This is a genomic window from Christiangramia oceanisediminis, assembly GCF_022570735.2.
GTDB classification, from domain to species: domain Bacteria; phylum Bacteroidota; class Bacteroidia; order Flavobacteriales; family Flavobacteriaceae; genus Christiangramia; species Christiangramia oceanisediminis.
Window position 1 is genome coordinate 57672 of the sequence record NZ_JANCNS010000003.1, and the last position, 461373, is coordinate 519044.

Below are 461373 nucleotides of genomic sequence, written 5' to 3' on the forward strand. Positions count from 1 at the left end.
ATCTAAAATTATTCGTGGGATATACACTGGCTGATGTTAATCAACATTTGAATGATGAAACAGAGCAATATCCTCTGGTTGCTCAACATAGACTCAATAACGTACTGATGTACGAAAAACACGATAATTTCTGGATTGGATTGGAGGGATATTATTACAGTTCACAGGAATTGACAGATGGCAGCACGGGCGAACCATACTGGATACTTGGGGTAATGACGGAGAAAAGAATAGGCGAAAAATTTTCGGTCTTTCTTAATTTTGAAAATATCCTTGACACCAGGCAGAGCCGGTTTGATACCGTATTCACCGGAACCTTGGAAGATCCCAACTTCCGCGATATCTATGCACCGGTAGATGGTTTTGTGATCAATGGCGGTTTTAAATTGAATTTATAAATACATCCGGATAGACTTCAAGCCTCCGATCTTAAAAAATTGGAGGCTTTTTTATTAAGTAAGGCTTTCACCGAAAGCGAAATTTTATTTTGCCAGGTGAGTTGGCACTCCCATAAAGCTTTCTGCAGCTTCCATAATGGTTTCCGATAAAGTTGGGTGTGGATGTATGCTAAGCGAGAGATCTTCCGCCGTTGCGGCCATTTCGATCGCCAGCGAAATTTCTGAAATCAGGCTTCCGGCATCTTTTCCTGCAACGCCACCTCCCAGGATCCTTCCGGTTTCCGGGTCCACAAGCAGTTTGGTCAGTCCAGTGCTGGTTCCCATAGAAAGAGCTCTTCCAGAAGCCGACCATGGAAATTTTAAAATTTTCACTTCCATATCTTTTTCCGAAGCTTCGGTTTCGGTGAGTCCGCTCCATGCAATTTCAGGATTGGTAAAAACAATGCCTGGAATAGATCTGGGGTCATAGGCACTTGCCTTATCATCCGAGATCACTTCGGCAGCGATCCTCGCCTCGTAATTGGCTTTATGGGCAAGCATAGGCTCCCCGGTCAAATCTCCAATCGCGTAAATATTCTCTACCGCTGTTCTGCGTTTTTCATCAACCTCAATAAAACCATTCTCATCTACTTTTATCTCCGTATTTTCCAGATCCAGTGACGCAGTACTGGGTTTTCTTCCCGCTGCCACAAGCACTTTGTCGAATTGCTTTTCTTTAGTCCCATCTTCCATCTTCAATTCCACGCTTACTTTTTTATCTTCTACGGAAAGTTTTTCAATTTTCGTATTGAAATACAAATCCTTGAATGGATGTTTATCCTGGAATACCTTTACCAGGTCCCTGTCTGTTCCCGGAAGGAAGTCTTCGGTCATTTCAGCTACTGAAACATCGGAGTCAAGTGCCGCATATACACTTCCCATCTCCAGGCCAATATATCCTCCCCCAATCACCAGCATGGACTTCGGAATTTCCTGAAGTTCGAGCGCATCGGCAGAATCGATCACTTTCTTATGGTCTATTTCGATTCCAGGTAGTTCCAGGTTGCTGGAACCTGTAGCGAGAATGAGATGCTTAAAACCCAGTTCTTTACCGCTGTCTTTTAACCGAATCTTTTCGTTTGAAACAAAACCTGCTTTATCCCGGATATACTCGATATTGCGATTTTCAGCCAACTGCCCTAAACCATCGGTTAGTTTTTTAACGACCTTATCTTTCCATTTTCTGATCTTGTCAATATCAATTTTTGGATCACCAAATTCGATCCCCCATTCCGAAGCTTCCTGAGCCTCCTGTTTGATTTTTGCAATATTAAGCAATGCCTTGGAAGGAATACAACCGCGGTACAGGCATACGCCTCCCGGGTTCTCTTCAGGGTCTATCAGGCAAACTTTCATACCAAGGTCGGCCGCCTTGAATGCCGCGGCGTACCCGCCAGGACCGGCACCAATGATGATCAGTTCTTTTTTGTTTTTATCTGGCATATAGTTTTAGATTAGGCACCCAAAAGCGCTTCGTAAGGATCTTCCAGGGCTTTAGCTATCCAGTTAAGGAATTGTACTCCTTCGGCCCCGTCGATCAAACGATGATCATAAGAAAGGCTTAAGGGCAATATGGATCTGGGTTCCAGTTTATCCTCAACATAAACAGGTCTTTTTACAGCACGCGACACTCCAAGAATGGCGACCTGCGGATGGTAAATGATAGGCGTGAAATTGGTTCCACCAAAACCGCCCAGGTTGGAAATACTGAAATTTCCTCCCTTCATGCTATCGGGATCCAGTTCTCCATCCCTTGCTTTTCCTGCCAGGTTAACCAGTTGAACGGAAATATCGATAAGCCCCTTTTTGTCTGCATCTTTGATCACAGGAACCAGCAAACCTTTTTCGGTATCAACGGCCACGCCAATATTTACATATTTTTTCAGGATCATTTCCTCGTTTTCCATGTCCACACTGGCGTTGAATTTCGGAAATCTTTGCAATGCCGTAGCGGCAATTTTTATGAGGATCGCCGTGATACTCAGTTTACCACCTGCCTTTTCGGCCTTTTCGCTGTTCTTTTCCATGAATTCCTCGATGCCTGAAATATCGGCCTCCTCAAACTGGAATACGTGTGGGATCTCTTTCCAGGCTGCGGAAGTACCCTTCGCTGTTGCCTTCCTGATATTTGAAAGCGGCTTCACCTCGGTTTCCCCCCACTTGCTAAAATCAGGAAGTTTTGAGAGGCTGGACTTCTCCTCTTTTTTTCCTGATTTCGTATGAGACTTCACGTCTTCCTTGCTGATCCTTCCGCCTTCCCCGCTTCCGGACACCTCGGTTATATCCACTCCAATTTCCCGGGCAAACCGGCGAACACCAGGAGAAGCTGGAACATTTTCAGCTTTTCCTGAACCGGATTTTTCATCCTTATCGGCATCAGATTTTTTATCTTTCTGCTTATCCGGTTTCTGATCCTTATCGGATTTCTCTTCTTCTTCCTTTTCGGATGTATCCTCTTTATCTTCAGAAGATTCCTTTTCCTTATCCTTTTTCTTTGACTCTTTGGATTTTTCTTTTTCAGAATCTTCTTCTGTTTCCTCCTCCTCTTTGTCCTGGCTATCGTCTTCTTCATTACTTTTTTCTTCTGTGTCCTCTTCGGAATCCTTTTCAGACTCATCTTCTGAAACCTCCAGGGTAAGAATGACGTCTCCTACTTCCACCTCATCTCCCTCCTTCACTTTGATAGCTTCTACTGTTCCGGCCTTTGGAGAAGGAATTTCCACCGAAGCTTTATCAGATTCAACCACAATTAAACTCTGGTCCTTTTCGATCTGGTCCCCTTCGGAAACCAGGACTTCATTTACCGTCGCCTTATCGACACCTTCAGATATTTGTGGAATTTTAATTTCTTCAGCCATATTTTTAAATTTTAAATACTATTAGGATCAGGTATTCCTGGGATCTGCTTTATCCGGATCAATTTCCAGGTCCTTTGCTGCCTGCTTCAAAACTTTAGTCTCAATAATATCTTGCAGGCTTAACTGGTAAAGCGTTGCATAAACGATGGAAACAGCGTCTACCTCGAAAAACTTCCGAAGCTCAGCGCGGGTATCGCTTCTTCCAAAACCATCGGTTCCAAGACTTACAAGTTTACCCGGAAACCATTTGGAGATCGATTCCGGCAGGGCCTTTACGAAATCAGTGGCCGCTACGAAAACTCCCTTTTCATCATTCAGGCATTCCTGTAAATAATTCTTTTCGGGATTCATCTGGGAAGACATTCGGTTTCGTCTTTCGGTATCGATCGCATCATCATAAAGAGATTTATAACTGGTAATGCTCCAGATATCTGCATTCACCTCGTAATCATCCTTCAGGATTTCGGCTGCCTTTAAGACTTCCTGCATGATGGCTCCGCTTCCGAACAGATGTGCTTTTTTCTTACCTCTATTTGAAGTTTTCTTAAACCGGTACATTCCTTTCAGGATTTGGTCTTCCACCTTATCAGGCATCGGGGGCATTGGATAGGTATCATTACCCACCGTGATATAATAGAATTTTTCCTTTTTATCGGCATACATTTCCTTCAGCCCATGCCTGACGATGACGGCAACTTCGTAAGCAAAAGCGGGATCATATGCCTTCAAACCTGGATACGCATACGCATAAAGGTGACTCTGGCCATCCTGGTGCTGTAATCCCTCGCCGGGAATACTGGTACGGCCTGAAATTCCGCCAACCAGGAAACCTTTTGCACCCGCATCGGCTGCAGCCCACATCAGGTCACCGGTTCTTTGGAATCCGAACATCGAATAGAAAAAATAGAAAGGAACCATATTCAGCCCGTGGTTCAGGTAGGCCGTTCCGGCCGCGATAAATTCGCTCATACAACCCGACTCGGTGATGCCTTCTTCCAGGATAGCTCCATCTTTCGCCTCTTTATAATACAATAAACTATCCTCGTCTACCGGTTCATATTTTTGACCTTCAGGCGCGTAGATGCCGGCCTGCTGAAAAAGCGACTCCATCCCGAAGGTTCGTGACTCATCCGGAATGATGGGTGCGATGCTTTTTGCCGTATTCTCGTCTTTTAACAACTTGCTAAGGATCTGCACAAGCACGCTGGTAGTGGAAACCTCGTCCCCGTCAGAACCCTCGTAAAAATTGCTAAAGATCTCTTCTGAAGGCATTGGTAAAGCTTCCGACCTGTCTTTCCGTGCTGGGATAAAACCGCCGTTCTTCTCTCTTTTTTCTTTTAAATAAGCCAGCTCCTCGCTGTCTTCATCTGGTTTTATAAAAGGAATATCTTCCAGGTCTTCATCTGAAATCGGCACCTTAAAATAGTCCCGAAATTCCTTAAGCCCGGCTACCTCCATTTTCTTGGTTTGATGAGAGACATTGCTCGCCTCGCCCTGGTCACCCTGGCCATAACCCTTAATGGTTTGCGCCAGTATGATGCTTGGCTGGCCTTTGGTTCTTTCGGCCAGTTTATAGGCGTTGTAAATACGTGTGGGATCATGTCCTCCACGATTTCGAATGAGTTCTTTCAGTTCATCATCCGTTAGATCATCCACCAGTTCCTGAAGTTCCTCGTCTTTTCCAAAAAGCTCTTTTCTAATCAGGGAAGCATCTTCAAAAGCGTATTTCTGAAGCTGCCCGTCTGTAATTTCATTCAGGATATTAACCAGCTTATTGCCTTTATCTTTTTCAAATAGCCGATCCCATTTTTTACCCCAGAGTACTTTGATCACTTTCCAGCCTGCACCCCGGAATAAAGCTTCGAGTTCCTGGATGATCTTATGATTTCGTCTTACCGGCCCATCCAGCCTTTGTAGATTACAATCTACCACGAATACCAGGTTTTCGAGCTTATCCCTGGAAGCTATGCTTATCGCTCCCCTGGCTTCAGGTTCATCCATTTCTCCGTCGCCAAGATAGGCCCATACTTTTTGCTGATTTTCTTCAATTAGGCCACGTTGCTTTAAATATTTATTGAAACGTGCCTGGTAAATGGCCATTATAGGTGCCAGGCCCATTGAAACGGTTGGGAAGTTCCAGAAGTCCGGCATCAATTTAGGGTGGGGATAAGATGTAAGACTTTTATCAGATTTGACATCTCTTCTGAAGTTCTCCAGCTGTTCACTACTAAGCCTGCCTTCCAGGAAAGCCCTGGAATAGATTCCCGGTGAAGCATGACCCTGGAAATAAACCAGGTCTGCCTTTCCGTTTTCGTAAATCTTAAAGAAATGGTTGAAACCGACTTCCCACAAATTTGCAATAGATGCATAGGTAGAAATATGTCCGCCAATGCCTTCATTTTCCTTATTGGCCCTGGCTACCATGGCCATGGCGTTCCACCTGATGTAAGACAGTATTCGCTCCTCGATCTCAAGATTTCCGGGATAAGCCTCTTCTTCAGATTTTGGGATCGTGTTTAGATAGGATGTATTTGGAGAATAGGTTGAGTCAATTCCCTGTTTTCTGGCTTCATCTTTCAGAAGTTCAAGCAATTCCTGGGCTCGATCGGGCGATTCGTTATCAAGTACCCACCTGAATGAATCCAGCCATTCCTGGTTCTCGGTTTCGAAATTTGATTTGTTTTGTTCTTTAGACATAGGCCTTCTTCTAAATAAATGGGAGGGAATAGATTAAAAATGGAAAGAAAAAAAGATGTGACCCGGTTTCCCGCGTCACATCTCTTATTTTTTAGGCATTTACAGTAAAAGAGACCTTAGCATTCACAGCGTAGGTAACAATCTCGTTGTTCTCTACATTGGCATTCATCTCTTTTACATAAACCGATTTAATGTTTTTTACGGTTTTAGAGGCTTCCTTGACCGCATTGGCCGTGGCCTCATCAAAACTGTTCTTAGAGGTTGCAATAACTTCAATTACTTTAACAATACTCATAATTCTTCATTTTTCAAGTTATACATTCATTGGTCACCTATTAAACTAATTAATAGCCTGCTCTATCTCAAATGATTAACATTGATTAACAGAAGAATCTAAAAGCATGTAAAAAGACTTGAAAGGAAAAGTATCCCGGAATTTTACACCCCAGCATATTTTGAACGGGATAACCCAGGAATGCTAAAGCCTCTGTCTTCCTTTTATGTCTGAAATATTTATGCGGTAAACTATCGGGTTGGCCGGAGTCACCACTTTGCTGGAAAATTCGTTCAGGTAATCCAGGTCTATATTTTCTTTATTCCGAAGAATATTTTTTACCCCTTCTGCAAATTCATGAAGTTTAGTCTTTGCGTCGATAGCCTCCAGCTCTTCAAAACGCCCATAAAGGAGAACAGATCTCCATTCGCTTATATTCTGAATTTCCTCCACCTGGAAAGAGACCTGTGGCTTTTCTCTCATCATTTTAATTTTCACACCTTCCCCGGAATAACTTATTATCGAATTGTTTTTTTCATCAAAGAAATAGGTAATGGGTAAGGTTTCGGGAATACCCCTGTTCAGGTAGGCCAGGTGCCCGATATAATTTTCTTTCAGCAGGGAAAGGCATTCTTCTTTTGTTAAATTTTTCATGACCGAATGTTTTAAAGCAATTAAAGTACTCTAAAACAGTTCTTTAAAAAATAACGGATATCATGTATTATGAATATCTACGATAAAAAAATTGCATGAAGATCCAGAAGGCAAAATTCATAGGTTCACTTAAACCAGAATTTTGACTCTTGGAGGTATTGAAGACTTAATCAAGCTTTGGCTTCCAGCCCGGTGCATATTCCCTCGACCAGTATTTCATAACCTTATCATTCAGTATCCGGCCGGTATTTGGATCTACGTGAAAATCACTATTCGCCCTGTACCCCATATTCGCATAATGTACCATGGCCATGGAGATATTAGCATCGTCGATGGGAGCAGTAAGATCGGCTTTACCGCGAATCGCTTCGAAGAAATTGATCATATGGGCCGTACTCATATCTCCCCCACCGCCTAAGGCAGTACCCGCCTCATTAGTAGCAGACTTGCTTTCGCGTACCACATTTCCATTTCGGTCTTTTAGTACATAGCCTTCACGATCCACGAATACGCTGCCTTCGGTTCCATATATAATGGTCCCCCGGCCAGCACCATAGGTTTGGTAGCCATTGCGGCTTTGTCCGTCCCATTGAATGATCTTATCATCTTTGAATTTATAGGTCGCCAGCATGCTGTCATACATTTCCCAGCCATCCTCTTTAAAATGTCGCTTCGCAGCTTCCACCTGCACATGTTCCGGATAATCAACTTTCAGGGCCCAGCGGGCAATATCCATTTCATGGGTTCCATTATTTCCTGATTCTGCAGTTCCATAATCCCAGCCATACCAGTGCCAGTTATAGTCCCAGGTTTCCCGGGTATATTCCCTTCGCGGCGCCGGCCCCTGGAACAATTCCCAGTCCAATCCCTGCGGAACCGGTACTTTTTGCTGAACCGGAACCTCTCCGCGTGCATTGGTGTAAAAAGCTATCGCTTTATATGGTGAGCCAATCGCCCCATCATGGATTTCCTTGATCACTTCAATGGTATGACCTGAGGATCGCTGCTGGTTACCCATTTGTACTTTTTTACCGTACTTCGAAGCAGCCTCCACCAGCAGCTCATTCTCCCACATATTATGACTGCTGGGTTTTTCAACATATACATTTTTGCCAGCCTGCAGTGCCATGATTGATCCCGGGGTATGCCAGTGATCTGGCGTAGCGTTGATAAGGATGTCTACCTCTTTATCATCCAGTACCTTCCGAACATCATTTTCAAGTTCTGGCTTATAATCAATATGCTTTGAAAATTCTACCTGGGCCCGTTCTCGCTGACTTTCCATCACATCGCAAAGATACATCAGCCGAACGTTGGAAGATTCCATTGATATCGGTTCAAAGTAAGCTCCAAGTCGTCTTCCCAGCCCGGCAATGGCAACATTTAATCTGTCATTAGCCCCAATGATCCTTCGATAGCTTGCCGCCGACATGCCCATCAAGGAACTTCCTGCCATTAAGCCTGCACTCCCCAAAACGGTTTTCGTAATAAAGTCTCTTCTTGTGGTCATAACAGGGATTTTAATAGGTTTTGATCTTGATATTTCTGAAGGCAACCCGGTTTCCATGATCCTGGAGCAGGATACGCCCCTTCTCCAATTCTCCGAAATTAGGCCATTCTACATACTTGCTTTCTGAAACCAGTTTTCTATATTCTTCTGAACCTCTTTCATATTCCAGGACCTTTACGCCGTTCAGCCAGTGCTCTACATGATTGTCTTTAGAGATGATATGAGCCGTGTTCCATTCTCCAACGGGCTTGATAGGCTTATCTGGATCTGCCTGGATAAGGTCGTAAAGCGAAGCCACTGTTCTGCTGCCCTCGTGATTTCCCAGTTTGGCATCAGGGTGCCTGTCATCATCCAGTATCTGGTATTCCAGGCCTATGGAAGAACCGGGTCCTTTGTTCAGATCGGTATCCACATAATATTTAATGCCACTATTGGCACCTTCGGTTATCTTGAAATCCACTTTAAGTTCAAAATCGCCGTACAGAGAATCGGTGACAATATCTCCTCCCGCCGCCGACTCTTTGCCTTCACTCGCCAGCACGATCAAATTCCCGTCTTCGATCACCCAGCCATTTTCCGGAAAATCATCAAGCCGGGCGCCTCTCCAGCCCTCACCGGTTTTTCCATCCCAAAGCAGTTTCCAGCCATCATTTTTTTCAGCATACGTGAGTTCATTTTTGGTAGTTTTCGGGTCCAGTGGACTTTCCTTTGAATATTTTGATAAGCTATCGGTAAGTATCCTGATATTCTTCCACATGACCTCTTTACCGGCCTCATCATTTTCACCGATTGAATGAACCTGAAGGGCAATAAATCCTTCAGAAGTCTTATCATCGATCAAATAGGCCGCTGGCGTATCATTAACCCAGGTTTTAATAGTATCCCCAATGGCTTCAACCCGATAATGATTCCATTCATTTTGTTTGAAAGCTTTTTGTGCTTCAGGATTATTTTCCAGGGTATACAGCCAGCCCCGGCGCGCTTCGTCATAAATTCCACCGCTCCAGGATCTATCTGAAGGATCTATTTCCACCTGGTAACCATGCACCCTTCCGTCCTGGTAACCTGGCAAACTATTGCTCCTTATCTGGATTCCGGAATTCATGATGGAATCCACTTTAAATTCAAGTTCCAGAATAAAATCCTCGTAGGTTTCTTTCGTAACAAGAAAGGAATTGGGAGTATTATGAACCGTCGAGCCAACGATCATGCCGTCCTCGATCCTGTAACTGGCTTCTCCACCTAGTTGTTCCCAGCCGCTAAGATCATTATCATTGGATAAGGAGACCCAGGGATCTTCCTGATCCTCTTTTTCCTCGCAACTCACTAAAAATGTTAAAAAAATAAACAGGAATGGAGCGATCCATTTAATTTTGAAGATATTCATGCTGAAGTTTTTAATAGTTTATGAATATCCTAAATAAACAGGTGATAAACAACTGCTTTTATAATTGACAGTAAAAAACTCTTAAAATCTTGAGGATCCAACGAAGGAAGAATCTGAAAGGTCCAGCCTATTCTCTCAGGTATTCCTGTTTTTCAACCACGCGATAGTCTTTTCCATTCCTTCCTCCAGGCTCGTGTTTGGTTTCCAGTTCAGCATTTTTCCAGCCTTATCAACAGGAAAGAATTTATTGGAGGTAGCCATTTCAATAAAGCCCTTATCGATAGGGGTTTGAACACCCGGAATCTTATTGGCGGCTGCCATTAGTTTAGCCATGAATACCGGAATACCTTTAGGTTTTTTATTACAGGCATCGCCGTAATAATTCATAAAATGTTTCCAGGTGGTAACTTCTGAAGATATATTGAAGGCTTCGCCATTTACGCCCTCAGCTGTGGCCGCTTTTATCATTGCATCCACGACATCGTCCAGGTAAACTGGATTGAAACTATAATTTCCGTCTCCCAGGAAAACAGGCTTACCCTCGCAAACATTCTTATACATCATCGTGGTCCATACTCCGTCGCCGGGTCCGTAGACCATGGACGGACGAATTGCAACAACCTCAACATCATTAAGCTTGCCTGTTTTGAAAGCCAGTTTTTCACCCCTGGCCTTTGTTCTTGGATAATTAGACGGATGGTCCAGGGCAAGCGGAGTTTTTTCATCAAGTGTATCAGACTGAGTCATGTCATAAACTCCAACCGTACTTATATGTACGATACGTTTTACGCCATTACAGGCGGCTGTTTCTACTATTTTACGGGTAGCTAATTCGTTAACCATTTCGGCTGTTTTATCGTCACCGCCAAGGGCTCCAGCACAATGAAATACAAAATCAACTCCCGTGAGCGAATTATCGAGCTCCTGTTCGCTGGTTAGATCAAGAGCCAGTAATTCCACACCAAAATCTTTCAATTTGCCTGCTTTATCCAGTTTCCTCCCGGCGCCCGTTACCTTGGCCTGTTGATCCCTGGCAAGAATTTCAGCCAGCCGGTATCCTATAAATCCCGTGGCACCCGTTACGAGTACCTTTTTTCCAGAAAGCTCTTTGGAGTTCATATCATTCGATTTTTTGGTTGGTTAATAAAAAGCCTGCGAGTAGCGAATTAACTTAAAGATATAAAAGAAAAATTCAATCATGATTTATAGACTGGCCTATTCCAGCACCAAACCTGTACCTATTTTTCCCAGCAGGTACTTATTATGATCTATGACCAGGATATCATTGGTTTTACTCAATTTTTCCAGAATATCAAATAACAAATCTATATCAGCGAAATGAAGTCCGGTGCTGGGTTCGTCCAAAATATAGAGTGCATTGGAATTTTGTTCCTGCAACCAGTTGAGCAGTAATAATCGTTGCTTTTCTCCTGAAGATAATGATTGCACCGGCTGGTCCAGCCTCAAATGCCCTAAACCGATCTCCTCTAAATGTTTCAGGAAGCCGAATTTTTTGTTATTTGAATCAAATTGAACCAACCAGGCCTGCAATTCGTTGATGTTCAGTGCAAGCACCTCAGCGATATTTTTGGAATCCACCTTGTGCTCCAGGATTTCATCTTTATAACGCTTACCATTACAGTCCTCGCAAAGTTCAATTGAATTCGCTGCCACATCTAGGGAAGTTTCTACATAGCCTTTTCCCTTGCAGGTAGGACACTGACTCGTTTTTGTCTTATAGGAAAAGTCACGTGGCTTTAATCCTGTTTCTTTTGAAAATATCCTGCCTAGTTCTTTCAAAATATCCAGGTAAGACACCAATAAGGTTTTTGCCTGTGACCTTAACTTCCTGCTCTCAAAATAGTAGGCCCCGGAATAGGTTTTGGGAAATTGAATGTTTTCACAATTAACAGGTTTACCCGTTTCTATACCTGGTAGGATGATCTCTTTTACCAGGGTGGTTTTACCTATTCCGGATTTTCCGCTTATCGCGGTGATCCCTCCCACGGGTACTTCCAGCTTATCTTTCACCAGGCTGTGCTTCGAAAGTTTCTGGATCTTTATGAATTCTTCACCCTTTTCTAATTCAATTTTTTCCGAAGGCTTTTTCAGATATGGATGACAGCCAGGTTGCTTAATAAATTCCTGCGGACTACCCTCGAAGCTTATATAGCCTCCATGCCTACCTGCCTGGGGTCCTAGTTCAACCAATTGATCAGCGGAAAGAATGATCTCCTTATTATGTTCGATTACAATAACGGTATTGCCCTTACCGATCAGCTCTTTCAGAATATTTATAAGATCTGGAATATTATCATTCGAAAGTCCGGCGGAAGGTTCATCCAGTAAATAAGTTATTCCTTTCAAAGGAGAGTTCAACTGTTTGATCAATGCTACCCGCTGATTTTCTCCACCTGAAAGCGTGTTGGATCTTCGGTTCAGTTGCAGATGATCAATGTGCAATTCCCTGGCTCTTTTGATAGTATTGCTGAGATGCGGCTGAATCTTAGAAATGAGTTTTATATCCACTTCATCCTCAACCTCATGGGCCTTTAACCATTTCCACAGCAAATTAAAATCCATTGATTTTATTTCATGAATGCTGCGGCCGCCGATGTGGAAATTTAATCGTTCCGGTTTTAATCCGCTTCCATCACAGTTACTGCACTGGGATGGTGAAAAAAGCGCCGTAAGGCTTGCGATATTCTTATTTTTCCGGGTCTTGAAATATTCGTCCTTTAAGTAATGAAAAAGACCTTCCCAGGGCCTGTTCAGTTCCTGGCTTCCTTTTCTGGTTTTTGTTCTGAATTCCCAGTTGGTCTTCCAGATAGTTTCACCCGTCCCATGAAATATAATCTCTTTTTGATCATCTGTGAACTCTCTAAAGGGAGTATCAAGGCCGAAACCATACTCCTTCCCAACTTCATTTAAAATCGCCATATACTGGCTACCTGCCTGGCCGTAATATGACAGGGCCTTGTTGTGTTCAAAAAGTCCGTTTGCAATAGTCCTGTTTTCGTCCAGAACGATCTTAGTGAGGTCGGGAAGCAATTCTTCCCCGTAACCATCACAAACAGGGCATTTTCCCAATTCATGATTACTGGAAAAATGACTTGCCGATAAATCTTTACCTTCATATTGCGCCTTTCGGGAAAAAGCAAAACGCAATATTTTCTCTATTCCGGTTTGCCGGGCAATATCAGATCGCTCAGTAAAACTTTTTTCTTTGCGGGTTACGCAAATCGTTGGGCTAAGCCCTTCAATATGTTCCACCTCGAACTGAAAATTCACTCCCACCCTGGATTGCTGGTAAGCCGAAAATTGTTTCGTCATCTCCTGAAGTCCGTAACCATGCAAGGTATCGATCACCAAAGAAGATTTTCCAGATCCTGAGATCCCCGTTACGACCGAAAGTTGATGTTTCGGAAATTCAATGTTAAGGTCTTTCAGGTAATGCGTTCTGGCACCTTTAATTGAAATGCGATCTCTTTTCTGGTCAATAGGCTTTTTTAATTGGAAAGCTTCGGCCTTTAAAGCATTATTTACCTGCTTATCGCAATTTTCTAAAAAGAGCGGATGATTCTCAAAACAAATAATCCCTGCGGTTTGTTCTTTCAGTTCATGCAAAGCAGCTATAAGCTGTCTCACGTTTTGCTGGTGCAAACCAATACTGGGCTCTTCCAGGATAAGGATGCTCTTCCTGGACTGTTTAGCGAAATGCTTGGTGAGTTTGATACGTTGGGCTTCGCCTCCCGATAAGGTATTGGAAGGCTGTCCCAGCTTTATATATCCCAGCCCTAATTTCAGCATTAGAGACAGTATTTTGGTGATCTTTTTTTCACCACTAAAGAAATCGAAAGCTTCCTCAATACTAAGGTCGTAGAATTCGGAAATATTCTTTTTATTCCAATGTACCTGTAAGACTTCCGGTTTAAATCTTTTTCCGTTACAGGTTGGGCAAACCTGGTTAATAGTACCCATCACGTTCATGGAGAGGGTGATCACACCGGCTCCCTCACAGGTCTCACATCTTCCTCGTTTGTTATTAAAGGAAAAGGCGCTTTTTGACAATTTATGAGATTTTGCCTCATCTGATTTAGCCAGGAGATCCCGAATCTTATCAGCCAGCCCGGTATAGGTTGCGGGGTTACTTCGGGGTGTTTTTCCAATTGGCTGGTCTGACACCCTTACCAGTTTCAGATCTTTACTTTCAGCATATTCGTCAAGCTTTTGAAGGATGCCAACCGTTTTCCTTTTCACGACGCTCAGATCTCCCTGTCCTGGCTGAAAGGAATCTGCAGTCTCAAGCTTAGGCTCCTTTTCTATTTCGGCAGCTTCCTTCTTTAATTCGGTTAAAGTCGGACTATCCAGCTTCTTTGCGTTCAGGAAATTTTCAACTCTGCCATTAAAAATAATTTCTCCTCCATGTGCCCCGGCTTCAGGACCTAATTCCACGATCCAGTCTGCCGAACGGATAAAATTCAGGTCGTGCTCCACTACCATCACCGTATTCCCACGGCTGATAAGCCTGGCGAGGATATGCCTTAGATAGGCCTGGTATTCTTCTGATAAACCTATGGAAGGTTCATCAAAAACATACAATATCCCCTGCAGGTTGGAATTCACCTGTTTGATCAATTTTATTCGCTGGGCATCCCCCGAGGAAATATCACTGCTTGGAGTGCTTAAAGCGTACTCCTCCATCCCTAGCCTTACCAGGTCAAAAAGCTGCGTGCAGATCTTGTCAACTAACACCTGCTCTCCGCTGCTTAGATCAAGACCAATCAGTTTTTCATATAGCTCTTTTAAAGGAAGATCCATCCATTGTTTGAAGTTCATTCCATGCCACTTGAACTGTAGATGTTCAGCCTTGATTCTGGCGCCCTTACAACTGGGACAAACATGGGAACTTACGAATCTTAGAATATTCTTGTTCCGGTCCAGCTTCAAAATATTGTTCATTATGGGAAGCATGCCCTTGTAATAGCCTTCTTCACGGGGCTTTGCTTTCAGGCCTTTCCATCGCAGGCGGGATTCAATGCTATGTTTTCCGTAGAAAACCTTGATACGTTCGCTCCCGTTCAAAACCACATCTTTTTGCTCCTCGGTAAGTTCCTTCCAGGGGATATCCACGCTAAAACCATGCGCCTTACAAACCTTGTCCATTTCCTCTACCGTGATCTGGGAATACACGATGTACCCGCTAGGTAAAGTGGTGGTAATGGCACCTTCCCTAAGGCTTTTGTTTTCATCTCCCACCAGTTTATCGATATCGATATATTCGGCCTCTCCTATTCCGCGGCATTTTTCACAGGCTCCACGTGGATGATTAAAAGAGAACAGGGATTTGCTCATTTTCTCACTTCCCGAATAGCGGGCGAACAAAATTCTGAAAACCGCGGTCAATTCAGAAAGCGTCCCAAAGGTGGTATTAATCGACTGAAAACGCTTTGACTGCTCTACCCTGATAACGGGAGGCAAACCTTCGATGGAATCGACCTCGGCAGTTGGAATGGATTGGGCATTCTGCTGATTATACGCCGGAAGGCTTTCCAGGAAATACCGGTAACCCTCATTGGCGATCACATCCATGGCCAGGGAAGATTTACCCGAACCTGAAAGTCCGGTCACCACGATCAGCTGGTTTTCAGGAAGGTCCAGATCAATATTCTTCAGGTTGTTCTGGTGGACATTGACAATACGCATAAAGGCTTGGCTTTCTAAAATTGAAAAATTAAAGATAGAGAGATTATAAGACCCGGGAATAGGATTTGCCACTAAAACCGGGAAGATTGAGAAAGGATTTAAAAACTAAAACTTCGGTTTAGTTCCAAATAAAATCTGAATTAACCATTTGGTATGCTTATATTTAAACAAAAAGCTATGTTCGGATTATTTAAGAAAAAATCGGAAATCGAAAAACTTGAGATCAAATACAGAAAACTCCTGGAAGATTCACACCGCCTATCTACCAGCAATAGAAGCCTCAGCGATGATAAGGCGTTCGAAGCCAACGAGGTGCTCAAGCAGATCGATGAACTGAAGGCAAAAAAGTAAATAGACCTGTTGAATTAAATTTCAGAAAGTACTCCCATGAGAATAAAACCAGTAGTTATATGGGAATTTTTTCAGCTCGCTATTGCCATACTTCTGGCCAGTATTGGTCTAAAAGCCTTTTTAATACCTAATGGATTCCTTGATGGCGGAGTAACCGGGATTTCAATCCTGTTGAGTACCTTAACCGGTATTGAGATCTCCGTGATCCTGCCCATCATTAGCCTGCCTTTCTTTATAGTGGGCTGGTTCGTTATTTCCAGGAGAATCGTGATCAGGTCCCTGATCTCGGTATTGATACTTTCGTTGATCATTCACTTTGAAAACTTTGAACCTATTACCGATGATAAGCTGCTCATTTCCATTTTTGGAGGTCTTTTTCTTGGAGCAGGAATTGGACTGGCCATCAAGAACGGGTCGGTACTCGACGGGTCTGAGATCCTTGGCATTTTCATCAATGAAAGAACGGGCCTGTCCATAGGGCTCATCATTTTCTGGTTCAATGTGATCCTGTTCCTGCTTGCAGGTTTTCTATTTTCCCTGGAAATTGCCATGTATTCGGTATTAACCTTTATCATAACCGCGAAAACCATCGATCTGCTGCTGGAAGGTTTTGAAGATTATGTTGGCCTCATGATCGTTACCTCTAATTCTGAAAAAATGCAGGCCGCTCTGATCAAAGATATTGGCCAGGGAATGACCATTTACCAGGGTAAGAAAGGGTACGGAAGCCAGGGTGAAAAACAGGATCTTGAGATCATACATACGGTGATCAACCGGATCGACTCCAAAAAGGTTTACAATGTTTTGCAGTCTATCGATAAAGATGCTTTTATTATTGAATTTGATGTAAATAAGGTTACGGGTGGAGTCTTAAGAAAATACCTGACAACCAGAGCTCAAAGAAAATTAGCACCCAGCCTGTTCCAGAATGAAATCGCAGATGCGTGATAATTGATTCGATTTAAAAAGATAATATAAAAAAGCACCTAAATACCTGACTATCCTTCATTTAATAATTTTCGATTAAATTTAGTTCAGTTTGACTAATCATTCGAAAAATGAAATTCTTTAGGAGGATCAGGCAAAAGCTGCTTTCTGAAAATAAATTCAGCAAATACCTGGTCTACGCCATTGGTGAAATTGTGCTGGTGGTCATAGGGATCCTGATCGCTCTGGGCATCAATAATTACAACCAGGAGCAAATTCTAAGGAAAAAGGAACAGGTCTACCTGAACGGCCTGAAAGATGAATTCCAGACCAGTAAACGAAAACTTACCGAACTGATCTCGGTGAACCATGCAAATTATAATGAAGCCAAGCAGATCATCGAGATCATAACAGCTGGTAGAGAGCCATCTGAGGCCGATTTCTCCAAACTACTTTTTAACGCCTTTGCTTTTGAGATCTCATTTAATCCTAACAATTCACTGATCAACGAGATGATCAATTCCGGAAACCTGAACAATATCAGGAATCCTGAACTGCGCCAGAAACTCACCAACTGGTTCGCCATGCTCCAGGACATTTCCAAACAGGAAACTGAACTGGGGATGCAACGTGAAAAAGTGCTGAATATGTTCAGTTCTAACGAACATAGTCTAAGAACCATATTTGAACACACGGGAATGTTCAGGGAATTGGAACTAACCGAAGAGCAAAACAAGATCAGCAACCTTGGGTTACTGAATTCCACCAAATTCGAAAACAACGTTTTGATGTTCATTTCTGCCAGTCATTCTACCGAGCACACACATTATAAAACTTTGATGCAGGAAATAAATTCGATTCTTAGCCTGATAAGCCTGGAAATCAACGAGTAAAATTTATTGTCCATTATTTCAACTACTTTGCTAAATTAGCCGCTGAAATTTTATTAGCTCTAAACAAAAATCCACTACCAGACAGGTCTTTACGACCTGCTCCCAATCTATCTACCCATGAATCTGAAACATTTAGGCTGCCTCATGATCCTGCTATTTCTTTTGAGTAGCTGTTCTTCGAAAATGAAAATTACCGGGAACTCCACCTCATCTTTAACTCCCTTGAGGGCTAATGAAAGCGTGGTAATTATAGAGGAAAATGAAAATTTAGACCAAACCGAAACCAATGCAAAAATCGGAAGTTTTGAGATCAAAGATGGTGGTCTAAGCCTAGACTGTTCTTATGAGAGGGTTCAGAGCCTGGCAAAAGACAAAGCTCGCAGTGTGGGTGGAAATACCGTTAAGATAACCGAACATAAACTCCCAGGCACCTGGTCTACCTGTCACCGAATCAAGTTTGAGGTTTATAAGATAGCTGATATCACTCCCTACCAGGAAGAGATGATCTGGAGCGCGAACAATAAATTAAAGTGGGAATATTTTAAGGCTCCTCCAAAATTTGAAAGAAATTCCATGTTCTGTGGTTTTATAGATGTGCAGTTCAACGATATCAAGCTTCTGAATGATAACGGTAAGGTTAATATCAACCCTATATTCTTATTTGAATGTTCGTATGTTCAGCCTTCAGAAAAGAGCGAAAATCTACTCGATTATAATCAGGTGAAATTTGACCTGTTAGAGGTCTACGCCAGGAAGATGCGAAGCGAATTTGACAAATCGTCAATCGACACCCTGGATGAATGGACGAAGTTTGCTCAGAATATCTATGATAAGGTTCAAAAAGAATACGAAACCGATATCTATAATTACGAAGTTGAAACCAACTTTGGCCAAAATCATACCGAAGTGGTTGGCTGGCAATACATGGTGAAAAATGAACTGGAGGAGCTAACTGAATACTCTTCGGACCGGTCTTAAGCCAGTCAAAAAATTTCGTTTTATTGCCGATCATTCTTAGCGATGAACAGCTATTTCTGAATTGTGATAATTATAGGTATTCACTGGTAAGCTCGGCAGTTACCGCTCCCCCTTCCAGTGTTTCAATAAGTCCCAGGGCGGCCCGCTCACCAGATAGGATAGCGGCATTTTGGGAGCCGTTTAATAACTGGTCGCCAGCCAGGAAAATACGGTTGCTCAGCCTGGTTTCGGTAGGCATGATCTCGTATTGGAGGGATTGCAGATCTGGCAGGGCCTTTTTTATTATATAATGTTTTATAAGCCGTTCCGTTTCGATCCCGCAATATTCTTTTAGTTCTGATCTAAGTTTTTCTTCCATTTCCGTTTCATCAAGATCGGTATCTTTCACCACCGTGACCGAAATAAGGTAATCACCTTTATGATCCTCATTTAAAGAGGAGTGATAAAATATATTGTTGACAAGCGAATTGTCGTCGGCTATCAAGCCTATCATTCTTCCCTCGATTGCCTGGTTGCTGGCAGTAAAATAAAAACAATGGCAGGATTTCCATTTTGTCCCCTGTTTTCGCAGGTTGGAGATCAGTGGTGCCGCTTCAGAAGCAATAATGCTGAAATGGCTTTCTATTTCTTTTCCGCTTTTAAGAAATATCCGGGAATCGGTTACTCTTTCAACCGGAGAATTAAAATGAATTTTGGTATGCTTCAATTCGCTGGCCAGACTTCTAGTGATCTCTCCAATTCCTTTCCTGGGGATCACAGCCCTACCCTCTGCGAACATTTTAAAAACAAACCTGAACATCCTGGAAGATGTGCGGAGTTCAGACTCCAGGAAAATTCCGCTGAAAAAAGGCTTGAAGAATTTCGAGATGACCTTTTCAGAAAAGCCTTTATGCTGAAGATATTCCAACGTAGAAACCTCTTTTTCTTCAAAGATCTCGTTTAGGCTGGTTCTTTTTAACTCGAGGCTCAGCCTTAAGATTTTCCACATATCCGAAAGACTGGCTATACCCGAAAATGCACTGGGACCCAATAACGAAGGTTGCCGGCTTGGATCACCGATCTTTGAGCTTTTGCCCTTTTCAAAGATCATCGCTCCTGGCACCAGTTCTTTAAGATCTAAACTTTCCAGATCAATGTACTGTTTAACTTTAGGATATTCTGAAAGCATAACCTGGAAACCCCTGTCGAGATGAAAACCGTCTACCTCATCGGTGCGAATTCTTCCACCAACCTTTTCTGAACTTTCCAAAATCACGGGTCTATATCCCTTATTTTCTAATACCCTGGCAGCTATAAGTCCGCTAAGACCTGCTCCGACAATATGTATTTTATAATCAGGTTTGTTCATTTAAAATTTTTATAATTCGAAATCCTGAACTATCTAAAAAGTAGCTGATCAATTTTTTTTCTCAGGATTTGGAATGATAGCCTTTGCCTGTTTTTTTAGTTCCTTTAAAATTTTGGAATCAAAATAGACGCCATCATAGTGCATATCGGCTAAAACAAAATGTTCCCTGGTTTTCTTGTGATAAGTATCCATTTTTATTTTAAAGATACTATTTTTTGTTTAATGATTTTATCTAAAAATTAAACATTTAGTCCAAATTTAACAGCTAATGATCGCGTGGATAAGATTTTAAACCAAACGGAGCAGATTTCTCTTAAACGATTTTAGTTACCTATAAATTCAGGTTTGCTTTCGAACCTGATAATTTTGAAGTGTAAACCAGATTCCCAGGGAAATTAGGTAGATGATAAGCCCGTATAAACTGCTGATCATGGAAACCTTGAAACCTGCTGCAATCAATGATGGGGAAGCTTCTACCATTTCTAGTTCGATCGCCCGGAAAGCCGAGAATAAACCTATTAATTGTCCCAGCAGTCCCGTTACAAATGCGATAAGGCCAAGGTCCCTAATGAGGTTCAGTGGGTTTCCAGCCTGCTTCCGGTACTTGTTTTTACTGGAAAAGACCTGGGATCCACGTATTAACGAGATCACCAGTACACTTAATAGAATAGCGGTAAGTATGCCCATAAAGATGGGCCCTCCTTTGTAAAAGTATTTCAGCATTATTTAAAGACTAAGCGTTATAAAGGTATCAAAAAGCGACAGAATAGTAACATGCCAATCTGGAGTATTACTTAAATCAAAATTTTCCACTTTTCTGAAATAATATTCTTTTATATTCACTTTGAATATGACCAGGCGCATTGGCTTACATATATTATACTGGATCCTTATCCTGATATTCCTGAGCATCTTTTTCGGCTTCATCTGGAAAAGTGGTTTGCTGGCCTTCTATTTTTCGAGCCTGTTGCTACCCATAGTCATTGGAACCACCTACTATTTCAACTTTCACCTGGTTCCTCAATATCTCTTAAAAGGAAAGTACCGAAAGTTCAGCCTGTATTTCTTTTCCATGCTGGTCATTTCCCTTTACCTGGAAATGCTGGTCGCCCTGGTATCTTTTCTTTTCATTGCTGAAGCCAGTACAGCTGCCATTGAATTACAGGGACTTTCCATATTCATTCTTGGGATCACCCTCTACCTGATCGTCTTTATCAGCAGTTTCATCCGCTTGCTTTTCCAGCTAAAAAAGAATACCAAGCTGGTCGAAAACCTTCAAACCGAACAGGAAAAGAATGCGCAGCAAAGTCTTCTTGTGAAGGTGAATCGAAAGAATCACCAGGTTCCTCTCAACGACCTGCTTTATATTGAAAGTTTAAGTGATTATGTGAAAATCGTTACCAGTGAAACCGAATTGACCACCCGCGAACGAATAACCCATCTTGACTCCAGCCTGCCACAAAATTTCATCAGGATACACCGTTCCTTTATCATCAATAAGGAGAAAGTGAATTCGTTCAGCAATACCGAGGTAATGATCAATGGAAATTCAATTCCAATAAGCCGTACCTATAAAAAAACTGCCCTGGAGGTTCTCGAAGCTCAACAGATCAAACCGGAATAACAACAAATCCCTTAAAGGATCAACCAGAAACCTTTGGGTGATCTTACAGGCTATGCTAACATGAAATACTGCCGAATACAGCATTATTAAAGCTTTTATCGGCAGAATGCAGGTTAGGTAATGGATATGACATTGCGTTTTTAGGTACGCTGCCCTAAACTTGAACCTATAATTTTTTAAATAAAATGTCATGCAGGAATTTGAGATCGTCATTCTGGTTGTAAGCCTTATTTATCTCCTTTTTAATCGAAAGCTGAACACTAAAAAATCCAGGCCATACATCCTGGGAATTCTCATCCTCGCCCTCGGCCTTCATCTAATATTAGAAGGTTTTCGCTGGCAGATGATCCCAGCCTATCTTCTCTGGCTTATTTCGTTTTTTACCGTTATTAGATTTTCTGAAAATAAAGCCAAAAGATGGCAGCAAATTCTCAAAGGCATTGGCCTTATCTTTTTAACAATAATGGCCGTTATCCTCCCGAGTCTGTTTCCTGTTTTTGAACTTCCGGAAAACACGGGTGAATTCTATGTGGGCACCAGGGACATCTACCTGGAATTGGAACGCGAAGAGGTGATCACCCCCGAAAAAACCGATAAAAGAAAGATCATGATCAAAGCCTGGTATCCTTCCCTGGAAGCCACGGGTATTGAAGATCCTTATATCGACGAGGCCGGGAGAACAGGTTTCGCCCAGAAATATGGTTTACCCGGATTTATGTTCGATTACCTGGATAAAGTAACCACCAACGTGTACCGGGAATCAGAATTAGCACCCGGCGCGTTCCCTGTACTGGTATTTTCACATGGCTATAACTCAAAGGCCAATGGATATTACGCCTTGCTTTCAGAGATTGTTAGTCATGGATATATTGTCCTGGCGATCAATCACACCTATGAAAGTACAGGAACTAGTTTTCCTACTGGCGAGCAGGAATACTTTGACTATGAGTTCGCACAGCAAATCGAATCGGATACCTGGCATCAAATGGAACCTGTGATTGAAGCCTTTAACAGCGACCTATCGTTCGAACAGCGTCATCCTATTATAAAAAAGGGCCTAACCACCTACTTCGTAAAGGATATGGTGGAGCGATGGTCCACCGATATTATAGATGTCGTCAATGAATTGGATAACTGGAACCAAACAGGTTTTCTCCGGAAACATTTAGACCTTAACAAAATCGGGGTTTTTGGGCATTCCAGGGGTGGCGGGGCCGCCGGGGATGCTGCTCTTAAGGACCCAAGGATACAGGCAGGGGTTAATATTGATGGAGTGCAGTGGGGAGATATCGTGGATAGCAGGTTTCAGAAACCATTCCTGTTCATCTCTGCGGACTGGCCGGAAGATCATGAAGACCTTAACCAGCATGCCTATGTAAATAGAAGCAGTTCGGTCTTTTACGAGGCTTTGATCAAAAAAACAGGTCATAGCAATTTCATGGATATCCCTTTTATGCTGCCTTTGAATAGTATTAGCGGTGCAGGAGAAATCGATCCTTACCAGGGAATGGAAATTACTAACAGGCTCGTAAGGTCTTTTTTCGATAAACACTTAAAACATAAAGATCTTGACCTGGCGAATTTAGACACCGAATACAGCTTATTAGTAATACAAAGCTATAACGGTGACACCCAGCTATCTGAAAAGAATTGAATAAGTAAACCTTCAATCCTACTGAATACCGATCAATTTTTTTATGTTTAACCGTAATAAGTAACTGAGCTATTACCAGTTGAAAAACCAAAGAAATTCTATGAAAAATTTCCTATAATAATTTGTTTGATCTGTTCACATTTCCTGTTAGCCCAGGGCCAAAGTGGACTCCAAATGACTACCGATTACTCCGCCAGTGATTCTGACCTCAGGGATATTCTCAATTTTGAAGGTATCGATTATATGAAGATCAGTTTCTATGATGAGAGGTTGAAGAATAAAGGCTATCATATAAGCGTGAAGGAGATCTGGGATGGAAAAATTATTAATGATACTACAGTTTTCAATAGCCGGGATATAAGCATTGAGAAATATGAGACTATAAATGATACAGTTCTTAATTTCAGAATTGTTTCCAAACATACCCCTGATAATAAATTAAAAATGAGTTTTCTTTTTCCCAGATTCGGGGTGACCAGGGAGTATGATGCCATTGATTCAGATGAGTACAGTCTCAGGAACCTGGCAGCCGAAAGTGACCTGGAGATAAGCCTGGATAAAAAATTCTATTTGCTTGCCTATATTCTGCCCTATGAAAACGAAGATGGTTCGAAATCGTGGTGTCGGGTTGGAAGCAGCGACAAGATCGTTGAAAATTAGGGTGAGGAATTTGGGATCAAACACTACCTGCTTTTCGAAATGAAATTCAATTAGCCAATTATCATCTATTTTATCTTCAAATTGCTCTTCTGGCTGGCATGTTGGGCTCTGTATTAAATTAGGTATGACCAAACGCTGCAGGCTGATCCCTTGAGAATATTTATTTAAATTGCTGCCCTATTGGTCACAACTTTTTAAAATGCTCACTTTCCCTGGGCGTTATAAATTTAAGAACGAATGCACAAAGCTGAGCACTGCAGACTATGCGATCACCAGCAGATCAACCTGAAGAACGGAACCATTTGTGGACTGACCCGCATAAAACCTGAATTTTCAAATTCCTGCCCGGATATCGACTTTTCTCAAAAGTTGGAACCTGCCATCAAAGAGGTGAATACGCATTATGAGAATATAAAAAGAAAGGCTTTGCTCACCTATATTCATTCCTTTATTTTTCTGTTCATCAGCATTTCGGTTTTCTATGGAGGCTGGTATCTTGGAAAATATGTACTGGAAACAGGGGCCCTCTCGGCAATACCCATGATCATCTTCGGAATTGGCTTTATGGTGCTTCCATTGGCTTTTGGTCCGCTTAACTACTATCGTCGCGACCTGAAGCTAGCCTTGAAGAAAAAACAGAAACTTGATGGCATTTTGGCCGCCTACCAGGTCGATTACACTATTGACATTCATTTTGGAAAAGAAAGACACGGCAACCAGGAGGTTTTCACTGACCTTGAAATCCAAAGATATTAAAATTCAATTTTATGCTTTCCTGCTCTAATTCCTTCGGGCTAAAACATTTCGAAAAATCTTATATCCTACTCAAATTAGTTTAACAGCAGATAATTGAAGGTTTAACATAAATATCCTCGGTTATTACACGAAAAAATTTAATTTCACGCAAAATTTAAGGTTTTAAGCTAACAAGTCCGAATCCCTACTTCCAAAACTTGTGTTAGCAAAGACCTCAGTACGAATAACTGAAATTTTAAATAATCGATCTCGGACAAATATTACATCTAGAATGCCTCATTTTTCTTTAAATCCGGCCATTTTGGTTTTAGGTAGTTCTACTCTTTTTACTGGAGATACCTGCCTGAATATGACCTGCATCGATAGGCTTTACAATCCTGGTAAAGCGATTCCCTTAAAGACGAATAAATATTCAGAATACTATGAAACTGTTACTGGAACAAATTCATTTTACCCAATTAGAACTGAAAGATCGAGGAAGTTTAAAGATCTTTAATATGGGGCAGGCACGAAGAAATGCAGAAGCTAAGAATCGAAAACTGAATAGCCTGCAGTTACGAAGCCGGAGTTTTAAGGACAAAAAGGAACTATTGGTGGTCTATTCAGGGAAATCCGTCAGGCAGCTTAAAAATATTGCTCCGGAAGAATTTTTATTGATCAAGGAAGAGATCAGGCGTAAGGCCAGGAAAGAATCACGTAGATCCTTACTTACCTGGATCATCACGGGGATCGCGTTGATCCTGCTGCTTCTGTTTTTATTCTAAGCTGTGATCCTAACATCCTGGTAGTTCTTAAAATAGGTTCATTTACCTGTTAATCCTTCTATTTCAGGTTATCACTATTCACGATCTTATCACGGTCTCTAGCCTCCCCTAAATACTCTTTGCCGAGTCCTTCTTTTTGGTTTTCAAAACTTACTGATTTAAAAAAATGAACATACCCGGCTTTTTAAATGTTATAAATCATTAACTTTCAGAAAAGTAGGATCAAAAAGCGCATCCAGATTTTTAATCATTTAAAGCACAGGTATGGGATCAGGAAAACAACTTGTCATTCTAATTTGTATCCTTTTCTTTAGTATTGCCAAAGTTGAAGCTCAGGCTGAACTTCCCAAAGACAGCCTTGAATTGAGCGTTTTTCCATATGGTAGTTTCAGGGGGCACTTCGCATTTTATAATGAAGAAGTGGAATTCCAGGAGAATGCATCCCGGGTAGGGGTTCAAATTGGTGTAAATAAAGCAGAAATGGAATTTTTCCTGGGTGTTGAGCTTGGGATGAATCTGTTTAAAAGCAATTCCCAATTCAATGCCGATGGAAATTCTGCCAGCGGATTCATTCTTACCTTAAATGAACAGGCCAACCAGGTTTTTAACTCCAGGCTCGGTTACCTGGGTTTCCGATTTGGAAAGTATGGAAGCATCAGCTTTGGAAAACAATGGAGCGTGTATTATGACATTACCTCCTATACAGATAATTTTAATGTCTTTGGAGCACAGGCTTCCTCTACCTTTGTGGCGGGAACCGATGGTGGTAGCATTGGTACCGGTCGAGCAGACCAGTCTATGATCTATAGAAATGAAATTGGGCCTTTGATCATTGGCCTTCAGCTACAGGCAAAGAATGTGGATAATGAGAATTTCATCGATGGCCTTGCTGCCAGTTTACAATATCAAATTTTTGAAGAATTAAAAGCAGGCATCGGGTTCAATCATAGTTATCTTAATGACTTCCTTATAGATGAAGCACAGATCCTGGGCCTCGATGATGACCCCTTCTACTTTACAGCAGGTTTGAATTATCAAACCCCGCATCTTTTGCTTGGTGCCGTCTACAGTAAGCATACCAACGGGGACCTCGCCCGGGGATTCCCAATCCTTCTGGAAGACAGGGAGCTTTCACCCACGGTCATTTTTAATGCCTACGGTTTGGAGGTTTTTGGAAGGTACAATTGGGATAAATTCAGCTTAATGGCCGGTTATAATCATTATACCCCGGATATCGATGAGATCGAAAGAGTTGATAACCAGTTAGCCCTGAGCGAAGATTTTAAAACACGGGATTTTATCCTTGGCGCAGAATACAGGCCAGCGGGATTTGTCTTTATCTATTCCGAATTGAGAATAGGCACCGGGAATACTTCAGAAGGCCTGGATACGACCGATGTTTTGGCATTAGGCCTCAAAATTCAGGCAGACCATATGTTCAAAAAGAATCTGAAACCAAAATGATCGTACTTCATTATTATTTTAATTATTCAAGCCACTTGGCTCATTTTTTAAATAATAATGGTCTCAATTGATTTAATCTTTAGATCCAGCTCCTTTAAAAACAGGCTATAAAAGAAAGCCGGCAATGATTACCGGCTTCTATTTTACTTTAAGTTTCGCATCTTTTTATTGGATTTTCACCACTTCTGCCAGATCTGGGATCAGGGCATTTTTGGTGGCCCATAGATTTCCGTCATTATCAAAAGTAATAGCAGTTATAAGCGGAATTCCACTGGCTATGGTTTCACATTCCAAAGTATTGGTATCGCAGGCCTTAATAGTACCACCTGTAATAATTCCAAGTACCTCTACGGCTGCCCAGCTCTTTTCATCCAGTTCAACGACATATAAACGACCATCTGGCCCGAAGGTCATATCAACGATGGAAGTGAATCCGCCATCGAAGGCTTTTACACAATCTGCACTGGATCCACATAAGGCTCCAGAGGCGGTTGGTGATACCTTCCAAATATTCGATTCACCTGTTGGTCCTGGAAAACCTTTCAATTCCCCAACATAAAAATATCCATCGGGCCCAACAACTACTGAGGTTGGGACCGCCTGTGTAGGTATTGCCGGAGGTAAATTGCAGGGCATTGCACCAGATCCTGGACAACCTGCCAAAGATTTTATATTGGCAGTAGATACCAATTCTGGAGGGAATATAGCAACTACCTCAATGTTCCCTTGATTGTCTATTTTCAGAAGGTCATTCGCACCTGCATCTATAACCAGGGCTGCCTCACCTCCTAGCGAAGCCACACTGTATGGATTGGAATTCACATCATCATTATCCGGGTTGTACATGGCTTCAAACGCAAATAAATTGGTTAATTTTCGGGATTTGCCCTTAGACACGCGATAAAGCCCCTGACCGCTGTCTTTTTCGGTTTCAGAACTTTCGCTTGCACTGGTTACAGCCCACAAACTATTACGTCCTATCGGATCTATTGAGGTTACACCAGGCAAACTGATTTCGACCTCTCCCGTAATATTTAAAATACCACGGCCAATATCTGCTATCAAGATATCATTATTTGGCGCGGTTGCCAGGTCGAACAGGGGTGCAGGGAAGCCGTGGTTTTGTGTTTTCATGAATTTTGGTTCCACCTTCATTTCCGCATCATAATTGGTCACTGGTTCCGGTTCGATCTTATCCCCTGTACATCCAGAACTGAATAATAAACCTAAAGCGATAAGCCCAAATAAAAAATTAGTTTTCATAGTTAAAATATTTAAGTTGGTTATAAGCAAGACCTCATACTGGAAAATCCAGACCATCTAAAATTCCAAGCGGGGTAAAAACTGATATATGGGGATGTCAAAGCAACCACCTGGTTCGGTAAAGAAATAGAACCTTTAAGTGATTGTTTCTCAAATGTTTACAAATATAGCGAATTATCAAATTCAGCGGCTAAAAATCATTTGAATTCTAATTGATTACGGCAACCGATTTTCTGGGTGCTTTTAAAAAATTTTATTTTATAAGCTAAGTTCCGTATTGAATTTTAAATTAATTTCGATTGGTTACTGCCCTTTTATAAAGTATCCATTCATCAAATAATATTTATTTATTTTATAGATATGTTACTTTCTATACTTCTTATAGTACTTGGTTTTATAAGTCTAATATTCGGTGCCAACTGGCTGGTAGATGGAGCATCGGCTCTTGCCAAAAAATACAAGGTTTCAGACCTGGCTATTGGTCTTACTATCGTGGCATTTGGAACCTCAGCACCAGAACTGGTCGTAAATGTGATCGCTTCCCTAAATTCCTATTCAGACATTGTACTGGGAAATATCATAGGCAGTAATAATTTTAACCTGTTCATCATTTTAGGCCTTGCCGCCTTGATTTATCCAATCAAGGTACAGTCTTCAACGGCATGGAAAGAAATTCCGATTTCTCTCTTTATTACGATCTTGCTGGTGTTCCTGTTGAATGATTTCAATTTCAGCGAGAATACATTCCTCAGCAGGCTGGATGCCATTATTCTATTAGTTCTTTTCCTTGTATTTCTCTATTACGTTTTCCTTCAAATGAAAAGGGATAGCACGGTACAGGATAGTCCGGTCCCTTTGATGTCCCCAAAAAAGACGTGGATCTACATCATCCTGGGCTTAGGCGGTTTGATACTCGGGGGGCATTTGGTGGTAACCAATAGTATTGAAGTGGCCAGTTCTCTTGGAGTGAGTGAGAAGATCATTGGATTAACCATCGTTGCAGCAGGTACTTCATTACCCGAATTGGTTACTTCGGCCGTTTCAGCTTTTAAGAAAAACAGCGATATCGCAATTGGGAACGTTATAGGTTCCAATATTTTCAATATCATGCTGATACTTTCCATCAGTAGTCTCGTGAATCCGCTCACTTATAATCCCAGATTCAATATGGACCTGGGGATCCTTATTGGAGGCACCATATTTCTCCTGTTATTTATGCTTACCGGTGAGAAAAAGAAACTTGATCGCTGGGAAGCTGCAATTTTATTCGGATTCTATGTTATTTACACGACCTACCTGGTGTTACAGGAGTTTTAAACAGGGACAGGGACTTTTCCAGATGAGTTTAAATATAAATTAGCATAACAGCCTGGCCTAATAGAGTTTTAGAAGCTGTAATGATTTTGAGCAACGTCATCAGGAACCTGATCTATCCACGAGATGGGATCATCACTATCCGAAGAACTTGTACACGATATATACCGCCAGCACTACGCTAAGTGCCAGTATGATTCCTCGATAGATATGTGAATGGTCCTGTATCAAATCTGGAAAATTTGGTGATGGGTAAATTTACGGTCTGAAATAAAAAAAGATCTAAGGGTTTTCCCTGATTTTCCGCAAAGATACGCCTTTGGAAGCTAAGCAGGGCCTGGTTTTATATTTAATCTGCAGCTTTCCAGCAATTGCATCAAGATTATCAGGAATCAGGTCAAAATCACCTTGCTTTAAAAGCTTTTAAAATTCCAGGATCTGCCCTCGAAACCGATCGAATGCAATTGAAAACAGCTCCCTTAGCAACTGAAAATGAGTGCCTAAGAACGCATTATTTTCAAATAATTTCCTTAGATCATGGTGATTGGCTATAAAAAAATGTTTATTTTCACAGTAACATGCACGAAAACAAAGCATTACAGGAACTCTAAGTGTTATGACTGTTCCGGAGAAAAATAAAAATTTAAAGCGCAAAAATTGTTTAACTAAAAAACCAAAAAAGATGTTTAAAAGATCAATTAAACTGCTGGCGATCATTTTCGCAACTTCAATGCTATTAACATCCTGTTATTCTTACACTACAGTAGTAGGTAATGGAGGCCAGGGCGGTGAGGAAACCACGAGGTGGAATCATTATCTGGTCTACGGATTAATTCCCGTTGGAGTATCAAACCCTTCGAATATGAATGATGGTGCCGGGAACTATACTGTTCATACCAGGCAAACATTCCTGAATGGAGTTTTACATGCGATCACTGCAGGAATTTACACTCCTACGACCACTACGGTTACAAAATAAAATATGATATCTTAGAAGGCCTGTTCATGTAACAGGCCTTTTTTTATTGAAGTTTATGAAAACAATCGTTTTTTATCTTGCCTTTATCATCGCTGCCGTACTTCTCTGGCAGATCTCCAAAATCATTATTTTTGACTTTAACCGATTAACTGAATGGGGTTTCGGATACCTCCTGGGTAAGGTCATCCTATTTCTTGTGTTTATCGGCCTCGCCTTTTTTATGAGAAAACGAAAAGCTGAAACAAGCAACCAGACCGATTAATGGTCCACTGAATTAGATACCAGAATCTATATCAGCCTACTTTCAACGTTAAGCCTTCATTTAGCGGTCAATAATTTTAGTAAATTTAATAGGAAGAACAAATCCTGAACCAACAGGTTTGGAAATATTAAACTTATGCAGACTAGCTTTAAAATCACGACACTGTTTTTAATTCTGTCAATTAGTTTATTATGTACACAGTGTAAACAACAGGAAAAGAAAAGTATCAGCCAGGCATCCGACTTTGAAAAATTTACAGGACGGTGGAAACTTGGAAATATTCAGGTACAGGATACCTTAACAAAGGCCTGGAACAATGCAGGCGGACTGAACAAAGATCGAAAGGGTTTTATCATCTATGATGGACTGGGCGGCATGGGAGTCCACCATGTGTCTGAAAATTATGAACAATATATCCTGGAGGGCAAAGGAGGTCTGGACAGTCTAAGTCAAAAAGACCTGAAAAAGATGGCTACAAATTTTGTGTATTTCGGCAAATACCGAGTAAATGAAGATGACAAAACTATTGAGCATCATATAGAATCGCATATTTATCCGCAGGCATGGAATACCATAGCAGAGAGGCGCTACGAATTCCGGGAGGACAGTCTTATCCTATCTCCTATCAACGGAAATTTTACCGCACCGGTCAGGCTTGTCTGGTTGAAACTGGATGACCGCCCAAAGTAACTGCTAAAATTATACATGCCCTCATTTTCTAATCGGTCTCTTCCAGGTAGAATATATCGTTCACCGGCTTCCCAAAATATCTTGACAGTTTAAGAGCGAGTACTGTGGAAGGAACATACTTATTGAGTTCAATGGAATTGATAGCCTGCCTGGTAACACCAATCTCTTCAGCAAGCTGCTGTTGAGTCACATTTTTTATCGCCCGCTCCACCTTTAAATTATTATTCATAGCTGAGTTGTTTTTTTGCTTGGTAAAGCGAGTAGTAAAATCGAATGATAAAGAAAATCAGGATGGTAAACATGTTCAGGATCATAACCATTAAAAAATCAAGATCATAGAATAGCAGGAAACAAATTCCCAGAATCAGGTAATTGATATAGATCGCCCAAACGAGAGATTCCAACCTGATTTTACTTACAAATTCGTCTTCATGCTTTTCTTTTGAAAAGGCCACCAGAATGGCGCCTATAAGAAATAGAAGACCTACAATGGTTTTGGTGTAATTACCACTGAATAGTTTAAAGAATTCACCTTCTTCACCCAGGAATTCACCGGAATATAAAGTGAAAATCCTGCCATCCAGAAAATCGAATTCCAGGTCAAAGAACAATACCAGTACTCCTAAAACAGCTGATGGGAGTAATAACATCCAACCTACTTTCTTAAAGCGGTTAGGGAATAAATAATTCGCTTTCATAAAAAAGTCATTAATAACATACTAAAAGTAATTAACTAATTACTTTTAAGCAAGCACTAATTACATTTTGTATATACTAAATTACTTTTCAAATCAATTCTAACTTGTTTTTTATACACGCAGAACCCCAAATAGCGTATATTTACTATTCAAAAAATCCTTTTTAGCAATTTGAAATTCCCTGATAATTTTTACGAATACCTGGAGTCACATACCATGATCCAAATCAAAGGTGGTAAAGAACGATTGAGCTTTCTTCCTATTTGGATGGTCCAGGTTAATGGCCGGGTGTTTGCCCGCAGCTGGAATAAAAGTGAAAAAAGCTGGTTTACCGAAATTGAAAGATCCGGGGTTGGAGAGATCAAGTTTGGCGAAGAACTGCTTAAGATTACAGGAATAAAAGTGGATCCTTCAGATCCCATCCAGCCTGACATAAGCAATGCATACCTGCAAAAATATGACCAGCCTCATAATAAAATGTACGCCTCAGGGATCGCGGCAAGTGAGTATTTTGAGCACACCATGGAATTCTTCCCTGAAAACCTTTTGAATTCTACCAGTATAGTTAAGGATCTAAAAACTGCAGAATGAAAAACTGGATAGAACGAATCGATAAGAATACCGAAAGTTTTCAGCAGATATTCGGCAGCCTCAATTCGAAAAAACTCAATTGGAAAGCCAGCGCACAAAACTGGAGCATTGCTGAAAACATTCAGCATTTGATTCGGATTAACGAATCTTATTTCCCGGTTTTCGAAGAAGTAAGGTCAGGAACCCTCAAGCTGCCCTTTGTTGCCAAATTTGGATTTATGGTCAATTTTTTTGGGAACCTGATCAAAAAATCGGTTGATCCAGCCGGAAAAAAGAAAATGAGAACCTTCCCGCTATGGGAACCTGATACCTCTGAATTGGATCCGAAAATTCTTAAAAAGTTCGAATCAAGCCAGGAACAACTAAAAGCTTATATAGTAGATCTTCATGATGCCATTGCATCTGGAAAAGTGATCTATTCCCCGGCAAATCGAAATATAGTCTACTCACTTCCTACCGCTTTGGATATCATTGTGCTTCACCAGCAACGCCATTTTTACCAGGCCAGGGAAGTTCTGAAATTGCAAAATAGAAGTTCTCAGGAATAATTCGTTCGTTATAATTCTTTCTTAGGACATCATTTTAAGTCGAAGCAGTCATCACGATAAGCCAGAATTTTGTTCAGATTTTTAAGTTGAAAATCCTTACTTTTGGCGGTCTTAGAAAAGAGACCTTGAATTTATGAAAGGAAGAAAAAAAAGAGAGCAACAGGCAAAGATCTTACGAATATTTAGAAAAGTGCATCGCACTACAGGAGCTTTGTTGTTTATCTTCTTCTTTTTAATTTCGGTTTCTGGAGTGCTTCTGGGCTGGAAAAAGGACAGCTTCGGGATCATCCTCCCGGAAACCAAAGAAGGCTCTACTTCGAATTTGACTGATTGGCTTCCTCTGGACAGCCTTCACGATAAAGCAGTGCTGGTGCTTCGTGATTCAGTATCTCCAGATCTATCATCAAGCATAGACAGGATTGATGTTCGCAAGGAAAAAGGATCGGTTAAGTTTATTTTTGAAGACCATTTCTATGGCATTCAGCTTGATGGAGCCACCGGTGATGTTCTTAGCATCGGGAAAAGACATTCAGATCTTATTGAAAACATTCATGATGCTTCCATTATAGATAATTATCTTGGTACCTCAGGGGTGATAAAAGTGTTCTATACCACTATCATGGGGATCGCCTTACTTATTTTCACGGTGACTGGCTTTTGGCTTTGGTACGGCCCCAAGCAAATGAAAAAGAAAAGGTAGTTTCTTTGAATTGATTACATTTATAACTGCTAACCAGTTCCTTTTATAATTTAAAAGAACCTTCCAATTCGCAAAAATGGACACCAATCATAACAATCTTCATGTCTTTAAGATACTTTTTATCATCAAAGGAATTCTTAGCATTTTACTCTCCTTTTTGCCCGTGATCTATTTCTTTATAGGCACCTGGATGGTCACTTCACAAGTATCAAATGATGAACATGCCGGTATTGCTGGTGGCATCATGATGGTTGTGGGCGGCTTTATTTTCCTGTTTCTCCTGGCACTGGGAATAGTTACCATTCTCGCAGGTAAATACATCGGCGAACAGCGCCGCTACACTTTTGTCCTGGTGGTTGCGATCGTGAATTGCATTACTGGGATTCTTGGTATCCTGCTTGGTATTTTCAGTATCATAGAGCTAAACAAACCTGAGGTGAGAAAACTCTTTGGAAAGAACGCCTGACCATTAACAACCAGAATCTTACTTAATTATTGAATTCTCAGTAATAGTCCCGGATTTTTCAAAATTCTGCAAACTAAAACTGACTGAAATCATTTATTTTCTGCCTAAAATTTCCTAATTTCCTTTCGGGTAATCTGCTTGTAATTACCCTGGAAACCCACTGGTCTGTTCCCCCCAATCAGCCCGGATTATTTACCGAAGCCCTCCCCTGGGGCCTTTTAAATAGGTACTTTCTTTTTACGCTCAAAAAAAATCAGAATCATGAGAACCAAAGAAATCAACAGTTACGGATGGGAAAGACCTGATATTATCCACAAAAATTCCATCATGTGGGATTCGCGTTTGAGCTTTATCGTTAAGGAACTTGACTTCCTTAATTCCATGCTCAATGCGAATATTTATCCAATTGTGGAATCCCATCTTATCGAAAAATCAGAAGTATTAAAAGAACAGCTGAAAGACCTGAAAACTGAAGTTTCCAGTTTACTTACCAAGATCAAAATGCATATTAACGGCGTAAAGATCCTTTTCGATAAAAGCATAAAGACCGAGGAAGATTACAACTACAAACATGAGCACCGCAAGATCATGATCAAAATGCATGAATTTGACAGCAGCTACCAAAACCTTAAAAAGGAGATCTTCAAAACGGTTACGGAAGCCTGGAAACACCAGAAACAGAAAAAATTATCTTAGGCTTAATGTCTAAATTATCGGATTCTAAAAAGTTCCTACCGGATCATTTTAACCAGATTGGCCATGTAAACCCATTTCATCTCCCGGGTTTCAAGGCCTTTTTGCATCCTACTCTCATCCTGTGAACTAAGTCCGGCATCGAAACCTGAAGACTCGATGTATTGCTTCCAGTTATCAAACATATTCACGGTAATATGACTGGTATATACATCAGACCCCTGAGGCAGAAGCACCTTTAACAGTTGCCAGTTACCTTTCGCTCCTCCATCAACGACCTTTTGATGAAAAGGTTTGAATACGTCATTCTCTGCCTTTTCGTAGGCTTCCATCTGCCCCGGATTAGCTTTCATTAGATCGATGGAGGCGACCATTCCTGGTTTCATTTCAAAATCATCGGTAGTACTGTTTATCACATGTATAAACAATCGTACAGAAAGATCCCTGGATCCGCCGGCCATATCCAGTCTTTTTTCAAGGTCCTCGTCGCTTTCTGTTGGATAAGCCGTTCGTGCACTTTGCATGATACCTTCTGCAGCATTCATCATTTTTAAGGGATCATTAAAAACTGTAACCGTAAGATATTGATAACCCTGCTCCTCCCCGCCGGGTAGCAATTGCCAAAGGTCCCAACCCATAATATCACCATTTTTAACTCGTTGTTCATGGATCTTCTCCCAGAAATCCTCTGTTTCCATATAAAAAGGTTCCTGATCGTTGTCCACTTTCATGAACTCGAAGATCAGGTAGGTTTCCTGCTGTTGTGCAGATATGCCTAAACTAAAAATCAGGATAAATAATAAAAGAACTAATCGCTTCATAATACTAATGGTTTAGATTAGCTTAAAGATACTTAAATTATTTTATTTTTCTGATTTTCAGTATTTTACATTTTTTTAATTCTGAATGAAGCCGGATTTTTTTAGTTCGATATTAAGGGTAGGATTATTTCCTAACCCAGCTTCAATTTGCTGCTTTTGATAAAATACTTTCTTCGTATCTTAAAGCGTACGAATTCCTTAGAATGTCAACAAGAAAATTTCATGTCATAAAATCAACGGGGGAAAAAGCAAAATTCTCATTTTCAAAATTACGTGGTTCCCTGCTAAAAAGCGGAGCAGATAAAAAAACGGTAGACATCGTAATAGACCAGATGCGGGATAAGCTCCACCAGGGTATGAGTACCAGGGAAATCTATAACAGGGCATTTTCTCTTTTGAAACAGGTGAAATCGGTTTATGCTTCAAAATATAAATTAAAAAAAGCCCTTTATGAACTGGGGCCTTCGGGTTTCCCATTCGAAAAATTCATCGGTAAGCTGTTTGAAGCTGAAGGATATAGTGTAAAGATGAACCAGTTCTTCCAGGGAGAATGTGTGGATCATGAGGTAGATGTGGTCGCATTCAAACAATCTGAAAGGCACCTGGTAGAATGCAAGTTTCACAGCGAAGAAGGCCGCACCTGTGATGTTAAGATCCCGCTTTATATTCATTCCCGCTTCAGGGACATCCATGAAAGGGAGAACAGTCATTCAACCGATCAAGGCTGGCTGGTCACCAACACCCGTTTTACCGATGATGCCCTGCAGTACGGAAAATGCATTCGCCTCAACATGATAAGCTGGGACTATCCTGTAAAAAACAGCCTTAAGGAATTGATTGACAAACATCAAATCTATCCTTTAAGCGTATCTACCATCCTCACCAGGACTGAAAAGGAAGAACTATTGAATAATGACCTCATCCTTGTTCAGGATGTGCTTCAGAATAAAAAAATACTTTCAAAAATAGGGATACAGGAACCGCGGCGATCCAGGATAATCTCGGAATATGAGGTTCTATGCTCAAAAAACCATATATAATGAAAAATACGGTCAAACTTCAGTTTTTAGGTGCAGCCGGCACGGTAACAGGATCAAAATTCTACCTGGAAACCGCCAATCTAAACTTGCTCATAGATTGTGGACTTTTCCAGGGACTCAAGGAATTACGTGAAAAGAACTGGGAACAATTGCCCATTAATGTTAAGAACCTGGATTACGTATTGCTTACTCATGGTCACCTGGACCATACAGGTTATTTACCTAAACTCTACAAACAGGGATTCAAGGGCCAGATCCTGGCTTCAGCTCCCAGCCTGGAGATAGCCCGCATTATTTTGACCGATACCGCCAAGATACAGGAAGAGGAAGCAGAAAAAGCCAACAAAGAACAGTATACCAGTCATCATCCGGCTCTTCCCCTCTACACCATCGAGGACGCAGAAAAGACCCTTGAGCTTTTCAGATCGGTGGATATTGAAGAATGGATAGAACTCAAAGAGGATATAAGCTTCCGGCTAAAGCCGGCAGGACATATACTTGGTGCCTGCTTCATAGAATTAAAGCTGGGTGAAAAAACCTTCCTGTTCTCTGGAGACCTTGGCCGGGAACAGGATCTCCTGATGCCTTCGCCTCAAAAACCTGAATGGGCCGACTATTTGATCCTGGAAAGTACCTATGGTAATAAACTGCATCCTCTAGAAGATATTGAAGAGATCTTCATCAGGAACATCAGGGAGGTCATCGAATCCAAAAGTATCTTACTCATCGCCTCCTTTGCGGTAGAGAGACTTCAGCTTTTATCTTACCTGCTGTGGAAATTGTTTAAAAAGAACAGGATCCCGGATATTCCTGTTTATTTAGACAGCCCAATGGGGATAGATGTGACGCATCTTTTTTCTCAATTTTCGGCTTACCATAAGGTTCCAGCTTCCGAAATTAAAGCCATGAAACAGCATTTTGAACTTGTTTCCTCTTATAAAAGAACCTGGGAGATCATAGACGAAAAAAGGCCTAGAATCGTGATCGCCGGAAGCGGTATGCTTACTGGCGGAAGGATACTAACCTATCTTAAACAGTTTATTGACCGTGAAGATACCAGGCTCATTCTTTCAGGTTTTCAGGCAGAAGGAACCCGCGGGCGACAAATAGAAGAAGGTGCTTACGAGATCAAAATCCACGGTAAATATTACCCTGTTAAAGCCCAGGTAGAGAAGATCTCAAGCCTTTCGGCACATGCCGATCAGCAGGAATTGGTTAACTGGTGTAAACATATTAAGAACATACCTGAACAGGTTTTCCTGGTACACGGTGAAAAACAAAGTATGGATGCGTTCAGGGTAAAATTACAATCTGAATTTAACTGGAACATCGCAATTCCCGAAATGAATAAATCCTACGAACTGCAGGTATAAATCATTCTTTACACATCCATTATTTTGACTAAAAAATTTAATTCAAATCACTGAAAACATGACATTTATCATATTAAAAAAATGCATTTCGTATTAATTTAATACCTCAAATAACAGAACAATAACTTTAAATATTGAGGCCATGTCTTTAGTAAAATCCAACAAATTAAGATCGAACTGGATGAATGGTGGTTTAACCAGAAAATTTAGTTTAGATGATTTTTTTAACGATGATTTCTTTACCGAAGAACGAAATCTTCCGGCGATGAATGTAAAGGAACATGAAGATGACTTCGAAATCGAATTTGCTGTACCTGGTTTTTCCAAAGATGATTTTGAAGTAAGTATCGAGGACGACCTTTTATATGTTTCAGCTCAAAAAAGCATGGAAGATATAGAAGACGAAGACGATTACACCCGAAAGGAATTTAGTTATTCCAGTTTTTATAAAACATTTCAAATACCTAAAAGCGTTGATCCCTCCAAAGAAGTCAAAGCAAAATACGACAACGGAATTCTAAGACTTCAGCTTTTCAAGGACGAAAAGGTCATGAATAATCAACGCAAAAAAATAGATATTGCATAAGTTTTATAAGAACTGACTGGAAGGGACGGCTTAGCTGTCCCTTTTTTTATTGGCCTGGACGATTTCCTGTTGTGAAAAAATAATGTATTTTAGAGTCTAAACCACTAAAAACCTGCATCATGAGAACCACAATTAGCATCATTATATTCCTGATTTGTTTCACTGGTTTTTCTCAGAAAATTCTTCCTAAAGAGGTTCAGATCAGGACGGCCGTTCTTGCTGCCCCTGAAGATGAACGAGCAGGTGCCAAAGTTTATGGATATTCTGAAGATGGAAAAATGGTGGTGCTTAGGGAAGGTACGAACAAAATGATCTGCATTGCCGATGATCCCGAATTTGAAGGAATAAGTGTTTCCTGCTATTCCAGCAAACTGGAACCATTTATGGCCCGGGGCAGGGAACTCAGGGCTGAGGGAATTTCAGAAATGGAAAAAAGAAAAATCCGCCAAAAAGAAGTAGAGTCGGGAAAGCTCAATATGCCAGACTCGCCCAGCACCCTATATGTATTTTCCGGCTCTGAAGAGAATTATAATCGCGAAACGGGAGAACTCAAGGACGGCAAGTTCAGGTATGTGATCTATATCCCATACGCCACCACCGAATCTACAGGCCCTCCAGCCAAACCCGAAGCCCCGGGAATGCCCTGGCTTATGGATCCCGGCACTCACAGAGCCCACATCATGATAAGTCCGGTTAGCAATTAATTATAGCTTTATAAATGAACCTGCCTTAGGGTAAATAATCACAAACAGCTCAATTTTAAAACTTTAACTTTTTTTGAATACCCGTGGAAAGCCAGCTATAGCATGGCATTTCAGGTAGCAGACTATTTTTTTTATAGCCTTATTAACATTTTTATTAAAAATTTAAGAAAATAATTGTAATTTAAGGTTTCGTTCCCTCTACCCCTCCCAACGACATTCCAAATGAAATCTATGATTCAAAAATCTGTCATCGAGAACGCGTCTGAGCTTAAGCAATTCATTTTGCTTATAGATGTAGTTGGTATGCACCTGGAATATGCGAATCCTGGCCTTATTTCATTTGCGGGAATTCAGCTGGAAGCAGGAAGTGATATATTCGATCAAATTATTCACCCTGATGACCTCAATCCTTTTCTGGCTCAACTTCGGTGTTTGAAAGATTCAGAAGAAAAAAGAACCGCTCAGCTCAACTTAAGGATCAAATCAAGTGAAGGTTCTTACAAAGAATTCAGTATTAAAAATCGCCGGTACAGGCATAATCTTAATAACAAATCCAACCTGGTTATCTGCCTTGCCGAACCTGTTAATTCTCAACATGATATCGAAAACGAAGACCCATCATTAAAAGAGGCTCATGACCTCCCTGCTAATCCGTATTTCGATTTTCTCCAGCAAATGAACGAAGCCTATTGTTCCATAGAGATCATTTTTGATAATTCGGGAAAACCGGTAGATTTCCTTTTCCTGGAATCGAATCAAAGCTTCGAGCAACAAACCAATTTCAAGGATGTTGAGGGAATGACTATGAAGGAACTATCGCCAAATCTCGAGGATCACTGGTTCCAGATCTATGGTAAGGTGGCTATAACAGGAAAACCTGCCAAATTTCAGCATTTTACTGAAACCAATGGGGAGAAATGGTTTGATGTTTCGGCATTGAAGACCGGGAGTACTTCAAGCCGACGACTAATGGTGTTCTTCCGGGAAATCACACATATCAAACATGCCGAAGAGGAAATCCTCAGAACGCGAGAAATGTTGAGAAATGAAATTGAACAGGGCGAACGTGAACTAAGGGAATCAAACCAATTGCTTCAAAGTGTTTTTGACACCACAGACCTTGGTATTGCCGTACTTCAAAGACTGGTAAACAAACAAGGCAAGGTGACCGATTTCAGATTCCTGCGTATCAATAAGATCCTGAGACGCATGTATGGCGAAGTGGACCCCGTTGGAAAACGCTATCGTGAAGTTACCAGGTACGGGGAAGAACTTAAGATCTTCGAGGCCTTAACGGCTGTGGCAGAGACCGGGAAATCAATCGATACCGATATTTTTTATAATAAAGCAGATTTCAATAACTGGTTCCGGCTTAAGGCAAAAAGAGAGAAAGACCTCATTATTGTTACCGTTGAAGACATTACCCAGAAAAAAATTGAAGCCAAACAGCTGGAAGATAGTTTAAATTTTAGAAAACAACTGGTAAGCGCATCTGCTGAAACTATTCTCATCGCGAACCTGAACACCTTCAGTGTACGCTATATCAACCGCGATATTTTTCCGGAGGGAGGGATCACCCGGGAACGTGTGGAAGGCATGCCTTTACAGGAAATCCTACCTTATATACATCCCCGTGACCGGGAGAAGATCATTTATTTGCATAAGCAATTGCTAAAATCCAGGGAAGATGAGATTGCAGAGATCGAATTACGCCTGAAATTAAATGGGGTTGTTTGGGAATGGTTTAATGTAAGGGGAAAGGTCTTTCACAGGAAAAACGATCACTGGGTGGATGAATACGTGCTTCTGGTCAAGAATATCAATAAGCAAAAAGATACGCAGCATGAACTTCTGAAGGCTAAAAAGCTCTCTATCGAAGGAGAGATCGCCAGGACCTTCGCGCATGAATTGCGTAACCCGTTAGCCAGCATCATGGTAGCCACCGATGTGCTTGAAAAGCAATTCAACCTAGGAGGTTACTATCCCGGTCCCCAGAAGTACCTGGATATTTTAAACAGGAGTACCCATACGCTCAATAAGCTCATAAGCCACCTTCTCAATTCTTCCAATTACTCCCCTGCTGTACTGGACAAAGTGAACCTTTCAGAGATAGTTGAAGAGGCTATTAGCAGGGCTTCCGATAGAATTTACCTCGCCGGTATCCAGTTAAATAAGAACTACAACGACACTTACCCCGTTCTGGCCGACAAGGAAAAGCTTATTATCGCATTGCTTAATATCATTGTGAATGCAAGCGAAGCGACTAAGCCAGACGAGGGTATTATCGATATTGAGATCAAAGAGGTAAATACCGAATTCATTTTAAGTATTAAAGATAATGGTCACGGTATGGATAAGGCCCAGCAGGAAAAACTTTTTGATGCCTTCTATACCAGCAAGGAAGAAGGTGTGGGAATAGGGCTAAATTCGGTAAAGAATATTCTGGAAGAACATGATGCAAAGATCGATGTGATTAGCGAACCAGGCGTTGGGACCTGTTTCAACATCTCATTCACCAGGGCCGAGAAATCCTGAAATCAGTCTAATATCCGTAGCAGTTTCCTGAAAATTGAATATTTATTCCGAATTTTATAACAACTGGAATAAAACCAATCACATGCAGGAAATAGATAAAAATAAACCCGTCATGGTTACGGGAGCTACGGGTTATGTTGCCGGATGGCTGGTTAAGAAATTACTGGAGAAAGGATTTACAGTGCATGCCGCGGTAAGAGATCCTGAAAAGGAACATAAAATTCACCATCTTAATGGAATTGCTGCGAACAGTCCCGGCCGCATCAAATATTTCAAGACCGACCTCTTACACGAAGGCTCCTATGCCGAAGCAATGGAAGGCTGTGAAGTGGTTTTTCATACAGCCTCTCCTTTTACTTCAGATTTCAAGAATCCAGAAAAAGAACTTATCAAACCTGCAGTGAAGGGAACCGCCAATGTATTGGAACAGGCAAACGAATGCCTGAGCATCAAACGGGTGGTTTTAACCAGCAGTTGTGCGGCTATTTATACCGATGCCATCGAGGTTCAAAAAATTCATAATGGCGCCTTTACCGAGGATATCTGGAATACCACGGCATCTATCGATTATCAACCCTACTCCTACTCCAAGACCCTGGCAGAAAAAAAGGCATGGGAGATCAATAAAGCTCAGAACAGGTGGGACCTGGTGGTTATAAATCCGTCACTGGTTATGGGTCCTCCTCTCAATCCGCAGGCCACGACTTCTGAAAGTTTCAGCCTGCTCAAACAAATGGGCGATGGAACTTTTAAGATGGGTGCGCCAAAGGTTGGAATTGGCCTGGTGGATGTTCGGGATGTTGCCCTGGCTCATTTCAAAGCGGCATTCACGGCCTCGGCCAGCGGGCGTTATATCACCTCTGCTCACAACATTAATTTTGTTGAACTGGGCCAGGCACTTGAACCAAAATACGGCAAATCCTATCCTGTGCCTACCAAAGCCCTTCCAAAGTGGCTATTGCTGCTGATTGGTCCCATCCTGAACAAAAGTTTGTCTCGTAGATTTGTTAAAAATAATGTGGATATAGAATGGCGGGCAGATAATTCAAAGATCAAAAGAGACCTGGACATGAACTTCAGGCCACTGCGAGAAACCATGGAAGATTCGTTTCAGGTTCTAATAGATAACGACATCATTTAGAGCGGAACGCAATTTTCAATTCATCGTTAAATTCAAATATTAATTTCAATCTGAATTATTCAAATCAGGTTCAGGGAAGGAACATGATTGTAAAACTGCACCACCTGAAAGTAAACCTGCCATAAGTTGGAAAATATACAGAAAAATGCATTGTTTTGTTTCAGCTCAAAATTATCCCGAAGGCGTCATAGATTGACGTTTTCCTTAGCTAAATTCGAATTCCGAATAAAAAAGCATGAAGATATTACATACTGCCGACTGGCATATTGGTAAAAAATTACATAAACACGAACTCAGCGAAGATTTCGACCTGTTCATCAACTGGCTTATCGATTACATCAGTGAGAATAAGATCGAGGTTCTCCTTATTTCAGGTGACATCTTTGACCTGGCGAATCCTTCTTCCGAAGCCAGGAAACAGTATTACCAGGCCCTGGTAAAACTTCAAAAACTCGATTGTAAGATCATCGCCACCGGCGGAAATCACGATTCACCCGCCATGCTGAACGCCCCTGCCGACCTAATGCGGGCCCTGGATATGGAAGTGATTGGAGGGTTGCCGGAAAAGCTTGAGGAAACTCTAATCCCTGTTTATAACAAGAATAACGAGCTGGAACTGGTGATAGCCGCCATTCCCTATTTGCGGGATTCTGACCTGCGTACCGGGGAAAGAGTGAGTTCTTATGAAGAACGGCTGGAAGCGATCCGGGAAGGAATTCAAAATATCTTTCATTCGGCTGCTGAAATTTGTAAAGATAAATACCCGGAAGTCCCTGTTATCGCGATGGGGCACCTCTTTACGGCCGGGATGGAATCTTCAGAAAGCGAAAGAGATATACAAATTGGCAACCTGGCGGCCTTTAGAGCGGCACAATTCGGAGATTATTTCAGCTATGTAGCGCTTGGTCATATCCATAAACCTCAAAAGGTGAATGCAGGAATCCCGGTTTATTACAGTGGTTCCCCGTTTCCGCTTTCATTTAGTGAACGGAAGGATGAAAAAAGAGTTTTACTCATCGATACTGACAAAAGCTTTGAACCGGAAAGTATTTCCCTGCCTAACTTCCGGCAACTTATCCGGCTTAGCGGTAACCTGGAGGAACTTCAGCTTAAACTCAACAGCCTGGAAAATCATTCAAAATTAACTTCGCTTATAGAAGTAGACCTGGAGGAAGACCAGTATGACGCGCAGAAGATCTACGCTCTCGATAAAATGGTTAATGATTTTGACCGTGAAGGTTTTGAGATCGTTAAACAAAGGGCACAATTCAGGAACCGGGTGCAGGCTGCTTCAGAACTTTATAATAACGACGAGCAACTGGAAGATCTCAAACCAAAAGATGTCTTTCTGGAGCTGATCGCGAATCATGAATACAGCGAGGAAGAAAAAAACGAGATCCTCGCAGCCTTCAACGAGATCCTGGAAGAAGTTGAATCTGAAAATACCGCTGAATAAATGAAGATTCTTAAAGTAGCCTTTGAAAACATTAATTCCCTGAAGGGTTTTCATGAAATTGACTTTAGCCGTGAACCATTTCTAACGAATTCGCTATTTGCCATAACCGGCCCAACCGGAAGCGGAAAAAGCAGCATCCTGGACGTGATCTCTCTCGCGCTTTTCAATCATGTTCCCAGGCTTGGAAAGATAACCCGAAATGAAATTCAAACCAAGGGAGCCATACTAACCCGAAACCAGAAAAATGCGATGGCGAGGGTCACCTATGAATGCAAAAATGGTATTTATAGCTCGCAGTGGAGCATCGAGGTGAACCGGAACAATAATCTTAACGATTATGAAATGGAGATCCATGATCATCAAACCGGAAAACTTATTGACCTGAAAAAATCTGTGGTGCCTTCAAAAAACGAAGAACTTATAGGGTTGAATTATGATCAGTTCATCAAGGCAGTTTTGCTCGCGCAGGGAGAATTCGCTCAATTCCTGAAGGCCAAAAAGGATGAACGCGGTGAACTCCTGGAAAAGATAACCGGAACCGGCATTTATCGCCGGCTAGGGATCAGGGCATTCGAAAAGAACAGGGAAGCCAATCGTGACATACAGGATCAGCAGAATGAAATACAGATCATCGAGCGAGATATCCTGGAGGATGAAGTTGTAGTAAAACATCAGGCCAACCTAAAGGAAAAGTCAGTTCTATGTGAAGATTACCGAAAAGAGACCGAAAAACTAAAAAAATCGATTCAGCTCAAACAGGATATAGAAGATCAGAAAAAAGAGATCCAAAAGCAGAAAGCTTCAGAGGCTACGGGCATCGAAGATCTGAAGAAATTCGACCTGGAACATGGTTCCTCTTTAAAGCAGCATGAGAAAGTTCAGAATAAAGCAGATGAACTCAGGGAATGGAAGCAGCTAAAAAAACAGGTATCAGATTTTCAGGAACAAAAGAAGAAAATCAGCGAATTAAAACGTGCCAACCAGCAACAGATTGGCCAGTTACTCACTGATGTTTCGGAGCTGACCAAAAGCTCGGTAAAAGCTGAAACTATTTCGGAAGAACTGAATGACTTCCGTGACAAGGTTTTAAAGTTGATTGAAGCCAGGAAAGACAAACTCAGTTCTTATTCGGCTAAAAAAGACCAGTTGCAAAGTGAACTCAGGGACACAGGGTTTGGTTTTGATGAACAGGACATTGAAGGATCAATCCATGATTTCGAATTGGCCCTGTCCAGGATCCGGGAAAAATCAAAACAATATCGCGAGGAGCTGCAACTGGAAAATTCACATCATTTAGGAGAGGTCCAGCAGGGCCTTCGAACCAGGATCAGATCGGCCAGGGACGCTTCCAGAATTTTTTCAGGTATTAGTCAGCGAAAAATAGAAATCACCAGGATCGAAGAAGAACTTCAACAGGAAAATTCAAAGCTGGAATTTTTACCAGCTAAGATTAAAGAGGCGACTTCAAATTCCCGCAATTTGCAACAACAGCTGGAAAACCTGAAACTTCAGAAAGAAAACGCGAGATTAAAAGCGAGCCTGGAAGAACATAGGAAAAATCTGAAAGACGGGGAAGCATGCCCGCTATGTGGTGCCACTCATCATCCTTACGCCCACGAGGTGACAACTCAAACTGATACTATTGATGAAAAATTACAGGAGTTGGAAAATAAGTCAGAAGCTTCCAACCGGGAACTGCATCGCCTCGAGGCGGAACATACAAACCTTCAAAAAAGACTGATCGAATTACATAAAAAACTGGCCGCTCTGCAGGAACAATACCAGAAAAGCCGGAAAGGATTTTCAGAAGATTTCAGCGAATTCAAGGCTGTTACCAAACAGGAAGAGATCGACCTTGCTGTGGAAAGACTTGAATCCAAACTGGAAATTTTGTTAGAATTCGAAAGATCCCGTAAAACCGAACAGTCGCTTGCAAATGCCATTCCGCTAGCCAGGGAGATCAAAAATATAATCACTGAAGGCAGGGAATTAAAAAAACAACTGGATATGGTTTATTCCGGAAAGAATATCCAGAATGATGTTCAACAGTATTCGAACAAATGGAACCGGATCCAACAGGAAGCTCTTAATTTGAGGGAGCGCGCTTCAGAAACCGATAAACAATTACTTCAGTTAAATCAAAGCCTGGAAAAGCTGGAAACGGAACTAAATCCATTCATTTCAGAAAGCGGATTCAGTAACATTCAAGATGCCTGGCAGGTGCTAATGCCTGAAGCCGAAGCCTCGAAACTTAGAAATGAAAGACAGCAGATATTAAGGCAGATCGATAATAGCAAGGCTTCGCTCAAATTGCTCAATGAGCAATTGTTGAAATTACGAGACCTGGATACCGATACCGAAAAGGAAAAACTTTTTGAGACCTTACAGTCGAAAAATGAAAAATTGACGGGGCTGAACAATGAATGTAAGGAGTTGGAACGAATATTAAAAAATCAGGAGGACCGGGTAAAAAGAATGACCTCTCTTCGACTTCAGATCCAGGAAAAAGAAAAGCAAACAAAACGCTGGAGGCTTTTGAATGAACTAATAGGTGACTCGAAGGGCAAGCAATTCAACGACTTTGCCCAGGATCTTACGCTGAGCAGGCTCTTAAAACTGGCAAATATCAGGCTGCAGGACCTCAACGATCGTTATCTCATCGACAAACCTGAACCCGAGGAAGACGACGGACTGGTTGCCATCGATGAACATATGGGCGGCCAACGCAGATCGGTCAAGACACTTTCCGGCGGTGAAACCTTTATCCTGAGTTTATCCATGGCTTTGGCCTTATCTGATCTAGCCTCCAAAAACGTAGAGATCAACAGTCTCTTTATCGATGAAGGCTTTGGAACACTTGACCCGGAAACCCTGGACCAGACTCTGGATACGCTGGAAAAACTGCAGGCTGAAAGCTCCAAGACCATTGGAGTGATAAGCCACGTTGATTCACTGAAAGAACGTATTTCCACCCAGATCAAATTAACCAGGAACGGACAGGGATATAGTAGTTTGGAGATCAGTTCCTGACAGAAATTTTATAGAATAGAATTGAATCAAAAAAATCCAGGACAAAAGCCCTGGATTTTTTTGATGCTGAATTTTTTCAAGCTTCCAGGAATCAATGCTTCCGAAACTTACTTGATCTTCAAAGTTCTTACTTATCACCTATCTTATTGGAAAATCTAAAGACATAAAATAGAGCAAATTTGTCTGAAATTTTTTAATTGTATAATTTACGTTTATTATCTTCACCCAATAGAATTTTATAATGGAAGATCTAATTAATTTACAGGACCTGGACTTTAAGTTAGAGGTCTCTTCCCCTGGAAGAATAAACCTTATAGGCGAACATACCGATTACAACCAGGGTTTTGTTCTACCAACGGCCATCGATAAAAAGATCTACCTGAAGTTAAGACCCAATCAAAGCAAAACCTGCAGAATATTTAGTAAAACCTACCAGAAAGGTTTTGATTTCAGTTTAAAAGAACCTGTTTCCAAAGGCGAGGGCTGGGAAAATTATATACTCGGCGTGGTAGACCAGATCCTGAAATTGGGTAAAAAACCTGAAGGATTCGATTGTTTGATCGAAAGCAAACTTCCGGTTGGGGCCGGTATTAGTTCTTCTGCCGCTCTTGAATGCGGGCTCGCCAGCGGCTTAAATGAACTTTTTAAGCTTGGATTAAGTCAGTTGGAGATCGTCAAGCTTTGCCAGAAAGCCGAAAATGAATTTGTGGGTAATAATTGCGGGATCATGGACCAGTATGCTTCGGTAATGAGCAGGAAAGACCGTTTAATCATGCTGGACTGCCGGAGCCTGGAGGCGGAATATATCCCGGCCGATTTCAGGAACTGTAAATTGTTGTTATTGAACACTAATGTTTCCCACAACCTTGCCGAAAGCGAATACAATACCCGGCGCCAGGAGTGTGAATCTGCAGTAGAACTGATCAGCAAAGATCATCCTGAGGTAAGTTCTCTTCGGGATGTTGACCTGGAACTCCTCAAAAAATTTAAAGACCGGTTAAGCCCTGTGATCTACTCACGCTGCCAGTATGTATTGCAGGAAAATGAGCGTGTTTTACAGGCAACCCGCGATCTAAAAGCGGGCAAATTAAAAGACTTTGGTGAGTTGATGTATGCCTCTCATGAAGGCCTTCAGCATCAATACGAGGTAAGCTGCAAGGAACTCGATTTCCTGGTGGATCATTCCCGAAAAAATGATTTCATCTACGGCTCAAGGATGATGGGAGGAGGTTTTGGTGGCTGTACACTGAATCTCATCGAGCAGGATAAAATAAATATGTACGTTGAGGAGGTTTCTGAAGCCTATTTTAAAGAATTCAATATTAAACTGGATGCGATAAGTGTCTTACCAGATGCCGGTACTCAAATAAAGAATAAAGACGACTAACAGATGGATACGCAATTAAATAATGTTCCGCATAGGAGATATAACATTTTAACCGGAGAATGGATACTGGTCTCTCCTCACCGTACCAAAAGACCCTGGCAGGGAAAAACCGAAGAAAGCAAGACCGAAAAAAAGGAAAAATATGATCCTTCCTGTTACCTTTGCCCCGGAAACACCCGCGCCAGTGGAGATACCAATCCCGATTACAGGGAACCCTACAGTTTCGTGAACGACTTCTCCTCGCTCCTGCCCGATACTCCAGAGATCGATTTTAATGGCGGGTTGCTGCATGCCGAAAGCGAAAAAGGTATTTGTAAAGTGGTATGCTTTTCTCCCGATCACTCACTAACACTGCCACTGATGGAGGTCGAAGATATTACCAAGGTGATACGAATGTGGAAAAAAGAATACCTGGAACTGGGAGCTAAGAAAGATATCAATTATGTCCAGATATTTGAAAATAAAGGGGCGATCATGGGTTGCAGCAATCCGCACCCTCACGGGCAGATCTGGTCTCAATCTTCGATCCCCACCGAAATCCTTAAAAAGTCGGCGAAATTCACCGAATACTGGCAGAAGAATAAACGTAGTTTACTTGGAGATTACCTGGAACAGGAGTTGGAACTGGCTGAGCGAATACTCGAAGAAAATGAACATTTTGTGGCCCTGGTACCTTACTGGGCAGTATGGCCCTTCGAGGCGATGATCGTTCCAAAAAGGCATCTTCAGCATATTGGGCAGTTAACTGCAGAGGAAGAAAAAGCCTATGCCGCCATCCTTAAAAAACTTACCATCAAGTATGACAATCTTTTTGAGACCAGTTTCCCCTATTCCTCCGGAATTCACCAGGTCCCAACCGACGGCAAGGAATACCCGGAATGGCATTTTCATATGAGTTTCTATCCACCCCTGTTACGTTCAGCAACCGTAAAAAAATTCATGGTAGGCTATGAAATGTTCGCGGGGCCTCAACGAGATATCACCGCAGAGCAGGCAGCAAAAAGATTAAACGAATTATCAGAAACCCATTATCTTAAGTTAGGCTAGACTTTGTATCGTTTCAGAAGTCCTTCCTGGTTCAGGAACAGTTGAATGATGGCACTGAAAATTTCTATTGAAGCGTGTTCTCTGAAGGAAAAAACAGATACGAATTTGAAGCTTTGGGTACCCACTTGAACGATTTTTTTAAGGCTAAGAGCTTCAGCTACCAAATTAAAATCCAGGTACCATGACCTAATGGATATCTCAATATTAAAGTATGGCATCCAACACTTGTAAGCGTTAGAAAAGCTATATTTAAAATATAGTTTCAAATTTCATCAGAAAATTGATTACCCATTAAGCCAGAGTAAGATAACTTGAAGAATAATCATCGAGTTCGATTCATATTTCGTACATTTCAAATTTTAGGACCAATTTGATGAATACGCAGTTAGACCCTTCCCTTCAGAAAGATGTTCAGAATATCTTACAAATATCTTCACTTCCATCCATGCTTAACATCATTTGTAAGACAACTGGTATGCGATTCGCCGCGGTTGCAAGGGTTACCGATAAAAAATGGGTCACCTGCTTATCTAAGGACGAAATAAATTTTGGTTTAAAACCAGGTGATGAGTTAGATCTACAAACAACTCTTTGCAATGAAATAAGACAACATTCTAACCCGGTTATTATTGATAATGTTCCTGAAAGTCAGCAATACTGCGATCATCATACACCCGCAAAGTATGGCTTTAAAAGTTATATCTCCTTCCCGATTTTCCGTAAGGATGGTAGTTTTTTTGGTACCCTATGTGCCATAGATCCTGATCCTGCCCAACTCGAGAACGAGCATACCCATGATCTTTTTAAACTCTATACAGAGTTAATTTCTTTTCACCTAGAATCTCTTGAGGAACTGAAAAACATAAAAATTAACCTTTCAGAAGAAAAAAAGACGGCTAAACTCCGAGAAACCTTTATTGCCATTCTTGGACATGATCTTAGAAATCCCCTTATGAACACAAGGCTTTCTGCCGATATTCTTTTACACAAGGATATCGATGAGAGTTTAAAAAAATATGTTTACTCAATTAAATCCAGTTCCCTAAGAATGCAGGAATTAATTGATAACCTGTTAGATTTTACCAAGGCAGAACTAGGCCAGGGAATTTCACTGGATTTAAAAAATGATAATGCACTCTTGGAAAATGTATTGGAACAGGTTATTTTGGAAATTGAAACTACAGATTCATCCCATCAAATTATTTCACAAATAGACCTGAACCATCCGGTTATTTGCGACAGCAACAGGATAGGACAACTACTCTCAAATTTACTTAGCAATGCTGTAAAGCATGGACATGATTCCAAACCAATTTACGTAAACGCGAAAACCCTGGATGCTAATTTTATTCTTGAGGTAATCAATTCCTCAGAACCCATTCCAGAAAAGACATTAAAGAATATTTTTAAGCCGTTTACCACGATTCAAGCAAAAAATGTCAAAGACGGGCTGGGCCTGGGCCTTTTTATAGCTTCGGAAATTGCCAGAGCCCACGGAGGTTACCTGGAGGCCACCTCGATCCAGGACCGTACCAGCTTTAAGTTTAATATGTCTTTAAAAAACTGATCATTAAACTGTAACATTAAGTTATACAGATTGAATGAAAATTAAACTTCCTTTCTTAATTGATGAAAACACGGAATATTATAGGTAATGGGAATCGTACACAAAGTTGAATATAATTTTTAACTGGCTTAATTTCAGTTTATCATGAGGTTCAAAACTGCTTTAAGAATTAAGAAACGATTATGAAGTCTGCTACAGTACTTGGCTGCGGGATCGTAGGCTTGACTACGGCCATAAAATTACAGGAAGCAGGATGGAAAGTCAGGATTATTGCCAGGGAATGTTTTAATGCCACTTTATCCAGTAAAGTGGGGGCCATATGGTTTCCCTTTGAAGTATATCCAAGGGAAAAAGCGAATTATTGGGCCAGGCTAACCTATAAAGAATACCTGCATGACAGGACGCCGGGAAATGGTGTGAGTTTTATTCCATTCATAACGGCATATAATGAAGATACCAATTTGGATTGGACCCAGGAAATGCCTGAAGGTACCACCAGGCAGGCTTCAAAACAGGAATTGCCTGAAGGCTTTCAGAATGCCCTGATCTCAAGAGTCCCGCTGGCAGAACCTCAGCGATATTTGGCCTACCTTTTTAAACGCTTTACAGCAAAAAAGGGCACTTTTATACAGCGAAATATTGAAAGTCTTAAAGAAGTTTCCAAGTTGGATAGCCTTGTTATAAACTGTACCGGTTTAGGTGCAAAAGAGCTCTGCAACGATGAGGACCTGCATGCGATGCGGGGACAAATCCTTCGATGTAAAAAAATGTCAATTCCTTCCTGTGCCGATTCTACCAGGAAAGGAGCATTATTCTACGTGATAAACCGAAGTGAGGATTGTGTAATTGGCGGTACAGATTATATAAATGATTATAACCTGGAAGTAGACCAGAAGGATACGGAGCAAATCCTGGATCGCTTTACAAAGGTTGGAATTTCAAATAGCAAACCAGAGATCATCGAAGAAGTTGTAGGACTACGCCCAAAAAGAAGCGAGGTGCGTTTTGAATTTGACAAAAAGTATCCATGGATTTTTCATAATTACGGGCACGGAGGCGCCGGTTTTACTGTTGCCTGGGGTTGCGCTATAGATATTGCACGCCAAATAAACCTTTAAGCCATACTACTTTTAATTAGAAAGTATAAATGGATGCTGCCGTAAATCAGCTCACCAACAAGTTCGAATTTGAAAGCTATAACTGGAGTTTAACTGAAATTATTTTTGACGAATTATCAAAATTGTCAATAAAAGCAAGTGATCTGAAATTCAGGTTTTAGGACTTCCAACCTATTGAGAAGGAACAACCCCGGTTAATATTCATATAATCTTTCCGGGTCTATATTAAATTCATTCATATACCACCTCAAATTATTCAGGTAATCCACATCAAGAGAATCTATGATATTGGTCGTTTCATATAAATCTGAGTTCAGCTCGTATAATTCTTGCTTTTTTGTTTTCCTATCATAAATAAGCTTATACCTCAAATCCCCATTTTTATGGATAATGGCATAACGCTCATCTTGCTGATGATAGGTTAATTGCCGGTTATCTTCCTCGCTATATAATGAAACTCCCTCCCATGGTTCAGGAATTGGCAGTCCTAACCTATCCACTATGGTTGGTGCGATATCTATAAGCGAGGCATAGCGGGTATTTTTGTATTCAACATCTTCGGGATCGTAAATTAAAATTGGGGTAAGTAATTGTTGGGTAGATAGATCCCGACTATGTCCAAATTCACCATTTTCACCCAGGTATTCACCATGGTCTCCAGTAATTACGACAATACTGTTTTGAAGATATCCCTTATCTGCTAGGCTTTCAAAAATTTCCTTGATATAACTATCGGCCTGCAAAATACCGTTGTCATACCTATTAACATAATCACCTGTTTCGAAAATGGTTTTACTTGCCGGTCTATACCTTTTGAATTGATTTAAACGTACTCCCAGATTATGAACAGACATCATGTGAAAATGAAAATAGGCTGGTGTATCCTGATAATCTGGTATATTTTCAAGCCCCTCAAATAGTATGCGATCGTCATTGGGATCTGAATGTTTTTTGGTCATCGAACCATCCAAATAGTAATCAAGTTCGCTATTATTCCCATAAAATGATTTAAGCCCACTAAAATTGGAATGGTCTCCTGAAACAATAAAATTAAGATCATAACCCTGGTCCTTCAAAAGTTGCTGCAGGGAGAAGTTATCGTATCCCAGGTGAGCCCAGATCCTGGACCTTAAAATACTATTGATCCCAGCAAAAGATTCAGCTGCTACTGAAAATGACAGATCTATTTTCCGCAGATCACCAGCAGTATAGACACTATCCAGAAATGGCGTGGTTTCGCGCTCATAACCATAAAGCCCTAAATGGTCTGACCGCAGGGCATCAATTACAATTATTACGATATTCTTTTTCTGAAAATCGAGATTTTTTGGATAAGAATTGCGTATACCTACATCTTCGTATTTATCTGAAAGTATTCTTCCATCGAACGGATCATTTCTAAAATAGACGTTGGCCACAGGCTCTTCAATTCTGTAAAGAAAAGCAGGAATCTTTGAGCGTTTTATCCACAATACACCTGATACGAACCCGGTAAGAAGTAAAAAACAAATCATACTTACGCGAATTAGCCTGGGTGGATTATTAAAATGATGTTTCTGAATAAGTCTCTTAAGCTCTAGTATTCCCTGGCGAATTGTACTGGCAAATAATAGTATCCCCGTAAAGATCAAAACAGGAATGAAAATTAAGATACTATAAACCAGAAATGGACTTACATCAAAATTGGAAATAAATTCGTCTAAATATTTTACGTATCCAAGTACGATCTCTAAGGTGAATATCTTTGAATTGAAATATTCACCGCTAAATGCAAAAAGATAGGCGTAATACAAAACCACATTCACACATCCATATAATGTTGCAATAAGGTATTTGGTTATTTTTTGAAACCTATCAAGCCTTCCAGAAAAGAATATAAGTCCTAATAAGGATATAGTCAGGTTCGCTAAAAAAACCAGCGCTAGGTGGCCAACAATCAACTCTATTTTTAAAAGAAAAAGCTGCTGAAAAATTAGAATAACCACCAGCGGGATAATTATCTGCACGAAAGCAAATAGGCTGAATTTGATCAATTTGGTTTTAGCCTGCATTTTTCTGGAAATTGATTTAATTGAAGAAATTTTAATTCTATATGAGACTTAATCGAATGCTACTATTAATTCTGGTTGTGGTTTAATTATTCTGAAGTTTTTTACAGTGATAAATGTATTCCGTAGGTAAACCTGAAAACCTTTCGATTTCACAAACATCAAACACCATTTGAAACTTCCTGAAATTGAATTTTGTATATAAAACCTGACTGTAGAAGCATTCATCATTGAGTGCAGTGTAGTCATCCTGGATTATACCAAGCCCCATTTCCCTTGAAAAAAAGGAAAATGGAATGGAAGAAATAACGCTATCTATCTTTATATCCAGATGTTTACTCAGGTTTTCAGCGCCATCATTTATAATTACCAGCCTAGGATCTGTAATGGATTGCCTAACATGCTCACAAAAATCACCGTTCACCTCAAAGGAATATAATCTAGAATTAGGTGATAGGTTTGTAAGAATGGCTTTAGTGATATTTCCATGCCCCATTCCAAACTCCACGACTACCACGTCCTTCTCTTTCGGGATATATCGACAAATCTCACTTTCTACTCTTCGGCTGGTCTCTTTTATGGCTCCTGTCACAAACAGGTTCTTAGAAAACTGAATGGAAGTCTTTAATTTTTCCTTTAATCTCTTCTTATTGGGCATTTTATTTTATGGCTCCTGTTAGGCTTTTCAAGTATAGAAAAGCTCCTATATTCTGTTCATAGTTGGTTTAATAATTCCTGATATCAATAATCTTAGATCAGAGCGCGTGCCTGAATCCTGTGCTGCCCTCATAACTAATTGGTAAACTTTAACCAAAATCCAATCCTTGCCTATATTCTAAGCTCATTTCCAATAAGACTATTGATCGACACAAAAATAAGTATCACGGTTGAATCTAAATAAAAAAATTGATCCTTTCTAATTTTTCAAATTCTAAAAGGGCTAATTCCGTGGAGACAATGAAGAAAATGTTTGATGATTAAAGGAAATAGATAATATAAAGAAGGCCACATACGCTTAAGCATGTGGCCCTGCCACCTGCCTAGATGATTTGGGGCATTCGAGGGGTGACTACTGCAAGTTAATTCCTACATTTTAAATTACTGCCTAGTTTAACACTTATTTTACATCAAAACCAGATTTAAACAGGTCCTAGAAGAAATAAGGCCGGGATTTTGAGATTTTAGGTCACTCCAGTAAAATGGTTATAATGTTCTACTTTTGATCAAAATTGTTTGATAAAATTTCAATTCTATTATATCCTTTCATCGATAAATCCTCTTTTTTCAGCTGCTGGGTATTAATTTTGCCGAATACAATTTTGGGAGCAAAACAATGGCTATAAAACGCTTGATCAATAAATTTACTTTCCTTTCCATTTTATTTCTAAGTCTTATCATTTCCAGTCAGTTCTATTTTGCAGATAGGGAAGCTGCGAGGATACATGATGAATTGAATGCAGATCTTATTTCAGGTAAGGTGACCAACCTTTTATTTCTGCTCAATGGCGATGAAAGCCTTCGATCTGATTGGGAAGAACAGTATAAGGATTTACTTATTACCTTGAATAATTACCCCGATTTAAGGCGATTGATCCTGAAAAACCTGGAATCCCTGAATCACTCGATCGAAAACTTTTCTTTTCAGGACAGGTCGTTTAATTCTACCGAAGCTTCACGGGCTGGGAATCACCTGATTATAAAGGATATTCTAAAACAACTAGATAATTACTCCTACCAAACCTCTCAAAGGTTGCTTAAGCTTCAAAGGGATAGTTTGTATATGGAATTAAGCCTTATCCTTGTCTTTACTATTTTCTTCCTGTATAATTTATTTATTTTCCTCAAATCCAATTACAGGAGCTTCAATTTACTGCTGGCTGAAATTCTTTCAGTTAAAGAGGGAAAGACTACATTCATCAACTTGGGTAAAGCCTTTGAAAAGGACCGTGAATTATCTTTGATCGGGAATTTATTAAATGAACTTTTATACAAATTAGATGAAAACAGGAAACAATTATTGTCAAACTTCAGGTTATTAGAGGAGCGAAATCATTTTATTGAAGAGATCTTCAACCATTTACCTATTGGTGCCTCTATCTATTCCATTTCAGAAAAAAGATTTATTAAAACCAATGTAGAGTTCGCCAGAATTTACGGCTGGAATCCAGTATCAATTGAAAACCTGGATTCGTTCTTTGACTATTTGAAGCCCGGAAGCAAGTACCAAAAGCAAATTGAAAACTCGATTCTCGAGGATACCAATAACTCAGAATTGAGGATGATAGAAATTAAAAATGAACAGGGAGAAACAAGATATATAAATATAAAAAGGATCCCCATTCCGGAACAGGATTTAGTCGTGCTAACAGCCATAGACATTACCGAACGAAAAAAGGCAGAAAAAAGGATCAGGGAACAGGAGGAATATTTACAAATCCTAACCCAGAACGCATCAGATGCGATCCTGGCTTGCGACAGCGAAGGTAGGATCGTATTTTTCAATAACATGCTAAGGAGCTGGGCCGGTAATGAGAGAAGTGATATTAGCCCTGAAGACTGGCCTGGTCACTATCATTTGTATACTTCAGATCTTGGAAGACATCTTCGAACAGATGAGCTTAGCCTGGTAAAGGCTTTAAAATCTGGGAGGGTTAAAAATCATGAATTTGCCATGAAAAAACCCGGGAATCCGGTCAGGTACCTTGAAGCGAACGGCTCTGCGCTCTATTCGGAAAATGGACACAAAATGGGAGCCATGGTTGTGTTAAGGGATATTACCGAACGGGTTAATTACAAGGTCAGAATCTCTAATGAAATTATTGAAGCACGTGAAAAGGAAAGAAAAAAGATAGCTTCAGAGTTACACGATGGGATTACACAATATTTAGGTTTGATCGCCATGAATCTGAAAAACCTGGGACTGGATTTTCCCCAATTACAGGATAACAACAGGTATAAGAGCACCGTAAGCAACCTGGAGGAAGTGATTAATGCCAGTAGAAACCTGGCACACAGGATCATGCCTGGATCGATAGAATATCTGGGATTGATCCCTTCTGTAGAAGAATTACTGGAAAATTTACAATTAAATTCTTCGATCCAGATTAATTTTGTTTATAATAAAGATATTAAACTAGCTTCCAACCTGGAATTACAGTTATTCCGAATCATTCAGGAGACGGTAGGAAATGCTCTGAAACATTCAAAAGCTAGTTTAATACAGGTAAGTATCACGATTCAGGAAAAAGATCTGCTATTGGAAGTAGAAGATAACGGGATTGGTTTCGATCCCGGTGAAAATTTCAAAGTGGGAATAGGCCTGTTAACCATTAAAGACCGGGTGAAAAAAATTGAGGGCAAACTGGATATAATTTCAGATCAAAACGGAACAAAACTTATTGTGAAATCTAAAATTTAAAAGAGGTGGGAAGAATAAGGGTTTTTGTAATGGATGACCACAAGCTGGTGAGAGAAGGTATCATTTTTCTTCTCAGGGAGTTAAATACCAGTATTCACTTTTCGGGAAGTGCAAGTGATGGAAAAGAGGGATTTGAAATAATCTCCTCTATGGATGAGTCCCAAAAACCAGAAGTGGTTCTAATGGACATTAATATGCCAGCTATGAACGGTATTGAATGTACTTCACTGCTTACCAGGAACTTTCCCAATATCAAGGTTGTCGCTCTTACCATGTTAAAGAATACTTCTCATATTAAAAGAATGCTGAAGGAAGGCGCAGTAGGCTATTTGCTTAAAGATTGCGATCGGCTCGAACTCAAAAGAGCCATACATACGGTCTATGAGGGAGAAACATACTTTAGTCCTGCCGTGGCGCAGCAAATAATGGCTCATATGACCAGGTTAAAGAAGGATAAGGATTCCTCTTCAAACTTAAGCTCCAGGGAATTAGAGGTTTTAAATCTGGTAGTTGCCGACCATTCGAACCAGGAAATTGCTGAGAATCTTTCTATTAGTGTTCGCACTGTAGAAACTCACAAACAAAACCTATTAGCCAAGACCGGCTCGAAATCGGTAGCCGGCCTTGTGGTATACGCTATAAAAAACGATCTGGTAGATATTTATTAAGCTTTTAGGTTTTTCACGTAAGCCTCCCACTTTGAAACTTGGTTAATACCCTTATAAAATATTTTAACTTTCTTTTCACATTTGTTGAAGCCCGATAAAATGGCTTTTTCAAATGGATCTTAATCAAACAAGGCTTGGTGTAATGGGGAAATCTCCTCAATATCTGGAAAAATTAATCCAGGCTCTTGCAAATTTGAATATCCCCGAAAAGAACATTCTTAAATTTCCTGAGTTCCTCCCCCTTGCAAATAGCGATCTTTCCCTTGTCTTCGTCGTAATTCACGAGTTAGATCCTACCGATGAAACTCTTGATGCTATCGAAAGCCTGCTTTCAATTTATCCCAATCTTGTAATTGTTCACCCTAAAAGCATTGATCTAAATCAAACTTATCATGACCTGGGAGTCAGGCACAGTATATTCCTTGATGAGATCAATCCATATTCGGTTCACAAATGTTTGAGATATTCTTCAAAGAGGGAAAAGCGATCACCGCTAGATCAACCAGATAGTGACCATAATCCATTCAGAACCTCTGGTTATTCAGGTAAATGGGAATTTGACCTTTTAAGTAAGAACATTTCCTGGGATGAAACCATCAATAAGCTTTTCCATATTGCCCCTACTTCAGGACAAATACCCCTGGAAATATGGAAAAGTATGGTTCATCCTGAAGACAGAATTAAGCTGGAAACCCAACTTGAAAAAGCAATACTGAACCATACCGTTTTTGATTCGGCATTCCGGATAAATTCAAAAGGAGAAAATTATCGCTACTTCCATATCAAAGCGGTGGTAAACAGGGATCGTTTTAAAAGACCTCTTAAGCTGGTTGGAAGTATTCAGGAAACTACTTCAACAGAAAAGAAAAGAGAGAAATTATTAAATACCCTTAAAGAAAAAAGAGAAATCCTAGATAGTATTTGTACTGGTTTCTGCACGATAGACAGGAACTGGAAAATAACCGATTGGAACAATGCTGCCGTACATATTACCGGAATAAAAAAAAGTTCGGCAATTGGTGAGGATCTTAGACTCTCATTTCAGCTTGATTCTGATGAGTTTTTTTCAGAAAAAGTCAGCTCCTGCTTTCATAGTATGAAACCTGTGCATTTTGAACATTATCAACCGCTTTTTAAAAAATGGCTTGATTACTCGATTCGGATAAAGAAGGATAAGTTACTGGTTTTCTTCAGGGATATAACTTCTGAAAAAGAAAAAGAAATAGAACTGCAAGCTTTGCGAAGGCTGCAAAACGATGTGATAAACAGCACCTCAGGCCATATATGGGCGGTCGACCAGAATTTCAATTTAATGCTCGCAAATGATAGTTTTTTTCAGGATATGAAAAAGATTTCGGTGATTCCCTATGGCATTGGGTCAAAAGTAGGCAGCCAGTTAAATGGCTCTTCTGATTTTTCAGCTAAATCAAGAAAAAAATGGTACCGGGCCTATAAGAAAGCTTTGAATGGCGAAAGCATGAAAATGAAAAGCGAGGTAAGCTTAAGAAACAAGCGTAAAAAACACTACCAGGTAATTATGAGCCCCATTAGATCTGATGCCCGGGATAATCAGAAAATTACCGGGGTAGCCTGTTTCTCAAGTGATATTACTACCAGGGTGAGACAGGTAAAAGCTCTAAAAGCGAAAAACAGAAAATTAAAGGAAATCGCCTGGATGCATTCCCACCTGTTAAGAGCTCCGGTAACAAAAATACTTGGATTGATAGACATCATTCAACAATCCTGGCATTCAAAAGAAGAATTAAACCGGTTACTTCATTTTTTAAAAGAAGCCTCACAGGAACTGGATGAGCTTACCAAGAAAATCACCGCAGCTTCAGAAAAATCTTAAATAAAAGACTATGAAATTATTACTGGTAGATGATGATAAGGTGATAAATATAATTCATCAAAAAATTATCAAACAATTATATCCCCGCCAGGCTATTCATGCATTCAGTGAGGGCCTAAAAGCCTTAAAGTACCTGGAAACTCTGAAGGTGCACGAGAGAATAGTCATCTTTTTAGATTTAAATATGCCCATTATTTCAGGCTGGGAATTTTTAAAAAGATTACAGGATAGTTTTTATCATTTAAGAATCGAAGTATATGTTGTATCCTCTTCAGTGGCATCGGGAGACAGGCGCCAGGCCTTAAAGTTCCCCATTGTTAAAAGTTTCATTTCAAAACCTTTAACTCCTCTGCTTCTGAAACAATTGGCCATTCTCGAAAAAGAGACGAAGCTTAGCCACATTCCTTGCCCAAAGGAATCCCGGTAAACCTCAGCAGATTATAACAACCAGGTTAAATGAAATGATACTCAATCCCTAACCTGAAAAATCTAAATATCATGAAACTACTTACCCTTAAATTAAAAGACCGGCTTAACTTTTCCCAAAGATTAATTCTATTAAGTCTCTTCCTAATCCTAGGCATTTTGGTTTTAATACTGAACAGGAGCTGAAATTTTTGATTTCCAGGGCCGGTAAGAAATGGAGCCCTAAAAAAACAAAACCCTGATCAACCATAAGTTATCAGGGTTTCGTACTTAATAAAATGTAATAGTCGGGATGACTGGATTCGAACCAGCGACCCCACGCACCCCATGCGTATACGCTACCAGACTGCGCCACATCCCGAATTTTTCAATAAACCGCTCAATTCCAATTTTTCAAAATTTTTCAAATCTAGTTTGAATCATTCTGTGGGGCAGCCCGCCCTGAGCGCAGACGAAGGGCCACATCCCGAATTTTTCAATAAACCACTCAGTTTCAATTTTTCAGAAGTTTTCAAATCTAGTTTGAATCTTTCTGTGGGGCAGCCCGCCCTGAGCGCAGACATGCGGCAGCCCCAATTATTCTGCAAATAAAACAGCTTTATTTTAATTTTCAAAGTTTAATTTCGAATTAACCAATCACTCCTTTCTTACGAAAATAATCCATGAATTCATCCGGGTGAGCCCCGGTTCTCGTACCGTTTTCCAGGGAATTGATGCTCTCCATATCTCCTGCACTCAATTTAAAATCGAAAATTTGCGAATTCTCCCTGATCCTTTCTTTATGGACGCTTTTAGGAAGAACGCATACTCCTTTTTGTATTGCCCATCGAAGTATCACCTGTGCAGCCGTTTTTTGATACTTCTGCCCGATCTCCTTCAGCACTTCATTATCCAGGATCTTGCCTCTCATCAATGGTGACCATGCCTGGTATTGGATGCCTCGATTCTGGCAATGATCGATCAAATCCTGCTGAATTAATCTTGGATGAAATTCATTCTGAATCAACATAGGCTGGACACCACCTTCCTCCCTGATCTCTTCTAAATGATGTTCAAGACAATTGCTCACCCCAATGGCTTTCACTTTTCCCTCTGCATATAATTCCTGCATCGTTTGCCAGGCATCTATGTATTTCCCCGGAACCGGCCAGTGTATCAGGTAAAGGTCCAGGTAATCAAAGCCCAGTTTTTCCAGGGATCGCTCAAAAGCCTGCCTGGTGTTATCGCTTCTCATATCGTCGATCCATAATTTGGAAGTGACAAAGATCTCCTCCCGCGGAATCCCACTCTGCCTGATCGCATCCCCTACTCCCTCTTCGTTGTTGTAAAAACTTGCTGTATCGATAAGCCGGTAACCTTCTTCGAGTGCAGCCAGGATAGAACTAATAACTTCCCTTCCGTCCTTCATCTTATATACTCCCAGCCCGACTGAAGGCATTTTCAAACCATTGCTTAAAGTAATATTTCCAGGTACTGTTTCAGATCTCATAGGTTTGATTTCGAATGTTGTTTTAAAAATTCACTCACTTCCGTCAAATAAATATCGGGTCTGTCCAGCCAGCCATAATGCCCGCATCGGTCCATAATAACGAGGCTGGAGTTTGGCAAAATTTTATGTGCTTTTTCTGCCAGGTTAATGGGAGCCACTTCGTTCTTTCCATTAAGTATGAGTACCGGTTTATTGAATTCTGAAAGTTCAGCGGAAAGGTCAAAATTGTTTTGTGACAGGTCTTTCCACATCAGCGAATTAATACGCATATTACCATCCATGAATCTACCAGAAATTCCGGCTGCAAGGCTGTCGTTAAACAGGTAGGCCCGGGCGAGGATAGTAGCTCTCCTTCGGGCAGTCTCTTCTGAAGAATCTCCTAACTGAATTTTTGCAGAATAATGGTTCAACGAATCCCTGTAAGTTTCTGAAAGCTGGGAATACACATCAAAATCTTCAAGTATATCAAGATCCAGCCCACCAGAATGCGACTGTATCATCGCCTGTACTCTTTGTGGGTGTTTCACGGCATAAGCATAGGCCAGCATGCCTCCAAACGAATGGCCAAGGACGATCCATTTATCATATCCTAAATGCTTTCTCAGCAATTCAATATCTTCCACCATCAGGTCTAAATTGATGGTGCTGCTATCCAGGTTTTCCAGTTTTGATAAGCCGGTTCCTCGCTGGTCATAGATAATGGTCCTATTGTTTTCGGCTAGCATTTGAGCCAGGTCGGCAAAACCGGAACTGCTAATTCCGGGACCGCCATTGATGATAAGAACAGGAAAACCTTCTCCAAAACTCTGAAAAGCCAATTCTCCATCAGTTGTTTTGAAGCTTTGATACTGTCCAAACAGGCCGAAGCTGCATAGAAAAGCAAAATTAAAAGCTAAAAAAAAGCGCTTCATAGGCATAGAAATTGAACCAGTTTATATTCCTAAAAAATTAAAACAGGAAGTTTTTTAATCCCACCAATTTAAAATTTAAATTTAGCGTCCCAAATACAATGACCTATAAATATGCCACAGAGAATCTTATTTCTGTTTATCATTTTATTCACAGCCAGCGCCAATGCCCAGGAGATCACTGAAACCAATACGGATAGCATTTATTTTAAAGCACTTGACCTTTATAAAGAAACCAGCTATCAACAATCTCTGGACTACACAAACCGGGGCCTTGAATTAGCGCCCGATTATCACGACATTCGGATTCTCAGGATTCGAAACCGTTGGGCTCTGGAGCAAATAAGACTAGCAGGTGATGACCTTATCTATCTACTGCAAAATGTGCCAGATTATCCCGGGGTTTCAGAACTTGCCAATCGCCAGGTACTATTGTTTAAAGATTCTCAGCGAGCCCTGGAATTTATCAATATCCTTGAGGAACAGCAGAATTCAAACCTGGAGGTACAGGTTTTAAAAGCCTCTTTATATGAAAAAGCTGGTAAAAAGAAAGAAGCCAGGGAACTGGCTTTAGAACTTTTTTCGAACAGAGAACTCAACAACGACCAGCGGTATACCATTCAGAATATATTAAAAAGAACCATTTCTAACGAAATTGGTTTTAATTACCAGTACATCAATTTTAGCGATGATTACAGCCAAAGCGATTCCTGGAACACCTTCTCAGGTGAATATCTTCACTATTTTGGCCGCTCGGCTGTAATTGGCCGTATCACGCACCTGGACAGAAATTATGACTCTGGTTCTCTTTATGAGATCGAGGCCTATCCCGTTTTTAGCGACCGCGTCTACGCCTTTGTAAACCTAGGGCTGTCTAATGGAACTATCTATCCGGATTTGCGTGGAAGCGCCAGCGTCTTTGTCAATTTTCTGAAAAGTTTCGAATTGGAAGCCGGAGGCCGTTTACTGCATTTCAGCGAGCAGGACTATTTTACGGGTATTGCGGGACTAACCTACTACACCGGGAAATTTTACCTGAACACAAGGGCTTTTATAGGGCCTGAAACCCTGGGTCAGCTGGTACAGAATTACCAGTTTAACATCAGGTATTACCTTAAGGATACCGATAATTTTATCTTCGGAAGACTGGGAAGCGGCATATCGCCTGATGAAAGCACCATTTTTACCCAGGTTCAGGAAAATCCTGGTCTGGATGCCTACTACCTTAATTTTGGACTTAATAAGACACTCGGTGCCAAACACATCATCCAGGTTTCAGGAGGATTCCTTCAGGAAGATCTCAGTAACGGAAATACCGGAAATCAATTGATAGCTAACCTGGGATATCGCTTCCGGTTTTAAGTTTCTGAAACCTTGAATCCCTTGCGTGTCATGGTTCCCCAGCCAGATTTGATACCAAAAAGCTTTTTATAATAGCCCTTCATCTGGCCGAAAACGATCACCGGATGGTATACAAAAGGCTCGAGGTATGCCGCCAGTAAGAGTTCGATGATCTGTTTAGGCCTGGTATAATGATCAAAGCTTTTCACATACATAAAGATCGCTGCAGTAGAAAAGATGCATCCCAACAAATAAATTGCAAAAAATAAAAGAATCGCGACGGGCCAGTTTATCCAGCCAAATAGCCCAAATGCGATAATACAAATAAGACCAAAAAATTCAACCAGCGGCGCACCGAACTCAAAGAATAACCAGTACGGGTAATAAAATAAACCCATAAACCGATATTTGGGATTAAAGAACAGCTTCTTGTTGATCGACATGGTTTCCCAAAGTCCGCGTGCCCAGCGATCCCGTTGTTTTACAAGTATACTATAATCCGGAGGCCCTTCTGTCCAGCAAAGGGTTTCCGGTAGATATACCACCTTATACGGTTTCCCTAAATTTTCCATATGGGTGCGAAGCCTGATGCAAAGTTCCAGGTCTTCCCCCACCGTTTTATTATCAAAGCCGCCTACTTCAAGCAGTCGTTTTCGAGGATACATTCCAAAAGCCCCTGAAACCAGCATTAGGCCGTTCACTTCTCCCCAGGCCATTCTTCCTAACAGGAATGCGCGTATATATTCAACCACCTGGACCATCGGCACTATGGAATTGGGTAACCTAAGTTCTTTTAGGACCCCGTTTTTAACGATCGAATCGTTAGCGATCCCAATTCCGCCTCCACAGGCGATGATCTCCTCCTTATTTTCCTCGAGATAAGGCCTCACCATCTTCAGCAATGCATCCTGTTCAATGATACAATCAGCATCAGTACATACCACCAGTTCGGTAGTGGCAAAATTGATCCCGGTATTAAGGGCATCTGCCCGGCCACCATTGTTCTTATCGATCACCGTTAGATGGGTATACTTTTTATTCTTGCTTCGATAAATATGTCTTACAGAAGCGGTTGGGATAGGCTGGGAAATAAAACTGGCATCATGCTGTTCCAGGTCGAATTCCCTGATAAGTTTTTCCATGGAATCGTCCTTGCTACCGTCATTAACCAGGATGAGCTCATAATATGGATACTGGATGGATAAGAGGGATTTCACATTTTCGATAATTGTGAGCCCTTCATTGAAAGCCGGTGCAACCAGCGTAACAGAAGGAATATCTGTTGCGCTTACAATATCTCCAACCTGGAGAAAAGTAGCTCTTCTTTTGGTTCTCCTTATAGCCCTGGAAGCTAAGAGAACTCCAGCGAAATAAAGACACAGCAGGATAATTCCGTAGGTAAAGAAGAAATAATTCGTCAGGTCATAAACGATACCACTCCCAAAAAAATTTTCCACACTATCCCACATACAAACTGGATTTTGGAAATTGCTGCATATAGAACTCCTGAACCTTTTCTTTATACCCGTTATTCCAGAGGATCTGTGCTACATTCAATTTAATATCTTCATTAGGACCATATAATTTCTCGAGGTAAAATTCCGGATCCATATTAGAGTTTTCATAAATATAATTCATGAGCTGAAGCTTCTGGGTGGCATCAGGAATTTTGTCATATTCATTCTTTATGTAGGCCATACTAGCCGAAGAAACCGAAAAAGTATTGATGCAATAGATCGCTGTTTCCCTAACCTCGTAATCTTCATCGGCCAGGTGTTTCATTATAAATTCAACCTCGCTTTGCAGTTCGAACTTCCTGATGATACGCATCAGCAATCGTTTAGCAAAAGACCGTTCGGTTCCATAAACCTTCTGAAGCCATTTTAGATCGGGTTGAGGATAAAAATCATAGAGTTTCTCAACCACCTTGATCTGCTGCCAGAGGGTCATGTTCCATTTAAGATAAGGAAGAAACCGAAGGCTCTCCCAACCGAGGAAAACCACCATGGCGATCTGGGCTTCCCGCCTTACATAGATATTCTTATCGTTTCGATACTTTAAAACTTCATCCAGGTAATGCACCTGGTTCATCTCATAGATTTCCCTGATCCCTCTAGCCTGCCGGTACCAGTTCCAGCTACTTATCTTTTTAATGGAAACTCCGTAAGGTGGGATCATCCCATAAAGCTTTTGCAGCTTGGTAAAATTACTGCCCGAAATACTTCGCTGGGTTCGGATCATCAGCGAGATCAGGTACTGGACATTATTGCGATTAGCCGGTCGAATTCCTGTTTTTTTAAGTCGGTCGTTTATTTGTTGAACACTTAATGGATTTGCAGGATCATTGTACAGGTATCTGCTTACCAGGTCGGCAAAGGTCGCTTCAATTAGGGCAAGTCTGCTGGTTCGTATACGGCGGTAGAACATACTTACGCCAATGGATATCCAACAAACAACCAACAGCAAGACTAAGATTTTTATGAAGAACAGTAGGCTTATTTCATTCATTGTAGGCTTTTAGGGTAGCATCAATTTCATCCAGATCTATCGGTACGGCGTAAAAACCGGAAATTCCGCTTAAAGCAAAAATTTCCTGTTTGATCTTGTCCTGCCCCATACTGGTCACTATCAAAAGATTTTCATGTGTAAGAATTTCCTGTACCTGGGCTACGAACTGTAAAGGTGCAATTCCTTCAAACAAAATATCGGTGATAATAAAATTGAAGTTAGATTCCTGATCTTCGATACTCAAATCACTCAATGAAGGTATTGCCTTGCATTCATAATTATTAAGGCTCACAAGTCTTTCCAGAATCTTTAGAATAATCAAATCCTCCTGGATCACCAAAACCTTTTTCATCAAACATTTTTTACGGCAGAAAGATAATAATTTCCATAAATCTGAAAACATTTTAAGGAATTTTGAAAGCAATTCATCTTTCTTATAGGTATTAATGGTAAGAAATTTCTTTCACCTTAATTCCGTGCAAATTTATAAGAACCGAAAGTTTTTCGTAAACTATTCTTAAAGTGGCCAGAATACAGGGACCAGCAACAGGATGATTATAGTTAAGATGACAGTTAAAGGTAGTCCTGCCTTGATAAAATCTATGAACTTATACTTTCCGGGACCATATACCAGAATGCATGAGGGTTCAAATGGCGTTATCAGGGAAACCGAAGCTCCCAGCATAATGGCAATGGCAAAAGAACGCGGATCTACCTGAAGCATCTCGGCAGCCTGAATGGCCACCGGTAAAACTACCAGTGCTGCAGCTGCATTAGACATGGGCTGGGTTAAAATAATCACCAGCACCACGAATCCTGCCATTACCCACATTACCCCAAAATCGCCGAGCAGATGTATAATATTGTTAGCCAGGAATTCTGAAGCGCCCGAATTTTCCATCGCGGTTCCAAGCGCACTCATTCCTCCAATTAGAATAAGCAGTTGCCAGTTTATGATAGCGTAAGCCCTTTCAACCCTGATCGCCCCTGAAACAACGATCACCAGGGCCGCAGCCAGGAACGAAACCGATAATGGTAAAATATTGAGTGAACCCAGTAAGATGGCTACCAGGAAAACGATCGCCGCGAAAATTCCCTTCCGTTTTTTGAAAAGATCTACCTTAAAGTCCCCCATCACCGAAAATTCCGGCAGGTTCTTGATAGCTTCGGTAGCCTCCTCCGTCCCCTGCACCAATAAAACATCCCCCATTTTTATACGAAGATTCCCGATCTTCTGGGAAACCATACCTTCATACCGATGAATCGCGAGTACGACCACATCGTAATTCTGTCTGAACTTTATATCCTTTAAAGTCTTATTGATAAGCGGAGAACCCGGGGTAACCAGCACTTCCATTAACCTTACCTGGTCGCTTTGGATCTCATCCTTTACCATGGTATCGGCCCGAACGGCCATACCAACCGCTTCCTTTACCTTGATAAGATCATCCATTTTGCATTCCACCAGCAAGATATCTTTTTCATCGAGCAAGGTGGACGAATTAGGAATGATCTCCTTTTTCCCGCGAATGATCTTGATGATACGAACATTCCATTCAGCAAGACCAGAGGTAAACGCGGTCTGGCCAACTAATTCTGAACCTTCGGGAATAACGATCTCAGATAGGTATTGCTTGATGTTATATTCTTCGGTGTATCCGGCTTCTTTATAATCTGGCAACAACTTCCGCCAGAAGATCAGCATAAAAACAATTCCTACCGTGGTCAGAATCAAACCAATGAAGAAGATCTCGAAAAAATGCAATTCTTCCATTCCAACGCTGGCTATATACCCGCTAACGGCTACGTTAGTGGAGGTTCCAATGAGCGTACAGGTTCCGCCGAGAATGGATGCATAGGCCACCGGGATCAGTACTTTAGACGGACTTACCGAAAGCTTCCGGGCTATCCCCACCACCGGCCCGGTTACCAGTGCTGTAATGGTGGTATTGTTCATAAAGGCCGAAAAGACCGCGGTAATGAGCATGGTGTACCCAACAAAGATCCGTGGACTTTTAAACCGTTTGATAAGCTGCGAACCGATGATATCCAGCAAACCGGTCTCTGAAAGGGCTGCCGAAATAACAAATATCGAAGCCAGGATGATCATAAAATCACTGCTGAAGCCAGCGAAAGCTTCAGATGGTGTTACGATCCCGAAAATGCATAAAATAACCAGCACCCCGATCGTAACCACGTCTACCGAGAATTTTTCGGTAGCGAACAAAAAGATCGCGACCAGCAGCAAGCCGATGACCAGGGCTATTTCCATTTGAATTTTATTAGTCCAAATTAAAGATAAAGAAATATGTTCATGAAAAGACTTTAAGACCGGTTTCTGGCCTAAAATTGGGAAATTATTCAGATTTAGATCCATATAAACCCCAATAAACTGAAAGGCAATACCTTAGCGATTACCAGGTAACCAGGCAATTTAGGTCTTCGGTCTAATGCAATTAATTTTCCTAAATTGAAGCCTGAACTACCCATTTATTGCTCATGAAAAAATTCATTTCAGGATGTATGTTCCTGCTTAGCCTGGTTTGCCAGGCCCAGGAACAGGACGCTTTTGAGGACCTTTGGAGAAAAACTGATTCCCTGGAACTTGTTGGAAGAACCGCCACGGCCGATTCTATCGTACAGGAGATCATAGACCGCTCCATGCAGAAGAACAGGAACGCCGAATTACTTAAAGCCAAACTCTATCATTATAAGTTCCACCAGCTGAATCATGAGGATAGCGAGCAATACATCCTTGATGATGTGAACCGTAGCATAGCTAACTTACCAGTTCCCTATTCTAACCTGCTCCAGTCTTACAAGGCAGAATTCCTTGAGGAGTATTTTAGCAGCAACCGTTACCGCATGAGAAATAGAAGTGAGGTAGTCGATCCTGAACAGACCAACCTGTTAACCTGGTCGCTTCCGGCCCTGAAAGATTCGATCCTGGGAGCCTACAGCAAATCACTGGAAAACAAGGAAATCCTGATCGAAACTCCCGTGGAGGACATCGCAGTTTTATTAAACGAGAAGGCTTATAATCGTGATTTTCAACCTAGCCTTCTGGACCTGGTTTCCAGGAGGGCCCTGGAATTATATTCAGATTCCTCCTTTTTTACCGAAGAATTTGGCGAGGAGGATTTCGACTGGAAAGATCCCAAGCTAATGTCTGCGGCTGCTGAATTTACCAGTATTGATATTCCACAAAAAAAAACATCGGCATTCCTTAAGCTTAACTTATATCAGAACCTGGAAGCAATGCATTTAGACAATAAGCAGGTGGATGCCTTGATCTACTGGAGCCTCGAAAGGATGAAATTCATAAAGGAAAAAGCCGATTCTGAAGCTACCGATTCACGTTTTGTTGAAGTATTAAAGTCGCAAAGCGATAAATACGCCGGCCGGAAAATTCAGGCTTATATTCAGTATGAACTGGCGAACCAGTATTATCTCTTCGGAAACGCGGAAGACCGCGATCCCGATGCGAACTGGCTACCCATGGCAGTTGAGATCACAGATTCTATCATCGAAAACCATCCCAATACACAAAGCGCACAGAATGCAAGGAGGTTAAGAACAGCTATTAAAATGCCTTCTCTCGATTCAAAGATACCCGAGTTCCTGGCCCCTCAGGAATATGGACGAATTTTTCTTTCCTATAAGAATGTAGACAGCCTGTATGTGAAAATTGGACGAATCCCATTCGACATAGCCCGAAATTATAATTACAGGCAAAGGGATTCGCTGGTAAAACGCCATGCTTCGAAGATAAACGATAGCAGCCTGGTCGTTCTCCCGGGTCCCGAAGATCATCAAACTCATTCAACCGAAGTCTTATTAAAAGGACAGCCAGCAGGTAGTTACCTGGTGTATCTTTCAGATCCTCAAGGCAACAATAGTTATGGCTTTTACCAGGTTTCCAGCCTCAGCGTCTCCGAAACCAGGTTTGACCAGCATACGGTCTTAAATGTAAGAGAGCGTACGAACGGGAAACCTGTTGGCAATACAGAAGTCATAAGCCAGGGAAGTCGGGTTTCAACCCGGAACTGGGGAAAAACAAATACTAAAGGCAAAATCAGGGTCAATAATCAGGGAGGAACTAACTGGTACTATTTCAATTTTATCAAGGATAAGGATACCTTGTTCAGCCCCTATTCCCGAAACAGGTATTATCGAAATTCCGATGACCGCGAAATGCATGCAAGGACCCTCTTTTTCCTGGACCGCGGAATTTACAGGCCCGGGCAAACCGTACATTTCAAAGGCGTTCTTCTAAAGAACGAGAACGACAGCACCTCAACCGTGCCCAATGAATTCGTTCCGGTTTATATCGAAGATCCAAATGGCAGCGAAATCGAGGAATTCAGGTATAAGACCAATGAATACGGCTCGTTCACAGGTAGTTTCAAAATTCCTGAAACCGGGATCACCGGGGAATTCAATATTTATTCTGAAGAAGATACAGATTCTGAAACGCCCTTTTGGAACGAGATCTGGGATGAGGGAGAATATTTCTATAACTATACCGGTTTCAGTGTCGAGGAATATAAACGACCCAGTTTTGAGGTCGTCTTTGACAGCATTAATAAAAGTTTTGAACTAAATGAAGAGGTAAGTATCAGCGGAAATGTGAGTTCCCTTATGGGTGCACCCATCCCTGATGTTTGGGTGAATTATGAAATAAAAAGAGAACGATTCGTCAACGACTGGTGGTATCGATATTATTCGGAAGAGGTGGTGATCGAAACCGACTCGGTCACTACAGATGAAAACGGGGATTTTAATATCACTTTTAAGGCGATAGCTGAAAAAGACCTCCTGGACGATCCTGATCTCATTTACCGGTACAGCATTTCTGCTTCTGCAACCGATATTACCGGGGAAACCCGCGAAAAAGAAACTTCTGTTAAACTGGGTAATAAGAATCTACTGGCTGTCCTGGAAATCGACGAAAATTTCAGCCCCGGGGACAGCATCAACATGAGTCTTAGCACTACAAACCTGAATGATAACAGGATCCCTGTTACTGGTGAATTCAGGATTTTCAAACTACGTTCCCCTGCGAGCACCACACGTCCAAGACTTTGGTATGCACCGGAATTCAACCTGATCTCAAAAGAGGAATTTAAACGGTATTTTCCGGAAGAGCCCTATGAAGAAGCTATCAAACCCGAGGAACAACCAAAAGAAGAACTGGTTTATGAGGCAAATTTTGAGTCTACCGGTTTGTTCGAAGATGAAATTAGGATACCCGAAGACTGGAAACCGGGAAATTACCTTATCGAGGTCGATGCCACGAACAATTCGAGCACTACCAGTTTAAAAAAACTGCTGAGGCTATCAGAAGCTGAAAAGGATGAAAACACCAAAGAAAGACTGCTGGCTTCTGTGCTTAACGAGGAAAGCATCAGGCAGGATGAAAACATCAGCCTGAAGATCCTTACCGCCTATAAAGATCTTGTTCTGAATGTTTCGGTTTATGACGGATATGAGGAAATATACAGCAAAGACCACACGGTAAACCGTAAAAAGCTGCTGAACATTCCGCTGAAAAATTTTCAGAATAATGAGATACTGGTGCAAATTTCAGGGATATATCAGAATTCCGTTCTCGAAATAAAGCTGAATTTAAACCTTGAACAGGAGGCCGCTTCCATACAGATCAGCACCAAAACCTTCAGAAATAAGATTCAGCCTGGAATAGAAGAAACCTGGAGTTTCAGTATTCGCGATGATAAAGACCGCATCCCGGATACCGAGATCCTGGCATCTATGTACGACGCCTCGCTGGACCAGTTCAAAAAAAGCAACTGGAAAACCGATCCAGGTTTTTACCAGCAAAGAACCTATTTCCCAACATTTACGCATGCCACTACAGGCCAGGTAGAAAACTTCAAAAACAACTTTCCTAGAATCTACAGGTATCGAACAGCTAATTTGAGCTTTGATCAACTGTCAAGTTTCGGATTCAATTTTGGAATCAATAACGACTGGCAGTATCGCAGGTACATCAACCAGAAAAAAAATGAAAGTAAAAAACTGGAAGGCAATATTCGCGGGGTGATAACCGACGAAGATGGGCTGCCCCTTCCCGGCGTTACCGTTATCATCACTGGTACCACAACAGGTACGACAACCAACTTTGACGGTGAATTTGCCCTTAATGCTAAAGTTGGTGATTACCTGACAATATCTAACCTGGGCTTTACCACTGAAGAAGTATTACTGGTTGATACCAGACGAATTTACATTAGTCTTAGGGAGGATTCGGCTGCCCTAGACGAGGTGGTGGTGGTAAATTATGATCAGGAGGCCATGGAGGAAACTCCCATGATGCTGGCCGGAGCGGCTGCAGGCCTTGAGATGCAGGCTGGAGAAGCTATCCAGATAAGAGGCATGAGTAGCGAAAATGGCGAAACACCATTATATGTGGTTGACGGTAAGATTACCACCGAAATCGACCTGGTTCCAAACGACATCCTGAGCATGGAGGTACTCAAAGGAGCTGAGGCTACCGCCCTTTATGGAGCTCGTGCTAAAAATGGTGTGGTGATCATAACTACAAAAGCCGGCGTTCAGCAACTCGAAAACGTAGAAACCCGGAAAAATCTCGATGAGACCGCTTTCTTTTTCCCTGATCTCAAGCTGAACGAATCGGGTGAGCTCGAATTCAGTTTTACCACTCCTGAAGCCCTTAGCAGCTGGAGATTCAGGTTGCTTGCACATACCAGGGACTGGACAACCAGCAAACTTCAAAAAACGGTTCAAACCCAGAAAGAGCTTAGCATTAATCCGAATCCTCCACGATTTTTAAGAGAAGGAGACAGTATAATATTCAAGGCCAAGATCAGCAATCTTTCTTCGGAAACGCTAACCGGGAATGCCACTCTGAAACTTTTTAACGCCATAAATATGCAGCCTGTTGACCTGGCGATGGAGAACGGTGAAGGCATGCGAAGTTTCAGCGTAAAATCCTCACAAAGCGAAGTGGTAACCTGGAAATTGTATGTGCCAGATACGATCCCGGCGGTCACCTACCGCGTGCTGGCAAGCGCCGGTGATTTTTCAGACGGGGAAGAAAACATGCTTCCAGTTCTTAAAAACCGAATGCTGGTCAAGGAAAGTATTCCCCTGTTCGTACGCAGCGGGGAAACAGAGAATTTCAGCTTTGAATCCCTCAGGAACCAGGATTCAGAAAGCCTGCAAAACCATTTGTTCAGTTTTGAATATACCTCCAACCCTGCCTGGTTCGCGATTCAGAGTCTGCCTTATCTAATGGAATATGAACATGAATGTTCTGAGCAGATCTTTTCGCGGATTTTTGCCAATTCGATCGGGCACAAGATCGTTAGTTCGAACCCCAAAATCGCTGATGTATTCGAATCCTGGAAAGAAAATGGCGCTCTTGAGAGCGAACTGGATAAAAATAAGGATCTCAACGCTATTTTGCTGAACGAAACTCCCTGGGTCATGGATGCCAAAGGCCAGGCAGCCCAGAAACAACGGGTTGGAAACCTTTTCGATACGAATAGAATAAACCAGAAGCTTAAAGAAAATATTCAGAAATTAAGACTGCTTCAAAATTCTTCAGGTGCTTTTCCCTGGTTTTCCAGAGGCCGTGATAACTGGTATATCACCCAGTATATCGTTAGCGGGATGGCCAGGTTAAAAGAACTTGGAATCGAGCTGGAAGCAGAAGAGGTACTTAGGAATGCCATCTCTTACCTCGACAGTGAATTCAGGTACAGGGAGAGTCAGTTAGATTCTGAAGCCGGAAAAAAGGCATTTTATGGAAGTAGGTTTGCGCTCAGGTACCTGCATGCCCGCAAAGACCATCTTAATAAATTTGAATTTCCTGCAAACATGAAGAGCCTGGTAGATAGTCTTGTCAGGGTTCAGAAGAAAAACTGGCTGGAATTGCCTCTTTATGATAAGGCTCAACTGGCACTGGTTCTGGAGAAGTTCGGAGAAAATGAAACAGCAAAGAACATTCTGATTTCACTTAAAGAACAGGCGGTACGTTCAGATGAATATGGCATGTACTGGAAAGAGAATCAGTCATCCTGGTTTTTCAGCCGAACCGCTGTCGAAACCCAGGCAAAGATCATCGAAGCCTTTGATAAGGTCCTGAAAGAAACCGAGTCTATCGAGGAAATGAAGATCTGGTTGCTTCAGAACAAGCGTACCAACCACTGGTCCAGCACCAAGGCCACCACCCAGGCCAGTTATGCGCTTTTGATGAGCGGAAATGACTGGTTGGAGGTTTCGGAAAACACAGCTATCAGTCTTGGTGGAAAACCGCTTCCGAAAGCCAAATTGGAAGCGACCGAAAAAGAAGCTGGAACAGGTTACTTCAGGTTGAACTGGCAGGCTGAGGAGATCACTAAAGACCTTGGTGATATCCAGATCAAGAATGAAAATACCAGTCCGGGATTTGGCGGAGCATACTGGCAATATTTCGAGGACCTGGACAAGATCAAAGATCATAATGACGGGCCTTTAAGCATAGAAAAAGAACTTTACCTGAACAGAAACGGGCTTCTAAAGAAGATCGACACACAAACCCCCTTGAAGCTTGGAGACCTGGTTAGCGTTCGGCTTATAGTTAGGAGTTCAGCCAACATGGACTTTATTCATTTAAAAGACATGAGAGCCAGTGGTTTTGAACCTACCGATGTGCTTTCAGAATATAAGTACCAGGACGGGACTGCCTATTACCAGAGTACGAGGGATGCAGCGACGCATTTCTTTTTCGATTCGCTGCCAAAGGGTACCTATGTGCTGGAATATACGCTTAGGGCGAACAATGCCGGAACTTTCTCCAATGGAATTACCAGTATCGAAAGCATGTACGCTCCCGAGTTTTCTGGCCATACGAAGGGAATAAAGGTGGAAATCAGGGAATAATCAGTAAGTAAGTAATTTCAGGAACCAAGCGATATTTTTAACAAAAGCTGGTTCCGGAAAAGGCTAAATGCGATAGGGATTAAATTTCTTTAATCCTTCACCTGGAATTTGGAAAAGAGAGATCAAGACCAGGCTAATTTTAAAAGAACCGGCTAATAGAATTATTAAATACTTGCATTAAATCGTGAGGCTTACTTCTTAGCTTTGGATAGTAATCATAAAAAAACCCTCAACTTTTACGTTGAGGGTCTCTGGTTAATTCAAAAAGTATTGAATTGAAATTAATTTTGATCTGATGAACTCAGGTTTGGATTCGCGTTGATCTCGGCAAGCGGGATCTTAAAGATCCAGTCGTCGTTGATCGAAGGTCTTTCGATCTGGAAGGCGTTCTGGTAGAGAACTTCAGAAGCTCCGGAACCACCATCCGCGGCATGGTCTATACCTTCATCCCATCTGATGTGGTTGGTATAACCAAATCCTTCTCCCCACAATTCAAGTCTCCACTGGAACTTAAGGTGTTCGAAAAATTCATCTTCTGAAGCGAAAGAATCATTCCAGGCGCTGTCTCTTGCCTCCGCAAGAGGCCTTAAGGCTTCAATGGCCCCGTCCAGATCACCCATCATTAGTTTAGCTTCAGCCTCGATCAGGTACATTTCAGAAGCACGCATATAGATCACATCATCCGGATCAATGGTACCCGGGTTTGCCTGTTTCAACTTGAAATGCATATAAGGATGTGTGTTATGACCTGAAACCAATCCATAGGTATCTTTGATCTCAGCTATAGCAGCATCGAATTCTTCTTCAGTTTCATAAAGAGGATTCACGTTATTGGCCCAACCACCGTTACCATTGGCTGCTGAAGTATTAGAGTTTGGTGCATCTGGTAAAAATACATCTCTTCTATAATCTGTTTCAGGAATGGCATCTACCATTCTACGATCGGCAATTTTAGGATTATTCCTTATCTGGCTACCGTTAAAGGTGTTACTGGCCAGGTAGAAATAAGATCTAAAGAAGGTTGTTTCGGCCTGGATCACGTGGCTTCCCCAGATCACTTCTGAAAGATTGTTCGTGTTAAATCCAGTTTTCCAGTCGTCCTCACCTAAAAGGGCATAACCTTCCCTGGCCATTTGAGCGGATTCAGCAGCTGTTGCCCAGTCTCCTTTAGATAGCGCCCATCTGGCTTTTAAACCATAGGCTACGTCTATATTCAACTGAGATTTCGCTTCAGCTCCACCTCCGGATCTTCCGGCTCCATTTTCAAAGGCCGAAATGGCAGCATCAAGGTCAGCGCCTATCTGGTCATAAATTTCCTGAACCGTTGATCTTGGCTGACTGGTAAAAGGCGATTCTGAAGAGAACAATAATGGCACTCCAGGATCAGAAGCCGGGTCACCAATTAGATAGCCTTTGGCATAATGCTGAACCAAAGACAAATAAGCATAGGCTCTATAGGTATAGGCCTGTCCCAGGATCGAATTCAATTGAGCAGTTTCAGAAAAATCACCCTCAGTAATCCCATTGATCAACAGGTTCGCATGCAGGATAATATTATAGCGGTGATACCACAGCAATTCGGTAGTTAAAGAGGTTTGATCTGTATGTTCATTCCACTGCATTACAGAGCGCCAGGACAGGTTATTGGCATTGGCTGAATGAATCAAATCTCCAGTTAGATTATCACCCATTGGCACCCAATAATGATTGTTTGCCCTTGCGGTATTCCCGCCCGGAAAAACCGTTTGGGATTGAGAATATAATCCACGGTGAATCCCGTTTAGTACCAATTGCATATTTTCCTGACTGGACAGTGCATCTGCTGCAGAGATAGCGTCTGTAGGCGTTCTTTCGAGGAATTCCTCGCTACAGGATGTGATCGATATTGCAAATAATATCAGAACACAATATTTGAATTTATTTATCATAGTTTTATTTTTTTATCGTTTAGAAAGAAAGATTTACACCTACTGAAACAATTCTTGGCGGAGAGAAGTCATCTCCAGGAGAAGTTCCTGCCAGGTTATATTGAGGATCAAGTCCATCTCTTTCACTACCTAAATATAAGTTTTCTCCGGTTACTGAAATACGTAGATTGTCAAGACCTAAAGCTTCGGTGGTGTCACCACTAAAGTTATATCCAATATTCACGTTCTTCAGTGCCCAGAAAGATGCGTCGGTCAGGAACCTGTCAGATTGAGTACGTACCAGGTTAGGATTTCCATTTTCCATTCTTGGAACATCGGTAATATCGCCTGGCTCTCTCCATGCATTTAAAATATCAGGATGTAATGAGTTACCATAACTTCCGCTATGCATCATTCCAGCATATGCGTTATCAAGTACAGTTCCACCTACCCCATAAGTGATCAGGAAGTCGAAATTGAAACCCTTATAGCTAAAGCTATTGGCAACCGAACCAAGAAGATCAGGAATTGAAGAATCTCCGGTATATGCCTGCTGGGTTTCCTGCCAGTCATTGGTAGTTTCAATATTTCCATTCTCATCAAGAACCGGAACGCTTTCCCCATTCTCATCATCTTCATAAACATAGAATAACTGGTCTCCTGTTTCTGGATCTACACCTGCAGTTCTCAACAGGAAGAAATCAAACCTGGAACGCCCTTCAGCCCATCTTTTACTTCCGTTGATAAAAGGATCTGGCAAGAAAGTGATCTCATTTTTAAAGGTAGAAGCCTGTAAAGTTAGATTCCAGTCAAAGTCATCCCGGTTTATAAGATTAGCGGTAAGAGCCATTTCTAAACCGGAGTTATACATATCCCCAAGGTTTACCGGTACCTGGTTTAAACCATTACTCAGGGCAATCGGTAAATTATACAACAGGTCGCTGGAATTTTTTCTATAGTATTCAAAAGACCCCTCCAGGAAATTATCGAATAGAGCAAATTCTAAAGCAACATCAAAATTCTCTATGGTTTCCCATTGAAGAGCGGCATTCCCGATATCGGTAAATAGAATTGCCGGGTTAGCTGCGTTAGAAGTAATGGTGAATCTTGCCTGGGATAGGTAACTGTCACCAAGATCGTCATTACCAACTTCACCATAAGATGCTCTAACTTTCAACTTATCGATAAACGATACGTTGTCCATAAAGCCCTCCTGGTCAATCCTCCAGGAGGCCCCTACAGAGTAAAAGGTACCCCATCTACTGTCCATTTGAAAAACGGAAGAACCATCACGTCGTACCGAACCGCTTAAATAATATTTATCTTTAAAGTTGTAATTGGTTCTCAGGAAGTATCCCTCAATTCCTTTATCAAAGGTTGCTCCGTCAAGATCTACGATATTTGAAAAGTTTGCGAATTCGAAAATCCCGTTTGCAGCCTGGATCGTTTTTAGGCCATCCATATCAGAGATACTTCTATCGAAACTTTCATGACCAGCAGTAATATCAACATTATGATCACCAAAACTTTGGTTATAAGTAAGGATCTGGTTGAAGTTTTCAATATCCCTCCGAGCTCGAGTCTCGCTCAGACGCCCATCAGGCTGAGCATCACCAATAATCGCATTTTCGTATTCTCTTTCCCAAAGTTCACTAATGTCACGTCCATAGTTCAACCTTATGTTTAATCCTTCTATGATTTCATATTCGCCAAATAGCCGGACCCCGTAGTAGTTATCCTTATCCCGCTCATTATTAAGAAGTAATTCCTGAATGGCATGACGTCCCTGGTTAATAGGTCTGGAACCTATGTTATATTCAGGAAAACCTTCCCCGTTATCGAAAACCGGATTTCCAAAATCATCTAAGACAATATTTCCGTCAAGATCATTCACGTATACAGGATATACTGAACCTACCCCTAAAGCAAAACCAAATGGATTTACAATGCTACCCGTACCTGCTGAACTTGGGCCTCTGGCTTCTGAGATGGTAAGATAAGTATTACCACCTACCTTAAATTTATCGGTTACATCAAATTCAGCATTTAACCTACCGGTAAATCGTTCGAATCCTGAGGTGATCACATAACTTTCTTCATCCAGAAATGAGGTTGAGAAATACACAGTATGGTCTTCTCCCCCTGCCGAAACATTCATATTATAATTGGTTCTTATTCCGGTTTGGGTCAATTCTTCGAACCAGTCCAAACTTTTATAAATAACCTCTGCATCAGGATTCAATTGTCCATTTACCCCAACGATCTGGTCATTTGGCACGTTAAATGGATTATATGCCAGCTGATTATAGATATTATCGCTTGCAAATTGTGGATCTCCACCACCGGCACTGGAGTTTTTAAGCGCTTCCCACATAATTTCATAATATTGACCAGGAGATATCTGATCGTAGAAAGAAACTCCATTGGTCACAAAACCTGTTTGAGCAGACAAACTAATTCTGGTTTCTCCGGCTGTACCGCTTTTGGTTGTAATGATCACAACCCCGTTCGCAGCTCGTGAACCGTAAAGGGAAGTAGAAGCAGCATCTTTAAGTACTGTGAAGGACTTAATATCTTCCTGGTTGATCGCACTAAGACTTCCTTCGAACTGAACTCCATCTACAATAAACAATGGATCGGTATCACCATTCAGGGTACCTACCCCACGAATTACGATTCCTGGTGATTCACCAGGTCCCGCAGGAGAAGTAAACTGTACCCCTGTAGCCTTACCTTCTATCGCTGCAATTGGAGAAGTTACGTTCCTGGTTTCAAGATCGGCAGCACCAATCACGTTCGCAGATCCGGTAAAAGCTTCCTGACTTGTAGTACCATATGCAACAACTACCACCTCTTCTAGAGTAGCACTATCCAGCTGCATGGTTACATCAATAATACTAACAGAACCTACCGTATATTCGGCCTGTTGCATTCCTACAAAAGAAAAAACCAGGACATCCCCCTGCTCCGCCTGAATAGAATAATTTCCATCAAAATCGGTTTGAGTACCTGTGTTGGTTCCTTCTATCAATACGTTCACCCCAGGTAGCGGCAAACCGTCTGAATCGGTTACCGTTCCGGTGACCGTCTTTTCCTGCGCAAGACCTACTTGGGTCACTAGCGCAATTAGTAAGATTAGAATTAATCGTAGTTTTCTTTTCATCTGATATAGATTTGAATTAGCCTAGATCAAATATACCAATAAATTGTTAAGAACAGAAGTTTTTCTTGTGTTTTATATTCACAATTTGTTAAAAACTTAATTTAAATTTAAAGAAACAAGAGTTTTAGCAAATTTTTACATTGTTCTTCCGAATCAAAAAAACCAGCATTTTTGTAATAATGTCAACTCAAAAACCTTCTGTTCAGTGAAAAATTTCCTGTAGGTTAATTGCAAATCCTGGAGAAATTATACGTAAGTGGAGAGGTAGGTGACCTAAATTTCAGGATTACCTCCCTGCGGTAGGTGCCCCTGAGTTGAGGAAGCCAGAAAAAAGCCCGCAGACTATCGCAGCCTGGTCTTTTTGCCTGGTCTTTTTGCCTGGTCTGCAGCCTGAAAGCAAGCCTTCGCTTGAGACCAACAAAAAAGCCCCGCACTAATGTGCAGGGCTTTTTTTGTCGGGGTGGCAGGATTCGAACCTGCGGCCTCCTGCTCCCAAAGCAGGCGCGATAACCGGGCTACGCTACACCCCGATAAATAGCTAAAGCTATTTATTCAATATTCATTATTTAAGATTCCTTATCTATTTTAAAAGTAGACCGGGAACCGGGCGGAGTTCATCCTGATCCCGCGTATGCGGGATAAGGGCTACACCCCGAAATTGCTTTCGCAATTCATTCAATATTTTTTATTCAAAATTCAGGATTTGCTTTACATCGATTCAGGTCGATAATCATGCAAAACCCGAAGAACTTTTATCACCAAAATTGGCCTTTCAACCTCAATTGGGCGGCAAATATAATAATAATTAAACGCTCACAAATAAAAGTTTCAAATTTTTATATCTTAGATCACCTAAAAAATATATCCAAGTCAATTTACAATGCTATGAAGAAAACATTGATCGTGCTAAGTTTAAGCCTGGGGCTGATCTCCTGTGGTGAAAATGGTAAAACGAATGATACTACCGGGATCGGAGAAAACACCGAATCGGTGAATGATCAGGATAACTCCCCTACCCAGGTTCCAGAACCTATAGAAGCTGAAAGTTCAGATACTTATTCCTACGAAATGGTCGTGGAAGATCTTGATATTCCATGGGGTTTCACTTTCCTTCCTGACGGCAGTATGCTTATTACCGAAAAGAAAGGTGAGATCATTCATTTTAAGGATGGAAATAAAACCCAGATCCAGGGAGTGCCACAGGTTTACAACCGCGGCCAGGGCGGACTCCTGGATATCGTTCTGCACCCGGAATATGAAAGCAACGGCTGGCTTTATATAACGTATGCATCTTCTGAAGGTGAAGGCGAAGGCGGAAATACTGCCCTTATGAGGGCTAAACTCCAGGGAAACCAGTTAACCAGCAAGGAAGTTCTTTATAAGGCCACGCCCAATACAACTAAAGGACAGCATTTCGGTTCCAGGATAGCTTTTGATAAAGAAGGTTATCTGTATTTCAGCATCGGGGAACGCGGAGCAAGGGATGTGAATCCCCAGGACCTAACCCGTGATAATGGGAAGGTCTACCGTTTAAATGACGATGGCAGCATCCCGTCAGATAATCCTTTCGTTGGTGAGGAAAATGCTGTTGACGCTATTTACTCTTACGGGCATCGAAATCCGCAGGGTATGATATTGAACCCGGAGACCGGAGAGATATGGGTGCATGAACATGGGCCTCAGGGAGGAGACGAGATCAACGTGGTAAAAAAGGGAGCCAATTACGGCTGGCCGGTGGTAACTTATGGTGAGAATTATGACGGTTCAACCATTACTGATGAAACCTCCAGACCGGAGTTCGAAGATCCCATTTTTTACTGGGTACCTTCCATCGCCCCCAGCGGATTTGCTTATGTAACTTCAGATAATTATCCAGACCTGAAAGGTGATCTTCTGGTTGGGTCCTTAAAATTTCAATATCTTGAACACCTCGAATTGAACGGGAAAAAGATTTCCAAAAGAGTTAAATTGCTGGAGGATATTGGCCGTGTAAGAGACGTACGCCAGGGCCCTGACGGAAATATTTATGTTGCCGTAGAAGGAAAAGGAATTGCCAAATTAACCATTAAAGAATAATAAGAATGAGAAAAATTTTGCTTGTATTCGGAATAAGCGCAGCCTTGTTTGCCTGTAAATCAGATAAAAAAGAGAATGACAGCGAAGAAGAGTCCTACGTTATTCCTGAATCACAAAAATCAGCTTCAAAAACTCCTCTTACTGCAAGTATTGAAAGAGGAAAGGTCATATACAACGACCTGTGCGTTACCTGCCACCTTCCTTCAGGAAAAGGGATTCCAGGCACTTATCCTCCACTCGACGGCTCCAACTGGCTTACCGAGAAAAGAGAGGAGAGCATACGGGGCGTGAAATACGGGATGCAAGGCCCTATCACTGTAAATGGCGAAGAATACGATAATATCATGACTCCAATGGGATTGAGCGACCAGGAAGTGGCAGATGCAATGAACTATGTAATGAATTCATGGTCTAATAATATCAAGGATATGGTGACAGTTGAAGAAGTTGCTGCCATTCAGAAAGAAGCCGAGTAAAAGTTTATCAATTATAAAGCCGGGCCTCGTGTCCGGTTTTTTTTGTTTATTCTGGTAGTGATAAAATTGAAAAGAATTCAGACTAAGAATTTTTGAAAACTAATACTACCTTTGCCGAAATTTTCTAGATATGCTGATAATTGGAATTGCCGGGGGCACCGGGAGCGGAAAAACGACGGTTGTAAACCAGATCATCGACGAACTAAAGAATGAAGAAGTTGATGTGATCTCCCAGGATTCTTATTACCAGGACACTTCTCATTTATCCTTCGAAGACCGGAAAAAGATCAATTTCGACCATCCAAAATCCATAGATTTCGATCTTCTTGCCCAGCATTTAAGAGAATTAAAATCCGGAAAATCCATTCAGCAACCCGTTTACTCATTTAAACAGCATAACCGAACCGGCGAAACTATCGAAATTCATCCTCGAAAAGTAGTGATCGTGGAAGGTATCCTTATCCTTACCCATCCCGAGATAAGAGAATTATTTGATATCAAGATCTATGTCCATGCCGACAGTGACGAGCGCCTGATTCGCCGACTCAAACGCGATATAGCCGAACGGGGTCGAGATCTTGAAGAAGTTTTATGGCGTTACCAAACGACCTTAAAGCCCATGCATCAGCAGTTTATAGAACCAACCAAAGAATTCGCCGATATCATTATTCCTACTAACCGTTACAACACGGTAGCGGTTGATATTGTACAAACTATCATCAAGGATCGCTTAACCTAATTTTGTATCTTAGCCGGGTATGAAATTTAAAGACCTGCGTAACAAATCCTGGTTCCGGATCATCAGCAATAAATATGTGCTTATAAGCCTTGTTTTTGCTGGCTGGATGATCTTCCTGGATACCAATTCCTGGTTCATTCACCATGAACTCGACCAGGAGCTAAACGAGCTGCAGGACAATAAGAACTATTATCAGAAGGAAATTGCGAAAGACAAGGCGGTGATCCAGCAGCTTCAGGATTCGGTGGAACTTGAAAAGTTCGCCAGGCAGAAATATTATATGAAAAGACCTAATGAAGAGATCTATATCATCGAATACGATACGGTAGATTAAGCCCGCATTCCTTCTGTCTAAAACCAATCAAGATGAAACAATTGTTATTTCAGGAATTTGAAGAAGTTTCTGCAAAACAATGGAAGCAAAAGATCCAGGCCGATCTTAAGGGTGCCGATTATAACGAAAAACTGGTAACCAAAACGCTTCATGGTATCGATATTCGACCATTCTATTCTTCGGAAGACCTACAAGAGACCCTGAAAATTGCCAATCCGGCACACTGGAATATCTGCGAGAAAATTTATGTCACTTCTGCTGAACAGGCTAATTCCAAAGCCCGGGAAAAACTTCAGCGAGGTACCGAAGCCATCTGGTTTATTTTACCCGAAAAAGAAATCGTTTTCGAAAGCCTGTTTTCGAATATTCCTGAGGGCACCAGCATTTACCTGAAACCTGAATTCCTGGATGCCGAATTCATTGAGAAACTGGATTCCTTTTTGGAAAAAAGGAAATTGAAGGTATATGTTCAGAATGACATCATCGGGAAACTGGCCCGCACAGGTAACTGGTTCGATAACCTGAAAGCCGATCATGAGCAGCTGGAAAGGATCGTTCAGAATTCTAAAAATTTCGAGTCGGCAGTTAGCATCAACCTGTCGCTGTACCAGAATGCCGGGGCCAATATCCCGCAGCAGCTGGCTTACTCAGTTGCACAGCTTACCGAATACCTGAACCATTCTTCTGGGATGGATCTTTCGGTAGAGAAAATGAAAAATTTCAAATTTCAGTACGTGGTTTCGGTGGGATCTGATTATTTCTTTGAGATCTCCAAATTACGAGCGCTGAGATGGCTACACGCGACCATTGCAAAACAATTCGGTTTTAATTCTGAATGTCATCTTATTGCCGAACCAACGAAACGCACCAAAACCCTTTATGACTTCAACGTGAATTTGCTTCGTACCACCACCGAAAGCATGAGCGCGATACTTGGTGGGGCCGATGCGATCTGTAACATGCCTTACGATGCGATCTATCATAAGAATAACGAATTTGGCGACCGGATCGCCCGCAACCAGTTGCTGATCATGCGGAATGAAAGCTACCTGGATAAGGTTGGAAATGTAGCTGAAGGGACTTATTATATCGAAACGCTCACCAGGCAGCTGGCTGAAAAAGCTTTGGAAATTTTCAAAACCATCGAAGAAGGTGGAGGCTTTTTAAAGGAATTGAAGGCAGGAACTATTCAGAAAAAGATCAAGGAAAGCGCAGCTTTAGAACAGGAAAAGTTCAACAATGGCGACCTTGTTTTGATAGGCACCAATAAATATGAAAATCCTGAAGACCGGATGAAAGAAGACCTGGAATTATATCCATTCCTGAAGCGAAATCCCAGGAAAACCTTACTGGAACCAATTCTTGAAAAAAGGCTTAGCGAAGAACTGGAACAGAAGCGACTAGAGGAAGAAAAACAAAGCCAGCCAACCCAATAAAATAAAGATTTATGCCACGCAAAGATCTTCAAAATATAAGTCTCGAGGAGAAGGATATCAAAAGCAGGCCTTCAGAATCGAACAAGGAATTATTCACGACCCCGGAGGAGATCGATATCAAAACCTCCTATTCGAAATCTGATCTTTCAGATGCCGAACATTTGAATTTCGCGGCGGGTATTCCACCTTACTTACGTGGACCATATAGCACCATGTATGTAAGTCGGCCGTGGACCATTCGGCAGTATGCAGGATTTTCAACTGCTGAAGAAAGCAACGCTTTTTATCGTAGAAACCTGGCAGCAGGCCAGAAAGGACTTTCGGTAGCATTCGACCTGCCAACGCATCGTGGATACGACTCCGATCATGACCGCGTAGTGGGAGATGTTGGAAAGGCAGGTGTGGCGATCGATTCGGTTGAGGATATGAAAATATTGTTCGACCAGATCCCGCTGGATAAAATGTCGGTTTCCATGACCATGAACGGAGCGGTTTTGCCAATTATGGCTTTCTATATAGTAGCTGCGGAAGAACAGGGCGTAAAACCGGAACAGCTTTCGGGAACCATTCAGAATGACATTTTAAAGGAGTTCATGGTTAGAAATACGTACATCTACCCTCCTACTCCGTCGATGAAGATCATTTCAGACATATTCGAGTATACCTCTCAAAATATGCCGAAATTTAATAGTATTAGTATTTCAGGTTACCATATGCAGGAAGCAGGTGCGACCTGTGATATCGAGCTGGCCTATACGTTAGCCGACGGACTGGAATACATCAGGAAAGGACTGGATGCAGGAATGGATATCGATAGTTTCGCTCCCCGGCTATCTTTTTTCTGGGCGATCGGGATGAACCATTTTATGGAGATCGCCAAAATGCGAGCGGGAAGAATGCTTTGGGCAAAACTGGTAAAACAGTTCAATCCTAAAAATCCAAAATCCCTTTCTTTAAGAACACATTCTCAAACCAGTGGATGGAGTCTGACCGAGCAGGATCCTTTCAATAATGTAGCGAGAACCTGTATTGAGGCAGCTGCGGCAGCCTTCGGCGGAACCCAGAGTTTACACACCAACGCCCTGGATGAGGCCATCGCGCTTCCAACCGATTTTTCAGCCAGAATTGCCAGAAATACACAATTATACCTTCAGCAGGAAACCAATATCACCAAAACTGTGGACCCCTGGGCAGGTAGCTTTTATTTGGAAAAACTTACTGAGGAGATCGCTCAAAAAGCCTGGAAACTGATCGAAGAGGTTGAAGAGCTCGGTGGAATGACCAAGGCTATCGAAGCCGGAATTCCGAAAATGAGGATCGAGGAAGCTGCAGCCAAAAAACAAGCCAGGATCGATAGCGAGACCGATGTGATCGTTGGGGTGAACAAATACCGACTCGAAAAAGAGGAAGAACTGGTCACTTTGGAAGTCGATAATCAAACGGTACGAAAACAACAAGTCGCAAGACTGGAAAAGATAAGAGCGGAAAGAAACGAGGAGAAAGTTCAGCAGGCACTGGAGAATCTCAGAAAAGCTGCGAAGGAAGAAAATGCTAACTTACTGGCGCTGGCAGTTGAAGCTGCTCGTGAAAGAGCCAGTCTTGGAGAGATCAGCAACGCGCTGGAGGATGTTTATGGAAGATATAAGGCAAAAATCCAGTCATTTAGCGGGGTATATTCAAAAGAAATGAAAGACAACAGCTCATTCAATAAAGCCAGGGAACTGGCCGATAGATTCGCCGAAATGGAAGGCCGCCGGCCAAGGATCATGATCGCCAAAATGGGCCAGGATGGTCACGATCGAGGTGCCAAGGTAGTCGCCACCGGTTACGCCGATCTTGGATTTGATGTGGATATAGGTCCGCTTTTCCAAACCCCGGCTGAGGCTGCGCAACAGGCGGTGGAAAACGATGTGCATATCCTGGGAGTTTCATCTTTGGCTGCTGGTCATAAAACACTGGTTCCGCAGGTGATCGAAGAATTAAAGAAATTAGGAAGAGAAGATATCATGGTGATCGTTGGAGGGGTGATCCCCTCGCAGGATTATCAATACTTGTTTGATGTCGGTGCGGTGGCTGTATTTGGCCCCGGAACCAAGATCAGCGATGCAGCGATACAGTTACTGGAAATTTTAATCGACGAATAAACCAGTAGGCAGTGAGCAGTAGCAGTTGGCAGTGAAAATTAATGTATATTGAATATTGTATACTGAATTTAAAAAACCAGTAAGCAGTGGGCAGTCTCAATTGGCAGTGAAAATTACTGTAAAATGTATACTCTATTTTGAAAACTGAGAACTGAGAACTGAATACTGCGAACTGAAAACTGAATACTGAAATTATGGATCTAAAGAAAAAAATGCTTCGGGACGATGCGCTCGAAGGAAAGAATATCATCGTGACCGGGGGCGGCAGCGGACTGGGAAAATCAATGACCCGTTATTTCCTGGAACTGGGAGCAAAAGTTGCTATTACTTCACGTAACCTGGAAAAACTTCAGAATACCGCGAAGGAACTGGAAGAGGAAACCGGAGGAACCTGTTTTGCGGTTCAATGTGATGTGAGACATTACGACCAGGTGGAAGCCATGCGCGACCAGGTGGTAGAAGAATTCGGTTCCGTAGACATACTTCTGAACAATGCCGCAGGAAATTTCATTTCTCCAACCGAAAGATTGAGCGCCAATGCTTTTGACACTATTATCGATATTGTATTGAAAGGTAGCAAGAACTGTACACTGGCTCTGGGAAAACACTGGATCGACAAAAAAGAAGAAAATAAAACCATATTGAATATCGTCACCACTTACGCCTGGACTGGTTCGGCTTATGTGGTGCCAAGCGCCACCGCTAAAGCAGGTGTTCTGGCCATGACAAGGTCACTTGCCGTGGAATGGGCAAAATATGGGATACGGTCGAACGCGATCGCACCTGGCCCCTTCCCTACCAAGGGAGCCTGGGACCGACTCTTACCTGGAGATCTTAAGGAAAAATTCGACCTGGCTAAAAAGGTTCCGTTAAAAAGAGTTGGCGACCACCAGGAACTGGCAAATCTGGCCGCTTACCTGGTTTCAGACTTTTCGGCATATGTAAATGGAGAAGTGATCACCATCGATGGTGGAGAATGGCTGAAAGGCGCCGGCCAGTTTAATCTTTTGGAGCGGGTCCCTGAAGAGATGTGGGATATGCTGGAAGAAATGATCAAAGCCCAGAAAGGCAAGTAATAAACTTCATTTTTCAGGTTTTTAATAACTTTATAATCAGTCCGGAATTTTCTAGCGAAGATTCCGGATTATTATTTTACAGGATACCGTTAAATATTTATCGTAAATAACCACCTGTTTAAAGCCTATTTCCTGAATAAAAACCTAATTTAGTCCTCATATTATTAATAACTATTCAAAATTTTATGAGAAAACGATTAACCAGCAGCCTTTGGGTTCTGTTTCTGGTGGCGGGAAGTTTTGCCTTCGCCCAAACACAAGACACCGACCAGATCCCCAAAGATCCCAATGTGAAAATTGGAAAACTTGATAACGGGCTTACTTATTACATTCGAAATAACGGCAAACCGGAAGACAAACTTGAATTGAGACTGGCCATCAAGGCCGGGTCTTTGCTTGAAAATGATGACCAGCAGGGACTGGCACATTTTATCGAGCATATGAACTTTAATGGGACCAAGAATTTTGAAAAGAACGAACTGGTAGATTACCTGCAAAGCATCGGGGTTAAATTTGGAGCCGACCTGAATGCCTACACCAGTTTTGATGAAACGGTTTATATTCTGCCTATCCCTAGTGACGATCCGGAAAAACTGGAAGGCGGTTTCACTGTCCTCGAAGACTGGGCTCATAACGCGCTGTTAACCGAAGAGGAGATCGACAAGGAGCGCGGTGTGGTTCTGGAAGAGTACCGCCTTGGTCTGGGTCCTGATAAACGAATGATGCAGGAATACCTTCCGAAGTTGATGTATAATTCCAGGTATGCCGAAAGACTTCCGATAGGAAAGAAGGAAGTGATCGAAAATGCCAGTTACGAGACCATCCGAAATTACTATAAAGACTGGTATCGCCCCGGTTTAATGGCAGTGATCGCTGTTGGTGACCTGGACGTGGAAACCATCGAACAAAAGATCAAATCTCATTTTTCGAACCTCGAGGCAAGGAAGGATCCGCGTGAACGCAAGGAATACGGGGTACCGAACCACGACGAAACCTTTGTCGCCATCGCATCAGACCCTGAGGCGAACTTCAGCCGTGTACAGATTTATTACAAGGATCTTGAAGAGGCAAAAGATGTGGTTACGATCGCCGATTACAAAAAGCAATTGGAGAAAAGCATGTTTTCAAGCATGATCAATAACAGGCTTCAGGAACTGGCAAATAGTCCTAATCCGCCTTTTACTTATGGTTTCTCCTATTACGGTGGAACGTATTCGCCGAAAAAGAACGCTTACCAGTCTTTCGCCATGGTTGGCGAGGACCAGCAACTTGAGGCATTAAAGGCTTTAGCCATGGAAAATGAGCGGGTGAAGCGTTTCGGCTTTAATCAAAGTGAATTTGAAAGAGCCAAAAGCGAATACCTGGCAAGGCTGGAAAAACAGTATAAAGACAGGGACAAGCAGGAGAGCAATCGAATAATTGGCCAGTATCTGAATCATTTCCTGGAAGACGCACCAATGCCGGGTATCGAATGGACCTATGAATTTGCCAAAAACAATATCGATGACCTAAAACTGGAAGATATCAACGCACTGATCAATGATTTTATCCATGACGAAAACCGTGTGGTGGTTCTAACTGGTCCTGAAAAGGAATCTTTAACTCCGGTAACCGAAGAACAGGTGCTGGCTGTACTGAATGAAGTTGAAAATGCCGAGGTCGAGGAATATGCCGATGAGGATATCAGGGAGAACCTGATCACAGAAATGCCGCAGGCAGGCTCGATCAAAGAGGTAAAAACCGATGACGAGCTAGGGATCAAAACCATGATCCTGAGCAACGGAGCTAAAGTGGTTTATAAAAAGACCGATTTCAAGAACGATGAGATCCTGTTTTCGGCCTACAGCCCGGGAGGAACTTCTTTGTATACCGATGCGGACTTTAAAGCTACCGTTTATGCCAATGCAGGCCTGGACGAAGCCGGAATCGCCGGATTGGGCAAAAACGACCTGAACAAAATGATGAGCGGGAAGATCGTTTCGGTCGCACCAAGCATCAGCTCCTATTCAGAAGGTCTTAGGGGAAGCAGTACACCTAAGGATTTCGAGACCATGATGCAGATGATCTACCTGTATTTCACCGATCTCAATAAAGACGAGGAAGCTTATAATTCGTTCGTGACCAAGCAGAAAAATTTCCTTGGCAACCTGATGTCTAATCCAAACTTCTATTTTCAGAATGAACTGGGTAAATTCAGGAATGAAGGCAATCCAAGATACGTTGGTTTCCCAACCCCTGAAACCTATGACCAGATGGATTATGACCTGGCCTATGCCAAATACCAGGAAAGATTCGCCGATGCTTCAGATTTCACATTTTTCTTTGTAGGAAACGTAGATGAGTCAAAGCTTAAGGATTATGCTGCTCAATACATCGCGAGTCTACCTTCTTCTAATTCAGCAGAAGAATACAAGGCACCAGAATTCAGGGAAAAGACCGATATGTTGCGCGAAAAGACCGTGTATAAAGGTTCCGATCCTAAAAGCCAGGTAACAATTCTTTGGAATGGAGAGACCGAATATGACGAAGAAGACGAATTTGCCATTTCAGCCCTTGGAGAGATCCTTACCATCAAACTGGTTGAAGAGTTACGGGAAGAAGAAGGCGGTGTTTATGGTGTTGGAGCCAGGGGTAACATGTCCAAGATCCCTTATGAAAGCTATAGTTTCACCATTTCATTCCCTTGCGGACCGGAAAATGTGGAGCGCTTGACCGAAGTGGCCCTTGCCGAAGTAGAGCGCATCAGGGAGAACGGTCCAACTTCAGAAGACCTGGCAAAAATTAAAGAAACCATGAGATTGAACCGAAAGGAGCAACTTAAGGAAAACAGGTTCTGGTTATCCCAGATGGAAAACATCGAACGAAATGATTTCGATTATGACGATATCAACGAGTTCAATGATATGATCGAAGACCTGGAAGCCGATGACATTCAGAAAATGGCTAAAAAACACCTTGATAAAAACTACCTGTTGGGAGTGTTGATGCCTGAAACTGAGAAATCTTAAGATCAGGCAGCGACTTTTCCGATTTTATAAACAATCATGTAAACCGGCAGTTCATGAATAATACGGAGCTGCCGGTTTTTATTTAGAAGCTGTTAACAATTTCATTTTCTAAAGCTATAATAAATTGTATTTTTACCTTTTAAAAATCATACGCTTTTAATGGGTAAAATCATTGCTATTGCCAACCAAAAGGGAGGCGTGGGAAAAACCACAACATCTGTGAACCTTGCTGCATCTTTGGGGGTTCTGGAAAAGAAGATATTATTGATTGATGCCGATCCTCAGGCCAATGCCACTTCAGGCCTTGGAATTAATGTAGAAGAGGTTGAAACAGGGACTTACCAGTTGCTGGAACATTCTATAAAGGCCGAAGATGCCATCATGAAGACCGGCTCCCCTAACCTGGACATCATCCCGGCCCATATAGACCTGGTAGCCATTGAAATAGAACTGGTAGACCAGGAAAAAAGGGAATCCATGCTGAAAGATGCAATCGAGCCTTTGAGAGATCTTTATGATTTTATCCTTATCGATTGCGCTCCGTCGCTTGGCTTGCTAACCCTGAATGCCCTTACTGCTTCAGATTCGGTTATTATCCCCATTCAGTGTGAATATTTCGCGCTGGAAGGCCTCGGAAAATTGCTTAACACCATCAAAAGCGTACAAAAGATACACAACAACAAGCTCGATATAGAGGGATTGCTGTTAACCATGTATGATTCCAGGTTAAGGCTTTCCAACCAGGTAGTTGAAGAGGTAAAGAAACATTTCGACGAGATGGTCTTTGAGACAATCATACAGCGAAATGTGCGTTTAAGTGAAGCACCTAGTTATGGAGAAAGCATTATCAATTATGATGCTTCCAGCAAAGGAGCCAGCAATTATCTAAGCCTGGCAAATGAAATCATCAAGAAAAACTAAGAGAAAATGGCGAAGGCAACCAGAAAACAAGCTTTGGGAAGAGGACTTTCAGCCCTGCTGAAAGATCCCGATAATGATATAAAAACTGTTGAAGATAAGAATGCCGACAAACTGGTTGGTCATATAGTTGAACTGGAACTCTCTTCCATAGAGGTAAACCCGTTCCAGCCCAGAACTAGTTTTAACGAAGAATCCTTAAGAGAACTGGCTTCCTCAATTCGTGAACTTGGCGTGATACAGCCTATCACGGTAAGGAAGCTCGATTTTAATAAATATCAGCTGGTATCTGGTGAGAGACGTTTTAGAGCCTCCAAGCTGGTAGGTTTAAAGACCATTCCGGCCTATATCCGTATCGCCAATGACCAGGAATCCCTGGAAATGGCCCTGGTAGAGAACATCCAGCGTCAGGATCTTGATCCTATCGAGATTTCCCTTTCTTACCAGCGTTTAATAGATGAGATCAATCTTACCCAGGAGCAGTTGAGTGAACGAATTGGGAAGAACAGGTCTACCATTGCCAATTATTTAAGATTGCTGAAACTTGACCCGATCATCCAGACCGGGATGAGAGATGGTTTTCTAAGCATGGGCCATGGCCGTGCGTTGATAAATATCGAGGATACTCAGCAGCAGCTGGATATCTATGAGAAAATAATCGAAAAATCACTTTCGGTAAGGGAGACAGAGCAACTGGTAAGGGAATTAAACAGCGGCGGAAAGGAGCCGGCAGCCAGGAAAAAGAATATATCGGTTCCAAAAACCTATAAAAAAGGGGTTAAGGAATTTTCAGAATACCTGGGAACCAAGGTAGATGTTAAGGTCACCAAAAAAGGAAGCGGAAAATTAACCATCCCATTCTCATCAGAAGAAGATTTTGAAAGGTTGAAAAAATTAATCCGGGGTGAAGCTTAAAACTCATTACTGCCTGTTCTTCTTCCTGATCATCATTTCGATTGCTTCAGCCCAACAGGATTCCCTTCTGGTCACACCAGAAAACAAGTCCAAAAGAGAATTAAGAAGAGAGGTCAGGGAACAGGATTATGAACCTTATAATGCCCTTGCCCCTGCCAAAGCAGCCTTCTATTCGGCTGTTCTACCTGGTTTAGGCCAGGCCTACAATGGCAGTTACTGGAAGATCCCTATCGCTTATGCCGGGATTGGAACAGGAGTATATTTCTACCTGGAAAACGACAAACAATATGACAGGTATCGAAATGCCTATAAAGACAGGCTTGCCGGCAGGGTAGATGAATTTCAGAACCGGGTTAGTACCGATGCCCTGATTCGGGCACAGGAGTTCTACCAGAAAAACAAGGAAATTTCCATCCTTGTTAGCCTTGGTGTTTATTTGCTTAATATCATCGATGCAAACGTAGAGGCACACCTGAGGCAATTCAACGTAGATGAGGATCTTAGCTTAAAACCCAATCTGGATTTCGATGCCTTTTCAGGAAAAACCAATTACGGACTCACACTTAATTTCAATTTTTAAAATGAAGATCGCACTTTTAGGTTACGGAAGAATGGGAAAAACGATCGAGAAGATCGCCAAATCCCGTGGACATGAAGTTGTTGTAAAGGTTAGCGACGACATCGATAATTATGATCTGGATGCCGAATCTGTAGATGTCGCCATTGATTTTAGCGTTCCCACAGCCGCATTTAAGAATATCACCACCTGTTTCAGGAAACAGATCCCCGTGGTCTCTGGTACAACTGGATGGCTTGACGATTACGAGAAGGCAAAAAAGATCTGTTCCGAAGAGAATTCGGCATTTATCTATGCCTCGAATTTCAGCCTTGGAGTGAACATTTTCTTTGAGCTCAATCAAAAACTGGCTGGAATGATGCAATCACTGGAAGACTATTCCGCTGAAATCGAAGAGATTCATCATACCAAAAAGCTTGATGCCCCCAGTGGTACAGCCATAAGCCTTGCCGAACAGATCATCGACGTGAACCCAAGGATTAAGGGATGGCAACTGGAGGATGCTGATAAGGACGAGATCCCGGTGTATGCAAAGCGTGAGGAAGATGTTCCGGGAACACATACGGTGAAATACGATTCAGAAATAGACAGCATTGAGATCAAACACACCGCAAAATCCAGGCAGGGTTTTGCCCTGGGTGCAGTGATCGCCGGAGAATACCTGAAAGATAAAACCGGAATTTTCACGATGAAAGATGTCTTATCTGATCTTTTTAAAAATTAATTGTAACATTTAGCCCTAAAATTGGCCCTATACTCTAAAGTTTAAAGCATATGACACTAACCGAATGGTTCCTGTTTTTCCTGATTATTCAGGTAGTTCACTTTCTGGGAACCTGGAAACTGTACCAAAGAGCCGGCAGAAAAGCCTGGGAGGCAGCTGTTCCTGTTTATAACGCGATTATCCTGATGAAGATAATTAACCGGCCAAAATGGTGGGTGGTTTTGATGTTCATTCCTATCGTGAACCTTATTATTTTTCCGGTGGTCTGGGTAGAAACCATTCGTAGTTTTGGGAAGCATTCCACTCTGGATACCTGGCTGGTAGTTCTCACACTGGGATTCTATATCTACTATGTGAATTATGCTACAGATGCGCCCTATATCGTAGACAGGGACCTAAAGCCGCGTACCGAAACCGGGGAATGGATAAGTTCCATCCTCTTTGCCGTGATCGCTGCCACCATTGTGCATACTTACTTTATGCAGCCATTCACCATCCCCACATCTTCATTGGAGAAAACCCTATTGGTTGGGGATTTCCTCTTTGTGAGCAAATTCCATTACGGAGCGAGAACGCCCAAAACCGCAGTTTCATTCCCTATGGTTCATGATACCATTCCGGTACTTGGGGTAAAATCATATCTAAAAGAGCCACAGATCCCTTATTTCAGGTTTCCGGGTTTTGAAAATGTGGAGAGAAATGACATTGTGGTGTTCAACTGGCCGGTAGACACGGTTCGAAAGTTTTTTGACACGTCTGGTAAGCACTATGACAAGCCAATAGACAAGAAATCGAATTACGTGAAAAGAGCGGTTGGGATCCCGGGAGATTCGCTTTCGGTACGAGACGGTTATGTTTTCATTAACGGGGAACAACTGCAACTTCCAGAGCGCGCCAAACCGCAATTCTCCTATATAGGGCAAACCAAAGGTCAGCGATTCAACCCTCAAAACCTTTATAAACTGTATGATATTACCGATGGTTTCGGCTACCTGGAAAACAACGGATTTTTTATTCAGTCACTTACAGAAGAGAGCTATGAACGTTTTAAGAGTCATCCTAATGTTGCTTCTATAAGACGTTACGTAGATTCTGCTGGCGTGAAAAACTCCAGGATCTTTCCAAATGACGGAAAACGAAACTGGAACAACCATCAATTTGGACCTATCTATATTCCTGAAGAGGGTAAAACCGTTGAGATCACCCCAGAAAGCATGGCTTTCTACAAGGAGATCATCGAAACCTACGAGGGAGAAGAGATGGGTATCAACAACAAATTAAGCATCAACGGGACGCAGGTACTATTAAACGGCCAGCCAATAAGCTCATACACCTTTAAACAGAACTATTACTGGATGATGGGTGATAACCGTAACAATTCAGAAGACAGCAGGAGCTGGGGATATGTACCCGAAAACCACATCGTTGGAAAGCCTGTTTTCATCTGGATGAGCTGGGATTCCAATGCCAGCGGTTTTGACAAGATACGATGGGATCGCGTATTCACCACCGTAAAAGGTGATGGAGAACCTACCTCCTTTTTACCTTATTTCCTTATCGCCCTGGTGATCTTCTTTGGATGGAGGTATTTTAAGAAACGCAGGGAGGCTTAAAAAATGGAAAAGGTATTACTGCATCCTGCTTATTTTGGGCCTATCAGCCAGTGGGTGGCTCACATTCAAGCCAGGTCGGTTGTATTTGAGAATGAAGACAATTACCAGAAGCAAACCTACCGCAACAGGATGTATATCTATGATGCCAATGGAAGGCTTAATTTGAACATTCCTATCAAGCATAGCTCTGCCCTTGGTCTGAACACCAGGGGGAAGCAGAAGTACAAGGAGGTGCAGATCGAAAATTCGTTTGACTGGCAGGTTCAGCACTGGCGCGCTTTTAAAGCTTCCTACCAAACCTCGCCATTTTTTGAATTTTATGAGGATGAACTTTACCCTCTATATTCGAAAGATTTCAAATACCTGATGGATTTCAATTACCACTGTATGGAATTTGTCGCAGACTGTCTGCAGATAGACTGGGAACCAGAAAAGACCGAAGAATATATATTGAAACCGGAAAAACTTCAGGACCTAAGAGGCCTGGTAAACGCTAAATCAAAAAGCAACTTCCAGAATACTGCTTATCCCCAGGTCTTTGAGACGAAGAAAGGTTTTCTACCCAATCTTTGTATTCTGGACCTAATTTTTAATGAAGGCAATGCGTCTTTAGCCTACCTGGAAGAACAGGAACTTTAAAGCCCTATGCGGGCGAAAATCGGGTAATGATCGGAGTGATCTATTTCAAATCTTTCGAAAGATTTTACCATGACTTCATCCTCAACCAGGATAAAGTCGATTCGCAACGGGAAGTAATTCAGTTTAAAGCTTTTTCCAAATCCGTTACCCGCCTGCAGGAACGCATCTTTAAACCTTCCGTCCTGGCGCACCAGGTCGTAGATATAGGAAAAGCTGGTATTATTGAAATCTCCGGTTATCATGGTTTGATAAGGCGATTTTTCCACCTCGTCCATCATCATTTCAGCCTGCTCCTGCTGGAGCGAAAAACCATAGCCTATCCTTCCCAGTAATTTTTTGGAATCTTCCTTCTGAAGGTCGTCGATGCCGGGCTTAATATTCAGGGATTGAAAATGTACATTGAAAACTCGCAGCGTATCTCCAGAATCCAGCAGCACATCTGCATAGATCGCGTTATTGTTACCGTCATGCGGAAAATCTACCGAATGCTTCCTGACAATCGGAAATTTAGAAAATATCGCAGACCCAAATTCAGCATTTTTGCCCTTCAGTTTGATATATTCATATGGGTATAATTCAGAAAGCCCCGCGGCCCCGATATAATGCTCCTGCACACAAAGGATATCCGGGTCCTTTTCCCGAACAAACTCGGTGATCTTTTCCGGGATGTCCTTGCGGGAAGACCAGTTGTAGGCGTTGAACATACGCACATTATAACTCATGATGGAATAGTCCTGTTCAACCTGGGCATCCTCCTCATCAAGCGTATAATGAACAAAAGAGGCCACGTAATTGTAACCTAAAAGCAGTACTATAAGAGAAAGCAGGAATTGCCTTTTTAACTGCAGTAACCAGTAAACAAAGAAAATAGTATTCAGAATGATAAGCACTGGCACTCCAAGGCTCAGAACAGAAAGAAGGGGAAATGATTTTGGAGGTATCAACGGCAACAGGTAGGACAAAAGCAATGCCGTTGCGACTAAAGAATTGAGAACAAAGACAAATTTCCCAAAAAGTCCTAGATTCTTCATTTAATCTTCTTTACCAGCCTGGAACAGAAAGTCCTTTTCAGCTTTACTCAAGCTGTCATAACCACTTTTGCTGATCTTATCTAAAATGGCATCAACTTTCTTCTGTTTATCATTCTTGTTCATGGCGCTAGACCGGGTCCTGGACCGGGTTGGTCGAGCAGGCCGGCTGGAGGTTTTATCAGAACGGTGTACCGTTCTCATTCTCGCCTTCTTTTCTCTTGGTTTGAACAGAGATGAAAAGAAATCCATGATATTTTCAAACCATTTCCCGATATCATTTCCTTTTCTAAGTTGATTGGTATACAAATAACCAAGGGCGGCACCACCAAGGTGTGCCAGGTGACCGCCAGCATTCCCCATTGGGATCTGGATGATATCGATAACCACCAGGAAAGCAGCGATCCACCAGAACTTTACGCTTCCCAGTAGAAATAAGCGCACCCTCATATTCGGAATATGGGAGGCAATACCAATTAGAACAGCCATTACCCCGGCCGAAGCGCCCATCAGATAAGAGCGGCCGGTCCCCTGGAAAGCAGGAAACAGGTTATAACTAAGCATATATACCAGCGCCCCTATTAAAACACCCAGGAAATAATAATTAAGCAAACGTTTGGGAGAAAAATAATTCAGAAAATAGATGCCTGAAAAATAAAGAATAAGCATATTCCCAATGATATGCCAAAGCCCGCTATGCAAAAACGAGTAGGTTATAATAGACCAGGGCTTAAAAAGAAATTCACCGGGTTCCTTTGGGAAAACGAACCATTCCACCAGAAAATCTGAAGGCAAATTAAAAAGAAAGGCTATGGTCCTGAACAAAAAGAACAAAATAAAGACCAGCACATTGATCGCAATGAGCTTTTCTGTAACCGTAGCGGTCTGGATCTTATATCTGAACTTGTCTGATGATCTCATCAATACCAGCGATTGTCGTTAAACTGATTTTTCTTCCAGTAATACATCATTAGAAATCCGAATAGCGCCCCTCCAATATGTGCAAAATGCGCAATGGATCCTCCAAATATCGAATAACCGGTAACACCTGAAAACAAATCTAAGGCAATTAATCCGGGAATAAAATACTTGGCCTTAATTGGAACCGGAACAAATAAAAGAAAGAGTTGAACATTAGGAAACATCATCCCAAATGCAACCAGTATCCCGTAGATCGCTCCAGAGGCACCAACGGCCGGTGTTGCATAAGACTCCACCATGGAACCGATCGCATCGGCATCCAGCCCGGATGGATAACTATACTGCCCGGTTGCTGCCGCCGATCTCGCCGCTTCCTGAAGAAAATCGGCTACTTCGGCCGGGGTATATCCAATGCCCAGTAATTCATTAGCACCGTTCTGGTATGCATAGAAATTTACAAGTGTATGTAAAAATGCCGCACCAATTCCGGCTCCAAAATAGAAAATAAGGAATCGCTTTTGTCCCAGCATTTGTTCAATAGGACTTCCAAAGGCCCACAGGGCGTACATATTGAAAAGAATATGCATAAATCCGCCATGCATGAACATATGGGTTACGATTTGCCATACCTGGAAGTTTGGATTCTTCACAAACCACAGTGCAAAATATTCGTAAGCCTGTTGCCCTAATAACTGACTCCCGATAAAGAAAATTACATTTATGATCAATAAAACCTTTACGGTTTCAGTCATTCTTCCCATTAAGCAAATTTTTTGTCCAGCTCATCAACCGAAACGGTCGTGAACACGGTTTTATTAAAAGGGCTTAAGCCCGGCTCCTTACAGGCGAACAATTTGTTCACGATATGCTGCTGTTCTACGGTATTCAGCAAAGTTCCGGAACGCACCGCCATGGAATTCGCCAGTGACTTTGCCAGCAGATCTGTCTGAGAAAAGCCGTTATCCGGCACATCCTTCTCAAAATCGGCAAGCAACTGTTCAAGTAAAATTTGTACCTCGCTCTCCGAGATCATGGTAGGAATTCCGGTGATCTCCACCTCTCCTCTCGCGATCTCGGCAAAGATGAACCCGGTTTGTTCCAGTGATTCCTTAAGGTCCTTCAGCATCTCGATTTCATGGTTATTGAACTGAAGCCTTAAAGGAAATAAAAGCTGCTGACTTACTGCAGCAGAAACTGTTATATTTTTCAAAAGTTCCTCGTAAAGAATGCGGGTATGTGCCCGATGTTGATCAATGACCAGGATCCCGCTCTTCAGGGTGGAAACGATGAATTTCTTCTGAAGCTGAAAAGTAGACTTTTCAGGTCCTTCTTCCTTGGAACCAAAAAGATTTCCGGTTACTTCCTCGCTTTCGAATTCAATTTGTTTGATATCAACATCCGTTTCGGTTTCCTGCTGCATCCCAGAATACAGGCTTTCCCATTGTGCTGGTTTTTCACGCCGAAAACTTTGAGTAGTTCCTCCTGAATAAGATTGCTTTGGATATTCATTCTGGAACGGGTTGAAATTGCGATCCACTTCAACCTGGGGCGCGCTGGCGTCCTTATTCTTGAATTCATAAGGAGTATCCAGTTCAGAATCCCTTTCAAAATCCAGTACCGGCGCCACGTTGAATTGACCAAGACTATGCTTGATGGCACTTTTCAGGATCGCGTACAACGCATGCTCGTCGTCAAATTTGATCTCGGTCTTGGTTGGATGTATATTGATGTCTATTGACTTGGGATCTACCTCGAGATATAGAAAATAAGTTGGATAGCTCTTCTCTTTCAGTAAACCGTCAAAAGAAGCCACTACAGCGTGGTTCAAATATGGACTCTTGATAAACCGGTTATTTACGAAGAAGAACTGCTCTCCCCTGCTCTTTTTAGCAAATTCAGGTTTTCCAACAAAACCGGAGATCTTTACGATCTCGGTATCCTCTTCAACCGGAACCAGTTTTTCATTGGTCTTTCCTCCAAGTATATTGGTGATACGCTGGCGAAAATTGGTTGGAGGCAGTTGGAACAATTCACTCCCGTTATGGATGAGCGAAAAGCTGATATCGGGATGAGCGAGTGCTACCCGCTGAAATTCATCGATGATATGCCGGGTTTCTACATTATCTGATTTCAGGAAGTTTCTTCGTGCCGGAATATTATAAAAGAGATTCTTAACACAAATACTGGTTCCTTTTGGTGTCACGCAGGGATCCTGGGAAACCACCTCACTGCCCTCGATCTTTATGCAGGTTCCAACTTCATCCTCTTCGGTTTTTGTCTTCAGTTCAACATGGGCGATCGCAGCTATGGAAGCTAGTGCTTCCCCGCGAAATCCTTTTGTTTTTAGACTGAAAAGGTCATCTGCAAGTTTGATCTTGGAGGTTGCATGGCGTTCAAAACACATGCGCGCATCGGTTAATCCCATTCCCTGACCGTCATCAACGATCTGGATCAGGGTTTTACCGGCATCCTTGATGACCACCTGGATACGGCTAGCCTTTGCGTCTATTGAATTTTCGAGAAGTTCTTTTATTACTGAGGCCGGACGTTGCACCACTTCACCCGCAGCGATCTGGTTGGCAACGTGATCGGGCAACAATTGAATAATGTTACTCATTTAACGGGGGTTCGAGAAAATGGACAAATCAAAATCTAGTATCCACAAACAAATGAAGAGTAAAATAATTATGATATAGAGGACCCTTTTATTGATGCTTCGGTTCCCTCGAGTGCGGCTCGCCTTCCTGGCTTCGGCCCACTGGGATCCAAAATCTATGGAATTGGTAGCCTCCCTGTATTTGTTGAATTTTGAATCAAAGTCATAGATATTGCCGGTATCCTTCCCCTTATAATATCGAGGGGTATAATTATACCTGCTGTTTTTCCTGACTTTATAAAAATTGATCTTCAAAACTGTGGAGTGTTTGCTGTTCCAAATTTACTCAAAATGCTTCAGAATTCCGAAGCCTTCAGGTATTAAAAAAGCAATAACAATGCCGTTTTGAAAAATTGAAGGAATTAGGCTTTACTCCTTGAAGAATTTTGCGTCTTTCCTTAGCTGTGCCATTTTAATGGCGGCAATGGCTGCTTCGGTTCCCTTATTCCCATGCTTTCCACCGCTCCTGGCCCTGGATTGCTCGATATTATTATCGGTAAGTACGCAAAAGATAACAGGAATATCATTCTGAACATTCAGATCCTTGATCCCCTGGGTCACTCCTTCGCAAACAAAGTCGAAATGCTTGGTTTCACCCTGGATCACGCTTCCAACAGCGATCACGGCGTCCAGCATATCGAAGCTTTCCTGCATCTTCTTACAGCCATAGATGAGTTCGAAACTGCCTGGAACATTCCAGCGAACTATATTTTCTTTAAGAACACCATTCTCTATAAAAGCATCAAAAGCACCCTGGAAAAGGCCTTCGGTTATTTCATCATTCCATTCAGAAACAACGATCCCAAACCGAAAGTTCTTCGCGTTTGGGATCGAGTTTTTATCGTATTCTGATAAGTTCTTAGCTTCTGTAGCCATATAATTATTGCTTGGCGCGAGCCTGGCCTAAGTAAACAGGCACTTTTTCGGCTTCGGGCGCATCTGGATATTCATCTTCGATCTCCAGAAGATATTCTTCTGCAGCATCAACCTCTCCTAACTGAATGGCAGTAATGGCAGCTTTCAAAAGGAATCTTGGAGTAGTGAATGAGTTAGATCTCATTTCTGCAGCTTTTTCGTAGTAACCTAAAGCTTCTTCAGGCTGATCTAGCTGAAGAAACGCATCTCCAATTCCACCGGTAGCAAGTGCCGAAAAGATCTCGTCATCACTATTGAACGATTCCAACTGCTCGATAGCCTCCTGGTATTTTCCAGTTCTTAAGAAAGCGAAACCTGCGTTGTAATGTGCAAGATTTGCCGCATCGGTTCCACCATAATTATCGATAATATCCAAAAATCCATATTTTCCTTCTCCACCGTTAAGGGCTAGATTATAAAGTGAATCGCTCTGCGCTCCACTGGCTCTTAATGCAGATGCCATATAATCCTGGGCCTGCGCCATTTCATTCGCAGCCTCTGTTTGTTTTGGCTCAAGGATAAATCGGTTATAACCTAAATACCCAAGAACAACCACTATAGCAACCCCAACAATAATGTAGATATACTTTTGATTATCGGCCACCCAGGTTTCCGTCTTACTGGCACTTTCATCCAGCGTATTAAAAACCTCTGCAGTTGTTGATTCTTCCTCAACCGCTTTCTGTCTCTCTTCCTTATTAGAAGGCTTGTGTCCTCTTTTCTTGTACGTTGCCATAAAAATTTGTTAATGCGTGGCAAAAATATAATTTTTTGTGAAAATTAAAAGGGAAAATATTTGTATTTTTTGAATAATTTCGGGTCCTTTTGGAGCGCAAAAAAGCCCTCGATTTTTAATTAATTCCAGCTGAATTACAGCACTTTATGCATTTAAAAAATCTTAGCCTGCTTAATTATAAGAACCTTAAGTCGGCTGAATTTGACTTTGATGAAAAAATCAACTGCCTGGTTGGCAACAACGGGGTGGGAAAAACCAATGTCCTGGACAGCATTTATCTTCTTTCTTTCGGAAAAAGTTATTTCAACCCGGTCACTTCCCAGAACATCAATCACGATTCCGTTTTTTTTGTGGTAGAAGGTGAATTCCTGAAAAACGAGAAGCCAGAACGAATCCTGGTCAGTGCCAAAAAAGGTCAGAAAAAGATCATTAAACGAAACAATAAGGCCTACGACAAGGTTAGCGACCATATTGGCTTTATTCCCACAGTGATCATATCCCCGGCAGATCGCGACCTGATCATTGAAGGTTCAGAAACCAGGAGAAAATTCATCGACGGGGTGATCTCCCAAAGCGACCATGCTTACCTGGATAAATTATTGCAGTATACCAAGCTCGTCTCCCAAAGGAATTCACTTTTAAAATATTTTGCGGCCAATAACACCTTTGAACGTGACACCCTAGAAGTTTATAACCTCCAAATGAGCAGCCTGGGACAGGAGCTTTTTGAAAAAAGAAAGGCTTTTCTAAAAGAGTTCATCCCTATCTTCAATAAGAGGTACGGGGATATTACCAATAATAAGGAGACGGTTCATATTAACTATAAGAGTCAGCTTTTTGATTCCTCACTGTCCAGTCTTCTGGAAGAGAATCTTCAAAAAGACATGACGCTTCAATACACTTCAGTAGGCACTCATAAGGATGACCTGAGTTTTGAGATCGAGGAGCATCCCATAAAAAAATTCGGTTCGCAGGGACAGCAGAAGTCTTTCCTGATCGCGCTGAAACTGGCTCAATTCGATTTCATTAAACAAATAAGCAATGTGAATCCCATATTGCTACTGGATGACATATTCGATAAACTGGATGAGAACCGGGTGGCGCATATCGTGGCCCTGGTAGCCACCGATGAGCTGGGACAGATCTTTTTGAGCGATACCCATGCCGACAGGACCGAAAAAGTGGTAAAAAGCAGTAATCAATCTTATAAAATATTCAAGCTTTGAAGAAGTACATTTTCATTTTAAGCCTTGTCGTCTTGTGTTCATGCACGGGCAATGATCCGCAGGAACAGCTTAAGAACCTTAATGGTTACTGGATGATCGAAAAGGTGGAACTGGAAAATGATTCGGTAGTCGAATTCAGTTTAAGCCAGTATGTAGATTATATAGAGATTGAAGATTCGGTAGGCTTCAGAAAAAAATTACAGCCACAGTTTGGTGGGAAATACCTGGCTACCGATGATGCCGAAAAATTAAAATACCGAATCGAAGATGATCGTTTGATCCTGTCCTATTCTACCGCTTTCGACAGTTGGGAAGAAGAAGTTCTAACCGCCAGCGAAGAGGAACTGGTAGTAAGGAACGAGGACGAAAAAACTTACTACTACAAAAAATATGAACCTATCATAATTGAAAGCGATGAAGAAACGGAGAAAGAATGAGGAAATGAAACTTGGCGATTTGCTAAAAAGTTTCGTGGATGAAAATAAGCTGGATAAGAAGGGCCTGAACCAGGTCAAGGTGAGGGATGTCTGGAACAGCCAGATGGGACCTGCAATAGAGAAATACACCACGAACTTAATGCTGAAGAATGACACACTTTATGTACAGCTAAGTTCCTCGGTTTTAAGAGAAGAGTTGAGCTATGGAAAGGAGAAGATCATCAGGAATCTGAATGAAGAAATGGGCCAGGAGATCATTTCCAAGCTGGTCTTGAGATAATTAAACACCAAAGACATGAAGCATAATGCAAAAGTATTCCTGATCTATTTTATTTCCTTTATTGTAATATTTTCGATTTTCAGGTTTTTGATCGGGTACCTTTTCCCTGACCTGGAACATATATATCTGCTTATTTCTACGGCGATCATAACGGTGATCTTATCACCAAAACTGGATAGAGCCAAAGACGGGGATGGAACCCGCTACCAGTTAAGATGGATTTTCAAAAAGGAACCTATCATGAAATAATGGTTCGGGTGGATAGGCCTCTACTCTCCTTCCACTACGCTCAGGACAAGCTGCTCGGCCAGAGATTTCAAAAAAGGTCATTGCGAAGGAGCAACGCGACTGAGGCAATCCCTTATGAAATCCGGGATTTTTAAAGATTACTTCGCTTCGCTCGTAATGACCCCCCAGACTAAAAAAGTAGGCCTCGACTCTCCTTCGACTACGCTCAGGACAAGCTGCTCGGCCTGACAGGTACGAAGTCATTGCGAAGGGGCAGCGCGATTGAAGCAATCCATATTTAATTCTACCCAGGTTGAGATTACTTCGCTTCGCTCGTAATGACTCCCAGACTTAAAAATTAGGCCTCTACTCTCCTTCGACTACGCTCAGGACAAGCTGCTCGGCCTGACATCATAATTAAACACATAAAAAAACCGGACCCAAAAGGCCCGGTTTTCTTATAGTATTGAAATTGTTCTTTTAGAACATCTCTCTTCCTGCAAAATGGAAAGCACCTTCAATTTGTGCGTTCTCATCGCTATCACTTCCGTGAACAGCATTTTCTCCAATGCTCTTCGCATATTTTTTTCTGATAGTTCCTTCAGCAGCCTCCTCAGGGTTAGTCGCACCAATAAGGGTTCTGAAATCTTCTACAGCATTGTCTTTCTCAAGAATAGCCGCAACAATAGGACCTCTGGTCATGAATTCAACCAATTCGCCAAAGAATGGACGCTCCTTATGGATCGCATAAAAAGTCTCAGCATCTCTCTGAGTCATTTGAGTAAGCTTCATCGCTACGATTCTGAATCCAGAAGCTGTGATCTGTTCTAATATTCCACCAATATGCCCGTCTTCAACTGCATCTGGCTTGATCATGGTGAATGTTCTATTTCCTGCCATTGTATGGTTTTTAAATTTAGTGCAAAAGTAACTAATTCCTTCCCATTTGCAAGGTCTTTCAGGCTGAATGTTTTATGGCCTGAATTCCAGCCGGTATTCCTGCTGAAGCCTATTGTTCACCCCACGCATTTCCATTTGAACAGTTTTTTCCGAAAAATCGAAGTAAAGCAGTCCAAAACTTTTTTCCTTTACAACCTCTCCAATTCGTTTAGTATTTGGCTCGCCAGTAAACTGCTCGTAACTATGAGTCAACCCGCTACTCGTAAAATCGACCAGCCTGTATTGAAGCCCATCAACCTGGACAGCCGAAAATTCAGAAATATGCCTGTCACCGCTTAATAGAATCACTCTTTCAGCTTTTGAATCCAGAATAAGCTTTTTCAATTTTTCAACTTCGGAAGGAAAATTGCCCCAGGTCTCAAAACCATGTTCGTCTGAAAGCACCTGTATACTGGAGAGGATCAGGTTAAAATCGGCATCAGAATTCCGCAGTTATTCTTCCAGCCAATTTCACTGCTGCTCACCCAGGATACTTCCTTCAGAAGGTTCATAGCGTTTCCCGGGCTCATTGCTTTTCTGAAGTGTATCCCGAAAATATCGCGTATCGAGTATGATCACTTTGATACTTCCCTGTTCGGTCTCCAATAACTCAGAATGGTAGACTCCTTCCCTGCTCCGCCTTGGACTATTTTCCGGAACGTTCATAAAATCCAGGAATAACTGCTGACTGGTTTCCTTTAAATGCCAGTTCTTACCTCCGTCGTTCTGGCCATAATCATGATCATCCCAGGTACCAAAAACAGGTACACTGTTCAACAATTTTAGATAATTTGGATTGCTTAATTGTTGTTGATAAGCCTTTTCCAAGACCTCAGGATCGTCGGTATCGGCATATACATTATCGCCTCCCCACAAAAAGAGGTCTGGATCATTTGCCAGGATAGGTTCCCAGAGAGGTTGATCTTCATCTTCACGGTTACAACTTCCAAAGGCGATGGTATAATCGGCCTCCAGCTTTACATTTGTGGTCTTGCTGCTTCCACAGGATGCAAGCAGGAAAAATATGCTTAAGAATCGTAATAGGTATTTCATTAAACAGGCTTTAAAATTGACAAATTTAAAGCTTCCCCTGTTTCTTAAGTAGTATTAAATTGTATATTTAGCCTCGATTATGATCGACACCCGAATACTAGAAATAACAGCTGAACTTGCTGGAGCTAAGAATATTGTAATTGTACCACATAAGGGCCCCGATGGTGATGCCATAGGCGCTTCCCTTGGATTGTATCATTTCCTCAAAGACAAGGGGCACGCTCCCCAGGTCATCGCTCCTAATGATTATCCACATTTCCTGAAATGGCTTCCCGGGACAGAGGATGTACTCATTTATGAATCTAACACAGATAAGGCCCATGAATTCATTTCGAAGGCTGAGATCATTTTTACCCTGGATTTCAATCATCTTTCCAGGTGTGGGTCCATGCAGGATGCCTTATTAGAATCTGAAGCGGTTTTCGTAATGATAGATCATCACCAGGAACCTTCAGATTATGCTGATTACACCTACAGCGATTCGACCATGAGCTCTACCTGCGAGATGGTTTATCGCTTCATCGACAAACTGCGGGCCAGTAAAAAGATCACTCCGGAGATCGCAACCTGTTTATATACCGGGATCATGACCGATACCGGTTCTTTCAGATTCAGCTCTACCTCCAGCGATACCCACAGGACCATTGCCGATCTTATAGACAAAGGCGCCGTTAACGATCAGATCCACAATAATGTGTTTGACACCAATTCCCAGGATAAATTGCAATTGCTTGGGACTGCACTTCAGAATTTATGCGTGAACAATGAATTGAGAACCGCTTACATCAGTCTTTCTCAAGAGGAACTTGACAGGCACAATTTCAAAAAAGGAGACACCGAAGGATTCGTAAATTATGGCCTTTCGCTGGAAGGCATAATTTTCGCTGTGATATTTATCGAGAAGGAAAATGAAGATATGGTAAAGATCTCTTTCAGGTCAAAGGGTGATTTTGATGTAAATAAATTTGCCCGGGCACATTTTGAAGGCGGAGGACATATCAATGCAGCCGGCGGAAAAAGCGACCTGTCACTAAACGATACCATCGTAAAATTCAACAGCATCCTTCCTGAATACAGAGAAGAATTAACAAAATGAGATTCCTATTAGCATTATTTGCCCTATTCCTAATTTCGTCCTGTAAATCGCCAGAGGCGCGGTACCCGGTTTCGCAGAACAGCGGCTCGTACATTAATGAGTCTATTGAACTCAACAAGGAAATGATCGCCCAGGAAGAGGATTACATCAAACAGGTAATGGGAGAAAATCCGGATACCGAATACCTGAATTCAGAAAATGGCTTCTGGTATTACTACAACAATAAAAGTACAGATAGTTTGAATACCGAGACCCCAGAATTTGGCGATGTGGTGGTATTTGATTATTCCATTTCAACCATAGAAGGCGAACCTATTTATGCAGAGGGTGAAAGACCAACACGGGAATATGCTATTGACAAAGAAAAACTGTTCACCGGGTTGAGACAGGGATTGAAATTGATGAAAGAAGGCGAAACCGTTACTTTTCTATTCCCTTCGCACAAAGCTTTCGGCTATTATGGAGACCAGAACAAGATAGGTAGAAATGCTCCTATTTCAGCAAAAGTAACCTTACACGAAATAAAAGAAGAACCGAATAACGAAATCAATAATCAAGAATGAAAACAAAAAGTATCTTTTTATTATTAAGCATTGCATTTTCACTTTTTTCCTGCAACGAGGAATATCCAGACCTGGAAGATGGGATGTACGCCGAGTTCAAAACCTCAATGGGTCCCATTGTAGCCGAATTATATTATGAGGAAACCCCGGTAACGGTTTCCAGTTTTGTCTCGCTTGCCGAGGGCACCAGCGAAATGGTAGACAGTACCTATAAAGGAAAAAAATATTACGATGGCATCATCTTTCACAGGGTCATAGATGGTTTCGTGATCCAGGGTGGTGATCCAACCGGCCAGGGAAGCGGAGGCCCGGGTTATAAATTCCCGGATGAATTCGTAGACAGCCTTAGCCATGATGAAAAGGGTGTCCTGTCTATGGCCAACGCAGGACCAGGCACCAATGGAAGTCAGTTCTTTATCACTCTCGATGCAGTACCTCAGCTGGACGGAAGACATTCGGTCTTCGGAAAGGTTGTAAAAGGAATGGATGTGGTAGACGCGATTGGTAAGGTGGAGACCGGGCCACAGGACAGGCCAGTTGAAGAAATCAAGATCAACGAGCTGAATATTATCAGAAAAGGAAAAGAAGCTAAAAACTTCAATGCTCCAAAAGTTTTTGGAGATGAATTAGCCGCCATCGAAGCTGAAAAAGCAGAGGAAGCAAAAAGAATGCAAGAGCAAAGGGCTAAGATCGCTGAGGAATTTGACGAAATGGAAGCAAAAGCTGATTCTTTAGACAGCGGACTAAAGATCTACTTTGAAAAAGAAGGTGAAGGAGAAAAGCCTAAAAATGGTCAAAAAGTAAACGTCCTTTATGAAGGTTATTTCGAGGACGGAACTGTTTTTGACACCAATCGTAAGGAAGTGGCTCAGGAAGCCGGAATGTATGATCACAGAAGGGAATCCCAGGGTGGTTATAATCCAATGCCAATGCAATACGGTCCTGATGCTCCTATGATCCCAGGATTTAAGGAAGGAATGCAGCAAATGCAGGTTGGAGACCAGGCTGTTATTTTTATCCCTAGCCATCTTGGATATGGAGAAAGAGGTGCCGGAGGTGTGATTCCACCAAACAGCGACCTAATATTCAGAATAGAGATCACTGGTATGGCCCAATAGGCCTTAGAAAATTAAACATAAAAAAAGCCCCGCGAATTCGCGGGGCTTTTTAATTTATTTGACTTTCTATTTTTAGTTCTCAGGAATGTTCTTCAAAACCTGAAGGAAGAATTTCCAGTATTTTTGAGCCGACTTGATACTCGCTCTTTCATCTGGAGAGTGTGCTCCTCTTATAGTTGGTCCAAAAGAGATCATATCCATCCCGGGATAATGACTGCCTATGATCCCACATTCCAGGCCAGCATGGCAGGCAGCGATATGAGCTTTTTCTCCGTGCAATTGCTGGTAGATCTCGTCCAGCGTCTTTAAAATAGCCGAATCACTGTTTGGAGCCCAGCCCGGATATTCTCCTGAAAGTTTTACGTCAAACCCAGCCAGTTCAAATACCGATCTTAGTGAATTCGCAAGGTCATTCTTACTGGATTCAACCGAACTGCGGGTGAGGCATTTGATATGAACCTGTCCATCTTTCAAACTTACGCTCGCTATATTGTTAGAAGCTTCTACCAAACCTTCGATCTCCGGACTCATTCGATAGACTCCATTATGAGCACCAGCAATTGCCAGAAGTACTTTCTTCTGGGAATCAAGATCCATAATGCTTTCCTTTGAAGTGATCATTTGAAGTTCGATACTAAGGTTAGGCTCCAGGGAGGCGTATTCAGATTTTATCTGTTCAAGTCTGGCCTCAAACTCCTTTTTAAAGGCTTCTTCCTCGGTATCCGGCAAAGCAATTACAGCTTCGCTTTCCCGCGGAATGGCATTTCTAAGTCCTCCACCGTTTATTTCTGAAATCCTTAACTTAAAATCTTCGGACGTATGCATCAACAAGCGGTTCATGATCTTATTAGCATTTCCAAGCCCCTTGATGATATCCATCCCAGAATGGCCTCCCATCAATCCCTTTACTTTAACCGAATAAGACCGGTAGCTTTCAGGAAAATTTTCCTCATCATAACTCCTGGTTGCGGTGATATCAACACCGCCGGCACAGCCAATTCCTATCTCATCATCTTCCTCGGTATCCAGGTTTAGAAGAATATCACCATCCAGCATTTCAGGTGACAAACCTTTAGCCCCGGTCATTCCTGTTTCTTCGTCTATGGTAAAAAGAGCCTCGATGGCCGGATGTTCGATCGAGTCGCTTTCCAGAACCGCCATCATAGTGGCCACTCCTAGTCCGTTATCGGCTCCTAGCGTGGTTCCCCGGGCTTTCACCCAGTCCCCGTCTACATACATATCGATACCCTGGCTGTCGAAGTCGAAATCGGTATCATTGTTCTTCTGGTGCACCATATCGAGGTGGGCCTGCAAAACGATCTTTTTTCGGTTTTCCATGCCTTTGGTCGCCGGCTTTTTGATGACCACGTTACCAACTTCGTCCACCTGGGTTTCAAGCCCCAGCTTATTTCCAAAGTTCTTGATGAATTCTATCACCCTTTCTTCCTTTTTGGAAGGTCTGGGTACCGCGTTGAGATCGGCAAACTTATTCCATAAAACTTTGGGCTCTAATGCCCTTATTTCTTCATTCATTCTTCTTATTTTTGGTATCTTCACAAAGGTATTTTATTTGCCCGATATCTAAAATTCAAGACTCTATTTATTCAATTTCCACTTTTGTGAAAAGAAAATTCGTCTGGCTTCTCGCAATATTTTTACCCGTTCAGATCATTGGGATCAATATTCTGAAAGGTTTTCCTGAATTCGTAGAAAACTATTATTCCCTTGGCATCTATCCCTGGATTTCGAGCACTATGCGCCTGGTATTGGGTTTTATTCCGTTCTCACTCGGCGATCTGCTTTACGCCGTTTTCGTAATCCTGTTAATCCTATGGATATCAAGACGCTTCAAACAGCGATTCCGAAGTCCGAAGATCTGGATACCCGATGCGCTGGCAACCTTATCGGTAATTTACTTCTGTTTTCATCTTTTCTGGGGTTTCAATTATTACCGTCTTCCGCTTCATAAAAGCCTGGAGATCGAAAATGATTATACCACCGAAAAACTTTTAGAGCTGACTGATATCCTTATTAAGCGATCCAACGAATTACATTCAGAATTGGCAAAAAACGACACGGTGAAAGTTGATTTTAGTTTCACTAAAAATCAATTATTCCGGCAAACCTTGGAAGGATTTGATCACCTGAAAAATGATTTTCCAGAACTGAAATACCAGGGTGAAGCCCTTAAACGCTCGCTTTACAGCTTACCGCTCACCTATATGGGTTTCAACGGCTATCTGAATCCGCTGACGAACGAAGCCCAGGTGAATACTATAATTCTGCCCTATAAGATCGCGACCACGGCCAGCCACGAGGTAGGTCATCAACTGGGATTCGCCAAGGAAAATGAAGCGAATTTTATCGCCTGCCTGGCTACCATGAATCATCCGGATCCCTATTTCAGGTATTCGGGTTTCACCTTTGCCCTTGGGTACTGTTTGAACGAGATCTACAGGCGGGAACCTGAAAAGGTCAAGGAAATGACGGCCAAAATGAATCCCGGTATCCTCAAGAATTACCGTGAAGTCGATGAATTCTGGAGAAGACACACCAATCCGCTGGAACCCATTTTCCAGGCTACCTATAACCGCTATTTGATCGCGAATAACCAGAGTGACGGCATGAAAAGTTACAGTTATGTGGTCGCGCTCCTGGTCAATTACTTCGATGATACCCGAAATGCATTGTAAAGCCTTCCTGGTAAAACAAAATTTAGTATTTTGAGGCTCATTTTTTTCTGAAAATTTATTCTATTAATTACCCAGACCCATGAAATTAAAATTACTGGTACTCGGGATCTTAATGTGCATCCTTGATGCTCAATCCCAGGAGTACTTCCCCAAAAATGACGGGGTAAAATCACCCAATTCCAATTATACCATTTTTACGAACGCTAATATCTATACAGATGCGGGCACAGTGATCGAAAAGGGAATGTTCGCCATTCGGGAAGGAAAGATCACGGCAGTAGGAAAATCTATAAATATCCCATCCAACAGTACGGTGATCAACCTGGAGGGAAAACATGTATACCCATCGTTTATTGATCTGTACAGCAATTTTGGAATCTCAAAACCTAAAAGGGCCGAAAACGGAAGTCAGCCACAATACGATGCCGGGCGTGAAGGTTATTACTGGAACGATCATATAAGACCGGAAACCGATGCTGTTTCACACTTCAGCTTTGATGCCAAGGAAGCTGAAAAATTACAAAAAGCAGGATTTGGAGTAGTGAACACCCATGTTCAGGATGGGATCCTAAGAGGTACCGGGATACTGGTAGCTCTTACGCCGGAAGCCAGTGAAGGAGATCGAATCCTTAATGAAAGATCGGCTCAATATCTTTCTTTTGATAAAAGTGTTCAGTCCAGACAGTCCTACCCTACTTCTATCATGGGAGCCATGGCACTTATTCGCCAGGCTTACCTAGATGCCGACTGGTATGCAAAGGGCAACGCAGATAATACCGATCTCGCCCTGGAGGCCCTGAACAGGAATAAAAACCTGACGCAGATCTTTGTTACAGACAATCTGCTGAATGAGCTAAGAGCCGACAAACTAGGAGATGAATTCGGGGTGCAATATGTGATCGTAGGCAGCGGAATGGAATACCAAAGAATAGATAAGATCAAAGCTTCTGGCGCCACTTACATCATCCCGCTTAAATTTCCTTCAGCCTTTGATGTCGAGGATCCCTACCTGGCAACCCGGCTAAGCCTTCAGGAAATGAGGGAATGGAACCAGGCTCCTGCAAATTTGAAGGTCCTTTCAGAAAATAATGTTCCATTTACCTTAACGACTCATTCGATAGATGCCGAAAAGGATTTCAGAAGCAACCTCATCAAAGCTATAGATTTTGGGTTGAGTAAGGAAACTGCACTTGCAGCACTTACCAGTGTTCCGGCTCGAACCATCGGGATGCAGGGAAAGCTGGGAACCATTAAAGAAGGGGCCTGGGCGAACTTTATTATCACTTCTGGCGATTACTTTGATAAGGAAACCACGATCTATGAAAACTGGGTACAGGGTGAACAAAAGATCCTGGAAAATATGGATGTCACCAATATCACCGGGACTTACGATTTAAAGATCGATGGAAAAACCTATGAACTAAATATTTCAGGAGAGCCTTCAAAACCAAAGGCCGAAGTGAAACTGGGCGATTCCAGGATCGGTTCAAAACTCAGTTTTGAGAATAACTGGATGAACCTACTGCTCTCTTCACCCGATACCACGAAAACTGAATTTATCAGGCTCACGGCAAATATTCCTGAAATGACGACTACCATCACCGGAAAAGCCATCCTGCCTAATGGAAATCAGTCAGCCTTTACCGCGACCAGAACAAAGGATTCCGAAGACAAGAAGAAACAGGAAAAAGACAAACAGGTTCACGAGATCGTGCCGGTCACTTTTCCAAATATTGCATATGGCTTTAATGAAAAGCCAGAACAGCAGAATGTATTGTTTAAAAATGCAACAGTCTGGACCAGCGAAGCCGAAGGAGTACTGGAAAATACCGATGTGCTGGTTAGAAACGGGCAGATCGCCAGGATTGGGAAAGATTTGAATGCAGGAGGAGCCCGGGTGATCGACGCTACAGGTAAACACCTTACAGCCGGGATCGTTGATGAACATTCACATATCGCAGCTTCCGATATCAACGAGGCCGGACACAATTCTTCTGCCGAAGTAAGCATGGAAGATGCCTTGGATCCTACCGATATCAATATTTACCGAAACCTTGCCGGAGGGGTTACCACCATTCAGCTCCTACACGGTTCTGCCAATCCTATTGGAGGGAAATCGGCCATTCTAAAGCTAAAATGGGGAGAATCTGCTGAGGACCTGATCTTTGAAGAGGCAGCTCCATTCATTAAATTCGCCCTTGGGGAAAATGTCAAGCAGGCCAACTGGAACAGCAATGTTCGTTTTCCACAGACACGAATGGGAGTTGAGCAGGTTTTTACCGATTATTTCAGCCGGGCCAGAGCCTATGAAACCCTGAAGAATAGCGGCGATGATTTTAGAAAGGATCTTGAAATGGAAACCATCGTGGAGATACTGAACGGGGAACGATTTGTAAGTTCACATTCCTATATCCAAAGTGAGATCAATATGCTGATGAAGGTCGCAGAGCAATTCGACTTTAATATCAATACTTTCACTCATATCCTGGAAGGTTACAAGGTGGCCGATAAAATGAAGGAACATGGCGTTGGCGCTTCCACTTTTTCTGACTGGTGGGCTTATAAATACGAGGTGAACGATGCGATCCCGTATAACGCAGCCATCATGAACGAAGTTGGACTTACCGTTGCCATCAACAGTGACGACAGTGAAATGAGCCGTAGACTGAACCAGGAAGCAGCTAAAACTATGAAGTACGGAGGGATGAGCGAAGAAGAAGCCTGGAAGATGGTGACCATCAACCCGGCAAAATTACTCCATATTGACGAGTATGTTGGAAGCATTAAGGAAGGAAAACACGCCGACCTGGTACTCTGGAATGAACATCCACTTTCCATATATGCAATTCCTGAAAAGACCATGATCGAAGGAGTTCTCTATTTCGATAAAGAGCAGGACGCGAAAATGAGAGAAGAAATTAAAAAAGAACGAAATATGTTGATCGGCCAGATGTTGAAGGCAAAGAATGATGGTGTTAAGACTCAACCTGTGAAAGTCAGGGAAGAGCAACGAGTTCACTGTGATCTACTTGAAAAAGTTCAATAAAAACTGAAAGAAATGAAACTGATATATAGACAAATTCTACTAACATTTATGTGTTTGCCATTTATAGCCCAGGCACAGCAAACCCCGGCTCCCCAACAAACCGAAGCCGTTACTATAGTTGGCGCAACGGCTCATCTAGGAAATGGAGAAATTATCGAAAACAGCCTGATCATTTTCGAAGATGGAAAGTTGACCCAGGTAATGGATGCCAACACTAAAATACAGTACCGCGGTAAAATCATTCAGGCAGAAGGAAAACATGTATATCCTGGATTTATTGCACCTAATTCAACTTTAGGGATCGGGGAGATCGATGCCGTAAGACCTACGCTAGATGAGGATGAGATCGGTGAGATCCTGCCGAACGTACGGAGTTTGATCGCTTACAATGCCGAAAGTAAAGTCGTTGAATCCATGAGACCAAATGGAGTGCTGCTCGGGCAGATCGTTCCCCGTGGCGGACTGGTTTCCGGAACTTCTTCAGTAGTTCAGTTTGACGCATGGAACTGGGAAGACGCGGTGATCAGGGAAGATGACGGGCTGCATATCAACTGGCCATCCGCTTTCAGGCGAGGACGCCCCTGGAGGGATGAAGATCCAAATCTCAAACCAAATGATGAATACAATAAAGAGCTTCAAAAGCTAAGCAGTTTCTTTGGTGAAGCAAAAGCGTATCTCTCAGGCAATCGGGACTATACCAACCTGGCTTACCTGGCCATTGAACCGGTTTTCAGCGGAGAGAAAAAAGTATTCGTACACGTAAATGGAGAAAAGGAAATTCTGGATGCCGTTCAATTCAAGAAAGACCAGGGAGTGCAGCATCTGGTGATCGTTGGTGGATACCATGCCGTTGACGTTGCTTCTGCACTTGTCGAAAATGAGATACCTGTACTTGTGAACAGGCCACATAGTACACCAGCCATGGACTACGAAGATTATGATTACCCTTATAAATTAGCGAAATTGCTACATGACCAGGAAGTGCTTGTAGGCCTGGAAAGCAGCGGGCAGATGGAACGAATGAACACAAGGAACTTACCCTTCTATGCTGGAACGGTAGCAGCTTTTGGACTTGAAAAGGAAGAAGCCTTAAAAATGATCACCTCCAATACCGCCAGGATCCTTGGAATCGATGAGAACTACGGAAGCCTGGAAAAGGGAAAATCGGCTACGCTATTTATTTCGGAAGGTGACGCGCTGGATATGAGAACAAACATCATTTCCCATGCCTGGATAGACGGAAGGGCGATTAGCCTGGAAACTCACCAGACGGAACTTTGGAAGCGATATTCTAATAAATATAAGGACGAGGATAAGGAATAGAACAGGTTCGGCGCAATTGGAGGCCTTCGACTGCATTCAGGCTGTTATGTGGTAATGGAAAGAAGTTTTGATTAACTTCGATAGCCTTCGACTCCGCTCAGGCTGACATAAAGTTTAAAATTGATCCTGTCCAGCAGACTTAGACTGAGATTGAGCTGATATGTGGAAATAGAAAGAGGTTTTGATTAACTTCGATAGCCTTCGACTCCGCTCGGGCTGACAGTCTAATCCAAGAAGTTTATGCCATAAAGAAAGACTGCTGGCCTTCCACTGCGCCTGGTTTGAAATAGAGAAAAGGCAAAGGTCTTTGTTATAGTCGATAGCCTTCTACTGCTCTCAGCCTAACATTTTCTACTGCAATTAAGCTTTTAAACTGAGCTTTTTTAATGCCTAATAAGTCCGTATTTTAGCAGCCATGCTTAAGAAGATCACGAGTGCGCAGAACCGGGAAATAAAAAGATTGCTGCAGTTACAGGATAAATCCCGGAACCGCAAAAAAGAAGGAGTTTTTATAGTTGAAGGAAAAAGGGAAACACAGCTTGCCCTTAAAGGTGGTTACGAGGCGGTTCATTTCTACTTTTGTCCGAATCTAGTGGATTTCGACGAAGTGATAAAGCTTGCAAAAGCTTCAGAAGAAACCAGTCCCGAGATCATCGAGATAAGCCTTGAGGTTTATGAAAAAGTTGCTTATCGAGGCAGTACTGAGGGAGTTATCACTGTTTTCAATAGTAGAGAACATGAACTCAAGGATATCGTTTTTAAAAATCAAAATCCGTTGATCCTGGTTGCGGAAGCACCTGAAAAACCTGGAAATATTGGGGCCTTATTAAGAACTGCCGACGCCGCTGCAGTAGACGCAGTGATCATCGCTAACCCGAAAACCGATCTTTATAACCCTAATATCATCCGGAGCAGCGTGGGTTGTGTTTTCACAAACCAGGTCGCAATAGGAAACACGACAGAGATCATCGAATTTCTTAAGAATAAAAATATCGGAATTTACGCTGCAGCTTTGCAATCGTCCAGGGTCTATCACGAGATCGACTTCAGTCCGGCTTCGGCTATCGTAGTTGGAACAGAGGCTACGGGACTCAGCGACCAATGGCTTGAAAATTCAACCCAGAACATCATTATTCCCATGCAGGGAGCTATAGATAGCATGAATGTTTCGGTCGCTGCCGGAATATTGATCTTCGAAGCCAGCAGGCAGCGTTCCATTTAAAAAATCTCAAATTTGAAACCAGAAACCCTATTCTATATTATCATTGGCATTATTATCATAGATTTTGTGATCGACAAGATCCTTGATTCGCTTAACGCCAGGCATTTTAATGATCCGGTGCCGCAAGAACTTTCAGATGTTTACGACACCGAAGAATACGAACGCTCCCAGCGATATAAGAAAGAGCGCTTCAAATTTGGAATGATCACTTCCACCTTTTCGGTTTTACTTACCCTGGGATTTATCATTTTCGATGGTTTTGCCTGGGTAGATGAAATCGCGCGAAGTATCAGCGATAATTCCATTGTGATCGCCCTGATCTTTTTTGGCATCATCATGCTGGGAAGCGATATTTTAATGACCCCATTTTCGTGGTACAGCACCTTCGTCATCGAAGAGAAATATGGATTTAATAAAACGTCAAAAGGCACCTTTTTCCTGGATAAAATAAAAGGTCTTGCGATGACGGCCGTTATCGGGGGTGGTATCCTGGCTTTGATCGTCTGGTTCTACCAGTTCGCCGGGGATGATTTCTGGTGGTATGCCTGGATCCTTATCACAATATTCACAGTTTTTATGAACATGTTCTATGCAAAGCTCATTGTTCCGCTATTCAACAAGCAAACACCGCTGGAAAATGGCTCGTTAAGAGATAAAATAGAGGGTTATGCTAACAGCGTTGGCTTTAAACTGGACAATATCTTCGTGATAGACGGCTCAAAGCGAAGTACCAAGGCGAATGCCTATTTTTCAGGCTTCGGAAGTGAAAAAAGGATCACGCTTTACGATACCCTTATCAACGACCTCGAAGAAGAAGAGATCGTTGCAGTACTGGCTCATGAAGTAGGACATTATAAAAAAAATCACATTATTATCAATTTGATCGCTTCTGTGATCACCACCGGGTTTACCCTTTGGTTATTATCGGTTTTTGTTGGCAATCCCATACTTTCACAGGCGCTTGGGGTCGCCGAACCCAGTTTCCATATTGGCCTTATCGCCTTCGGAATTCTATACAGTCCTATTTCAGAAATTACAGGCCTTATAATGAATTTTATATCACGAAAATTTGAATACCAGGCCGATAATTTTGCAGGCTCAACCTACGATGCCGATTCGCTGATCTCCAGCCTGAAGAAGCTTTCCCGGAATACATTGAGCAATCTTACTCCACATAAAGCCTATATTTTTGTGCATTATTCACACCCCAGCCTGTTGCAAAGATATCGCAACCTGAAGACCGGTTTTTAGTTGTGTCATTACTATCTTAATTGTATTTTTAACCTATGACCGAAGCAGCTATAGCAAAAGAAAACAAGCAGATTGCCAGGCAGTACAAGGAACTGCTCAGGATAAGCTATCAAACCCTTACCGAGGAGGACAAGAAACTCATCAGGAAGGCCTTTGATACGGCTGTTGATGCCCACAGCGATCAGCGCAGGAAATCGGGAGAAGCCTATATTTTCCACCCTATCGCGGTTGCCAAGATCGTAGCTTCAGAAATCGGTCTGGATGCTACTTCTATCGCTGCAGCACTGCTTCACGATGTGGTGGAAGACACCCGATATACCCTGAACGATCTTCGCGAAATGTTTGGTGAGCAGGTAGCCAAAATTGTTGATGGGCTTACCAAAATTTCCAATCTGAAGAAGGATAAGGATGTTTCCCTGCAGGCCGAAAACTTCAGGAAAATGCTGCTTACCCTTAACGACGACGTACGGGTTATCATTATCAAAATAGCCGACAGGTTGCACAATATGCAAACCATGGATGCGATGCGGCCGGATAAGCAGGTAAAGATCGCTTCAGAAACACTATATATCTACGCTCCCCTGGCCCACCGAATCGGGCTTTATAATATAAAAACAGAACTGGAAGACCTTGGCCTTAAATATACTGAGCCAGATGTCTACCAGGAGATCCTTACCAAAATGAAGGAAAGTAAGGAGGAGCAGGATGCCTATATCAAGCAATTTACCAAGGTGATCCAGGACTCACTGGACAAGGAAGATTTTGATTACGAGATAAAGGGAAGGCCAAAATCCATCTATTCTATAAACCGCAAGATCAAGGCACAAAATATCAGTTTTGACGAGGTCTATGATAAGTTCGCGATCCGGATCATATATAAAAGTGAACCTTCTCAGGAAAAATTCCTGGCCTGGAAGATCTATTCCATCGTGACCGATCACTTCAGACCCAATCCTACAAGATTGAGAGACTGGATATCATCTCCAAAATCAACCGGATACGAAGCCCTGCATATTACGGTAATGGGACCTAAAGGCCGATGGGTGGAAGTGCAGATTCGCAGTGAACGCATGAACGAGATCGCTGAAAAGGGATATGCAGCCCATTACAAATACAAGCAGGGCAAACCAAGCCAAAAAGAAGAAGGTGGATTCGAAGAATGGGTAACCCGTTTGCAGGAGGCGTTGGAGAATCCAGAGATCAATGCGGTAGATTTTGTGGAACAGTTCAAATTAAACCTGTATTCCAAGGAGATCTTCGTGTTTACCCCGCAGGGAGACCTGAAATCCCTTCCAAAAGGATCTACTCCGCTCGATTTCGCATTCAGCATACATACCGAAATTGGTTTACATACGCGTGGTGCCAGGGTCAACAACAAACTGGTACCATTAAGCCATGAGCTGAAAAGCGGCGACCAGGTAGAGATCATCACCTCAGACAGCGCGAAGCCAAATATCAACTGGCTGGATTATGCCAATACGGCAAGGGCAAGGGCTAAGATAAAATCTTCTCTAAAAGAAGAGAAAAAAGAGATCGCCGAAGAAGGAAAAGCTATTCTTGCCAGGAAGTTGAAGGCTCAGAAGATACAGTTCAATGAGAAATCGATCAATGAACTGGTGCTTTTCTTCAACTTAAAGACCAGCCTTGACCTTTTCTACAGAGTAGGAATTGGAAAAATAGATAACCAGATGCTGAAGGATTTTGCCAATTCCAGAAGCAACGCCCTGGTTAGTTATTTTAAGAATAAGATCCGCAGTAAACCTTCGGTCTCTACAGAAGTACACAAAGAAGAGATCACGGCTAAATACGACCAGCTGGTCTTCGGAAAAGAAGAAGAAAAACTGGAGTATAAGCTTTCGAATTGCTGTAACCCGATCCCGGGTGATAATGTCTTCGGATTTATTTCAGTAAACGATGGCATAAAAGTTCATAAAAAGGACTGCCCGAATGCGCTTCAGCTTCAAAGCAATTATGCCTACCGCATCATCCAGGCCAAGTGGATAGACAGTTCGCAACAGGATTTCGTGGCGGTGATCAAGTTGCAGGGAATTGATAATATCGGGCTGGTAAGCGAGGTGACCCAGGAGATCTCCAGCAACATGCACGTGAACATGAAGAACCTGAATTTTGACAGTTCAGATGGGATCTTCAGCGGGCGTATCACCCTGGTCGTTAAGAATAACAATATTCTGAATACCATCATTCAGAGGCTGAAAAAAATTAACGGGATAGACAAGGTAAGCCGTGAATAAACTTATACCTTTGCAGAGCAAATTATGAGCAAAAAAGTTGTAAATAAGAACGATCAGGCGGTCGTCAAGAACGTTTTCACCAAATATCTTGAAGATAAAGGGCACCGCAAGACACCAGAGCGATTTGCCATCCTTCAGGAGATCTATAATGCCGATGATCATTTTGATATAGAATCACTTTATATTAAAATGAAGAACAAGAAATACCGGGTGAGCCGGGCGACGCTTTACAATACCATAGAATTATTGCTGGAATGCGGACTGGTGAGAAAGCATCAGTTTGGACAGAATCAGGCTCAATATGAAAAGTCTTATTTTGACCGCCAGCACGATCATATCATACTTACCGATACCGGAGAAGTTATCGAGTTTTGTGATCCCAGAATACAGAGTATCAAACAAACCATCGAGGAGGTTTTTGATATCGAGATCCAGAAACACTCTTTATACTTTTACGGCAACAAAAAATCAACTAACTAAGTTTATAAATTCATGGCAGTAGATTTACTACTTGGTCTTCAATGGGGTGACGAAGGAAAAGGCAAAATTGTTGACGTCCTCACCTCGAACTACGATATTATTGCACGTTTTCAGGGTGGTCCCAATGCAGGGCATACGCTTGAATTCGACGGACAGAAACACGTGCTTCATACTATCCCTTCCGGGATCTTTCATGATGACAGCGTGAACCTTGTTGGAAACGGGGTTGTGATCGACCCGGTGATCTTTAAAAAGGAACTGGACAACCTGGCAAAGCATAAGATCGATTATAAATCGAAATTATACATTTCAAGAAAAGCCCATTTAATCCTTCCAACTCACCGCCTGCTGGACGCGGCTTCTGAAGCTGCCAAGGGAAAAGCGAAAATTGGCTCTACCTTAAAAGGTATCGGTCCTACCTATATGGACAAGACCGGGAGGAACGGGTTAAGAGTTGGGGACCTCGAAATGGAAGACTGGAAGGAGAAATATCGTGCTCTTGCCGATAAGCATGAGAAGATGATCGCTTTCTATGATGTGGATGTTCAGTATGATCTTAAAGAGCTGGAAAAGGAATTCTGGACTGCTGTTGAGACCTTGAAAGAATTAAAGTTCATCGATAGTGAGCAATACCTGCACGATGCCATGAAAAGCGGAAAAAGCATTCTGGCGGAAGGTGCGCAGGGTTCTTTACTCGATATTGATTTTGGAACCTATCCATTTGTAACTTCTTCCAATACCACAGCAGCCGGAGCATGTACCGGTCTTGGGGTAGCACCAAGAAATATAGGCGAAGCCTACGGAATTTTTAAAGCCTATACCACCAGAGTGGGTAGCGGCCCTTTCCCTACTGAACTTTTTGACGAAGTTGGCGAAACCATGGGACGTGTAGGGAACGAATTTGGAGCTACGACTGGGCGAAAGAGACGTTGTGGATGGCTGGACCTGGTAGCTTTAAAGTATGCCGTTCAGGTGAATGGGATCACTCAGCTTATCATGATGAAGGGTGATGTGCTTAGTGGCTTTGAGACTCTTAAAGTTTGTACCGCTTATAAATATAAAGGAGAGACCATTAAACATCTTCCTTATAATATTGAACCGGAAAACCTGGAACCTGTCTATACAGAAGTAGAAGGCTGGAAGGAAGACCTGACAAAGATGACCGATGCTACTTCCCTTCCTAAAGAATTCAATGATTATGTTGCTTTTCTTGAGAAAGAACTGGAAGTGCCTATTAAAATGGTTTCGGTTGGACCAGACCGAACCCAGACCATCGTAAGATAAATCAAAAAGCCCTCGAAAATCGAGGGCTTTTCTTTTAGCAACTAATTTCTCTTTTTAGTTATCATCTTCGTTTACGATGAACAAACCAGCGATCGCTGCTGCGGTTTCTCCTGAAAGCGGCTCATCGAAAGCCTCGCTTACAGCATCTGAAACATTGCCTACGATATCATTTTCGTAAGTTAAACCGGTGAGGTCCACACCGCCCTGGGTCACATTTTCCTCGCCATCATATACAGCCTGTGTAGCTTCAGGCATTCCGTCTCCTCTCATACTTCCGGTGATCCAGCCTTTTAGCCCTCTGATACGCCTTACTTCAGAAGCATGGCGAGCTTCAACCGAGTGAATTTGTAAAGCAGGCTCCAGGAATGGAGTTCCCATCAGGTTAGCCGCCTGGCCTTTATAAGCTCTTACACCGGTATCCTCAAAAGCCTGGGCCAAAGCCAAAAGCTGAGCCATAGCCGTTTCCTGGCCTATCCCGTTTTCATTGAAGGGATCAAAGGCTCCATTTGCCGTAAAATCAAAAGTTGGTTTATCAACGGGTGTAGCCCCGGCATTGGTAAGTCCTGCAACCAGAAAGTCCACGTGCGCTGATTCATGTTTTGATATTTGCATAAAAGCGGTTTCCTCTCGAGATCCGCCTTCAAGAACACCAGATTCGAGGGCCATTATATAGAATTCTGCTTCCAGGTATTCCAGTGTTAATGCCAGTTGCAGGGCATCTACCGGAGAATTCTCCTGGAAATAAGCTGCGGCATTGGCCTTATTGGTGGCCAGTCCAAAAGGAATAGCGGCCATAGCGGCCTTTTTACCAAAACTTGACAAGGTATTGAACATCTCCCTCCTGGAGGTAGATTTAGTGGTTAATTTCTCGGATGTAAAATCATCCAGTAATTTTATAATACTCATAATAATATTTTTTTCGGGTTATAGATAGGATTTAGGATCCGGTCATCGGTTCCGGTAGATTGTTCGCCGTAAATTCAGTGGTAATAAATCCTCCGGCAATGTCAAACACTTCAGATGGATCATAAGCTAAATCCAACCCGTTTTCATCAATAATATCATCCCCGGCAAAATCGGCCGAATTAGGATTAATCAAAGATCTGATAGCCGAAGCATGTCTTGCTTCTACCGATACGATCTTTCCAGCAAGAACCAGGTACGTCTCGTCTGCAATTCGGTCTCCTGCACCATTATAAGCTCCTACTCCGGTATCTTCAAGTGCCATTGCAGTTGCAAGAACTGAATCTCTACTGTCGAAATCTACAGACGAAAAATCAAATTCCAGATCGGGTAGGGTATTTTCCTCTCCGGCTGCTGCTGTAATGGCGGCCTTAAAGAAATCTCTATGTATCACTTCGTGATTATATAAATCATCCATAAGCTCCTGTTCCACGGCTGGAGCGCCACTATAATAAGCTCCCTCTCTTACACGGGTATAAAATTCGGCTTCCAGTTGCTCTAGTGCATAGGCATAATTAAGAATACCAACATCACCACTTCCAAGATCGAATACCGGATCTGGTTCTGGTTCCGGATCTGGGTCTGGTTCTGGATCTGGTACTCCCACGTCTCCACCTGGATCAAACAAATCATCTTCACTACAGGAGTACATTAAGAAGCTGGAACCTGCTAAACCGAGCCCACCTAACTTAATGAATTTCCTTCGTGATTTCATTTTCGAATTTTTGGAAGACGCTTCAATAACATCCACCTTCACTAAAGGTTTTTTCATAATTTTTGATTTTAGTTTCATAGAAACTTACGATAGTATAGAAGATTCGGTTTTAATGAGAGTGTTAAGGTTTTCCTAAACAGGTTGAATTTTGGGAAAAATTAAGGTTGTATGCTTATACATTAAGTTGAATTTAAGGTCTGCTTTCCATTTTTAATTCTCCCAAGGCTTTATTACATAAAGAAATCATTACTGGTAATTTCATTACTTTTGAAAAAAATTCGAAGCTTGTTTAAGTACCTCTTTATTATAATATGCCTCCTGCTACCAGTTGCCACTATTGCGCAAACCCAGGAAATCGATTTTAAATCGGATAGAAATATTCAGAACGAAGCCAGGTATCCCGGAGCCTTTATTCTAAGCAGTGTAGAAAACCAGGTTTATTTTAACCATGACGGGATCGAGGTCTGGTGTGATAATGCTGTCTTTTATAAGGAAGCCAACTTTTTTAAGGCCTACGGAAATATCCGGATGAAGCAGGGTGACACTGTAAGTATGACCAGTAATTATGCTGAATATAACGGGAATACCGAGTTTGCTTTTGCAAGTGGAAAGGTTCGTATGGAGCGACCGGACACCACTTTAGAAACAGACAGTCTATTCTTCGACAGGCTCAAACAACAGGCCTATTACCGAAGCGGCGGAAAGGTAACCGATACCGCCAGCGTACTTACCAGCCGTATTGGCCGGTATTATATGAAGGAGAACAAGTATAGTTTCATCAATAATGTTGAGCTTGTTAATCCTGAATATACGATCAATTCGGAACAGCTCGATTTTTATTCAGAAACCGGGCATGCTTACCTTTATGGTCCTTCAACCATCAAGGGTGAGACCAGCACGGTATATTGCGAAAGGGGATTTTACGATACCCGCGCAGATAATGGTTATTTTGTAAAGAACTCCCGGATAGACTATGAAAACAGAATTCTGAAAGGAGACAGTCTGTATTTTAACAGGGAACGAAGTTTTGCCTCGGCGACTAATAATATCAGCGTTACCGATACGGTAAATGACAGCAGGGTCACAGGGCATTATGCCGAGGTTTACCGGGACCGGGATTCCGTGTTTATAACAAAAAGGGCGCTGGCAGCCAGCCTTCAGGACAGGGATACTCTTTTTATTCACAGCGACACCATCATGATCACCGGGAAACCGGAAAAAAGAGTGATCCGCGGTTTTTACGATGTAAGGATCTTTAAGGAAGACCCTACCGGTGAGAATACGATGAGCGGAAGAAGCGACTCTATTTATACCGACCAGGTTACCGGACTTACCAAGCTTATTACACTGGGCAACGCAAAAAAGCCGGTTCTATGGTCTGCTAATAACCAAATGACTGGAGACAGTATTCACCTCCAAAGCAATCCAAAGACAGAAAAACTGGATTCCATGCTGGTTTTTGACAATGCCTACCTGATCCAGAAAGACAGTATAGACGGCTACAACCAGGTTAAGGGAAAGATCCTTACCGGTTATTTTGATAATAATGAACTTACCAAGGTTATAATCGATAAAAATACTCAAACACTTCACTATATGAGGAATAGTGAGAGTGAGTTGATAGGGATCAATAAAACCCAGGCCAGCAGCATAAAGATCCTGTTCGAAAACAGGCAAATCCAGGATGTATACTATTATAACCAGATAGATGGCAGCCTTACCCCGGAAAATGAATTTCCGCCTAATCAGCGGCGTCTGGAAGGTTTCAACTGGCGTGGTGAAGAACGAATTTTAAGCAAAGAGGGATTGTTTGAAGGAAAACCGGAACCCGAACTCACCAAGATCAAAGGTATTCCCCTTCCCGATGCTCCCGAGGAATTCTTTGAAAAAAGAAAAGAAAAAGACGATTTACTCCTCAATGAGAATTCAAGGCTAAAACCATCTATTCTTCAGAACCGGGAAGCAGACAGTCTCAGGTTCAAAAATGAAAAGGTGCTCGACAGTATCAACCCCGATACGGAAAAAGAAAAGCTTAAACAGGATATTGAAAATCTCGAAAAAGCGAATAAAGCTAAAAAGAAGGATAGTTAGATTGAAAGAGGATTTTTTAAAATACCAGGCACAAACCACCCCGCATCCACTGGGCCTTGAAGTAGATTATGCCAGTGGAAGTTATATTTATACCACAGACGGCAAACAACACCTGGACTTTGTAGCTGGGGTTTCGGCATGCAGCCTGGGTCATTCGCATTCAAAAGTGGTTGCTGCCATCACCCAACAGGCTCAGAAGTACCTGCATGTGATGGTTTATGGCGAGTATGCGCAGCAACCGGCCGTAGAATTGACAAAATTACTGGCAAAACATTTTCCCCCTCCATTGGAGAAAACCTATCTGGTTAATAGTGGAACTGAAGCCATTGAAGGAGCCCTGAAACTGGCGAGACGAGCTACAGGACGTACCGGGATCATTGCAGCCAAACAAGCCTATCACGGGAATACCATGGGCTCACTAAGCCTGATGGATTATGAGGAACGGGTAAAACCATTCAGGCCGCTTATTGGAGATGTTTCATTCCTGGAATATAATAACGAATCTCATTTAGATAAAATAAACGAGAACACGGCTGCGGTAATCTTAGAGACCATCCAGGGTGGTGCAGGCTTTATTATGCCAGCCAATGATTATCTCAAAAAAGTAAAGGCACGTTGCCAGGAAACCGGTGCTCTGCTGATTCTCGATGAGATCCAGCCGGGTTTTGGACGAACAGGGAAACTTTTTGGATTTGAAAATTTTAGTGTTGTTCCAGATATCGTCGTGATGGGTAAAGGAATGGGTGGCGGACTTCCGATTGGAGCTTTTTCTGCTTCAGAAAAAATAATGGATCTCCTTAGCGATAATCCTAAGCTGGGACATATCACCACCTTTGGCGGAAATCCTCTCATAGCAGCTGCCTCTCTTGCTACTTTAAAAGAAATCACCGAAACAGAATTGATGGATCAGGCCCTGGAAAAGGAAAAATTATTCAGAAAACTCTTACAGCACCCACTGGTCAGTGAAATTCGAGGCAAGGGATTAATGCTTTCCATTATCATGAAATCTGCCAGAATTGCTGATGATCTAATCCTGAAAGCCAAAGAAAGAAACCTGATATTATTCTGGTTATTATTCGAGAAGCGCGCCGTGCGCATCACTCCTCCCCTGACTATTTCTAATGAGGAAATCATGAAAGGTTGTGGCATTATTATTGACATACTCGAAGAGTTGAACCAAACTGAAGATGATGTTAATTAATTTGTTAACAACAATGCCTCAGAAAAACCAAATCGCCTGTATTGATTTTTAACTTTAGTACAGAAGAAATCCCTAAATCCCTCTCTTATGCAGCTAAGCCATAACGAAGAAGATAATTTCTCCCTAAGTCGGTTCGAGTCCATGTTGAAAACGAATGATGTGCTGTTCTTTGATTCCAATGAATTTGAGAACATTATCAATCACTATCTGGAAAACGGGAAGATCTCACTGGCGAAAAAGGCTGTGAAGATGGGACTGGCCCAGCATCCATCATCGGTAAACCTTAAATTGTTCAAGGTAGAGATCCTTGTTTTCGAGGATAAACTCGACCTGGCCGATGGTATTTTAAATGAATTAAAGGAGCTGGAAACCTCCAACGAGGAAATCTATATCCAGAAGGCCCAGATCTATTCGAAAAGGGACATGCACCAGGAAGCCATTACCATGCTACAGGCTGCGCTGGAGATCACCCTGGAAGATGCCGAGATCTTTTCCCTTATCGGGATGGAATACCTGTTCCTGGAGGATTTCGAAAATGCCAAGTATAGTTTTATGAAATGCCTGGAAGCCGATGAAGAAGACTATTCAGCTTTATATAATATCATGTATTGTTTCGATTTCCTGGATCAAAAGGAAGCAGCGATCGAGTACTTGAACATGTACCTGGACAAGCATCCCTATTGCGAGGTTGCCTGGCACCAGGTAGGAAAACAATATTTTGATCTCAAAGAATACAACAAAGCTTTGGCTGCTTTTGATTTTGCGATCATCAGTGATGATAGATTCGTAGGAGCCTATCTTGAAAAAGGAAAGGTACTTGAAAAACTGAAGCGCTATAACGAGGCCATCGAAAACTATAATATCACCCTGGAGCTCGAAGACCCCACTTCATTCGCTTACCTGAGAATAGGAAAGTGTTTTGAGAAACTGGGATGTGATGATCTTGCGCTTAAGAACTACAAACAAACCGTACACGAAGATCCACTGCTTGATAAGGGCTGGATAGCGATTACAGATTTCTACATCAAGAAACTGAATTTTCAAAAAGCGCTTTATTATATCAACAAAGCTATCAATATCGATGAGGAGAACGTGCTTTACTGGAAGCGCTATGCAAAGATCAACAGCCGTCTCAAATTCTACGAGGAGGCTGAAGTAGGATATAAGAAAAGCCTGGAACTTGGGAATTATGAACTGGAAACCTGGATACGAAGATGTGACATCCTCATTGGTCTGGGTGAATACGAGACCGCGATCACTAGCATGCTTCAGGCACTTGAATTTTACCCGGGTACGGCAGAGATAGAATATCGACTTGCTGGTTTGTTCTTCACCACGAATAAAGCAGAAAAAGGCTATTTTCATTTAAACAGTGCCCTGAAGATCGATTCAGAATATTATATCATTATCGAGGAGCTTTTCCCGAATATCTTTAACCGAAAAAGCGTCCGTCAAATTATAAATTCCTTCGTAAAGCTCTCTTAGTAATTTTGCTACCTTTGGGCGAAATCATAATTAAGGAAGATGCAGAGAAGCTTTTTGGACTACCTCACGGTCACTCTTAAAGGTATGGCCATGGGCGCGGCCGATGTAGTGCCCGGCGTTTCTGGAGGTACGATCGCTTTTATTTCAGGAATTTACGAAGAATTGATCACCACCATTAGCGGGGTTAAACCTTCCCTGCTTACCACCTGGAAAGAGAACGGTTTTTCAGCCATGTGGAAAGAGCTGAACGGGAATTTTATCCTGGCACTTTTCTGCGGAATCCTTATCAGCATCTTCAGCCTGATGAGGCTGGCCAATTACCTGTTAGAAAATCACCCGGTTCTTATCTGGTCTTTCTTTTTTGGTCTTGTGCTTGCCAGTATCTGGTTCGTGGCTAAACAGATCCCCAGGTGGAATTACCAGATCATCATAGCCCTGGTCCTTGGAGCTGCCATAGCATTTTATATAGTGAGCCTCCCGCCACTTTCAGCCAATTCAAGTTATTTGTTCCTGTTCTTCGCCGGATCTATCGCCGTATGCGCGATGATACTCCCGGGAATTTCGGGTGCTTTTATCCTAGTTTTGCTAGGGGCCTATAAACCGGTTACCGAGGCTGCACATGATTTTGATTTGAAGACCCTGGCCGTGGTAGGCCTTGGTGCGATCTTTGGCCTTCTTAGCTTTTCAAGGATTCTGAAGTGGCTTTTTGAACATTATGCCAATATCACGCTGGCTGTACTTACCGGATTTATTGCCGGGTCTCTTAATAAGATCTGGCCATGGAAGAAAGTGCTCGAAACAGAGGTCTTCGGCGATAAGGAAGTGGTGTTAAGAGAAGCTTCTGTCCTGCCCTGGAATTTTGAAGGGGAACCGCAAACTCTCTGGGCTGTTGTGTTGATGTTGGCCGGTTTTTTCCTAATCGTTGGTCTGGAAATGATCGCTACCAAAAAACCCGATCCTGCCAATGCAACAAACTAGGACCTTTACAGATAAGATCCTACTGGTCCTCAAGGGACTTGCCATGGGAGCGGCCAATAAGGTCCCGGGTGTTTCGGGTGGTGTCGTAGCCTTTGTGGCCGGTTTCTATGAAGAATTCATTTATTCCCTTCAAAAAGTAAACCTAAAGGCCTTTAAACTGCTAATTTCGGGTCGCTTTAAAAGCCTCTATCAATATCTAAATGGTAAGTTCCTTGGATTGCTGATCCTGGGTATGCTCATTAGTTACTTCAGCGTATCCAAATTGCTGGATTATTTGCTAATTCATTATGAACTCTATGTTTGGGGCTCCTTCTTCGGGATGATCATTGGTTCCATTTATTACATCAGCAAGGACTTTGGAGAATGGGATCGGAATTCGCTTGTTTTCGCCTTTTTGGGAATCGCAGGCGGTATTGCCATCAGTTTCCTGGAACCGGCGAGGGAAAACGACAATCTCTGGTTCGTTTTCGTCTGCGGAATGATAAGCGTATCAGGTATGACCCTGCCCGGGCTTTCAGGTAGTTTTATCCTGATTCTCCTGGGTAATTATGTATTATTGCTGGTAGATTCGGTTAACGCGCTGTATGACACCATGGCCGAAATGCTTTTACTGGATTTCAGCTTTATGAACGATCCGGAACGCCTGCGCATGCTGCAGGTCCTGATGGTCTTTGCGGCAGGATCACTTGCCGGCCTGGTTTCCCTTTCACATCTTCTTGGCTTTGTTCTGAAAAGATTTAAAAAAGAAACCTTCGCGGTGATCATCGGTTTTATTACCGGTTCGCTTGGAGTGGTCTGGCCCTGGAAGGAAAAGATCTATAAGACGAATGAGAATGGCGAGATCCTTATGGACCGTGAAGGGAATCAGATAATCGATAATTATGACAGGTACTGGCCAGATTTCTCTAGTTCTGAAACCTGGCTAACCCTATTTTTTATTATGGTTGGGATATTCATCGTCCTGGGGCTTGCCTGGTATGAAAATAAAAATCAGAAAAAATGAGGAATTTCGGGCTTCTTGGTAATAATATAGATTATTCATTTTCAAGGAAATATTTTTCGGAAAAATTCGAAAAGGAAAACATCAATGCCCGGTACCGGAATTTCGACATAGCTTCTATTGAAGAATTTCCAGAGATCATTGGCACTAATGATATTTCAGGACTTAATGTCACCATTCCATATAAGGAGAAGATAATGGAATACCTGGACCGGCTGGATTCACACGCTGCAAGGATCAGGGCGGTAAATACTATCAAATTTGAAGCCGATGGAAGCCTTACCGGATATAATACCGATTACTGGGGTTTTAAGGAATCGCTAAAACCTAATTTAAGATCCCATCATCAAAAGGCTTTGATCCTCGGCACTGGCGGAGCCTCTAAAGCTGTCGCTTATGCGCTGAAACTTCTTAATATCGAGTATGATTTTGTTTCGCGAAATGCCGATGCAGGATTTACCTACGACGAGCTTGATAAAAGCAGTATTCGGGATCACCAGATCCTCATTAATTGCACACCCCTGGGCACCTATCCAAATGTAGAAAAGCATCCTTCAGTTCCAGTTGAGTACCTCTCTGAGAAACATCTCATTTTTGATCTTGTCTATAATCCTTCAGAAACCCGCCTGATGAAACTGGCCGCAGAAAATGGATCCAGCGTTATAAACGGACTACGAATGCTGGAACTTCAGGCTGAAAAAGCATGGGAAATTTGGAACTCCCAGCCTTAATCCCCTGTATTTTAAAGCTACAAATAAAACCAATCGCTTGCCCATTTTTAGGGGAGTTGTTATCTTTCAACTTTAATTGATATCGAAGAACCCTAACATTGAAAGATATGTCTCAACAAGAAAATGAAAATAAGAAAAAAGGGCCTTCAGAAGAAGAAATGAAAAAAGCTGATGGGTTATCCACCCCGGCTGAAAGAGCTTCAGAAGAAGGTGATGGAAAAATGTCGGCGAAGTCTGTTGATGACCAAACTAACCAAAACGAAAATTCTACTTCAGATAAAACCACCAACACTGAAAATCAGGAAGAGATCGAATCTACCGATCATGAAGATGCCATGGTAGATGAGTCGGCCGCTGGCAAAGCCACTTCAGATCTAAAGAAAAAGGAACAGCAGGATCCCGATTCAGATCCCTATACCGACCTGGAAGAACAGGAAAACCCGGAAAATCCGTTTTTTAAACAGCCTGAGATCAAGGAAGAAGATACAAAAGAGGATGCTGAAAAGCCCAAAGCTGAGAAAAAGATCTCTGATTCTACCGATCATGAGGACGCGATGGTTTCAGAATCTGAATCGAACACCCAGAAACAGGCAGAAGATGAAGAGGAGGATGAAGATGATCTTGACAGCGATATAGGAGATGCCGTGGTTGGCGAAAACAAGAAATCTTCTGGCAACCACCAGGAATATATGGACGATGCGGTGGCAGAAGACAGTGAGGATGAAAGCGCCACCGAGAGACATAACATCCCGAAGAAGGATTATCATTCCATGAGCAAGGAAGCGCTTACAGATGAGTTGGAAACACTTCTTGCCAAGGAAAAAATACAGGCCATCAAAGAGCATGTTGCAGAGATCAGAGCTGAATTCAATGCGAAGTTCGATGAAGATATGGAAGAAAAGAAAGAGGAGTTTCTGGCCGATGGCGGAAATATCATTGACTTTCATTATTCAACCCCTTTAAAGAAACGCTTTAATTCACTCTACTTCGATTACAAGGAAAAAAGAAACAACTATTATAAACGCCTCAAAAAAGACCTCAACGAGAACCTTCATAAAAGACTGGAGATCATCGAGGAACTGAAAGGTTTGCTGGATGTTGAGGAAAACATCAATACCACCTATAACCATTTCAAGGAGATCCAGGAGAAATGGCGAACTGCCGGGCCTATCCCAAGAGACAGGTACAATAACGTATGGAATACCTATCACCATCATGTGGAGAACTTCTATGATTTTCTGCACCTGAACAGGGAATTCCGCGACATGGATTTCAAACATAACCTTGAACAAAAACTGAAGGTTATAAACCGGGCTGAAGAACTTGTGCAGGAAAATGATGTAAACCGTGCCTTCAGGGAGCTGCAAATGCTCCACAAAATGTGGAAGGAAGAATTAGGTCCAGTTGCAAAGGAGTACCGTGAAGATATCTGGGATCGTTTCAGCACGGCGACCAAAAAGATCCACGACAAAAGACAGGAACATTTTGAACAGCTTGATGAGCAATACGAGAAGAACTGGGAGAAAAAGCAGGAGATCATCGAAAAGATCAGGGAAATAGCCAAAGAGGACTATGAAACCCACAACAAATGGCAACAAAAGATCAAAGAGATCGAAGCTTTAAGGGAAGCCTTCTTTAATGCAGGGAAAGTACCCAGGAACAAGAACCAGGAAACCTGGAACGCCTTCAAGGAAAATGTTCGTCAATTCAATCGTAAGAAAAACGGATTCTACAAGAACCTGAAAAAACAGCAATACGAGAATCTTGAAAAGAAAAAAGAACTCATACAGATTGCTGAAGACAATAAAGACAGTGACGATTTTAAGACCGTGACTCCTTTGATGAAAAAAATCCAGGCCGACTGGAAGAAGATTGGACATGTGCCGAGAAAAGACAGTGATAAGGTTTGGAAACAATTCAAAAAGGCCTGTAATCATTACTTTGACAGACTACATGCTCAGCGAAATGAAGATAACAAGGAAGAGGTCGAAGCCTTTGACAAGAAAAAAGAAATTCTGGATACGGTAAAAGCCATGGAACTTACTGGTGAAAAGAAAGCCGATCTTGCTAAAATCAAGGAACAGATCAACGCATGGAAAGAAGTAGGTAAAGTGCCTTACAACAAGAGATTTATTGAAGGTAAATTCAATAAGGCCCTGGACCAGCTTTTCAAGAAAATGGATCTTGACAATACCAAGGCAGAAATGCTGAAATATGAAAATAAGGTGCAGGCGCTTGATGAAGCCGATGATGACAAAAAGATAAGAAACGAACACTATTTCCTAACCAAAAAGATCGAGGAAACCAAAGCAGAGATCAGGCAGCTTGAAAATAATCTGCAGTTCTTTTCCAATGTAGATGATGATAACCCACTGGTACAGGAAGTTCATAAGAATATCGCCAACCATAAGGCGGATCTCGAAGTCTGGGAAGAAAAGCTTCGAAAGATAAAATCGCTTTATTAAAGAATGCTTTGCAGTTTATGTTCCCGTGGTACTCTGGAAACGAACATCATCAATCAAAAGGAGTATTTACATTGCCTGAACTGCAAAGCTATCTTTCTTGCTTCCAAACATTTTTTAAGCCCTGCTGAAGAAAAAGCACGTTACGAAAAGCATAATAACGATATACATGATCCAGGCTACCAGGAATTTGTAAGACCTATTGTGGAAAATGTAATTGCAAACCATTCACCCGGTTCTCATGGGCTGGATTATGGTTGTGGCACAGGTCCTGTGATAACCGCTGAACTTTCTAAAAAGGGTTACAATACCAAACTCTACGATCCCTATTTTAATCCTTCAATATCTGTTCTAAAAAGGCAATACGACTATATCGTTTGTTGTGAAGTAATGGAGCATTTTCAGCACCCCATAGAAGAATTCCGACAGTTGAAATCCTTACTTAATCCTGGCGGCTCCCTATACTGCAAGACATCGCTTTACGACGATAAAATAGATTTTGACAACTGGTATTATAAGGATGATCCTACTCATGTCACGTTCTACACGGCCAAGGCCTTACACTACATTAAAGATCGGCTCGGCTACCTAACCCTGGAAATAAAGCCAGGGGTTTTAATTCTTGGGAATTGATCACATTTTTTTTGCCTCATTCCAGAACACATCCATCTCTGCCAGCGTCATATCCTTGAGGTCCTTATTCTTTTCCCTTGCCTTTTTTTCTAGATACTGAAAACGGCTAATGAACTTCTTATTTGTTCTTTCCAGCGCATTTTCGGGATTCACATTCAGAAACCGGGCATAATTGATCATGGAAAACAACACATCGCCAAATTCGGCTTCTATTTCATCTTTATTATCGGTTTCCACTTCATGCTGAAGTTCTTCCAGTTCTTCCTTCAGCTTTTCAAAGACCTGATGCGGTTCTTCCCAGTCAAAACCTACACCAGACACTTTATCCTGTATCCTGTTTGCCTTGACCATTGCCGGCAGGCTTCGCGGCACTCCTTCAAGCACACTTTTCTTTCCTTCCTTAAGCTTCAGGTTCTCCCAGTTCTTTTTAACTTCCTCTTCATCAGCCACCTCAACATCGCCGTAAATGTGCGGATGCCTGTCTATTAACTTATCGCATATAGTATTGGCCACATCTGCAATGTCAAAATCATTGGTTTCGCTTCCTATTTTTGAATAAAAAACAAGGTGCAACAAAACATCGCCTAATTCCTTCTTGATCTCCTCCATATCCCTGTCCAGGATCGCATCACCCAGCTCGTAGGTTTCCTCAATGGTAAGGTGTCTTAAAGACTCCATGGTTTGTTTACGGTCCCAGGGACATTGTTCCCTAAGTTCGTCCATGATAGTCAGGAGTCTGTCAAATGCTTTTAATTGTTCTTCTCTGGAATTCATAGGATCAGAATTTTGGTAAAAATAAAGCTTCGCTTTCGGATTGAGACCTGTACAAACAAAAAAAGTCCTTCATTTCTGAAGGACCTTGCTTTTGGGTGGATGATGGGTTTCGAACCCACGACCTCTGGAACCACAATCCAGCGCTCTAACCAGCTGAGCTACAACCACCATTTGATTAGCGGTTGCAAATGTAAGTTATTTGTACAATTTCACAAAGATTTTTTTTCATTTAAATCAGGTCAAATACCGAATCTACCGCCACATGCCTTTCAACGGTAAAGCCTTCTGCATGCTCGGTATCTACCAGTCTTCCCAGGTCACGGGCACGGTAAGTAATGCTATCCAGGAAGTTACTGCTGGAAATGGGTGTTTGAGGTTCCTTGCTGCTTTCATCATAGAACTGGGATCGATACGCCATAACAGATTCCAGCTTTTTATCCATATATCCCGAAATATCCACTACAAAATCTGGTTTTAGGTTCTTCCACTGGATGTAATGGAAAACGTGTTTGGGCCTCCAGGCTTTCTGGTTTTCACCGTTGCGGATGGTTTCGATCTTTCGAAGTCCGCTTAAGAAACAGGCCTCGCTTACCAGCCTGGCTCCCTTTCCATGATCGATATGCCTGTCTTCAACCGCGTTACAAAGAACGATCTCCGGCCTGTATCTCCTTATTATTTTAATGATCTCGAGTTTATGAGATGTATTGTTTTCGAAAAAAGCATCGCTGAATTCAAGGTTTTCGCGCACCGAAACTCCCAGGATCTCTGCAGCAGCCTTAGCCTCCTGATCTCTGATCTCTGCACTTCCACGGGTTCCCAGTTCGCCCCTCGTTAGGTCGAGAATACCAACTTTTTTCCCGCGATCTACTTCTTTTGCTATAGTTCCTGAGCAGCTTAATTCCACATCATCGGGATGAGAACCCACCGCCAGTATATCTAATTTCATAATTCTAACTTGTATTTATTTAAACTTTCCAAGGGCCTGTTTAAGATCTTCGATAAGGTCCTCAATATCCTCTATTCCCACCGAAAACCTCAAAAGGTTGTCCTTTATTCCCTGTTTCTGTCTTTCTTCCGGGCTTAGTAAGCCATGTGAAGTTTTTGAAGGCAATAGGATGGTACTTTCCACGCCTGCCAGGCTCATGGAAGGCTTGATCAATTTTAATTCTTTCATAAATGCCGAGGCATTGATGCGCTCTTTCAATCCAAAAGACATCATCCCTCCAAAACCTTTCATTTGCTTTTTGGCAAGCTCATGCTCTGGATGCTCTTTTAATCCGGGATAATAGACATTTTCCACCAGGTCTTCCGAAGAAAGGAATTCAGCCAGTTTCTGGGCATTATGATTTTGCGCCTTTACACGAATTCCCATGGTTTTAAGGCTACGCTCCAGCAACCATACCGTGTAATCGCTTAGATTTCCACCTAAATTCTTGGCTAAATGACGAATACGATCTATATAATCTGTACTGGATATCACGGTTCCAGCTAGAATATCGCTATGACCTCCCATATATTTAGTGGCAGAATGTATCACGATGTCGATCCCGAAATCCAGGGGATTCTGGTTTACAGGTGACGCGAAAGTATTATCGATCATGCTAACCAGGCCGTGTTCCCTGGCAAGTTTGGCAACGCCAGCCATATCGGTTAATTTCATCAAAGGGTTGGAAGGTGATTCGATATAGATAAGCCTGGTATTCGATTGAATTTCGGCCTCCAGTGATTTAACCGAAGAATCTTTTGCAAAACTATATTCGATCCCGAATTTATGAAATTCCTCGGTTACCAGGTTGGTAGTTCCGCCGTAAAGAGCATCCTGGAACACCACGTGGTCTCCTGCCTTCAGAAAGGCCATAAGGGCATTGGAAATTGCTGCCATACCGCTTCCGAAGATAAGGGCATCTTCGCCATGTTCTAAAGCCGCCATTTTTTTGGCCAGGGCAACCTGATTGGGTGTATTGAAATATCGCGGATATCTTTTTACTTCTACTTCTTCAAAAACATACGAGGTAGACATATATAGCGGAGATACCGCGCCACGGTATTCCTTATCTTCCAGTTCCCCGGTATGTGTGCAAATGGTATTGATGCCTTTGTGATTTGACATAGATAAATTTAAATTTTGGAGCCCTAATGTACTAAGAATTCTGCTAAAGTAACCTAATGTATATTCTGGCTTGAGCCTACAATCGTTAATTAAAGTTAAACCTACCACACACAAACTGCTCGTCGTAGCTTTTTAGGTAACTTTAAATACATAAAAACATTTACAAGATGAAAGAGATACATGCATATGGAGCCCAGGCGAGTGATGCCAACCTGGAGGCACTGAATATAAAAAGAAGAGATATTCTTCCGAATGACGTTAAGATAGAAATCGAATACTGTGGTGTTTGCCATAGCGATATTCACCAGGTTCGAAATGACTGGGGAAACAGCAAATATCCCGTAGTTCCCGGCCATGAGATCGTTGGAAGGGTTGCCGAAGTTGGAAAGGATGTAAAAAACTTTAAAGTTGGAGAACTGGTAGCTGTTGGTTGTATGGTGGATTCCTGCCAGGAATGTGATTCCTGTAAGGAAGACCTGGAACAATATTGTGAAAACGGAATGGTTGCCACCTATAATGGAAACGACAAGCACCTTGGCGGACATACCTTTGGTGGATATTCTGAAATGGTCGTGGTTAGAGATAAATTCGTTCTAAAGGTTCCGGAAAACCTGGATTCGGCAGCTGTGGCTCCCCTTCTTTGTGCCGGGATCACCACCTGGTCTCCTTTAAAACAGTGGAAGGTAAAGAAAGGTGATAAGGTTGGCGTGGTTGGCCTTGGCGGATTAGGCCATATGGGAGTAAAATTCGCTCATGCACTGGGTGCTCATGTGGTGATGATCACCACCTCCCCTTCTAAAGCTGAAGATGCAAAAAGACTGGGGGCCGATGAAGTTCTCATTTCCAAAAATGAGGAAGAGATGAAAAAACACCAGGGCAGTTTTGATTTTATTCTGAATACAGTTCCGGTTGGCCATGATACCAATCCGTATATCGCGTTACTAAAACGGGACGCTACCATGACGATGGTGGGAGCCATCGACGAAGTAGACCTTCACGGGGCAAATCTTATCATGGGCCGAAAGCGATTAGCAGGATCCCTGATAGGTGGTATTAAGGAAACCCAGGAAATGCTGGATTTTTGCGGAAAACACGATATAGTTTCAGATATTGAGATGATCAATATTCAGGAGATCAACAAGGCCTATGAACGGGTGGTCAATTCAGATGTTAAATATAGATTCGTTATAGATATGAAATCAATAAAAAATTAATATGAGTATACTCTCTTCTCTTTTAGGAAATGCAGGAGCGATTGAAAAGTCACAGCTACAGGAAAAATATGGAAAATTGCTGATCCCTTCTGAAGAGATCCAGGCTGGATTCAAGATCATCAGGGATACCTTTATTTTTACGAATAAACGATTGATCTTGGTGGATGTACAGGGATTAACCGGCAGCAAGGTTGAATATTTTTCGGTGCTCTATAAAAGTATCACGAGATTCAGCGTAGAGACGGCAGGTAGTTTTGACCTGGATGCAGAACTAAAAATATGGATCTCAGGTGAATCCACTCCGTCTATCTCCAAACGCTTCAATAAAAAAGTAGATATCTACGAGGTACAAAAGCTACTGGCTGAATTTACATTGTAAACAGGCAGGTAATAATAAAAGCCATCGATCTCGAATCGATGGCTTTTATTATTACCAACACTTTAAACCTCATTCGTTCCCGAGTTTATATCTTTGTCTTTAGCATTTGTTGAATGAACAAAGAATAAAAAAATGAAGACACTCCTAACCAACATCAAAGAATTACTTCAGGTTAGAGAACCAGACATCATCAAGGTTTCCGGAGCCGAAATGAAAGAGCTTCCAGGTATTAAGAATTCCTGGCTCCTCATAGAGGACGACCAGATCATAGATTTTGGACATATGGATCAGCTGGGAAATATTGAGGCAGACGAACGAATAGATTGTACCGATAAAATAGTTCTGCCAACCTGGTGTGATTCCCATACTCATATCGTTTATGCAGGTAACCGGGAACAGGAATTCGCCGATCGTATTAATGGACTCAGCTACGAAGAGATCGCCAATCATGGCGGTGGAATTCTGAACAGCGCAGAGACCCTTCAGGAAACATCGGAGGAAGATATCTATGAGCAGTCGGCAAAAAGACTGGAAGAAGTAATGAAGTTAGGAACCGGGGCTGTCGAGATCAAATCTGGTTATGGCCTTACCAAAGAGGCTGAATTGAAGATGCTTAGGGTCATCAAAAAACTTCGAGAAAATTATGAGCTTCCGGTCAAATCAACGTTCCTGGGTGCTCATGCGATTCCAAAAGATTATAAAGAAAGGCCGGAAGCTTATATGGACCTTGTGATCAACGACATACTTCCGGAAGTTGCCAGGCAGGAACTGGCTGAATATATAGACATATTCTGTGAAAAAGGCTATTTCAGTGTTGAGGATACCAATCGGCTTCTGGGTGCTGCCAGGGAATACGGACTCAGGCCGAAGATCCATGTAAATCAATTCAACTCCATAGGTGGTGTAAAAGCCGGCGTAGAGCACGACGCCCTTAGTGTGGATCACCTGGAGATTATGAAAAAGGAAGATATTGAAGTTTTAAAGGGCACCCATACCATGCCTGTTGCGCTTCCCTCCTGCTCCCTATTCCTGAGCATTCCCTATACCCCGGCGAGAGAATTACTCGAAGCAGGACTGCCCCTGGCTTTAGCGACCGATTTCAATCCCGGGAGCACTCCTAGCGGGAATATGAATCTGGTCGTTTCCCTGGCCTGTATCAAGATGAAAATGACTCCGGAAGAAGCCATTAACGCTGCAACCCTAAACGGAGCATACGCCATGGACCTCAGTAAAAGTCACGGTAGTATCACCAAAGGAAAAAAGGCTAATTTTATCATTACCAAGAAGATCCCGTCCTACACCTTCCTGCCTTATGCTTTTGGAACCAATTCGATAGAATCGGTTTTTATAAACGGCAAAAAGATCTAAGATGAACGGAATTAAGCTATGCAAACCGGAACATATTGACCGATTGGTCGCTCACCGCCAAGGTGAACTCAAATTCGGCGAAAAACTTCAGTTCGTTTCGAATATAGAAGAGCTAAAGGAGCACAAGGCTAAATACGTAATCCTTGGGATTTCTGAAGATATCGGGGTAAGGGCTAATCATGGCAGGCCAGGTACTTCAGGGGCCTGGGATAGCTTTCTTTCTGCATTTGTGAATATTCAGGTAAACAGGTTCAATAATCCGGAGAACTGTATTCTCCTTGGTGAGCTGGAATGCAGGGACCTGATGGAGAAGGCTGAATATATCGATGATACTGATCCCAATTATCATATCAAGCTAGGTGATATGGTTGAAAAGATCGATGACAAACTTTCAACTCTTATCGAGCAGATCATTCGTGCAAACAAAATCCCGGTCGTTATTGGTGGTGGCCACAATAATTCCTTCGGAAATATAAAAGGAGCCTCCAGAGCATTAGAGCAGCCCATAAATGTAATCAATATCGATGCGCATACCGATCTTCGACAACTGGAACATCGGCATAGCGGGAATGGATTCAGCTATGCAATAGAAGGCTGGTATCTAAGAAATTATTCCATTTTTGGACTCCACAAGAATTATACGCCGGAATATATCTTCAGGCAAATGGAGGATTCAGAAAATATTAGATATGAGCTGGCAGAAGACCTGCTAAAATTGCCAAATGAGCTTCCTCAAAACTTTGAAAAAGCCCTTCAATTTGTTGGAGATACTAAATTTGGATTTGAACTCGACTGCGATGCCATCGCTCATTTCCCAAGCAGTGCAATTTCCCCTGCAGGCTTCAGACTGGAACAGGTTAGAAATTTCGTTAGTATGGCTTCAAAAAATAAAAATTGTTGTTATTTCCATATTTGTGAAGCAGCTCCTGGTAAAGATAATAGCACAATAGTTGGAAAAGCTCTGACGTACCTGGTAACCGATTTCATAGGTAAGTCCCAGCCAGATTTGCTTTAAGCAGGCATTTATTTTAAAAGAACAAATCCTTAATTTTAGCCTTTCAAAAAACAGAAATGAAAGTAATTAAATGGCAACCTGAACTTTCTGAAGAATTCAAAAACATGAATCTCTATTGGCTGGAAGAATTCTTTTGGGTAGAACCTCATGATGAAGAAGTGCTGGGAAAACCGGAAACCTATATCATCGAACCTGGAGGAATGATCCTTTTCGTTAAAGAAGGGGATAGCATTCTGGCATGCGTAGCCCTCATGAAGATAGAAGATGGGGTTTTCGAACTTACCAAAATGGCCGTGAAGCCTGAATTTAGGGGCAGGAAAATAGGCCAGTTCTTAATGCAACATACCCTGGATTATGCGAAACATCAAAACTGGCAAAAACTGATCATCTACTCCAACCGAAAACTGGAAAATGCCATTTATATGTATAAAAAATTTGGCTTTAATGAGATCCCCATCGAGAAAAACAACCCTTATAGCCGGGGAGACATTAAAATGCAGCTAAAGCTTTCTTAAATCTTTACTAATCGGGGAATTAGGTAGTCATTACTTTTTTACTTTTAGCTAAAATCCCAATTATGACACGTATTATCAGCCTGATTTCTTTAAGTTTAATACTGCTTGGTTGCAAGAATGAAAAGGAATCCAGAACCGAGGAAACCACCGCCCAGGCAGCTGTTGAAACTTCAGAAATGAATGAACAGAAAGAAGAAGCGGGTATTCAGGACCTGGAAATTATGCCTATTTCGCATGCAACTGCAGTTTTTAAATGGGGTGACCAGGTTTTCTATACCGATCCTGTTGGTGGTGCCGATGCTTTTGAAGGCAAACCTGAAGCCGACTTTATACTTGTTACCGATATTCATGGCGACCATATGAATGCAGAAACCCTCCAGGCATTAAATCTCGCTGATGCAAAAATCATTGTTCCTAAAGCCGTGCAGGAGAAATTACCTTCAGAATTAAATTCGAAATTGATCGTGATGAACAATGGCGAAAGTTTAGAGCATATGGGCTTCAATATTAAAGCCATACCCATGTATAATCTTCCGGAGACTCAAGATGCTATGCATGTTAAGGGAAGAGGAAATGGTTATGTGGTTGAGAAAAATGGAAAAAGACTCTATATCTCGGGTGACACAGAAGATATTCCGGAAATGAGAAATCTGCAAAATATTGATGTGGCGCTTGTTTCAATGAACCTGCCCTACACCATGCCTGTAGACCAGGCCGCTCAGGGTGTACTGGCTTTTAAGCCAAAAAAGGTGATCCCTTATCATTATCGAGGAAAAGATGGGTTTTCAGATGTTGAGAAATTCAAGCAACTCGTAAATGAAGGAAATCAGGAAATCGCAGTTGAATTGCTAGACTGGTATCCAAATAACAGTAATTGATCAAATAAAAACTGTCTCCCAATAAGACTGGCGTGAATCTACCTGGAAAATTTTTCGTTGGCTAATTCAAATTTAATAGTGCTTCCACGCCTGGTGTCATTAATAAAGAGACAGCTTGAACTTTTAATACGAAACAGTACATTAAGATATGGAATCGACTGATATTTAACAAAATAACCCATATAAAATTTTGTTATTTAATAAATTATTTGGATTATTAAAAGTTTAAATTAACCTTCCGGCCCTGTTTACTGGGCCTTTGCATTTAATTATACATTACAACACCGAGACGGTTTAACCGGGCATTTGTTATATTTCAAATGAGCAGCATGAATATCATTTACCCGGTATTCAAAGAACTGGGCAGCTCTTTCTTCTTTTACCGAGAGAACCGGGTAATCTACTGTTTTTGGAGAAATACTAACCTTGGCGCCAATGGAGATGAAAATAATGGCAATTAGAGTGAGATGAATTCGTTTCATGATTGATGTTTAAATGATTGCTTGTACTAAAAAGACGAACCTGAAATTGATTAGTTACACTAATTTCAATATTTTAATAAAATTACCTTTCTCAAATTCAGTTATTTGAGATTTAAAATTTAAACCACAAAAAAAATGCCGCTTTAAAGCGGCATTTTCAATTCTATAAAAAGGGATTAGTTATTCTGCTGAATCTCGGAGCAGGATCATATAATCCCATCCTGATAATTGCATTTCCTGATCTTTTGTGATCTCCAATTTTTCACCGCTCATATAATTGGTAAAACTCCCTTCGAGTTCCATGCTGAAGCTTGTATCCCCAGCGTCCATATTCGCGATATAAACCAGTTTTTCTCCGTTCTTTTCCCTGGAGAAAGCCAGGATTTTCTCCTCGTTTGAAGTAGTGATATCAGAATAGGAAGCTGCATCCTTACCTCCGTGAAGAGCCGGATTGGAATTTTTAAGCTCACCAAGCTTTTCCAGGATTGGATACATTTTACCCTTGTTTTTTGGGATCGTATCCTTTTCAAAGAACTTCAGGCGTTTGTCCATATCATATTCCATCCCGCTGTAGATAAGCGGCATCCCCGGAATGGTATAGCTCATGGCTACCATGGCTTCTGAAGCATCCCCCATTCGTTCTCTAATGGTCCCGTTCCAGCTGTTTTCATCGTGGTTGGTTACGAAGTTCATAAGAAAATCATCCTCCTGGTAAGTTGTATCGATCTTCTTCATATAATCGTCCCATTCTTTAGCTGAAGCTTTTCCCTGGGCCAAACCGTTCATAATGTGGTGACCTTCCCAGTTATAACCCATATCGAAAGCATTTTCGAATAGATCTTTATCTTCCGATTCGGCCAGCATGAATACCGGTTTTATCTTTTCCAGTTCGGCTAAGGCATTTTCCCAGAAATCGGTTGGAACTTCCCCGGCAACATCGGCTCTAAAACCATCAATATCATGTTCTCTAACCCAGAACAGCATATCCTCGGTCATCGCCTTTCTAAGTCCTTCGCTTTCATAGTTAAGATCGGCCACATCTGTCCAGCCCCATGATTCTCCGGTAGCTGGATTAAGCGGATCTACTGGTTCTCCTTTTTCATTCTGGGTATACCATTCAGGATGTTCTTCCAGCCATTTATGATCCCATCCGGTATGATTTGCCACCCAGTCAAGGATCACATACATCCCGTTTTCATGAGCGGTTTGCACCAGCTCATCAAAATCTTCCATGCTCCCGTAATCTTCGTGCACCTTTGTATAATCGGAAATCGCATAATAACTCCCCAGGTATTTTTTACGCTCTTCAGGATCTTCGATATCCTCTATACTGAGATCTCCTGTAGCTTTCCTGTTCTTCATGGAAATAGGATGCACTGGCATTAACCAGATGATCTTCACTCCCAGTTCCTTGAGTTGAGGAATATCCTTAGTGAAGGCATTAAAAGTTCCTTCTGGTGAATACTGCCTGATGTTCGCCTCGTAGATCACGGCAGACTCCATCATATCATTATTCACCGGGTCTATTTTAGCCGACTCATTTTCTTCGGCCTGTACTTCATTTTTTGGTTCATCCTTGCAGGAAATGAGCAGGGAAACAAACAGAAGCATTAAGAATAGTCTTTTCATAAATTCAGTTTTAAAATATAATTAGTTCAATTTGGTACTTAGGAAATAGGCGCCTCGTGCAGGAAGTTCAAGTTTATCATCCCATTTTAGGGTCTCGCCGGTGATCACATTCCTTAATTGTGCATTTTCAAGGCCCAGTTCAGAAAAACGATCAAGTTCCAGCTGGGTATTTCCTTCGTTCTTGTTCAGAATAAGAACAACGGTCTCATCACCTGAACTTCTGGAGATCAGGTAAGTTCCGGCTTCAGGAGCGAAATGTTTGGTTTTCCCGTTCTGAATAGCCTGGCTGTTCTTGCGGTAATTAAGCAGGGTCTTCAGGAAGTTTTGCATGTCCTTTTCTTCTGAAGAAAGTCCCTCACCGGTAAAGGCATTTGATTCGCTGTCGCTCCAGCCGCCAGGAAATTCGGTTCTTATCAGCCCGTGGTCGCCCGGTTTTGCCGTATCATCCATCAAAATTTCGGTTCCGTAATAGATCTGGACGATCCTTGGCAGGACCAGGATGTAACTCAGCGCCATTTTCGTATTCGGTACATCTTCCTTCAGCTGGGTATAAATTCGGCTCATATCATGATTATCCGGAAAAAGGAGGATATCTTCCGGGGAAGCATAGGCGAAATCATTGGCAAGGCCATCATATAATTTGATCAGACCTGTGCCCCAGCTTTCATCCTCGTTAAGTCCCTGGACAATATTGGTTTGCATCGCGAAATCCATGGTAGACCTTAAATTGGAATCATAACCATTATCTACTCCATCCTGCCAGTAACGAATCAACAACGGGTTGCTGCTCCATTCCTCACCAACAATATTGAAATTGGGATATTCCTTCATGATCGCTCCGGCCCATTCGCCCATGAATTCCTTATCAGGATAGGGATAGGTATCCTGGCGAATTCCTCCAAGCCCAAGTGTTTCTATCCACCAGATGCTGTTCTGGATGATATATTCAGCCATAAACGGGTTGCGCTGGTTTAGATCGGGCATGGTTCTTACAAACCAGCCGTCATTCATTCTCTTTTTATCATATTCTGAAGCGTACAGATCCTGGTTGGTGGTTCTTCGGTGATTCGAATACACGATCTCTTCCCCATCTTCAAATCGCTGCTGGTAATTTACCCAGTCATCAAATGGAAGATCCTTCATCCACCAGTGTTCCACACCGGAATGGTTTGCAACCTGGTCCATGATGATCTTGATATCCTTTTCGCGGGTTTTTTCAACCAGTTCCTTGTATTCTTCCAGACTCCCGAAGCGAGGATCCACCCTGTAAAAATCGGTGATCGCGTAACCGTGGTAAGACCCTGACTTCATATCATTGATTAGCAATGGTGACGACCAGATAGCCGTAAAGCCCATTTCGTCGATATAGTCAAGGTGATCTATGATGCCTCGAATGTCCCCGCCATGACGGGCATAATCGTCTGCTCTGTCGATGGTCTTTTCATTCAAACTGGCATCGGTATCATTAGAAGTGTCTCCATTCGCAAATCGGTCGGGCGTGATCAGGTAGATAGCATCGGTATTATCAAAACCGATAAAATGCTCTTCCGGCCGGTTGCGCTCCTTCAGCTCGTATTCGTAAGTTTGAGCATCACCTTCAGAATCTTCAAAAACGATATCAAAAGTACCGGCTTTGGCATTTTCAGAAATAATCACATCGATAAACAAATAATTAGGGCTATCGGCTTTATGTGTCTTCTCAATTTTTACACCTTCATGGTCTATACTGGGCTCGTAATTACCCATATTTTCACCATGAACCAATAGCTGAAGACTGTTATCCTCGAATCCGATCCACCAGTTTGGAGGCTCTACCCGATCGATCTGTGAAAAGCCATTAGCGGCGGTGATCAATGCAAAAAGCAAGATTAATTTTTTCATATTTTCTGAATTTAAAAAGCCCGTTCGAATAAACGAACAGGCTTGAAATTTAAACACTAAGTTTCATATCTGGCTTAACTTCCAGCTTTTTGCCATTAACCAGGATGTCGATAGCATCTTCGCCTTCCAGGCTGAATTCGGTCTTTTCAGCCGAAACATCTACCTTGAGTATCCGGTCCCTGAAATTCACCTTAAAGCTGTAAGCTTTCCATTGTTCCGGAATCTGGGGTTTAAATGATAGTTTATCATCAACGACCCGCATACCCCCGAAACCTTCTACAATGCTCATCCAGGTACCCGCCATACTGGTAATATGGCAACCCTGTTCAACTTCCTTATTATAATCATCCAGGTCAAGACGGGAAGTTCGCAGGTAGAATTGATAGGCCTGCTCCATTCGTCCCAGGACGGCAGCCTGAATACTGTGTACACAGGGAGAAAGCGAGGATTCGTGAACAGTAAGCGGCTCGTAAAAATCGAAATGCTTTTCCAGGTCTTCCTTGCTGAAGTGATCTTCAAAGAAATAGAATCCCTGCAATACATCGGCCTGTTTGATATAACAGGATCTAAGGATACGATCCCAGCTCCATTTCTGGTTGATAGGACGGTGTTTTTTATCCAGCTGATCAACCGGGATGATCTCCTTATCAAGGAAACCGTCCTGCTGAAGATACACACCAAGTTTTTCGGAATACGGAAAATACATTTGTTCTGCCACTTCTCTCCATTCGGCAATCTCTCCTTCGTTAAGTGACACATGGCTCATGACACGGTGATAATCATCCTCATAGCCGTCTTTGACCTTATCGATCATTTCCAGGCAGTATTCGATACACCATTTGGCGATATAGTTCGTATACCAGTTATTATGAACGTTATTTTCGTATTCATTAGGGCCGGTCACCCCAAGTATCACATATTTATTCTTTGGTTCACTAAAATTGGCTCGCTGGTGCCAGAATCGCGCGATCGCGATCATGACTTCCAGACCCATTTCCGGGATATAATCGAAATCACCTGTAAATCTCACATAATTATAGATAGCAAAGACCATGGCTCCATTCCTGTGAATCTCCTCGAAGGTGATCTCCCATTCATTATGACTTTCCTCCCCGTTCATGGTCACCATCGGGTATAAAGCCGCACCGTTGCCAAAACCTAATTTTTCAGCATTCTCCTGGGCTTTTTTCAGATGATTAAAACGGTAGGTCAATAAATTCCTTGCAACCTGCTGATCTTTGGTAGCCATGTAGAACGGAATACAATAAGCCTCGGTATCCCAGTAGGTGCTTCCACCATACTTTTCACCGGTAAATCCTTTTGGTCCAATGTTCAGTCTTTCATCCTTCCCAAGGTAGGTTTGGTTAAGCTGGAAGATATTGAAACGAATTCCCTGCTGAGCCATTACGTCACCAGATATAGTGATATCTGCCATTTCCCAGATCTTTGCCCAGGCTTCCTTTTGTTCGGTTCTTAATTTATCAAAGCCTGAAGCGATCGCAGCATCCAGGTTTTCATTGGCTGCCTGAATAAGTTCAGTCTTATTATGATTCATATCAGACACATAGCCGGCAAATTTTATGATCCCGGCAGTTTCGCCTTTTTTTGCTGAAACCTGATATTTGAAAGAAACCCGGTCTTCGTTTTTCCTTACTTCTGGCTGCAGGTCCAGTTTTTGTCCATTCTGAAAAACCTGGGACTGCATATAAGTTCCAACATTAAAGTGGGTCTTCAGGGTCCTGGAAACTATAAAAGCTCGTTCTTCTTCTGCCCTGACATCCAGTGTTTCCCAAAATCGTTCCTCCCAGTTCGCATCGGTATTAGTGATGCTTCCGTCAAGATAAGGATCAAACCTAATTTCTGCATTCCTGTTTAAAGGAGTAACTTCAAATTTGATAGCACCCAGTTCATCGTTCACTATTGAAAGAAAGCGAACCGCCTCTACCCTAATTTCGACTCCGTTTGGCAATTCTGCCTCGAAACTCCTGGCCAGGTAACCCTCCTTCATATTGAGCTCCCTCCTGAAGTTATCAACTTTCTTACAGGTGTACAGGTCTAATTGCTCCTCATCTACAAAAACATTGATCCCGATCCAGTTTGGAGCATTCAGTACTTTTGCAAAGTATTCCGGGTACCCGTTCTTCCACCAGCCAACTTTGGTTTTGTCTGGATAATATACCCCACCAATATAGCTTCCCTGGAAGCTTGGTCCCGAGTAATGTTCCTCGAAATTGGCACGCTGCCCCATGGCTCCATTTCCAATGCTGAAAAGGCTTTCAGAAGATTTAACCCTTCCCGGATCAAAATCTTCCTCGATGATGGACCATTCGTCTGGTTTTATATAATCTTGATTCATTATTTCTCTTTTCTCAATAATTGTTCTATAAATTCTAATTCAATCTCAGTGAAATCGGCAAAAACATGATCGGCCTCCTGAAGCACGTTTTTATCACCAATCCCGATACTGGTCATATTCGCAATATTTGCAGCCTGCACTCCCGCCACCGAGTCTTCAAAAACGATGCAGGCTTCAGCCTTTTTATTCATTTTTTCAGCAGCGATAAGGAACACTTCAGGGTCTGGCTTTGCCTTGCTAACATCTGTTCCATCTACGATGGCTGAAAACTTATCCTGTATTTTCAAAATCTTAAGTATAGGCCGCGCATTCTTACTGGCAGAACCCAGTGCGAAAGGGATGTTGTTCTCTTCCAGGTAGGTCAGAACCCTTGATACCCCGGGAAGCATTTCAGATTCATCCATCTTATTTACATAACCCAGGTAATTTTCATTCTTCAGGGCCATTTGTCTTTTGAATTCTTCTTCAGAAAGTTCAACGTTTCCCCAATTCAATATTTTCTTCAATGAGTCTTCCCGACTCACCCCTTTTAATTGCTCATTTTGTTCCTCAGTAAAATCGAAGCCAAGGTCATTTGCCAGTTTCCGCCAGGCCAAAAAATGAAATTTGGCCGTATCAACGATTACTCCATCTAAGTCGAAAATGACTGCTCTGCTATCTTTCATCATTCAGTAATTTTTGTTGGTTCATCAACATCATGTATTCGTAAAGTCAGTATTGCCGCGATAAGAAACGAAACACCGCTGGTCATAAGTGCATAAATTGGATCTCCTCCATATAGATACTTGACCATAGGTCCGCCGATCAGCGCATTGATAATTTGTGGGATTACGATGAAGAAATTGAAAATCCCCATATAAACCCCCATTTTCCTGGCAGGTATAGACCCGGCTAATATGGCGTAAGGCATGGCCAGGATACTGGCCCAGGCGATTCCAACACCAACCATGGAAAGTATCAACCAGTCTTCATCTGGCATCACGTAAATAGACAGAAGTCCCAAACCACCTATGATCAGGGAGATCATATGTGTTTTCTTCCGGCCCAGCTTCAGGGCTATTGCCGGAAGGAAAAACGCGAAAATAGCCGAAACCCCGTTGTAAATTCCGAACAGAATTCCAACCCAGTCACCCGCGTTGTTGTAAGTTTCGCTGCTGCTATCGGTTACCGGAAGTCCGTATATATGATGTGCAATTGCCGGCACCGAAAACACCCACATTCCAAATAATCCGAACCATGAAAAGAACTGTACCCAGCTAAGCTGGCGCATGGTTTCGGGCATTTTGCTGAAATCGGAGAAAATATCCATCAGGCTGGACTTTTCAGTTTCAGCCACTTCCACCTCACCTGGTTCCTCCATGGCATCAAGCTCTTCAGGAGAATATTCCCTGGTAGTGATCACGGTAACCAGAATACTTCCCACAAGGATAGCCGCACCAATAACAAAAGATAATAGTAAGTGTAGTGGCACCTCCCCTACTTCGGCCTGGTTGGAAATTCCAAACCAGTTGGTCATCGCATACGGCAGCCAGGAACCTATCACAGCTCCAATCCCGATAAGTACGGTTTGCACACTAAAGCCCAGCGTTCGCTGGTCTGAAGGCAGGTTATCGGCCACCAGGGCACGAAAAGGCTCCATGGCGACATTAAAAGATGCATCCATCACAAACAGCATTCCGGCACCAATCCACAGGGAAGGCAGGATGGCCGTGAACAAATCGGCATTTGGCATTAATATCAAACCTACGGCAGCCAGAATAGCTCCAGTAAGAAAGAAGGGTCTTCGCCTACCCAGTTTAGTCCAGGTTCGATCGCTATAATAACCAATAATGGGCTGTACAATAAGCCCGGTGAGCGGTGCAACCAACCAGAACCACGAAAGTTCGTGAACATCGGCACCAAAGATTTGTAAAATACGGCTGGCATTTGCATTCTGAAGAGCGAATCCCATCTGGATTCCCAGAAACCCGAAACTCATGTTCCAGATCTCCCAGAAGCTTAATCTGCGTTTACGCATATCGTAAGTTTTAATGATTACGATAAGCACGATGACTTATCAAAACTTAATTAGGTAGGAAGTAAAAAATGTAAGTTCTGATAAATTTCAATCTTGGCAAATATATAGATTATTTGAAATTATTCACTCATTTCAAGGATTTTGTAGAATTTCTCTTCACCAGCCCCGTCTCCACGATCACGGTTCGATACTGTTCATCTTCACCCGGGGTCTTTTCCAGTTTTTCAATAAGGATACGAGCCGCCTCTTCTCCCATTCGGGTGCCATGCTGGCTAACCGTTGTTAAACTGGGAATAAAACGCTTTGACAATTCACCATCAGTAAAACCGATGACCGACACATCTTCCGGAACACGTTTTCCATGTTCCTGGATATATTTAATGGCTGAAATGGCAAAATGTTCATTTACGGCAAAAATTCCGTCCACGTCCTTATCCTTTAAAAAATGTTCGATCTTTTCTTCGCTCTCTTCCATTTCCTCTATCTTCAGAATTAGATCTTCATCCAGCTCGAAATCGTTCTCCTCTAGAGCCAGCTTATAACCCTGGGTTCGTAATTTTCCAACACTTACATAATCCACGGTTGAAAGCAAGGCTATTCTCTTACAACCAATATCTATCAAATGCTGAACTGCCTTCTGGGCTCCAAGAACATCATCTATGATCACCTTATCACATAATATCTGGTCTACAACCCGGTCAAAAAGAACCAATGGCATTCCCTGGCTTATAACTTCAATAAGATGGTGATAATCCCCTTTTTGCATGGTCTCCTTTGCAAGGGACATAATAAAGCCATCTGTACTCCCGTTCGCGAGCATTTCCATGTTGATCACTTCCTTATCGAAGGAGTTATCAGAAAGGCAAATGATCACATTATAACCCATCTCATTGGCGACCTTCTCCACACCGCTTATAACGGTAGTAAAAAAGTGATGTACGATCTCGGGAATTATGATCCCAATGGTTTTGGTCTTACGGTTCTTAAGGCTAAGAGCAATATTGTTTGGCTTATAATTATAGAACTTGGCAAAGGCCTTAATTTTTTCCCGCGTATCTTCTCCAATTTCGGGACTATCCCGCAGTGCTTTCGAAACTGTAGAAATCGAAACATCCAGTTCCTTAGCGATTTGTTTTAGTGTTAGTTTAGGTCTCATGGGGTTATATAATTCTTAGTTTCAGGGGAAATTATTATATTCTGTATAAAATTAATGTATTCAGTTTGGCAATTTGTTAATATTTGAAAGTTTTCAACACGAAAACGATTTCGTGCCAGTGCTGGCGCGGGTTTATTAAAAATCGTGTTAAAATTTACGTACATTTAACTCAGGAAGTGAAAAATGTAAGGTTAATTTAATTAAAAACCCAACACAAAATTTATGAAAACTTTATTTAAAAGCTCTTTGTTATTGCTGTTTTTACTGCCAATGAGCTTTTTTGCCCAGAACGTGGTAAGCGGTACAGTAACCGAAGGGGCTACTGGAATGCCTATCCCAGGGGTAAATGTCATTGTAAAAGGTACTACTAATGGTACTACCACCGATTTCGATGGTAACTATACCATTCAGAATGTATCAGAAGGAGATATACTTACCTTCTCCTTTTTAGGTTTCGCTACTGAAGAGATCCCCTACGAAGGACAGTCAACTTTAGACGTCGTATTAGACGAAGATCAGGCCACACTAGATGAGGTGGTTTTAATTGGATATGGTAGTACTTCTGAACAGGATGCGACCGGAGCGGTTCAAAAGATCTCCCCGGAAGAATTCAACCAGGGTGCTGTAGTGTCTCCTGAACAACTTATAGCTGGTAAATCGGCCGGGGTGCAGATCACTCCAGCTTCAGGTGCACCAGGATCTGGAGGAACCATTCGAATAAGAGGTGGTTCATCGCTTTCGGCAAACAACTCTCCGCTTATCGTGGTAGATGGGGTACCTTTAGATCAAAGAGGTGTTACAGGATCAAGAAACGCCCTGAATACCATCAACCCGAACGAGATCGAAGATTTCGTTGTTCTTAAGGATGCAGCCGCAACTTCTATTTATGGTTCCAGGGCATCTAACGGGGTTATCCTTATTACCACTAAAAAAGGTAAGAAAGAGTCACCATTTCGTTTTACCTATGATGTAAAAGCATCGGTTGGCAATATAATGGACAAAGTGGATGTTCTAAATGCAGACCAGTTTCGTGAACTAATAGAAAGTCAACCAAACACCGATCCTTCTCTTCTTGGAGATGCCAATACCGATTGGCAGGATCAAATTTACAAAACCGCAGTAGGTGCGATTCATGATTTCACAGCTACCCAGGGTTTTGAAAACTTCACGTACCGAATCAATTACAACAACACCCAGCAAACCGGTGTTCTAAAAACCGATTACTACGGAAGAAACTCTTTAAACATAGCTCTTAACCAGGATTTATTCGACAGGTCTTTAAAACTTACCCTTACGTCAAAAGGAATTATAGAAAATTCAAGTTTTGCAGACCAGGGAGCCATTGGAGGAGCGATCGCTTTTGATCCAACTCAGCCGGTCTATGATCCAACGAGTCCGTTTGATGGATATTTCGAATTCAGAAACGGGAACACTACAAATGACGAATTGCGACTTGCAACCAGGAACCCGCTGGCAACTCTTGAACAATTTGATAATACAGGCGTAGTTAGAAGAAACATCACGAACCTGAATGCCGTTTATGAAATACCATTCCTGGAAGGACTTGAATTCACTGTTAATGCTGGTTTTGATTATGCAGAAAATGAAGGCAGCAATTCAAGACCTGTAACTTCTGCAATCGTTGCTGGAGACAGTGGGACTTTCGAAGAATACTTTAATATTAACCGAAACCTGTTACTGGATACATACTTTAATTATAAGAACGAATTCTCTTCTATTGATGTAGATTTCACGGTAGGACATTCTTACCAGGAGTTCTATCAGAACTTTACCGGTAGATTCTTCAACCAGACATCTAACCAGATAGTAGAAAGAATTCCTTCAATAAATAGAAATGCACTGGAGTCTTATTTCGCCAGGGCGAGCTTTGATATAGACGACAGATTCCTGGTTTCTGCCAGTTACCGATACGACGGGTCTTCAAGATTCGCACCAGAGAACAGGTGGAGTGGTTTCCCTTCAGCTTCTGTAGGATGGAAATTGCACAACGAGGAATTTCTACTTAATTCCGGATTTGTTTCTGAATTAAAGATTAGAGGTGGTTACGGAGAGACCGGTAACCAGGAAATTGGTCCTAACTATGGCTACCTTGGTATTTACACCCCCAGTATAAATGGCGCCAATTACCAGTTTGGGAATCAATTCTTCCCCACTTTAAGACCTGAAGAATTTGATGAGAACATCAAATGGGAGGCACTTAAGAACTGGAATGCCGGTATAGATTTTGGATTCTTTGATAACAGGCTAAATGGTTCGGTTGATGCTTATTATCGCCAAACATCAGACCTTCTTGCATCGGTACCTGTTCCTGCGGGAGCTAACCTTACAGACCAGCTGGTAACGAATGTTGGTGAAACGGTAAGCCGCGGGCTTGAGATCGCAATAGGAGGTGATATCGCACGTTCAGAGAACTTTAACTGGAGTGTAAATTATAACATCACTTTCCAGGAGAATGAAATTACCGCACTTTCATTAGGCGATGATCCTAATTTCTTTATCCCACAGGGAGGAATTGGAGGTGCTGTTGGTAACACCATTCAGCTTTGGAAAAAAGGCTATGACCCTTATACTTTCTTTGTGTTCCGTCAGGTTTATGATACAGATGGAAACCCTATCGAAGGTGCTTACGTAGATGTTAACGGAGATAACGCAATCACGGAAGCCGACAGGCAGCCTTACAAAAAGGCAACTCCAGATTACTTTATGGGATTAACCAATACGATGAACTACAAGAACCTGGATTTTAGCTTCACCTTTAGAGGAAACTTTGGAAACTATATTTATAACAATACACAATCCAATGCATTCCTCGGGGCAGCTACTAATACTCCACAGGATTATTATGCGAACCTAAACACAAACGTTCTTGAAACCAATTTTGTTGATAACCAGTATTTCTCTGATTATTACATCCAGTCTGCAGATTTTGTGAAGCTGGACAACATTAGCCTTGGATATACCTTCCCTTTTGAGGAGGTAGATTTCAGGACCTCATTTACTGCAACGAACGTTCTATTTATTACCAACTACGAGGGACTTGATCCTGAAATTTTCAATGGAATTGATAACAATTTCTATCCAAGGTCAAGAAACTTCGTGCTTGGGTTAAGCTTAACATTTTAAAAAACACAATAACACACATAGTTATGTTCAATAGATTAAAAACATTTCTGATAATTTTTGCAAGTATGGCCATGTTTTGGTCTTGTGAGGATCAATTGGACTTGCAACCGGAAGATAACCGGCTTACTGCGGAGGCAAGTTTTGAAGATCCTGACGCTTATAAGCAGTTTCTTGCAAAATTATATGCCGGATTAGCGATAAGCGGGCAGGAAGGCCCTGCCGGACAACCCGACCTTGTAGGTCTGGACGAAGGATTCTCACAGTACCTTAGATTATACTGGAAATTACAGGAGCTTACCACCGATGAAGCCGTAATTGGCTGGAACGATGGTACGATCAAAGACCTTCATAACCAGAACTGGACCTCAGGTAACGAGTTCATAAGAACCATGTACTCAAGGATCATGTACCAGGTTGCTCAGGCGAATGAATTCCTGAGACAAACAACTCCGGAAAAACTGGATTCAAGAGGAGTGGAATCATCTCTTAGAAACGATATCGAAGATTTTCGAGCTGAAGCAAGATTCCTAAGAGCACTTAGTTACTATCATGCGCTGGACCTGTTTGGAAACCCTCCTTTCGTAACCGAAGAGGATCCAATTGGAGCTTTTCTTCCAGAGCAGATCCAGAGAGCCGAGCTGTTTGATTATATCGAAGGCGAACTTCTTGACATCGAAAGCACGATCGTAGCTGCAAACCAGAACGAATATGGTAGAGCAGACCAGGCAGCGGTTTGGATGCTGCTTGCAAAACTGTATCAAAATGCTGAAGTATACAATGGTGAAAACCGGAGCGCTGAGGTTATAGATTATACCAGCCGTATCGCAGATGCAGGTTTCAGCCTTGTAGATGATTACCAGAAATTATTCCTGGCAGATAACGATACCAATGGAGCCCAGAATGAGGTTATTTTCCCAATTACTTTTGATGGGATCGAAACCCAGGCCTATGGAGGAATGACCTTTATAGTTCATGCTGCTGTTGGAGGCGATATGGATCCGGCAGATTTTGGGATCAATGGCGGATGGGCTGGTATAAGAACCACTTCTGCCCTTGTGAACAAGTTCCTTGACGATGAAGACAACCCCATTGAAGATGTGGAAGACGAAAGAGCTTTGTTCTTTACCGAAGGTCAGTCTAAGGAGATCAGTGATATTTCCAGTTTTACTGATGGTTACGCTGTGACCAAATTCAAGAATGTTGATACCCAGGGTAATCCCGGGTCTGACCCAACCGGAGACTTCCCGGATACCGATTTCCCAATGTTCCGCCTGGCAGATGCGTATCTGATGTATGCTGAAGCTCACCTAAGAGGTGGTGGCGGTAGCGAAGCCCAGGCCGTTGAATATATCAATGAATTGAGAGAGCGTGCGTATGGAAATTCAGATAACAACATTTCTGCCTCAGACCTTGACCTTGACTTCATCATAGACGAAAGAGCAAGAGAATTGTACTGGGAAGCACACAGAAGGACAGACCTGATCCGTTTCAACCTGTTCACAGAGAACGGCATCTGGCCATTTAAAGGTGGAGTACCGCAGGGAACTACCACCCAGCCTTTCAGGAATATTTTCCCAATCCCGGCTTCAGATCTGGGAGTAAACACCAACTTAGTACAAAATCCAGGATATTAATATTATAACAGACTCAAAATGAAAAAGTTTTCAATTTTCTTACTATTTATAGTTGCACTCGTAGGCCTATCATCCTGTGAGCATGACGATGACGTGGTATTCGTAGCACAGCCCGATCCAGAAGGGGTTATGTTTACCAACACTTTTGCATCTAATTACACGCTAACCTCCCAGGTTTCAGGAAACCTCGCAGAACGTTTTGTCTGGAACGAGGTTGATTTTGGCGCGCCTACAACGGTTACTTATGAATTGCAGGGATCTGCAAGTTCAGATTTCAGCAGTTTTGATGTGATCGGGTCTACTTCTCAAACCAATTTAGGAGTGACAGTTGGGCAAATGATTGCCCTTGCAGAAGATGCTGGACTGGACAACGACCCTAATACCGAAATGCCTAATACAGGGATGGTTTATTTCAGAGTACGTGCTTATGCCGGTTCTGGAGACGGAAATGCTTTAGAGGAAATGAGTGAAGTCGTTTCTTTGAATGTTACCCTTCCGGAAGTTGGAGAGGAAGAGCCTGAAACCAAAATGAACCTGTTCTTTGTAGGAGATGCTACAGCTGCAGGCTGGAACAATAACAACAACAACACACCTATGTTCAGAGATCCAGAGAATGACAACGTGTTCTATTTTCAGGGTAGATTTGCTGGTGGTGATGATGTTGAAGGCTTCAAGCTACTTGAAGTTCTTGGACAGTGGCAGCCTCAATGGGGTGGAACTGACGGTGTTCTTGGCGTAAACCCAGGAGATACTGATGATCCGGCAGCATTCTCGGTTGATGCCGATGCTTACTACAGCCTTATGGTAAATGTTGATGATATGACCTATACCTGGGAAGAAGTAGATGAAAGTGGAGCTGCAACTTATGCCTCTATTGGAATCATTGGACCAGCTCAAGCCGGTGGATGGGATGCTGATACTGATATGACTCAGTCTGAATTTGATCCGCATATCTGGTACATCAATGATTTGGAAATGACCGCTGGTGAATTCAAATTCAGAGCAAACGATGATTGGGCCGATAACTGGGGTGTTGCTTCATCTGCACTTAGTGACCAGTCTAATTATGGTAGTGGAGATAATATGACCGCTGAGGAAGGAGTTTATGATGTTTGGTTCAATGACCTGACTGGAAGATATATCCTGATCCCTCAGGCTGAAGAATAAAATGAAATGAATGATGAAAAGGCTGCCTTTGTGCAGCCTTTTTTTTCTAAAAATTGAAATTATGAAATTGAATAAAATATTGATCCTCTGGATACTGGCTCTTTTCATGGGGCTATCATCCTGTTCCAGCGATGATTCAGAAATAGATCCTACAGATGATGTAACCGGCCAGCCAGATCCCGATCCGGAACCACAACCAGACAACCCGGAGCCGATAGATCTTTCGGCATACGACAATGGCAGCAGGGTAATGATGCAGGCTTTCTACTGGGATGTAGAGCCTCGTTTTGAATGGTGGACCAATCTAACCGATAAAGTTGGTGGATGGGCTGATGCCGGGATCAACCGACTCTGGTTGCCTGTGGCCACCAAAGGACAGTCTGGAGGATATTCTATGGGATATGATGTTTCCGATTATTATGACTTCGGAAATTATAATCAGCATGGTACCACAGAAACCCGATTTGGATCAAGGGAAGAATTAGAGGAATTGATCAGCACCGCACATCAGAATGACGTGGAAGTGATCGCGGATATCGTGATCAACCATAATTCGGGCGGCGGATTGGAGTACAACCCTTACAGGGGTTATGAAACCTATACCCTGTTCGATGAAGAACATGGAAATGCTTCCGGGATGTTCAACAGGAACTATGAATATTTCTATCCTAACAGTGTGAGCCAGTATGATCCAGGAAGCCTTTTCTATGCAGAATCAAACCTGGATCACCACCGTGAGTATGTTCAGGACTGGTTATGGAAAAAGGACAATTCGGTTGCCAAATATTACAAGAACGTAATGGGCTTTGATGGCTGGCGATTCGATTACGTGTTAGGGTTTGAGCCATGGGTCGTAAAAGCCTGGCTGGATGAAGTTGGTGGATTTTCGGTTGCTGAACTTTGGGACGGAAGAGCCTCTGTGCTTCGTGATTATGTGAACGAGACCGGAAGCGGTGCTTTCGATTTCGCAACATTCTATAAGCTGGAAGAAGGCTTGGACCGTTTTGAAGATCTAAATACCCTGGACCAGGATATGTTATGGAAAACACATCCGGAAAAGGCGGTCACTTTTACCGCAAATCATGATACCGAAAAGGATTCAAATGAAGATAATTTCATAAAATCTTCAAATAAAATGAAAGCCTACGCTTATATTCTAACGCATCCGGGATACCCAACTATCTTTTATTCAGATTATGAAAACACTGATTTCCAGGATGAAATAAAGAACCTCATCGAGATCCATAACAGCATTGCCACTGGTGATACTGAAATTCTGTATATAGATGAAGATGAATATGTGATGAAAAGAGCTGGTACCGGTACCAATCCCGGATTAATTCTATATATTAGCATTAGCAACAGCACAAAAAGACGTTCTGTAAGTTCAAACTGGAATAATGTTACCCTTATGGACTATAGTGGTAACTCAACTTATAACCCTACCTCCGATGAAAATGGTGCGGTAACCATCGAAGCTCCTTCAAATGGATATTCGATCTGGTCTATAACCGAATAAAACACTTTATTTTTTGAATTTTCATAGGTGTTAATTCAAGACGGCTCCGCCTCCCAGCGGAGCCTCTTTTTTTTAAAAATATTGCAGTTTCCTTTGTTATTGCCTGGAAAAATAGCCACTCGCCTGCCTGTAGACTATTTCCAAACACAAAAAAATAAATTTTCATTATTTGTCAACTTTCGGTTGTTAGTAAATTTTTATTTTACTGATAATCAATATATTAACAACTTTTTCTTGATAACTTTTCTTTAACAACCTGCTTGTAATCTCATTTCTTTAATTAGATTTATACCTCTCGAACGAGGATATACTAATCTAAAAAACTCATTTCTATGCCTGTACAAGAAAAACCAGTTGCTCCGAAAACTTTTACCCAGGAGCAGGCTTATGAAGCTTCCTTAAAATACTTCAAAGGAGATGACCTGGCCGCAAGGGTTTGGGTGAACAAATATGCCCTTAAAGATTCCGATGGGAATATCTATGAACTTACTCCTGATGACATGCACAGGCGTATTGCGAAAGAAATTGCCCGGGTTGAAAAGAAATACCCTAATCCTATGACCGAGGATGAGGTTTTTGACCTTATCAAGAACTTCAAATATATCGTTCCTCAGGGTAGCCCTATGGCCGGAATTGGAAATCCATACCAGGTTGGATCGCTGTCTAACTGTTTTGTGATTGGAAATGATGGTGATTCAGATTCTTATGGTGGAGTGATGAAGATAGACCAGGAACAGGTACAGCTGATGAAAAGACGAGGTGGCGTGGGTCATGACCTGTCTCACATCCGTCCTAAGGGATCTGCCGTAAAGAACTCTGCGCTAACTTCTACCGGGATCGTTCCGTTTATGGAGCGCTACTCCAACTCTACAAGAGAGGTGGCCCAGGATGGAAGACGTGGAGCACTGATGCTTTCGGTTTCTATCAATCACCCGGATGCCGAGGATTTCATCGATGCTAAAATGGAACAGGGCAAAGTTACAGGCGCCAATGTTTCGGTTAGAATAGATGATGAATTCATGAGAGCGGTAAAAAATAATACCGATTATACTCAAAAATACCCGGTTTTCAGCAGCAATCCGAAGTTCTCAAAGGAGATCAAGGCGGAAAAACTGTGGAAAAAGATCGTTCACAACGCATGGCAAAGCGCTGAACCAGGAATCCTTTTCTGGGATACCGTGATCAATGAGTCGGTGCCAGATTGCTATGCAGACCTTGGTTACAAAACGGTTTCTACCAATCCTTGCGGAGAGATCCCGCTTTGTCCTTATGACTCGTGCAGGCTATTGGCCATAAACCTCTATTCTTATGTAGAAGATCCTTTCACTGAGAATGCAAAATTCAACTACGAATTGTTCAAAAAACACGTTGGAGCTGCACAAAGGATCATGGACGATATCATCGACCTTGAATTGGAGAAGATCGACCGAATCCTTGAAAAGATCGATGCAGATCCCGAAAGCGAGGAGATCAAATCTGTTGAAAAAAATCTTTGGCTTAACATTCGCAAAAAAGCTTACGAAGGAAGAAGAACCGGAATTGGCATCACTGCTGAAGGTGACATGCTTGCAGGCCTTGGTATCAAATACGGAAGCAAGGAAGGAATTGACTTTTCGGTAGATATTCACAAGAATATCGCGCTTGCTGCCTACAGGGCTTCAGTTGATACCGCAAAAGAAAGAGGTGCATTCTCCATTTTCGATTCAGAAAGAGAAAAAGATAATCCGTTCATCCTAAGACTGAAGGATGCCGATGAAAAGCTTTATTACGATATGCTGGAATACGGAAGACGTAATATTGCGCTTCTAACCATCGCTCCTACCGGTACAACCAGTTTGATGACGCAGACTACTTCCGGGATCGAGCCGGTATTTTTACCAGTTTACAAAAGAAGAAGAAAGGTAAATCCAAATGATAAGAATGCACGGGTAGATTTCGTGGATGAAGTTGGAGATTCATGGGAAGAATACGTGGTTTTCCACCACCGTTTCAAAGAATGGATGAAAGTTCAGGGACATGATACCGAAAAGAACTACAGCAACGAAGAACTGGATAAACTGGTGAAACTTTCTCCTTATTACGAGGCTACTTCTAACGACGTAGACTGGTTAAGCAAGGTGAAGATGCAGGGAGCCGTTCAAAAGTGGATAGACCACTCGATTAGTGTGACCATCAACCTTCCTAATGATGTTAGTGAAGACCTTGTTGGAAAACTATACCTTGAAGCCTGGGAGGCAGGATGTAAGGGAGTAACTGTTTACCGTGATGGTTCAAGATCTGGAGTTCTTATTTCTAACGAAGAGAAAAAAGAAGAAGAGGAAACTACGGGTGGTAATTTCCCGCTAAAAAGACCAGAAACACTAACTGCAGATGTAGTTCGTTTCCAGAATAACAAGGATAAATGGATCGCCTTCATCGGACTTGTTGACGGAAGACCTTACGAGATCTTTACCGGTTTTGCCGATGACGAAGAAGGAATCCTTCTTCCAAGATGGGTTAGCGAAGGTTATATCATCAAGGCCAGAAATGAAGACGGAACCTCGAGATATGACTTCCAGTATGAGAACAAAAGAGGTTATAAGACCACTATCGAAGGCCTTTCTCACAAGTTCAACCCAGAATTCTGGAACTACGCGAAACTGATCTCCAGTACGCTGCGTCACGGAATGTCTATAGACAACGTGGTAGACCTTATCAACAGCCTTCAGCTGGACAGTGAATCTATCAACACCTGGAAAAATGGTGTGGTTCGAGCCTTGAAGCGTTATATCGCTGACGGAACAGTGGCTAAGAAAGAAAAATGTAATAATTGTAACTCCTCAAATCTGATATACCAGGAAGGATGCTTAACCTGTAAGGACTGCGGTTCTTCTAAATGTGGTTAATTTTTCTGTTATAGCTGAAAAAAAGTCCCGCAATCGCGGGACTTTTTTTTGATTAAAAACTAAATCATTCACTCAATTCTTAGGCTTTCGATCGCTACCTCATGAGGCTGCTTTAACTCCTGAGCAGTCATTCCAGGGCCAATCGAAAATTGAACGCTCTCGACTTTCTCCAGTTCAAGATCTCCGGAATATTCATGATCAAAATAGTAGGGTAAAAAACCCGGGTAGGGTCTTGGAAGAGTGACGGTTTTCACAGGCTGGAGATCGGTAGGGTCGATCTCGATCTCTTTCAATTCCGGGCCTAATTCTACTATTTTTCCAAAAGCGGCTCCATTATCCATTACCAGGGCCACCTGCATTTTCTTTGTGGTGTTTCCAGGCGAACGCGCCTTTAGAACCAGTTTATTCTTACTATTGATAGTTCGGTTACCTAATTTCTTTCTGAAATTATAGCGAAACGAATAATCATAGACAGGCTCAGCGCCCAGGTTCTCAACATCTTCTTCGAACAATTCATCTATCTTGACATGGTATTCCGCAGAATTCTCTCCTGTAGGAACCAGTTTATTTCCAGGCGTCCAGGGCCGCACCAGGTTTTCGTGATCGTTTTCTGCATGGAACAAATAAACTGGTGAATCTTCCTGAACGATCCTTGTTGAATAAAGTTCTTCTCCGTAAAAATCCCAGTCGGCCGGGCTGCCATCATAAGCGCCGGGAAAAGTGTGATCGCCGGCTTTGGTTTTTACGATAATGCGATATTCAAGGAAACCAGGCTCTAGTAGTTTAGCCGGAACTTCAACCGAATAATCATAGTTGTTTTCAGCCTTTAGTTCAACCGACTCATATACATTCCCGTTCCTGAACCAGGCTTCAATTTTTTCAATTTCCGATTTGGAAACTGCACTCAATTCCAAATCAAAAGTTTGACCAGCCGGGGCTACGCTAACAGGATCATGAACCAGGTAGGTTTCATCTACTGTTGAAGACTGCGCTTCGAAGGCATTTAGCGGAACTCTCAGGTTCTTCCCCGCCTTGGCAAGGTCTATTTCAGTTCCTTTGGCACTGAGCAAATAAGTTCCGGGCGAAATACGAAATTTAGAATTTTCGGCTTCTGAATTATATTCATTCCCATCATTGAGCGCTTGAATGCTGAAATCAGTACCAAGATCAGGTAGATCGAGTTTCATTTCATTTTCTTTCCAGCTTATCACGGAAACGGTCTTTTCGAGGCTATTGCTTCCGAAGGGGTTTTTGATCAGAACCGGGTCTGGCATCACCTCCAGTCTCCAGGCGCCATCTTCAAGTTTGTCGAGGAAATAGGCTCCTTTACCATTATAGTCCACTACAGTAGAACTACCATGACCCGAGAGGCTTTTCAGCTCACTAATATTTTCAGCCTGCTGATTGCTTGAATTGGTGTAAATGAATTCATCTTCCGATGCATAGGTCGCAATATCTCCTTCATAAGAAATTTTGAAATTCCCGAATTCAAGGTTTTCGGGATAGGTTCCCAGGTCTTTCCCCAACTCCACTTCATGGAAAATCTTCGAAGCGATCATCAATGCCAGGGCTTTATGCGGGGTATAATTCAGGTTCATATAATGCGTATTATACTCGGTATTCGCGTAGGCCAGGAAGGTTGGATCGTAGGCAAAATGCGTTGCGATCTGTATGCCTGCCTCCCTGAAACTTCTGGCCATGGCCGGGTACATATAGGATTTGTTCACATCGGCCGCATCGAATTCGTAGACCAGTTTGGCTTTTCCGCTAGCCTGAATAACTTCATCAAAAGGAATGTTATAATCATTCACATTTGGCAACAAATTCCCTTCAAGTTCCTTCTGAAACCCAAGGCCTGTTGGATACCATTGAAAGGTTCCTCCCTGAATGTTGGAGTCGAAATAAGTTTCGGCAAGATGAACGCTGTGACTCACGTTATAGAAAATTGGCTTTTCGCTACCTGTACTCCGCATTGCTGAAACCATCTTGTTGATGAATTCCTTCACCTCTTCAGGTTCTCCCCTGTGGTGCGGCTCATTGCTCACCTCAAAGGCGATGATATTTGGTTCGTTCTTATACGCAACACCGGTATACGGATTTACATGTTCGAGGAACTGGGCCAGGTAATTCTGCTGCGCTTTGATAGCTTCAGGATCAGTAAGGCTCTTTTCCTTTCCATATTTATCTGAAAATCCCGGCGTATCCTCATCGGGCTCAGGCCAGCCATTTCCCCAGTAGGCAATAGGAGTGATCACGAAATTGATATCGCGATCCTTTAACTGGCTGAGCAGGTAATCAAAGGCCTCCAGGTGTTCATTTTCCAAGAGATTTCCCTGCTCGTCACTTATTTCGGTATCCCAGACGTGAAGACGGTACAGATCGAATCCGAGCCTTGTAAAATGGTAGATATCTTTATCCATTTCAGCCTTGATATCCAGGCCTTTCTTTTCAGCGCTTCGGTAAGCATGAGCAAAGGGTACCGAGTAGTTCACCCCAAAACCTTTGACCTCTTCTCCTCCACTCCATCGCATTACTCCGTTCTCATCTACATACACAGTACCTTTTGAATCCTGAGCCGTGGAGTTCAGGCTGAATAAGAGCACAAAAAGGCCGAAAATCAGCTTTGTTTTGTTCATTTTCAAAAACATAATTCTTTAAATATCGCAGATTTGGATTCCTTCTTTTAGTGCCGAAAGTTTATCATCATAAGTAGGGATGAATTCCTGGGCTACATAACCATCGAAACCGGTATCGTAGATCGCCTGCATGATCGCCGGATAATTAAGTTCCTGGGAATCGTTGATCTCATTACGCCCGGGCACCCCACCAGTGTGGTAGTGATTTATATACTCATGATTTTCACGAATGGTCCTTATCACATCACCTTCCATGATCTGCATATGATAGATATCGTAAAGCAACTTAAAATTGGGTTTGTTTAGTCTTTGGGCCAGTTTCACGCCCCATTCGGTATGATCGCACATATAATCTGGATGATCAACCTTGCTATTAAGCAATTCCATCACAAGGTTCACCTCCAAGCCTTCGGCATACTCGAGCAAGGGCGTTAATCCCTTTACGCAATTTTGAATACCGGTTTCCTCGTCCATCCCGTTTCGGTTTCCGGAGAAACAGATAACATTCTTAACTTTATGTTCAGAAGCTTTTTTTATAAGGCCTTTATAGGAATTCTGAAGATGTTCGTGATTGGCGGGATCATTAAAACCGTTGGTAATACTGGCAAAATCATCGGTAGCCATGGAACAAACGAGTCCGTATTTTTCAACGGTCTCCCATTCTGAAGGTTTTAAAAGGTCGATGGCGCTAATCCCGATCCTGGAACAGGCCTGGGCAAATTCTTCAAGAGGAATAAACTGGTAACACCAGCGGCAAACCGAATGATTGATCTTTCCTTTAAAGGAGTTATCAGCTTCAGCAGCCAGAATGGACGGAATATTTCCCATGCCCATAAGGCCTACTCCCAGCCCAATATTTTTTAAAACATCTCTTCTTTTCATACTATAAAAAGTTGCTAGGCAATCACAAAATGATAACCCGATTCACGTAATTTATTGTAGTTGTTATAATCAAACTTATATAAGAAGGCTCCCCTCTTACTGGCAGATTTGTCTTTTTCATCCAGTTTTTCAAGCACATTGAGAGACAGAACCTTTTTTCTGAAATTTCGGGAATCCAATTTTACCTGATAGATGGCCTCATATAAGCTCTGTAATTGTGGCAGGGTGAACTTCTCCGGTAGCAGCTCAAAACCTATTGGCTTGTACCGTGCATTATTCCTAAGCTGCTCCAGCGCATCCTGAACCATCTGTTCATGATCGAGAATCAGGCCTGGAAGATCCTTAATTTCGAACCAGTGAGCCTTCTTTTCATTTATGAGATCCTCATCATGTTCATCACTGCTTATAAGGGCATACTGAGCAACAGAAATACACCTGTAGCCAGGGTCGCGATCTTTCTTACCGTAGGTTTTTAGCTGTTGCATAAAAACATTGTCAAGACCCGTTATCTCTTTTAAAACCCGCTTCCCTGCAACATCGATATCTTCATCCAGCCTAACAAAACTTCCAATTAAAGACCAGCGTCCCTTAAGCGGTTCTACCAGCCTCTTGAATAAAAGCAGTTTCAATTTTCCGCTATCAAAGCCAAAAATGATGCAGTCTGTGGCCACATACATCTTCTCTTTAACCTGGTAGAGATCAGGAATTTTTTGGGTCATTAATTAAAATTTACATAAAGATAGAAATTGAAAGTATAAGTCTGGAAAAAATTAATGTAAATATTACGTTTAATATTCAGTTTAACCCAGATCAACCATATTTCATAAGCCCGGATGGAAAATACCCTGGTAAGTAACTTGTAGATCATTTCAGAAAAAGCCTTAATTCGGCACAAAAAAAAAGATCTCAAAGTGTAAACCTTGAGATCTTTTTTTAAATCAAATTTTTACTGATTACCAGAATAAGGCATATAAAAGTGCCAGGATAATAATTATGATGATACTCCCAATATTGAAAACCCGTCCTGTTTTGAACAGTCCTTTGGTAAGTTTGATAGATTTCTCCTGAATCTTTCCTCCGGTTTCAGCATAACTTATTCCTATCATGATAAGCATGGTAAGGATCCAGGTTGCCATCATCTGGTGCATGAACGGCCAGGTGATAAAGAAGGGTGAATCTATCCACCCGTTTGGTCCAACCTTAAAATAAAGCGCGATTGGAATAGATATCAATACACCCCAAATAGCCGCCTTGTTGGTGGTTTTTCTCCAGAAAAGACCAAGCATGAATACCGCCAGGATACCCGGACTCACTACTCCTGTATATTCCTGGATATACTGGAATACCTGCCCGAGATTCTTAAGCTGAGGAGCGATAATGATAGCAATAACTAGAGATACAGCAGCGGTCATACGACCTACGTTCACAAGTCTCTGCTCAGAACCACCTTCCTTGTGAAAGAAGGGCTTATAGATATCCATGGTAAAGATAGTGGCTGTTGAGTTAAGCATCGAAGCCAGTGAGGAAACGATCGCTGCAGCAAGGGCCGCCAGCACCAATCCTTTAAGACCTGTAGGAACGAATTCCTTGATCAACCAGGGTGCTGCATTGTCATTGATTACCTGCCCGTTACCTCCAAAGAAGGAAGCATCGGTCACCCCGGTTACGATATTTCCACCCGCATCGGTATTCATTACAAAAGCAATAATTCCGGGGATTACGGTAATAAGCGGGATAAGAAGCTTTAAGAAACCGGCCAGTACAATACCTTTCTGAGATTCCTTTAAACTTTTTGCAGCCAGGGTACGCTGAATGATATACTGGTTGAAACCCCAATAGTAAAGGTTAGCAACCCACATTCCTCCAACAAGAACGGCTAAGCCGGGAAGATCCCACCAGGCGTCCTTTCCATTAGGCGTAATGATCTCTCCCTTATCAAGGATCATGGAGAATTTCTCTGGCACCTCGTTGTACACCTTAACCATTCCGCTGAAGATATTCCCGTCATCAGAAACATGTCCCAGGGCTATAATAGTCGTGATCAAACCACCTGCTACCAGCAGTACTACCTGTACAACATCTGTCCAGGCAACGGCCGAAAGTCCGCCGTAAAGTGAATAGGCCGCAGCAAAAAGCGCCAGCCCTATGATACTGGCCATAAAGATGGAACCATCACCATCTCCAATAATAGTATCCAGGGCCGTAGCTCCAAGATAAAGTACAGAAGTCAGGTTTACGAAGATGAAAAGACATATCCAGAATACGGCTAAAATGGTCTTTAGATTCTTGCTGTATCTAACCTCTATGAATTCGGGTATGGTGTATAACTTCTTTTCGATGAAAATTGGCAGGAAGAATTTACCTACAATGATCAAGGTAAGTGCTGCCATCCATTCATAAGAAGCGATGGCCAATCCAAGCGCGAAACCTGAACCCGACATCCCGATAAACTGTTCTGCCGAAATATTGGCAGCGATCAGAGAAGCACCAATCGCCCACCAGGGAAGCGATTTACTAGCCAGGAAGTAATCTTCTGAAGTTTTTCCCTTTCCGCGGGATACCCAAAGGCCAATTCCAATAATAACGAGACCATAGGTGATAAAAACTATCAGGTCCAGTAATTTAAATTCCATACATTAGATGAGTTTAATTGATTTGTGTAAAGGAAAACCCCAGAAATGTACTACCTCCTTCCCGCACACTTAAAGCCCTAAAGAACAGGCTTCTGGCCTGCACTATCTTAATCCTAAGGTTTTCTTAAAAAATTTCGGTTAAATATAGAATTATAAAGTTTAACCCGAAAAATTCCTTTTATAAAATTTTACAAGAAGTTATCTTAAACTAAAGGAGAAAACAATCTCATTTTGGTAAGTTTCTCCAGGCCTTAACTCACTGGATGGAAAGTTTCTATAGTTAGGAGCGTCCGGATAATTTTGAGCCTCCAGTGCGATCGCAGGAAATTTTGAGTCTACCGGGCTCTTATAATTCCATTCCTGAGGCAATTTTTCAGGCACATAAACAACTAAAACCGGCTGATCGCTGTGCATATTCATTTTTACTCCGCTAAGAGGAGCAAAAAGACTGGCCGCATTCTCCCTGGAGTTATCGATCACAAAGACATCGTCCAGTTTTCGATTGCCAATAAGCCTGTTTTCCATAAAGGATTTTGGGTGATCCTTAAGATTCTCCAGGTTTCCGGTTGGCAGATTCTTATCATCCAGCTGTAGAATTTTTGCTGAATCGATCTGCAAAAAATGATCGCTAACACTACCTCCCCCGTTTAGATTCCAGTAAACATGGTTGGTAAGATTAACAACGGTTTCACGGTCGGTCGTGGCTGAATAATTAACCTTGATTTCATCATTCTCCGTAAGTGTGAAGCTAACCATAACTTTCAGGTTTCCCGGGTACCCCTCTTCCAGATGCTCACTAAAATAAGAGAGTTTTACCGAAGGATCAGGCCCTTCAGTCACCTCTTCTATTTCCCAAATCTTGTATTGAAAACCCTGCTTCCCTCCGTGCAGATGTACTCCATCCTTTTGATAAAGCTCGAATTCATCTTCTCCAAGGCTGAAGCTTCCGTTGGCAATTCTGCCGGCATACCTCCCTATGCTGGCACCAAAACACTGGTTGGCATCGTAATATTCAGACTTTAAAAAATCTTCGACTTCCTGAGGTCCAACTACCAGCTCAAGGTGTTTGGAATCCCGTGACCTCATCTTAAAACTGAAAATGGTAGCGCCAAAATTGAGTATCTTGAGGCTGCTTTTTCTGGAGTTCACAAGCCTGGTAAGCTTTAACTGGGAAGGTTCTATAGAATTCAAATTAGTTTTTTTTAGTTTTCACCCATTCATTCACCTGTTCCTCCAGGAGATCCAACGGTACAGATCCGTTGGTTAGAACCACGTCATGAAACTCGGCGATATCGAAATTGTCACCTAATTGCTCCCTGGCCTGTTCCCTTAATTCGATTATTCGGTTCATACCAATCTTATAGGCGGTTGCCTGGCCTGGCATTACAATATGTCTCTCCACCATTTTCACACAGGCACTTTCAGCTGCAGGAGTGTTTTGCATATAATAATCGATCCCTTCCTGCCGGGTCCATTTTTTTGAATGTATTCCTGTATCCACAACAAGCCTGCAGGAACGCCAGAGTTCCATGGCCAGCCTTCCAAAATCGGAATACGGGTCCTGGTAAAATCCGGCTTCTTTCGGAATCAATTCACTATACAGGCCCCAACCTTCCACATAGGCCGGGTAAAAGCTGAATTTTCGAAATTGCGGAATGCTATCCAGTTCCTGGGCGATAGCGATTTGCATATGATGCCCGGGAATCCCTTCATGATAGGCAAGTGCTTCCATTTCGTACTTAGGCATTGCCTTCATATCATATAAATTCGCATAATAGGTTCCGGGCCTGGAACCGTCTATGGCCGGCTGCTGATAAAACGCCTTTCCGGCACTTTTTTCGCGGAAGGGCTCCACGGCTTTTACCACGATATCGGCTTCTGGTTGAGTATTGAACAATTTGGGCAACTCCGCTTTCATCGTATTGATGATCTCCTTCGCCTTTTTAAGGTAGGCCTGCCTCCCCTCTTCGGAATTTTCATAATAGAACTGCTCATTATTCTTCATGAACTCAAAGAATTCCTGCAGATTACCTTCAAATCCCACTTCTTCCTTGATCTTTTCCATTTCCCCATGGATACGGGCCACTTCACTCAGCCCGATCTCATGGATCTCATCTGAGCTAAGACCCGTAGTTGTATAACGATTAAGAGCGTTCGCGTAGAATTCCTCGCCTTTTGGAAATTTCCAGGCACCGGCCTCATCGGTTGCGCGTTTTTGCTGATTCTGAAGAAAATCAATAAGGTTATTATAAGCTGGCTGAACATGATCGATAAGAGCAGTTTCAGCATCGCTTATCAATTGTCGCCTTTCTTCCAGAGAAAGCTCCAGCTTTTCCAGCTTGGATGTGAAATCTTCCATCAGGGCACTGGATCCTGCACCACTGGTAAATGGCTTTCCTGAAATTACATTCCTGGAAGCATCCAGGGTTCGGTCAAAAACGAATTTTGGAGGAATCACCCCATTTTGCTCCCTTAATTTCAGCTGTTCAATGATCTGTTCCATGGCTTTTTCGATTCCTTTTAGCCGCGAAATATAGGCCCTGGCATCTCCAATGGAATCGATTTGATGCATATTAATAAGAAAAGCGGGCAGTTCGGCGTGATAACCATGCATCTGGTTCACCGGGTAATTATAAAAACGGTATTTATAATCTTCGATCTGGTTTTCCAACTGGCGCTGAGACAACTGGTAGCTCAGCATGGTTTGTTCATTTAATGCAGCAGTATTTACCTCCTCAAGGTATTCCTTTCTTCTTTTGGCCTGTTCCAGGTCTTCGGTATATTTTTCGCTCGAAAAATCATCCCATTTCCCGTAACTGGTCTTCATCCCCATACGGGTTTGCAACATGGGTGATTCTTCAACCTCCTTCTGAAACTCCTTTTCAAAATAGGTATTCAGTTCAGCCGAAGCTTTTTCGATCTCTTCCGAGGTATAGGTTTCTCCCTGTTTATCTTCAGCACAGGAAATAACCAGAAGGGATATGAAAAGGAAAAAATAGCTATTTAGTTTCATTTTCCTGTTTTTGCTCTTTTAAAACCGAAATTATGATCTCGGAATCTCCGTATACCGAATGCGTTTGCTTTTGAAAGTCATCTTCTTCTGCCTTGAAGATATTATCTACATAGGTTTGAGGATTCAGGTCTATAAGAGGGAACCAGGTGCTTTGAACCTGTATCTGTAATTTGTGACCCTTTTTAAAGGTATGGTTCACACCCTGAAGGCTTAGGTTCACTTCGGTCTTTTTATTGGGTTCAAAAGGCTCCGGATTCTCGAAACCATTTCTGAAACGCCCTCTCATCACTTCGCTTCTAACCATCATATGATAATTGCTCATTTTAAGGTGAGGCATGGTTTCTTCGTAATTTTCGGCATCAGGCGGATAAACATCGATGATCTTTACCACCCAGTCTGCAGAAGTTCCAGTAGTAGCTACCTTCAGTTTAGCCTCGATAGGGCCAACAATTTTGAGATCTTCTTCCAGCACTTCGGTCTCAAAAACCAGAACATCAGGTCTTCTGGCGGCGAAACGCTGATCACCGGTCATATATTCTCTGGGAGTAAATACCGTTTTGATCTCATCATTGTAAGAAACCGGTTTTTCCGGGTCACTAACAAATTCCTCCACGTTTCCTGAAGGTGCATCAACCAGCTTTTGATCGTCTCCCAGGTAAAAGCTCATCGAACTGGTATTCTTCGGAGGCCATTCCTGGTAATTGTTCCATTTTCTTAGACCGGTGTCATAAATATGCGCTTCGGGAAGATCGGGTTTACCTTCAGCATTTCCCTTCAGAAAATGATTGAAGAACACGGTCTCATAATCTCTCTGGAAATGAGTAGAGATGCTGTCACCAAAATAGACATTCCCAACGGCCTGCCTGCCTGATTCCCTTGCCCAGTCCCCATGACTCCATGGCCCGAAAACCAGCATATTGAAATTATCGCTATTTTCTTCAATGCTGTTGTAAATTGCGAACGGCCCGTACAGGTCTTCCGCGTCAAATAGTCCGCCAACGATCATCACCGCCGGTTTAATGTCTTTCATATGCTGAACGATCCCCCGTTTCTGCCAGAAATCGTCATAATTAGGGTGTTCCTTCAGCTGCTGCCAGAACTCATTATCTTCCTTATAATACTCGTCCAGGTTGCTCAATGGCCCCTGGTCCAGGAAAAACTGGTACTGGTCTTCGGTTCCCAGATCCGGAAAGCTATACCACGCGGTATCTACCGGGGTTTCCTTTTGGTACCCGAACACCGATGTCGCCCGCCAGTAGCTCAGCAAATAAGCTCCATTATGGTGAAAATCATCAAAAAAGAAATCGCCGATACTTGCCTGTGGCGAAGCTGCCTTTAAAGCCGGGTGATCGCTGAGCAGTGAATAGGTGGAATAGAAACCAGGATAGGAAATTCCCCAGGTTCCCACCCTTCCGTTATTGTTTTCAACATTATTGATCAGCCATTCGATGGTATCATACGTATCACTGGCTTCATCGACCTCTTTTCCTTGTTTATTCGGAATATAGGCACGCATATTATCATATTTTCCCTCGCTCATCCATCTGCCGCGCACGTCCTGGTAAACAATGATATTACCTTCCTTCATCAGGATCTCGTTAGGACCTATCTTAGACCTGAACTGGTCTTCACCATATGGCCGGGAACTATACGGTGTACGCTGCATTAAAATTGGATATTCCTGGGAAGTATCCTTTGGAGAATAAATAGTGGTATGAAGTTTAACACCATCCCTCATAGGGATATCCACTTCCATTTTTGTGTAATACTTCTTGACATCGTATTCTGCATCTGTCTGGGCAAATACCGGACTTAAAATGATAAATGCGAATAGATTAAGCAGGTAAAATTTATAGGTCTTCATTAAGCTGGTTTTTTTAAGCTCCTAAAGATAGAAATATGCGTAAGAAACCTGAAATATTTCTGAATTTTAAGATCGCCCCCGGTTTAGCAGGGAACATTGGTAGAGATTCGAAGGATTTGAGTTTCCTTATCTTCCACCGCAAACCTATTATCGGCCCGGTGATTGATCACCCAAACCAGGTCTTCCCCTGAGAATAACAGCCAGGTATTTTCCTTTTCCGGAAGGGAGAATTTTTCATCCTTAAAGAACCTGCTCAATTTCTTTTTTCCATTCATTCCGAAGGGATAAAAATAATCCCCTTTCTTCCACTTCCTCACAGTTAAAGGATACTGAAGCTTTTGTTTTGGAACGTAAATGCAATTTTTGGAAAATGCCGCCATCTTTTCAACCTCGCAAATATGAAGCGTTCCCAGGTTAGGGATCATGACGTAATTTTCAGATTCCTCCAGGTGATATTCTTTTTCTCCCGAAGGCTTTTTCCTTTCTGTAAGCAACAATTTATCACGATCCCTGATAAGTCGAAAATCTTCGGAATATACCATTTTCCCACTCTGGGCGTTCAGCAGCTCGTAAACATCATTCCACTCAGTAAAACCAAAGGATTTCAGAAGTTGATACAATACCTGCCTTGGATTAGGAACCTTTTTCAAAAACTCGATATCAAGCTGATAGCCATAGGTGCTTTTTTCAACAATCTTAGGATACAACAGGCTTATATAATCCTCCACGAGATCCATGCTTTCCCTTAAATGTGACTGTGTCCTGGCAAAACTTTCCAGCAGTTGAGGGTTGAGTTCCTGCAGTACCGGCACGATTTGATGCCTAATTCGGTTACGCATGTATTTATCGGAATGATTGCTGCTGTCTTCGCGCCATTTAAAGTGATTTTCCCTGGCAAAACTCTCGATCTCGTCCCTGGTGAAGTCCAGTATAGGCCTGATCACTTTTTTGTTCTCCCTTTTGATCCCGGTAAGACCTTCAGGGCCGGTGCCGCGTACCAGGTTGATCAGAAAGGTTTCAAGGTTATCATTGGCATGATGCCCGGTAAGTATATAATCAAAATGCAGGGAAGCACATAATTCTTCGAACCACTGGTACCTTAAATCCCTCGCAGCCATTTGAACCGAGATCCCATTCTCTTCGGCATAAGATAGAGTATCAAAACTTTGCGTAAAGACCTCTACTTCCAGTGAGTCAGCAAGATCTACCACGAAGCTCTCGTCTTCATCGCTTTCGTCTCCTCGTAAATTGAAATTGCAATGAGCGATGGAAAATTCCAGTTTTGCGCGATGACAAAGATGTGCCAGCACCACGCTGTCTACTCCACCGCTCACGGCGAGTAAGAGTTTACCGTTCCCCAAAAAAGGGTAATTGGTCTTGATCTGGTTCTTGAAGGCTTTTTCCATACTCTCTCAAAGATACGAATGCCTGTAGAAATCTGGCAAGGATCTTAATTCAGATTGGAAAGAACTTCACGCATGGCCCTGGCCTTGAGCAAACACTCTTCGTATTCCTTCTGTGGATCAGATTTTGCCGTGATGGCACCCCCTACCGAAAATGACAGGTATTTGTTGCTGGAATTGTAAAGAATACTGCGAATCACTACGTTAAAATCGAAATCGGCCTCTGGAGTGAAATAACCAACAGCACCGCTATACAATCCACGTCTCGATTCTTCCAGTTTTTCGATGATCTTCATGGCCGAGATCTTTGGAGCACCGGTCATACTGCCCATAGGAAAACTGGTTCTTAAAGCTTCCACCGCGGGAATTCCCTCGGCCAGTCTTGCCTTTACCGTAGAAATAAGCTGGTGTACCTGCCTGAAGCTATAAACCTTACAAAGTTCATCCACCTGCACACTTCCTTTTTCTGCGATTCGAGAAAGATCATTGCGCACCAGGTCCACGATCATTACATTTTCTGACTGTTCTTTGGGATCGCTCGCCAGTTCCTTAGCGATACGCAGGTCTTCTTCGGGATTTTCAGATCGCCGCGCTGTTCCCTTGATAGGCTGGGAAAGCAATTGCTTACCTTTCTTTTTCAGATAGCGTTCGGGAGAAGCAGAAATAAGGTGATAATTTTCGAGTTTTAAATATGCAGCAAAAGGCGGAGTGGAAATCTGGTTAAGTGACTTGTATATATCCCTTGCTTCAATGTTAACATTTTCAGCATAAAATTCCTGGCAAAAGTTGGCCTCATAAATATCGCCACGGTGAATATGCTCCAGCATTACTGTTACCTTTTCCAGATATTCTTCTTTTGAGATCCGGCTTTTAACGACCAGGGAGGAACTTTCAGAATGTATTTCTTCTGGTGTCTCCATGATTTCCTGGAAATCCGCATCGATCTCATCATCCACCATTCTAAGGTACTGGCATTCTACCATTTCTCCCTTTATGAAAAATATCTTTTGCGGCTGAAAGAAGTAAAGGTCTGGAAATTCGAGTCCGTCGTGATTCATGGAAAACAGGTCTTCCACATCATTTTTAAGATCATAACTCAAATAGCCAAATATCCAATCGGCCGTTGTTTCCTGGTATTCTTTCAGTTTATCAAAGGCATCCACATGGTCGGTCTTGATTGCCGTAAATGCCTCAACGGCCAGGATCGCCTCATATTCCCCGGTTTTGGAATCTCCTTCATTGCTGTCGAGCCACACCACATCCTGGAATCTACTACCCCAGGAGAACAGCCTGTCTTTGAATTTCGCGGAGTCTTTTATTGAAAAAGTCTTGGAAGTACGCACTTAGGTTTCAATTTGATGCGCAAAGGTAGTAAGCACATCTTCAATTCCCATATCCAGCACTTCGTTAATTACCCTGCCATCCTGGAAATTGTCACGAAATGATGGAAAACTGAAATTCTCTATCACTTCCCCGCCAAACCTGATAAAAATATGTCGTGTATACTCCAGGGATGATTTCGCACCGCGTTTTCCCGGTGAGGTACTGAATAGCAGAATTTGCTTGCCTTCAAGAAAGTTTCTCTTATTTCTCGAAAGCCAGTCGATGGTATTTTTAAAAAAGGCAGAAGAAGCTCCGTTATGCTCATTTACCGCGATCACCAGCGAATCGTGCGCATCTATCAAATCCTGGATCTTTTTCACATTTTCTGGAATGCCTTCATCCACTTCAATATCCCGGCTATAAATAGGAAGGGGAAAATCGGTTAATTTGATCTGGGTTATTTCATGACCTTTTATCCGGTTCACGATATGATCAAGCATTTCCTGGTTAATAGAAACACTGCTATTGGAACCTGCAAAGGCCAGGATCTTTTTCATAACAAGCTTATTTTTCACTAAAAATACCCAAATTTTACTTAGTTCAACAAATCTATTTTTCCTGAAAAAACAGAATTGTAACTTTATCCCAAAATGAGCAGGTTTTGAAGAAGCATTCCGCAGAAAATGAATTCCTAAAGATACAAATCCAGGAAACCGGGGCCGAGCTGTGTAGCCTGATAGACAAGCGAACTGGTATTGAGCACATCTGGCAGGCCGATCCTAAAATCTGGAGCAGCCATGCTCCTAACCTTTTTCCAATCATCGGAGCTTTGAAAGACGGAATGACCTATTTTGAAGGTAAACCATACGAGATCCCCAAACACGGACTCGTTCGGCATAATAAAGATATCCGCCTGAAACAGCGTACCGAAACCGAACTGGTCTTTGAGTTGATCTATTCAGAAGACAGCCTGAAGTTATATCCGTTTAAATTCGATTTCAGGATTAGTTTCAGCCTAAGTGGAAGTTCTCTTCAGGTCAAACACCAGGTGATCAACCTGGGCACTGAAAAAATGTATTTTTCGCTGGGTGGTCATCCCGCATTCAATATCTGCCTTTTTGAAAAAGAAAAGATCGAGGATTATTCGATCGAATTCGACCAGAACATGAATCTGGACACCTATCTTCTAAATGATGACGGCCTGGTTAGCACTACTACCCGTAAAGTCCTGGAAAATGAGAATAGTATCAGGCTTAGCCCGGAAATCTTTAAAAAAGACGCACTTATTTTCAAAAATATCGCTTCCTCTAAAGCCAGGCTCATAAGTAAGCAAAAAGGTGAAATACTTTCGGTACACTATTCAGATTTCAGGAACCTGGGTATCTGGGCCAAGCCCGGAGCACCTTATGTATGTATTGAACCCTGGCTGGGAATCGCAGATACGGCGGAGACAGACCAGCAGCTTAAAAATAAAGAAGGCATCATGGAACTGATGCCTGCTCAGGAATTTAAAGCCGGTTACACGATAGCCATCGCGTAAAAACTTTATTATTTAACTTCTGTTTTTTCTCTTTGCCTCTTTAGCAGCACGTTTTTCTTTTAAAGTCATCGTTGGTTCTTTCTTAGCCGAATTCTTCGATGGTGATTTCTCTTTAGACATGATTTCTATAATTAGAATTAACCTCTAAATGTAGTGAATGTTCTAATACAAAAATCAGAAATTTAAGTGATCATTTCGTATTTTTATAGTCCCTTTTCCAGAACGGCCTGCTCATAAATCATTTATTATGAGACCATTAATTTACACCCTGGCCATCCTGCTGTTTTTTTCCTGCAAAAATTCTGAAAATGAACCTGAAGAGATCCTTATCAAAGAAGCTCCAGAAAGCAGGTACGGTTGTGCTCCACAGGTAACGGACACTGACTGGTACAAATCTGATAATAAAGCGCCGCTCTTCGAGGGACTTGATGCAGTAGATTATCCCATAGAAACAAACAATCCGGAAGCCCAGAAATATTTCAACCAGGGCCTTGTGCTCGCATACGGTTTTAATCATGCCGAAGCAGCAAGATCGTTCTATTATGCAACGAAACTGGACCCTGAGTGCGCCATGTGTTACTGGGGTTACGCCTATGTGCTGGGTCCTAATTATAACGCCGGCATGGAAGACGATAATTATGAGAGAGCTTTTGAAGCGATACAAAAAGCAAAAAAAGCAGGATCGGGTTCAGAAAAGGAAATGGCATTGATCAATGCAATGTATGAAAGATACGAGGCCGACCCGGTGGAAGACAGAACTCAACTTGACCAGGCCTACAGCCAGGCGATGAAAAAAGTTCATCAAAAATATCCGGAAGATGAAAATATTGCAGCGATGTATGCCGAGTCTATTATGAACATGCATCCCTGGCAATTATTCGACAAGCAGGGAAATCCGGAACCCTGGACACCAGAAATTGTGGGACTACTTGAAAATATTCTGAAAAAGAATCCGGATCACCCAGGGGCCAACCACTTTTACATTCATGCCGTAGAAGCATCCAGCACCCCTGAACGGGCGAATGCATCTGCTAAGGCTTTCGATGACGGACTGGTCCCTGGCTCAGGCCATCTTGTTCATATGCCATCCCATGTTTATATAAGAACCGGCGAATATCACAAAGGGACCGTAGCCAATATAAAAGCTGTAGAAGCAGATAGTATTTACGTAACTAAATGCCATGCACAGGGAGCTTATCCCCTGGCCTATTATCCGCATAACTATCATTTTCTGGCGGCGACAGCTACGCTTGAGGGTAATAGCGAATGGGCTATGATAGGAGCCAATAAATTATCTGAACATGTTCACCCAGATCTCATGAAAGAACCCGGCTGGGGTACGCTTCAGCATTACTATGCTATCCCGTTATATGTGCAGGTTAAACTTGGCCGCTGGAATGACCTGGTCAATTCTGAATTTAAAACCTATGACCTGCCATATCTGGAAGCGGTTAAGAATTATGCCCAGGGAATGGCCTATATGGCCAATAATGACCTGGATAATGCGAATAAAAAGCTGAAAAATCTTGAAAATCTCGCCGAAGATGAAAGCCTGGAAGAAGTAAGTATCTGGGAGATCAATTCGGTTTCTACCCTGATGCAGATCGCCAAAAGAGTACTTAAGGCTGAAATTCTAGCAAACCAGGAACAATTTGAGGAAAGTATAGCCTTGCTGAAAGAAGCCGTGGAAATTGAAGATTCACTTAATTATGATGAACCTCCAGATTGGTTCTTTTCGGTAAGACATCATTTGGGAGCCGTGCAGATAGAAGCCGGCAACTACCAGGAAGCCATAACAACCTATAATGAAGACCTTAATAGACTTCCAAAGAATGGCTGGGCCCAGCACGGGATGAAACTGGCCTATGAATATCTGAATGACGTAGATAACGTTAAAAAAATGGATCAATTAATTGCAAGCAGCTGGAAAGGAGCTGATATTGAGATCAATTCATCCCGAATCAAATAATTATACAATTACCTGCAAATCAATTTTTTATTATTTTCAAAGTATAAAAAGTTATCCTATGAAAAATTAAAATCTAATCTTCGGGCTTTTTTTTCCTTTTGGCCGTTTCCATATCACAGGCTCAGGAAGATATTGTACATATTCTTAATGGAGGAAAAAAAGGTAAGGTAACCTCGGTAAGCAGTGACGTGATAAGTTTCGTCTATTCTGGTGACTTAATATTTTGACATTTTTCAGGCCTTAGCCATAAAATTGAAATTGACCGAATAAAGCCAAATTGCGATTTTCTCTACTTTGAATATTTCAAAATCTGCATCCAAACAACTTATTCATGAAATAATTCATTCTTATCTCTTGATTAAACAATTACTAAAGTCAAGAACAACAAATTGTTTACCAGTATTTTAGCTTATTTTTATAAATCTTTTTTATGCTCTGAAATTGATTTTTAATAATCAAGGTGAATGTTAGGAATTTATTTGAAAACCTGAAATATGAAGACGCGAGCAATGCAATTCAATATCCTGAAGATCTTTTTTCTAAGCGCTTTTATAGTATGTTTCATATCCTGTTCAGAGGACGATGACGCAGATGAAATTGATGATACTAATGGAGATAATGAGGAAATCGATGGGGACGATGATAATTCGAACGGGAATGACGGAGATTCCTTCGATAATTCAGATATAGTTTTCCTTTTGATCGATGAGGACGCCATCGACAATGGAAATGAACCCAATAATTTTTCAGAAACCGATGTGAACGATAATATAGCTGAAATTGGCCAGAGAGCCATCCTTGATTATTTCCAGGATAATATTGGTGAGACTATCGATCTATATTCGGGACAGGTTGGCGATGAGGGATTCTTCGCTCCCAGCACCATTCCAGACAGCTGGATTTCTGCAGGACCAACCAATAGTGGATTACAAAATTACCTCACCCCCGGTCCCGGCCTTGGTGCCGAGGGCGACGATCCCGAAGTGCTGCTGGACGAAATTCCTGATGTGATTCCCTTACGGGCCACCGGACTTAAAATGCTGGAAGGTGAAACCGTTTACGTCGTGGTTTATGACAGCGATATTTCTATCAATTATGACCCGATCGAAGCTAACCTTCAGGGCGATAACCTGGGCATCGTCGCCTTTGATGTACTGAGCGTTACAGAAAGAACCAACGGTTCAAGTTCTGATCTTCCGGTGATCAGCATTCGAATTCGTGATGCTGAAGAAATCGGGCAACTCAACCTGGGACTATTTTCCAATGCCCCTGTTCCGGAATCATCTTCTGAACCTTTTGACGTTGAGCCACCGGCAGGGCCTGAGTCCATTGAAATTGTAAATGCCAGTTAGGATTATGTTCTAAAAACTGTTCTCGGTCGCGCCGCTAATGCAGTTTCATATAAAGCCGCGTCGATCATGTTTTAAGTGATGAAACCCTATCTAATTCTGAATTTCTTATCCAGTTTAAAATAAAGCTGGCCATTCTGCCAATCAGAAAAGTAAATCCTCCAAATACTGGAGCAAGCAATGTCATCTTAAGACCTCCTGCAAATAATGCCGGCTCGACATCACCCAAAGCTTCAAAAGCATCAAAGATCTGGATAAGGCCTATAAACTGGGTAAATAATCCTACGACCAATGCCAGCAATGCCAATTGATTTATTAAGGTTATAGATTTATGAAAGACATGAGTTGGCGATTTGAGTTTCATCGCCGACCTTGTTATTAAAAATAGGATCAATAGAAAGGAAATAAGAATTAGGCTCATCGCAAGAGGTCCCCCTTCGTTAATCCTTGCGAATAACTGGTCAAAAAATCCTTGCTGCTGTACTATCAAAATTCTTAATGCTAACATTTTTGGTTTTTTATGGATTATATATCCAAATCTACTTTATAAGTTCTATGCTTAAAATTAAATGAGACGAACTGCAGGACCAGATAGCTTTTCGGCATATTTATCGGCTTAAAACTACTGAAATTGCTATTGAATGTTATCCAGCCTTCTAAACTGGTAATTTGTCGCAAAAATTTTCTTCTTTGATATTTTAGTGGGATTTTTATCAATTGATGAATATTGCCGGTGCATTTTTAGAATTAGGAAAGAGAATACTATTACATGGTCTTTTCTGGCTGGTGGTTCTTTTATTTTTCACCTTCTTTTTTGGGTTCGAAGGTGCAGGTTTCAATACCATCATTACATTTTCGGCATTTTTTCTCCCGGTAACCATGGGGACGACTTACGCATTCGTGTACAGGCTCATCCCCGATTATCTTATTCTGAAGAAATATCTTCAATTCGTTTTATACTCCCTGGCGGTATTTATAATTTCAGCAACCTACATCAGCATTTCGGCCTTTTATGGAATAATCTTGACCGCAGGTTATGATTACCAGGAAAACTTCCCCCTCACCAAAAGTCTTATTTATATTCTGATTAGTGTTTACCTGGTAGTTGCGATCGCTTCCGCTTTCAGTCTTTTGAAATATAATTATTCAGCTTTTGCTAAAAACGAAGAGCTGAAAAACAGGATCCTGGAGGCACAACTAAAACTAAAGGAACAGGAACTTCAGTATTTAAAGACGCAGATCCATCCGCATTTTCTGTTCAATACGCTGAATACTATTTACGGCCTAAGCCTGGCTAACAAGCCTTCAACCCCTGAAATGATCCTAAGGCTTTCAGAACTTTTGGATTACATTCTATACCAAACTAAAAAGCCCTTAGTGAAACTTGAAGACGAAGTAAATCACATTCGCAATTATATTGACCTTGAAAGAAAAAGGTTCCAGGATACACTGGAAATTGAATTGAATTGTGACAGAATTCCTTTAGAAACAGAGATCGCACCCATGCTGCTTTTGCCATTTGTGGAGAACAGTTTTAAACATGGTAAAGGCAATGACGGTAAACTTCAAATATCCATCTGGATTAAACTAAAAGAGGAAAACCTTGATTTCAAAATCGTAAATTCGATAAGGAAAAGTTCTGAAAGAACAGTTGGACAGGGAATTGGACTGCAAAATATAAAACGCAGATTAGACCTGATTTATGGAGACGACTATCAACTGAATATTGAAAATAGAAAAGAAACATTTTGTGTTTATCTCCAACTGAATACCTCAAAATTCAAGGCCGATGTCTGATAAAATTAAATGTCTCATCGTTGATGATGAATCCATAGCACTGGATATCCTGGAAAATCATCTATCGAAGATCGAAAAAATCGAGTTAGCAGGAAGATGTTCCAACGCTAGTGAGGCTTTTAATATGATCAATTCCCGGAAGACCGACCTTATTTTTCTGGATATAAATATGCCTGGCATCTCTGGGATTTCATTTGCTAAATCCATCAATAAGGACATAAAAATCATTTTCACCACCGCCTATAGAGAATATGCGATTGAAGGTTTTAACCTGCATGCAGTAGACTATCTGCTGAAACCTATTTCCTATGGCCGCTTACTGGATGCCATAAACAATTACTCCCAGGTTCATTTTCAAAAAACTATTGAAAATGAGAAAAATGAAAACCAGGCAGATTTTATATTCGTAAAGATAGACCGAAAAATGCACAGGATAGACTATCATAAAATTCTATGGATAGAAAGTCTTAGTGATTACCTGAAGATCGAAACCACAGAGGGAACCAGGGTGACCAGGGAAACGATTTCTGCAATAGAAGATAAACTTCCAGATAACAGGTTTATTCGTGTACACCGCTCTTTTATCATTTCTGTTGATAAAATAGAAAGCTATTCAAACGAAGAGATCGTCATTCAGAACAGATCGGTACCTATCAGCAGGACCTATAAAGAGAATGTTATCAATAGTCTTGAAAAGTATCAATAAGAAACGACGCAGTAGACGTCGACTCCGCTCAGCCTGACCTTAACGATGAATATTCTGGAATTGATTCAGAATGACAATTAAAAAAACCACCCAATTATTGAGTGGTTTTTTTAACATTACCTCGAGTGTTTTCCAGAGGTTATATAAGATTAAATATGCAGTGGCCTGTTCTCGGTCGCGGCTAATGCAGCTTCCTTCACAGCCTCGGCATAGGTTGGGTGTGCATGAGACATTCTTGAAATATCCTCGGCAGACGCCCTGAATTCCATTGCAGTTACAGCTTCAGCAATAAGATCGGCTGTTCTGGCTCCAATCATATGTACTCCAAGTACCTCATCGGTCTTTTCATCAGCAAGGATCTTAACCAGTCCGTCAATGTCTCCACTAGCCCTGGAACGACCCAGTGCACGCATCGGGAATTTACCTTCCTTATACTTTACCCCTTCTTCTTTCAATTGTTCTTCGGTCTTTCCTACTGAAGCAACTTCCGGCCAGGTATAAACCACGCCAGGAATAAGATTATAATCGATATGAGGTTTCTGTCCCGCGATGATCTCAGCCACCATGGTTCCTTCTTCTTCAGCTTTATGCGCCAGCATGGCTCCACGAACCACGTCGCCTATCGCGTAAATATTGTCAACGTTGGTTTGAAGATGATCGTTCACCTTCACTCTTCCTTTATCATCCAGCTCCACTCCCGCGGCATCAGCCTTCAATCCATCGGTATAAGGACGACGTCCAACTGAAACCAGGCAGTAATCACCTTTTAGTTCGATCTCTTTATCCTTTTTATCATCGGCCTTGATCACAATCTCATCACCGTTTCTTTCAACCGACTTCACCTTCGTGCTCAAATGGAACTTAACGCCCTGCTTCTTCAATACTTTCTGAAGTTCCTTGGAAAGCGCGCTGTCCATCGTTGGAATGATTCGGTCCAGGAATTCAACCACGGTAACTTCAGCCCCAAGACGACGATAAACCTGGCCAAGCTCAAGCCCGATCACACCACCACCAATAACGATCATATGTTTTGGCACTTCCTTTAGCTTAAGGGCTTGAGTAGAAGTAATGATACGCTCTTTATCAAGTTCAATAAATGGCAAATTAGCAGGCTTGGAACCTGTAGCGATAATGGTCTTTTTCGCTTCGATGGTTTGAGTTTCCCCATCTTTTTCGATGTTGATATGAGTTTTGTCCTTAAAAGAACCCAAACCTTCATATACATCGATCTTATTCTTGTCCATCAGGAACTTCACCCCGTCGCAAGTCTGGCTTACTACAGAAGATTTACGTTCCATCATTTTTTCAAGATTCAGCTTTACCTCACCCGGAATTTCGATCCCGTGCTCTTCAAAATGCTTGATCGCGTCGTGGTAATGATGAGAAGAATCCAGAAGTGCCTTACTTGGAATACAACCAACGTTAAGGCAGGTTCCACCAAGGGTGGAATATTTTTCTATGATCGCAGTTTTCATTCCCAGCTGGGCGCAACGAATGGCGGCAACATATCCACCGGGTCCTGATCCTATAACTGCAACATCATATGTACTCATAATTGTCTGTTTTACTGGTTTTTTAACAAATTGACCGTAAAAGTACGACTATTCTCTACAATGACCAATACCCAGTTATCAGTTATCAGTTATCAGTTATCAGTTATCAGTTATCAGTTATCAGTTATCAGTTATCAGTTATCAGTTATCAGTTATCAGTTATCAGTTATCAGGAATTTAAAAATCTAAACCAAGATGAAAAAAGAAAAAATAATCTTTTCGCCACCTGAATTACAGTCAACAGCTTAATAACTACAAACTCAAAACCGTGCTTTGCTTCACTTTATTGATGGTAAAAATACTTTTTGTACTGCCTATATGATCCAAAGTGGTTAGTTTGGTGACCAGGAATTCTCGGTAGGCATCCATATCCTTGACCAGTACCTTCAGCATATAATCGAAATCCCCGCTTACGTGCAGACATTCGATCACTTCCGGCAGATTATTGATCTCTTTTTCGAATTTGGAAAGAAAATCCTTTTTATGCTGCACCAGTTTGATCTGGCAAAGAACCATAAAGGATTTCTGAACTTTTTCAGGATCAACCAGGGCTACGTATTTTGAAATTATCCCCTCACGTTCCATTTTTCTGATCCTTTCGTAAACCGCTGTTACCGATAGTCCCAGGTCATTGCTTATTTCCTTATTGGTCTTTTTCGAATCCTGCTGAAGATGTCCCAGGATCCGCTTATCTATTTCATCAATTTTCATCTGCTTTAAAATATTTGGAAATACCTTCCATTTTTTAATAAAAATAGATTTTAATTCTGAGTTTACACATATTGATAGTTTTATTTTCCAAACATGATCAGGATCATTGTTTTTAAAACTAATATCCTCCAACTTTGGTATTATAAAGCTATTATCATGAAATATAAACCAGCAGATCGTATACAGGATCTACAATATTTTGGTGAATTTGGAGGAGTGAATCCTTCGATCTCCGACTCTTCAACCTATACCTTTCTTTCCGCAAAAACCATGTTCGATACTTTTGAAGGCAACGCGGAAGGATGTTATTTATATTCCCGCCACTCCTCCCCTTCCAATCTTTACCTTGGAGAAGCCCTGGCAGCGATGGAAGGAACCGAAACAGCTAATGTGGCAGCTTCCGGAATGGGTGCCATCACCTCGGTTTTGATGCAGTTATGCAAGGCCGGTGACCATATTGTTTGCAGCAGAACGGTTTATGGTGGAACCTATGCTTTTCTGAAGAATTTTGCACCGAAGTTTGGCATCGAAACCACCTTTGTAGACATCACCAAACCGGAGCTGGTAGCAGCAGCGGTGAAGAAAAATACCAAAGTGATCTATTGTGAGAGCGTAAGCAACCCACTGCTGGAAATTGCCGATCTTGAAATTCTAAGCAGGATCTCCAGAAATCATGAAATTCAACTCGTAGTAGACAATACCTTCTCCCCGCTTTCCCTTAGCCCGGCAAAACTGGGAGCCGATGTGGTGATCCACAGCCTCACCAAGTTCATCAACGGAAGCAGTGATACCGTTGGAGGTGTGGTTTGTGGAAGCAAGGATTTTATAAACGACCTGAGAAATGTGAATGACGGTGCGGCCATGCTTTTAGGGCCCACCATGGATAGTCTTCGTGCAGCCTCGATCTTAAAGAACCTGAGAACCCTGCATATTAGAATGAAGCAACACAGTCATAACGCGATGTACCTGGCTAAAAAATTCCAGGAAGATGGTTTTAAAACGGTGTATCCTGGCCTGGAATCACACCCGGGGCACGAAACTTTCAAAAGAATGATGAACGAATCCTATGGTTTTGGCGGCATGCTAACCATAGATATAGGTTCGCTGGATAAGGCCAATGAGCTCATGGAGCTGATGCAGGAAAAGAATTTAGGTTACCTGGCGGTAAGCCTGGGATTCTATAAAACCCTGTTCAGCGCACCGGGAACTTCCACTTCTTCTGAAATTCCAGAAGAGGAGCAAAAAGAAATGGGATTGAGCGATGGATTGATTCGATTCTCCATTGGTTTGGATAACGATATCTCCAGGACTTACGAAATGATGAAGGCCTGTATGGCTGAAGTTGGTGTTCTCAGCACCGAAATGGCCTAATTTTTTGCAGGATTAAGCCGAAAGTCGTAAAATTACGATCGCAAAAAATGATCACAATTAACGACTGGCATTAAAATTAAAAACCTCACAGTAGTTTCGGGTTAAGATCGGGACTTACTGTGAGGTTTTATTTTTGCCGAAGACAGCTATAAGAACTTATGGAAAACCCCAATGCGCAACCTGCACAGGATTCGGTAACCAATATGCATGGAATCAGCATCACCCAGGCTTTAATTCCTGTGGTGGCCCTGATAGGCATGCTGGCCTTTAATGTTTTTGTTTTCGGTGATGATGCATTAAGCGGTTCCAACCAGTTCATTCTTTTGCTTGGAGGTGGGGTCGCTGCTATAGTTGGCTATTTCAACAAAGTGAAATTCGATGACATGATCGATGAGGTAGCCCGGAATATCCAGAGTACGGCGGGTGCTATCCTCATATTATTAATGGTGGGAGCCCTGGCCGGGACATGGCTTATCAGCGGTATCATTCCAACGATGATCTATTACGGACTTCAGATCCTGAATCCAACAATTTTCCTCGCTGCCTGTGTGATCATCTGTTCGGTGATATCACTGGCCACAGGAAGTAGCTGGACCACTTCTGCAACCGTAGGTATCGCACTGATAGGGATTGCTGATGCGTTGGGAATTTCACTGGGAATGACGGCGGGAGCCATACTTTCCGGAGCCTATTTTGGAGATAAGATGTCTCCCCTGAGTGATACAACTAACCTAGCGCCGGCTATGGCAGGGACTGACCTGTTTACTCACATCAGGTATATGGCCTTAACCACAGTGCCCACCATCACTATAACGTTGATCGTATTTATAATCATAGGTCTTAACCTGGACACGGCCGGAAATACCGACACTTCCAACATTCTTAATTCGATAGAAGCCAGCTTTAACATCAGCCCCTGGTTATTCATAGTACCTATAATTGTAATCTTTTTGATCGTTAAAAAAACCTCTCCATTAATCGCTTTATTGATCGGAACTCTGCTTGGAGCAGTGGCTGCCTTGATCTTTCAGCCAGACGTGGTACTCGCAATCAGTGGTATGGATCAACTGAATTTTATCAGTGGCTATAAAGGCATAATGAATGCCATCACGGTGGATACAGCCGTAGAAACCGATTCTGAAGCATTGAATGACCTGTTCGCTTCCAGTGGAATGGCTGGAATGCTTGGAACGATATGGCTCATTATATGCGCAATGGTTTTTGGAGGTATCATGGAAGCAATCGGAGCCCTGGCTCGAATCAGTCGATCATTATTGAATTTATTTCACACCACCTTCGGACTCTTTGCCAGTACGGTATTCAGCTGTTTAGCATTGAACGTGACTGCTTCAGACCAATACCTGGCTATCGTTGTTCCGGGAAAAATGTTCGCAAAAGCATATAAAGACAAGGGGCTTGCTCCTGAAAACCTGAGCCGAAGTCTTGAGGATTCGGGAACGGTAACTTCAGTATTGGTCCCATGGAATACCTGTGGAGCTTATCACAGCGGCGTACTTGGAGTTCCGGTTCTATCCTACGCCGGCTACGCCTTCTTTAATTATCTGAGTCCGTTTATGACCTTGTTATTTGCCGCACTGGGTATCAAAATAAGGAAACTGGCCGGAAAATAATTCCTTCATATTTCTCAATTCTGCAGTTAAATTTCTGATTATTTGACAATTATAGATAAGTCTTATTTCGATTTACGAAATCAATAGACAACACCTATCAAACAATAAAATTTAAAAATTTTCAGGGCTTTTCAGAATGCATGATCTGCCTAAATTTGCGGTCCAAGAAAAGAAGAAAAGTTTAATTTAAAATAACCTAATTATATGGCTTTAGTAGGAAAAAAATTTCCAAATCTTAGCGTAGATGCTATGAACGAAATGGGAGATACTTTCAAGATCAACGTTTTGGAAGAGGCTCAGAAAAACAATAAAAAAGTATTGCTTTTCTGGTACCCAAAAGATTTCACCTTTGTTTGCCCCACTGAACTACATGCCTTCCAAAATGCTATGGAAGAATTTGAAAAGAGAAATGTAATGGTGATCGGAGCATCTTGCGATACTCCAGAAGTACACTTTGCATGGTTGAACACTCCTAAAGATAACGGAGGAATCGAAGGCGTAACCTACCCGATCCTTGCAGATTCTAACCGTAACCTGAGTTCAAGACTGGACATCCTTGATATCATGAACGAAACCTACGACGAGGAAACCGGTGCTATAACTCTTGAAGGAGACAACGTAACTTACAGGGCTACCTACCTTATCGACGAGGAAGGAACTGTATTCCATGAAGGGATCAACCACATGCCACTGGGAAGAAACGTGAACGAATTCCTAAGATTGATCGATGCATACACTCACGTACAGGAAAAAGGTGAGGTTTGCCCGGCAAACTGGGAAGAAGGTAAGGAAGCGATGAACGCTAACAGAGAAGGTGTTGCAAATTACCTTAGCCTTAACTAAAAAAGGCCAATAGCTTAAATTAAGAATCTAAAAAAAATTGCTATGATTAAGGAATTAGATCAGGATAACTTAAGCGAAGTAGTGAGCAACAACGAAACTGTTGTGGTACAGTATATGGCGGGATGGTGCGGTAACTGCCGATTGATGAAGCCTAAGTTCAAGAAACTGGCTACTGAGCATGAAAATGCACAGTTCATCATGGTAGATGCCGAAAAATTCCCTGAATCCAGAAAGCTGGCCAAGGTAGATAACCTTCCAACCTTCGCAACGTTCAAGAACGGAAGTTTTAAAAATCAGGTTCAAACCAACAAGTTTGACCAGTTAAAAAACTTAGTAGATGAAGTTACCAGTAATTAAACATCTGCAGAAGAACAATGAGGTTGTGAAACTCGAGCATACCATAGAAGTGCTGGAGAGCTTCACCGAACATCGCTCGGTTACCGATGAGCAAATGGATGTGATAGGTGAATTGATCACCAACCTTTGCGGAGCTGTAGAAGTTCATAAATTGATAGAATCTGGAGTTCCTGAACGGGACGCTCCAAATAATTTCGCCAAAAAAGTGCTAGGTTCAATAGACCGGTAAACTTAAATGTCAAATGCATTGAGAAAGGCTGTTTTCATTGGAAAAACAGCCTTTTTTGTTTTTATGATAATTTTAGTAATAACCAATTCACAATCTTCTAAATTTATCAATCTTATAATAATATGGTTATGGCAAGAATTGAAATTGGTGATGAAAAGGTAACGACCTACGGTAGTCTCCCCTCCCTGGATGAAAAAGCACCACATTTTGAACTTCTTAAATCGGATCTATCTATAGCGACCCTGGAAGATTTTAAAGGAGCCCGGGTAATAATGAACATTTTTCCCAGCATCGATACGAATGTGTGTGCCACCTCTGTTCGAAATTTCAATGAAAAGGCCACAGAACTTAAGAATGTGATCGTACTCTGTATCTCAAGGGATCTTCCTTTTGCTCAAAAACGCTTCCTGAAAGATAATAAGCTTGAAAATGTGACCAATCTTTCCGATTTTAGAGAACGAAACTTTGGCAAGGATTACGGAGTTGAAATGATAGACGGGCCCATGGAAGGTCTTTTATCGCGTGCCGTTCTTGTTCTTAATGAAAACGGACATGTAATTCATTCCCAGCAGGTGCCAAGAATTGATGAGGAACCTGATTATCTCGCCGCACTGAAAACACTATTATGAAAAACAGTTTCCTCGGAAAAAGAATCAGAGGAGGAGGGTATGCAATGAAGGGTGCATGGCTTTTGTTGAAACATGAGCCAAGCATACAGGTGCAATTCGTTATAGCTATCATGGTTTGCATCGCCGGATGGATCTTCGGCATCAGCCGGATGGAATGGATACTACAGTTTTTTGCAATAGGCCTGGTTATGTCGGCAGAAGGATTGAATACGGCAGTAGAAGCAATGGCCGATTTTGTTCATCCAGATTTCCACAGCAAGATAGGTCATATTAAGGATGTTGCTGCCGGCGCTGTGTTTTTTGCCGCGCTGATAGCTGTGATCATTGCCGGGTTCATCTACTACCCTTATATTTTCGGTAATTAAAAAACTTAATTCAGCTCATTCCTGTTTTTTGATGGTTGAGGGAAATATGCTGTGTTTTCAAGCGTTTACCCAAGGAATAAGCAGGACTTTTCAAATTGAAGTTTTTTTTACTTAATTTGACAAGGCCTAATTTGTATTTTTGCCGAAATCCTTGAACCTACATATGGCTAAAAAGAAAGCTAAAACCAGGAATACCAGTAAAAAAACCCGCAATTTATCTCTAAAGCTCAATCGCCAGCAGAAAGTGGTTTTTGGTAGTTTCCTGATGCTTTTTGGCCTGGCGCTAATCGTTGCCTTTATTTCCTTTCTTTTTAACTGGCAGGCAGATCAAAGTGTTCTAGGTGAATTCGCCAACCGGGAAGTTTCAGCAAAAAACTGGTTGAGCAAGTTCGGGGCCAGTGTGAGCGACTTCTTTATCTATAAAGGATTTGGCCTGGCATCCTTCTCTGTTGCCTTTCTTATTTTATTAAGCGGGGTCTACCTGTTCTTCGGTTTTAACAGCTCGAACCTTAGAAAATTCTGGTTTTGGGGAATCCTGGTAATGATCTGGCTATCTATATTTTTAGGCTTTTTTACCGGAACCTATTCCCTTTTAGGCGGAAGGGTAGGATTTGAAATGAACGATTTTCTGCAGGATTATCTTGGATTCTTCGGAACCGTACTACTCCTTTTATTTCTACTGGTAACTTACCTGAGCATCCGGTTAAAGATCACTCCCGAGCTTGTTGGGGATTATTTCAGATCAGGAAAAAAAGAACTGGAAAATGCATTTGATCAACCTAAACCTAAAGTTTCAGAAACCGATGAGGAACTGGACTGGAAAAAGGAAGTTGTAAAGGAACCCGAAACAGCAGAAGAAAAACCCGAAAAGATCGATCTTACCGAAAGTATTTCGAAAGAACCGGAAAAACCTGTGCAACCCGAAGTTCAATCCGGTCAGGAAGAAGATGTTTCTATGGAAGTTGAGGCGGCTCCAGAAGAAGAGGAAGAAGACAACCTTAGCCAGAAACTGGTCAAGGATTTTGGGGAATTCGATCCAACTCTTGAACTTAAGAACTATAAATTCCCAACCATCGAGCTTCTTAAGGATTACGGAGGCGGGATCACCATCAACCAGGAGGAACTGGAAGAGAACAAGAACCGCATCGTTGAAACCCTCAAAAACTACAAGATCGACATCGCCCAGATCAAGGCGACTGTTGGACCCACCGTAACTTTATATGAGATCGTTCCCGAAGCAGGGATCAGGATCTCCAAGATCAAGAACCTGGAAGATGATATTGCCCTTTCTCTATCTGCACTGGGAATTCGAATCATCGCTCCTATTCCAGGCCGCGGAACCATCGGGATCGAAGTACCGAATAAAAATGCCAGTATCGTTTCAATGCGATCAGTGATCGCGTCTCCGAAATTCCAGAATGCTGAAATGGAACTTCCCATGGCGCTGGGAAAAACAATTTCCAACGAAACTTTCGTGGTGGATCTGGCAAAAATGCCACACCTCTTAATGGCTGGTGCTACGGGTCAGGGTAAATCGGTTGGATTGAACGCCATCCTAACCTCTCTCCTGTATTGCAAACATCCGGCAGAAGTTAAGTTTGTACTGGTAGACCCTAAAAAGGTGGAACTTACCCTGTTCAATAAAATTGAACGTCACTACCTGGCCAAACTTCCAGATACTGAGGAAGCGATCATAACCGATAATACCAAGGTGATCAACACCCTCAATTCGTTATGTATTGAAATGGATAATCGTTACGAACTGCTTAAAAACGCCATGTGTCGTAACCTTAAAGAATATAATACCAAGTTCAAGGCCCGAAAACTAAACCCGAACGACGGGCATAAGTTTTTACCTTATATCGTCCTGGTAGTAGATGAATTTGCCGATTTGATCATGACCGCAGGTAAGGAAGTGGAAACTCCTATCGCCAGGCTGGCACAGCTGGCAAGGGCAATTGGTATTCATTTGATCATCGCTACCCAAAGGCCATCGGTTAACGTAATTACCGGTATAATCAAGGCAAACTTCCCGGCACGAGTAGCATTTAGAGTAACCTCCAAGATCGATTCCAGGACCATCCTGGATAACCAGGGAGCCGATCAGTTAATTGGTCGTGGAGACATGCTGTTTACTCAGGGAAATGAACTTAAGAGACTTCAGTGTGCATTTGTAGATACCCCTGAAGTGGATAAGATCACCGAGTTCATTGGTTCTCAAAAAGCCTACCCCGATGCCCACCTGTTACCCGCTTATGAAAGTGAGGATAGTGGCACGGGAGTTGATATAGATGTGAGCGAAAGGGACAAGCTGTTCCGCGAAGCCGCCGAAGTGATAGTAACCGCCCAGCAGGGATCGGCTTCCTTGCTTCAGCGTAAACTAAAACTCGGCTATAACCGTGCCGGAAGGATCATAGACCAGCTGGAAGCAGCAGGTGTGGTTGGCCCTTTTGAAGGCAGCAAGGCAAGACAGGTTTTAGTGACCGATCTCGCGGCACTGGATCAGCTTTTAAATGAAGAACCAAACAGTTAAAAAATCAAAATGAAAAAATTAGTATTTATCCTTGTAGCGATCCTAACGCTAAATGTACAGGCCCAGAGTTCACAAAAAGCGGAACAACTGCTGAACGAAGTGTCTTCAAAAGTCCAGAATTATGACAATATGGTCATCGAATTCAAATACGCTCTTGAAAATACCGCCGAGAATGTACACCAGGAAGCAAGAGGTGACGTAAGCATTGACGGAGAGAAATATGTGCTGAACATGATGGGGACCACCCAGATGTTCGATGGAAAAAAGATCTATACGATAATCCCTGAAGATGAAGAGATCAACATTTCCACCTATGTTGAAGAAGATGATAACAGCATCACGCCATCCAAGATGTTCAGCTTTTATGAAGACGGATATAATTACGAAATGGACATTGCCCAGAACGTGAAGGGACGTGAGATCCAGTACGTAAAATTAACTCCAAAAGACAGCAATGCTGATATCAAGAACATTCTGCTTGGAATAGACAAACAAACCAAGCATATCTATAACCTTATCCAAACCCAGGATAACGGAACGAAAATCACTATTACGGTAAAAAGTTTTAAAACAAACCAGCCTCTGGCCAAAAACCTTTTTACCTTTAATGAATCGCGATACAGCGACTATTATATCAACCGAATAGACTAAATTGAAAATACTCGACCGGTACATACTCACCAGTTTTTTAAAAACTTTTTTTTCGGTCTTTATCATTCTCATGTTCATCTTTGTACTCCAGACGATCTGGCTGTACATTGGTGAACTTGCTGGTAAAGACCTGGACGTAGAGGTGATCCTGAAGTTTCTGCTCTATTTCTCACCTAAACTGGTGCCACTGGTATTGCCGCTCACCATTTTGCTTACTTCCATCATGACCTTTGGAACTTTCGCTGAGAACTACGAGTTCGCAGCGATGAAATCATCCGGTATTTCATTACAGAGAGCCATGAGGAGTTTGACATTTTTCATTGTTCTAATCGGGATGGTCGCCTTCTTTTTCGCCAACAATGTTATTCCGGCTGCCGAATTCAAATCTATCAATCTTAGAAAGAATATCGCCCAATTGAAGCCAGCCATGGCCATTACTGAGGGCGTTTTCAATGATATTGGTGATTTTAATATCAAGGTAGAGGAAAAAAGTGGCGATAATGATCGCTTCCTCAGCAACGTGATCATCCATAAAAAGACGGCGATAGGCGGAAATCATACGGTCATCAAAGCCAATGAGGGAGAGCTGGTTGGAAGCACCGATTCTGATGTGCTTTCACTTATTCTAAGGGAAGGGAATTATTATGATGAAGTGCAGGCTAGCGATTACGATAAACGCGATCGAAAACCTTTTGCGAAGAGCTATTTTGAAGAATACGTAATAAATATAGACCTCTCTAATTTCAACAATGTCGACCTGGAAGACGAAACCTATAGTTCTACCCACGGTATGCTGAAGATCTCGGAACTCAATGAAAGTATCGACTCATTTTCAGTAACATATAACGAGAGGATGGACCTCTTTCAGAAGGATATGTATAGAAGAACCGGTCTTCAGAATCTTAAGGTAAACTATAAACCAAAAGATACACTGGTTGTTTTTGAAGATGGAGTTCTTTCTCATTATAACACCTACGATGGATCTCAGATCACCAACCTGGCTCTGGGATCGGTAAATTCGGCCTTAGCTCATCTAGGATTGAAAAAGCAGGAATTCAAGAACAGTGTTAAACAGATCAACAAATTTGAAATCGCCCTGCATGAAAAATATGTACTGGCCATCGCCTGCATTGTATTATTCTTTGTAGGTGCACCCCTTGGAGCAATTATAAGGAAGGGAGGTCTTGGTTTACCAATCGTGGTTGCGATCATTTTGTTCCTAACCTATCACTTCATCGGGATCTTCGCAAAGAATTCGGCTGAAGATGGAAGTATCAGCCCATTTATAGCCACCTGGCTTTCCACCTGGATCATGCTACCGCTGGGTATTTACCTAACCTACCGGGCCACAACCGATCAGGGATTGTTTGCAATAGACAGTTTACTGGAACCCTTCAAAAAACTTATTAAAAGCATGGGCTTCAATAAATCTGAAGCCGACTCTGCCTATCACTATGAGATCCTGAAACTGGATGTTCCGGTTTCCATAGAAGCTGAGGAAATGGAAAAGCTTCGATCAAAGGAAACTGAGGAATTGAAAAATATCGTACAGTTCTACCGTAAATACAGGTTAAGCTCTGAATACCGGATGGCTGCCCTGCAGGTCCTGGAAACCCGTGGTGTTAGCCAGGAAGAGCTTTTACAGGAAAAGAAGCTCTATGATGACGAATACCTTGAATTGGACCGGTTATATCTTTCGGTTAAAAATTCTTTCAAATCAACCAATATACTTTTCGTATTATTCTATGTTTTCCTTTTTGCCGCCAGCTTTGTGAATATCAGTTTTCACCAGGAAACACCCGCAATGGTTTTGTCTATTATCTCCATAATCTGCGCGATCCTGTTTTACATTTATTTATATTCCCTGGATAGTAAGGCCAGGAGGATCGATGAGATTCTGAAAAAGGAAAACATCAGCTTTTCGGGAGTGCTGCTTTTTCTTGGAATTGCCTTTTACATCGTCTTTTATTTCCAATATAAAAAGGAGATCAAGAATCTCGCAGGAATCGTTAAAAGTTAGAACTTATTAATACCTTTGCAGCCGTAAAAAAGCAATGTTATGGCTCAGGTTGAAGACAATCAATATTCTTTAAAACTGGATAGTATCCAGGAAGCTATCGATGATATTCGCGCCGGTAAGGTGATCATCGTGGTAGATGATATTGACCGTGAAAATGAAGGAGATTTCCTGGCAGCTGCCGAAAAGGTTACTCCCGAAATGATCAATTTCATGGCAAAGCACGGGAGAGGCCTAATATGCGCTCCCCTAACCGAGCATCGCTGCAACGAGCTGAAGCTTGAAATGATGGTGGGCAATAACACCGATCCCATGGAAACCGCCTTTACCATTTCGGTAGATCTTCGCGGCAAAGGAGTTACTACGGGAATTTCAGCGGCAGACAGGGCGAAGACCATACAGGCGCTTATAGATCCGGAGATCAAACCGCATGACCTGAACAGGCCCGGGCATATCTTTCCGCTTAAAGCAAAAGAAGGCGGCGTACTTCGCCGTACCGGACATACCGAAGCGGCTATCGATTTCGCGAGACTGGCCGGTTTTGAACCTGCAGGAGTGATCGTTGAGATCATGAACGAAGATGGAACAATGGCCAGACTTCCGCAGCTGATGGAAGTTGCTAAAAAGTTCGATCTGAAAGTTGTTTCTATAGAAGACCTGGTTGCTTATCGTATGCAGCACGACTCCCTGATCGAAAAAAAGGAGGATTTCGATATTGAAACCCGCTTTGGAAAATTCAGACTCAGAGCTTATAAACAAACAACCAATTCCCAGGTTCATATCGCGCTTACCAAGGGTAGCTGGAAACCAGATGAAGAGATCATGGTTCGGGTAAACTCCACCCTGGTGAACAATGATATTTTGGGAACACTCACCAACGATGCTGATAAAAAACTGGACAGTATGTTCAGGGCGATCAATGAAGAAGGCCGCGGAGCCATAGTTTTCATCAACCCGGCCACACAGGCGCTCAATCTTTTAAACCGCCTTTCAGAATTAAAAGAAGGCCAGAAAAAAGGAGAGATCAAAGCGCCACCAGTAAAGATGGATTATAAGGATTTTGGTATAGGTGCCCAGATCCTGCACGACCTGGAAATTCATAAGATCAAATTGCTTTCAAATACCCGCCAGACCAAGAGGGTAGGAATGATTGGCTACGGCCTGGAGATCACTGAATACGTGAATTATTAATCAATTTCGATAATAACCTCTTCCAGGGGTCTTCTCACTTTCTTGAATTTGGAGTGCATATCGTCATCTGCCCTGTAACCAACCGGCAGGACCAGCACCGATTTCAGGTTCTTTTCATGAAGATTCAGTTCAGCATCATATTTCTCTGGCTCGAAACCTTCCATTGGGCAGGCATCGATCTCTTCTGCCGCGCATACGGTTAGCAGTGTTCCCAGTGCCAAATACGCCTGGTTCCTGGCCCATGCCTCGATCTCTTCAGCAGCCTTTGTATTGAAATCCTGTACGAGAAATTCGCGGAATGGTTTCAGAATTTCGTCCGGAGTCTCCCGCAAGTGCTTTACCCTTTTAAAATAATTAACGATAAATTCTTCATCCACTTCATTCTCGATACAGATCACCAGCACATGTGAGGCTGTATCTACCTGTTGTTGGTTCCAGCTATATGCGCGAAGCTTTTTTTGTAAGTCTTTATTGGAAATAATGATCATTTTCAAGGGCTGCAATCCATAAGAAGTTGCCGTTAGATTAAAGGCCTGTTTCAGGGTTTTTATCTTATCCTCGGCTAAAATTTTATCTGGATCGAATTTCTTGGTGGCATATCGCCACTGCAATGCCTTGATATTGCTCATAATATGCTGAAATAATATTTTACAAATGTACATAATGTACAAGGCTGCTCCAGCGTTACTGCTATAAAATAATCCAATACATCAAATTATTATGGTTATATTCGGGACAACAATCTTTTATCTCTCATGCGGCGTTTAAAGAAAATTATCCTCTTCTCCGTCATTGGCCTTGTATTGATCATTTTCACTGTTTTAGGAGTGGAAGCAACCTTCAAGAGACATACCCAAAATAAGATTTTCAGCGAAATATCTTCCCTGCCAAAAACTGAAACCGTAATCATTCTTGGTGCCAGCGTTCATGCCGATGGAAAATTATCGCCTATTCTCAAAGACCGCGTAGATACCGCCATTAAACTATATGAACAGGGAAAAGTTGAAAATTTCCTGGTTACCGGAGATCACCGGAGCGATGATTATAACGAGGTGGATGCCATGGTGAATTATCTTAAAAAGAACGGTATTGATGGAGATCTCATCCAGGCAGATCATGCCGGGTTAGATACCTATGATAGTATGTATCGCGCCGGGAAATTATTTGAGATCGATAATGCAGTTGTGGTCACCCAGGCCTTTCATTTGCCAAGAGCATTGTTCATTGCTTCTAACCTGGATCTTAATTACTATGGCTATACTGCCGATCAACGAGCTTACCAAACCGAATATCGCCTGAAACAACGGGAAAAACTGGCAAATATAAAAGCCCTTTGGGAAGTTCTATTGAAAAAAAAGCCACAAACCATGCAGGCACGTCTTCAATAAACCACGGCTTGATCCTAAATTTAACTTTTTTAGTATCTTAGACTTACTTCTAACCTCAAAACCAAAAAGTTATGTTTCAATGGATCATCCACATCCTTATTGATGCCCTGGTATTGCTATTAGCGGCCAGGCTACTGAGCAGCGTTGAATTAAAAGGCTTTAAATCGGCCATCATTGTTGCTATTATCATAGGAGTATTGAGTTTTCTCCTTAGCTGGCTTCTTACGGCCATACTCAATATCGCAACCCTGGGTATCTTCTATTTTCTCGGGCTTGGATTTATTACACGGGTAATTGTGAATGCCATCATTATTGAGATCGCCGATAAATTAACAGACGATTTTAAAACTCATGGTTTTAAAGCATCCCTGATACTTGCTGTTTTTATAGCGATAGTAGGTACCATCGTTGATGCTATCCTGTTTTAGAAAATCTACCGGGTGAGGTGCTTCATCCGGTTCTTTCTTCCCCACCAAACGATAAAGCCTGTTACTGGCAGGGAGGCGACGAAAAGGCTAAGAATAAAGGCTATGATCTTCCCGGTCATCCCGAAAAACTGGCCGGTATGTATGCCATAGCTCATTTCCTGGAGTTTTAACCCGGTACTTTTTGAATCGTAAGGTTGCTCCTGTAGCAATTCAGCCGTTTGTGGATGAAAATAGTAATTAGACTGATGGTCATAATCCAGGGATTCTGGATAGGCTCCAGTACTTATTGGGTGATCATCTCCTTCTGTCCACACAAAATACATTTCGTTCCCGGGGGCCATTTCCATGGTTTCGTAAAAGGCGATATCAACCGGATTTTCTGAGATTCGTTCCTGTTGTACTATATTTTCAATGTGATGATCGCTTTCAAAATTCTCTCCTAGATTTCCGAAGTAATAGATCCCGGTCTTTACCCAGTCATAAGAAAAATATAGGCCGGTAATGGCTACAATGATCGCGAGGATATGAAGGTAGAATCCGCTGATATTATGCAGGTCGTAATTTAGTCTTCTCCAGCGGGCATCCCATTTGATCTTCAGGCTCTTTTTAAGATTCTTTAATTTCTTTGGCCACCAGAGAATGATCCCGGTGATCATCATAAGGATGAAAACGAGGGTAGAAACACCCACTACCTGCCGGCCGATATCCTGTGGCAACAAAAGGTACATATGCAGTGCTTTTATGATCTCAAAGAAATCTTTCGTGAAATCCTGGGCATACAAAAATTCGCCGGTATATGGATTCAAATAGAAATAATAAGGAGTTTCCTCATGAACACCGTACACGGCGACGGGCCTGTCTTTTCCAGAATAGAGCACGAAATCATCTGTAGTTCCCGGGTATCGCTGCTGTACGATCTCCTTGATCCTGGAAGGCTCCAGGTAAGGTTCATTACTTTCTTCCACGAACCTGTAATCATAGATCGCATCCTTGATCTCGTCGTGAAAAACATAGATGCAACCGGTTACCGCAACGATAAAAACAATGAGTCCGGTAATGAGTCCGAGCCACAAGTGCAGGCGTCCAGCCCATCTTTTTAACCAGGTATTTTTCTTTTTTTTCTTTGACATACTAAAAAAGGAGATCGCCTCATTGGCGATCTCCGGCTAATTCAATTCTAAAATCTGTAGGTAAGCGCTGCGGCAAAATTTCTTGGTGGCTGTGGGTTTATAGTAGACCACCCGTTAAAATAATCCTCATTGGTAAGATTATTCAGTTTCAAGTTGATGGAGAACTTATCGACATCGTAGAATACAGCAGCATTCAAAACTGTATAGGATGGCAGCGTGAACGTACCGGCTGTGTTCCTGTTAAAGATCATATTCTCGCTGGCATAGTTTCCTCCGAATCCTACTCCAAAACCTTCGGCAACACCTGCAGTAAACCTGTAACTGGCCCAAAGGTTGGCAAGGGTTTCGGGACCAGCAGATTCAGGTCTTCTTCCCAGGAAATCATCATTATCGGCCGCCTCGGTCACTTCACTATCGTTGTGGCTGAAACCTGCTACCAGGTTCAATCCGTCAATTGGGCTGGCTGTTATCCTGGCCTCGAATCCACGACTGTACTGCGTCCCGTCCTGGTTTACGTCAAGCCCGGTTCCCAGAACGATGTTTTCTACCTGGATATCATAGTAACTCAGGGTGGCGAAAAGTCGGTCGTTCAAAAAGTTAAATTTGGTCCCAAATTCAAACTGACTGGCATGCTCAGGATCGAAGGTTACTCTCCTGGTCTCCCCTGTTGCCTGGTCTATAACTTCAGAAGGTGCCACGTTGCTGAAACCATTCATATAATTGGCAAAGATCGACACCCTGTCAATGACTGGCTGATAAACCACTCCAAATTTTGGAGAAAGCGCGGTCTGGCTATTATTATCGTTCTCGAACTGGTCTATTCTCAAACTGGCCATAGCCGAAAGTGCCGGGATAATATTGAGGACATTCGATACGTAGGCACTATAAATATCTTCTTTTGTAGTCAGGTTATTGCGGTTGGTATTCGCCAGTAAGGCATCTACCGCAGCGGTAGAAAGTATCCCGCTATCGCCATCGGTGATATAACTCGCTGGATCGGTAATTCCGAAAACACTTTCGTTCACATTCTGTAAACTGGCATCGCCTATATATACATTTCCGTTACCAATATAACCGGTTCCGTTGTCTATTATCTCACGCTGAAAATAATCCAGGCCGGCCACCATTCTGTTTCTCATCCCAAATAGCTCAAAATCACCTATGAAATTCTGCTGAAGATCGGTAGTTAAAGTAGTTGAATTCTGATTATTCATAAATCTTCCTAATACGATTCCCTCGTCAAGCCCTTCATAGAATCTTGTGGTCTCATATAAGTAGGAGTAATATCCTTTAGATTTTGCGCTTCCGCGAGAAATAGCAGTTTGAGAAGTCCAGCTTTCAGATAACTTATAGTTCATCTGGCCCTGTAAACTATAAGTTGGGTTCTTTAGAGTAAGGTCATTACTGGTATAGGACCTGTTGGTATCGTAATCCAGTTCATCGATATTGGTAACCGTCAGTGGTGCTCCCCTATCTACAAACAGCATGGTTGGATTGGTAGATTCCCCGTTGTAAAATTCGGTATTCACAAAGAAGGAAAGTCTTTCGTTCACCTTATAGCTCAATGAAGGAGCTACGAAAAATGATTTTGAGAAGCCGGCGTCCTGGAACGAATTCTGGGTCTGGTAGGCTGTATTCACTCTCATGGCCACATCACCGTCTTCATCAAGTGGCGTATTTACATCGGCAGCTATTCGGTTAAGGCCAAAACTACCGAGGGTATAGGTAAGTTGCCCACCAAAATAATCATATGGTTTTTTGGTGGTAATATTGATCAATCCACCATAGGAGACCAGGCTACTTCCATATAAGGTTCCTGAAGGCCCCTTGATCACCTCAATGTTCTCAATATTGGCCGGATCAGGGCTTCCATTGGTAATAGCCGGAAGTCCGTTAACAAGGGTTGGTTGTACAGGAAAACCTCTTAAGGAATAATACCCGGCTCCGTCTCCTCCCCTTCCGGTAGACTCCCAAAGCTTGGTGATACCTGAGCTGTTCCTTAAGGCATCGTCGAAATTGGTGATGATCTGTTCTTCCAGAAGTTCAGAAGTTATATTATCATACACCTGTGGGTTTTCGATCTTATCCAAAGGCAGTTTTGACACGAAAAAGCTTTCTTCACGGTTGAATTTATTCCTGTTCCCATTGCCCTGTATCACAACCTCGTTTAATTGCTCTTCTCCCGATCTTAGAACAATATCAGGTAAATTGGTAGTCTCTCCCGGTTTGATCGAAATGGCAATTTCCTGGGGTTTGTAACCTACAAAGGAAATCCTTAGCAGGTAATTTCCATCGGGTATGCTGCCCAGGTAAAATTCACCTGAACTATCGGTTTCAGTTCCAATACCAGTGCCCTGCACATCAACATTCGCCTGGGAAACACCCTCTCCCTCGGTATTGGTCACCTTACCTCTTAGGCTCCCAGAATCCTGGGCAGAAACAGTATAAGTGAATAAAATTAGCATCAGTAGTAGTTTCCTCTTCATCTCTTAATATAATTTAGACTTATTACAAATAGGGATGCAAAACTATAGCCGGAAACTGAAAATACAAAGCTTGTTTAGATTTATTTTAAATAAAAATACTGAATAACCTGTGATTCAAATATTTAAAATTTCATTTAATAAAGATTGATTATAACAGGAACACAAAATTTAATGCTGAATTAATCCTATTAACCCTGTTATCACCTATTTTTGAAATTTCAAATTAAATCCTATGATCAAACTAATTGTAACTGATGTTGACGGAACCCTGCTAAATGATAATCATGAGTTACATCCCGACTTCTGGAAGGTTGAGGAACAGCTTACCAAAAATGGAATCCTGTTTTCCATCGCCAGCGGTCGACAATTTTACAATCTGGAGTCCAGGTTTGAAAGGATCAAGGATCGCACGATGTTCTTCGCCGAGAACGGCACCTATGTCTCACACAAAGGCAGGGAACTCTACGTGAATCCAATTGAACAGAATGCTGCCAGGGATTTTATAAGGCTTGGTAGGGATCTTGAAAATACTAACCTGGTTTTGTGCGGGAAAAATTCGGCGTATATAGAAACAAAAGATGAGGATTTCAGAAAAGAGATCTCCAAATTTTATGAAAGACTGAAAGTCGTTGATGACCTTACCCAGGTTGAAGATACCTACCTAAAAGTTACTTTATGTAATTTCAACGGTGTTGAAGAAAATACCTTTCCGCATTTTGTGAATTATACAGACAGGTATAAGGTTGCCATAGCGGCCAAGGTTTTTATCGATATCACTTCCCTTGATGCGAACAAGGGAAATGCGATAAAGGGGATTCAAAAAGAACTCGGAATAAGTCCGGAAGAAACCCTGGTTTTCGGCGATTACCTGAACGACCTTGAAATGATGAAGGTCGCCAAACACAGTTACGCGATGAAAAATGCCCATCCTGAGATCATACAGGCCAGTAATTTCAGAACCAGGTATGATAACAATGAAAATGGGGTTTTAAGAACCATAGAAGAACTAGGCCTTCTCGCTTAATTCACGATAATATTGGTTCGATCTACTCCTGTATTTCCTGTTAATGGATCATAGGCGTAAATAAGCACCTCGTAAAGTCCTTTTTCAAGGCTAAGCTTTCCGGTAAAAGTGCTGGGCTTATCTTTTTGTTCTAAAGACAACTCCGACTTTTCGCCATCTTCATTTGTGATCACGGCTTTTACCTCGTATTGATTGGCATCCCAAATCCCGTCTTTGGTGACCGGGCAGCCGCACATCATCACTACATTTGCCGTGACCTCTATTTCACTGCTTTCTGAAATTCGTTCATGGGTCTGAGGTGAAAGAATATCTACCACAAATCCCGGAATTTCCAGGACCACGCCATCTCCTGTTATTTCCTTACCGGGAATAGCCCACAGCTGGGTACTGCTCATCACAACCGCCTGTTTCTTATTTATAGGCGCATAGGCTTCGATACTTATAAAGGTTGGTTCCTGAATATTCAAAACTGCTTCGAATCCTGCGGTGGATTCTTCTGAAAGCGGTTCATTGCGCTGCCAGTCAGAGTTCATGATCTTATCGGTGTTTCCTGTACTTCCTTGGGTAAGGCCTTCAGCCAGGATTCTACCGGTGAGTACTTCCTTAACGAGGATCTTTGCTCCACCAATCGAAGAGCCTATGAATTTAGCGTCTTTCGCCTGGGCCCGTATCATGATGGAAGTTTCCTGGGAGAAAAGACCTGTTGAAAAAAGAGCGAATAATATGAAAATTGAAGCTGGCTTCTTCATGGATATGATTTTACACGCCAATTTAAGTAAAATTGAAAACTCCGTCTTCGTTTTCATTTTAAGACTGGTCTTCACCGGGGATCATTTCCTGGAAATTCCTTGGGTCTTCCTGGTATTTTCGAACATACTGGTGCAGCACATCAATCTCTTCCTGTGTAAGATCATTCGCCCGCATGTTCTGAGCCAGGTCATACCATGGTTTTTCGGCACTGTAATCATATTTTCCAAAAACCATAAAAGGCGTACCATTTTTAACAATATTCGCATTCTCTACTTTCCACATTTCTGCCCAGTCAAAAATATATTTCGCATCATCCATATATAATCTAACGCAACCGTGACTGGCGGGATAGCCCGGCATGGCGTATTGGTGAACTCCAATTCCTTCAAAATTCATGAAGTTAAAATAGTAAGGCATGATCCAGGATTCATCTACGGTGCTTATTTTCCTTTTGGCCTTGTAGTTCCCATAATTCAATCCGTTAGGAGTTCGTGTAGAGCTTTTTCCTGTGCTAACAGGCCCCCATTTGATCAACTCTCCATTTTCATATAGACCAAAAGCCTGAACGCGCTGTGATATCAGCACGGTTTTCGGGATACAGGATAAAAGATTCAGGTTTTCTGGAAAAGGACTGTAGGCATTTGGATTTTCTGAAGCACAATCGGGAACTACCACTGGTCTGTTTGGTCTAAGCCTATTCTTTTCAATCCGGTTAATGGCAAAAATCGTTTTTAACTGTTCTTCTGAATAAGAATTCAATAAACTGTCTATATCCTGACGGGAGGCCAGGGAATCTACGGTATAGCTAATATCCTTTCGAAAGACCCTGGCCTCTTTTTTCAGAACAGGGTTTCTCATCATCACATCCTCAGACTCGGCTGTTTTTGGTTCTACCAATTGGTTATTGGTATTGCAGGCAGAAATTATAGCAAAACTTAAACTTAAAAATGATAATTTACTTAAAGCGGTTAAGCCTTTCATTGTAATGGTCATTGTAATAGTAGTTTTGGTTTGTATTCCCAAATTACAATGACAATATGTGCTGCCCTGCTAATATAGCGTTAAGCATTTGTTGGCTTTATAATAATTAACCAAAGCTTGGCAATGAAGCGGAGCTTTTTAGCTTAATTTTATCTAAAGATTTAACTAAACATTTAATTACAACTACCTTTTTATTCACGTAATTTACTGTAAATAACGCAGTCAACTGAATTATTGGGGAACCTCGAATTTCCCCGATTTTTGATCTTAACGGGAATCAAATTCAGAGATCTACCCAGGCTGTATAGAGGGGATTCTGTTGAGATTTCCGGTTTTTGTGCCCTTACTTGAAAACATACATTTAAAGATTACCGGGAGTTTACCGGCCTGATATTCTTCAATCGATTAGAGGTCGTTAGAGATATTCTGCTAATAATCCCTTACCTGGTTATTAAGTAACTGATCATTTCTAAGAGTTAAGAAAAAATAGTTTTTCAAAGCTTAAACCCTGGTAACCCAATTCTTATCACGAAAATGATTAATGAAGGCTAATTTAATTTGTGTTCGCGAATAAATTGATTTTTAAATTATCAGATATGAGAACAATCATAAAATTTTGGATCGGTTTACTCGTCATGGCATCCATGATTGGCTGTTCACCTGATGATGATACTGTTAGTGACAGACTGCCATTCGATGATGATGAGTATGTTATCAACCTGAGCTTTGACCCGGAGTTTTCAGTGATCGAAAACGAACTCTCCAAAGAGATCGTGGTTTACTTTGACAAACCCGCCATTCAGGATGGGGAAATAAGTCTCAGACTTCATATTGAAGAAGGTCTGGCCGTAATTACAGAACCTGAAGCCATTAATAATATCATTAAGCTCAAGGTGAATGAAAGCGATACCAGGGTTTCTTTTATCCTTAAACCCGTGGACGATAAAATTATTCGTGGAATGAAGATTTTAAGCGTGGTTTTTGAATCTGGCCTTGGAAACTTTGAAAAAGCCGATGAGATTGGATTGAGCATCACGATCATAGATGACGAATTACAGGGAAGGTTAAAGTCCATCATTTATGGCTCTGGCGATTGGGAATGGGAAAATTTATATGAATATACCCCTTCTGGCAAAATAAAGATCATAGCTAACAGAAGTCCATGGTATGAAAATGATGGATATAGAGACGAATATTTCTATGATGCCGAAGATAGGATCAGCCATATTAAATTTGCTGAATCAAATGGCCTGGAAGGTCATTTTAAGCGAGAAATTTTCTATACCTGGGAAGATAACAAACTTCAGAAATCTGAATTATTTGAAAACGATGTCCTGAAAAGTTATTCTTTGTATGAATATGATTCGCACACTAGAATTAGTAAGAAAACCGATTTTAATAATGCTGGGCGAGCCGAAAATCTGATTCAGTATACCTACGATCAGGATGAAAATCTTTTCCAGGAAACAGTTTATAAAATAGTAGATAATGAGGCCCGTTTTATCTCCAAAACCAGCTATACATATTATCAGGACAAAGCTAGTCCCTTTGCTTTTAATCAAATTTTCCCTGGAGAGAAGGCAGAATCCAATTTACTCAATTCGATAGTTTACCAAACCGATGAAGAAGAAAACCAAATTCTCTATACCTATGAATTTGACTCAAACGGAAAACCTTTAACCAGGCGATCAGGCGATGATATATTGACCTTCCAGTATTACTGATCCTAATTCTAATATTCCTTTTAGTTTTTAGAAAAATCTGGTCACCAGATATTTTCTAAAAATTCCTTGCCTTTATTGTAACAAAATTCTAACTGTTAAGTCTTTAGGAGAATTCAATTCAGTTCAAGAACCAGAAAGTTCAATCAATTATTCCATTTCCTGCCAGGCAGTTGAACTGGAAACCAACAAATCACATCAGTCGTTTAACTAATCACCAAATAAAATGAAAACGTATTCATCACTTTTCTTAAGCTTTTTCGTATTCCTAATCGTTGCCTGCTCATCAGATGATGACAACCTGACCCCACAGAAACCAACTCCTGTTTCAAATGTTATTGTTGAATTTGACAATGATTTCAGGCTTTTTGAGAGTACCGAGAACACCGAGGTTAAATTAAAATTTAACAAAGCAGCCATCGAAGATGGCATTATCGAAATAGGTATTTCCATTCCCGAAAACCTGATCTTTTTCACCATACCATCTGCATCTAATGGGGTTATAAGAGTTCCTGTAAATAAGGGCGATTCCCATGCTACTTTCAATTTAATTCCTGATAATGATAATATTATCAAAGGCATGAGGGATATCTCTTTCACCCTAAAATCGACATCCAGTGGATTTGAAATTGGGGAGAAGGATCATTTAGAGGTCGAATTAATAGATGATGAACTATATGGGAAGCCGAAATCCTTCGAGACGACCGCAGGAAACTGGAAGGTAAGTAAAACCTATACGTATGCTGCAGACGGAAAAATCCAAAAGATCGATTGGAAAAAAGAAACTCCCAACCTTTCTACAGGAACCGATACTTACTATTATTTAAATGGAAAATTAGCCAGGATCAATTACAGTGAAAACCTTGATGAATATTTCTATTGGAATGATGATAAGATAAGTAGTTCTGAAATGGTTAAGAATGGAGAAAAAACATCTCTTTCAACATATGAGTATAATCCGGAAGGAAGTATTGCCAGCCAAACGCTTTACCATCCAGATGAAACAGGAATGCTCAAGGTTTCTTTTGTCTTTGCATACATTTATTTTTCTGATGGTAATTTGAACAAACAAATAACTTTTATCCCAGATACATCTTTTGATGGTTACGCGGTAATTTCCCAGCGAACCCATGATAATTATTCTGAAAAACTGAATAGGTTTCCCGTAAATGAGATCGTACCTACAATTATAACTCAAAAGAATCTTCCGGGTTCCTACAGGATAGAAGAGAATGGAACAGACCTGATATATAGTTTTTCATATGAATTCGATTCTGATAATAGGGCTATAAAGAGAAGCACCAGTAATGAAATTACCACTTACTCCTATTATTAAATTCCTTTCTAAAACAAAAGATTAGCTTTTTTAAACATTAAATTTTCCAACAGGCTGCTTGAGCAGCCTGTTTTTTTAAGTATAACATTAAAATTTGTACTTTAATGCTATAGAATAAGGTAACATGGAAAACAGAAGAAGCTTTATAAAAAAATCGGGCTTGTTTTTAAGCGCCGCTCTACTCCCCTTTCCCGGCTGTATAGCATCCACCTCTCAACGTAAACTCGGGGTAGCCCTGGTAGGCCTGGGGTATTATAGCACCGACCTTCTCGCACCCGCACTTCAGGAAACCGATTATTGTGAATTAAGAGGTATTGTTACCGGAAGCCCGGAAAAGATTCCCGTCTGGCAAAGAAAATATGGCATCAAAGATTCCAATGTTTACAATTATGAAAATATGGATAGCATCGCCAGCAATCCGGATATTGATGTGATCTATATCGTTCTTCCCACCGGTCTTCATGCAGAATATGCCATCAAGGCTGCTAACGCGGGTAAGCATGTTTGGTGTGAAAAACCTATGGCGAGAACTGCCGATGAATGCCGGCAGATCATCGAGGCATGCAATAAGAATCGTGTAAAACTATCCATTGGTTATCGCATGCAGCACGAGACCAATACCAAAAAGATCATGACCTGGGCCAAAACCAATCCATACGGACCTATAAAATCGGTGGTTTCTGAAGCCGGGTATAATGGCAGCACCATCAATCCGTGGAAGCTTAAAAAAGAAATGGGCGGTGGCGCTATCTATGATATGGGCGTTTACCCGATCAATGCCGCCAGGTATTCAACCGGTATGGAGCCCGTTGCCGTGACCGCTACTCAAAGTACCAACCGGCCTGAAATATTTACGGAAGTAGACGAAACCACCAGTTTCCAGCTGGAATTTCCCGGAGGAATCATGGTTGACGGAAAAACCAGTTTTGGAGAAAGTTTGAATAACCTGGAAGTAACTGCCGAGAATGGATGGTATTATCTAAGGCCGATGCAATCTTACACCGGAGTGCAGGGTAAAACCAGTGACGGACTCAACCTCCCTCCAATGAGGAAAAATCAGCAGGCCGTCCAAATGGATGACGATGCACTTGCGATCATCAATGATACCGAGGTCATGGTTCCCGGATCTGATGGCTTGAAAGATATTCATATCGTAGAGAAGATCAATGAATCGGCAGCTAACAATAGCAAAAGAATCCTTATCTGATTTTTTCCTTTTTAAATTGTTTTGCCAGCAATATTATTCATCGTAATATTGCAATATAATAAATGCTTTATGGGCGTTACCAAAACCGATCTATTCACCAAAGAACAAAACGAGCTGGCGATACTGGCCAAAGCCTTTGCCCATCCCGCCCGTATAGCTATCCTACAGCATTTGCTCAAAGCAAATACCTGTATCAACAGCGATTTGGTGAACGAACTGGGGCTGGCACAGGCAACCATTAGTCAGCATCTAAGAGAGCTTAAAAATGCCGGACTATTACAGGGAAATATTGAAGGGGTTTCAATGAGCTACTGCATCCATCCCGAAAACTGGAATAGGGTAAAGGATCTTTTCAACGGTATGTTCGATAAGATCCAGCATTGTGGACCTAAAGACGAATGTTGCTAAAAAAATTTAAAAACTAACATCGTAATAATACGATATAACGATTGTAATTATGAAACTATCAGAATTTAGGAATCAGTTAAGCAGATTGAAAGAGATCGCATTCGCACTGCCAAACGGGAACCTGGTACCGGAACATTTTCATGTTACCGAAGTTGGAAAGATCAACAAGCATTTTATCGACTGCGGGGGAACCTTGAGAGAAGAAGAAAAGATTTCTTTCCAGCTATGGGAAGAGAATGATTACAACCACCGCCTTCACCCGGAAAAACTGGTAAGTATCATTGATCTCGCTACAGAAAAACTGGGACTTCCAGATGCCGAGATCGAGGTGGAATACCAGGGTGAAAGCATCAATAAGTTCGAGCTTGGTTTCGACGGGAAGAACTTTTTGTTGTTGAACACTCAAACTGCCTGCCTGGCCCAGGAAAAATGAGGTATTCCAGCTCAAAAACCCAAAGTTAAATTATCAGAACTTCAGAATTCTTCCTGTGCCCCAGGATCGGGATGCTGTTAAAAATAAATAGAAAAATGACTAAAAACCTGCTATTCCCAGAACTTAAAGCAAAGCTCCAGCAATTGAATGACTTAAACGTCCCGGAAGAACGAAAAAAGGTTTTACAGCCTTTGATCGATTATATTCAAAAAAAGAAAAATTCTGGCGAAACCATCCTTCTCAACTTCATCTGCACGCACAATTCCAGGCGCAGCCAGTTAGCGCAGGTCTGGGCACAGGCCATTTCAGCAGAATTTGGAATAGAAACCAAATGTTATTCCGGAGGCACAGAAAAAACCGCCTTTTTTGAAAATGCGATAAAAGCAGTTGACAGAGCCGGTTTCAGGATCGACCTTGAAAAAGGAGAAAATCCTAATATAAGTGTAACCTTTTCTGAGAGTGAAGATGCTTTGATCTGCTATTCCAAGGTCTATGACGCTCCTGAAAATCCGTCAGGGAATTTCGCCGCCGTCATGACCTGCTCCCATGCCGATGAGAATTGCCCTTTTATTCCGGGAGCTGAGGCCCGTATCGCCCTGGATTATCAGGATCCCAAGGAATTCGATGGCACTCCCCTGGCCTCCCAGAAATATGATGAACGCAGCGACCAGATCGCTTCAGAAATGATCTACGTATTTAAAAACATACACTAAAATGGCAAAAAAGCTGAATTTTCTTGACAAGAACCTCACTTTATGGATCTTCCTGGCTATGGGAATTGGAGTTGGATTAGGTTACCTCTTCCCTTCAATCCCGGAAAGCATCAATTCTTATAGTAGTGGAAGCACCAATATTCCTATAGCCATTGGCCTTATCCTGATGATGTACCCGCCACTGGCCAAGGTAAAATACAGGCTACTTCCAAAAGTGTTTAAAAATGTAAAGATTCTGAGCATTTCCCTAATTCTAAACTGGGTTATTGGGCCCTTGCTGATGTTCTTCCTGGCGATCATTTTCCTGCAGGACCATCCCGAATATATGGTTGGGCTCATATTGATTGGCCTGGCACGCTGTATCGCCATGGTACTGGTATGGAATGACCTGGCGGAAGGTAGTAGCGAATATGGTGCTGGTCTGGTAGCTCTGAACAGTATTTTCCAGGTATTTGCCTACAGTTTTTACGCCTGGTTATTTATCACCAAACTGCCACCACTTTTTGGTTTTGAAGGTGCCATTGTGGATATTTCGATCGCGACAATTGCTGAAAGCGTAGCCATTTATTTAGGGATTCCATTTGCCATGGGAATCTTAAGCCGACTTATTCTCGTGAAATTAAAAGGAGAAAAATGGTATGAAAACAGCTTTATTCCACGCATATCGCCAATAACCCTTATCGCTCTTCTATTTACGATCATTCTTATGTTCTCGTTGAAGGGTGAACTGATCGTGGAAATTCCTATGGACGTGGTACGAATCGCGATCCCGTTGCTTATCTATTTCAGCCTGATGTTCCTCATTAGTTTCTTTGCCAGTAAAGCACTCGGGGCTTCGTATGAAAGGAATGCTTCGATCTCCTTTACCGCTGCAGGAAACAACTTTGAGCTTGCCATTGCAGTTGCGATCGCGGTATTTGGTTTGAATAGCGGCCAGGCTTTTGCAGGGGTTATAGGCCCTCTGGTTGAAGTTCCTGCGTTGATCTTACTGGTTAGGGTGTCGTTCTGGCTTAAAAGGAAATATTATCCCAGCGCGTTCCAGTTAAAATAAATAGCTAAGACCAAAATAAATGCTGCTTAGATTCAGGGTGAAATTGAAGTAATCGTTAGAGCCATCTGGCCTGTCATCCTGATTAATGTCCCTGTGTGAATATTGAAGGATGCCCAGTCTGGCATTCAGTAGAAATCTATTTGATAACTGGTAGCTTAATCCGGGCTGTATGGCAGCAGAATAACTGTTCACGGTCCTTTCTGTACAATTGATACAGGTTTCTGATTCGTTACTACTCCACTGGCGACTATATTCCAGGGAACCTGTAAAATTAAGGGCAAACGATCTGGAAATAGGCAGGTATTTCTTTAAATAAGGAGCTATTAAAAAAACATGTCCATTATATTCTGAATAAGAGCTCGTTCTGACACTTTTATCATAAGCATAACTGTAACCGGTTAGCATACCTAAGGCCAGGTTATCACTAATAAAATAGCCTGCTTCGGGCCTGATGGAAAATGCAAAGCTTCTGCTTTCTGAAGACTGACTTTCTGAACGATTCCCACTGGCATTAACATATCCTCCCATAATCCAGGACCCTTCCTGGATCAGGAATTTCTCGGAATCGGTTTGGGCATTAAGGCATAGGCTAAAAAATACGAGGAAAAAAAGGGAAAGATTGAATTTCATAAACTGGCTTTAGAACACAAGGATAGGAAAATTCAGCCCAAAATTATAACTGTTAGGTATAAAATCAACTGTTTTTCTTTTACAAAACTAATTACCAGCTATTTAATCATTCGCCAGTTCCAGTAGTTCATTCATGTCAAGCCGCCGCGTATACATCTGTATCTCTCCATCGCTCGTTTTTGGCCAGTTCTCCTTAGGCTTGTCCCAGTACAATTCGATCCCATTTCCATCCGGATCGTCCAGGTACAGGGCTTCTGAAACACCATGATCTGCAGCGCCGGTGAGTGGATAGCCTTTTTTCTGAAGTCGTCTAAAGATCCTTGCCAAATCTATTCGTTCTGGATATAATATTGCAGCATGGAAAAGCCCCACTCCATCCTTCGAAGCTCTGCCCGCTCCAGCCGAATTCCAGGTATTCAGAGCGATGTGATGGTGATAACCGCCAGCAGAAAGAAATACGGCAGAATCTCCCATTCGCTGGGTAATTTTAAATCCCAGCAGATCCCTGTAAAATTCCAGGCTTTTCTCAATGTTGGAAACTTTCAGGTGAACATGGCCGATCCTGGTTTTTGCGGGCAATTTATAATCCATAAGCTAGCGTTTTTCAGTAAATTTAATAAGAATTAAATCATTGAAGCGATGGAAACACAGGTAGACTGGAGCCGGTTCGAAGTAAAAATGCCGCTCGATTTCGACGAAATTAAGATAAGGGAACATTGGTTAACTCAGGAAAACCTGGAAAAATGGTTCCTCAGAAAGGCTGAGTTTACAAACAAAGATGGTGAACCTAGGAATCGTAGTGAAAAGATTCAACCGGGTGACTCCTATAAATGGCAATGGCATGGCTGGCCCGAAACTATTGAAGAACAGGGACTGGTCCTGGAACCACATAAAGGTGAATTCTTAAGATTCGTATTTGGAAAAGCTGGAATTGTGGGACTTAGTATGTTTTGGGAGCAGGAAGAAAATATTATAAAGCTGGTACAGGAACAAATTCCACAGGATGAGCAATCCAGGATGAATTTTTATGTGGGCTGTAAAACGGGCTGGACTTTTTATATGTTGAATTTGAAATCTATACTCTTAAATGGCCCGGACCTGCGGAATAAGAATAGTGAACTTCAAATGGATTAAGCTAATTTAACGTTAGTTTACCAAACTCAATAGTCCAGGCTACAGGTCAAAATAGTAGTTTTAATTTCCGAAATCTAAACCAGTATAGATGAAAAAGTTTCTTGCCATAATCGCTGTTCTTTTTCTTGTTTTGATCATCCTTATTTACTGGTCGGCTTCCAGCACCGATAAGAAATTCGTAACCTGTAGTATTGAAAATATCGAGGATGTTGAAAAAATAGATTTCCGGGAGCATGATTCTGTCCTGGTAGCGGCGAGCACTCTCTACGAGGGCGACCTCATCAAAAGGCTTATGCAGGGCGAGAATTACCGGAAAGCCTGGTCGACTCCGGTTCAGGTTCCTATCGCTTTCCTTGATACTTTAAAAGGCGGTTTAAAGATCAAGGACGAAGGTGGAGGAATGCAAACCCAGTCACTTGAACTGGAAGGCGAGAATGATATTAAATACACCCTAAGAAGCGTTGCCAAGGATCCAAAAAAGCTCATCCCTGAAATTGCCGAAAAACTGGGACTTGAAAATATCGTTGTAGACGGAATTTCAGGTCAGCATCCGTACGCCGCCATGCTGGTAGCCGAATTAGCTGAAACAGCCCAGGTCCTGCATACGCATCCCCAGGTCTATTTTATTCCGAAGCAGGAGCGTCTTGGTGATCTTAACAATAAATACGGAAACAGGCTCTACCTGCTAGAATACGAACTCAAAAGCGACGGGAACTGGACCAATCTTGAAGATATCGACGAAATTATTGATACCGATAACCTGCAGGAATTGAAGCTGCAAAAAGGTTCAAGCCTGAGTCTGGACAACGAAATGCTCATAAGAACCCGGCTTTTCGATATGCTGATCGGCGACTGGGACAGGCATGCCAAACAATGGGGCTGGGCCATTCAGAAAAAGAAGGATCGTTATAAGGCCATTCCTATTCCTGGCGATCGCGACAATGCATTCTTCAAGCTAACCGGACTGGTACCTTCCATCATAACCAACAAAAATATCGAACCCGAGATCAGGCCTTTCGAAGAAGATATCGATCATATGCCCGGGCTGGTCTACCCCAATGATCGGTACTTTCTGCTTAAGGTTCCCAAAGAGACCTTCATTCGGCAGGCTGAAATTCTTCAGCAAAATATGACCGAAGAAAAGATAAGGGAGGCCTTTATGGTATGGCCAAAAGCCATCGCTGAACTGGACCAGGAGGAGATCACCGAAAAACTGCTTGCCAGGAAAGCGAAACTTCCTGAATATGCCAGTTCATTCTACCAGATCATCCAGGAACAGGGCGAATTAACTGAACCGATGAAGGGTTCAGAAGATATCGATATCCCTGAAGGCCTGCTTCGCTGTTTTGAATGCCTTGAAAACAGCGAAAATTAAACTATTCCTTATTTCTGAACTTTTCAAACCAGGCCAGCGTATGCGCGATCTTGGTGATCAGGTTGCTGGGTCTGGCGGCGATCCCGTGTGAAGCTTCAGGTATTTCCACTAAAACAGTTTCAATTTTACGCAATTTAAGGGCATGGTATAATTGTTTGGCTTCGCTTGGCGGAGTTCTAAGATCGTCCATTCCTACCATGACCATGGTAGGCGTTTCCACATTCCCCACAAGGGATAAAGGCGAAAACTTCCAGTAACCTTCAAAGTTCTCCCATGGCTGACCGGGATAACGCGAATCGGCGTATCCATAATAATTATCGGCTACCAGGGTTTTACTGATCCAGTTCACAACTGGCTTGGCAACCACGGCAGCGGCAAATCGATCGGTTTTTCCAATGATCCAGGCGGTCATGATCCCACCAGCACTCCCGCCGGTCACGAAGAGTTCTTCGGTATCTACATATCCTTTCTGGATCACGGCATCGACCCCATCCATCACATCATCATAATCCTCCCCGGGATAGTTGTTATACAGCAGGTTCCCAAATTCTTCCCCATAACTGGTACTACCCCTTGGATTTGGATAAAATACCACATAACCTTTTGAAGCGTACAGCTGCATTTCTGCCGAAAAATGCGGGCCGTAATTCAGAATTGGTCCACCATGATTTTCTACCAGCAGCGGGTACTTCTTATTCTCATCGAAATCTGGGGGATAAACGATCCAGCCCTGTATATCCCGGTCATCTACTGTAGATTTATACCAGATCTCCTCTACCCTGCCCAGTTTTCGGTGGGTAAGCAGGTCTTTGTTCAAATCGGTAAGTACCTGCGGAGCATCATCCTTGCGCTCAATGACCGCAACATCTGCCGGCCTGTCTGGCCTGCTGATGGTATAGGCGATATCCCTGTCTTCAGAAACCGAATAGCTACCACTTGCATAAGGCCTTCCCAGGCTGGTTCCTCCCACATTTGAAACGATATCCCTGGTCTTTCCGTTCAGGTCTATATAGGCGATCTTGGTCACTCCCAGGTCGTTGTACATGAAATACAGGCCTTTGCCATTCGCGGCCCAGGTTGGGTTTGAAATACTTCGGTCAAGATCAGTAGAGATCACTCTCTTGTTGCTTCCGTCTATATTCATTACCTGGAGCTGGTCTACCTGGTACGCCTGCACTTTGTCCTGGAAACCCAGGTAAGCGATGTATTTTCCATCTGGAGACACGGCTGGGGCAAAATCGGGACCGCTTCTTTCTGTGAGTTGCTCAATTTGACCACTGTGAACATTCACTGAATAGATCTCGCTATTTCTAAAGTCGTATTCCCAGTCTTCATTTCGGTTAGCCGAAAAGTAGATCTTGCTTCCGTTAGGCGCCCAGGAGAGACTTCCATTGTGATTAAAATCACCGCTTGTAAGTTGCCTCGCCGTACCGCCTTCTGAAGGTATCGTGAAAATATGATCGAATCCTGGTTTGATATACCCGCTCCCGTCTGATTCATGTTTTAAACGATCGGTGATTCTCGGGGATTTTGCCCACTCAGCGTTTTCAGGCTTTTCGGGCATTTTGGCGATTACCGGTGCCTTCGCGTTCACTTTCATACTGAAGGCGATCTGCCCCCCATCAGGCGACCATTCGAGGTTAGACGGACTGTTTTCCAGTTGGGTAAGCCTGGCGATCGCACCGGTTTCAGTCCAGTACAAATAGATCTCACTGCCTTCATCGGTTGAACTCACAAAAGCGATGCGATCTCCCGAAGGTGACCAGCGGGCGTTACTTTCGCTCACTTCCCTACTGCTTAATTTGTGATGAATAGAAGGATCTTTCACTCCAAGTATCCATAGATTTCCTTTGGAACGGTCTTTCATAATATCGAAGCCCGTTCTCCGGTAAACCACATATTCCCCATCTGGTGAAATTTGAGGATCGGCGGTGTACTCAAGTTGAAATACATCCAGGTAATCAAAATTCTGGGTATTTTGAGCGGAAGCCTTTATAAAAAATAGAATAAGAATTGCGGACAGCAGGTATCTTTTCATAGGACTGAAAAATTAGAATTGAGGTCAGTTTTTATTAGAAATTCTCCAAATTGCCTATAAATAACGGGGATTTTGAGATATAATCAAAGTAAAGCTTATTTTTGGAAAACCGCTATAATTTGAATTTCATGAAAATCAGGTTACTTTTCCTGTTCACATTTTACTTGATCACTTTCAATCTCCAATCTCAAAGCACAGCCTCGGCTCAGGTGTCAGGCTTTCAGATTGAAGCACCTCAGCTGGATACTCTTAAGAAGATCTGGATCTACCTTCCTAAGACCTATAAAACTTCGAAAAAAAGATACCCGGTCATCTATATGCATGATGCCCAGAACCTGTTTGACAGGGAAACTTCGTTCGTGGGTGAATGGGAGATTGATGAAACTTTGGACAGCCTTGAAATACCAGAAGCTATTATCGTCGGGATCGAGCATGGCGGTGAAAAAAGGTTGGATGAACTCACTCCTTTTCCGAATGAAAAATACGGTGGCGGTAAGGGAGACAGCTATCTCGAATTTTTAACCCAAAATTTGAAGCCTCATATAGATAGTACTTATAGAACTAAAGCAGATATTCAAAATACCGGTATTTTTGGTTCTTCACTTGGCGGACTTATTTCGTTCTATGCCTTACTGAAGTATCCTGAAACCTTCGGGATGGCCGGCATCTACTCTCCTTCTTTCTGGTTTACTGAAAAGATCTATGAATATGCCAGGGAAAAGAAATTGAATACGAATGCCAGAATCTCTTTCCTGGTAGGTACCGAAGAATCTGAAGAAATGATTCCGGATATGAAGCGGATGATTGAGCTTCTAACTGCCAGGGGAATGAAAGCAGAAAATTTTCAGGCAGTTTATGTGGAAGGAGGCAAACATAATGAAGCGCTTTGGCGGCAAAATTTTGCTAAAACATATTTATGGCTCATAAACAATAAATCTTTGGAATAATGAAACATGTTATCTTTTCGATCATTTGCCTGATCTCTTTTATGTCAATGGCCCAGGTTAATAGCGATTCCGAAATTTTCAAACAATTGAAATCAAGGGACAGCCTGTTATTCGATCGTGGTTTTAACCTTTGTAAGATCAATGAATTCGAAGACATCATAAGCGAGGACCTGGAATTTTTCCACGACCAGGGTGGCTTAACCACCAATAAAATAGATTTCCTCAAGAACGTTAGAAATAATATTTGCTCTAATCCAGATATGAAACCAATCAGGAAACTGGTACCTGGAAGCCTGGAAGTCTTTCCGCTTTATGATAATGGCGAGTTATACGGGGCCATACAAAAAGGAATACATGATTTTTATATCCAGGAACCCGAAAAGGAACTATATAAAACAAGTTCTGCCAAATTCACGCATGTATGGGTCCGGGATAACGACAAATGGATGCTGAAACGCGTGTTAAGCTACGATCATCATAGTCCGGAATAATATGGAAAAAGTAAATATTGCAGAAAAATTTGAAAAATTCTCCGACCATTGGAATCCCCGCATAGTTGGAGAACTGAATGGCCAGCAGGTGAAACTGTCCAGGCTAAAAGGCGAATTCGTATGGCATTCCCATGAACATGAAGATGAATTGTTCTGGGTGGTGAAGGGAAGCTTGAAGATCGATTTTCGCGACCGTACGGTGGTTTTGAACGAAAACGAATTCCTCGTTGTGCCACGCGGAGTTGAACATAAGCCTATTGCTGAAGAGGAAGTCCTGGTAATGCTTTTCGAGCCCGCCTCAACACTACATACCGGAAAGGAAAAACATCAGCTTACCAATAATCAACAGCAGAAGATTTAAAATTTTCAGGTCGTGCCTTAAACAAGCTCCTAAAGGTCATTTTTTGTATATTTAATTGGTTTTCAAACACCACTATAAATTACCTAACCAAAAAAATTACAAAAGATGAAAAATACCATTTACCTGCTATTTTTCCTTTCGGCATTTGTTTTTGCACAAAATAACCAGGATCCAAAGGAATACAGCATTGAGCAATTTTATGAAAATACCCGTATTGGCGGCGGAAGATTTTCTCCTGATGAGTCTAAATTGTTGATCAGCAGCGACGAATCAGGGATATTCAACCTTTACGAGATCGATATTTCCACGGGCGAGAAGAAGGCCATCTCCAGTTCAGAAAACGAATCCTACTTTGCTGTAGATTATGTTCCGGGTACTCAGGATATTCTATATTCGGCTGATAAAGGCGGCAACGAGATCAATCATCTTTACCTGCTTAAGCCTGATGGAAGTTCTAAAGACCTGACCCCGGGAGAAAATGAAAAAGCTGAATTCGCCGGCTGGAGTGAAGACAGGGAGTTTATGTACTACCTGTCTAACAAAAGAAATCCGCAGTTCTTTGACCTTTACCAGATGAAGATTGGAACCTGGGAGCCAGAAATGCTATATGAAAATACCGAAGGCTATTCGGTTTCTATATCTCGGATTCGGGAAAATACCTGGCGCTTTCCAAACCCATCACAACCAGTGAGAACCAGTTGTTTCTCCTGAATATGAAAACCGCCGAAATGACCGAGATATCTAAACCCGGATATAATTACAGCGCGGCAGGATTCAATAATGAAGAAACCGAAATGTATTACACCACCAACCAGGGCGGTGAGTTCTCCAGGCTTATGTCGTTCGACCTGGACAGCAAAACTTCAGAAGTTCTTTATAAAACCAACTGGGATGTGATGTACAGTAACCTCAGCGAAAATGATACCTACCGGGTAATCGGGATCAACGAGGATGGCGCCACCAAACTCGTAATGTGGAAAAATGAGACCCAGCAACCCATGGAACTGCCGGATATTAAAGATGGAAATATCGTTTCAGCAGGCTTTTCAGAAAGCGAGGATCTTTTAAGGTTAACCGTGGGAACCTCCAAAACCCCGAATAACATCTATGTCTACAATCTTAAAACAAAGGAGCTTAAAAAATTAACCAGTACCCTGAATCCCGAGATCGATCCGGACGACCTGGTTTCGGCTGAAGTTGTGAGGTATAAATCCTTTGACGGACTAGAAATTCCAGCCATATACTATAAACCCCTGAACGCAACCGCAAGTAATAAAAAACCAGCGCTCGTATGGGTTCATGGAGGCCCTGGCGGACAGTCGAGGGTTGGATACTCAGCCCTGATCCAGTACCTGGTTAATCATGGCTATGCCGTCCTTGCAGTGAATAACCGCGGAAGCAGTGGCTACGGAGCCAGTTTCTATAAAATGGACGACAGGAATCATGGAGAGAAGGATCTGCAGGATGTGATCTACGGCAAAAAATGGCTGGCTTCCCAGGATTATATCAATAAAGACCAGATTGGGGTAATTGGCGGAAGTTACGGTGGCTATATGACCATGGCCGCAATGACCTTCGCACCCGATGAATTTGAAGTAGGCGTGAACATTTTTGGGGTTACCAACTGGCTGCGCACCTTAAGATCCATTCCTCCTTACTGGGAATCCTTTAAGAATGCGCTTTATGAAGAACTTGGAGATCCCAACACCCAGGATTCGATCAGGCTTAAAAAGATCTCACCGCTGTTCCATGCCGAAAATGTGAAAAACCCGATCATGGTTTTACAGGGGGCAAATGATCCCAGGGTCCTCCAGGTAGAATCTGATGAGATCGTGGAAGCTGTAAGACAGAATGATGTTCCGGTTGAATATATGGTCTTCGCAGATGAAGGTCACGGTTTTATTAAAAAGGAAAACGAGATCAAAGGTTACAGGCAGATCAGGCTTTTCCTGGACAAGTATCTCAAAAAAGAACAGGTTAATCTTCCAGACACTGGTTTGAAGGATTAAATTAGTATACTTGCCATATGAAACAGGTAATATTCTATAGTTATTGAAAGCAACTCGTAGAATATTACCTGTTATCGTTATTGCTCAATTCTTTTGTACCTCGCTCTGGTTTGCCGGAAATGGGGTAATGAGCGATCTTTTGATCAATTTTAGCCTGGCGCCTGAAGCACTTGGCCACCTAACTTCCGCCGTACAATTAGGTTTTATTTGCGGAACCCTGATCTTTGCTTTCCTAACCATTTCAGACCGCTTCTCCCCTTCCAGAGTTTTCTTCTTTTGTGCACTGGCCGGAGCAATTTTCAACCTTGGAATTCTATTTGAGAATAACAGTTTATCAAGCCTTATCGTTTTTCGATTTTTAACCGGTCTTTCGCTCGCAGGAATATACCCGGTTGGAATGAAGATCGCTGCCGACTATTTCGACAAAGGCCTGGGTAAGTCACTGGGCTACCTGGTAGGAGCTTTGGTGGTTGGCACAGCTCTTCCACATCTTTTAAAAGCAGTTTCAGGCAGTATACAGCTGGATTGGCGATGGGTGATCGGTTTTACTTCGGTACTCGCCATTGCAGGAGGATTAATGATCCTCCTCTTTGTACCTGACGGCCCCTTTAGAACCAGAAAGCAAAAACCCGATCTGGGATTGGTCTTTAAGGTTTTCAGGCATAAAGAATTCCGTGCTGCTGCCTTTGGTTATTTCGGGCATATGTGGGAATTATATAGCTTCTGGGCCTTTGTTCCGGTTCTCCTCGCCTATTTCAAACTGAATAATCCTGAAGTTCAATTCAGCATTTCTTTTCTTTCCTTCTGGATCATAGGCCTGGGCGGAGTTGCCTGCGTGATTGGCGGTTATCTTTCGGAAAGATTCGGCACTAAAAACATAGCTGGCCTGGCACTTTTAAGTTCCGGATTTTGCTGCCTGATCTCGCCGTGGATCCTCGCCGGTAACTCCTTCCTGCTTATTGTGATCTTTTTGATCTTCTGGGGTCTTGTTGTAGTTGCCGATTCGCCTCTCTTTTCTAGTCTGGTAGCCAGTAATACATCACCTTCCTCCCGTGGAACTGCGCTAACCATTGTTAATTGTATTGGTTTCAGCATTACCATCATCAGCATTCAGCTTGTCAATTACCTGGCCAACCTGGTAAAACCTGAATACCTGATGATCTTCCTGGCTATTGGTCCGGTTTTGGGCTTAACAGGCCTTTTCAGCAAAAAGCTGAATTAATAGCTTCCGGATCCCGTTTTTAAAAATCAAAAAACTAATTTTAAATTCAGTAGACCTAATTTTTCAATTATGAAGATCGAAGCCAATTCCCCAGAAAAATATATCAGCAAAGTTCCAGAGGAAAGGATAGCTGCGATGAGTAAACTTAGGTCGGTGATCAGGGAGAACTTACCTGTAGGCTATGAGGAAACCATGAGTTACGGGATGATTGGATATGTAGTGCCGCATTCGATCTATCCTGATGGATACCACTGCGACCCAGAACTTCCACTACCCTTTATGAACCTTGCCTCTCAGAAAAACTATATCGCTCTTTATCATTCAGGTGTTTATGCCAATAAGGAATTAAGTGAATGGTTCATCGGTCAATATAAAACCCAAATAGGCCGTAAACCAGATATGGGAAAAAGCTGCATTCGTTTTAAAAAACCTGAAGAAATACCCTTCGTAATAATTGGCGAATTGGTTTCTAAAATGAATGTCCAGCAGTGGATTGATCTTTATGAGAAGGCAATAAAAAAGTAGGCTAATCATTTCATTTATAGATTTCAGGCAATTTTGACTATTTTAGGGATGAACTAAAAAGTCTATTATGAATAAATTTTTACTCCCTCTGTGCCTGTTTTTCGCCTTCAGCCTGCAGGCCCAGAAAGAGATTCCGGCCAATAAAAAGGAATTGATACAATCTATTGAATCACGAGAAGATGAGCTTATCGCATTAAGCGACAAGATCTGGGCACTTGCCGAAACAGCTTTTGAAGAAAATGAGTCTGCTAAATTACTCGCAGATTATGCCGAAAAAGAAGGTTTTAGCGTGGAACGCGGCGTAGCTGGTATGCCAACCGCTTTTGTAGCCACATATGGCAGCGGCTCGCCTGTAATTAGTGTACTTGGAGAATTCGATGCGCTACCGGGGATTTCCCAGAAAGCTCAGCCAACCAAGGAACCACTCGATGAAGGTAAAGCCGGTCATGGTTGTGGTCATAACCTTTTTGGTGTTGGAAGCCTTGCAGCCGCTATTGCCATCAAAGACCAGATAGAAAGTGGAGATATCAAGGGAACGGTAAAATTCTTCGGAACACCAAGTGAAGAAAAGTACTTTGGCAAGATCTGGATGGTAGATGCCGGACTTTGGGACGATGTGGATGTGAACATCAGCTGGCATCCTGCTGCTAAAACCGAAGCCGATGTTCAAAGCTCCCTGGCGCTGGTAGATTTTAAAGTGGAATTCTTCGGACAGGCGGCTCACGCTTCTGCCGATCCATGGAATGGAAGAAGCGCCTCAGATGCGCTTGAACTATATACCACCGGGGTGAATTATTACCGTGAACACGTAAAACCAACAGTTCGGATGCATTATCATATTCAGGATGGCGGACAGGTGGTGAACGTGGTACCCGATTATTCATTATTGTGGATGCGGGTTCGCGATACCAAAAGAGATGGTTTGATGCCTGTTTTCGAACACGCCAAAAAAATGGCGGAAGGCGCGGCCATCATGGCCAATGTGGATTATAAGGTTTCCCTGATCTCCGGAATTTATGAAACTCTGGTTAATCGCGAAGGTGGAAAGATCATGCAGAATAACCTCGAATTACTCGGCCCAATTGAATACAGCCAGGAAGAGATCGATTTCGGAAAAAGCATTCAGAAAGAAACAGGAAAGGAACTGGTTGGAATGGATTCAGAGATCAAACCTCTGGAAGAAACCAAAGAACACCCGGGCGGTGGTTCAACCGATGTGGGCGATGTAAGCTGGAATGTACCCAACATCAACCTAAGTGTGACCACTGCGCCTAAAGATACCCCATGGCATTCCTGGGCCGTTGTCGCCTGTGGGGGAATGAGCATTGGGCATAAAGGAATGATCTACGCAGGCAAGGCTATGAGCATGACCATGCTGGACCTGTTTGAAAATCCTGAACTAGTTGAAAAAGTGAAAAAAGAATACCAGGAACGAAAGGGTGATGCTACCTATGAAGCCATCATCCCAGACGGACCTCCACCTATTCCAGATACTGCCAAATAATCTGGAAAAAATCATTCTCCAGTATTGATTTTCAGTAAAAAAATGCCCGGATTTCTCGAATTCCGGGCATTTTAGTTAATGTCTCCAGGCTTAAATGTTAAGTTTTTCTTAAGATACCTGATTTATTTCCTAAAGCTTTGGATTTGGGTATCCAGACCAATAGCTTGGGCGCTTCAAAAAATTGAAAACACATACTATGAAATTAACGAAATTATTTAGCAGTTTACTTTTTGTTCTTGCAATTGGTAACCTTAGCATGAACGCTCAAAATCAGCCAATGCCTCAACAGGAAAAGATAGAGGTTAGCGATTCTGAATTGAGCGAATTCGCTCAGGTTTTTCAGCAAATAAGAATGGTAAATCAGGAGGCGCAGCAGGAGATGATCGCTGTGGTTCAGGAGGAAGAATTTGAATTGAAGAGATTCAATGAAATCCACCAGGCGAAAATGAATCCTCAGCAAGAGATCGAAACAACCGAAGCAGAGGATAAAAAATACAAGGTTGTGGTTGATGAGCTTCAAACCATTCAGCCAAAATATCAGGAAAAGATCGAAACTGTGATTTCAGATAGCGATCTAAGCATGGAGAGATATCAACAGCTTGCAATGGCTCTAAGAAGCGACCAGTCTTTACAACAAAGACTTCAGGAAATGATGAAAAGCTAAGCTTTCATCACAGATGATAATTAAAAAGCAGGTCAATGGCCTGCTTTTCTTTTTTTAAGAAATTAAATTTTAAGTCTATTTTAAAATTCGTGTCTTTCTGAGGCACCAATTTTGTTGTAATTTGGAAAAGATAAAAGAACGATGACGGTGCTAGCTAAAAAATCATTATTTCTAATTGTATTCATTACGAGTACGCTTACCTGTTATCCCCAGTCTAAACTCATGCAACAAAAAGACAGTCTTGAATTAAATAACAAGATCGTACCAGACGAGATTTGGAGAGAGGCCTATATCGCCTTTTCCCATTATCCCGAGTTAAAGGATACTCCTATTGAGATCAGGTTCAAACGAAATATCAAGAAATCCTTTATGCAGGCACAGCCGAAAGTTTCGAGCCTGCTTAAGAATAAAAAAGATCGCAGTTATATAATCTATATTAATAAGGAGTTCAATATTGAGGGCCAGGAATTCGACCTGAGCATGGTTCCTTCAGAAGTACTTATAGGCTGGCTGGGACATGAAATGGGGCATATCATGGATTACCAGGATCGATCTTCCATAGACCTGGTCTGGTTCGGAATTAAATATTTCACTTCCAAAAATTATATCAGGGAAGCTGAACGTGCAGCTGACACCTATGCTGTAAACCATGGCCTGGGAGAGCAGATCATTGCGACCAAGAACTTCATATTGAATCATTCGCAACTCTCTGATGTTTACAAAGATCGTATTGCAGATCTATATCTATCTCCAGATGAGATCATGGTTTTGATTGACGAAATTCATGAAGAAATAGATTAATGCATTCTATTTCTGATCCTGAACGAATTGTTCCCACTCATTGAATTTTTCCTCGTTCATCACTTTTTCCATTTTAACCTGGCCGCCTTTTTTCTTATTGGCTGCATTCCAGTCATGGAACATATCTGGTGAAACAAGTTTTACCTTTACACCTTTTAAAGCTTTAGACCGGGCAACCTTATAATTCTTATTCGCCTCCTTCAATGCATGATCCAGGGCCTCAGATAATTCCTCAGCATCTGCATTATCTTCAGTAGCCAGGTACCAGTAATGATAATATTCACCATCCTCACCCCTTTTGGCGGCCACCACAAATTCGGGAATACTGATATCAAATTTATCTTCCAGGCTTTTTATTGCGTCGTTCATTTTGTTGACCGAAAGCTGGGATCCTACAACGTTCAGGAAAAATTTTGTCCTTCCCGTGATCCTGATCTCATATTTTTCCTTGTTAGTAAATTTAATGGTATCACCTATGATATATCTCCAGGCACCGCTAACCGTGGAAATAAGCAAAACATATTCTTCTTCCTTCCGGGTCTCTTCTAGCGGAATTGCAGGCGCATCTTTGGTTAATGAACCATCCTCATTGATATATTCTGGTTTAAAAGGAACGAATTCGAAATAAACACCACCATCCAGTATAAGTTTCATGGAGTTGGTTCCTGGACGATCCTGCAAAGCCAGGAAACCTTCTGAAGCCAGGTAGGTATCGATCACCTGAATGGGCTTTCCAAGCAATTTATTGAAGCTCTTTTCATAAGGTTCAAAGGCAACACCTCCCGAAGTGTACACCTGCAAATTTGGCCATATTTCATGAATGTGATTGAGATCATGATATTCGATCACTTTTTTCAACATCAATTCCATCCAGGAAGGAATACCACTCAAGGCTCCAATATCCCAGTTTTTTGCATTCTCTGCGATCTTCTGAACCCGATCGTCCCATTCATCGATTTTAGCGATCTCTTCTCCAGGCTTATAATAGCTGCGAAACCAGAACGGAATATTGCTGGCGCTAATCCCACTTATCTCTCCTTCCTGGTGATCGCCCTGCTTTTGAAGATCGGTGGAACTTCCCAACATCATGATTTCCTTTTCAAAAAAATCTGGTGGAAGATCAAAATTACTAAGGGCGCTCACCTGTTTGATCCCGGCTTTTCTAATGGCTTCCAGCATATCATCACTCACAGGAATTCGTTTACTGGTTTTGCCAGTCGTCCCCGAGCTTATGGCAAAGTAAGGAGGTCTTCCAGGCCAGGTCACATTTTTAGCTCCATCATCATGATATTTATGCCACCATTCCTTATCGATCTTATGATAATCAAAATAAGGCACTGTGCTGGCAAATTCCTTTTTGATATTATCAGAATTTAAAATACGCTCAAAATCGTAATGCCTGCCAAATTCGGTATCCTTGGCTTTTTTAAGAAGATTTCTAAGAACTTCTTCCTGGTCCTTTAAAGCATCACCTTCTGGAGTAAGGTTTTCCTTGATTTCGATAAGACTTTTTATGATAGATCCGAATAGTGCCATTTGAAACTTGATTTTAAGCCTTAAAACTAAAAATAGCCTAACAGTTCCCCTAAAGATTACCAAATATTTAACTCGCCAGGGAGGTTATATCATGTTGCGGTAATTAACTTAGTAATAAGGCCCTTCGTTATGAGAAACATATATATAGTAGACGACGAAACCATATCGAACTTTATAACCTGCAAGCTGCTTGAACTTGAGGGTTTAAAAAACTGTGTTACCGAATTCACTCAACCCCAGAAAGCCCTTGAAATCATATCAAAAGACAGGGATGACCCACTGATATTTCTCGATCTCAATATGCCTAAAATGAATGGGTTTGAATTCATAGAGAAATTAAAAAAAGAAAATAATTCGTTCAAAGTAATCTTACTTACCTCCAGCAATAGTAAATTTGACCTGGAAAAATCTGAGAAATATCCTTCAATAATCAGGTATCTTACCAAACCATTGACCAGGGAAAAATTTTCGGAGCTCTCAGATTTCTTAAAAAAACACTGCCAGCCTTGAATTTAACCGATTCTAAAAAGCTTATCGAGCTCGCCTACGCTAAGATGCACTTTGGCAAATACAAAGGTTATTATCTCTCTGATATCCCGGAACCTTATTATGTATGGTTTCGGCAAAAGGGTTTCCCACAAGGCAAGCTGGGAGACCAGATGCAGGAGGTTTTTGAACTTAAGATAAACAGCCTTGAGCAGCTGCTTAGAGAGATCAGGAAACGTTATCCAAGACCACGGTAGGTCAAAATAAAAGTTCTTAAAAAGCTCTTAATATTAGCTTTCCAAATTAACCGCTTTTTCTATTCTTCTTTGTAATTTAGCGCCCTGAATAAAACAACACAACAAACTAGAATAAAATGGCCGATACCAAGTATATTTTTGTAACAGGAGGTGTGTCTTCTTCCCTGGGAAAGGGGATTATTGCTGCCTCTTTAGCAAAGTTATTGCAGGCAAGGGGGTTTAAAACAACTATTCAGAAACTGGATCCTTATATCAACGTAGATCCGGGAACCTTGAACCCTTATGAGCACGGTGAATGTTATGTAACCGATGATGGAGCTGAAACCGATCTTGACCTTGGTCATTACGAACGTTTTCTGAATGTGAACACTTCGCAGGCGAACAATGTAACCACCGGAAGGATCTACCAGAGCGTGATCGAAAAAGAGCGCCGTGGTGAGTTCCTTGGGAAAACCGTTCAGGTGGTTCCACATATTACCAATGAAATAAAGGAACGAATCCAGATCCTCGGCCAGAATGATGAATATGATATCGTGATCACCGAAATTGGTGGTACCGTGGGCGATATTGAATCTCTCCCTTATATCGAGGCGGTAAGGCAGTTAAAATGGGAACTTGGCGACGATAATGCGCTGGTGATTCACCTTACCCTGGTGCCCTACCTTTCAGCTGCTGGAGAACTAAAGACAAAACCAACTCAGCACAGTGTGAAAACCCTGATGGAAAGCGGGATCAAAGCCGATATCCTGGTTTGTCGTACTGAGCATGAACTTTCTGATGATATTCGCCGAAAACTGGCCATTTTTTGTAATGTTAGGCAGGAAGCGGTTATACAGAGTATCGATGCGCCTACCATTTACGATGTGCCGAACATGATGCTGAAGGAAGGCCTGGATACGGTGACCCTTAAAAAACTGGCGCTACCTGATGATTCCACGCCTAACCTGGAACGCTGGAACCAGTTTTTGAAAAGACATAAAAATCCAAAGGCCGAAGTGCATATTGGATTGATCGGAAAATATGTAGAGCTTCAGGATTCCTATAAATCCATCCTGGAATCATTCATTCATGCTGGTGCTGAAAATGAAGTCTATGTGAATGTGGAGTATATACATTCAGAATTCATAAATGACAGTACTATTCATAATAAAATAAGCCATCTTGACGGGGTTCTAGTTGCACCAGGATTCGGAGAAAGAGGGATCGAAGGAAAAATAGACGCGGTTCGTTATGCCAGAGAAAACGGACTTCCATTCCTGGGAATTTGCCTTGGAATGCAAATGGCAGTCATCGAATTTGCCCGAAACGTATTGCAGTTAAAAGGCGCGAATTCCACAGAGATGGATGGAAAGACCAAACATCCGGTTATAGACCTTATGGAGGAACAAAAAGAAGTTACTCATAAGGGCGGAACCATGCGTCTTGGAGCCTGGGATTGCAAGCTACAGGAAGGTTCCATCATTCATGGGGTGTACGAAACCGACCTTATCCAGGAGCGTCATCGCCACCGTTACGAATACAATAACAAATATAAGGAGCAGCTTGAAAACGCAGGAATGCTAAGCACTGGAATCAACCCGGAAACCGGACTTGTTGAAGTGATCGAACTCAAAGATCACCCATGGTTTGTTGGGGTTCAATATCATCCTGAATATAGAAGTACGGTTGCAAATCCCCACCCGCTCTTTGTGTCTTTTGTAAGGGCCGCCCACGAACATGCTGAAAAAGTAAAAAATGCCAAGATGGCACAGAATTAAAATTGGTCGCAATTTTGACCAGGGAGGAATAAGCAAATACGAATAATGGAAGAAAAGAAAATTGATATTCAATCCATAATTGGATTTTTACTGATTGGAGGGATCCTGTTATGGATGCTTTACAATAATACGCCTGAAGATACTGTAACCGAGGAGGAAGCTGCGCAAACCGAGCAGATCGTTGACGCTAACGAAGAACCTGAAACCACTTCAGAAAGAGAAGACTCGGTTGCCGGGAATGATTCGGCTGCATTGGTGAACGCCCAGCGCAGGCTTGGAGCTTTTGGTTATTCTGAAACCCTCGCTTCGGCGCAGGGAGGGACCACGACCATCGAAAATGATGTTCTGGAATTAAAGGTATCCAATAAAGGTGGTTATATCGAGGAAGCGAGATTAAAGAATTATAAAACCTATGATTCCATCCCGGTTTATTTAGTAAAAGATGGTAATGCCTCTTTGAATATGAGCTTTTCCACGACAGACGGAAGAACCCTCAACACAGAAAACCTGTTTTTTGAACCGGAGTTAACCGAAAATAACGGCAACCAGATCCTTTCGATGAAATTAAAAGTTTCAGAAAATGAATACCTGGAATACCGTTACGCTATGAGACCTGGAGAATATATGCTGGATTTCAGCATTCGTTCACAAGGTCTTACCAATGTTCTGAATTCCTCACAAAATCCAGAACTTAAATGGGATTTGAAAGGTTATCGACATGCTAAAAGTATCTCCTATGAAAACAGGTACACCGAGCTGATCTATGAATACGACGGAGGTGATGACGATTATCTGGGCCAGGGTGACCTGGAAGAAGATGAAGACACCAATATTAGCTATATCGCATATAAGCAACATTTCTTTACCTCCATACTTTTAACAGATAATCCGTTCCCTTCTGCACAATTCACTTCACGGAACCTGGTTGAAGATGAAGAAATTGACACTGTTTATACCAAATCTTTCGCCTCCACTATTCCTCTTGAACTCAAGGCGGGAGAATTGAATTATAACATGAACTGGTATTACGGGCCTACCGATTACAAGATCCTGAACGATTATGATCGGAATCTTGATGAGATAGTGCCTCTTGGTTGGGGAATCTTTGGATGGATCAACAAATATCTTTTCATTCCATTCTTTGCTTTCCTTAGTAGCTTTCTCCCAAGTTATGGTATAGCAATAATCGTAATGACCATCGTGGTAAGGATTTTACTATCGCCAGTCACCTATAAGTCATACCTCTCCCAGGCTAAAATGAAGGTTTTAAGGCCGGAGATCAACGAGATCAATGAGAAGTATAAGGATAACGCCATGAAGAAGCAGCAGGAGACCATGAAGCTGTATAGCAAGGCTGGTGCCAGCCCAATGAGTGGTTGTTTACCGGCTTTGATGCAGATCCCTATCTTCTATGCCTTATTCCAGTTCTTCCCTAGTGCTTTTCAGCTAAGGCAGAAGAGCTTCCTTTGGGCAGATGATCTTTCAAGTTATGACACTATCGCGGAATTACCGTTCCATATACCCTTTTACGGTGACCATATAAGTCTATTCCCAATTCTGGCTTCTGTAGCCATCTTCATCTATATGATGATGACCACGGGGCAGAACATGCAGGCGAGCCAGCAGCCGGGAATGCCAAATATGAAATTCCTGATGTATCTGTCGCCACTTATCATGTTGTTCTTCTTTAATAACTATGCAAGTGGACTTTCCCTTTACTATTTCACCTCTAACCTGATCACCATAGGTATCATGTTAGTGATCAAATATGTGATCATAGATGAGGATAAGATCCATGCCAAGATACAGGAGAACAAGAAGAAGCCTAAGAAACAAAACAGGTTTACCAGGAAATTCCAGGAAATGATGGAGCAGGCTGAAGAACAACAGAAGAAACAGCAAAAAGGAAAATAGACTGATATTTTTTATAATCAAACGCCCCGCTAATGCGGGGCTTTTTTTGTTCCTAATTCTAAGCTACTCCTGGTCCTGTCTACCAGGATATAAAACATTGTTGAATAATCTAAAAAGAAAAAAGCCCTGCAGTGTTGCAGGACTTTTTTTACTCAAACAAATTAAGAAAAAACACATTTAAAATTATTCGCTTGGCAGTAGGACGGTATCTATTGCATGTACAACACCATTCGTAGCCTGTACATCAAATGCAATAATCTGAGATTCTCTACCTCTCGCATCTGTAATTATTACTTCATCATTATCATTAATGTTAATTGTAAATGATTCGTCCTGCAGGTATGTGTCTACCTCCATTCCATCTTGTACCATATCTGAAGTTACATTAGCGTCTGTCACCACATGGTAAGACAACACTGCTTCAAGTAGATCTGCATCAATATCTGCCAGACCAGAAACTCCTAATTCTGTAAGCAAATCACCGAATGCATCATTCGTAGGCGCGAATACGGTATAAGGCGCGGGCTCATCATTAGAACTCAATAGGCCTGCAAAACCGTAAGAATCTTCTCTGGTTAAAGCTGCAAGCAGTGTATCAAAATCTGGATCGGCCATGGCAAAGGTTGCAATAGTAGGCAATCCAATTACAGCGTCTACAGCATGGATAATTCCGTTATCAACATCTATGTCAGCATTTGTAACGGTAGACATTCCGTTAAGCATTACTCCATCATCTGTATTAACATATAAGCTAACTGTTCCTCCATCAGGACCAGCTTCGGCCATACTTTCAATATATGAGGTTGAAAGGTCAGTAGACATTATACTTCCAGCCTGCACGTGATTCATTAAAACCATGGTTAGCAAGTCATCTGGCACATCATCCAGACTTGCAAAACCATTGTCTGAAAGGAATGCGGCAAAAGCATCATTATCTGGAGCAAAAACAGTATACTCATCACTTCCATCTAAAACAGAGGTAAGTCCGGCAGCTTCCAAAGCAGCAAAAAGAGACGAATAATCATCATTGTTTTCAACAAAATCAGCAATAGTATTGCTTTCATCACCACCATCGCCACCATCATCATCACCTGGCATCAATACAGTATCTATTGCATGAATCACACCATTGGTAGCCTGAACATCGGCTATAACTACAGTAGCCACTCTTCCCATTCCATCGGTAATGGTAACATTATCTCCAACATTAATGGTTAATGTAGCTCCACCGGCTGTTGTAACGGTCATACCATCCATAAGTTCATCTGAAGTAACATTATTTCCGGTGATCACGTGATAATTTAAGACTGCTTCCAGGGTAGCAGCATCGATATCGCCAAGTCCTGAAATTTCAAGTTCTGCAACCAGGTCTGTAAAGGCATCATTGGTTGGAGCGAAAACTGTAAATGGAGCAGGATCTGTTCCGTCAGGTGTCATTAAAAGGTCTACATAATCAAAATCGTCTTCTCTGGTTAAAGCAGCAACCAAGGTTTCAAACGTAGGATCGGCAGTTGCGAAAGTTGTGATATCTGGTAATGGAATAACAGCATCTACGGTATGTACCACTCCATTGTCTACTTCATTATCAGCCGATTGTACCGTGGAAGCACCGTTAAGTTCTACTCCACCATCGGTATTGATATACAGACTAACAGCCTGTGAATCTGGCCCTGCCATCGCCATACTGGTATAATAACCGGTATCCAGGTCACCAGACATTATACTACCGGCCTGAACGTGATTCATTAAGACCATGGTTAGAACACTTTGAGGTACCGCATCCAGACTCGCAAAGCCATTATCTGCCAGGAACGCATCAAAGGCTGCATTGTCAGGAGCGAAAACAGTGTACTCGGTGTCCCCGCTTAATTCATCGGTAAGTCCGGCAGCTTCAATTGCCGCAACAAGGGAAGTGTACCCGTTATCTTCGGCAAAATCAACAATTGAATTTGATTCGCCAGGTCCATCATCCATTCCAACTTCTCCACCTGGGTTAAAATCATCATCTTCATCACATGCGATGAATCCAAAGCAGAGGATTAAAGCCATTAGGCTAAGTTTTGCATTTCTTAAAATAAAATCCATAATTTCTTGTTTTAGTTTAGTGAGTTCTCATACTTAGCGTAAATGTAAACTCAAAACGAACCAAAATATGTTTAATATTTGTTAATTATGATTAAACAGCCGTTAATTTGTTTGGTATTTACCTTAATAACAACCAGTTATAACGCCCAAATCAATCAGTTAGACGACGATGGACGTAGAAATGGGCCCTGGAAAGTCAATTTTGAAGGTACCGATGAGCCAAAATTTGAAGGTAATTTTGAAAATGGAAAAGAGGTAGGAATCTTCAAATTCTATAAAAAGGGGTTCTATGATCATCCTGCCGCTATAATGGATTTTGGTAAAGGCCAGGACTCGGTTAAAGTCACTTATTATACTCAGAAAGGAGAACCTATTAGTGAGGGCAGGATGTTAGACCGCAAAAGAGAAGGCAAATGGGTGTATTATCACCAGAATTCAGATAGCATCATGATGATCGAAAATTATAAGAATGATCTGCTTAACGGCCTCCAGGAAACATATTATCCAAATGGGCAGCTTGCCGAAAAGACTTCTTACCTGGAAGGAAAAAAACATGGTGAGAGCCTTATTTATACCGAAAAAGGTCAGTTAACCAAACAACTTCGATACAGAAACGGGGAATTACACGGGCCTGCTATATATTTTGATCCTAAGGGGCTTAAACAAATGGAAGGCCAGTATGTAGAAGGAAAAAAGTCTGGCACCTGGAAATATTATACTGATGGAAAATTTGATCGGGAAGAAAATCATTGAAACTTAAAATTAAATATCTTAGCAACCTAAAACCAGTAAATCATGAAAAAGCTTTTAATTCTATTTTTATCGCTTAGTTTATTTACCGCCTGTAGCGATGATGACGATGCAACTACAGATGACGGAATGGAGATCGTTGGAAAATGGTACCTGATAGACGTAAGGACGAGCGCCACGCAAAATACGCTTACAGATTGCAACCAGAACTCATTCATCCAGTTCAATGCAGATAATACTGCTTCTTCTGAATTTTACGAAAATGTTGAAGGAGGAGGTTGTGAACTTGACGGCGATAATGATGGTGTTTGGGCTTACCTGGGAAATAGTCGTTACCAGTTCTTTATTCCTGAATTAGGAAATCAAACCGGAACTGTTAATTTCACTGGTGATTCTCAGTTTATCTTCACCAGTCCCGAACTCCCTGGAATTGAAGTAGTCTTCGAAAAATAAAATTTCAAGGTAATGGAAATATTAGGTGGCTTTCGCCACCTTTTTTTATTTCGTAATTTTGCTCCGTTTTAACCGACTTCCTTATCGGTAAATCCAAATTACAAAGAATGAAAAAAGTTGTTGTAGGTCTTTCTGGCGGAGTAGATTCAAGTGTTACTGCATACCTTTTAAAGGAGCAGGGTTATGAGGTTATAGGTCTTTTTATGAAGAACTGGCATGATGACTCGGTAACCATTTCAGATGAATGTCCCTGGCTGGACGACAGCAACGACGCTATGATGGTTGCCGATAAACTCGGAATTCCCTTCCAGACCGTAGACCTAAGCGCGGAATACAAAGAACGTATCGTTGATTATATGTTCAATGAATATGAACGTGGCCGCACTCCAAATCCAGATGTACTTTGTAACCGGGAGATCAAATTCGATGTTTTCATGAAGATCGCTCTTTCCCTTGGTGCAGATTATGTCGCTACCGGGCATTATTGCCGGAAAGATGAATTTGAAGAAAACGGCAGGACAGTCTACCGACTACTGGCCGGAAAAGATAATAATAAGGACCAGTCTTATTTTCTTTGCCAGCTTACACAGGAGCAGCTTGCTAAGACCCTGTTTCCCATTGGTGAATTACAGAAGTCTGAGGTTAGACAGATCGCCGCAGAGCAAAATCTCGTTACAGCTGAAAAGAAGGATTCCCAGGGACTTTGTTTTATTGGAAAGGTAAGGCTGCCCGATTTTCTTCAGCAAAAATTAAAGCCGAAAGAAGGAGTGATCGTAGAGGTACCTGCTTCCATTTCGGCCTACCAGGAAGAAATACCGAATTTTGATTCCAAGCTGGAAAAACTGAAATACCTATCCAGGAAATTCGAATATCAGCCTGAAGACGGGAAAGTAGTAGGAAAACATCAGGGTGCACATTACTTTACCAAAGGTCAGCGAAAAGGGCTCGCCGTTGGCGGAACACCTGAACCATTGTTCGTGATAGATACCAATGTGGAAGACAATGTGATCTATACGGGGCAGGGAAAGGATCACCCTGGAATGTATCGCAAGGCTTTATTTATAGCCCCGGATGAAATCCACTGGGTACGAAAGGATCTTGAACTTTCAGAAGGCGATGAAATGAAACTAAAGGCTCGCATCAGGTATCGTCAACCGCTTCAGGAAGCAACCTTACATCAAACTGCGCACGGCATGTATGTGGTTTTCGAGCAGGAGCAGGCCTCCATCACCGAGGGCCAGTTCGTTGCCTGGTATAAAGACGATGAATTGCTGGGCTCAGGGGTGATCTCCTAATTCTTGTTTAATACCTAAAATTTCGATTTAAAATCAGATTTCCGGCTTTTCCGGCGGAATTTATATTGTTAAGTTTGAACTGAATTAGAAGATCACTTTAATCTATAATTAGATCATGTTCGAAAACAATAGAATCACCAAACTTTTTGATATAGAATATCCTCTCATCCAGGCCGGAATGATCTGGGCCAGCGGATGGAAACTGGCAAGCGCGGTTTCCAATGCAGGAGGCCTGGGTATCATTGGGTCAGGGTCTATGTATCCCGAAGTTTTAAGGGAACACATCCAGAAGTGTAAAAAAGCTACCGATAAACCTTTCGGGGTAAATGTGCCCATGTTATATCCGCAGATCGAAGAGATCATACAGATCATTATCGAAGAAAAAGTGGAAATTGTTTTCACATCGGCCGGAAATCCGAAAACCTGGACTTCAAAACTCCAGGAAAATGGAATAAAAGTAGTGCATGTTGTTAGCAGTGTAAAGTTCGCATTAAAATCCCAGGAAGCAGGTGTGGATGCAGTGGTTGCCGAAGGATTTGAAGCCGGAGGTCATAACGGGCGGGATGAAACAACCACATTTACGCTCATTCCAATGGTCCGGGAAAAGATAGAAATTCCGTTAATTGCTGCAGGTGGAATTGGTTCCGGGCAAGGAATGCTGGCAGCTATGGTGCTCGGCGCCGACGCGGTCCAGGTTGGAAGCAGGTTTGTTGCCACTCCCGAAGCGTCTTCCCATCAGAATTTCAAGGAAATGGTCGTGAATGCCCAGGAAGGCGATACAGTGTTAACCCTTAAGGAATTAGCACCGGTGCGATTGTTAAAAAACAAATTCTTCGAACAGGTTCAGGATCTTTATACAAAATCACCCAGCAAGGAAGATCTTAAAGAATTACTGGGCAGAGCTCGTGCGAAAAAGGGAATGTTTGAAGGTGATCTGGAGGAAGGGGAATTGGAAATAGGCCAGATTTCAGGACTTATAAATGAGATCAAACCGGCCGCCCAGATCGTAAAGGAAATGATTTCAGATTTTGAAAAAGCCCGAAAGGAAGTTCAGAATTACTAACTTTTGAATTTTTCCAGACTATCAAGTTCAGCTTTAATGAATTGGAGCCAGCGCTTTTCGGCCCCGGCGTTTTCGCTATGATTGGTTTCCCTGTCAAAGGCTTGCTGCATGGCCTTTCGATCGGCCTCGAATTTATTGGTTAACCGCTTCATGTCCTGCCTGATGTTTCTTCCAATTTCATATTCGCTAAGGGCTTTCCGGAATTTTCGCGCATGAATTTCTGAAATATCGAAATGCGCCTGTTCATGGGCCAGCAACTCATCTGATTCATCAATATCATCCTGCACCCAGGATCGATTCGGGTCAAAGTAGGCCTTTACTTCATATTCGAAAACGGGCTTTCCGGAAGCGGTGCTGTAATTCCAGCCAAGACTGATCCCTGAATTGGTATTGGCCGAAAAATCATGATCTGCTTCAGGTTCTGCTCTAAAATCAGCCCAGGTCAATGGTCTGTCTTCAGTCCAGAAAATACGTTCGTCCTTTTCCTGTGCCTGCGCGAACAGGTTTAGAAAAAATAAGAAGACAAAAGCGGTGATTTTCATGAATAGCTAAAGGAAATGTTCTTTTGAATGTCGGGATGCAAACTGTGAAGTACAGGACAGTTTCTGGCGGTATTCTCGAGTATCTTATTGTTCTTTTCTCCGAAGGAGGCAGAAAAATTTATCTCAATATCGATCTGTGAGATCCTTCTTGGATCTGCCGCCATGGTTTTCAAAACCTTTGCAGAAGTACCATTTAATTCTACACCAAGGTCTCTCGCTTTTATCCCCATTACGGTAAGCATACAGGTAGCCAGAGCGTTCGCCACCGTATCGGTTGGAGAAAAAGCCTCCCCTTTTCCATGGTTATCAACCGGCGCATCAGTGATCATTTTTGAACCGCTTTGTAGGTGAACCGATTCGGTTCTTAGATCTCCGAGATATACAACTTTAGAAGTCATTGGCCTTGCTAATGGTTAGATCTTCATTGAACTTTAAGATATAGATCGCGTCGTTCATAAATCCGCCGTCTGGATTTGGTAAATAATGGAACTTGCTTTCATAATACTCGGTGTACCCGGGATAACGCTGAAAGGATTCCATCAAATTTTCGGCGCTGGCAAGCCTGAGTAGGATATCCATACTTAGATCATAACCCCGAACCGCAAACTGGTTTGGTTCATTACCAAAACGCGCTTTGTAAGAATCGATAAATTCCTGCGAGGTGGTAGTATCATATTCCTTGTCCACCGATGGATAATGAAATTTCAATCGGCCCAGGTGCATATTCGAAATATTATCGTCTTCGTAGGTACTGTTTTTATTCGTTGTTAAAAGGGTAATATCATGCTCCCTGGCGAGCCTGTTCAGAAGAGAAGTAGCACTGCTTAGAACACTGATGTTATCTGATTCCAGGATCACCCAGTTGGCTCCTGGCATCAGCGCATTCTTTAACTGAGCTTCCTTAACAACTTTATCCACCGGGTTCACGAATCTTGCTGAAGGCAACCTATTTCCTAGTTCAGACTTCACCCTGAAATTTGTCCCGTCGGCAATAACGATCACGTTCTTCCCGGAAGAATTTCGAACTATATAGTCCATCATGGCCTTTCTAAGAACTTCATCGGTTGGCCTGGCCTGTAACAGGTTTTGGTAGCCTCTCATCTCACGATTCGATAACGGACTCACAACCGGGATGTTCCGGTTTTCGAGCCTGGAAGCCGCAGCTTCTGCCGTTTCCTGGAGTAGGGGTCCAATAACCGCATCTGTATTGCTAAAATTATTCGCGCTGATGATATTGGCCACTTCTGAAGCCTGTCTTTTGGTATCGAACACCTTCAGGTTGGTAGAAATCCCAAGAGATTTTGCTTCTTCAACTGCCATAAGAACTCCGGTATAAAAATCAAGAGAAATTCGTACCACGCGCTCATCAAGGACTATATTTCGATAGCTTTCCAGCGAATCCTGTTCGATCTTATCCAGGTGTAAAGGCAGCATTACAGCGATCTCCTTGGTGCTAAAATTGCTCAGGGAATTTTCCAGATCCACTTTAATATCGGCCGCTCCTTCAGCAAAAGCATAGTCTTCTTCGTTAAAATCTGGATTTTCCTTTTCCGGCACTTTCAGGATCATTCCATATTTCAGACCATCTTCCAGGGCAGGGTTTAGTCTTTTCAGCGAATCCTGGCTAACGCCAAATCGTTGTGAAAGACTAAAAAGGGTTTCCTGTGGCTTCACCTCGTAAAATCTCAAGCGCTCATCGGTAATGATCACGGGTTCATCCTCAAGGACATTGGTACCCACGCGTATCATCATTCCAGGCTGTATCACGTCTACCTTCGGGTTAAGCTCATTAAGCTCCTCCAGGGTCATTCCATATTTTCGGGCAATCCCGAATTTGGTTTCCTTTGGAAGCACAATATGTTCCCTGGTCCTGGAAAGATCCTGCGGACTTTTCGGTTTTGACTGACTGGTTTGAGAGGCTACCGGCTTGTTTACCGGTATTGTTCCAGAAACGGGAACCCTTATGGTTTCTCCAGATTCCAGTTCTTCCGCATATAAATGCTTATTGTATCGCTTGATATCATCTATGCTAACCTCGTATTGTTTAGACAGACTATATAAGGTCTCTTTTTTCTGAACTTTATGTTCACGAAATTTCACTCCTGCTGAAGCGTTCGAATTCTGGCCTTCCTGTATAGGGATCACCAGTTTTTCGTTCACTCCTATTCCACTTTTGGCGTCGGGATTATACTTATAGATATCTTCCTCTTCTATATCATAGGCCTGCGAGATGCTGAAAACGGTCTCGCCCTTCTTTACAGTATGGTATTTATAGGCCTGTGCATTTGCCGAGATCGCAGAGATCTGGAAAAGAAAGCATATCAATAATAAGTACTTCATTCTTGAGTTTTTAGGTTAAGTTCTATTCTGCTATTCCCATTCGATGGTAGCTGGCGGTTTGGAACTAATATCATATACCACTCTATTAACGCCCTTCACCCGGTTGATTATTGTGTTAGAGGTCTTCTGAAGGAACTCATACGGTAAATTTACCCAGTCTGCGGTCATACCGTCGGTAGATTCTACCGCTCTTAGCGCCACTACCTGCTCATAAGTTCGCTCATCTCCCATTACACCAACGCTTTGCACCGGCAACAGGATAGCTCCAGCCTGCCATACCTTATCATACAACATCCAGTCTCTTAATCCCTGGATAAAAATATGATCTACTTCCTGAAGGATTCGCACCTTTTCAGCGGTGATATCTCCAAGTATCCTTATAGCAAGACCCGGGCCAGGAAATGGATGTCTTCCTAATAATTCCTTATCGATCCCTAATTCTTTTCCAACTCTTCGAACCTCGTCTTTAAAGAGCATTCTCAACGGTTCCACAACTTTTAGTTTCATGAAATCGGGAAGTCCACCAACATTATGGTGAGACTTGATGGTTACAGAAGGACCATTCACAGAAACCGATTCGATCACATCTGGATAAATGGTTCCCTGGGCAAGGTAGGTCACATCGGTAATTTCGTGAGCCTCATCGTCGAAAACCTCGATAAAGGTGTTTCCGATCGCTTTTCTTTTGGCCTCAGGATCACTAAGACCTTTAAGTGCATCCAGGAATCGGTCTGAAGCATCAACTCCCTTCACATTAAGCCCCATATGTTTGTATTGGTCCAGGACGCTTTCAAATTCGTTCTTTCTCAATAAACCATTATTCACGAAAATACAATACAGGTTTTTGCCGATAGCCTTGTGTAGTAATACGGCGGCAACCGTAGAATCCACGCCTCCACTTAGACCAAGAACCACTTTGTCATCACCAATCTTTTCCTTTAACTCAGAAACCGTAAGATCAACAAATGCACCAGGCGTCCAGGACTGCTCGGTTCCGGCGATCTTTACCAAAAAATTCTCCAATAATTGCTTTCCATCGGTAGAATGATAGACTTCCGGATGAAATTGGATCGCATAGGTATCTTCACCTTCAATTCGGTATGCGGCATTTAGCACATCGGTGGTACTGGCAAGGCGCACTCCATTTTCAGGCAACTCCATAATAGTATCACTATGGCTCATCCACACCTGCGAATTTTCCTTGATCTCGTCGAATAACATTTCGGCATCCTTAATTACAGTAAGATTCGCTCTACCGTATTCGCGGGTTCCGGATGGCTCTACTTTTCCGCCATTAAAATGTGCTAAATACTGAGCACCGTAACAAACGGCCAGAACTGGCAATTTTCCTCTAATTTGGGATAGGTCGGGGTGTGGAGCATCCTCAGCGCGAACCGAGAAGGGACTTCCTGAAAGTATAACCGCTTTAAAACCTGAAAGGTCTTCCGGAATTTTGTGATAAGGATAGATCTCGCAGTAAATATTCAGCTCTCTAACTCTTCGCGCGATAAGCTGTGTGTACTGCGAGCCAAAGTCTAGGATGAGTACGTTGTTTTGCATGCGCAAAAATAGGAATTTGGGACAAAAATAAAATAATAAGCAGGCTTTTAATTTCGGTTTTCAGCCTCCTTTCAGGCAGGGAAATTATTCGTTTTATGTGAAATACACTGCATTCTCTTAACTTTTTGCTATTTATTTAACAGTAAGCCTGAATATTTAGTATACAATTCTTATTCCTTGATATTTTATTTAGAAACTAGAGGATAAATTTAGACTGTCCTTAAAATCTAATATTATGAATACTACCTCAACCCAATCAGAAGAGGAAAGGCTGGAAGAGTCCCAATATCTTCTGAACCCGGACAGAACCTGGGAGAATTTAACTCTTTATGCTATTATCATTCTACTTGTTGGTATTATGACTCTCATTCTGATTTAAAAAACGCCTTGTTTTTGCCCTACAAAAAAAAATCCTCGGTCTACCGGGGATTTTTAATTTCTGAATTATAAGCCCTGGAGTGGTCACCAGGGCTGAAGTTTTTATGAAAAATGGCATTAACCTGGATTCACTGCTGAACTTACCACATCCCGGTAGATCTTCCATCCTGCGCTGCTCTTTTTCCAGAGTGTGGAATAAGTGCCATGCTCCACGACCTGCCCATCGGGCGAATGTACTTTATAACTTCCCATCTCATGTGCGTAATCTCCGAAGTCCAGGACCTCATCAGTCTTGATCTCCAGCTTCATATCCGAATCGGCCATAGGTTTATGGGCTGAAACTATCCCTTGACGACCTTTAATGACTTCATGCCCGGAAGGTTTGAATATGGCATCTTCAGCAAAAAAACTTCCAAATTTCTCCGCATCCCCATTTTCCATGGCTTCCTGCATGGCTTTAGAATTCGCCTCGATGCTGCTCTTTGCAGATTGGGCATTCATGTTAACTCCATAGACCAGAACGGCCAGCAATAAGATCACTTTTTTCATAATAAGTATAATTGGTTAGTTAAATACCCGATCCTTAGCGGGTTATACCCAAATATACGAATTCAAAGTCCTCATTCAAAAATGGCCTGATATGGAGTAATTATAGTTCGCGGATTCTAAAAACAGGAGCGAACCTGTACCAGGGCTCACAAAAAAGGCAGTTTGCTCGAATACTGCATCGTTGATTCTCTAATCCAGGGTTGCCAGGATATCATCGATATCCTTTTCAGTAGTATCGGGATTGATAAAGCAGAACCTGATGACGCTTTCTCCCTTCCACGAAGATGGCGTTACCAGTGCAAATCCTTCCCTGTGATTCTTATAGGTCCAGTCGCGATAATCTTCAGCTTTCCACCCCTTTCTTTTGAACAGCAATACCGAAAGACTTGCCGGACGAACCAGTTCCAGGCTCTCATGTTCCTGAACCTTTTTAGCTGCAATATTCGCCAGTTCGATCCCTCTTTCGATGGCTTCCCTGTATTTATTGGTTCCATGCATAGCCAGTGAAAACCAAAGTGGAAGCCCTCTTAGTCTCCTGGTAAGCTGTATCTGGTAATCGGCAGGATTGAAGCCTTGCGCACCTTCATCCTTGAAAATTTCCAGGTAAGCCCCTTTTTGAGAGTGGGCATTTTTTGCCAGTTCGAGATCCTTATAGATCACCGCTCCGCAATCATAGGGCGAGAAAAGCCATTTATGAGGGTCGATAGTAATACTATCAGCTTTTTCAATTCCGTCGAATAGATGCCTTACCGAATTCGCTGCAAGCGCACCTCCGCCATAAGCACAATCTACGTGCAACCATATCTCTTCCTTTTCACAGATTTCGGCAACTCCTTTTAGATCATCGATGATCCCGGCATTGGTAGTTCCTCCGGTAGCCACTACCGCGAACAATCTTTTGCGGTCCTTCTCGTTCAAATTATCGATAGCCGATCGAAGGGCTTCACCAGAAAGGAATTCTTCATCACTTTCCACCATGCCTACATCGGCATCCATCACCTTCGCCATGGATTTTATGGAGCTATGAGCACCATTTGAGGTCAACAACAGGGCGCGCTCCTTTTCCATGGAGCTATCCTTTTCCCGCCAGACTTGACGTGCGGCAACGAGCGCAGAAAGGTTGGCAGCCGTACCACCACTTGTGAACACCCCAAAGGCGGTTTCCGGTAATTTCGTAAGCGAAACCAGCCATTTCATAGCCTGGTTCTCGCAGAATATTCCTCCAGCACCTTCCATCCAGTAAGCACCATGTATACTGGAAGCCGAAGTCACCAAATCGAACATGATCGCGGCCCGTGTAGGAGCTGCCGGTACAAAAGCCAAGTGTCGTGGATGATCGATAGGAACCGTTGCCTTAACCAGCACATCTCTAAATAACTGAAAAGCGTTCTCCCCTCCTATTCCCTCGGGAGTGATCGTCTCTCCTACGATTCGCAGTAATTCCTCTTCTTTCCTGGGAGATCCCAGTTCTGGGGTGACATTCGAGATACGGTCTATGGTATACTTCATGACGTCCAGCGTCATTTCTACCAGGTCCATATCTATGGTATGCATTCTATTCTTTTCCAAAGGTGATTATTTTAAAATTAGACTCCAGTGGATCCAGGTTATTCATTAATTCTTCGATCAATTCCGGCCCGTATTCAACGTAGAATTCGGAGAAATTGGTTTGTCTTTCCTGAAGACTTTTGTTAGGGAACAAACCATTCTGAAGCTCGGCGATACGCTCCACCTCATCTTTTAATTTACGTTTTTGAGCTTTTAAAAGACGCTTTTCAAGATTGTCGAGACCTTTCAGCTGTTTTACTTCCTGGGCCTTTACAGCGCCGATAAAAGATTTATCTGTTTGTTCTGCAAGATCATATAGATGCTGAAATTGGTCTACCAGGTGTTGCTTTTGCGGAGAGAAATCGATGTCGATATTTGATATTTTTCTGACTTTTCTATTGATCAGTTCATGTTGCTTCAGGAATAGTTCAGGAATTGAGATATTGAGTCTTTTTCTCTTCCCACTCTGTTTACCGCTTTGCAGTAAAGCTGAATTCCGCAATAACAGCATGGGAAATGTCACATTTTCAGCTTCGAAATAATCCTTCAGCTCAAGCCAGTAAGCAAGCTCCCCGCCTCCACCTATATAGCACAGGTTTGGAAGAATCACTTCTTCGTAAAGCGGTCTCAGCATGACATTGGGGCTGAATCGTTCCGGATGTTCCTCGAGTTCCTTCAGCAATTCATCCCTGGTCCAGCTTATTTCCGTTTCGTTTACAAAGAACTTTCCTTCCTTTTCGATGATCCGCTCCCTGATCTCCTCATTCAAATAGAACAGGTTGATCTCCCGAGGGTTTACCTGCACATTGTAACCCAGCTCGTTCAGTTTCTCAACTGCCGAAGTTGTTTTTTCAAAAGATCGTTTCTCAAGCAATTCGTTTTTGGCGTAAGGAATAAAATGCTTTTTCAGGTCGGCATCCTCGCCATCCACGATCACCAGCCCATATTCCCCGAACAGCTTATCGGCTATATACCGGGTAGCATCGCTTAGATTGTCATGTTCCAGGTAACCCTTTCGGAAAAGTGTTTTCAGGAATTTGCCGTTCTCACCATCACCGATCTCGGCAGAAAATAACTGGAAAACCTCGTCCAGGCCTTCCGTTGACAAATAACCAACGGCTGTTTTTCCGGCACGCGGATCGGCGTTATTCCATTTGAACTTTTTTCCGTTGAGATTAAAAAAATTGATCTCCTCAAAATCATGATCCTCGGTAGCCATCCAGTAAATGGGAACGAAATGCTGATCGGGATATTTTTGCTTTAATTTCTCGGTGAGATTGATCGTTGAAACGATCTTATAAAGGAAATACAGAGGGCCGGTAAACAGGTTCAATTGATGCCCGGTTACCACGGTGAAACTATTCTTCTCACCTAATAGCCTGATATTATCCTGTGTTTTATCTGAAGTTTCAATGCCGGAATATTGCTTTTTCAGCACCTTTACCAGGTCCTTACGAATCGCGTGATCAAATGAGGATTCTTTTTCAGCAATTTGTTTTTCAAAATTCTGAAGCTCAGGAAAATGACCATAAAGTTCTTTCAGTTTCTTTTTCTGCGAAAGATAATCCAGGATAAGATTTGTGAAATAATTGGTTTCGGGATACGAAATACAATCGGTTGGCATAAGCTTTTCTTGAGTTTGCAAAGATATCGAAGATAGGGATTTTATTAACTAAATTTTAGTTAATTCCGGGCTAGGTACTATCTTTACTCGGCTTTTAAAAAATATTAGTTTAAATGAAATATATCTTCAGCTCCCTAAGTGTATTCTTTTTCAGTTTACAGCTACTAGTTTCTCAAAATTTACAAACCCCTTCAGAATTCCTGGGTTACGAACTGGGCTCCCAGTTTTCCCGCCATGCCGATGTGGTGGATTATTTCAATCATGTTGCTGAAAATTCCAGCATGGTGGAATACCATACCTACGGAAAGACCAATGAACGTCGGCCACTGACCTATGCGGTAATATCTTCTGAAACTAACCTGAACAACCTGGAACAGATCAGGAAAAATCATTTAAAAAATGCCGGAATAGGCGACGGTTCGGGAAATTCTGAAGTTGCCATCGTATGGCTGAGTTATAATGTTCATGGAAATGAAGCCTCGAGTACCGAAGCATCCATGAAGACACTTTATCATCTGATCACTGAAAAAACCGACTGGCTTCAAAATACTGTGGTCATTATTGATCCATGTATCAACCCTGATGGCCGTGACCGGTATGCCAACTGGTATAACCAGGTGAAGGCCGAACCATATTCAACACTTCAGGAAGCTGCAGAACATCATGAGCCATGGCCGGGTGGAAGACCAAATCACTATCTTTTTGACCTGAACCGCGACTGGGCCTGGGCTACACAGGTTGAAACCCGCCAGCGGCTGAAGATCTACAACCAGTGGCTTCCACACATTCATGTGGATTTTCATGAGCAGGGAATCAATGAACCTTATTATTTCGCGCCGGCTGCGGAACCTTTTCACGAAGTGATCTCTCCATTCCAGCGCGATTTCCAGACCCGCATTGGGAAAAATCACGCCAGATATTTCGATAAGGAAGGCTGGCTGTACTTCACGGGAGAACGATTTGACCTTCTGTATCCAAGTTATGGCGATACCTATCCAACTTATATGGGAGCGATCGGGATGACCTACGAGCAGGCCGGTCATGGGAGAGCTGGGCTGGGAATTCAAACCGACGAAGGTTATGTACTCACCCTTAAAGACCGTGTTGAACATCATTTCACCACCGGAATCTCGACCGTAGAAGTTGCGGCCAACAATATCGCCGAGCTGAATAATGAATTTAAAAATTACTTTAAGGACGGTGATTTTAATTATCGCAGTTACGCCCTGCAGGGCAATCCAGACCGCCTTCGCGCCTTAACTGAATTATTAGACAGGCACGAAATCAGGTATGCCTATTCAAATAATAACAACCGAATTAGCGGCCACAGTTTTAAGGATAATGGAGATGGTACATTAACTACCGATCAAAATACGCTGGTGGTTTCTACCAACCAGCCAAAAGGCAAAATGGTGAAGGTCTTATTCGAACCCAAAACAAAACTTTCAGATTCCCTCACTTATGATATCACCGCCTGGAGCCTTCCGTATGCTTATGGCCTCAACGGAATTGGCAGCAAAAGACTTATCGAAGCTTCAGGAGAAGCATTAAATTCCAGTATTCAAAATGTGGCCAATCCATCGGGAGCCGGTTATATCTCCAAATGGAACAGTATGCAGGATGCTGAATTCCTTGCTGCACTCCTAAAGAACGATATCAAGGTTCGATTCAGTGAAGTTCCGTTCGAAAGCAATGATCAGGAATTCGAAAGAGGCAGCCTGGTGATCACCAAAAGCGACAACAGGCAAATGAGTGATTTTGACCAAAAGGTCATCGAGATCGCCAAGGAATACGAAAGACAGCTTACCACAGCAAATACCAGTTTTGCGGGAAGCGGGCCTGATTTTGGCTCTTCCAGCATTAAGATCATCAATAAAAGTAAAATTGGCGTTCTTAGAGGCGATGAGGTTTCATCGCTTAGTTTTGGTGAGGTTTGGTACTTTTTTGAGCAGGAATTGAATTATCCGGTTGTACCGCTGGACACCGATTATTTCAACCGAATCGACCTTAGCGAATTCAACACCATCATCATGCCTTCGGGCTGGTATTCAGGTTTTCTTACAGAAGAAACCACGAAAAAGATCACTGAATGGGTTAAAAACGGTGGAAAACTGATCCCGATTGGAAATGCGGTTGGCAGCCTTGCCGGCAAGGAAGGATTTGGGATCGAAGAGAATAAAAAAGCCGAAAAAGACAGTACCGCCACCAAAACTAACCTGGTTCCTTATGCCGAGCGTGAACGCGAAAGCATCAAAAATCTTATCACCGGGAGCATCATTCGCACCCAGGTTGATAACACGCATCCAATGGGCTTCGGCTATGATGATGAATATTTTACACTGAAATTGAGCAGTGACAGTTATTCCTTCCTGGAAAACGGATATAATGTTGCTTATATCAAAGAACCAGAAGTAGTTTCTGGTTTCGCAGGAAGCGAAGCGGTGAAAAACCTCAATAATTCGCTGGTTTTTGGCGAAGTGCCTATGGGGCAGGGAAGCGTGATCTATATGGTAGATAATCCATTGTTCAGGGCTTTCTGGCAGAACGGAAAACTGTTCTTCGTAAACGCGCTGTTCCTGACCAATAATTCAGTTGCCGACCTTTAATATTAAAAAAATGAAATTTCAATTATCAATATTTAGTATTCTGTTTTTGACTTTTTCGCAGCTAATCCAGGCGCAGGAAAAGTCCGACACCTATTCGGTAGAATTTGAAAGCTTCCAGCTGGAGAACGGGTTGAAGGTGATCATGCACGAAGACCATTCCGATCCCGTAGTGGCTGTAGCCCTTACCGCCCATGTAGGATCTGCCCGCGAAAAAGAAGGCCGTACCGGATTTGCGCATTTATTCGAGCATTTGCTTTTCCTGGAATCTGAAAACCTCGGGAAAGGCGGACTGGACAAGATGAGTGCCCGAATCGGTGGTTCCGGTGCAAATGGATCTACCAGCCGTGACCGTACCAATTATTATCAAACTGTGCCTAACGACGCATTGGAAAAGATGCTTTGGGCCGAAGCTGACAAACTGGGCTACTTTATCAATACGGTGACTGAACCCGTACTGGCCAAGGAAAAACAGGTAGTGAAAAATGAAAAAAGGCAGGGCGTAGATAACCGTCCTTATGGTCACGACATGTACGTGATAGACCGCAACTTGTATCCCGAAGGACACCCTTACAGCTGGCAGGTGATTGGCAGCCTGGAAGATCTTCAGAATGCAAGCCTGGAGGACGTAAAGGAATTCTACAATAAATGGTATACACCCAACAACGTGATCCTTACCATTTCGGGAGATTTTGATCCGGAACAGGCACGGGACTGGGTTCACAAATATTTTGATGAGATCCCAAGAGGTCCCGAAGTAGAGAAACTGGAAAAACAAATGGTTAGCCTTGAAAAGACCAAAAAGCTATACCACGAGGATAATTTTGCCAAGTTGCCTGAATTAACGCTTACCTGGCCTTCGGTTTATACCAATCATCCGGATTCGTATGCTCTTCAGATCCTTGCGAGCTACCTTGCAGATGGAAAGAATGCGCCACTTTACAAGAAGCTGGTAGAAGAGGAAAAATTGAGCGGAAGGATCAGTATGTTCGATTATGAATCGGAACTGGCCGGCCAGCTGATGTTGCAGGTAAGAGCCTACGAAAATGTAGATCTCGACCAGGTTCAGCAGGCCATCAACGAAGTGTTTTCAGAATTTGCGCAGAATGGAATTCCGCAGAAAGACCTTGAGCGAATCAAGGCCGGGCTGGAAACCGATTTTTACAACCAGATCTCCAGCGTTTTTGGAAAAGGCTATCAGCTTGCTCAATACGAGATCTATACGGGCGATCCTAACAACCTGAACAAGGAAGTGCAAAATTTACTGTCGGTTTCACAGCAGGACGTAATGAACGTTTTCCGAAAATATGTCCAGGATAAAAATTATGTTGCTACCAGTTTTGTTCCGAAAGGATCTCCTGAACTTGCTTTGGAGGATTCAGAAAAAGCCGAAGTGGTCGAGGAAAAGATCGTTGAAGGCGCTGAAGAAGATTTCGATCCCAGCCAGCAGGCCAGCTATGAAAAAACTCCTTCCAGTTTCGACCGAAGCATAGAACCGCCTTACCACGGAAAGCCTGAAACCAGGGTTCCCGATATCTGGGAGCAGAATTTGCCTTCAGGAATGAAAGTAATGGGAATTACTAATAAGGAGGTTCCGCTGGTTCGCTTCAGCCTGGACATAAAAGGTGGCCAGTTACTCGAAAAACCGGATCAGGCCGGTATCTCCAATTTACTGGCTGAAATGATGACCAAGGGAACGGCTAACAAAACTGCCGCCGAACTTGAAGAAGCTATCGAAATGCTTGGCGCCTCGATCTATGTAAATTCCGAAGAGGAAAAGATCACTATCAGCGGAAATACGCTTGCCAAAAATTACGAACAGACCCTTGAGCTGGTTAAGGAAATTTTGCTGCAACCTCGCTGGGATGAAGAAGAATTTAAACTGGCGAAACAACAGATCTTAAGCAGGCTTCAGGAGCAAAAAGGTGACCCGCTACAGATTGCCTCTAACGAATTCAACAAACTAATCTACGGGGAAGACAGCATACTTTCATACAATCTGCTGGGAACAACCGAATCTGTAACCAATATCAGTCTTAACGACCTGAAGAATTTTTACGAGGAAAACCTCTCGCCGCTTGCAGCCTCCTTCCTGGTAGTTGGCGCCATTGAAAAAGATACAGCTTTGAAACCGGTTCGGGGGATCTCTGCGAACTGGCCTCCAAAGAACATCGATTTTCCAGAATTTTCAAATCCTGAGTTACCCGAACAATCAAAGATTTATTTCTATGATGTTCCAGGCGCCAAGCAATCTATAATCAGCTTTGGAGCCCCTGCCCTATCGGCGACCGATGAGGATTTTTATCCGGCCGAGGTCATGAATTATCGACTTGGTGGTGGAAGTTTTGCTTCCCAGCTAACCCAGGAACTAAGGGAGAACAAAGGATACACCTACGGGATACGATCGAGGTTCACCCAGCGAAATTATATTGGTCCGTTTCAAATAAGCAGCGGCGTGCGAACCAATATCACTTATGAAGCAACTGAACTTATTAGGAATATCCTCAGGAATTATCCCCAAAGCTTTAAGCCTTCAGATCTTGAAGTTACCCAAAGTTATATGATAAAAAGCAACGCCAGGAGATTTGAAACCCTTGGCGCCAAGCTTAACATGCTTCAGGAGATCAGCGATTTTGGGTATGATTATGATTATATCAAACAAAGGGAAAAGCTGGTTGAGGATTTGAGCGTGATGCAGATACAGGAACTGGCCAGGCAATATGTGAATCCCGAAAGGATGTATTTCCTGATCGTTGGAGATGCCGAAACACAATTAGACAAGCTGGATCAGCTTGGGTTTGGAGAACCCATACTGCTTAATCCAGAGGAATAATACAAATTTTATAAAAGTTTTAAGGCAAAGGCGGAACAGGTAGTTCCGCCTTTTTTCTATCTTATCCAAACCTGAAATGACCAGTAAATCAAATCCTTTTGTCTGAAAAAGCATCATATATACTTACCGGAAGTATTATCCTTGGGTTATTAGCGATCTATTTTTTCCACCCGCCTTTCAAAGAATTTATAGACCATACCTGGGATATTCTCTGGAGTGAAGACGAGGAAAGGATCAGTGCCTATTTTAAGGATTTCGGAGTTTGGGGACCAATCGCCATCATCCTGATCATGATCCTGCAGATCTTCCTGGTGGTATTCCCATCCTGGTTACCCATGATCGTCGCGGTGCTGGCATATGGCTTCTGGGGAGGAGCTTTTATTTCGATCGCCGGCGTGTTCTGTGCTTCCAGTATCGCATTTTACCTTGGAAAGTGGCTGGGAGAAGATCATCTCGAAAAAGTAATGGGAAAATCCAAAAACAAAAAAGCCGAGCGCTGGATCTCAGAATACGGATTCTGGACGATCGCCATTTTCAGAATTTCTCCATTTCTTTCGAATGACGCCATAAGTATTATTGCAGGAATGCTGAGCATGACATACCGGAAATTCATCCTTGCCACGCTTACCGGAATTGTTCCTCTCTCTTTTGCGATCGCCTATTTTGGACAGGATACCGATACCCTGAAAAACGGACTTTACTGGATTGGTGGAGGTGGCATACTTATTTACGGGATCTATGTATATATAGACTACAGGAAGCGCAAAAAGCTAAAATCCGAGAATGCCTAAAACCAGGAAGGATGCAACAATTTTTTCGGTTTCTTAAAAATCTGTTTTTACTTGTTCTGACCCCGGCAGTGATTTACCTGTTGCTAAATTTGATTGGTGCAATTATACCGGTGAATAGCGGATCAAATGCTGAAAATGGGAAAATCAAGATCTACCTCATCCAGAATGGCACTCATACCGATATCGTCCTACCCGTTAGCAACAAAATTCTGAACTGGCAGGAAACGATTCCAGAATCCAGATTTCCTGTTCCAGGTGAAACTGCTTACTATGCCTTTGGCTGGGGTGACCTGGAGTTTTACAGAACCACTCCGCAATGGGACGATCTGCAACTCACAACTGCTGCAACCAGCCTGTTTCTGAATACACCTTCAGCGATCCATGTTACCAGGATGGATTTCCCGGAGAAACGAAATCACATTCAGCTTAGCCTAAGCGAGGTCCAGTACCGGAAGCTTTCAGAATATATCTTAAAACATTTTGAAACCGATAAAAATGGAACTCCGGTTCCGCTAGACTTCAGCTATACTCAAGATGACCTTTTTTTCGCCTCAAGATCTTCCTTCCATGCCTTTAGAACCTGCAACACCTGGGTTAACAGCGCCCTGAAATATGCAGGCCTGGAAGCCTGTCTCTGGACGGCCTTCTCGCAGGTGATCTTCTGGAAATATTCCTGAGCAGTTTTATCATTATTTTATAATTGAAGAATCTTTATTGGTCTTCAAATATCTTATTTTCAGATACCTAACCAATAATTACATTGATGAGCTTTTCTGATCAAGAAAAAGACATTTCAAAATATATCCATAAACTGGGCAATAGCCATGACCTTGAGCCATTGATGGAGCGCATCGGCGATTCCCGGTTTGTCCTCCTTGGTGAAGCCAGCCATGGCACCCATGAATATTACACCTGGCGCGCAGAAATTTCCAAGCGCCTTATTAAGGAGAAAGGCTTTGATTTCATAGCCGTGGAAGGCGACTGGCCGGATTGTTTCAACATCAACAAATGGATCAAGAACGGTGATGAACAGGAGATTCAGAGTGTACTCGAGGAATTCAAAAGATGGCCAACCTGGATGTGGGCTAACTGGGAAATTGCGGCATTCGCCAATTGGCTGAAATCACATAACCAGGAACGGCCGGCATCTGAAATGGTTGGTTTTTATGGTTTGGATGTCTATAGCTTATGGGAAAGTATGGAGCTCATCGTAAGTTATCTTGAAAACGAAGATCCAGAAACGGCAGAAATTGCAAAAAATGCCATGATGTGCTTCCAGCCTTATAAGGAAAGAGATTCTTACGGATCTATTTTCAACAAGGCCAAACCCGGCTGTCAGGATCAGGTAATTGAACTTCTGAAAAAGGTAAGACAGCGTTCTCATAATTATGATCATGCCCTGGAAGCCGATCTAAATGCTGAAATGAATGCGCTGGTCATGGCGAACGCTGAAAGATACTATAAGGCGATGTCTGACTTTACTCAGAACTCCTGGAATGTACGTGACAGGCATATGATGGAAACCCTCGACAAACTTTTAGATTATCACGGAGACGATTCCAAAGTGATCGTCTGGGCGCATAATACCCATATTGGCGATGCCCGGGCCACCGATATGGCCAACCACGGACTCTTTAACCTGGGAGAGCTGGTAAGAAGAGAAAAAGGTACCAGGAATACCGTGCTGGTGGGTTTTGGATCCTATGCAGGCTCGGTGATCGCCGGAAAATCCTGGGGCGCACCCATGCAGGAAATGGAACTTCCGGAAGCTATTCCGGGGAGTTTCGAGCATAAACTACACAATATGGATAGCCATAATAAACTGATGATCTTCGATGAACATCCTCGAATTACCGAAGCTTTCGAAGATAAAATTGGTCACAGGGCCGTTGGGGTAGTTTATGATCCCGATAATGAACGATCTAATTATGTCCCTTCTGAAATACCCGAAAGATATGATGCCTTTATATACCTGGACCAAACTCAGGGATTACATCCATTAAAATACAAACCCGAAGGAAAGTTAACCCCCGAAACCTTCCCCTTCGGAATCTAAAACAACCAGTCATGAAAAATTTAAAAGAGATCGAAGACATTTTAGGCGACGACGCAGCTTATTACCTGGAACATACATGCGACAAGATACCAGCAGACAGAATTCAGGCGCCGGGACCAGGCACGGTTGAAACTTTTATCGACAGCGACCGAAATCCGCAAAGCCTGCGAAGCCTTGCCCAGTTATACGGGCACGGTAACCTTGGCGGCACCGGATTTTTGAATATCCTACCCATCGACCAGGGAATTGAACATTCAGCTGCATTTTCATTCTACAAGAACCAGGATTATTTTGATCCTGAAAATATCATTAACCTGGCCATCGAAGCTGGTTGCAATGGGGTTGCCTCCACATTTGGTGTACTTGCAAGACATGCCAGGCGTTTCGCTCATAAAATTCCTTTTGTGGTGAAGATCAACCATAACGAGCTACTGACCTATCCCAATAAATACGACCAGATTCCATATGGAACCGTTAAGGAAGCCTGGAACCTGGGAGCTGTAGCCATTGGAGCGACCATTTATTTTGGTTCAGAAGAAAGCAACAGGCAGATCGTTGAGATCGCAAGAGCTTTTGAAGAAGCCCACGAACTGGGAATGGCTACTATTTTATGGTGTTATACGCGGAATTCGGATTTTAAGAAAGATGGAAAAGATTATCATTCCTCAGCCGACCTTACCGGACAGGCGAATCATTTAGGTGTCACCATTAAAGCCGACGTGATCAAACAAAAATTACCAACCAACAATTTCGGATACCAGAACATCGATTTTGGCAAGTATGACGACGAAATGTATAAACAGCTTAGTACCGATCATCCAATAGACCTGTGTCGATACCAGGTTGCGAATTGTTATATGGGAAAAATAGGACTCATTAATTCAGGTGGTGGTTCCAAAGGAGAGTCCGACGAAAAAGAGGCGGTTCGCACCGCCGTTATCAATAAACGAGCCGGTGGCGCAGGACTTATTATGGGCAGAAAAGCTTTTCAGCGACCTTTAAAAGAAGGTGTGGAAATCTTGAATAAGGTACAGTCGGTTTACCTGGAAGATAAGATTACGATTGCCTGATCTTCAATTCCTTTCGTTTCGGCTTTTCTGAAGTGACATTCAAAGGCTCTCCGTAAAGGTCGAAATCGGCCGCATCGGTGATTTTAACCTCATAGTAATCGCCAGTCTTAAGATAAACCGATGTCGCGTCAATCAATACCTCGTTATCCACATCGGGCGAATCGTATTCGGTTCTACCCACGAAATAATTACCTTCCTTACGATCGATCACCACCTTAAAGACCTCGCCGATCTTTTGCTGGTTCAGCTCCCACGAGATCTGAGACTGGATTTCCATGATCTCATTCGCTCTTTCCTGCTTCACCTCCTGAGGCACATTATCCTCCAGGTTATAAGCATGTGTATTCTCTTCATGGGAATAAGTGAAACATCCCAGTCGCTCAAAACGCATTTCCTTAACCCAATCTTTCAATTCCTGGAAATGTTCTTCGGTCTCCCCGGGATAACCCACGATAAGAGTGGTTCGAATTGCCATTTCAGGCACCCTTTTTCTGAATTCCTTCAGAAGTTTGGTCGTCTTTTCATGGGTGGTTCCACGGCGCATCGATTTAAGCAGATCATCAGATATATGCTGAAGCGGAATATCCAGGTAATTACAGATCTTAGGTTCGCGTTTCATCACCTCAAGCACATCCATCGGGAAACCGGTTGGGAATGCGTAATGAAGGCGTATCCATTCGATACCTTCCACCTTTACCAGGTTTTCCAGCAATTCGGCCAGTTTTCTTTTTTTGTAAAGATCCAGCCCGTAATAAGTGAGATCCTGGGCGATCAGGATCAATTCCTTCACCCCATTAGCGGCAAGCTTTTCAGCTTCCATTACCAGGTTTTCTATAGGAGTGGAACGATGGCCTCCACGCATAAGCGGGATGGCACAAAAAGAACAAGGCCGGTCGCAACCTTCGGCGATCTTTAAATAGGCATAGTTCTTAGGAGTTGTGGTTAGTCGCTCGCCTATCAGCTCATGCTTATAATCGGCCTCCAAAGCAGCAAGTAACCCGGGCAATTCGGTAGTCCCAAAATACTGGTCTACATTCGGAATTTCCTTCTGAAGATCGGGCTTATAGCGTTCGCTCAAACACCCGGTAACAAAAACCTTGTCCACTTCTCCTTCTTCCTTCTTCTGAACAAAGTCCAAAATCGTATTCACCGACTGCTCCTTGGCATTATCGATAAATCCACAGGTATTGATCACCACGATATTTCCTTCCTGCTCGTGAACAACATCCTTGTTATTGGCTTTCAACTGCCCCATCAGCACTTCAGAATCGTACACATTCTTACTGCATCCAAGGGTGACCACGTTGATCCTGTTCTTCTTTCTTGACTTCGTTCTCATCTTATTCCATTTTGACACCACCCAGACCTTACAGGTTTTTGAAACTTGCGAGGTCTTTTTGGCGGGTGCAAAGATACAATCTAAAATCTGAATTGCAGAACGCTAAGTATGAAGACTTAAAATAGCCAGGTTCACAAAGTTGCAGTTTTGTATCTTCACTTTCTGAAACAAGCCAGATCCATGAAACAAAAACTACTCGTCTTAATCATTTTGTTCATAAACATCAGCCTTTTCGCCCAGCAACGAAGCCGGGATCTTGGAATCGAAATTGGCGTTCTTCCCACCGGAGCCAGGAATTCGATCACCGATGTGGAAGGTGTAAAGGTGGGACATACCACGCTTATCGAAGGAGACAGTATTCGTACAGGAGTTACCGCGATCTTGCCGCATGACGGGAATATCTTTCAGAAGAAAGTTCCGGCGGCGGTTTATGTGGGGAATGGCTTCGGAAAACTGGCCGGCAGCACACAGGTAGAAGAACTTGGGAATATTGAAACTCCTATCATCCTTACCAACACTTTAAATGTGGCTACCGCCATGGACGCGCTGATCAAATACAGCCTTGGACTGCCCGGAAACGAAGATGTAAGATCGGTAAATGCCATTGTTGGTGAAACCAATGATGGTTATCTGAACGATATTCGTGGCCAGCATGTACAAACAGAAAACGTGATTTCGGCCATCAATTCTGCAAGTTCAAATGTAACGGAAGGCAATGTTGGCGCCGGAACCGGGACCATTTGCTTCGGATTTAAAGGCGGAATTGGCACCTCGTCCCGCAAACTTCCTGAAAGCCTGGGCGGCTACAGGATTGGGGTGCTGGTACAGACCAATTTCGGTGGAAACCTTACGATAGACGGCGCTCCGGTTGGAGAGGAAATCGGAAAATTCAGTTTCAGGGATCGCATTTTAGATAGTGCCGATGGTTCCTGTATGATCGTGGTCGCTACCGATGCTCCTCTGAATTCGCGAAATTTAAAAAGACTGGCTAAACGAGCACTACTCGGGTTAGGACGAACCGGTGGGATCGCCTCCAATGGAAGCGGAGATTATGTGATCGCCTTTTCAACTGCGAAAGAGAACCGAATCCCATATAGAATTGAGAAAGATCTGCTGGAACAAAAAGTAGTTCCCAATGACCTGATGTCTCCCATCTTTATGGCGGCTATCGAAGCCACCGAAGAAGCTATCCTGAATTCATTGTTTATGGCTGAAGATATGACCGGGTTTCAAGGCAGAACGATCGAAGCCTTGCCAATGCAAAAAGTAAAACCGATCCTGGAAAAATATAAGGTAATAGATTAGGCCTGGCAGTTTCGGGTTTTCTCTTTAAAGGCCTTTTGAAGTTTTTGGGTAACTGGACCTGCTTCAGGACGGGAAAAGATCTTGCTCCCTTCAAAAAAGATATCTGTGATCATCATGACCTGGGTAGTCGTTCCGGTAAGAAAAACTTCATCCAGATTTTCAAAATCCTCTAATCTGTATGACTCTTCCCTGATATCCAAACTGAGTTCCCTGCATAGATCTATCACGATCTTTCTCGTAATTCCTGAAAGAATTTCGGGACCTTCCGGATGGGTGTAGATCACATTATCCTTCACAAAAAAAGCCGTGGAATGCGAACCTTCAGTAATCTTTCCATCCCGAAATAACAGGGTTTCATCAAGGCCCAGGCGATGTGATTCATCATTCAACATGGTATTGGCCAGGTAGGAAGTGGTTTTGATATCGCAGCGATGCCAGCGAATGTCTTCCGCCAATAGCAATCGCCAGCTTCTCTGTTCAAAATCCTTCAGTTTAACCGGAAAGGAATAAACCAGGAAATTAGGTTCAGAAGACTGCGGAAAGAAATGTGTTCTTGGGGCTGTTCCGCGGCTTAGTTGTAAATAAACCGCAGCATCTTCTTCAGCATAAGAACTGCGCTCCACTGCCTGCAGAATGAATGGCACCAGTTTTTTCACTTCAAAATCGAACCTGATCTGTGATAGGCTGTATTTAAGTCGGTCTAAATGTTCCTCCAAAGCGAAGACCTTTCCGTCATAAAACGGAATGACTTCATACAGCGCGTCACCCAGCATAAAGCCACGGTCAAAAACCGAGATCTGAGCCTCTTCAGGCTTCATCCATTCACCATTCAGGCAAACTTCATTAGGATAACTTTTTCCTGGAATTTGTGGTAGCATTATTGAAAATAATTATGAAGCTGCAGCATCCACTCCTGTTCGTAATATCTCACAATACTGATCAAAATCGCTCCGGCGATCACATAGGCCCAGTGGTAGGAGTTCCTCTTTAGCAGGATCCCACCCACGATGGCGAAGATCAAATATGGAACGGCCAGGATCAGATTCGGAATAGCCCATGCTCCCTGGAAGATCGCTGCCACCTTCATCACTACGTAAAAAATACTATAAAAGAAGATGATCTTCGAAATGATCACAAGGTAACGTTGGGAAACTTTACTCATTATAGTCAGCCGGGGTTTTTCTGCGTTCTGTAGTTAATTCATAGGCATAAGCCCATTTTAACAGCTCCTGTTCGCTAAAAGGTTTTCCTATGATCGTAAGACCTTTTGGCCGGTTTTCACTGGTATAACCCATCGGTACTGTTATGGCAGGATATTTTGCGACCGCTGCATAACCTGCGTGATAATTATTGACCGATAAAACTGCATCCAGCTTATGTTGCTTCATTGGAACCTCGAAGAAACGGGTTCCATTTCGCCTAAGGGTATCCTTGATCGCCGCAAATTCTTCAGCTGTGGCAGAATCCTCGATAATCCCAAGGAATAAAGCCTGACCGTAGGGTGCACGAGCAACCGAATCCTTAAGATTATAGTCAACCACATCCTGAACATTTCTGAAGTTCGATTCACCGCCGTAATTCTGAAAATACTCCGGCAGATCTTTTTTCATATCCAGGTTAAGCAATCGAATGAAATTTGGCAAATCGATATCTTCGGCTTCGAATTCCACAATCTCTGCACCGGCATTCTTCAAATCGTTTACCGCCCTTACATATAAAGTGTCTTCCATAAGGCTTTTGATGGCGCCAAATCTTTTTCCTTTAAGATCGGAACCTTCAAGACCTTCATAATAATTTCTAGGCTTATCCTCCGGAACCAGGCTGGAAGAAGGATCCTTAGGATCCTTTCCGGTCATGGCTGACAGAAGTATCGCGTTATCCACCACAAATTTGGTCATAGGTCCCGGGGTATCCAGGGTGCTGGAAATGGGAACGATCCCGCCACGACTTAGCAAACCGATGGTTGGTTTTAAGCCTACTACCGAATTTGCGCTGGAAGGTGAAAGTATAGATCCGGAAGTTTCAGAACCTACTGCTACTGGCGCCAGGTTTGCTGAAACGGCTACTCCACTACCCGAACTGGAACCACCTGTATCGTGGATCTTTCTTCCGTAAGGGTTCAGCGTCTGACCTCCAACGGCTGAGTACCCGCTTGGGCAATCCCCGCAAAAGAAATAGGCCCACTCACTCAGGTTGGCTTTCCCGAGAATCAAAGCCCCATTATCCTTCAGCTGTTTAACGATAAAGGCATCGCGGGTTAGATTGTCTTCAAGAGCCACAGCACCAGCTGTGGTTGGCAAAGCTTGAGTGTTGATATTATCTTTTAAAAGCACAGGGATACCGTAGATTGGATGCTTATTGGAAAGCCTGTCTTTCATCTGGTCCTTTTTACGGGCTTCTTCAATCAGGTTTGGATTGAGCGAGATAACAGAGTTCAGTGAAAATTCATTATCCCTGTCGTATTCTTTGATACGCATTAAATAGAAAAGCGCGACTTCTTCGTAGCTAAGTTTTCCCTGATCGATAGATTTCTGAATTTCAGGAATGCTTTTTTCAAAAACCAGGGCCTTTACTTCTTCATAAACTTCAGGAGAGAAATCGGCCAGATCGTCTTCAAAAGGTTTCCACATTTCATCCTGGTCAATAAACCTGGAATCCAAAACCTTAAACTCCATTTCCTCGACGCTATCGGTCGCAACGGAATCTACCTCACTTTGAATATTTTCAGATTCAGAACTATCATTTTTACAACTCGCAATTGCGAGCATTGCCAGGAGAAGAAGGTATTTTTTCATAATATTATTTAAAGAATGAGTCTACGAATTCATATTTGTTGAATACCTGTAGATCTTCCACTCCTTCTCCTACTCCAATATATTTTACAGGAATTTGAAACTGGTCACTGATGCCAATAACCACGCCACCCTTAGCCGTACCATCTAGTTTGGTAACTGCCAGCGAGGTCACTTCGGTCGCTGCGGTGAATTGCTTGGCCTGCTCAAAGGCATTCTGCCCGGTTGACCCATCGAGAACCAGCAATACTTCATGGGGAGCCTCGGCAACGGTTTTCTGCATCACTCGCTTCACTTTGGAAAGCTCGTTCATCAGGTTCACCTTGTTATGAAGCCTACCGGCTGTGTCTATAAGCACCACGTCGGCATCTGTTTTTACGGCATGCTGAATCGTATCAAAGGCCACGGAAGCAGGATCGCTTCCCATTTTCTGTTTAATGATAGGCACATCGGTGCGATCTGCCCAGATCTGGAGCTGGTCTATCGCTGCTGCACGGAAAGTATCTGCAGCACCTAAAACTACCTTTTTACCCTGACTCTTAAACTGGTGAGCAAGCTTTCCAATGGTGGTTGTTTTTCCTACTCCATTCACACCCACTACCATGATCACATACGGCCTTTTATCTTCCGGGATATCCAGTTCTGCATATTCCCCCTTTTCGGTTTCTGAAAGCAGGGCTGCGATCTCTTCGCGTAGTATTTTATTGAGTTCGTCGGTACCAAGGTATTTATCCCTTGCTACTCGCTCCTCGATTCGGTTTATGATCTTTACAGTGGTCTTAACACCCACATCACTGCTTACAAGCACCTCTTCCAGGTCGTCCAGCACCTCATCGTCTACCTTGGACTTCCCGGCGACGGCCTTGCTCATCTTATCGAAAAAACTGGTCTTGGACTTTTCCAGCCCCTTATCCAGGTTCTCCTTTTTCTCTTTTGAAAATATCTTTTTAAATAAACTCATTTGTAATTGGCAGGTTTAATAACAAAAGGAGGCAAAGAGCCTCTCGAAATGCGGCATAAATATACATAAAAAGAAAAAGCCGTCCAGATTAAATCTGAACGGCTCTTTACTGATATCTAATATCGTTTGTGAAGGCTTATTTACTCTTCAAAAAGTCGTTAACGTCTTCCGGAGCCATGATCTGTTCTACGAAAGTATAGGCACCGGTTTTTTCAGATTTAACCATTTTTATCGCTTTGGTTAATCTTTTTGATCCTGTTTGAATAGATGCTACTGATTTCTTTGCCATGACTCAAATTATTTAATTTCTTTATGCACCGTCATTTTCTTAAGAATAGGGTTGAATTTTTTCAACTCCATTCTATCCGGTGTATTTTTTTTGTTTTTTGTAGTAATATATCTTGAAGTACCTGGTTGACCAGATGACTTATGTTCTGTGCATTCTAGAATTACCTGAACTCTGTTTCCTTTCTTTGCCATTGTGAAATATTTTTAAGGTTAAGGATTATTTTTTAAGAAATCCTTTTTGCCTGGCTTCCTTAATTACGGCAGAAATGCCTTTTTTATTAATATCTTTTAGTGCAGAAGTGCTCACTTTAAGAGTGATCCATCTGTCTTCTTCAGGAATGTAAAAACGCTTTTTAACAAGGTTAGCGTTAAATTTACGCTTAGTCTTATTCATGGCGTGAGATACATTATTCCCAACCATAGCTCTTTTCCCGGTAAGTTCACAAACTCTTGACATTGCTCTATACTTTTCTCGTTATTTCAAAACAGGCTGCAAATTAACGATTTTTTTACCTAACAGACAACAAATTCAAAAAAAATATTTCAAGGAAAGTTTTCTGGCGTGAGACCTTTATTAACCAAGCCTCGCAGATCTCAAAAAATTCAATTCTTAAGCTTTATTTTTAGCGATATGATTAAGAATAGCCGTCTTTATCATTTCCATGGCCTTATTCACTGCTTTTCCTATCACCTTTTCCCTGTGATTCCCAAAATTGAATTCCTGGGAGCTTACTCCATCGGGGGTTGCGATGGCTATAAAAACCGTTCCTAAATCTGCATCGCTATCTCCCTTGGAAGGGCCGGCATTACCGGTTGTGGCTATAGAAAATTCGGTTTTGAACTTTTCCACGGCCGCCAGCGCCATAGCTTCGGCTACTTCGGCACTTACCAACGATTTTTCTGCGATGAGCGTCTCGGGAATCCCAAGAAGATCGATCTTGGCCTCGGTTGCATAACTTACAACGCTCCCCTTGAAACTGGCAGAAGAACCGGGTGCCCGGGTAAACTCCACGGCTAACCGGCCACCCGTGCAGCTCTCGGCCGTGGAAAGTGTCCAGCCATTGGCCGTAAGCAATTTGCTTATAACCACCTCTACCGGGTCGTCGTCTTCATAAGCATGTATGTATTCCCCGATTATTTCATGAAGCCTTGAGACCTGTTCATCGACACCCTTTTTCAGCTCATCTTCATCGATTCCCCTGGCAGTTAGTCTTAACCGAACCTTCCCCAGATTTGGAAGATAGGCCAGCCTGATATTTCCGGGTAATTCATCTTCCCAGACCTCGATCTTCTGAGCCAGCGCACTTTCTCCAAGTCCGTAGGTAATCAAAGTCTTGTGCAGGATCACAGGCCTGGAAAATCTATCCATCAAACGCGGAACAACTTCAGAACTGATCAACTCTTTCATTTCGTACGGTACACCAGGCAGGGAAACCACTACTTTTTCGCCTGTAGCGAACCACATCCCGGGCGCTGTTCCATATTTATTATGAAGAACCGAAGCTTTTGATGGAAGTAAAGCCTGGTCCCTGTTGAGATCAGAAATTGGAGTATCTATATATTTTTTGAAAAGCTCCTCGATATGCGCCAGCACCTCCTCATTTCTCACGAGTGAATCATCAAAGAATTCACAAAGGCATTTTTTGGTAATATCATCCTTGGTAGGCCCCAGCCCACCCGTGATAATTACAATATCAACACGATCTGCAGCTTCTTTTAATGTTTGAAGTATATGCTCTCGTTCATCCTGTATGGAAGTGATCTGGTGAACGCTAACCCCAATTTTATTCAGTTCCCGTGAGATAAAAACCGAATTCGTATCTACGATCTGGCCAATAAGGATCTCATCTCCAATGGTGATGATCTCTGCATTCATGATTACAGGCTAAAATCGTTGCGCAACTCTTCAGCGGCCATATCTACTTTATGAGTGATCTTCTCAGCCGCTTCCGGCACCTCATCCTTGCGTTTTCCGTGTTTAGACCAGGCTTCTATCACCCTGATCTGCTCCATCAGGTTCAGGCCAAAAAGTTGAAGATTCGGCTTCATTTTATGGGCATACTGGTAGGCCAGTGAAGGATTATCATTTCCAATAGCCTCGTTCATCGCAGCTACGTCTGGTGGAATTTCTTCAAGGAAAGTTTGCACTACTACAAGCATGAATTCTTCATCCCCGCCTGCCATTTCTTTAACTTCCTCTAGGTTGTAGTTACTCATTGATCTATTTTACTTTGATGGAAAACATTTTTTTATCTTCAAGATAACCTGTCAGCCTGTCTTCAGGCTCAACCTTCCCCACCCCGGCAGGAGTACCGGTAAATATGATATCACCAATCTTCAAGGTGAAATATGTCGAAATATAAGCAATTAATTCATCAATTTTCCAAAGCATATAAGAGGTATTACTGTCCTGAACTACTTCTTCATTACGCTCCAGCCTGAAATTTAAATCATTAATATCCCCTAATTCGGTTTTATCTATCCATTTATTCCCAATGACCGCTGCACCGTCAAAAGCCTTGGCTTTTTCCCATGGCAGTCCTTTTTCCTTTAATTTTTGCTGAAGATCCCTCGCGGTAAAATCTATGCCCAGACCTATTTCATCATAATACTTATGTGCGAATTTAGGCTGAATATGTTTCCCGATCTTTTTGATCTTGACCAGCACCTCCACCTCGTAATGAATATCATTGGAAAAATCAGGTATAAAAAAGGGTTGTTTTTTAAGAAGAATAGAGGTATCTGGTTTTTGAAAAAGCACTGGTTCATCTGGCCGTTCGTTCTTTAATTCCTCTATATGCTCAGTATAATTTCGGCCAACACAAATGATCTTCATTTACGAAAGTTTATTGTTTAGTTTACGAAGCTTAATAGCAGTTAAAACCTTTTTGGTATACAATGGAAAATCGGCATTCTGTATCCAGCCGAAGTAGCCCGGCTCTTCTTCAAGCACTTTTTCAACCTGCTTACCCCTGTATTTTCCAAACGTAAAGACCTCCTTCCCTTTTTTATCGAAGGCAATGAATCCGGCGAAATCGGCCGCTTTTTTTCGGGAACTAAAGTTAGCCAGCCATTTCATATCGTTCTCCAGGTCTTCATACCTGTCCAACTGCGATTTTAGAACTTCATAAGTAGCCTCTGTATCGGCTTCTGCACTATGGGCATCGTCCAGGTTTTTTCCGCAGTAGAACTGATAGGCCGCAGAAAGGGTACGCTGTTCCTTTTTATGAAAGATGGTTTGAACATCAACAGCCACCACGTTCTTCATCTCGAAATCGATCCCCGCCCTGAGCAATTCTTCAACGAGGAGGGGAATATCGAACCTGTTTGAATTATAACCTGCGAGGTCGCAGCCCTTGATTAGATCATGGACCTTTGAAGCCAGTTCCTTGAAAGTTGGTTCATTAGCTACTTTTTCGTTGGAAATTCCATGTATGGCCACCACTTCAGCCGGAATATCCTGCTCGGGATTGACCAGCCAGGTATGACTTTCTTTATTTCCGTTAGGGAAAACCTTAAGAATAGCGATTTCCACGATACGATCGTTGGTGATATTGGTACCAGTGGTTTCCAGGTCAAAAAAACAAATCGGTTTGGTAAGCTTGAGGTCCATTTTTTAAAATTTGTGCAAAGTTAGAATAATTTAAAAGGCCAATTAATAGTATCCGCATTTTAGCCGGGAACTTTCTATCAAAACAGGATAAAGCTAAATAAAAAAAGCCGCACTGCTGGCGGCTTTTCTCTAAATATAATTCAGAATATTAAATCTCTCTATCCTTATCAAAATTCTCAAGGTACTGAGCTACTCGCTGAACAAACTGTCCTCCAAGAGCTCCATTCACAACCCTGTGATCGTAACTGTGAGAAAGGATCATTTTATAACGAATGCCAATAAAATCACCATCAGGTGTTTCGATCACCGCCGGCATTTTACGAATCGCTCCAAGAGCAAGAATTCCAACCTGCGGCTGATTGATAATTGGAGTTCCCATGATGCTTCCAAAAGTACCTACATTGGTTACGGTATAGGTTCCTCCCTGTATCTCGTCTGGTTTCAGTTTATTCTGTCTGGCACGGTTGGCAAGGTCGTTCACCGCCTTGGCCATTCCTACAATATTAAGCCTGTCTGCATTCTTGATCACCGGAACGATCAGGTTTCCATCTGGTAGAGCCGCGGCCATTCCCAGGTTGATATTTTTCTTTTTGATCACCTTGGTCGCGTCCTCGTTCACCGAGATGTTGATCATCGGGAAATCGCGTATCGCCTTGGCAACGGCTTCCATAAAGATTGGAGTAAAAGTAAGCTTCTCTCCTTCTCTCTTCTGAAAATCGGCCTTATGTTTGTTTCTCCAGTTCCAGATATTGGTCACATCCACCTCGATGAACGACTGAACATGAGCAGAGGTCTGAACGCTATTTACCATATGATGAGCGATCATTTTACCCATTCGGCTCATTTCTATGATCTCATCTTCTCCTGAAACCACCGGCTGCGGCTTTTGAGCTACTTCCTTCTCGAGTTTTCCTGTGTCGATCGATTTGCCTGAAGCTTTTGAAGCAGGTTGCTGCTTTTGATCACCCCTGTTCTCAACATAAGATAGTATATCATTTTTGGTTACACGGCCGTCTTTTCCAGTACCTTCAACCTTCTCCAGCTCTTCAAGGGAAATGCCTTCTTCCTTAGCGATATTTCTAACCAATGGCGAATAGAACCTGGAAGAATCGGAATAATCCTCGCTTTCAGCTGAAGCCGTTTCTTTAGCCACCTCAAGGCTTTCCTCTACCTGGCGGGCTTCCTCAGGTTGCTCGTCTTCACCCTCATCGCTATCATCAGTATCAACCTCTCCTTCGATCTCTATGATCGCGATCGTCTCGCCTACTTTTACCACATCATCATTCTCAAATAGTTTTTCCACGAGCTTTCCGTCTACTTCACTGGGAACCTCGCTGTCTACTTTATCTGTAGCGATCTCAAGTACGGGCTCATCCATTTCTATGGTATCCCCTACTTCCTTTAGCCAATTTGTAATGGTTGCTTCTGCAACACTTTCACCCATCTTGGGCAGTTTTAATTCAAATTTTGCCATATCTTTAAATGAGATGTGATTTTATTTATTAGCGTTGCGAATTTAATTAAAAATACGCATGTTGAATATTAAAAAATCAATAAAATTAAGATTTACTGAAAATTCAATACCGGGATATCCGGAAAATATTTCCGCTAAAATTACGATTTACGGACTGGAATCTAAAAAGTTTCACGGATTTTAAATTTTTGGCGACCCTCTATCCTTTCATGGAAGATTCAAAGGGCACCCGGTTGGTGATACTTCGGCCCAGCGTTACCTCATCGGCATATTCCAGTTCGTCGCCTACAGAAATTCCCCTGGCGATGGTTGAAGTCTTGATCCCGGTACCTTCCAGTTGTTTGAAAATATAGAAATTGGTTGTGTCCCCTTCCAAAGTACTGCTCAGCGCAAAAATGATTTCCTCGATCTTTCCCTGCTTTACCTTTTCCACAAGAGGTTTTATGGTAAGCTGTGAGGGGCCAATTCCATCCATTGGACTAATCTTCCCTCCCAGCACATGGTAATGACCGCGGTACTGCCCCGTATTTTCAATAGCCATGACGTCCCGGATATCCTCCACGACGCAAACCAGTTCTGAAACCCTGGATGGATTTGAACAGATCTCACACAGCTCGTGATCACTGATATTGAAACAATTCTTACAAAGCTTTATGTTTTTCCGAAGGTTCTGAAGGGCCTTTGCAAGCTGGTCTGTTTGCTCGGCCGGTTGTTTTAATAGATGCAACACCAGCCTGAGCGCGGTTCGCTTCCCAATGCCCGGTAATTGCGACATTTCGTCTACTGCCTGCTCCAGTAATTTTGAAGAAAAATCCATACGCGAATTTATGATTTTTTTGATGGATGAGTTTACTTAAGCCTTAATTTGTAAATTGCCCCGCGTAAATTTTTTGCATGCAACCTTACCAAATCCTCATTCTTATCGCAGCCTACTTTGGCGTACTCATCCTTATCTCTTATTTAACCGGCAAAGGTGGCAGTAATGCCGAGTTTTTTCAGGCTAACAAACAGGCTCCCTGGTACCTTGTTGCATTTGGAATGATTGGCGCTTCCCTGAGCGGAATCACTTTTATTTCGATCCCCGGCACGGTGGAATCTGATTCCTTCAGTTATTTCCAGGTGGTTTTGGGATATACAGTAGGCTATGCGGTGATCGCACAGGTTTTGTTGCCTCTTTATTACAGGATGAACCTGACTTCCATTTACACCTACCTGGACAGTCGCTTCGGAAATTCATCTTATAAGACCGGAGCTTCATTTTTCCTATTATCGAGAGTGGTGGGCTCCAGTTTCAGGTTATTCCTGGTGGCAAACGTTTTACAGCTTATCGTATTCGATTCGATGGGAGTCCCGTATTATGTAACAGTTTCACTAACCATACTCCTCATCTGGCTATATACCTTTAAAAGCGGGATCAAGACCATTGTTTGGACAGATACGCTTCAGACCTTTTTCATGCTACTTGCCCTAGGAATCACCATCTATTTCATTTCTGAAGACCTTGGCCTTTCGCTTGGAAATCTTATGAATTATCTTGCTGAAAGCGAAAACTCCAAAATGTTCTTTTTTGAAGACTGGAAAAGCAAGGATCATTTCGTAAAGCAATTCCTTTCCGGTGCATTTATAGCTATTGTAATGACCGGGCTGGACCAGGATATGATGCAGAAGAACCTCACCTGCCGCAGCCTCAAAGATGCGCAAAAGAACATGTTCTGGTTCACCATCGTGCTGGTTTTTGTCAATTTTTTATTCCTGGCCCTTGGAGTTCTATTGACCGATTATGCAGACCTCAATGGAGTTACCGAAGTACGGGACGACCTGTTCCCGGCAATTGCGGCCAGTGGCGAACTTGGAATAGCCGTGGCCATTTTCTTTATTCTGGGGTTGATCGCGGCAGCCTATTCCAGTGCCGACTCGGCTCTAACAGCCCTAACCACTTCCTTTAGCATTGACATCCTGGAAATAGAAAAGAAATATTCCGAAGAAAAACAGGTGAAGATCAGGAAACAAATTCACATCGCCATTTCGGTGATACTTATCCTGGTAATGCTGGCTTTCAAATATGCGATCGCTGATAAGAGCGTTATCAACAAACTGTTTCAGTTCGCCGGGTATACCTATGGGCCACTGCTGGGACTTTATTCCTTTGGATTATTCACCAAATGGAAAGTAAAGGACAAACTAGTGCCCCTAGTAGCGATAGCTGCTCCGGTTCTATCCTATATTATCAGCATTAATAGCCTGATGTGGTTTGGTTTTGAATTTGGATTTTTTATACTAATCCTTAACGGTCTCCTAACCTTTCTTGGCCTAATATTGTTGAGAAGAAAGCATGACTAAGGTACACGCATGTTCGTAAAAAATGTCATTTTCACGCAGAAGCCTGTAAAGTTCGGGGTTTTCGGTCCCTGGATTAAAAATGATCCGCTCCGGATCTAGCGATACGATATAGTCATAATAATCCCTTTGTCTTTTTGCATTCAGGTATAGACTTATGGTATGTATATCCCCATAGTCAACCATTTCTGTTTCGATCTGTACGCCGGCTACCTCTCCTTCTCTAAGACCTAAAGCAACAGTAGGCTGATCATACTGAACCAGTCTCTTAATGGCAATATTCGAATATCTGGCGGGGTTCAGTGAGGCACCGATCACAAGTGTTTTCTTCTTCATATTTCAAATTTAATTAAAATTAGGTGTAACAATTAGCTTTTCTTCCAGTCTTTAGGTTGAGGTCCGGGCCTTGCAAAACCATCCTATTAATTTTTTTTGATGGTTAGTGTTAATAAAGGTGGTTTTGCCAAGCCTGCATATTTAAAATGCAGGCTTTTTTTTGATTTAGGTGTAACAAAAGAATTTTTATGTCGTCTTTTATAGTAGGAGCCCATTTATTTGGACTTCCTGGCATCATTAACTATGCAATACAAGGTATTTTGCATAACATCTTAATCATCCATCAAAATCAATCAAAAAATGAAACATCTATCATTAATTCTTTGCTTATTAGCATCATCTCTTTGTTTAGGCTTTAACGATCCGGTTGGCCAGATCACGGGAACAGTACTGGATCGTGATCTTAAAGAACCTGTGCCCTATGCCACCGTTATCATTAACGACCTGAATGGTGAACTGGTTACCGGTGTTACTACCGATGAAAACGGGAGCTTCCTTGTTACAGGATTAAAGTCCGGAAAATATGTAGTCAAAATTCAGTTTATCGGGTATAAGACCTTCAGCCAGGAGATCAGCCTGGAAAAGAACAATTCCGAGCTCAAACTTGGCATTATAGAACTGGAGCCCGATGTGGCGATGCTGGACGAAACTGTGGTCGTGGCCGAGCGTACCACCATTGAGCAACGCGTGGACCGAAAGGTGATCAATGTTGGGAAAGACCTGATGACGACCGGGGCAAGCGCTTCAGAGATCATGGTGAACATACCTTCGGTAAACGTAGACCAGGACGGCAACATTTCGTTGAGAGGAAACTCAAACGTTCGTATCCTAGTTGACGGAAAACCCACTAATATGGATCCTGCCCAGTTATTAAGGCAGATCCCTTCCACCTCCATAAAAAGTATTGAATTGATCACAAACCCTTCAGCTAAATATAATCCGGAAGGAATGAGCGGGATCATTAATATCGTGCTGCATAAGAATTCCAACGAAGGATTTAACGGAAATCTCAGCACAGGGACCACCCAGGGTATCAATACCCGATTTAACGGTACGGTAGATATGAATTACCGGGAGGGGAAATTCAATTTTTATTCAAACCTGGGTACGAACCTTGGCGACAATGAAAACGGCGGACAGATCCTTCTTCCCGCCCAGGATGCCAGGCAGGAATTCAGCATCAACAACCAGCGCAACAACTACCTTTATAAGTTTGGAACAGATTTTTATCTGAATGACCGGAACACGATTTCGGTTTATACCAATCAAAACAAATATATAGGCGGACCTATAGGTTTTATAAGTTTTGATAACCTGGAAGAGCCTTCAGATAGTTTTACCCAGTTGCTGGAGCTTAATATGGACAACCTGAACTCAACTTACAATTTCCTTTACGATCATAAATTCGAAAAAGACGGCCATAATATCCAGGCCGAATTCGATTTCAATAATTTTATGGGGGAAGAAAAAACCATCGTAAGTTTTGGAGAGAACAACCAGGACTTTACTCCTTACGAAGAACTGGTAGAAGAGAACAGGAGAAACCTTACTGCAAATATCGATTATATCAACCCTCTAAGTGAAAGGACAAAACTCGAACTGGGTATTGAGGCCAGATTGCTGGATACCGATAATGATTATGACACCTCCAATCCCTTATTTTCAGACGCCACTTACCAGTATGACCGGGATATTTTCAGTTTCTATACCACCTTTGGTCAAAACTTTGACAAATGGTCCTATCAGCTTGGTGCAAGACTGGAAAATTACCAGGTAGAGGCAATATTCAACGACGAAGAAGTATATCGTGATGATTATATCACTTTATATCCATCAGCATTCCTTAGTTATAATGCCAGTGAAAAGAACACCTACCAGTTAAGCTATAGCCGTAGAGTGGACAGGCCAGGTTTTAACCAGGTTAACCCTATTCGGGAGGTAGCCTCTCCAAGGCTTACGGTAGCGGGTAACCCTGAGCTGGATCCCCAGTTCACCAATTCCCTGGAATTGAATTATACCCGTAATTTCAAGAAAAAGGGAAGCGTTACTGCCGGGGTTTTCTTTAGAAGAACTATGGACCAGATCAACCAGGTGTTTACTGAGGTGCCTAACGAACCGGGATCGTTATTGCTAACTTTCCAGAATTTTGAAAATAATGATTCCTACGGAATTGAATTTTCAACCAACTATAAGATCACTAGCTGGTGGAGCACCAATACCAGTCTTGAATTATACGGTCAGACTCTGAAAGGAGTGGCAGGAACCGAATTTATCGAGGTGGATAACGAAGCCTACACCTTCAGGACCAGCCATAATTTCAATGCCACTGAAAATCTAAGCTTTTCGTTATTCGGGTTGTACCGAAGCAAAACCAAAGACCTTCAGCTTGATATAGATGACTTCTATTTTATGAACCTTGGAGCCCGCTATTCTTTCCTTAAAGATAAGAATGCGACCGTAAGCTTAAACTTCAATGATGTTTTCGATACCCAGGAGTTCAGGGTAACCGATGGACGACCTTTCTCACAGGTTGGACGATTCAAAGGTGAAACCCAAACCGTATACCTCGGGTTTTCTTACAGATTCGGAGGTGGAAAAGGCAGAGCATTTAAAAGAAAAAGCCGTGATAACGATGATTCAGGCGGCGGCGGAATCTTTTAAAAATTTGTTTTGTAATAGCCAGAAAAAGCTCCCGAAAATCGGGAGCTTTTTTATTGATCGAAAAAAAGTCCGGACTGTATTGCCCGGACTTTCTTATTAGTATTGGATATTTCTTTTACTTATACTTTTACAGCATACATTTTATCACGCTGTTCCCTGATCTTTTTATCGCTCATATATTCATCGAAGCTCAGGTAACGATCTATCACACCATTTGGCGTTAATTCTATAACACGGTTGGCTACTGTTTGAGCAAACTCGTGATCATGGGTAGTAAATAGAACGGTTCCTTTAAAATTCTTTAATGAGTTGTTGAAAGCAGTGATCGATTCAAGATCCAGGTGATTCGTTGGTTCATCCAGCATCACAACGTTGGCTCTTAACATCATCATCCTACTTAACATACAACGCACCTTCTCGCCTCCGGACAATACCCTACAGGTTTTTAAAGCTTCTTCTCCACTGAAAAGCATTTTCCCAAGAAAGCCGCGAATGTAGACCTCTTCTCTTTCCTCCTCGGTCTTAGCCCATTGCCTTAACCAGTCAACCAGGGTAAGATCATTATCAAAATAATCTGAATTATCTGCCGGAAGATACGATTGGGACGTGGTCACACCCCAGGAATATTTTCCGCTTACGGGTTGTTCCTTCCCGTTGATGATCTCGTAAAAAGCGGTTGTAGCTCTCGAGTCTTTAGAAAAGACCACTACTTTATCTCCTTTTGCCAGGTTGATATCGATATCCTTAAAAAGGGTTTCTCCTTCAAGGCTGGCTTCCAGGCCTTCAATATTCAAGATCTGGTCTCCTGCCTCACGCTCCCTTTCAAAAATGATCGCGGGATATCTTCGGCTGGAAGGTTTGATCTCATCGATATTCAGCTTATCGATCATTTTCTTTCTCGAAGTGGCCTGCTTGCTTTTTGCAACGTTGGCGCTGAATCGCTGGATAAATTCCTGAAGTTCTTTCTTCTTCTCTTCAGCTTTTTTATTCTGCTGTGCTCTTTGCCTTGCAGCTAATTGAGAAGATTCGTACCAAAAGGTATAGTTACCGCTGAAGTGAGTGATCTTTCCGAAGTCGATATCACTAATATGAGTACAAACCGCATCCAGGAAGTGACGGTCGTGAGACACCACGATCACCGTATTATCATAGTTCGCCAGGAAATTCTCCAACCAGCCAATAGTCTCATAATCCAGGTCGTTAGTAGGCTCATCCATGATCAACACATCCGGACTTCCAAATAAAGCCTGAGCTAATAAAACACGTACCTTCTGCTTTCCATCCAGGTCTTTCATATAGGAATAATGAAGATCTTCCTTTATTCCAAGATTTGATAACATGGAAGCGGCATTGCTTTCAGCATTCCATCCATCCATCTCCTCGAATTTTACCTGGAGTTCCCCGATGCGCTCTGCATTTTCATCGGAATAATCGGCATAAAGCGCATCGATCTCGGTCTTGATATCAAAAAGCGGTTTATTTCCACGCATTACGGTTTCCAGTACCGGATAGTCATCATAAAGGTTATGATTTTGCTCAAGCACCGACATTCGCTTGCCCGGTTCCAGGTGAACATGCCCTGAAGTTGGCTCAGATTTTCCAGAAAGGATCTTTAAAAAAGTAGATTTTCCGGCACCGTTGGCACCGATTATTCCATAGCAATTCCCCTGAGTAAAAGTGGTGTTCACCTCATCGAACAAAACTCGTTTCCCAAATTGTACAGAAAGGTTTGATACTGAAAGCATAAACTATTCTTATTAATTTTTTGCAAAAGTAATTATTATAAGCCTTACTAAGAAAGATTAACGTTTTAAATATTCTATTTAACTCTGGGTTAACATAGCCGGCTTTTAACAGAAGTTACTTTTGCTAACTAAAGAGACTTCCGAAATGTCTAAATTGCCCACGTATCTTCAATGAAAAACCTGTATTATATTCTATGCTGTGCATTGATACTCACAGGCTGTCAAAATGAACCGCAACCATCAACCATTTTCGTTGGTGGACAGATCAATAATCCTGAAACTGATTATGTTGTCATTTCCAAAGAAAATAAGATCATAGACACACTGTTCCTGAACAGGGACAACCAGTTTGGAAAGAATTTTCAGGATCTCCAGGCGGGAATATACACCTTTAGGCATCCGCCTGAAAGCCAGGTAATGTATATGGAACCAGGGGATAGCATCGTCATTTGGCTTAATACCCTTGCTTTTGATCAATCGTTAAATTTCAGCGGAGAGGGTGCCGAAAAAAGCAATTTCCTCCTGGATATGTTTCTCAATAATCAAAAGAATAACGACCTCATTCTTACTTATCATAAGATTGAACCTCAGAAATTTGCCCAGGTAAGCGATTCTATTAGGAGAACCAGGTTATCCAAACTGGAGAAATTAAAAGAAAAGAATGAATTTTCTGAAGATTTCCTTGAGATCGCAAAGACTGTGATTAACTATGAATTTTACGACCTAAGAGAACGTTACAGTTTCCTCATCAAAAAGTATTACACTGAATTTGCCGAAAAAATTCCAGAAGATTTTCATGATTACAGGGACGAGATCAATTTTAATGACGAAAGACTCCAGGACTATTACGTTTACACAAACCTGATAGACGACTATTTAAGGACTAAATCAATAGAGCATTGTGCCCTACATCATGAAGATTCGAGAAGGTGCTTCAATTTAAACAGCTTTTCCAATATCCAGAAAAGGATACAATTAATGGATTCTCTTACCGAAATTTCTGCACTTAAAAATGAATTTATAAGCAGGTTATCTACACAGGCCATTACCATGGCAGAAAATAAAAAACGAATCGATTCGGTAATTCAGTTACTGGAGGAGGTGAATTATGTAAATATCGATGAAATAAGAAACCTCGCTATTATTCAAAGTGATTACTTTACCGGTAACACCTTAAAGGATGTAACGGTTTTAAATCCCGAGGGATATTTGATTAAATATGGCGAGGTGATCAATAAGCCTTCGATTACTTATGCTTGGTCTATATATAATCCAGCTCACCACAGGTGGCAGCATGCCATAATCGAGGATTTAAAGCAAAAATATCCTGAACTGGATTATGTTGGCGTAAATATTGACCTTGGTGAGCGCAATGAATGGTTGCGCACCCTGGAAACCTTTGGATACGACAAAAGCCATGAATACCAGATCGCTAAAAGAAAAGCGACCAAAGAGACCTATAAAAAATACCTGAATAAAGTATTGTTCGTTGACCCGGAAGGAACCATCATCCGTGGGGATATTCAGTTTGGCAGCAACGAATTCGAAAATGAAATTCTGGAATTCTTAAACCAATAAAAAAAGCTGCCCTAAGGCAGCTTTTTTTTAATGATTTCTATAGCTATTAGCTATTTCCTTTTCGGTGATCTTCAAGGAATTTTTCAAGTCCAATATCGGTCAATGGATGTTTCAGCAGTCCTTCTATTGAAGAAAGAGGCCCCGTCATCACATCGGCTCCAAGTTTTGCACATTCCAAAACATGCATGGTATGTCTTACAGAAGCAGCAAGGATCTCGGTCTCAAATCCATAATTATCATAGATAAGCCTGATATCGGCGATAAGATCCAATCCGTTGGTTGAAATATCATCCAGTCTTCCAATGAACGGAGAGACGTAAGTAGCACCAGCTTTAGCGGCTAGCAGTGCCTGTCCAGCTGAAAACACCAAAGTACAGTTCGTCCTGATGCCATGGTCGCTGAAATATTTCAAAGCTTTTACTCCATCCTTGATCATAGGTACTTTAACCACGATTTGTTCGTGAAGTTCGGCAAGCTCCTCACCTTCCTTAATAATTTCGTCAAGATCGGTTGCGATCACCTCGGCGCTTACATCACCATCTACCAGGTCACAAATCTTTTTATAATGTTTAAAGATATTATCCTTCCCGGTGATCCCTTCTTTTGCCATTAGTGATGGGTTGGTTGTAACCCCATCCAGTACTCCCAGATCCCGAGCTTCCTTGATCTGGTCTAGATTTGCAGTATCAATAAAAAATTTCATAGTCGTGTGTTTATAAAATTTGAATTCAAATTAGAGTTTATAATGCTTCATCAGCATTTTTTCATAAAGTTTATCAGGTAAAAGATTCTTCAATTTAACTGAAAATTTTTGAAGTCGCTCTCCTACTTTATAATGTACATTGGGTTCTGCGGTATTGATGATCTTATAGATCTCCCTGGCCATGAGCTCTGGGTCCTGCCCGGAATCCACATGTTCATCCATCAGTTTAAGGGTATTACCGTAAACCACTTCATAAGGCGAACCTTTTTTTACCGGCGCGTGATAACGTCCAGAAGCGATATTGGTTGCAAAGTCTCCCGGTGCCACGTTGGTCATTTTTATTCCGAATTGCCTGAGCTCCATTCGATAGGCTTCGGCAGTGATCTCCAGGGCTCCTTTCGTTGCCGAATAGATTCCGCGATACGGTAATCCCATATATCCGGCAATAGAGGTGATATTGATGATCAAACCCGTCTTTTGTTCCCTCATCGAAGGCACTACATGTTTGATCATATTAAGCGGACCAAAATAATTGGTCTCGAAAGCTTTTTTGATCTCGATTTCAGGAGTTTCTTCAATGGGCCCTGTAATTCCAACTCCGGCGTTATTGATAAGAATATCGATCTTTCCTTCAATTTTCAGAATGTGATCTACAGCATGTTTTATGCTCTCCTCGTTGGTCACATCCAGCTGGATAAATTCAAAATTCTCTGAAGTATTAGCCGCCTTTCGGCTGGTACCGTAAACTTTAAAGTCTTTCTTGCTAAGGAAATTGGCGACAGATTTTCCTATCCCGGATGATGCGCCAGTGATAAGTACTACTTTTTGTGAAGATTCCCCTTTTTTCATATCGCACAAATATGCAATAAATTTAGGACTTAGTAGAAACAAAAAATGGCAAGCGACCCACATCACACCGCTACGACCGCCTACCCTTGCTGCGTTCCCGCCCTGGGGGATTCAGCAGGAGCTGGTTGTGTGGGACTTGCCGGTGCAAATATACAATCTTTGTATATTTTGACAAGCTTTTTTTGATGTGAATTGGTTAATTTAGTCCCTGTTTTCAAGCCTTTTTAACATGTTTAAATTTAACTCACTGTTAGTCTTTATATTAAGTTTTTTGATTTTTTCCTGCGGAAGTAATAACGGGAATAAAAAATCTGATTTTTCTCTTCAGATCGATCAGAATAAATCAAAATTCAAGCTCAACGATGAATTGAAAGCCTCCATCCTGAATGAGAAAAATAAACAGATCGATTCGGTTAGTTTTTATCTTGGAGAGCAGTTTTTGAAAACCGCCAGGAGTACCGATTACAACCTGAATCTTCAGAATGTACGATTAGGCAACCAGAATCTCCGCGCGATCATTTTTTATGAGAATACCTCCGATACCTTGTCGAAGAATATTCAGATCCTGAATACCGAAGCCCCAAAACTGTATACCTACGAAATCGTGAATTCCTACCCGCACGATATTTCCTCATATACTCAGGGACTGGAGTTTCACGAAGGGACCCTGTATGAAAGCATTGGCCAGTATGGCAAATCCAAATTGCGAAAAGTAGACCTCAAATCTGGTGATGTTTTGAAGGAGGTAGAACTGGACGACCAGTATTTTGCAGAGGGTCTAACCATTTTGAACAACAGGCTCTTTCTCCTTACCTGGAAAGAAGGTGAAGGTTTTATTTACAACCTGGATACCTTTGAGAAAACGGGGACCTTTGGATATAACCAGAGCGAGGAAGGCTGGGGACTTTGCAATAACGGTGAACAGATATTTAAAAGTGACGGAACCGAAAGGATCTGGATCCTGGATCCGGAAACCCTGGCAGAAACCGATTATATCCAGCCTACAACCCATAAATCGGTGGCGACCAAGTTCAATGAACTGGAATGGGTGAACGGGAAGATCTATGCCAACACCTATACTTATCCCAGCGTCGCAATCATCAATCCTGAAAATGGAGCCATCGAGGGCCTCATCAATTTTAAGGACCTAAACAAACAGGTGACCCAACATGACAAGCTGGATGTTCTAAATGGCATTGCTTACAATCCAGATACCGATAAACTTTATGTAACCGGAAAGAACTGGGATAAGATCTTCGAAGTTAAAATCGTGGAAAAATAATGGAAGTCAATCCCGATATCTACGAGAAAAAACTGACCGTAGAGGAAAAGCACCTCGATAAACAAAAGCATGTAAATAATGTGCAATACCTGCAATGGGTTCAGGATATAGCCGAAGAGCACTGGGAAGTTAGAGCATCTGAAGAACAAAAGGCTGAAGTGATCTGGGTAGTTGTTCGTCATGAGATAGACTACAAAAAAGAAGCCTTTTTAAAGGATGAACTTGTTCTCCAAACCTATGTAGGTGAGACAACGCACGTTACATCAATAAGACATGTGATCATTAAAAATTCGGAAACCGATGAATTGCTGGTTCAGGCCAAAACCACCTGGTGTCTTCTGAATGCCAGCACTAAAAAACCCAGCCGTATCTCTGAAGAGCTTAAAAAAGTATTTCTGCAATAGAACGAACCACCTCTATCCTTACCTGCTTAAGTTAATCTTAGGACTTTCTCATAAACTTTGTTTAATCTTTTTACTATTTGATTAAACATTACTTATCTTAGATCAAAAATTGATTATGGAAATACTAAGGATCGTCCTGCTTCTCATTGTGGGACTGGGAATTTTGAACGTGTGGTTGTTAAGGTTCAATAAGAATACTACCTATCGTGGAGGTAGCGCGGGAAATATGAAAGAAGAGTTTAAGGCCTATGGATTGCCCGAAAAGCTTGTTTATGCTGTAGGTTTTATCAAATGTACCCTGGCCATCATGCTGCTTGCCGGGATCTGGATCGAAGAACTAGTAATGCCTGCAGCCATTGGCATGGGCATCATGATGCTAGGAGCGATCGCCATGCATATTAAAATAGGTGATACGTTCAGGCAAACTCTTCCAGCACTAAGTTTACTGGTAATTTGCGGTATGATCGCATGGTTATAAAAAAAAGCCATTCCCGAAAGAATGGCTTTTGAATTTATAGGTAAGCTAATTAGGCTTTAAAAAGCGGAAGCCCGTGCATCATGCTATTTACTTCTTTTTTCACGGCTTTTAACTCATCTTCGTTATCGATATTCGTGATCACACGATCTATCAGTTCAACGATCTTTGCCATGTCTTTTTCTTCAAGTCCCCGGGTTGTCACCGCTGGAGTTCCAATTCTAATTCCGGAAGTAACAAAAGGTGACTTATCGTCAAAAGGAACCATGTTCTTGTTCACCGTGATATCGGCTTTACCAAGAGCCTCTTCAGCATCTTTTCCTGAAACGTTCTTGTTTCGAAGGTCGATCAACATCATATGATTATCGGTTCCGCCGGAAATGATATTATATCCTTTGTCAACAAAAGCTTTCGCCATCTTTTCAGCATTCTTTTTCACCCTTACCATATAATGAAGGAACTCATCGGTAAGAGCTTCACCAAAAGCGATTGCCTTAGCTGCGATTATATGCTCTAAAGGTCCGCCCTGGTTTCCAGGGAAGATACCTGAATTCAGCATGGCCGACATTTTCTTCAAATTCCCGTTCTTCAGTTTTTCACCGAAGGGGTTATCGAAATCTTTCCCCATCAGGATAATTCCACCTCTTGGTCCACGCAGGGTCTTATGCGTAGTGGAAGTAACTATATGGCAATGTGGCACAGGGTCGCTGATCAATCCTTTGGCGATCAAACCAGCAGGATGAGCAATATCGGCAAGTAAAATGGCGCCAACACTGTCTGCGATCTCTCTGAATCTTTTATAATCGATTTCTCTGGAGTAAGCCGAAGCACCCGCGATGATCATTTTTGGTTTTTCCTTTTCAGCGATTTCAGCCACTGCATCATAATCGATCAATCCGGTTTCCTTATCAACCCCGTAAAACACAGGATTGTAAAGTTTTCCTGAAAAGTTTACCGGTGAACCATGTGTAAGATGGCCACCATGAGAAAGATCAAAACCAAGGAATTTATCTCCCGGCTTCAGGCAGGTATGGAAAACCGCCGTATTTGCCTGGGAACCGGAATGCGGCTGAACATTGGCATATTCCGCATTGAAAAGCTCTTTCAATCTTTCAATGGCCAGCTCCTCAACCTTGTCTACTACTTCACAACCACCATAATATCTCTTTCCGGGATAACCTTCAGCATATTTATTGGTGAGTACAGAACCTGCAGCTTCAAGCACTGCATCACTCACAAAGTTTTCACTCGCAATAAGTTCCAATCCGTTTAACTGTCGCTCTTTTTCTTCTGCTATTAAATCAAAAAGTTGGGTGTCTCGTTGCATTATAAATGTTTAGTTAAATATTCGGTAAAAGTAACAAATACATTCGGTTAATTACAGGAAAATAATATATTTGAGTCAACTAGATTTTAACAAAAAACCAACATTTTTTATGTCTATTACCGCTAATGATCCTAGCAGAAAAACCTGGCTGGAAATCCCTGGCGATACCGATTTTCCCATTCAAAATATTCCTTTCGGGGTATTCCTAACCCGGGATGACGTGATCACCATAGGAACCAGGATTGGAGACTACGCCATAGACCTTGGCGCCCTGCACCAATTAGGTTATTTCGAAGGGATTCCGCTAACCGACGATATTTTTCTACAAGACACTTTAAACGACTTTATATCTGACGGAAAAAAGACCTGGCGCCTGGTTCGAAACAGGATAGCCGATATTTTTGACGCCAAAAACACCAAATTAAAGGATAACGAAGATCACCGAAACAGGGTTCTTTTTACCCTGGATGAGATCGAAATGCAAATGCCGGTACAGGTAGGTGATTACACCGATTTCTATTCCTCAAAGGAACATGCCACGAACATCGGCTCCATGTTCCGCGATCCGGATAACGCTTTGTTGCCTAACTGGCTTCATATCCCGGTAGGTTACCATGGAAGAAGTTCTTCCATAATTCCTTCTGGTATCCCGGTTCATCGTCCCCAGGGACAAACCAAACCTGCCGAGTCAGACGCGCCTGTTTTTGGTCCGTCTCAGAGAGTGGATTTCGAATTGGAAATGGCATTTATCACTACCGATGCGAATCACCTGGGAGAACCAATTCCTGTTGATGAAGCTGAAGACTATATCTTCGGAATGGTACTGTTCAATGACTGGAGTGCAAGAGATATTCAGAAGTGGGAATATGTGCCATTAGGCCCGTTCCTCGCGAAGAACTTTGCATCTTCCATCTCACCATGGATCGTAACCATGGATGCTTTGGAACCATTCAGAACAGCCAGTCCAAAACCGGAAAAAGAGCTACTACCTTATTTACAATACAAAGGAGATAAGAGTTTTGATATTAACCTGGAGGTTTTCCTTCAGCCTGAAGGCGGCGAGGAACAATCGCTTTCTAAATCGAACTTCAAATACCTTTACTGGAACATGAGTCAGCAATTGGCTCACCATACTGTGAATGGTTGCCCGGTAAATTCCGGGGACATGATGGCTTCAGGAACCATCTCAGGATCTTCTGAAGATTCTTTCGGTTCCATGCTTGAGCTTACCTGGAGTGGTAGCAAACCTATCAAACTAAAAGACGGTTCTGAACGAAAGTTCATTGAAGATAATGACACCGTGATCATGAGAGGTTTTTGCCAGAATGGTAATTCACGAATTGGTTTTGGAGAAGTTAGAAGTAAATTACTTCCGGTTTACCAGCCGAAGAAAAAATAAGCTGAAAATTTCAGCCAGCAAAAAGCCCCGCCAGAAGCGGGGCTTTTTTTATTTATTCAGCATGCGCTATACACTTGATCTCGATCATAAGACCTGGCATTACCAGAGACTTTACCTCAATTAAAGTATTGGCTACTTCCGGAAATTTTCCGTAGTGCTTACGCCTAACTTCAAATAGTTCATCGATATTCTCCATGGTATGCTTCACATTGGTGACGAACCAGGTCTCGTCTACAATATTGTCCATGGAAAGGTCAAATTTTTTCAGTAGTTCAGCAATATTACTATAGGCTTTATCTACCTGCGCCTTCATATCATTCTCACCAACCAGGTTTCCCTGTTCATCCAGACTAACCTGTCCCGATATATACATGGAGTTACCAACCTTAACAGCCTCGGCAATATAATCCTGAAATGCACCCGACCTTTCTATCTGCTTTTTCATATCTCTATTTTGAACCATAAAGATAGACACACCAACTGTAAATCAGCTAGTTAAAGCAATAATTGTAAATCGATTATCAAAAAATACGTAAAAACACCTATAATGATCGAACTAAATCTAGGCTACGAAATCAGCCAATTTATTTGCTGATATCGCCTGGTGAGAAGAATGATGCACCACTTCCCTGTTCTTGATGACGATCAATTGCGGGCTCTCGTGTTTAACACCAAACCTTTCGGCAATTTCATTCGATATGTCGCGGTAAGCGATCAGATCCAGGTAATAAAGCTCCACTGCTTCTGAAGGATCCATTTTATAGTCTGATTCAAACATCTTTAAAACCATACGGCTAATGCCGCACCGGGTAGAATGTTTCAGGATCGCTATTGTCTTCTCTTCCGAATTCTTTTCGATCTGATCGAGCTGTTCCATGGAATTTAGTGCGATCCATGGAATCTCCCGTTTCTCCTTGCTGCTTCCCTTCTCCTCTGAACCGAATATTTTATCAAAAATTCCCATAACATAGTTTTCCGCAAAAATAAATCTAAGTAAATTTATAGAACGAAAAATCTCCCCGAATTTTTGATGCTTTTCAACTAAACTGTCGTTTTGTCTTGTATTTTTTATTAAAAAGCGTCATTTTGACATTTATTCTGAATGGTATATGTATTGCCATAGAAAAATCAAAAAACAGCTTAAATGAACTTTAATAATTTTACAATAAAATCACAGGAGGCCATCCAGCAGGCGCAACAGCTTGCTCAGGAGATGGGCCATCAGCAGATCGAGAATGAACACATTTTCAAAGCCATAAGCATGGTAGACGAAAACGTAACTCCTTTCCTGCTGAAAAAACTGAACATAAACGTAAATCTTTTCAACCAGATCCTGGATAAAAGCCTTGAAAGCTTTCCCAAGGTTAGCGGTGGCGATATCATGTTATCCCGTGAATCTGGAAAGACCGTAAATGAAGCATCTTCCATCGCCAAGAAGATGAACGATGAATATGTATCAATAGAACACCTCATCCTGGCTATTTTCAAATCCAGCAGCAAGGTAGCCCAGATCCTAAAAGACCAGGGAGCAACCGAAAAAGGACTAAAAGCAGCCATAGAAGAGCTAAGACAGGGAGACCGGGTTACTTCTCAAAGCGCGGAAGAAACCTATAATTCACTTGACAAATACGCCCGTAATCTTAACCAGCTGGCTGAAGAAGGTAAATTGGACCCGGTAATTGGCCGGGATGAAGAGATTCGTAGAATATTGCAGATCCTTTCCAGGAGAACCAAGAACAACCCTATGCTTGTTGGAGAACCCGGAACCGGTAAAACAGCGATAGCCGAGGGCCTTGCCCATCGAATCGTAGATGGTGACGTACCGGAGAACCTTAAAGACAAAAGAATCTATTCACTGGATATGGGAGCATTGATCGCCGGCGCGAAATATAAAGGAGAATTCGAGGAACGATTAAAGGCGGTCATAAAGGAGGTTACTTCCAGCGATGGAAATATTGTCCTCTTTATCGACGAGATCCATACCCTGGTTGGCGCCGGGGGCGGACAGGGAGCCATGGATGCCGCCAATATCCTGAAGCCTGCGCTGGCCCGTGGTGAATTAAGAGCTATTGGTGCGACCACGCTGGACGAATACCAGAAATATTTTGAAAAAGACAAAGCACTTGAAAGACGGTTCCAGAAAGTAAATGTTGAAGAACCAGATGTGGAAAGTGCTATTTCCATACTTCGAGGGATTAAGGAAAAATATGAGACACATCACAAAGTAAGGATCAGGGATGAGGCGATCATTGCTGCGGTGGAATTATCGCAGCGTTATATCACCAACCGGTTCCTTCCCGATAAGGCGATAGACCTGATGGATGAAGCTGCCTCAAAATTACGAATGGAGATCAACTCCAAACCAGAAGAACTGGACGTACTGGATCGTAAGATCATGCAGCTGGAGATCGAGATAGAAGCAATTAAGCGTGAAAAGGATGAAGCTAAACTGAAATCGCTTCGTGCAGACCTCGCCAACCTGAAGGAAGAACGAAATGACCTTCATGCAAGATGGATGAGTGAAAAGGAGATTGTAGACAATATCCAAACATTAAAATCGGAGATCGAAAATTACAGGCTGGAAGCCGAAAGAGCCGAACGTGAGGGAGATTACGGTAAGGTTGCCGAGATTCGTTACGGAAAGATCAAGGAAGCCCAGGAAAAACTGGAAAATCTTCAGGAAAAGGTTGCCGAAAATCAGAATGAAAAATCACTTATCCAGGAAGAGGTGACTAATGAAGATATCGCCGAAGTAGTGGCAAAATGGACCGGTATCCCGGTTACCAAAATGCTGCAAAGCGAACGGGAGAAATTGTTGAAACTGGAAGATGACCTTCATAAACGAGTGGTTGGACAGGACGAGGCGATAGTCGCGGTGAGTGATTCCATACGAAGAAGCCGGGCCGGATTACAGGACCAGAACAGGCCAATTGGTTCCTTCCTGTTCCTTGGAACTACGGGAGTTGGTAAAACCGAGCTAGCCAAAGCTCTGGCAGAATACCTCTTCGATGATGAAGCAGCCATGACCCGTATCGATATGAGCGAATACCAGGAAAGGCATTCGGTGAGCAGACTGGTAGGAGCGCCTCCGGGATACGTAGGTTATGATGAAGGCGGGCAATTGACCGAAGCGGTAAGAAGAAAACCTTATTCGGTAGTATTGCTCGATGAGATCGAAAAAGCACATCCAGACACGTTCAACATCCTGTTACAGGTTTTGGATGAAGGAAGGTTAACCGATAACAAAGGTCGTGTTGCCGATTTCAAGAATACCATTATCATCATGACCTCTAACATGGGAAGCCATATTATCCAGGAGAAATTTGAGAATATCAAGGATCTGGATACAGCCATGGAAACAGCCAAAACCGAGGTTCTTGGTTTACTGAAGCAGAGTGTGAGGCCGGAATTCCTGAACCGGATTGATGATATCGTGATGTTCAGTCCGCTTACTAAAGCAGATATTCGCAAGATCGTAGGTCTTCAGCTAAAAGGTGTTAAAAAGATGCTGGCTAAACAACATATCGTACTTGACGCCACAGAAGAAGCTATCGGCTACCTTGCAAGCAAAGGTTTTGACCCTCAATATGGCGCACGGCCTGTGAAGCGAGTGGTTCAGAAAGAAGTGCTTAATAAGCTTTCCAAAGAGATCCTTGCAGGAAACATCAGTACAGAAAGCATTATCCTGCTGGATGAATTCGATGAGCAACTGGTCTTCAGAAACCAGGAACAGCTAAGCGAAAATTAATTATCAGTCATAAAAAAAGCGGTAGAAAATTCTACCGCTTTTTTTATTTTCAGAAGATTACCAGGAATCAATTTCTCTCTTCAGTTCTTCCTTGGTCTTCCCGGTTTTTTCCTGCATACGACCAAGCATTTCGTCAAATTTTCCTTCGGAATAAGTTACATCATCATCGGTAACTTCACCATACTTTTGTTTGAACTCACCTCTGATTTGTTTCCACTTTCCTTCTAACTGATCTTCATTCATAATATTGGTTTTAGGTGTTAATACTTCAAACTTAACCATATCATTTGCCAGGCTCTGCTAATGAACTGCTATAATTCTCTTAAGCATTTGTTATTTTTGCCCTCAATTCAATAAGAACCCATGAAAAAGATCCTGATTGCCTGCCTGATCACCTTAATTTTAAGCAGCTGTGCAGTGAGCCGAAAGGTTCACAATAATGAAATAGAAATAACTTTCCTGGATGAGTACGTGCTGCCTGCCGAAACAGACTTCCAGGATACTCGTGTTGGAGGTTTATCTGGGATAGATTATTCTAACGGAAGCTATTACCTGGTTTGCGATGACGCCGGAAATCCGCGTATCTACACTGCCAAAATCGATCTTCAGCATGCTAAGATTGAAAATATCGAAATAACTGAAGTTTTGGAAGTGAGCCGGGCCGGGCTGGGAAAACACAATGTGCTGGACCTCGAAGCAATTCGGTATGATTCAGCCTCCGGAAATTTCATGCTAACCAGCGAAGGTATGATCAACGACTCCAAAGATCCGGGTATTTACCAGGTTTCCCAGGACGGAAATATCAAAATGACCTATTCCCTACCCGATTATTTCAAAGCAGAAGGCACTCAGAAACCAAGGAATAACGGGGTCTTTGAAGGTCTATCAGAAAGCTACGACGGCACCGGGTACTGGGTAGCTACAGAATTGCCCTTAACCCAGGATGGCCCCAAACCGAAATTATATCCTACCCGCTCTCATATCAGGGTCACAAAATTCGATAAGCAAACAGGAGAAGCGGTAAAACAGTTTGCGTACAAACTGGACGGAATTCCAAAACTGCCCATCAATTATTTTGCTATCAACGGGTTAACCGAACTGATCGAATACGAAGAAAACAAATTCCTGATCCTGGAAAGAGCCTATGCCGCGGGCTATAGCTCTCATGGGAATACCGTAAAGATCTTCGCGGTAGATGGTTCTGAAGCCAGCAATACGTTAGACATGCATAGCCTGAAGGATGGAAAATACCAGAAAGCTGAGAAAGAACTGGTCTTCAATTTCAAAAAGTTTAAAGAGTCACTAACAGAGGGCATCATAGACAATATAGAAGGAATGAGCTTTGGTCCGGAACTGGAAAACGGGAATAAAACTTTAATCCTGGTTTCTGATAATAACTTTAATTCCTACGACAGGCAATTGAACCAGTTCCTCTTATTGGAGATCAACTTCAGATAATTTCAGCAAAAATTAATAACTTCAGCAAAACTAAATCACGCTTATGAAGCCTATCCTGCTACTACTGCCTTTTATAATCTTACTAACCAGCTGTTCCGAAGAAAAGAAAAACGATATGCAGGAAACACCCATCACAACCTATTATTTGATAAGACATGCAGAAAAGGATCGAACCGATTCGACCAACCGTGATCCCGAGCTAACCGAAGCCGGGCGAAAAAGAGCCGAAAGCTGGGCAACTATCCTGAAAGATGTTGATTTCGATATCGTTTACAGCACAGACTATAACCGAACCAAGCAAACAGCCCAGCCTCTTGCTGAAAAAAACAAACTGGAAACCATCATTTACGACCCGGAAAAGTATTATAACGAGGAATTCCAGGATAAAACTTCAGGAAAAAAGGTACTGATAGTTGGCCACAGTAACACCACTCCTCAATTCGTGAACGCGATCCTGGGGGAAAAGAAATATGAGAATCTTGACGATAGTGAAAATGGTGGTTTATTTATCGTTCATGTTCTGCCCGACGGAACTAAAACCAGCGAAGTTCTCTATTTCAATAATTATTAATAGGGATCAGGAACCCAGTTCAACTTCCACATCCCTGGTTTCTATCATGGAAAGCAATTCCAGTTCCTTTTTCTCAAATAGGTTATCCAGTTCATTCAATGGAGTGGAAAGATCTTCGTATTTATAGTTTTCGTAGTCCACGAACCGGATTCCTTTTATGATGCGTGGATTAAAGGCTCTGCGAAACCGAATTCCTCCTCCATCGGTCTCAAAATTATAGGCCAGGTAATCTACTTCAAAAGATTTTGTATCGATCCAGTACATGTATTCATCTTCATGATCGGTTCCACCACCATTTTCAGAAAAAGTTACCCTGATCTCGTAATATTCCCTTGAACCTATGCTGTCTTTTCCTACCAGTTCCTTTCTGGCCGCCGGTGCATTTAATCCAAAAGGCAATTGCACAAAATAATGAACCGAATTCACCGAATTACTATAGGCCACCTGTAGACTATCTGGCACCTGAACCACCGTGTCGTTCATATACCGCTCAAAGCCATTGTTTTCAAGAATATCCGTAATAGAATTGCCCAGACTATCAATCATTCTGCGTTCCAGGCGAAATTTACCGCCTTCACGTTTGCTGGTATACTCCTTTTTTCTGAAACTAAAATCGATCTGCGCATTGTTGTAACGCTCACCTCCGGCTCTCTCAATGGCCGTGTTCACGATCTCATCGGCAGTAAGTTCTTTTGAAGACTCACCACAGGAAACAAATAGCACAACTAATAAAAGTATCGATATTCTCTTCATGGTTTTTAAAGATTTTTACGGCGCACAAAGATACTATTTCGTGGAGAAATGGCCGTTCAATTTTAATTTGGCTTTAGCATGTTATTTCCTCAAAGCTTGTATTTTTGTGGATATATGAAGAATACGATCAACATCAAGAACCGTAAAGCTAAGTTCAATTACGAATTTCTGGATAAATATACCGCGGGCATCAAGCTTGCTGGAACCGAGATCAAAGCCATTCGTGAAGGAAAGGCCAGTATCGCCGAAAGCTTTTGCGAGTTCAATAACCACGAGCTTTTCGTCATTAATATGCATGTTGAGGAATATTCACATGCCACCCACTTCAATCATAATCCTAAAAGCGAACGCAAGTTATTGCTGCAGCGAAGGGAATTAAGAAAACTGGAAAAGGAAGTTCAGAATTCAGGATTAACGATCATTCCTTTAAGATTGTTCATCAATGACCGCGGGCTGGCTAAACTACAGATCGCTCTCGCCAAAGGTAAAAAGGTATACGACAAGCGGGAAACCATCAAGGATCGCGAAAACAAACGTCGACTGGACCGAATCCAGAAAGAATACAAATAAACTTCCGGAATAGTCTAGAAATGGAAACATGATCAAAAATTTCCTTCTCCTTCTTTTGTTTTTGACTTTTTCCATCATTCACGGACAGGTAAAAGGCGTGGTGACCGATGAGAAAGGCGAGCCACTCCCCTACGTAAATATTTATACCGAATCTGGCACTACTGGCACCACCACTAATGAGGAAGGTAGATACGAACTAAAGATCAATGAGACCGGAGATTATATCCTGGTCTATAAATTCTTGGGTTATAAAACCCTGAAGCAGCCTGTAAGTATTAACAGGCTGCCTTTTGAAAAGAATATTAGCCTGGTTCCTGAAAGCACAAGCCTCGACGAGGTTACTATCAGTTCAGATGAAAACCCGGCAAATCGTATCATTCGGCAAGCCATCGAAAACAGAAGAGCGAATGCCAAAAAACTTCAATCTTTTACCGCCGATTTTTATTCAAGGGGCTTATGGAGAATCAAAAATGCCCCTGAAAGGATCCTGGGACAGGAAATTGGTGATCTTGGCGGCGGACTCGATTCCACACGAAGCGGGATCGTTTATTTGAGCGAGACCATCTCGAAGATCGCCTTTCAGAAACCAGACGATTTCAGGGAAACTATTATCGCCTCGAAAGTTAGCGGTGACGATAATGGTTTTAGTCTCAATTCGGCCCAGGAAGCTTATTTTTCATTTTACGAAAACACCCTGGAGATCAATAGCGAGATCATTTCCCCTATTGCCGAGTACGCTTTTAACTATTACCGTTATGAGCTGGAAGGCACTTTTTTCGATGACCGCGGAAACATGATCAATAAGATAAAGGTTGTCCCTAAACGTGACCAGGACCGGGTATTCTCAGGCCATATTTATATCGTGGAAGACCTATGGCAAATATACGGGATAGAGCTAACCACCACTGGTCAGGCCGTTCAGGTTCCGCCTATCGAGGTACTGGTTTTTAGACAGACCTATAAATATTCTGAAGAAAACGAGCTGTATATACAGATCTCCCAGAGTGTCGACTTCAGCTTTAAGATCTTTGGCTTCGGGGGTGATGGCCGTTTTACAGCTGTTTACAGCAACTATGATTTTAACCCTCAGTTTACCAAAAATAGCTTCGGAAGGGAGATATTGAGCTTTTCAGAAGACGCCAACCAAATGGATTCGGTTTATTGGGAAAAGGAAAGGCCGGTTCCGCTTACCAACGAGGAGACCGAAGATTATATACGTAAGGATAGCATCCAGGAAATCAGGAATAGCAAGGTGTACCAGGATTCGGTAGATGCGGTGAACAACAAATTTGGAATAACCGATGCGTTTTTTGGTTATTCCTATTCCAATTCTTGGAGAAATCAAACTTTCAGCATCAGCGCGCCAATCATGGGGGTGGGCTATAATACGGTCCAGGGCTGGAATACCGATGTTCGGGTTAGTTTCACCCAGCGCACAGGGGAATATCAGCAGAATTACTGGCGCATTTATTCAGATATCGATTATGGGCTGGCTGAAGACCGTTTCAGGATGAGCGGAGGTTTTGAAAAGAAATTCAATAATATTACCGATCCCTATCTCCGAATTTCAGGAGGGATCGAAACCGATCAGATCAATGCTACAGATCCTATCGCCCCGCTGCTGAATAGCATCACCACCATTTTCTTTGAGCGAAACTACATGAAACTCTATGAAAAGAGGTTCGCTTCGATCGCTTATGGAAAGGATTTTTTCCCCGGAGTGCGATTGTTCGGTAACCTGGCATGGGAACAACGGAAGCCGCTTATCAACAATACCGATCATGTGTTCATCGACTGGGACGAGCGCAGGTACACCAGTAACAATCCGCTCCAACCTACCAACTATGGCAGTATCCCTTTTGAGGAACATTCGCTACTGAAATTCAATTTGTATGCTGATATCACTTTCGCCCAGAAATACATGAGCTATCCCGATGGCCGATACGAGGTGAGCGAATCGAAATATCCAAAGCTAAAAATAGGCTGGCAGAAAGGAATGGCAGGCAGTGAGTCTAGGTACAATTTTGACCTGCTCAAAGCCCAGGCGAGGCAGGACCTGAAATTGGGCAATAAGGGAGAATTCAGTTACCTGATCAACGGCGCCTTATTTTCGAATTCAGAAGACATCAGCCTGGTAGATTACCAGCATTTTAACGGTAACCAGACCCGTCTTGGTTTTGGAAGTTATGTAGGCAAATTCAACCTGATGCCTTATTATAAATTCAGCACCAATGAAAATTACGCCGAGTTTCATGCGGAACATAATTTCCAGGGTTGGGCATTGGGTAAACTACCACTGATCAATAAACTGAATTTCAACTTAATCCTTGGCGCTCACAGGTTGGCGATAGATGGGCAATCACCTTACTCCGAATATTCCGTAGGTATAGACAACCTGGGTTTTGGAAAATACCGGTTTTTAAGACTGGATTATTTTGTTTCGGATTTTGGCGGAAGACGTGAAGAAGCCTTTGTGTTTGGATTGAAATTATAGGCGAAGTTAGAAGTTAGAGGTGGGAAGGACGAAGTGGGAAAAAAGTTTGACCTCTCGACTCCGCTCGAGGTGACAATGATTGAGAATATTCTGGAAAAGCCATTTCGATGGAGGAACGACTGAGAAATCTGGGGAATTCGGAAGTACGAGGTTAGAAGTACGAGGTTGGAAGGACCAAGTGCGAAAAAAAGTTTGACCTCTCGACTCCGCTCGAGGTGACAGTGATTGCCAGAATAAGTCATTTCGAAGGAGGAAAGACTGAGAAAGCTGGCGAAGTTAGAAGTACGAGGTTAGAAGTACGAGGTTGGAAGGACCAAGTGCGAAAAAAGTTTGACCTCTCGACTCCGCTCGAGGTGACAGTGATTGCCAGAATAAATCATTTCGAATGAGGAACGACTGAGAATTCTGGTTAAATTAGAAGAACGGGGTTTGAGGTACGAAGTGGGAAGGAAGAAGTTTGACCTCTCGACTCCGCTCGAGGTGACAATAAATGATAATATTCCGGAAAAGTCATTTCGAAGGAGGAACGACTGAGAAATCTGGGGAATTCGGAAGTACGAGGTTGGAAGGACCAAGTACGAAAAAAGAATTTTGACCTCTCGACTCCGCTCGAGGTGACAATTCAGGTTTTTACTGATTGACACAAAAAAAACCGGAATTCGAAAATTCCGGTTCTTATTTATAATCTTGAGAAGGCCTATTCCTCCTCGTCCTTATTTTCTTCTGTCTTTTCTTCTTTCGAAAAATCGGTCATTCCGTATTCGATCAGGATGTTATACCACTGGATCACTTTCTTGATATCGCTTCCATAAACCCTGTCCTCGTCATATTCAGGAAGTACATCAGAAAAATAAGCTTCAAGATCGTTCTTCGAGGCCTTATGACTAAGGGCCTGTCCGCCATTCTCCTTTTCCTTCATCTTTTCAAAAACCTCGCCCAATGGCACTTCTTCAGTGTAGGTATAAATAGCGATCTCGCTAAGGATACTCACATTATGACGCATATTCACAGCCATCTTCTTACCATCCAGCAATGATTTGGCAATAAAACCACCCCTTGTTTGAGCAGTAAGTTCATAAAGACCCGGTTTTCCTGAAATAGCAAGAATTTTATCTAACCCCATAATATCTTTTTAAATTTTGGTTGGCAAATATCCTTTCCAAATTGCAAATATCAAAGAACTTATCGCGCTTTTTTCATATTCGGAAATCGCATGCGATAATCAACGTTGATCTTACCTTTTGAAATATTTGCCAGTTTCCCCTTGATCAGTCTTTTCTTTAGGCTGGAAAGCTTATCGGTGAACAAAATACCTTCGATATGATCGTATTCATGTTGAATCACCCTTGCGGCGAGTCCGCTGAAGGTTTTAGTGTGCTTCTCGAAATTCTCATCCTGGTACTCGATGGTGATATCTGGCTGGCGGAATACATCCTCCCGAATATCGGGAATACTTAAGCAGCCTTCACTGAATGCCCATTCCTCTCCTTCTTCCTCGATGATCTGCGGATTGATAAAAACCATACGCATATTCTTTAACTGTTCCTTTTCAGCCTCATCCAGTTCCTCATCCTCGGCAAATGGTGCCGGATCTATCAAAAACAACCTGATTGGCAGGCCAATTTGCGGAGCTGCTAAACCTACCCCGTAGGCATTATACATCGTATCCCACATATTATCGATCAATTCATCCAGTTTTGGATAATCCTGATCGATCTCTTTCGCTTTCTTCTTCAATACCGGGTCTCCGTATGCTACTATTGGTAAAATCATTTCAAATGTTTATCGTTAAATGTCAAAGGTTTAACCTCTGTTATCTGTTTTTTCTGCTGTTTTTCTAGAGGTAACAAAAATGGCGGTCAATTCTCCCGCCTCTTTTAAAACCACCGCACAGGTTTCCCTGCTTAGCAATCCTTCATCTATCAGGAATTCCATCCAAAAAACACATTCATCAGCTTCTTCAATAACTATACTTAGTTTGGCTATGAAAGATCGTTTACTTTGTCCCAATTGGGCAGCTCTATAATTTGCAGCCACCGATGTAGAACTCCGAACAAGTTGGTTTCGAACGTGATTTCCTAAATAAGTTTGAGGAAGAGATAGGGCAATTTTCACACAGTCATGAGCAAACAGTTTCGATCTCGTTTTTAAATCCCTATTCATCTTTTAAACCTTAAACTTTAAACCTTAGTCATACAGCCAGGTTTGCAATATGATCGTCGCGCTTATCTCGTCTACTAAAGCCTTGTTCCGGCGTTTCTTCTTTTTTAGTCCGCTGTCGATCATAGATTGTACGGCCATTTTACTGGTAAACCGCTCATCTACTCGTTCCAGGGGCATTTCGGGAAACTTTTCAGAAAAATCTTTCAGGAATTGCTGAATATGAACTTCGCTTTCTGAAGGGCTGTCATCCATCCTCTTCGGCTCTCCAACTAACACCCGCTCTACTTTTTCATGCTGAAAATAGTTTTCCAGAAATTTCATCAGTTCGGGAGTATTCACCGTGGTAAGTCCCGATGCGATCAGCTTGAGCTCATCGGTAACCGCTATTCCGGTGCGTTTGGTACCATAATCAAGGGCCAGGATTCTCGCCATTTCAAAAATTTAGGCAAAGGTAAGGTTTATATTCGTTTGTCCATAAATATTGGCCCAGAGCTGTTATATTTGGAAAAAATTTGAAAAATGCAGCAGTTAAAAGCGAAAATCGAAGAGGCCTGGGAAAACCGGGACCTCCTGAAAAACACTGATACGACTGATACAATTAGAAAGGTAGTTGACCTTCTGGACAAAGGTGAGCTCCGCGTAGCTGAACCTACCAAAGATGGCTGGCAGGTAAACGAATGGGTAAAGAAAGCCGTGGTGCTTTATTTCCCAATTCAGAAAATGGAAACCCTGGAAGCCGGAATTTTCGAATACCACGATAAAATTCCGTTGAAAAACGGATATAAAGAAAAAGGAATTCGTGTGGTGCCTAACGCTGTGGCAAGACATGGAGCCTTTATTTCTTCCGGAGTCATCATGATGCCGAGCTATGTGAACATAGGTGCCTATGTTGATGAAGGCACGATGGTAGATACCTGGGCCACGGTTGGAAGCTGTGCTCAAATCGGTAAAAATGTTCACCTGAGTGGTGGAGTAGGAATTGGAGGGGTACTGGAACCGCTTCAGGCTGCACCGGTGATCGTAGAAGATAACGCATTCCTAGGGTCAAGAAGTATCGTGGTGGAAGGAATCAGAATCGAAAAGGAGGCCGTGCTTGGAGCCAATGTGGTGCTTACCGGTTCTACCAAGATCATCGATGTAACCGGAGATGAACCAAAGGAATTCAAAGGATATGTTCCGGCAAGATCGGTCGTGATCCCTGGAAGTTACACCAAGAAATTCCCTGCAGGTGAATACCAGGTGCCATGTGCACTTATCATTGGGAAACGCAAGGAAAGCACCAATAAGAAAACTTCCCTGAATGATGCCCTACGTGAATATAACGTGGCAGTTTAGAACCAGAATTTGAAGATACTTGTAATACAAATGAAAATGATTGGGGATGTGCTTACATCCTCAATCCTCTTTGAAGCCCTGCGGAAGGAATTTCCCGAGGCCGAATTGCATTACATGATCTATAGCCATACCTACCCGGTTGTTCAGAACAATCCCTATATCGACAGGTTTATTATGCCTGAAAAAGGTCAGGGATTAAGAACACTGATCAAAAACGCGAAGAAGGAGCAGTATTATGCAGTGATAGACGTTTATTGCAATCTACAAACAGCCTTAATCACAGGGCTTTCCGGAGCTAAATTCAGGATAGCCTACAGCAAAAGTTATACCCGCCCCTTATGTACTCATGTCTTCAGCAGGGAAATCGAGGCACATACCACAGCCGGAGCAGCCATCGAGAAAAGATTGCGGCTTATTTCTCCGCTATCAGATAATCTTCCCAGGGAGATAAAACCAAAAATTTATCTCGAGGAAAACGAGATCAAAGCTGCCAGAAAAAAACTGGAAAATTCAGGGATAGATCTTTCACAAAACCTTTTTATGATAGGAGCACTGGGTAGTTCAGAAAAGAAAACCTATCCACTTCCCTACCTGGCTAAATTGCTCGATGAAATTATAGAAACAGCCCCGGCGAATCTTCTTTTCAATTATATTCCTTCCCAAAGGCATCTGGTTGAAAAATTGTATAACCTGTGTCACCCTGCCACCCAGGAGAAGATCCATCTTGACATCTACGGAAAAAGCCTCAGAGAGTTTCTTGCCATAACCTACCATTGCGATGCATTGATCGGTAACGAAGGCGGATCTGTAAATATGGCCAAAGCACTGAATATCCCGACTTTTGCGATATTTTCTCCACCTCTTAAAAAAGAGAACTGGAATATTTATGACGACGGCAGGCGAAATGTTTCGGTACATCTCAGGGATTTTGAGGAACAAATGTTTCAGGACAGATCTCAAAAGCAATTGAAAAAAAGCTGGAAGCAATTATATAATGCTTTTAAACCAGACCTGGTCTCGAGCCAACTTCAAAGTTTTTTAAAAATCAATTCGAAATGAAATATCGTTTCCTGATCTATATAAATCACGATTATGCGATACCTATCGGCAAACCCTTACAGGAGGAGATTTTAAAAAGAGGTTATGAAGTAAAGTGGTTTTCGGGACTGGAAAAGCCAAAAAAACTTTTTCCGGAAAACGGCGATCTGATAAATAGGATTGAAGATGCGATCTCTTATGATCCTCATATTGTTTTAACCGCAACCGATACCGTTCCCGATTTCTTACCAGGACTCAAAGTCCAGGTATTTCACGGCTTTCCGGCGAATAAGCGCAAGGGAACCGACCAGTTTACCATTCGCGGATTTTTCGACCTTTACTGTACACAGGGCCCTTCCAGCACCGGTCCTTTTAAAGTACAGCAGCAAAAGTATAAAAGCTTTGAAGTCATAGAGACCGGCTGGTCCAAAATGGATCCCCTGTTTCCTTTGAAGCCAACCAAAAACGATAAGCCGGTTATCCTTATTTCCTCCACCTTTACCAGGTACTACAGCCTGGCTTTAATCGATGAAGTTGTTAGCGAGATCGAAAGGCTTTCTAAAACCGGGAAATATAAATTCCTGGCCACCCTACATCCAAAACTTGATGATTCGGTAAAACAAAAATTCCGGGAGCTTGAAAATGAAAATTTCGAATTCCATGATACCACCAATCTGATCCCACTATTTAAACAGGCTGATATCATGTTTTCTGACACGACTTCAGCCATCATCGAGTTCCTGCTTCAGCGAAAACCAGTAGTTACCTTTAACAATAACATGCCCGGCCACTATTTAATAGATATCGGCCAGGTTTCTGAAATCGAACCGGCTTTTGATCGCGCATTGGAAAGTCCGGGTGAACTTATCCAGGAAATTGACAAATTTGCCAAATTTTCTCATCCTTATGAAGATGGAAATTCCAGCAAAAGAGTAATAGATAATACCATAAGATTTCTTCACGAAGACAAATCTCACCTGGAGAATAAACCCCTGAACCTGATTCGAAAATATAAGATCAGGAAACAATTAGGTTACTGGACCCTTAAGACCTATGATGAGGCCTGGAGCCTAAGGAAATAAAAAGGAAAAGGTCAAAATCCTGAATTTCGGAACTACGAATCACTTATTATAAAGCCCAAGGTTTGCTTTTAATTCCTTGAAATATCGTTTGAAGGTAAAATTCACCTGGTTCGTCATACTGGTAAGCATCCACGAATTCACCGATTCCAGGTTCTTCAAGATCTCGTTTAATTTATTTTCTGAAATATGAAATTCATATAATTTTTCAGGATCTACATTCCCATATCCTGAAAATTCATTGACCTTATTTTTCGAATGAATGATGCTTAACCAAAGTCTTTCATTCTTGATCCGGGTCATATTCTTTTCGTATTTCCAGGAACCGTGACGATCCCGAAACCACACCGTTTTAAAATCTCCTTTTTTCTCGATAAGGCTTATAAAGGGATTATTTAATTTCAACAGACGTCCCAGTCGGTATTTATTTCCTGTTTCCAGGGTATAACCGTCTATGATATCCAGTGCCTGGTGATCCTGTTTATCGAAACGGTCCTGAATTGCCTGTATGTAATTCTCATGGATACAGTCATCGTTATCCAGCCTCGAAGTGATTATATAATCTTCGGAATCAAGTTTCTGAATATTCTTTTTGATCTCCGGCAGAAAATTATCCATCCCATCGATAAAAAATGGAAGGAAGTTCTTATATGATTCTTGAAAGGCTTCCACCTTCTTCTTATAGATCTCAGGCGTATTTACATCGAAGAACACGAGCCACTTGAAGTTCTGGTTTTTTTGATTTTTCACCGAACTGAAGCAATAATTTTCGAACAGATCAAAGCGCTCCTCCAGCCATTCTTCGGTCAAAACGGTTTCATTGTTCTTGGTGGTCGTCCAGTCTTTCGCTCTAAGATTGAATCGTGTAAGTATGTAATGCTGAAACATATAAGTCTTTTATATAATAAACCTTTTAGGCTGGCTTCTTAAACCTGTTATTTTTTATTTTTCAGAATGCTTTTTAGCTTTTTCTTCCTTCGGATCTTTTCCTGGAATTGTTCTGTATAGAACCACATTTTCTGAAAAACTTCTTCCTCCGTTTTATCTGCCAAACGGGCATATTCATTGGCCATCATTCGAACCATTTTCTTTTGAGGAGTCAATCTTGAGAAATTCTTCATTCGTTCCTCGAAAGAAAGTGCTTTAAAATTCATCCGATTAAGATCAACCAGGAAAAATTGATATTTTCCGTTTTCTTTTCGTATTAAAGTATTTCCTGGAGAATGATCTAAAAATTCGATCTCCTTCTCATGAAGTTCAAAAGTAAAAGCGGTGAATTCCCGAAGTATCCTTTCGTAATCTGGCAAGTTATTATTTTTTACCAGATCCCGGTACGTTAAATCAACTTCCAGATGTTCGCTTATATAGTAACTTTCTAAAAATGCAAAGTTTGTCTTATGTTCAACATAAGCTATTGGGAAAGGAGTATTAATCCCACGCTTCAACAGTTTATTGGCGTATTCGAAAGATCTCTGTGCTTTTGATTTCCTAATAAACCGGTAAGCAAATTTATTGACCAAATTAGGTATTCTGAAGGCTTTGACATTTATGTCCCGATCATTTAGTCTAAAGATCTTTATTTCATTGCGGCCTTTATGCAGACTGGAACCGGAATTTGAAAACCGATGAATTAGATCTTTAATTTCACTTTCTGAAAAAATGCTTTGCTCGTTAATTCGGTAATTCATCAAAAATTTTTAATTCTTTTGAAAACTTTTTATAGATCCGCTTTTTATAAGCGATTCATAGGCCATAAAGGTTTCCTTTCCGAGTTTATCTGCCGTAAAATCTGAAATAAAACGATCATAAGATTTCTGTTTAAATTGCTCCCTGAGGCTATTATTTTCCTTTAAGGCGATCAATTTTTGAGCTAATTGATGGAAATCATTTACAGGCGAAGAAAACCCGTTAACTCCATCTTCAATAGCCTCCTCTACTACTCCTACCCTGGTAGAAACAACAGGTACTTTTTTTGAAAAGGCTTCGATCACAGATGATGGACCACCCTCGCGCTTAGAAGTCATCAAAAAAACGTCAAATTGATCCATCAGTTCTGATGCATCTTTCACAAAATCTGTATAAATAATATAGTCTTCTAAACCGTTTTTTTGTACCAATGATTTCAATTCTTCGGTCAATGCAGTGAACTGCCCTATTTGAATAAGTTTAATGTTTTCTAACTTCCTGACCTTAACAAGTTCTTTCAGGGTCTTGATAAGAAGTGGATGGTCCTTAGCTTTAGTATGATTTGCGATATTTCCGATTAAAAAACAATCCTCGCTTAAATTATATTTCTCACGGATATTAAATGACTTAGTTGGCTTTTCCTCGTTTTCCTTAACACTATCGTGAACAACTATGGTTTTCCCCCTATTTTTTTCCGTCAAAATCCGGGAAAAATGCTTTTCTACATATTTTGAAACGCAAATGATACCGTCAATATTCCTGTAATTATATTTTAACCTGCTCAAGATACTATGTGATGATCTAACACTTTTCCTGGAAAGAATGGTTCTTGTTTTGAGATTGTAAAACAAGTCTGTTAGTATATATCCCGTGAGAGCATCATTAGTGTGTATATGAATAATATCTATTTGATTTTCATCTATTACCGACTTTAGTTTTTGTCGATATTCAGATGAAGTGGGCTTTAGATAGGGTATGGCAATGACATTTTCAGAAATTTGGCTGCAGCCCATATGAAGCGGGGTGTCTTTATAACAAAGTAATTTCTGCGAGACATTGTATTTTGGTAACTCATTCATTAAATACAATAACTGCTGTTCGCTCCCTCCCCATGACCTGGCTCCAGAAATATGTAAAATATTCATTCCCAACTTAATTTTTGCAAATATAATTATCCTTAACTTCTTGAGAGTTTTAAATTTGAGCTTCTTATAAATAGACGATATTGACCGATAAATACCGAATCTTACACCTTTCAGCCACAAAGGACTGGGGAGGCGGGGAAAATCATATTTTAAACCTGGCGACTCATAACCTGGAAGGCACCAACGACCAGCATCTTATTCTGTGTCCCAAAAACTCCGCATTACATCATAGGTTAAAGAATGGGAACCTGAATATGCATACCGTTCCAATGCTTCATAAACTTAGTCTAAACTATGTTTCCAGAATAGTTTTCATGTGTGAAAAATACGAAATTGACCTGGTTCATATTCACGACACCACTGCCCTAACCCTTGCGGTTATGGCATCAAAATTAAGTAAATTACCGCCATTAATTTTCAGTAAAAAAACTTCTTATTTTATCAAGAACAGGAAGCGAACACTTCATAAGTACAATCATCCCAAAATTGCAAAAATCTTTTGTGTTTCTGATCAAACCCTTGAAAACTGCAAAAAATCGATCACAGATCATTCTAAACTTATCCGCATTTATCACGGCACCAATATAGATACTTTAAAACAGCGAAATGATATTGATATCCGCAAAAGATCAGGCATTTTTGAAGACGATATAATTATAGGTAATATCGCCAACCACTGGAGGTCAAAAGATCTGGCAACTTTTGTTAAATGCGCTCATGAGGTTGTAAATGTTCACGGACTTAAAAACTATCATTTTATACAGATAGGACAGTTCACTAAATACACTCCCGATATTCTAAATCTGGTGAAAAGACTGAACCTGGAAGACAATATTCATTTTTTTAACGAGCTCGAAAATGCTTCCGGTCTCATTCCCCAATTTGATATTTCCCTGGTTACTTCTCAAAGCGAAGGCCTGCCGCAGTTCCTATACGAATCTTTTTATTTTAAGGTTCCTGTAGTTAGCACCAACGTGGGGGGAATCCCTGAAATTATCACAGATGGGGAAAACGGGATGTTAAGCAATCCGCATGAAGACTCTGTTTTAGCCAATAAATTGATAGCTTTGTCCCAGGATAAAATTCTTCAGGAAAAGTTCACCGAACGATCTTATAAAATATTGATCGAAAACTTCAGCAGCAGGAAAATGGCTGAACAAACCCTGGCCGAATATAAAAAAGTGCTTTATGGAAAAAATTGATCAGGAAATACGAAACTGCCTCGAGGTCATGAAAAAGGGAGGTATCATCCTTTACCCTACAGATACGGTTTGGGGAATTGGCTGTGATGCCACCAATGCCGATGCTATAGATAAAATATACCAGCTTAAAAAAAGAGAAGAATCAAAGGCCCTCATCTGCCTCGTCTCTAATTTCAAAATGCTGGAACAATATGTTGAAGAAGTTCCGGAGATGGCCTATGACATCCTGAAATATGCCAAAAAACCCACCACCATCATTTACGACAAACCTATCCGGATCGCCGAGAACCTGGTTAGCGAAGATGATTCCCTGGGCATACGGGTGGTGCGGGACACATTTTGTTCAGAACTGGTGAAGAAAATGAGGCGCCCATTGGTTTCCACCTCGGCCAACATCAGCGGTCAACCCACTCCTCAATCCTTCGATCAAATCACCCCGGAAATTTTAAAAGGTGTTGACTATGTAGTAAATTTGCAGCGTTCAAAAAAATCACCAAAACCCTCAGCAATTATCAAGCTGAGCAATGACGGAAAGGTGAAAGTGATACGCAAATAGAAGATGCCGAAATACCACAATTACAGCAAAGCTTTAGATCATAAAATATTCAGAGTAATTTCAGAAGCTGCGGAAGCGCTTTCTGTGGATGCCTATGTAATTGGCGGATTTGTACGTGATCACATCCTGGAACGCGGAGAACCCAAGGATATCGATATTGTTGCCATTGGCAGCGGCATCGAACTGGCTAAAAAAGTTTCAGAACTGCTCCCGGATAAACCCAAGGTGCAGGTTTTTAAGAATTTCGGCACCGCTATGTTGCGTTCCGAAGATCATGAGATCGAGTTCGTGGGCGCCCGAATGGAAAGCTACCGAAGCGACAGCCGTAAACCTATCGTGGAAGATGGCAGCCTGGAAGATGACCAGAATCGCCGGGATTTTACCATCAATGCACTCGCATTAAAACTGAACAAAGATGGATTTGGAGACCTCCTCGATCCATTCAATGGTTACGACGACCTTAAACAGAGGATAATTAGAACTCCCCTGGATCCGGATATTACGTATTCAGACGATCCCTTAAGAATGTACCGAGCCATCAGGTTTGCCTCTCAGCTCAATTTTATGATCGAAGCTGAATCACTGAAAGCGATCAAGCGGAATAAAGACCGAATAAAGATCATTTCGAAAGAGCGCATCCTGGATGAACTCAATAAGATCCTTCTAAGTGATAAACCTTCAAAAGGCCTTGCTTTATTGTTCAAAACCGGTCTTCTGAAAAAGATCCTTCCGGAACTCACCGCTCTTCAGGGAATCGATGAAAAGGACGGGCAAAAACACAAGGATAATTTCTGGCATACCCTGGAAGTTGTGGATAATATTTCAGAAAATACCAATGATCTGTGGCTTCGATGGGCTGCCCTGCTTCATGATATTGGAAAGGCGCCTACCAAGAAATTCCATAAAAAGATAGGCTGGACCTTTCATGGCCATGAATTCGTGGGAGCCAAAATGGTCTTTAAACTATTCAAAAGGTTAAGACTGCCATTGAATGACAAGATGAAGTTCGTTCAGAAGATGGTATTGTTGAGCTCAAGGCCAATTGCCATTGTTGATGATAATGTGACCGATTCGGCCGTGAGAAGGCTGGTATTTGATGCCGGGGATCATATCGAAGACCTGATGATCCTGTGTGAGGCAGATATCACGACCAAAAACCCGAAGCGTTTTAAAAAATATCACAGTAATTTCAAGAAGGTCCGGGAAAAGATCGAAGAGGTTGAAGAACGTGACCATATCAGGAATTTCCAGCCTCCGGTTAGTGGAGAGGAGATCATGACCACTTTCGGGATCAAACCAAGCCGGGAAGTTGGAATCATCAAGGATGCCATTAAAGAAGCCATCCTGGAAGGAGAGATCCCGAACCAGTATGAGCCCGCGAGAGACTATATGCTGAAAAAAGGAAAAGACCTTGGATTGAAAGTTCCACAGGAATAACTGAAAAACCATGTACAGAAAATTTGTAAAGATCTCGCTTATCCTGGTCTACCTGGTGATCATCGCCGGAGCCGTGGTGAGAATGACCGGCTCAGGAATGGGATGTCCGGACTGGCCTAAATGTTTTGGTTATTATATTCCGCCTACGGAAGTTTCAGAATTGCAATTTCAGCCAAACCGCGATTATAAAAAGGGTCAGGTTATCATCGTTGATGAAAGTTTGAAAGTGGCAGCATCCGATTTTACCTCTGCGGAAACCTATAAGCCGGAAAACTGGCAGAATTACGAAAAGCACGACTACGCCATTTTCAATCCTACCCACACCTGGGTGGAATACATCAACCGACTTTTTGGAGCCCTGGCCGGTTTTGCCGTTTTGATTATGGCATTTCTATCCTTCAGAAAATGGAAAAAGAAAAGACGAATTACCATCTTATCCTGGCTAAGTGTCCTGATGATGGGATTCCAGGCCTGGCTTGGCGCCACCGTGGTCTATTCGGTCCTGGCGCCAGCACGAATCACCATTCATATGGTAATGGCCCTGGTGATCGTGGCTGTTCTCATTTACCTGTTACAGATCTCTTCAGAAGCTGAAAACAATAAATATAAAACCAAAAAGTTTCAGAATTTATTGGGGTTTGCTGTCATTTTAACTTTAATACAGGTCGTGTTGGGAACACAGGTAAGGCAATTCGTGGACGAACAAATTCGAAGCCTTGGGTATAATGCAGAAGAACTCTGGCTGAATGATCCAGATATCACATTTTATATTCACCGCTCCTTCTCTATTTTAGTACTATTACTGAACCTTTACCTGTTCTGGCTCAACCGAAACCTGGGTCTTAACCGTAAAAAGATCAATATCGTGGTGTTTCTCATCCTGCTGGAAGTAGCAACCGGGGTTGCCATGTATAATTTTGATTTTCCGTTTCTATCCCAGCCATTGCACCTGGTCATCGCTTCCCTGCTTTTTGGATATCAGTTCTACCTGTTAATGGAAGCCCGCAATGCCCCTGAGAAGATTAAAAAATCGTAACTTTGGCCCGTAAAAATTTTAATTATGGTTTATAGATTCAGAGTAATTCTCGATGCAGAAGAAGACGTATTCAGAGATGTGGAATTACTCCAGGAAAGCACACTTGAAGATCTTCACAATACGATCGTTCAATCCTTTGGTTTTGATGGGACCGAGATGGCCTCGTTTTATATCAGTGACGAGGACTGGAACCAGGGTGAAGAGATCCACCAGTTCGACATGAGCGGGCATGACACCAGCATTAAGCTGATGAACGAAACCAGTCTCGACAGCATCCTTTCTGAATCTCAGACAAAATTGATCTACGTATACGATTTTCTTAAAATGTGGACGTTCTTCGTGGAACTGGGACAGATCGCCGAGGTTGAGGAAGGTCGTGATTACCCAAACCTGATGTATGTTCATGGGCAAATCCCTGAAAATGCTCCTGAAAAGGAATTCACCGGCGAAGACGAGGGAATGTTGAATGGTGACTATGATGAAGGATTCGACGAAGACGGTTATGATGACTTTTCTTTTGACGAAAACTGGAATTAATCCACACTGATTTTTCTGTTTTTTTCTTTCAAATACCGCTTTCAAAATTGGTATTTTTCAACTTTATTTAGCCCAAATTTTAGTCTGCTATGATCAACCTTTTTAATGCTCAAATAGAATCGCTTTCCATTCACCGTGTTGGTAATAAAAGCCGTGGTGAGAATATCTTTTTGTCAGGTTCAACTTTTCAGCTGAACGATGAGATCAAACCTTTGATCAAGGAATATTTCCTGAAGTCTTTCCGTGAAAAGGAAGAATCTTATTATCGTTTTTCTCATGAGAACGATGTAGAATTCAACGAGCTTTACAATTTGTCGAATTTCATATTCGACGATCCTTATAACACCCACGAATACTCAAAAAAGATCGCGACCTTATTATATGAGCAGTCCAGTCATCCGCATATCAAAAGCGGGGAGGTTTACGTGGTCTATTTTGAGAATATGCAGATAGATAACGAAAAGGTGCCGGCAATTGGGGTCTTTAAATCTGAATTGAAGCATGATTTCCTACAATTTGAGCAAAAAGGAAGCAACCTGGAAATGATCGTTGAGCAAGGCGTTAACCTGAACAAACTGGACAAGGGAGCTATCATCTTTAATAAGAACAGGGCTGAAGGTTATAAGATCCTTTCAGTAGATTCTAACAGGTACGATACCAAGTACTGGCTGGAAAACTTCCTGGGAGTGGATGTACTCGCAGATGAAAATTACTTTACCAAGAATTACCTGAATTTCGCCAAGAATTTCGCCAAGGATGTGGTTCTTCCTGCGGAAGACAAGAAGCAGGAAGTTTTGTTCATGAACCGAAGCATGGATTACTTCGCTAAAAATGATGATTTTGAGGAAAGTAATTATATCAATTCGGTTATCGACAATCCAGACCTGATCCCGGAATTTCAGAATTACAAAACTGAAAAGGCTCCGAAATACAAAGTTGAAGATCTTACCAATTTTCCGATCGCCAACAAAGCGGTGACCGATGCGCGGAAAAAGATCAAGAACGTGATCACCCTGGACACCAATATCCAGATCAAGATGGATTTCGTGAATGCCGAGTCGGCCGACAAGTTCGTAGAAAAAGGCTGGGACGAGGAAAAGCAGATGTATTACTACCTGGTTTATTTTAATAAGGAGGAAAAAAAGTAGAAAGCTTTAAGCGGCAAGCTCTAAGCTGTAGACTGTATATTGTAGACTGTATACCTAGCGCTGAGGACTTAGAAGGTCATTCCGAGCAAAGCGAAGTAGCTCTTTTTTGAGCATTATGTAATTAGCGATAATCTTTAAACTTAAAGTTATTTAGTTGGGAGTGGAAAGTTGAAAAATTTGGACTAGTAAAAGGAAATCTTAGGCTTGAGTATAAAGCTTCTGCGAGTTACAGTCATTCCGAGCGCAGCGAGTAATCTTTTTGTTTGAGCATTATGTAATCAGCGATAAGCTTTAAGCTAAAAGTTATTTAGTTGAAAGTGGAAAGTTGAAAAATTTGGACTAGTAAAAGGAAATCTTTGGCTTGAGTATAAAGCTTCTGCGAGTTACAGTCATTCCGAGCGCAGCAAGGAATTTATTTGTTTGAGCATTATGTAATCAGCGATAAGCTTTAAGCTACAGACTGTACCATCTATACTCTATGCCACCGGATAATAGCTATTTGCAAAAAATTCAAGATTTTTTTGGAATACTGGTCATCTCTTGGGAAGCAAAGAAATCACCAGCTACTAATTAAATACAATCTATTTCACTTAAGACTGAAAACTTAAGGCTTATAACTTACAGCTAGATAGACCTACAACTTATCCAGCATTCGCTGCATATTCACATTTTCATAGTTTCGCTTCACAAAATCCAGCGCTGTTCGAAGGATCTGCCCCATGGTACTGGCTCGCTTGAATTTCATATCCTTTGAAAAGTGGTAGAGTTCGTTTCTTAACTGTTTGACATTTTCCTTGGTAGAAACATGATCGTTGATCATACAACGTATTAGCTCTTTATACCGGCTTTTGGTATTGATCATCCTTTTTGCCAAAAGGGAACGCTCCTCTTTTCGATATTGCTCAATTGAGGATTCTTCCAGTTTTTCTGAAACCAGCTTAACCATTTTATAATTTTCCTTGAAAAATTGTGGCCGGTAAACCTTCAGGTTTCCTTCAAAGCACTGCTGGTCGAAATCGATCGCCCTGATCTGGTATTCCACGTGATCAAAATCGTGGGTTGGAATAACCACGTAATTATAAGAGCGCATATCTCCTAAAAGCCGAACGGTGCAGCGTTCATTGAACTTCACGAACTGTTTTGCGATCTGGGTTTGAGCGCGCAGATCACATTCCGGCAAATGATCATCAATAAAAACATCGCCGGGAATTCCTGCAATATGCTCTTCGATCAATGTATCCTTATAAACCAGGAAATTGATACGATGCGGGGAAAGCAGGTGTTCGAATTCCAGCCCGTAAAGCCTGGAAGCATCGGCCTTCTTCACATAGAAGTAAGTAAAACTATCATTAAGAATGTTCCGGATCTTGATGCGGAAAGGTTTCGAATTTCCGAAAGTACAGTAATCGATCGCGTCTACATTCAGCCAGTCCAGGGAATCATCACTACCATCGGAATGTAAAATCGTGTAGACCATTTTCAGGCTTTTATCCATTTCAACCCGTTCATGATCGGGATAATAACAACGCACCCAGAAGGTATCCTCATCATGCTGATCATAGACAACTATAGAACCGGAAAACCTCAAAAGGTCATCATAGAAAACGGGGATCTTTGTATTTCGGTTATATTTTCCCAGATATCGACTAAACCGGTCATTAACGGGAAAGGCCGGTTTTTTTTTAGACATCAGTTTTTCTTCCATAAAAATTCCTCGTTTTACTCAAAAATAAGTCTATTATAGCGATTCCTGTAACAAAATCCTATTTTAGACGTCGTACTTTTAAACAACCAACCATCTTGGAAACGATTTTAAGTTTAAACAACCTCACAAAAAGATTTGGCAAACTCACTGCCGTTGATGATCTAAGCTTTAGTATTGAAAAAGGCAATGTCTACGGGATTCTTGGACCTAATGGTAGCGGAAAATCCACTACTTTGGGAATGGTCCTGAATGTGGTCAACAAAACATCCGGCGAATTCAGGTGGTTTGATGGCGGCCTTTCTACTCATGAAGCTCTCAAAAAAGTAGGGGCGATCATCGAGCACCCCAATTTTTATCCTTATATGACCGCTGTCCAGAACCTGGCACTGGTATGTAAGATCAAGGGTACAGATGAAAAAAAGATTCACGAGAAGCTGGAGATCGTTGGTTTACTTGACAGAAAAGACAGTAAATTCAGCACCTTTTCACTGGGAATGAAACAGCGACTTGCTATTGCCTCGGCCCTGCTCAACGATCCCGAGATCCTGATCCTGGACGAGCCTACCAACGGACTCGATCCGCAGGGAATTCACCAGATCAGGGTAATTATCAGGAATATTGCAGCGGGAGGAACTACCATTTTGCTGGCCTCTCACCTCCTGGACGAGGTGGAAAAGGTTTGTTCTCATGTGGTAATTATTCGTAAAGGCAAGAAATTATACAGCGGCCCTGTAGATGAGATCGTAAGCAGCCATGGATTCTTTGAGGTGAAGGCACCTGATATGGAGAAATTACAACGCCTTCTTAAAGATCATCCTAAAATTGGCAAGATCAATTTTACCGAAGGCCTTATCACAGCCTTCCTCACCGAACCTATGAATGCAGAAGAGATCAATTCTTATTTATTCGAAAAGGGCCTCTCTCTTTCATACCTAATCAAACGTAAAGAAAGCCTGGAAGAGCAATTCCTTCAGTTAACTAACCAAATCTCCCAGAATTAATGTTACGACTACTCAATATAGAATATCTAAAGCTCAGGTATAGCCGATCGGCTCGAATCCTGATTATCACCTATTTTATCCTGATCACCTTTATTGCGCTTATTGCCTCTATCGAATTCAATATAGGCCAGATCGAGTTCAGGGTGGCCGATCAGGGGATCTTCAATTTCCCATATATCTGGCATTTTAACTCATATATCGCAGCGCTTCTGAAATTGTTCCTGGCCATCGTGATCGTCTCCATGATGTCTAATGAATACAGCAATAGAACGATCAAGCAAAACCTGATAGACGGCATGAGCAAAAAGGAATTTATCCTTTCCAAATTCATTACGGTGCTGGTTTTCGCAGGAATTTCGACTTTATTCCTGTTCATAGTATCGCTGATATTGGGCTATTCTTTTTCCGACTTTACCGAATTCTCCATCGTCACCAGCGACCTTGAATACCTGCTCGCCTATTTTGTGAAACTCACAGGATTTTTCGCATTCTGTATGTTCCTGGGAATCCTGGTCAAGCGTTCGGCATTTGCATTGGGTTTCCTGGTAGTCTGGTATATTTTCGAAAATATTCTTCATGCTATCCTGAAATTCAAGATCTTTAAGGGCACTGATACCGCTTCAGATATCATGCAGTTCTTTCCTTTACAGGCCATAAGCAACCTTATTGTAGAACCCTTTTCAAGACTGAATGCGGTTCAGGCTGCGGCCACCCAAATTGGGGAAGCTTTGGATAAAGACTACGGAATTCACTGGTACCAGCTGTTGATCGTGATCGCATGGATCGCCATTTTCGTTTATCTTTCACTGGCACTTCTGAAGAAAAGAGATCTTTAATATCTTAGGACTTCCTGATCTCAACCCATGAGAATATTAAGCTTTTTTCTATTTCTTTTTGCCTGTTCCATATCGCATGCTCAATCCAGCGATTGTTCAGGAGCTATACAAATATGCGGTGACGGATCGATCTCCAGCAATGCGAATGGAGCTGGTGTCCAGGAAATCTCTGAGTTAAATTCCTGTTCCAGCCGTGAAAATAACAGCCTGTGGCTTTATATTGAGATCACCAAGGCGGGAACACTGGGTTTTGATCTGAAACCGGTAAGTTCCAATCTGGAAGTAGATTATGATTTTTTCATTTTCGGGCCGAATGCAAGTTGTGGGAATTTAGGGCAATCCATCAGGTGCTCGACTACCAATCCGCTGGCTTCCGGTGCCACAACCAACTTAACCGGGATGCGACCCGGAGAAACCGATACCAGCGAAGGTCCGGGTGCTAACGGGAATAATTTCATCAAGCCGCTGGATGTGTTGCCTGGCGAAACCTATTTCATCGTGATAGACCGCCCTATTGGGGATGGCCCGTTCGAACTCAACTGGACTGGAGATGTCACTGACAACGGAACTCCATTTCCTGAAGGCCCCGAGATCGAAAAACCCGGAGACCTCTCAACCTGTAATGCATCGGGACAGGCTAGTTTCGATCTTTCAGTCCAGGAATCCGAAATTACCAGCCAGGTAAACACCACTTTGAGTTTTCACACGAACCTGGCCGACGCCACTGATAATATTCAGCCTATACAGGGTTCCTACTTAAGCAATGAACCCGTAAAAACAATTTACGCACGAGTTGAAAACGATCTAACCGGTTGTGCTGAAATTACCGATTTCGAACTGATCATAGAGGATGGCCCGGTCATTACTCCCGAATACGATTTTGCCCAATGCGACCTTGATTTTGATGGAGCTGAAAATTTCAGGTTTTCAGATATCGATTCTGAAATCTTAAACGGGCTGGATCCCAACCAATTTGAAATTGCCTATTTCTTGGAACCCAATCAGGCCCGGGATAATATCAATCCGCTTCCTGCAAATCTTAGTTCAGAAGGTGAGACGATCTACGCACGCGTCTGGGAAAAAGGTTTTCCCAATTGTTATAATATTTCGGAGATTAGTCTTAACCTCAACATTCCGCCGCAACTTCAGGATTTCGACCTGGTACAACCTGTAGTGAATTCCAATAATAACTCGATTAGCATCAACCTTCAGAATTCGGGAAACTACGAATATTCAATTGGAAATATAGATGGTCCTTACCAGGAGGAAACCGAATTTCGAAATATTAGTTCTGGTTTTCAAACCCTGTATATCCGGGATAAAAATGGCTGTGCCATCATCAGCACCGAAATTGCCATTATTGGCTACGATAATTTCTTTACTCCGAACAATGATGGTATCAATGATTTCTGGCAGATCAGGGGGATCGATGAACCAGCTGCCGCCAACTTCGTTTCGATCTTTGACCGCTATGGAAAATTACTGAAAAAACTTCATGTTTCAGAAAAAGGCTGGGACGGGACTTTCAATGGCCAGGAAATGCCCTCTGATGATTACTGGTTTCGCTTAAGTCTTCGAAACAGGCAGGAAGTCACCGGCCATTTTAGCCTGATTCGATGAAAACCTTTAAAAATTGATTTAGGCCTGATAATTGCTTAATTTCGTGAGGCTATGAAAAAGAAGTTACCTGCATGAAATTCAATATAAAATCAGATTATAAACCAACTGGAGACCAGCCAAAGGCGATCGAGCAACTGGTCACGGGTCTTAATAAGGATGAACGCTATCAAACGCTGCTAGGGGTGACCGGATCGGGTAAAACCTTTACCGTGGCAAATGTGATTGAAGAGGTTCAAAAACCTACCCTCGTTCTTGCCCATAATAAAACCCTTGCTGCCCAGCTTTATTCGGAATTCAAGCAATTCTTCCCGGAGAATGCCGTGGAATATTTTGTGAGTTATTACGATTATTACCAGCCGGAGGCTTTTATCCCTACTTCCGGAACCTATATTGAAAAAGATCTATCCATTAACGAAGAGATCGAAAAGTTACGACTAAGCACCACTTCTTCTCTTTTAAGCGGAAGAAGGGATGTGATCGTGGTAGCTTCGGTTTCCTGTTTGTACGGTATTGGGAACCCGGTGGAGTTCAGGAAAAATGTGGTTTCCATCGAACGGGACATGGAAATTTCCAGAACCAAGTTCCTGCATTCCCTGGTTCAAAGTCTGTATTCAAGAACTGAAGCAGAATTCACGCACGGTAATTTCAGAATCAAAGGAGATACGGTGGATATTTTCCCGAGTTATGCCGATAATGCCTTCCGGGTTCATTTCTTTGGAGATGAGATCGAAGAGATCGAGGCATTCGATCCCGGCACGAATGATATTATTGAAAAATATGACCGCCTGAATATTTACCCGGCCAACATGTTCGTTACCTCACCCGATGTCTTGCAGAACGCCATTCGCGAAATCCAGGATGACCTGGTAAAACAGGTTAGTTATTTCCAGGATATTGGCAAAACACTGGAGGCAAAACGACTGGATGAACGTACCAATTTTGACCTGGAGATGATCCGGGAACTTGGGTATTGTTCAGGGATCGAGAACTATTCGAGATACCTTGATGGAAGGAAACCGGGAACCAGGCCATTCTGCCTTTTAGATTATTTTCCGGATGATTACCTCATGGTTGTGGACGAGAGCCACGTTACCATTCCGCAGGTCCATGCCATGTACGGCGGTGACCGCTCCAGGAAAGAAACCCTGGTAGATTATGGTTTCAGACTTCCTGCCGCGATGGATAACAGGCCCTTAAAATTTGAAGAATTCGAGGCGCTTCAAAATCAGGTCATTTATGTGAGCGCCACCCCGGCCGATTATGAACTTCAGAAAAGTGAAGGAATCTATGTGGAACAGGTGATCAGGCCTACCGGCTTGCTGGACCCAGTTATTGAAGTTCGACCCAGCCTGAACCAGATCGATGACCTTATCGAGGAAATCCAGACCAGGGTTGAAAAAGATGAACGAATCCTGGTGACCACCCTGACCAAGCGAATGGCCGAGGAGCTGACTAAATATTTAACCAGAATTGATGTGCGATGCCGCTATATCCATTCAGATATCGATACCCTGGAGCGCGTGGAAATTATGCAGGATTTAAGGAAAGGATTGTTTGATGTCCTCGTGGGTGTTAACCTTCTTAGGGAGGGGCTGGATCTTCCTGAAGTTTCCCTTGTAGCGATCATCGATGCCGACAAAGAAGGATTTCTTAGAAGTAACCGTTCCCTTACCCAGACAGTTGGAAGGGCCGCCAGGCACGTGAACGGAAAGGCCATTCTATATGCCGATAAGATTACGGATAGTATGCAAAAGACCATCGATGAAACTGAATATCGTCGCGAAAAGCAGATCGCATACAACAAAGACAACAACATCACTCCTACCGCGCTGAACAAGAAATTTGATAGTGCGCTTGTCAAGCAAAAGCTTGATATCTACGATCACGAAAAACGTCCGGATCTCAAAGCTGCTGAAGAAGAAGCTGAATACCTCACCAAGCCGCAAATGGAAAAAAAGGTTCGTGAGAAACGCAAGGCAATGGAAGCAGCCGCCAAGGAACTGGACTTTATGCAGGCTGCCAGGTTAAGGGATGAGATCAAGGTATTACAGGATAAAATGAAGGAAATGGCTTAAGAAGCTTATCCTATTTAAATTTTACCTATATTTATTTCATCCTAAGACAGTTAGACATTTCTTAAAATGACAAACTAATCTTGTTTGTCCATGAAAAATTTTTGCTTTTTATTAGGCCTCCTGGCCTTTACCAGTATGTTTGCACAGGTAGGAATTGGAACTTCTGAGCCGAAAGCCCAACTTGATATTAAGGCTACCAGTACGATCGAACCAGCCAATATTGATGGGATTCTAATTCCTCGAATCGATAAATTCCCGATTACCAATCCGGGACCGGAACAGCATGGGATGCTGGTTTTTCTGAATAAGAATCTTCCCGGTTTCAATTCCGGTTTTTATTACTGGCACGCTTCCGAAGTAAAATGGAATCCCATGCTTTCAGACGCATCGGCATCCAACTTTTACAAACCGGGAACCACCGCCAGCCCGAATAATCTTACCGAATTGATCTACAGAGATGCCAGTGTGGGAATTGGAACCGACCAGATCACTTCCAGGCTACAGGTCGCCATTCAGAATGGGAAAGATCTAGCTCTGAAAAAAGGTCTGGAAGTAGATAACGCAAATTCTGCAGTTGATAACCTTACTACCTATGGAATTATTAATGATAACCGTAGTGCAACCAACGGCACCAAGTATGGTATCAAAACAAATGTGGGTGGTGCAGGCACAGGAATCCATTACGGGATTTTTAATGAAACTTATCAGAATACCGGAACCAACGACATTTATGGCTTTTTTAACCGTGTGGGCCGGACCTTTGGAGCGAAAAGCAATAATTACGGGATCTATTCTGAAATTGGAACCATACAGGGAGTTGGTAATATTTATGGCATCTATAGTATCGCAACTGGTGATGCGAACAGTAATGTATATGCCGGTTATTTCGCCGGGAGACTGGGAATAGGCACGAGCCCCGAAACAGAATATGTCTTGCCCACCAGCCGCGGGACCGAAGGTCAGGTTATGATGATCAACGGGACGGGGCAGGTCTCATGGTCAAATGCAGGTTTTCAAAATTATTCCTCCACGACCAGTGCAACAGGAGATTTCGTAATAACCAACGAGGTTGGAAGCCTTCGTATCAACAACCAGGTGTCAGGCCTGGTCATCCCGCCTTCGGCCTCAAATAAGGGAAGAATTATCCGATTAATCAACTGGCCCGGAACATCAGAAAAAAACCTCATTTTTCAGGGCGCTGATGATCTCTTTGATCCCCGAACCAATCAAAAGGTTCTTAGCATAAAACCAAACCAGGTTTTCACTATTCAAAGTGCAGGCAATCGCTGGATCCTTTTAAGTCAATAAAAAAAAGCGCCTAATGGGCGCTTTCCTTAACTAATCAAATTTCGCTTATGCGATCTCGATCATTCGCTTAGCCTGTACTTTGGCTTCTTCCTTCTTTGGAAGACTGATTATCAACACTCCATTGTTATAAGATGCTGAAATCTTAGAGCTATCTACCGATTCTGGCAGGCTAAAGGCACGTTTAAATGTGCTGTAGCTAAACTCTTTTCTGGTGAATCTTCCATTCTCTGAAGAAGTTTCATCTTCTTTTTTGGTTTCAGAGGAAATGGTTAGAACATCGTTATCCAGTTCAATATTGAAATCTTCCTTGGCTTTTCCAGGAGCGGCAACTTCAACTTCGAAGCTATCATCGCTCTCTTTAATATTTACCGCCGGAATGCTGGTTCCAATGCTGTTTACATTAGTAGTTCCTCCAAGCCAGTCAGTTCTGAACATATCATCGAAAACTGAAGGCAACCAATTTGTTTCATTTCTTTTAATTAGACTCATGGCTTTATGTTTTTTAGGTTATTAATCAATTAATTTCATTTACTCTATAGCAATTCGAATACCATCGATTAAAACATGTCAATGTGGCCGTTTATCTCTATTATACCGCGTCATATTGTCATAAAAGCTAAATATATACTAAATTGAGTGCGCTTATGGAAGATTGCTTAACTTTAAAATTGCTTACGCTACACCTATGAAACAGCTTTATAATCGAACTATTTCCTTTTTTAATGTACTTGAAAGCAAAATTGCCTTTTATCCTACCTTACTTGCGTTTCTGGGTTTCAATTTTGCCTTTTTCATGTTATGGCTTGAAAACAAGGGTGTTTCTAGGTATTTACTCGATCATATTCCTGTCCTGGTCGTAAACAATGGCGATACAGCAATGACCATCCTAAGCTCGCTAATTACCGGGTTGATCTCCATGGTTGTCTTCAGTTTTTCCATGGTGATGCTTTTACTGAGCCAGGCATCCAGTAATTTTTCACCAAGACTACTGCCGGGGCTGATTAGTGACCGCAGGCACCAGTTTATCCTGGGTATTTATCTTTTTACCATACTTTATTGCATTTTCATTCTTTTTGCTATTCAGCCTACCGGGAATAAATATCAAACGCCAGGATTCGCGGTGCTTCTGGGAATACTTCAAACTGTAGTGAGTATTTATGCGTTCATTTATTTCATCCATAATATTTCCCAGAGTATCCAGATCAGCAACATCCTTCAGAATATTTTTGAAACAGCCAAAAGCCGACTTACTCAATTAATTGATACAGAGGAAAAACAACGATCAGATTTCCCGGAGACAGAAGACTGGAAAGAATATCACAGTAAAAAAAGCGGGTACCTTCAGAACATCTCTTTTACCAACCTGGTAGACCTTTGTGAAAAGGAAGACCTGAAGATTCATATTTTACCAGTCAAGGGTATTTTTGTTCTCAACGGTATCCCATTGTTTCGATGCAATAAGGAACTGGAGGAAGAAACCGTTAAAGCAATCCTTACCAATTTCAATTTTTCAAGAGAGGAACTGGTAGCCGATAATTACACACTCGCCTTCAAGCAGATCACGGAGATCATCGTAAAGGCCATGTCACCCGGGATCAATGACCCTGGAACAGCCATCAATGGTATTGATTACCTTACAGAATTGCTGGCGCTGCGAATGCGCAAGAAAGACCAAAGCCTGATCATGAGAGATGAGAAGGTTTATATAAAGATGAATACTATAGACTTTGAGGACCTTTTATATAATATCATGGCATCCATTAGAACTTATTGTAAGCATGATATTATCCTGGTTCAAAAATTATTGCTGATGTTCTATTACCTGGAAAGTCAACAAAGCGAAGACACCCGTTATTCAAAATATCTTCGCAAAGAAGCCGGTAAACTACTGAATGACGCAAAAGAGGTCATCAAAAATGAGGATGACATAGAAAAAGCGACCCAATTAGCCTCACAATTCGAACTTCAAAAAACTTCCTGATATGGCACTTACCAATAATGACATTTTTAAAAAACTAAGAGTGGCTCACAAACTCACTAATGACGATATCGTAGAAATATGCAAACTGGTAGATTTTAATGTTTCGAAAAGCGAGCTTGGCGCCATATTCCGAAAAGAGGGGCACGAAAAGTATATGGAATGCGGAGACCAGTTCCTGAGGAACTTCCTGGACGGATTGATCATTCACCTTCGCGGCCCGATGCCGAAAAAATAAATGAGGTATTTAACCAATAAAAAAAGGAGCTGAAAAAAAATTCAGCTCCTTTTTGTTATAATCATGATCGAAAAACAGGTTATTATCTAACCAGCTTCTTATACTTGATACGCTTAGGCATGATATCTCCGCCCAATCGTTTTTTCTTATTTTCTTCGTAATCTGAGAAACTTCCTTCAAAGAAATAAACCTGGGAATCGCCTTCAAATGCGAGGATATGTGTACAGATCCTGTCCAGGAACCAACGGTCGTGAGAGATCACCACGGCACAACCCGCAAAATTCTCCAATCCTTCTTCAAGCGCCCTTAAGGTATTAACATCAAGGTCGTTCGTTGGCTCATCCAGCAATAGCACGTTTCCTTCTTCCTTCAGGGTCATGGCGAGGTGCAAACGGTTTCTTTCCCCACCAGAAAGCATATTTACTTTCTTATTCTGTTCGCTTCCGCTGAAATTGAATCGGCTTAGGTAAGCTCTTGAATTCACCTGGCGGCCACCCATCATGATCAATTCCTGCTCATCGCTGAAATTCTGCCAGATCGTTTTCTCAGGATCGATATTGGAATGGCTTTGATCTACATAGGCGATCTTAGCGGTCTCTCCTACTTCAAAGCTACCTTTATCTGGCTCTTCTTCGCCCATGATCATTTTGAAGATCGTGGTCTTACCGGCACCGTTTGGTCCAATGATCCCAACAATTCCGGCCTGCGGAAGGTTGAAATTTAGATCTTCATACAGCAATTTATCACCAAAAGCCTTGCTTACGCCTTTAGCTTCGATCACATTAGTACCAAGACGTGGACCGTTTGGAATATAGATCTCCAGTTTTTCGTCCATTTGTTTCTGGTCCTGGCTCAATAATTTGTCATAGTTCTTAAGCCTTGCCTTTTGCTTGCTCTGTCTCCCCTTCGGATTCATTCTCGCCCACTCCAGCTCGCGCTCCAGTGTCTTCTGACGCTTGCTCGCCTGTTTTTGTTCCTGTGCAAGTCTTTTCGATTTCTGATCCAGCCATGAAGAATAGTTTCCTTTCCATGGGATTCCTTCTCCCCTATCCAGTTCCAGGATCCATCCGGCAACATTATCAAGGAAATAACGGTCGTGAGTAACCGCGATCACCGTTCCTTTATATTGCTGAAGGTGATGCTCGAGCCAGTGAACCGATTCTGCATCCAGGTGGTTGGTAGGCTCATCCAGCAGTAGAACATCCGGTTCCTGTAATAACAATCTGCAAAGCGCTACCCTTCTTCTTTCCCCACCGGATAGAATCGAAATTTTCTTGTCCGGATCTGGAGTTCTCAAAGCATCCATAGCGATATCCAGCTTGGTATCCAGTTCCCAGGCATTAGAAGCATCGATCTTGTCCTGAAGCTCGGCCTGTTTGTCCATAAGCTTTTGCATCTTATCTGCATCCTCATAAACTTCAGGTAAACCGAACATATCATTGATCTTGTTGTACTCATCAAGAATAGCTACCGTTTCCGCAACTCCTTCCTTCACAACTTCAAGAACGGTCTTGTCCTCATCCAGCTCCGGCTCCTGCTCCAGCATTCCCACACTGTAATTAGGAGAAAAAACAACATCTCCCTGGTAATTCTGATCCTTTCCGGCAATGATTCGTAAAAGGGTTGATTTACCTGAACCGTTCAATCCAAGGATACCGATCTTGGCACCGTAAAAGAAACTCAGGTATATATTCTTCAGTACAGGTGTGTTTGCCCGGGGAAACGTCTTGGTTACCCCAGACATCGAAAAAATCACTTTCTTATCGTCTGACATATATTTTAAATTAAAATTCTATTCATTTTTGAACACGCAAATATCCTGAAATTTTCAGAAAATTCAGGCTTAGTATGCTCCTAATAATCTTTGAATTACCAGCAACTGACCTGTATGATAGGCATTGTGTTCAATTATTAGAAGAATTTCCCGAAACAGGCTGTGCTTTTCTGAATTTTTTACCGGCTTATCTATGTCGTTTTCCAGATCGAGAATGTAATCCTGAAGTTTTTCCCGATCCTGAAAATATTCAGATTTAAGCTCCTCCCAGGACTCTTCAGATTCCGGTTCCTGGCTGTCGGGCCAGTAATCGTCTGGCCATTTATGTTCAGTATACTTTTCAGAAAAACAATAGTCCAGAATATCCTTCTGGGCAAAATGCATATGGTAGAATATTTCGTAAAATGAATAGGGCAGGTCATCAGGCCTGGTCCCTACCTGTTCCAAATTCAGATTATCCACGAAATTGTCAATGCTCTGAAAGGCCATTCCACCATTAAGGTGTTTAACCAATTGTTCCCGTCTTTGCTTTTCGGTACTCATTAAACGCGACCTTTTAAAGCATTGAAAACCCAGGAAATAAAAAAGAACCCGATCCCGGTCGTTGAAAAACCGATGGCGTATTCTTTATACTTCAATACCCCCAGTAAAACCAGGGCAGTACCAACCAGGAACATCAAAAAGGAAGCCCAGCTAAAAATAGTATTCTTATTCATTCCCATATTCCATGCTTTATACAAATATCGGCTATTTTAATGACTCGACTCGAAACTGCAGAGTTCTTCTGTTTTTGTATTTTAGCCAATGCTTATGATAAATTAAAATTCACAAAAATTCTTTAGAATACTGAATATTTCGGAAGGAATTCCGTCAGAAAATTTAGAATTTTGAAAAAAACTTCAAATAAATGGATATCAACTTCAATAAAAATGAAGACCACAATAAACTATTAGTTTCTGATTTAAAGCATAAACTTGCAAAGATCAAATTAGGTGGAGGCGAGAAAAGAATCGAAAAACACCATTCAAAGGGAAAAATGACTGCCCGGGAACGAATCGATTTTCTGCTTGATGACGAGTCCAGAGCTATTGAAATTGGTGCTTTTGCGGGTGACGGCATGTATAAGGAACATGGAGGCTGTCCAAGCGGAGGTGTGGTGGTGAAGATTGGATATGTTTCTGGCAAGCAGTGTATCGTGGTAGCCAATGATGCTACGGTAAAAGCCGGGGCATGGTTCCCCATCACAGGAAAAAAGAACCTGCGTGCACAGGAGATCGCTATCGAGAACAGGCTGCCGATCATCTACCTCGTAGACAGTGCCGGGGTTTATCTACCTATGCAGGATGAGATCTTCCCTGATAAGGAACATTTTGGAAGGATTTTCAGAAACAATGCAGTGATGAGCAGCATGGGAATTACCCAGATCGCTGCTGTTATGGGAAGCTGTGTCGCTGGTGGAGCCTATCTCCCCATCATGAGCGATGAAGCGCTGATCGTTGAAAAGACCGGAAGTATCTTCCTGGCTGGAAGTTACCTGGTAAAAGCCGCGATTGGTGAAAGTATAGACAATGAAACGCTTGGTGGCGCTACCACTCATAGTGAAATTAGCGGTGTTACCGATTATAAAGCGAAAGACGATAAGGATGCGCTGACCCGAATCAGGAATATCATGGATAAGATGGGTGATTTTGACAAGGCAGGCTTCAACCATTCCAAACCAAAAAAACCAAAACTAGATCCAGAAGAGATCTACGGCATCCTGCCAAAAAAACGAAGCGACCAGTATGACATGCATGAGATCATCAACAGGCTTGTTGATGACTCAGAATTTGAAGAATATAAGGAAGGTTACGGCCAGACCATCATCACCGGTTACGCCAGGATCGACGGCTGGGCAGTAGGAATCGTGGCCAACCAGCGAAAGATCGTCAAGACCAAGAAAGGAGAAATGCAGTTTGGCGGGGTGATCTACTCCGATTCTGCCGATAAAGCTACCAGATTCATCGCGAACTGTAACCAGAAAAAAATTCCGCTTGTATTCCTTCAGGATGTTACCGGGTTTATGGTGGGCAGTAAAAGTGAACATGGCGGAATCATTAAAGATGGTGCGAAAATGGTCAATGCAGTAAGCAATTCGGTAGTTCCTAAATTCACGATCATTCTTGGAAATTCTTATGGAGCCGGGAATTACGCAATGTGCGGAAAGGCTTATGATCCCCGACTGATTGCTGCCTGGCCTAGTGCCGAACTTGCAGTAATGGGCGGCACCCAGGCTGCAAAAGTACTTGCTCAGATCGAAACTGCGGCCATGGAGAAAAAGGGTGAAAAGGTTGATGAAGAAAAAGAGAAAGAAGTCTTCGAAAAGCTGAAAGCCAAATATGACGAACAAACCTCGGCCTATTACGCGGCAGCCAGGTTATGGACAGACGCGATCATAGATCCTATGGATACCCGTAAATGGATCTCCATGGGAATTGAGGCTGCGAACCATGCGCCTATCGAAAAGGATTTTAACCTTGGTGTGATTCAAACCTGATCTATTTATGAAAAGATTAATTTTTAGCCTGTTCGCGATTCTTTCAATCGTAACTATGCAGGCGCAGGTGGTGGGTTCCAATCATTCTGAATATACCGAAGCAGATTCATTGAGAGGTTCCTTAAGACCTGAACGCACGAATTTTGACGTTAAAAAATACCACTTAAAATTAAAGGTGGAGCCGGAACGTAAATTCATTTCCGGTTCCAACGTCATTACTTTCCAGGTGGAAGAAGAACTGCCGGTAATGCAGCTGGACCTTTTTGAAAACATGGAAATAGACTCCATTATGCATCAAGGTAAAAAGCTTGATTATAAGCGCAAATTCAATGCTGTTTTCGTTCAATTCGAAACTCCACTAAAGAAGTCGATTACAGATTCTATTGAATTCTATTACCATGGAAATCCTATTGAAGCTGAAAATGCGCCCTGGGATGGCGGATTCGTCTGGGATCAGGATGATGATGGAAATCCATGGATAGGAGTGGCCGTTCAGGGAACCGGTGCGAGTTTATGGTATCCTAACAAGGATCATCAAAGCGATGAACCTGAAGCTGCCCAGATCGATATCGCTGCACCAAACGGTCTTATGAACGTTTCGAATGGCAGATTTACCGGTAAGACCGATCTTGGCAATGGATTTACCGAATGGAGATGGAAAGTGGTCAACCCGATCAATAATTATAATATTATGATTAATATCGGCAACTACACTCACTTTTCTGATACCTATAAGGATCTGGACCTGGATTATTATGTGTTGCCCTATAACCTGGAAAAAGCAAAAGAGCAGTTCGAACAGGTACAGGGAATGATGGAATGCTTTTATGAAAAAATGGGTCCCTATCCTTTCAAGGAAGACGGTTTCAAACTTATTGAAACCCCATACCTGGGGATGGAACATCAAAGCGCCGTGGCTTACGGAAATAAATATGTAAATGGTTATCTCGGTAATGATCTTTCAGGAACAGGGATCGGTTTGAGGTGGGATTACATCATCGTGCATGAATCCGGACACGAATGGTATGGAAACTCGATCACCGCGAAGGATATTGCCGATATGTGGATTCAGGAAGGCTTTACTTCTTATACCGAAGCCATACATATCGAATGCAACTGGGGAAAAAAGGATGCCCAGGAATACCTGAAAGGCACCAGGAGGAACCTTGGCAACAGGAGCAGCATCATCGGGGATTACGGAGTCAATTCTGAAGGCTCGGGCGATATGTATTTTAAAGGTGCGAATTTGCTTAATATGATCCGCAGTATTTACGATGACGATGAATTATGGTGGAACACGTTAAGAGATTATACCAAAACCTTCAAACATAAAACCATTACCACTCAAGACACTGAAGATTTCTTCAATAAAGCAACAAAGGTGGATCTGCAACCTGTATTTGACCAGTATTTAAGACATGCTGCATTACCAGAACTTCAATTTCAAAAGAAAGATGGAAATATCGAATATCGCTGGAAAGCAGATGTGACTGATTTCAAAATGCCCGTGGATGTGTTTATTAACGACCAGGAGACCAGGTTGAATGCCACCTCGGACTGGAAGATTCTTGAAGCGGACGTTAAAGATCCCAAAGAGATCAGAGTTAACGACCTGGAGTTCTATATAGAAAACAGCTTCATTTAAGAATAGAAATTATCTTTTATCTAAACCGGTTGCTTATTCCATCAACCGGTTTTTTTATTTTGGCCAGCCTGAATTGGTAACTGGTATATTTACTTAAAACAATAATTTTCAGTAACTTAAGTAAATAAATCAACCCGTTATGTTAAGTGTAAAATCTCTTAATAAATGGGCCAATGCACATACATACTACTGGCTGGATGTGTTGAGAATTGCACTGGGAGTATTCTTTTTTATTAAAGGCCTGCAGTTCATTTCTCAGACTGAAACCCTTGTAGAGTTGATCGATCCGCTTAAAGGTTATGGCGGGGTCATGCTGGTGATACATTATGTGGCACCGGCTCACCTGGTAGGTGGAATCCTTATCGCATTCGGACTCCTTACCAGATGGGCTCTGATAGCACAGATCCCAATCCTTTTAGGTGCGATCATGATCAATTTCGTAGGAATCATGAATGTTTCCAACCTGATTCTAGCGCTTGTAGTAATGGCATTTACCATTTTCTTCATCTTTTATGGCTCCGGAAAACATTCCGCAGACTATATAATGAAGATGGGATATTAGGCCCGATTTGAGCTTTAATTAGTTTTGAGCTTCTTCCGAAGGAATTAGCATAAGATCGGTTTGTCTCTTATTCACATAGCGAAATCCTTCCTCTCCCCAGTAACCCGCTTCTTCCAGCATGATCCGGATATCCTTGCCCCATTCGGGAACCTCCACTTCGGTATTCAGTTCGATCGCGTAGACAGTATTTTCAAAAAGTTTGTAATCCCCGGAACCCGGAACACCTCCCTGCTGGTCCCACATTCCAATGGTTGGCCCGGCAGAATGTCCATACAAACCAAGCGGATGGGTGTATATGGATGGTTTTAAACCTTCAGCTTTGGCTTCCTCGAGACTCTTTTTCAAAATTTCATTCCCGGTTTTTCCGGTCTCAAAATTTGAAGTAAGTATATCCTGTAATTGATTTCCTTTTTTAAATGCCTGCTGAAGGAATTCCGGTGCGCTGGTTTCACCTTCCTTGAGCACATAGGCCATTTGCTGGCAGTCGGTATTCAGCCTTAAATAGGTGATCCCGAAATCACAATGAATCAGGTCACCTGGCATGATGACCTTATTGCCTTTTTCATCAGAAAAGGCGGTAATATGGTCAACCAGGGCCTCGTCACTTCGCTGAATATCCACGGTAGGATGGAACCAGGTTTCCAGGCCCATATCGGTCACCTTCTGGCGCATCCACCAAACCACATCATCTGTGGTGGTAACCCCGGGCTGAATCACTTCAGTACTAAAGGCTTCGGCAATAATGTCACGAGTGATCTCAACAAGCTGACTGTAGAGCACCATTTCCCTGAAGGTTCGGGTTTCGATCCAGCCCACAGCAAGATCTTCAGCAGAAACAATTCTTTCTTTATATTTTTCAGGTAAAACCTGCATGAACTCATCATGATCGGTCTTTACCAGGCCATCGGCAATTCCGTAATGTTCAGAAAAATTCAGGCCTATCCTTTCCGGGTCTCTTTCAGATATCATATCTACCAGGGCCTGCCATTGATCTGGCTGCTCCTCCTTGTTCCAGGCAGACTGAATATTATCGCCGATATTGTAACGAGCGATAGCCAGTTTTTCAATAGAATCATTTTCCCTGTTAAAAACAAGAATAGTACGTCTCCTCGCATTTAGCCATGTGGATGGTAACATGGTCTTTAAAACAGGGTCTTCGTTATATTCCCGTGAAATGATCACCCACATATCTATCTCTGTCCTGTCCATGAGTGACGGCAGAACATTATTAAAGCGCTCCTTCAATATCTCATCAATCAATTTGGAACGTTCTCTTTCGGCAAGAACCTGAGAATTTGCCAACATAGAAAACAGCATAAAAACTGCGAAGAATATCCTTTTCATAAATAGGTGTGTAGATTAGGACAACTAAGATGAGAAAATTATTTCAATTCGATCTTATCAATAAGAAGTCGGAAATCTTCATTTTTCTTATTTCCGATAAGGAAAGTTAACTGGTCCAGGTGGGAATGATTAAAATCAGGTTTGTCCAAACTTCGCCCGCGGTAGGTTGGTGACATTTTACTAAGAGGAATTTGCACCTCTTCCCATTCACCCGAGGTTCTAAATTCGTAGTTATAGGAATAATAAACCTGGTCATCATTTTTCACGCGTAACTGATAATTCTTGCCATCACCTTTCAACCGAATGGCTACAAATTTATATTCGCCTATTTCCGTTTTTGGCATATCGTAATCCACAGAAACAAAACCTCCGTTATTTTCCAGGGAAACACTTCCTGTAAAGACAGCATGACCTTCATCGTTGAGATAGAATTTTCCCGTGGAAACGCCGCCCATAACCTGGTCTTCTACAATCTTCCACCTGGAAAGATCGGTTTCACTATTAAAATCAAAAATGCTTTTCACGAATAAAAGGGATATGAATGCTATGAGAATACTGGGCCTGATCATTCCGAAATTATGAAACCTTGCTTTTCAAGGTGTTCTCTCTATGTATCTTACCGTTTGGCGTCTCCTCGAATTTCTCGATTAGATAGATCTTTTTGGGTTTTTCATATTTACCAAGGGTTTTCATTTCCCTGATGGTTTGGTGAAGTTCGGCAATGGTGTCTTCAGAAAAATCATCTTCAACAAACAGGACCAGTTGTTCCCCAAGCGCGTCATCTGGCATAGAGGTGACAAAAAACCGGCGATCCAGCTTTTTATTCAGCTTTTTTTCGATCTCTTCAGGATAAATCTTAATACCCCCGGAATTGATCACATTATCGTATCGGCCTTTCCACCTGAATTTTTTATAAGTAAGGATCTCAACCACGTCATTGGTAACGATCTCTTCATCATGCAGGTTGGGAGCCTTGATGATAAGACAACCTCTTTCGTCCTGGGAGATCGTGATATTTGGTAGTAATTTGAAAGGTCGCTCCCCGTTTTTCTTTTTCTTTTTGGAATTGAGACGTTTTGCCGCAACATGGCTACAGGTTTCGGTCATTCCGTAGGTTTCGAAGATCTTACAATCAACATCTGCGATCATTTTCACCAAACGAGGAGAGACTGTTCCTCCACCAATGATCAGTTTTTTAACCAGGTGAAGCCGTGCGATCGAATTATCAAGCTGAAAGGGAGTCATTGCAGAAAAATCATAGACCTTAAAAACCTGGTCCAGAGGATTTGAGGATGGCGGTACCGTATCCAGGTGCCAACCACAGAACATAGCTCTCACAAGCATCATTTTACCGGCGATATAATCTACCGGCAAGCAAAGAAGTGCCGTGGTGCCTGGCGGAAGATCAAAAAAGCGCGCGGTTGCCATGGCCGAATTTACCATATGCTCTTTTTTTAGCCTGATCTTTTTGGGCTTACCGGTGGAACCCGAGGTATGAACCTCGATATAGGAAGTTGGCCGCAGCCAGTCCAGCAGGAAGCTGCCTATTTGTTCTTCAAAAGGCTCTCCCTCCTTTATCAAACTGTAAGCAACCTGCTTCAATTCGCTATTTGAAAAATGTAACCTGTTTAACCTGAAATCTGGATGTGTTTCAGGTACTTTATACTTTTCTGCCATCTTAAGCTAAATTGATAAATCCCATCTTACTTAAAGTTAACAAATTGCTACGAAATGATAAACTTTGTTGTTAAAGTTTTAGGAAATAGGAATTATCCAAAATTTCTGAAATTCTGCCAGGCGCTGAATCCGGGTTTAAAAAACTTAAAATTCAGAAGCCTCAACAGGCATTGGTTTTTCAACCTTTCCAAAGATCTTGTTTTTCCAGTTAGACCATCCATATTTCCTGGCCATGATGAACAGGAACAAGGGATAGATGACCAGAACCGGGATCAAAACGTCCCAGCCTAAAGACGGTTCAGAGACATCCTTAAAAATGGAATGGGTTTGGAACGCAGTCCAGTCGGCAGTTACGATGAGCGCTGTTAAAAGATTGTTCGCTGCGTGAAAACCCAGGGCCAGCTCGATCCCTTCATCCATCAGGGTCATGATTCCCAGGAAAAAGCCTGTACCGATATAATGTATCATAATAATATTACCGAGTTTGGTCACCTCAGGATTCAGAAAATGCAGGCCTCCAAAGATCAGGGAAGTCACCAAAAGCGGAACCCACCTGTTTCCGGCAAGGGTTCCAAAACCCTGCATGAGATATGCGCGGAAAAAATATTCTTCAAAACTGGTCTGCAGCGGAACAAAAAGAATGGCTACCACACATAAGATAAGGAAGGGCACCAGTTGAAAATTGTACAGATAATCTTCGGGATTTGCCCAATAATCTCCGGCGGTTGTTAGAATAATGAATACGGCGAGTAGACCAAAAGCGAACCAGAAACGACCCCAGTCTATCTTCTTCCTTGCTGTTGTTAGTGCCGTAATGGGCTGGCCATGTAGTTTGGGAACCAGAAAAAGAAGGACGGCAAGACCCACAGCAAAGGGTAGTAACATATAAAACAGGAAATAATTTGAATCTAAGGCTGTCATCATTTCAGACTCACTCATACTTAGAGTTTCAGCTCCTTTTTCCAGAAAGAGAGCAATCAGGAACGGAAATTGCCCTAATACGATTCCCGCGATGACTACAAGGGTTCCAATGATATATCTCCAAAAATCATATTTAAACCTGTAAACCTGACTAATAAACATATGTTCTAAAATTTAAATTCCCAGTTCTTTGCTGGGTTATATTGAATAGTTCCGTTCTTAACCTCCAGTGGGCTTGTTATATTATTGGTATACAAACTACCAGTTCCTAAACCCTGTGGCATGCTTGAATTCAATGTATAGGTCCATTGCGCGATCGCATTAAGGCCAATATTGCTTTCCAGGGCACTCGTTATCCACCAGTCTACCCTATTTTTATTACAGCTCTCCAACCACTCGGTAGTGCCTTTTATCCCGCCAATAAGGCTGGGTTTAAAAATAGCATATTGAGGCTTTATAGTTTGTATAAGTTCGGCTTTTTCTGTTACAGTCAAAACCCCTATAAGTTCTTCGTCAAGCGCAATTGGTAACGGTGTTTTTCGGCAGAGTTCGGCCATTTCATTTACCTGCCCCTGTTTTATAGGCTGCTCGATACTGTGAATTTGTAATTTAGCCAGCCTTTCCAGTTTTGAAAGTGCCTCCTCCGGCCTGAACGCTCCATTGGCATCTACCCGAAGTTCGATCTCTTCTGCTGAAAAATGATCCCTGATCGATCTAAGAAGTTGAACTTCTGTGTCAAAATCGATGGCACCAATCTTTAATTTGATACACTTGAAACCAGACTCGATTTTCTGGGTAATCTGTTCTTTCATAAACTCCTTATCTCCCATCCAGACCAGCCCATTGATAGGAATAGAGTCTTTCCCGGCAGTAAATTCTGAAGGAAATAACAGGAAGGGATCCTCGGCTTCCAGGCTTTTAAAAGCCATTTCAATTCCAAACTGAATACTTGGAAATTCACGGAGCCTTTCCCAAAGTTGATCTTTCCCCAGGTGAATATTTTCACATACCCATTTCAGTTGATCTTCATAGCCCGGCTGATCGTCATAACTAAGACTTCTAAGAATTCCGCATTCTCCAAAACCTTCCCGGTTTCCATCGCTTATTCGTATCAACCAGGTTTCTTTTTCAGTAAGAACGCCCCGGGAAGTTCCACTGGGGCGTTTGAATTTGAGTATGTATTTTTTGTAACTGGCGGTCATTTGAATTTTTGGATTGTAGGATTATTAGAGCGTATTGGTTATTCTGCTTCCAAACTTAATAATTTGGATTGTAGATTTTCAAGATCAACTTCAGTAATAAATCCAAGATCATTTGAAAATATCAATTGAGATTCGATCTCGTAACAGGAACCAATCGCTATTTCCAGGAAGACTTCCCCTCCTTAATCGATTTATTCCAAACTTATCTCATTCCGGAAATTTTAGAGTTATTCATCAACTTCCTCACAAAAAGCTCTACTCAGTTTCCAACTATCTAAATCAGGTACCTAATAATCCAATGATGAAAAGATCATTTTACAATTCGATGGATTCGCCGATTTCCAGCAACATCAAATCTTTTCCTTTTTCATAAAATTTGCGCTTGGCCTCTTCATGATCGATCTCGATATATCCAAAAGTATCGTAATGGCAACCCAGGATCTTGTCACATTCGATAAAGTCACTGGCAACAATAGCATCATCCACACCCATCGTAAAGTTATCTCCAATTGGCAAAACGGCAAGATCAAGTTTGGTTTGCATCGGGATCAGCTTCATATCCATGGTAAGTGCGGTATCCCCGGCTATATAAAGGTTCTTATGTTCGCCTTCTATCACGAACCCACCTGGTTGGCCACCATAACTTCCATCTGGAAAGGAACTGGTATGGATGGCATTCACGTATTTCAGGTTTCCGAATTCAAAATCCCAGCTTCCACCATGGTTCATCGGGTGCACTTCAAAACCTTTATCCTCATAATAGTTAGCGATCTCAAAATTACTAACAATCATGGCGCCGGTATTTTTAGCAATCGCTTCGGCGTCCAGGATATGATCCTGGTGAGCGTGCGTAAGCAGAATATAATCGGCTTTTAGGTCCATGATATCCACTTTATCTTTGCTCAGATCGTTCCCGGTGATGAATGGATCCACAATAATATCGATATCACCAATTTTAATGGCCAGGCTATTTTGCCCGTAAAAAGTAATTTTCATCGTCTAATTTTTTCGGTTCTCTATAAAAATAGAAATTAGAATAAAAACCATTCAGCGAAAACCTATATAATTTTGTTAATCTGAGATTTTTTACCAGAGAAGCCCCACGGTGAAAAGAAGCGCAATTCCAAAGGTAGATAAGGCAACAACCTTCAATTCCGGGTCCAGCAATTTGGGATCCTGGTTATTAACTACCCTGTGAAGGTGAAAGATAAGCGGAATAAAAGCCAGCAAGTACAGGAAATCGTTAAGGTCGCTCGAGGTAATTACTGAATAGACCACGAGGCAGAACAATGCCCCAAGAATTAGCGTATAATGATAGTCCTTGGCCCGGTTTTCTCCCATTTTTACGACCAGGGTCATCTTTCCTGATTTTTCATCTGAAATCCGGTCCCTGAGATTATTCAGGTTTAGAACCGCAACGCTAAGCAATCCTATGGAGACCGCTGGAAAAAGGCTTATTAAATGATGTTCATGGCTGTACAGGTAGTATGATCCATAAACAGCAACCAGCCCGAAGAAAATAAAAACAAAAATATCCCCTAAGCCCCTGTATCCATAAGCCGAATCACCCATGGTATATTTCATGGCCGCAATGATGGCACCAATTCCCAGGAAAAAGAAGAACAGTGCCTCCAGTATATTTTCTTCTCCAAATGAAGCGTAGATAAGCAAAACTGCTAACAACAATGTAGTAACAGCTGTTATAACGATGGCTGCCAGCATATCTTTTTGAGTGATGAGCCCGCTTTGAATAGCCCTTGAAGGGCCTAAGCGTTCATCATTATCGGTCCCTTTAACACCATCGCCATAGTCGTTGGCAAAATTCGATAAGATCTGTAAACCAAGTGTTGTTCCCAACGCAAGACTAAAAATAGCGATATCGAAGAAGCCTTCCCTCCAGGCTATACTGCTACCTACCAAAATACCCGAAATGGATAGCGGCAGCGTTCTTAGCCTTGCGGCTCCAATCCAGGAAGAAATCGTGCTCATCCCTAATTCATTATTTTTACCAACAGTTCCTTTAAAAGATCACCATCCGGGACATTACCGGCACCCACTCCTTTTCCTTTGACATCGGTTTCATGGATCAGGCTGATCGCCTGGCTAACTTTTTTTATAGGATAATTTCTTGCGGCCACCACGTAATCTTTGACAAAGTACGGACTGATCTTTAATTGTTTGGCCACGCTACCCTTGGATTTATCTGGTAATCCATGATATTGCAGGATCTGTGAAAAATAGGAGAATAAAAGCGAGGTCGTCATGACAAGCGGGTTATCCTTTGGATTCTGTGCGAAATAATTTGCGATTCGGTGGGCCTTAACCGTATCTCTCTCACCTATGGCATTTCTTAGCTCAAAATTATTGAAATCCTTGCTTATCCCGATATTCTGCTCAATGGTTTCAGGATCTATCGTACTGCCTTTAGGACAAATGAGCTGTAGCTTGGTAAGTTCATTATCGATCTTGCCAAGATCGGTACCCAGGAATTCAACCAGCATCTGGGATGCTTTTGGGGAAATACTGTATCCGCGGGATTTCATATTCTTCATGATCCAGTCTCCTACCTGGTTCTCATAAAGCCGCTTACTTTCGAACACGAGCCCATTTTTCATGATGGCCTTGATCAGTTTTTTTCGTTTATCCAGTTTCTTGTACTTATAGCAAACCACCAGCACCGTTGTTGGTTGCGGATTTTCAGCATAAGAAGTGAGATTTTCAATGGTACGGGAAAGGTCCTGGGCCTCTTTTACGATGACCACCTGGCGCTCTGCCATCATGGGAAAGCGTTTGGCATTGCTCACGATATCATCTACCGTGGTGTCTCTTCCATAGATCACCATCTGGTTAAAACCCTGTTCCTCCTCGCTTAAAATGTTTTCCGAGATATATTCCGAAATCCGGTCTATATAATAGGGTTCCTCCCCCATTAGGAAATAAATGGGTTTTATATCTCCTTTTTGAATATCACTTACAATCTTCCTGGCTTCATCCATATTGGATCTATATGGCTTTTTTTGAGAAAAACATTAATTGGAGGCCTGCAATAAACTTTATTACTTTTGGCCTATGCAAAAACTGAATTTTCCTTCGTATTCGTTTCGGTTCAAAAATAGTCAAAATAAAATAGCCGTTTTTGACGATCTAAGGAAAAAATTTATCATTCTCACTCCGGAAGAATGGGTGAGGCAACATTGCGTTAAGTTCTTAAAGGAAGAAAAAAAATACCCTTACAGCCTTATAAATGTTGAAAAGCAGCTCAAACTGGCAGGATTAACCAAACGTTATGACATCGTGGTTTTTGAACCTGACGGAAAAATCAAGATCGTCGTGGAATGCAAGGCACCATCTGTGAAGATCACACAGGACACCTTTGACCAGATCGCGCGCTATAACATGAGTTTACAGGCCGAATTCTTAATGGTCACGAACGGCCTTCAGCATTTTTTCTGCAAACTCGATTATGAAAATGAAACCTATATCTTTCTAAAAGAACTTCCTCAATACAAGCAACAATGAGAACAGCCGTCGTCATTTTGAACTGGAATGGAAAGGAATTGCTCAGGCAGTTCTTACCATCTGTGATCCAAAATTCTGAAGAAGCAACTATCTATGTTGCAGATAATGCCTCAACAGACGGTTCAGTTAAGTTTCTGAAAGCCGAATTCCCCGAGATCAGAATCATTCAGAACTCATCTAATGCCGGTTATGCGGGCGGTTACAACCAGGCGCTCAGAGATTTGGACGAAGATATCTTTATTTTATTGAATTCTGATGTGGAAGTTAGCCCTGGCTGGCTTGGACCTATTCTTCAAATTTTTGAAAAAGAACCACAAACAGCAGTAGTTCAACCCAAGATCCTTGATTATAAGAAAAAAGATCATTTTGAATATGCCGGTGCGGCAGGAGGTTTTATCGATGCTTACGGATATCCGTTTTGTAGAGGCCGAATTTTCCAGGAGCTGGAAAAGGATCATGGGCAGTACAATGAAGATGCGTATATTTTCTGGGCAAGCGGCGCCTGCCTGGCTATAAGAAAATCGGCTTTCAGGGAAGCAGAAGGACTGGACGAGGATTTCTTTGCTCATCAGGAAGAGATCGATCTTTGCTGGAGGCTTCAGAACATGGGGTACCGAATAAAATTTGCAGGAAGATCCAGGATTTATCATGTAGGAGGAGCAACGCTGGCCAATATGAACCCTATGAAGACTTACCTTAATTTCAGGAATAGCCTCTACCTTCTTTTGAAGAATATTGAGAGTCCAAAAGTCTATTTCATCATTTTAATGCGAATGGTATTAGATGGGATAGCCGGGGTCAAGTTCCTTACCGAAGGAAAATGGAATCACTTTTTTGCAATTCTGAGAGCCCATGGCAGTTTTTATCGCAAGTTTTTCCACATACATAAAAAGAGAAAAAAATCCCGGTTTTACAGGGATTACAACCTCATAAACTCCATAGTTTACGAGCATTTTATCCAGCATAAAAATAAATTTAGTGAACTAAAAAAATAAATCCTGAATGATTTGTTAAAATAGCTTTCCCTCTTATTATTTTTTTGATATTTTTGGCGCATCTAACAATTTAAAATTTATAAGAAACGAGTTATGAAAAAAATCATGCTTTTGTCGGCAACGGCTGCCATTTTGCTTTCTTCATGTGTTTCACAGAAAAAATACAATGAACTGGAAGCAAAGCAAAGAGAAACTCAGGATCAATTAAATACAGCTACCGTTAAGTTGAATTCCTGTCTCGATGAAAAAGAGAGAATGAATTCTGAAATCTCAAGATTGAACAACACCAATGCTGCTTTATTGAACAACGTTGGAGATCTTGCGACCCTTTCAAAGAAAGAAGCTGAAAACCTTGAGCGTTCACTAGAAAGCATCAAAGAAAAAGATCTTGCAATCCGTTCTATGCAGGATGCAATTAACAAGAAAGATTCTGTAACTCTTGCCCTTGTAACAAGTCTTAAAGGAGCTCTAGGAAACATGAGCGACGAGGATATCGAAATCAACGTTGAGAAAGGTGTGGTTTACGTATCTATTTCAGATAAGCTTTTATTTGACAGTGGACGTTACAACATTACCCCACGTGCGAAAGAAGTACTTGGTAAAGTTGCTACTGTAGTTAAGAACAAGCCAAACATCGAGTTTATGGTTGAAGGTCATACCGATGACAAGCCAATCAGCACTAACATGTTCGAAGACAACTGGGATCTATCTGTAAAACGTGCAACTTCTGTTGTAAGAGTTCTTCAGGAAGAATTTGGTGTAGAACCAGCTAGAATGACTGCTGCAGGTAGAAGTTACTATGTGCCAGTTGCTACTAACGAAACTGCTGAAGGTAGAGCTAAGAACAGAAGAACCAGAATCGTGGTACTTCCAAAACTTGACCAGTTCTACAGCATGATCGAAGACGGAATGGAAAAAGCTACTTCTAACCAGGAGTAAGATTTTTTCTAAAGACATAAATTAAAAAGCCCTGCAACTGCAGGGCTTTTTTTATAAAAGGAAGTTTCAACTTGGATCATTATCCAGATCCTTCCTGTTAGTTTTTGAATTCTTCTACAAGATATCCACGCTTCCTTTGCCTTCACGAATGATCTCTGGTTCGGGAGTGGTAAGATCTATCACTGTTGAAGGAATATTGTCTCCGTAACCGCCATCTATCACCAGATCTACCAGGTTACCCCATTTTTCTTTGATCAGCTCCGGATCTGTGCTGTATTCCAGCACCTCATCTTCATCGCGAATCGAGGTGGAAACTATTGGATTACCAAGGCCACTTACAATAGCACGGCAAATATTGTTGTCTGGAACCCTGATCCCAACCGTCTTTTTCTTTTTAAAGACATTAGGAAGGTTATTACCTCCGGGCAGAATAAAAGTATAAGGACCGGGCAAACAGCGCTTCAAAATTTTGAAAGTGGCTGTATCGATCTGTTTCACGTAATCTGAAAGGTTGCTCAGGTCTTCGCATACAAAGGAGAAGTTTGCCTTTTCCAGCTTTACGTTCTTTAATTGAGCTATCTTTTCAAGGGCGGCCACGTTCGTGATATCACACCCAAGGCCATAGATAGTATCAGTAGGATAGATGATAAGCCCTCCTTTTTTAAGGACCTCTACTACTTTATTGATATGTTTCGGAGCAGGATTTTCGTCATAAATTCTTAATAATTCAGCTGCCATAATGGGTTGGTTTTTTAAATAAATTAGAAATTAAGATGTCGTACTCTAAAATCAGGAACCGAATTATTCATTTACCTTCTCTACTTCGCTCTCAGATTTTAATACCTTGCTCCCGTCTTCCTGCTCAATATACAGGGCTTTATCTCCCTCTTCTCCCTCACGGGTAACCTCATTGCCATCGATGGTTTTGGTCACCTTTTCTGTATAGGTTGAAATAACCTTTCCGGTTGCAGTACCATTTCCCCAGTTCCATTTTACCTTACTTCCTTCTCGAATCATTTTTTCCTTTCAAGGTAAAAAGAAAGCCGCTTTTGGCGGCTTTCTATAACAGAAGTTTAACTGCACTATTCTAGGTAAGAACCTTTAATTTAGCGAATCTAAGGAGGAGTTTTTTTATTCCGCCTTCCTCGAAATCTATTTCAGCTTTCTTATCCTGGCCTATGCCTTCGATCTTCAAGACCTTTCCTTTACCAAACCTCATATGCTCCACTTCATTACCTTCAGTAAGTTCAATGTTATTTCTTGCTTTTTCCGGCTCCGGACCTGCCGGTTTCAGCTTCCGAAGTTTTCTAAGCTGCTCTTCCGAAGGTTTATGAGACGGCGGTGGTGTTCCATTTTTAGGTTTACTTCTCCTCAATTTACTTTTATCCACCTCATCCCCGAAGATATCGGTGTCAATAAGCGGTTTATATTTATAATCGTCCTGCGGAACCATCATATCGAGGTATTGGTCATCGATCTCTTCAATAAATCGGCTTGGCTCTGCATCCACCAGTTTCCCCCAGCGATATCTGGATAAGGTATAAGTTAGGTAAGCCTGTTTCTCGGCGCGCGTAAGCGCAACATAGAATAGCCTTCTCTCTTCCTCCAGTTCGCTACGGGTATTCATGCTCATGGCAGAAGGGAACAGATCTTCTTCCATTCCAACGATATAAACGTAAGGGAATTCGAGTCCTTTAGCCAGGTGAATGGTCATCAATGCTACCCGGTCGTCATCGCCGGTATCTTTATCCAGATCGGTTGCAAGGGCTACGTCTTCCAGGAATTCTGAAAGTGAACCGCTAGCATCTGCCAGTTCTTTCTGGCCTTCCACGAAATCCCTGATCCCGTTCAATAATTCTTCGATATTTTCAATTCGGGCTATTCCTTCCGGAGTTCCATCTTTTTTTAGTTCCTGAACCAGACCGGTCTTACGGGTTACGGTTTCAGCCAGTTGAAAAGCATCGCTGGTCTCGTTCATGATCGCGAAGCTTTTGATCATGTTCACGAAATTTTCCAGCTTGGTTTGAGTACCGCGATTGATCTTCAGATCGACCTGGCCAAGGCTTTCAATAATTTCAAAAATGGAGATACCTCTCTGGTTGGCTGCAACTGCCAGGCGATCCATCGTAGTTTGCCCAATCCCGCGTGAGGGATAATTGATCACCCGTTTCAAAGCTTCCTCATCCTTGGGATTCAGGATCAACCTTAGATAGGCCAGCACATCCTTGATCTCTTTTCTTTGATAAAAGGAAAGTCCTCCATATATCCTGTAAGGAATATCCTTTTTTCTTAGGGCATCTTCCATCGCCCTACTTTGTGCGTTGGTTCGGTACAAAATGGCAAAGTCACCGTTATTCAGCTGATTCTGCATTTTGTTCTCAAAAATAGAACTGGCAACATAACGCCCTTCCTCACCATCGGTAAGCAACCTGTTAACAATGATCTTTGGTCCATCATCATTCGCCGTCCAAACCACCTTCTCCAGCTTGGTCTTATTCTTATCGATAATGGAATTCGCGGCGTTAACGATATTCTTGGTAGAGCGATAATTCTGCTCCAGCCTGTACATCTGTACATTATCATAATCTTTCTGGAAATTCAGGATATTATTGATATTCGCCCCGCGAAAGGCATAGATACTCTGGGCATCATCGCCCACCACGCAAATGTTCTGAAATTTATCAGACAAGGCTCTAACGATAAGGTACTGTGAATGGTTGGTATCCTGGTACTCATCCACGAGGATATATTTGAACCTGCTTTGATATTTGTGCAATACTTCCGGAAAACGGTTCAGCAATTCATTCGTTTTCAGAAGAAGGTCATCAAAGTCCATCGCGCCCGCCTTAAAGCAGCGATCTACATATTCTTTATAAATGTCGCCCAAACGCGGTTTCTTAGACATCGCATCGGCCTCCATCAATTCAGGATTCTGAAAATAGGCTTTTACCGTGATCAGGCTGTTCTTGTAGGACGAAATTCGATTATATACCTGTTTATACTTGTAAACATCTTTATCCAGCCTCATATCCTTAATGATTGCACGGATCACGCTATGAGAATCCTGGGTATCGTAAATGGTAAAATTGGAAGGGTATCCCAGCTTATCGGCCTCGAACCTTAGGATCTTGGCAAAAACCGAATGAAAGGTACCCATCCAGAGATTCTTCGCTTCTGAACTGCCAACGATCTTCGAGATACGCTGCTTCATTTCCCGTGCAGCCTTATTGGTAAATGTAAGTGATAGAATATTGAAGGCATCAACTCCCTGGTTCATCAGGTAGGCGATCCTGTAGGTAAGCACCCTGGTTTTTCCCGACCCAGCGCCGGCAATTACGATCATGGGCCCGTCTTTTTGCAGCACCGGAGCCCTCTGTGCATCATTCAATTCCGCTAAATAAGCTTCCAAATTTTCTCCGTTTTTAAATGCTGAAAGGTAACCAAAATGCTCAAAAAAATAAACCCAAACCCGGCCGTTTTTTGAACAGGCACGGGATATCCAATTCGGCTTTTTCTATTTTAATATCTTTAGCTTTTTCAAACTTTTTGCTGAAACTATGAAAAACACCTTACTGCTTTGTAGCCTGCTAATAACCGGTATCGCCTGTTCCCAGGAATACGGCACTGGAAACGTGATACCCGAATATGGAAAAACCTTCACGGTTCCAAGCCCCGGTTTTAAAACCTATACCAGCTCAAAACTTAAAATGGTACTGGACATAGACCGAAGTTTTGACCCTGAACAACCAAACAGGCTCATCGAAACGGCAGCACGTTTTCTAAACATGCACGAAAAAGCGGGAGTTGATCCTAAAAATATGGAAGTAGCCCTGGTTTTACACGGGAACGCCGTTTTTGACGTGCTGGAAGATGAGTTCTATGCCGAAAAATTCCCGAATACAAAAGCTAACCCAAACCTGCCGCTCATAAAGGCCCTTGCTGAAAAAGGAGTGCAAATAATCCTATGCGGGCAAAGTGCCGCCCATCACAAAGTCACCAAAGAAAAGGCCAGTAAGCCTGTGAAATTTGCCCTATCGGCCATGACAGCCCTGGTGCAGTTACAAAATGAAGATTACCGGCTGGTGAAATTTTGAGATCGCCATAACAGGAAGAAGCTTGTATACTTCACTATTTCATTTAACTTTGAAATCCTGAAAACAGATCTTTCATGAACCAAACAGAAATTCTGGACCTCATCTATGCAATCCTCCCTGCCGTTATAGTTGGCCTGGTGAGCTTTTACTTTTTCAGCTCTTATTTTAAAAGTGAGGAAGGCCGAAGGAGGTTCCACTTAATGAGGGAAAACCAAAAAACCTCTCTTCCAATCAGGCTCCAGGCATATGAGAGACTCACCTTATTTCTTGAAAGGATTTCTCCAGGAAACCTTTTATTCAGGGTTAAGCCTACTTCTGAAGACCCGGTTCAGTATGCCAGCTTACTAATTGCAACTATCGAGCAGGAATTCGAGCATAACCTTGCGCAACAGATATACGTGAGCACCGATTGCTGGGATTATGTAAAAACGGCAAAGAATGCCACCATAAATCTGCTAAGAAATGCTTCAGCTAAAAAAGAACTTGGCAACACCGATCAATATAGAGAAGTGGTACTTAAGAATTTGATGGAAAAGGAACCTCCTTCCAGCGCAGCACTTTCTTTCATCAAAAAAGAAGTTAGAAACCTAACCTAAACCAGGATCTTTCAGACTTCTTTTCCCTTTCTTTATTTTCGGCATATTCGTAACCTTCCTGCCACCACTGTGTCATGGCTTTTTTATTGAATACCAGTGAATTTTCAGTGAGCTTGGTAGGAGTATAATAGATATTCAGCTTCACCTTTTTATTCATGGCAGCTAATTTGCCTTCCACGATATCGTGATATTCCACCTGGTCAAGTAGAAAACCGAAAAGATTTACCATCAGGGAAAATGGGTTTTTTCCGAGAATCTTATTATACTCCATATTCTCGGCCTCGAGGATGATCGCATCAACTTCGGTGGCACCTCTCTTGATCGCCTCTCGGATGGGTACTACACAACCAAGTCCGCCATCGGCATATTCACAGCCATCCTTCTGAGCAAGGCTCATAAACGGGATATAATTACAACTAATCCAGATCCAGTCACAAAAATCGTCGTATTCGAAATCGTGGATAGATTTGTATTCTACCCGGTTCTTGGAAAGATTAGATACGGTCACCACTACATCTTTCACCTTCCCTTTAAGTTCTACGAAATCCTCCCGGGAAAAGCTTTTTCTAATATTCCTTTTTAGCGCTTTACTTTCTCCAAAAGTACGGCGGGACCTGATGAACTGCCAGACCGTGTTGAAGTAATTGATGGTCACATATTCCCTGCCATCCTTCTTTTTCACCACGAATGGATTAACGCTGAAGATCTTTCGCTGGGTGACATTGGTATAAATATCATATACCTTCTGTATCTTTCCAGCCGCCAGATGCGGGATTAAAAGACTCCCGGTGGAAGTCCCCAGGAACAGGTCGTAATTTCTCTTTTTCTCCTGAATAAGGTATTGGGCCACGCCGCCGGCGAAAGCGCCTTTACTTCCCCCTCCAGATATTACCAATGCACGCATTAAGGTTTAAATTTCGTTTATTTCTTCATTTCGATATTTGGCAAATTCAAATCCAGATTCCCACCACTCGGTCATTTTGTCTTCATTAAAAATAAGGGAATTGGTCGTTAAAACACTGGGAGTATAATAGAAATTTAGAATTGCATCATGATTAGCAGCTGCGAATTTCCCTATCTTGATATTCTGATTCTCTATACGGTTCAGCATAAAAGAGAACAGGTTGGTGATTAAGGAAAATACATTTTTAGAAGGCATCCTGTTAAAATAGGTCACTTCGGTTTGCAGCACTATAGCGTCTACCTCTGTAGCACCACGATTGATGGCCTCTTCAATGGGCACCATAGAACCCAGGCCACCATCGGCATATTCGCAGCCATTTTTCTTCACCAGGCTCATGAAAGGCGTGTAATTACAGGAGATCCAGATCCATTCAATAAAGTCCTTGTAATCGTAGTCGTTTATCGATTTGTATTCTACTTCATTAAGTGAAATATTCGAAACGGTCACTATCAATTCCTTGGGACCGGCCTTTAGTTTTTCGAACTCCTCCCGCGTAAACGTCTTTTCCAAAAGCTTCTTGAGGTTAAGACTATCGCCAAAGGTTTTATGTCCTCTCATAAAATTGCGCAATACGTTGAAGTGGTTGATGCTAATGGTCTCATGTCCATGCTGGCGCTTGATGAAAAAAGGACGCAGACTGAAAATGCTCCCCTGGTTTACCGAAGTAAAAACCTTTCTCACTTTCTCTGCCTTATTGAGTGCCATATGAGGCATTAAAAGACTCCCGGTTGAAGTACCGATATACAGGTCATAATCCCTTCCCAGCTCCTCGATGAGATACTGAGCCACACCACCTGCAAAGGCGCCCTTACTTCCTCCTCCAGAAATTACCAGTGCCCGCATATCATCCTGAGATTTGTGAACGCAGATATCTTGTATCTTCTTCGCTCATGGTTTGCAGTAAATCGTTCAATTCCTGGCGGAAACTTTCTTCGGTGAGCAGTTTTTTTAACAATTGCCTGCAATAGTTCCTGAAACTATAAGTATGATGCTGAGTTCCCATTACCAGGCTTTCCAGGCTGTTTTCATCAAGTGCAGCGATCTGGTATAAATAACCAAAGGCATTTTCCCTGATCTGAAATGGATTCCATTCCAGGGTGTAGCCAGCAAGTTCATCATAATATTGCGAGGTTGCGTCTGGCTCAAATTCTGGGGTAACCAGGCTCAAGGTCAACCATAACATCCTGATGTTCTTTTCAAAGAACCCGACACGCCCTTTGGTTTGCTCGAGATATTTTGAGCGGTCTTCCGGAAACTGGCTCCACAGACTAAAAAGTGCAGCTTCCTGGGTTAAATAAGACTCATCGTTCAGCAAACTTTCATACTCCGCTTTTAAATTTTTCGGAATTTCCCTCATACTGATCGCGATAGCCTGCCGCACAAAGATATTACCGGTTTCAAATGCCTTTTTATAGAGTTCAAGAGCCTGCACACTTTTGTTTCCAGACAACTGGTTCACGGCTTCCTGACCCATATAATCATTTACCGGGAAACTGAGGGCCGATCCAAGATATTCAGCTTTCTGGTCAAGCGGGGTTTCTCTTAAGGCCGCCAGCTGCAGGTACTGGTTCATGAATTCAGACTTTTTAAGGGATTCCAAAGCTTCTTCAGCTTTAAATGCCGATTGCTCCAGCCAGTCCTTTACAAAAAGAGAAAGGTCCATCCCTGAAGCCATTTCCATTTCTGAAATAAGATTCTCGGTACTCACATTTTGAAAACTATATTGCTGCAGGTAATTCTTCACCCCTTTCCTGAATGCCTCGTCCCCTATTCTTTCCTTTAAGATATGAAGTGCCCAGGCTCCTTTTTGGTAAAAAGTAAGTGAACTTGCATCAGGTTTTAACAGGGATTCCCCTTTCCCCCTATCGCTCAGGGCTTTCAACTGCTCGGCTGTTTCGTATAACCTGAAGTAATAATAATCCTCCCCAAAGATCTCCCTTTCTGCCAGCAGGGCATAATAAGTTGCAAATCCTTCATGCAGCCAGTGATGTTTTCCATTTTCGGCGGTTACCAGGTTACCGAACCATTGATGGGCCAGCTCATGGGCATTTACATTCACATAATTGCGGTCTTTGAATCCTATGGAATCGGTCATTAAATTGTTGGAAAAAATGGTGGTGGCCGTATTTTCCATTCCTGCATAGAGAAAATCCTGTACCGGGATCTGCTTATAATTCTGCCACGGATAGGGCACCCCGGTTTCCTTTTCGAAAAAGTCAAATATTTGAACCGTATGCCGGTAGGTTGGTTCGACTTTGGCCGAATCTTCAGGTTTAAAGAAAAGCTGAATCTCATCGCCTGTGGAAGACTTCAGTTCTTTTTTCTGAAATTTTCCCGCTGCCAGGGCCAGCAGGTAGCTGCTCATGGGCTTATCCATATCGAACTGCCAGCGCACCAGCGAATCTCCAAGTTTCGTGGTATTCTGAAGTTTGCCATTAGACACGACCTCAAAACCTACCGGAAAATCAAAACTCAGGTCGAACTCTGCTTTCTCCCTGAGATCATCGAAGGTGGGAAACCAGGTAGAGGTGAATTTTCCCTGTCCCTGGGTCCAGACCTGCTTTTTCGATGCCTCCACTTCCGGATATTCCCAGTTGATGAAATACATCCCAGTTTGCGGTTTTACTGAATAATTTAATTCGAGTTTTTCGGCTTTAGCTATCCTGAAATCATGCAAAATATAGATGCCGGTCTCCTCCCTGCTAAAGTCAACCTGATTTCCATTCAGGGAAACCTCGCTAAAATCCATATTTCGCCCGTTGATAAAAAGGCTATCTGTGCCCTGCAGGACATCAAACTCATAACTCACCTTTCCGGATACCGTTTTCTGTTCAGGATGAATGGTGACATGTGCTTTCACATGCTTAAAATCGATCGAATTTATCTGGGAAGATTTGTTCTGTGCCTGGGAGATCGAGAAAATAAAAAGGAACAGAAAAGTTATGATTTTTTGCATGTAGTCCTGGAGAATATCTTCTGCAAATTACAAAATAGAGGCTTTATTACATAAATTTTCCTCGTTATTGCCCGAATCTGAAACAGGAATATCCAAAAATCGGAGCGTTTTAATATCTTCGTTTTTATGATCCAGAACCTGCTGCAAACTCCCATTGAGTATCTAAAAGGCGTTGGTCCAAACAGGGCCGACCTTCTTAAAAAGGAACTCGGCATTGAAACGTACAGAGATCTGATCAATTTCTTTCCTAACCGCTACATCGATAAAACCGGGTTTTACAAGATTTCCCAGCTTCAAAGAAACACATCAGAAGTACAGATCGTTGGAAAGATCGTCCATATGAAAATGGTCGAGCAAAAACGGGGAAAAAGACTGGTAGCCGATTTTGTAGACGATACCGGAAGAATAAAGCTGGTATGGTTCAGGGGCCAGAAATGGATCCGCGAAAACCTTAAACTGAATACTCCTTACGTCATCTTCGGAAAAACGAACTGGTATAATGGTGTTTTCAGCATGCCGCATCCTGAGATGGAACTGGTTGCCGACTATAAACGCAATCTAAGAACTGCGATGCAGCCAGTGTATCCCTCTACCGAGATGCTTCTGAAAAAAGGGATCACCAATCGGGTGATTATGAAACTGATGCAGGAGGTATTGCAGCAAACCGGGCTCAAATTTTCAGAAAGCCTTAATTCTGACCTGATCCAGGAACTGAAGCTCATTGCCAAATCGGAAGCCCTGTTCAATATACATTTTCCAAAAAGCCAGGAATTGCTCGCAAAAGCACAGTTCCGGCTGAAATTTGAAGAGCTGTTTTTCATTCAGCTTCAATTGCTGAGGAAGAATATGCTGCATAAGCAGAAGATCAAGGGCTTCAATTTTGAACAAATCGGGGATCATTTCTCCGGTTTTTATGAAAATCATTTGCCTTTTGAACTGACGAACGCCCAAAAACGGGTGATCAAGGAAATTCGAAGCGATATGGGAACCGGCGCTCATATGAACCGGCTGTTACAGGGAGATGTGGGCTCCGGGAAAACCATCGTGGGATTAATGTCTATGCTCATCGCGCTGGATAACGGTTTCCAGGCATGCCTGATGGCCCCTACCGAAATACTTTCCATCCAGCATTATAATGGCCTGGCTGAATTATGTTCAGACCTGAACATCGAAATTCGCTTGTTAACCGGTTCCACCAAAACTTCGGAAAGAAAGGAGATCCACGAAAAACTGGAGAACGGTGAGATCGATATTCTAATCGGCACTCACGCCCTGCTCGAAGATAAGGTTCAGTTCAAAAACCTGGGGCTGGCGATCATCGATGAGCAGCACAGGTTTGGCGTGGCTCAACGTGCCAAACTCTGGAAAAAAAACCAGATCCCGCCACATGTGCTGGTCATGACAGCGACTCCAATCCCGCGGACCCTGGCCATGAGCCTTTATGGCGACCTGGACATTTCGGTGATCGATGAATTGCCGCCTGGGCGAAAACCTATCAAAACTGTCCACCGGTATGACAGCAACAGGCTGAAGGTTTTCAGATTTATACGAGATGAAATCGAAAAAGGCCGGCAGGTCTATGTGGTTTATCCGCTAATCCAGGAATCTGAAAAAATGGATTATAAAGACCTGATGGATGGTTATGAAAGCATTGCAAGAGAATTCCCGGAATTCCAGATCTCCATCGTTCACGGTCAAATGAAACCGGCTGATAAAGATTATGAAATGGACCGGTTCCTGAAAAGGGAGACACAGATCATGGTTGCGACCACCGTAATCGAAGTTGGAGTAAATGTACCTAACGCCAGTGTGATGATCATAGAAAGCGCCGAACGCTTTGGACTGTCTCAACTGCACCAGCTAAGAGGAAGGGTTGGCCGTGGAGCTGAACAAAGTTATTGTATCCTCATGACGGGACATAAACTTTCTGCCGACAGCAAAACCAGGCTGGAAACCATGACCGCTACCAACGACGGCTTCGAGATCGCAGAGGTGGATCTTAAATTAAGAGGCCCGGGAGATTTGATGGGCACCCAGCAAAGCGGGGTACTTAATCTTAAGATCGCTGATATTGTCAAGGACAACAGTATCCTGTCTACAGCCCGCCACTATGCTTCCCAACTATTGAAGAAAGATCCAAACCTTGAACTCGAGCAAAACCGCAGTATTAAGAACGCTTACGCCCGCTTAGTAAAGAATAAGACCATCTGGAACTATATAAGCTAGCAACCAACTGAAAACCAGCTAAATATGTCTTTTGGCGATCAATTTTAGCCTTACATCGAAAAATTCTGACAAAAAGTACAGGATTTCCCTTATATCTGTACCTTCAGGTTCCTAATTTTTTAAATACTAACCAATTATGAAAAAAATAATTTATTTAATGGCCCTTGTTGTGGGCCTGTCAGGATGTAGTGTGGAATCGATTGATTCTGGTGAAGAGATCATTAGCGCTGATGCGAGGGGCGGTAATAATCCTCAAACTCAGGAAGAAGAGGAAAATGATGTTCCAGTTTTATTTAGTCCCAATGAAACCTGCGCAGGAGAGGTAACCGAATTCTGCCTTAGCTTTCCTCAAGCCACTGCCGGACGAAATAATAAAGAAAGTCAGGTTCTGATCGATGTAAAGGTGATGGGTGATAATCCTGAAACAGAGGAAATTGAAGAAGATTATTATGAGGAACTTTTCAGAGGAAAGGGCGATACACAAGCCTGTTTTGAATATACTTTTGAAATTGGGACTTATGATATCAGGTACATGGTGGCTGGAGAATCAAAATGGACTGAGGACAGTATAATAGTAAGCTCCTGTAGCGATTGTACAAATGAGATGACAGCAGACCTTACCTGTGATGAAACAAGGGTTTTAAACATCTCTTTTACCGCAGAGGAAGCGGGACCAATTGTTATTCAGGGAGGCTTAACTAATGGTACGACTATTTTAGTTAAAGAAAGTAATGTTCTAAACGAAAATTCAACCCATCAAAGTGTTATTAATTCAAATGCCAATGTAACCAGATGGGTAGGAGATGTAGATGCTTGTGAAGAAGTAACTGTACAAATAGAGTTTACTGGCGGGAATGGCGTTGGTGACTGGACTGCAGAACGTGGTGAGGAACTATTAGGAATTACACCAGAGATTTCATGCCAAGAAGAATAATTTAGGGTTAATATTCATTCTGTTTAAAATGGGGCTGCGGCCCCATTTTATTTTTCCGAAGATTTTTTGGTCATTTTTCCTTATCTTTAAAAGACCGATTCTCAACCTTTATTTAAGCCCCCCTACCCGCTTTTCTCTATTTCGGAAAATTCACCCCCCGTGAAAAAGAATGGAATAAATGTTAATCTTAAATATTAGAGTTATGAAATCGAATAAAATCACCTCCTTATTATTTAGTCTTGCCTTTTTACTGGGAATGGTCTACAGTCCTGCCCAAAACAATCCCGATCTGCCCGAAAAACTTTACCAGGATTATAAAAATAACGGCATCGAAAAAGCTTTAAGTGATTACAATAACAGTCCGGCCAGGGGAGATGAGTATACCTTTCTAACAGAACCTCTTAACGTGCTTGGATACCGAATTATGGATGAAGGAGATCTGGCAGCGGCAGAGAGAGTATTTCTTGCCCAGATAGATGAATATCCCAATCAGGCGAATCCATATGATTCTTATGCCGATCTTTTGATGCAGAAAGGCGAGGAAGAAAAAGCCAGGGAACATTACAAAAAAGCCATCGACCTTTCTGCTACCATGGAAGATGTGGAAGAAAAGGCACAAATGCTGGAAGCCTCAAAGACCAAACTGGCAATTCTTGAAGGAGCAGGATCGGTCTTCGAATTTCTGGAGGGTAGCTGGGAGGTATCTAATTATGGCTATGAGAATGGAGAAAAGATGCTTCAGAGGGAAGGAACCATGGTATTTCATGCTAACGAGAACAATACCATTTTGTCTGGCGTCTTTAAAAATAATAATGGTGAATTTGTTGGCACACGAATCATAGCTTATAATGCCGTAGATGAACATTACGAAATGGCCTGGGCCAGCAATCCTATGCTTGGGATCGAACCCTCCACCATAAAGGTTGAAAAAAATTCTACCAATGAAGTGATCGTGATCGAACATTACGAGGAGGATGGTGATCAGCAAAAGGTAAAACATGTGATCGATAAAGCCTCGGGGGATTTGTCGTGGGATATTTATGATCTTTCCAATACAGACGGAAAGAAGCCTGTGGCCTCCATGACTTTTAAAAAGAAAGCTTGATCAAGACCGAACCAATATAATGGGAAGTATAATTACTTCCCTTTTTTTATGTCTTTCATTTCAAAGTAAGCATATTATTATGCTAAAAAATTTGGTAATACTATCTTTGCAGCCTGAAAAAGATTTCTGATGAAAATTTCTTACAACTGGCTTAAACAATTTATCAAGCTACCCGAAAATGCTGAACATACAGGAGAACTTTTAACCGACCTCGGTTTAGAAGTAGAAGGAGTAACCAGCTTCCAAAGTATTAAAGGAGGATTGGAGGGTATTGTTGTTGGTCACGTTTTGAGCTGTGACAAACATCCTAATGCCGATAAATTACAGCTAACAAAGGTGAATATTGGTAATGGCGAAGAAGTTCAGATCGTTTGCGGAGCGCCGAATATAGGCGCTGGTCAGAAGGTGCCCGTTGCAACTATAGGTACCATCCTGTATGACGAAAAAGGGGAAGCCTGGGAGATCAAAAAAGGCAAGATACGCGGTGAATCCAGTTATGGAATGATCTGCTCTGAAAAAGAACTGGGACTTGGCCAAAGTCATGAGGGGATCATGGTACTGGACAACGAACTGGAACCAGGAAAACCTGTTGCTGAAATTTTCGAGGTAGAGAATGACGAGGTCTTTGAAATTGGGCTTACGCCTAATCGCGCCGATGCTATGAGCCACTGGGGAGTTGCGAGGGATTTGAAAGCAGGTTACCAGCAACAGGGAAAACACCTTGAATTGATCACTCCTTCTGTAAGCAGCTTTCATGTTGATAACCGAAGCCTTAGAATTCAGATCAAAGTAGAGGATTCTAACCTGGCACCCAGGTATTGTGGTGTAACACTTTCAGAAGTCAAGGTAAAGCAATCACCAAACTGGTTAAAGAACAGGCTTAAGGCCATAGGTATCACTCCTAAAAATAATGTAGTAGATGCCACCAACTATGTGATGCATGAACTTGGCCAGCCACTACACGCCTTCGATGCAGGAAAAATTTCCGGGAACGAGATACAGGTGAAGACCTTAGAAACAGGTACTAAATTCACTACCCTGGATGAAGTAGAAAGAGAGCTTCACGAAGAAGACCTTATGATCTGTGATGCCGAAAAACCTCTTTGTATCGCAGGAGTTTTTGGTGGAATTGGAAGCGGGGTAACCGAAAATACCACACAGGTATTCCTGGAAAGCGCTTACTTTAACCCGGTTAGTGTTCGAAAAACCGCAAAAAGACATGGCTTGAGCACCGATGCTTCTTTCAGATTTGAAAGAGGGATAGATCCCAATGCCGTTGAATATGCACTAAAACGTGCGGCACTTTTGATCAAGGAGATCGCAGATGCCGAAATCACCAGCGATATTGATGACCTGTATTTCAAAAAAATAGAGGATTTCCAGGTATTCCTGACCTTTGAAAAGGTAAATAAACTTATTGGTGAAAACCTTGAGGAAGAAACCATCAAGTCGATTCTTGCTTCGCTGGAGATCAGGGTCAATAATGTGACTGAAACCGGAATGGGCTTAACCATCCCTTCTTATCGCGTGGATGTACAGCGCGAATCTGATGTCATCGAAGAGATCCTGAGGGTCTATGGTTATAATAACGTCAAGTTTGGAGATAAATTAAGCCTTTCGGTTGCGAATTCTTCAAAATTTGAAGATTTCAAGATTCAGAACCTAATCGCATCTCAGCTTACCGGGCAGGGTTTTTACGAGACCATGTCTAATTCCCTGACTTCGGCAGCATACCATGATATCTCTGAGGCGATCAAAAAGGAATACCAGGTAGAAATGCTGAACCCGCTAAGCAAGGAGCTTTCCGTGTTAAGACAAAGCCTGCTGTTTTCGGGACTGGAAAATATCAGTTATAACATCAACCGAAAAAGAGATCGACTAAAGATCTTCGAATTCGGAAAAACCTATCATTCTTATGTTAGCGGCAGGGAAGAAAACAAACATCTTTCGGTGTTCGTGACCGGGGACAGGAATTCTGAAAGCTGGAACAATCAGGCGGCGGCCGGGAATTTCTTTTACCTGAAAGGAGTGATCAATGCTATTTTCGAAAAGCTCGGAATTCAGAATCTAAAGACCAGGGAAGTTAAATCTGATATTTTCTCAGATGGCCTTCAGATCAACACAAAGAAAGACCGGTTGGTTGAGTTCGGAGTGGTTAAAAAAGGCATTTTAAAGAAATTTGATATCGAACAGGAAGTCCTGTACGCCGATTTCAACTGGGATGCCTTACTGGAAACCGCCAAAACTCAGAAGACCAGTTTTACCAGTATTCCAAAATATCCGAGCATGAGAAGAGATTTTGCGCTGCTTCTGGATGATTCGGTTACTTACAGCCAGATCGAGGAGATCGCGAGACAAACCGAAAAGAAACTTTTAAAGGAAGTGAACCTTTTCGATGTTTACGAAGGCAAGAACCTACCGGAAGGCAAGAAGAGCTACGCGGTAAGCTTCCTGTTCCAGGACGAGAATAAAACTCTTACCGATAAGCAGGTAGATAAAATGATGAAAAAACTTCAGCATAGATTCGAAAAGGAATTACAGGCTGAGTTGAGATAGAGGTATTTAAGAGCCCAAATAAAAAAACCGGATTTAAAATCCGGTTTTTTTTGCTTCAATTTTAAGGAAAATCTTTAAAGATCTCGTCTACATAATCCCTGATCTCCCGTTCCATCCTCCTGGTTGCGATTTGCTCATCAATCGCTCCTCTCCATAATATCTGACTCGTTCTCCTGTCTATAAAGTCGATCACTATGGTTCGCTGCTTATAGGGAACCTGGGAAACTCTTGGCCCGTCGATACGCTGAACGGTAAAATAATTTTCATAGATATTATCCTCATAATACGGCCCAACATAGAATCCGGGACGATAATAGGGATAATTGGTATAAACCGGGTTGGCATTCACGGTATGCATTTCGTCGAACATCACGTGAGCATGAACCAGCACATCGGGCTGTCGTTTATCAAGTACATAGCCTTCATCCTGCATGTTGGCCTGGATGGTTTCAACAATTATTCCCTGGATCGCATCGTTATCGAGATCGCGGCTTATAATAGTATCTTTATTTGGTAAAAATGCATAAGAATCATAGGCCTTCAGTTTTCTGGCATCATCTTTTGCACTGGGTCCTCCGGATCCGCAGGAAAAAAGAATACTGCTAAGCAAGACCATTAAAATTCCAGTTGTAAAATGTTTCATAGCTTTTAATTTCAGTTTAAAGAAAAATAAATGGAATACAGCAAATTTAAAAGAGCTCTGCCGCATTTGACTTTTATTTAACGCAAAAAGCGGCCATTTGGCCGCTTTAATTTAAAGTATTTTTAAATTATTTCGTTGGGAGTAGCACTGTATCTATTGCGTGAATTACCCCGTTAGAAGAATCGATATCTGCTGCAACCACGGTGGCTGTATTTCCGGCAGTATCAGTGATCTTCACCTTATCTCCGTCCAGGGTGGCTTTAAGCTGACTTCCATGCACGGTGGTAAGAGTTGCGGTTCCATTTCCCTTCTTGATGGCACTTACCACATCTGAGGCTTTAAGATCGCCAGATACCACGTGGTAGGTGAGTACTGCCTGTAACTGTTTTTGATTCTCTTTTTTCAGAAGTGATTCCACCGTTCCATCAGGCAGGGCTTCAAAACCGGAGTTCACCGGCGCAAAGACCGTAAAGGGACCATCACTTTTAAGCACGTCCACCAGGTCGGCTGCCTTAACTGCAGCTACCAGGGTAGAATGATCTTTAGACATCATGGCATTTTCGACTATATCATTTGAGTCGTTTTGTCCTACAGCCATTAATCCACCTATAAAGAAGCAGATAAAAACGGATAAAATTTTAACATTTTTCATAACATTGATTTTAATTTTTGTTTAAATTAATCGTTTAATGCTTAAACAAAAATATTTTTTTATTAATTGGCTTAGAATTAACAGCTTCCGGCGGAAATTATAAACCAATTAAGATTTATCTTATCTAACATGAATTGTAATTCTAAGCTTAATTACCTAAATTTAGTGATGCTAAAGAGAAAGAAAATGAAGCTGAGAATTCCCCGCCTTGATTTAGAGCACCAACTCCTTAAAATTAGAAACAAAACCACGACCGAGGAAGATATCCTTGGAGAAGTATATAGAATTTTCCGGAAGGATGCTAAAAAGGATGAAGAGATCCTCGAAAAATTATCCAGTGGGAGCCCGGTTGAAAATAACCAGTTTAACCCCGACATTCTGGAAAGCGATCGAATTTTCCATATAGACCAGATCTATAAAATTTGTGTTGACTATAGGCTTAGGTTCCTGGACTCGAAATTCTTCAAGGCTGAAATTCCCTATGAAGCTCTAATAAGAATAAAGGAATTAGAAAAGCGGCATGAAACCCAGTTAAAAGGTTTCAAAATCGTGGCGCCGGCCAAGCTCTTTAAACTTGAAAACGCCGATGACCCTTTGCTGTTCGCTCCTATTGGGAACGATTATTACTACCTCATCCATAAGTGGGGAAAGGACCTGCATCCATTGCGAAAATTAATGATGTGGCCGTTCAAGACACTGGAAAACTTCATTATTCTATTATTGCTGGTAAGTTTCATCACCGCACTCGTGGTACCTGAAGGCCTGTTTACAAAGAATCAATCTACTACAGAATTCTTTATGATTTTTTTCTTCATTTTTAAATGGTTCGCCGGTCTGGCCATTTTTTATGGATTTAAGATGGGCAAAAATTTCAGCACCGACATCTGGGACAGTAAATTTTATAACGCCTAGAACGTTAATTTCGGTTTAAAAGTAACCTGACACTCTTTTGTTATTCGTATTTTAGAATAAAAGCAATAATTATGAGTGAAGAAGGAGCTTATAGAAATGTCTATACGGGGCCCGAAACCAACGTACAATATCTTCAGGAATTATTTACCGAAAAGGGTATCGAATCCAGAATTCGTAATGAATTTGAAGCCGGTTTGCGAGCAGGTTTTGGCGGAGGTCTTCCGGGACAGGTTCAACTCTTTGTATCCAAAGAACGTTATGATGAAGCTCTAAAGATCGCTAGATCTACTTTTCCAAAAGATTATAAGGATGAATAACGAAGAGGTTGATCAAAGGCCCGAAAGGAATAAATGGAACCTGATCCTTGGCATCCTGTTTATTGGCTATGGTAGTTACAGGTTGTATCAAAACAGCCAATCACCAGATACTGAAACCTTCAGTTATGTTCTGGCAATTGGCTTTGTTCTTTTTGGAATATATGATCTATACAAATATTTTGGGACCCGCTAAAAAAGTTTCGGTTACCATTTGATTATTGCACTTCCCCAGGTAAAACCACTACCAAAGGCAGCCAGTACAACTACATCTTCATTGTCTATTTTTCCTTCTTCCCAGGCCTCAGTAAGTGCAATTGGGATAGAAGCTGCGGTGGTATTCCCGTAACGCTGAATATTGTTATAGACCTGCTCATCCTTTAGCCTGAATTTCTGCTGAATGAATTGAGAGATCCTAAGATTCGCCTGGTGTGGAATAAGCATGTCGATATCGCTTACCTCCAATCCATTCGCCTCTAAACCTTCATTGATGACTTCAGAAAATCGCTGAACCGCATTCTTGAATACGAATTGGCCATTCATATATGGATAATAAGGAATATCATCCCCCTGTGGATTATCGGCGATGATCTCCGGCACCCAGTAATTGGTACTCGGTCCCTTCAAGGAAAGTTCAAGGGCATGTTTCCCTTCAGAATGTAAATGCGTAGAAAGAATTCCCTGCCCGTTATGATCGCTTCGGGTTAGAACCGCAGCTCCTGCACCATCCCCAAAAATAACCGAAACAGACCGTCCTCTGGTCGTAAAATCTAATCCTCCACTGTGATTCTCACTTCCAATAACCAGGATGTTCTTATACATTCCGGTTTTTATGAACTGGTCGGCCACAGAAATGGCATAGATAAATCCACTGCACTGGTTACGTACATCCAGCGCCGGACAGGTTTTAATATCAAGCATTTCCTGAACCTGTACCCCGCATCCCGGGAAATAATAATCGGGACTTAAGGTTGCAAAAACGATCAGGTCTATTTCATCCTTATTGATCCCTGAACGTTCCAGTGCGATCCTGGCAGCCTTAACCCCCATCGTGGCTGTTGTATTGCCATCTCCTTTTTTTATATGCCTGCGCTCCTTGATCCCGGTACGTTCAGTGATCCACTCATCATTGGTATCCATCATTTTAGACAGATCATCATTCGTGACGACATTTTCAGGAACATATTTTCCTAATCCTGCAATTTTAGTTTGATACATGGATAAATATTATGTTTTTAAAGCTAATTCTTATTAAATTTAGCGAAATGAAAAAAAATTGGGGTGCAATATACCAAACATTAACATTCCTTCAATTTACCCCTTAAAAAATATTCAACTTAAAACCTGAATTATGAAACGAATTCTTTTTTGCCTTTCTGGTGCCTTGCTGTTCTTATCTGCAGCGACTGCCCAGGAGAACCTGGACTACCAGAAACCACCTAAAGAAATCCTGGACCTGGTAGATGTTCCATTAGCCCCCTCTACAATTATAGACAGTAAGGGTGAAAATATGATCTTTATGTACAGGGATCAGTTTAAAAGTATTGCTGAATTAAGCGAGGAGGAAATGCGACTGGGTGGTCTTCGAATCAACCCGGTGACCAATATCAACAGCCGGGCGAGATATTACAATGATCTCAAGGTAAAGGCAGTTGACGGGAAGGAACCAAAATCTGTTAGCGGACTACCTGATTCTCCGCGACTCACCAACTTCAGCTGGTCTCCAGATGAATCTATGATGGCCTTTACACATACAACCGATAAAGGTGTGGAGCTATGGGTAATGGATGTTAAAGCCGCTAAGGCTAGAAAACTTTCCAACGGAACCATCAACGCCAATATGAGAAGCACGGTAAACTGGTTCCGCGATAATTCCGGGTTACTTGTTACCATGCTTCCTGAGGATCGTAAAGCTTTGATCGACACTGAAACTTCGGTTCCATCTGGACCAACAATTTCGGTTAGTGATGGTAAGGAGGCCCAAAACAGAACCTACCAGGATCTTTTAAAGAACCCAAATGATGAATATAATTTTGAGCAATTAGCCCGATCTGAACTGGTTAAAGTAAACCTGGACGGAAGCACTTCAAAATGGATGGGACCTAAAATGTACAGTGATATCTCCTTTTCTCCTGATGGAGAATATGTAATGATCACGCATGTAAAAAAACCATTTTCATACCTGGTACCTTATTACAGGTTCCCTTCTGAAACCAATGTTTACGACAAGCAAGGAAATCTAGTGAGCATGATCAACGATGTTCCTTTGATCGAAGATCTCCCAAAAGGCTTTATGGCCGAACGTGAAGGAAAGAGAGATTTTGACTGGCGAGACGATAAACCAGCCAGCCTGGTTTATGTGAAAGCCCTGGATGGAGGAGATCCTGAAAACGAAGCAGAGTACCGTGACGAATTTTTCCAGCTGGAAGCTCCTTTTAAAGGTGAGGGTAAATCTATTCTGAAGGTAAAGAACCGCGGTCGCGGCATCATGTGGGGGGATAACGATACCGCTATAGCGATGGATTACTGGTGGAACACCCGAAATACGAAAACTTATGTTTTTGATCCATCAGATGCATCTGAAGAACCAAAGATCCTTTTCGACCGAAACTACCAGGATGTTTATGGTGACCCGGGAAGCTTTGTTACCAAAAAGAACGAATACGGAAAACAGGTACTTGCCCTTGACGGTGACGAGGCCTTTTTACTGGGAGATGGATTTACCGAAAAAGGTCAATTCCCATTCGTAGACAAGATCGACTTGGAAGATGGTGATACTGAGAGACTATATGAATCGAAGTATACCGATAAAAAGGAAAGCCTGGTTGAAGCCATAGATATGGACAAGGGTGAAATTCTGGTACGTATCGAATCTTCCGTGGAATATCCAAATTATTATATCAGGGATATCGATTCTAAAAACAAATTAACCCAGATCACCTCATTTGAGAACCCGTTCAAGGCTCTCGAAAATGTTTCCAAAGAAGTTATTACTTATAAGAGAGATGACGGCCTGGAGCTGAATGCGACTCTATACCTTCCGGCGGGTTACGATAAGAAGGACCCTAAGGAATTGCCGATGCTCATGTGGGCATATCCAAGAGAATATAAAGACAAGAACTCTGCATCTCAAAACACGTCCAACCCAAATGATTTCACTTATCCATATTACGGCTCCCCTATCTATTGGGTAAACCGCGGATATGTGGTGCTGGATGATGCTGCATTCCCGATCGTTGGAGAAGGTGACGAAGAGCCTAATGACAGTTTTAGAAAGCAGCTGGTTGCCAATGCGAAGGCAGCCATCGATGCGGTTGACGAAAAGGGGTATGTAGATACCGATCGTGTAGCGGTTGGCGGACATAGCTATGGAGCTTTTATGACAGCCAACCTGCTGTCTCATTCCAATCTATTTGCAGCCGGAATCGCAAGAAGTGGTGCATACAACCGTACGCTTACACCATTCGGATTCCAGAGCGAGGAACGCAACTACTGGGAAGCACCGGAAGTTTATTATACCATGTCGCCATTTATGCATGCCGATAAAATGAAAACCCCGTTATTACTAATACATGGTGAAGCCGACAATAACTCGGGAACCTATCCTATGCAAAGTGAGCGTTATTTCAATGCGCTTAAAGGATTAGGTGCGACCGCTCGTTTAGTAATGTTACCTAAGGAAAGTCATGGTTACAGCGCCAAGGAATCTGTTCTGCATGTTTTATGGGAACAGGATCAATGGCTGGAGCAGTATGTGAAAAACAAGGAAAAGAACGAAATAAAAGTTCCGGCAGAAGAAAACTTCGGAAACTAAGAATTCCAATCATTTTAAAAGAACAAAAAACCCGGCATCACTGCCGGGTTTTTTAATAGAGAAAGCGTGAACCGCTTTAGGGTACGGCCACGCTTTCCAACAACCTAACCAATAAATCAACCATTAGAATAATCCCTAAACTTACTTATTTGTACTTTCGCTTGTAGGTCATGCAATAGATTGTAAAGGCCAAAAAAGGTTCTGCTCATATAGAGGAAGTGTCTGCTACCTCTATTTCCATTCATCTTTCTCAACTCGGGGTCTTTGGAATACCGCTCACTTAACTGGGTTAAGTGTTTCCAGAAGTCTTCATCCGTAAAATCGAATGCTTCTGACTGGAAAGGAGTTGAGAACATTTCAAACATCTCATAGAACATTTCTTTGAAGAATTTCTCTTCCTTCTTGGAATCTTCTTTATGAAGTATCTCCAGTTCTATCAATCGCTGTTTAAAAACAGCATCGTCATTCAAATTTTCCTTATTCACCAAAGAAAAATATGGCTCATAAAAGTCTTTAGGTATCTTCTTGATACAGCCAAAATCGATGGCTATCAGGTTATTATCTTTATCTACCAGGAAATTACCTGGATGAGGATCGGCATGTACTTCACGCAATTCATGGATCTGGAACATATAAAAGTCCCAAAGTGCCTGCCCTATTTTATTTGCCAGCTCCTGATCTTCATTCTGCTTAGCAAATTCACTAAGGTGAAGACCATCCATCCAATCCATGGTAATGATACGCTCACTGGAAAGTTTCTCATAATATTTAGGAAACCTCAAATTCGGAATATGTGCACAGGCTTCTGAAATTTGTTTGCTTTGTTTTACTTCCAAAACATAATCTGTCTCTTCCAGTAATTTTCCTTCAACTTCCTGAAAATACTTTTCAGAATCCTTTGCCTGCAAATTGAACATTCTGAGCGCAATTGGTTTTACCATGGCAAGGTCTGAACTGATACTATCTGCAACCCCCGGATATTGGATTTTCACAGCAAGTTTTTTCCCATCTTTTGTAGCTTTATGCACCTGTCCGATGCTGGCAGCATTGACCGATTGGGTTGCAAACGTATCATATAATTCTTCGGGATAGGCTCCCTGATATTTTTTAAATGTCTTTCTTACCAAAGGAGCAGATAAAGGCGGAACGCTAAATTGTGCGAGGCTGAATTTCTCTACGTAGGCTCCCGGCAACAAATTTTTCTCCATAGAAAGCATTTGTGCCATTTTTAGAGCACTACCCTTCAAGCTCTTTAATCCATCATAGATATCAGTAGCGTTTTCTTCATCCAGTTCATCACGGGTAAGCTCCGGATTAAAGGCTTTTTTACCGTAATATTTAAGGTAATTTCCGCCTATTTTCACACCGGTTTGAACCAGTTTACTGGTTCTGCCAATCTTTCCCGTTGGTATTTTATCTATTGTCTTCATTCAATTCTCCTTCGGCTTACGCCATTCTCTCTTTCCATATAAATTTTCCGAAGTCTACCACACGTTCCAGCGGGGTGTTATCGAAAACATCAAATACCGTGTTCACTGATTTCTCTATAGCCACATCTGTACTTTCAAATCCGGCTGAATTGTCATCCATCCAGAATTTCAGAAGGAACAGGAATTGCACCCATACTCCTTCAGAAAATATCATTTCGCTTTGCTGGAATAATTTCAGCGTTTTATCCCTATTTCCATCCTGGATCAATCCTTTCGAAAAAATCTTGATCTTTTTCCGAAGATTTTTCAGTTCTTCCAAATTTTTAATCGTGCTTTCGCTTTCATTCAGTGTATAAAGAACATAACTTCTATTCGCGGTTAGCACTTCAAAAAAAGTGTAGAAAAAGGTGAGTAATTTTTCACGATTCGAAAATCCTGCATATTCCTTGGATTTCTCCATGACACTCAGGCTATTTTCAAAGAACTTATCCCAGATCGCTTTTCGCAATCCTTCAAAACTTCCGAAGAACTTATAAAAATCTGCCTCGGTCATCTCGTTATCCTTAGCAAATTTATATACACTTCTTGGCGTGTGTTCGTTCTCAAGAACATAATCCATATAAGTTGCAATAAGCATATCTGCGTTTGGCTTCTTTTTCACTTTACTATTTCCTGTCGACTTTGCCATTTCTTGCTTTCTTATTTTTATCAAATTTACGACTTTGTTTAATTTTCTATCTAAATAATTAAACAAAATATTGTTAAATGTTTTAGAACGCCTAATTGGGCCTCTGGACCTTTAGACGATAGTCTGCCAATTTAATTACAGAAGTGTCAGTTTGACAGCGAATTGCCAATGGTACTTTTTTTGACAAAACCTAAATGAAAAACAAAAATTAAAAATTCAACATATGGCAACCGGAAAAATAAATGTATCTGTAGAAAACATTTTTCCGCTCATCAAAAAGTTCCTGTACAGTGATCACGAGATCTTTTTGAGAGAGCTAATTTCTAACGCGACAGACGCAACCCTAAAATTAAAACACCTTGCCCGCCTGGGAGAGGCTAATGTAGAATATGGGAATCCCGTAATCGAGGTTAAGATCGATAAAGACAATGGAACCCTGCATGTGATAGACCAGGGTATTGGGATGACCAAAGAAGAAGTTGAAAAATACATCAACGAAGTAGCCTTCTCTGGCGCCGAGGAGTTCCTTGCCAAGTATAAGGACTCTGCAAAAGACAGTGGTATTATTGGTCATTTTGGTCTTGGTTTCTACTCTGCCTTTATGGTAGCGAACAAAGTAGAGATCCTAACCAAATCTCATAAAGATGAACCAGCAGCACACTGGGTTTGTAAAGGAACTACCGAATTCGTACTGGAGGAAGCCGAAAAGAAAGAACATGGTACCGAGATCATCCTGCATATTAATGAAGATGACAAGGAATTCCTGGAAGAGAACAGGATACAGGAATTACTGGTGAAGTACAATAAGTTCATGCCTATCCCGATCAAGTTCGGAACGCGTGAAGAAACTTTACCGCTACCAGATGATGCCAAGGAAGATGCAAAACCTGAAACCAAAACGGTAGATAATATCATTAATAATCCAGAGCCGGCCTGGACCAAACAGCCAGCCGACCTGGAAGAAAAGGATTATAACGAGTTCTATCGCGAATTGTATCCAATGCAGTTCGAGGATCCGTTATTCCATATTCACCTGAATGTTGATTATCCATTCAATCTTACCGGGATTCTTTATTTCCCAAGGATGTCTAAAGATATGAACATCCAGAAAGATAAGATTCAGTTATATCAAAACCAGGTTTTTGTTACCGATAATGTGGAAGGTATTGTACCTGAATTCCTTACCATGCTGCGTGGTGTGATCGATTCACCTGATATTCCACTGAATGTATCAAGGTCTTACCTGCAGGCCGATGGTGCGGTGAAAAAGATCTCCAGCTATATTACCCGTAAGGTCGCCGATAAACTGAAAAGTCTTTTCAACAATAACAGGGAAGATTTTGAGAAGAAATGGGACGATATCAAGATCGTGATCGAATACGGAATGCTTACTGAAGATAAATTCTTCGAAAAAGCTGATAAGTTCGCGCTATACCCAACTACCGATGGTGAATATTTCACCTATTCGGAACTGGAAGAAAAGATCAAGGAAAACCAGACCGATAAGGATGGTAACCTGGTAATCCTTTATGCTTCTAACCAGGATGAGCAGCATAGCTACATCGAAGCTGCCAAGGATAAGGGATATAAAGTACTGCTTCTGGATTCTCCGATTGTTTCTCACCTGCTTCAGAAGCTGGAAAATTCAAAAGAAAAGATCTCTTTCGTTCGTGTAGATTCAGATCATGTAGACAACCTCATCAAAAAGGATGATGAGAAGATCTCTAAACTTTCCGACGAAGAAAAAGAGAAGCTGAAAGGAGATTTTGAAAAGGTAATTCCTGCAGAGAAATATACCATTCAAATGGAAGCCATGGACAGCAATGCTGCTCCGCTTATCATCACCCAGCCTGAGTTCATGAGAAGAATGAAGGAAATGCAGCAAACCGGTGGTGGTGGTATGTTTGGTATGGGCAATATGCCTGAAATGTACAATCTCGTGGTGAACACCAACCACGAATTGATCAATACCATTCTAAACACCAAAACTGAGAAAAAGCAGCAACGTTTGATCAAGCAATCACTTGATCTTGCCAGGCTTTCTCAAAACCTTTTGAAAGGTGAAGAACTTACCGCCTTCATCAAAAGAAGTTTTGAAATGGTGAAATAAGTTAAATTGAATGAACCTAAAAAGCCGCTTTTTTGAAAGCGGCTTTTTTTATGGGGTAAAAAAAGCTTTTGTACATTTAAACAAAATTCACCTATGAAACGACTTCTATCTATTCTGTGTATCCTGGTTATCATAAGCTGTAAGGATCAAAATACTGAAAAACCCATGCCTGTAGAACCAGACAACGGTATAGGTGACGGTGCAGGTCCACCTCCTGCCCTATCCTTTTCTGAAAATATTGAGGAGGCACATAATAAAACCGCTTTTATGACAAATGAGGCCGTGGCATTCAATATTGAACTGATTTTTGGCGGTGAGACGCGGCTTGACGGAGAAGTAAGTATGCTTACCAATTCTACTAAGGTTAGACTGGATAAAAGCAATGGAGCTTCTGTTATTTATGATGGTGACCAGGTTTTTATCACACCAGATACCGCTTCGGATAACGGGGCCAGATTTGACATTTTCACCTGGCAGTACTTTTTCGCCATGCCATTCAAACTTACCGATCCCGGGACAGTTTGGGATCAACCTAAAAAACAGATACTGGACAGTCTGGAATATGATGCTGCCAGGCTTAGTTTTGAATCTTCTATCGGGGACTCACCAGACGACTGGTATGTGGTATACCAGGATCCGGAAACCAGCAGACTGAAAGCAGCGGCTTATATAGTTACTTTTTCCAAGGATCAGGATGAAGCTGAAAAAAATCCTCATGCGATCGTTTATTCAGATTATAAAATGGTAGACGGAGTAGCATTCGCTACAAAGTGGAGTTTTCACAACTGGAGCCAGGCTGAAGGCCTTGGAGAAAAACTGGGAGAAGCAAGCATCTCTAATATCCGATTTTTTGAACCTGGAGAAGAATCTTTCCGGGTGCCGGAAAATTCTAAACCGGTTAATAAATAGACCTACACCCTTTCAGATAGATTCTGCAGGCTTAAATGTTTGTATACGATCTGGTAGAATTTCTGTACGTCGTAAGGTTTAACGATGATTCCGCTCATCCCGGCGGTAATGATCTCTTCGCGAATTTCATCTACCTCAACGGCGGTAAGGGCAAGAATTGGAATTGTAGCATTGAATTTCCTGATCTCCCTGGAAGCTTCCAGTCCTGAAATACCAGGCATGTTGACATCCATTAGAATAAGATCGAAATCTTCAGCTTTAACCATTTCTATTGCTTCCGTTCCGTTTCCGGCGACCTTACACTCGAATTCTTTTTTGGTAAGGATTCGCTGTGTAACTACCTGGTTGATGCGGTTATCATCCACGATCAGGATCTTTTTAGATGGATGAACATCTGAGAAGCTTTCCTGGATTAGCTCGTCTTCTTCCTTCCTTGAAGTATCGATCCTGAACATGATCTTAAAACTGAAGGTTGAGCCTTCACCCTCCACACTATGCAGTTCAATTCTAGATCCAAACAACCTCAACAGGCGTTTGACAATAGGTAGACCAAGCCCTGTTCCCTGGTAATTATAATTTGAATTGTTGAGCTGGGAAAACTCTTCAAAGATCACTCTTCTTTTGCTCTTGGGTATTCCCGGCCCGTTATCCTTTACCTCGAAATAGATGAACGACCTGTTATTTTCTGAACCTAACTGCTTCGCTGTAATATTAATATCTCCTCTTTCGGTGAACTTCATGGCGTTCCCTACGAGGTTCATTAAAACCTGGGACAGCCTTACAGAATCGCCAATGAGGTAATTAGGTATTTCTTCATCTATATGCAGGTGTATTTGGTTCTTATTTTGAAGTCTTGTAAACTCAAAACTGTTGGTGATACTATTCATTAGCTCCCGTAGGCTAAACGAAACGTTCTCCAGTTTCACATCGTTAGACTCCATTTTATTCATTTGCAGCACATCATTGATAAGGGCCAGGAGATAATCTGCTGAAAATTTCAGGGATTTCAGGTCTGCTTTATGCTTTCCAAGGCTTTTATCTTCAAGCAGTAAACTGGTAAGGCCAATCACTCCGTATAGCGGAGTTCGTATTTCATGGCTTACCGTGCTAAAGAAACGCGTTTTGAGCAGGGATAACCGCTCAGCCTCATCTTTAGCCTCCTTATATTGACGGTTCTTCTTCTTAAGTTCACCTATCAGGTTTCTACGATCCCGGTTCACCTTATGCAGAAATACCAGGATAAAGACCAGCCCCAGTGAGGATAAGACCATCACGATCACTTTTTCCTTGGATTTATTGATGATCTCATTTTGCAATCTTTGTTCCCTTTCAGCGATCTCAAGGTTCTTTCGGTATTCATTTACATTGAATCTCGCGTTAGCGATCTCCATTTGCATCAGTTTTTCATTCTCATAAATCTTGTTGTTCAGCTCGCTGTATCGTTGGTGAGCTTCAAGCGCTTTTTTATAATCACCTTTATTCTGAAGCATTTCAGAATAGGCATGATAGGCTTCCGCAGCAGGAAGAATGAGCGTATCTTTTTCTGCAAGGTCTATAGACCGGTTGAAGTAGTAAGTAGCGGTATCGTATTGCTTTTTATGGTCGTAATACCTCCCGTGCAGCTGATATATTTGAGAATAATAATAATTTAACTGATATTTTTCAGAATAAGCTAATTTATGCTTATCCAGCAAGGTAAGTGACTCACTGATGTATGGAAATGCTTTTTCGTATTGCCCCATGTCCATGTAAGTCCAGCCTATGTTTGATTTAGGAGCTATTTTACTAAATGGATCGTTGATCTTATCTGCCAGGTCAATGACCATATTATAGTAATCTATACCCTTTTCCCTGAATTCTTCCAGTTCTGAATAAATGTTCCCCAGGTTGTTATAAGAATCCAGCAGAAGCGTATCATTATCGGCTTTTAAACCGTATTCCAAACCGAGTTTATAATTTATTCTTGCCCTGGAGGTGTCCTTAAGATCAAGGTAGACATGGCCTAAGCCGTTATAAGCCTTAGAGGTATAATACGGGTCATTGGCTTCTTTAGATAAATTAATCAGGTCTGGAAAGTCTTCTATAGCAAGGTCATAATGGTATTCACCCACATATTTATTGATACTTGACAAAAAAGACTTTAAGCTATCCCGACTCACTTCATCAGGACTCTGAGAAAACGAAACATCCCATATTAAAATACAGGCAATCAGTAGAAAAAAATGACTTTTTTTCAAAGGTAGATTAGGTTAGCAATTAGATTTAGGCGTGTGAAAATTACTCTATTCAAAGGACTTACGCAAGATTTATTATTGAAAAAGCCCTTAAACAGTGAATATTTCATAGAATTTTATTTAATAGTATCTTCAGCCAAAATGATAATTATGCTCAATTTTCCATGGCACCTTTATTTAATGGCACTTATGTATATCGTTGCAGGTGTTTTTCATTTTCTGAAGCCAAAAATGTATATGAGAATCATGCCTCGTTATCTTCCCAGCCACAAGCTATTGGTTTATTTAAGCGGCCTGGCCGAAATTGTGCTTGGAATTGCTCTTTGTTTCCCTGAAACCAAAGACCTGGCGATCTACGGAATCATCCTGATGCTGCTGGTATTCCTGCTGGTTCATTTTTATATGCTGAGTTCTGAAAAAGCAGGTGCCGGAGTGCCGAAATGGATTCTTGTAGCGAGGATCCCGTTGCAGTTTTTACTGATATGGTGGGCGTGGTTCTATTTAAATTTATAAGTTTTTGGAAAACACAGACATCTCTTTAAAGGACGCTTCACTAAGCTACTACTCCGCATTCATTCCTGAAGTCGAAGCAGATACACTTTTGCATAGGCTTCTCCATGAAACTGAATGGAGCCAGGATACCATCAAACTATTTGGAAAAGAGGTATTACAGCCCAGGCTCACCGCTTTTTTCGGGGAAAGCGGCCTGGATTACACCTATTCCGGATTAACCATGAAACCAAAACCATTTCCAGGATTTATAATTAAGCTGAAGCAAGAATGCGAGAAAATCGCCAGAACCGATTTTAACGTATGCCTGGTGAATTTATACCGGGACGGCAAAGATAGCATGGGTTGGCACGCCGATGATGAAAAAGAACTGGGACCAAACCCCGTGATCGCCTCGGTTAGCCTGGGTGCTGAACGTTTCTTTAAACTGAAACATAAAAAAGATCTCACGGCGGGATATAAAATAAGGCTGCAACATGGCAGCCTTTTGATCATGAGCGGAACCACCCAGGAATTCTGGAAACACAGCCTGCCAAAGACAGCTAAAACCGTAAACCCCAGAATAAACCTGACCTTCAGGAAGATTGTCTAGGAATAGATATCGTTTAGGATCTTTGCAAGCCTAAGACCTCCTTTTTGAAGCTGGTTAAGAACCGTTGGCATATGCTCGTACATATAGGAATACCCAAGTTTATCACCATTATCCACTCCGGCATATAATTCTTCGGCCATTTTCCTGGATTCGTATACCCAGTCCAGCAGTTTTCCTGATTGTACCGATTTTTTTTCTGCCTTGGAAAGATCTTTAGTGTTGATGGCAAGTTCGGTATAACTCATCTGGTAAAAGTTGATCATTTCACTATCCCATACGCGGTGGATATTAGACCCGTCGTTAAACCACCTCACCTGTATATCATTTCCACCTTTATCTGAGGCGTGACCTACATGAAATGGCTGGTGAAGATCACCAACAAAATGAACCAGCATTTTCAGGTGAAACTGTTTTTCAGCCCTGGTTGCATTTTTATCTTTCAAAACCTCTACACACTTCCTGATAGCCTGTACCAGGTCCCCATCTTCACTGGCCTCTTCATCAATATACTCCTTTGAATCGGGATGTATGTTCACATAATGCCAGGGCCCGTATTTGCGGTAATCCGGATCACTTTTAATATCATCGGCATAATTGGCCACAAAGGCAAGGCTTCTTCCCTCAAGAATATCCTCTATGGCCTCCTGGGCTTTTTTGTTCAAATTGTTTTCGGCTATTTCGGCGGTAGCACGGTGACCTGTTTTTCCCCAGTCGGCATCTGCAGCCTGGATTATTCCAAGGTTAAAAATCAGGATAACGCTAAATAAAAATGTTCTCATTCTTGATAATTTTTGGCAAATATAACCAAGTCGATAAAATTTAATGTTAAGGCTGCATCAATTTCATTTTTAATTTAATACATTTATAATATCATTTTAATATCATAACAATTTCAATCATGACACAGGAAAAAACTATTGAGGGTTCGAATGGCTATGTAATGCTGGCCGTTTTCTTTCTTCTTCTCATCGGCTCGATTGTAGGCTTTGTGAACACGGGTAACCCGCTCTGGGGGATTACCTTATTTATTGCGATTTTTATTCTTCCCAGCCTGATCCTTGTAAACCCCAACGAATCAAGGGTTCTACTACTCTTTGGTGATTATAAAGGAACCGTAAAGAAAAACGGACTTTTTTGGGTGAATCCATTCTACACCAAAAAGAAGATTTCCCTGAGGGCCCGCAACTTCGACAGTGAACGTTTGAAGGTAAATGACAAATTAGGAAACCCGGTAATGATCAGCACTATCCTGGTATGGAGGGTTCACAATACTTTTAAGGCTTCGTTCGATGTTGACAATTTTGAAAATTTTGTAGTGGTTCAAACTGATGCTGCTGTACGTAAGCTTGCCAGTCTCTATCCTTATGATAATTTTGCAGACGAGGGGCTAGATGAAGACATTACACTTCGATCGAGCATGAACGAGGTGAGCAACGCACTGGAAAAAGAATTGGAGGAACGTCTTGAAATAGCCGGGATCGAGGTTCTGGAGGCTCGTATTGGTTACCTGGCCTACGCGAATGAAATTGCCAGCGCCATGCTAAAGAGGCAACAGGCAACGGCTATTGTAGCGGCAAGGCATAAAATTGTGGAGGGAGCAGTGAGCATGGTTGAAATGGCTCTTGAGGAATTGAGCAGAAAAGAACTGGTAGACCTGGACCCTGAAAGAAGAGCAGCGATGGTTAGCAACCTGATGGTTGTACTTTGTGGTGACAGAGATGCCACCCCGGTTGTAAATACCGGTACACTTAACCATTAAATATATGAGGGTTTTTCAGGAAGAACAGGCTTTTCGACAATGGTGGCTTTTCCTTATTTTGGGAAGTGGCCTACTGGTAACCAGTATTCCGTTTTTGAAATACAATAAAGGATTAGAAATTCAAATCTGGGAATTTTTCGGTTTCTTCCTCATCTCCCTGATCATCATGCTTTTCTGGCAGCTTCGGTTAAGGACGAGGATAGACTCAACAGGCGTTTCGGCAGAATTCGTTCCGCTAAGGTTCTTCAGAAAGCATTTTAAATGGAATGAAATTGATGACTGTTTTGTCAGGCAGTACTTACCCATCCAGGAATTTGGAGGTTGGGGAGTTCGAGGAATTGGAAAAGCCAGGGCCTATAATGTTTCCGGAAACATGGGAATTCAGATCATTACCAAAGACAAACGAAAATTTTTAATAGGCACTAATAAACCTGAAGAAGCCAAACGAATCTTAGAACGCTACAGGAAAAATATAAGGTATTATGAAAAACATAATTTTAAGCATCGTCCTTTTTCTGACTCTCCAAATGGGAATAGGGCAGGCAAATTACATAGAGGAAGATCTAAAGATCGACCAGTTCACTGAAGGTACGCTCACCACCCCTTCCGAAGAAAAAGCAAAGAGCCTCGTTGTTTTCATCCAGGGATCTGGCCCTACAGACAGGGATGGAAACCAGCCTATGATGAACAATGACGGGATGAAGAAATTAGCAAGAGAGTTAGCTGATAAAGGTATTGCCAGCTTTAGGTTCGACAAGCGAATATTCAAGATGACCGAGCTACAGATCAAGGAAAAGGACCTCAGATTTGATGATTTTGTTACCGATGTAAATTCCATCATCGAATATTTCAAGAACGATGACCGCTTTGAAAACCTCGTACTCGCCGGGCATAGTGAAGGTTCACTTATCGGGATGCTGGCCGCAGGTGAAAATGTAGATGCCTTTATCTCGCTGGCAGGCGCTGGCAGGCCTATAGATGATGTGATCGTAGAACAGGTCGCGAATACAAATCCCGCAATGGGCGAAAAAGTTCGTGCAGGTTTTGATGAACTGATGGAAAATGGCCAGACCGAAAACTACCAGAATGTTGAATTTGTGCTTAGACCTTCCGTTCAGCCTTATATGAAAAGCTGGATACAATATGATCCTGCCGAAGAAATATCCAAACTGGAAATTCCCATTCTAATCATCAATGGAACCTTTGATATCCAGGTAGCCGAAAAGGAAGCAGAACTACTAAAGGAAGCTAATCCGGAGGCCGAACTGGTCCTATTAGATAAAATGAACCATATTTTCAGGAAGATCGAATCTCAAGACAGGCTGGTAAATACCAAATCCTATAACGAACCTAACCAGGCTTTACATCCAGAACTGGTTCCGGTTATCACCAAATTCGTAAAAGAACTTGAATAAATCATGTCTAAAAAGAAAGCATTCGCATTAAGAGTCGACGAAGAGATGCTCAAGGCCATTGAGAAATGGGCTTCTGATGAATTCAGGAGCACCAATGGGCAGATCGAATGGATGCTGAGCAAGGCTTTAAAAGAGGCAAAAAGACACCCGAAATCTAAAAATAAGGAAGATTAATGTTTAAGATCATTTTTTCAGATATAGATGGAACCCTGTTAAATCATGACCGGGAACTTTCACCTTTTACTATCGAAACCGTAAAAAAATTAAATGGCACTGTTCCGTTTATCCTCATTTCTTCAAGGATGCCTGCCGCGATGAGACATCTACAGGCAAAAATGGATATCGAGGACCAGCCGCTTATAAGCTATAACGGTGGTCTTATCCTGGTAGATGATAAGCCGGTGAGCTCTACAGAGATTCCCTTAAATATTCTCGATAATCTGGCAAATTTCAACAGGGAATTAGAAGTTCATTTAAGCCTTTATCATAATGACGAGTGGTATGTCCCAAAACATGATTTTTGGGCGAGCAGGGAGATCAGTAACACCAAGGTTCAACCTGAAATTCAGCCAAATAAACAGGTTATCGATAAATGGCAGAAGGAAGAAAAAGGTGCCCATAAGATCATGGCTATGGGAGAAGAATTCAAGATAGACGAGATCGTAAGTTTTCTTAGCGAAAATCATCCCAACGAGCTTCACCTCTACCGGTCAAAACCAACTTATCTGGAAATAGCTCCACGGTCCATCTCGAAACTCACCGCAGTGGAACATTTGCTCAATAATCATTTTAACATACCGCTCTCACAAAGCCTGGCCTTTGGTGATAATTACAATGATTTAGAAATGCTTAAAGGAGTAGGCATGGGGGTGGCAGTTGGTAATGCAAAACCTGAAGTAATGGAAGTCGCTCACATGGTAACCCATTCGGGGAAAGAAGATGGAGTAGCCAGAAGTATTGTTGAAATCCTGAAGATATAACAATCTGAGACTGGCTGGAAAGATTTAATAAAAATTGTATTTTGCCGGCCAATCTAGTCAGATCTTATGGAAAACACTCCCTATTTCACCAACGACGCGATCGTCTTTGGTTTGTTGATGCTAGCCCTTGGCTTTGTTTTTTATACCTCCTCTAAAAAAGAAGGTTTCTGGAAGAAATTCTATTCGGTAGTTCCTGCACTATTGATGTGTTATATGATTCCTGCCGTTTTCAACTCTCTTGGCTGGATAGATGATGAAACTTCACAATTATATTTTGTAGCCAGCCGCTATTTATTACCCGCTGCCCTGGTGCTGATGACTCTTAGCATAGACCTGAAAGCAATTTTTAACCTGGGGCCAAAAGCCCTTATTATGTTCTTTGCTGGAACCATAGGCATTGTACTGGGTGGTCCTATCGCCATTTTGATCATGTCTGTGATCTCACCTGAAACCCTTGGCGGTGTAGGACCAGATGCCATTTGGCGTGGACTTTCCACGATCGCTGGTAGCTGGATTGGTGGAGGTGCTAACCAGGCGGCCATGCTGGAGATCTATGAATACAACCCGGAATTATACGGCGGAATGGTGCTTGTAGATATTGTTGTCGCTAACATATGGATGGCCGTAATCCTGATGGGAATAGGCAAAAACGAAAGTATAGACAGCTGGCTCAGGGCCGATAATTCTGCGATTGAAAAACTAAAGGTGAAAGTTAGCAGTTATGCCGAAAGCGTAACTCGTATTCCAACACTACCGGATTTTATGATCATGCTTGCCCTTGCGTTTGGTGCTGTTGGAATTGCTCACTGGGGAGCAGATGGAATGTCTGAATATCTTTTAGCCAATTTTGAGGTTTTCAGTGATTCAAAAAGTGCCTTATCATCTTTTTCCTCACAATTCTTCTGGATGATTACCATTGCAACCGCTATTGGGATCACACTTTCCTTTACGAGGTTCAAAACATACGAAGGTGCGGGAGCCAGTAAAATAGGAAGTATCTTTATTTACATCCTGGTTGCAACCATCGGGATGAAAATGGACCTGGGCAAGATCTTTGAGAATCCTGGTCTACTGGGGATAGGTCTTATATGGATTCTCATCCATGTGATCGTATTGCTGGTCACTGCTAAACTTATCAAGGCTCCATATTTCTTTTTGGCGGTAGGAAGCCAGGCGAATGTAGGTGGAGCAGCTTCTGCTCCTGTAGTAGCTGCAGCCTTTCACCCTTCTTTGGCAACAGTTGGCGTGCTCCTTGCAGTATTTGGATATGTAGTGGGAACCTACGGCGCCATCCTGTGTACAATTTTGATGCAAATCGCCGCCGGGAGTTAGCATTAACCGGAAAAATATAAGATATTTGCGCTCCAAAAAATCTGTGTATATAAAATGAAAAAACTAGCTGTTCTTTTAGTGATTTTGATCGGGTTTACTGCCTGTTCAGAAAAAGAAAGCAATCTTGTGGTAAGTGGAGAGATCAAGGGATTAAAAAAAGGAACCTTATACCTCCAGAAGGTGGAAGATACGATGCTTATCAATGTAGATTCCATGGAAGTAGATGGAGACCCCGTCTTTAGCCTGGAAACCTATCTTGAGAGTCCGCAAATGATGTATCTTTATTTGGATAAGGTAGACAATAGTAAATTTGATGATCGAATCGATTTTTTCGCAGATAAAGGACAGATCACTATAAACACAAGCCTCGAAAAATTCGAAACCAACGCAAAAATTACGGGTTCTGCCAACCAGGAAAAATTAGCAGAATACCGCAAAATGATGAGCCGTTTTAACGATCAGAACCTCGATTTGATAAAGGAAAGTTTTGAAGCCGAAAAGGAAGAGAACGAGGAAAAACTGATAGAGATCGATAAGAAATACAATAGCCTCCTAAGAAGAAAATATCTTTTCACGGTTAATTACGCCATCAATAATAAGGACCTGGAAATAGCTCCTTACCTGGCGCTTTCTGAAGTTTTCGATGCCAACATTAAGTACCTGGATACCATTTATACTTCCCTTTCTCCGAATGTAAAAAAGTCTAAATACGGAAAACAATTGAAAGACTATTTAAAGGAGCGAAGAAAAGAGGAAAAGCTGGAAGAGAAAATACAGGAGGAAGCAGAAGAAGAGACTAATTCGTAATTCAATTTCTTCAAAAATTTAAAGGAGCCTTTGGGCTCTTTTTTTTTGGCTTGACCTGAACACAACTCGGTATTTTACATGGGCCCGGAAATTTAAGTGATCCCCCGAAGATCCTGGCAAGAATTGACACCTAACTGTCAGAATAATCAATAAATTGATCAATCGCGGTTCTCCCTTCGACTGCGCTCAGGACAGGCCCTGCCTACCTGGCGGTAATGGCAGGCAGGTTCTCGTCCCAGGTGATACGAACAAAAAAAGCCCCTTCTTTCGAAGAGGCTTTTTATTGAGAGCCGATGGAGGGACTCCCTTCGACTACGCTCAGGATAAACTTCTCGTCCCAGGTGATATGAACAAAAAAGCCCCTTCTTTCGAAGAGGCTTTTATTGAGAGCCGATGGAGGGACTCGAACCCACGACCTGCTGATTACAAATCAGCTGCTCTAGCCAGCTGAGCTACATCGGCAACTTACTAGAGAGCATTCAGCTTCTGAACCAGGTCTCTGGCTTTCGCCTCAAGTTCAACCTGAATTTCATTGAAATGCTTCTTTTTATTCTCTACATCACGCTTGTTGATCTTAGTGATGATCTCGTCGTAATTTTCAATAGCTTCATCCACGATAGCTTCCGATTTTGCCGGATCTTCTTTTGGATTAGCCATTTGATGGATATATGCGGCATCTATAATATCGCCAAACACATAATTCACATCCTTCTTCAATAATCTTTTACTCGCCATCTTAAATAAATTTCGGCTGCGAATTTAAACTATTTTTCGATATGAAATTGTTTTTAAATGAAATTATTGATTTCTTTTAAGCACTGCGAGTGCCTCGGGAATATGCTTTCCTGCACTCATACTATTAAATTTATGAATGAGTTCTGCTTTATCATTGAAGATAAAAGTCTCCCTTCCCGGTAATAAACCCAAAAGACTGGGCTTAACATTAAACGCATTTCTTGCCTTTTTATCCCTATCACTCAATATGGGATAAGGCAGGTTATATCTTTTGCTAAAATTAGAGTGTGAATCTTCAGAGTCTGAACTGATACCTATTACTTCAGCTCCCAGGTCCCTGAATTCTTCATAACTATCCCTGAAACTGCAGGCCTCCTTGGTACAACCCGGAGTAAAATCTTTCGGATAGAAAAACACGACCAGGCTGTTTCCTTCAGCCTTTCTTCTAAGGTCTACTTCACGCCCGTCCTGGTCCTTCAATGTTAAAGTTGGTATTTTATCTCCCAGTTTCATCTATTCACCTTTATAACTAACAAAATTTCGCGGCGTTTCATAAAGCGTAACTTCCAGGTCGTGAGAAGACTTGATTTTGGAACGAAGTTTATTCCAGATCACCACCGCTATATTTTCGGCAGTTGGATTAAGGTCTTTGAATTCTTCAACCTCCAAATTCAGGTTTTTATGATCAAAGGCTTCTTCCACCTCTTCATAAATCAAATCCTTCAAAATTTTAAGGTCCATCACAAAACCGGTCTCAGGATCTGGCTGGCCGGTCACAGATACGATCAGTTCATAATTATGCCCGTGATAATTGGGATTGCTGCATTTGCCAAATACCTCCAGGTTTTTTTCATCGGTCCATTCCTTGCGAAAAAGCCGGTGGGCAGCATTGAAATGAGCTTTTCTGTGTACGGTGATCCTCATTACTGAATATGTGAATAATATTTATCGAAAATGATCTTAAACCATTCGGTATAGATTTGTGGATTTTTCTTCATGTCGGCCTTTAATTCCTCCATATCTACCCATTTCCATGCTGCTACTTCATCAGGATTTAAATTGGGTTCTCCTTCAAAATTTCCAACCAAAATGTGATCATATTCATGTTCGGTCAGGCCATTGTCGAAAGGAGCCTTATATATAAATGAAATAGTATCTTTTAGATCTGTAGTAAACCCCATTTCTTCCATGAGCCTTCGTTTACCCGCTTCAATATTAGATTCTCCTTCGCGCTGATGACTGCAACAGGTATTGGTCCATAGGCCAGGGCTATGATACTTGGATAAGGCCCTTTGCTGAATCATCAGTTCGTTCCTGTCATTAAAAACGAATACTGAAAATGCCCTGTGAAGCAATGCCTTTTCGTGAGCTTCGATCTTTTCCATCAAACCTATCTGCTCATCCTTTTCGTTTACCAGTATTACTTTTTCTTGCGCCATTTTTTTGTTTGAAAGCCAAATGTACAAAATCGGACTACTTTTTCACAACCAGCCTGATTAAGCAATTCCTAAAGTTTTAGATTTCCTGTATAAACCTCACAGTTAATGGAAAGTATGAATTCTGATCTTCGGTTTTTCTCATGTTCAGCTTCCGGGCAGGGAACGCCGTTCCTGCAATCATTGGTCAATTCGGTCTCTCCATAACCCCTTCCGGAGATCCGATAGGCACTCACACCGCTTTTGACTAGGTAATCCTGTGTGACCTCTACCCGTTTCCTGGAAAGATCCAGGTTATAGGCATCATCTGCACGGCTATCGGTATGGGACCTGATATCGATAAGCAATTCGGGATATTCTTCCATATAGGCCACGATCTCATCCAGTTGAGCGGCTGCCTTTGGTTTAATTTCTGCCTTATCGAGATCGAATAGAATGGGATCCTGGGTTAACATTTTGGCCAGGTCATCACCAATACGCGCAGCAAAAATCTTTCCGCCATCCTTGCTCTCGAACTGTATGATGTTCTCTTTTCTTTTTACCTCGGTTGCGTAAAAACTCCAGTTAAAAAAGGCCCTTATGGCTGCGATATTGGAAGGAGCTTCTCCGGAAAAATCATGGGAAGCCTGGTACATCACCAATCCATTCTTTGGATCATCAAAACCATGCCCATAGATCAGGACACAGCCCGGCCCATTGGAAACATCAGGAATGTCGGGGGCCGATTGATCGATAATGATCTGCCGGGCTCCTGCGCGCCATTCATTTGCCTTTTTAGGATAATAGATCCGTTCAGAACCATTGATAAGGGCCATGTCGCTTTTACCCAGATATTGAGACACGGGGTCTGAGGCTAATTGATGCGTATATGGCGGCGTGGCAAACCTGTGATCGTAATAAGGAACTAAACCAGTAGTCCTCGCTCCTGCTGCACCAGCCGAAAGAAAATTGAGTTGTATCAATTGTGATTTACCATTGAAATCTACCCGACCGTAAAGGTTCTCAAGCTGACTCCCCGCATGACATCCGGCCCATATGGCACCTTTATATTCCCGGTTCCAGAAATAAAGGTTTTTATGAGTTTCAAAGGTAGGCTCGGCATGTGGCATAATAAAAAGATCATCACAAACTCCCAATTCAGATGGTTCTTTCCAATTATTGATATTAGACCCGCCATGGGCCGAATCTGGAATACCAGCCAGTTTGAAATATGCCAGTGCAATTGCCCCATTTTGTTTATCTAAGGTCCATTTTGGTGCCACCGATAATTCAGTGAAAAGAGGGAGCATTTGATCTTCCTGTAGTTTCTGCCCTACGACCCCTTTTTCCTCCCACTTTTGAATCTCCTTTTCCACTTCGGGACTCATATAAGAAACAGGGATCACAAATGAACCAGCACGAAAGTCCTCTTCCCCTAACCTAAAGTCAACTCCATCTTTTTTCTTATCGGGCCTGATGATCCATTTGATCTCTACCGGATGATTTTTCAAGAGTTCATAGATAAGTCCATAAGGTTTAAGCGCATTCTCTGGTGTTTGTGGAATAACGCCCATATTTATTGCGTAGGAACCTTTGGAGATCATCTCGTTCTTCTGGGAAAATAGATCACCCAAAGAGCAAATTATGAAAAAGCCCGTTAGTAAAAGTTTCAGGTTTTGTAGGGGAAAAACCATTGTCAGGATATAAGCACTATTAAATATCCCACAATTAATCGAAAAAGCCTAGTAATTAAGTCGAAATCAAATACCGATACGATCAAAATGCGGTTAAATTCCAAAAGGAAATTCCTTAAAATAATAGTATTTTTGCGCTCCAATTCGATCAGCTATGAAGCAGCATCTTAAAGAGATCAACAAAAGAAGAACATTTGGAATCGTATCGCATCCAGATGCAGGTAAAACCACACTAACAGAAAAACTGCTCCTTTTTGGAGGAGCGATCCAGGAAGCTGGCGCCGTAAAATCGAATAAGATTAAGAAAGGTGCTACCAGTGACTTTATGGAGATCGAACGTCAAAGAGGAATTTCCGTAGCAACTTCGGTCCTGGCCTTTGAATACAAGGATATCAAGATCAACATCCTGGATACCCCTGGACATAAGGATTTTGCTGAAGATACCTTTCGAACGCTTACCGCCGTAGATAGCGTGATCGTTGTAATAGATGTTGCCAAAGGGGTTGAGGAACAAACGGAAAAACTTGTTGAAGTTTGCCGGATGCGAAATATCCCAATGATCGTTTTTATCAACAAGCTGGATAGGGAAGGAAAAGACGCCTTTGAACTTCTGGACGAGATCGAACAAAAACTGAATCTTACCGTAACTCCGCTAAGCTTCCCAATTGGGATGGGTTACGACTTCAAGGGGATCTATAACATCTGGGAGAAGAATGTAAATCTCTTCACCGGTGATCCACGACGTGATATTGAAGAAACCGTTGAAATTAGCGATCTGGAATCAAAGGAACTCGACGAGCTTATTGGCAGCAAACATGCCAATGACCTTAGAGAAGAACTGGAACTGGCCCAGGGTGTTTATCCAGAATTTGACAGGGATGCTTACCTGGAAGGTAGATTGCAACCGGTCTTTTTCGGGTCGGCTCTTAATAACTTCGGGGTAAGGGAACTATTAGATTGTTTTATCAGTATCGCTCCTCCACCGCGACCAAAGGAAAGCGACGTAAGACTGGTAAAACCTGAAGAAAAAGATTTTACCGGTTTTGTATTCAAGATACACGCGAACATGGACCCGAAGCATCGCGACCGACTGGCTTTTGTCAAGATCGTTTCAGGAAAATTCGAAAGGAATACCAATTACCTGCACGTAAGACATAATAAAAAACTGAAATTCTCCTCTCCAAACGCATTTTTTGCCGAGAAAAAGGAAATAGTAGATGTTTCTTATCCGGGTGACATAGTAGGTTTGCATGACACCGGTAATTTTAAGATCGGAGACACCCTCACCGAGGGAGAAAATTTGATGTACAAAGGGATTCCAAGCTTTTCACCAGAACACTTCCGTTATATCAATAATGCCGATCCTATGAAATCCAAGCAACTGGAAAAAGGGATAGACCAGTTGATGGACGAGGGGGTAGCCCAGCTTTTCACCCTGGAGATGAACGGCAGGAAGATCATAGGAACGGTGGGAGCACTTCAGTTTGAGGTAATACAATACCGATTAGAGCACGAATATGGTGCTAAATGTACCTATGAGAACCTGAATGTGCACAAAGCGACCTGGGTTGAGCCGGAAGATCCTAAGAATGAAGAATTCCAGGATTTCAAAAGGGTTAAATCGAAGTTCCTGGCCAAAGACAAATCGGGACAATTGGTTTTCCTTGCTGATTCTCAGTTTTCGCTTCAGATGACCCAGCAGAAATATCCAACGATCAAATTCCATTTTACATCAGAATTCTAAAGATTCATTGAAAATAGGGATTTATTAAACTTGTATTGAAACAAGTTCAGGATGATGAAATTTCAAAAGACATTTTAATTCAATAGATACACCCACAAAATTTACTATTTTCGGGACAAAGTTTTTCTATGGCCCAGATCGATCAATTCATTGCCGAGTTCGCCTCGGCCGTGTGGGGATTCCCTCTTGTTTTACTTCTAATTGGTGGAGGAATCTACCTTCTCATCTATTCCAGGTTTCTTCCTTTTAGATATTTAGGACATTCAATAGAGGTGCTTCGGGGTAAGTATAACAACCCTGATGATCCGGGTGATATTAATCATTTCCAGGCTCTTTCCACTGCTCTTTCCTCTACGGTTGGTATGGGTAATATCGCTGGAGTGGCTGTAGCTATAGCCCTTGGTGGCCCCGGTGCAATTTTCTGGCTTTGGGTGAGCGCGGTCGTGGGAATGGCTACAAAATTCTTTACCAATACGCTGGCTGTGATGTACCGCGGCAGGGATACCGAAGGTAAGATTCAGGGAGGGGTCATGTATTTTATCGTGGAGGGCCTTGGCCGAAAATGGAAACCGCTCGCGGCATTTTTTGCTATTGCCGGGCTGGTGGGTGCTTTGCCTGTTTTCAATGTAAACCAGCTTACCCAGGCGATCAATTATATCTTACTGGAGCCTAATGACATCCAAACAGGTTTTACAAGTAACCTGATCATCGGAATTGCCCTGACATTAATTACGACTATTGTAATCATTGGCGGCCTGGACCGAATAAGTAAAACGGTTTCCAAATTGGTTCCAGCGATGGTAGCACTGTACTTCTTTTCAGTGCTGGTCATCCTTTTTGTGAATTATGACGTGGTCTTTCAATATTTCGGAATGATATTCACCGATGCTTTTGCGGCCAATAATTATAAAGGAGATCCGCTTTTGGGAGGGGTTCTGGGCGGACTGATCCTCCTGGGAATAAGACGTGGAGCTTTCTCAAATGAAGCTGGTATAGGAACCGCAACAATGGCACATGGAGCCAGCAAGACATCGGAGCCTGTTCGGGAAGGTTTGATAGCTATGCTCGGCCCCGCAATAGACACCCTGGTAGTGTGTACACTTACTGCTATGGCGATTTTGGTGACCGGGGTATGGCAGAGTACAGATGTGAATGGAGTAAGCCTTACAGCCGCAGCATTTGATCAGGCTATTCCATATGTGGGTAATTATTTACTCTTACTCTGTATCCTGGCATTTAGCATTTCTTCCCTGTTTTCCTATTCTTATTACGGAACCAAATGCCTTTCGTTCCTGATCGGTGCTGAAAATAAACGCTATTACAACTGGGTCTACATCCTTAGCATTATTGTAGGTGCCACAACCTCGTTGAGTTTCATCCTTAACCTTATTGACGGTTTCTTTGCGTTAATGGCGATCCCTACCATGATCTCCACATTAATCATGGCTCCAAGGGTCATGAAGGCTGCGAAAATCTATTTCAAAAAATACGGTCTGGCTAAATAGATTTAAAGTAGGAGTTGATCGCAGCGGTCAGTTCAAGAATATCATCGGTGGAGTGTTGAGCGTTCAGAACTATTTTGCTTACAAGTGGAGAACTTGGTGCAGGATACCTGAAATTAGTAGTTATGATCTTCCTGTCTAAAAGATAATCGGTTAGCTTTTCGTTATCATAACCGAATACCGGGTGACCTGCTATTTTGACCAATTCGAAATCTTGCGTGCAATTCTCTATAAAGATCTCAATATTATGTAGAAGCCTAGCTTTTTTAACTTTGATAAGCGCTTCTGCTTCCATAAGTGTTTTTAATGCTGCTGGAGAGGGAGGGCTGCCACCGGCAAAGAACTCCATTTCGTTGAGTTGTTCGATCCTGCTTTTGCGTCCAAGGATCGCTCCGCTTGGAGTAGCCAGGGCCTTACCTAAAGACCCACAAACAATTAATTCCTTTGCATTTAACTCTCTTAACATCGAATAGCTGCCGTATCCATCTTCGCCTATCAAACCAAAACCATGGGAGTCATCTGCTACAAGAATTACATTTTCAAGAGGCAGCTTCTGAAGGGATTCGAAATGGGGAAAATTAATTCCTGAAAAATCAATGGTATCCAGGAACAAGACGACTTTTTGCTCATTAGTTGAATTTAAATGGTCAACCAGCGAGCTGCTGAGATCCTCATAATTCTGAAAAAGCCTGCTCTTTTCATGAATAATGGCAGGATGTGTATGTGGCGCACAGAACATTTGGTAATCCTGTTCGCTAAAATGTCGCTTTAACATCTGCCCCGCCATATAACCAGAAGATACGCAAAGGCAGGATTCGGCACCGGCTTTTTGGGCCAGGTAATCTTCAAATTCTTCAAATACACACAACCTGATATTAGATTTCCTGGATGCGCCCCAGTTGGTGCCCAATATTCGAATATTTTGAATTAAAAGGTCCTGGAATTCGCTATCAGATTGCAGTCCCAGATAGGAAGTTCCTCCAAAATACAGAAACTCCTCCTCCGCTGTCACAAGCCTTGAATTTGGTGATCTTTTTAAGTAATGATTCATTATAGCAGTTTCACACCTGAACCATTCTTTTGAGGAAATATCACTGTAGCATCTGGCAAAATTTGTACGCCTTCGGCAATATCGCCCTTTAAAAGCATGGCTCCATCCATATCTACATAATCAAGCTGTGGCAACAACTGGGCTATCGCGGAGATACCAACCGTAGATTCGGTCATACAACCTACCATTACTTTTAGACCCAATTCCTTAGCCTTTTTGATCACTCTTAAGGCCGGAGTAAGCCCACCACACTTGGTTAACTTAATATTGATCCCATCGAAATAGCCGGCACATTTTTCCACATCTTCTTCCACAATACAGCTTTCGTCTGCAATCAAAGGCAGAACAGCCTCCTTTTTCAGGAGTTTCATGCCTTCCCAGTTATCTGCATGCAGAGGTTGTTCTATAAATTCTACACCTAAACGTTTAAGTTCCCTGCAAAGTTCTATCGCCTTTTCTGGTTCCCAGGCACAGTTGGCATCCACTCTGAAAACCGAATTCGTGTGTTTTCTGAGTTCCTGCACGATCTTCAAGTCATCGTTGGTTCCCAGTTTAATTTTGTAAATAGGCCAGGCTTGCTCCTTCATCTTTTCTACCATCTTTTCAACCGAATCAAGACCAATAGTGAAGTTAGTAATCGGATATTTTTCAGATGAAGTTCCCCAAATTTCATATAATGGCTTGCCTTTCAGTTTTCCGAAGAGGTCATGAGCAGCCAGATCCAGCGCACAAATACTGAAATTTGACAAACCCTTTTCCTTCAGAAAAAGATGAAATTCCGAAGGATCCTGCAAATCAAAATTTTCAATATCCGTTCTAATCGCTTCAATCTCGGCCTTCATACTTTCGAAGGTGACCTTGTAGTAAGGATTCGATGTTGATTCACCAAAACCTGTATGGCCTTCCAGGCTCAAACATGCGATGAGCGTATCCTGGGTATCGTGAGATTCTCTTGAAATAGTGAAGGTGTGCTTTAATTCCAGCACGTATTTTTTTAATTCTAGTTTCATCGCAGGTTTAAGGAATTAGAAGTCACCTAAAATAAAACATCCCGATAAAATCGGGATGAAATTTTATTATTATTTGTTTAAGATAGTTCTAAGCCTGTCCTGTAGGGCCGAAATTCAAAGGCATTGGCGCCTTATCATAATCCCTGATCTCTCCGTGGGCCTGCTCGAATTTATGGATGTTATCGCCTAGAGCTTTCAACAAACGTTTGGCATGTTGCGGAGTTAGAATGATCCTTGATTTCACCTTGCTTTTAGGTCTCCCCGGCATGATATTCACAAAATCTACCACGAATTCTGATACGGAGTGATTGATAATTGCAAGATTGGAATAGGTTCCTTCTGCTACCGACTCATCCAGTTCTATATTGATCTTTCCGGCTTTATTTTTTTTCTCTTCGCTCATATTTCAAATTTTATCCAATTTAATATTATTATTTCAGAACTATTATTTTTTCAGCTTGTAATACACAAAATCAGAAACTACCGGTTCAAGACCCTGCTTTCTTAATTCAGTGGCGATCTGTCCGCGATGATAGGTAGAGTGATTTACAATGTGAAAAAGAATGTCTTTTACCGAATTCTGGTAGCTCTCCCCTTTTGAGTTGCTGAAACTAACTACTCGATCCAGTTCCTCACGTTCCAGAATACCTAAGGTTTCCTCATAATTTTCATTTTCGGCAGATTCCAATTGGTCTTTTTCAAAATTCTTCCATACCTGGACGCTATCTTTCTTACCGTTGATGCGGTCGTTCCAGATCTTCTGTGCGTTTAAGGTATGCGATAACAAGGAAACAGCTCGTTCCGGAACCATAAAATGAAGATCCCCATCGTTGAATTTCTTAATGATCTCCAGGTTATAGAAATGGGAATATTCCAGCAATTCTTTAAAGTAATCCTTCATATCTCAAATATCGTTATAAATAAAAAAAGGCCCTGCTTGAGCAAGGCCTTTTTTCCATTTTTATTATCAGGAATTAGTTATAATTAACTTCCTGCTTTCTCTCGAGCATTTCGTCGAATTCTTCTTTAGAACCAACAATAATGCTATCGTATTTTCTCATACCTGTACCTGCAGGAATTCTGTGTCCTACAATTACATTTTCCTTCAATCCTTCAAGCTCATCGATCTTACCGCTTACCGCAGCCTCGTTCAATACCTTGGTAGTTTCCTGGAAGGAAGCAGCCGAGATAAATGACTTGGTCTGTAGTGAAGCTCTGGTAATTCCCTGAAGTACCGGATTAGCAGTTGCCGTGATCACGTCTCTAGCAGTAGCAAGGTTCTTATCTTCTCTTCTAAGAATAGAGTTCTCATCTCTAAGTTCTCTTGGAGTGATGATCTGACCTGGTTTCAATCTATCAGAGTCCCCTGCATCCTCGATCACCTTCATGCCGAACAACTTATTGTTCTCCTCGATGAAGTCATCTTTATGGACAAGCTGGTTCTCCAGGAAGATAGTATCACCTGGATCAACGATCCTAACTTTACGCATCATCTGTCTAACAACAACCTCGAAGTGCTTGTCATTGATCTTCACACCCTGTAAACGGTATACTTCCTGAACTTCGTTCACAAGATACTGCTGTACAGCATTTGGCCCTTTGATATTAAGGATATCCTCTGGAGTGATAGAACCATCAGAAAGTGGCATACCAGCTCTCACGTAGTCATTCTCCTGAACAAGGATCTGGTTAGAAAGCTTAACAAGATACTTCTTAACCTCTCCTAGTTTTGACTCAACAATGATCTCACGGTTACCTCTTTTGATCTTACCAAAAGAAACAACACCATCGATCTCAGATACAACAGCCGGGTTAGATGGGTTACGTGCTTCGAAAAGCTCGGTTACCCTTGGAAGACCACCTGTAATATCCCCTGCTTTAGAAGATTTACGTGGGATCTTAACCAGAATCTTACCAACTCCGATCTTCTCTTCGTTGTCTACCATCAGGTGAGCTCCAACCGGAAGGTTATAAGAACGAATTACTTCGTCTTTCTTACCTAGGATATGAAGCGTTGGGATCAATTTCTTGTTACGAGATTCAGAAATTACTTTTTCCTGGAATCCTGTCTGCTCATCGATCTCAACCTGATAAGTAACACCCTGTTCAACGTTTTCGTACTTGATCTTACCGGCGAATTCAGAAATGATCACACCGTTATATGGATCCCAGGTACAAATCACGTCTCCCTTACTTACCGTAGCACCATCATTAATATTGATCTGTGCACCGTAAGGAATATTGTTATTACTTAGTACAACACCTGTTTTCTTATCCTTGATCTTAAGTTCAGCAGTACGAGAGATCACGATGTCTGCAGTTCCACCATCAGGGGCTTCACCTTTAACAACTTTAAGATCTTCGATCTCTGCAATACCGTCGAATTTAGCTTCAAGTTTATTTTCTTCTGAAATGTTACCTGCAATACCTCCCACGTGGAACGTACGTAGTGTAAGCTGTGTACCAGGCTCACCAATAGACTGAGCTGCTACAACACCAACAGCCTCACCTGTTTGAACGATCTTGTTCGTTGCCAGGTTACGACCATAACACTTGATACAGATACCTTTCTTAGCCTCACATGTTAATGGAGAACGAACTTCAACGCTTTCGATAGGAGCTTCGTCGATCATTGCCACGATCTCTTCGGTGATCTCTTCATTAGCACCAACGATCAATTCGTCAGTTGAAGGGTTCACAACATCATTAAGGGAAATACGTCCAAGGATTCTTTCACCTAATGATTCCACGATCTCTTCATTCTTCTTAAGTGGTCTAACTTCTACACCTCTTAATGTTCCACAGTCATCTTCATTTACGATCACATCCTGGGAAACATCTACCAGACGACGGGTTAGATAACCAGCATCGGCCGTTTTAAGTGCGGTATCGGCAAGACCTTTACGAGCACCGTGAGTAGAGATAAAGTATTCAAGAATCGAAAGACCTTCCTTAAAGTTAGAAAGAATCGGGTTTTCGATAATTTCACCTCCACCAGAGTTAGATTTCTTCGGCTTGGCCATCAAACCACGCATACCGGTAAGCTGACGAATCTGTTCTTTCGAACCACGCGCCCCGGAATCAAGCATCATATATACCGAGTTGAATCCTTGCTTATCCTCGCGAATTCGCTTCATAGCCAATTCGGTTAGACCCGCGTTAGTTGAAGTCCAGATATCAATTACCTGGTTATAACGTTCGTTATTGGTAATAAGACCCATGTTATAGTTACCAATGATACCTTCAACCTGCTCGTTAGCTTCATCGATCATGGCTTGCTTCTCTTCAGGGATGATAATATCACCTAAGCTGAAAGAAAGACCACCACGGAATGCGAATCCGTAACCTAGTTGCTTGATCTCGTCAAGGAACTCAGAAGTTTCAGGTACACTTGTAATTTTCAGGATCTTACCAATGATCTCACGAAGGGATTTTTTGGTTAGTACCTCATTGATATATCCTGCTTTTTCAGGCACTGCTTCGTTGAACAGCACTCTACCAACAGTTGTATCGATGATCTGGTAAACCAGTTCTCCTTTATCGTTGAAATCTTTAGTTCTGATCTTGATTCCTGCATTCAGGTCTACTCGCTTCTGGTTGTAAGCAATTACAAGCTCTTCCGCAGAATAGAAAGTTAAACCTTCTCCTTTTACCGGCTCTTCATCAGTAGATTTCTTGTGCTTGGTCATGTAGTAAAGACCAAGTACCATATCCTGAGAAGGTACTGTAATTGGAGAACCGTTTGCAGGGTTCAGAATGTTATGAGAAGCTAGCATTAATAGCTGAGCTTCCAAAATAGCTTCTGGCCCAAGTGGTAAGTGAACCGCCATCTGGTCACCATCAAAATCGGCGTTGAATGCAGTACACGCAAGTGGGTGAAGCTGAATTGCTTTTCCTTCAATAAGTTTAGGCTGGAATGCCTGGATACCCAGACGGTGAAGCGTAGGAGCACGGTTCAATAATACCGGATGTCCCTTAAGAACGTTTTCCAGTATATCCCAAACTACAGGTTCTTTTTTATCGATAATCTTCTTGGCAGATTTCACTGTTTTTACGATACCTCTTTCGATCAGTTTTCTGATGATAAAAGGCTTGTAAAGTTCAGCTGCCATGTTCTTTGGAAGACCACATTCGAACATCTTCAATTCTGGTCCTACAACGATCACCGAACGTGCAGAATAATCAACACGCTTACCAAGCAGGTTCTGACGGAAACGTCCCTGCTTCCCTTTCAATGAATCTGAAAGTGATTTAAGCGGACGGTTAGAGTCAGTTTTTACTGCTGATGATTTTCTTGTATTATCGAATAATGAATCTACAGATTCCTGAAGCATACGTTTTTCGTTACGTAAGATCACTTCAGGAGCTTTGATCTCCATTAATCTCTTCAAACGGTTGTTGCGAATAATTACACGACGGTAAAGATCGTTCAAATCTGAAGTCGCGAAACGACCACCATCGAGAGGCACAAGAGGTCTAAGTTCCGGTGGAATTACCGGTACCACCTTCATGATCATCCATTCAGGATTGTTCTCCCTGTTATTGTTCGCATCACGGAAAGCTTCCACCACCTGAAGACGCTTAAGCGCTTCGGTCTTACGTTGTTTGGAAGTTTCGTTATTCGCTTTATGTCTTAATTCATAAGAAAGCTCATCAAGATCGATTCTTTTAAGGATCTCGATAAGACATTCAGCACCCATTTTCGCGATAAACTTATTTGGGTCACTGTCTTCCAGATATAGATTCTCCTGAGGAAGTTCATCTAAAATATTCAGATATTCTTCTTCCGTAAGGAAATCCATTTTCTTTAGTGGTTTTCCATCTTCATCCTTCGCGATACCTGGCTGGATCACTACATATCTTTCGTAGTAAATGATCATGTCCAGTTTCTTGGAAGGAAGCCCTAACAAATAACCAATTTTGTTAGGCAAAGAGCGGAAATACCAGATATGAGCTACAGGTACAACAAGGTTGATATGACCAACGCGATCTCTACGCACCTTCTTCTCGGTAACCTCTACTCCACATCTATCGCAAACGATCCCTTTGTATCGGATTCTCTTGTATTTACCACAGGCACATTCGTAATCCTTAACAGGACCAAAAATACGCTCGCAGAACAATCCGTCACGCTCTGGTTTGTGCGTACGGTAGTTGATCGTTTCCGGCTTTAGGACTTCACCACGAGATTCCGCGAGGATAGACTCGGGAGAAGCTAAACCTATAGAGATCTGGTTGAACCTCTGTACTGTATTTTTATCATTATTTCTAGCCATACTAATAGTATTCAGTATTGAGTATTCAGTAAACAGTCACTGCGAACTGCTTACTGAATACTGCAAACTATTTTTTTATTCTTCTAATTTAATATCCAATCCTAGACCTTTCAATTCATGCATCAATACATTGAAAGATTCTGGCAATCCTGGTTCTGGCATTGGTTCACCTTTTACGATAGACTCGTAAGTCTTGGCTCTACCAATAACATCATCAGACTTCACAGTAAGGATCTCTCTAAGCGTGCTGGATGCACCATAAGCTTCAAGAGCCCAAACCTCCATTTCTCCAAATCTCTGACCACCAAACTGTGCCTTACCACCAAGCGGCTGCTGAGTAATAAGCGAGTAAGGACCGATAGAACGCGCGTGCATCTTATCGTCGATCATATGTCCTAGTTTCAACATGTAGATCACACCTACTGTTGCACGCTGGTCAAATCTTTCACCGGTTCCACCATCATAAAGATGCGTGTGACCAAATCTTGGGATTCCGGCCTCATCGGTAAGCTCGTTGATCTCATCGATAGTTGCACCATCGAAAATTGGAGTCGCGTATTTCTTACCAAGTTTTTGACCAGCCCATCCAAGAACAGTTTCATAGATCTGACCAATGTTCATACGTGATGGTACCCCAAGCGGGTTCAACACGATATCAACAGGTGTTCCATCTTCAAGGAATGGCATATCTTCCTGACGAACGATCCTGGCAACAATACCTTTGTTACCGTGACGTCCTGCCATCTTATCACCAACCTTCAGTTTACGTTTCTTAGCGATGTAAACCTTAGCCAGTTTAAGAATTCCTGATGGAAGCTCATCTCCAACAGAAATGGTGAATTTCTCTCTCCTCAGGTTACCCTGAAGATCGTTTTCTTTGATCTTGTAATTATGGATAAGATCTGCTACCAGCTCATTTAGGTGATCATCTGTAGTCCAGGTACCACTTGTTAAGTGAGTATAATCGTCTACAGCATTCAACATTTTCAAGGTGTACTTCTTACCTTTTGGAAGAACTTCTTCTCCAAGGTCGTTAGAAACTCCCTGAGCTGTCTTACCACCAATGATAGCGAATAGTTTCTCTACCAGCTGAGATTTCAGAAGCGCGAATTTCGCATCATACTTCTTCTCAAGTGCTGCAACATCTTCTTTATCCTGTGCTCTCTTACGCTTGTCTTTGATCGCTCTTGCGAACAATTTCTTATCGATCACAACACCGCTTAATGACGGAGAAGCTTTCAAAGAAGCATCCTTAACATCTCCGGCTTTGTCACCAAAGATCGCGCGAAGCAGTTTCTCTTCAGGAGTAGGATCACTTTCTCCTTTAGGAGTGATCTTACCAATAAGGATATCACCAGGCTTCACTTCAGCACCAACTCGAATCATTCCGTGCTCATCAAGGTCTTTAGTAGCCTCTTCAGAAACGTTTGGAATATCATTGGTCAATTCTTCATTACCTAGCTTGGTATCTCTTACCTCCAGAGAGTATTCGTCAATATGGATAGAGGTGAAAATATCATCTCTCACCACTTTTTCTGATATCACGATCGCATCCTCAAAGTTGTAACCTTTCCAAGGCATGAAGGCAACCTTCATGTTTCTACCAAGGGCAAGCTCACCGGCTTCGGTGGCATAACCCTGGCAAAGAACCTGACCTTTGGTTACCCTGTCACCTACTCTTACGATAGGTTTCAGGTTGATACAGGTACCCTGGTTAGTCTTACGGAATTTGATAAGGTCGTAAGTTTTTGAATCATCATCAAAACTTACCATTCTTTCCTCATCGGTACGATCGTATTTGATTACGATCTTGTTCGCGTCTACATATTCTACTTCTCCCTCTCCTTCAGCATTGATCAATACACGAGAATCTGTAGCTACCTGTCTTTCAAGACCTGTTCCAACGATAGGAGAATCAGCTCTTAGAAGTGGTACTGCCTGACGCATCATGTTTGATCCCATCAGTGCACGGTTCGCATCATCATGCTCCAGGAATGGAATCAATGAAGCCGAAATAGAAGAGATCTGGTTAGGAGCAACATCGGTATAATGAACCTCTTTTGGGTCAACTACCGGGAAGTCACCTTCCATACGCGCAATTACACGGTCGCTCTCAATAGTACCATCATCCTTTAAAGGAATGTTGGCCTGAGCGATTTTCTTACCTTCTTCTTCTTCCGCGCTAAGGTATATAGGCTCTTCTGAAATATTGATCTTACCATCAGAAACAGTACGATATGGCGTTTCAATGAATCCCATTCCGTTCACTTTAGCATAAACCGAAAGTGAAGAAATAAGACCAATGTTCGGACCTTCAGGTGTTTCAATAGGACATAATCTTCCATAGTGCGTATAGTGAACGTCACGTACCTCGAATCCTGCTCTTTCTCTGGAAAGACCACCTGGCCCTAATGCTGAAAGTCTACGCTTGTGCGTGATCTCTGCAAGTGGGTTGGTCTGGTCCATGAACTGAGATAACTGGTTGGTACCAAAGAACGAGTTGATAACAGAAGAAAGTGTCTTCGCGTTAATCAAGTCGATAGGAGTAAATACCTCGTTATCCCTAACGTTCATTCTCTCACGAATGGTTCTTGCCATACGTGCAAGTCCAACACCAAACTGCTGAGACAACTGCTCACCTACAGTTCTAACACGACGGTTAGAAAGGTGATCAATATCATCGATCTCAGCCTTCGAGTTGATAAGTTCGATCAAGTATTTAACAATGGTAATGATGTCCAGCTTGGTAAGCACCTGCTTATCCATCTCCACATCAAGACCAAGTTTTTTGTTCATTCTGTATCGCCCTACTTCACCAAGGCTGTAACGCTGATCTGAGAAGAAAAGCTTGTCGATAATTCCACGAGCAGTTTCCTCATCTGGCGGTTCAGCATTACGAAGCTGACGATAGATATGTTCTACCGCTTCTTTTTCAGAGTTGGTAGGATCTTTTTGAAGCGTATTGTGAATGATCGCATAGTCACCGGTTTGATTATCCTCTTTGTGTAGAAGGATAGTTTTTGTTCCGGTTTCAAGGATCTCTTCGATATGCTCTTTTTCGAGCTCTGTATCACGATCCAATACGATCTCGTTACGTTCGATTGAAACAACCTCTCCAGTATCTTCATCTACGAAATCCTCATACCAGGTGTTCAATACACGGGCAGCTAGTTTGCGCCCAAGAACTTTTTTAAGTCCAGATTTGGAAACCTTCACTTCTTCAGCAAGGTCGAAGATCTCCAGAATATCCTTATCACGCTCATATCCAATGGCACGGAATAGCGTGGTAACAGGTAATTTTTTCTTACGATCGATATAAGCGTACATTACACTGTTGATATCGGTCGCAAATTCAATCCATGATCCCTTGAAAGGAATTACACGGGCTGAGTATAATTTGGTTCCATTAGCATGGAAAGACTGTCCAAAGAAAACCCCCGGTGAACGGTGTAGCTGAGATACTACAACTCGCTCGGCACCGTTGATGCAGAAAGTTCCACTAGGTGTCATATAAGGGATTGTTCCCAAGTATACGTCCTGTACGATGGTTTCAAAATCTTCGTGTTCAGGGTCGGTACAGTATAACTTAAGTCTAGCCTTAAGCGGTACACTGTAGGTCAATCCGCGTTCGATACACTCCTGGATGGAATATCTTGGCGGGTCCACAAAATAATCTAAGAATTCTAGTACAAATTGATTACGGGTGTCCGTAATGGGGAAGTTTTCTAGGAAGGTGTTGTAAAGACCTTCATTTCCCCGCTCTTCTGATTTTGTCTCTAATTGAAAGAAGTCCTGAAAAGACTTAATCTGCAGATCCAGAAAGTCCGGATAAGCAGGCTTATTCTTAACAGAAGAGAAACTCAATCTTTCAGTTTGCTTTGCTAACATCAATGGACGGGATTAAATTTTATATATAAAAAACTGCGTTTTCTAGAACTTAGGCTCTATATACGCAAAAGGGTTTAGACCTTCAGGAGCGTATCCTGAGGCCTAAACCTAAATAATATTGCTTTCGTCAAGCTTATTTAAGCTCAACCTCAGCTCCTGCTTCTTCTAATTGCTTTTTAAGAGCTTCAGCTTCGTCTTTAGCAACTCCTTCCTTAACTGGTTTTGGAGCACCGTCAACTAGTTCTTTAGCATCTTTAAGTCCAAGACCTGTAAGTTCTTTTACAAGTTTAACTACAGCTAGTTTAGATCCACCTGGAGCAGTAAGGATTACGTCGAATTCAGTTTGTTCTTCAGCTTCCTCACCACCAGCGGCAGCACCACCAGCAACAGCTACTGCAGCAGCAGCAGGCTCGATACCATATTCTTCTTTTAAAATATCAGCTAACTCGTTTACTTCTTTTACGGTCAAGTTAACCAATTGTTCTGCGAAATCTTTTAAATCTGCCATTTTCTATCGTTTTTAAAAAGTTCTTTAATTTATATTTGTTAAAAAGTGCGTACTATATTATCCCTCTTTTTCTGAAAGAGTCTTAAGGATTCCTGCCAGTTTTCCACCACCTGATTTAAGTGCAGAAACAACATTCTTAGCAGGAGATTGAAGCAATCCAACGATATCTCCAATAACTTCTTCTTTAGACTTGATGTTAACAAGGGTATCAAGATAGTCATCACCAACATATACGGCTTCTTCTACAAAAGCACCTTTAAGTAGTGGTTTTTCTGACTTTTTTCTGAATTCCTTGATCACCTTAGCCGGAGCATTTCCGGTTTCAGAAAGCATGATTGAGGTATTGCCCTTTAAAACTGATGGAAGATCAGCGAAATCTTTATCTGTCGCTTCCATAGCTTTAGCAAGCAATGTATTTTTAACTACCGATAACTTAACATCGGCTTTAAAACAAGCCCTACGTAAGTTAGAAGTCGCTCCAGCGTCCAGGCCAGAGATGTCAGCCAAATAGATAGTTTGAAATTCGGCTAACTGGGCAGTTAAATCTTCTATAACTTGTGATTTTTCTTCTCTTGTCATAACCTTAAATTATTGCTCAGTAAACCTTTTAGTATCTATTGCTACACTCGGGCTCATGGTGGTAGACATATGAATACTCTTCATATATACACCTTTCGCTGCCTGAGGCTTCAATTTTACCAGCGTAGTTAATAATTCTCTTGCATTACCTGCGATCTTTTCAGCATCGAAAGACGCTTTCCCGATTGCAGCATGTACAATTCCTGTTTTGTCAACCTTGAAGTCGATCTTACCAGCCTTTACATCAGAAACCGCTTTAGCGATATCCATAGTTACCGTACCGGTCTTTGGGTTAGGCATCAAACCTCTTGGTCCAAGAACACGTCCTAGTGGTCCAAGTTTACCCATAACGCTAGGCATAGTGATAATCACATCAACATCTGTCCAGCCTCCTTTGATCTTTTCAAGATATTCGTCTAATCCAACGTAATCTGCACCAGCATCTTTAGCTTCCTGCTCCTTATCTGGAGTCACAAGCGCCAAAACCTTAACATCCTTACCAGTTCCATGAGGAAGTGTCACCACACCTCTAACCATCTGGTTGGCTTTTCTTGGATCTACGTTCAAACGAACTGCAAGATCTACAGAAGCGTCAAAGTTTTCGTTGGAAACTTCTTTTATCAAAGCAGAAGCCTCAGCAACCGTATAGGTCTTCCCATTCTCGATCTTAGACTGAGCTTCTTTTTGCTTTTTAGTTAATTTTGCCATTTTCTAATTTCTTTTTGGATTAAAACGGTGCATCACCCTTTACAGTTATTCCCATCGAACGAGCTGTTCCGGCAACCATTTTCATTGCAGATTCAATTGTAAATGCATTAAGATCCTGCATCTTGTCTTCTGCAATTGTTTTAATCTGATCCCAAGAAACACTTGCTACTTTCTTTCTGTTAGGCTCACCTGAACCCTTTTTAGTTTTAGCTGCTTCCATCAATTGTACTGCTGCAGGTGGAGTCTTGATCACAAAATCAAAAGACTTATCTGAATAAACAGTAATCACAACTGGCAGTACCTTTCCTTGCTTGTCCTGAGTCCTACCATTGAATTGCTTACAGAATTCCATGATATTTACCCCGGCAGCACCCAAAGCAGGTCCAACTGGTGGTGATGGGTTAGCAGCACCTCCGCGAACTTGTAGTTTTACAACTTTACTTACTTCTTTTGCCATTTTTCAAATTTTTGAGTGATAGTTTATTGAGTGGAAGCTAAAAAAACTATCAAAAAATATGTAACAGTTATTTTATACCTTTTCTACTTGCATATAGCTTAGCTCAAGCGGAGTCTTCCTTCCGAAGATCTTCACCATCACTTCCAGCTTACGCTTTTCTTCATTGATCTTTTCTACAGTTCCGTTAAAGCCATTGAACGGTCCGTCAATTACTTTAATAGTTTCTCCAATAGTGAATGGAATTGCAACATTATCAGATTTAACCGAAAGCTCATCTACTTTTCCAAGCATACGATTCACTTCAGATTTTCTAAGTGGTACCGGATCACCTCCCTTGGTCTCGCCTAAGAATCCAATCACTCCATTGATACCTTTAATAATATGAGGGATTTCACCACCAATATTAGCCTGGATCATCACATAACCTGGAAAGTAAACTCTTTCTTTGTTCACCTTCTTGCCATTTCGAATCTGAATTACTTTTTCAGTAGGCACAAGAACCTGCTCCACAAAGTCTTCAAGACCCTGATGAGCAATTTCTTTCTCTATATAGTCCTTGACTTTATTCTCCTGTCCGCTAACGGCACGAACCACATACCACTTTTTATCCTTTGCTTCTGCCATTATCGTTAAATTAAGATTTTACCCACACGAAGTACTGCTCGATTGCCTCGCTAAAGACCGTATCAACACCCCAAATGGCTAATGAGAAAATAATCGAAAATACAGCAACAAGCACTGTTAATTTTTGAGCCTCCGTCCAGGTTGGCCAAGTAACGTGGTTTTTTAACTCGTTATATGATTCTGATATGTAATTAACAATTCCTGCCATTTTCCAAAAAAATATTTGCACGGGTTGAGAGGCTCGAACTCCCGACACCTGGTTTTGGAGACCAGTGCTCTACCAACTGAGCTAAACCCGTAAATATAAGGGAAGGCATCCCGCTTGTCACGGGATACCTTTTTATATAAGTTTGATTCTTAGTCTAGAATCTCAGTAACCTGACCAGCACCTACAGTTCTACCACCTTCACGGATAGCGAAACGTAGACCAACGTTCATTGCGATTGGCTGAATAAGCTCCACTGTAATAGTAAGGTTATCACCTGGCATTACCATTTCAACTCCTTCTGGAAGGTTGATAGTTCCAGTTACGTCAGTTGTACGTACGTAGAACTGAGGACGGTAGTTGTTATGGAATGGAGTGTGACGTCCACCTTCTTCTTTCTTAAGGATATAAACCTCTGCTTTGAATTTAGCGTGAGGAGTTACAGATCCTGGCTTGGTGATTACCATACCTCTAGAGATCTGAGTTTTCTCGATACCTCTTAGAAGGATACCTACGTTATCTCCAGCTTCTCCTCTATCAAGAATCTTACGGAACATCTCAACTCCAGTAATAGTTGAAGTAAGTTTTCCAGCTCCCATACCGATGATCTCTACAGGATCTCCAGTGTTAGCAACACCAGTTTCGATACGTCCAGTTGCAACAGTACCACGACCAGTAATAGAGAATACATCCTCGATAGGCATCAAGAAAGGCTTATCTACATCACGCTGTGGAAGTTCAATCCAAGAATCTACAGCTTCCATAAGATCAAGAACAGTCTTAGACCATTTCTCATCACCTTCTAGAGCTCCAAGTGCAGAACCTGAAATTACAGGACCGTTATCACCATCATACTCGTAGAAAGAAAGAAGATCCCTAACTTCCATCTCAACTAGCTCAAGAAGCTCCTCATCATCAACAAGGTCTACTTTATTTAAGAATACAACGATTCTTGGAATACCTACCTGGCGTCCAAGAAGGATGTGCTCACGAGTTTGTGGCATAGGTCCATCAGTCGCAGCAACAACAAGAATAGCACCGTCCATCTGAGCAGCACCAGTTACCATGTTCTTAACGTAATCGGCGTGACCAGGACAGTCAACGTGAGCATAGTGACGGTTCGCAGTTGAATATTCAACGTGTGAAGAGTTAATTGTAATACCTCTTTCTTTTTCTTCCGGAGCGTTGTCAATTTGATCAAACGCACTAGCCTCTGAATATCCAGCATCAGCCATTACCTTAGTAATAGCAGCAGTTAATGTAGTTTTTCCGTGATCTACGTGTCCAATTGTACCAATATTTAGGTGCGGTTTGGAACGATCATAAGTTTCCTTTGCCATAATTAATACTTATTTAATCTTAGTTATATATTAGTGTTCAATTTTATACAAAACTAGAGCCAACGACGGGAATTGAACCCGTGACCTCTTCCTTACCAAGGAAACGCTCTACCCCTGAGCTACGTCGGCCTCAATAAACCAGCTGATTCAAACAGCTAAATCCATAAACCATAACTGGCTTACGGAAATAATCAGGATTCACATACCCATGCCGAAATAACTCATTCTTGATAAGCTATAAAACAGTATCGAAATATAAAAGTCTGGAAAACCTTTAAATTTCGTTCTTGACTTTGACCGGGGATTTCCTGATTCGGTTTTATTTAGCAATGAAGTCTATTTATAAAACAAACTCCAAAAATGCTTAGAGCGGGAGACCGGGTTCGAACCGGCGACATTCAGCTTGGAAGGCTGACGCTCTACCAACTGAGCTACTCCCGCATTCGATTCAATATTCAAGATCCTTTATTCAAGATTAATCCTGAATCTTAAATCTTTTAATTTTGAATCATTTTTGTGGGGAGAGCAGGATTCGAACCTGCGAAGTCGAAAGACAACAGATTTACAGTCTGTCCTCGTTGGCCGCTTGAGTATCTCCCCAATTAAATTTCCACTATTTCATAGAACCATTGCTGAAGCAATTTCGCCCTATTGGATTTTAAAACGGCTGCAAATTAAAGCAAATTTCAACCAGCATCCAAGGCATTTTTAAAATTTAAATCGAAAAAAATTCAACCTCCTGATGAACAGGAAAATAAAATTGAATTCTCTTCATTCAAACTTCAGCATTTCAAACTTTCTAGAGCCGATGGAGGGACTTCCCTCGACTGCCGCTCGGGATAAACTTCTCGTCCCTTTATTGCTTTTCTGAAATTAATCTGAAAATCAATCCCGCTGCGCGTTCTTTTCACTATTTCAGAGCCGATGGAGGGACTCGAACCCACGACCTGCTGATTACAAATCAGCTGCTCTAGCCAGCTGAGCTACATCGGCCTTTAGCCCTACTTTTTCAGCGTTTTTTCCGCATAAAAAAGTCCGCTATTTCTAACGGACTGCAAATGTATATAAATTATTCCTTTATCAAAAAATAATTTTTAAAAATTTACGCTAGACATGGGCGCTCATTTTTTCTTTTCTTTTTATGAGTTGTCTCTGCAGTGAATTAACACATTCATCTACACATGCCTCAAACTTATTGCATGTTTTCTTTACCATCAGGTCTCCACCGGGGATACTCAATAAAATTTCAGTTATCTTATTTTCCTTTCCGCTTGTGTTTTGCACTTTGAAATAGACATCAGCATAAATGATCTTATCAAAGTAAGTTTCTAATTTATCTAATTTTTTCTGAGTGAAGTCAATCAATTTTTGATCGGCATTGAAGTTTACGGACTGCAGATTTACTTTCATATCAAGTAATGATTTAATTAAACAAAAAGCTTCAGTTATTTTTTATTGTTCCGGGGATGAGCCTGCTTATGGATTTTGCTCAATTCTGCGATACTATTGTGAGTGTAGACCTGTGTCGCCGCCAGGCTGGCGTGACCCAGGAGTTCTTTTACCGCGTTTAGGTTAGCACCCTGGTTCAATAAATGAGTGGCAAACGAATGCCGCAATATATGCGGACTCTTCTTCAGTTTGCCAGACACCTCACTAAAATAATTATTTATAATTCTATAAACAAGACTTTCATATAGTTTATCTCCCCTTGAAGTAAGAAAAAGATGTTCATTATCGCTATCCCCAGCAATAGCCATTCTTTCAGTAAAATACCTGTGGGCAGTTTGCTTAATGGAACCCAACAAAGGTATATAACGCTCTTTATTTCGTTTACCCAAAACCTTGAGGTTGGAATTTTCTATATCCAGATCCCCGAGTTTGATTTCAATGAGCTCTGCACGCCGGATCCCGGTGGAATAAAAAAGCTCTACCATGAATCGATCCCGAATTCCTTCAAAATCACTGGTATCGATATTTTCAAGCACCTGGCTAACTTCAACCTGTGAAAAAGGCACCTGCACTTTTTTGGCAGTTTTCAATGCCCGGTGTTTTACCAGCGGACTCACCTCTATTTCGCCTATTTTTAATAGGAATTTGTAATAGGTCTTTAAAGAAGAGATCTTCCTGTTGATACTTCTATTGGAAATACCATCTTCTGAAAGCTGTACGATCCAGCTGCGTATCTGGGAATAATTAACGTTTTTTGAATCATCCTGGCCAAATTGAGATTGCAGGAATTCCTGAAAAGAAAGCAGGTCGGCCCTGTAGGCCGTGATAGTATGCTCTGAATAATTCTTTTCGAGCTGAAGATAATCCAGGAAGGCAGAAAAGGGCATAAAAAAACTGTTGATAAACAAAGTTAAGAAACTTTGGTCTATCAACAGTTTTGAATATCTGTTCAGATTTTACGATCCGGTAGACTAGATATCTTCTGCGTCTCTAAGATGCTGAATGTACTCTGCCTTTTGGATCTGGGCTCTTCTTTCTACAGAAGGCTTAGTAAAATGCTGACGATCTCTTAGCTGACGCATAGTTCCGGTCTTGTCGAACTTACGCTTGAAACGCTTAAGAGCTCTATCTATATTTTCTCCGTCTTTAACTGGTATAATTAACATAGTGTCATCACCTCCTTTCTTTTGGAATCGGGTGCAAATATACTCCAATTAATTTACCTGCCAATATTTATTTCAAAAATTCAATTTCACATCTTGACATCATAATTTTCTGTAATTTAATGAACTAAACCAATCATTAAATGAAAAGACACTTTAGCTTTCTGTCCCTCCTCCTGTTTTGCCTTCCTCCTATATATGCCTTTCAGAATTTTGATGATGTCCAGATCGAGATCACTCCGGTAAACAAGAACGTATATATGCTCACAGGCGCGGGGGGAAATATTGGTATTCTTACCGGTGATGACGGCATCTTTATGATAGACGATCAATTTGCTCCCCTTTCAGAAAAGATCATTCAAAAATTAAAGACCATCAGCGAACAGCCAGTCACCTACCTGGTTAATACGCATCATCACGGTGACCATACCGGTGGCAATGAAAATTTCAAGGAACAGGGAGCCCTCATTTTCGCACACGAAAATGTTCGAAAGCGAATTAAGGACAATAAAGAAATTTCTGGTACCGGGATGCTTCCCGTAATCACTTTTAATGAAGAGGTCAACCTGCACCTTAATGAAAATGATATTATGGTGGTGCATGTTCATAATGCACATACCGATGGAGATGCCCTTATCTATTTTCCGCAGAGCAATGTGCTGCACACCGGCGACACTTTCTTCAACGGCCGGTTTCCTTATATAGACCTTAACAGTGGCGGCTCGGTAGACGGCGATATTGAGGCTGCGAGAACCGGTCTTTCCATAATAAATGAAAACACCAGAATAATCCCGGGGCACGGAAGTGTTGCTTCCTATGAAGATTATAAAAACTACCTGAAAATGATGGAAGGGATACGCAGTAACATTCAGAATGCGATGCGGATGGGTAAATCAAAGGAGGAGATCATTTCAGATTCCAGTCTTACCAGCGAATTTTATACCGACGAAGAGATGAAGGATACTTTTATCACCGGTCCCCGGATAAGGGAAACATTTTACGAAAGCCTGAAATAAAAAATCCCGGCCTAAAGCCGGGATAATTACATATTTCGATTATTTGACCGTAGCCGGTTTATATTCTTTTTGATCGATCACCATTTTGGCAATGATCTCTTTCAGGATTTCTGAAGTTCCACCACCAATTGGTCCCAGTCTGCTGTCGCGGAAAAGCCTGGCCATTGGATAATCTTCCATATAACCGTAACCTCCCAGCATCTGAAGGCATTTATAGATCACCTCATCTGCGATCTTTGTACCTAGCAGCTTGGACATACTGGCTTCCTTTACTACATATTCTCCATCATTCAGTCTCTGGGCTACCGAATAATTGAATTCCTTGATCACCTCTATTTCGCTGGCCATTTCGGCTACAGAATGTCTTAAGGCCTGGAACTTATCCAATGTTTTTCCAAAAGCCTCGCGTTCTTTCATGTATCCTAATGCATAATCCAGGGCATATTCAGACCGGGCATGGGCATTGATCCCCATGATAAGCCTCTCCATCGCGAAATGTTCCATGATATAACTAAAGCCTTTTCCTTCTTCTCCAAGCAGGTAATTTGCCGGAACCTCAACATTATCAAAGGCAAGTTCAGCAGTATCTGAGGCCCTCCATCCAAGCTTATTCAGTTTGGTAGCGTTGATACCCTCAAATTTTTTGTCTACAAGCAGAATGCTCATTCCTTTGTTGCCTTTTTCAGGATCGGTTTTAGCAGCTACCACGTAAAAATCGGCGTAAACTCCGTTGGTGATAAAGGTTTTTGAACCGTTCAGGATATATTTATCGCCTTTTTTGATCGCTGTAGTACGCATTCCCGCAACATCAGAGCCTCCAAAAGGTTCTGAAATACACAGGCATCCTATTTTTTCACCTTCTATGGCCGGAGTAAGATATGACTCCTTTAACTCATGACTGGCCTCTGCCTTTAAATGTGTCATGGCCAGGTAAGCATGGGCCCACATTGCCGCAGCGAAGCCTCCAGAATCTATCTTCTGAAGTTCCTCCAGGAAGATCACGGTATAAAAGAGGTCCAGCCCCATTCCGCCATATTCCTCTGGCTGGTTAAGACCGAAATAGCCCATTTCACCGAATTTCTCCCAGATGAAGCGCTCGATGGTTCCTGTTTCTTCCCATTTATCTATATGAGGCACCACCTCTTTCTGAAGAAATTCTTTAAAACTCTTCCTGAAAAGTTCGTGTTCCTCTGTAAAATATCTATTGCTCATTTCTTTTTCGAGTTTAGGCCGAAGGCCAGTTTCCTAATTACATATTCTGAAATTTGGGAGCGGAATATTCCCAAAAATTAGTTTAAGCCCAAATATAATTTAATTCTATCGATTTTATCGGAAGGAAAACCGTCGATTTGTGCTAATTCTTCAAAACTGCGAATACCTTCATGCAAATTCCTGAAGTTGATCACTTTTCGGGCTAACGTCTCGTTAAAATAAGGCAATTCAGCCAATTCATTCTCCCTGATGGTATTGATATTCTTTAGGCTTACATCAGGTTTTGATATGATACCGAAATGCTTTTGTATATTCCCGATGGTTTCATCACTTAGACCGTAGACATCTTTTAACTGACTTACATCCAAAAAACCCCCTATGCTTTTTCTGTATTTGACGATACGCTGGGAAAGCACTTCTCCAACCCCCCGAACTATGACCAGGTCTTCAGCCGTAGCTGCATTAAGATCGGCTACTGGGATAGCGGTAACTTCGGCACGAGTTGCTATATTTTGCTGCCTGACGTTTTGAGTCCATTCCGGAAATCGAAATGATGGTGCAATCACATTTAGCAGGCTATCTGAAACGCCTGTTACTTTCTGAAAATCCTCTTTTGAATTCACCCATTTTCCTTCGGCTCGATAAGCCAGCAGACGATCGATCTCTTCCACTTTCAGCCCAAGCTGGTAGCCTTTAAAGTCGGTTATAAAATTGGGGTTGAACGGATAGACGGTATCTTTCCTGGTATCTTCAGAAGATCTTATTGAATCCAGGCTTTTCAACATGGCCTCTACTTCAGGATCGGTTTCAGCACCTGGAGGATTAGGAATAAAATGATCATAGGAAAAGATCGCAACCTGGAAGATGATGATCAATAGGACCAAAAGAAAAATCCCATTCTGCTGACTTCTGGAAAGTGCAAAATGGGATTTTAAGAATTTCATATTTCAGAAAAAACTAAGACGCTTTCGCCTGAGCTTTTTGAGCTTTTTTGAACAACTGGCCAGACTTCAGTTTATGAGAGTACTCCTTAAGGTCGTCACTAACTTCACCAATCATGATATAAAGACCAATAATGTTTGGGAAAGACATCGCAAGGATCATCATATCTGAGAAGTCCAGTACGGCTCCAAGACTTACTGAGGCTCCAACCACAACGAAAATTAGGAACAACACCTTGTAAAGGATCTCGTTCTTTTTGCTTTTTCCGAAAAGGTAAGTCCAAGCACGCATTCCGTAATAAGACCATGAGATCATGGTTGAGAACGCGAAAAGGAACACCGCGGTTGCCAGTACGTAAGGGAACCAGGAGATCACACTTCCAAAAGCCGAAGATGTAAGCTCAACTCCACCAACGCCTTCAACCTCATGCATTCCTGTAAAGATCAATACCAATGCAGTAAGCGTACAAACCACCACCGTATCGATGAATGGCTCCAAAAGAGCAACAAATCCTTCAGATGGAGGGTTATTGGTTTTCGCAGCCGAGTGAGCGATCGCAGCCGATCCCACACCAGCCTCGTTCGAGAATGCGGCACGCTGGAATCCAACGATCAATACCCCAATCACACCACCTTTGATAGCACTAGGACTGAATGCTCCGTCCCAGATCGCTGCAAAGGCAGGCCCGATATTTTCAAAGTTCACTCCAATTACTACAAGAGCTCCAACTACATAAACAGCAGCCATTACCGGAACGATCTTTCCGGTTACTCTAGCGATACTGCTAATACCTCCAATGATCACGATACCAACAAGGATGGCAACCACCACACCAAAGATAAACCCGTTTCCTTCTAACATTGGGAATTCTCCCGCAAGAATAGAAAACGACTGGTTAGCCTGGAACATATTTCCACCTCCAAAAGAAGCTCCAATGGCCAGGATCGCGAAGAAAGCGGCAAGGAATTTACCAAGACCTCTTTTTCCTCTTTTTTCAAGACCATATCTCAGGTAGTTCATAGGCCCACCAAAAACACGACCTTCAGAATTGATAAATCTATATTTTACCCCAAGGGTACATTCCACGAATTTAGAAGACATCCCAAGAAGACCTGCAAGGATCATCCACATGGTTGCACCTGCTCCTCCAAGAGAGATCGCCACGGCCACACCAGCAATATTACCAAGTCCTACGGTACCAGATACCGCAGTAGCAAGGGCCTGGAAGTGGGTTACCTGTCCAGGAGCATTCGGATCGTCATACTTACCTTTTGCAAGATCTAATGAATGCTTAAAACCTCTAATATTGATAAAACCAAGTCTTAAGGTAAAGAACAAAGCTCCAAGTACCAGCCAAACCACGATAAATGGAATATTCTTCATCTGCGGATCACCGTTAGGGTGTAGCAAAGCTACAGGCTCATCATATTCGATACTTGCAAAATACTGAGCTCCCTGTTCAATTACATCTTCTTTATTTTCTGAATCGTAAACAACTTCACCTTCATCGAGGAAATGATTCAGCGAACCACTGGCGTTCGCATTTACCGTAATATCTCTTCCATTTTTGGAAACTACGGCAACAGGATCTCCTTCGTTCACGTGCTCTCCTTCTTCAACCAGCCATTCCGTCAAAACGAATTTCGATTGTTCCGTAGGATCCCATTCTGGTGCGGCTATTCTTTTCACATCGGCATAAACCACCGGATCATAAATCCCGATCGCCGTAAATGGATCCCAGAAAAGTACCGATCCCATAGCTGAAACGATTGGAGCGAAAGTCCCGTTGAAATGCTCGGTTATCGCCTCTGCATCTACCTTGAAAGTCTTTGAAACCGAATTACCTTCACTATCTGTTACCGTAACATCGTAAGGAATACCTTCGGTAAGACCTTCTGCCCTGTTGGATTCAAGACTTGTAGATTGATTAGACCATTTATACTGGTATGGCGGAGTCCCGCCTTCTACCTCTAATTCGATAAATCCATTATTAATTACCTTGGAAGGATTCCCTATTTTGGCTTCTACACTTAGTTCCTGTGCAAATAATCCAAAAATTGAAAATGAAAATAACAATGAAAGCAAATACTTTCTCATATAGAATTTGGGTTATTAATTAAAAGTTAAATTTTCAGCCGGTGAATATGCTAAAAAAATAGGCTAAATCAAACTTTTGGGAGTTAAAAAAACAAATGAAGACGGCATAACGGCAGGCTTTTAAAGCGGTTGCCATGGTTCCCAATTTTCTGAAATCGTGAAAAACAGGATAATGAAGATGTTAAAGAGGATGGGTTAATTACCAGCCTGTTATAGATCAAAGACCGAGGTACGCTTGGTATAGATGAGATCCTTAAGCTTTAACCAGAAGGCAAGGATCAGGTAGATGATAAAGCCAGCCCCCATGGTAAAAAAGGAAGCATAAATAAAGAAAAGCCTTACATTTTTGGCGCGCATCCCCAGTTTATCGGCCATCCTGGAAGACACATAGAAGCCGTGCTTTTCGAAAAAATACCTGATATTTGATACGAACTGAGTCATTTCGAATACAAATCTAATGGTATTTTGGTTTTCTTTTCAATAAAGAAGCACCCAATTCGCATTCAAGACACCGGTTCTTTTCGCAATATTCTTTCTTTAGTTGTAGCAAAGCCTGGGATTCCATTGCATTCGTGGCGGTTTTCGGCCTTAATCCGTTAAAGAGGTCTACCACAGAATTCCTTTCAGCCTTTATCTCCATCATTAAATTGGAACAGAATTGATCTTCGCTTCCCATCTTTTTATGGTAGGAATATTTTACCGGGACCAGGCAATTGATCAGGATCAGATCCAGGAAGGAATCAGTTAGGGACTTTGTACGGATTTTATGAGTTTTCCCGAAGTTATAATGGCCACACCAGTATTCTGAAATCCTAATTTGGAAAAGCTCCTTTATATCTTTCTCATCGGAAGCCTTAATAACTTCATCAAACAAAGCCGACCTATTCGAAAAAAGTGCAGCCAATTGGGCCAGCCTTATCGTTGGGAAGTTATCTGGCCTCAACCTGAAAAATTGAGGAGTAGGAATGGTTTCCCTGGAAAGCGAATATTTATGCTGTAAATACGAATATTCCATTTCTAATTCCCGGCCGTAGTTTTCAACTGAATTTATCAAACCCGCCTGCCCCAGGAAAAGAGCTTCCAGTGCGAACAAATTCCCCTTTAACTTTCTTACTATATTAAAATCTATGCTCTCAGCGATCTTTCCAAATGATTCTGAATTGACCTTCAATCCAAAACTTCTAAAAAGCAGGATAAACAGGCTTGCTTCCCAGTCATTTCCAGTTGAGATAAAAATTTTTTCGATCTGTTCTGATTTCCGCTCGAGCCTTTGGAAATATAGCCGCTCCAGCCAGTGATCTAGACTAAAATCACTGAAATATCCAAATTCATTTTCACAGTTGATTTTTTGATGCCGAACTTCCAGAAGCTCGCGGTAGGTTTGCAGAACTTCAGGATCTACCAGGTCTTTCAGCACCAGGCACGGAATTACCGTTCCATTTTCGCGGTAAATTTCGGCATCATGAACCCACACCACGTGAAGTATCACATTATCATAATTCGAATCGACTTCATGGGAATGCTCGTACCACTGTGAGGACCGAATATGAATTTCAACATTACCGGCCCAGAGCTGTTCTCCAATTTGGATCCTGGCATTAAAAAAATCAGGACCGGATAATCCATTCAGTTTACCCGGATCGAAAATTTTCACGGCTTCCCCGTCATGGGTCTTCAGGCCATCACGTTCGAACTTCTGAAATTTCCAGATATGATATAGCAGTTCCTCTCGCACACATCAAATGTAGCGAATTAAACTTCTGAATTTTAATGCGTTAAAAAATTTACTGGGGTAATTTTTCAGCAACCTGATTCACGAATTGATCAACCCAGGATGAGTACATAAGTCCGCTTGGATGAAGATCATCACTGGCGATCAAATCGGGGTTTTCAAGCCCCTGTCTTGAAATTGGAGTAATATTAAAGAATTCAACCTCAAATTCTTCCGCCACCCTTCTAAAAACTTCATTGAATCGGTCTATTTCGGCACTGATATCCTCCTGATCCCGAAGCCCGAACGGTGTATAACCGTAATCGGGAATACTTACCGCAAAAACACCTTTTTCCATGGTTTTCGAATGATTGATCGCCTTTCTGAAAACTGTTCTAAGCTCTTCTTCATATTCGGAAAGTGGCCGATTCTGGTATTGATTATTAACACCAATTAAAATAGATACAAGGTCATAATCTCGTTGAACGTCCAGCTCCCTTTCGATCCCATCCAGAAGATCCCTTGTTGTCCATCCTGTTTTGGCGATGATCTTGGGTGGAGCCACCTTATAGCCCCTGGCTCGAAGCTGCTCAGCTAATTGTACCGGCCAGCGTTCAGTCTCCACCACGCTCTCACCAATCGTATAGGAATCTCCAAGTGCCAGGTAACTGAATCTTGGATCTTCAGGAGTTTGGTTACTGCTGGTATCAAGAGTAGAACTTGTGGAACTGCAGGAAATTAAAAATATACTTAGAAAGAAGTAGCAGAGTTTTTTCATAATTTGAAGTTTATGCCCTGAAAATAGCCTATTTCGGAGTATTCAGAAATTATTTTTTAGCCTTTAGTTTTTTCTTAGCATAAAAAAACCTCGCTTAAAGGCGAGGTCTTTCCATATTCGTATTGAAAAAGCTATTCTATATAGCCCATTTTCTTCATCCATTCGTCATTGTACATTTTACCTACATACCGGCTTCCGTGGTCATGGAAAAGTACCACCACCACATCATCCTTGGTGAAGTGTTCTTTTAACTGAAGCAGTCCTTTGGCAGCAGCACCGGCGCTGTTCCCCAAAAAGAAACCTTCTTCTTTTGCCAGTTTTTGAGTATAAACCGCCGCATCCTTATCGGTTACCTTGGTAAAACCATCAATTACGCTGAAATCAACATTTTTAGGAAGTATATCTTCCCCAATTCCTTCGGTCACGTATGGATAGATCTCGTTCTCATCAAAAATACCGGTTTCATGATATTTCTTAAAAACCGAACCATAAGTATCGATTCCCCATACCTTGATATCCGGATTCTGCTCTTTTAAATAGCGTCCAACTCCTGAAATGGTTCCCCCGGTTCCTACGCCTACCACAAAGTGAGTGATTTTCCCGTCGGTTTGTTTCCAGATCTCAGGCCCGGTAGTCTCATAATGCGCCTTTGTATTGGCCAGGTTGTCGTACTGGTTCACATACCACGAATTCGGAGTTTCTTCAGCCAGTCTTCTGGACGTGGAATAATACGAGCGTGGATCTTCTGGCGCCACATCGGTAGGACAAACGATCACCTCGCTGCCCACGGCCTTCAGAATATCCATTTTTTCCTTGCTTTGCTTGTCGCTCATCACGCATACCATCTTATAGCCTTTTACGATAGCTACCAGCGCAAGCCCCATTCCCGTGTTACCTGAAGTTCCTTCAATGATGGTTCCGCCTGGTTTCAGAAGGCCTTTTTCTTCAGCTTCCTCAACCATTTTTAGGGCCATACGGTCCTTAACAGAATTTCCCGGATTAAAGGTTTCATATTTTGCAAGCACCAAAGCGTCAATTTCCTCCACGAGCTTATTCATTTTCACAAGAGGAGTATTCCCAATAGTGCCAAGTATATTTTCAGCGTATTCCATTTTCAAATTTTAAGGATGCAAATGTAAAAAAACCTGAAGGCTTAACCCAAGTTTCGGTTTCGATAATTGAAAGTCCGGCTTTTAGTCGAACTTTATGGCTTTTACCGGAGATATCCTGGAGATGATCACCGAGGGGATGAGCAACATAAGCATACAAAGAAGCAGTGTTCCCATATTTACAAAAAATATATAATCCCAGTTCAGGTAAATTGGCACTTCATTCACGTAATAGGTGCGCGGGTCTAAAGGGATCAACTTGAAGTACTTCTGCACCGCCAGCAAACCTATCCCGATAAGATTACCCCAGAACAGCCCCAGCAATATTAGGTACGCGGCATTATAAAGAAAAACCTTGCGAATGCTCCAGTCATTCGCCCCAAGAGCCTTCAGGATACCGATCATCTGGGTACGTTCCAGGATGAGTACCAGCAGGGCCGTTATCATATTAATACCCGCCACAAGGATCATGATCCCAAGGATCAGGGCAATATTGAAATCGAACAGCGAAAGCCACTCGAATATAGAATAGTATTTCTGGCTGATGGTTTGGGTGTCGAGGAAGGAACCAGTATTCTCGTAAACCTCGTTACCCTTTTTATCCAGTTCATCAAAATTGGAAATGAATACCTCAAAATTCCCTACTTCACCATCCTCCCACCTGTTGATCCGCTGGATATGCCTTAGATCTGCCAGGATATACAACTCATCGAATTCCTGGAACCCGGAATCATAGATCCCCGTGATCAAAAATCCGCGCTGCACAGGTCGTTCGCTGTCTTCCCTCAGAAAAAAAGTGTTCATACGGTCTCCAACCTCAAGGTCCAATCGCCTGGCCAGGTAATCTGAAATCAACACCTCATCATTAAGATTTCCGGAATAATCGGGCAGCTCTCCCTTCACCAGGTATTCTTCCAGGTATTCCCAGCGGTACTCCGGCCCCACTCCCTTTACGATAATTCCCTCAAAATCGGTTTCGGTCCTGATAACCGCAAATTTGGTAGCCACCGCCTGTACATGCTCGATGCCTTCCACAGTATTGAATTCGGGATAAAAATCCTGGTTTTTTGAGACCGGGATCAGAGACACTTTGGAACTATTATTATCGTAGCTGGAAATATTGATATGGCCATTAAATGCCGAGATCTTATCCCGGATCTTTTCCTGCAGCCCCAGGCCTGTAGCAAAGGATACCAGCATCATGATCACCCCTATCGCTATAGCCGTAATGGCTATTTTTATTATAGGGGCAGATATACTACTTTTATATTTTTTTGCGCTTATCAGGCGCTTTACGACGAAATATTCGAAATTCAATATCCTATGATTAAAAGCTTGTTCAAAAGTACATTTTTATTCCTTTTTATCGGAATTCTTGCCTGCGGAAACGCTCAGAAGGAAAAGGCCTCAGACCTTAGCATCAATTCTGAGGTTTCACAGGACACTTCAGCAGAAATTATTCTTGGCGCGAATCGAACTGAAGATTACCTGCCGCAATTAAAAGGAAAAAAAGTGGGCTTTGTGGGCAATCAAACTTCCATCATAAAAACCGGCAATAATACCTACACTCACCTGGTCGATTCCCTGCTCGGCAGGAATATACAAATCAAAAAGGTTTTTGCGCCGGAACATGGATTTCGTGGAACGGCCGATGCCGGGGAAAAGATAAAAGACGGGGTAGACACCAAAACCGGCCTGCCTGTTTTTTCCCTTTATGGTGACAATAAAAAACCATCTTCTGAAGTATTGAAAGACCTGGACATTCTTGTTTTTGACATTCAGGATGTAGGAGCGCGATTCTATACCTATATTTCCACCCTTCATTATATTATGGAAGCCTGCGCCGAAAACAATATTCCCCTAATGGTGCTGGACCGCCCAAACCCGAACGGAAGTTATATAGACGGACCAATCCTGGAAAAGGAATTTACAAGCTTTGTAGGTATGCACCCTGTTCCTGTGGTGCATGGGATGACGATCGCCGAGTATGCCCGAATGATCAATGGTGAAGGCTGGCTTAAAGATGGCCAGCAATGTGAATTACAGGTGATACAAATGGAGAATTATGATCATTCAAAAGCCTACAGCCTGGCAGTAAAACCTTCGCCAAATCTTCCAAACGACCAGTCTATCAACCTGTATCCAAGCCTTTGTTTTTTTGAAGGCACCAATGTGAATGCCGGACGCGGAACCGATCACCAGTTCCAGGTATTTGGATCGCCCTACCTTGACCAGGAATATTTTGATTACAGCTATACACCTGAATCCAAAGCAGGGGCCACCAGCCCGAAACACCTGGGTAAAAAATGCTATGGCCGCAACCTCACAAATACTGAAGAACTCAATTCCCTGAACCTCGAATGGCTTATCGAGGCTTACCAGAACACCTCCAAAAAAGATGAATTCTTCAATTCCTTTTTCACTAAACTGGCAGGCACCAAAAAATTACAGGAACAGATCGAATCCGGGATGAATCCTGAGGAAATCAAAGCTTCCTGGAAAGATGGTTTGGCTAAGTATGCCGAAACCAGGAATAAATACCTGCTGTACTAATGGATAATTTAATGATGTCGTTCATAGTCTTCCTGGTATTTCTGGGAATAGCTTTCGTGATCTGGGTGATCATTGACCTGTTTCAAAAAGACTTCAGTATGACCGAAAAACTATTGTGGTTGATCGTCATCCTAATAGCTCCATTGCTGGGTAGTATTGTATATTTTATCTTCGGAAGAAATCGCAGGGAATCAGCCTAACCGCTTTTTCATTTCCTCCACGATATTATAGGCAGCCGGACAAATAGCGGTATTCTTGATGGTGATATTCGATATTTTATGAAAGTCCTTCCTGTCTGTATGCGGGTATTCCCGGCATGCCTTAGGCCTTTTGTCGTAGACTGAACAATAATTATCGGCTCCAAGGAACGGGCACGGCACCTGCTGTAAAACAAGGTCATTATCTTCATCAACCCGAAGATAGGTGTCGATGAAATCTCCTGGTTTCATCCTGAAGTGTTTGCTCAACCTTTCCACATCTTTCTGGGTAAATAGCGGCCCGGTAGTTTTACAGCAATTGGCACATTCCAGGCAATCGGTCCTGGAAAATTCCTCTTCATGCAAATCCTGCATCAGCGAATCCAGGTTCTTAGGAGGTTTTTTCCGAAGCTTTGAAAAGAACTTCTTATTCTCCTTCTTCTTATCTTTGGCCTTTTCAGGTAACTTTTTAAGGAATTCTTCCATTGGGCAAAAATAAGGATATATTCGGCACGGCCATCAGGGCCTATTTTGAAAATAAGGACGAAACCGATATCGAGGTACACTCCCCCGATTTTGAAGATGACGTCATCCCTATATCATACCTTTTCAGGGATTTTGACGAAATGCCCGAAATTGAAAAAACCGCCCTGGAACTTTGCTTCGGAAAGGTTCTGGACGTGGGATGCGGAGCAGGAAGCCACAGCCTGTACCTTCAGGATGAATTAAAATTGGATTGCCTCGCGATCGATACTTCAGAAGCTGCCATAGAGATCGCCCGAAAAAGAGGAGTGAAAAATACCAGCAACCAGGATTTCTTTCAGCTGAAGGATGAAAGGTTCGACACGATCCTGATGCTGATGAACGGTAGCGGCATTATTGGCAAACTGGAGAATCTTCAAGGCTTTTTCACCCATGCAAGGTCTATATTAAACGAGACCGGACAGATCCTTATGGACTCTTCAGACCTTATCTTTTTATTTGACGATGAAGTTCCAGAAGGAAATCATTATTACGGTGAGCTAAAATTCAGCATGAGCTACAAGAATGAGCGATCGGAAGAATTCGACTGGCTTTATATTGATGAAAAGCTGCTTAAAAAGCGTGCAAGTGAAAATAAGTTTAGCTGTGAGATCGTTAAAAAAGGAAGCCATTACGATTACCTGGCAGTATTAAAACCTTACTAACCCGCAAATTTTCCTATTTTTGATGGAATGCGAACTTACAACATGAAACATTTAATAAGACTAGTTCTACTGCTAACAGGCCTTTCGCTGGCAATTTCGTGTACCCGGGAAAGCGATGGACCATCAGACGGCATTGACCGATCTGCCAACCTAAAATCTCTGGGTTCTTCAGCTGAAGATCTGCTGAGCGATGTTAAGTTCACCTCGCTTAATATAGAGATGGTCTATGTGGAAGGCAGCAAGCCTACTAACGAAGCCATAAGCAAGTTCCAGACCTTTCTGGAACAGCGGGTTTACAAGCCAGACGGCATCAATATCAGTCTCCGCAGTGTGGCATCTTCAGGTAAAGCTCCATTCTCTATTGAAGAAATCGTTGAGATCGAAAAACAGGAACGAACGGCCTATAATGCCGGTGACGAAATTGCGGTTTGGATCTATTTTGCAGATGGAAGCAATGAAAAGGATGAAAACGACAAATTTGTTCTGGGCTCTGCCTTCAGGAATACTTCCATGGTGATCTACCAGGGAACCATTCAGACTTTTGCCAGCAGGCCAAGATCTCCGAGCCGTGCAACCATTGAAGCCGCAACCCTGAACCATGAATTAGGACATTTATTTGGATTAGTAGACCTGGGTACGGCCCCGGTCTCAGACCACCAGGACCCGGAGAACCAGGGACACTGCAGAATTGACGGTTGTCTTATGAAAGCATCAATCGAATTTGGAACGGGAGTTTTTGATGTGCTGGAAGGCAGCGGGATACCCCAATTGGACCAGGCCTGCATCGATGATCTTCAGTCCATAGGCGGAAAATAATAGCAAAAGTTATTGCAAAAAAAATCCCCGGAGTTCCGGGGATTTTTTTATTTCGTATAAATTATCTGCTTATTTAAAAACATCAGGATCCAGGTAATCCGGGGTTCCGTCGTTATTGGAATCGGTGAAGATGATCGTACCATCCTCAAGGATCTCGATCTCTTCCCTGGTTGGAGTTCCGTCGCCATCATCATCGGCATCAGAGTGATTGCTCAGGCCATCCCCATCGGTATCATCATTAAATGCATCGCCATCTCCGTTGAGGTCTTCCATATAAGAAGGAATCCCGTCCCCATCATGATCGGCTACATTAACCAGGTACAGGTTGAGACTAAAAATAATTGGAGAATATTGGGGAATATTAGGTCGCGATTCGCTAAAATAAGCCAAACCTGAAGGCATGAATATGGCTCCTACACCAAAATCATTATTCCATTTTGTAGTATTATCGGGAAGAACCTCGTAACCGGTGGAAGCTCTAAATTCTACAAATCCTTCCTGGAAACCTTTAATAGTCCCTCCTCCTCTTTGTACAACGCCATTAGAACCTTTGATCTGGTAACCCGATAAATTAAACCAGGTTGGAGTTTTAATATTATTCTGAAATACCGCACCCTTTAAATTTTCACCCAATAAGGCAGTAAAAACCGAATCGGTACTCCTTGGAGCGGGCCCTTCGCCTTCCCTAACCTTAAGAATATACAGCTGCTGGTCTACTCCCTGATAATTTACAGTCTTGGTGATCAGGTCTTCAGATTCTATAATTGGAGTCTTATCTGAATTTTCACCAGCGATGGTATCAAATCTCACCACATAGTCAAAATTTTCAGCAGGATTCTCGAAATCCTCATAGTTATAAAAATGAGTTGACATATATTCGATTAGCTCCTGGTCATTCTCGATCGCCACCTCTCCCCTGTCTCTCGGTGGAATCGTTTCCACACCATCATCATCATTATTATTGCATGAAAAAACAAGGAAAACTGAAAGGCCTAACACCCATATTTTGTTTAATCTCATCGAAGTTTTATTTTGGAGGCGCAAGATACAATAATCTTGTATTTTTGCTTAATTATGAACGCCTATTTAGCCTTCAAATTATGAGAGTTGACAAATTTCTGTGGTGTGTGAGGTATTTCAAAACGCGTAGCCTGGCAACTAATGCCTGCAAACAGGGTAAAGTAAGGCTAGAAGATGAGATCCTGAAACCCTCCAAAGAAGTATTTCCCGGAGATAAACTAAAAGTGCGAAAGAACCAGATCAATTATGAGCTCGAGATCCTTGACATTCCGAAAAGCAGGGTTGGTGCCAAACTGGTTAATATTTACATTACAGACCTTACCCCCAAAGAAGCATTCGAAGCCCAGGACCTGCTTAAGTACTCAAAGGATTATTATCGCAAAAAAGGCACGGGACGCCCTACCAAGAAAGACAGAAGAGATATAGATGAGTGGTTCGATAATGCTAGCGACAAGCCTAATGAAAATTTAAACAAGGATAAGGATAGTGAATAAGGAATACTGGTCTAAACGCTACAGGAATAAAAATACCGGCTGGGATATTGGATACCTTTCTACCCCTATCAAAGAATATGCAGACCAGCTTAAAAACAAAGACCTTGAGATTCTAATTCCTGGTTCTGGTAATTCTTATGAAGCCGAATATCTTTTTAAGTCGGGTTTCAAAAATGTATTTGTTTGCGATATCGCGCGGGAACCACTTCAGAATCTGAAAAAGAGATTACCTGAATTTCCCGAGGAGCAGCTAATTGAAGCCGACTTTTTTGAAATGGATCGAAAGTTCGACCTCATACTTGAACAAACCTTCTTTTGCGCGATCCCTGTAAAAATGCGTCCGGCCTATGCCCGAAAGTCGGCAGATCTGCTCAGACCCGGAGGTAGAATTGCCGGCCTGTTATTTAACTTTGAACTTACTCAAAACGGGCCTCCGTTTGGCGGCAGTAAACAGGAATATTTAACGTATTTTAGTGAGCATTTTAAAATTGATATCTTGGAACCCTGCTATAATTCGATCCCCCCTAGACAGGGCAACGAATTGTTTTTTAAATTCACAAAAAAATAAAGATGGAAAAGCTTCCTATTCTAAACCAGGAACAAATAAAGCATAAAGTTCGTCGTATCGCGTACCAGATCTATGAAAGCAATATGAACGAAAAGGAAATCATTCTTGCCGGGATTGCCAGGAATGGTTATGAACTTGCGAAAAAGATAGAAACAGAGCTCATTTCTATTTCTCCGTTAAAAATTTCACTGTGTAAAGTAGAGATCGATAAGAAACAGCCTTTAAACGAGATCAAAACATCGCTAACTTCAGAAGAATACAAGGGTAGATCGGTCATCCTGGTAGATGATGTACTAAATTCCGGAACTACCTTAATCTATGGAGTAAGGCACTTTTTGAATGTTCCTTTAAAACAGTTCAAAACGGCCGTCCTGGTAGATCGCAATCACAAGAAATACCCTGTAAAAGCCGATTTTAAAGGCATATCACTCTCCACATCTCTAAGCGAAACGGTGAAAGTAATACTGGAAGAAAATAACGAACGGGTAGAACTATCTTAAGCGATTTGTAATTTCTGTGATCAGTTCTTCTGAATCTTTGCCTCCGCAATCGATGACATGGTCTGCCTGGTTATAGTAAAAGCCTCTTTCAAAAAGATGTTTCCGAATGAACTCTTCGAGCTCTTCTTTATTTTGAAGATGCTTAATTACCGGACGTTCATCTTTTTCAGAAAAAAGTCTTTCGGTAAGCTGCTGCACAGATAATTTCAAATAAAAAGATACGGCGTCATTCGCCTCTCGAATCAATTCCATATTATCTCCATAACAGGGTGTACCGCCTCCTAAAGAAATCACGGCATTCTGTTCCTGGCTCAAAACCTGCTCGAGAACTTTTCTTTCGAGTTTCCTGAAGTAGATCTCACCTTTTTGCTGAAAAATCTCTGAAATACTCAGATTTTCGATTTTTTCGATTTCCTCATCAAAATCTATAAATTTTTGTTCGATTCTTTCCGCGAGTCGCTTTCCAATAAAGGATTTCCCGGAACCCATATATCCGATTAAAAAAATTCTCATCCTATAACTTGCTTATATTGAGTCAAAGGCAAAACTATGATAAAATTATAGCAAATAAGGCTTGAAAAATAAATTAATGAGTGTATATTTGCACCCGCATTCGCAAAAAGACGGATGTTTTTTTATTGATCTGGTAGCTCAGTTGGTAGAGCATCTCCCTTTTAAGGAGAGGGTCCTGGGTTCGAGCCCCAGCCAGATCACAAAGTGAGCTGGAAGGGCGAGAAGCATGTCCTGAGCGTAGTCGAAGGAAGCCCCAGCCAGATCACAAAGTGAGCTGGAAGGGTGAGAAGCATGTCCCGAGCTAAGTCGAGGGAAGCCCCAGCCAGATCACAGGAAAGTTCATAATTTAATGGTTTTAGATCTGGTAGCTCAGTTGGTAGAGCATCTCCCTTTTAAGGAGAGGGTCCTGGGTTCGAGCCCCAGCCAGATCACAAAGTGAGCTGGAAGGGCGAGAAGCATGTCCTGAGCGTAGTCGAAGGAAGCCCCAGCCAGATCACAAAGTGAGCTGGAAGGGCGAGAAGCATGTCCTGAGCGTAGTCGAAGGAAGCCCCAGCCAGATCACAAAGTGAGCTGGAACTTTATTCCAGAAATCACTATTTTCTTCTTTACAATAGATATCTACCGGACTAACCCGGTAATTTTGTCGCCCGGGTGCTGGAACTGGTAGACAGGCATGGTTGAGGGCCATGTGTCCATTAGGGCGTGCGGGTTCGACTCCCGCCTCGGGCACTTTTTTCCATAAAATTTCTTTTTTATTCTTTTTCTCCACTTTGATATCTCCCTGAATATCAACACTATCATCTTTTGCATTTTACAATTGTTTAGTTTTTTAACTACTTAGTTAAACAATTTAACAAATCAATAATGGATTTTATGCACGGTATTGTTTAGATTTGTTTAAGCTTTATATGAAAGAATGGAACATATCAAACAAACCTTTAGCATAAAAGATCTGGAGCATTTAACCGGAATCAAGGCCCATACTATCCGAATCTGGGAGAAACGCTACGATATTTTGGACCCGGAACGCACCGATACCAATATTCGGCTCTATAATGGGGAAAACCTACAAAAACTTCTAAATATCTCCTTTCTGAATTCACATGGATATAAAATCTCAAGGATATCCAAAATGAATGAAGAAGAGATCAATAAACTGGTAAGAAGAATTTCGGCTTCAGCAAGCGAGGAAAACAGGGCGCTCAACGCTTTAAAGCTGGCCATGATGAACTTTGACGATCACCTGTTTCTTGAAACCTACAATCAGCTTAGGAAGACCAAAACCTTCCGGGAAGTTTTTTATGATGTATTCCTTCCTCTCCTTGAAGAAATAGGGATCTTATGGCAAACAGACACTATAAAACCAATTCATGAGCATTATATCACTGAATTGATACGACAAAAGATCTACCTGAACATTGCTGAACTAAAATTCACCAATCTAACCAGTGATGACGATCAAATCTATGTCCTGTTCCTACCGGAAAACGAGATACATGACATAGGAATTCTCTATCTGAATTATGAATTACTGGCAGCTGGAAGAAAAGTGATCTATCTGGGGCATAGTTTACCTATGGACAATATAGATTACCTTCTTGATTTCCACGAGAACATCAAATTTATGAGCTACCTTACTGTAAGTCCTGTGAATACTGATGTACACGAATTTGTTAAAGAGTTCGAAGGAAAAGTGTGCAGAGATAAACCCAGGGAATTATTATTATTTGGGCAAAAAACCAAAGAATTAAATCCGGAAAATCTCTCTGAACACATCAAAATATATAGCTCCATTACCGAATTTATCAATACCCTGTAAGCTTTAATGACTAAACGAATTTCTATTATAGGCTCCGGATTCTCATCCCTTGCAGCATCCTGTTATCTTTCGAAAGCTGGATATGATGTGGAAGTATTCGAAAAGAACAGCACTGTTGGCGGCAGGGCACGGCAACTTAAAAAAGAAGGCTTTACCTTCGACATAGGTCCTACCTGGTACTGGATGCCTGATGTTTTCGAAAAGTTTTTTGCAGATTTCAACAGGAAAACATCAGATTATTACCAACTTGATAAACTCGACCCAGCCTACCAGGTTTATTTTGGCAAGGATGATTCTATCCTGATCCCGGGCTCTCTTAATGAAATCTACAATAACTTCGAAAAAGAGGAGGCTGGCAGCTCCAAAAAGCTGGAAGCCTTTATCAGCAAAGCAAAAGATAATTACGATATCGCCATCAAAGATCTTGTTTACAGGCCGGGCATTTCCCCCCTGGAACTCATCACTCCTGCAACTACTACCCGGTTATCAAGATTTTTCTCCAATATAAGCGCAGACGTAAGAAAGGATTTCAGGAGCAATAAGCTCAGACAGATCCTTGAATTTCCCGTGTTGTTCCTGGGCGCGAAACCCAGTGACACACCTGCGTTCTACAGCTTTATGAATTATGCCGATTTTGGATTGGGGACCTGGCATCCAAAAGGTGGCATGTACAAAGTCATTGAAGGAATAAAGGATTTGGCTGAATCATTAGGTGTCGTTTTCCACTTAAATTCAAATGTTGAAAAAATAATTACCGAAAGAGACAAAGCAATAGGGATACAGGTTAATGGCAAACCTCATTATTCAGATATGGTGCTCACCGGGGCAGACTATCATCATTCTGAACAATTGCTCGATAAGGATAAAAGGCAGTATTCTGAATCTTACTGGAGCAAAAAAACCTTTGCTCCTTCCTCCCTGTTATTTTATGTTGGCTTCGACAAGAAATTGGATAAGGTCTCGCATCATACCTTGTTTTTCGACAGTAACTTTGAGAAACATGCGAAGAACATATATGATGAACCCGGCTGGCCTGAAGACCCATTATTCTACGCAAGTTTTCCATCGGTAACCGATGAAACCTGCGCTCCCAGCGGAAAAGAAGCGGGTATTTTTCTTATCCCTCTTGCCCCCGATCTTGAAGACACACCCGAGATCCGTGAACGTTATTTTAATATTATCCTCGATCGTTTTGAGAGAATTACCGGACAGGAAATAAAAAGTAATGTTATATTTAAAGAATCCTTCTGTGTAAAGGACTTTAAGGAAGCATACAATTCGTATAAAGGAAATGCTTATGGAATGGCCAATACGCTCTTCCAAACCGCGTTCTTAAGACCAAAGTTAAGAAGTAAAAAAGTTAACCAACTTTACTTTACAGGGCAGTTAACCGTGCCCGGTCCCGGTGTCCCCCCCTCCCTGATTTCAGGAAAACTGGTCGCCGGACTAATTGAAAAAAATGAAAAAAATTGATATGAAAGCCCTCTTTGACATCGTGTCCAGGTCTTGCAGTAAGACCGTAACCAATTCTTACAGCACCTCATTTTCCCTGGCTACAAAAATGCTTGCTCCTTCCATTAGACAGGATATCTATAACATCTACGGTTTCGTGAGATTTGCCGATGAGATCGTTGATACCTTCCATGATTATGATAAGGAAAGACTTTTTAACGACTTTGAACAAGATCTTCACAAAGCGATTGAATCAAAAATATCCCTGAATCCCATATTGAACGCCTACCAGGAAACCGTCCACAAGTATGGAATTCAAAAAGATTTGTATGATGCCTTTATGGCCAGTATGAGGCTGGACCTGCATAAGAGCGATTACCTTAGTATGGAAGAATACCGGCAGTATATTTACGGCAGTGCAGATGTGGTTGGACTTATGTGTCTTAAAGTATTCGTCAAAGGTGATGAGCGAAAATATGAACTTTTAAAAGATTCTGCCATGAGCCTGGGATCGGCTTTTCAGAAGGTCAATTTTCTAAGGGACCTTAAAGCCGATTATGAGGATTTGAGCCGCAGTTATTTTCCGAATGTGGATCTTTCTGAACTTAATGAAATTAATAAGGAGAAGATAATTAATGAAATCGAAGAAGATTTTCAAAAAGGTCTTAATGGTATTGCACATTTACCTGTAGAGGCTAAATTTGGAGTTTACACTGCTTATATTTATTATAGAAGACTACTACATAAATTAAAAAAGGTGCCTTCGTTAGAGATTCGAAAAAGAAGAATTCGAGTTCCTAATTATGAAAAAGCCGGATTACTCGCTAAATCGTATATCTCTTACAGGCTAAACCTTATTTAAAAAATAATATTGATGAATATTTTCTTATGGATCGCTATTTTTCTCGGCACTTTCATAGTAATGGAGGGAATGGCATGGTTTACACATAAATATGTGATGCATGGATTTTTGTGGAGTCTCCATAAAGATCATCATCATAAAAAGCACAGTAGCTGGTGGGAAAGGAACGACCTTTTCTTCGTTTTTTATGCCCTTGTAAGTATAGGCTGTTTTTTATTCTATGATAAAATCTGGCAGGGACTTTTACCCATTGGGTTTGGAATACTGGCCTACGGAATTACCTATTTTACCGTTCATGATATATTTATTCACCAGCGTTTCAAGTTGTTCAGAAATGCAAATAACAAATACGCCAAAGGTATAAGAAGAGCTCATAAAATGCATCACAAGCATTTGGGGAAAGATGATGGTGAATGTTTCGGGATGCTTTTTGTACCTTTCAAATATTTTAAAAAATAAAAGACCCTACAAATTTAGATGATCACGCCAGATTATTACTACGTTATCGTGGGTGGTGGTCTGGCTGGACTTCAGCTTGCCTCCCGTATTTCTCAGGATATTTTTTTCAAAGGGAAAAAGATCGCCATAATAGATCCTTTATCGAAATCTATAGAAGACAAAACCTGGTGTTACTGGGAAAAGGGTAAAGGGAATTGGGATGATTTGACCATACATTCCTGGAAAAAGGCTGGTTTATTTTCTTCTGAAATAGAAAAGATCACCGATCTAGGTGAATATTCCTATAAAATGCTGAGCTCCATCGATTTTAATGAAGCGATCAAAAAACAACTTCAGCTTAAAGAAGAGTTCATTTTTATTGAGGATGAAGTCGAAAAGATTGACCCGGTAACCCGAACCGCTATAGGCAAAAATGGAAGTTATACCGCAACCCATTTTTTTGATAGCAGGCCAGATCCCGGTTACATGGAACATAAAAAATACAGCATGATCCACCAGCATTTTAAAGGCTGGATGATAGAGACCGAAAAAGAACATTTTGATCCTTCAATGTTCACCATGATGGATTTCAGGATCGGCTATAAGAATGCTACCTGTTTTACCTATGTACTTCCTCTAAGCCCAAAAAAAGCTTTGGTTGAATATACTTTTTTCACTCCTTTTCTAACCGAAGAAGATGTCTATGACAAACAACTGGAGAAATACCTGAAGCAGGTACTCAAAATTCAGGATTACAGGATACTGGGAACCGAATCCGGCAACATTCCCATGACCGATTTTCCTTTCGAGGAACAGAATTCAGATTATATTACTAAAATAGGTACGGGAGGCGGATGGGTGAAGGCTTCGTCAGGCTATTCCTTTAAAAACTCCGAAAAGAAAATCGATCAGCTTATTGAAAACATCAAGAGTGGCCATAAACCATCCTACAGGCTCCTGAACAAAAGATTCCGTAAATATGATGCTATCTTTCTCCATGTGCTGCTTAAAAGAAACGACCTGGGAGAAGACCTTTTCATGAAATTATACACCCGTAATTCAATTCAGGATATTTTCAGGTTTCTCGATGAAGAAACCCGGTTCTCTGAAGATATCAAAATCATGAAATCCTTGTTCCATCCCCAGTTCATGAAATCCTTTTTCAAAAAGATCTAGTTACTCAGCAAGTAACTTATCCAGGGTTTTCCTGAAGCTGTCGCTATTCCAGTCGGCAGCACCAACCTTATCAACCACGATACTTCCATCTTTAGATAACACATAGGTAGTGGGTAAGGTTCTGCCATCCATTGGTGCGGGTGCCTTGGTAAGCATTTTATAGGACGGAAGATCATATCGCTTCCTCTTCATGAAATTATCGGTGGTCTCATGCTGTTCCCCAGAAATGAACAGGAAAGTTGCCTTATCTCCGTAATCCTGGTATAATTCCTGGAAACTTGGCATTTCCGCGATACAGGGAGCGCACCAGGTTGCCCAGAAATTAACGATGACCACCTCGTCTTCAAATTCTGAAAATTCAATACGCTTCTTTCTTTTGTCTTCAAGCACCCAGTTATAACTGGCTATTTTCTCCCTGTCTTCTTCATCATTTACCGAAGGGGCGAAGGAGATAAGTTTATTTACAAATATCTGTATGGGTTTTCTGGTTTGGGGAATGATCATGGCCAGGATGATCACGATCATGATAATATTAGTCCACTGGTTTTTGAACAACTTCATCTTTCTAATTCTTGGCAGTAAAGAAATAAAAAAATCCTAGCAGTCTCAAGTCTTTTTATGAATTGTTACTGCCAGTTAAAGAGGCCAGTTTCCGGTTCATTTCGAAAAGCTCTTTTTTAAGGACTTCAATGCTTTCTTCCAGTTTCTGCATTTTACTCTTTTCAGCAGTATTCTGGCCTGAGATTAGAACATGGTTGATCTTGCCCCTTATCATCAAAAGTTTTTTAATGTCTTTCTTCATGATCCTTTCCGGTAACCCGAAGGTCTCATTATCATTTTCAAAGAGGAAATAATCCGCATTCTTCGCATTCTTTAATCTTTTTACCAGAATTCCCTGAACCGTGATCACCACCACGGCTGAACCGTCCAGAACCTTATCTAAATTAGACTGCAGGTGGCATATTAGAACGTCACCCGGGAATATTACCGGGGCCATACCTTCGGTTTCCATTTTAAACAAGGTCTGATCCTTCGAAGGATCAAAATCTGGCAACTTGAACCAGTCTTTAATATCTATTATGGAATCATCTTCTATTGCAGCTAATAAGTGGCGATGATTAGATGTCCTGAGCATAGGAACAAATCCTGTATCTCTTCCTATTCTAATTATACTTTTATCGCCAGTGAGGATATAATCGGTGGAAACCCCGTATAACCGGCTTAATTTTATAATATGTTCTGAGACGATCCCGTTCTGGGAATTTTCGATAAGGGAATATGCAGCCTGGGAGATGAATAATATTTTCGCAATATGGGTTTGGGAGAAATCATTTTCCAGTCTTAATCTCTTAATTCTTTTCCCTATTTCAACCCTATTTTTCATGTACTCCTGCTTTTTATTCAAATAACGGACATCCCATTTTTTTAAGAACACTTTATAATTAAAAATAATATTCCCAGATATCCTTATAATTTTTAATAGTATAATATCACAGACAGCCTCTTATTTAAGGATTACTTTTAAATCTTACCAAATTGTCATCACATGGTAACTCCTTATTTATTGTTGACTCGTTTGTACCGGTTAGAGGCCTGTAATGATAAGATTATGAGCCGTTATAAATTATTGAACCAGGCTGGTGATTCCCGGAAGTCCGTTTGTAATGAGCGGTTGGAGGTAAGAAAGAAAATACGAACGGAACTTACTCAAAGTATACATAAGGTACGAAATGATAATTGCACGGAAGCAGAAAAACCACTTTTATATATAATTTCCAGCTCCGTGCGTGGAAGTTTTTTTATGAGATATCTTTTCCTGAATAAAGACTGGAGAGCATTACAAAGCTTTGAGCGACATAATTTACACTTATATTATGAGGCGCTTTACACACCTGATGCATCCAGAAAAATTATAGATCTTCTTTTACGTCAAAAGGAACGTATCGAAGATTATTTACAGGAAGATTAAATTCGGGCTAACTTATTCAAAAAATAATTACTTAAAACAGGAACCTTCCATCAGGAACAAAAAAACCCCAGAAATAATTCTGAGGTTTTTTCAATAGTTAATATGCTGCTTTTATTTATGCTGCATTTTGCTTCTTGATAAGGTTAAGAGCTGAGCCGTGCTTATACCACTCGATCTGCGGAGCGTTATAGGTATGGTTTGCCTTAATGGTATCTTTGCTGCCATCTGCATGAACGATCTCGATCGTCAACGGCTTGTCTGGAGCAAAATATTCCAGATCAACGAAGTTAAAAGTATCGTCTTCCTGGATCAGATCATAATCGTCCTCATTCGCAAAGGTAAGACCTAACATTCCCTGTTTTTTCAGGTTGGTCTCGTGAATACGGGCAAATGATTTCACCAATACCACCTTTACTCCAAGATGTCTTGGCTCCATGGCCGCATGCTCCCTTGAAGAACCTTCACCATAGTTATGATCTCCTACCACAACAGTTGGAATTCCTTCTTTCTTATATTCTCTCTGTACAGCAGGTACTCCGTCATACTCTCCGGTTAACTGGTTCTTAACGAAGTTAGTCTTCATATTGAAGGCGTTCACCGCCCCGATCAAACAGTTGTTGGAAATATTGTCCAGGTGACCTCTGTATCGTAACCATGGTCCTGCCATTGAAATATGGTCTGTGGTACACTTTCCGTGAGCCTTGATAAGTAATTTTGCTCCTGTAAGGTTTTTACCATCCCATGGTTCGAAAGGAGTCAATAACTGAAGTCTTTCGCTGTCTTCAGCTACTTTCACTTCAACATCACTTCCATCTTCTTTTGGCTCCACATAACCCGCATCTTCAACAGCGAATCCTTTTGTTGGAAGTTCTATTCCCTGTGGTTCGTCTAGCATCACCTCTTCTCCATCCTCGTTGATCAATTTATCACGGGTTGGGTCGAAATCCAGACGACCTGAGATGGCAATAGCTGCTACCATTTCAGGAGAACCTACAAATGCATGGGTATTTGGGTTACCATCTGCTCTTTTAGAGAAGTTACGGTTAAAGGAGTGAACGATGGTATTCTTTTCGTCACCTTTCCTGTCTGAACGATCCCACTGGCCAATACATGGTCCACAGGCATTCGTAAAGATAGTTGCGTCCAGATCTTCAAAGATCTGAAGCAATCCGTCTCTTTCTGCTGTAAATCTAATTTGTTCTGATCCCGGGTTAATACCAAAATCAGATTTTGCTTTCACTTTTTTATCTACTGCCTGTTTTGCAATAGAAGCGGCTCTTGTCAAATCTTCATAAGAAGAGTTGGTACAGGAACCAATCAGACCCCAGTCTACGTTGATTGGCCAGTCGTGCTCCTTTGCTTTTGCTCCCATTTCAGAAATTGGAGTGGCAAGGTCTGGAGTAAACGGCCCGTTAAGGTGAGGTTTTAATTCTGAAAGGTTGATCTCGATCACCTGGTCGAAATACTGCTCTGGATTTGCATATACCTCATCATCACCGGTAAGGTGCTCACGAACTTCATTTGCAGCATCACCCACATCAGCCCGGTTTGTTGCACGAAGGTAACGCTCCATGGAATCATCGTAACCAAAAGTTGAAGTAGTTGCACCCACTTCAGCTCCCATATTACAGATAGTTCCTTTACCGGTACAGGACATGCTGCGTGCTCCTTCTCCAAAATATTCAATAATTGCACCGGTACCACCTTTCACGGTAAGGATACCTGCGACTTTTAAGATCACATCTTTAGGAGCCGTCCATCCGGAAAGTTTACCGGTTAATTTCACTCCTATTAATTTTGGGAATTTAAGCTCCCATGGCATACCGGCCATCACGTCTACCGCATCAGCTCCACCTACACCAATGGCAACCATTCCAAGTCCACCCGCGTTAACGGTGTGAGAATCGGTACCAATCATCATTCCTCCCGGGAAAGCATAGTTTTCAAGAACAACCTGGTGGATAATACCTGCACCTGGTTTCCAAAAACCAATTCCATATTTGTTAGATACTGATTCCAGAAAATCGAAAACCTCACTACTGGTTTTATTTGCCGATTGAAGGTCGATAGCCGCACCCATTTTCGCCTGGATCAGGTGATCACAGTGAACAGTGGTTGGTACTGCAACTTTCTTCTTACCGGCCTGCATAAATTGCAATAATGCCATCTGCGCGGTCGCATCCTGGCAGGCAATCCTGTCTGGTGAGAATTCAACGTAATCCTTTCCCCTGGTGTAAGCTTCAGTAGCTTCACCATCCCATAAATGCGAGTAAAGGATCTTTTCTGAAAGTGTCAAAGGCTTACCCACAACCTTGCGAGCTTTATTCACTCTGTCGGCCATGTGGCTATACACCTTTTTGATCATATCAATATCGTATGCCATATTCTGTTTGTTTTTTAATTCTAAAAAAGTCTTGCAAAAATAAGGATTTCCTATCGATTTTGAAAATTGGAAGCGAATCTCAAAAATTAGTATAAATAATTTCTGAAATTATAATTTTAGGCATTAAAAATTCAGTAAAAATCAATTTTGAGGTGCAAAATTGAGAATTTGTCAAAGTTAAGATCAGAAAATAAAGGAAATGTCTTTTTAGACTGAATATGAATTATCTAAAAATTCAGCAGACTGAAAGATTAAAAGAGTTTTTTAATGATCTCTTCTTCGGTAATACCTTCAGCTTCCGCTTTATAATTCTTGATGATACGATGTCTCAGGATTCCGAAGGCAACTGCCTGGACATCTTCAATATCTGGAGAGAACTTACCATTAACAGCAGCATGGGTCTTGGCTGCCAGGATCAGGTTCTGTGAAGCTCGAGGGCCTGCACCCCAGTCTACATAATTCCTGATAAGATCTGGAGCTCCGTTAAGTGGACGCGTTTTTCCAACAAGTCTAACCGCGTATTCCACCACATTGTCTGGAACAGGAATCCTGCGAATCACATGCTGGATATCTGATATTTCCCGAGCATTGAATAATGGATTTACTTCCTGGAACTCATCAGTCGTTGTGGTTTTCACCACATCTACCTCTTCCTCAAAACTGGGATAATCCAGGTTGATCGCAAACATAAACCGGTCTAATTGCGCTTCCGGCAAGGGGTAGGTTCCCTCCTGCTCGATCGGGTTCTGGGTTGCCAGCACAAAATAAGGCAGGTCCAGTTTGTAGTGATGACCTGCTACCGTAACCGCTCGCTCCTGCATGGCCTCCAGCAAGGCAGCCTGTGTTTTTGGTGGCGTACGGTTGATCTCGTCCGCCAAAAGTATGTTGGTAAAAATAGGGCCTTTTATAAATTTGAATTTCCTGTTCTCATCCAGAATCTCGGCTCCCAGTATATCGCTGGGCATAAGATCTGGAGTAAACTGGATTCTCTTAAAATTAAGTCCCAATGCCTTTGCAATGGTATTTACCATTAAGGTCTTGGCAAGACCAGGTACCCCTATCAAAAGGGAATGCCCTCCGGAAAAGATAGAAAGTAAGATTTGTTCTATCACTTCATCCTGGCCTACGATCACCTTTGCGATTTCACGCTTCAGATCCCGATGTTTCTCAACCAGTTTTTCTACCAGGGCAACGTCAGACATAGTTTCTTTTTAATTTTTAACCCAATCGCTGGAATAATCGCATTCGCGATATTTACCATTTACCTTTATATACGTATCAGAGATCTTCTCCCTTTGCCATTCTTCAATAGCTTCTAGTTGCTTATCTCTCAGCGCAAGCTGTTTGATCTTCTGAAAATCGGTTGAATAATCGGCCGTATGTTCAGGTATCTTTTTGGTAACCTTGATAATCTTGAACTGAGGTTTTCCAATTCGGGTTTGCTGAGTTAAAATTAAGGAAACTTCTCCTTCTTCCAAACCTTCTACCTGTTTGAAAAGATCGGGATCTACTTTCGTCAATTCAAATCTGGTATCACCGGTTCTTGGATTGATCAATCTACCACCATCATTCTTAGTTTCCTCTTCGTCTGAAACTTCTCTTGCAGCATCTGCAAAATCAAGGTCTCCCCTTACTATTTTGCTTCTTACTGAATCGATCTCGGTTCTTGCCGCTTCTACTGAAGCATTCGTCACATCAGGGATTAGCAGGATATGTCTCAGGTCTACAGTTTGCCCCCTTATCTTGTCGATCTGGATAATATGATAACCAAATTCGGTTTCGAAAGGCTCACTAATTTCACCTTCCTGGAGGCTAAAAGCCACATCCTTGAATTCCTTTACGAACGGGTCTTTACGCGTAAGGGTAATTCTTCCTCCGTCCCGACCTGTAACCTCATCATCTGAATAAAGTACTGCCTTGGTCGCAAAACTGGCACCATTATCAATGATATCGGCACGGAATTCATTCAGCCTGTCGATCACTTTCTGTCTTTCAGACTCTGGAACTTCCGGCTCGATTACGATCTGTGAAAGTTCCACTTCAGTCCCGAACATAGGCTTTTCTTCCATATTTAGGAAATACTGTCTTACCTCTTCCGGAGTAACCTCGATCTCGTCAATGATCCTCTGCTGCATTTGCTGGGCAAGCTGTCGCTGTTTATTGATTCGGAAAAGCTCTTCACGAAGTTCCTCTTCCGTATCCTTATTATAATATTCGAGTACTTTGTCTACAGACCCAACCTGCTGAATGAAACCCTGTAATTGCTGATCTATCATCCCGTTAATCTGCGAATCAGGGATAATAATACTATCCTGGATAGCATGATGCGCATAAAGTTTATTTTCCATCAGTGAACCTGCGAGGTTGCAGTCGGTCACCTCGGCGGTAGACATTCCCTGGCTTTGCATATCCTTATACATAAGGTCTATATCGCTATCGAGAATGATATAATCTCCAACCACGGCCGCGATGCCGTCTACTTTCGTACGCTGGCTCCCCTGCTTTCCTTCTTCCTTTGCCCTGACTTCGGCTTCGGTTTGAATAGATGTACTATCGGTTACGATCACTTCCTGAGCGGTCACATAATTTACACTTCCTAACAGAAGCATCCCGGCTACAATCGATTTAATTGTATATTTCAAATTCATTATTTTTAATTGCATCTTTAGTAATATCTTTTTCTAGTTCCTTGATCAACGCCTGTTTGCGTTTATTCAGCAAAATTTCCCGAATAGCTGGAGATGCATACTCCAACGGTGCCTGCTCATTCCTTTCCAAGACATCATTTACGTACACAAGATACACATTTAGTGAATCCTGCAATTCCATAAAATTATCTTTTTTAAGCAGCCTGGCCCTGTCTTCTACAGACAGGGGAGCAATTTTATCATAAACGGTCTTGGTCTTTACCCAAACGGAATCGTTCATGGAAAAATTCCTGAATTGAAGAGACATATCAAGTAAGTTTTGCTGGTCTTCCTTATTGAATCTCCTGAAAAGCTTCTCTATATCTTCGAGGTTGTTGGCGTTCTTTGGCAAATTGATATACCTGATCTTAACCAGGTCTTCATTTAAAATGAAATTATCCTTATTCTCCTCATAATAACCGTTGATTTCTTCTTTATTCAATGAAGTATCCAGATCACGGGAAATCAACGCATCGGTATAGGCATTTGTATATAGCTCATTCCGGTAATTGGCTACCAGATCATTGAATTCTTCCTGCTGGGTTTCAGAGAGGTTTAATTCTGCCCGATCTATTAACAGTTGCTGTGTGGCCCAGCGGGTGATATAATTAGAAACGATTATAGCACTGTCTTCAGAAGTAGTATTTTCGTTGATGAGCGACCTGATATCATCTTCGTAAAGATAGGAGTCGTTCACCCTAACCACGACCTTCCGGTCATCGCTTTGTTTAAAATAATCGCAACTCACCAGCGATAAGCAAAGAGCACCAAAGACTATTCCGTTAATCGTATTTTTCAAAATCGGTTTTTTTAGCATCTTACAATTTAAATGCCATAAAGGTCACCCTTTTCATATCCGCGCAAAAATAAGAATTACTTAAGGTTCTGCAAGCTTAAGAGATAACGAAAACAGCAGATTTAAATTATTATTGATCAGCTTAATTTATTTCTGTAGTATCTTTAATTCGCAGCTAATCGCAAGGATATGAAATACGAACAGGAAATCATTATCAATAAGCCCCGCAATGAAGTTATAGCTAAATTTTCAGACCCCTCGAGCCTAAAGCACTGGCAGGAGGGTTTTATTTTTATGAAACCCATAAACGGGAACCTGGGTAAGGAAGGATCGCAGAACCTGCTGAAGTATAAAATGGGAAAACGCGAGATCGAAATGACCGAAACGGTCCTAACCAATAATCTCCCAGTAGAATATACAGCGACTTATGAAGCTAAGGGAGTTTATAATTTTCAGCGCAATCGCTTTCTGGAAACTCCCGATAATAACACCCGCTGGATTTCTGAAAATGAATTTCGCTTCAATGGTTTTATGAAGCTCTTCGGCTGGTTCATGCCTGGAGCCTTCAAAAAACAATCTAAGAAGTATATGACAGATTTTAAAGCATTCGTTGAAAATGGAAAAAGCGTTCTGGATAGTTAATCTCAATTAAAAAGAAAAATCTGGAAATATTTTGCGCAGGCTATTATATTTGCGAAAAACTTTTTAAAATGAAACGATTAAGCTTAGGAATTCTATTTTTCATTATCGCTATTAGTGCGAATGCCCAGTCCAGAATCGGAACCATCGATGCTGAATATATACTTTCACAAATGCCTGAAAATACTGAAGTAAATGCAGGGATGGAACAATACAACAAAGAACTGCAGGCAGATCTGCAAGCAACGATCAAAGACTATGAAGGCAGGGTAAAAGATTACCAGGACACCAGTGAAGGACTTTCCGAAGATGTAAAAAAAGCCAAGGAAGACACTATTATCCAACTGGAAAACCAGATCAAAGGCTTCCGCCAGAAGGCATCTGTAATGATGCAAATGAAAAGAAACGAACTTACGGGACCACTTTATGAAAAGATCGATGCGGCCATGAAACAGGTGATCGCCGAAGGCGGATTCACCCAGATCTTCCACGCCAGCTCAAGCGGACTGGCATTTTCCCGAGTTGAAGATGATATCACCCTGGCAGTAATGGAGAAAATGGGAATCGAACCAAAAGATCCAAAACCAGCTACAGAGAACACGGTCGAAAACCAGAATTAAACTGGTTAGACCGCATAAAAAAAGCCCCTTTTCGAGGGGCTTTTTTTATGGTTTTAATCTACCTGCTGTAATTAGGTGATTCCTTTGTAATAGTTACATCATGTGGATGACTTTCATGAACACCAGCAGCTGTTATTCTAACGAACTTCCCGGTTTCTTTGAGGGTTTCGATATCCTTGGCTCCACAATAACCCATTCCTGCCTTTAAGCCTCCAACAAACTGGTGAATGCTTTCTTCCAGGTCTCCTTTATAAGGCACACGCCCTACGATCCCTTCCGGAACCAGTTTTTTAATATCGTCTTCCACATCCTGGAAATATCGATCTTTTGATCCTTTTTCCATAGCCTCTACAGAACCCATTCCGCGGTAAGACTTGAATTTTCTTCCTTCGTAAATGATAGTTTCGCCAGGAGATTCCTTGGTTCCGGCAAGTAAGGATCCCAGCATCACACAGTCGGCTCCGGCCGCTATGGCTTTTGGAATATCACCGGTATATCGAATTCCACCATCTGCGATCACTGGTACTCCGCTTCCTTTTATCGCAGCGGCTACCTCTAATACTGCCGAGAATTGTGGAAATCCAACTCCCGCAACCACCCTGGTGGTACAAATAGAACCTGGACCAATTCCCACCTTAACAGCATCTGCTCCCGCTTCAACTAAGTATCTGGCCGCATCTCCGGTAGCGATATTTCCCACTACTACTTCCAGGTCTGGAAATTTCTTTTTTACTTCTTTTAGAACATAGACCACGCCTTTAGTGTGACCATGAGCGGTATCGATAATCACGGCATCTACACCTGCATTTACCAGAGCCTCTACTCTATCGGTCGCATCGGCTGTAACACCCACCGCAGCAGCAACCCGAAGTCTTCCAAAGCTATCCTTATTGGCCATAGGCTTCTGGGTAAGCTTGGTAATATCACGAAAAGTGATAAGTCCAACCAGTTTGTTATCTGAATTGACCACTGGGAGCTTTTCGATCTTATTTTCCTGAAGAATATCTTCGGCATCATCAAGTGAAGTACCTTCAGAAACCGTAACCAGGTTTTCTGAGGTCATGACCTCACTAATTGGACGATTCAGGTTTTTTTCGAACCTGAGATCACGGTTGGTCACAATGCCTAACAATTTCCCATCTTCATCAACAATAGGAATTCCTCCAATGCTATGTTCGCGCATAGACTCCTTGGCATCACGCACCTTAGCAGAGATCTGAAGGGTAACCGGGTCTATGATCATGCCGCTTTCAGCACGCTTCACCTTTCTAACCTTCAGTGCCTGCTGCTCAATGCTCATGTTCTTATGAAGCACTCCTATACCCCCTTCCCTGGCCATGGCGATCGCCATACGGGATTCGGTTACAGTATCCATCGCAGCTGAAACGATAGGAACATTAATTGGAATATTTCGGGTGAATTTGGATTGAATACTTACCTGTCTTGGAAGAACCTCAGAATAAGCTGGCACTAGCAGTACATCATCATAAGTTAATCCGTCTCCTAGAATTTTTGAATCGTGTGCGGTCATAGCAATTAAGAATTTAATTGCGTGCAAATATAAGATTTATATATGAGAAAACTGGAAATGAAAAACCTTAAGAATCAATAAATAAACTTATAGGCGATAAACTTGCTCGAAAAGCCTATTAATACTGAGGTACAGTAATTTATATTGTTTCTTAGTTGATCTCGCAGTAATTTAAAGACTCGAATAACAAAATAAATCAAGATCATGAGTATACGACTAGGAAATACCTGTTTGAACTGTGAAAAATACAAGGAAGGTTACTGCCTTAAGCATGAAACTTCGGTTACCGTTCAACACACCTGTGATAGTTTTAAAATGAAGGCTGAGCTCAAAAATGAACCTAATTGCTCGAATTGCGCCAGATATAACAATCCAACCTGCGCGAACCCGCAAAAGGCAGCACCAGGAATGCTTTGTAATCACTGGGCTCCCCAGGCTAGAGCTTAAGCTGAAGCGTAGTATACCAGGTTACTGGTTGCGCCGGAATGATCCCCGGACCTGGATACCCTGTTGCCCTACGGGTAAAATAAGTATTGTCCAGTAAATTATTGATCCCGGCCTCCAGCCTGAATTTTCCATAACTGTAAGATGCCGAAAGATCCAAAATACCATAGGCCGGAATTGTTCCTTTAATTCCGCTGATATCATCATTCCTGTCCTGTGGAGCATTGGTAGCATCGGTATACTGTTCAGATAAGTAGGTATACTGTAATCCGCCCAGGAAATTCTTATATCCAAAATTGATCCCCGTTTTCAGGTTAACCGCCGGGATGAATTCTACTTTGTTCCCTTCTACGTTGATCTCATTGGATCGCACATATTCCGACTCGGTAAAAGCAGCGTTCACGAACAGGTTGAGCCTTTTATCTTCAGAAAAGTCAAAAAAGGTATTCTTCAAATTCCAGTCTATAAAGGTTTCCAAACCAAAGATGAATGCATCCCCAATATTGGAACGGTATTGAAAGATATCCCTGTCTGTAGATCTCTCTACCTGTCCAATCCGGTCATTATATTTTAATCCAAAAATACTAAGGTCGTATGAGACCTTATTCTGAAGCCTTCCACGCAAACCAAGATCTGTGGTAAATCCTTCCTCATCGGTAATATCGGGATCGATCACAAGGTTTGGATTGATCACGCGTATATCGTTAAAGGTCACCGACCGGTAATTCTGTGAAAAATTCGCGTATAGCTCATTGGTTGCATTCAGGTTGTAGCTGCTCCCTAGGCCCAGTAGCACAAAATTCCTTGAGTAGTCACGATCATCTTCAATCGTTTCATTCAAAAGCGGATTTCCTGCCAGGTCCAGAACGATATTCTTATAAGCCCCAACAGACCTGGTCTTGATATACTCCAGCCTGAAACCAGGGGTCACCGAAAAGTTATTGGTAATGTTAAAAATGTTTTCTCCAAATACAGCGATATTTTCGTTAGGAAAACGGAACTCAGACTGTCTTGGATAATTAGGATATTGATCATCAGCAAAACTGAAATCGGGTCCCATACTGGCCGATCCCGGCCCCTGCCTCTGATAATTATCTGCATCATAATATTTGGCACCCAGCAAAAGAACTGATTCCTCATCAAAAAGATCGTATCGCGTAAGTAAACGCGTTTCCGCTCCCCAGTTGGAAAAATCATCTACCAGCAGCTCCCTTGGACTATCCAGGTTATCTGCCTGGTCTACCCTGTCTACCCTGAAACCAACTGCCTTCCTGCTGGCATCCAGGCCAAACAGGTTAAAACTGAAATCGGTTTTCTTAGAGAAAGCATGTTCAAATTTAAGCGCATACAAATTCCAGTTCACATCAAACCAGTTCCTTGGACGATTGCTGAAATCAGGATTCTCATAGAACTGTTCATCGGTAAGACCGCCCGGTTGCTGTGCGAGGTAATCCAGGAAAGTATACTCAAGGCTAATATTGGTATGGTCATTAAACTTATAACCTATGTGCGCGTAGGCGTTATGTGAATCATATTCAGAATTTGGCCTGAAGTTATCCCCTGTTTTATAATTATAATAGGTATAATAACTGAATTTGCCCAGCGTCCCGCCTAGACTATTGAAACTAGTGAACATATCATAAGATCCAACCGACTGCCTGGAAACCAGCTCGATCTTCTTATCTGGCACCGGTTCCTTGAACTTAAAATTAATAAGCCCGCCAAACTGAGTACCATATTGCAGCGAAGCCGCCCCACGAATTACCTGTATCTCTTCCAGTGCTTCGGGTGGCGGGGTGTAATAACTTTCAGGATACCCAAGTACATCGGCCGAGATATCATATCCATTTTGCCGGGTATTGAAGTTCTGGGTCCTATTTGGATCCAGCCCGCGTCCTCCAATGTTCAGTTGTAGACCGGCATCCCCATTATCATAAATGTTCAAACCAACCACCTGGTTGTAGATCTGCCGGGCATTGTTGGAAGCCAGGTTGCCAACCACTTTATCCATCAGGACCACTTCGGTCTTTTTACCTGCATAAATGGCCGTCCCTTCTACCTGCCTAAGCTTTCTCAAAGCAAATAATTGTTCTCTACGGTTGGTGATCATGACCTCGCTTAGACTTTCAGCAAGTGGAGCCAGTTCAAAGGTCATTTCGATATTATCTTCAATAGTGATAGACCGCTCCTGGATGGCATACTCATAACTAAAGATCGCAAAATCATAAGTTCCACCAGGAATATCGCTCATTTCAAACTCCCCGTTCAAATTGGCTACCGCGACCTGGGAAAGGGTTTTATTCCATACTTCTGCATTTGCAATGGGTTCCCCGGTCTCTGCAGAAACCACCCGGCCGCTTAAGTTGTTCTGAGCCTGGGCAAGCAAGCCTGTAATTAGAAGTAAACTAAAGACCTTTAATCTCATCATTGAAGGGTAAAATGAAAGTTTTGTGTTCGAACGAATCGGCGAAATTAATCAAATTAACATCGGGATCCAGGTATGGCTGACTATTCCTGCCATTCAGGGCCACGTAATTATCCACGTAGACCTCGATATTTTGATGGCCATCCTTGCGGAAGTGTTCCGCCAGGAAATGTGCGTATTCCAAGATAAAATCGGGTTGAAAGGCCATCTGCTTTTCCTGGAAAGGAGTTAAAAAATCTGAATTATCCACATAGAAGCGCTTCCCGGTCTCTCCATCCACTATTTTAAATTGTGCATATCCGGCCTTTTCCATTAGCATTACGCGCCAGGAGAAACGAAAGCCTTCTTCGGTCCAGAACAATTCATCGGGATACAACAGGTATCTCCACGGCAGAAGCAGCTGGATCACAAAAAAGATGGAAACTACCGACAGGAGCGTTTTCCTTTTTAGGTTAGTATAGACCAGGCTTCTTCCCGTATCGAATTGATCCAAATTAATACGAAATAGACTGGCGATAAAAGCAAGGATACGGCGATGAACCGAAGGATCAAAAAAGATAAGGGCACTTACGATCATGATATAAGGGAACATCCCAATTGGAAATAAAACCCTGGTAAGCACATGGAAAATGATCACCATGATAAATGCCATTAACCGGGTTCGCTTCCAAAGCAAAAGAAAGGGAATAAACAGGTCGTACAACATCCCGCTCCAGCTAAAGGCATAATGAACCCACTCCTGTTGCATCAGGTCTCCCAGGAATGGAAGGTCGTATTTTGAAGGCAACCATATCTTCAAAGGCATCGCACGCAATAGCCAGTCTGAATTGATCTTTGCCAGGCCTGCGTAGAAATACACGATTCCCAACAGCAATTTTATCGAATCCACGCACCAGCGGGGAATATACTGAAACCGGATCTCCTGATCCCTGGCCGCATCCACCGAAAAATACCGGTTTGCTGGCAGGAAGATCATTAAAAAACTCAGGATGCTTATAAAATAATAGTGATTGAGATAGGTGGTTTTATCCATCAACTCGATATACGTAAAACTTAGGAAGAACAAAATTATCCCAAACCTGTACTTATATCCGGCTGCGACCATCAGGGCCGCGATCCCACATACTACAAAAAGCAAATAGGTGAAATCGCCAAGCGGCTTCACCCATTCAAATCCGTAATACGAAAAGAAGAATTTTGGAGTAATATATAGCTTTTCTATCCATCCGTTCAACCAGAACCTAATGATGCTGGCGAACATCATGATCCCAAAAAACAAACGAAAAACCGCCAAAGGGGCGGCTTCTATCGTTTTATTAAGGTATGATTTTGTTGAAAAGCTCATGAACTACAAACTAATCTCCGTCTGAATCCACGTAATCCACACTGATGGATAGTGCCTGCATCATGTCTACCTTTAGCAGCACAACCGCTTTCTGAAGCTCATCGAAAGCCGCAAGCATGGTAGTATTATTGTTTTGAACCTGGGATTTGAAATTGTCGTCCAGTTGTTCACTTTGACTTTCGATTGCCTGGAAGCGGTCTTCAATAAGCACGCTTAGATCGGCACCGTCTTTCATACTATCCAGGTATTCGAGGTACTGCTTGTAGCTGGGACCATTTCCGCTGCTATTGAAATTTCTTCCAAAGTAAAAATCCTGGAATGCTTCAAAAGCCTTGATATACAACTCCTTTGAAAGGTCTCCCGCGTAAACTGCCTCGGCATTTTCAGGAGAAGGTGAACCTGTAAAGGCACCGGCAGGATAACCAATTTTACCTGATCTCAGGAATTTTTCGAAATACATCACATAATCATTGCTAAAACGGTCTACTGACCCGGTAGCAGAGGAACTGGTGTTTTCAACGAACTGATCCCTGAAATCACCCTGCCATGCAGTGGTCACTTCCGCAGTAAGGGAATTGATGCGTTTTGCAACATCAAGAAGATAAGCCCTGTAAGTTTCGGCATTTTCACCGGCAGTAAAGGCCTGAATGGTTTCTTCAGAAGAACCTAAACCGTACAGCAAATAATCCATGGCAGGAAAACCCTGCTCGGCAAAAGACGAAGGCAATTCAAGGTTATACGAGCCGCTTTCGATCTTTGATTCAATAGCCGAAGTATTCGTAGGATAGGTATTCAGGTACCTGCGATATCCCAGCTGCTCTGCCTTTCCAATCTCAAACATAGAAACTGTCTGAAACTGCAGGTAAGAATCCCTGTATTGTTGTTTAAGTGCTGATAGCGTACCGGCCGAAGGATCATTCACGTATGCTTCGGTTGCGTTTTCCAGGCTTTGAGAACTGGCCTGAAAAGCTTCAAAAGAAGGCACTATGATATTGTCTGCCCAGTGAGTAAGCATGGCTCCGCGGTCAAAAGAATCGGTTTCCTTCTCTCCAGACCCTTCACCTGAATCATCTGTAGAACAGGCGTTGAAGCTTAGCAATAAGATCATTAATAATCCTGAAATCCTTTTCATATGCAAAAATTTGAAAGCCGGAGCTCAAGGGCCCCGGCTAATTAGGTTTTATAATGCCTCGTTTACTGTAAAACCAAAGGCGGTGGCTATCTCTTCTGAAATAGCATCCAGGGTTTCCGGAGTTACCTCCCAGAAACCATTTCCGTCTAATATTTGTTCTAAGTAATTATCCACGCTGGCTTTGCTCACGTAAGGCGCTCCGGTTTCTGGATTATGAGTAAACCTAAGGCTGTAGATAAACCCGTATCCTTCTGAAAGGTCATGGAAAGCAGGACCATATTGACCTTCGGCCAGGGCTGCTTTTCCAGCCTGCAGGTAATAAACTGCGCGAATACCAACAATCTTGGAAACATTCTCCTGAATGATATCTACCTGCTGATCTCTTAACTCATAATCACCGGCAACGATCGCAGCACGACCGGTTTTAAAAGCCTCGAAGATCTCGTCTGCAATTCCTGCAAAATCTTCATCGCCGTCTACTCTCCCAAGATATTTAAATAGCAGATTGTCGCTATTGTCCTGTAGGGCTGCATTAGGATTTTCTGAAGGAATTGATGGATCCCCGTAAAGATAACCGTATGCCTCATCCCATTTGTGCTCCATGGTTGTATAGGACTTTCCTTCCTCGGTGATACCGGCTTCATTGTTAGCGCGGTTTTCACCTGCATCAAGAACTGCCTCTACCAGGTAGTTATTCAACATTTGATCTACAACAAGAGCTCCAATAAGACCCTTGGCGAAGGCCTGGTCCATTTCAAGTCCCTCTACGTTTACGTATCGAATAGCATCACCATCGGCGATCTGTCCTGCTACTCCGGGTGCAGCAACCTGGTTTCTAGCAGCCTTTACCTCATTCATCTGCGCAGAAATATAGGAATCAAAATCGGCTCTGATCTCGTTGCTCTCTACCGTATTGGTTGAGAAATAAAGGTTAGATGCAGCAACCTTTGATTTTACGCTTTTTGAAGATTCGTTAAGGGCAGCTTCAGAGAATGGGTTGTTCTCGTTGGCGAACATATTCTTAAGCATATCCTCGGTGGCGTTATCAAAATCCTTGAAATGGCCAAGGATTTCCGAGGTCATTTCCAATCTTGTAGTTTGTCCGCTATAGCTTACGGTATTATTGTCATTCCTTTCAAAACTGTAATTAGCAGGTACATCAATTTCTGGATCTGTGATAATGGTATCATCATCTGAAGAACAGGAAGCCAGGCTTAAGCCTCCAAGAACTATTGCGAAAAGCTGTCTTTTCATTTTATTTATTTAGACTGGTTTAAAATAATTTTCGCCAGCAAATATAAAGCCCACTTTTGGACACGGCAATTTTATTTAGATTAATTTTAAATAATTTTTATTAATCGAGAAGTAAAAAGCGATAAAGAGTATTAATGGTAGGCGTTGAAGATCTTTGAAGCTTCATTATAAGCCGACTCAAAACTCGTCATTTTGATATTGGTCTCGGCCCTGGCCGAAGTAAAGTAAGAAAGCATCTTTTCTGAAGGCATGTTCCCGGTTAGCTCATCCTTGGCCATGGGGCATCCTCCAAAACCCTGGATAGCTCCATCAAACCTCCTGCATCCAGCCTTATAGGCTGCATCGATCTTTTCATGCCACCTGGAAGGCACGGTATGTAAATGAGCACCAAACTCGATCTCAGGATATTCCGGGATCAAGTTGGAGAACAGGTAATCAATAATATCAGGGGTGGAAGATCCTATGGTATCTGACAAGGAAAGTATCTTCACACCCATTGCTGAAAGTTTCTCGGTCCACTCGCCAACGATCTCCACATTCCATGGGTCACCGTATGGATTGCCAAATCCCATGCTTAGATAAGCCACCACTTCTTTTCCAGACTGATCTGCAATGTTCAGGATCTCCTGTAAAACCTCAACCGATTCGGCTATGGTTTTATGAGTATTACGCATCTGGAAATTTTCAGAAATCGAAAATGGATAGCCCAGGTAATCGATCTCCTTAAACTGGGAAGCATCCTGTGCGCCCCTCACATTCGCAACGATAGCCAGCAGTTTACTGCGAGTCGTGGAAAGGTCGAGCTTCCCAAGCACCTCGGCAGTATCTTTCATTTGAGGAATAGCCTTCGGGGAAACAAAGCTTCCAAAGTCGATGGTATCAAAACCACATCTCAACAATGATTGGATGTATTGAACCTTTTCGTTGGTAGGAATAAAATCCCGGATCCCCTGCATGGCATCCCTGGGACATTCGATCAGTTTAACTTTCCCCATACTGCCAAAGATAGTATTTTACAGAAATTTTAAAAAGATTAAACAATTATTGCTGATATGAAATTTTATTTCGGTTAAACCAGCCCTCGAGTGCAAATTCCTTAATTCGGAATTTTAATTATGATGAATACTGAGTACTATGTATTGAGTACTTAGTATACTCGATCAATTCTTCATTTTTTTCAGGATAGCTTTATTGATCTCTTTTATAAGTGCAGGACCCTCGTAGATAAAACCGGTATAGAGTTGTACCAGGCTGGCACCCGCCTCCAGTTTTTCGATCGCGTCCTGCGCCGTATGTATCCCTCCTACTCCAATGATAGGGAAGGCTTTCCCACTTTTTTCAGAAAGAAACCGGATCACCTCGGTTGCTCGTTTTGTAAGTGGCTTTCCACTAAGTCCCCCCATTTCCTGTTTGTTTGCAGATTGCAGCCCTTCCCGCGAAATGGTAGTGTTGGTAGCGATCACCCCGGCGATCTTCGTATCCTGAACGATCTCGATAATATCCAGCAGCTGATCATCAGTTAGATCTGGAGCGATCTTCAGCAAAATAGGTTTCGAGGGATCTCTCCGGTTATTTTCTTGCTGCAGTGTATTCAGTAGTTTTTTTAAGGGCTCCTTGTCCTGCAGTTCTCTTAAATTGGGTGTGTTGGGAGAGCTTACGTTCACCACGAAATAATCCACATAGTCAAACAGCGCGTTAAAGCTATAGACATAATCATCTACCGCGTTCTCATTGGGTGTAACCTTATTCTTCCCGATATTTCCACCTATAAGAACATTGGTGTTCTTCTTCAGTCGTTCCACCATGCTCTCTACTCCTTCATTGTTAAAGCCCATCCGGTTTATAATGGCAGAATCTTCAGGCAATCGAAACAACCTTTGTTTTTCGTTGCCCGGTTGCGGTTTGGGAGTCACCGTCCCTACTTCAATAAAACCGAAACCTAGCGAGGAAAGCTCTTTATATAATTTTGCATCTTTATCAAAACCGGCGGCAAGACCCACAGGGTTCTTGAATTTCAAACCAAAAACCTCCCGTTCCAGTCGTTTATCCTCTATAAGAAACTTTTTTCTTAAAAAACCTTCGGCTCCAGGTATGCTGCAGAATTTCTTCAGAAAATCAAAAGTGAAATAATGAACTTTTTCAGGATCAAAGCGAAATAAAGCAGGTCTGATTAAAGATTTATACATAGTGGATTGATTTCTGCAAAAATAGGATGATTTAGGAAGAAATCTGTACCCGGCAATAAAACATTTGCTCTCGCTATAAATTCCAGAAACAGTCCTCCTTAAAAAACTAATAAAATTTAGTTGTTGAAGCCTTAAAATCTTGGAGGGAGTAGGCTATATATGTACTTTTGATGCAAATCTTCCCCACGATGACCAATAAACAACATATTATTGATCGATTTTTAAGTTATGTAAAGATCGACACTCAAAGTGATCCTAAAAGCGACGCTACCCCGAGTACTCCCAAGCAGTGGAATCTCGCAAATAAATTAGTTGAAGAACTTAAGGAAATAGGTCTGCAGGATGTGAGCATCGATGAGCATGCTTATGTGATGGCCACACTTCCTGCCAACGTTAGTCACAAGGTGCCTACTATAGGCTTTATTTCTCACTTTGACACGACACCAGATTTCACCGGGACTAATGTGAATCCGCAGATCATAGAGGATTATGACGGAAATGATATTGTGCTGAATAAGGAAAAGGACATTGTACTTTCACCTGATTATTTTGAAGACCTCTTACAATACAAAGGACAAACGCTTATAACTACAGACGGGACCACCTTATTGGGAGCCGATGACAAGGCCGGGATCACCGAGATCATGACGGCCATGCAATACCTGGTGGACAACCCGGAGATCCCACATGGAACTATCAGGATCTGTTTTACTCCAGACGAGGAGATAGGACGCGGAGCTCATAAATTCGACGTTCAGAAGTTCGGTGCGGAATGGGCCTATACCATGGATGGAAGCCAGATTGGAGAGCTCGAATATGAGAACTTCAATGCTGCACAGGCTATTGTAAAAGTGAAGGGTAAGAGTGTACACCCGGGATATGCCAAAGACAAGATGGTGAACAGCATGTATATCGCCCAGGACTATATTAATTCTCTTCCCCGACTGGAAACACCAGAACATACCGAAGGCCGGCAGGGCTTCTTTCACCTGAGCAGCATTAATGGAGATGTTGAAGAAACCGTGCTTGAATATATAATCAGGGACCACGACAAGGAACACTTCGAGGCAAGGAAGCAAATGATGAAAGACCTGGTAAATGATATTTGTTCTCAGTATGAAAGGGATTGCATGAGCATTGAGATCAAGGACCAGTACTCCAATATGCGTGAAAAGGTGGAACCTGTGATGCATATCGTGGAACTGGCTAAACACGCAATGGAAGAAGTGGGCGTGGAGCCCATCATCAAACCAATTCGAGGCGGAACCGATGGCGCACAATTAAGTTATATGGGACTGCCCTGCCCCAATATCTTCGCCGGCGGACATAACTTCCACGGTAAATATGAATATGTTCCAGTGGAGAGCATGCAAAAAGCCGCGGAGGTCATCGTTAAATTATCAGAACTAACAGCTCTTAAATACCAGGAAAATTAATATTTTAGGGGTATGCCTGTTAAAAGCCTAGAAGATTATCTAGAACGTCATCCCAAATGGGAGGAACAATTAAGGCTGCTCCATGAGATGCTGCTATCCACCGAATTGGTGCAGGAGATCAAATGGGGAGCACCGGTCTACACTCTCAACGGAAAGAATGTTATAGGACTTGGAGCCTTTAAAAATCATTGCGGTCTCTGGTTCTTCAATGGAGCGCTTTTAAAGGAAAATACCGCCCTCCTTATGAACGCACAGGAAGGTAAAACAAAAGCCTTACGCCAGATACGTTTTGAAAAAGACGACGAGATAAAAACTTCGGTTTTACTGCCCTACGTAAAGGAGGCTATACAGAACCAAAAAGAAGGAAAGGTGATTAGGCCAGCTACCCATAAAAAACTGGTGATCCCTGGTGAACTGAAGGAGGCTCTTGAAAAAGATTCAGATCTAAAATCGGCCTATAAAGAATTGAGTCCGGGCAAACAGCGGGAATATGCCAATTATATTAGTGAAGCCAGGCGCGAACCCACAAAGGTGAAAAGAATCGAAAAGATCACTCCAATGATCAAGTCTGGAATAGGACTTCATGATAAATACAAAAACTGTTAACTAAAAAAGCGGCTTAGAAATAAGCCGCTTTTTTTATTTAAAGATATTTCTATTCTTATTTCTTATCCTTCGCAGGTTCATTTAACTTTTGAGTAAGGTCCATTGAAATAGACGAACGATCAAAAGTGATTTTACCAGCTCCGGTTTCTATGATCACCGAGTTATTCTTTTCGCTGAAATCTACAATCTTGCCATGCATCCCGCTCTTGGTAACGATACGGTCTCCCTTTTTCAATTCGGAGGCAAAATTTCTTTCCTGTTTAGCTTTTTTCATTTGCGGGCGTATCATAAAAAAATACACCACCACAAACATTAAAATAATCGGTGCAAACTGCGTTAATTGATCCATATATGCTATTAGCTGGCGTTTTCAGTAGCTTCTGCCTCTACGAAAGCCTTGATTTTTATTTGTTCTTTTCCAGCCTCAGTGTTTGCAGTTACAGTAACTGTTTTGGTTACCTGACCATTTCCAGACCCGTTGAATTTCACTAACATTTCTCCGGTTTCTCCAGGAGCGATAGTTTCATTCTTAGGATAGGTTGGAACAGTACATCCACATGAACTGGAAGCATTGGTGATTACCAAAGGAGCATTACCAGTGTTGGTGAACTTAAATACGTGCTCCACGTTAGTTCCCTTAGCGATGTTACCAAAATCGAATTCGGTTTCTTCGAAAGTGATCTCAGGATACACAGTCTCCTGTGAGTCACGCTCTGCAGCGGTTTCCACATTTTCAGCCTTTACCTTATCTGAGGCGTTATCTTTACATCCGGTGAAGAGCATGGCTCCTACTGCCGCAAACATTAAAATTGCTTTTTTCATGGTGAAGTTATTTGTTAAATTTTGATCGATAAAAATAATAAAATTTCTTTACTACATTAGGCCTCTTCCGGTTTTATTTAACTTGTCTTCAACCTTGTATTCCCTTGAAAGCTTGTCCAGTACCCCGTTGATGAATATGCTACTCTTGGGAGTGCTGTATTCCTTGGCTATTTCAAGGTATTCATTGATAGTCACCTTAACCGGGATACTGCTGAAATAAAGAAATTCGCAGATCGCCATTTTGATAAGTACCATATCTACCTCGGCGATACGATCTTTATCCCAGTTGGGAGTTTTGCCTAACATTTCTTCCGAAAGTTCCTCGTCGTTCAAATAGGTCTTTCTGAACAATTTCAACGCGAATTCCTTATCCTCTTCATTTTTGAATAGCTCGGTCAACTTCTTGGTCTTGCCGGTATTCTCCTTTAGTTTTTGAAGGAATTTCAGCAGCGCGGTATTTACGAGTGGCAGGTCGTCTACCCAGGTAAGCTTCTTATCTTCCAGGTATTCGTATAGTTTTTCATTAGGTGCGATGATCTCCTTGAAGATCTCTATGATAAAATCCTTATCATCCTTGAAACTGCCATCACGGGTTTGCATGTAATCATCATACAGGTGACTGTTCCTGATTTCATTCCAGATAATAGCCACATACTCATCATCCTGTTTCCAGTGATTTATTTTATGTGTTTCCAGTGCATTCTGGATACTTTCGTTTTCATTAAGGATCTCGAAGATCTTATTGTCTACAAATTTTCGGTTTGGATCTTTTTCCTCGCTGGTTGCAAGGTGTTTTTTCTGAGATTTTTCCAGGTAATTGTCGGCGTGTTCTCTTATTTCAGTGATCAGGCTAATTTGAAGAAGAAACAGGTCGTACATTTCCTGCATACTTTTAAGCAGGAACTTCTCTTCGGTCACAAGTTTATCATTTTCACTTTGATTAAAAGCATACAAAGACTGCATTACTTTTACCCTGATATGTCTTCTTGTCAACATTTTAAAAGAACTTTAGGTTTAAAAAAAGGGCGAAAAGTAAGTTTACTTTCGCCCTGCAAAAATATCAATAAATTAGAACTGACTAATTCAAATTCTGTTTTTTTCTGTCTTCAATTCGCTGTTTTGCAATTTTAAGCGCGGCGAAATGAGTAGTAATTTCATCCTGAGATGCCTTTTGAAGGATCTTCAGGGTAGTGTTATAAATATTTTCGGTCTTTCTCATGATCTCCTGTCTGTCGTAGTTCTCCAGCTCAGCATATACGTTAATGATCCCTCCTGCATTGATCAGGAAGTCCGGGGCATATACGATCCCTTTCTTCTGAAGGATCTTACCATGAGAAACCTCATCGGCAAGCTGGTTGTTGGCTGCTCCCGCAATGATATCCACCTTTAATCTTTCAATAGTATTGTCGTTGATGGTAGCACCAAGAGCACAAGGAGCATAGATATCTACATCTGCACTGTAAATGTCACCATCTGTAAAGATATAAGCGCCGTACTTTTTGCTCACCTCTTCCAGTCTCTCCTCGTTGATATCTGTGATAAAAACCTCAGCACCGTCACCAACCAGGTATTCCACAAGAGTTTCTCCAACATGTCCAATTCCCTGAACAAGAACTTTCTTCCCTTCCAGGTCATCGCTTCCGTATTTGAACTTGGCAGACGCCTTGATCCCCATAAATACCCCGTAAGCGGTAATTGGAGAAGGATTTCCTGCACCTCCTTTAGATTCAGAGATCCCGGTTACGAAAGGAGTTACTTCACGAACGATGTCCATATCTGAAGTTTCCATTCCCACATCCTCTGCCGTGATATATTTTCCACTAAGCGAATGAACAAATTCACCAAAACGCTTCATTAGTTCTGGAGTCTTATCTTTCTTGGCATCACCAATAATTACTGCTTTACCTCCACCAAGGTTGAGTCCTGTAATTGCACTTTTAAAGGTCATCCCTCTGGAAAGGCGCAACACATCGTTCACGGCCTCCCATTCACTGGTATAGTTCCACATTCTGGTACCTCCCAGAGCAGGCCCTAAAACCGTATTGTGAATACCGATAATTGCCTTTAATCCTGTATCTTTGTCGTTGCAAAAAACGATTTGTTCATGATCGTCAAACGACAACTGTCCGAATACCGGAGCAGACTTTTTTAGTTCATTTGCATTTAGAACGTCAACTTGCATAGTTTGTTGATTTTTTAATTTTTACGGATTCTGGATATGTCAAAAAATCCAGTGCAAAAATAATAATATTTTAATTTAGAGGGTTTCAAAACGTGTTAAATTACACTTTCCTCAATATAGATGCCTTTTTGAATGAAAAATCTTCGCCACCTCAATAAATACTTCTATAAATATAAATGGAAGTTATTGATAGGTTTATTTATCACCATTGCTGCCCGAATATTTGCGATCTACTACATCCCTTTAATAGGGCAAAGCACGGTAGTGATCGAGGAATATGTGAATGGCACGATAACCGAAATTTCTGAGGTAAAAAGCGAACTGGCCTATAATATCCTGCTCATCATAGGTACGACCCTGATTTCAGCTTTTCTTACTTTCCTGATGCGGCAAACCTTTATCGTGGTTTCCCGGCATATGGAATACGATCTTAAGAACGAAGTTTACCAGCATTACCAGGAACTCTCTCTTAACTTCTATAAGAAAAACCGAACCGGTGACCTGATGAACCGGATAAGCGAAGACGTTTCAAAGGTGCGATTATATCTGGGGCCGGCCATTATGTACAGCGTAACCACCTTTACCTCTACCGTGGTGGTATTAATCTTTATGATACAGGCGGCACCCATGTTGACCCTGTACACGGTGATCCCTCTGCCAATTCTGGCGTTTTCGATCTATAAACTAAGTGTAGCCATCCACAAAAGAAGCACAATAGTTCAACAGTATCTTTCCAAACTGAACACTTTCACCCAGGAAAGTTTTAGCGGGATCGCTGTGATCAAATCCTATGGACTGGAGCCGCAGACCAATACCAATTTCACCGACCTTTCCAACGGAAGTCGCGATAAGAACATAGACCTGGTAAAGGTGCAGGCTTTTTTCTTTCCGCTAATGGTACTTTTGATCGGGATCAGTAATATTATCGTGATCTATGTGGGCGGAAGACAGATCATTTCTGGCCAGATAGAAAATATAGATGTGCTGGTGGAGTTCATATTATATGTGAACATGCTTACCTGGCCGGTTGCCTCCATTGGATGGGTGACTTCGTTAGTGCAACAGGCTGATGCCTCCCAGGAGCGTATCAACGAATTCCTTGGGGAAGATCCCGAGATCACCAATCCTAAAACCGAGCCCGATACCGTTAACGGAAGCATTGAGTTCAAAAATGTGAGCTTCACCTACGACGACACTAATATCACCGCTTTAAAGAATGTAAGCTTCTCGGTAAAAAAAGGAGAAACCCTGGCCATTATAGGGAAAACCGGTTCCGGGAAATCTACCATCCTGGAATTGATTGGTCGCCTCTACGATATTGATAAAGGCGAGATCCTGATAGATGGTCGTAAGATCCATGAACTCAACCTGGAGAGTTTACGTGACAGTATTGGATATGTCCCCCAGGATGCCTTCCTCTTCAGCGATTCGATCAAGAATAACATCAAATTCGGAAAGACCGATGCCAGTGATGAGGAAATTATCCAGGCAGCTAAGAATGCTTCGGTCCACCGCAACATCGAAGGCTTCAGCAAAGGTTATGAAACCGTTCTTGGAGAGCGAGGTATCACCCTTTCAGGCGGACAGAAACAGCGGGTTTCCATTGCACGGGCAATTATCCACGATCCGGAAATATTGCTTTTCGACGATTGCCTTTCTGCAGTAGATACCGAAACCGAAGAAGAAATCCTGAACAACCTGTTCAAGATCACAAAGAACAAGACTACCATTATTGTTAGCCACCGAATTTCCTCGGCTAAAAATGCCGATAAGGTCATTATCCTGGAAGATGGCCGTATAGTCCAGGAAGGCACTCACCAGCAACTGCTCAATACAGATGGTTATTACAAAGAGCTCTATGCAAAACAATTAAATGAAAAAGAAATGTGAAAATATTTTGTTAGATGTTAAAATTTTTTAGATTTTTGAGCACGACAATAACAAACCATTAAAGAATCTAACTTATGAGCGACAAGGGAATGATGGAGAAAGAAGAAATATTCTCTAAAGTTTTAAGAGCGGGAAGAAGAACTTATTTTTTCGATGTAAGGTCTACTCGCGCCAACGATTATTACCTCACGATTACCGAAAGCAAGAAGTTTACCAATGATGATGGTTCTTTCTACTACAAGAAACACAAGATCTATTTATATAAGGAAGATTTTGAAGGTTTTAGAGAGATCCTTGAAGAGATGACCAACTATATCATCGACGAAAAAGGTGAGGAAGTGATCAGCGAACGCCATCAAAAGGATTTCAAAAAAGAACATGATGATAATAGCGAGGAGGACATGACTCCAAAAACCTCGACCGCCGAAAAATTTACAGATGTAAGTTTCGACGATATATAAACTTACAAAGCATCACTAAAAATTAACCGTCCCATATCAGGACGGTTTTTTTTATATTAGGGCCACTTAAAATCAATTCTACTCATGCGAAAGATTAGCAGTTTACTTTTCCTTTTTTTTATCAGTTTGCTCCAGGCACAGCAAGATGACATAAGCCTGGATTATTATTTACCCGATGATGTAACCTACAATCCTGAAGTCCCAACACCTCAGGAAGTTATAGGTTTTGTACCAGGAGAATGGCACGTAAGCCATGACCGACTTTTAACCTATATGAACAAGCTGGCCGAGGTATCTCCTAGGATACAGATCGAGAACAGAGGCTTCACCTATGAAGGAAGACCCCTGGTATTGCTTACCATATCATCAGAAGAAAACCTCAACAACCTTGAAGAGATACGAAAAAATCACGTCGCCCTGGTAGAACAGAATTCGGGTTCCTTAAATACCGAAGAGATGCCAGTGGTGATCAATCAGGGTTTTTCCATACACGGGAATGAGCCAAGTGGTTCCAACGCTTCGCTATTATATACCTATTACCTGGCCGCTGCTCAGGGCGAGGAGATCGAAGAAACACTTGATAATACGGTGATCCTTCTGGATCCCTCTTTTAACCCGGATGGGCTGCAGCGTTTTGCATACTGGGCAAATACAAATAAAAGCAAGAACATCAATCCCGATCCACAGGACCGGGAATACAACGAGATCTGGCCTGGAGGAAGGACCAATCATTACTGGTTCGATATGAACCGCGACTGGTTGCCAGTTCAGTTACCCGAATCACAGGCGAGAATTGCCACTTTTCATAAATGGTATCCAAATATCCTGACCGATCATCACGAAATGGGATCGAATTCCACCTTTTTCTTCCAGCCTGGAATTCCTTCAAGAACACATCCGCTCACTCCACAAAAGAACCAGGACCTTACTAAGGAAATAGGGACTTACCATGCCAGGGCTTTTGATGAACTGGGTTCACTTTATTATACCGAAGAGAACTACGATGATTTCTACTACGGAAAAGGTTCTACCTTTCCTGATATCAACGGAAGTGTAGGAATCCTTTTCGAGCAGGGAAGCTCAAGGGGTCATGCCCAGGAAACCGATAACGGGATACTCACCTTCCCGTTCACCATTCGCAATCAATTCACCGCGGCGCTTTCTACGTTGGAAGCAGCGCAGAACATGAGAACCGAATTGCTGAACTACCAGCGCAATTTCTTTAAAAACGCCAGGGAATCTGCCGAAAATGGCGCATACGCCTTCGGAAGCTCTAAAGATCCCGTAAAAGCATATAAGCTTGCAGAAATCCTTAAAAGACACCAGATAGAAGTACATGAAGTTAAGGATGGCTTTTCAGAAAACGGGAAAAGCTTCGAAAGAGGATCGGCTTATATCGTGCCTAAAAATCAAAGACAGCACAGGCTGGTCAAGGCCATGTTCGAAAGAAGAACAGAATTCCAGGATAGCCTTTTTTACGATATTTCTGCCTGGACCTTCCCGTTGGCTTTTAACCTTGACTTTTCAGAAGATGTTTCCCTTAAGAATGCCGGAAACAAAATAGAAGAGCTTCAAAAACCGGTACCGCCGGCTCCAGGGGAAAGTGAATATGCCTACTTAATGAGCTGGAGCGATTATTATGCTCCAAAAGCTTTGAATAAGATCCTGGAAAAAGGGCTTCGTGCAAAGGTAGCCATGGAAGAATTCACACTGGACAATACAAGCTATGGGCACGGAACCATCATGATACCGGTTCAGAACCAGGAATTATCACAGTCTGAACTTCACCAGTTCCTTTCAGAAATTTCGCAGGAGAGCGCGGTGAAAATAACCGCCATAAGTACAGGGATGACGGGCGGCATTAACCTGGGAAGCAACCAGTTTCGTGCTGTAGAACCACAAAAGGTGGCGCTCCTTGTAGGAGAATCCATCACCTCTTATGACGCCGGGGAGATCTGGCACCTGTTCGACCAGCGCTATGATATGAAGATCACCAAGCTGGACATCCGCGACCTTAACAGAACCGATCTTAGTAAGTATACAGACATTATCGTACCTAATTCCTGGGGCGGCGGACTGGACGGTGGGCTCACCAAAAAACTGATGGAATGGACACGCGAAGGTGGAACTATTATTGGCTACAGAAATGCAGTTACTTGGCTAAAGAAGAACGACTTTATCAAATTCAAAACCAGGGAAACCGAGGTAAACGCTAAAAACGTGAGTTTTGGGGAGCGCGGAGATTTTAGAGGTGCGCAGGTAATTGGTGGTGCGATCTTCGAAGCCAAACTGGATCGAAGTCACCCAATTGCTTTCGGGTACCAGGATGACAAGATCGCGATGTTCAGGAACACCACGCTTTTTGTAGAAGCCGATGAGCAAAGCTACAACAACCCAATTCAGTATACCGAAAAACCATTGTTAAGCGGGTATATTAGCAAGCCAAATCTTGACTCCATCGCCAGTACGGTACCTTTTAAACACTCCAGTCTTGGACGTGGTGAGGTGATCATGTTTACCGATAATACAAATTTCCGTGCATTCTGGTATGGAACTAATAAATTATTGATGAATGCCATATTTTTTGGTAATGAAATGTAAGCCTTAGCAATAGTTTAAGGTAATTTTAGCAGTCTGGCGGCAATTTTGGATAACTTTGTATAAGACCAAAACGCTGCTACGAAAAAATCCGGAAACTTTGGTTGTCCGGATTTTTTTTGGCCCTTCGCCATGCAGTGCTAAAAATATTTAGGTGAAATTTTCAGGATTCAGATCATGGATACAAAATGAGCGTTTTTTAAGGTATCTAAGTACCTCTTCGCTCCTGTTTAGTTTCCTTCTTGTTTTGCTCTCCCTCTATGACCTGGGGTTCCGGCATCCTGAAAATGCAGAATTCTGGCTAAATGATTTCTACAGGTTTGGCCTTGCAATTGCTGCGGTCTCCATCCTGGTAAGATATTTTGGATTCCAGAAGCTCTTCCAGCTTAAGGTGCGCAATCTCGATGTAGCTTTTGGGATAGCAGCCGCAATATTCTACCTGAGATACGACACCGCCATCAATAATCTTCTACCAGTTCTGGAACTGGCAGGAGAACGAGGTTTCGCTCACCTGGCCGGACTCCTGTTTTTTATTCGTGAACTTGCCAGTTATGATTTTAACTTGGATCGCACGCTTTTCAACCCGGCCCAGTTGTTCATTTTCAGTTTCCTCTCCATGATATTCATGGGTACCGGGCTTTTAATGCTGCCTACCGCTTCCACAGAGAGTATCACTTTACTCGATGCGCTTTTTACGGCAACCAGTGCGGTTTGTGTGACCGGCCTAATCGTGGTAGACACCGGTTCCTATTTCACCATGTTCGGTCAAAGCATCATCCTGGTATTGATGCAGCTTGGCGGTCTTGGAATAATGACCTTCGCGAGTTATTTCAGTTATTTCTTCAGGGGAAAGACTTCCTATGAAAACCAGATCATGCTAAAGGACGTAACAAATTCTGAAAAAATTGGCGAGGTGATTAGCGTGCTGAAAAAGATTGTTTTTATAACAGCCATCACCGAATTGATAGGCTTCGCTTTGATTTTCTTCAGTATAAAAAAAGATGTTATCCCCGAAATTGGCGACAAGTTGTTCTTTTCCATTTTTCATGCGGTAAGCGGATTTTGTAATGCCGGATTTTCCACCCTGGAAAACAGCCTTTATGAACCTGCTTTCCGTTTTAATTATCCGTTACATCTCACGATCGCTGTCCTGTTCATTCTTGGGGGAATAGGTTTTCCCATTCTGCTGAACCTGTATAAATATGTGGTCTACCTGGTGAGGAACAATATCATTAAATTCAATAAAAAACGAAGATCCATTCATTCTCCCTGGGTCATCAACCTGAACACCCGTATCGTAATTGTTACTACCGGCATCCTGATAATTAGCGGAAGTCTTGGATTCTATTTCCTGGAATATAACAATACCCTGGCTGAGCATAACTGGTACGGTAAAATGATCACCTCCTTTTTTAGTGCTACGACTCCCAGGACAGCTGGATTCAACACCGTAGACACCGGTGCCCTGAACTTTAGCACCATTATGCTCATTATCCTGCTTATGTGGATAGGGGCCTCTCCCGTTTCAACCGGAGGAGGGATCAAAACCAGTACCATTGCGGTTGCAACTCTAAATTTTATTAGCCTCGCACAGGGAAAGAACAGGATCGAGGTTTTTAAACGGGAAATTTCTGAAGCGACCAACAGGCGTGCTTTCGCCATTATCTCTCTTTCCATGCTCATTATAGGTTTGTCTATATTTCTTATTGCTTATTTTGACAGGAACATGAGTTTACAAAGCATTACGTTCGAGGCATTTTCAGCTTACGGAACGGTAGGATTGACCACGGGAATAACCGCCTCCCTTTCTGCCCCTTCCAAACTGGTGCTAATTTTCAGTATGTTTATAGGCAGGGTGAGCATGTTAACCATCATGATCGCAATCCTGAGGCGGGTACGACATTTGAATTATCGATATCCGCAGGATGAGATCCTAATCAATTAATTATGAAATACATTATTATAGGACTTGGAAAATTTGGAGCAGCTCTGGCTGAAAAACTTTCCGAAATGGGAAACGAAGTGATAGGAGTTGATCTCCAAATGAGCCGTATCGATGCGCTTAAAGATAAACTAACGCATACCATCAACCTGGATGCAACCGATCCCGATGCTGTGGAAAATCTCCCCCTGAATGATGCAGATACGGTGATCATAGCAATAGGGGAAGATACCGGTGCCAACATCCTGGTGGCTGCCCTTATGAAGAAAAAGAAAGTGAAGCACCTTATTGACCGGGTGGTAGATCCCCTGCAGAAAACGGTTCTGGAAGCGATGGGCATCAACGAGGTCATACATCCTGAAGCGGAGGCTGCGGAAAGATGGGCGAAAAAATTAAACCTGGAAGGAGTCGTAGACAGTTTTGAACTTGATAGTAATTACAGCATAGTCGAAACTGAAATTCCGGAAGAATACCACGACAAGACCATCGAGGAGCTGGCTATTAATGAGGAGTTCGATATAATCATCCTTGCAATAATGAGTGTTGAAGGCGACACCAATGAAATGGGAGCCGAAAAAGACCGGAAAACGGTACAGGGAGTGGCAAAGGCAGATACTGTTCTATATAAAGATGACATCATGGTGCTCTACGGAAGCAATGACAACATTAGAAAATTATTGGATGAACACCGTAAATTCAAGGAACGAAAATAATTAACTAATACGTAATCCGTTTTCTACCTTTTGATCGGGACTTAATAATACTACGTCATTATCCTCTCCAACCACACCAAGAACCAGGCATTCGCTTTTGAATCCCGCGATCCTTTTTACCGGAAAATTGATCACTGCAATTACCTGTCTTCCTGCTAGTTCTTCATGGGTATATCTTCTCGTGATCTGGGCAGATGATTGCTTCTTGCCTATTTCATCTCCAAAGTCGATCTCAAGTTTAAAAGCCGGCTTTTTTGCTTCGGCCAGAGGTTCTGCCGCAATGATGGTTCCTACACGCATTTCTACCTTTTCAAAATGATTCCAGTCGATCTCTTCCATAAGCTTAAAATAAGAAGCTCAAATTAGAGAATAATCCTTATTAATTGCGACATTATACTTAATTTTAAGAAAAAGATGGCACGAACTGCTTCAAATATGATGGATCTCGGGACTAAGGCACCCGACTTCAAACTGATGGACACCATCACCGATCATCTTATAAGCCTGGATGAGATCAAAGGCGAAAGAGGAACGCTAATCATGTTCGTCTGTAACCACTGCCCATTCGTAAAGCATGTGAACGAGGAGATCGTAAGACTTGCTAACGACTATCGTGAACTTGGATTTGGCTCGGCGGCCATTAGTAGTAACGATATTGTGAACTATCCCCAGGATAGCCCGGAAAGAATGAAAGAAGTCGCTGCAAAGCATCAGTATTCCTTTCCGTACTTATTTGACGGAACCCAGGAAGTAGCAAAGGCTTACCAGGCGGCCTGCACCCCGGATTTTTATCTTTTCGATGGAGATCTTAAACTCGTATACCGGGGCCAGATGGACGATAGCCGGCCCGGCAATGGCATTCACCCCAGCGGAAGAGACCTCCGGGAAGCCATGGATGCGATATTAAACAACAGGCCCGTTTCCCCCCAGCAAAAGCCAAGTATAGGTTGTAACATTAAATGGAAAGAATAATTTAACCTAAACTTAGATTTTAAAGCTTCATTTTTGGTTATATTTATTTTCCTATAGATTTAATAGGTTTATTACTAATTTCAAAAAAACAATTGATTATGAGCGAGTTAAAATTAGGAGACAAGGCACCCAACTTCGACGCGGAAACCTCTGAAGGAAAGATCAATTTTTACGAATATCTGGGAGACAGCTGGGGCGTGTTATTTTCACATCCGGCCGACTATACACCGGTATGTACCACAGAGCTGGGAACAGTGGCAAATTATAAGAAGGAATTTGATAAACGGGATGCCAAGGTCCTGGCACTTAGCGTAGATGGAGTCGAATCTCATAAGGATTGGATCAAAGACATCAACGAGACCCAGAACACCACCGTGAATTTCCCCATTATCGCCGATGAGGACCGAAAGGTTTCCAACCTGTACGGAATGATACATCCAAAAGCCGATGACACCTTAACGGTACGATCGGTATTCGTTATTGGGCCAGATAAGTCCATCAAGCTTATGATCACCTACCCTGCCAGCACCGGCAGGAATTTTGACGAGATCCTGAGGGTGATCGATTCACTTCAACTAACCGCTTATAACAAGGTGGCGACCCCGGCAAACTGGAAGCATGGTGACGAGGTAGTGATTAGCCCATCGGTGAGCAATGAGGATGCCGATAAAATGTTCCCGAAAGGTTATAAAACACTAAAACCATATTTAAGAATGACTCCTCAACCGGAGCTAAAAAAATAAATTAAAAAAGGCTGGATCAAATCCAGCCTTTTTTAATTAATATATTTTCAATGTGGGCATAATGATGCCGACTATGCCAGGCATAATGTCCCAGAAGCCAGATCAATTTTACCTTTTCGCGGGTTTCAGGATGCAGGAACTCTTTCTCGAGGCTTGGCCGGTCCAGCCGGTCCAGGAGAAAGACCCATTTAGCATGAAGCGTCATTAGAAAGTCCAGAGAAAGCTCTGCAGGAGCCCAGATGCTATCATCGAGCAGGGCAAAAGCATTTTGATCATAGGCTTTTATCGTTGGAGTCTTTTCGGTTAAGGTCCATTTAAATCGTAACAAGGCATTGGTATGACTATCTGCAATATGATGAACCAGTTGCCTGATGGTCCAGCCCTGCAGCCTGTATGGAGTATTTAACTGCACCGAGCTTAATGGCCGTACAAGCCGGTTGAGTTTGCCTGGAAATTCTTCCAGAATATCGATCCATTGCTCAACCTGGAAATCAGTTACATTATCAGGAAATTCGAATTTTCCTATTGGGTATCTAATTTTATCTAGTTCTTCTGAAGTCATAGTTAAGAAAATAAAAAAACGCCCTGTATTACAGGACGTTTCTAATTTATGGTTTTTTCATGACTTTACTTTACATCCATCAATTCTACATCGAAGATAAGTACTGCATTTGGCGGTATCACCCCTCCGGCGCCACGCTCGCCGTATGCAAGGTGAGATGGAATTACCATACGCGCCTTATCTCCAACCTGTAAAAGCTGGATCCCTTCATCCCAACCCGGGATCACATGCCCTACTCCAATTGGGAATTCCAGAGGTTTATTTCTTTTATAGGACGAATCGAAAACGGTCCCGTCGGCCAGCTGACCTTTGTAATGAACCGATACGCTGTTTCCTTTTTCAGCCTTTTTCCCATCTCCCTTTTGAATGATCTTATATCGCAGTCCGCTGTCGGTCTTTTCAAAACCGGCGGCCAGTTTATCCAGTTCTGCTTCTGCTCTTTCCTTAGCTTCAGCTTCTCTTTTTGCCTTTTCAGCATTGAATTCTTCAAAAGCTTTTTTAGCCTCGAAGTTTTCTGCAGCTTCACCTTCGCGGATGATCTCCAGCTTTTCGATTTGATCGCCCTGCTGGATCTTATCTACCACATCCTGGCCTTCAACTACATTTCCAAAGACCGTATGTTTTCCATCCAGCCATGGTGTCTCCACATGAGTGATAAAGAACTGACTTCCGTTAGTTCCAGGACCGGCATTGGCCATGGAAAGTTTTCCAGGAGCATCATGTTTTAGATCTGGATGAATCTCATCATCAAAATTATACCCGGGACCACCGGCACCGGTGCCTTGCGGATCACCTCCCTGTATCATAAAATCAGGAATTACTCGGTGAAATTTGATCCCGTCGTAATAAGGCTCTCCCTTAGCTTTCGCATCGTTCTCAATTTTCCCTTCGGCAAGACCAACAAAGTTACCCACCGTTCCAGGAGTTTTTTCGTATTCCAGTTCTACAAGGATCTCCCCTTTTGAAGTATGGAATTTGGCATATAATCCGTCGTTCATTTTATTAATTTTTATTGAAATGCAAAGATACCCAGTTTAATCTTTATAGACCTGCTCTCCACCTACAAAAGTGTGAAGCACTTTGGTATCTGGAACGCTATCGATATCTACCTCCATGATATCCCTATCAAGGATCACAAAATCGGCAAATTTACCGGGCTCTATACTTCCTTTTTCGTTTTCCTCGAAGTTGGAATATGCCGCCCAGATGGTCATTCCTTTTAAAGTTTCCTCCCTGCTAAGAGCCTGTTCTCTCATGAATCCGCCTTCCGGGTAATTTTCGGTATCCTGGCGGTCCACAGCCGCGTAAAATGTAAGGAAAGGGTTCACCTGTTCTACGGGGAAATCGGTTCCCAGGGCCACGATCTCTGCCTGGTCAAGCAATTTTTTGAACGCATAGGCGCCTTTGATACGTTCCTCACCCAGCCTGTCTTCAGCCCAGTACATATCGCTTGTCGCATGGGTTGGCTGAACGGAAGGAATAATATTCTTGCTGAAATAATCAAAATCTTCCGGAGCGATCACCTGTGAATGCTCTACTCTCCATCTTCTATCTTCTGAATTTCCTATCAGGGAATCATAGGTTTTCAGGACCAGGTAATTGGCTGAGTCACCAATGGCATGAGTGTTCATCTGGAATTCAGATTTCGCAATGCGCTCTGCCGTGGCTTTGAATTCTGAAACCGGCGAAAGCAAGGCTCCAAAATGGTTCTTTCTATCAGTATATTCTTCTTTTAAGGCTGCACCTCGGGAACCAAGAGCTCCATCTCCATAGAACTTGACCGAACGAACATTCAGCCTGTCTGTCTTGTATGGTCCTTTTTCCAGGTAGTAATCAAGGTTTTCCCTGGTATTGCTCACCATGGCGTACAGCCTGATCTTCAGGTCACCATTATTGTTCAGGCTGTCTATTAATTCGATAACCGTTCTGTCCAGTCCGGCATCGTCGACCGTTGTAAGTCCGTAACTAAAACAGATCTCCTGGGCATCTCTCAAAGCTTCAGCCTGCACATCCACATTTACATCTTCTGTGATCCTTTCAATCAGCATCATTGGGTTGTCTACCAGGATCCCCGTAAGCTTTCCATCCTTCTGTTCGATATCTCCTCCATCAAATTCAGTTTCAGTAGTAATTCCGGCGGCATCAAGGGCAGCCTGGTTTACCAGCATGGCATGACCGTCAATTCGGGTTAGCGCTACCGGTGTATCAGGAAAAAGGCGATCCAGCGTATCCTTTACCGGGAATTCCTTGATCTCCCAGTCGTTCTGGTCCCACCCCCGTCCAACGATGAAATCGACTCCATTTTTTTGCTGAAATTCCACCACTTTCGTCACTACTTCCTCGAAGCTTTGGGTACCGGTAACATCTACACGCTGTTGTTGCATCCCAAGTCCGTAGAAATGAGCGTGGGCATCGATAAGCCCTGGATAAACAGCATTTCCTTCAGCGTCGATCTCCTCGGTAAATTCGAATTTTTCCCGAAGCGATTCAACAGAACCTATTTCAAGGAACTTGCCATCCTGAACAGCAAATGCCTGGGCTATGCTAAAGTCATTGTCCACGGTATAAACAGTGGCATTAAAAACTAAAAGATCGGCTTCTTCCTTTTGAGAACCACATCCTATCAGGATACTGCTGAAAAGGAGCAGGGATAATATTTTCTTCATTTTTTTTAAAATTTGCCTAAAAATAGTGATTTGTACAAGATTAGCCACATTTATGTAAATTGCCTGTGAAAATTCCATTAAACTGAATTAATCTTAAGGTAATATTCCTGAATCCAGAAAAACATAGCTATGAAAAGAATTTTTATCCTGTTTTTAATTTCTTTGATCTCCTGTAATAGCGATCCTGAACAGGTGGATCTTTTAATTACAAATGCCACGGTACTCGACATAGAGGAGAACAAAAAATGGGCAAACAGATTTGTCGCCATCCGGAATGATACCATTGTGGCCGTAAAAACCATGCGTGACAGGGACGATTTTAAAGCAAATAAAACCTATGATGCCCAGGGCGGTTTCGTAATGCCAGGCCTTTGGGATAATCATGTTCACTTTAGAGGAGGCGATAGCCTTGCATCTGAAAACAAGGATCTATTACCTCTATTTCTGAAATATGGTGTTACCACCGTTCGCGATGCGGGTGGGGATATTAGCGAAGAAGTATTTAAATGGAAAGATCAAATCAAAAACGGGGAACTTTCCGGACCGCGAATTTTTTCTTCAGGTCCTAAACTGGACGGTGAAAACCCAGCCTGGCCCGGATCCATTCCTGTAACTTCTGAAAATGATGTTCAGATGGCCCTGGATTCCCTGGAAAGCATGAATGCAGATTTTGTCAAAATCTACGACGGAAGTATTAGCCGGGAAATGTATTATGAAATCATCAGGGAAGCTGAAAAAAGGAACCTGAAAGTTACGGGGCATATGCCTATGTCTGCAGATGTGACCGAAGCCGTAAAGTTTGGATTGGATGGAACCGAGCACCTGTATTATGTCATGAAAGCCGCTTCAGCCAAAAAAGACAGTATTGAAAAGGAAAAGTCTGGCTATTCCATGATCATTCCACTCGCCAGGACTTATAATGATTCTGTTGCCAAGGTCGTTTTCGATGAACTGGCACAGGCCGACTTTTATGTTACGCCCACACTCCATATTGGAAAAGTACTGAAGGAACTGGCCGATGCAGATCACAGCCAGGATGAATTACTTGAATTAATAGGGCCGGGGATTCAGGAAACCTACCAGGGCAGGATAATGTCTGCCAAAAGGGCAAAAGAATCAGGCTCCAGTATGCGGGATTTTACTGAGGATGTTTTTCAGAAAATGATCGAACCTATGCACGATTCCGGAATAAAGATCCTGGCAGGTTCAGATTGCGGGCCTTACAATTCTTACGTTTACCCAGGTGAATCCTTACACCAGGAACTTAATGCACTGGTGGAAGCAGGCCTAACAACACAGGAAGCATTGCTCACCTCGATCAGGAATGGTCCAAGATTCTTTGACCTGCAAAACTCCTATGTAAGGGTAGATAAAGGTAGAATTGCAGACCTACTTATACTCACAGAAAACCCGATGGAAAATATTGAAAATCTCGAATCTATCCAGGCAGTAGTTTCTAAAAACAAAATTCTTAAGGTCTCTGAAATAGCTAAAAAAACACCTTAATCTTTTAAAACATACCCATAAAAAAAGCCCTCCAACTGGAGGGCTTATCTATTTAATACGATCTAAAAATTAATTCCAATCGAATTTATAAGTGGCTCCTGCCAGAACCTGTATTCCCTGCACATCATAGTCCAGCCATCTCTGGTAATCGTTATTCAGTAAGTTCGCTCCTTTCACAAAAGCCGAAAGGCGATCGTTAAAGCGATAACCAACGTGGGTATTCACATCAAAATAACTATCAACTGTCGCAACCGGTTCGTCAAATACCAGGCTTATCGATCTAACCTCATCTTTGCGCTCCCCAACGTAGAACAGGTTTGCTCCGGCATACCATTTTTCAGTGATCTGGTAATCGGCATTCAGGCTGGCTTTCATCGTAGGTAGGTTCCAGGCTGAAGCCTGTACATCGGTATTATAATTAAAGAACTCTCCGTTAATGCCTAATCTAAAGTTAGTATTCACATCAACATTTAATTCTCCGTAAAATGAAAGGGTCTTCACGTCATCATATACCACCTCGAAACTGTTTCCGTAGGTATAGGCTTCACCCTCCAGGGTTGAGGCATCATAATTCCTTTTAAAAAGGGCCTTATTGAACTGTGACTGGTAACTTCCTCTAACATTATATGATATGGCATTGGAAAGTTTTCCCTTAGCTCCCAGGTACCCCTTGTACTCATTATCGGTTGGCCTGATAGTAAGCGTAGGTGATACATACGGGTTTTCCTGGTAGAAATTGTAATAAGTGTTCTGCTGCAGATCTCCATCAAGTCCGGCATAAGCGGTAAAATAATCACCTGCAAGCCTGTAACTGGCTGTTACGGCCGGGTAGATATAGAACGAATTATCACTGGCTTCAACATCCATCCCATACACGAAATTCACCCCAAGGTTAATGCTAAGATCATCTCTAAGTATCAGTAAGCTTGGTTTAATATTGAAATTCATAAAAGTATAATCGTAACCCGCTCCGCCGTCGTAGGCTTCGTCA

Annotated in this window: 411 protein-coding genes, 12 tRNA genes, 1 other RNA gene and 3 pseudogenes (2 of these 427 running past the window's edge); 227 read left to right on the forward strand and 200 right to left on the reverse strand. The window is 42.1% G+C overall.

Translation table 11 applies throughout. The features are described 5' to 3' along the window. Nucleotides 1–398: the 3' portion of a TonB-dependent receptor gene (locus MKO06_RS13010; RefSeq protein ID WP_341849961.1), read on the forward strand. The gene continues 1771 nt to the left of window position 1, outside the view; only the last 398 of its 2169 coding nucleotides appear in the window; its start codon lies off the left edge, out of view; its stop codon occupies nucleotides 396–398. Nucleotides 399–482: 84 nt separating this feature from the next. Here the strand turns inward: MKO06_RS13010 and lpdA (MKO06_RS13015) are convergent, their stop codons facing one another. The 9 genes from lpdA (MKO06_RS13015) to MKO06_RS13055 form a co-directional block, all read right to left on the reverse strand. Further along, nucleotides 483–1880 carry a dihydrolipoyl dehydrogenase gene (gene lpdA, locus MKO06_RS13015; protein ID WP_241552497.1) on the reverse strand — a complete coding sequence of 466 codons (1398 nt, stop codon included), beginning with the start codon at nucleotides 1878–1880 and terminating at the stop codon, nucleotides 483–485. An 11-nt stretch (nucleotides 1881–1891) separates the two neighbouring features. Further along, on the reverse strand, nucleotides 1892–3295 hold the full coding sequence (locus MKO06_RS13020; RefSeq protein ID WP_241552498.1) for a 2-oxo acid dehydrogenase subunit E2: 1404 nt from the start codon (nucleotides 3293–3295) through the stop codon (nucleotides 1892–1894). 27 nt (nucleotides 3296–3322) lie between these two features. Further along, nucleotides 3323–5992, reverse strand: coding sequence for a pyruvate dehydrogenase (acetyl-transferring), homodimeric type (aceE, locus tag MKO06_RS13025; RefSeq protein ID WP_241552499.1), 2670 nt, complete (start codon nucleotides 5990–5992; stop codon nucleotides 3323–3325). A 91-nt stretch (nucleotides 5993–6083) separates the two neighbouring features. After that, nucleotides 6084–6287, reverse strand: a complete 204-nt coding sequence (locus tag MKO06_RS13030; protein ID WP_241552500.1) for a dodecin family protein — start codon at nucleotides 6285–6287, stop codon at nucleotides 6084–6086. Nucleotides 6288–6470: 183 nt separating this feature from the next. Then, nucleotides 6471–6920, reverse strand: a complete 450-nt coding sequence (locus MKO06_RS13035; RefSeq protein WP_241552501.1) for a pyridoxamine 5'-phosphate oxidase family protein — start codon at nucleotides 6918–6920, stop codon at nucleotides 6471–6473. A gap of 166 nt (nucleotides 6921–7086) precedes the next feature. Further along, nucleotides 7087–8430: a Gfo/Idh/MocA family protein gene (locus MKO06_RS13040; protein ID WP_241552502.1), complete on the reverse strand. Its 1344-nt coding sequence runs from the start codon at nucleotides 8428–8430 to the stop codon at nucleotides 7087–7089. A 10-nt stretch (nucleotides 8431–8440) separates the two neighbouring features. Next, nucleotides 8441–9817 carry a 3-keto-disaccharide hydrolase gene (locus MKO06_RS13045; protein ID WP_241552503.1) on the reverse strand — a complete coding sequence of 459 codons (1377 nt, stop codon included), beginning with the start codon at nucleotides 9815–9817 and terminating at the stop codon, nucleotides 8441–8443. Nucleotides 9818–9952: 135 nt separating this feature from the next. Then, nucleotides 9953–10936, reverse strand: coding sequence for an NAD-dependent epimerase/dehydratase family protein (locus MKO06_RS13050; protein WP_241552504.1), 984 nt, complete (start codon nucleotides 10934–10936; stop codon nucleotides 9953–9955). A 96-nt stretch (nucleotides 10937–11032) separates the two neighbouring features. Further along, nucleotides 11033–15523 carry an excinuclease ABC subunit UvrA gene (locus MKO06_RS13055; protein WP_241552505.1) on the reverse strand — a complete coding sequence of 1497 codons (4491 nt, stop codon included), beginning with the start codon at nucleotides 15521–15523 and terminating at the stop codon, nucleotides 11033–11035. A 177-nt stretch (nucleotides 15524–15700) separates the two neighbouring features. Here MKO06_RS13055 and MKO06_RS13060 point away from each other — a divergent pair, with 177 nt between their 5' ends. The 4 genes from MKO06_RS13060 to MKO06_RS13075 all read left to right on the forward strand — a co-directional run bounded on the left by MKO06_RS13060 (nucleotide 15701) and on the right by MKO06_RS13075 (nucleotide 18672). Continuing rightward, complete coding sequence (locus tag MKO06_RS13060; protein WP_241552506.1) at nucleotides 15701–15874, forward strand: Lacal_2735 family protein; 174 nt, start codon at nucleotides 15701–15703, stop codon at nucleotides 15872–15874. Between the two features lie 36 nt (nucleotides 15875–15910). Further along, nucleotides 15911–16822, forward strand: a complete 912-nt coding sequence (locus tag MKO06_RS13065; protein WP_241552507.1) for a YitT family protein — start codon at nucleotides 15911–15913, stop codon at nucleotides 16820–16822. A gap of 110 nt (nucleotides 16823–16932) precedes the next feature. Then, on the forward strand, nucleotides 16933–17694 hold the full coding sequence (locus MKO06_RS13070) for a DUF6090 family protein (protein ID WP_241552508.1): 762 nt from the start codon (nucleotides 16933–16935) through the stop codon (nucleotides 17692–17694). A 117-nt stretch (nucleotides 17695–17811) separates the two neighbouring features. Further along, the gene (locus tag MKO06_RS13075; protein WP_241552509.1) at nucleotides 17812–18672 is read left to right on the forward strand and encodes a hypothetical protein; all 861 of its coding nucleotides are present in this window, start codon (nucleotides 17812–17814) and stop codon (nucleotides 18670–18672) included. Nucleotides 18673–18742: 70 nt separating this feature from the next. Here MKO06_RS13075 and MKO06_RS13080 read toward each other — a convergent pair whose 3' ends face one another. The 3 genes from MKO06_RS13080 to MKO06_RS13090 form a co-directional block, all read right to left on the reverse strand. Continuing rightward, nucleotides 18743–20020 (reverse strand): NAD(P)/FAD-dependent oxidoreductase, encoded by a 1278-nt coding sequence (locus MKO06_RS13080; RefSeq protein ID WP_241552510.1) that lies wholly within the window; start codon nucleotides 20018–20020, stop codon nucleotides 18743–18745. Nucleotides 20021–20068: 48 nt separating this feature from the next. Next, a complete protein-coding gene (locus MKO06_RS13085) occupies nucleotides 20069–20212 on the reverse strand; it encodes a hypothetical protein (protein ID WP_241552511.1) in 144 nt (47 codons plus the stop codon). A 147-nt stretch (nucleotides 20213–20359) separates the two neighbouring features. Beyond that, complete coding sequence (locus MKO06_RS13090) at nucleotides 20360–20743, reverse strand: MotA/TolQ/ExbB proton channel family protein (RefSeq protein WP_241552512.1); 384 nt, start codon at nucleotides 20741–20743, stop codon at nucleotides 20360–20362. A 127-nt stretch (nucleotides 20744–20870) separates the two neighbouring features. Between MKO06_RS13090 and MKO06_RS13095 the strand changes: the two genes are divergently transcribed. From MKO06_RS13095 to MKO06_RS13120, 6 genes are all read left to right on the forward strand, one after another. Beyond that, entirely contained in the window at nucleotides 20871–21644 is a 774-nt protein-coding gene (locus tag MKO06_RS13095; RefSeq protein ID WP_241552513.1) for a LytR/AlgR family response regulator transcription factor, read from the forward strand. A gap of 190 nt (nucleotides 21645–21834) precedes the next feature. Continuing rightward, nucleotides 21835–23298, forward strand: a complete 1464-nt coding sequence (locus tag MKO06_RS13100; RefSeq protein ID WP_241552514.1) for an alpha/beta hydrolase family protein — start codon at nucleotides 21835–21837, stop codon at nucleotides 23296–23298. A gap of 174 nt (nucleotides 23299–23472) precedes the next feature. Then, nucleotides 23473–23958, forward strand: coding sequence for a hypothetical protein (locus tag MKO06_RS13105; RefSeq protein WP_241552515.1), 486 nt, complete (start codon nucleotides 23473–23475; stop codon nucleotides 23956–23958). A 237-nt stretch (nucleotides 23959–24195) separates the two neighbouring features. Continuing rightward, the gene (locus tag MKO06_RS13110; RefSeq protein ID WP_241552516.1) at nucleotides 24196–24714 is read left to right on the forward strand and encodes a hypothetical protein; all 519 of its coding nucleotides are present in this window, start codon (nucleotides 24196–24198) and stop codon (nucleotides 24712–24714) included. A 422-nt stretch (nucleotides 24715–25136) separates the two neighbouring features. Beyond that, a complete protein-coding gene (locus MKO06_RS13115; RefSeq protein WP_241552517.1) occupies nucleotides 25137–25478 on the forward strand; it encodes a hypothetical protein in 342 nt (113 codons plus the stop codon). Nucleotides 25479–25742: 264 nt separating this feature from the next. Then, the gene (locus MKO06_RS13120) at nucleotides 25743–26942 is read left to right on the forward strand and encodes a porin (protein ID WP_241552518.1); all 1200 of its coding nucleotides are present in this window, start codon (nucleotides 25743–25745) and stop codon (nucleotides 26940–26942) included. Between the two features lie 165 nt (nucleotides 26943–27107). Here MKO06_RS13120 and MKO06_RS13125 read toward each other — a convergent pair whose 3' ends face one another. After that, the gene (locus MKO06_RS13125; RefSeq protein WP_241552519.1) at nucleotides 27108–28205 is read right to left on the reverse strand and encodes a ScyD/ScyE family protein; all 1098 of its coding nucleotides are present in this window, start codon (nucleotides 28203–28205) and stop codon (nucleotides 27108–27110) included. 360 nt (nucleotides 28206–28565) lie between these two features. On the opposite strand from MKO06_RS13125, the gene MKO06_RS13130 reads away from it, so the two are divergent. The 4 genes from MKO06_RS13130 (at nucleotide 28566) to MKO06_RS13145 (ending at nucleotide 31450) form a co-directional block, all read left to right on the forward strand. Continuing rightward, a complete protein-coding gene (locus MKO06_RS13130; RefSeq protein WP_241552520.1) occupies nucleotides 28566–29522 on the forward strand; it encodes a calcium/sodium antiporter in 957 nt (318 codons plus the stop codon). Between the two features lie 679 nt (nucleotides 29523–30201). Beyond that, complete coding sequence (locus MKO06_RS13135) at nucleotides 30202–30498, forward strand: Bor family protein (RefSeq protein ID WP_241552521.1); 297 nt, start codon at nucleotides 30202–30204, stop codon at nucleotides 30496–30498. Between the two features lie 55 nt (nucleotides 30499–30553). Beyond that, complete coding sequence (locus tag MKO06_RS13140) at nucleotides 30554–30760, forward strand: hypothetical protein (protein WP_241552522.1); 207 nt, start codon at nucleotides 30554–30556, stop codon at nucleotides 30758–30760. A gap of 135 nt (nucleotides 30761–30895) precedes the next feature. Further along, entirely contained in the window at nucleotides 30896–31450 is a 555-nt protein-coding gene (locus tag MKO06_RS13145) for a lipocalin-like domain-containing protein (protein WP_241552523.1), read from the forward strand. A 28-nt stretch (nucleotides 31451–31478) separates the two neighbouring features. Here MKO06_RS13145 and MKO06_RS13150 read toward each other — a convergent pair whose 3' ends face one another. Then, nucleotides 31479–31679 (reverse strand): helix-turn-helix transcriptional regulator, encoded by a 201-nt coding sequence (locus MKO06_RS13150; RefSeq protein ID WP_241552524.1) that lies wholly within the window; start codon nucleotides 31677–31679, stop codon nucleotides 31479–31481. Further along, the gene (locus MKO06_RS13155) at nucleotides 31672–32148 is read right to left on the reverse strand and encodes a hypothetical protein (RefSeq protein WP_241552525.1); all 477 of its coding nucleotides are present in this window, start codon (nucleotides 32146–32148) and stop codon (nucleotides 31672–31674) included. The genes MKO06_RS13150 and MKO06_RS13155 overlap by 8 nt, the downstream gene beginning before the upstream one ends. A 171-nt stretch (nucleotides 32149–32319) precedes the next feature. Between MKO06_RS13155 and MKO06_RS13160 the strand changes: the two genes are divergently transcribed. The 5 genes from MKO06_RS13160 to MKO06_RS13180 all read left to right on the forward strand — a co-directional run bounded on the left by MKO06_RS13160 (nucleotide 32320) and on the right by MKO06_RS13180 (nucleotide 35149). Continuing rightward, nucleotides 32320–32739 carry a DUF2255 family protein gene (locus MKO06_RS13160; protein ID WP_241552526.1) on the forward strand — a complete coding sequence of 140 codons (420 nt, stop codon included), beginning with the start codon at nucleotides 32320–32322 and terminating at the stop codon, nucleotides 32737–32739. Further along, a complete protein-coding gene (locus MKO06_RS13165) occupies nucleotides 32736–33287 on the forward strand; it encodes a DinB family protein (RefSeq protein WP_241552527.1) in 552 nt (183 codons plus the stop codon). Before MKO06_RS13160 ends, MKO06_RS13165 begins: the two co-directional genes overlap by 4 nt. A gap of 133 nt (nucleotides 33288–33420) precedes the next feature. Continuing rightward, complete coding sequence (locus MKO06_RS13170; protein ID WP_241552528.1) at nucleotides 33421–33987, forward strand: PepSY-associated TM helix domain-containing protein; 567 nt, start codon at nucleotides 33421–33423, stop codon at nucleotides 33985–33987. A gap of 76 nt (nucleotides 33988–34063) precedes the next feature. Beyond that, nucleotides 34064–34453, forward strand: coding sequence for a hypothetical protein (locus MKO06_RS13175; RefSeq protein WP_241552529.1), 390 nt, complete (start codon nucleotides 34064–34066; stop codon nucleotides 34451–34453). A gap of 261 nt (nucleotides 34454–34714) precedes the next feature. Next, nucleotides 34715–35149 carry a hypothetical protein gene (locus tag MKO06_RS13180; RefSeq protein ID WP_241552530.1) on the forward strand — a complete coding sequence of 145 codons (435 nt, stop codon included), beginning with the start codon at nucleotides 34715–34717 and terminating at the stop codon, nucleotides 35147–35149. A gap of 35 nt (nucleotides 35150–35184) precedes the next feature. Here the strand turns inward: MKO06_RS13180 and MKO06_RS13185 are convergent, their stop codons facing one another. Further along, on the reverse strand, nucleotides 35185–35967 hold the full coding sequence (locus MKO06_RS13185) for a hypothetical protein (RefSeq protein WP_241552531.1): 783 nt from the start codon (nucleotides 35965–35967) through the stop codon (nucleotides 35185–35187). A 203-nt stretch (nucleotides 35968–36170) separates the two neighbouring features. Between MKO06_RS13185 and MKO06_RS13190 the strand changes: the two genes are divergently transcribed. The 12 genes from MKO06_RS13190 (at nucleotide 36171) to MKO06_RS13245 (ending at nucleotide 52951) form a co-directional block, all read left to right on the forward strand. After that, on the forward strand, nucleotides 36171–37007 hold the full coding sequence (locus MKO06_RS13190) for a restriction endonuclease (protein WP_241552532.1): 837 nt from the start codon (nucleotides 36171–36173) through the stop codon (nucleotides 37005–37007). Further along, the gene (locus tag MKO06_RS13195) at nucleotides 37007–38380 is read left to right on the forward strand and encodes an MBL fold metallo-hydrolase RNA specificity domain-containing protein (RefSeq protein WP_241552533.1); all 1374 of its coding nucleotides are present in this window, start codon (nucleotides 37007–37009) and stop codon (nucleotides 38378–38380) included. The genes MKO06_RS13190 and MKO06_RS13195 overlap by 1 nt, the downstream gene beginning before the upstream one ends. Nucleotides 38381–38522: 142 nt before the next feature. Continuing rightward, nucleotides 38523–38966, forward strand: a complete 444-nt coding sequence (locus MKO06_RS13200) for an Hsp20/alpha crystallin family protein (protein WP_241552534.1) — start codon at nucleotides 38523–38525, stop codon at nucleotides 38964–38966. Between the two features lie 119 nt (nucleotides 38967–39085). Further along, nucleotides 39086–39670, forward strand: a complete 585-nt coding sequence (locus MKO06_RS13205; RefSeq protein ID WP_241552535.1) for a hypothetical protein — start codon at nucleotides 39086–39088, stop codon at nucleotides 39668–39670. Between the two features lie 231 nt (nucleotides 39671–39901). Continuing rightward, nucleotides 39902–42205: an ATP-binding protein gene (locus MKO06_RS13210; RefSeq protein ID WP_241552537.1), complete on the forward strand. Its 2304-nt coding sequence runs from the start codon at nucleotides 39902–39904 to the stop codon at nucleotides 42203–42205. Between the two features lie 82 nt (nucleotides 42206–42287). After that, nucleotides 42288–43346, forward strand: a complete 1059-nt coding sequence (locus MKO06_RS13215) for an NAD-dependent epimerase/dehydratase family protein (protein WP_241552540.1) — start codon at nucleotides 42288–42290, stop codon at nucleotides 43344–43346. 235 nt (nucleotides 43347–43581) lie between these two features. After that, on the forward strand, nucleotides 43582–44802 hold the full coding sequence (locus tag MKO06_RS13220; RefSeq protein ID WP_241552541.1) for an exonuclease SbcCD subunit D C-terminal domain-containing protein: 1221 nt from the start codon (nucleotides 43582–43584) through the stop codon (nucleotides 44800–44802). Then, nucleotides 44803–47832: an SbcC/MukB-like Walker B domain-containing protein gene (locus tag MKO06_RS13225; protein ID WP_241552542.1), complete on the forward strand. Its 3030-nt coding sequence runs from the start codon at nucleotides 44803–44805 to the stop codon at nucleotides 47830–47832. 241 nt (nucleotides 47833–48073) lie between these two features. Continuing rightward, nucleotides 48074–49219: a galactokinase gene (gene galK / locus MKO06_RS13230; RefSeq protein WP_241552544.1), complete on the forward strand. Its 1146-nt coding sequence runs from the start codon at nucleotides 48074–48076 to the stop codon at nucleotides 49217–49219. Nucleotides 49220–49222: 3 nt separating this feature from the next. Beyond that, on the forward strand, nucleotides 49223–50266 hold the full coding sequence (locus tag MKO06_RS13235) for a UDP-glucose--hexose-1-phosphate uridylyltransferase (protein WP_241552545.1): 1044 nt from the start codon (nucleotides 49223–49225) through the stop codon (nucleotides 50264–50266). A 373-nt stretch (nucleotides 50267–50639) separates the two neighbouring features. Further along, nucleotides 50640–51833 (forward strand): GAF domain-containing sensor histidine kinase, encoded by a 1194-nt coding sequence (locus tag MKO06_RS13240; protein WP_241552548.1) that lies wholly within the window; start codon nucleotides 50640–50642, stop codon nucleotides 51831–51833. Nucleotides 51834–52015: 182 nt separating this feature from the next. Next, a complete protein-coding gene (locus MKO06_RS13245; protein WP_241552549.1) occupies nucleotides 52016–52951 on the forward strand; it encodes an FAD-dependent oxidoreductase in 936 nt (311 codons plus the stop codon). A 194-nt stretch (nucleotides 52952–53145) separates the two neighbouring features. Here MKO06_RS13245 and MKO06_RS13250 read toward each other — a convergent pair whose 3' ends face one another. Both MKO06_RS13250 and MKO06_RS13255 read right to left on the reverse strand, forming a co-directional pair. After that, on the reverse strand, nucleotides 53146–55002 hold the full coding sequence (locus tag MKO06_RS13250) for a sulfatase-like hydrolase/transferase (RefSeq protein ID WP_241552550.1): 1857 nt from the start codon (nucleotides 55000–55002) through the stop codon (nucleotides 53146–53148). Nucleotides 55003–55084: 82 nt separating this feature from the next. Next, complete coding sequence (locus tag MKO06_RS13255; RefSeq protein WP_241552551.1) at nucleotides 55085–55657, reverse strand: class I SAM-dependent methyltransferase; 573 nt, start codon at nucleotides 55655–55657, stop codon at nucleotides 55085–55087. A gap of 675 nt (nucleotides 55658–56332) precedes the next feature. On the opposite strand from MKO06_RS13255, the gene MKO06_RS13260 reads away from it, so the two are divergent. The 4 genes from MKO06_RS13260 to MKO06_RS13275 all read left to right on the forward strand — a co-directional run bounded on the left by MKO06_RS13260 (nucleotide 56333) and on the right by MKO06_RS13275 (nucleotide 61364). Next, on the forward strand, nucleotides 56333–58417 hold the full coding sequence (locus MKO06_RS13260; RefSeq protein WP_241552552.1) for a PAS domain S-box protein: 2085 nt from the start codon (nucleotides 56333–56335) through the stop codon (nucleotides 58415–58417). Between the two features lie 5 nt (nucleotides 58418–58422). Beyond that, nucleotides 58423–59085 carry a response regulator transcription factor gene (locus MKO06_RS13265; RefSeq protein ID WP_241552553.1) on the forward strand — a complete coding sequence of 221 codons (663 nt, stop codon included), beginning with the start codon at nucleotides 58423–58425 and terminating at the stop codon, nucleotides 59083–59085. Between the two features lie 112 nt (nucleotides 59086–59197). Continuing rightward, entirely contained in the window at nucleotides 59198–60937 is a 1740-nt protein-coding gene (locus MKO06_RS13270; RefSeq protein WP_241552554.1) for a PAS domain-containing protein, read from the forward strand. A gap of 10 nt (nucleotides 60938–60947) precedes the next feature. Next, complete coding sequence (locus MKO06_RS13275) at nucleotides 60948–61364, forward strand: response regulator (RefSeq protein ID WP_241552555.1); 417 nt, start codon at nucleotides 60948–60950, stop codon at nucleotides 61362–61364. 286 nt (nucleotides 61365–61650) lie between these two features. Here the strand turns inward: MKO06_RS13275 and MKO06_RS13280 are convergent. From MKO06_RS13280 to MKO06_RS13290, 3 genes are all read right to left on the reverse strand, one after another. Beyond that, nucleotides 61651–61724 (reverse strand) — tRNA-Pro (locus MKO06_RS13280). Between the two features lie 267 nt (nucleotides 61725–61991). Beyond that, on the reverse strand, nucleotides 61992–62852 hold the full coding sequence (locus tag MKO06_RS13285; protein WP_241552556.1) for an aldo/keto reductase: 861 nt from the start codon (nucleotides 62850–62852) through the stop codon (nucleotides 61992–61994). Next, entirely contained in the window at nucleotides 62849–63763 is a 915-nt protein-coding gene (locus MKO06_RS13290; protein ID WP_241552557.1) for an alpha/beta fold hydrolase, read from the reverse strand. The genes MKO06_RS13285 and MKO06_RS13290 overlap by 4 nt, the downstream gene beginning before the upstream one ends. A gap of 111 nt (nucleotides 63764–63874) precedes the next feature. Here MKO06_RS13290 and MKO06_RS13295 point away from each other — a divergent pair, with 111 nt between their 5' ends. Further along, nucleotides 63875–65122 carry a YaiO family outer membrane beta-barrel protein gene (locus tag MKO06_RS13295; protein ID WP_241552558.1) on the forward strand — a complete coding sequence of 416 codons (1248 nt, stop codon included), beginning with the start codon at nucleotides 63875–63877 and terminating at the stop codon, nucleotides 65120–65122. On the opposite strand, the gene MKO06_RS13300 is transcribed toward MKO06_RS13295, so the two are convergent. The 4 genes from MKO06_RS13300 to MKO06_RS13315 all read right to left on the reverse strand — a co-directional run bounded on the left by MKO06_RS13300 (nucleotide 65119) and on the right by MKO06_RS13315 (nucleotide 69881). Next, nucleotides 65119–66570 carry a glycosyltransferase family 2 protein gene (locus tag MKO06_RS13300; protein WP_241552559.1) on the reverse strand — a complete coding sequence of 484 codons (1452 nt, stop codon included), beginning with the start codon at nucleotides 66568–66570 and terminating at the stop codon, nucleotides 65119–65121. The genes MKO06_RS13295 and MKO06_RS13300 overlap by 4 nt on opposite strands. Beyond that, nucleotides 66560–67528, reverse strand: coding sequence for a HEAT repeat domain-containing protein (locus tag MKO06_RS13305; protein ID WP_256946185.1), 969 nt, complete (start codon nucleotides 67526–67528; stop codon nucleotides 66560–66562). Before MKO06_RS13305 ends, MKO06_RS13300 begins: the two co-directional genes overlap by 11 nt. A 73-nt stretch (nucleotides 67529–67601) precedes the next feature. Then, nucleotides 67602–67961: a DNA-binding transcriptional response regulator gene (locus MKO06_RS13310; RefSeq protein ID WP_241552561.1), complete on the reverse strand. Its 360-nt coding sequence runs from the start codon at nucleotides 67959–67961 to the stop codon at nucleotides 67602–67604. Between the two features lie 165 nt (nucleotides 67962–68126). Continuing rightward, nucleotides 68127–69881, reverse strand: a complete 1755-nt coding sequence (locus MKO06_RS13315) for an SLC13 family permease (protein ID WP_241552562.1) — start codon at nucleotides 69879–69881, stop codon at nucleotides 68127–68129. 227 nt (nucleotides 69882–70108) lie between these two features. Between MKO06_RS13315 and MKO06_RS13320 the strand changes: the two genes are divergently transcribed. Next, nucleotides 70109–76516, forward strand: a complete 6408-nt coding sequence (locus tag MKO06_RS13320; RefSeq protein ID WP_241552563.1) for an alpha-2-macroglobulin family protein — start codon at nucleotides 70109–70111, stop codon at nucleotides 76514–76516. A gap of 281 nt (nucleotides 76517–76797) precedes the next feature. Here the strand turns inward: MKO06_RS13320 and MKO06_RS13325 are convergent, their stop codons facing one another. The 3 genes from MKO06_RS13325 to MKO06_RS13335 form a co-directional block, all read right to left on the reverse strand. After that, nucleotides 76798–78444, reverse strand: coding sequence for a RagB/SusD family nutrient uptake outer membrane protein (locus MKO06_RS13325; RefSeq protein ID WP_241552564.1), 1647 nt, complete (start codon nucleotides 78442–78444; stop codon nucleotides 76798–76800). 19 nt (nucleotides 78445–78463) lie between these two features. Then, nucleotides 78464–81586 (reverse strand): SusC/RagA family TonB-linked outer membrane protein, encoded by a 3123-nt coding sequence (locus MKO06_RS13330; RefSeq protein WP_241552565.1) that lies wholly within the window; start codon nucleotides 81584–81586, stop codon nucleotides 78464–78466. Nucleotides 81587–82041: 455 nt separating this feature from the next. After that, nucleotides 82042–82116: transfer RNA gene (locus MKO06_RS13335), tRNA-Pro, on the reverse strand. Between the two features lie 355 nt (nucleotides 82117–82471). Here MKO06_RS13335 and MKO06_RS13340 point away from each other — a divergent pair. The 14 genes from MKO06_RS13340 (at nucleotide 82472) to MKO06_RS13405 (ending at nucleotide 98261) form a co-directional block, all read left to right on the forward strand. After that, nucleotides 82472–83662 carry a PQQ-dependent sugar dehydrogenase gene (locus tag MKO06_RS13340; protein ID WP_241552566.1) on the forward strand — a complete coding sequence of 397 codons (1191 nt, stop codon included), beginning with the start codon at nucleotides 82472–82474 and terminating at the stop codon, nucleotides 83660–83662. A 5-nt stretch (nucleotides 83663–83667) separates the two neighbouring features. Further along, nucleotides 83668–84138, forward strand: a complete 471-nt coding sequence (locus MKO06_RS13345) for a c-type cytochrome (RefSeq protein ID WP_241552567.1) — start codon at nucleotides 83668–83670, stop codon at nucleotides 84136–84138. Between the two features lie 130 nt (nucleotides 84139–84268). After that, a complete protein-coding gene (gene udk, locus MKO06_RS13350) occupies nucleotides 84269–84877 on the forward strand; it encodes a uridine kinase (protein ID WP_241552568.1) in 609 nt (202 codons plus the stop codon). A 19-nt stretch (nucleotides 84878–84896) separates the two neighbouring features. Continuing rightward, nucleotides 84897–85211, forward strand: a complete 315-nt coding sequence (locus MKO06_RS13355; RefSeq protein WP_156282568.1) for an FtsB family cell division protein — start codon at nucleotides 84897–84899, stop codon at nucleotides 85209–85211. Nucleotides 85212–85243: 32 nt separating this feature from the next. Beyond that, nucleotides 85244–86647, forward strand: coding sequence for a methylmalonyl-CoA mutase subunit beta (locus tag MKO06_RS13360; protein WP_241552569.1), 1404 nt, complete (start codon nucleotides 85244–85246; stop codon nucleotides 86645–86647). 11 nt (nucleotides 86648–86658) lie between these two features. Beyond that, a complete protein-coding gene (gene scpA / locus MKO06_RS13365; protein WP_241552570.1) occupies nucleotides 86659–88791 on the forward strand; it encodes a methylmalonyl-CoA mutase in 2133 nt (710 codons plus the stop codon). A 194-nt stretch (nucleotides 88792–88985) separates the two neighbouring features. After that, complete coding sequence (locus tag MKO06_RS13370) at nucleotides 88986–89867, forward strand: SDR family oxidoreductase (RefSeq protein ID WP_241552571.1); 882 nt, start codon at nucleotides 88986–88988, stop codon at nucleotides 89865–89867. A gap of 185 nt (nucleotides 89868–90052) precedes the next feature. Further along, nucleotides 90053–92875, forward strand: a complete 2823-nt coding sequence (locus MKO06_RS13375) for a M16 family metallopeptidase (protein WP_241552572.1) — start codon at nucleotides 90053–90055, stop codon at nucleotides 92873–92875. 159 nt (nucleotides 92876–93034) lie between these two features. After that, entirely contained in the window at nucleotides 93035–93796 is a 762-nt protein-coding gene (locus MKO06_RS13380) for a ParA family protein (protein ID WP_241552573.1), read from the forward strand. A 6-nt stretch (nucleotides 93797–93802) separates the two neighbouring features. After that, a complete protein-coding gene (locus tag MKO06_RS13385) occupies nucleotides 93803–94708 on the forward strand; it encodes a ParB/RepB/Spo0J family partition protein (protein ID WP_241552574.1) in 906 nt (301 codons plus the stop codon). After that, complete coding sequence (locus MKO06_RS13390) at nucleotides 94698–95288, forward strand: DUF5683 domain-containing protein (protein ID WP_241552575.1); 591 nt, start codon at nucleotides 94698–94700, stop codon at nucleotides 95286–95288. The genes MKO06_RS13385 and MKO06_RS13390 overlap by 11 nt, the downstream gene beginning before the upstream one ends. 1 nt (nucleotide 95289) lies before the next feature. Further along, nucleotides 95290–96009 (forward strand): 4-hydroxy-tetrahydrodipicolinate reductase, encoded by a 720-nt coding sequence (dapB, locus tag MKO06_RS13395; protein WP_241552576.1) that lies wholly within the window; start codon nucleotides 95290–95292, stop codon nucleotides 96007–96009. A gap of 50 nt (nucleotides 96010–96059) precedes the next feature. Further along, a complete protein-coding gene (gene lepB / locus MKO06_RS13400) occupies nucleotides 96060–97622 on the forward strand; it encodes a signal peptidase I (protein ID WP_241552577.1) in 1563 nt (520 codons plus the stop codon). Between the two features lie 3 nt (nucleotides 97623–97625). Next, nucleotides 97626–98261 (forward strand): WbqC family protein, encoded by a 636-nt coding sequence (locus MKO06_RS13405; RefSeq protein ID WP_241552578.1) that lies wholly within the window; start codon nucleotides 97626–97628, stop codon nucleotides 98259–98261. On the opposite strand, the gene MKO06_RS13410 is transcribed toward MKO06_RS13405, so the two are convergent. The 7 genes from MKO06_RS13410 to MKO06_RS13440 all read right to left on the reverse strand — a co-directional run bounded on the left by MKO06_RS13410 (nucleotide 98258) and on the right by MKO06_RS13440 (nucleotide 104517). Beyond that, a complete protein-coding gene (locus tag MKO06_RS13410; RefSeq protein ID WP_241552579.1) occupies nucleotides 98258–99292 on the reverse strand; it encodes an endonuclease/exonuclease/phosphatase family protein in 1035 nt (344 codons plus the stop codon). The genes MKO06_RS13405 and MKO06_RS13410 overlap by 4 nt on opposite strands. Beyond that, the gene (locus tag MKO06_RS13415) at nucleotides 99293–100210 is read right to left on the reverse strand and encodes a rhomboid family intramembrane serine protease (protein WP_241552580.1); all 918 of its coding nucleotides are present in this window, start codon (nucleotides 100208–100210) and stop codon (nucleotides 99293–99295) included. Beyond that, a complete protein-coding gene (locus tag MKO06_RS13420; protein ID WP_241552581.1) occupies nucleotides 100210–100971 on the reverse strand; it encodes a rhomboid family intramembrane serine protease in 762 nt (253 codons plus the stop codon). The genes MKO06_RS13415 and MKO06_RS13420 overlap by 1 nt, the downstream gene beginning before the upstream one ends. Further along, nucleotides 100971–102827, reverse strand: coding sequence for a DNA mismatch repair endonuclease MutL (mutL, locus tag MKO06_RS13425; protein ID WP_241552582.1), 1857 nt, complete (start codon nucleotides 102825–102827; stop codon nucleotides 100971–100973). The genes MKO06_RS13420 and mutL overlap by 1 nt, the downstream gene beginning before the upstream one ends. Beyond that, complete coding sequence (locus MKO06_RS13430) at nucleotides 102828–103121, reverse strand: hypothetical protein (RefSeq protein WP_156282596.1); 294 nt, start codon at nucleotides 103119–103121, stop codon at nucleotides 102828–102830. Between the two features lie 114 nt (nucleotides 103122–103235). After that, on the reverse strand, nucleotides 103236–103742 hold the full coding sequence (gene ribH / locus MKO06_RS13435; RefSeq protein WP_241552583.1) for a 6,7-dimethyl-8-ribityllumazine synthase: 507 nt from the start codon (nucleotides 103740–103742) through the stop codon (nucleotides 103236–103238). A gap of 4 nt (nucleotides 103743–103746) precedes the next feature. Continuing rightward, nucleotides 103747–104517, reverse strand: coding sequence for a tetratricopeptide repeat protein (locus tag MKO06_RS13440; RefSeq protein WP_241552584.1), 771 nt, complete (start codon nucleotides 104515–104517; stop codon nucleotides 103747–103749). 146 nt (nucleotides 104518–104663) lie between these two features. Between MKO06_RS13440 and recF the strand changes: the two genes are divergently transcribed. The 4 genes from recF to MKO06_RS13460 are packed head-to-tail and all read left to right on the forward strand — an operon-like array spanning nucleotide 104664 to nucleotide 106709. Further along, nucleotides 104664–105743, forward strand: coding sequence for a DNA replication/repair protein RecF (gene recF, locus MKO06_RS13445; RefSeq protein ID WP_241552585.1), 1080 nt, complete (start codon nucleotides 104664–104666; stop codon nucleotides 105741–105743). After that, a complete protein-coding gene (locus tag MKO06_RS13450) occupies nucleotides 105740–106180 on the forward strand; it encodes a lipocalin-like domain-containing protein (protein WP_241552586.1) in 441 nt (146 codons plus the stop codon). The genes recF and MKO06_RS13450 overlap by 4 nt, the downstream gene beginning before the upstream one ends. Beyond that, the gene (locus MKO06_RS13455) at nucleotides 106158–106460 is read left to right on the forward strand and encodes a DciA family protein (RefSeq protein ID WP_156282606.1); all 303 of its coding nucleotides are present in this window, start codon (nucleotides 106158–106160) and stop codon (nucleotides 106458–106460) included. Before MKO06_RS13450 ends, MKO06_RS13455 begins: the two co-directional genes overlap by 23 nt. A 15-nt stretch (nucleotides 106461–106475) precedes the next feature. Next, the gene (locus MKO06_RS13460) at nucleotides 106476–106709 is read left to right on the forward strand and encodes a hypothetical protein (RefSeq protein WP_241552587.1); all 234 of its coding nucleotides are present in this window, start codon (nucleotides 106476–106478) and stop codon (nucleotides 106707–106709) included. Nucleotides 106710–107168: 459 nt separating this feature from the next. Here MKO06_RS13460 and MKO06_RS13465 read toward each other — a convergent pair whose 3' ends face one another. The 3 genes from MKO06_RS13465 to MKO06_RS13475 all read right to left on the reverse strand — a co-directional run bounded on the left by MKO06_RS13465 (nucleotide 107169) and on the right by MKO06_RS13475 (nucleotide 108680). Next, nucleotides 107169–107588 (reverse strand): nucleoside-diphosphate kinase, encoded by a 420-nt coding sequence (locus MKO06_RS13465; protein WP_156282610.1) that lies wholly within the window; start codon nucleotides 107586–107588, stop codon nucleotides 107169–107171. Between the two features lie 72 nt (nucleotides 107589–107660). Then, the gene (locus tag MKO06_RS13470) at nucleotides 107661–107972 is read right to left on the reverse strand and encodes a hypothetical protein (protein ID WP_241552588.1); all 312 of its coding nucleotides are present in this window, start codon (nucleotides 107970–107972) and stop codon (nucleotides 107661–107663) included. Nucleotides 107973–108098: 126 nt separating this feature from the next. Further along, nucleotides 108099–108680: an alkaline phosphatase D family protein gene (locus MKO06_RS13475; RefSeq protein WP_241552589.1), complete on the reverse strand. Its 582-nt coding sequence runs from the start codon at nucleotides 108678–108680 to the stop codon at nucleotides 108099–108101. Between the two features lie 79 nt (nucleotides 108681–108759). Between MKO06_RS13475 and MKO06_RS13480 the strand changes: the two genes are divergently transcribed. The 3 genes from MKO06_RS13480 to MKO06_RS13490 are packed head-to-tail and all read left to right on the forward strand — an operon-like array spanning nucleotide 108760 to nucleotide 111457. After that, nucleotides 108760–109776 (forward strand): DHH family phosphoesterase, encoded by a 1017-nt coding sequence (locus tag MKO06_RS13480; RefSeq protein ID WP_241552590.1) that lies wholly within the window; start codon nucleotides 108760–108762, stop codon nucleotides 109774–109776. Continuing rightward, complete coding sequence (gene gldI / locus MKO06_RS13485) at nucleotides 109773–110339, forward strand: gliding motility-associated peptidyl-prolyl isomerase GldI (RefSeq protein ID WP_241552591.1); 567 nt, start codon at nucleotides 109773–109775, stop codon at nucleotides 110337–110339. Before MKO06_RS13480 ends, gldI begins: the two co-directional genes overlap by 4 nt. After that, nucleotides 110336–111457, forward strand: coding sequence for a peptidylprolyl isomerase (locus MKO06_RS13490; protein ID WP_241552592.1), 1122 nt, complete (start codon nucleotides 110336–110338; stop codon nucleotides 111455–111457). Before gldI ends, MKO06_RS13490 begins: the two co-directional genes overlap by 4 nt. 72 nt (nucleotides 111458–111529) lie before the next feature. On the opposite strand, the gene MKO06_RS13495 is transcribed toward MKO06_RS13490, so the two are convergent. Further along, complete coding sequence (locus MKO06_RS13495; RefSeq protein WP_241552593.1) at nucleotides 111530–112990, reverse strand: aminoacyl-histidine dipeptidase; 1461 nt, start codon at nucleotides 112988–112990, stop codon at nucleotides 111530–111532. An 86-nt stretch (nucleotides 112991–113076) separates the two neighbouring features. Between MKO06_RS13495 and MKO06_RS13500 the strand changes: the two genes are divergently transcribed. From MKO06_RS13500 to MKO06_RS13535, 8 genes are all read left to right on the forward strand, one after another. Next, the gene (locus tag MKO06_RS13500; protein ID WP_241552594.1) at nucleotides 113077–114150 is read left to right on the forward strand and encodes a DUF3810 domain-containing protein; all 1074 of its coding nucleotides are present in this window, start codon (nucleotides 113077–113079) and stop codon (nucleotides 114148–114150) included. A gap of 79 nt (nucleotides 114151–114229) precedes the next feature. Continuing rightward, complete coding sequence (locus MKO06_RS13505) at nucleotides 114230–117196, forward strand: amidohydrolase family protein (protein WP_241552595.1); 2967 nt, start codon at nucleotides 114230–114232, stop codon at nucleotides 117194–117196. Between the two features lie 12 nt (nucleotides 117197–117208). Then, nucleotides 117209–118519 (forward strand): amidohydrolase family protein, encoded by a 1311-nt coding sequence (locus MKO06_RS13510; protein ID WP_241552596.1) that lies wholly within the window; start codon nucleotides 117209–117211, stop codon nucleotides 118517–118519. Nucleotides 118520–118934: 415 nt separating this feature from the next. Further along, nucleotides 118935–119741, forward strand: coding sequence for a TrmH family RNA methyltransferase (locus MKO06_RS13515; protein WP_241552597.1), 807 nt, complete (start codon nucleotides 118935–118937; stop codon nucleotides 119739–119741). Between the two features lie 12 nt (nucleotides 119742–119753). Further along, nucleotides 119754–120992 (forward strand): M48 family metallopeptidase, encoded by a 1239-nt coding sequence (locus MKO06_RS13520; protein WP_241552598.1) that lies wholly within the window; start codon nucleotides 119754–119756, stop codon nucleotides 120990–120992. Nucleotides 120993–121027: 35 nt separating this feature from the next. Beyond that, on the forward strand, nucleotides 121028–123244 hold the full coding sequence (locus MKO06_RS13525; protein WP_241552599.1) for a RelA/SpoT family protein: 2217 nt from the start codon (nucleotides 121028–121030) through the stop codon (nucleotides 123242–123244). Between the two features lie 24 nt (nucleotides 123245–123268). After that, nucleotides 123269–123724, forward strand: a complete 456-nt coding sequence (locus MKO06_RS13530) for a Fur family transcriptional regulator (protein ID WP_241552600.1) — start codon at nucleotides 123269–123271, stop codon at nucleotides 123722–123724. Nucleotides 123725–123736: 12 nt separating this feature from the next. After that, nucleotides 123737–125008, forward strand: a complete 1272-nt coding sequence (locus MKO06_RS13535; protein ID WP_241552601.1) for an adenylosuccinate synthase — start codon at nucleotides 123737–123739, stop codon at nucleotides 125006–125008. A 54-nt stretch (nucleotides 125009–125062) separates the two neighbouring features. Here MKO06_RS13535 and MKO06_RS13540 read toward each other — a convergent pair whose 3' ends face one another. Beyond that, a complete protein-coding gene (locus tag MKO06_RS13540; protein WP_241552602.1) occupies nucleotides 125063–125914 on the reverse strand; it encodes a ferritin-like domain-containing protein in 852 nt (283 codons plus the stop codon). A gap of 31 nt (nucleotides 125915–125945) precedes the next feature. Continuing rightward, nucleotides 125946–126743, reverse strand: coding sequence for a ferritin-like domain-containing protein (locus tag MKO06_RS13545; protein WP_241552603.1), 798 nt, complete (start codon nucleotides 126741–126743; stop codon nucleotides 125946–125948). 228 nt (nucleotides 126744–126971) lie between these two features. Between MKO06_RS13545 and MKO06_RS13550 the strand changes: the two genes are divergently transcribed. The 8 genes from MKO06_RS13550 (at nucleotide 126972) to MKO06_RS13585 (ending at nucleotide 137267) form a co-directional block, all read left to right on the forward strand. Then, nucleotides 126972–128777, forward strand: coding sequence for an OstA-like protein (locus tag MKO06_RS13550; protein ID WP_241552604.1), 1806 nt, complete (start codon nucleotides 126972–126974; stop codon nucleotides 128775–128777). Nucleotide 128778: 1 nt separating this feature from the next. Continuing rightward, the gene (locus MKO06_RS13555) at nucleotides 128779–129978 is read left to right on the forward strand and encodes an aspartate aminotransferase family protein (RefSeq protein ID WP_241552605.1); all 1200 of its coding nucleotides are present in this window, start codon (nucleotides 128779–128781) and stop codon (nucleotides 129976–129978) included. Nucleotides 129979–130065: 87 nt separating this feature from the next. Further along, nucleotides 130066–131463, forward strand: coding sequence for a tetratricopeptide repeat protein (locus MKO06_RS13560; RefSeq protein ID WP_241552606.1), 1398 nt, complete (start codon nucleotides 130066–130068; stop codon nucleotides 131461–131463). Nucleotides 131464–131502: 39 nt separating this feature from the next. Then, nucleotides 131503–132441 (forward strand): polyprenyl-phosphate transporter, encoded by a 939-nt coding sequence (locus MKO06_RS13565; protein ID WP_241552607.1) that lies wholly within the window; start codon nucleotides 131503–131505, stop codon nucleotides 132439–132441. Then, on the forward strand, nucleotides 132428–133444 hold the full coding sequence (locus MKO06_RS13570; RefSeq protein ID WP_241552608.1) for a DUF368 domain-containing protein: 1017 nt from the start codon (nucleotides 132428–132430) through the stop codon (nucleotides 133442–133444). Before MKO06_RS13565 ends, MKO06_RS13570 begins: the two co-directional genes overlap by 14 nt. Next, nucleotides 133441–134172 (forward strand): shikimate dehydrogenase family protein, encoded by a 732-nt coding sequence (locus MKO06_RS13575; RefSeq protein ID WP_241552609.1) that lies wholly within the window; start codon nucleotides 133441–133443, stop codon nucleotides 134170–134172. Before MKO06_RS13570 ends, MKO06_RS13575 begins: the two co-directional genes overlap by 4 nt. 107 nt (nucleotides 134173–134279) lie before the next feature. Continuing rightward, entirely contained in the window at nucleotides 134280–136637 is a 2358-nt protein-coding gene (locus MKO06_RS13580) for a DUF349 domain-containing protein (RefSeq protein WP_241552610.1), read from the forward strand. A 3-nt stretch (nucleotides 136638–136640) separates the two neighbouring features. Further along, a complete protein-coding gene (locus MKO06_RS13585; RefSeq protein ID WP_241552611.1) occupies nucleotides 136641–137267 on the forward strand; it encodes a class I SAM-dependent methyltransferase in 627 nt (208 codons plus the stop codon). On the opposite strand, the gene mazG is transcribed toward MKO06_RS13585, so the two are convergent. The 4 genes from mazG to MKO06_RS13605 form a co-directional block, all read right to left on the reverse strand. Continuing rightward, on the reverse strand, nucleotides 137268–138041 hold the full coding sequence (gene mazG, locus MKO06_RS13590; RefSeq protein ID WP_241552612.1) for a nucleoside triphosphate pyrophosphohydrolase: 774 nt from the start codon (nucleotides 138039–138041) through the stop codon (nucleotides 137268–137270). A gap of 94 nt (nucleotides 138042–138135) precedes the next feature. After that, nucleotides 138136–138209 (reverse strand) — tRNA-His (locus tag MKO06_RS13595). A 61-nt stretch (nucleotides 138210–138270) separates the two neighbouring features. Next, nucleotides 138271–138987: a bacillithiol biosynthesis deacetylase BshB1 gene (gene bshB1, locus MKO06_RS13600; protein ID WP_241552613.1), complete on the reverse strand. Its 717-nt coding sequence runs from the start codon at nucleotides 138985–138987 to the stop codon at nucleotides 138271–138273. Nucleotides 138988–139002: 15 nt separating this feature from the next. Further along, a complete protein-coding gene (locus MKO06_RS13605; RefSeq protein WP_241552614.1) occupies nucleotides 139003–140151 on the reverse strand; it encodes a trans-sulfuration enzyme family protein in 1149 nt (382 codons plus the stop codon). Between the two features lie 167 nt (nucleotides 140152–140318). Between MKO06_RS13605 and MKO06_RS13610 the strand changes: the two genes are divergently transcribed. The 6 genes from MKO06_RS13610 (at nucleotide 140319) to MKO06_RS13635 (ending at nucleotide 145520) form a co-directional block, all read left to right on the forward strand. Further along, on the forward strand, nucleotides 140319–141365 hold the full coding sequence (locus MKO06_RS13610; protein ID WP_241552615.1) for an NAD(P)-dependent alcohol dehydrogenase: 1047 nt from the start codon (nucleotides 140319–140321) through the stop codon (nucleotides 141363–141365). 1 nt (nucleotide 141366) lies between these two features. Then, the gene (locus MKO06_RS13615; protein ID WP_241552616.1) at nucleotides 141367–141744 is read left to right on the forward strand and encodes a PH domain-containing protein; all 378 of its coding nucleotides are present in this window, start codon (nucleotides 141367–141369) and stop codon (nucleotides 141742–141744) included. A 132-nt stretch (nucleotides 141745–141876) separates the two neighbouring features. Beyond that, complete coding sequence (gene hutI, locus MKO06_RS13620) at nucleotides 141877–143112, forward strand: imidazolonepropionase (protein WP_241552617.1); 1236 nt, start codon at nucleotides 141877–141879, stop codon at nucleotides 143110–143112. Nucleotide 143113: 1 nt separating this feature from the next. Further along, on the forward strand, nucleotides 143114–144127 hold the full coding sequence (locus tag MKO06_RS13625; protein WP_241552618.1) for a formimidoylglutamase: 1014 nt from the start codon (nucleotides 143114–143116) through the stop codon (nucleotides 144125–144127). A 56-nt stretch (nucleotides 144128–144183) separates the two neighbouring features. Further along, nucleotides 144184–144642: a GNAT family N-acetyltransferase gene (locus MKO06_RS13630; RefSeq protein WP_241552619.1), complete on the forward strand. Its 459-nt coding sequence runs from the start codon at nucleotides 144184–144186 to the stop codon at nucleotides 144640–144642. A gap of 62 nt (nucleotides 144643–144704) precedes the next feature. Further along, nucleotides 144705–145520, forward strand: a complete 816-nt coding sequence (locus tag MKO06_RS13635) for an MBL fold metallo-hydrolase (protein WP_241552620.1) — start codon at nucleotides 144705–144707, stop codon at nucleotides 145518–145520. A 269-nt stretch (nucleotides 145521–145789) separates the two neighbouring features. Here the strand turns inward: MKO06_RS13635 and MKO06_RS13640 are convergent, their stop codons facing one another. The 7 genes from MKO06_RS13640 to MKO06_RS13670 all read right to left on the reverse strand — a co-directional run bounded on the left by MKO06_RS13640 (nucleotide 145790) and on the right by MKO06_RS13670 (nucleotide 155041). Further along, complete coding sequence (locus tag MKO06_RS13640; protein ID WP_241552621.1) at nucleotides 145790–146002, reverse strand: hypothetical protein; 213 nt, start codon at nucleotides 146000–146002, stop codon at nucleotides 145790–145792. Nucleotides 146003–146182: 180 nt separating this feature from the next. Then, entirely contained in the window at nucleotides 146183–147631 is a 1449-nt protein-coding gene (locus tag MKO06_RS13645) for an alpha-amylase family glycosyl hydrolase (protein ID WP_241552622.1), read from the reverse strand. Nucleotides 147632–147652: 21 nt separating this feature from the next. Next, nucleotides 147653–149512: a glycoside hydrolase family 13 protein gene (locus MKO06_RS13650; protein ID WP_241552623.1), complete on the reverse strand. Its 1860-nt coding sequence runs from the start codon at nucleotides 149510–149512 to the stop codon at nucleotides 147653–147655. A 49-nt stretch (nucleotides 149513–149561) separates the two neighbouring features. Beyond that, nucleotides 149562–151868, reverse strand: coding sequence for a glycoside hydrolase family 65 protein (locus MKO06_RS13655; RefSeq protein WP_241552624.1), 2307 nt, complete (start codon nucleotides 151866–151868; stop codon nucleotides 149562–149564). Then, nucleotides 151868–152533 (reverse strand): beta-phosphoglucomutase, encoded by a 666-nt coding sequence (gene pgmB, locus MKO06_RS13660; RefSeq protein WP_241552870.1) that lies wholly within the window; start codon nucleotides 152531–152533, stop codon nucleotides 151868–151870. The genes MKO06_RS13655 and pgmB overlap by 1 nt, the downstream gene beginning before the upstream one ends. Continuing rightward, the gene (locus MKO06_RS13665; RefSeq protein ID WP_241552625.1) at nucleotides 152533–153885 is read right to left on the reverse strand and encodes an MFS transporter; all 1353 of its coding nucleotides are present in this window, start codon (nucleotides 153883–153885) and stop codon (nucleotides 152533–152535) included. The genes pgmB and MKO06_RS13665 overlap by 1 nt, the downstream gene beginning before the upstream one ends. A gap of 127 nt (nucleotides 153886–154012) precedes the next feature. Continuing rightward, complete coding sequence (locus MKO06_RS13670; RefSeq protein WP_241552626.1) at nucleotides 154013–155041, reverse strand: LacI family DNA-binding transcriptional regulator; 1029 nt, start codon at nucleotides 155039–155041, stop codon at nucleotides 154013–154015. A gap of 222 nt (nucleotides 155042–155263) precedes the next feature. On the opposite strand from MKO06_RS13670, the gene MKO06_RS13675 reads away from it, so the two are divergent. The 5 genes from MKO06_RS13675 (at nucleotide 155264) to MKO06_RS13695 (ending at nucleotide 165390) form a co-directional block, all read left to right on the forward strand. Continuing rightward, nucleotides 155264–158185, forward strand: a complete 2922-nt coding sequence (locus tag MKO06_RS13675) for a SusC/RagA family TonB-linked outer membrane protein (protein ID WP_241552627.1) — start codon at nucleotides 155264–155266, stop codon at nucleotides 158183–158185. Between the two features lie 23 nt (nucleotides 158186–158208). Next, nucleotides 158209–159819, forward strand: a complete 1611-nt coding sequence (locus MKO06_RS13680; RefSeq protein WP_241552628.1) for a RagB/SusD family nutrient uptake outer membrane protein — start codon at nucleotides 158209–158211, stop codon at nucleotides 159817–159819. A gap of 18 nt (nucleotides 159820–159837) precedes the next feature. Then, nucleotides 159838–160986: a SusE domain-containing protein gene (locus MKO06_RS13685; RefSeq protein WP_241552629.1), complete on the forward strand. Its 1149-nt coding sequence runs from the start codon at nucleotides 159838–159840 to the stop codon at nucleotides 160984–160986. Nucleotides 160987–161047: 61 nt separating this feature from the next. Then, nucleotides 161048–162505, forward strand: coding sequence for an alpha-amylase (locus MKO06_RS13690; RefSeq protein ID WP_241552630.1), 1458 nt, complete (start codon nucleotides 161048–161050; stop codon nucleotides 162503–162505). A 332-nt stretch (nucleotides 162506–162837) separates the two neighbouring features. After that, the gene (locus MKO06_RS13695; RefSeq protein ID WP_241552631.1) at nucleotides 162838–165390 is read left to right on the forward strand and encodes an adenosylcobalamin-dependent ribonucleoside-diphosphate reductase; all 2553 of its coding nucleotides are present in this window, start codon (nucleotides 162838–162840) and stop codon (nucleotides 165388–165390) included. 68 nt (nucleotides 165391–165458) lie between these two features. Here the strand turns inward: MKO06_RS13695 and MKO06_RS13700 are convergent, their stop codons facing one another. The 10 genes from MKO06_RS13700 to MKO06_RS13745 all read right to left on the reverse strand — a co-directional run bounded on the left by MKO06_RS13700 (nucleotide 165459) and on the right by MKO06_RS13745 (nucleotide 179701). Further along, on the reverse strand, nucleotides 165459–168026 hold the full coding sequence (locus MKO06_RS13700; RefSeq protein ID WP_241552632.1) for a cellulase family glycosylhydrolase: 2568 nt from the start codon (nucleotides 168024–168026) through the stop codon (nucleotides 165459–165461). Between the two features lie 18 nt (nucleotides 168027–168044). Beyond that, entirely contained in the window at nucleotides 168045–168908 is an 864-nt protein-coding gene (locus tag MKO06_RS13705) for a hydroxypyruvate isomerase family protein (RefSeq protein WP_241552633.1), read from the reverse strand. Between the two features lie 14 nt (nucleotides 168909–168922). Then, entirely contained in the window at nucleotides 168923–169627 is a 705-nt protein-coding gene (locus MKO06_RS13710; RefSeq protein ID WP_241552634.1) for an NUDIX hydrolase, read from the reverse strand. Between the two features lie 234 nt (nucleotides 169628–169861). Continuing rightward, nucleotides 169862–171541, reverse strand: a complete 1680-nt coding sequence (locus MKO06_RS13715) for a sodium/sugar symporter (protein WP_241552635.1) — start codon at nucleotides 171539–171541, stop codon at nucleotides 169862–169864. Nucleotides 171542–171739: 198 nt separating this feature from the next. Then, the gene (locus MKO06_RS13720) at nucleotides 171740–172732 is read right to left on the reverse strand and encodes an aldose epimerase family protein (RefSeq protein WP_241552636.1); all 993 of its coding nucleotides are present in this window, start codon (nucleotides 172730–172732) and stop codon (nucleotides 171740–171742) included. 1 nt (nucleotide 172733) lies between these two features. Continuing rightward, nucleotides 172734–174554 (reverse strand): DUF885 domain-containing protein, encoded by a 1821-nt coding sequence (locus MKO06_RS13725; protein WP_241552637.1) that lies wholly within the window; start codon nucleotides 174552–174554, stop codon nucleotides 172734–172736. Beyond that, nucleotides 174541–176418, reverse strand: coding sequence for a CocE/NonD family hydrolase (locus tag MKO06_RS13730; RefSeq protein WP_241552638.1), 1878 nt, complete (start codon nucleotides 176416–176418; stop codon nucleotides 174541–174543). The genes MKO06_RS13725 and MKO06_RS13730 overlap by 14 nt, the downstream gene beginning before the upstream one ends. A gap of 83 nt (nucleotides 176419–176501) precedes the next feature. Continuing rightward, complete coding sequence (gene tilS / locus MKO06_RS13735; RefSeq protein ID WP_241552639.1) at nucleotides 176502–177824, reverse strand: tRNA lysidine(34) synthetase TilS; 1323 nt, start codon at nucleotides 177822–177824, stop codon at nucleotides 176502–176504. 44 nt (nucleotides 177825–177868) lie between these two features. After that, nucleotides 177869–179164: an aminodeoxychorismate synthase component I gene (pabB, locus tag MKO06_RS13740; RefSeq protein ID WP_241552640.1), complete on the reverse strand. Its 1296-nt coding sequence runs from the start codon at nucleotides 179162–179164 to the stop codon at nucleotides 177869–177871. After that, a complete protein-coding gene (locus MKO06_RS13745; RefSeq protein ID WP_241552641.1) occupies nucleotides 179165–179701 on the reverse strand; it encodes an NADPH-dependent FMN reductase in 537 nt (178 codons plus the stop codon). A 104-nt stretch (nucleotides 179702–179805) separates the two neighbouring features. On the opposite strand from MKO06_RS13745, the gene MKO06_RS13750 reads away from it, so the two are divergent. The 3 genes from MKO06_RS13750 to MKO06_RS13760 all read left to right on the forward strand — a co-directional run bounded on the left by MKO06_RS13750 (nucleotide 179806) and on the right by MKO06_RS13760 (nucleotide 184005). Then, nucleotides 179806–180684: an aldose 1-epimerase family protein gene (locus tag MKO06_RS13750; RefSeq protein WP_241552642.1), complete on the forward strand. Its 879-nt coding sequence runs from the start codon at nucleotides 179806–179808 to the stop codon at nucleotides 180682–180684. A 247-nt stretch (nucleotides 180685–180931) separates the two neighbouring features. After that, a complete protein-coding gene (locus MKO06_RS13755; RefSeq protein ID WP_241552643.1) occupies nucleotides 180932–182653 on the forward strand; it encodes a tetratricopeptide repeat protein in 1722 nt (573 codons plus the stop codon). A gap of 494 nt (nucleotides 182654–183147) precedes the next feature. Further along, nucleotides 183148–184005, forward strand: coding sequence for a hypothetical protein (locus tag MKO06_RS13760; RefSeq protein ID WP_241552644.1), 858 nt, complete (start codon nucleotides 183148–183150; stop codon nucleotides 184003–184005). A gap of 64 nt (nucleotides 184006–184069) precedes the next feature. On the opposite strand, the gene MKO06_RS13765 is transcribed toward MKO06_RS13760, so the two are convergent. Further along, nucleotides 184070–184510: a hypothetical protein gene (locus tag MKO06_RS13765; RefSeq protein ID WP_241552645.1), complete on the reverse strand. Its 441-nt coding sequence runs from the start codon at nucleotides 184508–184510 to the stop codon at nucleotides 184070–184072. Between the two features lie 212 nt (nucleotides 184511–184722). Here MKO06_RS13765 and MKO06_RS13770 point away from each other — a divergent pair, with 212 nt between their 5' ends. Together MKO06_RS13770 and MKO06_RS13775 are read left to right on the forward strand one after the other, a co-directional pair. Then, entirely contained in the window at nucleotides 184723–185799 is a 1077-nt protein-coding gene (locus MKO06_RS13770; RefSeq protein ID WP_241552646.1) for a sensor histidine kinase, read from the forward strand. Then, nucleotides 185792–186505 (forward strand): LytR/AlgR family response regulator transcription factor, encoded by a 714-nt coding sequence (locus MKO06_RS13775; protein ID WP_241552647.1) that lies wholly within the window; start codon nucleotides 185792–185794, stop codon nucleotides 186503–186505. The genes MKO06_RS13770 and MKO06_RS13775 overlap by 8 nt, the downstream gene beginning before the upstream one ends. Nucleotides 186506–186654: 149 nt before the next feature. On the opposite strand, the gene lpdA (MKO06_RS13780) is transcribed toward MKO06_RS13775, so the two are convergent. Then, nucleotides 186655–188058 carry a dihydrolipoyl dehydrogenase gene (lpdA, locus tag MKO06_RS13780; protein WP_241552648.1) on the reverse strand — a complete coding sequence of 468 codons (1404 nt, stop codon included), beginning with the start codon at nucleotides 188056–188058 and terminating at the stop codon, nucleotides 186655–186657. 252 nt (nucleotides 188059–188310) lie between these two features. Next, complete coding sequence (locus tag MKO06_RS13785) at nucleotides 188311–188769, reverse strand: Lrp/AsnC family transcriptional regulator (RefSeq protein WP_241552649.1); 459 nt, start codon at nucleotides 188767–188769, stop codon at nucleotides 188311–188313. 156 nt (nucleotides 188770–188925) lie between these two features. Here MKO06_RS13785 and MKO06_RS13790 point away from each other — a divergent pair, with 156 nt between their 5' ends. From MKO06_RS13790 to ribB, 11 genes and pseudogenes are all read left to right on the forward strand, one after another. Next, the gene (locus tag MKO06_RS13790) at nucleotides 188926–190140 is read left to right on the forward strand and encodes an aminotransferase class I/II-fold pyridoxal phosphate-dependent enzyme (RefSeq protein ID WP_241552650.1); all 1215 of its coding nucleotides are present in this window, start codon (nucleotides 188926–188928) and stop codon (nucleotides 190138–190140) included. Between the two features lie 158 nt (nucleotides 190141–190298). Further along, the gene (gene nhaC, locus MKO06_RS13795; RefSeq protein WP_241552651.1) at nucleotides 190299–191771 is read left to right on the forward strand and encodes a Na+/H+ antiporter NhaC; all 1473 of its coding nucleotides are present in this window, start codon (nucleotides 190299–190301) and stop codon (nucleotides 191769–191771) included. 204 nt (nucleotides 191772–191975) lie between these two features. Then, nucleotides 191976–192614 carry a peroxiredoxin gene (locus MKO06_RS13800; protein WP_241552652.1) on the forward strand — a complete coding sequence of 213 codons (639 nt, stop codon included), beginning with the start codon at nucleotides 191976–191978 and terminating at the stop codon, nucleotides 192612–192614. A 42-nt stretch (nucleotides 192615–192656) separates the two neighbouring features. Further along, the gene (locus MKO06_RS13805; RefSeq protein ID WP_241552653.1) at nucleotides 192657–192971 is read left to right on the forward strand and encodes a thioredoxin family protein; all 315 of its coding nucleotides are present in this window, start codon (nucleotides 192657–192659) and stop codon (nucleotides 192969–192971) included. After that, complete coding sequence (locus MKO06_RS13810; RefSeq protein ID WP_241552654.1) at nucleotides 192952–193200, forward strand: DUF6952 family protein; 249 nt, start codon at nucleotides 192952–192954, stop codon at nucleotides 193198–193200. Before MKO06_RS13805 ends, MKO06_RS13810 begins: the two co-directional genes overlap by 20 nt. 128 nt (nucleotides 193201–193328) lie before the next feature. Then, the gene (tpx, locus tag MKO06_RS13815; protein ID WP_241552655.1) at nucleotides 193329–193829 is read left to right on the forward strand and encodes a thiol peroxidase; all 501 of its coding nucleotides are present in this window, start codon (nucleotides 193329–193331) and stop codon (nucleotides 193827–193829) included. After that, complete coding sequence (locus tag MKO06_RS13820; protein WP_241552656.1) at nucleotides 193826–194194, forward strand: diacylglycerol kinase; 369 nt, start codon at nucleotides 193826–193828, stop codon at nucleotides 194192–194194. The genes tpx and MKO06_RS13820 overlap by 4 nt, the downstream gene beginning before the upstream one ends. Before the next feature lie 163 nt (nucleotides 194195–194357). Beyond that, nucleotides 194358–196727, forward strand: coding sequence for an FtsK/SpoIIIE family DNA translocase (locus MKO06_RS13825; RefSeq protein ID WP_241552657.1), 2370 nt, complete (start codon nucleotides 194358–194360; stop codon nucleotides 196725–196727). A gap of 9 nt (nucleotides 196728–196736) precedes the next feature. Next, nucleotides 196737–197378 (forward strand): outer membrane lipoprotein periplasmic chaperone LolA1, encoded by a 642-nt coding sequence (gene lolA1, locus MKO06_RS13830; protein WP_241552658.1) that lies wholly within the window; start codon nucleotides 196737–196739, stop codon nucleotides 197376–197378. 1 nt (nucleotide 197379) lies between these two features. After that, nucleotides 197380–198807: pseudogene (locus MKO06_RS13835) on the forward strand (LptF/LptG family permease); the annotation flags it as partial. Between the two features lie 630 nt (nucleotides 198808–199437). Further along, nucleotides 199438–200586 carry a 3,4-dihydroxy-2-butanone-4-phosphate synthase gene (gene ribB / locus MKO06_RS13840; RefSeq protein ID WP_241552659.1) on the forward strand — a complete coding sequence of 383 codons (1149 nt, stop codon included), beginning with the start codon at nucleotides 199438–199440 and terminating at the stop codon, nucleotides 200584–200586. Here ribB and MKO06_RS13845 read toward each other — a convergent pair. After that, on the reverse strand, nucleotides 200583–201215 hold the full coding sequence (locus MKO06_RS13845; protein WP_241552660.1) for an NAD(P)H-dependent oxidoreductase: 633 nt from the start codon (nucleotides 201213–201215) through the stop codon (nucleotides 200583–200585). The genes ribB and MKO06_RS13845 overlap by 4 nt on opposite strands. A 126-nt stretch (nucleotides 201216–201341) precedes the next feature. Here MKO06_RS13845 and MKO06_RS13850 point away from each other — a divergent pair, with 126 nt between their 5' ends. Together MKO06_RS13850 and MKO06_RS13855 are read left to right on the forward strand one after the other, a co-directional pair. Continuing rightward, nucleotides 201342–201974 carry a SanA/YdcF family protein gene (locus MKO06_RS13850; protein WP_241552661.1) on the forward strand — a complete coding sequence of 211 codons (633 nt, stop codon included), beginning with the start codon at nucleotides 201342–201344 and terminating at the stop codon, nucleotides 201972–201974. Nucleotides 201975–202045: 71 nt separating this feature from the next. Beyond that, entirely contained in the window at nucleotides 202046–202402 is a 357-nt protein-coding gene (locus MKO06_RS13855) for a phage holin family protein (RefSeq protein WP_241552662.1), read from the forward strand. 5 nt (nucleotides 202403–202407) lie between these two features. Here MKO06_RS13855 and MKO06_RS13860 read toward each other — a convergent pair whose 3' ends face one another. Both MKO06_RS13860 and MKO06_RS13865 read right to left on the reverse strand, forming a co-directional pair. Next, on the reverse strand, nucleotides 202408–203532 hold the full coding sequence (locus MKO06_RS13860) for a PepSY-associated TM helix domain-containing protein (protein WP_241552663.1): 1125 nt from the start codon (nucleotides 203530–203532) through the stop codon (nucleotides 202408–202410). Between the two features lie 47 nt (nucleotides 203533–203579). Beyond that, nucleotides 203580–206018: a TonB-dependent receptor gene (locus MKO06_RS13865; protein ID WP_241552664.1), complete on the reverse strand. Its 2439-nt coding sequence runs from the start codon at nucleotides 206016–206018 to the stop codon at nucleotides 203580–203582. Between the two features lie 232 nt (nucleotides 206019–206250). Between MKO06_RS13865 and MKO06_RS13870 the strand changes: the two genes are divergently transcribed. Then, nucleotides 206251–207042, forward strand: a complete 792-nt coding sequence (locus tag MKO06_RS13870; protein ID WP_241552665.1) for an HAD family hydrolase — start codon at nucleotides 206251–206253, stop codon at nucleotides 207040–207042. Here MKO06_RS13870 and MKO06_RS13875 read toward each other — a convergent pair. Both MKO06_RS13875 and MKO06_RS13880 read right to left on the reverse strand, forming a co-directional pair. Continuing rightward, nucleotides 207039–207791 carry a hypothetical protein gene (locus MKO06_RS13875; RefSeq protein WP_241552666.1) on the reverse strand — a complete coding sequence of 251 codons (753 nt, stop codon included), beginning with the start codon at nucleotides 207789–207791 and terminating at the stop codon, nucleotides 207039–207041. The two genes, MKO06_RS13870 and MKO06_RS13875, sit on opposite strands and share 4 nt — an antisense overlap. Nucleotides 207792–207849: 58 nt before the next feature. Continuing rightward, nucleotides 207850–208785, reverse strand: coding sequence for a L,D-transpeptidase (locus tag MKO06_RS13880; RefSeq protein ID WP_241552667.1), 936 nt, complete (start codon nucleotides 208783–208785; stop codon nucleotides 207850–207852). A gap of 584 nt (nucleotides 208786–209369) precedes the next feature. Here MKO06_RS13880 and MKO06_RS13885 point away from each other — a divergent pair. From MKO06_RS13885 to arsB, 7 genes and pseudogenes are all read left to right on the forward strand, one after another. Next, nucleotides 209370–210497: a hypothetical protein gene (locus tag MKO06_RS13885; RefSeq protein ID WP_241552668.1), complete on the forward strand. Its 1128-nt coding sequence runs from the start codon at nucleotides 209370–209372 to the stop codon at nucleotides 210495–210497. Between the two features lie 223 nt (nucleotides 210498–210720). After that, nucleotides 210721–211830, forward strand: a complete 1110-nt coding sequence (locus MKO06_RS13890; RefSeq protein WP_241552669.1) for a toxin-antitoxin system YwqK family antitoxin — start codon at nucleotides 210721–210723, stop codon at nucleotides 211828–211830. Nucleotides 211831–211954: 124 nt separating this feature from the next. After that, nucleotides 211955–213037: a Gfo/Idh/MocA family protein gene (locus MKO06_RS13895; protein ID WP_241552670.1), complete on the forward strand. Its 1083-nt coding sequence runs from the start codon at nucleotides 211955–211957 to the stop codon at nucleotides 213035–213037. A gap of 69 nt (nucleotides 213038–213106) precedes the next feature. Beyond that, nucleotides 213107–213445 carry an ArsR/SmtB family transcription factor gene (locus MKO06_RS13900; protein ID WP_241552671.1) on the forward strand — a complete coding sequence of 113 codons (339 nt, stop codon included), beginning with the start codon at nucleotides 213107–213109 and terminating at the stop codon, nucleotides 213443–213445. Nucleotides 213446–213494: 49 nt separating this feature from the next. Continuing rightward, nucleotides 213495–213959: pseudogene (locus MKO06_RS13905) on the forward strand (DUF6428 family protein). A gap of 14 nt (nucleotides 213960–213973) precedes the next feature. Then, complete coding sequence (locus MKO06_RS13910) at nucleotides 213974–214591, forward strand: low molecular weight phosphatase family protein (protein WP_241552672.1); 618 nt, start codon at nucleotides 213974–213976, stop codon at nucleotides 214589–214591. A 1-nt stretch (nucleotide 214592) separates the two neighbouring features. After that, on the forward strand, nucleotides 214593–215642 hold the full coding sequence (gene arsB / locus MKO06_RS13915) for an ACR3 family arsenite efflux transporter (RefSeq protein WP_241552673.1): 1050 nt from the start codon (nucleotides 214593–214595) through the stop codon (nucleotides 215640–215642). Here the strand turns inward: arsB and MKO06_RS13920 are convergent. Further along, entirely contained in the window at nucleotides 215634–216272 is a 639-nt protein-coding gene (locus MKO06_RS13920; protein WP_241552674.1) for an outer membrane beta-barrel protein, read from the reverse strand. The two genes, arsB and MKO06_RS13920, sit on opposite strands and share 9 nt — an antisense overlap. Nucleotides 216273–216374: 102 nt before the next feature. Further along, the gene (locus MKO06_RS13925; protein ID WP_241552675.1) at nucleotides 216375–216863 is read right to left on the reverse strand and encodes a VOC family protein; all 489 of its coding nucleotides are present in this window, start codon (nucleotides 216861–216863) and stop codon (nucleotides 216375–216377) included. A gap of 48 nt (nucleotides 216864–216911) precedes the next feature. Here MKO06_RS13925 and MKO06_RS13930 point away from each other — a divergent pair, with 48 nt between their 5' ends. Then, nucleotides 216912–217406: an SRPBCC family protein gene (locus tag MKO06_RS13930; protein ID WP_241552676.1), complete on the forward strand. Its 495-nt coding sequence runs from the start codon at nucleotides 216912–216914 to the stop codon at nucleotides 217404–217406. An 88-nt stretch (nucleotides 217407–217494) separates the two neighbouring features. Further along, nucleotides 217495–218781 carry a HipA domain-containing protein gene (locus MKO06_RS13935; protein WP_241552677.1) on the forward strand — a complete coding sequence of 429 codons (1287 nt, stop codon included), beginning with the start codon at nucleotides 217495–217497 and terminating at the stop codon, nucleotides 218779–218781. A gap of 1 nt (nucleotide 218782) precedes the next feature. Here the strand turns inward: MKO06_RS13935 and MKO06_RS13940 are convergent, their stop codons facing one another. Continuing rightward, nucleotides 218783–220819, reverse strand: a complete 2037-nt coding sequence (locus MKO06_RS13940) for a S9 family peptidase (protein WP_241552678.1) — start codon at nucleotides 220817–220819, stop codon at nucleotides 218783–218785. Between the two features lie 128 nt (nucleotides 220820–220947). Between MKO06_RS13940 and MKO06_RS13945 the strand changes: the two genes are divergently transcribed. The 10 genes from MKO06_RS13945 (at nucleotide 220948) to MKO06_RS13990 (ending at nucleotide 229343) form a co-directional block, all read left to right on the forward strand. After that, nucleotides 220948–221766 carry an alpha/beta hydrolase gene (locus MKO06_RS13945; RefSeq protein WP_241552679.1) on the forward strand — a complete coding sequence of 273 codons (819 nt, stop codon included), beginning with the start codon at nucleotides 220948–220950 and terminating at the stop codon, nucleotides 221764–221766. Beyond that, complete coding sequence (locus MKO06_RS13950; RefSeq protein ID WP_241552680.1) at nucleotides 221766–222257, forward strand: nuclear transport factor 2 family protein; 492 nt, start codon at nucleotides 221766–221768, stop codon at nucleotides 222255–222257. Before MKO06_RS13945 ends, MKO06_RS13950 begins: the two co-directional genes overlap by 1 nt. Nucleotide 222258: 1 nt before the next feature. Beyond that, the gene (locus tag MKO06_RS13955; protein WP_241552681.1) at nucleotides 222259–222618 is read left to right on the forward strand and encodes a cupin domain-containing protein; all 360 of its coding nucleotides are present in this window, start codon (nucleotides 222259–222261) and stop codon (nucleotides 222616–222618) included. Nucleotides 222619–222723: 105 nt separating this feature from the next. Continuing rightward, nucleotides 222724–223329, forward strand: a complete 606-nt coding sequence (locus MKO06_RS13960; RefSeq protein WP_241552682.1) for a TolB family protein — start codon at nucleotides 222724–222726, stop codon at nucleotides 223327–223329. After that, entirely contained in the window at nucleotides 223296–224627 is a 1332-nt protein-coding gene (locus tag MKO06_RS13965) for a S9 family peptidase (RefSeq protein WP_241552871.1), read from the forward strand. The genes MKO06_RS13960 and MKO06_RS13965 overlap by 34 nt, the downstream gene beginning before the upstream one ends. A gap of 43 nt (nucleotides 224628–224670) precedes the next feature. Continuing rightward, entirely contained in the window at nucleotides 224671–225849 is a 1179-nt protein-coding gene (locus MKO06_RS13970; protein WP_241552683.1) for an MFS transporter, read from the forward strand. Nucleotides 225850–225918: 69 nt separating this feature from the next. Next, complete coding sequence (locus MKO06_RS13975) at nucleotides 225919–226374, forward strand: DUF1801 domain-containing protein (RefSeq protein WP_241552684.1); 456 nt, start codon at nucleotides 225919–225921, stop codon at nucleotides 226372–226374. Between the two features lie 67 nt (nucleotides 226375–226441). Beyond that, complete coding sequence (locus MKO06_RS13980) at nucleotides 226442–227878, forward strand: amidohydrolase (RefSeq protein WP_241552685.1); 1437 nt, start codon at nucleotides 226442–226444, stop codon at nucleotides 227876–227878. A gap of 196 nt (nucleotides 227879–228074) precedes the next feature. After that, complete coding sequence (locus MKO06_RS13985; protein WP_241552686.1) at nucleotides 228075–228542, forward strand: DUF4168 domain-containing protein; 468 nt, start codon at nucleotides 228075–228077, stop codon at nucleotides 228540–228542. A gap of 222 nt (nucleotides 228543–228764) precedes the next feature. Beyond that, complete coding sequence (locus MKO06_RS13990; RefSeq protein ID WP_241552687.1) at nucleotides 228765–229343, forward strand: hypothetical protein; 579 nt, start codon at nucleotides 228765–228767, stop codon at nucleotides 229341–229343. Between the two features lie 6 nt (nucleotides 229344–229349). Here the strand turns inward: MKO06_RS13990 and MKO06_RS13995 are convergent, their stop codons facing one another. Beyond that, nucleotides 229350–230879, reverse strand: a complete 1530-nt coding sequence (locus MKO06_RS13995) for a GH3 family acyl-acid amido synthetase (protein ID WP_241552688.1) — start codon at nucleotides 230877–230879, stop codon at nucleotides 229350–229352. 129 nt (nucleotides 230880–231008) lie between these two features. Here MKO06_RS13995 and MKO06_RS14000 point away from each other — a divergent pair, with 129 nt between their 5' ends. The 4 genes from MKO06_RS14000 (at nucleotide 231009) to yidC (ending at nucleotide 235293) form a co-directional block, all read left to right on the forward strand. After that, entirely contained in the window at nucleotides 231009–231389 is a 381-nt protein-coding gene (locus tag MKO06_RS14000; protein ID WP_241552689.1) for a response regulator, read from the forward strand. Continuing rightward, nucleotides 231386–231622, forward strand: coding sequence for a DUF3820 family protein (locus MKO06_RS14005; protein ID WP_256946188.1), 237 nt, complete (start codon nucleotides 231386–231388; stop codon nucleotides 231620–231622). The genes MKO06_RS14000 and MKO06_RS14005 overlap by 4 nt, the downstream gene beginning before the upstream one ends. A gap of 116 nt (nucleotides 231623–231738) precedes the next feature. Then, nucleotides 231739–233379 (forward strand): CTP synthase, encoded by a 1641-nt coding sequence (locus MKO06_RS14010; RefSeq protein ID WP_241552690.1) that lies wholly within the window; start codon nucleotides 231739–231741, stop codon nucleotides 233377–233379. Between the two features lie 45 nt (nucleotides 233380–233424). Next, complete coding sequence (yidC, locus tag MKO06_RS14015; RefSeq protein ID WP_241552691.1) at nucleotides 233425–235293, forward strand: membrane protein insertase YidC; 1869 nt, start codon at nucleotides 233425–233427, stop codon at nucleotides 235291–235293. A gap of 183 nt (nucleotides 235294–235476) precedes the next feature. On the opposite strand, the gene MKO06_RS14020 is transcribed toward yidC, so the two are convergent. Beyond that, nucleotides 235477–237342, reverse strand: a complete 1866-nt coding sequence (locus MKO06_RS14020; protein WP_241552692.1) for a fasciclin domain-containing protein — start codon at nucleotides 237340–237342, stop codon at nucleotides 235477–235479. 147 nt (nucleotides 237343–237489) lie between these two features. Here MKO06_RS14020 and MKO06_RS14025 point away from each other — a divergent pair, with 147 nt between their 5' ends. The 4 genes and pseudogenes from MKO06_RS14025 to MKO06_RS14040 all read left to right on the forward strand — a co-directional run bounded on the left by MKO06_RS14025 (nucleotide 237490) and on the right by MKO06_RS14040 (nucleotide 240939). Next, on the forward strand, nucleotides 237490–238131 hold the full coding sequence (locus MKO06_RS14025) for a toxin-antitoxin system YwqK family antitoxin (RefSeq protein WP_241552693.1): 642 nt from the start codon (nucleotides 237490–237492) through the stop codon (nucleotides 238129–238131). Between the two features lie 42 nt (nucleotides 238132–238173). After that, a complete protein-coding gene (locus tag MKO06_RS14030; protein ID WP_241552694.1) occupies nucleotides 238174–238581 on the forward strand; it encodes a lipocalin-like domain-containing protein in 408 nt (135 codons plus the stop codon). 77 nt (nucleotides 238582–238658) lie between these two features. Further along, a pseudogene (gene mnmA, locus MKO06_RS14035) lies at nucleotides 238659–239876 on the forward strand (tRNA 2-thiouridine(34) synthase MnmA); the annotation flags it as partial. A 115-nt stretch (nucleotides 239877–239991) separates the two neighbouring features. Next, nucleotides 239992–240939, forward strand: a complete 948-nt coding sequence (locus MKO06_RS14040) for an NAD(P)H-dependent flavin oxidoreductase (RefSeq protein WP_241552696.1) — start codon at nucleotides 239992–239994, stop codon at nucleotides 240937–240939. On the opposite strand, the gene MKO06_RS14045 is transcribed toward MKO06_RS14040, so the two are convergent. The 4 genes from MKO06_RS14045 to guaA are packed head-to-tail and all read right to left on the reverse strand — an operon-like array spanning nucleotide 240936 to nucleotide 245381. Beyond that, nucleotides 240936–241481, reverse strand: coding sequence for a DUF922 domain-containing protein (locus MKO06_RS14045; protein ID WP_241552697.1), 546 nt, complete (start codon nucleotides 241479–241481; stop codon nucleotides 240936–240938). The genes MKO06_RS14040 and MKO06_RS14045 overlap by 4 nt on opposite strands. Continuing rightward, a complete protein-coding gene (locus MKO06_RS14050; protein ID WP_241552698.1) occupies nucleotides 241478–241879 on the reverse strand; it encodes an OsmC family protein in 402 nt (133 codons plus the stop codon). The genes MKO06_RS14045 and MKO06_RS14050 overlap by 4 nt, the downstream gene beginning before the upstream one ends. Beyond that, nucleotides 241869–243821 carry a LysM peptidoglycan-binding domain-containing protein gene (locus MKO06_RS14055; RefSeq protein WP_241552699.1) on the reverse strand — a complete coding sequence of 651 codons (1953 nt, stop codon included), beginning with the start codon at nucleotides 243819–243821 and terminating at the stop codon, nucleotides 241869–241871. Before MKO06_RS14055 ends, MKO06_RS14050 begins: the two co-directional genes overlap by 11 nt. A gap of 30 nt (nucleotides 243822–243851) precedes the next feature. Beyond that, nucleotides 243852–245381, reverse strand: coding sequence for a glutamine-hydrolyzing GMP synthase (gene guaA / locus MKO06_RS14060; RefSeq protein WP_241552700.1), 1530 nt, complete (start codon nucleotides 245379–245381; stop codon nucleotides 243852–243854). Between the two features lie 235 nt (nucleotides 245382–245616). Between guaA and MKO06_RS14065 the strand changes: the two genes are divergently transcribed. Further along, nucleotides 245617–245760: a hypothetical protein gene (locus MKO06_RS14065; protein ID WP_241552701.1), complete on the forward strand. Its 144-nt coding sequence runs from the start codon at nucleotides 245617–245619 to the stop codon at nucleotides 245758–245760. Between the two features lie 116 nt (nucleotides 245761–245876). Here the strand turns inward: MKO06_RS14065 and MKO06_RS14070 are convergent, their stop codons facing one another. From MKO06_RS14070 to bshC, 3 genes are all read right to left on the reverse strand, one after another. Beyond that, nucleotides 245877–246308, reverse strand: coding sequence for a YybH family protein (locus tag MKO06_RS14070; RefSeq protein ID WP_241552702.1), 432 nt, complete (start codon nucleotides 246306–246308; stop codon nucleotides 245877–245879). Nucleotides 246309–246497: 189 nt separating this feature from the next. Beyond that, on the reverse strand, nucleotides 246498–247862 hold the full coding sequence (locus MKO06_RS14075) for a pyridoxal phosphate-dependent decarboxylase family protein (protein ID WP_241552873.1): 1365 nt from the start codon (nucleotides 247860–247862) through the stop codon (nucleotides 246498–246500). Nucleotide 247863: 1 nt separating this feature from the next. Then, nucleotides 247864–249480, reverse strand: coding sequence for a bacillithiol biosynthesis cysteine-adding enzyme BshC (gene bshC / locus MKO06_RS14080; RefSeq protein WP_241552703.1), 1617 nt, complete (start codon nucleotides 249478–249480; stop codon nucleotides 247864–247866). A gap of 113 nt (nucleotides 249481–249593) precedes the next feature. Here bshC and MKO06_RS14085 point away from each other — a divergent pair, with 113 nt between their 5' ends. From MKO06_RS14085 to MKO06_RS14110, 6 genes are all read left to right on the forward strand, one after another. Beyond that, a complete protein-coding gene (locus MKO06_RS14085; protein WP_241552704.1) occupies nucleotides 249594–252086 on the forward strand; it encodes a M14 family metallopeptidase in 2493 nt (830 codons plus the stop codon). Between the two features lie 10 nt (nucleotides 252087–252096). Next, entirely contained in the window at nucleotides 252097–254916 is a 2820-nt protein-coding gene (locus MKO06_RS14090; protein ID WP_241552705.1) for a M16 family metallopeptidase, read from the forward strand. Nucleotides 254917–255014: 98 nt separating this feature from the next. After that, a complete protein-coding gene (locus MKO06_RS14095; protein ID WP_241552706.1) occupies nucleotides 255015–255707 on the forward strand; it encodes a TVP38/TMEM64 family protein in 693 nt (230 codons plus the stop codon). A gap of 11 nt (nucleotides 255708–255718) precedes the next feature. Then, nucleotides 255719–256384: a TIGR02117 family protein gene (locus tag MKO06_RS14100; RefSeq protein ID WP_241552707.1), complete on the forward strand. Its 666-nt coding sequence runs from the start codon at nucleotides 255719–255721 to the stop codon at nucleotides 256382–256384. Nucleotides 256385–256470: 86 nt separating this feature from the next. Then, entirely contained in the window at nucleotides 256471–257763 is a 1293-nt protein-coding gene (locus tag MKO06_RS14105; RefSeq protein ID WP_241552708.1) for an erythromycin esterase family protein, read from the forward strand. An 11-nt stretch (nucleotides 257764–257774) separates the two neighbouring features. Beyond that, nucleotides 257775–258833 (forward strand): class I fructose-bisphosphate aldolase, encoded by a 1059-nt coding sequence (locus MKO06_RS14110; RefSeq protein ID WP_241552709.1) that lies wholly within the window; start codon nucleotides 257775–257777, stop codon nucleotides 258831–258833. On the opposite strand, the gene rimO is transcribed toward MKO06_RS14110, so the two are convergent. After that, nucleotides 258820–260172, reverse strand: coding sequence for a 30S ribosomal protein S12 methylthiotransferase RimO (rimO, locus tag MKO06_RS14115; RefSeq protein ID WP_241552710.1), 1353 nt, complete (start codon nucleotides 260170–260172; stop codon nucleotides 258820–258822). The two genes, MKO06_RS14110 and rimO, sit on opposite strands and share 14 nt — an antisense overlap. Nucleotides 260173–260352: 180 nt before the next feature. Here rimO and MKO06_RS14120 point away from each other — a divergent pair, with 180 nt between their 5' ends. Further along, the gene (locus MKO06_RS14120; protein WP_241552711.1) at nucleotides 260353–261477 is read left to right on the forward strand and encodes a DmpA family aminopeptidase; all 1125 of its coding nucleotides are present in this window, start codon (nucleotides 260353–260355) and stop codon (nucleotides 261475–261477) included. Here the strand turns inward: MKO06_RS14120 and MKO06_RS14125 are convergent. The 13 genes from MKO06_RS14125 to recR form a co-directional block, all read right to left on the reverse strand. Continuing rightward, on the reverse strand, nucleotides 261474–262355 hold the full coding sequence (locus tag MKO06_RS14125; protein ID WP_241552712.1) for an aminotransferase class IV: 882 nt from the start codon (nucleotides 262353–262355) through the stop codon (nucleotides 261474–261476). The genes MKO06_RS14120 and MKO06_RS14125 overlap by 4 nt on opposite strands. Then, the gene (locus tag MKO06_RS14130) at nucleotides 262355–262639 is read right to left on the reverse strand and encodes a hypothetical protein (protein ID WP_241552713.1); all 285 of its coding nucleotides are present in this window, start codon (nucleotides 262637–262639) and stop codon (nucleotides 262355–262357) included. Before MKO06_RS14130 ends, MKO06_RS14125 begins: the two co-directional genes overlap by 1 nt. After that, complete coding sequence (locus tag MKO06_RS14135) at nucleotides 262632–264272, reverse strand: amidase family protein (protein ID WP_241552714.1); 1641 nt, start codon at nucleotides 264270–264272, stop codon at nucleotides 262632–262634. Before MKO06_RS14135 ends, MKO06_RS14130 begins: the two co-directional genes overlap by 8 nt. 4 nt (nucleotides 264273–264276) lie before the next feature. Further along, the gene (gene ftsY / locus MKO06_RS14140) at nucleotides 264277–265230 is read right to left on the reverse strand and encodes a signal recognition particle-docking protein FtsY (protein WP_241552715.1); all 954 of its coding nucleotides are present in this window, start codon (nucleotides 265228–265230) and stop codon (nucleotides 264277–264279) included. 136 nt (nucleotides 265231–265366) lie between these two features. Continuing rightward, nucleotides 265367–265519 carry a DUF4295 domain-containing protein gene (locus MKO06_RS14145; RefSeq protein ID WP_156282878.1) on the reverse strand — a complete coding sequence of 51 codons (153 nt, stop codon included), beginning with the start codon at nucleotides 265517–265519 and terminating at the stop codon, nucleotides 265367–265369. An 8-nt stretch (nucleotides 265520–265527) separates the two neighbouring features. Then, on the reverse strand, nucleotides 265528–265710 hold the full coding sequence (rpmG, locus tag MKO06_RS14150) for a 50S ribosomal protein L33 (protein ID WP_105004372.1): 183 nt from the start codon (nucleotides 265708–265710) through the stop codon (nucleotides 265528–265530). A gap of 25 nt (nucleotides 265711–265735) precedes the next feature. After that, nucleotides 265736–265975 carry a 50S ribosomal protein L28 gene (gene rpmB, locus MKO06_RS14155; protein WP_156282882.1) on the reverse strand — a complete coding sequence of 80 codons (240 nt, stop codon included), beginning with the start codon at nucleotides 265973–265975 and terminating at the stop codon, nucleotides 265736–265738. 153 nt (nucleotides 265976–266128) lie between these two features. Further along, nucleotides 266129–267394 (reverse strand): competence/damage-inducible protein A, encoded by a 1266-nt coding sequence (locus MKO06_RS14160; RefSeq protein ID WP_241552716.1) that lies wholly within the window; start codon nucleotides 267392–267394, stop codon nucleotides 266129–266131. A gap of 2 nt (nucleotides 267395–267396) precedes the next feature. Next, nucleotides 267397–267735, reverse strand: coding sequence for an Hpt domain-containing protein (locus MKO06_RS14165; protein ID WP_241552717.1), 339 nt, complete (start codon nucleotides 267733–267735; stop codon nucleotides 267397–267399). A gap of 4 nt (nucleotides 267736–267739) precedes the next feature. Then, entirely contained in the window at nucleotides 267740–268354 is a 615-nt protein-coding gene (locus MKO06_RS14170) for a fumarylacetoacetate hydrolase family protein (RefSeq protein WP_241552718.1), read from the reverse strand. After that, nucleotides 268355–269131 carry a 3'-5' exonuclease gene (locus MKO06_RS14175; protein ID WP_241552719.1) on the reverse strand — a complete coding sequence of 259 codons (777 nt, stop codon included), beginning with the start codon at nucleotides 269129–269131 and terminating at the stop codon, nucleotides 268355–268357. It lies immediately after the preceding gene. A gap of 148 nt (nucleotides 269132–269279) precedes the next feature. Continuing rightward, nucleotides 269280–270605, reverse strand: a complete 1326-nt coding sequence (locus MKO06_RS14180) for a dihydrolipoamide acetyltransferase family protein (RefSeq protein ID WP_241552720.1) — start codon at nucleotides 270603–270605, stop codon at nucleotides 269280–269282. Between the two features lie 199 nt (nucleotides 270606–270804). Continuing rightward, nucleotides 270805–271422 carry a recombination mediator RecR gene (gene recR / locus MKO06_RS14185; RefSeq protein ID WP_241552721.1) on the reverse strand — a complete coding sequence of 206 codons (618 nt, stop codon included), beginning with the start codon at nucleotides 271420–271422 and terminating at the stop codon, nucleotides 270805–270807. Nucleotides 271423–271499: 77 nt separating this feature from the next. Between recR and MKO06_RS14190 the strand changes: the two genes are divergently transcribed. After that, nucleotides 271500–272945 carry a sodium:solute symporter gene (locus MKO06_RS14190; RefSeq protein WP_241552722.1) on the forward strand — a complete coding sequence of 482 codons (1446 nt, stop codon included), beginning with the start codon at nucleotides 271500–271502 and terminating at the stop codon, nucleotides 272943–272945. Here MKO06_RS14190 and MKO06_RS14195 read toward each other — a convergent pair. Then, complete coding sequence (locus MKO06_RS14195) at nucleotides 272916–273278, reverse strand: CoA-binding protein (protein ID WP_241552723.1); 363 nt, start codon at nucleotides 273276–273278, stop codon at nucleotides 272916–272918. The genes MKO06_RS14190 and MKO06_RS14195 overlap by 30 nt on opposite strands. A gap of 300 nt (nucleotides 273279–273578) precedes the next feature. On the opposite strand from MKO06_RS14195, the gene MKO06_RS14200 reads away from it, so the two are divergent. Further along, nucleotides 273579–275939: a TonB-dependent receptor gene (locus MKO06_RS14200; protein WP_241552724.1), complete on the forward strand. Its 2361-nt coding sequence runs from the start codon at nucleotides 273579–273581 to the stop codon at nucleotides 275937–275939. A gap of 119 nt (nucleotides 275940–276058) precedes the next feature. Here the strand turns inward: MKO06_RS14200 and MKO06_RS14205 are convergent, their stop codons facing one another. Next, nucleotides 276059–277684: an ABC-F family ATP-binding cassette domain-containing protein gene (locus MKO06_RS14205; protein ID WP_241552725.1), complete on the reverse strand. Its 1626-nt coding sequence runs from the start codon at nucleotides 277682–277684 to the stop codon at nucleotides 276059–276061. Nucleotides 277685–277855: 171 nt separating this feature from the next. On the opposite strand from MKO06_RS14205, the gene MKO06_RS14210 reads away from it, so the two are divergent. Continuing rightward, on the forward strand, nucleotides 277856–279262 hold the full coding sequence (locus MKO06_RS14210; protein ID WP_241552726.1) for a hypothetical protein: 1407 nt from the start codon (nucleotides 277856–277858) through the stop codon (nucleotides 279260–279262). Nucleotides 279263–279308: 46 nt separating this feature from the next. Here the strand turns inward: MKO06_RS14210 and fsa are convergent, their stop codons facing one another. The 3 genes from fsa to ffs form a co-directional block, all read right to left on the reverse strand. Beyond that, nucleotides 279309–279965, reverse strand: coding sequence for a fructose-6-phosphate aldolase (gene fsa / locus MKO06_RS14215; protein WP_241552727.1), 657 nt, complete (start codon nucleotides 279963–279965; stop codon nucleotides 279309–279311). A gap of 30 nt (nucleotides 279966–279995) precedes the next feature. Then, a complete protein-coding gene (locus MKO06_RS14220; protein ID WP_241552728.1) occupies nucleotides 279996–280814 on the reverse strand; it encodes an SDR family oxidoreductase in 819 nt (272 codons plus the stop codon). Between the two features lie 43 nt (nucleotides 280815–280857). Further along, nucleotides 280858–280956: signal recognition particle sRNA small type (gene ffs, locus MKO06_RS14225), an RNA gene on the reverse strand. Nucleotides 280957–281043: 87 nt separating this feature from the next. Here ffs and MKO06_RS14230 point away from each other — a divergent pair. The 3 genes from MKO06_RS14230 to MKO06_RS14240 all read left to right on the forward strand — a co-directional run bounded on the left by MKO06_RS14230 (nucleotide 281044) and on the right by MKO06_RS14240 (nucleotide 282978). Continuing rightward, nucleotides 281044–282096 (forward strand): glutaminyl-peptide cyclotransferase, encoded by a 1053-nt coding sequence (locus MKO06_RS14230; protein WP_241552729.1) that lies wholly within the window; start codon nucleotides 281044–281046, stop codon nucleotides 282094–282096. Continuing rightward, a complete protein-coding gene (locus tag MKO06_RS14235) occupies nucleotides 282096–282500 on the forward strand; it encodes an acyl-CoA thioesterase (protein ID WP_241552730.1) in 405 nt (134 codons plus the stop codon). The genes MKO06_RS14230 and MKO06_RS14235 overlap by 1 nt, the downstream gene beginning before the upstream one ends. 115 nt (nucleotides 282501–282615) lie before the next feature. After that, on the forward strand, nucleotides 282616–282978 hold the full coding sequence (locus MKO06_RS14240) for a DoxX family protein (RefSeq protein ID WP_241552731.1): 363 nt from the start codon (nucleotides 282616–282618) through the stop codon (nucleotides 282976–282978). Nucleotides 282979–283027: 49 nt separating this feature from the next. Here MKO06_RS14240 and glyA read toward each other — a convergent pair whose 3' ends face one another. Further along, the gene (glyA, locus tag MKO06_RS14245; protein WP_241552732.1) at nucleotides 283028–284302 is read right to left on the reverse strand and encodes a serine hydroxymethyltransferase; all 1275 of its coding nucleotides are present in this window, start codon (nucleotides 284300–284302) and stop codon (nucleotides 283028–283030) included. Between the two features lie 109 nt (nucleotides 284303–284411). Here glyA and fahA point away from each other — a divergent pair, with 109 nt between their 5' ends. Further along, nucleotides 284412–285701, forward strand: coding sequence for a fumarylacetoacetase (gene fahA / locus MKO06_RS14250; protein WP_241552733.1), 1290 nt, complete (start codon nucleotides 284412–284414; stop codon nucleotides 285699–285701). Between the two features lie 52 nt (nucleotides 285702–285753). Here fahA and MKO06_RS14255 read toward each other — a convergent pair whose 3' ends face one another. Together MKO06_RS14255 and ytxJ are read right to left on the reverse strand one after the other, a co-directional pair. Continuing rightward, nucleotides 285754–286146: a RidA family protein gene (locus tag MKO06_RS14255; RefSeq protein ID WP_241552734.1), complete on the reverse strand. Its 393-nt coding sequence runs from the start codon at nucleotides 286144–286146 to the stop codon at nucleotides 285754–285756. Between the two features lie 117 nt (nucleotides 286147–286263). Then, on the reverse strand, nucleotides 286264–286665 hold the full coding sequence (gene ytxJ, locus MKO06_RS14260) for a bacillithiol system redox-active protein YtxJ (protein WP_241552735.1): 402 nt from the start codon (nucleotides 286663–286665) through the stop codon (nucleotides 286264–286266). Between the two features lie 180 nt (nucleotides 286666–286845). On the opposite strand from ytxJ, the gene clpB reads away from it, so the two are divergent. Beyond that, nucleotides 286846–289449: an ATP-dependent chaperone ClpB gene (gene clpB, locus MKO06_RS14265; RefSeq protein ID WP_241552736.1), complete on the forward strand. Its 2604-nt coding sequence runs from the start codon at nucleotides 286846–286848 to the stop codon at nucleotides 289447–289449. Nucleotides 289450–289506: 57 nt separating this feature from the next. Here the strand turns inward: clpB and MKO06_RS14270 are convergent, their stop codons facing one another. Continuing rightward, nucleotides 289507–289692 carry a CsbD family protein gene (locus MKO06_RS14270; RefSeq protein WP_241552737.1) on the reverse strand — a complete coding sequence of 62 codons (186 nt, stop codon included), beginning with the start codon at nucleotides 289690–289692 and terminating at the stop codon, nucleotides 289507–289509. Between the two features lie 120 nt (nucleotides 289693–289812). On the opposite strand from MKO06_RS14270, the gene MKO06_RS14275 reads away from it, so the two are divergent. Together MKO06_RS14275 and MKO06_RS14280 are read left to right on the forward strand one after the other, a co-directional pair. Next, entirely contained in the window at nucleotides 289813–290907 is a 1095-nt protein-coding gene (locus MKO06_RS14275; RefSeq protein WP_241552738.1) for an esterase-like activity of phytase family protein, read from the forward strand. Between the two features lie 43 nt (nucleotides 290908–290950). Beyond that, nucleotides 290951–291478 (forward strand): SixA phosphatase family protein, encoded by a 528-nt coding sequence (locus MKO06_RS14280; protein WP_241552739.1) that lies wholly within the window; start codon nucleotides 290951–290953, stop codon nucleotides 291476–291478. A gap of 6 nt (nucleotides 291479–291484) precedes the next feature. Here MKO06_RS14280 and MKO06_RS14285 read toward each other — a convergent pair whose 3' ends face one another. Further along, nucleotides 291485–292231 (reverse strand): DUF6503 family protein, encoded by a 747-nt coding sequence (locus MKO06_RS14285; protein ID WP_241552740.1) that lies wholly within the window; start codon nucleotides 292229–292231, stop codon nucleotides 291485–291487. A 114-nt stretch (nucleotides 292232–292345) separates the two neighbouring features. Between MKO06_RS14285 and smpB the strand changes: the two genes are divergently transcribed. Next, nucleotides 292346–292801, forward strand: coding sequence for an SsrA-binding protein SmpB (smpB, locus tag MKO06_RS14290; protein WP_241552741.1), 456 nt, complete (start codon nucleotides 292346–292348; stop codon nucleotides 292799–292801). A gap of 28 nt (nucleotides 292802–292829) precedes the next feature. Beyond that, nucleotides 292830–295295, forward strand: coding sequence for a DUF5686 family protein (locus MKO06_RS14295; RefSeq protein ID WP_241552742.1), 2466 nt, complete (start codon nucleotides 292830–292832; stop codon nucleotides 295293–295295). A gap of 697 nt (nucleotides 295296–295992) precedes the next feature. Here MKO06_RS14295 and MKO06_RS14300 read toward each other — a convergent pair. From MKO06_RS14300 to ruvX, 4 genes are read right to left on the reverse strand one after another with little or no spacing between them, the layout of a single operon-like run. Further along, a complete protein-coding gene (locus tag MKO06_RS14300; protein WP_241552743.1) occupies nucleotides 295993–296418 on the reverse strand; it encodes a DUF5606 family protein in 426 nt (141 codons plus the stop codon). A gap of 59 nt (nucleotides 296419–296477) precedes the next feature. Next, the gene (gene def / locus MKO06_RS14305) at nucleotides 296478–297068 is read right to left on the reverse strand and encodes a peptide deformylase (RefSeq protein WP_241552744.1); all 591 of its coding nucleotides are present in this window, start codon (nucleotides 297066–297068) and stop codon (nucleotides 296478–296480) included. Nucleotides 297069–297098: 30 nt separating this feature from the next. Beyond that, entirely contained in the window at nucleotides 297099–297458 is a 360-nt protein-coding gene (locus MKO06_RS14310) for a four helix bundle protein (RefSeq protein ID WP_241552745.1), read from the reverse strand. A 24-nt stretch (nucleotides 297459–297482) separates the two neighbouring features. Next, nucleotides 297483–297890, reverse strand: a complete 408-nt coding sequence (gene ruvX, locus MKO06_RS14315) for a Holliday junction resolvase RuvX (protein ID WP_241552746.1) — start codon at nucleotides 297888–297890, stop codon at nucleotides 297483–297485. Nucleotides 297891–297977: 87 nt separating this feature from the next. On the opposite strand from ruvX, the gene MKO06_RS14320 reads away from it, so the two are divergent. Genes MKO06_RS14320 through MKO06_RS14330 form a run of 3 tightly spaced genes read left to right on the forward strand, consistent with a single transcriptional unit; the run spans nucleotide 297978 to nucleotide 300913 of the window. Continuing rightward, complete coding sequence (locus tag MKO06_RS14320; RefSeq protein WP_241552747.1) at nucleotides 297978–298793, forward strand: 2,3,4,5-tetrahydropyridine-2,6-dicarboxylate N-succinyltransferase; 816 nt, start codon at nucleotides 297978–297980, stop codon at nucleotides 298791–298793. A gap of 9 nt (nucleotides 298794–298802) precedes the next feature. Further along, nucleotides 298803–299852 carry a glycosyltransferase family 9 protein gene (locus MKO06_RS14325; protein ID WP_241552748.1) on the forward strand — a complete coding sequence of 350 codons (1050 nt, stop codon included), beginning with the start codon at nucleotides 298803–298805 and terminating at the stop codon, nucleotides 299850–299852. Beyond that, nucleotides 299849–300913 (forward strand): CDP-glycerol glycerophosphotransferase family protein, encoded by a 1065-nt coding sequence (locus MKO06_RS14330; protein ID WP_241552749.1) that lies wholly within the window; start codon nucleotides 299849–299851, stop codon nucleotides 300911–300913. The genes MKO06_RS14325 and MKO06_RS14330 overlap by 4 nt, the downstream gene beginning before the upstream one ends. A 39-nt stretch (nucleotides 300914–300952) precedes the next feature. On the opposite strand, the gene MKO06_RS14335 is transcribed toward MKO06_RS14330, so the two are convergent. Genes MKO06_RS14335 through MKO06_RS14345 form a run of 3 tightly spaced genes read right to left on the reverse strand, consistent with a single transcriptional unit; the run spans nucleotide 300953 to nucleotide 303741 of the window. After that, complete coding sequence (locus MKO06_RS14335) at nucleotides 300953–301798, reverse strand: glycosyltransferase (protein ID WP_241552750.1); 846 nt, start codon at nucleotides 301796–301798, stop codon at nucleotides 300953–300955. A gap of 47 nt (nucleotides 301799–301845) precedes the next feature. Further along, a complete protein-coding gene (locus MKO06_RS14340) occupies nucleotides 301846–302598 on the reverse strand; it encodes a lipopolysaccharide kinase InaA family protein (RefSeq protein ID WP_241552751.1) in 753 nt (250 codons plus the stop codon). Nucleotides 302599–302607: 9 nt separating this feature from the next. Beyond that, entirely contained in the window at nucleotides 302608–303741 is a 1134-nt protein-coding gene (locus MKO06_RS14345) for a glycosyltransferase family 4 protein (protein WP_241552752.1), read from the reverse strand. Nucleotides 303742–303821: 80 nt separating this feature from the next. Here MKO06_RS14345 and MKO06_RS14350 point away from each other — a divergent pair, with 80 nt between their 5' ends. From MKO06_RS14350 to MKO06_RS14375, 6 genes are all read left to right on the forward strand, one after another. Further along, a complete protein-coding gene (locus MKO06_RS14350) occupies nucleotides 303822–304943 on the forward strand; it encodes a glycosyltransferase family 4 protein (protein ID WP_241552753.1) in 1122 nt (373 codons plus the stop codon). Next, a complete protein-coding gene (locus MKO06_RS14355; RefSeq protein ID WP_241552754.1) occupies nucleotides 304930–305499 on the forward strand; it encodes an L-threonylcarbamoyladenylate synthase in 570 nt (189 codons plus the stop codon). The genes MKO06_RS14350 and MKO06_RS14355 overlap by 14 nt, the downstream gene beginning before the upstream one ends. A gap of 3 nt (nucleotides 305500–305502) precedes the next feature. Continuing rightward, nucleotides 305503–306936, forward strand: coding sequence for a CCA tRNA nucleotidyltransferase (locus MKO06_RS14360; RefSeq protein WP_241552755.1), 1434 nt, complete (start codon nucleotides 305503–305505; stop codon nucleotides 306934–306936). A 10-nt stretch (nucleotides 306937–306946) separates the two neighbouring features. Continuing rightward, complete coding sequence (locus MKO06_RS14365; protein WP_241552756.1) at nucleotides 306947–307972, forward strand: COX15/CtaA family protein; 1026 nt, start codon at nucleotides 306947–306949, stop codon at nucleotides 307970–307972. Between the two features lie 24 nt (nucleotides 307973–307996). Further along, nucleotides 307997–308509, forward strand: coding sequence for a plasmid pRiA4b ORF-3 family protein (locus tag MKO06_RS14370; RefSeq protein WP_241552757.1), 513 nt, complete (start codon nucleotides 307997–307999; stop codon nucleotides 308507–308509). Nucleotides 308510–308598: 89 nt separating this feature from the next. Then, complete coding sequence (locus MKO06_RS14375) at nucleotides 308599–309657, forward strand: nucleoid-associated protein (RefSeq protein ID WP_241552758.1); 1059 nt, start codon at nucleotides 308599–308601, stop codon at nucleotides 309655–309657. 634 nt (nucleotides 309658–310291) lie between these two features. Here the strand turns inward: MKO06_RS14375 and MKO06_RS14380 are convergent. Continuing rightward, on the reverse strand, nucleotides 310292–311362 hold the full coding sequence (locus MKO06_RS14380) for a hypothetical protein (protein ID WP_241552759.1): 1071 nt from the start codon (nucleotides 311360–311362) through the stop codon (nucleotides 310292–310294). 95 nt (nucleotides 311363–311457) lie between these two features. On the opposite strand from MKO06_RS14380, the gene MKO06_RS14385 reads away from it, so the two are divergent. The 5 genes from MKO06_RS14385 to MKO06_RS14405 all read left to right on the forward strand — a co-directional run bounded on the left by MKO06_RS14385 (nucleotide 311458) and on the right by MKO06_RS14405 (nucleotide 318202). Further along, on the forward strand, nucleotides 311458–312363 hold the full coding sequence (locus MKO06_RS14385) for an ABC transporter ATP-binding protein (protein WP_241552762.1): 906 nt from the start codon (nucleotides 311458–311460) through the stop codon (nucleotides 312361–312363). After that, complete coding sequence (locus MKO06_RS14390) at nucleotides 312363–313199, forward strand: ABC transporter permease (protein ID WP_241552763.1); 837 nt, start codon at nucleotides 312363–312365, stop codon at nucleotides 313197–313199. Before MKO06_RS14385 ends, MKO06_RS14390 begins: the two co-directional genes overlap by 1 nt. Nucleotides 313200–313226: 27 nt before the next feature. After that, nucleotides 313227–314819 (forward strand): T9SS type B sorting domain-containing protein, encoded by a 1593-nt coding sequence (locus MKO06_RS14395; RefSeq protein WP_241552764.1) that lies wholly within the window; start codon nucleotides 313227–313229, stop codon nucleotides 314817–314819. A 71-nt stretch (nucleotides 314820–314890) separates the two neighbouring features. Further along, the gene (gene uvrB / locus MKO06_RS14400) at nucleotides 314891–316894 is read left to right on the forward strand and encodes an excinuclease ABC subunit UvrB (protein WP_241552765.1); all 2004 of its coding nucleotides are present in this window, start codon (nucleotides 314891–314893) and stop codon (nucleotides 316892–316894) included. Between the two features lie 90 nt (nucleotides 316895–316984). Continuing rightward, nucleotides 316985–318202, forward strand: coding sequence for a hypothetical protein (locus tag MKO06_RS14405; protein ID WP_241552766.1), 1218 nt, complete (start codon nucleotides 316985–316987; stop codon nucleotides 318200–318202). A gap of 45 nt (nucleotides 318203–318247) precedes the next feature. Here MKO06_RS14405 and MKO06_RS14410 read toward each other — a convergent pair whose 3' ends face one another. Next, nucleotides 318248–318691 (reverse strand): Hsp20/alpha crystallin family protein, encoded by a 444-nt coding sequence (locus tag MKO06_RS14410; protein ID WP_241552767.1) that lies wholly within the window; start codon nucleotides 318689–318691, stop codon nucleotides 318248–318250. Between the two features lie 196 nt (nucleotides 318692–318887). Between MKO06_RS14410 and MKO06_RS14415 the strand changes: the two genes are divergently transcribed. Both MKO06_RS14415 and MKO06_RS14420 read left to right on the forward strand, forming a co-directional pair. After that, on the forward strand, nucleotides 318888–320183 hold the full coding sequence (locus MKO06_RS14415; protein ID WP_241552768.1) for a DUF2254 domain-containing protein: 1296 nt from the start codon (nucleotides 318888–318890) through the stop codon (nucleotides 320181–320183). 1 nt (nucleotide 320184) lies between these two features. Next, nucleotides 320185–320418, forward strand: coding sequence for a DUF1456 family protein (locus MKO06_RS14420; protein WP_241552769.1), 234 nt, complete (start codon nucleotides 320185–320187; stop codon nucleotides 320416–320418). An 82-nt stretch (nucleotides 320419–320500) separates the two neighbouring features. Here the strand turns inward: MKO06_RS14420 and ettA are convergent, their stop codons facing one another. The 3 genes from ettA to MKO06_RS14435 form a co-directional block, all read right to left on the reverse strand. Beyond that, a complete protein-coding gene (gene ettA / locus MKO06_RS14425) occupies nucleotides 320501–322192 on the reverse strand; it encodes an energy-dependent translational throttle protein EttA (RefSeq protein ID WP_241552770.1) in 1692 nt (563 codons plus the stop codon). A 69-nt stretch (nucleotides 322193–322261) separates the two neighbouring features. Continuing rightward, complete coding sequence (locus MKO06_RS14430; RefSeq protein WP_241552771.1) at nucleotides 322262–322735, reverse strand: DinB family protein; 474 nt, start codon at nucleotides 322733–322735, stop codon at nucleotides 322262–322264. Beyond that, a complete protein-coding gene (locus MKO06_RS14435) occupies nucleotides 322735–322914 on the reverse strand; it encodes a CAL67264 family membrane protein (protein ID WP_241552855.1) in 180 nt (59 codons plus the stop codon). Before MKO06_RS14435 ends, MKO06_RS14430 begins: the two co-directional genes overlap by 1 nt. Before the next feature lie 185 nt (nucleotides 322915–323099). Here MKO06_RS14435 and MKO06_RS14440 point away from each other — a divergent pair, with 185 nt between their 5' ends. From MKO06_RS14440 to MKO06_RS14450, 3 genes are all read left to right on the forward strand, one after another. After that, on the forward strand, nucleotides 323100–324728 hold the full coding sequence (locus MKO06_RS14440) for an acyl-CoA carboxylase subunit beta (protein WP_241552772.1): 1629 nt from the start codon (nucleotides 323100–323102) through the stop codon (nucleotides 324726–324728). 7 nt (nucleotides 324729–324735) lie between these two features. Next, complete coding sequence (locus MKO06_RS14445; protein WP_241552773.1) at nucleotides 324736–326373, forward strand: M1 family metallopeptidase; 1638 nt, start codon at nucleotides 324736–324738, stop codon at nucleotides 326371–326373. Nucleotides 326374–326512: 139 nt separating this feature from the next. Beyond that, a complete protein-coding gene (locus MKO06_RS14450) occupies nucleotides 326513–326935 on the forward strand; it encodes a DoxX family protein (RefSeq protein WP_241552774.1) in 423 nt (140 codons plus the stop codon). 18 nt (nucleotides 326936–326953) lie between these two features. On the opposite strand, the gene MKO06_RS14455 is transcribed toward MKO06_RS14450, so the two are convergent. The 9 genes from MKO06_RS14455 to holA all read right to left on the reverse strand — a co-directional run bounded on the left by MKO06_RS14455 (nucleotide 326954) and on the right by holA (nucleotide 335075). After that, nucleotides 326954–328279 (reverse strand): M24 family metallopeptidase, encoded by a 1326-nt coding sequence (locus tag MKO06_RS14455; protein ID WP_241552775.1) that lies wholly within the window; start codon nucleotides 328277–328279, stop codon nucleotides 326954–326956. Between the two features lie 38 nt (nucleotides 328280–328317). Continuing rightward, the gene (locus tag MKO06_RS14460) at nucleotides 328318–328848 is read right to left on the reverse strand and encodes a CIA30 family protein (protein WP_241552776.1); all 531 of its coding nucleotides are present in this window, start codon (nucleotides 328846–328848) and stop codon (nucleotides 328318–328320) included. Nucleotides 328849–328855: 7 nt separating this feature from the next. After that, nucleotides 328856–329956, reverse strand: a complete 1101-nt coding sequence (locus MKO06_RS14465) for an AMP-binding protein (RefSeq protein ID WP_241552778.1) — start codon at nucleotides 329954–329956, stop codon at nucleotides 328856–328858. A gap of 144 nt (nucleotides 329957–330100) precedes the next feature. Further along, nucleotides 330101–331039 carry a CPBP family intramembrane glutamic endopeptidase gene (locus tag MKO06_RS14470; RefSeq protein WP_241552779.1) on the reverse strand — a complete coding sequence of 313 codons (939 nt, stop codon included), beginning with the start codon at nucleotides 331037–331039 and terminating at the stop codon, nucleotides 330101–330103. Between the two features lie 5 nt (nucleotides 331040–331044). Continuing rightward, nucleotides 331045–332079, reverse strand: a complete 1035-nt coding sequence (locus tag MKO06_RS14475) for an o-succinylbenzoate synthase (protein ID WP_241552780.1) — start codon at nucleotides 332077–332079, stop codon at nucleotides 331045–331047. Nucleotides 332080–332117: 38 nt separating this feature from the next. Further along, the gene (locus MKO06_RS14480) at nucleotides 332118–332246 is read right to left on the reverse strand and encodes a four helix bundle protein (RefSeq protein ID WP_279346464.1); all 129 of its coding nucleotides are present in this window, start codon (nucleotides 332244–332246) and stop codon (nucleotides 332118–332120) included. A gap of 148 nt (nucleotides 332247–332394) precedes the next feature. Beyond that, a complete protein-coding gene (locus MKO06_RS14485) occupies nucleotides 332395–333075 on the reverse strand; it encodes a metal-dependent hydrolase (protein ID WP_241552781.1) in 681 nt (226 codons plus the stop codon). A 90-nt stretch (nucleotides 333076–333165) separates the two neighbouring features. Beyond that, entirely contained in the window at nucleotides 333166–334068 is a 903-nt protein-coding gene (gene menA, locus MKO06_RS14490; protein WP_241552782.1) for a 1,4-dihydroxy-2-naphthoate octaprenyltransferase, read from the reverse strand. Between the two features lie 2 nt (nucleotides 334069–334070). Further along, nucleotides 334071–335075, reverse strand: coding sequence for a DNA polymerase III subunit delta (holA, locus tag MKO06_RS14495; protein ID WP_241552785.1), 1005 nt, complete (start codon nucleotides 335073–335075; stop codon nucleotides 334071–334073). A gap of 73 nt (nucleotides 335076–335148) precedes the next feature. On the opposite strand from holA, the gene MKO06_RS14500 reads away from it, so the two are divergent. The 3 genes from MKO06_RS14500 (at nucleotide 335149) to MKO06_RS14510 (ending at nucleotide 337532) form a co-directional block, all read left to right on the forward strand. After that, nucleotides 335149–335598 carry a type I restriction enzyme HsdR N-terminal domain-containing protein gene (locus tag MKO06_RS14500; protein WP_241552786.1) on the forward strand — a complete coding sequence of 150 codons (450 nt, stop codon included), beginning with the start codon at nucleotides 335149–335151 and terminating at the stop codon, nucleotides 335596–335598. Continuing rightward, nucleotides 335595–336593 carry a glycosyltransferase family 2 protein gene (locus MKO06_RS14505; protein ID WP_241552787.1) on the forward strand — a complete coding sequence of 333 codons (999 nt, stop codon included), beginning with the start codon at nucleotides 335595–335597 and terminating at the stop codon, nucleotides 336591–336593. Before MKO06_RS14500 ends, MKO06_RS14505 begins: the two co-directional genes overlap by 4 nt. A gap of 93 nt (nucleotides 336594–336686) precedes the next feature. After that, nucleotides 336687–337532: an OmpA/MotB family protein gene (locus MKO06_RS14510; RefSeq protein ID WP_241552788.1), complete on the forward strand. Its 846-nt coding sequence runs from the start codon at nucleotides 336687–336689 to the stop codon at nucleotides 337530–337532. A 114-nt stretch (nucleotides 337533–337646) separates the two neighbouring features. On the opposite strand, the gene MKO06_RS14515 is transcribed toward MKO06_RS14510, so the two are convergent. The 3 genes from MKO06_RS14515 to MKO06_RS14525 form a co-directional block, all read right to left on the reverse strand. Continuing rightward, a complete protein-coding gene (locus MKO06_RS14515; RefSeq protein ID WP_241552791.1) occupies nucleotides 337647–338270 on the reverse strand; it encodes an L-threonylcarbamoyladenylate synthase in 624 nt (207 codons plus the stop codon). Between the two features lie 63 nt (nucleotides 338271–338333). After that, complete coding sequence (locus MKO06_RS14520; protein WP_241552792.1) at nucleotides 338334–338549, reverse strand: hypervirulence associated TUDOR domain-containing protein; 216 nt, start codon at nucleotides 338547–338549, stop codon at nucleotides 338334–338336. A gap of 70 nt (nucleotides 338550–338619) precedes the next feature. Beyond that, entirely contained in the window at nucleotides 338620–340941 is a 2322-nt protein-coding gene (locus MKO06_RS14525) for an ATP-dependent helicase (RefSeq protein ID WP_241552794.1), read from the reverse strand. Between the two features lie 148 nt (nucleotides 340942–341089). Here MKO06_RS14525 and MKO06_RS14530 point away from each other — a divergent pair, with 148 nt between their 5' ends. Beyond that, nucleotides 341090–341626 carry a DsrE family protein gene (locus tag MKO06_RS14530; protein WP_241552795.1) on the forward strand — a complete coding sequence of 179 codons (537 nt, stop codon included), beginning with the start codon at nucleotides 341090–341092 and terminating at the stop codon, nucleotides 341624–341626. Between the two features lie 74 nt (nucleotides 341627–341700). After that, nucleotides 341701–342222, forward strand: a complete 522-nt coding sequence (locus MKO06_RS14535) for a DUF7935 family protein (RefSeq protein WP_241552796.1) — start codon at nucleotides 341701–341703, stop codon at nucleotides 342220–342222. Here MKO06_RS14535 and MKO06_RS14540 read toward each other — a convergent pair. Genes MKO06_RS14540 through MKO06_RS14550 form a run of 3 tightly spaced genes read right to left on the reverse strand, consistent with a single transcriptional unit; the run spans nucleotide 342206 to nucleotide 346142 of the window. After that, on the reverse strand, nucleotides 342206–343126 hold the full coding sequence (locus MKO06_RS14540) for a patatin-like phospholipase family protein (protein ID WP_241552797.1): 921 nt from the start codon (nucleotides 343124–343126) through the stop codon (nucleotides 342206–342208). The genes MKO06_RS14535 and MKO06_RS14540 overlap by 17 nt on opposite strands. 6 nt (nucleotides 343127–343132) lie before the next feature. Beyond that, a complete protein-coding gene (locus MKO06_RS14545; RefSeq protein WP_241552799.1) occupies nucleotides 343133–344029 on the reverse strand; it encodes a patatin-like phospholipase family protein in 897 nt (298 codons plus the stop codon). A 1-nt stretch (nucleotide 344030) separates the two neighbouring features. Then, nucleotides 344031–346142, reverse strand: coding sequence for a M1 family metallopeptidase (locus MKO06_RS14550; RefSeq protein ID WP_241552801.1), 2112 nt, complete (start codon nucleotides 346140–346142; stop codon nucleotides 344031–344033). 126 nt (nucleotides 346143–346268) lie between these two features. On the opposite strand from MKO06_RS14550, the gene recG reads away from it, so the two are divergent. The 4 genes from recG to pheT all read left to right on the forward strand — a co-directional run bounded on the left by recG (nucleotide 346269) and on the right by pheT (nucleotide 352963). Further along, on the forward strand, nucleotides 346269–348368 hold the full coding sequence (recG, locus tag MKO06_RS14555) for an ATP-dependent DNA helicase RecG (protein WP_241552803.1): 2100 nt from the start codon (nucleotides 346269–346271) through the stop codon (nucleotides 348366–348368). 136 nt (nucleotides 348369–348504) lie between these two features. Continuing rightward, nucleotides 348505–349302 (forward strand): hypothetical protein, encoded by a 798-nt coding sequence (locus tag MKO06_RS14560; RefSeq protein ID WP_241552805.1) that lies wholly within the window; start codon nucleotides 348505–348507, stop codon nucleotides 349300–349302. A 202-nt stretch (nucleotides 349303–349504) separates the two neighbouring features. Next, nucleotides 349505–350407: a tetratricopeptide repeat protein gene (locus MKO06_RS14565; protein WP_241552807.1), complete on the forward strand. Its 903-nt coding sequence runs from the start codon at nucleotides 349505–349507 to the stop codon at nucleotides 350405–350407. Between the two features lie 129 nt (nucleotides 350408–350536). Further along, nucleotides 350537–352963 carry a phenylalanine--tRNA ligase subunit beta gene (gene pheT, locus MKO06_RS14570; protein ID WP_241552808.1) on the forward strand — a complete coding sequence of 809 codons (2427 nt, stop codon included), beginning with the start codon at nucleotides 350537–350539 and terminating at the stop codon, nucleotides 352961–352963. A gap of 61 nt (nucleotides 352964–353024) precedes the next feature. Here the strand turns inward: pheT and MKO06_RS14575 are convergent, their stop codons facing one another. Then, nucleotides 353025–353606, reverse strand: a complete 582-nt coding sequence (locus MKO06_RS14575) for a DUF4136 domain-containing protein (protein WP_241552810.1) — start codon at nucleotides 353604–353606, stop codon at nucleotides 353025–353027. 127 nt (nucleotides 353607–353733) lie between these two features. Next, complete coding sequence (locus MKO06_RS14580) at nucleotides 353734–354258, reverse strand: fasciclin domain-containing protein (protein WP_425248415.1); 525 nt, start codon at nucleotides 354256–354258, stop codon at nucleotides 353734–353736. A gap of 186 nt (nucleotides 354259–354444) precedes the next feature. On the opposite strand from MKO06_RS14580, the gene MKO06_RS14585 reads away from it, so the two are divergent. The 3 genes from MKO06_RS14585 (at nucleotide 354445) to MKO06_RS14595 (ending at nucleotide 355680) form a co-directional block, all read left to right on the forward strand. After that, the gene (locus MKO06_RS14585; protein WP_241552811.1) at nucleotides 354445–355170 is read left to right on the forward strand and encodes a hypothetical protein; all 726 of its coding nucleotides are present in this window, start codon (nucleotides 354445–354447) and stop codon (nucleotides 355168–355170) included. Nucleotides 355171–355241: 71 nt separating this feature from the next. Beyond that, complete coding sequence (locus MKO06_RS14590; RefSeq protein ID WP_241552812.1) at nucleotides 355242–355487, forward strand: putative signal transducing protein; 246 nt, start codon at nucleotides 355242–355244, stop codon at nucleotides 355485–355487. After that, nucleotides 355480–355680: a hypothetical protein gene (locus tag MKO06_RS14595; RefSeq protein ID WP_241552813.1), complete on the forward strand. Its 201-nt coding sequence runs from the start codon at nucleotides 355480–355482 to the stop codon at nucleotides 355678–355680. Before MKO06_RS14590 ends, MKO06_RS14595 begins: the two co-directional genes overlap by 8 nt. Nucleotides 355681–355691: 11 nt before the next feature. On the opposite strand, the gene MKO06_RS14600 is transcribed toward MKO06_RS14595, so the two are convergent. After that, the gene (locus tag MKO06_RS14600) at nucleotides 355692–356702 is read right to left on the reverse strand and encodes a 3-oxoacyl-ACP synthase III family protein (RefSeq protein ID WP_241552814.1); all 1011 of its coding nucleotides are present in this window, start codon (nucleotides 356700–356702) and stop codon (nucleotides 355692–355694) included. A 133-nt stretch (nucleotides 356703–356835) separates the two neighbouring features. Between MKO06_RS14600 and MKO06_RS14605 the strand changes: the two genes are divergently transcribed. Next, complete coding sequence (locus MKO06_RS14605; protein ID WP_241552815.1) at nucleotides 356836–359298, forward strand: S9 family peptidase; 2463 nt, start codon at nucleotides 356836–356838, stop codon at nucleotides 359296–359298. A gap of 116 nt (nucleotides 359299–359414) precedes the next feature. Here the strand turns inward: MKO06_RS14605 and MKO06_RS14610 are convergent, their stop codons facing one another. Beyond that, complete coding sequence (locus tag MKO06_RS14610) at nucleotides 359415–360728, reverse strand: ABC1 kinase family protein (protein WP_241552816.1); 1314 nt, start codon at nucleotides 360726–360728, stop codon at nucleotides 359415–359417. Nucleotides 360729–360744: 16 nt separating this feature from the next. After that, the gene (locus MKO06_RS14615) at nucleotides 360745–361416 is read right to left on the reverse strand and encodes a TetR family transcriptional regulator C-terminal domain-containing protein (RefSeq protein WP_241552817.1); all 672 of its coding nucleotides are present in this window, start codon (nucleotides 361414–361416) and stop codon (nucleotides 360745–360747) included. 223 nt (nucleotides 361417–361639) lie between these two features. Between MKO06_RS14615 and htpG the strand changes: the two genes are divergently transcribed. Further along, entirely contained in the window at nucleotides 361640–363526 is a 1887-nt protein-coding gene (gene htpG, locus MKO06_RS14620; protein WP_241552818.1) for a molecular chaperone HtpG, read from the forward strand. Nucleotides 363527–363619: 93 nt separating this feature from the next. Next, the gene (locus MKO06_RS14625; RefSeq protein WP_241552819.1) at nucleotides 363620–364435 is read left to right on the forward strand and encodes a DUF6503 family protein; all 816 of its coding nucleotides are present in this window, start codon (nucleotides 363620–363622) and stop codon (nucleotides 364433–364435) included. A gap of 2 nt (nucleotides 364436–364437) precedes the next feature. Here the strand turns inward: MKO06_RS14625 and MKO06_RS14630 are convergent, their stop codons facing one another. Further along, entirely contained in the window at nucleotides 364438–366672 is a 2235-nt protein-coding gene (locus MKO06_RS14630) for a tetratricopeptide repeat-containing hybrid sensor histidine kinase/response regulator (RefSeq protein ID WP_241552820.1), read from the reverse strand. A 147-nt stretch (nucleotides 366673–366819) separates the two neighbouring features. On the opposite strand from MKO06_RS14630, the gene MKO06_RS14635 reads away from it, so the two are divergent. Beyond that, nucleotides 366820–367182, forward strand: a complete 363-nt coding sequence (locus MKO06_RS14635) for a DoxX family protein (RefSeq protein ID WP_241552821.1) — start codon at nucleotides 366820–366822, stop codon at nucleotides 367180–367182. A gap of 4 nt (nucleotides 367183–367186) precedes the next feature. After that, entirely contained in the window at nucleotides 367187–367771 is a 585-nt protein-coding gene (locus tag MKO06_RS14640; protein WP_241552822.1) for an alpha-ketoglutarate-dependent dioxygenase AlkB family protein, read from the forward strand. On the opposite strand, the gene MKO06_RS14645 is transcribed toward MKO06_RS14640, so the two are convergent. Further along, the gene (locus MKO06_RS14645) at nucleotides 367768–368550 is read right to left on the reverse strand and encodes a S1/P1 nuclease (protein WP_241552823.1); all 783 of its coding nucleotides are present in this window, start codon (nucleotides 368548–368550) and stop codon (nucleotides 367768–367770) included. The two genes, MKO06_RS14640 and MKO06_RS14645, sit on opposite strands and share 4 nt — an antisense overlap. 119 nt (nucleotides 368551–368669) lie before the next feature. Here MKO06_RS14645 and MKO06_RS14650 point away from each other — a divergent pair, with 119 nt between their 5' ends. The 7 genes from MKO06_RS14650 (at nucleotide 368670) to MKO06_RS14680 (ending at nucleotide 374064) form a co-directional block, all read left to right on the forward strand. Then, entirely contained in the window at nucleotides 368670–369530 is an 861-nt protein-coding gene (locus MKO06_RS14650) for an SPFH domain-containing protein (RefSeq protein ID WP_241552824.1), read from the forward strand. Nucleotides 369531–369534: 4 nt separating this feature from the next. After that, complete coding sequence (locus tag MKO06_RS14655) at nucleotides 369535–370116, forward strand: hypothetical protein (protein WP_241552825.1); 582 nt, start codon at nucleotides 369535–369537, stop codon at nucleotides 370114–370116. Next, entirely contained in the window at nucleotides 370013–370945 is a 933-nt protein-coding gene (locus MKO06_RS14660) for an alpha/beta hydrolase family protein (RefSeq protein WP_241552826.1), read from the forward strand. Before MKO06_RS14655 ends, MKO06_RS14660 begins: the two co-directional genes overlap by 104 nt. Nucleotides 370946–370948: 3 nt before the next feature. Next, complete coding sequence (locus MKO06_RS14665) at nucleotides 370949–371119, forward strand: type II toxin-antitoxin system antitoxin (RefSeq protein WP_241552827.1); 171 nt, start codon at nucleotides 370949–370951, stop codon at nucleotides 371117–371119. Continuing rightward, nucleotides 371119–371925, forward strand: a complete 807-nt coding sequence (locus tag MKO06_RS14670; RefSeq protein WP_241552828.1) for an HAD family hydrolase — start codon at nucleotides 371119–371121, stop codon at nucleotides 371923–371925. The genes MKO06_RS14665 and MKO06_RS14670 overlap by 1 nt, the downstream gene beginning before the upstream one ends. Nucleotides 371926–371991: 66 nt before the next feature. Continuing rightward, nucleotides 371992–373257 carry a DUF819 family protein gene (locus tag MKO06_RS14675; RefSeq protein ID WP_241552829.1) on the forward strand — a complete coding sequence of 422 codons (1266 nt, stop codon included), beginning with the start codon at nucleotides 371992–371994 and terminating at the stop codon, nucleotides 373255–373257. Nucleotides 373258–373311: 54 nt separating this feature from the next. After that, nucleotides 373312–374064, forward strand: coding sequence for a DUF4369 domain-containing protein (locus MKO06_RS14680; RefSeq protein ID WP_241552830.1), 753 nt, complete (start codon nucleotides 373312–373314; stop codon nucleotides 374062–374064). Between the two features lie 388 nt (nucleotides 374065–374452). Here the strand turns inward: MKO06_RS14680 and MKO06_RS14685 are convergent. The 6 genes from MKO06_RS14685 to MKO06_RS14710 all read right to left on the reverse strand — a co-directional run bounded on the left by MKO06_RS14685 (nucleotide 374453) and on the right by MKO06_RS14710 (nucleotide 377848). Further along, nucleotides 374453–374526 (reverse strand) — tRNA-Thr (locus tag MKO06_RS14685). Nucleotides 374527–374532: 6 nt separating this feature from the next. Then, the gene (locus tag MKO06_RS14690; protein ID WP_241552831.1) at nucleotides 374533–374799 is read right to left on the reverse strand and encodes a hypothetical protein; all 267 of its coding nucleotides are present in this window, start codon (nucleotides 374797–374799) and stop codon (nucleotides 374533–374535) included. A 63-nt stretch (nucleotides 374800–374862) separates the two neighbouring features. Further along, entirely contained in the window at nucleotides 374863–375312 is a 450-nt protein-coding gene (locus tag MKO06_RS14695; RefSeq protein ID WP_241552832.1) for a peroxiredoxin, read from the reverse strand. After that, nucleotides 375313–375723 (reverse strand): 6-pyruvoyl trahydropterin synthase family protein, encoded by a 411-nt coding sequence (locus MKO06_RS14700; protein WP_241552833.1) that lies wholly within the window; start codon nucleotides 375721–375723, stop codon nucleotides 375313–375315. Then, nucleotides 375723–376238 (reverse strand): isopentenyl-diphosphate Delta-isomerase, encoded by a 516-nt coding sequence (gene idi / locus MKO06_RS14705; RefSeq protein WP_241552834.1) that lies wholly within the window; start codon nucleotides 376236–376238, stop codon nucleotides 375723–375725. Before idi ends, MKO06_RS14700 begins: the two co-directional genes overlap by 1 nt. 68 nt (nucleotides 376239–376306) lie before the next feature. Continuing rightward, nucleotides 376307–377848, reverse strand: a complete 1542-nt coding sequence (locus tag MKO06_RS14710) for an OmpA family protein (RefSeq protein ID WP_241552835.1) — start codon at nucleotides 377846–377848, stop codon at nucleotides 376307–376309. Nucleotides 377849–378062: 214 nt separating this feature from the next. Between MKO06_RS14710 and MKO06_RS14715 the strand changes: the two genes are divergently transcribed. Continuing rightward, nucleotides 378063–379652 (forward strand): peptide chain release factor 3, encoded by a 1590-nt coding sequence (locus MKO06_RS14715; RefSeq protein WP_241552836.1) that lies wholly within the window; start codon nucleotides 378063–378065, stop codon nucleotides 379650–379652. A 128-nt stretch (nucleotides 379653–379780) separates the two neighbouring features. Then, nucleotides 379781–381157: an alanine/glycine:cation symporter family protein gene (locus tag MKO06_RS14720; RefSeq protein ID WP_241552837.1), complete on the forward strand. Its 1377-nt coding sequence runs from the start codon at nucleotides 379781–379783 to the stop codon at nucleotides 381155–381157. On the opposite strand, the gene MKO06_RS14725 is transcribed toward MKO06_RS14720, so the two are convergent. From MKO06_RS14725 to rpsU, 21 genes are all read right to left on the reverse strand, one after another. Further along, nucleotides 381150–382205 carry an aminotransferase class I/II-fold pyridoxal phosphate-dependent enzyme gene (locus tag MKO06_RS14725; protein ID WP_241552838.1) on the reverse strand — a complete coding sequence of 352 codons (1056 nt, stop codon included), beginning with the start codon at nucleotides 382203–382205 and terminating at the stop codon, nucleotides 381150–381152. The two genes, MKO06_RS14720 and MKO06_RS14725, sit on opposite strands and share 8 nt — an antisense overlap. Next, nucleotides 382205–383215, reverse strand: a complete 1011-nt coding sequence (locus MKO06_RS14730) for a dipeptide epimerase (RefSeq protein WP_241552839.1) — start codon at nucleotides 383213–383215, stop codon at nucleotides 382205–382207. The genes MKO06_RS14725 and MKO06_RS14730 overlap by 1 nt, the downstream gene beginning before the upstream one ends. An 88-nt stretch (nucleotides 383216–383303) precedes the next feature. Beyond that, the gene (locus MKO06_RS14735) at nucleotides 383304–383618 is read right to left on the reverse strand and encodes a DUF3467 domain-containing protein (RefSeq protein ID WP_156283136.1); all 315 of its coding nucleotides are present in this window, start codon (nucleotides 383616–383618) and stop codon (nucleotides 383304–383306) included. A gap of 42 nt (nucleotides 383619–383660) precedes the next feature. Further along, complete coding sequence (locus tag MKO06_RS14740; RefSeq protein ID WP_241552840.1) at nucleotides 383661–384116, reverse strand: DinB family protein; 456 nt, start codon at nucleotides 384114–384116, stop codon at nucleotides 383661–383663. 73 nt (nucleotides 384117–384189) lie between these two features. Next, nucleotides 384190–388491: a DNA-directed RNA polymerase subunit beta' gene (rpoC, locus tag MKO06_RS14745; protein WP_241552841.1), complete on the reverse strand. Its 4302-nt coding sequence runs from the start codon at nucleotides 388489–388491 to the stop codon at nucleotides 384190–384192. A 75-nt stretch (nucleotides 388492–388566) separates the two neighbouring features. Then, nucleotides 388567–392379, reverse strand: coding sequence for a DNA-directed RNA polymerase subunit beta (gene rpoB / locus MKO06_RS14750; RefSeq protein WP_241552842.1), 3813 nt, complete (start codon nucleotides 392377–392379; stop codon nucleotides 388567–388569). Nucleotides 392380–392512: 133 nt separating this feature from the next. After that, nucleotides 392513–392887: a 50S ribosomal protein L7/L12 gene (gene rplL, locus MKO06_RS14755; protein ID WP_219547235.1), complete on the reverse strand. Its 375-nt coding sequence runs from the start codon at nucleotides 392885–392887 to the stop codon at nucleotides 392513–392515. 57 nt (nucleotides 392888–392944) lie between these two features. Then, entirely contained in the window at nucleotides 392945–393466 is a 522-nt protein-coding gene (gene rplJ / locus MKO06_RS14760; RefSeq protein WP_156283144.1) for a 50S ribosomal protein L10, read from the reverse strand. 9 nt (nucleotides 393467–393475) lie between these two features. Next, nucleotides 393476–394174, reverse strand: coding sequence for a 50S ribosomal protein L1 (gene rplA / locus MKO06_RS14765; protein WP_241552843.1), 699 nt, complete (start codon nucleotides 394172–394174; stop codon nucleotides 393476–393478). A 19-nt stretch (nucleotides 394175–394193) separates the two neighbouring features. Continuing rightward, nucleotides 394194–394631 carry a 50S ribosomal protein L11 gene (gene rplK / locus MKO06_RS14770; protein WP_241552844.1) on the reverse strand — a complete coding sequence of 146 codons (438 nt, stop codon included), beginning with the start codon at nucleotides 394629–394631 and terminating at the stop codon, nucleotides 394194–394196. Nucleotides 394632–394703: 72 nt separating this feature from the next. After that, nucleotides 394704–395255 carry a transcription termination/antitermination protein NusG gene (gene nusG / locus MKO06_RS14775; protein ID WP_241552845.1) on the reverse strand — a complete coding sequence of 184 codons (552 nt, stop codon included), beginning with the start codon at nucleotides 395253–395255 and terminating at the stop codon, nucleotides 394704–394706. Between the two features lie 10 nt (nucleotides 395256–395265). Next, the gene (gene secE, locus MKO06_RS14780) at nucleotides 395266–395463 is read right to left on the reverse strand and encodes a preprotein translocase subunit SecE (RefSeq protein WP_156283152.1); all 198 of its coding nucleotides are present in this window, start codon (nucleotides 395461–395463) and stop codon (nucleotides 395266–395268) included. A gap of 18 nt (nucleotides 395464–395481) precedes the next feature. Further along, nucleotides 395482–395554 (reverse strand) — tRNA-Trp (locus MKO06_RS14785). A gap of 58 nt (nucleotides 395555–395612) precedes the next feature. Further along, nucleotides 395613–396800: an elongation factor Tu gene (gene tuf, locus MKO06_RS14790; protein ID WP_241552846.1), complete on the reverse strand. Its 1188-nt coding sequence runs from the start codon at nucleotides 396798–396800 to the stop codon at nucleotides 395613–395615. Between the two features lie 57 nt (nucleotides 396801–396857). Continuing rightward, nucleotides 396858–396929, reverse strand: a tRNA-Thr gene (locus MKO06_RS14795). 239 nt (nucleotides 396930–397168) lie between these two features. Then, nucleotides 397169–397241, reverse strand: a tRNA-Gly gene (locus MKO06_RS14800). Nucleotides 397242–397317: 76 nt separating this feature from the next. Further along, a tRNA-Tyr gene (locus tag MKO06_RS14805) sits at nucleotides 397318–397400 on the reverse strand. 319 nt (nucleotides 397401–397719) lie between these two features. Next, a tRNA-Thr gene (locus MKO06_RS14810) sits at nucleotides 397720–397793 on the reverse strand. A gap of 114 nt (nucleotides 397794–397907) precedes the next feature. Further along, on the reverse strand, nucleotides 397908–398210 hold the full coding sequence (hpf, locus tag MKO06_RS14815) for a ribosome hibernation-promoting factor, HPF/YfiA family (RefSeq protein ID WP_156283156.1): 303 nt from the start codon (nucleotides 398208–398210) through the stop codon (nucleotides 397908–397910). Between the two features lie 35 nt (nucleotides 398211–398245). Further along, entirely contained in the window at nucleotides 398246–399136 is an 891-nt protein-coding gene (locus MKO06_RS14820; RefSeq protein WP_241552847.1) for a tyrosine-type recombinase/integrase, read from the reverse strand. An 84-nt stretch (nucleotides 399137–399220) separates the two neighbouring features. Beyond that, entirely contained in the window at nucleotides 399221–399415 is a 195-nt protein-coding gene (gene rpsU / locus MKO06_RS14825; protein ID WP_026933820.1) for a 30S ribosomal protein S21, read from the reverse strand. Between the two features lie 140 nt (nucleotides 399416–399555). Between rpsU and MKO06_RS14830 the strand changes: the two genes are divergently transcribed. Beyond that, nucleotides 399556–400428: an MBL fold metallo-hydrolase gene (locus MKO06_RS14830; protein WP_241552848.1), complete on the forward strand. Its 873-nt coding sequence runs from the start codon at nucleotides 399556–399558 to the stop codon at nucleotides 400426–400428. A 39-nt stretch (nucleotides 400429–400467) separates the two neighbouring features. Here MKO06_RS14830 and MKO06_RS14835 read toward each other — a convergent pair whose 3' ends face one another. The 8 genes from MKO06_RS14835 to MKO06_RS14870 all read right to left on the reverse strand — a co-directional run bounded on the left by MKO06_RS14835 (nucleotide 400468) and on the right by MKO06_RS14870 (nucleotide 409594). Beyond that, nucleotides 400468–401640, reverse strand: coding sequence for an acyl-CoA dehydrogenase family protein (locus MKO06_RS14835; protein WP_241552849.1), 1173 nt, complete (start codon nucleotides 401638–401640; stop codon nucleotides 400468–400470). 77 nt (nucleotides 401641–401717) lie between these two features. Next, nucleotides 401718–402584: a ComEA family DNA-binding protein gene (locus MKO06_RS14840; protein WP_241552850.1), complete on the reverse strand. Its 867-nt coding sequence runs from the start codon at nucleotides 402582–402584 to the stop codon at nucleotides 401718–401720. Nucleotides 402585–402597: 13 nt separating this feature from the next. Then, nucleotides 402598–404679: an amino acid carrier protein gene (locus tag MKO06_RS14845; protein WP_241552851.1), complete on the reverse strand. Its 2082-nt coding sequence runs from the start codon at nucleotides 404677–404679 to the stop codon at nucleotides 402598–402600. A gap of 210 nt (nucleotides 404680–404889) precedes the next feature. Then, nucleotides 404890–405120 (reverse strand): PspC domain-containing protein, encoded by a 231-nt coding sequence (locus MKO06_RS14850; RefSeq protein ID WP_241552852.1) that lies wholly within the window; start codon nucleotides 405118–405120, stop codon nucleotides 404890–404892. 13 nt (nucleotides 405121–405133) lie between these two features. Further along, nucleotides 405134–406414, reverse strand: coding sequence for a DUF2851 family protein (locus MKO06_RS14855; RefSeq protein ID WP_241552853.1), 1281 nt, complete (start codon nucleotides 406412–406414; stop codon nucleotides 405134–405136). 49 nt (nucleotides 406415–406463) lie between these two features. After that, entirely contained in the window at nucleotides 406464–407168 is a 705-nt protein-coding gene (locus tag MKO06_RS14860; protein WP_241552854.1) for an SGNH/GDSL hydrolase family protein, read from the reverse strand. Nucleotides 407169–407299: 131 nt separating this feature from the next. Beyond that, on the reverse strand, nucleotides 407300–408280 hold the full coding sequence (locus MKO06_RS14865; protein WP_241552059.1) for a PLP-dependent cysteine synthase family protein: 981 nt from the start codon (nucleotides 408278–408280) through the stop codon (nucleotides 407300–407302). An 81-nt stretch (nucleotides 408281–408361) separates the two neighbouring features. Further along, nucleotides 408362–409594 carry an ABC transporter permease gene (locus MKO06_RS14870; RefSeq protein WP_241552060.1) on the reverse strand — a complete coding sequence of 411 codons (1233 nt, stop codon included), beginning with the start codon at nucleotides 409592–409594 and terminating at the stop codon, nucleotides 408362–408364. Nucleotides 409595–409600: 6 nt separating this feature from the next. Here MKO06_RS14870 and MKO06_RS14875 point away from each other — a divergent pair, with 6 nt between their 5' ends. After that, entirely contained in the window at nucleotides 409601–410830 is a 1230-nt protein-coding gene (locus MKO06_RS14875; RefSeq protein ID WP_241552061.1) for an exo-beta-N-acetylmuramidase NamZ family protein, read from the forward strand. Next, nucleotides 410830–411030, forward strand: coding sequence for a PLDc N-terminal domain-containing protein (locus tag MKO06_RS14880; protein WP_241552062.1), 201 nt, complete (start codon nucleotides 410830–410832; stop codon nucleotides 411028–411030). Before MKO06_RS14875 ends, MKO06_RS14880 begins: the two co-directional genes overlap by 1 nt. Here the strand turns inward: MKO06_RS14880 and MKO06_RS14885 are convergent. Beyond that, a complete protein-coding gene (locus tag MKO06_RS14885; RefSeq protein ID WP_241552063.1) occupies nucleotides 411022–411513 on the reverse strand; it encodes a YkgJ family cysteine cluster protein in 492 nt (163 codons plus the stop codon). The two genes, MKO06_RS14880 and MKO06_RS14885, sit on opposite strands and share 9 nt — an antisense overlap. Between MKO06_RS14885 and MKO06_RS14890 the strand changes: the two genes are divergently transcribed. Then, nucleotides 411513–412214 (forward strand): class I SAM-dependent DNA methyltransferase, encoded by a 702-nt coding sequence (locus MKO06_RS14890; RefSeq protein ID WP_241552064.1) that lies wholly within the window; start codon nucleotides 411513–411515, stop codon nucleotides 412212–412214. The genes MKO06_RS14885 and MKO06_RS14890 overlap by 1 nt on opposite strands. A 42-nt stretch (nucleotides 412215–412256) precedes the next feature. Continuing rightward, nucleotides 412257–413030, forward strand: a complete 774-nt coding sequence (locus tag MKO06_RS14895; protein WP_241552065.1) for a zinc metalloprotease — start codon at nucleotides 412257–412259, stop codon at nucleotides 413028–413030. A gap of 69 nt (nucleotides 413031–413099) precedes the next feature. On the opposite strand, the gene MKO06_RS14900 is transcribed toward MKO06_RS14895, so the two are convergent. Further along, the gene (locus MKO06_RS14900; protein WP_241552066.1) at nucleotides 413100–414050 is read right to left on the reverse strand and encodes an FKBP-type peptidyl-prolyl cis-trans isomerase; all 951 of its coding nucleotides are present in this window, start codon (nucleotides 414048–414050) and stop codon (nucleotides 413100–413102) included. Between the two features lie 80 nt (nucleotides 414051–414130). Between MKO06_RS14900 and MKO06_RS14905 the strand changes: the two genes are divergently transcribed. Genes MKO06_RS14905 through MKO06_RS14915 form a run of 3 tightly spaced genes read left to right on the forward strand, consistent with a single transcriptional unit; the run spans nucleotide 414131 to nucleotide 415612 of the window. Beyond that, a complete protein-coding gene (locus tag MKO06_RS14905) occupies nucleotides 414131–414544 on the forward strand; it encodes an RNA-binding S4 domain-containing protein (protein WP_241552067.1) in 414 nt (137 codons plus the stop codon). Further along, on the forward strand, nucleotides 414537–415112 hold the full coding sequence (locus MKO06_RS14910; RefSeq protein WP_241552068.1) for a methyltransferase domain-containing protein: 576 nt from the start codon (nucleotides 414537–414539) through the stop codon (nucleotides 415110–415112). The genes MKO06_RS14905 and MKO06_RS14910 overlap by 8 nt, the downstream gene beginning before the upstream one ends. A 2-nt stretch (nucleotides 415113–415114) precedes the next feature. Continuing rightward, nucleotides 415115–415612 carry a phosphoribosyltransferase family protein gene (locus tag MKO06_RS14915; RefSeq protein WP_241552069.1) on the forward strand — a complete coding sequence of 166 codons (498 nt, stop codon included), beginning with the start codon at nucleotides 415115–415117 and terminating at the stop codon, nucleotides 415610–415612. On the opposite strand, the gene MKO06_RS14920 is transcribed toward MKO06_RS14915, so the two are convergent. Further along, entirely contained in the window at nucleotides 415604–416125 is a 522-nt protein-coding gene (locus MKO06_RS14920) for a shikimate kinase (protein WP_241552070.1), read from the reverse strand. The genes MKO06_RS14915 and MKO06_RS14920 overlap by 9 nt on opposite strands. A 127-nt stretch (nucleotides 416126–416252) precedes the next feature. On the opposite strand from MKO06_RS14920, the gene MKO06_RS14925 reads away from it, so the two are divergent. The 8 genes from MKO06_RS14925 to MKO06_RS14960 all read left to right on the forward strand — a co-directional run bounded on the left by MKO06_RS14925 (nucleotide 416253) and on the right by MKO06_RS14960 (nucleotide 421872). Continuing rightward, nucleotides 416253–416325, forward strand: a tRNA-Lys gene (locus MKO06_RS14925). Nucleotides 416326–416483: 158 nt separating this feature from the next. Further along, a tRNA-Lys gene (locus tag MKO06_RS14930) sits at nucleotides 416484–416556 on the forward strand. Between the two features lie 214 nt (nucleotides 416557–416770). Beyond that, nucleotides 416771–416854, forward strand: a tRNA-Leu gene (locus MKO06_RS14935). A 187-nt stretch (nucleotides 416855–417041) separates the two neighbouring features. After that, on the forward strand, nucleotides 417042–417944 hold the full coding sequence (locus MKO06_RS14940; protein ID WP_241552071.1) for a MerR family transcriptional regulator: 903 nt from the start codon (nucleotides 417042–417044) through the stop codon (nucleotides 417942–417944). Nucleotides 417945–417950: 6 nt separating this feature from the next. After that, nucleotides 417951–419417 carry a phytoene desaturase family protein gene (locus tag MKO06_RS14945; protein ID WP_241552072.1) on the forward strand — a complete coding sequence of 489 codons (1467 nt, stop codon included), beginning with the start codon at nucleotides 417951–417953 and terminating at the stop codon, nucleotides 419415–419417. A 1-nt stretch (nucleotide 419418) separates the two neighbouring features. Continuing rightward, the gene (locus tag MKO06_RS14950) at nucleotides 419419–420258 is read left to right on the forward strand and encodes a phytoene/squalene synthase family protein (RefSeq protein WP_241552858.1); all 840 of its coding nucleotides are present in this window, start codon (nucleotides 419419–419421) and stop codon (nucleotides 420256–420258) included. 12 nt (nucleotides 420259–420270) lie between these two features. After that, entirely contained in the window at nucleotides 420271–420717 is a 447-nt protein-coding gene (locus MKO06_RS14955; protein ID WP_241552073.1) for a sterol desaturase family protein, read from the forward strand. An 18-nt stretch (nucleotides 420718–420735) separates the two neighbouring features. After that, on the forward strand, nucleotides 420736–421872 hold the full coding sequence (locus MKO06_RS14960) for a lycopene cyclase family protein (RefSeq protein WP_241552074.1): 1137 nt from the start codon (nucleotides 420736–420738) through the stop codon (nucleotides 421870–421872). On the opposite strand, the gene MKO06_RS14965 is transcribed toward MKO06_RS14960, so the two are convergent. Next, complete coding sequence (locus MKO06_RS14965; RefSeq protein WP_241552075.1) at nucleotides 421873–422433, reverse strand: TlpA family protein disulfide reductase; 561 nt, start codon at nucleotides 422431–422433, stop codon at nucleotides 421873–421875. A gap of 55 nt (nucleotides 422434–422488) precedes the next feature. Then, nucleotides 422489–423256, reverse strand: a complete 768-nt coding sequence (locus MKO06_RS14970; protein WP_241552076.1) for an XRE family transcriptional regulator — start codon at nucleotides 423254–423256, stop codon at nucleotides 422489–422491. 162 nt (nucleotides 423257–423418) lie between these two features. On the opposite strand from MKO06_RS14970, the gene MKO06_RS14975 reads away from it, so the two are divergent. Next, entirely contained in the window at nucleotides 423419–423841 is a 423-nt protein-coding gene (locus MKO06_RS14975) for a hypothetical protein (protein WP_241552077.1), read from the forward strand. Between the two features lie 115 nt (nucleotides 423842–423956). On the opposite strand, the gene MKO06_RS14980 is transcribed toward MKO06_RS14975, so the two are convergent. The 4 genes from MKO06_RS14980 to MKO06_RS14995 all read right to left on the reverse strand — a co-directional run bounded on the left by MKO06_RS14980 (nucleotide 423957) and on the right by MKO06_RS14995 (nucleotide 429710). Further along, nucleotides 423957–426224, reverse strand: coding sequence for an aconitate hydratase (locus tag MKO06_RS14980; protein WP_241552078.1), 2268 nt, complete (start codon nucleotides 426222–426224; stop codon nucleotides 423957–423959). A 251-nt stretch (nucleotides 426225–426475) separates the two neighbouring features. Continuing rightward, nucleotides 426476–427426: an AAA family ATPase gene (locus MKO06_RS14985; protein WP_241552079.1), complete on the reverse strand. Its 951-nt coding sequence runs from the start codon at nucleotides 427424–427426 to the stop codon at nucleotides 426476–426478. 9 nt (nucleotides 427427–427435) lie between these two features. Further along, nucleotides 427436–428887, reverse strand: a complete 1452-nt coding sequence (locus MKO06_RS14990; protein WP_241552080.1) for a peptidylprolyl isomerase — start codon at nucleotides 428885–428887, stop codon at nucleotides 427436–427438. Next, the gene (locus MKO06_RS14995) at nucleotides 428850–429710 is read right to left on the reverse strand and encodes a peptidyl-prolyl cis-trans isomerase (RefSeq protein WP_341849965.1); all 861 of its coding nucleotides are present in this window, start codon (nucleotides 429708–429710) and stop codon (nucleotides 428850–428852) included. The genes MKO06_RS14990 and MKO06_RS14995 overlap by 38 nt, the downstream gene beginning before the upstream one ends. Before the next feature lie 186 nt (nucleotides 429711–429896). Between MKO06_RS14995 and MKO06_RS15000 the strand changes: the two genes are divergently transcribed. Both MKO06_RS15000 and MKO06_RS15005 read left to right on the forward strand, forming a co-directional pair. Beyond that, complete coding sequence (locus MKO06_RS15000; RefSeq protein ID WP_241552082.1) at nucleotides 429897–430349, forward strand: SRPBCC family protein; 453 nt, start codon at nucleotides 429897–429899, stop codon at nucleotides 430347–430349. Between the two features lie 68 nt (nucleotides 430350–430417). Then, nucleotides 430418–430966: an OmpH/Skp family outer membrane protein gene (locus tag MKO06_RS15005; protein ID WP_241552083.1), complete on the forward strand. Its 549-nt coding sequence runs from the start codon at nucleotides 430418–430420 to the stop codon at nucleotides 430964–430966. A gap of 58 nt (nucleotides 430967–431024) precedes the next feature. On the opposite strand, the gene guaB is transcribed toward MKO06_RS15005, so the two are convergent. Then, entirely contained in the window at nucleotides 431025–432497 is a 1473-nt protein-coding gene (gene guaB, locus MKO06_RS15010; RefSeq protein ID WP_241552084.1) for an IMP dehydrogenase, read from the reverse strand. A gap of 204 nt (nucleotides 432498–432701) precedes the next feature. Between guaB and MKO06_RS15015 the strand changes: the two genes are divergently transcribed. Further along, nucleotides 432702–432944 carry a hypothetical protein gene (locus tag MKO06_RS15015; RefSeq protein ID WP_241552085.1) on the forward strand — a complete coding sequence of 81 codons (243 nt, stop codon included), beginning with the start codon at nucleotides 432702–432704 and terminating at the stop codon, nucleotides 432942–432944. Here MKO06_RS15015 and MKO06_RS15020 read toward each other — a convergent pair. The 6 genes from MKO06_RS15020 to MKO06_RS15045 form a co-directional block, all read right to left on the reverse strand. Next, a complete protein-coding gene (locus MKO06_RS15020) occupies nucleotides 432934–435366 on the reverse strand; it encodes a TonB-dependent receptor (protein ID WP_241552859.1) in 2433 nt (810 codons plus the stop codon). The genes MKO06_RS15015 and MKO06_RS15020 overlap by 11 nt on opposite strands. Next, complete coding sequence (locus MKO06_RS15025; protein WP_241552086.1) at nucleotides 435347–436711, reverse strand: HTTM domain-containing protein; 1365 nt, start codon at nucleotides 436709–436711, stop codon at nucleotides 435347–435349. The genes MKO06_RS15020 and MKO06_RS15025 overlap by 20 nt, the downstream gene beginning before the upstream one ends. A 10-nt stretch (nucleotides 436712–436721) precedes the next feature. Beyond that, complete coding sequence (locus MKO06_RS15030) at nucleotides 436722–437843, reverse strand: imelysin family protein (RefSeq protein WP_241552087.1); 1122 nt, start codon at nucleotides 437841–437843, stop codon at nucleotides 436722–436724. 48 nt (nucleotides 437844–437891) lie between these two features. Further along, nucleotides 437892–439097, reverse strand: a complete 1206-nt coding sequence (locus MKO06_RS15035) for a DUF4856 domain-containing protein (protein ID WP_241552088.1) — start codon at nucleotides 439095–439097, stop codon at nucleotides 437892–437894. Nucleotides 439098–439228: 131 nt separating this feature from the next. Further along, nucleotides 439229–440092: a hydroxymethylglutaryl-CoA lyase gene (locus MKO06_RS15040; protein ID WP_241552089.1), complete on the reverse strand. Its 864-nt coding sequence runs from the start codon at nucleotides 440090–440092 to the stop codon at nucleotides 439229–439231. Between the two features lie 165 nt (nucleotides 440093–440257). Then, nucleotides 440258–441283, reverse strand: a complete 1026-nt coding sequence (locus MKO06_RS15045; RefSeq protein WP_241552090.1) for a quinone-dependent dihydroorotate dehydrogenase — start codon at nucleotides 441281–441283, stop codon at nucleotides 440258–440260. Nucleotides 441284–441471: 188 nt separating this feature from the next. Here MKO06_RS15045 and pepT point away from each other — a divergent pair, with 188 nt between their 5' ends. Further along, the gene (gene pepT, locus MKO06_RS15050; RefSeq protein ID WP_241552091.1) at nucleotides 441472–442719 is read left to right on the forward strand and encodes a peptidase T; all 1248 of its coding nucleotides are present in this window, start codon (nucleotides 441472–441474) and stop codon (nucleotides 442717–442719) included. 12 nt (nucleotides 442720–442731) lie between these two features. Then, nucleotides 442732–443325 carry a YdeI/OmpD-associated family protein gene (locus tag MKO06_RS15055; RefSeq protein ID WP_241552092.1) on the forward strand — a complete coding sequence of 198 codons (594 nt, stop codon included), beginning with the start codon at nucleotides 442732–442734 and terminating at the stop codon, nucleotides 443323–443325. Nucleotides 443326–443380: 55 nt separating this feature from the next. Here the strand turns inward: MKO06_RS15055 and yajC are convergent, their stop codons facing one another. The 4 genes from yajC to MKO06_RS15075 all read right to left on the reverse strand — a co-directional run bounded on the left by yajC (nucleotide 443381) and on the right by MKO06_RS15075 (nucleotide 446329). After that, nucleotides 443381–443674 carry a preprotein translocase subunit YajC gene (yajC, locus tag MKO06_RS15060; RefSeq protein WP_241552093.1) on the reverse strand — a complete coding sequence of 98 codons (294 nt, stop codon included), beginning with the start codon at nucleotides 443672–443674 and terminating at the stop codon, nucleotides 443381–443383. An 8-nt stretch (nucleotides 443675–443682) separates the two neighbouring features. Then, nucleotides 443683–444147 (reverse strand): DUF1573 domain-containing protein, encoded by a 465-nt coding sequence (locus MKO06_RS15065; protein ID WP_241552094.1) that lies wholly within the window; start codon nucleotides 444145–444147, stop codon nucleotides 443683–443685. Nucleotides 444148–444198: 51 nt separating this feature from the next. After that, nucleotides 444199–445143 carry a transcription antitermination factor NusB gene (gene nusB, locus MKO06_RS15070; protein ID WP_241552095.1) on the reverse strand — a complete coding sequence of 315 codons (945 nt, stop codon included), beginning with the start codon at nucleotides 445141–445143 and terminating at the stop codon, nucleotides 444199–444201. Nucleotides 445144–445225: 82 nt separating this feature from the next. Next, nucleotides 445226–446329 (reverse strand): Glu/Leu/Phe/Val family dehydrogenase, encoded by a 1104-nt coding sequence (locus tag MKO06_RS15075; protein WP_241552096.1) that lies wholly within the window; start codon nucleotides 446327–446329, stop codon nucleotides 445226–445228. A 132-nt stretch (nucleotides 446330–446461) separates the two neighbouring features. On the opposite strand from MKO06_RS15075, the gene MKO06_RS15080 reads away from it, so the two are divergent. From MKO06_RS15080 to MKO06_RS15100, 5 genes are all read left to right on the forward strand, one after another. Continuing rightward, nucleotides 446462–448219, forward strand: a complete 1758-nt coding sequence (locus MKO06_RS15080; protein WP_241552097.1) for an ABC transporter ATP-binding protein — start codon at nucleotides 446462–446464, stop codon at nucleotides 448217–448219. Between the two features lie 74 nt (nucleotides 448220–448293). Next, a complete protein-coding gene (locus tag MKO06_RS15085; RefSeq protein WP_241552098.1) occupies nucleotides 448294–448680 on the forward strand; it encodes a PUR family DNA/RNA-binding protein in 387 nt (128 codons plus the stop codon). An 84-nt stretch (nucleotides 448681–448764) separates the two neighbouring features. Then, nucleotides 448765–451281 carry a M14 family metallopeptidase gene (locus MKO06_RS15090; protein WP_241552099.1) on the forward strand — a complete coding sequence of 839 codons (2517 nt, stop codon included), beginning with the start codon at nucleotides 448765–448767 and terminating at the stop codon, nucleotides 451279–451281. 151 nt (nucleotides 451282–451432) lie between these two features. Then, nucleotides 451433–453223, forward strand: coding sequence for a TrkH family potassium uptake protein (locus MKO06_RS15095; protein ID WP_241552100.1), 1791 nt, complete (start codon nucleotides 451433–451435; stop codon nucleotides 453221–453223). Between the two features lie 2 nt (nucleotides 453224–453225). Then, a complete protein-coding gene (locus MKO06_RS15100; protein WP_241552101.1) occupies nucleotides 453226–453933 on the forward strand; it encodes a potassium channel family protein in 708 nt (235 codons plus the stop codon). On the opposite strand, the gene MKO06_RS15105 is transcribed toward MKO06_RS15100, so the two are convergent. After that, on the reverse strand, nucleotides 453934–454272 hold the full coding sequence (locus MKO06_RS15105) for a tRNA-binding protein (protein ID WP_241552102.1): 339 nt from the start codon (nucleotides 454270–454272) through the stop codon (nucleotides 453934–453936). Nucleotides 454273–454347: 75 nt separating this feature from the next. On the opposite strand from MKO06_RS15105, the gene MKO06_RS15110 reads away from it, so the two are divergent. Beyond that, nucleotides 454348–454905, forward strand: coding sequence for a thioredoxin family protein (locus MKO06_RS15110; protein WP_241552103.1), 558 nt, complete (start codon nucleotides 454348–454350; stop codon nucleotides 454903–454905). Nucleotides 454906–455003: 98 nt separating this feature from the next. Continuing rightward, on the forward strand, nucleotides 455004–455648 hold the full coding sequence (locus MKO06_RS15115) for a peroxiredoxin (protein ID WP_241552104.1): 645 nt from the start codon (nucleotides 455004–455006) through the stop codon (nucleotides 455646–455648). Nucleotides 455649–455664: 16 nt separating this feature from the next. Here MKO06_RS15115 and MKO06_RS15120 read toward each other — a convergent pair whose 3' ends face one another. The 3 genes from MKO06_RS15120 to MKO06_RS15130 form a co-directional block, all read right to left on the reverse strand. Next, the gene (locus MKO06_RS15120; RefSeq protein ID WP_241552105.1) at nucleotides 455665–456210 is read right to left on the reverse strand and encodes a YfiT family bacillithiol transferase; all 546 of its coding nucleotides are present in this window, start codon (nucleotides 456208–456210) and stop codon (nucleotides 455665–455667) included. Nucleotides 456211–456275: 65 nt separating this feature from the next. Further along, the gene (locus tag MKO06_RS15125) at nucleotides 456276–457208 is read right to left on the reverse strand and encodes a peptidylprolyl isomerase (protein ID WP_241552106.1); all 933 of its coding nucleotides are present in this window, start codon (nucleotides 457206–457208) and stop codon (nucleotides 456276–456278) included. A 36-nt stretch (nucleotides 457209–457244) separates the two neighbouring features. Further along, entirely contained in the window at nucleotides 457245–458876 is a 1632-nt protein-coding gene (locus MKO06_RS15130; protein ID WP_241552107.1) for an amidohydrolase, read from the reverse strand. A gap of 129 nt (nucleotides 458877–459005) precedes the next feature. Here MKO06_RS15130 and MKO06_RS15135 point away from each other — a divergent pair, with 129 nt between their 5' ends. Next, nucleotides 459006–460382 carry an amidohydrolase family protein gene (locus MKO06_RS15135; RefSeq protein WP_241552108.1) on the forward strand — a complete coding sequence of 459 codons (1377 nt, stop codon included), beginning with the start codon at nucleotides 459006–459008 and terminating at the stop codon, nucleotides 460380–460382. 69 nt (nucleotides 460383–460451) lie between these two features. Here MKO06_RS15135 and MKO06_RS15140 read toward each other — a convergent pair whose 3' ends face one another. After that, nucleotides 460452–461373, reverse strand: the 3' portion of a protein-coding gene (locus MKO06_RS15140) for a TonB-dependent receptor (protein ID WP_241552109.1). It continues 803 nt past the right edge of the window; 922 of the gene's 1725 nt are visible here — the last part of the coding sequence; the start codon falls outside the window, past its right edge; the stop codon is at nucleotides 460452–460454.

What these genes read in the sequence shown, in the direction of transcription:
- MKO06_RS14880 (WP_241552062.1), top strand. Translation starts at nt 410,830, where the DNA reads ATGGATAATTTAATGATGTCGTTCATAGTCTTCCTGGTATTTCTGGGA.
- MKO06_RS13775 (WP_241552647.1), top strand. Translation starts at nt 185,792, where the DNA reads ATGTCTGATAAAATTAAATGTCTCATCGTTGATGATGAATCCATAGCA.
- MKO06_RS13255 (WP_241552551.1), bottom strand. Translation starts at nt 55,657, where the DNA reads ATGCCCAATAAGAAGAGATTAAAGGAAAAATTAAAGACTTCCATTCAG.
- MKO06_RS13865 (WP_241552664.1), bottom strand. Translation starts at nt 206,018, where the DNA reads ATGAAGAGGAAACTACTACTGATGCTAATTTTATTCACTTATACTGTT.
- secE (WP_156283152.1), bottom strand. Translation starts at nt 395,463, where the DNA reads ATGGCAGGAATTGTTAATTACATATCAGAATCATATAACGAGTTAAAA.
- MKO06_RS14725 (WP_241552838.1), bottom strand. Translation starts at nt 382,205, where the DNA reads ATGAATCATTACTTAAAAAGATCACCAAATTCAAGGCTTGTGACAGCG.
- MKO06_RS13855 (WP_241552662.1), top strand. Translation starts at nt 202,046, where the DNA reads ATGTTTCAATGGATCATCCACATCCTTATTGATGCCCTGGTATTGCTA.
- MKO06_RS13675 (WP_241552627.1), top strand. Translation starts at nt 155,264, where the DNA reads ATGAAAACTTTATTTAAAAGCTCTTTGTTATTGCTGTTTTTACTGCCA.
- MKO06_RS13275 (WP_241552555.1), top strand. Translation starts at nt 60,948, where the DNA reads ATGAAATTATTACTGGTAGATGATGATAAGGTGATAAATATAATTCAT.
- MKO06_RS13360 (WP_241552569.1), top strand. Translation starts at nt 85,244, where the DNA reads ATGAAACAATTGTTATTTCAGGAATTTGAAGAAGTTTCTGCAAAACAA.
- MKO06_RS13535 (WP_241552601.1), top strand. Translation starts at nt 123,737, where the DNA reads ATGGCAGTAGATTTACTACTTGGTCTTCAATGGGGTGACGAAGGAAAA.
- MKO06_RS14320 (WP_241552747.1), top strand. Translation starts at nt 297,978, where the DNA reads ATGCAGCAGTTAAAAGCGAAAATCGAAGAGGCCTGGGAAAACCGGGAC.
- MKO06_RS14510 (WP_241552788.1), top strand. Translation starts at nt 336,687, where the DNA reads ATGAAAAAAATCATGCTTTTGTCGGCAACGGCTGCCATTTTGCTTTCT.
- MKO06_RS14340 (WP_241552751.1), bottom strand. Translation starts at nt 302,598, where the DNA reads ATGAATTACCGAATTAACGAGCAAAGCATTTTTTCAGAAAGTGAAATT.
- MKO06_RS14660 (WP_241552826.1), top strand. Translation starts at nt 370,013, where the DNA reads ATGAAAAACATAATTTTAAGCATCGTCCTTTTTCTGACTCTCCAAATG.
- MKO06_RS13235 (WP_241552545.1), top strand. Translation starts at nt 49,223, where the DNA reads ATGGATACGCAATTAAATAATGTTCCGCATAGGAGATATAACATTTTA.
- yidC (WP_241552691.1), top strand. Translation starts at nt 233,425, where the DNA reads ATGGAAGAAAAGAAAATTGATATTCAATCCATAATTGGATTTTTACTG.
- MKO06_RS13515 (WP_241552597.1), top strand. Translation starts at nt 118,935, where the DNA reads ATGCTTAAGAAGATCACGAGTGCGCAGAACCGGGAAATAAAAAGATTG.
- tilS (WP_241552639.1), bottom strand. Translation starts at nt 177,824, where the DNA reads ATGGAAAAAGCCTTCAAGAACCAGATCAAGACCAATTACCCTTTTTTG.
- MKO06_RS15015 (WP_241552085.1), top strand. Translation starts at nt 432,702, where the DNA reads ATGAGTATACGACTAGGAAATACCTGTTTGAACTGTGAAAAATACAAG.
- MKO06_RS14955 (WP_241552073.1), top strand. Translation starts at nt 420,271, where the DNA reads ATGAATATTTTCTTATGGATCGCTATTTTTCTCGGCACTTTCATAGTA.
- smpB (WP_241552741.1), top strand. Translation starts at nt 292,346, where the DNA reads ATGAAGAATACGATCAACATCAAGAACCGTAAAGCTAAGTTCAATTAC.
- MKO06_RS14180 (WP_241552720.1), bottom strand. Translation starts at nt 270,605, where the DNA reads ATGGCAAAATTTGAATTAAAACTGCCCAAGATGGGTGAAAGTGTTGCA.
- MKO06_RS14270 (WP_241552737.1), bottom strand. Translation starts at nt 289,692, where the DNA reads ATGAATGAAGATCAGTTAGAAGGAAAGTGGAAACAAATCAGAGGTGAG.
- MKO06_RS14680 (WP_241552830.1), top strand. Translation starts at nt 373,312, where the DNA reads ATGAAAAAACTAGCTGTTCTTTTAGTGATTTTGATCGGGTTTACTGCC.
- MKO06_RS15000 (WP_241552082.1), top strand. Translation starts at nt 429,897, where the DNA reads ATGAAATACGAACAGGAAATCATTATCAATAAGCCCCGCAATGAAGTT.
- MKO06_RS14430 (WP_241552771.1), bottom strand. Translation starts at nt 322,735, where the DNA reads ATGAGTACCGAAAAGCAAAGACGGGAACAATTGGTTAAACACCTTAAT.
- MKO06_RS13095 (WP_241552513.1), top strand. Translation starts at nt 20,871, where the DNA reads ATGACCAGGCGCATTGGCTTACATATATTATACTGGATCCTTATCCTG.
- MKO06_RS13085 (WP_241552511.1), bottom strand. Translation starts at nt 20,212, where the DNA reads ATGGATACTTATCACAAGAAAACCAGGGAACATTTTGTTTTAGCCGAT.
- MKO06_RS13860 (WP_241552663.1), bottom strand. Translation starts at nt 203,532, where the DNA reads ATGTCAAAGAAAAAAAAGAAAAATACCTGGTTAAAAAGATGGGCTGGA.
- MKO06_RS13030 (WP_241552500.1), bottom strand. Translation starts at nt 6,287, where the DNA reads ATGAGTATTGTTAAAGTAATTGAAGTTATTGCAACCTCTAAGAACAGT.
- MKO06_RS14255 (WP_241552734.1), bottom strand. Translation starts at nt 286,146, where the DNA reads ATGAAAAAGCAGATAGAAAGGTCGGGTGCATTTCAGGATTATATTGCC.
- MKO06_RS14230 (WP_241552729.1), top strand. Translation starts at nt 281,044, where the DNA reads ATGTTTAAATTTAACTCACTGTTAGTCTTTATATTAAGTTTTTTGATT.
- MKO06_RS13715 (WP_241552635.1), bottom strand. Translation starts at nt 171,541, where the DNA reads ATGGAATTTAAATTACTGGACCTGATAGTTTTTATCACCTATGGTCTC.
- MKO06_RS14560 (WP_241552805.1), top strand. Translation starts at nt 348,505, where the DNA reads ATGAAAAAAATAATTTATTTAATGGCCCTTGTTGTGGGCCTGTCAGGA.
- MKO06_RS14530 (WP_241552795.1), top strand. Translation starts at nt 341,090, where the DNA reads ATGAAAAACACCTTACTGCTTTGTAGCCTGCTAATAACCGGTATCGCC.
- MKO06_RS13090 (WP_241552512.1), bottom strand. Translation starts at nt 20,743, where the DNA reads ATGCTGAAATACTTTTACAAAGGAGGGCCCATCTTTATGGGCATACTT.
- MKO06_RS13530 (WP_241552600.1), top strand. Translation starts at nt 123,269, where the DNA reads ATGAGCAAAAAAGTTGTAAATAAGAACGATCAGGCGGTCGTCAAGAAC.
- MKO06_RS14550 (WP_241552801.1), bottom strand. Translation starts at nt 346,142, where the DNA reads ATGCAAAAAATCATAACTTTTCTGTTCCTTTTTATTTTCTCGATCTCC.
- MKO06_RS14605 (WP_241552815.1), top strand. Translation starts at nt 356,836, where the DNA reads ATGAAACGAATTCTTTTTTGCCTTTCTGGTGCCTTGCTGTTCTTATCT.
- nusB (WP_241552095.1), bottom strand. Translation starts at nt 445,143, where the DNA reads ATGTTGACAAGAAGACATATCAGGGTAAAAGTAATGCAGTCTTTGTAT.
- MKO06_RS14485 (WP_241552781.1), bottom strand. Translation starts at nt 333,075, where the DNA reads ATGAAAATTACTTTTTACGGGCAAAATAGCCTGGCCATTAAAATTGGT.
- hutI (WP_241552617.1), top strand. Translation starts at nt 141,877, where the DNA reads ATGAAGACACTCCTAACCAACATCAAAGAATTACTTCAGGTTAGAGAA.
- MKO06_RS14120 (WP_241552711.1), top strand. Translation starts at nt 260,353, where the DNA reads ATGAAACAAAAACTACTCGTCTTAATCATTTTGTTCATAAACATCAGC.
- MKO06_RS14390 (WP_241552763.1), top strand. Translation starts at nt 312,363, where the DNA reads ATGTTACGACTACTCAATATAGAATATCTAAAGCTCAGGTATAGCCGA.
- MKO06_RS13495 (WP_241552593.1), bottom strand. Translation starts at nt 112,990, where the DNA reads ATGAATGAAGAAATAAGGGCATTAGAGCCCAAAGTTTTATGGAATAAG.
- hpf (WP_156283156.1), bottom strand. Translation starts at nt 398,210, where the DNA reads ATGAAAGTAAATCTGCAGTCCGTAAACTTCAATGCCGATCAAAAATTG.
- rplJ (WP_156283144.1), bottom strand. Translation starts at nt 393,466, where the DNA reads ATGACAAGAGAAGAAAAATCACAAGTTATAGAAGATTTAACTGCCCAG.
- MKO06_RS13225 (WP_241552542.1), top strand. Translation starts at nt 44,803, where the DNA reads ATGAAGATTCTTAAAGTAGCCTTTGAAAACATTAATTCCCTGAAGGGT.
- MKO06_RS13955 (WP_241552681.1), top strand. Translation starts at nt 222,259, where the DNA reads ATGGAAAAAGTAAATATTGCAGAAAAATTTGAAAAATTCTCCGACCAT.
- MKO06_RS13020 (WP_241552498.1), bottom strand. Translation starts at nt 3,295, where the DNA reads ATGGCTGAAGAAATTAAAATTCCACAAATATCTGAAGGTGTCGATAAG.
- MKO06_RS13945 (WP_241552679.1), top strand. Translation starts at nt 220,948, where the DNA reads ATGAAAATCAGGTTACTTTTCCTGTTCACATTTTACTTGATCACTTTC.
- MKO06_RS13410 (WP_241552579.1), bottom strand. Translation starts at nt 99,292, where the DNA reads ATGAAGAATCTAGGACTTTTTGGGAAATTTGTCTTTGTTCTCAATTCT.
- holA (WP_241552785.1), bottom strand. Translation starts at nt 335,075, where the DNA reads ATGGATGAAGCCAGGAAGATTGTAAGTGATATTCAAAAAGGAGATATA.
- MKO06_RS14280 (WP_241552739.1), top strand. Translation starts at nt 290,951, where the DNA reads ATGAAGCCTATCCTGCTACTACTGCCTTTTATAATCTTACTAACCAGC.
- MKO06_RS15040 (WP_241552089.1), bottom strand. Translation starts at nt 440,092, where the DNA reads ATGGGGAAAGTTAAACTGATCGAATGTCCCAGGGATGCCATGCAGGGG.
- MKO06_RS14840 (WP_241552850.1), bottom strand. Translation starts at nt 402,584, where the DNA reads ATGAAATTCTTAAAATCCCATTTTGCACTTTCCAGAAGTCAGCAGAAT.
- MKO06_RS14205 (WP_241552725.1), bottom strand. Translation starts at nt 277,684, where the DNA reads ATGCTTTCAGTATCAAACCTTTCTGTACAATTTGGGAAACGAGTTTTG.
- MKO06_RS13990 (WP_241552687.1), top strand. Translation starts at nt 228,765, where the DNA reads ATGCAACAAAAAGACAGTCTTGAATTAAATAACAAGATCGTACCAGAC.
- MKO06_RS13190 (WP_241552532.1), top strand. Translation starts at nt 36,171, where the DNA reads ATGTCAACAAGAAAATTTCATGTCATAAAATCAACGGGGGAAAAAGCA.
- MKO06_RS14105 (WP_241552708.1), top strand. Translation starts at nt 256,471, where the DNA reads ATGAGCTTTTCTGATCAAGAAAAAGACATTTCAAAATATATCCATAAA.
- MKO06_RS13345 (WP_241552567.1), top strand. Translation starts at nt 83,668, where the DNA reads ATGAGAAAAATTTTGCTTGTATTCGGAATAAGCGCAGCCTTGTTTGCC.
- MKO06_RS13730 (WP_241552638.1), bottom strand. Translation starts at nt 176,418, where the DNA reads ATGAAGACCTATAAATTTTACCTGCTTAATCTATTCGCATTTATCATT.
- MKO06_RS15075 (WP_241552096.1), bottom strand. Translation starts at nt 446,329, where the DNA reads ATGCAAGTTGACGTTCTAAATGCAAATGAACTAAAAAAGTCTGCTCCG.
- MKO06_RS13540 (WP_241552602.1), bottom strand. Translation starts at nt 125,914, where the DNA reads ATGAGTATTATAAAATTACTGGATGATTTTACATCCGAGAAATTAACC.
- MKO06_RS14445 (WP_241552773.1), top strand. Translation starts at nt 324,736, where the DNA reads ATGAAAAGATTAATTTTTAGCCTGTTCGCGATTCTTTCAATCGTAACT.
- MKO06_RS15110 (WP_241552103.1), top strand. Translation starts at nt 454,348, where the DNA reads ATGGCACGAACTGCTTCAAATATGATGGATCTCGGGACTAAGGCACCC.
- lolA1 (WP_241552658.1), top strand. Translation starts at nt 196,737, where the DNA reads ATGAAAAAATTAGTATTTATCCTTGTAGCGATCCTAACGCTAAATGTA.
- MKO06_RS14500 (WP_241552786.1), top strand. Translation starts at nt 335,149, where the DNA reads ATGCAAAAACTGAATTTTCCTTCGTATTCGTTTCGGTTCAAAAATAGT.
- MKO06_RS14950 (WP_241552858.1), top strand. Translation starts at nt 419,419, where the DNA reads ATGAAAGCCCTCTTTGACATCGTGTCCAGGTCTTGCAGTAAGACCGTA.
- MKO06_RS13575 (WP_241552609.1), top strand. Translation starts at nt 133,441, where the DNA reads ATGAGGAATTTCGGGCTTCTTGGTAATAATATAGATTATTCATTTTCA.
- MKO06_RS13800 (WP_241552652.1), top strand. Translation starts at nt 191,976, where the DNA reads ATGGCTTTAGTAGGAAAAAAATTTCCAAATCTTAGCGTAGATGCTATG.
- MKO06_RS14465 (WP_241552778.1), bottom strand. Translation starts at nt 329,956, where the DNA reads ATGGCAGAAAAGTATAAAGTACCTGAAACACATCCAGATTTCAGGTTA.
- MKO06_RS13340 (WP_241552566.1), top strand. Translation starts at nt 82,472, where the DNA reads ATGAAGAAAACATTGATCGTGCTAAGTTTAAGCCTGGGGCTGATCTCC.
- scpA (WP_241552570.1), top strand. Translation starts at nt 86,659, where the DNA reads ATGCCACGCAAAGATCTTCAAAATATAAGTCTCGAGGAGAAGGATATC.
- rpmB (WP_156282882.1), bottom strand. Translation starts at nt 265,975, where the DNA reads ATGTCAAGAGTTTGTGAACTTACCGGGAAAAGAGCTATGGTTGGGAAT.
- MKO06_RS13455 (WP_156282606.1), top strand. Translation starts at nt 106,158, where the DNA reads ATGAAGAAACGGAGAAAGAATGAGGAAATGAAACTTGGCGATTTGCTA.
- pheT (WP_241552808.1), top strand. Translation starts at nt 350,537, where the DNA reads ATGAAAATTTCTTACAACTGGCTTAAACAATTTATCAAGCTACCCGAA.
- MKO06_RS14360 (WP_241552755.1), top strand. Translation starts at nt 305,503, where the DNA reads ATGCCGAAATACCACAATTACAGCAAAGCTTTAGATCATAAAATATTC.
- MKO06_RS13850 (WP_241552661.1), top strand. Translation starts at nt 201,342, where the DNA reads ATGCGGCGTTTAAAGAAAATTATCCTCTTCTCCGTCATTGGCCTTGTA.
- MKO06_RS14370 (WP_241552757.1), top strand. Translation starts at nt 307,997, where the DNA reads ATGGTTTATAGATTCAGAGTAATTCTCGATGCAGAAGAAGACGTATTC.
- MKO06_RS15130 (WP_241552107.1), bottom strand. Translation starts at nt 458,876, where the DNA reads ATGAAGAAAATATTATCCCTGCTCCTTTTCAGCAGTATCCTGATAGGA.
- MKO06_RS13370 (WP_241552571.1), top strand. Translation starts at nt 88,986, where the DNA reads ATGGATCTAAAGAAAAAAATGCTTCGGGACGATGCGCTCGAAGGAAAG.
- MKO06_RS13080 (WP_241552510.1), bottom strand. Translation starts at nt 20,020, where the DNA reads ATGAACAAACCTGATTATAAAATACATATTGTCGGAGCAGGTCTTAGC.
- MKO06_RS13355 (WP_156282568.1), top strand. Translation starts at nt 84,897, where the DNA reads ATGAAATTTAAAGACCTGCGTAACAAATCCTGGTTCCGGATCATCAGC.
- MKO06_RS14960 (WP_241552074.1), top strand. Translation starts at nt 420,736, where the DNA reads ATGATCACGCCAGATTATTACTACGTTATCGTGGGTGGTGGTCTGGCT.
- MKO06_RS14575 (WP_241552810.1), bottom strand. Translation starts at nt 353,606, where the DNA reads ATGAAACATTTTACAACTGGAATTTTAATGGTCTTGCTTAGCAGTATT.
- MKO06_RS14610 (WP_241552816.1), bottom strand. Translation starts at nt 360,728, where the DNA reads ATGAAGACAATAGATAAAATACCAACGGGAAAGATTGGCAGAACCAGT.
- MKO06_RS13220 (WP_241552541.1), top strand. Translation starts at nt 43,582, where the DNA reads ATGAAGATATTACATACTGCCGACTGGCATATTGGTAAAAAATTACAT.
- MKO06_RS14195 (WP_241552723.1), bottom strand. Translation starts at nt 273,278, where the DNA reads ATGAAGAAGAAAACACTTGTGATCGGTGCCTCACTGAACCCCGCCAGA.
- MKO06_RS13180 (WP_241552530.1), top strand. Translation starts at nt 34,715, where the DNA reads ATGAGAACCAAAGAAATCAACAGTTACGGATGGGAAAGACCTGATATT.
- MKO06_RS13245 (WP_241552549.1), top strand. Translation starts at nt 52,016, where the DNA reads ATGAAGTCTGCTACAGTACTTGGCTGCGGGATCGTAGGCTTGACTACG.
- MKO06_RS13960 (WP_241552682.1), top strand. Translation starts at nt 222,724, where the DNA reads ATGAAAAATACCATTTACCTGCTATTTTTCCTTTCGGCATTTGTTTTT.
- MKO06_RS13135 (WP_241552521.1), top strand. Translation starts at nt 30,202, where the DNA reads ATGTTTAAAAGATCAATTAAACTGCTGGCGATCATTTTCGCAACTTCA.
- MKO06_RS14375 (WP_241552758.1), top strand. Translation starts at nt 308,599, where the DNA reads ATGATCAACCTTTTTAATGCTCAAATAGAATCGCTTTCCATTCACCGT.
- rplA (WP_241552843.1), bottom strand. Translation starts at nt 394,174, where the DNA reads ATGGCAAAATTAACTAAAAAGCAAAAAGAAGCTCAGTCTAAGATCGAG.
- MKO06_RS14505 (WP_241552787.1), top strand. Translation starts at nt 335,595, where the DNA reads ATGAGAACAGCCGTCGTCATTTTGAACTGGAATGGAAAGGAATTGCTC.
- MKO06_RS14585 (WP_241552811.1), top strand. Translation starts at nt 354,445, where the DNA reads ATGAAGCTGAGAATTCCCCGCCTTGATTTAGAGCACCAACTCCTTAAA.
- MKO06_RS15135 (WP_241552108.1), top strand. Translation starts at nt 459,006, where the DNA reads ATGAAAAGAATTTTTATCCTGTTTTTAATTTCTTTGATCTCCTGTAAT.
- ytxJ (WP_241552735.1), bottom strand. Translation starts at nt 286,665, where the DNA reads ATGGGAATTTTTGATAAAATATTCGGTTCAGAGGAGAAGGGAAGCAGC.
- MKO06_RS14595 (WP_241552813.1), top strand. Translation starts at nt 355,480, where the DNA reads ATGAATAACGAAGAGGTTGATCAAAGGCCCGAAAGGAATAAATGGAAC.
- MKO06_RS14295 (WP_241552742.1), top strand. Translation starts at nt 292,830, where the DNA reads ATGATCAAAAATTTCCTTCTCCTTCTTTTGTTTTTGACTTTTTCCATC.
- MKO06_RS14700 (WP_241552833.1), bottom strand. Translation starts at nt 375,723, where the DNA reads ATGAGGATCACCGTACACAGAAAAGCTCATTTCAATGCTGCCCACCGG.
- MKO06_RS13870 (WP_241552665.1), top strand. Translation starts at nt 206,251, where the DNA reads ATGATCAAACTAATTGTAACTGATGTTGACGGAACCCTGCTAAATGAT.
- MKO06_RS14330 (WP_241552749.1), top strand. Translation starts at nt 299,849, where the DNA reads ATGAAATATCGTTTCCTGATCTATATAAATCACGATTATGCGATACCT.
- MKO06_RS13120 (WP_241552518.1), top strand. Translation starts at nt 25,743, where the DNA reads ATGGGATCAGGAAAACAACTTGTCATTCTAATTTGTATCCTTTTCTTT.
- MKO06_RS14975 (WP_241552077.1), top strand. Translation starts at nt 423,419, where the DNA reads ATGGTAACTCCTTATTTATTGTTGACTCGTTTGTACCGGTTAGAGGCC.
- rpsU (WP_026933820.1), bottom strand. Translation starts at nt 399,415, where the DNA reads ATGTTAATTATACCAGTTAAAGACGGAGAAAATATAGATAGAGCTCTT.
- MKO06_RS13380 (WP_241552573.1), top strand. Translation starts at nt 93,035, where the DNA reads ATGGGTAAAATCATTGCTATTGCCAACCAAAAGGGAGGCGTGGGAAAA.
- MKO06_RS13985 (WP_241552686.1), top strand. Translation starts at nt 228,075, where the DNA reads ATGAAATTAACGAAATTATTTAGCAGTTTACTTTTTGTTCTTGCAATT.
- recG (WP_241552803.1), top strand. Translation starts at nt 346,269, where the DNA reads ATGATCCAGAACCTGCTGCAAACTCCCATTGAGTATCTAAAAGGCGTT.
- MKO06_RS14695 (WP_241552832.1), bottom strand. Translation starts at nt 375,312, where the DNA reads ATGAAACTGGGAGATAAAATACCAACTTTAACATTGAAGGACCAGGAC.
- MKO06_RS13930 (WP_241552676.1), top strand. Translation starts at nt 216,912, where the DNA reads ATGGAAACACAGGTAGACTGGAGCCGGTTCGAAGTAAAAATGCCGCTC.
- MKO06_RS13670 (WP_241552626.1), bottom strand. Translation starts at nt 155,041, where the DNA reads ATGAGACCTAAACTAACACTAAAACAAATCGCTAAGGAACTGGATGTT.
- MKO06_RS14715 (WP_241552836.1), top strand. Translation starts at nt 378,063, where the DNA reads ATGAAGCAGCATCTTAAAGAGATCAACAAAAGAAGAACATTTGGAATC.
- ruvX (WP_241552746.1), bottom strand. Translation starts at nt 297,890, where the DNA reads ATGGCGAGAATCCTGGCCCTTGATTATGGTACCAAACGCACCGGAATA.
- MKO06_RS14600 (WP_241552814.1), bottom strand. Translation starts at nt 356,702, where the DNA reads ATGTATCAAACTAAAATTGCAGGATTAGGAAAATATGTTCCTGAAAAT.
- MKO06_RS13460 (WP_241552587.1), top strand. Translation starts at nt 106,476, where the DNA reads ATGAAGCATAATGCAAAAGTATTCCTGATCTATTTTATTTCCTTTATT.
- MKO06_RS13145 (WP_241552523.1), top strand. Translation starts at nt 30,896, where the DNA reads ATGCAGACTAGCTTTAAAATCACGACACTGTTTTTAATTCTGTCAATT.
- MKO06_RS14130 (WP_241552713.1), bottom strand. Translation starts at nt 262,639, where the DNA reads ATGAGTAAAGTTTCCCAACGTTACCTTGTGATCATTTCGAAGATCATC.
- MKO06_RS14535 (WP_241552796.1), top strand. Translation starts at nt 341,701, where the DNA reads ATGAACCAAACAGAAATTCTGGACCTCATCTATGCAATCCTCCCTGCC.
- MKO06_RS13325 (WP_241552564.1), bottom strand. Translation starts at nt 78,444, where the DNA reads ATGATAAATAAATTCAAATATTGTGTTCTGATATTATTTGCAATATCG.
- MKO06_RS13165 (WP_241552527.1), top strand. Translation starts at nt 32,736, where the DNA reads ATGAAAAACTGGATAGAACGAATCGATAAGAATACCGAAAGTTTTCAG.
- pepT (WP_241552091.1), top strand. Translation starts at nt 441,472, where the DNA reads ATGACCAATAAACAACATATTATTGATCGATTTTTAAGTTATGTAAAG.
- MKO06_RS14590 (WP_241552812.1), top strand. Translation starts at nt 355,242, where the DNA reads ATGAGTGAAGAAGGAGCTTATAGAAATGTCTATACGGGGCCCGAAACC.
- MKO06_RS13375 (WP_241552572.1), top strand. Translation starts at nt 90,053, where the DNA reads ATGAGAAAACGATTAACCAGCAGCCTTTGGGTTCTGTTTCTGGTGGCG.
- MKO06_RS14440 (WP_241552772.1), top strand. Translation starts at nt 323,100, where the DNA reads ATGGATATCAACTTCAATAAAAATGAAGACCACAATAAACTATTAGTT.
- MKO06_RS13150 (WP_241552524.1), bottom strand. Translation starts at nt 31,679, where the DNA reads ATGAATAATAATTTAAAGGTGGAGCGGGCGATAAAAAATGTGACTCAA.
- udk (WP_241552568.1), top strand. Translation starts at nt 84,269, where the DNA reads ATGCTGATAATTGGAATTGCCGGGGGCACCGGGAGCGGAAAAACGACG.
- MKO06_RS14300 (WP_241552743.1), bottom strand. Translation starts at nt 296,418, where the DNA reads ATGGGGTTAGATAAAATTCTTGCTATTTCAGGAAAACCGGGTCTTTAT.
- MKO06_RS13910 (WP_241552672.1), top strand. Translation starts at nt 213,974, where the DNA reads ATGACTAAAAACCTGCTATTCCCAGAACTTAAAGCAAAGCTCCAGCAA.
- MKO06_RS14985 (WP_241552079.1), bottom strand. Translation starts at nt 427,426, where the DNA reads ATGTCTGACGTTGCCCTGGTAGAAAAACTGGTTGAGAAACATCGGGAT.
- MKO06_RS14540 (WP_241552797.1), bottom strand. Translation starts at nt 343,126, where the DNA reads ATGCGTGCATTGGTAATATCTGGAGGGGGAAGTAAAGGCGCTTTCGCC.
- htpG (WP_241552818.1), top strand. Translation starts at nt 361,640, where the DNA reads ATGGCAACCGGAAAAATAAATGTATCTGTAGAAAACATTTTTCCGCTC.
- guaA (WP_241552700.1), bottom strand. Translation starts at nt 245,381, where the DNA reads ATGCAAAACAACGTACTCATCCTAGACTTTGGCTCGCAGTACACACAG.
- MKO06_RS13785 (WP_241552649.1), bottom strand. Translation starts at nt 188,769, where the DNA reads ATGAAAATTGATGAAATAGATAAGCGGATCCTGGGACATCTTCAGCAG.
- MKO06_RS14580 (WP_425248415.1), bottom strand. Translation starts at nt 354,258, where the DNA reads ATGAAAAATGTTAAAATTTTATCCGTTTTTATCTGCTTCTTTATAGGT.
- recR (WP_241552721.1), bottom strand. Translation starts at nt 271,422, where the DNA reads ATGGATTTTTCTTCAAAATTACTGGAGCAGGCAGTAGACGAAATGTCG.
- MKO06_RS14415 (WP_241552768.1), top strand. Translation starts at nt 318,888, where the DNA reads ATGAAACAGCTTTATAATCGAACTATTTCCTTTTTTAATGTACTTGAA.
- MKO06_RS14980 (WP_241552078.1), bottom strand. Translation starts at nt 426,224, where the DNA reads ATGGCATACGATATTGATATGATCAAAAAGGTGTATAGCCACATGGCC.
- clpB (WP_241552736.1), top strand. Translation starts at nt 286,846, where the DNA reads ATGAACTTTAATAATTTTACAATAAAATCACAGGAGGCCATCCAGCAG.
- rplK (WP_241552844.1), bottom strand. Translation starts at nt 394,631, where the DNA reads ATGGCAAAAGAAGTAAGTAAAGTTGTAAAACTACAAGTTCGCGGAGGT.
- MKO06_RS13950 (WP_241552680.1), top strand. Translation starts at nt 221,766, where the DNA reads ATGAAACATGTTATCTTTTCGATCATTTGCCTGATCTCTTTTATGTCA.
- MKO06_RS13405 (WP_241552578.1), top strand. Translation starts at nt 97,626, where the DNA reads ATGGAAAAGGTATTACTGCATCCTGCTTATTTTGGGCCTATCAGCCAG.
- MKO06_RS13875 (WP_241552666.1), bottom strand. Translation starts at nt 207,791, where the DNA reads ATGAAGAAGCCAGCTTCAATTTTCATATTATTCGCTCTTTTTTCAACA.
- rplL (WP_219547235.1), bottom strand. Translation starts at nt 392,887, where the DNA reads ATGGCAGATTTAAAAGATTTCGCAGAACAATTGGTTAACTTGACCGTA.
- idi (WP_241552834.1), bottom strand. Translation starts at nt 376,238, where the DNA reads ATGGCGCAAGAAAAAGTAATACTGGTAAACGAAAAGGATGAGCAGATA.
- MKO06_RS13060 (WP_241552506.1), top strand. Translation starts at nt 15,701, where the DNA reads ATGTTCGGATTATTTAAGAAAAAATCGGAAATCGAAAAACTTGAGATC.
- MKO06_RS13415 (WP_241552580.1), bottom strand. Translation starts at nt 100,210, where the DNA reads ATGAGATCATCAGACAAGTTCAGATATAAGATCCAGACCGCTACGGTT.
- MKO06_RS14040 (WP_241552696.1), top strand. Translation starts at nt 239,992, where the DNA reads ATGTTCGAAAACAATAGAATCACCAAACTTTTTGATATAGAATATCCT.
- MKO06_RS13935 (WP_241552677.1), top strand. Translation starts at nt 217,495, where the DNA reads ATGAAAAAGTTTCTTGCCATAATCGCTGTTCTTTTTCTTGTTTTGATC.
- MKO06_RS15055 (WP_241552092.1), top strand. Translation starts at nt 442,732, where the DNA reads ATGCCTGTTAAAAGCCTAGAAGATTATCTAGAACGTCATCCCAAATGG.
- MKO06_RS13770 (WP_241552646.1), top strand. Translation starts at nt 184,723, where the DNA reads ATGAATATTGCCGGTGCATTTTTAGAATTAGGAAAGAGAATACTATTA.
- glyA (WP_241552732.1), bottom strand. Translation starts at nt 284,302, where the DNA reads ATGCAACGAGACACCCAACTTTTTGATTTAATAGCAGAAGAAAAAGAG.
- MKO06_RS14085 (WP_241552704.1), top strand. Translation starts at nt 249,594, where the DNA reads ATGAAATATATCTTCAGCTCCCTAAGTGTATTCTTTTTCAGTTTACAG.
- MKO06_RS15115 (WP_241552104.1), top strand. Translation starts at nt 455,004, where the DNA reads ATGAGCGAGTTAAAATTAGGAGACAAGGCACCCAACTTCGACGCGGAA.
- MKO06_RS13040 (WP_241552502.1), bottom strand. Translation starts at nt 8,430, where the DNA reads ATGACCACAAGAAGAGACTTTATTACGAAAACCGTTTTGGGGAGTGCA.
- MKO06_RS15035 (WP_241552088.1), bottom strand. Translation starts at nt 439,097, where the DNA reads ATGAAAAGACAGCTTTTCGCAATAGTTCTTGGAGGCTTAAGCCTGGCT.
- MKO06_RS13635 (WP_241552620.1), top strand. Translation starts at nt 144,705, where the DNA reads ATGACACGTATTATCAGCCTGATTTCTTTAAGTTTAATACTGCTTGGT.
- MKO06_RS13185 (WP_241552531.1), bottom strand. Translation starts at nt 35,967, where the DNA reads ATGAAGCGATTAGTTCTTTTATTATTTATCCTGATTTTTAGTTTAGGC.
- MKO06_RS14625 (WP_241552819.1), top strand. Translation starts at nt 363,620, where the DNA reads ATGAAACGACTTCTATCTATTCTGTGTATCCTGGTTATCATAAGCTGT.
- MKO06_RS14410 (WP_241552767.1), bottom strand. Translation starts at nt 318,691, where the DNA reads ATGAGTCTAATTAAAAGAAATGAAACAAATTGGTTGCCTTCAGTTTTC.
- MKO06_RS14100 (WP_241552707.1), top strand. Translation starts at nt 255,719, where the DNA reads ATGCAACAATTTTTTCGGTTTCTTAAAAATCTGTTTTTACTTGTTCTG.
- MKO06_RS13100 (WP_241552514.1), top strand. Translation starts at nt 21,835, where the DNA reads ATGCAGGAATTTGAGATCGTCATTCTGGTTGTAAGCCTTATTTATCTC.
- MKO06_RS15125 (WP_241552106.1), bottom strand. Translation starts at nt 457,208, where the DNA reads ATGAACGACGGATTATATGCCAAATTCCATACTTCAAAAGGGGAGATC.
- MKO06_RS14165 (WP_241552717.1), bottom strand. Translation starts at nt 267,735, where the DNA reads ATGAGTAACTACAACCTAGAGGAAGTTAAAGAAATGGCAGGCGGGGAT.
- MKO06_RS13710 (WP_241552634.1), bottom strand. Translation starts at nt 169,627, where the DNA reads ATGACCCAAAAAATTCCTGATCTCTACCAGGTTAAAGAGAAGATGTAT.
- MKO06_RS14045 (WP_241552697.1), bottom strand. Translation starts at nt 241,481, where the DNA reads ATGAAAATCACCGCTTTTGTCTTCTTATTTTTTCTAAACCTGTTCGCG.
- MKO06_RS14380 (WP_241552759.1), bottom strand. Translation starts at nt 311,362, where the DNA reads ATGGAAGAAAAACTGATGTCTAAAAAAAAACCGGCCTTTCCCGTTAAT.
- menA (WP_241552782.1), bottom strand. Translation starts at nt 334,068, where the DNA reads ATGAGCACGATTTCTTCCTGGATTGGAGCCGCAAGGCTAAGAACGCTG.
- MKO06_RS13565 (WP_241552607.1), top strand. Translation starts at nt 131,503, where the DNA reads ATGCAGAGAAGCTTTTTGGACTACCTCACGGTCACTCTTAAAGGTATG.
- MKO06_RS13690 (WP_241552630.1), top strand. Translation starts at nt 161,048, where the DNA reads ATGAAATTGAATAAAATATTGATCCTCTGGATACTGGCTCTTTTCATG.
- MKO06_RS13200 (WP_241552534.1), top strand. Translation starts at nt 38,523, where the DNA reads ATGTCTTTAGTAAAATCCAACAAATTAAGATCGAACTGGATGAATGGT.
- MKO06_RS15025 (WP_241552086.1), bottom strand. Translation starts at nt 436,711, where the DNA reads ATGAGCTTTTCAACAAAATCATACCTTAATAAAACGATAGAAGCCGCC.
- MKO06_RS13130 (WP_241552520.1), top strand. Translation starts at nt 28,566, where the DNA reads ATGTTACTTTCTATACTTCTTATAGTACTTGGTTTTATAAGTCTAATA.
- MKO06_RS13295 (WP_241552558.1), top strand. Translation starts at nt 63,875, where the DNA reads ATGCCACAGAGAATCTTATTTCTGTTTATCATTTTATTCACAGCCAGC.
- MKO06_RS13465 (WP_156282610.1), bottom strand. Translation starts at nt 107,588, where the DNA reads ATGGCAGGAAATAGAACATTCACCATGATCAAGCCAGATGCAGTTGAA.
- MKO06_RS13890 (WP_241552669.1), top strand. Translation starts at nt 210,721, where the DNA reads ATGAAAACGTATTCATCACTTTTCTTAAGCTTTTTCGTATTCCTAATC.
- MKO06_RS13420 (WP_241552581.1), bottom strand. Translation starts at nt 100,971, where the DNA reads ATGGGAAGAATGACTGAAACCGTAAAGGTTTTATTGATCATAAATGTA.
- MKO06_RS13650 (WP_241552623.1), bottom strand. Translation starts at nt 149,512, where the DNA reads ATGAAAAAATTAATCTTGCTTTTTGCATTGATCACCGCCGCTAATGGC.
- MKO06_RS13645 (WP_241552622.1), bottom strand. Translation starts at nt 147,631, where the DNA reads ATGAAAAGACTATTCTTAATGCTTCTGTTTGTTTCCCTGCTCATTTCC.
- MKO06_RS14865 (WP_241552059.1), bottom strand. Translation starts at nt 408,280, where the DNA reads ATGGAATACGCTGAAAATATACTTGGCACTATTGGGAATACTCCTCTT.
- MKO06_RS15030 (WP_241552087.1), bottom strand. Translation starts at nt 437,843, where the DNA reads ATGAAAAGGATTTCAGGATTATTAATGATCTTATTGCTAAGCTTCAAC.
- MKO06_RS14645 (WP_241552823.1), bottom strand. Translation starts at nt 368,550, where the DNA reads ATGAGAACATTTTTATTTAGCGTTATCCTGATTTTTAACCTTGGAATA.
- MKO06_RS13490 (WP_241552592.1), top strand. Translation starts at nt 110,336, where the DNA reads ATGAAAACAAAAAGTATCTTTTTATTATTAAGCATTGCATTTTCACTT.
- MKO06_RS13980 (WP_241552685.1), top strand. Translation starts at nt 226,442, where the DNA reads ATGAATAAATTTTTACTCCCTCTGTGCCTGTTTTTCGCCTTCAGCCTG.
- MKO06_RS15085 (WP_241552098.1), top strand. Translation starts at nt 448,294, where the DNA reads ATGAGCGACAAGGGAATGATGGAGAAAGAAGAAATATTCTCTAAAGTT.
- MKO06_RS14730 (WP_241552839.1), bottom strand. Translation starts at nt 383,215, where the DNA reads ATGAAACTAGAATTAAAAAAATACGTGCTGGAATTAAAGCACACCTTC.
- MKO06_RS14090 (WP_241552705.1), top strand. Translation starts at nt 252,097, where the DNA reads ATGAAATTTCAATTATCAATATTTAGTATTCTGTTTTTGACTTTTTCG.
- MKO06_RS14435 (WP_241552855.1), bottom strand. Translation starts at nt 322,914, where the DNA reads ATGGGAATGAATAAGAATACTATTTTTAGCTGGGCTTCCTTTTTGATG.
- MKO06_RS14065 (WP_241552701.1), top strand. Translation starts at nt 245,617, where the DNA reads ATGAATACTACCTCAACCCAATCAGAAGAGGAAAGGCTGGAAGAGTCC.
- MKO06_RS13475 (WP_241552589.1), bottom strand. Translation starts at nt 108,680, where the DNA reads ATGAAATACCTATTACGATTCTTAAGCATATTTTTCCTGCTTGCATCC.
- MKO06_RS14940 (WP_241552071.1), top strand. Translation starts at nt 417,042, where the DNA reads ATGGAACATATCAAACAAACCTTTAGCATAAAAGATCTGGAGCATTTA.
- MKO06_RS14875 (WP_241552061.1), top strand. Translation starts at nt 409,601, where the DNA reads ATGATTAAAAGCTTGTTCAAAAGTACATTTTTATTCCTTTTTATCGGA.
- MKO06_RS13790 (WP_241552650.1), top strand. Translation starts at nt 188,926, where the DNA reads ATGAAATATAAACCAGCAGATCGTATACAGGATCTACAATATTTTGGT.
- MKO06_RS14145 (WP_156282878.1), bottom strand. Translation starts at nt 265,519, where the DNA reads ATGGCAAAGAAATCAGTAGCATCTATTCAAACAGGATCAAAAAGATTA.
- MKO06_RS13725 (WP_241552637.1), bottom strand. Translation starts at nt 174,554, where the DNA reads ATGAAACTAAATAGCTATTTTTTCCTTTTCATATCCCTTCTGGTTATT.
- mutL (WP_241552582.1), bottom strand. Translation starts at nt 102,827, where the DNA reads ATGAGTAACATTATTCAATTGTTGCCCGATCACGTTGCCAACCAGATC.
- MKO06_RS15080 (WP_241552097.1), top strand. Translation starts at nt 446,462, where the DNA reads ATGAAAAATCTTCGCCACCTCAATAAATACTTCTATAAATATAAATGG.
- MKO06_RS14740 (WP_241552840.1), bottom strand. Translation starts at nt 384,116, where the DNA reads ATGAAGGATTACTTTAAAGAATTGCTGGAATATTCCCATTTCTATAAC.
- MKO06_RS14335 (WP_241552750.1), bottom strand. Translation starts at nt 301,798, where the DNA reads ATGTTTCAGCATTACATACTTACACGATTCAATCTTAGAGCGAAAGAC.
- MKO06_RS13110 (WP_241552516.1), top strand. Translation starts at nt 24,196, where the DNA reads ATGCACAAAGCTGAGCACTGCAGACTATGCGATCACCAGCAGATCAAC.
- MKO06_RS13480 (WP_241552590.1), top strand. Translation starts at nt 108,760, where the DNA reads ATGATCGACACCCGAATACTAGAAATAACAGCTGAACTTGCTGGAGCT.
- MKO06_RS13605 (WP_241552614.1), bottom strand. Translation starts at nt 140,151, where the DNA reads ATGTCAAATCACAAAGGCATCAATACCATTTGCACACATACCGGGGAA.
- MKO06_RS14210 (WP_241552726.1), top strand. Translation starts at nt 277,856, where the DNA reads ATGAAAAACCTGTATTATATTCTATGCTGTGCATTGATACTCACAGGC.
- MKO06_RS13665 (WP_241552625.1), bottom strand. Translation starts at nt 153,885, where the DNA reads ATGCGTAAACGCAGATTAAGCTTCTGGGAGATCTGGAACATGAGTTTC.
- tuf (WP_241552846.1), bottom strand. Translation starts at nt 396,800, where the DNA reads ATGGCAAAGGAAACTTATGATCGTTCCAAACCGCACCTAAATATTGGT.
- MKO06_RS14670 (WP_241552828.1), top strand. Translation starts at nt 371,119, where the DNA reads ATGTTTAAGATCATTTTTTCAGATATAGATGGAACCCTGTTAAATCAT.
- MKO06_RS14835 (WP_241552849.1), bottom strand. Translation starts at nt 401,640, where the DNA reads ATGAGCAATAGATATTTTACAGAGGAACACGAACTTTTCAGGAAGAGT.
- MKO06_RS13140 (WP_241552522.1), top strand. Translation starts at nt 30,554, where the DNA reads ATGAAAACAATCGTTTTTTATCTTGCCTTTATCATCGCTGCCGTACTT.
- MKO06_RS14905 (WP_241552067.1), top strand. Translation starts at nt 414,131, where the DNA reads ATGAGAGTTGACAAATTTCTGTGGTGTGTGAGGTATTTCAAAACGCGT.
- MKO06_RS14650 (WP_241552824.1), top strand. Translation starts at nt 368,670, where the DNA reads ATGACACAGGAAAAAACTATTGAGGGTTCGAATGGCTATGTAATGCTG.
- MKO06_RS13270 (WP_241552554.1), top strand. Translation starts at nt 59,198, where the DNA reads ATGGATCTTAATCAAACAAGGCTTGGTGTAATGGGGAAATCTCCTCAA.
- MKO06_RS13320 (WP_241552563.1), top strand. Translation starts at nt 70,109, where the DNA reads ATGAAAAAATTCATTTCAGGATGTATGTTCCTGCTTAGCCTGGTTTGC.
- MKO06_RS14110 (WP_241552709.1), top strand. Translation starts at nt 257,775, where the DNA reads ATGAAAAATTTAAAAGAGATCGAAGACATTTTAGGCGACGACGCAGCT.
- MKO06_RS14845 (WP_241552851.1), bottom strand. Translation starts at nt 404,679, where the DNA reads ATGAGAAAGTATTTGCTTTCATTGTTATTTTCATTTTCAATTTTTGGA.
- MKO06_RS14915 (WP_241552069.1), top strand. Translation starts at nt 415,115, where the DNA reads ATGGAAAAGCTTCCTATTCTAAACCAGGAACAAATAAAGCATAAAGTT.
- MKO06_RS14520 (WP_241552792.1), bottom strand. Translation starts at nt 338,549, where the DNA reads ATGATTCGAGAAGGAAGTAAGGTAAAATGGAACTGGGGAAATGGTACT.
- recF (WP_241552585.1), top strand. Translation starts at nt 104,664, where the DNA reads ATGCATTTAAAAAATCTTAGCCTGCTTAATTATAAGAACCTTAAGTCG.
- MKO06_RS13175 (WP_241552529.1), top strand. Translation starts at nt 34,064, where the DNA reads ATGGACACCAATCATAACAATCTTCATGTCTTTAAGATACTTTTTATC.
- MKO06_RS13995 (WP_241552688.1), bottom strand. Translation starts at nt 230,879, where the DNA reads ATGGCACTATTCGGATCTATCATAAAAAGTCTTATCGAAATCAAGGAA.
- rimO (WP_241552710.1), bottom strand. Translation starts at nt 260,172, where the DNA reads ATGAGAACGAAGTCAAGAAAGAAGAACAGGATCAACGTGGTCACCCTT.
- rpmG (WP_105004372.1), bottom strand. Translation starts at nt 265,710, where the DNA reads ATGGCAAAGAAAGGAAACAGAGTTCAGGTAATTCTAGAATGCACAGAA.
- MKO06_RS14675 (WP_241552829.1), top strand. Translation starts at nt 371,992, where the DNA reads ATGGAAAACACTCCCTATTTCACCAACGACGCGATCGTCTTTGGTTTG.
- MKO06_RS15045 (WP_241552090.1), bottom strand. Translation starts at nt 441,283, where the DNA reads ATGTATAAATCTTTAATCAGACCTGCTTTATTTCGCTTTGATCCTGAA.
- MKO06_RS13810 (WP_241552654.1), top strand. Translation starts at nt 192,952, where the DNA reads ATGAAGTTACCAGTAATTAAACATCTGCAGAAGAACAATGAGGTTGTG.
- MKO06_RS14125 (WP_241552712.1), bottom strand. Translation starts at nt 262,355, where the DNA reads ATGCTACCACAAATTCCAGGAAAAAGTTATCCTAATGAAGTTTGCCTG.
- MKO06_RS14860 (WP_241552854.1), bottom strand. Translation starts at nt 407,168, where the DNA reads ATGAAAAAACTCTGCTACTTCTTTCTAAGTATATTTTTAATTTCCTGC.
- bshC (WP_241552703.1), bottom strand. Translation starts at nt 249,480, where the DNA reads ATGCCAACCGATTGTATTTCGTATCCCGAAACCAATTATTTCACAAAT.
- MKO06_RS13240 (WP_241552548.1), top strand. Translation starts at nt 50,640, where the DNA reads ATGAATACGCAGTTAGACCCTTCCCTTCAGAAAGATGTTCAGAATATC.
- gldI (WP_241552591.1), top strand. Translation starts at nt 109,773, where the DNA reads ATGAGATTCCTATTAGCATTATTTGCCCTATTCCTAATTTCGTCCTGT.
- MKO06_RS14135 (WP_241552714.1), bottom strand. Translation starts at nt 264,272, where the DNA reads ATGAAAAAATACCTTCTTCTCCTGGCAATGCTCGCAATTGCGAGTTGT.
- MKO06_RS13805 (WP_241552653.1), top strand. Translation starts at nt 192,657, where the DNA reads ATGATTAAGGAATTAGATCAGGATAACTTAAGCGAAGTAGTGAGCAAC.
- MKO06_RS14990 (WP_241552080.1), bottom strand. Translation starts at nt 428,887, where the DNA reads ATGCAATTAAAAATAATGAATTTGAAATATACAATTAAATCGATTGTA.
- MKO06_RS14355 (WP_241552754.1), top strand. Translation starts at nt 304,930, where the DNA reads ATGGAAAAAATTGATCAGGAAATACGAAACTGCCTCGAGGTCATGAAA.
- MKO06_RS14460 (WP_241552776.1), bottom strand. Translation starts at nt 328,848, where the DNA reads ATGATCAGGCCCAGTATTCTCATAGCATTCATATCCCTTTTATTCGTG.
- yajC (WP_241552093.1), bottom strand. Translation starts at nt 443,674, where the DNA reads ATGGATCAATTAACGCAGTTTGCACCGATTATTTTAATGTTTGTGGTG.
- MKO06_RS14655 (WP_241552825.1), top strand. Translation starts at nt 369,535, where the DNA reads ATGAGGGTTTTTCAGGAAGAACAGGCTTTTCGACAATGGTGGCTTTTC.
- MKO06_RS14200 (WP_241552724.1), top strand. Translation starts at nt 273,579, where the DNA reads ATGAAACATCTATCATTAATTCTTTGCTTATTAGCATCATCTCTTTGT.
- MKO06_RS13215 (WP_241552540.1), top strand. Translation starts at nt 42,288, where the DNA reads ATGCAGGAAATAGATAAAAATAAACCCGTCATGGTTACGGGAGCTACG.
- MKO06_RS14285 (WP_241552740.1), bottom strand. Translation starts at nt 292,231, where the DNA reads ATGAAGAGAATATCGATACTTTTATTAGTTGTGCTATTTGTTTCCTGT.
- MKO06_RS13585 (WP_241552611.1), top strand. Translation starts at nt 136,641, where the DNA reads ATGCTTTGCAGTTTATGTTCCCGTGGTACTCTGGAAACGAACATCATC.
- MKO06_RS13940 (WP_241552678.1), bottom strand. Translation starts at nt 220,819, where the DNA reads ATGAAAAGATACCTGCTGTCCGCAATTCTTATTCTATTTTTTATAAAG.
- MKO06_RS14070 (WP_241552702.1), bottom strand. Translation starts at nt 246,308, where the DNA reads ATGAAAAAAGTGATCTTATTGCTGGCCGTTCTGGTCTATGGAGTTAAC.
- MKO06_RS13050 (WP_241552504.1), bottom strand. Translation starts at nt 10,936, where the DNA reads ATGAACTCCAAAGAGCTTTCTGGAAAAAAGGTACTCGTAACGGGTGCC.
- rpoB (WP_241552842.1), bottom strand. Translation starts at nt 392,379, where the DNA reads ATGTTAGCAAAGCAAACTGAAAGATTGAGTTTCTCTTCTGTTAAGAAT.
- MKO06_RS13610 (WP_241552615.1), top strand. Translation starts at nt 140,319, where the DNA reads ATGAAAGAGATACATGCATATGGAGCCCAGGCGAGTGATGCCAACCTG.
- bshB1 (WP_241552613.1), bottom strand. Translation starts at nt 138,987, where the DNA reads ATGAAATTAGATATACTGGCGGTGGGTTCTCATCCCGATGATGTGGAA.
- MKO06_RS14020 (WP_241552692.1), bottom strand. Translation starts at nt 237,342, where the DNA reads ATGGCTTTAATCCTCTGCTTTGGATTCATCGCATGTGATGAAGATGAT.
- MKO06_RS14450 (WP_241552774.1), top strand. Translation starts at nt 326,513, where the DNA reads ATGTTAAGTGTAAAATCTCTTAATAAATGGGCCAATGCACATACATAC.
- MKO06_RS13685 (WP_241552629.1), top strand. Translation starts at nt 159,838, where the DNA reads ATGAAAAAGTTTTCAATTTTCTTACTATTTATAGTTGCACTCGTAGGC.
- lepB (WP_241552577.1), top strand. Translation starts at nt 96,060, where the DNA reads ATGACACTAACCGAATGGTTCCTGTTTTTCCTGATTATTCAGGTAGTT.
- MKO06_RS13745 (WP_241552641.1), bottom strand. Translation starts at nt 179,701, where the DNA reads ATGAAAAAGATCCTGGCCTTTGCAGGTTCCAATAGCAGTGTTTCTATT.
- MKO06_RS13525 (WP_241552599.1), top strand. Translation starts at nt 121,028, where the DNA reads ATGACCGAAGCAGCTATAGCAAAAGAAAACAAGCAGATTGCCAGGCAG.
- MKO06_RS13385 (WP_241552574.1), top strand. Translation starts at nt 93,803, where the DNA reads ATGGCGAAGGCAACCAGAAAACAAGCTTTGGGAAGAGGACTTTCAGCC.
- MKO06_RS14050 (WP_241552698.1), bottom strand. Translation starts at nt 241,879, where the DNA reads ATGACTTCTAAAGTTGTATATCTCGGAGATCTAAGAACCGAATCGGTT.
- fahA (WP_241552733.1), top strand. Translation starts at nt 284,412, where the DNA reads ATGTCTATTACCGCTAATGATCCTAGCAGAAAAACCTGGCTGGAAATC.
- MKO06_RS13305 (WP_256946185.1), bottom strand. Translation starts at nt 67,528, where the DNA reads ATGTTCTACCGCCGTATACGAACCAGCAGACTTGCCCTAATTGAAGCG.
- MKO06_RS13700 (WP_241552632.1), bottom strand. Translation starts at nt 168,026, where the DNA reads ATGAACAAAACAAAGCTGATTTTCGGCCTTTTTGTGCTCTTATTCAGC.
- dapB (WP_241552576.1), top strand. Translation starts at nt 95,290, where the DNA reads ATGAAGATCGCACTTTTAGGTTACGGAAGAATGGGAAAAACGATCGAG.
- fsa (WP_241552727.1), bottom strand. Translation starts at nt 279,965, where the DNA reads ATGAAATTTTTTATTGATACTGCAAATCTAGACCAGATCAAGGAAGCT.
- MKO06_RS13825 (WP_241552657.1), top strand. Translation starts at nt 194,358, where the DNA reads ATGGCTAAAAAGAAAGCTAAAACCAGGAATACCAGTAAAAAAACCCGC.
- MKO06_RS13250 (WP_241552550.1), bottom strand. Translation starts at nt 55,002, where the DNA reads ATGCAGGCTAAAACCAAATTGATCAAATTCAGCCTATTTGCTTTCGTG.
- MKO06_RS13545 (WP_241552603.1), bottom strand. Translation starts at nt 126,743, where the DNA reads ATGAAAAAACCTTTAGTGAAGGTGGATGTTATTGAAGCGTCTTCCAAA.
- MKO06_RS14820 (WP_241552847.1), bottom strand. Translation starts at nt 399,136, where the DNA reads ATGCCCTTTTCTGCCTTCCTGGATTATCTTCAGCTCGAAAAGAATTAT.
- MKO06_RS13155 (WP_241552525.1), bottom strand. Translation starts at nt 32,148, where the DNA reads ATGAAAGCGAATTATTTATTCCCTAACCGCTTTAAGAAAGTAGGTTGG.
- MKO06_RS13615 (WP_241552616.1), top strand. Translation starts at nt 141,367, where the DNA reads ATGAGTATACTCTCTTCTCTTTTAGGAAATGCAGGAGCGATTGAAAAG.
- MKO06_RS13045 (WP_241552503.1), bottom strand. Translation starts at nt 9,817, where the DNA reads ATGAATATCTTCAAAATTAAATGGATCGCTCCATTCCTGTTTATTTTT.
- tpx (WP_241552655.1), top strand. Translation starts at nt 193,329, where the DNA reads ATGGCAAGAATTGAAATTGGTGATGAAAAGGTAACGACCTACGGTAGT.
- MKO06_RS14545 (WP_241552799.1), bottom strand. Translation starts at nt 344,029, where the DNA reads ATGCGGGCACTGGTAATTTCTGGAGGAGGAAGTAAGGGCGCCTTTGCA.
- MKO06_RS13680 (WP_241552628.1), top strand. Translation starts at nt 158,209, where the DNA reads ATGTTCAATAGATTAAAAACATTTCTGATAATTTTTGCAAGTATGGCC.
- MKO06_RS13925 (WP_241552675.1), bottom strand. Translation starts at nt 216,863, where the DNA reads ATGGATTATAAATTGCCCGCAAAAACCAGGATCGGCCATGTTCACCTG.
- MKO06_RS13195 (WP_241552533.1), top strand. Translation starts at nt 37,007, where the DNA reads ATGAAAAATACGGTCAAACTTCAGTTTTTAGGTGCAGCCGGCACGGTA.
- MKO06_RS14635 (WP_241552821.1), top strand. Translation starts at nt 366,820, where the DNA reads ATGCTCAATTTTCCATGGCACCTTTATTTAATGGCACTTATGTATATC.
- MKO06_RS13625 (WP_241552618.1), top strand. Translation starts at nt 143,114, where the DNA reads ATGAACGGAATTAAGCTATGCAAACCGGAACATATTGACCGATTGGTC.
- MKO06_RS13975 (WP_241552684.1), top strand. Translation starts at nt 225,919, where the DNA reads ATGAAGATCGAAGCCAATTCCCCAGAAAAATATATCAGCAAAGTTCCA.
- MKO06_RS13315 (WP_241552562.1), bottom strand. Translation starts at nt 69,881, where the DNA reads ATGGAAATAGCCCTGGTCATCGGCTTGCTGCTGGTCGCGATCTTTTTG.
- MKO06_RS14895 (WP_241552065.1), top strand. Translation starts at nt 412,257, where the DNA reads ATGAAACATTTAATAAGACTAGTTCTACTGCTAACAGGCCTTTCGCTG.
- aceE (WP_241552499.1), bottom strand. Translation starts at nt 5,992, where the DNA reads ATGTCTAAAGAACAAAACAAATCAAATTTCGAAACCGAGAACCAGGAA.
- MKO06_RS14010 (WP_241552690.1), top strand. Translation starts at nt 231,739, where the DNA reads ATGGCCGATACCAAGTATATTTTTGTAACAGGAGGTGTGTCTTCTTCC.
- MKO06_RS14030 (WP_241552694.1), top strand. Translation starts at nt 238,174, where the DNA reads ATGAAAAAGCTTTTAATTCTATTTTTATCGCTTAGTTTATTTACCGCC.
- MKO06_RS13755 (WP_241552643.1), top strand. Translation starts at nt 180,932, where the DNA reads ATGAGACCATTAATTTACACCCTGGCCATCCTGCTGTTTTTTTCCTGC.
- MKO06_RS13070 (WP_241552508.1), top strand. Translation starts at nt 16,933, where the DNA reads ATGAAATTCTTTAGGAGGATCAGGCAAAAGCTGCTTTCTGAAAATAAA.
- MKO06_RS14075 (WP_241552873.1), bottom strand. Translation starts at nt 247,862, where the DNA reads ATGCATACCATAGATATGGACCTGGTAGAAATGACGCTGGACGTCATG.
- MKO06_RS13285 (WP_241552556.1), bottom strand. Translation starts at nt 62,852, where the DNA reads ATGAGATCTGAAACAGTACCTGGAAATATTACTTTAAGCAATGGTTTG.
- MKO06_RS13310 (WP_241552561.1), bottom strand. Translation starts at nt 67,961, where the DNA reads ATGAAAAAGGTTTTGGTGATCCAGGAGGATTTGATTATTCTAAAGATT.
- MKO06_RS13035 (WP_241552501.1), bottom strand. Translation starts at nt 6,920, where the DNA reads ATGAAAAATTTAACAAAAGAAGAATGCCTTTCCCTGCTGAAAGAAAAT.
- MKO06_RS14365 (WP_241552756.1), top strand. Translation starts at nt 306,947, where the DNA reads ATGTACAGAAAATTTGTAAAGATCTCGCTTATCCTGGTCTACCTGGTG.
- MKO06_RS13570 (WP_241552608.1), top strand. Translation starts at nt 132,428, where the DNA reads ATGCAACAAACTAGGACCTTTACAGATAAGATCCTACTGGTCCTCAAG.
- MKO06_RS14000 (WP_241552689.1), top strand. Translation starts at nt 231,009, where the DNA reads ATGAGAAACATATATATAGTAGACGACGAAACCATATCGAACTTTATA.
- MKO06_RS15005 (WP_241552083.1), top strand. Translation starts at nt 430,418, where the DNA reads ATGAAACGATTAAGCTTAGGAATTCTATTTTTCATTATCGCTATTAGT.
- MKO06_RS15020 (WP_241552859.1), bottom strand. Translation starts at nt 435,366, where the DNA reads ATGAGATTAAAGGTCTTTAGTTTACTTCTAATTACAGGCTTGCTTGCC.
- MKO06_RS15090 (WP_241552099.1), top strand. Translation starts at nt 448,765, where the DNA reads ATGCGAAAGATTAGCAGTTTACTTTTCCTTTTTTTTATCAGTTTGCTC.
- nusG (WP_241552845.1), bottom strand. Translation starts at nt 395,255, where the DNA reads ATGGCAGAAGCAAAGGATAAAAAGTGGTATGTGGTTCGTGCCGTTAGC.
- MKO06_RS14220 (WP_241552728.1), bottom strand. Translation starts at nt 280,814, where the DNA reads ATGAAAAAAGGGGAATCTTCACAAAAAGTAGTACTTATCACTGGCGCA.
- MKO06_RS14735 (WP_156283136.1), bottom strand. Translation starts at nt 383,618, where the DNA reads ATGAGCGAAGAGAAAAAAAATAAAGCCGGAAAGATCAATATAGAACTG.
- MKO06_RS13260 (WP_241552552.1), top strand. Translation starts at nt 56,333, where the DNA reads ATGGCTATAAAACGCTTGATCAATAAATTTACTTTCCTTTCCATTTTA.
- MKO06_RS14565 (WP_241552807.1), top strand. Translation starts at nt 349,505, where the DNA reads ATGAAATCGAATAAAATCACCTCCTTATTATTTAGTCTTGCCTTTTTA.
- MKO06_RS14965 (WP_241552075.1), bottom strand. Translation starts at nt 422,433, where the DNA reads ATGAAGTTGTTCAAAAACCAGTGGACTAATATTATCATGATCGTGATC.
- MKO06_RS14455 (WP_241552775.1), bottom strand. Translation starts at nt 328,279, where the DNA reads ATGAAAAGGATATTCTTCGCAGTTTTTATGCTGTTTTCTATGTTGGCA.
- MKO06_RS14515 (WP_241552791.1), bottom strand. Translation starts at nt 338,270, where the DNA reads ATGGCAGCTGAATTATTAAGAATTTATGACGAAAATCCTGCTCCGAAA.
- MKO06_RS13170 (WP_241552528.1), top strand. Translation starts at nt 33,421, where the DNA reads ATGAAAGGAAGAAAAAAAAGAGAGCAACAGGCAAAGATCTTACGAATA.
- guaB (WP_241552084.1), bottom strand. Translation starts at nt 432,497, where the DNA reads ATGACCGCACACGATTCAAAAATTCTAGGAGACGGATTAACTTATGAT.
- MKO06_RS13900 (WP_241552671.1), top strand. Translation starts at nt 213,107, where the DNA reads ATGGGCGTTACCAAAACCGATCTATTCACCAAAGAACAAAACGAGCTG.
- MKO06_RS13705 (WP_241552633.1), bottom strand. Translation starts at nt 168,908, where the DNA reads ATGAAAAGAAGAGATGTTTTAAAAAATATTGGGCTGGGAGTAGGCCTT.
- MKO06_RS14395 (WP_241552764.1), top strand. Translation starts at nt 313,227, where the DNA reads ATGAGAATATTAAGCTTTTTTCTATTTCTTTTTGCCTGTTCCATATCG.
- pgmB (WP_241552870.1), bottom strand. Translation starts at nt 152,533, where the DNA reads ATGAAAGATAGCAGAGCAGTCATTTTCGACTTAGATGGAGTAATCGTT.
- MKO06_RS14055 (WP_241552699.1), bottom strand. Translation starts at nt 243,821, where the DNA reads ATGAAGTACTTATTATTGATATGCTTTCTTTTCCAGATCTCTGCGATC.
- MKO06_RS13300 (WP_241552559.1), bottom strand. Translation starts at nt 66,570, where the DNA reads ATGTGGGATAGTGTGGAAAATTTTTTTGGGAGTGGTATCGTTTATGAC.
- MKO06_RS13505 (WP_241552595.1), top strand. Translation starts at nt 114,230, where the DNA reads ATGAAATTAAAATTACTGGTACTCGGGATCTTAATGTGCATCCTTGAT.
- ribH (WP_241552583.1), bottom strand. Translation starts at nt 103,742, where the DNA reads ATGGCTACAGAAGCTAAGAACTTATCAGAATACGATAAAAACTCGATC.
- uvrB (WP_241552765.1), top strand. Translation starts at nt 314,891, where the DNA reads ATGAAATTCAATATAAAATCAGATTATAAACCAACTGGAGACCAGCCA.
- MKO06_RS13580 (WP_241552610.1), top strand. Translation starts at nt 134,280, where the DNA reads ATGTCTCAACAAGAAAATGAAAATAAGAAAAAAGGGCCTTCAGAAGAA.
- MKO06_RS14830 (WP_241552848.1), top strand. Translation starts at nt 399,556, where the DNA reads ATGAAAAGACACTTTAGCTTTCTGTCCCTCCTCCTGTTTTGCCTTCCT.
- MKO06_RS14665 (WP_241552827.1), top strand. Translation starts at nt 370,949, where the DNA reads ATGTCTAAAAAGAAAGCATTCGCATTAAGAGTCGACGAAGAGATGCTC.
- MKO06_RS14920 (WP_241552070.1), bottom strand. Translation starts at nt 416,125, where the DNA reads ATGAGAATTTTTTTAATCGGATATATGGGTTCCGGGAAATCCTTTATT.
- MKO06_RS14240 (WP_241552731.1), top strand. Translation starts at nt 282,616, where the DNA reads ATGGAAATACTAAGGATCGTCCTGCTTCTCATTGTGGGACTGGGAATT.
- MKO06_RS13440 (WP_241552584.1), bottom strand. Translation starts at nt 104,517, where the DNA reads ATGGCAACGTACAAGAAAAGAGGACACAAGCCTTCTAATAAGGAAGAG.
- rpoC (WP_241552841.1), bottom strand. Translation starts at nt 388,491, where the DNA reads ATGGCTAGAAATAATGATAAAAATACAGTACAGAGGTTCAACCAGATC.
- MKO06_RS13640 (WP_241552621.1), bottom strand. Translation starts at nt 146,002, where the DNA reads ATGAAACGAATTCATCTCACTCTAATTGCCATTATTTTCATCTCCATT.
- MKO06_RS13885 (WP_241552668.1), top strand. Translation starts at nt 209,370, where the DNA reads ATGAGAACAATCATAAAATTTTGGATCGGTTTACTCGTCATGGCATCC.
- MKO06_RS13820 (WP_241552656.1), top strand. Translation starts at nt 193,826, where the DNA reads ATGAAAAACAGTTTCCTCGGAAAAAGAATCAGAGGAGGAGGGTATGCA.
- MKO06_RS13125 (WP_241552519.1), bottom strand. Translation starts at nt 28,205, where the DNA reads ATGAAAACTAATTTTTTATTTGGGCTTATCGCTTTAGGTTTATTATTC.
- MKO06_RS13845 (WP_241552660.1), bottom strand. Translation starts at nt 201,215, where the DNA reads ATGAGCAATATCAAGGCATTGCAGTGGCGATATGCCACCAAGAAATTC.
- nhaC (WP_241552651.1), top strand. Translation starts at nt 190,299, where the DNA reads ATGGAAAACCCCAATGCGCAACCTGCACAGGATTCGGTAACCAATATG.
- MKO06_RS14190 (WP_241552722.1), top strand. Translation starts at nt 271,500, where the DNA reads ATGCAACCTTACCAAATCCTCATTCTTATCGCAGCCTACTTTGGCGTA.
- def (WP_241552744.1), bottom strand. Translation starts at nt 297,068, where the DNA reads ATGATTTTACCAATAGTAGCATACGGAGACCCGGTATTGAAGAAGAAA.
- MKO06_RS15105 (WP_241552102.1), bottom strand. Translation starts at nt 454,272, where the DNA reads ATGGAAGAGATCGACTGGAATCATTTTGAAAAGGTAGAAATGCGTGTA.
- MKO06_RS13760 (WP_241552644.1), top strand. Translation starts at nt 183,148, where the DNA reads ATGAAGACGCGAGCAATGCAATTCAATATCCTGAAGATCTTTTTTCTA.
- MKO06_RS14170 (WP_241552718.1), bottom strand. Translation starts at nt 268,354, where the DNA reads ATGAAGATCATTTGTGTTGGCCGAAATTATACTGAGCATATAGAGGAA.
- MKO06_RS13880 (WP_241552667.1), bottom strand. Translation starts at nt 208,785, where the DNA reads ATGACCATTACAATGAAAGGCTTAACCGCTTTAAGTAAATTATCATTT.
- arsB (WP_241552673.1), top strand. Translation starts at nt 214,593, where the DNA reads ATGGCAAAAAAGCTGAATTTTCTTGACAAGAACCTCACTTTATGGATC.
- MKO06_RS14345 (WP_241552752.1), bottom strand. Translation starts at nt 303,741, where the DNA reads ATGAATATTTTACATATTTCTGGAGCCAGGTCATGGGGAGGGAGCGAA.
- MKO06_RS13765 (WP_241552645.1), bottom strand. Translation starts at nt 184,510, where the DNA reads ATGTTAGCATTAAGAATTTTGATAGTACAGCAGCAAGGATTTTTTGAC.
- MKO06_RS13205 (WP_241552535.1), top strand. Translation starts at nt 39,086, where the DNA reads ATGAGAACCACAATTAGCATCATTATATTCCTGATTTGTTTCACTGGT.
- MKO06_RS15120 (WP_241552105.1), bottom strand. Translation starts at nt 456,210, where the DNA reads ATGACTTCAGAAGAACTAGATAAAATTAGATACCCAATAGGAAAATTC.
- MKO06_RS14900 (WP_241552066.1), bottom strand. Translation starts at nt 414,050, where the DNA reads ATGAGATTAAACAAAATATGGGTGTTAGGCCTTTCAGTTTTCCTTGTT.
- MKO06_RS13290 (WP_241552557.1), bottom strand. Translation starts at nt 63,763, where the DNA reads ATGAAGCGCTTTTTTTTAGCTTTTAATTTTGCTTTTCTATGCAGCTTC.
- MKO06_RS13510 (WP_241552596.1), top strand. Translation starts at nt 117,209, where the DNA reads ATGAAACTGATATATAGACAAATTCTACTAACATTTATGTGTTTGCCA.
- lpdA (WP_241552497.1), bottom strand. Translation starts at nt 1,880, where the DNA reads ATGCCAGATAAAAACAAAAAAGAACTGATCATCATTGGTGCCGGTCCT.
- MKO06_RS13695 (WP_241552631.1), top strand. Translation starts at nt 162,838, where the DNA reads ATGCCTGTACAAGAAAAACCAGTTGCTCCGAAAACTTTTACCCAGGAG.
- MKO06_RS13330 (WP_241552565.1), bottom strand. Translation starts at nt 81,586, where the DNA reads ATGAAAAGAAAACTACGATTAATTCTAATCTTACTAATTGCGCTAGTG.
- mazG (WP_241552612.1), bottom strand. Translation starts at nt 138,041, where the DNA reads ATGAATTCCAGAGAAGAACAATTAAAAGCATTTGACAGACTCCTGACT.
- MKO06_RS14235 (WP_241552730.1), top strand. Translation starts at nt 282,096, where the DNA reads ATGGAAGTCAATCCCGATATCTACGAGAAAAAACTGACCGTAGAGGAA.
- MKO06_RS14405 (WP_241552766.1), top strand. Translation starts at nt 316,985, where the DNA reads ATGAAAAATTTTTGCTTTTTATTAGGCCTCCTGGCCTTTACCAGTATG.
- MKO06_RS15065 (WP_241552094.1), bottom strand. Translation starts at nt 444,147, where the DNA reads ATGAAAAAAGCAATTTTAATGTTTGCGGCAGTAGGAGCCATGCTCTTC.
- MKO06_RS13655 (WP_241552624.1), bottom strand. Translation starts at nt 151,868, where the DNA reads ATGAATCAAGATTATATAAAACCAGACGAATGGTCCATCATCGAGGAA.
- galK (WP_241552544.1), top strand. Translation starts at nt 48,074, where the DNA reads ATGGAAGATCTAATTAATTTACAGGACCTGGACTTTAAGTTAGAGGTC.
- MKO06_RS13210 (WP_241552537.1), top strand. Translation starts at nt 39,902, where the DNA reads ATGATTCAAAAATCTGTCATCGAGAACGCGTCTGAGCTTAAGCAATTC.
- MKO06_RS14175 (WP_241552719.1), bottom strand. Translation starts at nt 269,131, where the DNA reads ATGGACCTCAAGCTTACCAAACCGATTTGTTTTTTTGACCTGGAAACC.
- ribB (WP_241552659.1), top strand. Translation starts at nt 199,438, where the DNA reads ATGGCTCAGGTTGAAGACAATCAATATTCTTTAAAACTGGATAGTATC.
- MKO06_RS14970 (WP_241552076.1), bottom strand. Translation starts at nt 423,256, where the DNA reads ATGAAAAATAGGGTTGAAATAGGGAAAAGAATTAAGAGATTAAGACTG.
- MKO06_RS14720 (WP_241552837.1), top strand. Translation starts at nt 379,781, where the DNA reads ATGGCCCAGATCGATCAATTCATTGCCGAGTTCGCCTCGGCCGTGTGG.
- MKO06_RS14885 (WP_241552063.1), bottom strand. Translation starts at nt 411,513, where the DNA reads ATGGAAGAATTCCTTAAAAAGTTACCTGAAAAGGCCAAAGATAAGAAG.
- MKO06_RS13630 (WP_241552619.1), top strand. Translation starts at nt 144,184, where the DNA reads ATGAAAGTAATTAAATGGCAACCTGAACTTTCTGAAGAATTCAAAAAC.
- MKO06_RS14275 (WP_241552738.1), top strand. Translation starts at nt 289,813, where the DNA reads ATGAAAAAGATCCTGATTGCCTGCCTGATCACCTTAATTTTAAGCAGC.
- MKO06_RS14850 (WP_241552852.1), bottom strand. Translation starts at nt 405,120, where the DNA reads ATGACTCAGTTCGTATCAAATATCAGGTATTTTTTCGAAAAGCACGGC.
- MKO06_RS14690 (WP_241552831.1), bottom strand. Translation starts at nt 374,799, where the DNA reads ATGGCGAGTAAAAGATTATTGAAGAAGGATGTGAATTATGTGTTTGGC.
- MKO06_RS14615 (WP_241552817.1), bottom strand. Translation starts at nt 361,416, where the DNA reads ATGGCAAAGTCGACAGGAAATAGTAAAGTGAAAAAGAAGCCAAACGCA.
- MKO06_RS15100 (WP_241552101.1), top strand. Translation starts at nt 453,226, where the DNA reads ATGAAATACATTATTATAGGACTTGGAAAATTTGGAGCAGCTCTGGCT.
- MKO06_RS14310 (WP_241552745.1), bottom strand. Translation starts at nt 297,458, where the DNA reads ATGAATAGGGATTTAAAAACGAGATCGAAACTGTTTGCTCATGACTGT.
- MKO06_RS13065 (WP_241552507.1), top strand. Translation starts at nt 15,911, where the DNA reads ATGAGAATAAAACCAGTAGTTATATGGGAATTTTTTCAGCTCGCTATT.
- MKO06_RS13075 (WP_241552509.1), top strand. Translation starts at nt 17,812, where the DNA reads ATGAATCTGAAACATTTAGGCTGCCTCATGATCCTGCTATTTCTTTTG.
- MKO06_RS13105 (WP_241552515.1), top strand. Translation starts at nt 23,473, where the DNA reads ATGACTACCGATTACTCCGCCAGTGATTCTGACCTCAGGGATATTCTC.
- ettA (WP_241552770.1), bottom strand. Translation starts at nt 322,192, where the DNA reads ATGTCAGACGATAAGAAAGTGATTTTTTCGATGTCTGGGGTAACCAAG.
- MKO06_RS14420 (WP_241552769.1), top strand. Translation starts at nt 320,185, where the DNA reads ATGGCACTTACCAATAATGACATTTTTAAAAAACTAAGAGTGGCTCAC.
- MKO06_RS13920 (WP_241552674.1), bottom strand. Translation starts at nt 216,272, where the DNA reads ATGAAATTCAATCTTTCCCTTTTTTTCCTCGTATTTTTTAGCCTATGC.
- MKO06_RS14475 (WP_241552780.1), bottom strand. Translation starts at nt 332,079, where the DNA reads ATGACCGCCAGTTACAAAAAATACATACTCAAATTCAAACGCCCCAGT.
- MKO06_RS13055 (WP_241552505.1), bottom strand. Translation starts at nt 15,523, where the DNA reads ATGCGTATTGTCAATGTCCACCAGAACAACCTGAAGAATATTGATCTG.
- MKO06_RS14945 (WP_241552072.1), top strand. Translation starts at nt 417,951, where the DNA reads ATGACTAAACGAATTTCTATTATAGGCTCCGGATTCTCATCCCTTGCA.
- MKO06_RS13115 (WP_241552517.1), top strand. Translation starts at nt 25,137, where the DNA reads ATGAAACTGTTACTGGAACAAATTCATTTTACCCAATTAGAACTGAAA.
- MKO06_RS14470 (WP_241552779.1), bottom strand. Translation starts at nt 331,039, where the DNA reads ATGTTTATTAGTCAGGTTTACAGGTTTAAATATGATTTTTGGAGATAT.
- lpdA (WP_241552648.1), bottom strand. Translation starts at nt 188,058, where the DNA reads ATGAGTACATATGATGTTGCAGTTATAGGATCAGGACCCGGTGGATAT.
- MKO06_RS14160 (WP_241552716.1), bottom strand. Translation starts at nt 267,394, where the DNA reads ATGAATGCAGAGATCATCACCATTGGAGATGAGATCCTTATTGGCCAG.
- MKO06_RS13560 (WP_241552606.1), top strand. Translation starts at nt 130,066, where the DNA reads ATGCAGCTAAGCCATAACGAAGAAGATAATTTCTCCCTAAGTCGGTTC.
- MKO06_RS13895 (WP_241552670.1), top strand. Translation starts at nt 211,955, where the DNA reads ATGGAAAACAGAAGAAGCTTTATAAAAAAATCGGGCTTGTTTTTAAGC.
- ftsY (WP_241552715.1), bottom strand. Translation starts at nt 265,230, where the DNA reads ATGAGTTTATTTAAAAAGATATTTTCAAAAGAGAAAAAGGAGAACCTG.